We start from the raw sequence: 452336 nt of genomic DNA on the forward strand, positions 1-452336 counted from the left end.
GTCGATGCGACGATGGGATATGCCGAATTTCTCTATACTCTCGCGGCGATCAAATGAGCGGCGACCTCAACGGCGTCGCGCACGTGATCCTGACCGCGGGCGACTTCGCACGATCGACCGCCTTCTGGCGCGACCTCATTCGCTATCTCGACTTGAAGGTCGTGCTCGACAGCGACGCGATGCTCTACGGCGTCGGCGGCCGCACCGCGATCGGCATCCGCACGCCGAGCGCTGAAAATATCGGCAAGCGTTTCGATCAGGGCGCGCCAGGCCTCCACCACGTCTGCTTCCGGATGCGCGACCGCGCCGCGGTCGACCGCCTCCATGCCTTTCTGAAAGACCGCGCCGATATCCGCTTCGTCCACGGCCCACAGGAGGAGCCGTGGGCCGCCGGCTATTATTCGATCCTGTTCGAGGATCCCGACGGCATCCGCATCGAATTCAACCACGTCCCCGGCGCCGGACTGCTCGCCGAGGGCGAAACGATCGGCGGCGCCGAGGTCTTCGACTGACCGCAATACGTTAGCGCGCCCGTCAATTCCGTTTGTGTCGAGCGAAGTCGAGACACCCATCGAGCTTCGCCGTGCCGATGGGTGTCTCGACTTCGCTCGACACAAACGGGAAGATGGATCAGATTAAGCTCTCGCCTCTCTAAAACCCGTAAACCAGCGTGAAGCGCGTCATTGTATCGACCGTTTCAACCCCCGGCGGCGGATCGGTGTCGATTTCGGCCGAATAGGAAAAGCGCGCCGACAGGGCTCCGGTCAGCTTGGCGTTGAGCGCGGTCAGTGCACTCGTCGAGGTGTTGCGCCCGCCGATTATCGTCGATGCGACCTGCGTCAGCCGCAAGGTGGGCGACAATTGCCATCCGAAATCGAGCCCCGCGAGCCCGGTCAGCTCGCTGTCGTCGATGCCGAAGCCCGGAATATAATCGGTGTCGCGCCACGCCGGGCCAGCCTTGACGTTCAATGCCATTTTCTTGCCGGCGATCAGCTTGTAACCCAGCCCCGCCGACGCGTTCCAGCGTTCGCCGAACCCCAGAATGCGGTCGCGTTCCCAGCGGCCGAGGCCATAGGCAAAGGCGCGCTCGCTGACCTCGATCTGCGGTTCATATTCGACGAGATAGCGTTCGATCGAGGTGCGTCCGTTCGTCCGCTGATAATCGGCCTGCGCGCGAAAACGCTGGTTCCAGTCAATCCCCTTGCGCGCGAGCGCGACACCGATGCTGAGCCCCGAAGATTTGGTGTTGCCGGTGCTGTAGGAGGCGCCAACCTGTCCTTCACCCTTCCAGTTCTGCCAGAATTTCGCCTGTGCGAGCTTTGCGCGCGCTGCCGCGGCTTCGGCGGCGCGCTCCTTCGCGCGGTCGGCGCGATATTCGGCAAGTAGCGTGTCGATCTTCGCCGCCTGGTCGGGCAGCGTCGCCTTGGCAAGCTTGCCCACCGCTTCGACATCGCCGTCCTTCTTGCTCGCCATCGCCGCGGCGAGCATCTGCTGCACGGGGTCGGGCTGTTCGCCATCCTCGCGCACCGCTGTTGCCGCCGCCATCATCGCGTCGATGTCGCCGATCGAACGCGGGTTGGTCGCCTTGGCCAGCGATACCACCGTGTCGATGTCGCGCTTGTCGCTGCTGTCGATCGCCGCGGCGATCATCGCGCGCACCGGGTCGGGCAGCGGCTGCGGAGTTGTTTCGGGCAGCAGCGAGGGCACCATCGCCGGGACGATCAGCGGCGAAATTGCCGGCGCGGCGGGGGTGGCAAAGGCAGGCGCGGCACACCCCGCGACCAGCACGGCGATGGCGGCGTGGCGCGGAAAAGAGGTCATCGAATGGGCCCTTCGCCGGGAATTAAATCACGGCATTTCAATCGGCACGCACCACTGCACGCCTTCGCCTTGCCGGTCATAGGCCGAAATCGGCTGGCATTTCCACCCCCAACGCCCCATCTGCAATCCCATGCTGATTGCCATCATTGCCATTTTCATTGCCGGGGTTGGCAATTTTGCGATGCACCGCGCCTTCATGGAAAGCGACGACCCGCTGGTGCAACAGATGGTCCGCCCGCTCGCTGACAAGGTCGGACCGCACGCGACCTATATCTTTGAATTTCTGTTGCTCGTCGGCGCAATGGCGATCGCGACGCGCAGCGCGATCACCGGCGCGCTGCTCTATGGGGTCTACACGCTGTTCAACGCGATGGCGTTCAGCTGGATCATGCAGCGCGGCGATTAAGCTCTCGTTTCGGCCGCAAGAAACGGAACGCATTGTCGGCGCACAGCAGCAATAGCGCGCGCATGACGCCGACAATCGAAACCGACATCGCAGCCCGCCTCGGCGCGATCGACTGGGACGCCGTAGCGACCGCGCTCGACGGCGCGGGATGGGCGATACTGCCGGGGCTGTTCGGCGACGCCGAATGCGACGCGCTCGCCGCAAGCTATGACACGCCGCCGCTGTTCCGCAGCCATATCCAGATGGCGCGGCACGGTTTCGGCCGCGGCGAATATCGCTATTTCGCCTATCCGCTACCGCCGCTCGTCGCGGCGCTGCGCAGCCGCCTCTATCCGCACCTCATGCCCTTGGCGAACCGCTGGCACGAACGCATGGGCCTGTCCGTCCGCTTTCCCGCCGACCATGCCGATTTCATCGCGCGCTGTCATGCCGCGGGGCAGCTACGCCCAACGCCGCTGCTGCTGCGCTATGGCGCCGGCGACTATAATTGCCTGCATCAGGACCTGTATGGCGAGCATGTCTTTCCGGTGCAGGCAGCGGTGCTGCTGTCGGCGCCGGGCGAGGATTTCACCGGCGGCGAGTTCATCCTGACCGAACAGCGGCCGCGGATGCAGTCGCGCGCCGCGGTCGTGCCGCTGGCGAAGGGCGATGCCGTGATCTTTGCCGTGAATGTCCGTCCGGTGCGCGGGTCGCGCGGCGATTACCGCGTCGCGATGCGCCACGGCGTCAGCGAGATCCGTTCGGGACAGCGGCACACGCTCGGGGTGATTTTCCACGACGCTGCCTGAGCGGCGCTTACGCCACGCCGTGATACCACCAGACGCCGTCACGATCCTCGCGCTTCACGCGCCCCTCGACCTCGAGCCGCTTCAGATGCGCGAGCGCTTCGCCCGTTGCCAGCCCGCGGTTGTGTTCGCCGATCGGGCGGTTGAAAAGCAGCGGAAAGGCGTCGACTGCGCGCAGCGGCGCCTTCGCCGCCGCTTCGGCCAGGTTGTAAAGCCGCATCCGATGTTCGTCGCGCAGCGCCATCAACCGGGCGTGCAGCCCCTTGAACGGCTCGCCATGCGCGGGGCAGACGGTGACGTCGGCGGGAATGGTGCGCAGCAGCTTGTCGATCGACGCCAGCCATTCGCCCAGCGGATCGGCGTCGGGTTCGGTGATGTTGACCGACACGTTCGAACTGATCCGCGGCAGCACCTGATCGCCCGAGATCAGCACGCCCTCGATCTCGTTCCACAGGCACGCATGTTCGGGGCTGTGCCCCGACCCCACAACGACGCGCCAGCGATGCGCCCCCATGTCCAGAAGATCACCGTCGGCGATCCGCACATAGGATCGCGGCAGGGTGAAGATCATGCGCTGGAACATGTTCCAGCCGCGCCCGCGCTGAGCCTCGATCGCGTCGGCGTCCCAGCCCGCGGCGCGCGACTGCGCCAGCGCCTCGTCGGGCGCGCTGTCGGCCGAATCGGCGACGATCGCGCGCGCGGTCAGCATTTCGCCGCGCGTCATCCACAGCTTCACGCCCTGCTTTTTCGCGATCCATCCGGCCAGGCCGATATGGTCGGGGTGGAGGTGCGTGCCGATGACGCGCGTGATCCGCTTGTCCTTGAGCGCGCCCGCATAGAGCGCCTTCCACGCGTCGGAACAGGGCGTCAGGCATATGCCCGTATCGACGACCGCGACGCCCTCGCCCCGCGCGTCGGCGTCGTCGAGCAGCCAGCTGTTGATATGGCCGAGCGAACCCGGCATCGGGATGCGCGCCCAGCTGATGCCGTTTGCGATACGGATCGTCTCGCCCGCGCCCGGCGCGGCCTCGCCCCACGGGTAAGTGAGGCCCGCGTGGCTCGTCGCAGTAAAGCTGTCGTCCTGGGTCAGCGAGGCGTCCGGCGAACCGCTGGCCGCCGGGATATTGTCCTCGTCCGCCCCCGCCATGCCTCAGCCTTCGCCTTCGCCGTCGCCGTCGGCCTGCGCTTCTTCGGCGGCGCGCGCTTCGTTCGCCGCGGTGCGTTCGGCGCGCAGCTCTTCGAGCAGCGCTTCGCGGTCGCCTTCCAGCCGATTGTCCTCGGGCGCCTTGATCCCCGCCTTCTTCGCCGCCTTGGCGACGAGCGCGTCGAGTTCGCGCTGCGAGCAGAGGCCGAGCGTCACCGGGTCTTTCGGGACGATGTTCGCGCTGTTCCAGTGGCTGCGGTCGCGGATCGCGCCGATCGTGTTGCGCGTCGTGCCAATGAGCTTGCCGATCGCGCCGTCGGACACTTCGGGGTGGTTCTTAAGGATCCACGCGATGCCGTCGGGCTTGTCCTGGCGCTTGCTGACCGGCGTGTAGCGCGGGCCGCGCGTGCGGCGGATCGTGTCCTGCGACTGCACGCTCATCTTGAGCTTGTAGTTCGGATCCTTCTGGCCCTTTTCGATTTCGTCCATCGACAGCTCGTGTGCGCGCACGGGGTCGCGGCCGGTATATTTGGTCGCCGCGGTCTCGTCGGCGATCGCCTGCACTTCGAGGATGTGGATGCCGCAAAATTCGGCGATCTGGCCGAAGGTCAGGCCGGTATTGTCGACCAGCCAGGCGGCGGTCGCATGCGGCATCAGCGGGGTCGGATTGGCATTGGCCATGACGGAAACTCCAAAAGCGGAAATAATAAGGGCCGCCCCTCGCGGGGCGGCCGTCCGGCGGCGGTTTAGACCTTAATCGCGCCCTGCGCAAGCACAGCCCGACTGCGCGCTAAATCACATCCTCGCGCAGCCAGTCGCAGACCGCGCGCACCGCGGGTTCGTCGCGGCTGTCGGGCGTCGTGACGACATGATAGGCTTCGCCCTCGATCACCGGGCCAAAGGGATGGGCGAGCAGCCCGGCATCGATCGCCGGCTGCGCGAGCGCCAGCCCCGACAGGACCACGCCGCTGCCCGCCGCCGCGGCTTGCAGCGCATGATCGTCCTCGGTGAAGCGCGGCCCCTGATCGACCGCCAGCCCCTCGACCCCGGCAAGCCGTGCCCAGCGGCGCCAGTCGGGCGCCTTCCCCGCGCGCCGCCATTCGATGTGCAGCAGCGTCGCGCCGCGCAAATCCTCGGGCCGTGCGATTCCCATCTGCGGGCTGCACAGGACGCCGAAGCGCTCGTCCAGGAGCGGCGTAGCGACCAGCCCGCGGAACGCACCCGCCCCGTAACGGACCGCGACATCGGCCTCGCCCGCGATCAGGTCGACCGTATCATCGGAGGCATGGAGCCTCAGGTCATAGTCGGGGAAGCGTTCGCGGAAGCGGCCGATCGCGGGCAGGATACGGCGCACGGTGAACAGCGTCGTCGCGCTCAGTGTCACCGCGACGCGGCGCGGACGCGGTGACAATTCCCAGATCGCGCGTTCGAACGCATCGAAGCCATCGCGCAAGGTCGGGAACAATCGCCGCCCCGCATCGGTCAGCACGACGCCCCGCGCGCGCCGCACGAACAGCGCGAACCCCAGGCTGCCTTCCAGCAGGCGGATCTGGTGGCTGATCGCCGTCGGCGTCACCCCCAGCTCCTCCGCCGCCTGCCGAAAGCTGACGTGGCGCGCCGCGGCTTCGAACGCACGCAGGGCCGCGAGCGGGGGCAGGCGACGCGGCTGCGATATAGATGAATCAAATTGAGTCATGGGATGACGGATTCGCGTTCGATCAGCAGGAACAGTCCATATTATCTAACGATAACACGTCGCCAACGGATGAAAAGGATTTTACCGTGATCGAATCGAAGCCGACCACCCTCCGCCTGCTCCACATCGATTCCAGCGCCCGCCCTGGCCTCTCGGGCCGCGATCCGCACGGGTCGCACACGCGCCGACTCGGCGCGCGCTTCGTCGAACGCTGGACCGCGCAGCGACCCGCCGATGCGGTGACCTATCGCGATGTCGGCCAGCATCCACCCGCGCCCGTCGATGCCGACTGGGTAACCGCGGCTTTCACGCAGCCCGAACAGCGCGACGCGGCCCAAAAGGCACGGCTTGCCGAAAGCGACGAGCTGGTCGCCGAACTGATCGCCGCGGAGATCGTGATCGTCGGCGCGCCGATGTATAATTTCGGTATGCCCGCGACGCTGAAGGCGTGGCTCGACAATATTGTGCGCGTCGGCCTCACCTTCGGCTTCGACCGCGCCCGCGAGGGGGATCCCTATTGGCCGATGCTGCCCGCGGGCAAGACGCTGGTGACGCTCTCGGCGCGCGGCGATTATGGCTACGATGCCGGCGGGCGGCAGGCGCACAATAATTTCGTCGAAATGGGGCTCGCCGCGCCGCTCGCCTATATCGGTCTGCACGACAATCACGCGATCGCGATCGAATATGACGAGTTCGGCGATCAGCGGCTGGCCGGCTCGATCGCCGCCGCCGAACAGGCGGTCGACACGCTGGTCGATCGCCTGCTTGCCGAGCTTAAAATTCCCGAACCGTCCTGATCGATTGTCCGGACACGCCATACGCTCTTGCCGGGGCCGACGGGCTTCGGTAAGAGCGCGGCGTCGGCGCCTGACTCCCCACCCTGGCGGCCGAAAATCGCGAGAAACCAATGCACGCCCGCATCGCAAAGCAGCCGCGCCGCGCGGTATCCGCCGCCCTGTTGGCCGGCCGGATGGGGCGTCCCGTGTCTCGCCGCCATCCGCAACGCGGTTCCCAGCCCGAAGGAGACTATCGTGACAAATAGCGTCAAGGCAAAGCAGCACGAATATACCAGCGAAATCGTCTGGACGGGAAACCGCGGCGAAGGGACCAAGGGCTATCGCAGCTACGACCGGACGTGGGATCTCAGCGCGCCGGGCAAACCCGTGGTCCATTGCTCGAACGACCCGCTGCTCGGCGGCGACCCGACGCTCTATAATCCCGAAGACATGCTGCTGTCGGCGCTGTCGGCGTGCCACATGCTCTGGTATCTCCATCTTGCCGCCAACGCCGGGATCGTCGTCCACAGCTATCGCGACCAGCCCGTCGGGATCGGCGAAACCGAACCGAGCGGTGCGGGTCGCTTTCTGGAGGCGACCCTGCGTCCGGCGATCGAACTTGCCGCGGGAAGCGACGCGGCGCGCGCCGACGCGCTGCACCACGAAATTCACCAATTTTGCTTTATCGCGCGCTCGGTCGCCTTTCCGGTGAGCTATGCCGCGACGTACAGCGAACGCGACGTCAGCGAGGGCGCCGACCATGCCTGACCGCCAGCGCGTGCTGGCCTTTATCGACCGCGTGGTCAGCGGCGATCATGTTGGCGCGATCGAGGATTATTATCACCCCGATGCGTCGATGCAGGAAAATGGCGCCGAACCCCGCCGTGGGCGCGATGCGCTGGTCGCGCACGAGGCGGCAGTGCTCGAACGGATGACGATGCACACGCACCCCGTCACGACGCACCTGGTCGACGGCGATCTGGTCGTCATTCGCTGGACGTTCGACATGACCGACGCAGCAGGCGTGACCCGGCGGCTCGAGGAATTGTCGCTGCAACGCTGGGTCGGCGACCGGATCATGGAAGAACGCTTTTTCTATGACCCGTCGGCCGCCCGAAAGCCGCTCGAAGACGGCTGAACGCGCCAGTCGGATTGTCAGCACAATCTTGCCGACATGCGCGCCCGCCTGCATTCGTTCGAGAGATTCTTCTCAACCATCAGCGCACCCCGGCTGACAGGTTTATGGAGGCCCGAGCCGGAATCGAACCGGCGTATACGGATTTGCAGTCCGCTGCGTCACCACTCCGCCATCGGGCCTCAGGCGCTTGAAATGCGTGGAGTGAGCGCCCCTAGCCGTTTCGTCCGGCACTGGCAATCCGATTGTTTGGCAATTTCAGGCGCGCGATCCGGGCTTGGCGCGTCTGCTTCGCCGGGCTATGCGCGCGGCAGCGGATCGCCGGGCTGTATTACTATTGCAATACAGCATTGCTTCGGGTAGAGCGGGCCGCAAAGGTTCATGAATTCAGGGAATCGGAACAAGGCTGATGGCGACCATGTTTAGCGAAATCACCGCGGCGGAGATGCGTTCCGCCATGATCGACAGCCAGCTGAGGACGAACGACGTCACCGATCCCGCGGTCGTCGCGGCGATGGGCGCGGTGCCGCGCGAGGCGCATGTGCCCGCCGCACTTGCCAGCGTCGCCTATATGGACCGCGCGATCGCGCTCGAAGGTGGACGGCTGCTCAATCCCCCGCTCGTGACCGGCCGGATGCTCGTCGCCGCGGCGATTCGTCCGGGGATGCGCGTGCTGCTCATCGGCGCCGCGACGGGCTATACCGCCGCGCTGCTCGCCAAACTCGGCGCCGAAGTGCACGCGGTCGAGGAAGCCGAGGCACTGGTCGCGATCGGCCGACCGGCCACCGCGGACGCCAACATCCGGTGGGTGCAGGGACCGCTCGCGGCCGGCGCCCCCGACGCCGCGCCCTATGACCGGATCATCATTGACGGCGCGATCGAAATCCTACCGGACGCGCTTGCGGCGCAGCTCGCCGAAGGCGGCCGCATCGTCGCCGCGCGGCGCGAAGGCGCGGTCTCGCGGCTCGTTCAGGGGGTGAAGGCGGGCGGCGCGATCGCGCTGCGCAGCTTTGCCGACATGGACGTTGCGCCGCTGCCCGGCTTTGCCGCTCCGGCAGGCTTTCGTTTCTGAGCCGTCCGTCCCTCTCCTTGTTTCAGGCTGACACCACGATGACCGATAGCGACAAGAAACCATTCCCGCGTCGTGCCCGCTGGCTTGCCGGCCTTGCCGCCGGTGCGCTGATGCTGCCGATGGCGGCTGAGGCCGAGACGTTGCAGGGCGCGCTCGCCAAGGCGTATGAGAACAACCCGACGCTGACCGCCGCACGCGCGGGCCAGCGCGCGAACGACGAAAATGTACCGATCGAAAAAAGCTATGGCCTGCCCGACATCGGCACGACCGCGAGCTATGAAGAAAATCTGATCATCCCCGGCAACAGTTTCAACTCGCCCGCGCGCTCGGTCAGTACCGGCGGCCGGGTGACCGTTCCGCTTTATCAGGGCGGCGCGGTGCGCAACTCGGTTCGCGCGGCGAAATATCGCGTCGAGGCGGGGCAGGCGAACCTCCGCGCGACCGAGGCGAGCATTTTTTCGCAGACCGTCGGCGCCTATATGGACGTGATCCGCGATCAGGCGATCGTCCAGCTCAACCAGAAGAATGTTGCGGTGCTGCGCACCAATTTGCAGGCGACGAGCGACCGCTTCGAAATCGGCGATCTCACCCGCACCGACGTTGCCCAGTCGGAGGCGCGGCTGGCGCTGGCCGAAGGCGACCTTCGCACCGCCGAAGCCAATCTGATCGCCAGCCGCGAGGCCTATATCCGCCTTGTCGGCGAAGCGCCCGTCGATCTCGAAGCCCCGCCGCCGCTGCCGAACCTGCCCGCGAGCGCCGAGGATGCGGTTGTCATCGCGCTCGACAGCAATCCCGACATCGAGGCCGCGAATCAACAGGTCAACGCCTCGCGCGCCGACATCGGCACCGCCAAATCGTCGCGCGCGCCCAAGGTGTCGGCGATCCTCAGCGGCGGCTACAATAATTTTCTCGGCTCGCTGGACAGCGGCGTGCCCGGCGTCAGCGTCACGCAGGAAACGTCGAGCGCTGCGGCGGGGGTCGAGGTCACGCTGCCGATCTTCACGGGCGGCCGTCGTTCGGCGCAGGTACGCCAGGCGCAGTCGCGCAGCAGCCAGGCGATCGAGCAATATGTCGAGGTCGAGCGCGGCGTGATCGCACAAACGCGCGGTGCCTATGCCGCGTGGCAGGCGAACGAGCGCATCATCGCCGCGACGCAGCAGGCGGTCGGCGCGAACGCGCTCTCGCTCGAAGGCGTGCGCGCCGAAAACAGCGTCGGCACGCGCTCGATCCTCGACATTCTGAACGCCGAGCAGGAATATCTGAACACGCAGGTCCAGCTCGTCTCGGCGCAGCGCAACTCCTATGTCGCCGCTTTCTCGCTCCTCGCCGCGATGGGCAAGGCCGAGGCGCGCGACCTGGGGCTGGAGGGCGGCGCGCTCTACGACCCCGAGGTCAACTATCGCCGCGTGAAAGGGCAGTTGTGGGACTGGGCCGACGACCCCGAACCGCAGCAGGTCGCAACTGACACGCGCGCCGTGCCCCCGGCCGACGCCAACGTCCCCGAGGGCCCACCCGCGCTTCCGCCACAATAAAGCTTGGCAAAATACCCGCCCGATCGGTAAGGGAAGCGTTAACCATGCGGTAATCGCGATGGTTTAGGGGGTGTATATGGGCGATATGTCGCGGGAACCGTCGATGGAAGACATCTTGTCGTCGATTCGGCGCGTGATCGCCCGCGACGAAGCGCCCGGCGCCGCGCGCGAGATTCGCGTCCCCGAAGCCGACGATATTCTCGACCTGCAGGATGAGGAGGATCGGGTGACCGCCGACGACGCGCCCGAAGCCGCGGACGAACTCGTTTCCGAAGCCAGCGCCGATGCCGCGCGCCAGTCGCTCGAGGCGCTGACCGCCGTGGTCGCGCCCGCCGTTGCCGCGGCGACTACCGCAGCCCCTGCCGTCGCGGGCCGCACAATGGAAGACGTCGTGCTCGACGCGCTCCGCCCGATGCTGAAAGAATGGCTCGACGCTAACCTCCCCGCGCTGGTCGAGACAATGGTGGCGAAGGAAATCAGCCGGATCACCGGCAAGCGGGGTTAGGCATCGGCCGTGATAACGGTCGTTGATCGGCTTGGCCACTAACGACCGATTGCCGACATTCCGTATACCTAAAACGTCGTCATTCCCGCGAAAGCGGGAACCCAGAGCGTGCGTCGGCTGCCCCCTCCCTGGGTTCCCGCTTTCGCGGGAATGACGAATGGTGGGAACGTCCGCTCCCCACCCCAAAGCTGCCCTCTCCCGCTACCCCACCCACTCCTCCAGCAGATAGCGTGCGATCGCCAGCGGCGGCGGCGCCAGAAAACTGGCGCCCATGTCGCCCGCCAGCGCGGCGCGCACTTCGGCGCGGTCGACCCACATCGCCGCTTCGATCTCGGTCGTATCGAGCGTCAGCGCGGCGCCCGTCGCGACCGCGCGGCACCCGATCATCAGCGACGAAGGAAAGGGCCAGGGCTGGCTCGCCACATAGGTGACGTCCGATACATGAATGCCCGCCTCCTCGAACAATTCGCGCGCAACGGCTTCCTCCAGCGATTCGCCGGGCTCGACAAAGCCCGCGAGCGCCGAGAAAAAGCCCGGCGGAAAGCCCGGCTGGCGCCCGACGAGCACGCGGTCCTCATATTCCGCGAGCATGATGACCACCGGATCGACGCGCGGGAAATGCTCGGCCTTGCACGCGCCGCAGCGCCGCCCCCAGCCGCCGCGGAACAGCGCAGTCGGCGCCCCGCACACCGCGCAGAACCGATGCCGCGCGTGCCAGTCGACCAGGCTGCGCGCGCCGCCATAAAGCGCCGCTTCCTCGGTCGACAGCAACGGCAACAGCCGCATCACCGTGCGCGACCGCGCATCGACGCGCACGCCGGCCGCCGCCTCGCGCACGAAGCGCGGCGCGCCCGTATCGTCGATGCCGAGCAGCATCGGCGCGCGCTCGTCCGCCGGATCGAGCGGCTCCCACAGCAAGCCGCCTCCCTCGCCCGGCACGAAATCGATGCCGTCGAGCACAAGGCACGTCGCGCGCGGATCGGCAAGCGCCGCGGCGAAGGCCGCTTCATTGGTGCGCATCTGGTCGGCACGGTCGAGCCGCGCGCCGGTGAAGCCGAGCGGCAGGGGCATCAGGCGGCGACGTCCTTGAAGAAGGTCTCGCCGAATTTCGCCTGAAAGGGCACCGATTCGGGCGGCATGATCTGCGTATAGCCCGCGGCGCGATAGCCGAGTTTGCGGTGGACGAAACCGACCGTCCCCGCCGCCCCTGCCCAGCCGAAAATCCCCTCGCCACCCGGCGAGCCCGGCAGCGACACGCGCCCGCCCGCGCCAAAGCCCTGTCCGTCGATAAACGTCCCCTTGCGGTTGACGCTGTCGTCGATCAGGTTCGACATCGCGAGCCGCGCGGTATCTGCCGACATCACGCGCACTCCGCCGGTTTCACCCTCGCCCAGCAGCATCGCGAGGAAGCGGTCATAATCGCGCGCGCTCGACACCAGTCCGCCGCCGCCGAACGGATAGGGCGGCGGGTCGAGGTAGATCGAGCTGGCCGCGGGATCGAAGGGGATCAGCGCGCCGCCGAACGGCGCATAATTGCTCGTGAAGCGGCCGACGTCCTTAGCCGCAACCATGAATCCCGTGCTTTTCATGCCGAGCGGATCGAACAGGCGCGCCTTCAGAAAGGCGTCGAACGCCTGCCCCGACACGACCTCGATCAGCCGCCCCATCAGGTCGAGGCTGATCGAATAGCTCCACTGCGTCCCCGGCTCGTAAACGAGCGGCAGTGCGGCCAGCCGGTCGGCCATCGCGGCCAGGCTCGGCGCGGGATCCACGGGGGCGAGGCCGGGGATCGGCAGGCGGCTCGCCTGCCCGCCGACGATGCCGGCGTCGTCATAGGCCTTTTTGATCGGCCCCTTCTGGATGATATTATAGCCCAGCCCCGCGGTGTGGGTCAGCAATTGGCGCACCGTGATCGGGCCTTTGGCGGGGCGCACGTCGGTCAGCGACCCGTCGGGGGTATTCTGCACCTTCATATTGGCAAAGGCGGGCAGGAAATCGGCGATCGGCTGGTCGAGCTTCATCTTGCCGTCCTCGATAAGCAGCATCGCGGCGATGCCCGTCACCGGCTTGGTCATCGAATAGAGGCGCCAGATCGTGTCGGGGCCGACCGGCGTCGGTGACCCGTTCGATTGCACGCCTGCGCCGATGAACACTGGCGCCTCCTGCCCCTTGCCGATTGCAGCGAGCGTCCCGGTCAGCTCGCGGCGCGCGACAAAGCCCTGAATGAACGCGCTCGTCGCGGGATAGAGCGTCGCCCCGTCGGCGCGCCATGCCCATGCGGCGCGCGGCAGCAGCGCCGCGGCGCCGCCGAGCGCCATTCCGCCCATCAACGCGCGGCGCGTCACCATCATGTTCATGCGTCTCTCTCCAGCATCTTGCTCACCAGCTTGCGATAGAGCGTCGGCAGCCCCGCGGCGTCAAGCTCCGAGATCGGCCACCAGACACCTTCCGCTGCGGCATCGGTCAATTCGCGGCGCACCAGCCCCAGCGTCAGGTCGAAATGGGTGAACCCATGATCGACACTGACGACAGTCGATTCGGTGAGCGGGGCATCGGTCCATTCGCCGCCGGGCAGCGCACGCATTCCGCCGAGCATCCCCTTGCCCGGACGCACCACCAGCCAGATCCGCCCGTCCCGCTCGATCCAGTGCGCAATTCCGTGGCGGCGCGGCTTCGCCTTCTTCGGCGGCTTGACCGGCAGCCGTTCGACGTCGGGGCGTCCGCGCGCGCGGCAATCGGCGGCGATCGGGCAGCGTTCGCACGCGGGCGCGCGCGGCGTGCAAATAGTCGCGCCGAGATCCATCAGTGCCTGCGCAAAATCGCCCGGCCGATCGCCCGGAACCAGCGGCGCCAGCGCATCGCGAATCGCGCGCTTGGCGGCGGGAAGCGGCGTCTCGATCAGCCGGTGCCGCGCGATCACCCGCTCGATATTGGCATCGACGACCACCGCCGCGCGGCCAAAGGCAATCGCCGCCACGGCCGCGGCGGTATAGTCGCCGATCCCCGGCAGCGCGCGCAGCCCCGCCTCGCTGTCGGGAAAGCGCCCGCCATGCTCGGCAACGACCGCGCGCGCGCAAGCCAGCAAATTGCGCGCACGCGCATAATAGCCAAGCCCCGCCCACGCCGCCATGACGTCGGCATCGTCGGCCGCGGCCAGATCGCCCACCGTCGGCCAACGCTCGGTAAAGCGCGCGAAATATCCCGCCACCGCGGCGACGGTCGTCTGCTGGAGCATGACCTCGGCCAGCCATACGCGATAGGGGTCGGGCACCTCCGCGCTCCCCGGCGCGATCCGCCACGGCAGCACGCGCGCCGCGCCGTCATACCAGCCGAGCAGGCGCGCCGAAAAATTCATAAACCCCTCCCCTTCAGGGGAGGGCAGCGAAACTTGGCAGCTTGCTGCCTAGTTGCAGCGGGTGGGGGCCATCGGCCTTGCGCAAGGCGACAAGCCCCCACCCCAACCCCTCCCCTGAAGGGGAGGGGCGATTCCATGCCGATACTCTGGACGCTCACCCCCCGCCTATGGCATGGCGTCGGGTATGACGAAACCCACGGGAGACGACGCCCCCGCCAAAAAGACAAAGGCGAAGGGCGGCACCAAAGCCGGCGCAAAGCCCGCCAAGGCCCCCGCGCGCCGCTACGAGCGCCCGCGCGGCGGCGAGGCGCGCGCGATTTCCGACCTCGTCCCCGAAATCGGCCGTACCGCCTTTCGCAAATTCGGCTTCATTCAGTCCTCGGTGGTCAGCCGCTGGCGCGAAATCGTCGGCGACCGCCTTGCCGACGTCACCCAGCCCGCCATGATCCGCTTCCCTGTGGGACAAAAGGCGGGGGGCACGCTGCACCTCACGATCAGCGGCGCGCACGCGCCGATGCTCCAGCATGTCGCGCCCGACATCATCGCCGCGGTCAACCGCTTCTTCGGCTATGCCGCGATCGCCACCGTCCGCATGGCGCACGGGCAGGTCACCCCCGCCGCGCCCGTTCAGCCGCCGGCCATGCTGAAACCCGTACCCGCCGAACTGGGGGACAGCCTGCGCGACATCGGCGACCCGGAACTTCGCACCGTGCTCGAACGCATGGCCGCGGGCCTCGCCGCGCCGCCGCGGCTTCCCAAGATCAGTTAAGGCCAACATCATGTCCGCTTTCGACGATCCGCTCCTCGACCGCCGCACCGCGGTGCTCGCGCTTTCGGGCGCCGCACTGACGCTGATGGCTGCGACGCCTGCCAAACCCGCCGCCTGGTCGCGGACGGTGACGACCAGCCCGATCGGCGCCTATGTCATCGGCAACCCTGCGGCCAAGCTGCGGCTCGTCGAATATTTCAGCTACACCTGTCATATCTGCGCCGATTTCGCGAAAGCGGCATCGCTGCCGCTCAAGACAGGCTATATCGACCGCGGGCTTGTCCTGTTCGAATATCGCAATCTTGTGCGCGATCCCGTCGACATGACCGCGGCGCTGCTCGCGCGCGTCGGCGGCGCCAGCGCCTTTGCGGGCAATCATCAGGCGATATTTGCGGCTTTCCCGACCTTCATTGCCAAGGTGCAAAAGGCCAGCGATGCCCAGAAAACCAGCTGGTTCGGGGGAACGGTGGCCGAGCGCGCGCGCCGGATCGCTGCCGACACCGGCCTCGCCGCGCTCATGCTCGGACGCGGTTATTCGCAGGCGCAGCTCGACGCCGCGCTGGGCAGCGAGGTGGCGCAGGCCGAACTCACCGGCATGACCAACATCGGGCGCACCGCCGACCGCGTCACGGGCACGCCCAGCTTCTTCATCAATGGCCTGCGCGCCGAAGTGGGAACGTGGCCCGCGCTCAAATCGAAACTCGACCTCGCGCTCAAGCCTGCTTAAAAGCGCCGCATTCCCGCCTTCGTGGAGAAAGACATATCATGACCCCATCGCTTCGTACCGCCCTCCTGTCCTCGCTCGGTGCGCTCGCGCTCGCCAGCTGTGGTGGCGGCACCGCCGACCCGGCCAAGGAACAGGATGCCATTGCCAAGGTCGCACCGCCCCAAGGCAAGAGCTGGTCGCAGGTCGTCAGCGTCGATGGCGACGGCGTTGTGATGGGCAATCCCGAAGCGCCGATCAAACTCGAGGAATTCGGCGCCTTCACCTGCGGCCACTGCGCGCAGTTCGCCAAGGATTCGCACGAAGAGCTGAAGCGCGATTTCGTCGACACCGGCCGCGTGTCGTACAAGCTGACGCCTTTCATGCTCCATCCCGTCGATGCGATCGCCGGCGCGATCGTCAAATGCACCGGCACCGACCGTTTCTTCCCGCTCGCCGACGCGACCTTCCTCGAACATGACGCCTTCGTCGCCGGCGCGTCGAAGCCGCAGCCGGGGATCGAGGCGGCGATGCAGCTGCCGCCGCAGCAGCGCTTCACCGCGCTCGCCAAGGGCTGGGGCATCGACCAGTTCTACCAACAGCGCGGCGTCCCCGCCGCGACGATCCAGCAGTGCCTCGCCAAGGTCGAAAATGTCGAGGCGATCGAAAAGGGCACCAACGCAGCGGTCGAGAAATATCAGATCACCGGCACCCCGACCTTCGCCATCAACGGCCAGGTCGTCGAAGGCATCAACACCTGGGGCCCGCTGCGCGACCGCCTGCGCACGATGGGCGCGCGCTGATCTTCCTTCGCCCTCCCCTTCAGGGGAGGGCAGCGAGACTTGCGAACTTGTTCGCTGGTCGCAGCGGGTGGGGGGCATCGGCTTTGCGCAAGGCCGATGGCCCCCACCCCAACCCCTCCCCTGAAGGGGAGGGGCTTATGGGCTTGCACACCCCCCCACCGCGCGGCATGACGGCTCCATGGGGGATATGTGACGCTCAGGTTGCACCAGCTCCGATTCGATGATCTGCTCGGGCGTTTCCCGTGCAGATAAAGCGCCTGCGCCTCACCGGTTTCAAAAGCTTCGTCGAACCCACCGAACTGCGCATCGAGCCCGGGCTGACCGGCGTCGTCGGCCCCAATGGCTGCGGCAAGTCGAACCTTTTGGAAGCGATCCGCTGGGTGATGGGCGAATCCTCGCCAAAGTCGATGCGCGGCGGCGGCATGGAAGATGTCATCTTCGCCGGCACCTCGTCGCGCCCGGCGCGCGATTTTGCCGAAGTCGCGCTCCATTGCGATACCGAAGGCGCGCTCGTCGCGGGCCTCTCCGACGGCGGCGACGGCGACGACCTCGAAGTCATCCGCCGCATCGAGCGCGGCGCGGGCAGCGCCTATCGCGCCAACGGCCGCGACGTGCGCGCGAAGGACGTCGCGCTGATCTTCGCCGACGCCGCGACCGGCGCGCACAGTCCCGCGCTCGTCAGCCAGGGCAAGATCGCGAACGTCATCGCCGCCAAGCCGACCGACCGCCGCGCGATGCTGGAGGAAGCGGCGGGCATCGCCGGGCTGCACGTCCGCCGCAAGGACGCCGAGCAGAAACTGCGCGCGACCGAAACGAACCTCACGCGCCTGTCCGAAATCGTCGCGGACATGGAAGTCCGCGCCAACGCGCTGCGGCGACAGGCGCGCGCGGCGGAGAAATACAAGAAGCTCAGCGACGACATCCGCATAGCCGAGGGGCGGCTGATTTACGCGCGCTGGCGCGATGCCGCCGCCGCCGCAGACCAGGCGCGCCGCGATGCCGATGCCGCCGAAGCCGCAGTCAAGGCCGCGCAGGACGAGCTCGAAACCATCTCCAAGGCGCAAACCGAGGTCGCGACGCGCGTCGCCGCGGCGCGTAGCGACGCGCAGGCACAGCGCGACGCGCTCGCCGAAGCGACCGCGACGCAGGTCCGTTTGCAGGGCGAAGAGCGCGCCGCGCTCCAGCGGCTCGACGATCTCGCGGCGCAGCAACGGCGGATCGAGGCCGACCGCGCGCACGAAGGCGAACTCGCGCGCGACGCCCATGCCGCGCTGACCGCGCTCGACACCGAAACCAGATCGCTGGCGCAGGACATCGCCGCGCACGACGCGGGCAAGGCGGCGCTCGCCGAGACCAATCTCTCCGCGCAGGCCCGCCTTCGCGATGCCGAGGTCGCACTCGCGCAGGCGCGCGCCAAAGCTGCGAGCGAGGCCGCCGACCGCCGCATTGCCGCGTCGGCGCGTGACAGCGCCGAAGCCACAGTGCGCCGCATCGCCGCCGACAAGGCGCGGATCGAGGCCGAGGTCGCCGCACTCGGCGACAGCGCGGCGCTCGCCGCGACCCATGCTGAAAGCGTGCGCGCCGCCGAAGCCGCCGAAACCGCTATCGCCGCCGCCGAACAGGCGCTGCACGATGCCGAGGCCGACCGCGCGGCGATCGCCGCCGACCTTGCCGCCATCGAATCGGGCCTCGCCGAAGCGCGCGCCGCGCTGGCCGCGCTCGACGGCGAGGCCGCGACGCTCGAACGCGCGCTTGCCGCCGCGCGCAGCGACGACGACCGGATCCTCGACCAGCTCCGCGCCAAGCCCGGCTACGAAGCCGCGCTCGCCGCAGCGCTCGGCGACGATCTCGACGCCGGCACCGACCCCGCCGCCGCGCGCAGCTGGCTCGGCGCCGCGGCCGTCAAGGACGATCCCTCGCTCCCCGCCGGAACGACGCCGCTTGCCGCGCATGTCGAGGCGCCCGCCGCGCTCGCGCGCCGCCTCGCCCAGGTCGCGGTCGCCGACACCGACGGCGGCCAGCCGCTCGCGGTCGGCCAGCGACTTGTCACGCTGGGGGGCGTGATGCGCCGCTGGGACGGCTTCGTCACCCGCGGCGACGGCGCGACCGCGACCGAACGGCTGCAACGCCGCAACCGCCTCGACGAACTCGCGGCGCAGCGCCCCGCGGTCGAACTCGGCGTGCAGGAACTTCGCGATCGCCGCGCGGCAGCCGCGGCGAAAGCCGCCGAGCTCACCGAAGCTGCCGCCGCCGCGCGCAAGGCGCTCGCGACCGCCGACGAGGCGCGCCGCACCGCGCTGCGCGCCGCCGATCAGGCGCAGGCCGCGCTCGACCGGCACCGCGATGCCGCAGCGTTGCTCGCGCGCCGCCTCGCCGAAATCGCCGAAACCGCGAAAGACGCCGGCGAACAGCTCGCAGCGCAAGAAGCGGCGCTCGCCGCGCTCCCCGACGAAGCGCTTGCGCGCGCCGCGCTCGATGCCGAGGAACAGACCGCCGACCGCGCGCGCGCCGACGCCCAGGCCGCGCGCGATGCGCTCGCCGCGCACGACCGCACGCTCGCCGCGCTCAGCGAACGGCAGGCGGTCGTCAGCGCGGAGATCAAGAGCTGGAAAGCGCGCGCGGGCGAGGCCGCGCGCCGCGTCACCGAAATGGACAAGCGCGCCGACGCGCTCGCCGCCGAGGCCGCGGCGCTCGCCGGCGCCCCCGCGCGCCTCGCCGAACAGCGCACCGCCGCCGAGGCCGCGCAAGCGAGCCTGCGCGAAAAACTCGCCACCGCCGAAGCGCAGGAGCGCGCCGCCGAAGCTGCGCTCCGCGAGGCCGAAACCGCGCTGAACGCGATCCGCGAGCGCGTCGCCGCCGCGCGCGAAACGCGCGCCGGCGCCGTCGCCCGCTCCGAAAATGCTGAGCTGCGCCGCGTCGAAATGGGCCGACTGTCGGGCGAACGCTTCGAATGCCCGCCGCCGCTGCTCCCGCAAAAGGCGGGGTTCGAGAGCGACAGCGTCGGCGATGCGGACGCCGAATCGGCCGCGCATGACCGGCTGATCGCCGACCGCGAGCGGCTCGGCCCGGTCAACCTCGTCGCCGCCGACGAACTCGCCGAACTCGATGCCGAACGCGAAAAAAACGCCGCCGAGATCGAGGAGCTGACGCAGGCGGTGCATCGCCTCCGCGGGTCCATCGGCAATCTCAATCGCGAGGGCCGTGTCCGCCTGCTCGCGGCGTTCGAGGCGGTGAACACGCATTTCCAGCGCCTCTTCACCACGCTCTTCAACGGCGGGCAGGCGCATCTCGAACTCGTCGATTCGGACGATCCGCTCGAAGCCGGGCTCGAAATCATGGCGCAGCCGCCGGGCAAGCGGCTCGGCACGCTCACCCTCTTGTCGGGCGGCGAACAGGCGCTGACCGCGGTCGCGCTGATCTTCGGCCTCTTCCTCACGAACCCCGCGCCGATCTGCGTCCTCGACGAAGTCGACGCGCCGCTCGACGACGCGAATATCGAGCGCTTCTGCGACCTGCTCGACCGCATGGCGCGCGAAACCAACACCCGCTACCTGATCGTCACCCACAATGCCGTGACAATGGCGCGGATGCACCGCCTGTTCGGCGTGACCATGATCGAGCGCGGCGTCAGCCGCCTAGTGTCGGTGGACCTAGGCGGCGCGGAGGAGTTGCTCGCGGCGGAGTAGGATTGACAATTTTTGTAACTACATTAAATTATTCGAGCCCACCCCCGAAAGGCTCGTATCGTCTGCACTTGGCGAGCGGGATATAGGGTGGTGGCGATGAAAATTGCTTATGATGAGCGAAAGCGCCAATGGACGCTTCTGGAACGCGGTCTGGATTTCGCCGACGCCAGCAAGGTTTTCGAGGCAGATTATCTGGAGTTTCTCGACGATAGACAAGATTATGGCGAAGATCGTTACATCGTTTACGGAGAACTTGAAGGTCGGGCTGTCGCGATCGTCTGGACGCTACGCAACGATACCCGCCGCATCATTTCGATGAGATATGTCCATGACGAAGAACTCAAAGCCCGCCGAAAAGCCTTGGATTGATCCGGACGATGCACCCGAATGGACGGAGGATCATTTTCGCCGCGCAGCCGTTTACGAGAATGGCAAGCTGGTCAAGCCCGCGGACGGCACCTGGACCAAACCCGGCCGCCCCAAATCCGCCGACCCCAAACAACAGGTGACGCTCCGCCTCGACAGCATCGTCCTCGAAAAATTCCGCGCCATGGGGCCGCGCTGGCAGAGCCGCATCAACGCCGAGCTGCGCAAGGCGCTGGGGCTTTAGGGCGCCATCCCCACGACCAGCATTGTCGCGAACACCAGCAGCCCGGCGAAGCGGTTGCTGCGGAATTTTGCCAGCGCATCCTCGCCGCTCGCGACATCGAGCGTCACCACCTGCCCCGTCAACTGCACCGCCGCAGGAAGCAGTGCGGCCAGCACCAGCGGGTCGGGCCGCACCGCCCACAGCGCGCCGCCCCAGAGGCCGAGCGCCGCGGCATAGCAGAGCGCGACCCCGCCCTTCACCTGTCCGCCCATCGCGCGCGCGCTCGATTTGACGCCGACGAGCATATCGTCCTCGATGTCCTGGAGCGCATAGATGGTGTCATATCCGATTACCCACGCGATGCAGCCGGCATAGAGCAGCGGCAACGCCAGCCCCTGAACGCCGCCCACCGCGACCCATGCGACGAGCGCCCCCCAACTGAATACCAGCCCCAGCCACGCCTGCGGCCACCAGGTGATGCGCTTCATAAAGGGATAGGCAGCGACGAGGATCAGGCTCGCGAGCGCGACGATCTGCGCCGGCCCCGGCAGCTGAAGAAGCACGAGCAGCCCGACGAGCGCGAGCAGCACCGTCCACAGCCCGGCGTTCCGCACCGATACCGCCCCGCTCGCCACCGGGCGCGACGCGGTACGCGCCACTTTCGCGTCGAGGTCGCGATCGACGATGTCGTTATAGACGCACCCCGCCCCGCGCATCGCGATCGCCCCGAGCAGGAACCACAACAATAGCGGCCAATGGCTGACCGCTCCGCCGCCGAGCGCGACGCCGAACGCGCACGGCCAATAGAGCAGCCACCAGCCGATCGGCCGGTCGAAGCGAGCAAGCAGCGCATAGGGCCGCGCCGCGGCAGGAAGCCATGCGATCAGGCCGCTAAGCTGGCTGTCGGGAGGGTGAGTGGTCGTCATTGTTTCGCGCGCGATAGCAGGCGAGCGCGCGCGAATAAATGGCCGATCGCCCCGTCGGAGCGCGCCGTCAGTCGTCGCAGGTGGCGGGGGTGCCCGGCGCCTTCACACCCGACAGGTCGCGCGCCTCGCGAACATTATAGGCGGCGGTCGACCGGATGGTCCGCGGGCCCAGCCAGGCGCCGAACAGGAGGGGCTGATATTCATAGGTCACTTCGACGAACATGATCGCGGTGCCCGCCGCCGCTTTCACTTCGCGGCCCGCCGGCCCCATGCCGGGAAAACCCGTACCCGTCGCGCCGGTGCCCTCGACGCCATAGGCCGATGCGACCTCCAGATTACCGAAACAGCGCTGCCATTTGATCGTCTGCCCGCCATCATTATTTCGCTGAAGGCTCGACAGGATGATGCGGCCGTTATTTTCAAAACCCAGTCCCGCCACCTGCCGTTCGGCGCCGGCGAACACCTCGTTGATGTCGATCTCGCGCACCTGCGGCTGCGTCAGATTGCTGCCCGCGGCGATACGCGCGGCATTGTCGGCAGTGTTCAGCCCCAGCTGGCTGACGCGTGTGTGCGCCAGCGTCAGGTTGGCAATTTCGAGCCCGCCGAAGCCGACGAGTATCAGGAAAGGAATGGAAAAGGCCATTTCCAGCATCACCGAACCGCGGTTGCTTTGCGCCAGGCGCCGCATGGTTCGCCGCATCCGGCGGCGGAATTCGACAGGGCCGGTCATCCGCATATCTCCGGCTCGACCTCGCCGCCGGCGGCAAAGGGCTGGTTGCGCAGCAGCGTCGTCGAGCTCAGCGTCGCATATTGCGACTGTCCCAGCATCCGCCACAGGGGCAAAACCCGGTCGAACCGCATCGATACCGTATATTGGACCACGTCGTCGGCGCCGCCATTGCCCTGCCGGCCGCCATCCTCCCAGCAATCGATGGGCGATGGATCCTGAAGGCCGTTGCCGTTCGAATCGACCCAGCGCGGCGGCCGGATATCGCTGTAATCGTCGAAAACGCGGCGATTGAAGGTCACCGTGGCGTTTGCAAACACCTTCTTTACCTGTGCCTCGACCGTATCGTCGAGCGCGCTCTGGTCGGCGGCAAACCCCTCGAGCGTCGCATCGCGCCCGGCCTTTGCCACAACGCCCTGCAACACCTGTTGCGCATACATTTGCCAGCAAAAATCGAAGATGCCGAGCAGGATCATCAGGAACACCGGCGCCGTCAGCGCGAACTCGACGAAAGCGGTGCCGCGCTCGCTTTTCCGCAGGCGGCGGATCAGGCGACGCGTCGGGAACGCAGCGCGGGTCATTGCGACAGCCTCAGCTTGGAAATCTGCCGCGCGATCGCCTGGAACTGCTCGTTGAGCTGGGCGGCATTGTCGGCCTCGAACGCCTGCCCGGAAGACGCGCAACTATTAAGGGTGCTGTTGCTGCCGACCCCGAACGACACGACCCAGATCGTCATCCCGCGCTGGCGCGCCGAACGGCACAATTGGACAAAGCGGTTGTTGTGGCGCGCGATCGCATTGCTGTCGCTGGTCGCGCCGATGCGGTTCATCGCGCTTTCCTGCCCCTGATGCGACAAGTTCGCGCGCGGCGTGTTCATCTCACCATCGGTCATGAAAACGATGTGGCGACTGATGGGTCGGCCGTTGGCCGCGGTGGCATTCTCCTCCGCGAAAAGACCGGTCGGAGAAATCAGCCTCGCGCCCCACGCCATCCCGGCGTCGTGATAGGTGTAGCCCTTCGGTTGCAGCGTAGCGATATAGTTGGCGAAAGTATTCCGGTCGGCGCTGGTCATGGTGGTCAGATTCATCGCGCGCGCCGGGCAGGCCGCGTAATCGCCGCCCTTTTCCAGAAAGTTCGTGCTGTCCGTAGTGGATGTATAGGGTGCGGGCGTCGACCGTGAATAGGTCACCGCCGGCAGGAACACCTTCCATTGCGTGTCGACCGCGTCTTCACCAACGGTCGTCGGCTTCATATCGATATCCATATCATAGGCATCGCTGGGCGCAGTTTCATTTGATGCGAACGGCGTAGTCGCACGTTCCATCAAACAGCCCTGCCAGGTCGTGGAGATCGACACACCCTTATCGCCAGTGTCGGTCGTCAGAGGGTTGCCCATTTTCACGTTTGCGACCGGAAATTCACGGTCCTTATAGTCATATTTGCCATCAAAAACGTCGACCCGCGTTTCGGTAACCGTCGTGATGAAATGGCGCGTGAAGTAAGCGTTCTTATATTGCAGTCTGCATTTATTGCTCGACCACGTATAGCGATAGGTACGAAACGTATATTCCTGTTCAGTGTCGTAGGTTGTAACGCGCTTATCTCCGCTCTCGTACACCGAAGCATTGCTGTAATCGGGCGCGTTGCTAGGCGACGGGCTGGTATCGGCAGGCGGGTTCAGTGCGGTGCAGGCCGCAGAATTCTTGGCAGATACGGTGCCATTATTCGTCCAGCTGGAATCATAAGTGGTCGCGCTGTCGGTATATTCGTCGCTGGGGTCATAAATCGGGTTGGCATATTCCTGCCGGAACTTCGCCAAGCGCGATGGCAGCATCACGGTGTTGGCAATCCAGTCCGGATTTTTCGCAATCAATATGGATCCAACATTTACGGACGAACTGTAAGGAACGACGCCAAAGCGCAAACGTCCGTCGCCGACGTCGGCGGTCGTCAACGTGTCGAAAAAGTCGATCGCAGCAGTCCGCAGCCCCTGAATTTTGCTGACCGTATCGCCCGAATTTGTGCTGGACATCGACCCCGTCACGTCGAGTACAAGCATGACATCGACGTTCGATATTTCCAGCTTCGCTGTGCAATCGACCGACAGGCGGAACTCGTCCTTGCCGAACATGAACATCAGCGAGGTCGGCAGGACCGCCGACGCCTGTCCGGCAACGTCAGAAGCATTGATCGCTTCTGAGGAAAAGAGGATGCCCGACGCGCCATATTTGGCTTCGGGGAAGTTGAAGTTGAACATCTTGTCGGCTTCGGCCTCGGCCGCTTCGTCATAGGTCGCGCCGCCCATTGCGCGGCGCCCGGCGAGCACACCGGCATCACACGCCTGCTGCAGGCGCAGCTGCGTCATATAGGCGCGGCCGATATCGACCGCCGACCCTACAAAGCCGATCACCGGAATGATCGCCGCGGCTGTCAGCATGAAGGCGTTGCCGCGTTGGTCGCTAATCAGCGATTTGGTACCGGCGCGCAGCCGGGCGGTCCAGGTCCCTCGCATGGTCTAACCCCTCTTCGGCCCGCGGCATTCCCCAACCGATGTGCCGCTGGTAATCTCGCACCTAGGGGGACAACGCTTACCAAAATGCTAATCGGCACGACGCCAAACGCGATGAATCTGCGGTTCTGGCCCGGATCGGGACGGATTTGCGCAACCGGCAGCGAAAGATGCACAAATCGTCGCTCTCTGCTATCGCGCGCCATGCCTGCGACTCCAGCGTGGCCGCCCGCCAGCACGCCCCGCCTGTTTATCGACGCGCCGCTCGGTGCCGACAGTATGCCGATGATCGACGGCGCCGCGGCCCATTATCTGCTCGGCGTGATGCGCCTGAAGGCGGGCGATCCCGTGCTGCTGTTCGACAATCGAAGCGGCGAGTGGCTGGCGGTCATTGACGATGCGACCAGACGGTCGGCAACGCTGCGCATCGACCGGCACCTGCGCGACATCGAAGCGGTTCCCGACCTCTGGCTCTGTTTTGCGCCGGTGAAGAAAGCGCGGCTCGACTGGATCATCGAAAAGGCGACCGAACTCGGCGTCCGCTGCCTGCAGCCGGTAATTACCGAACGCACGATCGTCGAGCGCGTGAAGCGCGAGCGGCTGGAAGCGCAAATTGTCGAAGCCTGCGAACAATGCGGCCGCACCGCGCTCCCCGCGCTCGCCGACCCGGTCAAGCTGCCGCAGCTGCTGAAGGACTGGCCCGCCGGGCGCGCGCTGCTCTTCGCCAACGAAGCCGGCGGCGTGCCGATGGGGCGCCTCGCCGCCCCCGCCCCCGCCGCCATCCTCACCGGTCCCGAGGGCGGCTTCACCGATCGCGAGCGCGCGCTGCTGACCGCGCATCCCGCGGTGCACCGCCTCTCGCTTGGGCCGCGCATCCTCCGCGCCGAAACCGCTGCGATTGCCGCCACTACCTTGTGGATGGCGCAGCACGGCGACTGGACGGGGGCGGCGCAGGGGCGATCTGGAACCGCAAACCCACTTTGAGGCCGGCCATCGACTGACCCGCACAGCCCCGATTGCATTCTATACCGGATAGTCTAAATGCGCGCCATGAGCACGCGCACCGCTTCGAACAGCCACGATCCCGTCATCGAACACCGCGACCAGCTTGCGGCCCCCATGGCCCAGGGCGAAAAGCCCAAAGACCGCTGGCGCATCGGCACCGAGCATGAAAAATTCGTCTACCGGGTGAGCGATCACCGCGCGCCCTCCTATGACGAGCCTGGCGGCATCCACGACCTCCTGATGGCGCTCACCCGCTTCGGCTGGGAGCCGGTGATCGAGGGCGACAAGGTTATTGCGCTGGCGGGCAGGGACGGCACCGTCAGCCTCGAACCCGCGGGGCAGCTCGAACTCTCCGGCGCGCCGCTCGAAAATCTGCACCAGACCTGCGCCGAAACCGGGCGGCATCTGAAGCAGGTGAAGGAAGTCGGCGCCGAACTCGGCCTCGGCTTCCTCGGCCTCGGCATGTGGCCCGACAAGACGCGCGCCGAGCTGCCGATCATGCCCAAGGGGCGCTACAAGATAATGCTCGACCATATGCCGCGCGTCGGCAGCATGGGCCTCGACATGATGCTCAGAACCTGCACGATCCAGACCAACCTCGACTATGCGAGCGAGGCCGAAATGGTGCAGAAGTTCCGCGTGTCGCTCGCGCTCCAGCCGCTCGCGACTGCGCTCTTCGCCTCGTCGCCCTTCACCGAAGGGCGGCCCAACGGCTATATGTCGTACCGCAGCCATATCTGGACCGATACCGACCCCGCGCGCACCGGTATGCTGCCCTTCGTGTTCGAAGATGGCTTCGGCTACGAACGCTATGTCGACTATATGCTGGACGTGCCGATGTATTTCGTCTTCCGCGACGGCAAATATATCGACGCCGCGGGGCAAAGCTTCCGCGATTTCCTGAAGGGCGAGCTGCCCGCGCTCCCCGGCGAGCTGCCGCGCCTCTCCGACTGGACCGACCATCTCTCGACCGCCTTTCCCGAAGTGCGCCTCAAAAGCTTTCTCGAAATGCGCGGCGCCGACGGCGGCCCGTGGAACCGCATCTGCGCGCTCCCCGCGCTGTGGGTCGGGCTGCTCTACGATCAGGGCGCGCTCGACGCCGCCTGGGATCTCGTCAAGGGCTGGAGCATCGAGGAGCAGCAGGCGCTGCGCGACGCGGTGCCGAGCGAAGGCCTCGACGCCCCGGCTCCCGGCGGCGGCACGGTGGGACAATTGGCGCACCGCGTGCTCGACATCGCCGCCGCGGGCCTCGCCGCGCGCGGCGAGGTCAATTCGATGGGCGACAATGAAGTCGGCTTCCTCGAACCGCTCCGCCGCATCGCCAAAAGCGGCAAGTCCCCCGCGCACGACCTGCTCGACCGCTACGAGGATGCATGGGGCCACGACCTCTCGAAAATTTACGACGAACTGAGCTTCTGACGATCGAGCGGTTTGGGGGTGGGGAGTTGCCGTTAAATCCTCCCTGTGGCGAAGCCATGGGGAGGGGGACCGCTCGCGAAGCGAGTGGTGGAGGGGCTCTGCGACGTCGGCGCAATTGCCCCTCCGTCAGCGCTTCGCGCTGCCACCTCCCCATGCCTGCGGCACAGGGAGGATCTTACGTCCGCAACCGGTCGCCATCTGCCGTATCTAAACCACCTCCATAAAAAACCCCTTTCCTACATCTAACCCATATGGTTCATTCTGACGGTTTCACCCAACCCAAAGGACGAGCCAATGGACGACACCGCTTTTGATCCCGCCGCGACCCCCGCCCCCGCCAGCTACCACTGGACGCCGCGGCTCCAGCGCGACTTTCTCGAAGCCTTTGCCACCAACGGATCGGTGAAGATTTCGGCCGCCAAGGTCGGCATGTCGCCCTCCGCGGTCTATCAGCTCAAGCAGCGGCCGCACGGCGCGGCGTTCCGGCTCGGCTGCGCCGCGGCGGTGCTGATCGCGCGCGGGCGGCTCGTCGACGAGCTGCTCGACCGCGCGATCTGGGGGCATGACGAGACGAGCACGGTGATGCGCGAAGAAGATCGCAGCTTCGTCAAGCGCCGCCGCATTGACAGCCGCCTCGGCCTCGCGATGCTCGCGCGGCTCGACCGCATGGTCGAGGTGCGCGCGAAAGCGGGCGAAGAGATGCTGGCGCAGGTCATCGCGGGCGACTGGCCGGGCTTTCTGTCGCTCTTCGACGCCGCCGCGGCGGCGCGCGATAACGCGAAGGATGCCGCCGAGGCACCCGCCGACGCTCCGGACGGCCTCGGCGCCGCGCTCGCGCTCTGGCTCGCCGGGCGCGACAACCGCGCGAACCCGCTCGCCAATCTCTGGCGCGATAGCGCGATCGCGAATGAAGTTGCGCAGTTTTCCGCCGATTCCGAAAGCGACCTCGACGCCGAACCGACCCCCGAGGAGGAAGCCGCGGCGATGACCGTCTGGGCCGACGATGAGACCGGCGAGCTGCGCACCAACTTCCCGCCGCCCGACGATTATGTCGGCATCGAAGAAGGCGCGTTCGGCGACGAAGATTATGAACGCACGCTCGACCCCGACGAAGAAGAAGCATGGGAAGCCGCGCGCGCCGCCGACGTCGCCCCGCTGCGCCGCGCCGGCGAGATCGCCCGCCGCGCCTTTTTTGGGCTGCCGCAGCCCGCGAACGACGCTGGGGCGGAGGGCGGCGTGCGGCGGCAGGGGAAAGGCGGCTGAGGGAGGGCCATGGCGCCACCGTCGCGGCCCCTCCACCACCGCCTTCGGCGGCGGTCCCCCTCCCCATCGCTTCGCGACAGGGAGGATTTGGCGCCGCGGTCAATCCTCCCTGTCGCGAAGCCATGGGGAGGTGGCAGCGCGAAGCGCTGACGGAGGGGCCGAACGCGCAGCGCTCGTCTGCGCCCGCGGCCATGCCCCAAAAGTGCAGCAAATGCGCAACACTTCCGACACGAACGTCAGCGGCGCGGCGCTCGGGCGTTGACCGTGCGGCGCGCGCGCGGCAACGGCGGACAATATTCTCTACCCGCCAGCTTCACTTTCGAAAAGGACAGGTCATGCGCCATCTTCCTTCCGCCCTTGCCATGAGCGTCGCCCTCGCTGCCGCCGCGGCCACCCCCGCCGCCGCGCAGGACGCATCGGTCATCCCCGCCGCCGAAGCCGACAGCGGGCTCGGCGACATCGTCGTCACCGCACAGCGCCGCGAGGAAAGTCTGCAGGACGTGCCGGTATCGGTCAGCGTGCTGTCGGGCGACACACTCGGCGCGATCACGTCGACGGGTTCGGACATCCGCGCGCTCGCGGGCCGCGTCCCCAGCCTCAACATCGAAAGCTCGTACGGCCGTTCGTTCCCGCGCTTCTATATCCGCGGCCTTGGCAACACCGACTTCGACCTCAACGCCTCGCAGCCGGTCAGCCTCGTCTATGACGAGGTCGTGCTCGAAAACCCGATCCTCAAGGGCTTTCCGATCTTCGACCTCGACCGCGTCGAGGTGCTGCGCGGGCCGCAGGGCACGCTCTTCGGCCGCAACACGCCGGCCGGCATCGTCAAGTTCGACACCGTCAAGCCCGGCAAGACCGGCGGCTATGCGCGCGCCAGCTATGGCCGTTATGGCACGAGCCAGGTTGAAGTCGCGGCGGGCGCCGCCGACGACAGCGGCTTTTCGGTGCGCCTTTCGGGCCTTTACCAGCATCGCGACAATTGGGTCGACAATATCGCGACGACCAAATCCAAGGACCTCGGCGGCTATGACGACATCGCCGCGCGGCTTCAGCTGCAATATGAAAGCGGCCCCTTCACCGGCCGCGTGACCGGGCAGGTCCGCGTCTATGACGGCTCGGCGATCATCTTCCGCGCGAACACCCAGCTTCCCGGCAGCAACAAGCTCGTCGGCCTCGGCGGCGCCGGAACCGAATTCGAGCGCGACAAGGTGTGGCAGGACGGGATCAATTTCCAGAAGCTCAACACCTATAATGCCGCGCTCAACCTCGAATATGATTTCGGGCCGGTGACCGCTTATTCGATCACCTCCTACTGGAACGGCAATTTCAAGAGCCGCGGCGACATCGACGGCGGCTTCGGCGCGGTGTTCCTCCCCGAATCGGGTCCGGGGCTCATCCCCTTCCAGGCGCAGAGCCAGGACAATGTGCCCAGCCTCGATCAGTTCACGCAGGAAATCCGCATCGCGTCGAACAACAGCGGCGGGCTCGGCTACCAGTTCGGCGCCTTCTATTTCGACGAAGGGCTGGACATCACCAGCTTCGAATTCGGCGGCCCGACCGACGCGATCCCGTCGGCGATCGCGGTGCAGCGGCAGGACAGCGAAGCCTATGGCATCTTCGGTTCGATCAACTATGCGTTCGAGGGCGGGCTGACCTTGCAGGCCGGTGCGCGCTACAACCACGACACGCGCGATTTCGTCGCCGCGCGCCCGGTCGAAACGCGCCCCGATTTCGTCGTCAACCCGAACACGCCGGTCCCGCCGCAGGCGGCCACCGTCAAGGGCAAGCTGCTGACGTGGGACGCCAGCGCGACCTATGAAGCGTCGGACGCGGTCACCTTTTACGCCCGCGTCGCGCGCGGCTATCGCGCGCCGTCAGTTCAGGGCCGCCTCACCTTCTCGCGCGTGATTTCGACCGCCGATCAGGAAGAGACGATGTCGTATGAAGCGGGGATCAAGACCGCCTTCCTCGACGACCGCGTGCGCTTCAACCTCACCGGCTATTATTTCGATACCAAGGATCTTCAGCTGACCGCGGTCGGCGGCACGGCGAACGTCGCCAGCCTGCTCAACGTCGATGCCAAGGGCCATGGGATCGAGGCCGAGCTGCAGGCGGCGCCCGCGCGCGGACTGACCTTCAGCGTCGGCGGCGCGTGGAACGTCGCCGAGATCGACGACACCAACGCCTTTGTCGCGGGCTGTGGCTCGGCGACGCCGTGCACCGTGCTCGACCCGCAGCGTCCGGGCAGCCCCGGCATCTTCTCGATCGACGGCAACCAGCTGCCGCAGTCGCCGAAGTGGACGCTCAACGCGACCGCGGGTTATGAAATCCCCGTCGGCGACGGCGCCATCTATGCCTTCACCGACTGGTATTACCGCTCGAAAGTGCAGTTCTTCCTCTATCAGTCGGTCGAATTCTCGGACGACAAGATGGTCGAAGGCGGGCTGCGCGTCGGTTACCGCACCGACCGTTTCGACGTCGCAGCCTTCGTGCGCAATATCACCAACGACGAATCTCCGACCGGCGGCATCGATTTCAACAACCTCACCAGCTACGTCAACGAACCCCGCATCTGGGGCCTCGAAGCGGGCGTGAAGTTCTGACCCAACATCCCTCCCCGTCGCCCGGCGATAGGGTGGTGAGCTGTCCTTAAATCCTCCCTGTGGCCGAAGGCCATGGGGAGGGGGACCGCCGCGAAGCGGTGGTGGAGGGGCCGCAACGTCGCGTTATTTGCCCCTCCGTCAGCGGCTACGCCGCTGCCACCTCCCCATCGCTACGCGACAGGGAGGAATTATGTCCCGCGTCGGCCACCAGTCGCGGTTCCAAAACAACGCCGCCGCAGAGAGAAAAACCTTTCCTACAGACACCAATATGGTTCATCTATCGGATCGCAAAGAACCGGGATGAATCATGACCGCCAAGGAAAAGCGCTGCGCCCTAAGCCACCGGCCCCACCCGCGCGTCGGGCTCCAGCCTGATCAGCGGGCGCGCCCTCCCGGTCAGCCTAGCGACCACTCGCGGAACAAGCGCGTGCGCCTGCGCCCAGGTCCAGTATGCGACATAGGCCGGATCGCCGAGCAGATGCTTTTCCTCGGTCTTGGCGCGCCAGTAATAAATGCCGCTGACGAGGCCGAGCAGCACGACATTGCGCGCCGCCTCGGTCCAGCCGCCCGCGGTCACGAGGAAAGGCAGCGAGCCGATCCACCAGGTCAGATTTTTCGCAACATAGGCGGGGTGGCGCGTGAAGGCATAGGGGCCGTGCGTAATAATGCCGCGGTGCGTGAGGTTGGAAAAGCGGATGCCGAACGCCATCGTCGCCCAGCTATACACCGCGGTCAGCAGCGCCAGCACGACCGCCCAGACGATCAGCAGGCCGTCATGTCCCGCGAGCCAGTGCCCCCAGTCGGCGCCGTGGACCTGATAATCGAGCGGCCCGCCGCTCATCAGGATGAAGGGCGGGTAGCAGACGAGCGCCGCGACCCACGCCATGCCATAGGGATTGGCGGTGCGGATATGCGCGTCGAGCGGCTTCAGGGTCAGGATATAGCCGACCGTCGCGATATGGACGTCGACCAGATAGAGAAGGTTGATCGCCCAGATGCCGGTCAGATAGGGGTTCGCCAGCACCTCGGACATCGGCACGGTGACGAGCGCCGAAAAATTGCCCGGCACGATCGACAGCATGAAGGCGGTGAAAAACCCCTTTACCGTCCAGGCGCGCAGATGATGACCGATCGCGCGGCCATCGACGGGCCTTCCCGGAGCGATCAGCCAGCGCCCGAACTGGTAACAACCGTCGCGCGGTTCGACCATGCGGCGGTCGAGCCACAGCATATAGGGCACCGAAACGAGGAGCAGCCACGGCGCGACACTTTCGAGCAGCTTCATCGAAAAGGCGTAATTGCCCTCCCAATAGTAGCGCATCGTCGCATAGATCAGCGCGATCAGCCCCCAGGTCGCCCACAGCCCGGCCAGCTTGGTCAGGCTGATGTCGAGCGTGTCGCGCCACGGACGCCGCATCGCCCAGTCGATCCCGGTCGACGGATTGCGATGCACCTTGTCGACGAACACCGACCACAGCACCATTGGCACGCCGCACGCGAGCACACTGACGACGGCCGAATTGGGTCCGCTCATCGGTCCGCGTGTTCCCCAGTCGACCCCCAGAAAGGCGGCGACTTCGGGCGCAAAGCGCGCGAGTAGCAAATAGGTCAAAAGACCGGCCAGACCGACAAGCCCCACCCCGGCGGAAACCGCCGAGCGCGGCCGGGCGGACGCCGGGACGGCGGGGTCGCTGGCCGATTCGGCAGTACTGGTCAGAGCGGATTCGGCCATGATATTCACCGCTTACCCCTAGCGAAAATTGGTAAGCAAGCCGTCAATGAAGATCGCCGATTCGCGCGCATAATCCGGCCAGATTGGCAGCGTTCCACGGTGTTGACACCGTTCACCGCGCGATGGTTTCGATTCAACCCGACTCGGCGCCCAAAGATTCGCTTGGGTCCATCCGGCCTGTTAAGGCGCCCATCAATCGGGGCGGAGGGCTCCAAAAACAAACAAGATGGGGTCGCCACTTGTCTTCGAAAACTACGGGCCTGCGCAATTTGCGCCAGCGCGTCTCTGCGCTGTTTCAGGACCATGAAATCTTCGTTCGCACGCACGGCCACGTCCGGTTCCTGCGTGTCAGCGCCGTCTGGCAAAAGCGCGTCGCGCTGATTGCCGGCATCGTGCTGCTGGCATGGGCGGGAGCGACGCTCGCCGTACTCGTCAACCAGCTGCTCACCGCCGACGAACGCGCCGCGGTTGCGCAGCAACAGGCCGCGGCGGCGGCGTCCGAAGCTCGAATCGCCAAATATCGCGATCGCGTTGCCGAGACCGCCGCCGACCTCGAGGAACGGCAGGCGCTGCTCGAAAGCGTCGCCGAAAGCCATTTCGGCATCGATGCCGCCGACATGCCCGCAGGCACCGCCGCAGGGACGACGGATACGCAGGCCGCCGCCGCCGAGCCGGTCAAGACAAGCGCGCTCGACCCGAACCTGCCCCCCGAAGCGCAGATACTGGCGCGGGTCGCCGCGCGGCAGGAAGCTTTTGCCGCGCGCCTGCTCGGCGCCGTCAGGGGCCGCGTCGCCAAGGCGGAAACCGCCGTTGCGGCGCTCGGGCTCAACCCCGATGCACTGGTGCGCAGCGCTGCGGCTGGCCGCGGTGGTCCCTTCATTCCCTATCGCGGCAGCAACGGTCAGGCCAAAGCGCTCGGCGCCAGTTTCGCCGCGCTCGACGGCGCATTGTTCCGCATGGAAGTGCTCGAACGCACGCTCGTTGCCGTGCCGTCGGGCAATCCCGCTGATGTGCTGATGATGTCGTCGGGCTTCGGCTATCGCCGCGACCCCTTCAACGGTGCCGGCGCTATGCATGCGGGCGTCGATTTTCGCGGCCCGACCGGCACGCCGATCCTGGCCGCCGCGCCCGGCCGCGTGAGCTTCGTCGGCGTCAAGTCGGGTTATGGCAATGTCGTCGAGGTCGATCATGGGCAGGGCATCATGACGCGCTATGCGCACTTGTCGGGTTTCTCGGCCAAGGTCGGGGCGCAGGTCGCCGCCGGGCAACAGATCGCCAAGATGGGTTCGACCGGCCGTTCGACCGGCAGCCACCTGCATTTCGAAGTCCGTTTGAACGGCGTCGCGGTAAACCCGCGCCGCTTCCTGGAGGCCAAAGCCGATGTTCTCGAAGTCAAAAACGACGCCCGGCAGCGAGTCGGCTCCGTCGCTGCCGCCCGCGGTGCCCGCTAAGATGGCGACGGGCGCGCGCCACACGACCTTTTCGATCCTTGGATCGGACGTCGTCGTCACCGGCAATGTGTCGGCCAGCGTCGACCTGCATGTCGATGGCAAGATCGACGGCGACCTTAAATGCGCCAACCTCGTCCAGGGCGAGGCGAGCGAGATCAAGGGCGCGGTGACGGCAGAGACCGCAAAGATCGCAGGCCTGCTCGACGGGTCGATCGAGGCGAAGACGCTGATCGTACATGCTACCGCGCGGATTACCGGCGATGTGACCTATGAAACGATCACGATCGAAAATGGCGGCAAGGTCGACGGCAAGCTGTCGCATCGCCGCCACGGCGCGATGGCAGCCAAGGCGCCGCCGCCGCTCGAGGTGGTCGAGAACAAGAGCGCGTCGTTCTGACCCGCGGCGCCCCGCGGCACGCTACTTCGACAGGGCAATTTCCCGATCGGGCGCGCGCGGCGGTCCGTCGCGATGCCGCTGGACAACCACCTTGTTCCGCCCGCCGCGCTTCGCGTCGTAAAGCGCCTCGTCGGCGATGCGATAGAGCTGCTTGAAATCGCAGGCCGGGCGGACTTCGGCAACCCCGACGCTGGCCGTCACCGGCCGGTCGCCGACGATGGCGGCATGGTCGCAGTCGGCAAGGCCGCGCCGGACGCTCTCGGCAAACCGGCTGAGGACGATGCCCTCCATCCCGATGGTCAGCAGGCCGAACTCCTCGCCGCCCAGCCGCGCGACGGTGCACATCGGCCCTTCCCAGCGTTCGATCCGCTGCCCGATCGTACACAGCACCGCGTCGCCCGCCTCGTGACCGTGAATGTCGTTGATCGACTTGAAACGGTCAATATCGACGAGCAGCAGCGCCGCCGGCAGATTGTCGGCGCGGGCCCGGTCAAGCAGCGGGGTCACGCTGTCGATGAAACCGCGCCGATTGGGCAGGCCGGTCAGCGGATCGCGGCGCGCCAGCGCCTGCGCCCGCGCCTCGGCATCGCGTGCTCGGCCCAGTTCGACACGCAGCGTCCCCAAGCGGCGAGTTGCCGCGGCGGCGAGCCACAAGGCCTGCCACGTCGCGGCGATAAGCATGAGAAGCTGCGATCCCCCGCCCCAGAAATCGTCGTTGATGTCGACGATGTTGATGAATGCCAGCACCGCCATCGGCAGCCCCCACGCCGCCAAAAAGTCACGCGCCTCGATCGACCCGCGGCGCCACGCCAACGCGAGATAGGCTGCAACAACGATCAGGTCGGCAAGGATGACCAGCCCCAATATGTCGGCCAGCACGGTGATCTCGTTGCTGCGTATGAGCGCGAGCGGGATGCCCGCCAGACCGACACCCAGGCCCAGCAGCAATGCCCCGATCCTGAAGGTGCGCACGCCGTGCGCGCGCTCGACCGCGGTCACCGCACTCGCGGTCGCGACCGCAACCGCAAGGCAGGCAAGGAAGGTGCAGATTTGCGCCGTCACCGTCCCGGCCATCGTGGGTACAAGCGCCAGATGCGCTTGCGACCAGAGCGTGCCCCACAACAGCATCGTCGCCGACCATGCCGCTTGCCAGGCGAGATATTGGCGGCGCACCGCGACCGCGAGCGACAGGCTGTAAATACCGCTCACCAACAGCAACGTCAGCGCGGCGCCGACCGCCGCGGCCATACCGGCAGCCTGCAACCCCGCCGCGTCGGTCGAGAGTATGCGCGCGCGGACGAGTTGGTGCGCGGCAAGGCCGTCGAGCCGCATCGTCACGGCCGTTACCGGCACGCGGCGGGCCGGCACCTCGAACAGGATCTGGCCGCCGGCGCGCCAGTGCGACCCAAAATCGCCGCTGCGCACCCGCTGCCAACGCGTCGTGCCGTCGGCATAGGAAAAGCCGACGGCGAGCCGGTCGAAGCGCGAATTGTGCAGCATCAGCGCCAGCCCGCCCTGAACCGGCGTCTCTTTGAGCGTACCGCGCAGCCACAGGCTTCGTCCGTGATAATTTTCGGGCGTCCTGCGGCAGGTGAAGCGCAGGCGCGACAGCGCATCGTCATTCAGCGCCGCGCCGGTCACCGCATGGCACAGGTCGCGCTCTACATCGAGCGCACGGGCCTGCGCTGGTGCCGCGGGCACGGCGAGCAGCAGGAGGCCAAAAAAGACCCAGAACCCGCCGCAGAGCGTCGCAAAAGGAGAGCGTCCCCCGATCATCGCTGTGCTATCCCACCAATTCCTTGGGAAATCTTTACCATGGTGCGGCGATCTTAACGGTCGATGTCGCGGCCGACACGGAGCGACACGGCGATATGATCGCCCAGCCCCACCCCTTCGGCGCGCTGCACGGCAACCTTGACCGGCAACAGATAGCCGCCGTCGCGCGGAAAGAGCGAGGTTGTGAACTGTGTCCCGCCGACGCGCGCAACGACCGGCACCACGCCCCAGCCATAGCTTGCCGTCATCGCGGCATGGCGCACCGCACCGACATGCTCCTCGGGAATGGTGGCGAAGAGGAAAGGCGCCGGCCCGCGCCATTCGATGATCACGGCATCAAAGTCGATCGCGTCCATCGCCGCCCCCTAGTTCCGCGGCGCCTGACGGCGATAGCTCAGCGCCTCGGCAATGTGGATACGCCCGACGCTTTCGGAGCTGGCAAGATCGGCGATCGTCCGCGCGACGCGCAATATCCGCGTATAGCCGCGCGCCGAGAGCCGCATCGCCTCGGCCGCCTGCGCGAGCAGCTTGCGGCCGGGTTCGTCGGGCGTCGCGACCGCTTCGAGCAATTCGCCGTCTATCTCGGCATTGGTGCGCGCCTTGTGCCCGGCGTATCGCCGGGTCTGCGCAGCGCGCGCCGCCGCGACGCGCGCCGCGACTTCGGCGCTTCCTTCCGCGGGGGGCGGGAGGACGAGATCGGCGGCGCTCACCGCCTGCACCTCGACGTGCAGGTCGATGCGATCGAGCAAAGGCCCCGACAGTTTCGCTTGATAATCGGCGGCGCAGCGCGGCGCGCGGCTGCACGCGAGCGCCGGATCGCCAAGATGGCCGCAGCGGCACGGGTTCATCGCCGCGACAAGCTGCACGCGCGCCGGGAAAGTAACGTGCGCGTTGGCGCGCGCCACGCTGACCTCGCCCGTTTCGAGCGGCTGGCGGAGCGAATCGAGCACACCGCGCTGGAACTCCGGCAGTTCGTCGAGGAACAGCACCCCCAGATGCGCCAGGCTGACCTCGCCCGGCCGCACGCGGAGGCCCCCGCCGACGAGCGCGGGCATCGAGGCCGAATGATGCGGCGCGCGGAACGGCCGCGCGCGAACGAGGCGTCCGCCTTCAAGCTGCCCCGCGACCGAGGCGATCATCGACACCTCCAGCGCCTCGGCCGGAGTAAGCTCCGGCAATATGCCCGGCATACATGCGGCCATCAGCGACTTGCCAGCGCCGGGCGGTCCCGACATCAACAGATTGTGCCCGCCCGCGGCCGCGATTTCGAGCGCGCGCTTGGCAGTTTCCTGCCCCTTGACCTGCGCGAGGTCGGCGCCGCGCACCGGCGCCTCGACTTCGCCCGGCACCGGCGGCGCGAGTAGCGCGTTACCCTTGAAATGGTTGAGCAGCGACAGAAGGTCGGGGGCGCCGATCACTTCGACATTGCCCGCCCACGCCGCCTCGGGCCCCTGCGTGGCCGGGCAGATCAGCCCGCGCTCGACGCTGCCCGCGTGGAGCGCGGCGAGCAGCACGCCGGGCGAGGCGGCGACGCGCCCGTCGAGCCCCAGCTCGCCGACGACCACGTAAGACGCCAGCGTCTCGGCATCGATCACCCCCATCGCACCGAGCAGCGCGAGCGCGATCGGCAGGTCGTAGTGCGAGCCTTCCTTGGGCAGGTCGGCGGGCGAGAGGTTGACGGTGATGACCTTGGGGGGGAGCGACAGGCCGATCGCGGCGATCGCCGCACGGACGCGTTCGCGGCTTTCGCCCACCGCCTTGTCGGGCAGGCCGACGAGGACGAAGCGCGGGACGCCGGGCGTGATCTGGCACTGCACCTCGACTCCGCGGGCTTCGATGCCGAGATAGGCGGCGGTTGAGACGATTGCGACCATTTGTTCCCCCGGAACAGCACGATGTGCCCCGTTTGTTCCGACGCTCTCTTTAGGCGAAGCGGCGGAAAGGTCGAGTCTTTTTCGGAAGTTGTCGAAGGTGCCGCGTAGCGTGGGCAGGGTGGTGATTTGACAACATACCGACCAGTTGGTATGTAATTCGCATGACGACGAATCGGACACCCCCCTCCCCCGGTGCCGCCGCGCCTAACGTTCCCCAGGCGAGCGGCGGCACATCCGGTTGGCGCGCGCCGCGCGGCAGCGCGCGCGGCGCTGATTGCCGCGGCGCATCAGCTGGTGCGCCGGCAGGGTTATGCGGCGACGACGGTCGATCAGATCTGCGCCGCCGCGGGCGTGACCAAGGGCGCCTTTTTCCATCATTTCGCGTCGAAGGAAGCGCTGGCGATCGGCGCGATCGAGGGGTGGACCGACCGCGCGCGGCCGCTGTTCGAACTGCCGCCGCACACGCGGCTCGACGATCCGCTGGACCGCCTGCTCGGCCATATCGATTTCCGGCTGTCGATGCTCGAAGGGCCGACCGAAGAGTATACCTGCTTCGTCGGCACGATGGTTCAGGAGGCCTATGCGACTAGCGAGGCGATCCGCGAAGCGTGCGAGGCCAGCCTGGGCGCCTATTGCGCGGCGCTAACCCCCGACGTGCAGGCGGCGATCGATCGTTATGGCGCGCCCGAAGCTGTCACCGCGCTCGGCCTCGCGCAGCATGTCCAGTCGGTGCTGCAGGGCGCGTTCATCCTCGCCAAATCGACGAACGACCCGGCGATCGCGCGCGAAAGCGTCACACATCTGAAGCGTTACGTCCGAATGTTGTTCGGCGGCGCGTGAAGCGAGAGGAAGCATGATGACCGACGATCGAACCACGATTAAGACCCTTCTTGCTGCGCGCGATGCTGCCCTTTCGGCGGGCGAAGCGAACGCAGCCGTCGCGGCAACGGCGGTCGGCGCGACGAGTTTCGAATTGCAGCCGCCCTTGTCCTTTACCCACGATCCGGCGGCGGCAGCGGCGGATTTGGACGAATGGTTCACGACGTGGAACGGCAGGGTGACAACCCATATGGTCGATCCCGAAATCCTGGTTTCGGGCGACCTTGCGGTCGCCTATGGTCTGGCCACCATCGCAGGCGACAAGAAGGGCGAAGGACCGATCCACCTGTGGTTCCGCCGGACAGTCGTGCTCGAACGCAGCGCCGGTGGCTGGCAGATCGTCCATCAACATAGCAGCGTGCCGATGATGATGGACGGCAGCGGGCTCGCCGCAGTCCATCTGAAACCATGACCTGACCGGCCGGGCATGACGCGGCGGGTAGTTGTCGCATGGCTCGCGCGCATAGCATTCAAGCCTACCCCCTGCCCCCGAGGAGAAAGACGATGTCTAAAATGATTTTCGTGAACCTGCCCGTCACCGATCTCGACAGATCGAAGGCCTTTTACGAGGCGGTCGGCGCGGTCAACAACCCGGCCTTCACCGACGATACCGCCGCGTGCATGGTCGTCGAGGAAGGGTCGATCCACGTCATGCTGCTCAGCCATGAAAAATGGGCGAGCTTCACCCCGAAGACGATCCCGGACGCGCACACCAGTGCGCAGGTGCTGATCTGCGTTTCGGCCGACAGCCGCGCCGACGTCGATGCGCAGGTCGACAAGGCGGTGAAGGCGGGCGGCAAGGGCGACCCCACGCCGACGCAGGAATATGGCGACTTCATGTACGGACGTAGTTTCGAAGATCCCGACGGCCACATCTGGGAAGTGATGTGGATGAACCCGGCAGCGGCCAGCGGCGACATTCCCGCCGCAGCCGAAGCCTGACCCGGCAGGCGATGGCGCGCTCTCCCTGTCTCGCCATCGCCTGTTTGGCCCCGCAGCCCGAAAGGCCGCTCGCATGTCCTTCCAAGCCTATCTCGACAATATTCGGACCAAAACGGGCCAATCACCCGATGATTTGCGGACGCAGGCGACGCAAAAGGGCCTCGCTGACGAAGCGGGCCTCACGCCCGGAGTCAAGGCGCAAGCGGTGATCGACTGGCTGAAGGCCGATTACGGCCTGGGCCACGGCCACGCCATGTCGATCGTCGCCTTCATCAAAGGCAAGCGGACCTAGAATCCGTCCTTATAAGAAGAGGATCGTTCGATGAACTGGCACTCCCCCCTCCCCGCGCCCGCGGCGATGGTCGCGCGCTTCTGGAGCGACCGGGCGCCGCCAAGGTCCCATTAATCCCCCCAAGAAAGACAAGGAGAGAGCATCATGCCGATCAACCCCGATGCCACTATCGAAGTCACCGCCTTCGACTGGGTGCCCGACTTTGCGCGCGGCTTTGTCCGCGACCTTCGCCCGCGCTGGGCGTGCGAGGAAATCGGCCTCGATTATGCCGAACATCTGATCAGCGCGGTCAACCGTCCCGCCGACCATTTCCTGTTCCAGCCATGGGGACAGGTGCCCGTGCTGAACGACGGCGGCATTCGTCTGTTCGAAAGCGGCGCGATCCTGCTCCACCTCGCCGAAAAGGACGAACGGCTGATGCCGCGCGATCCGCAGGACCGCGCCAACACGCTCGCCTGGCTGTTCGCCGCCTATAGCAGCGTCGAACCGATGCTGTTCGAACTGGGCAACGTCGATATTTTTTCCAAAGACGAGCAATGGGCGAAGCTGCGCCGCCCCGGCCTGATCGACTTTATCCGTGGCCGGCTGGGCCGCCTGAACGACGCGATGGGCGACAAGGAGTATCTGGCGGGTGACTTCACCGTCGCCGACATCGCGATGGCGACGGTGCTGCGCGAAGCAACCCGCGCAGGGCTGATCGCCGAGCAGCCGCGCTTGCAGGCCTATCTCGACCGATGCCTTGCACGGCCCGCCTTCCAGCGTGCGCTCGACGCGCAGCTTGCCGCGTTCAGCGAAGAGGCGGGTCCGCCTGCCTGATTACGAGTTCCTGCCCCCGAAGGAGAGAGACGATGGCCTATGTCGAAGGATTTGTGGTTGCGGTGCCGACCGCCAACAAGGACGCCTATCGCAAACATGCCGCCGATGCGGCGCCGCTGTTCAAGGAATTCGGCGCCAAGCGCATGATCGAGGCGTGGGGCGACGATGTGCCCGACGGCAAGGTCAACGACTTCAAGGGCGCGGTGCAGGCCAATCCCGACGAAACCGTGGTGTTCAGCTGGTTCGAATATCCCGACAAGGCAACGCGCGATGCCGCGAACGAAAAGATCATGTCGGACCCGCGGATGGAGACGATGGGGGCCACCATGCCCTTTGACGCAAAGCGGATGATCTATGCCGGCTTCGAGTCGATCGTCGACGACCGCGCCGAGGGCTCGACGGGCTATATTGACGGTTATGTACTGCCGGTGCCCGACGGCAACAAGGAAGCCTATCGCGCGCTCGCGGCCACCGCGTCGCAGGTGTTCCGCGACCATGGCGCGGTCCGCGTCGTCGAGGCGTGGGGCGACGATGTCCCGACGGGCGAAGTCACCGACTATGCCCGCGCCGCGCACAAAAAGGATGGCGAGACGGTCGTGTTCAGCTGGGTCGAATGGCCGAGCAAGGACGCGCGCACCGCAGGCTGGGAAAAAGTGATGGCCGACGAGCGGATGAAGTCCGATCCGGCGACCAACCCGTTTGACGGGCAGCGCATGATCTATGGCGGCTTTGTGCCGATCGTGGAGGCGTAAAGTCATTCCTCCCTGTCGCGAAGCGATGGGGAGGGGGACCATCCGAAGGATGGTGGAGGGGCGGCGACGGTGCGCCAAAGCCCCTCCGTCAGCGCTTCGCGCTGCCACCTCCCCATCGCTGCGCGACAGGGAGGAGATTCAAGGAGTGAAAGATGATCACGCTTTACGGAACCCCGCCAACGCGCGCCTTGCGCGGCATCTGGCTGCTCAACGAACTGGGCCTCGATCACGAGATCATTCCGATCGACCTTAGCGCGGGCGAGCAGATGACGCCCGAATTTCTGGCGCTGAACCCAGCCGCCAAGCTGCCGGTGCTGGTCGATGGCGACATGGTGGTTTGCGAATCGGCGGCGATCCAGCTGTATCTTGCCGACAAATATGGCGAGCGCTTTCCCGGCGGCGGCCTGATCCCCGCCACGGCCGATGAACGCGCCCATATGTATCAGTGGCTGTTCTTCCTGATGACCGAGATCGAAGCGCCGCTGTGGCGCATCGCGCTCCACAGCTTCATCTATGACGCAGCGGAGCAATCCGAAGCCGAGGTCGCGCTGGCGAAGCGCGACGCCGCGCGGATGGTGGCCGTGCTCGAACAGCATATGCAGGGGCGCGACCATCTGGTCGGCGAGCAGCTGACGGTCGCCGATTTCAACGCCGCCTTCACGCTCGACTGGGCGCGCGAGGAAGCGTTGCTGGGCGACGCCCCGGCGCTCAGCGCCTTTCTGGACAGGATGTATGCGCGGCCCAACGCGCCGACCACGATCGCCGCGGCATTTGCGGAGCTGGCGGCATGAGCGGCAGTGACGCCAGCATGACGCGCACCGCCGCCTGCCAGTGCGGCAAGGTGGCGCTGGCGATGACGGGTACGCCGATCGTCGCCGCGACCTGTTATTGCCACAGCTGCCAGGCAGCCGGGCAGGCGTTCGACGCGCTGCCCGGCGCGTCGGGGACGCTGCGCAGCGATGGCGGCACGCCCTATCTGCTCGTCCGCAAGGATCGGATCGAATGGCTGGCGGGTAGCGATCAGCTCGACGACCACCGGCTGACGCCCGATGCGCCTACGCGGCGTTTTGTCGCGCGCTGCTGCAATTCGCCGGTCGCGCTGGAATTTATGAGGGGGCATTGGCTGAGCGTCTATTCGGCGCGCATTCCGGCCGGGGATCGCCCCGCGGCAGAGATGCGCACGATGGTCAACGAGCGCCCCGCGGGGGTCGAGCTGCCCGATGACATTCCCAATTATGCCACGCCGTCGGGCAAATTCATGTGGCGGCTTTTGAAAGCGTGGATCGCGATGGGATTCCGCGCGCCCCCGGTCGAAGCGACGAAGGGCTTTGTCCGATGAGCAACGCCGACGACCGCGTCGAAATGCTCAACGTCAGCAGCCCCGGCCATGTCGTGCGCGTCGAACGCGCCAAATATGAAGCGATGCGGGGCGCCATGCTGGCGGTGGTCCCAACCGAAGCGCCGGGGCTGACCGCCGCCGAGATCAAGGAACGCCTGCTGCCGCTCTTGCCCGAAGCACTGTTCCCCGGCGGGGCCAAGGTGGGCTGGTGGCAAAAGGGCGTGCAGCTCGACCTCGAGGCGCGCGGACAGATGGCGCGCGCCGACACCAAACCCCTGCGTTTTTACCGGCCTTGAGGCCGCATTTCGAACCTGTTTTTAGAAGGAGAAGAATGATGACCAATCCCCTCGGAAGCTTTATCTGGTACGAATTGATGACGAGCGACCCCGACGGCGCCGCCGCTTTTTACGGCCCGGTCGTCGGCTGGACGATCGCCGCGCGGAGCGACGCGGATGCGCCCGGCGGCGTCGATTATCGCATGATCGGCCGCAGCGATGGCGGCAACGCGGGCGGCGTGCTGGCGCTCAATGCCGACATGATCGCGGGCGGCGCGCGGCCGGGCTGGCTGGGCTATATTTACACCCCCGACGTCGATGCCGCGATCGCGTCGATGACCGCCGACGGCGCGACGCTGCAGATGCCGGCGACCGACCTGCCGGTCGGGCGGATCGCGATGGTCGCCGATCCGCAGGGCGCGCCCTTTTACATCATGAACCCGATCCCGCCCGAAGGCGAGGTGGATAAGGACGCCGACGCCTTTTCGGTGACCGAGGCGCAGCATGTCCGCTGGAACGAGCTGGCGACGAGCGATTCGGATGGCGCGGTCGCTTTCTATCAGAAGCATTTCGGCTGGGGCCAGGACGGCGCGATGGATATGGGCGAGATGGGCCAATATCGCTTCCTTCAGCACGACGGCGAGATGATCGGCGCGGTGATGCCGCTGGTGGAAGGTTATCCGGTTCCGATGTGGAATTTCTACATCGGCGTCGATGACATCGATCGCGCGCACGCCGCGGTGACCGCGAATGGCGGGACCGTCACCAGCGAGCCGATGGAAATCCCGGGCGGCGAGTTCGCGATGAACGCGATCGACCCGCAGGGCGCCGCGGTCGGCTTCGTCGGCCCGCGCAAAGGCTGAGGTCGATCGGTTCGGCGATCAAAGGAGAGGCATGATGACGAAGGCAACCCTCTGTCTGTGGTACGACAAGGACGCCGAGGAAGCGGCGAATTTCTATGCCGCGACCTTTCCCGACAGCCATGTCGGCCAAGCGCATCGCGCGCCCGCCGACAATCCGAGCAGCCAGGCGGGCGAGGTGCTGACGGTCGATTTCACCGTTCTTGGCTTTCCGTGCATCGGGCTCAACGGCGGGACCGCGTTCCAGCACAGCGAGGCCTTTTCGTTCCAGATCGCGACCCGCGATCAGGAAGAGACCGACCGCTACTGGAATGCGATCGTCGGCAACGGCGGGCAGGAAAGCATGTGCGGCTGGTGCAAGGACAAGTGGGGCATTTCGTGGCAGATCACCCCGCGCGTGCTGACCGACGTGATGACGGGCGGCGACAAGGCGGCAGCCAAGCGTGCGTTCGAGGCGATGATGGCGATGAAAAAGATCGACGTCGCCGCGATCGAAGCCGCCATTCGGGGCTGACCGGCCGGCCGTCCCATATCGCGGTTAACGCGGCGCTGACATTGCCGCTTTGCCAATTGGTCATCGCGTGCGCGCGAAGGCGGGGGCATGGCTCTGCCCTCCGCCTTCCTGCGCACGCTGATCGTCGCCGCCTTCGCCGCGGTGCTGGCGTTCGCGCCCGCGCAGGCGCAGCAGGTCATCGTCGTCACCACGACGACAGTGACCTGGACGTATGAAGATGCGGGCGACGATGACCTTGGCTTTGAGGGGGAGCCAGCATTCGTCGACGACGAAGCGTTTGCCGAGGATGAGGCGTTCGCGGGAACGCGGCGTTATGCGCCCGCCGCCACGCTCGCGACGCTGGGTGACGCAAAGGCGCGTTTCGGTCCCTTTTCGGTGATCGACGCCGCGACGGTGCGCATGGCGGGTGACGTGACATCCGCCACGCCGCGCCAGTTCGCAGCGATGATGGCCGCCTTTCCGGGGCTCAAGCGGATCGAGATGATCGATTGCCCCGGCAGCCTCGACGAGGATGCGAACCTTGCTCTCGCGCGCGCGATCCGCCGTGCGGGGCTGGAAACCGTGGTGCCGAGCGGCGGGTCGGTCCGCTCGGGCGCGGTCGAACTGTGGCTGGCGGGCGCCGTGCGCCGCGCGGCACCCGACGCCGAGTTCGGCGTCCACAGCTGGGCCGACGAATATGGCCGCGAGTCGAACGACTATCCCGCCGACGATCCGGTCCACGCCGACTATATCGGCCTATACCGCGAACTGGGCATGGATGCGGCCAAGGCGCGTGAATTCTACGCGCTGACCAATGCGACCCCGTTCGACGAGGTGCGTTACCTGACGCGCGCCGACATGGCGCGGTTCGTGGCGGTCAACTGAACATTGCCGCCACGAAACCGGCGCGCCTAGCAGTTACCCTGGACGCCATCGGCGCAGTCACCGACGGACTCGACGTCCTTAACCGCGCCATCGACGGTGTTGCACGCCGTCATTAGCAGCATCGAACCGCTGATCGCGAAAATCGTCAGAAGCTTTTTCATTCTCTCTCTCCGACACGGGGGCCAACCTCTTAACATGTCTGGCAACGGCCGCCTCGCGCGATCGTTCCGTCGCATCGAAAACGCACTGGCCGAAGCGTTCCGAAAGGTCGCCGGACCGGGGCGAATGCGCGATGTGTCGCGGCCACCCTCCAGCTGTTTTAGTCTTGCGGCACGGCGCTGCACCGCCCACATCGCCCCCATGGCAAAGCGCAGCCTTTATCAGCGGATGCGGGCGAATGCGCAGGTGCGCACCGCTTTGTTCGCTCTCGGCGTGCTGATGATGATCGTCGGCATCGTGATCGGGCCGCTGCCGGGGCCGGGATTCCTGATCGTCTTTCCGCTCGGGCTGATGCTCTGCCTTCAGAACAGCGCGTGGGCGAAGCGCGCCTATGTGCGGTTCAAATGGCGCCACCCCCGCTATGGCGCGTGGACCGACCGGGCGATGCGCCGCGTCAGCGCCGCACGGCGGCGCGCGCGCGCGGCGCTGGACAGGCTAGATGGCGATTGACTTTCCGCCGACTCTTGCTTATCCGCGCCTCCAACAGTGGCCGCCCACGCTTGGCGGCCCTTTTCTGTTGCAGCATTTGACGAGATCTAGGGAAAACCGCGATGAAGCGCACCTATCAACCGAGCCGCCTCGTGCGCAAGCGCCGTCACGGCTTCCGCGCCCGCAAGGCAACCGTCGGCGGCCGCAAGGTGCTCGCCGCCCGCCGCGCCCGCGGCCGCGCGAAGCTGTCGGCCTGATCGCCGAGGCTTCGCCGCCAGCGCGTCTGGTGCGAACGCTTAACAAACGCAGCGAATTTCTGGCCGCCAACCGCGGCCTTCGCTTTCCCATGCCCGGCTTTGTCCTGCTCGTCCGTCCGCGCGGCGACGATGCCGACGCGCTGGGCATCGGCTATACCGTCAGCAAGAAGGTCGGCAACGCCGTCACGCGCAACCGGATGAAGCGCCGCTTTCGCGAATTGGCGCGCGCGCTTCTCCCCGAATCGGGAATATCCGGCGCCGACCATGTGCTGATCGGCCGCCCCGGCGCCAACGACATCGAGTTTGCCGCGCTTGGCGAGCAGCTCGACTCGGCGTTGAAGCGCGCGGCGAAGAAGCTGGCGGCGAAGGCGTCGTGACTCTCTCCCCTCCCCTTCTTCGTCGCCCCGGACCCTTCGACGACGCTCAGGACAGGCTTGATCGGGGGCCCCGCTTTTCAACGTCGCTGAGCGGGACCCCGGATCAGGTCCGGGGTGACGAAGAAGGAAAATCGCCGATTGCGTGTGACATTGCGCTGTTTTCCGGACCTCCCGCATGATCGCCCGCCTGCTCATCCTGATCGCGCGCGGCTGGCAGCTGGGTCCGTCGCGCATCCTGCCGCCGACGTGCCGCTATGCACCGTCGTGCAGCGAATATGCGATCGTCGCGCTGGGGCGTTATGGCGCGATCAAGGGTGGCTGGATTGCGACAAAGCGGCTATTGCGCTGCCATCCTTGGGGCGGTCACGGCTACGACCCGGTGCCTTAGTGCCCGCATCCCCCGACATTTTTGAGACGAAGAGAGACCGAAGAGCGTGGACGACAAGCGTAATTTGATCGCGGCAATCCTGTTGTCGGTGGCGATTTTGATCGGCTGGAACTTCGTCGCCGAGGAATTTTTCCCGACCCCCGACCAGCCCGACGTGACCAAGACGGTCGCCGGCGCCAATGGCGCGCCCGCCACGGCTCCTGCCGCGCAGGGTCAGCCGAGCGCTCTGCCCGCCCCCAACGCGACCGCACCCGCCGCGCCCGCGGCGTCGCAGGCGATCCGCCCGGTCGACGTCGTGCTCGCCGAAGGACAGCGCGTTCCGATCGAAACCCCGGCCTTGGCGGGATCGATCAACTTGGTGGGCGCGCGCATCGACGACATCACGCTGACCAAATATCGCCAGACGATCAAAAAGGATTCGCCGCCGGTGCGCCTGTTCGCGCCGGGCGGCACCAAGGCCGCCTATTTCGCCAGCATCGGCTGGTCGGCGCAGGGCATCCAGGTGCCGGGACCAACGACGCTGTGGACTGCAGGCGGCAGCAAGCTGACCCCGACGACGCCGGTGACGCTGAGCTGGGCCAATGGCACCGGCCAGACGTTCCGCATCGAATATAGCATCGACACCAATTACCTGATCACCGCGAAGCAGACGATCGCCAACAGGGGCGCCGCGCCCGTGAGCGCGAGCAGCTTTGCGCTGATCGACCGCCTCGGCAAACCGACCGACCCGCATGAAGTCGACAGCTGGACGATCCACGTCGGCCCGACCGGCTATCTCGATGGCAAGTCGGTCTTTGACGTCGATTATGACGACGTCGAGGAAGCGCCGAACCGCGCCGTGCGATACAGTTCGGCAGGCTGGCTGGGCTTCACCGACAAATATTGGCTCGCGGCGGTCGTCCCGGCCAAGGGCGAACGCGTCACCGCGGCGATCAGCTCGCCGAGCGTCAACAATTATCAGACGCTGTTCGCGCGCGACTTTGCGCAGGTCGGCCCCGGCCAGCAGGTCACGACCACCAGCCGCATCTTTGCCGGGGCCAAGGAAGTCGAGGTTCTCGAAAACTATCAGGACAGGCTGGGCATCACCCGCCTGTCGAACGCGATCGATTGGGGCTGGTTCGAATTTTTCGCGGTGCCGATCTTCAAGCTGCTGCACTGGCTGTTCCTGCAAGTCGGCAATTTCGGCGTCGCGATCATGGCGCTGACCTTGATCATCCGCCTGCTGATGTTCCCGATCGCCAACCGGCAGTTCTCGTCGATGGCGCAGATGCGCGTCGTCCAGCCGAAGATGAAGGCGCTGCAGGAGCGCTACAAGGACGACAAGCCCAAGATGCAGCAGGAGCTGATGAAGCTCTATAAGGACGAGAAGATCAATCCGCTCGCGGGCTGTCTGCCGATCCTGATCCAGATCCCGATCTTCTATGCGCTGTACAAGGTGCTGATGCTGGCGATCGAGATGCGGCACCAGCCGTTCATCCTGTGGATCAAGGATCTGTCGGCGCCCGACCCGCTGCACATCCTCAACCTGTTCGGCCTCTTGCCCTTTACCCCGCCGTCGATCCTGGCGATCGGCGTGATGGCGGTGATCCTGGGCGTGACGATGTGGCTGCAGTTCCGCCTGAACCCCGCCCCGGCCGACCCGGTGCAGGCGCAGGTGTTCAAGATCATGCCGTGGCTGTTCATGTTCATCATGGCGCCGTTCGCCGCGGGCCTGCTGCTATACTGGATCACCAACAACATCCTGTCGATCGCGCAGCAGCAGTGGATGTATCGCAAGTTCCCGGCACTGAAGGCGGCGCCGGCGAAGTGAGCGAAATCGATCTTGATCCCGGCGCCGATCCCGAACGGGCCGAGCGCGCGCGCAAGCTGTTTTCAGGCCCGATCGCTTTCCTGAAATCGGCGCCCGCGCTCCAGCATTTGCCCGTGCCGTCGGTGCCGGAAATCGCCTTTGCGGGCCGGTCGAACGTCGGCAAATCGTCGCTGCTCAACGCGCTGACGAACCGCAACGGCCTCGCGCGCACCTCGGTCACGCCGGGACGCACGCAGGAACTCAACTATTTCGATGTCGGCGAACCTTTGGTGTTCCGGCTCGTCGACATGCCCGGCTATGGCTTTGCCAAGGCGCCGAAAGAGGTCGTCAGGAAATGGCGCTTCCTGATCAATGATTATCTGCGCGGGCGGCAGGTGCTGAAACGCACATTGGTGCTGATCGACAGCCGCCACGGCATCAAGGATGTCGATCGCGACGTGCTCGAAATGCTCGACACGGCGGCGGTGAGCTACCGCCTCGTGCTGACCAAGGCCGACAAGGTGAAGGCGAGCGCGCTCGCCGACGTCCACGCAGCGACCGAGGCCGAGGCACGCAAGCACCCCGCCGCGCACCCCGAGGTGATCGCGACGAGCAGCGAAAAGGGCATGGGGATCGCCGAACTGCGCACCGCGGTGCTGGAGGCGGTGGAAGTTTGACTTGCGCTCCTCTCCCCTTGAGGGAGAGGATAGTGAAGGTTGGTCCGACGAAGTCGGGCCTACCGCAACTTGGTGAGGGCAAGGACGCCTGCGTCGCCCCCTCACCCAGCTTCGACTAGGCAGCAAGCTGCCAAGTCTCCACATCCCTCTCCCTCGGGGGGAGTGGGAAACAGGGAGTCCTCATGAAACTCTTCATCGGCAACAAGGCCTATTCAAGCTGGAGCCTGCGCGGCTGGCTTGCCGCCAAGCACAGCGGCCTGCCGTTCGAGGAGGTCACCGTCCCGCTCTATAACGAAGAATGGAGCCAGCGGCGCGAGGGCGACGAGTTCGCGCCGTCGGGCGGCAAGGTGCCGATCCTGTGGGACGGCGCCGACATCGTCGTGTGGGACAGCCTGGCGATCATCGATTACCTCAACGAAAAGACCGGCGGCACGCGCGGATATTGGCCCGAGGATATGGCGGCGCGCGCGATGGCGCGATCGATGGCGGCCGAAATGCACTCGAGCTTTGCGGCGCTACGCCGCGAGCACAGCATGAACATCCGCCGCATCTATCCCGCCGCCGAACTCACCCCCGAAGTGCAGGCCGACGTCGTCCGCATCCTGCAAATCTGGGCCGAGGCGCGTGCGCGTTTCGGCGGTGAAGGCGATTATCTGTTCGGCAACTGGTCGGCGGCCGACATGATGTTCGCGCCGGTGGTGACGCGCTTCATCACCTATTCGACCCCGCTGCCGCGCTTTGCGCTTCCCTATTGCCAGGCGGTGATCAGCCACCCCTGTATGCAGGAATGGATCGGCGGCGCGCAGGCCGAGGACTGGGTGATCGAGAAGTTCGAGGGGTCGGTCGAGGGGTAGTGGGGGGGCGGCGGAATGGCTGAAGCGGCCGGAAGTCGCCATGCGGCCATCCCCAACCCGTTCGCATCGAGCGAAGTCGAGATGCCCCTCGGGCTAGGCTTAGCGTCGATGGGTGTCTCGACTTCGCTCGACACGAACGGAATGAGGGGATGGTCAGCCCCCAAAGCCACGCTCGCATCACCTCACGGCGCGAACCGCCTCAGGCCGCGATCAGGCGCAATTCCTCACGGAAATCCTCGTCCACCCCGATGCGGCCGCGCATCGGGGTGAGGGCGCGGTCGGCGTCGACCTCGCCTTCCTCGAACAGCGCGACCGCCGCTTCGCCGCCGCGTGCGCGGCTGTGGCGCCGGGCGACCTGTCCGGTAGGGCGGAAACCGAGCTTGCGCAGCACCGTGCCCGACGCCGGATTGTCGACGAAATGCCCAGCCGAAAGCCTGGGCAGGTTCATCGCGCGCGCGATGTGGATGAGCTGGCGCCCCGCTTCGGTCGCAAAGCCCAGCCCCCAATAGGGACGCGCGATCCAATAGCCCATTTCGGGGCGGCCATCGGGGTCGTCCGAAATGCCGCAGCCGCCGACGAGGCGCGGGGCGCCGCCGGTGCGCGCGAAGATCAGGAACCGCGGCTGCGCGGGATCGATCGGCTGCGACAGGAAGTCGCGGGCATCGCTCTCGTCATAGGGCCAGGGGGCGGTCGCGAGATTGCGGACGACGGCTTCTTCACCGATCGCGCGCGCAAGCGCGGGCGCATCCTCGATCCAGCCGGGCCGCAGCAACAGTCTTTCGGTACGCGCGAACATCTTTTCAACTCCCAATGCCTGCCGCAGTGGCGCCAGATAGTGACGCTTTGACGACAGTCGATGTGCGAGGGAGATGGATGGCCCCATTTTCGCGCCCGGCATCCAAGTGGCTGGATTGCGGGCAAGAAAAAAGGGAGTCCGGGGTGACCCGTCTCCCTCTTTTCGAACCTTGTTTCCGCTATGGGCGGAAAGGACAGCTCCGGGTCATCCCTTGATGGACGACCCGTCAGCGATCGTCCCTATTCGGCGGCTTCGGCCATCATGTCGACCGACACATATTTGCGGCCAAGCTTGCCATCGTGGAATCGGACGCGGCCGTCGGCGGTGGCGAACAGCGTGTGGTCCTTGCCCATGCCGACATTGACGCCCGGGTACACTTTGGTCCCGCGCTGGCGCACGATAATGTTGCCGCCGATCACTTCCTGACCGCCGAACTTCTTCACGCCAAGGCGGCGGCCGGCTGAGTCGCGACCGTTGCGCGAAGAACCGCCTGCTTTCTTATGTGCCATGACCTAAACTCCTGTTCGTTCCGTAGGGCCGAGCCGCGTTGCCGCGCTCAGGCGTCCTTCTTGGGGGCTGCCTTCTTGGCAGCGGGTTTCTTTTCGGCTTCAGCCTTGGGGGCTTCGGCCTTCGGGGCGGCAGCCTTCTTGGGCGCGGCTTCCTTTTTCGGCGCAGCTTCCTTGGCGGGTGCAGCGGCCTTGGCTTCGGCCTTCGGAGCGGCCTCTTCCTTCGGCGCGGCTTCCTTCTTCGGCGCGGCCTTCTTGGCTTCGCCGACGGCGAGGATGCGCAGCAGCGTCAGCGACTGGCGGTGGCCGTTGCGGCGGCGGTAGTTGTGCCGACGGCGTTTCTTGAAAACGATGACCTTTTCGCCGCGCGTCTGGGCGATGATCTCGGCCGAAACGGTCAGACCCTTCGCATCCTTCACCTCGCCGCCGTCGCCGGCCAGCAGGACGTCGCCCAGCGACACGGTGTCGCCGGCTTCACCCTCGATCTTCTCGACGGCGATCTTGTCTCCGGCGGCAACGCGATACTGCTTTCCGCCCGTGCGCACGATTGCGAACATGGTCTTCCATCCAATCAGAAACTAGAACACCCGCGCTGCCAGTCCCCCGCCGAAGCGGGCGATTTTTCCGGCATGCGGGAAAGTCAGCGCCACTAGCGAGATGGCGCGCGGCTGTCAACCGCATATTTCCGCGCTTTTTGTCCGAATGCGCGAGGGTGCGACGCTTTATCGTCCGTGCCGCCGATTCGCCCCTTGCTGCACCGGCTGCACCCCCATATCAGGGTCCGCGATGAAGCACCTCGTCTTTTTAGCTGCCCTCAGTCTGCCGCTGTCGGCCTGCGCCGCGAGTGTCGGCGGGGATGCGCCCTCGCTTGCCAGGCGCGCGGTCGAGGGGCGGCTCGACGTCGCGGCGCCGCCCGCGCCCCCGCCCCCGCCGGGTCCGCTCCCCACCGACCTTGCCGGCCGGCTCGCGCGCTGGGAGGCTGACGGCGCTGCCGCACAACAGGCCTTTGCCGCCGAGCGCAGCGCGGCCGCGACGCTGGTGTCCGCCGCGGCGGGCGCGCCGGTGGCCAGCGAGCGCTGGGTGGTTGCGCAGCAGGCGATCTCGCGCCTCATCGCCGCGCGCGCGCCGCTGACGGCGGCGCTCGCCGACATCGACCGCCTCTATCTCGAACGCAGCGTCGAGGAGCAGATCGACGGTCTGCCCGACATCCATGCGCTGCGCGAACGGCTTGCCGAGCTGGTGTCGGCGCAGGATGCGGTGATTGCGGCGCTGAGCGCGGAATTGCCGGGGGATTGATTTCCTCCCTGTCGCGCAGCGATGGGGAGGTGGCAGCGCGAAGCGCTGACGGAGGGGCTATGGCGCTGGCGTCGCGGCCCCTCCACCACCGCCTGCGGCGGCGGTCCCCCTCCCCATGGCTTCGCCACAGGGAGGATCAATTGATGCTATTGATTCAACCCGTGCTTTTTCAGCGCGTGGCGGATCTGGTCGTAGCTGAGGCCGAGCGCCTCGGCCGCGACCTTCTGATTATAGCGGCATCGTGCCATCGTGTCGGCCAGGATCGCCTTTTCATATGCATCGACCGCCGCGCGCAGGTCGCTGACCGGCCCCGGCGCGGGTGACGGCGGCGGCGCGGCGGTATCGGTCGCGGCTTTCGCGGGCTCGGCCTTCGCGCCGCGCACCGCGGGCTGCCACGGGCTCGCGAACGGGTCGAAGCTCAGCGCGTCGACCGGCCGTGTGGGGTCGCCCCAGCGATAGACCGCGCGTTCGATGACGTTCCTGAGTTCGCGGACGTTGCCGGGCCAGTCGTGCCCCTCCATCGCCGCGAGCGCACGCGGGCCAAAGCCGGGCCATTCGTCCCATCCGACGACCGCCGCCATGCGCTGCCCGAAATAGGTCGCGAGCACTTCGATGTCGCCTTCGCGAGCGCGTAGCGGTGGCAGAGTGATGACCTCGAAAGACAAGCGGTCGAGCAGGTCGGCACGGAAGCGGTTGTCGTCGACCAGCGCGGGCAAATGCTCGTTGGTTGCCGCGACGATGCGCACGTCGACGCGGATCGGGCGCGACGCGCCGACGCGCGTGACCTCGCCATATTCGACCGCGCGGAGCAGGCGTTCCTGCGCGCCCATCGACATCGTCGCCAGCTCGTCGAGAAACAGCGTGCCGCCGTCGGCCTCCTCGAACCGGCCCGCACGACTGCGCGTCGCGCCGGTAAAAGCGCCCGCTTCGTGGCCGAAGAGCTCACTCTCGATCAGCGTCTCGGGCATCGCGGCGCAGTTCATGATGACATAGGGCCTGTCCCAGCGCGACGACAGGCGGTGAAGCCGCTCGGCGATCAATTCCTTGCCCGTCCCGCGCTCGCCGATCACCAGCACCGGGCGGTCGAGCATCGCCGCCTGGCTCGCGCGATCGACCGCGTCCTGAAAGGCTGCCGACTGGCCGATGAATTGCGTCTCGCGCTCCATTCCCAATCATTGGCAAATTTTCCCGCTGATTGGCAAGGCAAATCGGCGCAGTGAGAGAATTGCGCGTGAAGTTGCGCGCTTTTCCGACGCTTTCGGCAATTGGCACGCCTCCTGCATAGATTTCTGCGAACCGGCGCATAACGCTCCGGTGCAGCAAAACAGGAAGGTTGATACGATGAAAACGAAGATTGCCCAGGCCACTACTTTCGCGTTCAGCGCGGTGGGTGCGCTGGCCATTCTCGTCGGCGCGATCGACTACCCTGCCACCGCCGCCAACGCCGCCGGCCTCCCCGTCGTCGGCCTGGTGAATGCTGCTTCGACCCCGGCGGTCGGCCCCGTGGCCTGACCGACACTGGTGCCGGGGCACTCTCCCCCTTGCCCCGCCCCGGCACCAGCATTTTTCAAGAACAGACAATAGGTCTCAAGTTTTCGACAGGAGTTTCCAAATGGGTATTTTCTCACGCACCCGCGACATCATCGCCGCCAACGTCACCGACCTGCTCGACCGGGCCGAGGATCCGGAAAAGATGATCCGCCAGATCATCTTCGAGATGAACGAAACGCTCGTCGAAGTCCGCGCTTCCGCCGCCCGCACGATCGCGGACCAGAAGGAAATGCGCCGTCACATCGCCAAGCTCGAAAGCCTGCAGGACAGCTGGAAGGAAAAGGCCGAGCTCGCGCTGTCGAAGGACCGCGAAGACCTTGCCACCGCCGCACTCGTCGAAAAGCAGAAGGCCGGCGACATGGCCGAGCGGCTGAAAGCGGAAATCGCCGTCCTCGACGACGCGCTGACCGGGTATGAAGCCGACATCGCCAAGCTGCAGAAAAAGCTCTCCGAAGCGCGCGCGCGCCAGTCGAGCGTCGTCAACCGCCTCGAAAGCGCGGAAAACCGCTACAAGCTGCGCGAAATGACCAACGGCGACCGGGTCGAAGACGCCTTCTCGCGCTTCGAAATCCTCGAACGCCGCGTCGACGAAGCCGAAGGCCGTGCCGATGCGCTGGGTCTGGGCTATAAAAAGTCGCTCGACGAAGAGATCGCCGAGCTTCAGGCCGCCGACAAGGTCGCCGACGAACTCGCCGCGCTGAAGGCCGCGCAGGGCAAGAACTAAGGAGCCGGACCGATGGAAGACTTTATCCCGATCGTCGCGATAAGCGTTCTCTTCCTCGGTCTGCCCTGGCTGATCCTCCACTATGTCACCAAGTGGAAACAGGCCAAGACGCTGACCGGAGAAGATGAACAGCTGCTCGACGAACTGTATGACACCGCACGGCGCCTCGAAAACCGCCTGCACACCGTCGAACGCATCATCAGCGCCGACCATCCCGACTTCCGCCCCGCGGTACGCAGCGATGAAGAACTGGCGCAGCTCGAAAACATGAACCGGAGGAACTGAGATGTCTGCCAGCCGCACCAAATTCTACCTCGACAAGCAGAACGCCAAATGGAGCGGCGTGTGCGCCGGGATCGCGGATTATAGCGGGATCGATGTCCTCTGGGTTCGTGTCGGCGCCGTGCTGCTCACCCTGATGGGGGGCTTTCCCTGGACGCTGATCGCTTACTGGATGGTCGCCTGGATGGGATCGCCCAAACCCTTCGCCCTTTACGGGTCGCAGGAGGAAGCGAAATTCTGGCAGGGCGTGCGCAGCAACCCCACCGCATCGGCCCGCGACATCAAGTCGCGCTTCCGCGACATCGACCGTCGGCTTGCCGACATCGAGCTTTACTACACCAGCCACAACCGTCGGCTCGCCGACGAGATCGAAAGCCTGCGCTAAGCAGCGGCTGCGACGCAACAGGGAGAGTTTTCATGAATTTCGGTGGCACCACCTTCGTCCTCGCCATCATCGCCCTGTCGATCGGCGGCTGGATGTTCACTACCTGGATCCGCGCCAAGCATGGCTATCCGGTCGAGAATGAATGGGGCGGCACGGTTCATCGAACCGACCCCGACGCTGATCGAAAAATCAAGCTGCTCACCGACGACAATGCCAAGCTCGCCAGTCAGGTCAGCCGGCTGGAAGAACGGATCGCGGTGCTCGAAAGGATCGCCACCGAAGAGGGCGGCAAGGCGGCACAGCTTGCCGACCAGATCGACCGCCTGCGCTGAGGGGAAAACAGATGAATCTCGATATTGTAAATGCCTTTGCCCCCGTCGCCGCGCTCGTCGGCCTCGCCGGGGTCGCAGGCTGGGTCTTCACCACCTGGCTGCGCGTCAAGAACGGCTACCCGCTTGAAAACAGCTGGGGCAAAGCGGTCTATCCCAGGACCAGCGACGAGGCGATGGAGCGCGTCAAGCTCATCAGCCAGGAAAATGCCCAGCTGCGCGCCGAGCTTGGATCGGTGAAGGATCGCCTCGCAGTCGTCGAACGCATCGTCACCGACGAGAGCCACCGCGTCGCCGCCGAGATCGACGCGCTGCGGCACCCGGCGAACTGAGGAGGAAGCAATGGATCAGCCCTATTTCGTTCTGCTGTTTTTCTTCATCGTCGTCGGCATTCCGGTCATCTTCGGCGTGCTTGGGGACGTCTATAAAAGGCACCTGAAATATAAAGAAAAGCAGCTGGAGACGATCACCAACGAAACCGCCGAAAAGGCCGCGCAATATGCCGCGCACACCGAACGGCTCGAACAGCGCATGCGCGTGCTCGAACGCATCGTGACCGACAAGGGCATCGACGTCGCCGACGAGATCGAAAAGCTGCGCGACGCCCCGCTCAACTGACGCAATAAGAAAAGAAGCAGGAAAGGAACCTCCCCATGGGCCCATTCGAAATGGTCGTCGGTATCGTCCTCATCGTGACGATCGGCAGCATCATCCGCGCCAAGCACGGCATCCGCCGCGACCGCCACGGTAACGACTATGTCGCCGGCAACGATGCCGAGACCAAGGCGCTGCAGACCGAGATCCGCGCTCTCAAGGAGCGTATCCAGGTGCTCGAACGCATCGCCACCGACCATAATCGCGCTGTCACGCTCGACCAGGAAATCGAGAAGCTGCGCGATAGCAGCAAGATCTGAACGCCGGTAAAGGAGCAATGCTCATGGCTTTCATCACTCCCGACCTGACCGCCGCCGCCATCGCGCTCGCCGGGCTCTCCATCGTCAGCCTTGTCGCGCTGCGCGGCTGGCGCGACTGGATCCAGCTGAAGCGCGACGAACTCGCCGCGGGCCACGCGCCGCTGGCGCACGACCCCGCCGTGCCGCACGCCGGATCGCGGATCGAGATCGCCGACCTCAAGGAACGGCTGCGCAAGCTGGAAGCGATCGCGGCGGGGGTGGATCTGTAAGGCTCCGCCGTGTCTTTTCGCCGTCACCCTGAACTTGTTTGGCGTTTATCCCGGTCGCATCCGTCGGCGTCATTGCGAGCGCAGCGAAGCAATCTCCAGATTGTGTAGCGCCCGGACGATGGCTGGAGATTGCTTCGTCGCTGCGCTCCTCGCAATGACGAGTTGAGGTCTCCTTATGGTAAGGGGATAATCGCCAAACAAGTTCAGCATGACGGTTAGTGGAGCGAAGGGGTAAGCCCCTTCACACCGTCCCCCAAATCTGCCACTGCCCGCGCCCATGCGCAGCCTATCCGACATTCACGAAGAATATGACTTCCTCGACGGCGACGACCGCTATCGCCTGCTGATCGAGCTCGGGCGCGAACTCGAGCCGATGCCCGATGCGCTCAAGACCGACGCGACGCTGGTGCGCGGCTGTTCGGCGAGCGTGTGGGTCTATCCGGTGCCGCAGGACGATGGCCGCCTGCATTTCCTGGCCGACAGCAATGCCGCGATCACCAAGGGCATCGTCGCGCTCGTCCTCGCCGCGGTGCAGGACAGGCCCGCCGCCGAGGTCGCCGGCATGGACATCGCCGCCGCGCTCGCGCCCTTCGACCTGACACGCCAGCTTTCGTCGAACCGCACGCAGGGCGTGCCCAATATGATCGCGCTCGTCCAGGACACCGCCCGCCGCCTCGCCGCGGGCTGATCCCTCACTTCGACAGGTCGCGCAGCAGGCTGTCCCAATGCGCCAGTGCCGGGGCGATCGCAGCGACCGGCACACGCTCGTTCAGCCCATGGGCAAAGCTGTCGCTCGCCTTGGAAAACAGCCCTGCCACGCCGTAGCTCGGCACGCCGTTCCTGCGGAAATGATAGCTGTCGGTCGCGCCCGCACTCATCGACGGGATGATCGGCAGGCCGGGCACGCGCGCATGGACCGCCTTTTTCACCGCCGCCATTACGTCGGGGCGCAGCGGCGAAGCGTCGCTCGCACTCGCGTCGGGATCGGTCAGCACCTTGACCGCGGGATCGGCGATCACGCGTTCGAGCTCGCCGCGCACCGCCTCGACCGCGACGCCGGGAAAGATGCGGCAGTTGACGTTCGCCGTCGCGCGCTGCGGCAGCGCATTTTCGGCATGTCCGCCCTTTACCAGCGTCGGCACGCAGGTGGTGCCGATCTGCCCCACATATTCGGGCTCGGCGCGGATCACCGCGATGGCTTTTGCGTCGGTCGGGTCGGCGGCAAAGGCCTTCAGCGCCGCACCGATCTCGCCGCCGACCTGATCGGCGACGATCGGCAGACCGACCTTGGTCAGCTCGTTGATCTGCGGCGCGAAGCGATAGGCGCCGACCCTGGCGAGCGCGTTCGCCAGCTGGACGATCGCATTGACGTCCGACGGACGCGAGCTGTGCCCGCCGGGGTTGGTGACCTCCAGCGTGAAGTCGGCATAGGTCTTCTCGCCCGCCTGCAGCCCATAATATTTCGGCGTGCCATCCTCGCCGATCAGGCCGCCGCCGCCGTCGCCGTTGAGCGCAAATTCGGCATCCTTATATTTCGCCGCGAGCGCGCGCGTCGTCGCCATTTCGGTTTCCTCGTCGCCGGTCAGCAACAGGATGATCGACCGCTTCGGCCTGAACCCCTCCTGCTTCAGCTGCGCGAGCGCCGCGACCATCATCGCAATGTCGAACTTGTTGTCTTCCGACCCGCGCCCGAAAATATAGCCATCCTCCTCGACCGGGACGAAGGGATCGCGCGTCCAGTCCTTCGGATCGGCCTCGACGACATCCATATGGCCGAGCAGCAGAATCGGCTTTTTGTCGGTCGCGCCGCGCAGCGTGACCGCCAGCGTCGCGGTCTCGCCCATCGGCGTGATTTCAATGTCGGCATCGGCATAGCCCGCGGCCTTCAGCACGCCGGCATAATAGGCCGCCAGTTCGGGCACCTTGCCGCGGCCCTTGACCGTCGGGATCGCGATGCTGTCCTTCAATATCTGCTTGGCGGCCGCGGGATCGGCGGGTTTGGCGTGGACGGGCGCGGCGGCGACAAGCGCGGCGGCGAGGGCGAGCGGCAGGGACAGGTTGCGCATGAAAACCAGTAAAGCGGCTTCGCCGACGGGCGGCAAGATACAATCGGCTTGACCAGCACGCGCCTCGATATAAATATGATATCATCTTTATATCGAATCGGAGGGCTTTATGGTCGACAGTGGGGCACCGGCGCTGAATCGCAGCCGCGAAACGCGCGCCAATACGCAAAGCGGTTATCTGATGCTGTTCATCTGGCTGGTGCTGCTCGGCATCGCCGCCTGGGCAGCGATCACCAACGCCAACGCCGATGTGATGAGCGCGTGGAAATGGATCGTCGCGGCCAGCGCGGCAGTGGTCGGCACGCTCATCCTCTGCGGCTTTTACCTGATCAACCCCAATGAAGCTGCGGCGATCCAGCTGTTCGGCGCCTATAAAGGCACCGACCGGCAGGAGGGGTTGCGCTGGGTGCTTCCCTGGCTGACGCGCAAGAAGATCGCGGTGCGCGCGAACAACGTCATTTCGGACAAGATCAAGGTCAACGACCTGCGCGGCAACCCGATCGAAATGGCGGCGCAGGTCGTGTGGCGCGTCACCGACACCGCGCAGGCGCTGTTCGATGTCGACGATTACAAGGAATTTGTGATGGCGCAGATCGAGGCCGCGGTGCGCTCGATCGGCTCGCGCTACCCCTATGACGACATCGAACATCAGGAAGTGACGCTGCGCGGCAACCATGAGGAGGTCGGGGTGGAACTCCGCAAGGCGCTGATCGAGCGGCTGACCGTTGCGGGCATCACCGTCGACGAATGCGGGCTCACCCACCTTGCCTATGCGCAGGAGATCGCGGGCGCGATGCTGCGCCGCCAGCAGGCCGAGGCGGTGATCGCCGCGCGCAAGAAGCTGGTCGAGGGTGCGGTGACGATGGTCGAAATGGCGCTTCAGCACCTGTCGGACAAAAATGTCGTCGACCTCGACGACGAGCGCAAGGCGGCGATGGTGTCCAACCTGATGGTCGTGCTGTGCGGCGAGCGCGATACGCAGCCGGTGGTGAACGCCGGCTCGCTCTATTGATGTAAGAATTCCGTTCGTGTCGAGCGAAGTCGAGACACCCATCGTCGGCACCCGGCCGCCCGGCATCTCGACGTCGCTCGATGCGAACGGATAGGGAGGTCCATGCCGTAATGCCCGCTTCTGCCAAAAAAGCCTTTGCCCTCCGCCTCGACCCCACGCTGTTCGCCGCGGTCGAGCGGATGGCGGCGGCCGAATTGCGCAGCGCCAATGCCGAGATCGAGATGCTGCTGCGCGAGGCGCTCGCGCGGCGCGGCGTGCCGGTCAAGCCGCCCGCACCGCCGCGCCGCGGGCGCCCGCCGAAAGCGGACGCGTCACAGGACTGAGCCGCCGACCGCGCCCGATCGCCCAAGGAGTTTCGCCATGCTGCACCTGTTCCTCGACAACCGCCCCTGGTTCCGCGCGAAGCGGCGCGGCTATGGCACCGGCCTGCCGATCGCGTGGCAGGGGTGGGCGATGCTGCTTGCGCACATCGCGCTGATTACCGGCATCGCGGTGATGCTGCGCGATCGGCCGATGGCGCTCACCCTCGCGGTCATCGTCGCGGGCCTTGCGCCGATGCCCCTCTATCGTGCGCGCACCGAAGGCGGCTGGCGCTGGCGGTGATCGGGCAATCGCCCTCTCCCAAAGGGAGAGGGCTTTTCACTTCGCCTTCCGGCGCGTTGCCGTCGCTCTCACCCCGAAACGCAAGCATCATTGTCGCGCCCCCATCGCCCGGCTAAAGCTCGCCGCGTGACCGCGCTATCCCCCCGCATCGCCGCTTTCGCCGACCGCTGGCCAAAGCTTCTGGCCCTCGCGCTCGGCGCCGTCTCGGCGACGGGATTTGCGCCGCTGAACCTCTGGCCGCTGACCCTGGTCGCGCTCGGCGGCTGGATGGCGCTCGTCGCGCGTAGCCCGCGCGGCTGGCGCGCCTTTGGAACCGGCTGGGCGTTCGGCGTCGGGCATTTTGTCGTCGGCCTCAACTGGATCGCGACCGCCTTCACCTATCAGGCGGCAATGCCCGCGTGGCTGGGGTGGATCGCAGTCGGGCTGCTGGCGCTTTATCTGGCGGTCTATCCCGCGCTTGCTGCATGGGGGGCTTGGCTGACGCAAAAAATCGTCGCCCCCGCGCGGGCGGGGGCCGCTGGCGGTTTATCCGGCGACGATGGCGCAAGGCCGACTGCGGCCCCCGCCTTCGCGGGGGCGACGCTATCTTTCGTCCTCGCCTTTGCCGCGTTGTGGACGCTCACCGAATGGCTGCGCAGCTGGGTGTTCACGGGGTTCGCGTGGAATCCCCTCGCTGCGATTCAATTGGACGCCAGCGCGCCCGCTATCTGGATCGGCACCTACGGAGCTTCGATGCTGGTCATTATGGGCGCCGGCGTCCTGCTTCTCGTCACCAGCCGCCAAATTCGCATCGCCGCGATCGTCGCCGTGACCGCGGCGCTTCCTATCGTCGCGGCGCCCTTGCTCATCGATCACAATGCTTTGCAGGCCGACGTCGCGCGCGACAGCGAAGGACAGGGCGTCGCCACCCCCATCACCGTCGTCCAGCCCAATGTCGGCCAGCAGGACAAATGGGAAGGCAGCAAGGCCGATGCCAATTTCGCCAAGCTCGCGCGGCTGACGAGCCCGAAGGACGACACCCCGCGGCTGATCCTGTGGCCCGAGGCGGCGGTGCCCGATTATCTCGAATGGGGCTATCCCGCCGTCTATTACGACCGCTCGCCCGCCGAGGCGCGGCGGCGGATCACCGATCTGATGAACGCGGGCGACGTGATGCTGCTCGGCGCGCTCAAGCTCGAAATGGACAAAGGGGGCGAGGTCGTCGGTGCACGCAATGCGGTGATGACGCTCCACGCCGACGGCACGCTGGGACCGCGCTACGACAAGGCGCATCTGGTTCCCTATGGCGAATATCTGCCGATGCGGCCGATCCTTTCGGCGATCGGGCTGTCGCGGCTTGCGCCCGGCGACATCGACTTCTGGCCCGGGCCGGGGCCGCGCACGATCGACATCGGCACCTTCGGCCGCATCGGCTTGCAAATCTGTTACGAGATCATCTTTTCGGGGCAGGTCGTCGACCGCGACCACCGCCCCGCCTTCATCTTCAACCCGTCGAACGACGCATGGTTCGGATCGTGGGGTCCGCCGCAGCATCTTGCGCAGGCGCGGCTCCGCGCGATCGAGGAAGGGCTGCCCGTCGTGCGTGCAACGCCGACGGGGATCAGCGCGGTAATCGATGCCGACGGGCGGGTGGTCGAATCGCTGCCGATGTACACCGCGGGGCGCATCGATACGATTGTGCCGCTCGCGCACGAACCGACGCTCTTTGCGCGCTTCGGCAACATTCTGCCGGTCGGTTTTGCGTTGCTGCTGCTCGCGCTGGCCATTGCCTTTCGTCGGCGCGGACGCTAACAGCCAGCCAACATAAAGTTTCCTTTATATCCGTCTCTCGAAAAGGCTCCCCATGCGCAACAGCTTCCTCTTCACCTCCGAAAGCGTGTCCGAAGGCCATCCCGACAAGGTGGCCGACCAGATCAGCGATTCGGTCGTCGACCTGTTCCTGTCGAAAGACCCGGAAGCGCGCGTCGCGTGCGAAACGCTGACGACGACGCAGCTTGTCGTGCTCGCGGGCGAAATCCGCTGCAAGGGCGTGTTCGAGGACGGCGAATGGGCGCCGGGCGCGCTCGACGAGATCGAGGCAACGGTGCGCAACACGGTCAAGGAAATCGGCTATGAACAGTCGGGTTTTCACTGGAACGAGTTCCGCTTCGAGAACAATCTCCACGGCCAGTCGGCGCATATCGCGCAAGGCGTCGACGAAGGCGCCGACAAGGACGAGGGCGCGGGCGATCAGGGGATCATGTTCGGCTATGCGTCGGACGAAACCCCCGACCTGATGCCCGCGACGCTCGATTACAGCCACAAGATCCTCGAGCGCATGGCCGCCGACCGCAAGGCGGGGATCGCGCCCTTCCTCGAACCCGATGCCAAGAGCCAGGTCACGCTGCGCTACGCCAACGAACGCCCGGTCGAGGCGACGGCGATCGTCGTGTCGACGCAGCACGCGCCGGGCTATTATTTCCATAATGGCGAGGGCGACGAGGCGAAATATACCGAGCTGCGCAAATATGTGCTTGGCGTCATCGCCGACGTGCTGCCCGCCGAGCTGCTCACCGCGAACACCGTCTATCACATCAACCCGACCGGCCGCTTCGAGATCGGCGGCCCCGACGGCGACGCGGGCCTCACGGGCCGCAAGATCATCGTCGACACCTATGGCGGCGCGTCCCCGCACGGCGGCGGCGCGTTCAGCGGCAAGGATCCGACCAAGGTCGACCGCTCGGCGGCGTACATCACGCGCTATCTGGCCAAGAATATCGTCGCCGCTGGCCTCGCGCGCCGCTGCACGATCCAATTGAGCTACGCGATCGGCGTCGCCGAGCCGCTGTCGATCTATGTCGATCTCCACGGCACCGGCACGGTCGAGGAAAGCCGGATCGAGGCCGCGATTCCCGGTCTCGTGCGCCTGACGCCCAAGGGCATCCGCACGCACCTCGGCCTCAACAAGCCGATCTATCGCCAGACCGCAGCCTATGGCCATTTCGGCCGCCAGGCTGACGGCGATGCTTTCCCGTGGGAGCGGACCGATCTGGTCGACAGGCTGAAGGCCGCGCTGGCTGCGTGATCCGGGCTACCGGGGGCGGAGGTGCTTGCCGCCCCCGCCCGGCGCGGCTAGGGCGCGCGCCATGACTGCGTACAAACCCGGCGACCCGACGACCCTCAACCGCCTTTACGGGCGATCGCAGGGCAGGCCGCTGCGCGCCGGGCAGCAGGAACTGCTCGACACGCTGTTGCCACAGATCGCGGTACCGGCCGACCGCGAGGTGACGGCCGCGCGGCTGTTCGACTTCGATCGCCCGCTGCACTTCGAGATCGGCTTCGGCGGCGGCGAGCATATGGCGGCGCGCGCCGATATGTTGCCCGACCATGGCTTCATCGGCGCCGAACCCTTTATCAACGGCGTAGCCCAAGCCCTTGTCCATGTCGCGGGCGATCATGGCCAGCACCCGCCGCTCGGCAATGTGCGCATCCATCATGGCGATGCGCTCGAGGTGCTGCGGCGCATCCCCGACGGCGCCTTGAGCTTCGTCTATCTGCTGCACCCCGACCCCTGGCCCAAGGCGCGCCACGCCAAGCGCCGGATGATGAACGACGGCCCGCTCGACCTGATCGCGGCCAAGCTCAAACCGGGCGGCGAGTTCCGCTTCGGCACCGACCACCCGGTCTACCTTCGTCATGCGCTGATGGTGATGCGCCGCCACCGCCGCCAGTATGAATGGCTGGCAAAGGATGCGCGCGATTTCCAGGTGCGGCCCGGCGGCTGGCCCGAAACGCGCTACGAAGCCAAGGCGCGCGCGCAGAGGCACGAGGTCTGGTACTTTCGCTGGCGGCGTAGATAAGAGTGCTATACAGTTGAAAAGGGATAGTTTTTTCCAAGCCTTCCCCACGCCATCTTTCCTCAATTACGCGACAATTTCCGTCCCGGTGATTGCTGAAAACGCCGTGCCGGAATGAAAGCATCGTACAACCGCCGATCACCTTGGAAGCGGTTGCACTTGAACGCCGGATGAGGGCCGTGATTTTACAAGGCGTCTGTGCGCAGAAATGCCAATCGGAAGGACCTGACACTCGGAGCGGATCAGCAGATTACCGCCAGCCCACCTAACGAGGTCTCCTTATATTTCTCCAGCATGTCGGCGCCGGTCCTGCGCATCGCGTCGATGACTTGATCGAGAGAGACGCGGTGGGATCCATCTCCGCTTAGCGCCAGCCGCGAGGCTTCAATAGCTTTGACCGCCCCGACCGCGTTTCGCTCGATGCAAGGGACCTGCACGAGACCGCCGACAGGGTCGCAGGTCAGGCCGAGATTATGCTCCATCGCGATTTCCGCCGCGTTCTCGATCTGGCTGTTCGACCCTCCAAGCGCCGCAGTCAGGCCCCCAGCAGCCATCGAGCAGGCCACACCGACTTCCCCTTGGCAGCCGACCTCGGCTCCCGATATCGACGCATTTTCTTTGAAGAGCGATCCGATCGCCGTGGCCGTCAGCAGAAATGTCGCTTCCCCACCAAGGTCCGCCGAGGAATGGAATTGGCGATAATATTGAAGCACGGCGGGGATGATACCGGCGGCACCGTTTGTGGGTGCGGTGACGACCCGGCCGCCACCCGCATTCTCCTCATTGACTGCAAGCGCCCAGAGATTGATCCAGTCGAGGGCGACAAGCGGATCATCGCTTTCCCGCGACAGCAGATGGTGGTGGAGGGCGTGAGCACGGCGCCGTACCCGTAATCCGCCGGGCAATTCGCCGGTGCCCTCGAGGCCCCGGGCAATACAGGCGCTCATTGTCTCCAGCACGCGTTTGATATGGCTTTGGACTTCGGCCTCGGGTCGCAAGGCTGTCTCATTGGCCCACATGAGCTCAGCGATCGAAAGCCGTTCGCGTTCGGCGGTTTGCAGCAACTCCGCGCCGGAGCTGAAGGGGAAGCGAAGAGGCCGCCCGATGGTCCGGGCCGCGGTATAATTCTGGTCGGTGTCCTTGACGATCGCTCCGCCGCCGACCGAATAATAGACGGATGTCGCCAGAACGCTGCCGCCCTGGTCGAAGAGACTACATCGCATCGCATTCGTGTGAAACGGCATTCGTTCGCGGCGCAGGAAGCGGATATCGCGCGCTTCCACGAACGCGACCTCCCGCTTTCCCCCGAGCGTCAGCACGCCCCCCGTGCGCGCATCTGCCACAATGTGAGCAATCTCGTCGGGCTCGGCGGTGTCGGGTCTCTCACCGCTCAGACCGGCGATAACGGCCCAGTCGGTGCCATGCCCGATTCCGGTCAAGGCCAGCGAGCCGAAGAGCTCGACGCTCGCGCGGCCGGCGCGTGCGAGCATTCCGGCCGCCTCGCACTCGGCGACAAACTGGCTGCACGCCGTCATCGGTCCCATCGTGTGCGAGCTCGAAGGACCGATGCCGATCTTGAACATATCGAACAGGCTGAAGGTCATGGGCGCGCCAGCAATGGATACTGACCGAACACCGACATCATAGCCCGAAGGCGATTTCGGAGCGCAACCCGAAAACCAGCGCGGAGGCTATCGAGGGGTCAGCAGAGGGATTGAAGATATATTGAATGCTGGGCTGAATGGCGAGCCAGTCCGCCAGCGGTGCTCGATAGGTCATCTCGAGCGCGACTTCGGCGCGGTCGGCGCCGTCCCGGCGCCGAAGCGGGGAACTGGTGAAGGCAGCGGCCACGGCAACGCCGAGCACATCGCCCTCTCTCCCCGATATCCAGTCCGATATGGTGACACCAGCTCCCACGAAGCGCGAGAAATCATTATAGTTTCCGTTCGCGATGCCAATTCGGCCAAAGCCGTCGAGGCGCCCGCCTCCATGGTCCGCCAGCGTAAACTCGGCACGCAGGTAAGTGCCCGAGTTCCCTTTTCCCGTCCCGGTCCCGTCGATCCGGTCGAAGCTCGCCGAATAGCGCCAATGGCCGAGGAGGAACTTGCCGCCCGCGACCGGTGCCTGCACCTCGCCGACGAGCAGCGCTCCCTCTCCCTTGCCGAACCTTATGGCGGTGCGCGACGGGTGATCTGGGTTGCCGGGCACGGCGTCCAGCAAGGCCGCGCGCACGACCCATCCTTCCGCAGGCTCCACCGCAAGTCTTGCGGCAAGCGAAGTAGAGGGAAAGATCGACGGCCCGTTGCGACCGCTTTGCCCGAAGTCGGTTCCGATCCCGTGCCCGCTGCCGACGAAGAGCGACGCGGTATCGAGCACGTCGAATTCTGAATTGAGATCATAAAGCCCCGCACGAAGCGAGATATGGTCCCCGAATTTCTGGTCGAGCCAAGCCTCGTACAGGCGGATCGCCGAAACACCCGCTTCGATGTTGCTCACGCCCTGCGCGTCCCTGACAAGATCACTTATCGAGCGGCCGTTGTTGTACAGACCGTAAAGGCCTGCGGTAGCGCCTTCCCAGCCGAGCAAGGCGTCGAGATCGGCCCCGACGACTATATCGAAATTGTCCATATAGCGCGACCCGCGCCGCGCGCCGCCGCGCGCGTTGACCATGATTTCTCCGGTGTAGGCGATATCGACGGATAGCGGGTCGGCGGGGGCCTTATGTTGTTCCAGCATTTCGACCCGCGGGTGCGGCCGTTCCTCATTGCCGGTTTCGGCGTCCTCGATCGTGGCGAGCGATGCAAGCGAGAGAAGGGCGAGCGAGGCCGACATCAAAGGTTCTCCAATGAGCCGAAGCGCCGTCGCTCGCGTTGCCTGTTCGCGGCAGGACCTTCCATGTGAGTATGACCTGGCGGCTGACAGGGGCGGTGAAAATCATTCGTCATATTGGATCCTCGGAAACGGACAGTGTCGGAGCGAAGGTGCCGGGGGTTCATTTCGGCGACTTGTCGGCGGATTTCGTTCGTCCCCGGACGGGCCGGCCATCACGGCGGTCGCGCCTGATCTCGCCGCCATCGATGAGCAGCGATCCCGCGACGAGTACATATTTCATCCCGGTGCTGGGCCGGGCCGGATGGTCGAAATCCGCATGGACCGCGAGCGAAGCCAGATCGAAGGCGACGATATCAGCGTCCGCGCCCGGCTGGATGCGGCCCTTGCGGCGCATATCCGGGACCGATGGCTCGAGCAGGCGCGCGGGAAGCAGGGTCGCCCGTTCGATCATGTCTCCGAGCGGGAGCGTTCGACGGTCAAGGACATAGTCCGCGATCACCTTGGTGAAGCTCGCGGCGATCCTCGGATGCGCCATGGCCTCGTCCGGAAGCGGCCAGCGCGGTGCGGTCAGGGGCTCGTTACCCACAATATAGGGAATCGCGTCGCTCACGATCAGGGACCCGGGAAAGCGGATCGCCTGTTCGATAAAACCGCGCTGCGTCTCGTCGCGCTCGTCGAGATAATGGATCGCCACGAGCGTAGAGGGAGCCGCCTTGCGCAACCTCTCCAGTTCGGCGCGGTCGCGGACGCGCTCGCCGGTGGCCACGATCGCAATGTCGCCCGGCTCCAGGTCGAGCAACGGCAGATTGTCGGGATCGAGGAAGGGGGTCGAAATGCGCGTCGACCCGGCCCCCCAGGGATAGGCTTCGGTCGTGACATGCAGGCCGCGCGCCTGCGCCCCTGCGATCATGGCCAGAATGCGGGGCGTCTCGCGCAGGGCGGAGCTGTTGACGTGACAGAGGTGCATTCTCGCGCCGGTGGCCGCGGCGACCCCGATCAACTCGGTGGCGCCTTCGATAACGCCGCGCGGTTCGTGCGTATTCTTCGTCCTGAGATGCGTGAAGGTCGGCGCATCCCACCGCGCGGCGATGCGCGAGATTTCGAGATATTCGCTGCGGTTGGTATCGGGATGATGACCCAGCGGAAATCCGACGCCGATGCCGCCCTCTGCCAATCCTTCGGCCACGAGATCGACGACGCGCCGCGACTCCGCCTCCGGAACTATGCTGTCGGCGCGGCTTCCGAGCAGCGACTGGCGCGCGCCGAACCAGGACACCGAGAAGCCGTAATTGATGGGCCATCCCGCCGCCGCCATGCGCTCGTAGCTCGCGCCGACAGGCCAGGCGCCGATTTCCAGTTCAAGTGCCGTGGTCACGCCGTCATGCGCCTGCATCCAGGCGGACGGGATGGTCATGGCGTGGGAATGAACATCGATGAAGCCCGGGGCGACGACGAGACCGGAGGCGTCGATCTGTCGCTTCGCCGCGAGCGGACGACGCGATATGGTGACGATCCGTCCGTCCCTTATTCCGATCGAGCGGATCGCATCGAGCCGGGTTTCGGGGTCGATGACGCGGCCATTGTTGATCGCGACGTCGAACGTCGCTGCTGCCAGCGCGGGCTGGCTTGCCAGACAGAATGCGATCGAGGTGTACAGAAATCTCTTCATCATGCAGCGCCTCCCAAGGCAGGGGATTTCTCGCCAGGGTCCGGGTTCGGTTCGCGGCGGCCGATGACCGATGTCGCGAGGGCGTTGCCAACGACGTTGGTCGCGGTGCGCCCCATGTCGAGAAGCTGGTCGATCGCCATGATCAGCATCAGCCCGGCCTGGGGGAGTCCGAACGGGTCGAGTATGCTCGCAAGCACGACGAGACTCGCGCGCGGCACCGAGGCCATGCCTTTGGAAGCAATCAGAAGCATGAGGGCGAGCAGCATCTGGTCGCCGAACCCCAGCGGCACGCCGCAGGCCTGTGCGATGAAGAGCGCACCCAGCGTCATGTACATCATCGAGCCGTCGAGATTGAATGCATATCCGAGCGGCAGGACGAAGGACGACACGGGCCTCGGAATGCCGAAGCGGTCGAGGGCCGCGAGCGTGCTGGGGAGCGTCGCTTCGGACGAAGCGGTTGCGAAGCCGACGAGAACCGGCTCCCGGATTTCCCGCGCCAGCACCACCGCGCGGCGCCGAAAAATCGCGAAGGCCACGATCGCGAAAAGCAGCCACAATATGGCGAGGCCTGCGTAGAAAAGGGCGGCGAAGCGTCCCACGCCGAAGAGCACTTCGGGGCCGTTCATGGCGACAAGATGCGCCATCGAGGCAAAAGCCGCGAGCGGGGTCAGACGCATCACATAATGGGTCACCTTCATCATCGCGTCGGTGAGGACGTCGAGAGCCGTGAGCAACGGTCCGGCCGAAGACCGCATCGAGCCGAGGGCGACGCCGAGGAAGATCGCGAAGACAACGATCGCGAGCACGTCGTTGCGGGCCATCGCCTCGAAGATCGACTGCGGAACGGCATGAGCGAGAAAGCTCTTGGCGTCGAGCGAGCCGGACGGGACGGGCCCGGCCGATGCCGGGACGTCCAATGCGAGCCCGTCTCCGGGGCGAAACAGGTTACCGAGCAGCAGACCCAGCCCGAGCGAGACCGCCGAAGCGGCGAGAAACCAGGCCATTGCCCGGATTCCGATCCGGCCGACGGCCCCCGCATCGCCGAGCCTCGCGATGCCGGTCACGAGCGTCGCGAAGACAAGCGGGGCGATCACCATTTTCAGGAGCCGCAGAAACGTGTCGGTAACAAGCGAGAGCGCGCCTCCGATCGCGTCGAGGCGCGGCGGGCTGGCCACGAACAGATGGAGGAGCCAGCCAGCCGCGACGCCGAGCAGCATGCCTGCGACGATCAGAAGGGCGAACCGGCGTTGCATGGGCAGTCAGCCCGCGAGCGCCGGTGCTGCGAGGCGCGAAACCGCCGTGGCGCCGGGCTGCAGTCGGGTGGAGACTGGGCCGAGGCCTTTGTGCATCATGACGGGTACCCCTGCTGGCAATGCCGACGCGCGTTCGCTGTCGCGCGCGCTGCGGATTTGGGGATAATGCAGGTCGGAAACGCCCTGACAATTTCGGTATCTTGAAGCAAACATTAAGGTCTGGCTTAATGATCCGCCGGGGCTCTCCGCACGCCGGATTAGCCTCGGCGGAAGATGGTTCACCACCCCCGCCAACGCTCCCAACGGCCTTCGATCCTCCGTCCCCCGGCAGGCGCCAGATGATAGGCGCCGTGCTGGGCGGCGGTGGCGCACGCGTGGTTCGGCAATATGCGGACCATCGAGCCAATCTGGAGGTCGGGTATCACGGCCGTGCTTCCCGGCCGCACGCCGATCACCCCATGCTCCTGGTTCGCCTCGAGCATGACAAGATCGGGCCAGGGCCGCCCATCGATGTCGCACACGATGCCATAATGTTGATCGACGCGCTGCGCCGCCGTGCCGCGGTCGCGTGACATCGCCATCCATCCCGCGTCGACGAGGATGCGGTTCCGGTCGCGCTGGATCGTGTTCACGCTGGCGAGCACCGAAAGGGCGATGTCGTCGACGGCGCACGCTCCGACCCCGGCCATGACAAGATCGAAAAACACGAAGACGCCGGCGCGCACCTCGGTGACGCCGGCGAGTTCCTCGGCAAAGAGCGCCGTCGGCGTGGAGCCGAGACTGACATGATCGACCTGGTGTCCCGCGTCGCGAAGGATGTCGGCCGCGGCGAGGACGGCGTCGCGCTCCTTGCGGGCATAGTGCCGGATTTCGGCAGTGCTGGTGGAGGCATAGCTGCCTCCGGCATGCGTGATGACACCGGCCGGGCGGATTCCGCCGCGCAGCTGCTCGGCGATATGTCGAAGCGCCTCGACATCTCCCGGACAGACCCCGGCGCGATGCCCGTCCGAATCGACTTCGATCAGCGCCGGGATCGGCGTATCTCCGGTACCCGCAACCTGTGAGAGAACCGCCGCCGCTTCTGCATTGTCGACGATCACCTTGAGATCGACGCCGCGCCGCCGCAAGGCCTCGACGCGCGCAACCTTGTTGGGCGTCAGCCCAACCGCATAAAGTATGTCACGAAAGCCTGCCGCAGCCAGCTCTTCGGCTTCCTGCAAGGTCGAAACCGTGACGGGTCCATGCTCGGCGTCGAGCATGCGCCGGATCACCTCGAACGATTTGGCGCTTTTCACATGCGGGCGAAAGCCGACCTCGAGCGACTTCATCCGGTCGCGCATGCGGGCGATATTGCGTTCCATCCGCTCCGGATCGAGCAGCAGGGCCGGGGTCTGCAAATCCTCGAAGGCCATGGTTTCGAAATCATTCGGCACGCGGTCAGTCCTTTTTTGTGTCCCCGCCGCTTTACAAAATGGCGAGCCGCGCGCCATGCTCCAGACCTAATCCCGATATTAAGGCTGGCCTGAATGCTCACCGCAGAGGATCTGCAACTGTTCGCAACGATCGGCGCCTCCCCTTCGCTTGCCGCTGCGGCCCGAAGCCTGGGGGTCACGCCGCCTGCCGTCAGCCAGCGGTTGAAACTGATCGAAGGCCGGCTTGGGCTGCGGCTGGTGGAACGAAGCGGCAAGGGGCTCAGGATGACGAGCGATGGCGAACTCATCGTCGCCCGGTCCGCCGAAATCCTGGGCCAGGTCAGCGAACTCGAGGAAGAACTCGCCGCCCGGCGCGGCGTCGCGAAGGGTAGCCTGCGCATTGTGGCGCCGCTCGGCTTTGGCCGGCGCTTCATTACGCCGCTGGTCGCGGCCTATCATGGTGAACGCCCGGACATGCGCGTCGAACTGCTGCTCTCCGACCGGCCCGGCATCGATCTGAGCACCGCCTGCGACATATTGATCCGGATCGGCGAGCAACGCGACAGCGACGAGATCGCAACCGTGCTCGCGCCGAACCGGCGTATCCTTTGCGCGGCGCCCGCCTATCTGGCCCGCTGCGGTACCCCGACAACGCCGAGCGACCTGCTTGCCCATCGCTGCATCGCGCTTCGGGAGAATGACGAGGATGTCACTTTATGGCGGTTTCGCAGCCGGCAAGACAATGCGGTCAGCGTTCGCGTCCCCGCCGTCCTTTCCAGCAATGACGGCGAGGTCACCAAGGCCTTGGCGCTGGCAGGGCTTGGCGTCACGATAAGGTCGGAATGGGACGTGTCCGAGGATTTCCGGCGCGGCGACCTTATTCCCCTCCTAGAGGACTGGGCGCTCCCCGACGCGAACATAACGGCGCTGCTCGGGCCCAAAGGCGCGAGGTCGGCGCGGGTGAGCGACTTTCTCGGCTTGCTGCGCAAGTCGCTGAAACCGGTCCCCTGGCGATACTGATCAGCGATGTCCCGGCCATCACCGGTCGCGATGCGCGGTCAGAAGAAGGTCGCGATGATGTCCACGACGCGGTCCTCGTCATCCACTTCGTAGAGAAAGCGCCACTTGTCGAAGGTGGTGCAGGGATGCGAGATGCCGAAAGCCAGATGGTCGCCAAATCGCAAATCTGCCGCGGGAGGCAAAGCGAGATGGGCATGTTGATCCGAAAGGCGGTCGACCCGGATTCCCGCATCGCGGGCAGCGTCGAATGCTCGGCCATCCCGCCAGCCCGAGAGCACCACCGGAAGATCGATATCGTGCGAGATATCGCGCTTGCCGATATTCGCAAAGGCCCAGGCTTCTTCAGGCCGCGACTGGACGCTCGCCCAGACTTGGAGCGCATTTTCCAACCGTCCTTCCACCGGAGCCGCGCCCCGGCGTTGCAGCAGCCTCTGGAAGGCGACTTCATAATGATGGGCATCGTGACTAATGTAGCAGCCGCTGCGCAGGACGACGAGCTTGTCGTTGCCAGGATCGATCGCCTGGAGCCGCGATGCCGCCATGTCGAAGAAGCGTGAACCGCCGGCCGAAAGGATGACGGGCGCGCCGGACCGGAACAGGCCCTCCCCGCCGATCCGGACGGAAACCTCCTCGACGAGATCGAACAGGCTCGCGACATGCGGTTCCATCGCTTCGTCGGTGCCGCCAGGCAATACGCCTTCGAAGGTCGCAATACCGGCAAGCGCCACGCCGTCCCGCACCGCGATGTGCCTGGCGAGGTCGAGCGCAGACTCCGGGGATCGGACCCCGGTACGCGCCGAGCCGACGCCGATCTCGAGAAGAAGGGGAATCGGCCGATCGAGGCCGACCTCTGTCGCGGCGGCGGCAAGCAGGTCAGCGCCGGCCGGTGAATCGACGAAGACGGCGACGTCGAAGCCCGGATCCTCGCACAGTTCGATTGCGAGCCAGCGCGCGTCGGCCTCCGACACGATCTGGTTGGCGAAGAGCACACGCGGCACGCCGAAGCGCCGATAGCTGCGCAGATGCGCCATGGTCGCGCACGTAATGCCCCAGGCGCCGCTCCGCAGTTGCCGGTCGAACAATTGCGGTGCCATCGTCGTCTTGCCGTGCGGACAGAGGACCACATCCGGCATCGCGTTGATGAAGCGCGCCATCCACGCGTCATTATTCTCGAGCGCGGAGCGGCGCAGCACCGCAAATGGCGGAACGATATCCTTGTGGAGCTGCCAGCCCTTTGTCCGGGCCTCGCGGAGCGACATTTCCGGCATATCGGCCGGAAAGCCCTTCATTCCGGGGCCAATGATCATATTTTCTATCGAAGCAAGATCGAGCACGACATCCCTCCAGGGTGTAGAAACCAAAGGGAGCGCCGACGTCTGTATGATCGCCGGCGCTCCCCTCAGAAGCGCGATACGGGGAGAGCGCGCGCGCCTAGAAGTCGATCATCGCGCGGGCGCCGATCGTCCGCGGACGCATGACATAGCCGAAGCCGGCATTGTTGTTCGTCAGGCCGCGCCACACATATTTGTCGACGCCCGTGATGTTGTTGGCGAAGATCTCGACCTTCAGATGTTCGCGCTTGAAGCCTGCGCGAAGGTCGATCTTCATATAGCCTCCGGCCTTGGTGAGCGGGCTCTCGGCCAGATCGCCATAGAAGGTGCTGCGATAGATCGAGTCGCCGCGAATGAACGCTTCCCAGTCACCGAGCGGAAAGTCGAACTGCGCACCGAGATTGGCGTTCCACTTGGGCGAGCCCGGAAGGCGATCGCCCTTCACGGCGTTGAGGGTCGGGACGTCGGTCGCGAGTTCCGCATCGACATAGGAAGCGCCCGCGTCGATCCGGAAGTTATCGGCGACGCGGATCGAGGTCTGGACTTCGACCCCCTGCGACTCCGCCGCGCCGGCATTGGCCACGTAGAAATAGGAGGCCGATCCGCACTGGACGCGCGCATTGGTTGGCACGCCGTTCCAGTTGGTCTTGTAGGCCGCGGCGTCGATCGACAGGCCCCCGTTGAAGCGGCGCAGCTTGGCGCCGATTTCATAGGTCTCGGTCGTGTCGGAGGCGATTTCACGCGTCGAGGCGATCGAGATATTGGTGCCGTCGACCGTCCCGTCATTATTGACGTCGCACACCGCGGGAAGCAGGCCCACCGCGGGGCGACCGAGGCGGAAACCCTCCGCCCAGCTCGCATAGAGATGGGTGTTGCTGTCGGGCTTGTAGCTGACGCTCGCCTTGAAGGTCTGGCCCGATTTCGAGATCGAGGTATCCGAGATGTTCGGATTAGTGAGCGAGCGGCCTGCGAACCAGCCGCTCGATTCCGAACGGTTGCTTTTGTCGTAATTATAGGCGCGGCCGCCGACGAGCACCGAGAGGGTGTCGGTGATATTATAGGTCAGCTCGCCGAAGCCCGCGATCTGCTTCTGGGTGCGATAGGTGTCGTAGACGCCGGCGAGGACATTGACCTTGTCGCCCACCGGGCTGAGGGCAGCGCTTCCGGTCGAGAAATAATCCTCGTTGCCGACATCGTCGAGCTTCTCATAATAGACACCGCCGAGGAACTGGAAAGGTCCATCCAGCTTCGAAGCAAGGCGAAGTTCGCCCGTCAGGCCATCATGGTTTGCATATTGGCGGAAGCCATAGGCGCGGCCAGCCTGCCCGCCTTGCGTGCGAAGCGACCAGGAATTGATCTTGGAAAGCGATCCGGTGAGAACGGCCCAGTCCAGGTCGACATTGGCGGTTGCGTTGGCGATCTGCAGCTGGCTGTCGAACACGCCGTCGCCCGGGCGGTTGGCATATTCGGGGCGAACGCTGAATTGGGCGTAAGTGTAGTTTCCGCCGGTCATCGAGTAAGCGAAGCCATCCTGCTCCGCCTTCTGGATCGCGTAGGAGAAGGTAACATCGACCGTGCTGCCGGGCTGGAAGCCGACCGCGATCCGCGCCCCTTCGATCACGGTCGCGCCGCGATCCTTCAGACTGACCGCGCGCGATTGCGCTTCGGCGCCCAGCGTCGCGGCATAAGCCTGGAGCGTGGGGTCGGTGGCGGCATTATTGGCATAATAGCCGCTGTCGTCGATACGATAAGCGACGGCACGCACCGCCATCCGATCCTTGACCAGCGGGATATTGACCACCCCCGAAATCATCGTGTTGGTGCTGCCGCGCTTCGCGGTCTGCGACACGGTGCCCGAAATCGAGCCTTCGAACTGGCCGACATTCGGTGCCTTGGGAATGGTGCGAACGGCGCCGCCGAGCGAGGAGTTGCCGAACGACGTGCCCTGCGGGCCGCGCAGCACTTCGACCCGCTCGATATCGACGAGTTTGAGATCGAGACCAGCGCCGCCAAGCAGGCCTGCCGAGGTCGTCGTGGGTGTTTCGCCGAAATAGGTCGCGACGGTGGTGCCCGCCCCGAAATTCTGGGCCTGCGGCGAGGTTTCGATGCCGCGGATCACGATGGCGTTCTCGACTGCGCTCCGTTCCTGGAAGCTGACGCCCGGAACCCCCGCGAGATAGTCGTCCATCCCTTTTGCGCCGCGATTCTCCAGCGACTCGCCGCTGATCGCCGCCACGCTGATAGGAACATCGAGAATACGTTCGGCGCGCTTCGTCGCGGTAACGACAATTTCGCCCGATTCATCCGACTCTACGGCACCCGCTTCCTTATTCGGCGCCTGCATTGCGAAGGCAGGACTTGCGCATATCGCGAGCGCTATTGTTCCGGCCAGCGATCCATGCAGAAGGATATTTTTCACGTTCATATGGCCCCCTAATTTCGATTTGGGCGCTTCAGCATCGATACAGCTCGTGCCGGATGTTTGCGCGTCATCGGAATGCAACAAAGCAGGGTCCACGACAAATCCGTAATTTTGAAGCGACACTTGCGGCAGAGCAAAGTTTCGCCGCGATCGCCGAGAAGCGAAACGAAGCCGCTCCCGTCAGATTCCCGCGTACCAGGAATAACCGAACTGCGCGGCCAGACTGCCCTTACCGGTCTTGATGCCGGCAAGGCTGTCGACGACGCTGATGCGGTTGAGGAATTTGATGCTTTTGTATCCCAGCTGGCGCTCGACGCGCACACGGACCGGCGCCCCATGCTGGACAGGCAGGTCAGCGCCATTCATGCCATAGGCAAGGAGGGTCTGCGGATGCAGCGCGTCGAACAGGTCGAGGCTTTCGTACCAGCCGTCCACCGCATAGAATACGACATAGCGCGCTTCGGGCCTCATTCCGGCGAGCCGCAGGACGTTCACCAGCGGCACGCCCGTCCACTGGCCTATGGCGGTCCACCCCCGCTCGCAGCTGTGCCCGGTCACCTGCGTGCGGGCAGGCAGCGACCGCAACTCCGCCAGCGAGAGATGGAGGGGCCTCTGTACGAGCCCGTCAATCGGAAGCCTCCATCGGGCGAAACCGTCTGCAAGGTGCCGCAGATAGGTTTCATCCTCCGGCATCGTCGTGCCGATTGCGGGAAAGCCCTTCGAAATCAGCCCGGCGTCGAATTCGCGCGCGAGCGGCTGGTTGCGAAGGATCAGCCGCTGCGCGCTCATGCTGAGCATGTCACTGACGCCGAAAAGACTACCATAGCTGGGCGGCAGATAAGTTTCCTGCCGGCACCCGGCCAGGGATCCGCCTGCCAGAACCGCCAATCCGCTCATGAATCTGCGACGATCGAACATCAGACAGCCTCCTCTTCAGGGACGGTCGGCGCACGACCGGTGATCATCGCACGAATCTGAGCCGAAGCACCGGTGAGGATGACCTGCCAGACATGGACGAGTACGAAAGCGACGAGCAGGGTCGCCGTCAGAAAGTGAATCGTCCGGGCCGACTGCCGCCCGCCGAACATCCAGAACAGCTCCGGAAAGGCGGCCGTCACGCCGGGCGACATGGTCAGCCCCGTAAGCAGCATCACCGGCAGCAGCAGGAAGATCACGATAAGATAAGAGAGCTTCTGCAGAAAATTATAGTCGTGCGCGGGGCCGCCGTGCGGCGCCTTGAAGGTCAGATGCTGCCGCACATCCGCGATGATGTGGCGCCAGTGCCATTGCGCGCGCGTCGGAAAGAGGCGGGTCCGGAAATGACGGCCCAGGAGGCCCGAAAGAAGATAGACGAGCCCGTTGATCACGAAAACCCAAGCGCAGAGAAAATGGACGTTGCGCCCCCAGGTGGTGTGGTCGAAATTGGATTCGATGCCGAACGAAAGCCACGGCGCCTTGCCGGGATAGCCCGTTTCTCCCCAGTGCAGTTCGGGAAAGGCGATCAAAATGCCGATGCCGCTCGCCAACAGTCCGAAAAAGGCCGCCATATTGACCCAGTGCGCGATCCGCACGCCGAGCGCATGACGCAATTCCTCTGCCGCGGGGCTGCCGACATTTTCGGTGCCGGCCACCGAACCGTTCATCGACGCTGAATCCATGGCCTTATGCCGCCAGATTGTAGAGGCGGCGGTTGTTCTTGTAGAGGATCATGCGAGCCGCCTCGAGTGCCTCGTCGATCCCGAGCACCCCCTCGTCGACATAGACGCCGAGCGCCTGCGCCAGATAGCGTTTGCCCCAGCGCGCCGCGAGCCAGAAGAGTTCGGGCACATGATAGGCATCGCTGCCGAAGAGGATTTTCGATACCGGCACCGCTTCCATCACCTGGAGATAGCGCTGGAACAGGCCCTGATGCGCGAAGGGCGTCATGATCGACAGTTCGAAATAGCAGTTGGTGTAGAGATGGCTGAGCCATGCGGCCTGGCCCACCAGCGGATAGCCTGCGTGGATAGGGACGACCTTCGGCATCCGCATCACGCCGTCGCGATCGAAGCGGACCATTTCTTCCAGATTATAGGGATCCTGCTGGCGCAAAATGATGCCCGGCGCCTCGCCGTCGCCGGCGTGGAATTGCATCGGCATGTCGCGCTTGAGACATTCCTCCATCGCAAGTGTGAGGAGGTAGCGCCGCAAATCCTTGCCTTTGTGCGCTTCGGCCTCGCGATCCTCGTAGACGACCGATTTATCCTTGAGCTGTTCCCACGACTTTTTCGCGGGCGCCGGATCGAATAGGGGTTTCACCACGCCGATCTCCGGCATGAGATAGGATTTCATTCCGTAGGAGCGCGCGCCATAATTGCCCGTCCCGTCAAGGCCGGCTCGAACCGCCTCGACGAACCGCCGCTCGAGTTCCTCGAAACCGATGTCCTCCTTGAACAATTGCGTCTGGATGGTTTCGACACGATAGATGCGGCGGCACCGGGTCGGCTGCACCGCCTGCTCGAACCGCGCGACCCCCGGGCCTTGCATATTCTCGATATAGCCCGTGTCGATCATCGCATTCTCGATCCGGGCGTCCTTGAACAGGGCGTTCACATAACCCCAATAGGAACCGCCGCGTTCGTTGCGCGCCGCGATGACCGTCTTGAGATGGGGCTTGCAGCCCAGAAAGCCGGCCATCTCCTTGGTCATATATTTCGCGAAGACGCTCTCGCCGAAATGATAGGTGATTTCCGAGCGGACCTTCTCGATCCCGTAGCGCTGGTCGAGTTCGGCCCGCTTCAGGGGATCCCCGGCGAGCCAGGCCTTGTAGACGCCGTCGGGGAAATAGTCGGGCGCGGGAAAGCCCGGGAGCGATATGCGCTCGAGAAAGCGGTCGACGGTCGTTGTCGCGTCACGGTCGCTGATCGGGTGGCAGTGTGAATCGTCGACCGGCATCGTCGCGATTTCCTCATGGAGCGTCGCCGCCTGCTTTCGCGCGCCGGGCGACGGCGTAGCGGCGTAGGCAGCCCCGCCTGCAAGCAGGCTCCCCGTACCGGCCACGCCCATCGTCTTCAAAATATCGCGCCGATCGACCATATCGCTCCCCTTCCCTCTTGTTTCTACCCACCCGGGACAATCGCGCCGCGGTTCAGAAGGACCGGCCTTCCAACCATGGCGCTTCGATCTACTGACGTTCGAAGCGCTGTTCGCGCAGGACGAGGCCCCGCTTGCCGCGAACGGCGTCGAAGCGCACCGGTATCGGTTCGTTGCGCGGTCCGCGCCATGCGAGGCTGCCCCCGGTTTCGCTTTCGAGGGTGACGACGCCGACGCGCTGCGCGCCCTGGCTCGCCAATAATGTTCCCCCGGGGCCCGGCACGATGTCGATGTCGCCATAAGCGGGATGCCGGTAACGGCCGACCAGGATTTTGAGTTTCGACGGCGCGAGAGCGGGCGTGATGCGCGGCACCGGGGCTCGCGGCGGTTGCCGGGCAGCGATCGCCTGCCCGATCCAGTCGATCGGCGGCCAATCGCCGCCTCCCGCCTTCAGACGCTTGTCGACAAGCGTGTGACCCAGCGCCTTAGCGAAGCCCGACGCTCCATCCTCCACATTGGTCATGATTGCGAAGGCGAAGTGCAACTCGGGGATGATGACGATCATGCTCTGATAATTCATCGAGGCGCCGCGGTGCATGACGAGCGTATGGCCCCGATAGCGGGTGAGTTCCCAGCCAAGAGCATAGGCCTGCGGCTCGAACTCCCATGTCCGTGCCGCGAGCGCCGGATTGACCGGAACAGGTTGCGGCGAGAAGGGCCGGCTCATTGCGATGCGCGGCGTGACGAGATCGGTCATTCGCGCCGGCGACAGCAGGCGGTTGCCGTCGAGGACACCGCCGCTCACATAGAAGCGGAGATAGCGATCGATATCGGCAGCCGACGCGAAAACGCCGCCGGCGGGCTCGGTCACCGATGCCCGCCAGTGATCGAGCACCAGCTGACCGTCGCGGTAGATATAGGGTAGCGCGACATTTATTCCCGGCTGCACGGCGCCAAGGCCGGGCGGCGCGAAATCGGGCTCGCATTCGTGGCAGACGGCATAAGTGCCGGGCCGGACGATCTGCTCGAGATCGGCGCGAGCATCGCGCATGCCTAGAGGATCCAGCAATTCGTTGCGAATAAAAGCCCGCCAGCCGCCGCGCCCTTCCGAGGCCGCGACGCCGGCGACCGAAAACATGAAATTGTCATATTTGAAGCGGGTCCGAAACCCGTCTTCCTGGGGCACGTAGCGCAAGCGCGCGATTGCCTGCTTCAGACTGACGCCGTCGACATCCTCGAGCCAGTCATTCGCTTCGATATCGGTCCGATGGCTGAGCGCGTCCTCGAAAGTGAGGCTCTGCGTGACCCAGGGGTCGGCCAGGCGAAACCAGGGCAGATGCGGCCGGATCGGATCGGTCCAGCGCAGCTCGCCGCGGTCCACGCGCCGCGCGATCGCGGTCGCCGTCATTGCCTTGGTCAGCGAGTTCATCCGGAAGAGCGTGTGCGCATCGACGGGCTCGCGGGTCTCGATCGATCGAAAGCCGAGAGGCAGGATACAGCGGGAAGGTTCACCGCGAGCATCATCGCCGTCGACGACGACCAGTGCGAGGCCCGGCACAGGCCATCGCTTCATCGCGTCCGATACGATGGTTTCATAGGAGGCGTCGCAACGCGGCGGCTCGGCGTCTTGCGCTGCGGATACGGCTGCGGCGCCGGAGCCCGGCGAAAGCAGAAGCAGCGAAACGAGCGATATCAGCGCCGCTTTCGCGGCTCGCCGCGGAGAATGACGGTCAGCCGGCATGGCGTTTTCTTGCAACGAGCGTCGAGCGGCCGTCATGCAGCAGGATTTCGGCCGGGTGGCCGTCCGCATCGAGGATGAACTCGAGCGTCAGCCCGCCGTCGAGATCGCAGTCATATCCTTCGCAGTGAAAGATCGTCGGCGTCGACGGCTGCAAGGGGAGGCCGAGCAGGGCCACGCCCTCGGGACGGCGTTCGACCGTCAGCGTCTCGCGGTCCAGAAGCCCCCCGAGGGCGCGGTTAGCCGGGGAGAAGGTGCGATCGACGATCGCATAGTCGCCGGCATAGTCATCGAGCGTCGACGCCGGGACGAGCGAGGGCGAAACCACGACCTCCTTGTAGAAGGGCCAGTCGAAAGCGTCCGATACCGCGCGCCGCAGTTCGACATAAAGCTCGCGCCCCATCGGGGCGTTGGTAAAGATGACGAGGCCGTTTCCGGTGGCGAGATGCCCCTCCATCCAGGCCTTGTAGGAATCGTTGGAGCCGCTGTGCATGAAGCGGCGGGTGTCGCCCGCGCCGCTCATCATCGGCCCGAGTCCAAAGCGGCTCACACCCACCTCGGTCATCATGTCTTTTGCGATTGGTGAAGGAAGATAGGCGCCGGTCCGGCGATAGCTTTCCATCAGCGCAACCAGCATGCGGGCATAATCCGACGGCGTCGTCCAGAGGCCCGAGGCGGCCGTTTCCGGAAAGCTCTGCCATCCGCGCGGCAGGGCGGTGAGCGCGCCGGCACGATCGTGCGCGAGCGCGATATTGCCATAGGTTTCGGGCAACGGGCTCTGGTAGGTGCTTCGGCTCATGCCCAGCGGTTCGAACAGCCGTTCGCGCGCGACATCGGCGAAGGGTCGTCCGGTCACATCCTCGATCGCCATCTGGATGACGCTGGTGCCGCCGCCCGAATAATACCAGCGGCTGCCGGGAACGTAAAAAGGCAGGACGGGGCCGGTGACGGCGGGGAATCGACCCGCCAGGCTATCCTCGAGTGTCGGCACTTTCGCGTCGGGCTCGAAATCAGGAAAGCCGCTGACCGAGAGCCCACCGCTGTGCGACATCAGCCCGCGCAGGGTGACCGGATGGCCGGCCGTCAGGGGCGTCGCGGGGACCTTCCAGCGCGAAAGATAAAGATTGATGTCGGAATTGAGATCGAGCCGCTTGTCATTCGCCAGCGCGAGCACGAGTGTGGCGGTTCCGACCTTGCTCAGCGAGCCGACCGAGAAGACCGTGTCGGCATCCACCGCTCCAGCCCTGCCGCGTCCTTTGACGCCATAGCCCTTGGCGAAAACGATGCGTCCGTTCTCGATAATCGCGATGGAAACACCCGGAACATGATAATGCGCCATTCGCTCCGCGAGCGTCCAGCGCTGCGCCGGTTCGTCCGCCCGCCGCAGGGCGGGGCGCAACCCGTTCTCGAAGCGTTTCACCTTCGCGGCGAGCCGGCCATCTTCGCCGCGCGCCAGCGCCGGGCCAGCCGAACCTGCGAGCAGGGCTATTGCGGCGGCGCCACGAACCAGCCAACCGAATGTCTGACTTGAAATACCCAAGAGATGCGACCTCCCACTTGACGCCCGCACGCCCGGCGCCCAGAATCCCGACGATTCCTCTGCCCCTCTCGCCGTGCGCTGCGATGTCAGCCTAACGGGCCGAAGGCGGTGCTGACAAATCAACATTTTGAAATCGTCCCATCGAAGGCTTGAAAGCATCCATGAAAATAAATTTCGACATGGACCTGCTGCGGACGTTGATCGCGTTCGCCGACACCGGCAGCTTCAAAGGCGCATCGCAGCTCATCTCGCGAACGCAACCGACGGTCAGCACGCAGATGAAGCGCCTCGAGGAGATCGTGGGAGTCGAACTGTTCGTGAAGCGCGGAAGGGATCTCGCCTTCACCGAGAAAGGCAGCCGCTTTGCGCTTCAGGCCCGGCAGATCCTGGCGCTCCATGACAAGGTCGTCGACGAATGGCACGAGAAGCAGATCAGCGGCAAGGTGCGGCTCGGCATTCCGGACGACTATGCTCCCGTCATTCTGCCCAACGTCCTCCAGAATTTCGCAACCAAATATGAATCGGTCTCGCTGGATATCTCGACGAACACGTCGCCGATATTGCTGCGCATGCTGGCTGACGGGCAGATCGATATCGCCGTCGTCGCGACGACATCGCCCCTCGAGGACGATGTCGTCCTGCGGCGCGAAGAGATCGTCTGGGTGACGTCGGCGAACCACGAAGCGCACAAGCAATTGCCGCTACCGCTTGCGCTCTTCTCCGACGAGTCCCCGATCTATCGCGCGACGCTCGCGGCGCTGCAGCGCTTCCCCGATCGCGGCGATGAAAGTCCGCTCGGTTTTCGGGTGGGCGTGACGAGCAAGAGCTGCGTGGTGCTGACGACCGTCGCACGGCATGGCTATGCCGTGGCGACGATGGCGCGCAGCGTCGTGCCCGAAGATTTGCGGATCCTGACCGAAGCCGACGGATTTCCGCAGCTCGGACAGATCGCGCTGGTCCTGCGCGGCACGCCCGACAGCCAGTCGATCGCGACGTCGCATCTGGCCCAGGAAATTCTCGACGTCTTCAAGGCCAAGCCCCCGACCGGATAGCCGCCGGATAGCCGGCTAGCGGCCGAGAGCCCTGACCGGCGCCCCGGGCGACCGCGTCAGGCCGCGTAATGGGTCTGGACGAAGCCGGGCGATTTCACGCCCGAGCCGGAGAGAAGGATCACAGTGTTTTCGCCCGCGCCTATTTCGCCGGTTTGGATCAGCGAGCGGAACGCGGCATGCGCAACGGCCGAGGTCGGTTCGACGAAAAGACCCATTTCGGCGAGCCCGAACAAGGCCGAGGCGATTTCCTCTTCGGAGACCGTGATCATCCGGCCGTCCGAGCGCCGCACCGCCTCCAGCACCTGGCGGAGGCGAACGGGATAGCGGATCGACGCGCCTTCGGCGATCGTCGGAGCGACTTCCACATCGACCGCCTCGAAACCGCCCGTGCGGAAAGTGGCCGCGATCGGCGCGCAATGGGCCGGCTGGGCGCCGAAAAGGCGGGGCAAGCGATCGATCTGGCCGGCCGCGAGAAGCTCGGAAAATCCGATGTCGCAGCCCAGAACATTGCTGCCGGCGCCGGTGGTGATGATGATATTGTCGGGCGCGCGGAAGCCCAGATCCTCCCAGATCTCATAGGCCGTCATCTTCGTGCCCTGCAGAAAAAAGGGGTGCCAATTGTGGCTGGCGTAGAAAATCTCCTCGGCCTGCCGCAGAGCCTCGCGCTCGGTCGCGTCGCGGGGCCCCGGTATGAGCTGAACATCGGCGCCGAAAACACGCATTTGGGCGATCTTCGCGGGTGACGCGCTCTCGGGGGCGAGGATGCGGACGCGCATGCCCGCGGCCACGCCATAGGCGGCGATCGCCGCCCCCCCATTGCCCGAACTGTCTTCGAGAATCGCCGGTATTCCGAGCTGTTTGAGGAACGAGACCATGACGGCGGCGCCCTTGTCCTTGAAGCTGCACGTCGGCGAGAACCATTCGAGCTTGAACATTGCGTTCCTGCCGGCGACCGTCCGCTCGACCATCGGCGTGCAGCCTTCCCCGAGCGACACGGGGTCGGGGATGGCGACCGGCAGGGCTGCGACGTAGCGCCAGAGCGACCGCGACGCCGGGTCGATGTCGTCGCGCGAGATGCCCGGCAGCGGCTCGATCATCAACGGCGAGCCGCTCTCCGCACGCCACCTGGGCTCGGCCATATCGAACGTCTGGCCATTGGTAGGGTCGATAAATTGCGCTTTATTCAGTGTCATATCCTGCCCCGGTCGCAGCTCTCGAGCCGCATTTGCGATCTGTTGAAGTCGCCGCTCTGTCGCGATCGGGAGGATCATTCAAATCAGTAATCTCGAAGCCAGACATTGAAACTTATCAATTGTCGGACGGCAAGCGCCGCCTATCATGATCGGAGCTTGGCTAAGCATGGCAGGCAGGGGGCGCGCATCGTGACGAAGACAAAATCCGGGCGGATCGGCGCCGCGATATTCGCAGCCGCGCTTGCGGTCGGAGCGGCGCATGGCGTGGCGGCCCGTTCCCCGTCGGCAGGTTCGCTCAGCGTCCAACCCGCGCTCCTTGCAATCGAGGACGGCTCGCTCGTCGCGATCCGGAGCGGCCGGTTCACAGTGTCAGAGAAGCGCGCGAAACGCGGCGGCCGAGTCATCGATCTTCCTTTCGTTCAAATCCCCTCGGCGAGCCGGGATCCGGCCCGGCCGGTCATTTTCCTGCTCGCCGGCGGCCCGGGCAGTTCGTGGATCGACTTTTTCAACGGGCCGAAGGGGCGCGAGCAGGTGCTCTTCTATCGCCAGTTCGCCGACGTCGTCCTGTTCGACCAGAGAGGCGCGATCCACGCCTCCCCGATGCTCGACTGTCCCGCAAGCGTCAAATTCCCGAACGACAGGCTGCTCGGCGAAGCGGAATATAGCGACGCGATGCGCAAGGTCGCCTCAGCCTGCCGAAAAGGCTGGACCGACGCCGGCGTCGACCTGCGATCCTATGAGACGATCGCCAATGCGGCCGATGTCGACGCCCTCCGCCGCGCGCTCGGTTATCGCAAGATCAGCCTCGTCGCCGGTAGTTACGGATCTCATCTCGCGGTCGCGCTGATGCGTTATCACCCCGAGGCGATCGAGCGCGCGATCATCTGGGGCATGGAAGGCCCGGACGATACCTATGATATCCCCGACGGAATTCTTGCGAGCCTCCGGACGCAGGCCGCGGCCGCCGAGGCCGACGCCGGGCTGCGATCGCGGCTGCCGCCGGGGGGATTGATCGCGGCGCTCGGCACCGTGATGGGGCGGCTTCGCGAACGTCCCGTCGAGGTGACCACAGGGACTGGCGCTGAACCGGTCAAGATTCTCCTCGGACCGCTCGATCTCCAGCGCGCGATGACGACGCTTGCCGATCGCAACGGTAAATGGCCGGCCTTCGTGACCGCGCTGTACGAGGGCGATTACCGGCCGCTCGCCGAAATTACGCTGCGCCAGCGCGATATCCGGCTCAGTCGCAGCGTTCTTTATGCCATGGATTGTGCTTCGGGCCTGTCCGAAACGCGGCGGCAGCTTATCCGGGACAGCAAGGCCGCGGCTCTGCTCGGCGACATTAACCTCCCCTATTTCGCGACATGCGATATCTGGGACAGCCCCGATCTGGGGGAGACTTTTCGCTCCCGCCTCGACACCCGCATACCGATCCTTCTTTTTCACGGTGACTGGGACGTATCGACCCCGCTTGCGAACAGCCGCGACGCCATCAAGGGCTTTGCGAATGGCAAGTTCGCTGTCGTGCATGGCGGTACCCATGGGGTCTGGGAGGAATTGTTCGAACATTGGGCACCGATACGTCCCACCGTGCGCGCGTTCATGCTCGGGCAGAATCCTGACCTGCCGACAGACATCGATCTGCCGCCTGTGACCTATCAGCTACCGGGAAAATGACGCCGACATGACGAAACCGATCCAGATTAGCGAAGAAGAGATCATCGCCCTTGTCGAGCCCGCCGCGATGCATGGCGTCATGGAGGATGTGTTCAAAGCGATGGCATCGGGCCATGCACGCAACTTCCCGGTCATCCGCGAGCAACTGGACATCCCGGCGCCGATCTTCGGGTTCAAATCGGGATATGACACCAGCGATTCCATTCTCGGGCTGAAGGCCGGTGGCTATTGGCCGACCAACAGCGAGCGCGGCCTTGCCAATCACCAGTCGACGGTCATCCTGTTCGATGCGGACAGCGGACGGCTCCGGGCGCTCGTCGCGGGCAACCGGCTCACCGCCCTTCGCACCGCTGCCGCGAGCGCGGTCTCGATCGCCCGTCTCGCGCGCAACGATGCCGCAACGCTGTCGATCCTCGGTGCGGGGGGACAAGCCCCCTTCCAGATCCGGGCGGCGCTGGCGCAGCGCGCCTTCACCAGGGTCCTGATCGCAAACCGCTCCCGCCGGCGCGCGGAAGATCTTGCCGCGAGCCTTGCCGACCTCGACGTCGAAATTCGGGTTACCGATGTCGAGGTCGCAGCAAGCGCCGCCGATGTCCTCATCACCATTACCAGCAGCTTCGAGAGCCAGATCCACGCGGGCTGGATACGTCCCGGAACCCACATAGCCGCCATGGGCACCGATACGAGAGGCAAGCGCGAGCTGCCGTCCGAGCTGGTCGCGGGTGCGCAGCTGTTCACCGACGAGGTCGCGCAGGCCATCACGATCGGCGAGTGCCAGCACGCATATGCGACCGGGGACATCTCGCAGGAGCAGATCACGCCGCTCGGCGATGTCATCCTTGGCCGACATGCCGGCCGGCCGTCGGAGGATGCGATCACCCTGTTCGACGGGACGGGGGTGGGACTACAGGACCTCTTCGCCGCCGACTATGCCCTGAAATGCGCTGAACGCCTCGTGCCCTGATGCGGGCGCGAGAACAGTCAGGATCGGACCCGGCCAACCAATGAGCATGACGCCCTTCCTCTGGATCACGGCAATTATCGCGATCGTCGGCGGCGTTGCCGCGAGCTACGTCGCGAGCCGCCACCAGCAGATTCTGAAAAGCCCGCCATCGGCGGCGCGCCTGCGGATCACCCAGTGGCTTTGCGGGATCTCGGCCTATGTGCTGCTGTGCCAGATCGTCGCTAAGCTGACCGCGGTCTTCATCCTTGTCACCTTCGCCATGTTGTTTGCGTCGCTGCTGCCGCCCGCGATCGGCTATGTCAGGGCGAAAGCAGGAACCGGCAGATGAGCCCCGGCACGCAGCAGGGAACCGACTGGCTCGGGCGGGGCACCGCCGGATTTGTGCTGGGCTTCGTTATCGCGCTTGGACTCTCGGGCCTGTTCGCGCGCTTCGGCCCGGGCGAGATCGGCGTACCGTCCGGACAGGCCGAACTCACGATGTGGCTGGTCCCGCCGATCTGGGCTTCGATCTTCATTGGATCCTTTCTGTTCGGTTCGGCCCGACGTGCGCTTCTGATCCTCACCGCCGTGGCGCTTCTTCTCTGGTCGCCCTTCATTGTGACGGCCTTGCAAGGCCTGCTGCCATGAAGATCAAAACAAGCACCGCTCTCGTCTACAGGACCCTGCATGGCTGGTTCGGCCTGGCGGTCGGTCTCACGCTGTTCATAGCCTTTTTCGCCGGCTCGCTCAGCGCCTTCAAGGGGCCGATCCAGCTATGGGCATCACCCCCCGCCCCGCCCCTTGCGACACCGCTGGCTCAAACTCCGCTCCTCATCGAACGCGCGCTTCGAGCGCACCCAGAGGCGGCGAACGAGTTTCTGGTCATGCTCGAGCCAAGCCCCGCCCATCCGGGGAGGATCAGCTGGAAGCGGCCGGGCGAGGCCGCGGGTCATGACAGTATCCCGCCGCGCCTGTTTGCCGACCTCGACAAGGGTGGACATATAAAGATCACCGATGACGGCCCGTCTTCGGTTGCGCAGCAGATCGTACAGCTCCATCTGAAGATGGGCTTGCCCTTCGACGAAGCGATCGCGATGCCGATCGCCGGAGCGCTTTCAATGCTCTATTTCGCGATGCTGGTTTCGGGCACGATCATCCTTCTGCCGAGCATGGCGTCCAATCTGTTCGCGATGCGCTTCTCCGGCGGTATCAAACGCATGTGGCTCGATCTGCACGCGAGCCTCGGCCTGTTCAGCCTCCCCTTCCATGTCGTCATGGCGCTGACGGCGATCGCGTTCAGCTGGCAGAATTATATCGAGCAGGTGCAAGCCGTGGCGTTCGGCACCGACTCGCCCCCCCTATCTGCCAGCCCGCTGCCGGTCGATCCGGCGGCGGGTCTGATGACACCGCAGCAAATATTGTCGGGCGTCGCCCGCGCAGCGCCCGGCTTCAAGCCACAGGCTCTCCTCTACAAACGCGACGCGAGCGGCCGCTATCAGGTCCAGGTCTTGGGCACCGACCCCCGTTACGGCCTGCGCGGCCCGACATCCGGGATCGCCGGGGTCGATCCTTACAGCGGCGCGATCATCTCGACGGTGAGATTGCCCGGGCAGCAGGATGCATGGCGCTCCACCGAAGCCAATATTCACGCCTTGCACTTCGGGAACTATGGCGGGCTTCCGGTCCGCTGGGCCTATTTTCTGCTCGGTCTCGGCGGCTGCGGGCTCATCTTCAGCGGCAATCTCCTGTGGATCGAGAGCCGGAGACGGAAATCCAGAAAGGGCGACGCGGGCCCTGTGGCCCAACCCCGTTCGACCCGATTGCTCGGAGCGCTTGGCGTCGGCGCGCCGCTCGGCTGCATCGCCGGCATCGCAGCCACCATCGCGGCAGCCAAACTGCTGACAGGGGTCGTCGCGGACCTGCCGGGCTGGCATCTTCGGATTTATTATGCCCTGTTCGGGGTCGCGCTCCTCTGGCCCTTCGTTCGCGGCGTAGCGCGGGGCGGCATCGAACTGCTGTTCCTGACCGCCGGCATGCTGGCATTGATCCCCTTGACCAGTCTCGCCTCGGCCCTGGTCCCGATCGGATGGAACCACGGACTGGCCGGGCTGCCGATCGATATCACGGCACTCGCCGGCGCCGTCATCGCCTTGATGATGGCGAAGCGCGTGAAACTGCGGAGCCGCAGTGAGCCCACCGACAGCCTCTGGCATATTCCCGAGGGAAACCGGACGAACGCGGCAGACCGGGCGGGCTTCGCCGATGAGGGAGGACAGGTTGCGCACTAAACTCATGCTGGGCGCATTGGCGCTGGCGGCCGCGGCTCCCGCGCTCGCGAACGCTTCACCCAAGCCTTCCGCAACCACATCCCTTGCGTCCCCGGACCTTGCGAGAGCGGGCGAGGCGCTGCGCATCGATCATGAACGATTTGTCGGAGAGGTGATTGCGCTCGCCGAAATCCCGTCACCACCCTTCGGCGAAGGCGCACGCGCCGCTGCTTATGCGGAGATGATGCGCCTGAGCGGACTGACCGACGTTCGGCTCGACGGCATCGGCAATGTGATCGGGGTTCGGCGAGGCCGGGACCGTTCGAAGCCTCCCCTCGTCATTGGGGCGCACCTCGACACCGTGTTCCCCGAAGGCACCGACGTTCGTGTCCGTCGCGAGGGCACCCGTCTGTTCGCGCCGGGCATAGGCGATGACGCGCGCGGTCTCGCCACCCTGCTCGCCTTCGCGCGCGCGATGGAGGCCGCGCGGATCCTCCCCGATCGCGATATCATGTTCGTGGGCACGGTCGGAGAGGAAGGAGCAGGGAATCTTCGCGGCGTGCGCTTTCTCTTCGAAAACGACCCGCGTGCCCGCACAGCGGCAGGCTTTATCGCGGTCGACCTCAATGGTTCCGACCGGATCGTGACCCGTCATGTCGGCTCGAGACGGTATCGCATCATTTTCACCGGACCCGGCGGGCATAGTTTCGACAAGTTCGGCATCGTCAATCCGGCGGTACCGCTGGCGAAGACAATCGCCGGTCTCTATGCGATCCCGGTCCCCGATACACCCCGCACGACCTATTCAGCCAGCATGATCGGCGGCGGAACGTCGATCAATGCGATCCCCGCCAGGGTTCATGTCGACATCGACATTCGATCGCTGGCACCCGCCGAAATCGAGCGGATCGACAGCGAACTGCGGCGGATTGCCGAAGCCGCGACGGCAGCGGAGAATGGCGCGCGATCGACCGAATTCGGCAGGGTGACGGTGACATATGAGAGCATTGGCGATCGGCCCGCAGCCACTGTCAGCGAGACCTCGGGTCTTGGCGCGATCGCATTTACGGCAAGCCGGGCGGAGGGGTTCGCTCCCCTGTTCACAGCCGTATCGACCGACGCGAACCTCCCGGCCAGCCTCGGCATTCCTGCCATCGCGATCGGGACAGGCGGGCAAGGCGGCGGCGAGCATTCACCGGAGGAATATATCGACGTCGAAATCGAAGAGAGCCTGCGGGGTTTGCGGGCCGGCCTCGCGACCATCCTGGCGGCCGCTTCTGCCCAGTCGGCCCTCTGACAGAGGCCATTCCTTCCTTACACCCATATCCAGATCAAGAGGTCATTATGCCACCTGTCGCGTCCCCGCTTGCCTATGTCCCTTTCGTTAGCGTCGAAAACATGATGCGCCTCGTCCATCATTTCGGGTTGGAGGAAATGCTCGTCGAAATGACCGACGCCATCGAGGCGGACTATCGCCGCTGGCATCTGTTCGAGAAGTCGCCGCGGCTGGCATCGCATTCACGCGAAGGCGTGATCGAGTTGATGCCGACCTCGGACGGCGAGATCTACAGCTTCAAATATGTGAACGGACATCCGAGCAACACGGCCAAAGGCTTTCAAACGGTAGCTGCCTTCGGCATGCTCGCCGGTGTCGAAACGGGTTATCCCCTGATGCTGACCGAGATGACGCTTTTGACGGCCTTGCGAACGGCGGCGACCTCGGCGATGGCGGCACGGCATCTCGCGCCGGCCGGCGCGCGGACCATGGCCATGATCGGCAATGGAGCCCAGGCCGAGTTCCAGGCGCTCGCCATGAAGGCCGTGGTTGGTATCACCGAGGTTCGGCTCTACGATATCGACATGTCCGCCACTCGGAAGGCGGCGCGCAACCTTGGCGAAAGCGGCCTGCGCGTCATCGCCTGCAGCAGCGCGGAAGAGGCGATCGAGGGCGCCGATATCATTACCACCTGCACGGCGGACAAGGCTTATGCGACGATCCTGACCGACAATATGGTAGGCGCCGGAATTCACATCAATGCGATCGGCGGCGACTGTCCCGGCAAGACCGAACTCCATAAAGATATTCTGGGCCGGGCCCGGACCTTTGTGGAGTTCGAGCCGCAAACCCGGATCGAGGGCGAAATTCAGCAAATGGGCCCCGATTATCCTGTCATCGAGTTCTGGCGCGTCTTGTCGGGAGAGGAAGCAGGGCGAACGGACAAGGACCAGATCACATTGTTCGATAGCGTCGGCTTCGCCACCGAGGATTTCTCGGCGCTGCGCTATATTTACGAGAAGATCCAGGGCACCAGCTTCTTTCAGAATATCGACATGCTTGCGGACCCCGATGATCCGAGAGATCTTTTCGGCATGCTCACTCGTGCAGCCGCCTGAGCGAGCTTTCGGTGCCCGAGCAACTGAAGCTGGTCGCGCAATATATCGAACGGCTTGGCGTAGAGCGGGACGTTCCTGATTGAAGCCTAAGCCCCTCACTGATCTGACGCAGTCGCAGTGGGCCGCGCGCGCGAAAAACCTACTCTGCTCGTCGCCCTAACGCGTCGCGGCGCCGGTCGCATTGGGTTCGATCATTTCGCCCGGGGCTTGGATCGACGCGCCCAGGGCGAGGAGGCTTCGCTGCTCATGCATAATTATCCCGTGGCCTGGGCACGGGTCTATATTGGTTTCGATCCGGCATCGGCCGATCCGATCCGCCGCGCGAGCACACAAACAAATGGGGCGGCCTCGTATCGAGTGCCGCCCCAGTTTGTGGACCCGTCGGGAGAGGGAGAGACGGTCCGGAGATTGGTGTCTGGCGTGGCGCCCGTGTTATCAGCGGGCGGCCATCTGCGCGTCGGTTTCGACTTCAGCGACGCCGGCGATCTTCAGCGCGGCGCGGAACTGCTTGGCGGCGGCGCGTTCGTTGCCCGCTTCGCACAGCATCTTGCCGGCCGAAACAAAGCGCTTCGCGCTCGCCTGCTTCTTGCCGTCCATGCCATTGGCGGCGACATGCGCCTGTTCGGCGAGGCCCGCGCAGCGATAGTCGTCGCCCGACTGGGCATAGGCAGGGGTGGCCGACGCCATCAAGCCGGTGAAGGCGAGCGCCGACGCGGCGACGATGGCGAAAGCGGAGGGGAAATGACGGAAAGAGGAGAGCTGATAGGCCATGGGAGAGGTTCCTTTCGTTTCGTTGTGCAACCTTTATAGGCGCGCTTGCGCACTTAGATAATCCACTATAATCTGCAAGTGCCTTGAAGCAGGATTTAACAATTCCCCAAGGGGCGCTCGACGGGATCGAAGCTTTCCTGCGCGTAGCGGAAAGGCGGAGCTTTTCCGCCGCCGCCGCCGATCTGGGGGTCTCGCCTTCGGCGATCAGCCAGACGATCAAAGCGCTCGAAGCGCGCGTCGGCGCGCCGCTGTTCATGCGCACGACGCGCAGCGTCGGGCTGACGCAGGCGGGCGAGATGTTTTTGGAACGTGCCGCGCCCGCCTATTCGGGGCTCGCCGATGCCTATGAAGCCGCGCGCAACCTCGGCAACCGGCCCGCGGGGCGACTGCGGATCAACCTGATGCGCGGCGCGGTGCAGCCCTTGTTCGAACCGATCATCGCGGGCTTTTGCGAAACCTATCCCGAGATCGAACTCGAAATCTATGCCGACGATGCCTTGTCGGATCTCAGCGCCGGGGGGTTCGACGCCGGGGTCCGCATGGGCGAGTCGCTTGACGCCGATGTCGTCGCGGTGCGGCTGACCGGTCCATTTCGCTTCGTCGTCGCTGGCGCGCCTTCCTATTTTGCGCGCTACGGCCGCCCCGACACGCCCGACGCGCTGCGCGACCATCGCTGCATCCGCTTCCGTCTCGCGACCGGCGCGCTGATGCCGTGGACCTTCGAAAAGGGCAATCGTGAGTTCGACGTCGCGGTCACCGGGCCGGTGATCGTCAACGACTGGAGCGCGTCGCTGGTCGCGATGCGAACCGGCGTCGCGCTCAGCATGATCGCCGAACCCATGGCCACGGCGATGGTCGAGGCGGGCGACGTCGAACTGGTGCTCACCGACCATGCCTCCTCAACCTCAGGTCTTTTCCTCTATTATCCCGGCCGCAAGCAGGTGATGCCGAAACTGCGCGCCTTCATCGACTATGTGCGCGAGAACCTTCCCGACGACATAACCCGCTAACCCGCTTTCGCATCATTTGGCCGCATAAATAATTCCCTTCGTCGCCAGCAGAAAAATTGGGCTGGTGCAAAATCCCGAATCACGGCAGCAGCTTCTCAACTTAATGAGTTGGGAAATTATATGATCGATCCCGCCACTATCGACGTCGCTGCGCTGTTGCCGTTCATCCTGATCGGCTTTGCCGCGCAGCTGGTCGACGGCGCGCTCGGCATGGCGTTCGGCGTCATCTGCAACACTTTGCTCGTCGCCGTACTCGGCGTCCCGCCCGCCACGGCTTCGGCGCGCATCCATGTCGTCGAGATTTTCACCACCGGTGCATCGGGGCTCAGTCATTTATTCCATCGCAACATCGACTGGCCGCTTTTCTTCCGCCTGCTCCTTCCCGGTGTGCTCGGCGGCGTCGCGGGCGCCTATGTGCTGACGTCGCTGCACGCCGAGGTCGTGAAACCGTTCGTGCTCGGCTATCTGGTGCTGATCGGTATCTGGCTGCTCGTGCGCGGCCTTCTCTATCCGCCGAAAATCTCAAAGCCCAAAGTCGTCGCGCCCCTCGCGGTTGTTGGCGGCTTTCTTGATGCCGCGGGCGGCGGCGGCTGGGGTCCGGTCGTTACATCGAACCTTCTGGTTCAGGGCGGCGAGCCGCGCAAGATCATCGGCACGGTGAACAGCGTCGAATTTTTCCTCGCCGTCGCGGTCTCGATCGCTTTTATCTGGCATTTGGGCTTCGACGAAATTCTCGGCCCAACGCTGGGACTGATCATCGGCGGCGTCGCTGCGGCGCCGCTGGGCGCCTATATGGCCAAGCGCTTTTCGCCCAAGCTGATGCTCGTGATGGTCGGCGTCGTGCTGACCGCGACGAGCGCATTCGGGCTGTACCGGGCGCTGGTTTGATTGAGCGGCAGAGTGCGACCGGAACTAATCGTCGCCCCCGCGAAGGCGGGGGCCGCTGTCGGTTTACGCAGCGACGCAGGAAAAGGCCGACGGCGGCCCCCGCCTTCGCGGGGGCGACGGTTTATTGGAAGGGCCGTTCCCACCCCAACCCCCGCTTATCAATTCGCCGGCTTGGTCTCGTCGATCTTGTCGACCCATTCGGGATAAAAGCTCGGTTCGCGTGCCGACCAGCCCGGCGCCGTGGCGGCGGCTTCGCTGATCGACTGGAGCAGCGTCTTGCGCTTGTCGGGGTGCAGGTGCGGCAGCGACGCGGCGGCGCAGAAGGCGCCGGGAAGCCACGGCCGCGCATGCGCGCCGAGCAGCCGTTCGTAGAGGAAGCGGTAGGAGGCGAAGCTGGGCAAACGGTCCTGCCCGAGGTCGAACGCCGATACCGCGACGAGCGGCGCCATAAAGCCTTCGAGCGAATCGAGACCGCTGTCGTCGGGGATGTGCTCGCGGATTTCGCCGATCCGCTGATAAACGCGCGCCTGCACGCGGATCGCGGTTTCTTCCACCATGTCGCGCGACCAGCGGGCGATGGCGTCCTCGCGTTCGAGCCCGATGTCGAGCGACCGGCGGATATACCGCTGCGTTCCTGCGGGAAAGCCCGCAAATTCCTTGATTTCCGAAAGGGACAGGTCGCCTGCGGCCGGTCCTGATCGCGTCACCATGGTAATGCTCCCGCACGGCGCCCGGGGAGCCATCCCCCCGGAGGCCTGCATCCAACAGTCTGCCACCAAAATGGTTAGTGGCAAGTTAACCATCGCGTTGGCTGGCGTTCAGCAAATGTCGGGGCGTTGCGCGGCGTCGCGACCAGGCGTAATCCTCATGCCCTGAAACCATAAGACACGAGAGGCGCCATGTCGCATTCACCGCAGCCGGTCCTGTCCGCAACCGGCCTTTTCACCCCCGCCGAACGCATCTCCAACGAAGAACTTGTCGCCAGTTTTAATCAATATGTTGCGTCGCACAACAGGGAAAATGCAGCCGCAATTGCCGCGGGCGCGATGGAGGCGCTAACCGAATCGAGCGTCGAATTCATCGAAAAGGCGAGCGGCATCGGATCGCGCTACGTCGTCGACAAGGCGGGAATCCTCGACCCCGCGCACATGGCGCCGCGCCTGCCCGAACGCAGCAACGACGAGATGTCGATCATGGCTGAAATCGGCGTCAGTGCGGCAAAGGACGCGCTTGCGCGTGCGGGCCGCGTTGCGGGCGAGGTCGATGCGGTGCTTTGCGCGGCATCGAACATGCAGCGCGCCTATCCGGCGATGGCGGTCGAAATCCAGGCCGCGCTCGGCATCGACGGCTTTGGTTTCGACATGAATGTCGCCTGCTCGTCGGCGACATTCGGCATCCAGACCGCCGCCGACTATATCCGCGCGGGCCACGCCCGAAGCGTGCTCGTCGTGAACCCCGAAATCTGTTCGGGCCACCTCAACTGGCGCGACCGCGACAGCCATTTCATTTTCGGCGACGTCGCCACCGCGATCCTTGTCGAGGACAAGGCGATTGCGCCCGATGGCCATTGGGACATCCTCGGCACGAAGCTGAAAACCGTCTTTTCGAACAATATCCGCAACAATTTCGGCTTTTTGAACCGCACGCACGGCGGCATCGACCAGTCGGGGCCCAAGACCGACAAGCTCTTCGTCCAGGAAGGGCGCAAGGTGTTCAAGGAAGTCGTGCCGATGGTCGCCAGCATGATCGTCGAGGAGATGGAGAAACTGGGGCTGGCGGGCAGCGACATGCGGCGGCTGTGGCTGCACCAGGCGAACACCAACATGAACCGGCTGATCGCGCAGCGCGTGCTCGGCCACGAAGCGAGCGACGACGAAAGCCCGACGGTGCTCGACACCTATGGCAACACGTCGAGCGCGGGATCGATCATCGCCTTTCACCTGAACCATGACGATATGGTCGCGGGCGACACCGGGCTGATCTGTTCGTTCGGCGCCGGTTATAGCGCGGGGACGGTGTTTGTGCGGAAAACTTGAACGTCGCCCCCCCGCGAAGGCGGGGGCCGCTGGCCACGTTGCGCCAAGCCGATGGCGGCCCCCGCCTTCGCGGGGGCGACGAGCTTTTCTACGGCACAAAGGTCGTGAACAGATAGATCGCGAACAGCATCAGGTGGATCTGCCCTTGCAACACCGTGGTCCGGCCGTTCGCCAGCGTTTGCGATGCGACGATCAGCGATAGGAAGAGCAGCACGGTCGACTTGGCATCGAGGCCAAGGCTGATCGGCAGGTCGGTGACGATCGACAGGATCGCCACCGCGGGGATGGTGAGACCGATCGTCGCGAGCGCCGATCCCAGCGCGAGATTGAGGCTGGTCTGGAGGCGGTCGGCCTTCGCCGCACGCACCGCCGCCAAACCTTCCGGCGCAAGGATCAGAGCAGCGATCAGCACGCCGAGCACCGCGGGCGGCGCTCCCCAGTCGGCGAGCAGCGCGCCCATAACCGGTGACAGATTCTTCGCGAGCAGCACGACCGCGAACAGGCTGGCGAGCAGCAACACGCCCGAGATGACGGTGCGCTGCATGGGCGGGGGCGCCGCATGGGTATCGGGCTCGCCGTCGCCATCGACGTCGATATGCTCTTCGGGAAGAAAATAGTCGCGGTGACGGACCGTCTGGACCAGCGCGAAAGTGCCATAGAGGATCAGCGACACCGCCGCGATGAAGCCGAGCTGCACTTCCGAATAAAAGGGCCCAGGTACGCTCGAGGTGAAATTGGGGAGCACGAGCGTCACGATGGTGAGCACGGTCAGCGTCGCGAGCGCGGCGCCGATGCCGGTACGCTGGAAACGTTGTTCGTGATGGCGGATCGCGCCGCTCAATAGGCACAGGCCCATCAACAGATTGAGGATCACCATCACCGCCGCGAACACGGTGTCGCGCGCGAGCGTCTGCGCCTTTTCGGGTTCGGCCTGCATCAGCGTCAGGATCAGCCCGACCTCGATCACCGTCACTGCGAGCGCGAGGATGAGCGTGCCAAACGGTTCGCCGACACGGTGCGCGATGACTTCGGCATGATGAACCGCCGCGACGACGGCGCCCATCAGGATGATCGCGACCATCCAGGCGTTGAGCGGCATCGCAAAACTGGCCATCGCGGCCGCGAAGCCGAGGATCGGGAAGACGTCGTTGGTGCGATCGGCGAGGCGGAGTTTGCTTTTCATCGGGCTTCTATTGCAGTCCGATTTCAGCATGACTACCCCGGCGGCGCAATTAATGTGCGCGGACAGGCAATCCGGCGGCAGAAAGCCGCGCATGGGCTTCGGCAATCGTCGCTTCGCCAAAGTGAAAGATGCTCGCCGCGAGCACCGCGCTGGCGCCGCCCTCGATCACCCCGGCGACCAGATGGTCGAGATTGCCGACGCCACCCGAGGCGATTACCGGCACGCTCACCGCATCGGCGATCTCGCGCGTCAGCGCGAGGTCGTAACCGTCCCTGGTGCCGTCGCGGTCCATGCTGGTCACCAGCAGCTCGCCCGCGCCCAGCGTCGCCAGGCGCACCGCGTGCTCGATCGCGTCGATCCCCGTCGGCTTGCGCCCGCCGTGCGTGAAGATTTCCCAGCGATCGCCCCCATCTTCTTTGGCCGCAACGCGCCGCGCGTCGATGCTGCCGACCGCGCACTGGCTGCCGAAGCGGTCGGCGATGTCGCCGACCAGTTCGGGCCGCGCGACCGCGGCGCTGTTGACCGCGACCTTGTCGGCGCCCGCGAGCAGCAGCGCGCGCGCATCGTCGGCGCTGCGCACCCCGCCGCCGACGGTCAGCGGCATGAAGCAGACCTCGGCGGTGCGCGCGACCATGTCGAGCAGGGTGCCGCGCCCCTGATGGCTCGCGCTGATGTCGAGGAAGCAAAGCTCGTCGGCGCCCGCGGCGTCATAGGCGCGCGCGGCCTCGACCGGATCGCCCGCATCGCGCAGGTCGACGAAATTGACGCCCTTGACCACGCGCCCGTCGGCGACGTCGAGGCACGGGATGACGCGGACGCGGACGGTCACCTGCTCCCCTCCCGCTTGCGGGAGGGGCTGGGGGAGGGCCTGTTTCGAGAGGGAAGCGTTGACGACATGCCCTCCCCTAACCCCTCCCGCAAGCGGGAGGGGAACTGGCAACAGCAATCGCCTCGGCCAGATCGAGCCGCCCGTCGTAAAGCGCGCGTCCCGTAATCACGCCCTCGATACCATCGGCGACATGGCCGCGCAGCGCGTGGATGTCCGCGATCCCCGCAACCCCGCCGCTCGCAATCACCGGAATATCAACCGCCTCGGCCAGCGCCACCGTCGCCTCGACGTTGCACCCTTTCAGCAGCCCGTCGCGCCCGACGTCGGTGAACAGCAACGCCGCGACGCCGGCATCCTCGAATCGCCGCGCAAGATCCTCGACCCGCACGTCCGACACATCGGCCCAGCCCTCGGTCGCGACCATGCCGTCGCGCGCGTCGACGCCGACGACGATCCGGCCCGGCAGATCGCGCGCGGCGGACTTGACGAACTCGGGGTCTTTCAGCGCCGCGGTGCCGATGATCACGCGGTGGACCCCAAGCGCCAGCCAGCGATCGACGCCCGCACGATCGCGGATACCGCCGCCGACCTGCACCTTGCCCGGAAAGGCAGCGACGATGCTCTCGACCGCGGCGCCGTTGACGCTCGCCCCCGCAAAGGCGCCGTCGAGATCGACGACGTGCAGGTGCGCCGCGCCCGCGCCCGCAAAGGCGCGCGCCTGCGCCGCCGGATCGTCGCCATAGACGGTCGCACGGTCCATATCGCCCTCGGCCAGCCGCACGACCTGTCCGCCTTTCAGGTCGATCGCGGGGAAGATGGTCAGGGCCGCCATGCAAGAAATCTCTCTAACGTCGCGAGGCCATAGGCCTGGCTCTTTTCGGGGTGATATTGCACGCCGACGATATTGCCCTTCGCCACCGCCGCGACAAAGGTGCCGCCGTGGCTGCTCGTCGCCGCGACATCGGTCGCTTCGGCGAAATGATAGCCATGCAGAAAATAGGCCTCGCCCGCCGCGATCACCGGGTGCGGAAAGCTCGGCACGACATCGTTCCAGCCCATGTGCGGGATGCGCAGGCCGGGCGCCGGATCGAACGCGCGCACCGTGCCGCCGATCCAGCCGAGACCGGGATGCGTGCCATGCTCCTCGCCCGCGTCGGCGAGCAATTGCATACCGACGCAGATGCCGAGAAAGGGCGCGCCCTCACCGCGCACCCGCCGCTCCATCGCATCGATCAGCCCGGAGATCGCCGACAGCCCGTTCATGCACGCCGCGAAGGCCCCGACGCCGGGCAGCACGATGCGGTCGGCCTTTGCCACAACATCGGGATCGGCGGTGACGGCGACATTGTCCGCACCCGCCGCGACGAGCGCATTATGCACCGAGCGAAGATTGCCTGCGCCATAGTCGATCAGGGCAATGCTCAAATTCCCCTCCCGCAGGCGGGAGGGGCAACGGAGCTTGCCGGCTTGCCGGCCAGCGCAGTGGGGTGGGCAGCCGAGGTGGAGGCATAGCCCACCCCGCTGCGACTAGCGAACAAGTTCGCAAGTCTCGCTGCCCCTCCCGCTTGCGGGAGGGGGGCTGTCACAGCACCCCCTTCGTGCTGGGAATCGCATCGCCCTTGCGCGGGTCGATCTCGACCGCCTGACGCAGCGCGCGCGCCAGCGCCTTGTACATGCTTTCGGCGATATGGTGGTTGTTCTCGCCATAGAGCGTCTCGACGTGCAGCGTGATGCCCGCGGTTTGCGCAAAACTGTGGAACCAGTGCGGGAACATCTCGGTGTCCATCTCACCCAGCCGCGGCTGCGAGAAGCTCGATTTATAGACGCAGTGCGGGCGCCCCGAAATGTCGAGCACGCAGCGCGTCAGCGTTTCGTCCATCGGCGCGTGCGCCTCGCCGTAACGCGCGATGCCGCGCTTGTCGCCGAGCGCCTTCGCGACGGCCTCGCCCAGCGCCAAGGCGCTGTCCTCGACCGTATGATGCTGGTCGATGTGAAGGTCGCCCTTCACAGCCATCGAGATGTCGATCAGCGAATGGCGCGACAATTGCTCGACCATATGGTCGAGGAAACCGATGCCGGTGGACACCGAATAATCGCCCGTTCCGTCAAGGTTGACGGTGATCGCGATGTCCGTTTCCTTGGTCGTGCGCTGGACGGTGGCGGTTCGCATGACATGCCCCTTAGAGGCTATTTTTCGCGTTGCAAGGCGACTCTGTCCGCCCCTATCCCCCCTTGACCCCCCTTGACCAGCGCGCCCGGCCCGTCCATCCCCCTCGGCCATGAGTGACGACGTCCGCGACAGCCTGATTCCCTATGACGAAATCGTGCAGGACGCGCTGCGCGCCGTCGTCGGCCGCGTGCTGAGCCAGATTGAGGGCTATGACAGCCTGCCCGGCGAGCATCATTTCTATATCACCTTCAAGACGCAGGCGCCCGGCGTCGACATTCCGGCGCATCTGATCGCCAAATTCCCCGACGAAATGACGATCGTGCTCCAGAACCGCTTCTGGGATCTGACCGTTGCCGAGGATCATTTCAGCGTCGGCCTGTCGTTCAACCAGACGCCGTCGACCCTGATCGTTCCCTATGCCGCGATCACCGCCTTCGTCGACCCATCGGTCGATTTCGGCCTGCAGTTTCAGGTCAGCGACGATGGCGCTGCCCAGCCCGAACCGCACGACGAAGCCGATAATGATCGCCCCGAAGTATCGACCGAAGATGGATCGAACGTCGTGACGGTGGACTTCGGCAAGAGGAAGTAGCGTCGTGGCCAATCCGTGGCCGCCGACGCGCTTCTGGCAATATTGGGCCCTGGCAGGGATGGTCGTGCTGACCGCCGCCTTCTGGTGGGGGGTCGAGGGTTATGCCGTGTTCGAAAGCGGCGGACCGCGCGGGCAGATCGCCGATGGCCTGCTGCGCTTCAGCCTCCTCATCCTGACGCCTGCGCTGCTGATCGTCTGGCTCGCCGCCGAATGGCTGCGCCGCCGCGTCGGCGATCCGGGATATTGGCAGATGCTGGGGCTCGTCGCGATGATCTGGGCGGGGGCAGTGCTGGTGACGCGGATGCTGGCGGCATGAGCACGCGGATCGAAAGCGATTCGATCGGCGAGATTGATGTTCCGGCCGACGCCTATTGGGGCGCGCAGACCGAGCGCAGCCGCCATAATTTCGCCTTTCCCGCGCACGAACTGATGCCGATCCCGATCGTCCACGCGCTCGCGCGGATCAAGGGGGCGGCGGCGCGGGTCAATCGCGCGCACGGGCTGGACGGAGCGCTCGCCGACGCCATTGCGGCAGCCTCCGATGCAGTGGCGGCGGGCGAGTATGACGACCAGTTTCCGCTCGCGATCTGGCAGACGGGCAGCGGCACCCAGTCGAACATGAATGCGAACGAGGTGATCGCCGGGATCGCCAATGAGGCTCTGGCGGGCACGCGGGGCGGCAAGGCGCCCGTCCACCCCAACGACCATGTCAACATGGGCCAGTCGTCGAACGACAGCTTCCCGACCGCGCTCCACGTCGCGGTCGCGGTGGAAACGACCGCGCGGCTGCTGCCGTCGCTGATCTCCCTCACCGACGCGCTCGACGCCAAGGCGCGCGCGTGGAGTGACATCGTCAAGATCGGGCGCACACACCTTCAGGACGCGACCCCGCTCACCTTGGGGCAGGAATTTTCGGGCTATGTCGCGCAGCTTATCGCCTGCCGCGCGCACATCGAAGGCGCGCTCGCGCACAATATCTGCAAGCTCGCGCAGGGAGGCACTGCGGTCGGCACCGGCCTGAACGCGCCCGCGGGCTTCGACGCCGCGATGGCCGAGGAACTGTCCAAAGCCACCGGCATCACATTCGAGCCCGCGCGCAACAAGTTCGAGGCGCTGGCCTCGAACGACGGCCTCGTCTTTTTCTCGGGCGCGCTGAACACGCTGGCGGTCGCGCTGACCAAGATCGCGAACGACATCCGCCTGCTCGGCTCGGGCCCGCGCGCCGGCCTCGGCGAGCTCGACCTGCCCGCGAACGAGCCGGGCAGTTCGATCATGCCGGGCAAGGTCAACCCGACGCAGTGCGAGATGCTGACGATGGTCGCGGCGCAGGTCATCGGCAATCATCAGGCGGTCACCGTCGGGGGGATGCAGGGGCATCTCGAACTCAATGTCTTCAAGCCGCTGATCGGCGCCAATGTGCTGCGCTCGATCGAGCTGCTCGCGATCGGCATGGCAGGCTTTACCGAGCATTGCGTCATCGGACTTCAGCCCAATCGTGCGCGCATCGACGATCTGATGAACCGGTCGCTGATGCTCGTCACTGCGCTCGCCCCCGCAATCGGTTATGACAAGGCGGCAAAGATCGCGAAGCACGCACATGAAACGGGCGGCACGCTGCGCGAGGCAGCACTCGCCCTCGGCTATGTCGATGCCGCGACCTTCGATCGCCTTGTCGATCCGCGCACCATGCTCGGTCCGGAACTCTGACGCCGTTCCCGAATTGATATTGCGAGAAGGAGAGAAGGGCATGATCGGCAGACTTGTGGGCGGCGTCCTTGGCAGCGCCATCGGTAAGCAGAAGGGCGGCCACCCCGTCGCCGGCGCAGTAATCGGCGCAGCGACCCTGTTCGCCGCGCGGCGCCTGTTCCCGCAGCGCTATGCGGCGATCGCGGCGTGGGGCGCGGCGGGCTATCTCACCAAAAAATGGGCGGATCGCGCAGCGGCGCGAAAGGCCGCCGAAGACGCCCATGCCGCCGACCCGGGCCTGGTTCAGGCCGGAGTCGTCGACAGCTACGCCGGGACTGCCGCGCTGTCGGCCGATGGCGAAGCGATCGGCGATGCGCTGCCGCCCGCGATCCCGGTGACATCAAACGGACGAAACACCGCCATCCATTGATCCGGGGCCGGTCCTCGCTGCGGGCCGGATCGAGGCCATCCAGTCGCCGAACGCAACGCTTGACGGGTGGTCCGACGTTAAAAGCCAATAGGATCGGCCGCGACCGACCGATATTCGCGATACGCAGGCGAGATCGCCCCGCGCGATTGCATGCTCGCAGACGAGCCGCGGGAGGAGTCCCACCCCCTGCCCCATCTGGACTGCATTCAGGACAGCCGACGTTTCGCGGAAGCGAATGGTCTCGTCGGGCAATTCCCATGGAGTTCCGGCCTTTTCCCACCAGAGGGGCCATGCGGTGCCGATCAAAGGCAGCCGCGGCGCGGTTTTCAAATGCTCCAGAAGGTCGCCGGTCGCCTCCGCCTTGTCGGGCCGCGCGACGGCGGCCAGTTCTTCATCGCCGAACCACACGGCGCCTTCGGGCGCGACGTCCTCGCCCGCGATAACCAGCGCAACATCGCAGTCCGATGCCTCCGCGGGGTCGCGCCCAAGCCCGATAAGCGACGTCGCGATGCCCGGATGGCGTTCGACGAAAGCGCCCAGCTGCGGCATCAGCCAATTGTGGAGCAGCGAACGGACGACGCCGACGACGAGCGGGCGCTGCGTCGGCGAAAGCACCTGTGCAGCGTCGCGGATATTCGCCAGCGCCCGCGCCACCGTCGCGGCGTAAATTTTCGCTTCGTCGGTAGCTCGCAGTCCGCCCTTGGTGCGACGAAACAGCGCGACACCGGCGCGCGCTTCGAAATAGCGCACTGCCTGGCTGATCGCCGACTGTGTCAGATTCAGCTCGCGCGCCGCCGCCGTGAAGCTTTCCAGCCGCACCGCGGCCTCAATGGCCCGCAGCGACGACATCGGCGGATAGGCGGCTTTCGAATGCACGGGTCATAAGTAATGCTAATGCCGGGCGATAGGAAGTTGCGTTTTTCCTGCCTGCGGCTTTTTGCCACCTGACGCGGCATGAACGGCACTTTCTTTGCGCTTCTGACCTTTTCAGGGCTTTGGTTGATGCAGGTCGCGATCCCCGGGCCCAATTTTGCGCGGGTAAGCGAGGCGACCTTCACCCATTCGCGCGCGCTGGGCATGAAGACGGCCGCCGGAACCGCCGCCGCGAATATGTCCTGGTGCGTGATCGCGCTCGCCGGCGCTGCGGCGGTTATGGACGATCCCCTGTTCGGCCCGTCGCTGAGACTGGCCGGGGCGCTCTATTTCGGTGCCTATGGCTGCCGGCTTGTCTATCGGTCCTTTCAGCCGCGCCCGATCGCCGCAGCGGCGCTCGACAGCGCCGCCGCTTTCCGCTCGGGCTATCTCACCGGCCTCGCCAGCCCCCAAGCGGGACTGTTTTTCGCAAGCGCGCTGACGACGATCATCGCTCCGGCGCTCGACTGGACGGTCGGGCTCGCAGTCGTGGCCATCGCCCCGGCGGTGACGCTGGCGTGGTATGCCGTGGTCACCTCGCTGCTCGCCGCCCCGCTGGCGCGCGCCTGGTACGAACGGCGGCGACCGTTGATCGAGCGCGCGCTCGGCCTCCTCCTGCTCGCCGCCTCGGTCAAGCTGATCGGCGCGGCGCTTGCTACAGGTCGGATTGCCACGCCTTGACTGCCTCGACCGGCGAGACGAGCATCAGCACGTTGAGCGTCAGATTGTCGCGGATCGTCCACAGCGTGAACAGTTCGAACGCAATCGCCAGCGCTACCGTCACCCACCAGCGCATCCGGCTCGCGGCAAGGAAGCCCGCGACCATGAACAGCGTATCGCTCACCGAATTGAGCACCGAATCGCCCGAATAGCCGAACGCCATCGTCACCTCGCGATAGCGGTCGATGATCATCGGCGAGTTTTCGGCGATTTCCCACGCGCCCTCGATCCCGATCGCGATCGCCAGCGGTACCCACACCGGCCGCAGCGGCATCAGCCAGCGCAGCACGCCGTAAAAGATGAAGCCGTGGATGATGTGACTGAAACTGTACCAGTCCGAAATCTGCTGGCTGTTCTGGTTCGACTGGACGGTGCCGTGCCACAGGCTGACGGTGCCGCACGGACAGATCGGCGGGCGGCCCATGACAATCAGGATCGCCGTCAGCAACACGACCAGCGCCGCGGCCACCAGCCACCCCGTTCGCGAAATTCCGCCGACCATCGCGCCCCCTTGTCCGTTGCTTGCCGCTTGACCGGCGTGCCCTCTCGCGCAATTAGCGCGCATGGCAGATAGCGTCCACCTCGACCGCCGCGGCGTGTTGTTCGTCCTCTCCTCGCCGTCGGGCGCGGGCAAGACCACCATTTCGCGCATGATGCTGGAGGCGGACGCGGACATCGCGCTCTCGATCTCCGCGACGACGCGCCCGCCGCGGCCGGGCGAGATCGACGGGGTGCATTATCATTTCGTCGATACCGAAACCTTCAAGAAAATGGCCGCCGACGGCGAATTCCTCGAATGGGCGCACGTCTTCGGGCATCGCTACGGCACGCCGCGCGCGCGCGTCGAGGAGCTGCTCGCGGCGGGCAAGGACGTGCTGTTCGACATCGACTGGCAGGGCGCGCAGCAGCTGTATCAGGAGGCCGGTCCCGACGTGGTGCGCGTCTTCGTGCTGCCCCCGACGATGGAAGAACTCGAACGGCGGCTGCGCGCGCGCAAGACCGACAGCGACGAAGTGATCGCCGCGCGCATGGCGCGCGCCGCGAACGAGATCAGCCACTGGGACGGTTACGACTATGTGCTGATCAACGACCATGTCGATGACTGCTACGGCGAAGTGATGGCGATCCTCCGCGCCGAGCGGCTGAAGCGCCGCCGCCAGATCGGCCTAATCGGCTTCGCGCGCGACCTGATCCGGTCGGTGCCCGACGCGGACACGAAGCTGTAGAATGATCGTCGCCCCTACGAAGGCGGGGGCCGCAAGCGGTTTACGCCGTGATGCTGGAACAGGCGGCTAGCGCGGCCCCCGCCTTCGCGGGGGCAACGCTTTAAGCCGGCGCCGCCATCGTCGCCTCCAGCTCCGCCACCATCGCCGCGCGCAGCGGTTTCGCCTGTCCGTCGGTGCGGCATACCACGACGGTATCGCACGTCGCGATGCAGCGGCCGTTCTGGAACATCGCCTGCACAATCGTCCAGCTCGACGTGCCGATCCGGCCGATCCCCGTCGCGATCCGAACCGGGTCGGGGAAATTGCCCTCGGCCAGATAGTTGATCTCGACCGCCGCAACCATCGTCCGCTCGTCCGCGGGCCGCTCGTCCCATGGACGAATCTGCCGGTTGAGCAGCACCCGGCCGCTTTCGAACAAGGCGGCAAAGGCCACATTGTTCAGGTGGCCGTTGATGTCCATGTCCTGAAACCGCGTCTGCAATTCAATGCAGACGGGATAGCTGGCGACATCTAGCCGCCAGCTTTCCGGTTTGGGCATATCAGCGTGGGCCCATGCGGATGCCGCCGTCGAGGCGCACGTCCTCGCCGTTGAAATAGCCGTTTTCGATCATGCAGAGCGCGAGGTTCGCATATTCGTCGGGCACGCCGAGCCGCTTCGGATTGAGCACCGAGGCACCGAGCGCATCGCGGACATTCTGCGGCGCCCCGGCGAGCAGCGGGGTGTCGAAAATGCCCGGCAGGATCGTGTTGACGCGGATATTCTCGCTCGCCAGGTCGCGCGCGATGGGGAGGGTCATGCCGACGACGCCGCCCTTCGATGCCGAGTAAGCCGCCTGCCCGATCTGGCCGTCCTCGGCCGCGACCGACGCCGTGTTGACGATCGCGCCACGCTCGCCGTCTTCCATCGGATCGAGCGTCAGCATCCCCGCCGCCGACTTGGTGATGCAGCGGAAGGTGCCGACGAGGTTGATCTGGATGATCCAGTTGAACGCATCGAGCGGGAAATGCTTGATGCTGCCGTCTTCCTTCGACCGGCTCGCGGTCTTGATCGCATTGCCGGTGCCGGCGCAATTGACGAGGATGCGCTCCTGCCCGATCGCCGCGCGCGCCTTTTCAAACGCGGCGTCGACGCTGGCATCGTCGGTGACATTGCATTCGCAGAAGATGCCGCCGAGTTCTTCGGCGATCGCCTTGCCCTTTTCTTCCTGCAGGTCGAAGATCGCGACCTTCACGCCCTTGGCCGCCAGCGCGCGCGCGGTCGCGGCGCCAAGGCCCGAGGCACCGCCGGTGACGACGGCGGATACGGTGGAATCGAGTTTCATACTGGTCTCCTTAAATCGTCGCCCCCGCGAAGGCGGGGGCCGCTGGCAGCCTCGCGCTACCTCGATGGCGGCCCCCGCCTTCGCGGGGGCGACGCCGTTTTCTCTCGATAAATTTAAAGCCGTTCGACGATCGTGACGTTCGCTTGGCCGCCGCCTTCGCACATCGTTTGCAGGCCATATTTGCCGCCCGTCGCGTCGAGCACGCCGAGCAGGGTCGCCATCAGCTTCGTGCCGCTGGCGCCGAGCGGGTGGCCGAGCGCGATCGCACCGCCATGGACGTTGAGCCGCGCATGGTCGGCGCCCAGATATTTCATCCACGCGAGCGGCACCGGCGCGAACGCCTCGTTGACCTCATAAGCGTCGATGTCCTCGATCTTCATGCCCGCGCGCTTCAGCGCCTTTTCGGTCGCGAACAGCGGTTCTTCCAGCATGATGACCGGGTCGCCCGCGGTCACCGAGACATGGTGGATGCGCGCGCGCGGGGTCAGGCCATGATCCTTCAGCGCCTGTTCGGAGACGATCAGCGCCGCCGATGCGCCGTCACAGATCTGGCTCGCCGACGCCGCGGTGATCGCGCCGCCTTCCTGCAGCAGCTTGACGCCCGCGATCCCCTCCAGCGTCGCGTCGAAGCGGATGCCTTCGTCGACCTTGTGCAGCTCGCGGCCATCGGGGGTTTCGATTTCGACCGGCACGATCTCGCGCTCGAACCGGCCCGCCTCGGTCGCCGCCTTCGCGCGGCGGTGGCTTTCGAGCGCATAGGCGTCGAGATCGTCCTTGGTAAAGCCATGCTTCTGGACGATCATTTCGGCGCCCATGAACTGGCTGAACATGATGCCGGGATATTTTTCCTCGAGCCGTTCGGACTTGTAGTGGCCAAGCCCTTCCTTGATGAACAGGGTCGCGACGCTGCCCATCGGGACGCGCGTCATGCTCTCGATACCGCTGGCAAGGACGATGTCCTGCGTCCCCGACATCACCGCCTGCGCCGCGAACATCATCGCCTGCTGCGACGATCCGCACTGGCGGTCGATCGTCACCGCCGGAATCGAATCGGGCAGGTTCGAGGCGAGGACCGCGTTGCGGCCGAGGTCCATTGTCTGTTGTCCGCCCTGCGACACGCAGCCGGTGATGACGTCGTCGATCTTGGACGTGTCGAAATCGTTGCGGGCGGCGATCGCGTCGAACACCGCGGCACCAAGATCGACCGGGTGAACGCCGGCGAGCTTGCCGCCGCGCTTGCCGCCGGCGGTGCGGACGGCGTCGACGATATAGGCATGGGCCATAGAGATAGTCCTTTCACTTCCTGTTCCCCTCTCCCCTTGAGGGAGAGGGTTGCGAAGACTTGGCGGCTTGTCCGCCTAGTCGAAGCTGGGTGAGGGGTTGGGGCGTGGCTTGGGACGCCTAGGTCAGAACCCCTCACAAGACTTGCTAGGCGGCGAGCCGCCAAGCCAAGTCTTTCTCTCCCTTAAAGGGAGAGAAAAATCTTCAGAGCTTCCGCCCGATCAGTTCCTTCATAATCTCGTTCGTGCCGCCGAAGATGCGTGTCACGCGCGCCGCGCGCCAGGCGCGGGCGATCGGATATTCGTTCATGTAACCGGCGCCGCCGAACAGCTGGAGGCATTTGTCCATCACCTCCCATTGCAGGTCGGTGTGCCACAGCTTCGCCGCGGCGCCTTCTTCGGGGGTCAGCTCCTTTTTCAGATGCCGCGCGAGCGCCCAGTCGAGGTGCGCCCAGCCGACCTGCAATTTCGCCTTGAGGTCCGCGAGCACGAAGCGGCTGTTCTGGAAATCGAGGATCGGCTTGCCGAACGCTTTGCGCTCGCGCGTATATTCGACCGTGTCGTCGAACGCACGCTGCGCCGACGCCTGCGCCGAAACCGCGATCGAGAGGCGTTCCTGCGGTAATTCGCTCATCAGATAGATGAAGCCCTGCCCCTCTTCGCCGAGGCAGTTGGTGATCGGCACGCGCACGTCGTTGAAGAACAGCTCCGACGTATCGGCCTCGTCCTGCCCGATCTTGTCGAGGTTGCGGCCGCGCTCGAAGCCTTCGCGGTCGGCCTCGACCAGCACGATCGACACGCCCTTCCACGCGGGCTGGGCGTCGGGATCGGTCTTGACGCAGACGAGGACCAAATCGGCGTTCTGGCCGTTGGTGATATAGGTTTTCGACCCGTTGATGACATAATGATTGCCATCCTTCTTCGCGGTCGTGCGCATCCCCTGCAGGTCGCTGCCGGTGCCCGGTTCGGTCATCGCGATCGCGGTGATGACCTCGCCCGACACCATCTTGGGCAGCCAGTGCTTCTTCTGCTCTTCGCTGCCATAGCGGACGATATAGTTGGTGACGATGTCCGACTGGAGCGAAAAGCCCGTGGTGACGCGGCCATAATAGGCGCTTTCCTCGTCGACGATGGCATTATAGCCGAAATCGAGCCCCAGCCCGCCATATTCCTCGGGCACCGTCGGGCACAGCAGGCCCAGCTCGCCCGCCTTGGGCCAGATGCTCTTGGGCACGATGCCGTCCTCGGCCCATTGCGCCTGGTTGGGGGCGATTTCCTTTTCGAGGAACTGGCGCACCGTCGAACGGAACGCCTCATGATCTTCGGTATAGGCGGTGCGCGAGAGGCTATCGAGCGACATCTGTTTCCTTTCCCTTGGGCGCGGCCGAACGAAGCCGGGGAGTCGGCCGCCTGATTGACCGTCAAAAGACCTTACGTTTACGTCCACGTCAAGTAGAAAGACGCTACGGCAAGAAACTCTTTGCCCGCCCTTCATCATCGGCAGGCGTCATTGCGAGCGAAGCGAAGCAATCTCCAGCTTGCGTACCTCCCGGTCGATGGCTGGAGATTGCTTCGTCGCTGCGCTCCTCGCAATGACGTTGGGTTTCTTTATCTCAACGGGATAAGCGCCGACCAAGCCCGGCGTGAAGGGGGAGAAGGGGTGCGATCGCCGCGCCCCGATCGCCGCTTCGCGCTGAATAGCTTTGCAGCCGCTGGGAACTCCCGCTGCCCTGCGCTAAGACCGACCCATGGTCCAACTCCTCCTCGACGCCCGCGCGCTGCTCGGCGAATCGCCCTTCTGGCACGCGGCCGAAGCGCGCCTCTATTGGGTCGATATCGAAGGCCGCAAAATCCACCGCACCGATCCCGCAACGGGCAGCGACGAGGTGATGGAACTCGCCGAACAGGTCGGCTGCATCGCGCCGCGCGCGACGGGCGGCCTTGTCGCCGCGCTCGAAAACGGCTGCGCGCTTATCGACGACTGGGGAGCCGCGCCGCGGCCCTTTGGCCCCACGGTGCTTGCCGACAAGCCGCACCAGCGCTTCAACGACGGCCGCGTCGATGCGGCGGGGCGGCTGTGGGTCGGCAGCCTGACCAGCGACAAGCCGAAACGCGACGCCACGCTCTACCGGCTCGATCCCGACGGCACCCTCGCCGAAATCTTCGGTGGATTGATGACCAGCAACGGTGCGGCGTTCAGCCCCGACGGGCGCATCTTCTATCATGCCGACACGCCGACGCACTGCGTCCATGCCTATGACGTCGACCCTGCGACCGGCGCGCTGAGCGGCAAGCGGCTGTTCCACCGCTTTGCCGAGGGACAGGGCCGCCCCGACGGCGCCGCGGTCGACGCCGAGGGCTGCTATTGGTCGGCGCTATGGGACGGCTGGCGCATCGTCCGCCTCTCGCCCGCGGGCGAATTGCTGCAAACGGTCGATCTGCCGGTGCAGCGCCCGACGATGCTCGCTTTTGGCGGACCCGACCTCAAAACCGCCTTCGTCACCAGCGCGGGCAAGAATCTCACCGACGAAGAACGCAACGCCCAGCCGCACGCCGGCGGCGTCTTCACCTTCGCCGTCGATGTGCCGGGGCTGGCGCAGCAAATGTTCGGCGGCTGACGATCCTCCCTGTGGCCGCAGGCCATGGGGAGGGGGACCGCCGCGAAGCGGTGGTGGAGGGGCCGCGACGGTCGCGTTATCGCCCCTCCGTCAGCGGCTGCGCCGCTGCCACCTCCCCATCGCTTCGCGACAGGGAGGAATTGCCGCACCCTTGCACGCCCCCGTCATATCTGGTTAATCCACCTGCCGACATGGTTTCATCCGAAACCGTATCCACCGGGAGATTCCGAATATGCCGCGCACCGCGCCCCGCCTTGCCCGCAAGCTGTCGATCATGCTTGCATCCACCGCAATGGTCATGGGTTATAGCCAGATGAGCACCGCCTTCGCCGCCGAACCCGCCGCCGCCGTCCCCGCGGGCCAGAACCCGATGCTTCAGCCCTGGACCGGGCCCTATGAAGGGGTGCCGCCGTGGGACAAGCTCGACCCCGAACTCTTCCCCGACGCCTTTCAAAAGGCGATGACCGAAGTGAAGGCCGAGGTTCAGGCGGTGATCGACAACCCTGCCGAGCCGACCTTTGAAAATACGCATGTCCCGATGATGCTCGCAGGCGACACGATGGAGCGCCTCTTTGCGATGTGGGGCGTGCAGACGGCGAACAAGTCGAACGATCGCGTCGAGGAGATCGACGCCGAATGGAGCCCGAAGCTCACCACTTTCTTCACCGAGCTGTTTCTCGATCCCAAACTCTTCGCGCGTTACAAGGCGGTGTATGACAAGCGCCAGTCGAGCGGGCTCGACGCGCAGCAGATCCGCATCGTCGAGCGCAGCTATGACGAAATGGTGCGCGACGGCGCCAATCTGTCGGGCCCCGACAAGGAAAAGCTCGTCGCGATGAATGCAAAGCTCGAGGGGTTGTTCTCGGCTTTCTCTTCGAAGCTGCTCGGCGATGAAAAGCTCTACACCTTTGTCACCGACAAGGCCGAGCTCGACGGGCTCGACCCCGCCTTCGTCGCGTCGCTCGCGGCGGCGGCAGAGGCCAATGGCCATGCCGGTCACTGGGCGATCAAGAACACGCGCTCGTCGGCGCAGCCGGTGTTGCAGAATGCGACCAACCGCAAATTGCGCGAAAAGGTCTGGCGCGCCTTCGTCGGCCGCGGCGACAATGGCGACGCCAATGACACCAACGCGACGATCGCCGAAATATTGAAGCTGCGCCAGCAGCGCGCCGAACTGCTCGGTTTCCCGACCCACGCGCATTACCGCATGGCCGACACGATGGCCAAGACCCCGGAAAATGCGATGAGCCTGATGATGAAGGTCTGGCCCGCCGCGGTGGCGCGCGTGAAGGAAGAGGTCGCCGACATGCAGGCGATCGCCGATGCCGAAGCCAAGGCCGGCAAGGGGCCGAAGATCACCATCGAGCCCTGGGATTATCGCTATTATGCGGAAAAGGTCCGCAAGGCGAAATATGACCTCGATGAAAGCGAGGTGAAACCCTACCTCCAGCTCGACAAGCTGGTCGACGGCATGTTCTGGTCGGCTGGGCAGCTCTACGACCTGGGTTTCCGCGAAAATACGGGACAGATCCCCGTTTTCGATCCCAAGGTCCGCACCTTCGAGGTTTATAATCTCAAGACAAACGAGAATGTCGGCGTGCTCTACCTCGACAATTTCGCGCGCGACGGGAAGCGGTCGGGCGCGTGGATGACCACCTATCGCAGCCAGCAGTCGCTGGGCGGCGAACGCAATGTGCTCGCCTCGAACAACAATAATTTCACCGAAGCGGCCAAGGGTGAACCGACGCTCGTCAGCCTCGACGATGCGCAGACGCTGTTCCACGAATTCGGCCACGGCATCCACTACCTGCTCCAGCAGGTCAAATATCCGGCGCTCGCCGGGGTGCCGCGCGACTTCGTCGAATATCCGAGCCAGGTGAACGAAAACTGGCTGATGACCCCCGAAGTGCTGTCGAAATATGCGACGCACTACCGGACGGGCAAGCCGATGCCGCAGGCGCTGGTCGACAAGATTCTCGCGAGCCAGAAGTTCAACCAGGGGTTCGAAACGGTCGAATATCTGGCGAGCGCGATCGTCGATATGAAGCTGCACGACCGCAAGGTGCCGCCAACCGACGCCGACAAGTTCGAACGCGAGACATTGGCCGAAATCGGGATGCCCAAGGAAATCGTGATGCGGCACCGCCTGCCGCAGTTCAACCATCTGTTCAGCTCGGACGCCTATTCGGCGGGCTATTATTCCTACCTCTGGTCCGAAACGATGGATGCCGACACCTGGGCGGCCTTCACCGAGGCCGGTGGCCCGTGGGACCGCAGCGTCGCCGACAAGTTCCGCACGATCCTTTTGATGACCGGCAACGAAACCGACCGCGCCGAAGCGTATCGCGCCTTCCGCGGCCGCGACCCCGACGTCAGGGCGCTGCTCGAAAAGCGCGGTTTCCCGACCGAATAGGCGGCAAGGCAAAGGGGGTCTTCATGACCCCCTTTGTCAGTGCGGGTTTGACCCTGGCGGCAGCAGCGCCGTCAATGCCTGCTCGATCATCGCGGCCGCGGCGTCGGCGCCGAAACTTGCCGGGTCGAGCGACAGTTCGAGCCACAGCCCGTCGACCATCGCGGTGAGCAGAATCGCCAGCCGTTCGGCGTCGTCGGCGCCGCACGCGGCGAGCAGCTCGGCGAGGCGCGCGCGATAACCGGCATAGCTTTCCGCGTGGATCGCCGCCATGCGCGCATCGCTTCGCGCCAGTGCCCAGAAGGCAGTCCATGCGCCGAGCAGCTCGGGATCGGTCACCGGCGCGCGAAAGCTGGCCGTCAGATAGGCCGACAGCCGCGCGCGCGGATCGGCGGCGGCTGCCCCGGCCGCTGCGGCAAAAACCGCGTCCATCCGGTCGCTCGTCGCCTGATAGGTTGCCGCGACCAGATCGTCGATGCCGCCGAAATAATGGCGCAGCAGGCCCGGCGACACCTCCGCCTTTTTGCAGATCGCGCGAACATTGGTTCCCGCCAGCCCATGTTCGGCCAGGCACGCCGCGGTCGCGTCGATCAGGTCGGCGCGGCGGGTGTCGGCGCTTTCGCGCGTAAAGGCTTGGCGAACGGGCTGCATGTTGTTATACGATTGTACAACAAGGACGGACTCATGGCAACGCTGCGCGACACCTTCGACAACATCGACCCGCTCGACGGCTGGTCGCTCCCCGCGTGGACATACAGCGACCCCGATTTCTACGCCGCCGAAATGGCGCGCATCTTCCGCCCCAGCTGGCAGGTCGTATGTCACGACAGCGACATCCCGAACGCGGGCGACTGGCACAGCATCGATTATTGCGGCGAAAGCGTCATCGTCGTGCGCGGCACCGACCGCGTCGTGCGCGCCTTCACCAACGTCTGCCGCCACCGTGGATCGCGCCTTGTCGATGGCGCCGCTGGCTGCGCCAAAAAGCTCGTCTGCCCCTATCACGCCTGGACCTACGAACTCGACGGCCGGCTGACCGGGGTGCCCGATTCGGCGAGCTATCCGACGCTCGACAAGGGCAAGGCGGGGCTGGTGGGGGTTGCAGCCGAGCAATGGCGCGGCTTCTGGTTCGTCCGGCTGGAGGATGACGGCGGCCCATCGGTTGCGAAGATGATGGCGCCCTATGAGGCGATGATCGAACCCTATCGTTTCGAGGAGCTTGGCGCATTGGGCCGCGTCACGCTCCGCCCGCGCGAGGTCAACTGGAAGAATGTCGGCGACAATTATTCGGACGGCCTTCACATCCCCGTCGCGCACCCCGGTCTCACCCGCCTGTTCGGCAAAAGCTATGGCGTCGAGACCAAGGACAATGTCGATCGCATGTGGGGCGACCTGATCGACCGGCCGTCGGCGAACTGGTCCGAACGCCTGTACCAGCGCTTGCTGCCGCCGGTGCCGCATCTGCCTGCGGACAAGCAGCGCCACTGGCTCTATTTCAAGCTGTGGCCCAATGTCGCGTTCGACATCTATCCCGATCAGGTCGATTTCATGCAGTGGTTGCCGACCGGTCCGACCAGCTGCCTGATCCGCGAGATTTCTTATGTCCTGCCCGATGAGCGGCGCGAGATGAAGGCCGCGCGCTATCTCAACTGGCGCATCAACCGGCAGGTCAATGCCGAGGACACCGCGCTCATCACCCGCGTCCAGCAAGGGATGCAGTCGAAAAGCTTTTCGATGGGGCCGCTCAGCGACAAGGAGGTCTGCCTCAAGCATTTCTGCGCGCGGATGCGCGACATCATCCCCGAGGCGCGGCTGGAACAAGCGCCGCCGGCGGGTTGGAGCGGCCGGTGAGCAAGGATGCGCCCGTGGTGATCGTCGGCGGCGGGCCCGCCGGCATGGTCGCGGGGCTGCTCTTCGCGCGCGCGTGGGTTCAGGTCACCATCCTCGAAAAACACGCCGACTTCCTGCGCGATTTCCGCGGCGACACGGTGCATCCCTCGACGCTCGAACTGTTCAACGAGATCGGGCTGCTGGACGAACTGCTCAAGGAACCGCACGCCGCGATCGACACGATGACGCTCAACCTGCTCGGCAGACGTTACACGATCGCGACGATGAAGCATCTGCCCGTCGCGGCGCGCTTCGTCGCGATGATGCCGCAATGGGACCTGCTCGATTTCATTGCCGGGCAGGGCCGGAAATACCCGACCTTCGACCTTCGCATGTCGACCGAGGCGACCGGGCTGACCTATGACGCGACCGGCCGCGCCAATGGCGTGACACTGGCAAGCGGCGAGACATTGCCCGCGCGGCTTGTCATTGCGGCCGACGGGCGCCGCTCGGTGCTGCGCGACGCCGCCGAACTGCCGCTCGAAGATCTGGGCGCGCCGATGGACGTGCTGTGGTTCCGCGTTCCGATGCCCGCGGGCATGGACATGGCCGAGGTCGCACTGGGTACGATCGATCGGGGCGGGATGGTCGTCGCGATCCCGCGCGGCGATTATTGGCAATGCGCGCGGATCATTCAAAAGGGCGGTTTTCCGTCGATCGAGGCGCGCGGAATCGCCGCCTTCCGGCACGATATCGTCGCGATTGCGCCCGGCCTTGCCGCTGGAATTAATGCGATCGCGAGCTTCGACGACGTCAAACTTCTCTCGGTCGCGCTCGATCGGCTGACGCGCTGGTCACGGCCGGGCCTGCTCGCGATCGGCGATGCCGCGCACGCGATGTCGCCGGTCGGCGGCGTCGGGATCAACCTTGCGGTGCAGGATGCCGTGGCGGCCGCGAACATCCTTGCCGCCCCGCTCGCGGCGGGCGCGGACCCCGATCCGCTCCTCGCTAAAGTGCAGGATCGGCGTTGGGATCCGACGGTGCGGATGCAGGCGCTTCAGCGCCTCGCGCATCGGCGCGTGATCGAACCGATGCTGCGCGGCGAAATCAGACGCGTGCCGCTCGCCATCCGCCTTCTCGACCGCATCCCCCTGCTCCGCCGCATCCCGGGCCGTATTCTCGGGCTCGGCTTCGGGCGCCAGCATGTCCAATCCCCGCTTGCGAAAGAATTTTCATGACCAAAGCCTATGACGCGCTGATTATCGGTGCCGGCCACAACGGCCTTGTCTGCGCCTTTTATCTTGCGAAAGCAGGACTGAAAGTGCGGATCGTCGAGGCGCGTGACGTCGTCGGCGGCGCCGCGGTGACCGAGGAGTTTGTGCCGGGGTTCAGGAATTCGGTCGCGAGCTACACGGTCAGCTTGCTCCAGCCGAAGATCATCGCCGACATGCGGCTCGCCGATCATGGCTACCGCGTGATCGAACGGCCGATCAGCAATTTCCTGCCGCAAGAGGACGGCGGCTATCTCAAGCTCGGCGGCGGGCTCGAACGCACCCAGGCCGAGTTTCGCAAGTTCAGCGCGCGCGATGCCGAGGTGCTGCCTGCCTATTACGACGCGCTTGAAAATGTCGCCGAACTGCTCCGCGACCTGGCGCTCAAGGTGCCGCCCAACGTCGGCGAAGGGCTGCGCACCTTGCTCGACGGCGCGCGGCAGGGGCGCCGCTTCGCCACGCTCAGCTTGGAACAGCAGCGCGACGTGCTCGACCTGTTCACTAAGTCGGCGCGCACGATGCTCGACAGCTGGTTTGAAAGCGAGGCGGTCAAGGCGGCCTTCGGCTTCGACGCGGTCGTCGGCAATTACGCCAGCCCCGACACGCCCGGCAGCGCTTATGTCCTCCTCCACCATGTCTTCGGCGAGGTGAACGGCAAGAAGGGCGCGTGGGGGCACAGCGTCGGCGGCATGGGCAAGATCACCGAGATCATGGCCAACGTCTGCCGCGACCATGGCGTCGAGATCAGCCTTGAAAGCCCGGTCGCCAGGGTGCTCGTCGATGGCGGCAAGGCGGTTGGCGTGAAGCTTGTCGGCGGCGAGGAAATCGCCGCGGCGCGCGTGATCGCCAATGTCGGTCCGAAGCTGCTCTACGAACGGATGATGGATGCCGCCGACCTGCCCTCCGACTTCCAGCGCCGGGTCAAGGGGTTCAAGGCGGGCAGCGGGACGTTCCGCATGAATGTCGCGCTCAGCGAACTGCCGCGCTTTACCTGCCTCCCCGAACCGGGCGAGCATCATCAGTCGGGAATCATCCTCGCCCCGACGCTCGATTACATGGACCGCGCCTTCCTCGACGCGAAACAACATGGCTGGTCGAAGGAACCGATCGTCGAAATGCTGATCCCCTCGACGGTCGACGACAGCCTCGCGCCCGAGGGATGCCATGTCGCAAGCCTGTTCTGCCAGCAGTTCGCACCCGAATTGCCCGACGGCCGCGATTGGGACGATGAAGAGGAAGCGGCGGCCGATTGCATCATCGACACCGTCGAAAAACACGCCCCGGGCTTTCGCGCGAGCATCGTCGCGCAGACGCGCCTGTCGCCCAAGGGGCTCGAACGCAAATTGGGCCTCGTCGGCGGCGACATCATGCACGGTAATATGAGCCTCGACCAGCTGTGGGCCGCACGTCCGGTGCTGGGCAATGGCGGTTATCGGGGACCGGTGAAGGGGCTGTATATGTGCGGCGCGGGCACGCATCCGGGTGGCGGGGTCACCGGCGCACCGGGACATAATGCGGCGGCCGTGATCCTACGCGACCGGAGGCTCTTCGCGCCCAGATGGCGTTAGGGCTGGCGTTGACACCAGGGTCCACGCGTAGAGCGGCAGTCCAGCTGCCATCAGGATGAGGCTCATCGCGCTCACGCCGATGCCGGCGCCCCACAGCGTCCAGACCGCATAGGCGAGCCCGATCAGCGCGACCGGGATCGCGACGCGCAGCCGCAGCGCGGCCGCTGCGCAGGCAAGGTAGAGCCACAAGGTGACCGAGGTCGAAAGCACCGCCATGAAGGTGAACATCTCGCTCGTCGACTTGCTGCTGTTGAGGATCACGCAGGCGGTGGCGATCGCGCTCGACAAAAGCAGCGCAGCGGCGGGCGTGCCATGGCGGTTCTCGCGGCCGAACCAGGCGGGAAGCAGCCCCTGCCGCGCAAGCGTGGCGGGCAGTTCGGCTTGAATCAGCGTCCACCCATTGAGGGTGCCGAGCGCGCTGACTGCGGCAAAGGCGCCGATGAACAGCGCGGGTTCGCGGCCCCACCAGGTTTCGACAAACAGCGAAAAGGGCGCTTCGGACTTCGCGACTTCGGCGGCGGGCAGCATCAGCGCGATCGCTGAACAGACGATCAGATAGAGGATGCCCGTCGCGAGCGTGCCGACAATCGTCGCGCGCGGAATGGTGACCGCCGGATTGGCGACCTTGTCGGCGGCGACGCTCGCCGATTCAAAACCCAGCAGCGCCCATAAGGTCAGGATCGCCGATCCGCTGACCGCCGCAAGCGACAGACCCTCGGCGGGGAAGGGGGTGAGCGCGACCGTCTCGCTCCCACCGAAGGCGATGGGGATCAGCACGATCACGGTGACGAGCGGGATCAGCTTGATGAGCAAGGTCACGAGCTGAAACCGCCCGGCCGCGCGCGCGCCGCGCCAGTTGATCGCGGTGACGATCCAGATCAGCGCGATCGTCGACAGCGCCATATGCTGACCCAGCGCGGGCACGAACAGGCTGAGGAAACTCACCGCCGCCACCGCCAGCGTCACGTTCGCGGTCCACACCGACACCCAATAGGCCCAGCCGATCATGAAGCTTGGGATGCGGCCGAAGGCGCGTTCGACGAAGCCCGTTGGCCCGCCCGCGTCGGGGTGAGCGACGGTCAACCGCGCGAGCACGAAAGCGAGCGCGAGCGCACCGCCGATCGTGATCGCCCAGCCCGCGACGCCATTCCAGCCAAAGGGGGCGAGGCTCGCGGGGAGCAGGAACACCCCCGAGCCGATCATATTGCCCATGACCAGCGCGATCGCCATCGAAAGGCCGAGCTTGCGACGCGGCCCTTCGTGTTGGCTTGCGGGCGCGGTCACCCGATCAGAAGTCCTTGCTCACCTTGATGCCGATCAGTCGCGGCCGGATGACATTGTCGTAAAAGACGCCGCCCGTGCTGCTGATCCCTTCAGGGTCGCCGCAGATCGATTCGCCGCACTGGACCGCGCTGTTGATGACGCCGTTGCTGTTGAACAAATTGGTCGCAAAGGCTTCGGCGCTCCATCCTTCGCCCTTGACCCCGACGCTGAGATCGGCGGTGGTATAAGCTTTGAAATTGCCGACGATGCCATTTTCGAACGGCCGCAGGTCCGACCGCCGCTTGCCGACATGATTGACCGCGAACTGAACGTGCGCGTTCATGTCGCCGACCGGCCATTCGTAGCGTGCGACGGCGTTGCCCTTGAATTTGGCGGTGACGGGCAGGCGCGAACCGCGCGGCGCAAGCGTGTCGTTTATCTCGTTTGACTGATCGATCGCACCGCTTCCGTCCAGATCGACATCGACGGTGCAGTCGAAATCCACGTTGGCGATGCGGCAGAAGTCGCGGCGGATCGTCGCGTCGTTGTAGCTGCCGCCGAGACTAAGCGTGAAACCGCCCTGGCGATAGTTGATGTCGGCTTCAATCCCGCGAATGCGTGCGATGCCCGCATTGCGGATTTCGGTGAGGCCGTTGGCGCCAAGGAAGGAGAGCTGGATATTGTTCCAGTCCTCCTGATAGACGGCGCCGTTGAAGCGGACGGGACCAAAGCTCGTCTTCCACCCGAACTCGTAATTGTCGAGTGTGTCGGGACCATAGGGAGGCAGCGAGCCGCGGCGATTGATCCCGCCGGGGCGGAAACCGCGCGACCATGTGCCATAGACGAGCACGTCGTCGGTGACCTTGTAGGTCAGGTTGAGTTTGTGGATGAAGTCGGTATCGCTCGTGCTCTTGTCGAGGTTGGTGCACGGCGATCCCGAAACGATCGGCCCCGCAAAGCAGGCAGCTTCGCCGGTACGGCTCGAATAGCCCGCCGAATAGCCGAAGAAGCCGACCAGGCTGTTGTCGAACTTGTATACGCGTCCGCCGCCGGTCAGCGTCAACTTGTCGGTGATGTCGAAACTGATCTCGCCGAATGCGGCATAGTCACGGTCGATACGCAGCTGCTTCGTCAGCCAGATATTGCTGTCGGTACCGGTGACGGTGATCGAATCGGCAATATTGTCGATGATGTAATTCTGTTCGATATTGTGCGACTGGCGCTGCCAGAACAGCCCGCCGATAAAGCGGATGCGCGCGTCGGCAGGCGACGCGATGCGGACTTCGGCAAAGCTGCGCTTATAGCGGTCGATGCCTTGGATATATTGGTTCGGGCTGACGAGGTCGCCGTTATTGTCATAGAAATAGACGCCATAGCCATAGAGCGCGTCGTAAAAATAGGCATAATCCGAATAGTCGCTTTCGGTCGTCGTCTTGCGCCGCAGATGCCCGCCCGTCGCAGTCAGATCCCAGCTGCCGATCTTGCCCTCGATCGTCAGCGCCGCCTGAATCCATTTGTCCTTGCTGACTTCAGGGTTGTACTGGACCGTCTGCAGCTTCCCCGTGACCGCGCTCGAGCGTTCCTGTGCAAAGCTGCCATTCGCCTTCTGAACCTGCCCCATCAGCGTCGGGCGGATCGTCCAGTCGTCGTTCAGGTCGATGCCGAGCGCGAGGCGCGCGCCATAGGTATCGACGTCGTTATAATCCTTTTCTACGAGCGCGGCATTGTCTTGCGTGATACCGCTGCTCGGATAGGTACGGCTGCCCGCGATATTGTCGATATAGCCCGCATCGTGGCGATACCAGCCGACAAGGCGCAGCGCGGCGCGCTCGCCGAGCGGGGCATTGATGAAGCCTTCGGCGACGCCGCCGATGCCGCCGCGCGTCACGCTGTTGAGTTCGAGCCCCACCGAACCATAGGTGCTGCCGGGGTCAGGCTGATTCGTGACGAGCTTGATCGTGCCTGCCATCGAGCTGGCGCCATAAAGCGTGCCCTGCGGCCCCGCGAGCGCCTCGACGCGCGCCAAGTCATACGCGTGGATGTCGAGCGCGCCCTGAATCGTCGTGATCGGCATTTCGTCCAGATAGGTGCCGACGGTGGGCAGCGACGCCGAGTGGTTGGCATTCTCGCCCGACGCGACGCCGCGGAAATAGACCTGGCTGAACCCCGGCGCGAGCGTCTGGATCGTCACCGACGGCAGGAATTTTACGACGTCCTGAAATTCCTTGACCTGCAACTCGCCGAGCCGCTCGTTGCCGATTGCCGTGATAGCCAGCGGTACGTCCTGCAGATTTTCTTCGCGCTTGGAAGCCGTGACGACAATGTCGTTGTCGTCCTCGACATTCGCCTGCTGCGCCAGCGCCGTGCCCGACGTGGCGAGGATCGTGCCGCCCAGCAACACCGCGCTGCTCCGCACCAGCATTTTCGACATAGTCCGCATGAGATCCCCCTCGATGATATCGATGTGACAGAAGAATGACGCAGCGCAGCACAAGCGCAAGCCCAGTTCGTCGGCGCGCCCAGCCGTTGGTCGAAAATGTCGTCAGATGTTGCTTAAAGGCAACGAATTTAGCGTGCGGCGAAGCGATACTCGTCGGGAACTGCCGGATAGGCGGTCACCACCGGCCCCAGCGCGTCGGTCAGCGACCCCAGCCACTCGGCATATGGCCGCCATTGGTCGACCCCGTCGCGGTTGATCGGGCGTCGCACCTGCTCGCTTGACGCCGTCCGCACCGCGCGCGCATTGGCGTGGAATTCCATGCAGGCCTCTTCGAACGGCTGACCCAGGAAAGCGAGCATCGCGCGCACTTCGGTTTCGGGATTATCCAGGAGCGCTTCGTGGATCACGCGGTGGACGCGCCCCGGCTGCACCGTATCGAGATGCGCCATCAGCCGCACATAGTCGCGGTAATAGGCGCCCATGTCGGACAGGCGATAGCTGAACGCCTGCCCCTTGGCGAAATGCTGGCGAAAGTTCGACCAGCAGCAATCGAGCGGATGGCGCCGCGCGTCGATGATCTTCGCGTTTGGGAGGATCAGCCGGATCAGCGGGGTATAGAGCCAGTTGTTCGGCAGCTTGTCGATGTAGAGCGGCTTCGCGGTCTTGCGCTGCACCGCGGTGCGGCGAAGGAAGGCAGCGCCCATTTCGGCCAGTTTGTCGGGCGACGCCTCGGCGAGCGCGGCGACCCAATGGCGACCCTCGCCCTTTGCCTCGCGGCCAAGCCCGAGCGCGAGCGCGGGGATGTCGGGCAGCTCCATCGTCCCTTCGATCGCCGAATGGCTCGCCAAAATCTGTTCGATCAGTGTCGATCCGGCGCGTGGCATTCCCAGAATGAAGACGGGATCACCGCTGGGATCGCCCTGCCCGGCGCGCTCGGAAAAGAAATCCGCCGTGCAGGTCGCGATCGCGGCATCGACGATCGCCGTCGTTTCGGCGGCATCATAGCCCAGCTGGCCCGCGCGAATCGCATTGCCTGCGGCATAATGGCGAAAGGCCGCGTCGGGCACGCCTGCATCGTCATAGGTCTTGCCCAGCGCAAAATGCAGGTGCAGCCGGTCATCGTCGCGCTCCGTCCCGGCCGGATCGGCGGCGGCAAGTGCAGCCTCCATCGCCTGCCGGTCGGCTTCTTCGAACCGGAGCGTCTTGAGGTTGGCAAGGCTCCACCATATTTCGCCCAGCCCCGGCTCGGCATTGAGACCGCGGCGATAGGCGTCGATACTGTCGTCCTGCCGCCCGACGGTCTTGAGCATATGGCCATAGCTCATCCACAGCTTCGCATGGCCGGGGAAGCGTTGAACCAGTTCGGCATAGAGCGCGATCGCTTCATCATAGCCGCCGATCCGGCCGAGCGCGGCGGCCTTCAGGTTCGCGTGCGCCGGATTGTCGGGATCGCCCACCAGCACCGCGTCAAGCGTTTCTACCGCCTCGGCATAGCGGTTCTGCTTATAGAGGACGGTCGCCAGATTGGCACGCGCCGCGCCGAACCCTGGCGCCAGCTCGAGTGCGCGCGTCAATAGCCTTTCGGCATCGCCATAACGGCCGATCCGCCCTGCCACCTCGGCAAGCATCCGGATTGCCGCGACGTCGGTCGGGTCGTCTTTCAGCCGCGCGCGCAGCGCCGCCTCGGCATCGGGCAGGCGGTTTTCGGCGAGCGCGATCGCCGCGTCGAGCATCGCGTCGTCATGTACCGCCACGCCGACCGCGGCGAGCGCAGCGTCGGCGGCTTCGTCCACCCGGCCAAGCCGTCGCAGCGCTTCCGCCGCGATGCGGTGCGCCGCCGCCGATGTCGGAACCGCCGCGATGATCGCGCGCGCCTGTTCAAGTGCGGCGCCGGGCTGGCCGTTCAGCAGCCGGCGGGCGTTGGCCAGCGCCTCATCATGCGTGACCGTCACCAAGGCCGCGGCTCAGCTCGCGGCCCGCGCTTTGGCAATCGCCTGCCGCAGCGTGTCATAGCCGACCTGTCCTTGCAGCAGCTGGTCGCCGACGATCCACGTCGGCGTTGCGTTGAGCTGAAGCTGGCTCGCGATCGCCATATTGCTGTCGATCTCGCGCTGGAACAGCGCTTCGTTCGCGGTCGCATCGGCGCTGCCGTCGGTAACGACGCCCGTGCGCGCGGCCGCCGCCGCAATCGCGTCGGGGCCGAGCGAGCTCGCCTGGAACATCGCGTGGTGAAAGGCGTCATATTTGCCCTGCCGCGCCGCGGCGAGCGCCATGATCGCGGCGTCGCGGCTCTGCGGCGCGATGATCGGCAGTTCGCGGAACACCACCTTCAGGCGCTTGTCCTCGCGGATCAGCCGGTCGACGTCGGGCACGCTCGCGCGGCAGAAGCCGCAGGCATAGTCGGTAAAGACCACCAGCGTCACGTCGCCGTCGGCGTTGCCCGTCCACGCCCCGGCATAAGGTTTTTCGAGCGCCGGGCGGACGGCGTCGATCGCCTTCGCCATTTCGCGCCCGCGCTGCGCCTCCAGCGCTTCGGGGATGATCTGCGGGTTTGCCTTGATATAGTCGGCGACGACGGTTTCGACCTCGCTCTTGCTGAGGCCGCCGCCCATGCGCCCGCCAAGCCAGAAAGCAAGCGCAAGCAGCAGGACACCACCGCCTGCCAGCGCCCACAGGCGCGTCGAACCACCGTCCATGCCCGATCCCTTCAACGCCGACAGCCGCCCCGCGGCCGTCGCCTTTTCGCCCGCGGGCACTTTTGCCGTCGTCTGGCCGATCGGCGAGCGGTCGTCGCCGTCCATCGCGCCGACAACCGGTTTCGGCGCGGGTTTTGCGATCGCCGGAATCGCAGCATCGCCCGCAAAGAGCGGAAGGTCGGGCGCGGCTGGCGCCTTCGCTTCGGCGGCAACATCCTCGCGCGCGAGCAATTGGTCGAGCCCCGACGGCGGCGGCACGGGTTCCTCGCGCGGCGTAGGGCGCAGTTTGGTCGCGGCGTCGCCCAGCTGTTCGCGCAGGCTTTCGCTGCCCGCCTTGGCAAGGTCGGTGACGCCGGCCTTTGTCTTGCCCGCGACTTCGCCCAGCCCGCGTCCGGCCTCGCTCGACAGCTTCCGCGCCTTATCGCCGAGCGCCATCTTTGCCCAGATTTCGCCGCTGGTCCTGGCCGCGGCACGGCCTGCGCGCGCCGACCCGCGACCGATCGCCTGTGCCGTACGCGCGGTCGCGGCACCGGTCGTCGCGGCGAGTTCGCGCGCGCGGCGCGGAATTTCCATCGCTTCAACGCGCGCCGGAATATCGGCGCGCGCGCCGACGCGGATCGTCCAGTCGGCGAAGACTTCGGCGCCGTCTCGGACGCGATCCCACAGCGTCGCCGCGCCCGCCCTGATCGCCTCGGGCTTTACCAGCGGCTCGCTGCGCGGTTTTTCGAATGCGTCGTATCGGGTCAGGTCGATGCCCGTGGGCGGTTCTTCCCTGGGTTTCGCCAATCCTTCGTCGCGCGCGGGCGCGCCCGCCGCCGGCGTCGGCGCGGGGTCGCGCAGCCATGGCTGATAATAATCGTCTTTATTCTCTGTCACTTGTTGCCCTTGCGCATCGGTTTGGCGATGCGGTCCCCCACTTGCTCGGTGCGAGTCTAACGCCGTTTCCGCTCGCGTTCCACCTCGGCGCGAGCGACCAGCGAAATATCCTGTGCACGGATCCAGTCGGGCGACCCTTCGGGCAGGCCCTGCATCGCCAGTTCGGCATTACGCAGCGCCAGCATCGACTGTCTACCCTCCAGAATGTACCGCTCGGCCGAGGCGAGCGCGGCGCGCGCCTGATCGCCCTTGTTCGCATAAACGATGCCTAGCTGATACCAGGCAAAAGGGTTCTGATTGTCGAGCGCGACCGCGGTTTTCAGGACCTCTTCGGCTTCAGGAAAATTGGCGGGGTTTTCGGTCGCGATCAGCGCATGGCCGAGCGTAGCGGCGATCAGCGGCTGTGCGCGCGAATTGGTCACCGCTTTGCGCAGCGCGGGAATTGCGTCGTCGGGGCGCCCCGATTCGAGCAGGATCTGGCCTTCGAGTTCGAGGAAATAGGGATCCTTGGGATCGGCGGCGAGCAATCCCTCGACCTCGGCCATCGCTTTCTGCGGATAGGCGCTTTTGTGCCAGGCGTAAGCGCGGGCGTAGCGCGCAGGAATGCCCTTGTCGCTTTCGGGGAATTTGCGCAGCGTCCGCTCGGGTTCGGCCATATAGCCCGACAGCTTGGCCTTGATGCGCTGGAATCGCCTCTCGATCGCGGGGTCGGCGGGCTTTTCCCACGCGGGATCGATCACATAGACTTCGCGCAGCGTCTGGAGCCGGTCGCCCGACATCGGGTGCGTCCGGCCATAGGCCTGATCGTCGTCCTGCTTGATCCCATAGCGGAACTCAAGATTCTGGAGTTTCTTGAAAAAGGCCAGGCTGCCGCGTCCGCTGATCCCTGCCTTCGACAGATATTGTGCGCCGGCGGCGTCGGCGGTCGATTCCTGCACGCGGCTGAAGGCAAGGAACTTGCCGAGCGCCGCCTGCTGCCCCGCCATCATGATGCCCATGCCCGCCTCGCCGCCGCCGGCGGCGACCGCAGCGGCGCCGAGCAGCAGGCTGAGCAGCGAGATGTTCGTCGCGGCGCTCGCACCGTCGTTGATGCGGATCGCGTGGCCGCCCATCACATGCCCCAACTCGTGCGCGAGCACGCCCTGTACCTCTTCGGCGCTGTCGGCGGCTTCGATCAGCCCGCTGTGGACATAAACATCCTGGCTGCCCGCGACAAAGGCGTTGAGGCTAGGGTCACCGATCAGGTGGACGCGCACTTGCCCCGGCTGCATCCCTGCCGCGACGACGAGCGGGTCCATCATATCCTGAAACAATGCTTCGGTCTCGGCATCGCGCAGGATTGACTGCGCCGCCGCGGGACGTGCCGCGATGACAAAGATCGCGAGCAGGGTCAGCAGAATGCGCAACAGGTGACGCAGCGCATCCGATCCGGGCACGGTCTGCTTTTGAAAAGCGGTCATCGCCGCCTCCCTTGCGCCGCGCGCCTGAACCTCGAGTGAAGCCATAAGGGCTTATTGGGGCTCGGCGCGCGCGGGTGCAAGGTCGGCGTGCGATTTCTGCGATGTTCCGCTGCACTGGAGTGTTGTGACAATCCCTACACCCCTGCGAAGGCGGAGGGCCATCACCGGCCGGTCCAGAATTTGAAACATCGGGAGATGGGTCCCCGCCTTCGCGGGGACACACGGAAACTCACTCAGTGCGGGGCCATCAATTGCCGAAGGTGCGTTGCCACCAACCGCGGCGCGGTTCGCCATCGGCGCCTTCGCCCATATCGCCCGCGTCGGCATCGGCAGCGACCGGATCCGCCTCGCTTTCGGTCGCCGGTTCAACACTTGCTTCCGCGGCGACTGCCTTCTTGGCGCGGCTCGCGCGCTTCTTCGGCGCAGGCTTGGCCGGTTCGGCTTCGGCCACGGCAGTTTCCGGTGCCACATCGGCTTCGGCCACGGCCTTGGCGGCTTCGGTCTCGGCCTTGGCCTTGCGCGGCGCGCGCTTGCGCTTCGGCTTTTCCTCGGCGGCGGGTGCTTCTTCGTTGACCGGCTCGTTGGCTTCGGCTGCCTCTACTGGTGCAGCTTCAACCTCGACGACGGCCTCCTCGATGGCCTCGGCGGAATCGGCCTTCTTGCGGCCGCGCCCACCACGACGGCGGCGTGGCTTGGCTTCGGCGTCGCTCGCGTCGGTTTCGGGAGCCGCTTCGGCGGTTTCGGCCGGCGTGGCTTCGTCCGCGTTCGAATCGGCGGTCTCAGCCGTATCGCCATCCTCGCCGCCTTCGCCGCCGATTTCATTGCCCTCGTCATCGCGGCGGCCGCGGCGGCCGCGGCGGCGCCGACGGCGGCGCTTGCGGCCCTCGCCATCGGTATCGCCATCGCTGTCCTCGCGCGTGCGTTCGCGCGGGCGGCGCTCTTCGGACGCTTCCTCCTCGGCTTCCTCTTCTTCCTCGTCCTCGGCGATGTCGTCGTCGTCATCCTCAATTGGCGCGATCGGGGCAAAGCTGCGGCGCTGCGTCGGCGGCGGTCCGGTCACCTCGACCGCCATGCGCGCGCCCTCAGTCTCGCCGTCGGGCAAGATTTCGACGCTGACGCCGTAGAGGTCCTCGATGTCGCGCAGTTCGCGGCGCTTTTCATTGAGGAGGTAGAAAGTCGCTTCCTGGCTCGCGCGCAGCGTGATCTTGCTGCCCTTGCCGCGCGCCGCTTCTTCCTCGATCAGGCGCAAAGCGCTGAGCCCGGCCGACGATGCGGTGCGGACAAGCCCCGTGCCTTCGCAATGCGGGCATGGCCGCGTCGAGGCTTCGAGGACCCCGGTGCGCAGCCGCTGGCGGCTCATTTCCATCAGGCCAAAGCCCGAAATGCGGCCGACCTGGATGCGCGCGCGGTCGTTTTTCAGCGCGTCCTTCATCGCGCGTTCGACCTTGCGAACGTTCGAGCCATGATCCATGTCGATGAAGTCGATGACGACCAGCCCCGCCATGTCGCGCAGGCGCAGCTGGCGGGCGATTTCGGCCGCGGCCTCCAGGTTCGTGCTGAGCGCGGTCTGTTCGATATTATGTTCGCGCGTCGAGCGGCCCGAGTTGATGTCGATCGACACCAAGGCTTCGGTCGGGTTGATCACCAGATAGCCGCCCGATTTCAGCTGGACGACGGGATTGAGCATCCCGGCGAGCTGGTCTTCGACGCCGTAACGCTGATAGAGCGACACGGGGTCGGCATATTGCTTCACGCGCCGCGCGTGGCTCGGCATCAGCAGCTTCATGAACTGCTTGGCCGCCTTGTAGCCCTCGTCGCCCTCGACGAGCACTTCCTCGATATCCTTGTGATAGATATCGCGGATCGCGCGCTTCACCAGGTCGCTGTCCGAATGGATCAGCGCCGGCGCGCTCGATTGCAGCGTCTTTTCACGGATCTCGTCCCACAGGCGGGCGAGATAGTCAAAGTCGCGCTTGATCTCGACCTTGGTGCGGCTCATCCCCGCCGTGCGGACGATGCAGCCCATCGTCGGCGGCAGGTTGAGCTCGTCGATCATCGCCTTCAGCTTGCGGCGATCGGCGCCGTTCGAAATCTTGCGGCTGATCCCGCCGCCGTGCATCGTGTTCGGCATCAGCACGCAATAGCGGCCGGCGAGCGACAGATAGGTGGTGAGCGCCGCGCCCTTGTTGCCGCGCTCTTCCTTTACAACCTGGACCAGCATCACCTGGCGGCGGCGAATGACGTCCTGGATCTTGTAACGCCGACGCAGCGACATGCGATTCTCGCCGTCCTCGTCGTCGCCATTGCGACGCCCGCGGCCCTTGCGGCCGTTGCGACCACCCTTGTTGCCGCGCCCGCGGCGGCGATCGCCGCGGCCGTCCTTGCCTTCTTCGGCTTCGCCTTCGCCGGTGTCGTCGGCGTCTTCCTGGTCTTCGTCGCCGTCCTCGCCAACGGTTTCGGGGGCCGGCGGCGAATCGCCATTCTCGTCGTCATGATATTCGACGTCGGCGACATCGCCTTCGAGTTCGTCCAGATCGTCCTCGGCGCGCTGCGCCGCCTCCGCGGCGTGCTCGGCTTCCTCGCGGAGCAGGGCTTCGCGGTCTTCCTTCGGAATCTGATAATAATCGGGGTGAATTTCGCTGAATGCCAGGAAACCGTGGCGGTTGCCGCCATATTCGACGAACGCCGCCTGCAAAGACGGTTCGACGCGAGTTACTTTGGCCAGATAGATATTGCCCTTGAGCTGTTTATGCTCGGCGGACTCGAAATCAAATTCCTCGATGCGGTTTCCCTTGGTGACGGCGACCCGGGTTTCTTCCCGGTGCCGCGCGTCGATCAACATGCGCGTGGTCATTCGTTACACTCCAAGCGCGCCGTGGCGCGCCATCAAAAATTCCCGCGGGCTTTCCTTGCGAAAAACCGCGGCGGATACGGGTGAAAAGACAAAAATCGTTATTGCCGAAGGCGGCTTGCGTCCGATTCTGGACGCGCATGCGGTCTTCCCGTCCGGCGACCGGGGCGAAAGCGCCCGCGTCGGGATGAGAAGAGGGCATGGCAAGCCTCATGCGGCATCAACCTGTTACGGGGTGAGCGGGCGGGCAGGGCGGGCGCGATGCGAACGCCCCGACTGTCCGGTCAACCGGGTGGACTGGCGGCAGATATGTCCTTCCCCGCATGTCCGGCGCCAAGGCGGCCTTGTTCCGCGAATTTCGCGGCCCAGGCCTTCCCCTCAAAAGGCCGGACGGCACCGGAAAGGACGCCGTCAGTGAAGGGGTGCTAGCATCGGCACGGGCCGACGGCAACCACAACCGCCGCCAAAGATGGGATCGCCCCGAAATGTTGCAAGAATGTCGTGCGCAGCCGATGCCTGTTCCGGCGCCCAAAATCACATCCTCTTCTCGATCTTTAACGCGCGATTCAGGTTCGTGGGGGCCCTGAAACCGGCTGTTTTTGAATAAGCGCTGGACCAATCGCCACGCCGGGCGGCATAGACGCGCCATGAGCCTGCTCGCCCTCATCGGCCTGATCGCGACGCCGCCGGCGACGGGCGCCGGTGTCGATCGTCCGCGCACCGAGTTCGGCACAACCGCGGCGTTCCGTGCGCAGCGGCCCGGCAAGCGTTACAGCGTCACCGTCCCGATCGGCAAGCCAAGGCCTGCGGTGCCATTACCGCGGATCGAGGGGCCGGACGACGATCGCCTGCCGCTCGTCGTCATCGACGCGGGGCATGGCGGGCACGATCCCGGCGCGATTTCGCCGCACAATGGCCAACGCGAAAAGGATGTGACGCTCGCGCTCGCGCGCGCGATCGGCGACGAACTTGTCGCCTCGCGCCGCGTCCGCGTCGCGCTGACCCGCGCCGACGACCGCTTTCTGGTGCTCGAGGAACGCTATGGCATCGCCCGGCGGCTGAAGGCCGACTTATTCATTTCGATCCACGCCGACGCCGCCGAAAACCGCGAGGCGCACGGCGCGTCGGTCTATACCCTGTCCGAAGTCGCGTCCGACCGCGAAGCGGCGCGGCTAGCAGCGCGCGAGAACAAGGCAAATATCATCAACGGCGTCGACCTTGGCGCGCACGGCGACGACGTGTCGTCGATCCTGATCGATCTGACACAGCGTGAAACGATGAACACCTCGGCCGAATTCGCCCGGCTGCTCCAGCGCGAGGCATCGGACGAAGTGCCCTTCCGCACCACCGCGCACCGCTTCGCTTCCTTCGTGGTGCTCAAGGCGCCCGACACGCCCTCGGTGCTGTTCGAGACGGGCTTCCTCTCGAACAAGGACGACGCCGAATTCCTCACCTCGACATCCGGCCGCCGGAAAATCGCGCGCGGCGTGCGCGAGGCAGTGCATATCCACTTCGCGCGGCGCATCGCCACCCAGTGAAAGCGACAAGTCCCAAGCAAGTTAGTCTTGACCAACTTTCTTCGCAGCGACAGCTTTGCGGTAAGCGAAGGAGCGAGCGGCATGGCGTGGAGCAACTGGTCGGGCAGCGTCACCGCGCGCGCCGCGATTGCACGGCCGCAAAGTGAGGATGAACTCGCCGCGCTGATCCGCGGTGCGCACCGGCTGCGCGTTGCGGGGGCGGGACACAGTTTCATGCCGCTCTGCGAATCGGACGGGCTGATCGTGAGCCTCGATGCCATGCCGGGCGAGATTCGCGTCGCCCCTGACCGCCGCACCGCGCGCATTCCCGCGGGGTGGAGCATCCGGCGCCTTACCGCGTCGCTCTGGGACCATGGACTCGCGCTCTCCAATCAGGGCGACGTCAATCCGCAGTCGCTCGCGGGCGCGATGGCGACGGGTACGCACGGCACCGGCATCGACTTGGGCTCGCTATCGACCTTTGCGCGCGGTTTCCGCTTCATCGATGCCGCGGGCGAGGCGCATTGGTGCGACGCTGATACCAACGCCGATCTCTATCAGGCGCAGCGCCTGTCGCTCGGCCTGTTCGGCGTCGTGACCGAAATCGACGTCGCGGTCGTCCCCGCCTTTCACCTCGCCGAACGGATCGAAAAGCGCCGCTGGGCGGAGATTCGCGAAAGCTATGACGAGCTGGCGCAGCGGCACCGCCACGTCGAGTTCTGGTTCTTTCCGCACAGTGATGACGTAATCCTGAAAACGCTCGACCCGTGCGATCCGTGCGACCCGCCGCCGACGACGACCGACATGGAGGAGGCGACGTTTCGCCGCATCCTCGACATCTCGGCACGCCTGCCCGTCTTCACGCCCCTGCTTCAGCGGCTGATGATGAAAAGCCCGATCTCGGGCCGCCGCCGCGGCCCCGCGCACGCGATATTTCCCTCCGATCGCACGATCCGGTTCGAGGAGATGGAATATGAAATGCCGCGCGCCGCGGGGCTGGAGACGCTCGAAGAGGTCGTCGGCTGGATTCGCACGAAACGCCTGCCCGTCACCTTTCCCTTCGAATATCGCACCGTTGCCGCTGACGACATCTGGATGAGCCCGATGAACGCCGGGCCGGTCGCCGCAATTTCGATGCACCAATATGCAAAAATGCCCTGGCAAAATCTGTTTGCCGAGGCCGAGGCGATTTTCCGCGCCCATGGTGGCCGCCCGCACTGGGCGAAACGCCACAGCCTGACCCGCGCCGATGTGGCTGACCTCTATCCGATGGCGCCGCGCTACATCGCGGTGCGCCGCGCCGCCGACCCGGCGGGCAAGTTCCTGAACCCCCATCTCGAAAGCCTATTTGCATGACCAGCGACCGCATCCTGCACGACGCGCTGATCGGCCGGCAGGGCAGCCGCGCTGACCTCAATACCCCGGTGCTGATCCTCGACCGCGCTGCGCTCGACCGCAATATTGCCCGCATGGCGGCGCTGACCAAAGCCGCGGGCGTCGCGCTCCGCCCCCATGCCAAGACGCACAAAAGCGTCGACATCGCCCGCCGCCAGATCGCAGCCGGTGCGGTCGGCGTCTGCTGCGCGAAGATCGGCGAGGCGGAGGTGCTGGCAGGCGGCGGCATCGCCGGCGTCCTCATCACCTCGCCCGTCGCGGCACCCGCCGCGATCGCCCGCCTCGCCGCGCTGGCAGCGCGCGCCGAGGGACTGATGGCGGTCGTCGATCACCCTGCGGTCGCCGGGCGGCTGGACGCCGCGCTCGCGGCGGAGGGTGCAAAGCTCGACGTGATCATCGACATCGACCCCGGCATCGCGCGAACCGGCGTCGCGTCGGCCGATGCTGCGGTCGCGCTCGCGCAGACAATCGACGCCTTGCCGACGCTGACCTATCGCGGCGTGCAATTTTACTGCGGGTCGCAGCAGCATATCGAAAGCTATGCCGAACGCCGCGCCGCGATCGTCGGGCGCACCGACTATTTGCGGACGGCCATCGCCGCCCTCTCCGCCGCCGGTTTTGCGCCCGGCATCGTCACCGGGTCGGGCACCGGCACCCACCGCATCGACCTTGAGCTTGGCGTCTTCACCGAACTTCAGGCGGGCAGCTATATCTTCATGGACAAGCAATATCTCGACTGCGAACTGACCGAGGGCGAAGCGGCGCCGTTCGAGGTCGCGCTTGCGGTCGATGCGCGCGTGGTCAGCGCCAATCACAGCGGCCTCGTCACGATCGACGCAGGCTTCAAGTCGCTCTCGACCGACGGCGGCGTCGCGGCGGTTCGGCGCGGCGCGCCCGACAATGCCTGTTTCGCCTTCATGGGTGACGAACATGCCGCGCTGATCGCTCCCGGAATCGGCGAAGCCCTGCACCCCGGCGATCCGGTCAGCCTGACCGTGCCGCACTGCGACCCGACGGTGAACCTGTACGACCATTATCATGTCGTCGACGGCGACACGCTGATCGACATCTGGCCGGTCAGCGCGCGCGGCTGCGCGCGGTGACGGCGGTGGCGCGGCCCGCCGCAACTATGCTTCCCTTTCGGCGATCCACGCTTTAGAGGCGGGGGCCTATGGCCGCCGACCGTTCGACCGATTTTCGCCTGCGCCTGCGCCGCGACAGCAACGCAGTCATCGCTTGGGTCCGCGAGATGTGGACACGGCGCTGGTTCCGCTGGCTTGGCTATCTCGCCGCCGCGGGCCTTTTGGCCATTGCGCTGATCTGGGTGATATTTGCGCGCGACCTGCCGTCGGTCGACCAACTGCGCACCTATGAACCCCCGCTGCCGACGATGGTCCGCGATGGCGAGGGCAAGCCCGTGCACAGCTATGCGCGCGAGCGCCGCGTCCAGCTCGATTATAGCGAATATCCGCCGCTGCTCGTCCGCGCCTTTCTCGCCGCGGAGGACAAGACCTTCTTCAGCCACGGCGGGATCGACTATCCGGGTATCGTATCGGCGATCATCACCAACTTGTCGAGCAGCGGCCGGCCGGTCGGCGCGTCGACGATCACCCAGCAGGTCGCAAAAAATCTGCTGCTGACCAACGAGCTCAGCTATCGCCGCAAGATTCGCGAGGCAATCCTCGCGATGCGGATCGAGGATGCGCTGACCAAGGAACAGATTCTCGAACTTTATCTCAACGAAATCCCGCTGGGCCGGCGGAGCTTCGGGGTTCAGGCGGCCAGCCGCGCCTATTTCGACAAGGATGTCGATCAGCTGGCGCTGCATGAAATGGCGTTCCTTTCAATCCTGCCCAAGGCACCCGAACGTTATGGCCGCGCGCGCTTTGAAAGCGACGCGATCGCGCGGCGCAATTTCGTGCTCGGCTCGATGCAGGAAAATGGCTGGATCACCGCGGCGCAGCGCGACGCGGCGCGCGCGATGCCGCTCGGCCTTACGAGCAGCGGCAACCGCGCGGTCGCACAGGTTGGCGGCTATTTCATGGAAGAGGTGCGGCGCCAGCTGATCGCCGAATTCGGCGAAACGGCCGAGGACGGCCCGCTCAGCGTCTATGCCGGGGGCCTTTGGGTCCGCACGCCCTATGACGGCAAGATGCAGGTCGCGGCGACGCGCGCGCTGCGCAAGGGGCTGCAACGCTATGACGCGGGCAAGGGCTGGTCGGGGCCGATCGCGACGATCGAGGCCGACGAGCAATGGCAGAGCCGCCTCGCGTCGAGCTTCATCGGCATCGATTATGACAATTGGCGCATCGCCGCCGTGCTGTCGAAAAGCGGCGGTGCGGCGCGCATCGGCTTTTCCAACGGCGACACGGGCACGCTTCCCGCCAGCGCGGCGACGATGGGCTATCGTCGCACGGGCGGCAGCGCCTTTTCGGCATTGCGTCCGGGCGATCTGATCGCGGTCAAATCGACCGGCGGCAGCAGCTATGCCTTGCGCAACATTCCCGAAGTGTCGGGCGGTATGGTCGTCGAAAGTCCGCATTCGGGCCGCATCTATGCGATGCAGGGCGGCTTCGACGTCCGCCTGTCGCCCTTCAATCGCGCGACGCAGGCACAGCGGCAGCCGGGCTCGACGATCAAGCCTTTCGTCTATGCCGCCGCGCTCGACAATGGCATGACCCCGGCGACGATGATCGTCGACGGACCCTTCTGCGTCTATCAGGGGGCAGCGCTGGGCAATAAATGCTTCCGCAACTTCGGCAATTCGGGGGGCAGCGGCGAACATACGATGCGCTGGGGCCTCGAACAGTCGCGCAACTTGATGACGGTGCGCGCGGCAAGCCAGATCGGTATGGAGCCGGTGGTCGAAACCATCGCGACGATGGGCATCGGCAAGCACGAACCTTACCTGTCGACCGCGCTCGGCGCCGGATCGACGACGGTCGAGAAAATCACGAACGCCTATGCGATGCTTGCGAACCATGGCCGCGAGCTCAAACCGCGGGTGATCGATTATGCGCAGGACCGCCGCGGCAAGGTGATTTTCCCGAAGAACTGGAAACCGTGCGACGGCTGCAACATGAAAGATTGGGACGGGCGCCCGATGCCGCGTTTCGCGCGATCGGGGCGGCAGTTGATGGACCCGATGACCGCCTATCAGGTCGTACACATGCTCGAAGGCGTCGTCCAGCGCGGCACCGCGGTGCGGCTGCGCGACCTTGGCGTCCCGCTGTTCGGCAAGACCGGCACCACCACCGGCCCGAACGACGTCTGGTTCGTCGGCGGCACGCCCGATGTGATCGCAGGGATGTATATCGGTTTCGACCAGCCGCGCAGCATGGGCGGCTATGCCCAGGGCAGCAGCTATGCCGCGCCTATCTTCAAGGATTTCGCGATCGAAGCGCTCGCCGATCGCCAGCCGATTCCGTTCGCCGCGCCCAAGGGCGTTCGTATGGTCCGTATCGACCGCCGAACGGGGCGCCGCGTTTACGGCAGCTGGCCGGGAAATGACCCGCTCGCCGGCATCATCTGGGAAGCCTTCAAGCCCGAAAGCGAACCGCGGCGGACGATCCGTCAGGAGGAAATCAGGCCGCCCAGGACGCCGCAGCGGCAGGACGCGCCCGTCCAGCAGACGCCGGGGCGGCGCAGCGACAGCGAATTTCTGGAGGACCGCGGCGGCATCATCTGACGCAGCGCGCCTTCTTCCCCTGCGGCGTTTGAGGCCGTAAGGGCGAGACCAACATTTTTCAGGAGCCAAGAACATGCGCGCCGAAGCGCAGGATCATATCGACAAGATTGCCGCCGCCCTCGCGCTGCTGCGCCGCTTTCTCGACTGGGATCGCGCGGTGCGCCGCCTCGACGAACTCAATGCCAAGGTCGAGGATCCGACGCTGTGGAACGATGCCAAGGCGGCGCAGGAGGTGATGCGCGAACGCCGTCGGCTCGACGAGGCGATCACCGCGACGCGTGCGATCGAAACCGAATGCGCCGAAACCGCCGAGCTGATCGAACTCGCCGAAATGGAAGGCGACGAGGCGATGGTCGACGAAGCGGTCGCCAGCCTCGCTGCGCTCGCCGCACGCGCCGAGGAAGACAAGATCAAGGCGCTGCTCGCGGGCGAGGCCGACGCCAACGACTGCTATATCGAGGTTCACGCGGGCGCAGGCGGGACCGAGAGCCAGGACTGGGCCGAAATGCTTCAGCGCATGTATATGCGCTGGGCAGAAAAGCGCGGGATGAAGGTCGAACTCGTCGAATATCAGGCGGGGGAACAGGCGGGCATCAAATCGGCGACGATGCTGGTCAAGGGCGAGAATGCCTATGGCTATGCCAAGACCGAAAGCGGCGTCCACCGCCTCGTCCGCATTTCGCCCTACGACAGCTCGGCGCGGCGCCACACCAGCTTTTCCAGCGTCTGGGTCTATCCGGTGATCGACGACAATATCGAGATCGAGATCAACGAAAGCGACCTCAAGATCGACACCTACCGCGCGTCGGGCGCCGGCGGCCAGCACGTCAACACGACCGATTCGGCGGTGCGCATCACGCACATCCCGACGGGCATCGTCGTCGCAAGCCAGAACGACCGATCGCAGCACAAGAACCGCGCGACCGCGATGGGGATGCTGAAGGCCCGGATGTACGAGGCCGAGCTGCAAAAGCGCGAGGCCGCGGCATCGGGCGAATATCAAGCAAAGACCGAGATCGGCTGGGGTCACCAGATCCGCTCCTATGTGCTGCAACCCTATCAGCTGGTGAAAGATCTCCGAACGGGCGTGACCTCGACCGCGCCCGGCGACGTGCTCGATGGCGCGCTCGACCCCTTCATGGCGGCGGCGCTGTCGCAGAAGGTGACGGGCGAAAAGGTCGACGTCGAGGACATCGACTGATGCGGCGCGGCGCCCTCGCTGCGCTGGCGCTGCTGCCGCTGCTCGGCGGCTGCGACGGCCCGTGGAGCGAGGACAGCAGCCGCATCGAAACCGCGCGCGAATTTCCGCCCGCCGACCGCCCCGTCGCACCCACTGTCTCGACCAAATGGTCGACGGAGGAAGCGCGAGACCGCGTCAACGAAGCCGAAGACGTGATGGACTCGGCCGACGTCCGGCCGGGAATGACCGTCGCCGACATCGGCGCGGGCGACGGCTATTATACCGTGCGCCTCGCGCAGCGCGTCGGCGCCGCGGGCCGCGTGCTGGCGCAGGACATCATACCCGAGGTGATCGAGCGCCTCGCCGACCGCGTGGCGCGCGAACGGCTCGACAATGTGTCGCTCAAGCTCGGCGCGGTGGATGATCCGCGCCTGCCCGCAGCGAGCTTCGACCGTGTGTTCATGGTGCATATGTATCACGAGATCGGCGAGCCCTATGCCTTCCTCTGGCGGCTGCGCCCCGCGCTGCGCAAGGGCGGACAGGTGATCGTCGTCGACGGCGACCGCCCGATCGCGCAGCACGGCACGCCCTTCCGCCTGCTCGTCTGCGAGTTCGAGGCGGTGGGCTACAAGCTCGTCTCCTATGACGACAAGCAGCACGCCGGCGGCTATCTCGCGCGCTTCGTTCCCGAAGGCGATCGCCCCGCACCGGACGCGATCAAGGTCTGCGACAATCCCTAGAGGAAAACGTCGCCCCCGCGAAGGCGGGGGCCGCTATCTATCTTGCGCCATGTTGCCAGCGGCCCCCGCCTTCGCGGGGGCGACGGGAATCGGTCAATAAACGACCAACCGGTCCTCTGCCGCCACCGCCGCCAGGAAACTGACGACCCCGCCCGCCTTCACGCCGCCGACGATCCGGTCCGCAGTTAAATCACTCAGCGCCAGCCCCGACTGGCACACGACCATCTCGACCCCGCTCGCCAGCGCCTCGTCGATCAACTCGCCCAGGCCCGGCAATCCCGCCGAGCGCCGCGCGCCGTCGCCCGCAAAACCAGCTGGTGCGCGCAGCATCGCGGCGGCATCGCCTTGCAAAAATACGCGCGCGGGCTGTCCCAGCGCGGCAGCGGCGATCGCCGTCTCGAGCGCCGCGCAAAAACGCCCCCAATCGGCCGACGCGACAATGATGTTCAGCCCCGGCATATCGGACACTCCGGCTCCTTGGCGACCGCGACCTCGCGCCAGCGCCGGTCAAACATGTCGATGATCGTGAGGCGCCCGACCAGCGGCGTGCCCCAGCCCGACAGCGCGCGCACCACCTCCAGCGCCGCCATCGTCCCGACCATGCCCGCGAGCGCGCCCATCACGCCCGCCTCGGCGCAGTTGATCCCCGGCCGGTCGGGATCGTCGCCGACCAGGCAGGCATAACAGGGGCTATCGCCGCGCCACCCTTCGTACAGCGCGACCTGCCCCTCGAACGCGCCGATTGCCGCCGACAGCAGCGGGATTTGCTGTGCCACCGCCGCGCGGTTGACCGTCAGCCGCGTCGCGAAATTGTCGCAGCCGTCGAGGATCAGGCTCGCGCCAGCCAGCAGCGCCGCGGCGTTCGTTTCGTCCAGCCGTTCGGCCACCGCGACCGCTTCGACATGCGGATTGATCCGCCGCGCCGCATCGGCCGCGACCGTCGCCTTCGACGCCCCGATGTCGGCGTCGGTGAACAAAGGCTGGCGCTGAAGATTCGAAAGCTCGACAACATCATGGTCGATGATCGTCAGCCGCCCGACCCCCGCCGCCGCCAGATAGGTGATCGCCGGGCAGCCGATCCCGCCTGCGCCGATGATCGCGATATGCGACGCTTTCAGCTTCGCCTGTCCCGCGCCGCCGAACGCCGGCAGGATGATCTGGCGGGCGTAGCGGTCAAGTTCGGCGTCGCTCAGCACTATTCGGCAGGTCGGCGGAGCTTGATACCCGACAGCGAAGCGAGGCCTGCGGTTTTGGTCGTTTCGTCGGCCGCGTCGCTCTCGACCCCCGTCGATCCAAAGCCGCCCGCGCCGCGCGCGGTGTCGTCCAGCCTGTCGACCTCGGCAAAGGTCGCGCGCTGTACCAGCGCCGGGACGAGCTGCGCAATGCGGTCGCCGCGCTTCACCTCGAAATTATCGTCGCCCAGATTGGCGAGGATCACCTTCACTTCGCCGCGATAGTCGCTGTCGATCGTCCCCGGCGTGTTGAGGCAGGTGATGCCATGTTTAAGCGCCAGCCCCGACCGCGGCCGCACCTGCACCTCATAGCCCGCCGGGATCGCCATCGCGAAGCCGGTCGCGACCGCGTGACGCGTGCCGGGGCGGATCGTCAGCGTCTCGGCCGCGACAACGTCCATCCCTGCCGCGCCATCGCTGGCATAGGCGGGCAGGGGCAGGCCGCCGCCGTTGGGCAGCCGCTGGATAGCGATCTCAATCGGATTCAGGGGGGACGCGTCGGTCGAGTTCATCGGCGATCTTTTCCATCAATTTGCGGGCGACGGCCGCTTTGGGCAGGCGGTCCCAGCTGTCTACCCCGTCTTTGCTAACGATATGCACCCGGTTGCTATCGCCGCCCATTGGGTCGGCCGACACATCATTGGCGACGATCCAGTCGCACCCCTTGCGCGCGAGCTTTGCCTGCGCATGGGCGATGACATCGTTGGTCTCGGCGGCAAAGCCGATCAGCAGCGGCGGGCGTTCAGGCGACCCCGCGACACTCGCCAATATGTCGGGATTTTCGGCGAGTGCGAGTGGCGGAACCTGCCCGCTGCCATCCTTCTTGATCTTCTGCGCCTGGCTTTCGGCGGCGCGCCAGTCGGCGACCGCGGCGACCATGATAGCGGCATCGACCGGCAGGCCCTGGCGCACTTCTTCGGCCATTTCGACTGCGGTTTCGACATCGACGCGGATCACACCAGGCGGCGTCGGCAGCGGTACCGGCCCCGCGATCAGCAGCACCTGGGCGCCTGCATTGGCGGCGGCGGCGGCGATCGCAAAGCCCTGCTTGCCGCTCGACCGGTTGGCGATATAGCGCACGGGGTCGATCGGCTCGTGCGTCGGTCCCGCGGTGACAAGGACGCGGCGGCCGTGGAGCGGCCGGTGATTGGCGGGCGCGAAATCGGGCTGCCCTGACAGGATCGAGGGGGCGGGCGCGTTCGCCAGCGCCGCCTCAATCGCCGCAAAAATCGCCTCGGGTTCGGGCAGGCGTCCCGGCCCATATTCGCCGCACGCCATCTCGCCCTCGTCGGGCGCCATTACCGTCACCCCGTCGCCGCGCAAGGTGGCGACGTTGCGCTGCGTCGCCGCGTGCAGCCACATGCGCACATTCATCGCGGGCGCGGCGAGCACCGGCTTGTCGGTCGCGAGCAGCAAGGTCGTCGCCAGATCGTCGGCTTGTCCCCCGGCCATCTTGGCCAACAGGTCTGCCGTCGCGGGGGCGACGACGACCAGATCGGCCTCGCGGCTCAATTGGATATGCCCCATCTCGACCTCGTCCTTCAGGTCAAACAGGCTGATATAAACCTTGTTTTCGCTCAATGCCGCGAGCGTCAGCGGCGTCACGAACTGCTCGCCCGCGCGCGTGAGGACGCAGCGCACCGTCATGCCCGCCTTGCGCAGCAGGCGGACAAGCTCGATGCTCTTATAAGCGGCAATGCCGCCGCCAACGATAAGCAGGATGCGTTTCGGTGCCATCGTCATACCCCCGTCAGCAACACATCAAGCGCATCGATGATAACAAAGCTGTGATCGCCAAGATTCGTGACGACCTCGCTTAATTGACGCGCCGGAATGGCCGCCGCGAACTGCGTGTATAGAACATGGCCGGCGTCCTCGACGGTGAAGATCGGGTTGAGGCGCCGGGCAACCACCTCGAATTCGCTGACCGGTAGCAGCGGCACGACAAAGCGGGTATCGAGGTGGCGCAGTAGATCGGATTGGCAGTCCACGACCAAGCCACCGTCCAACGTGCGCCGCACATCGAATTGCGCCATCAGAATAGCCGGTATCTGGCGAGCGGCAGCCCATTTTTACGCACATACTCGTTGGACGCTTCGATCGCCGCGCGATTCTCTTCCTGCCATTTTGCCCATCTTGCGTTTTTAACCTGAGCCGCGAGACCGGTCTGGCAGGCTTCGCTGACATTGATGCCCAGCGTACGCGCTTCCTCGACCAGTTCCGCGTTTAGCGACACATTGGTGGCCTTCTTTGGCCCGTCGAATCGCATCGGACGGTTCATCGCCATTCTCCTTGCGCATATGATATGCGCAATGATATTCGGGTTCAACCCAGCCAGTTCAGTGCCGCCGCGCCCGCCGCTGCGCCTGCTGCCGCGGTCAGCGCATAACGCCACCAGACGCGCCGCTCGCCGCGCTCCCACATCAGGGGAATGTCGGGCAGCGGCGGCGCAGGCGGGGCGGCGCCCTTGCGCGGCAATTGCTGGTCGAGACGGCGGATGATGTCGGGAATCAGCGCCAGCGTCTTGCCCTGTTCGCGCAGGCCATCGGCAAGCGCGGCTTCGGGACCAAGCTCATCGCGGATCCATTCCTTCACGAAAGGCCCCGACACGTCCCACATGTTGATCTGCGGGTTCAGCATCGTCGCGACGCCCTCGACCATCACCATCGTCTTCTGGAGCAGCAACAGGTGCGGCTGGGTCTGCATGTCGAAATCGCGGGTAATCGCGAACAGTCCGTCGAGCATCTGGCCGACGCTGAGTTCGCTCACCGGCTTGCCGCGCATCGGCTCGCCGACCGCGCGCAGCGCGGTCGCGAACTCGTCGACATTGTGATAATCGGGCACATATTGCGCCTCGAAATGGATCTCGGCGACGCGGCGATAATTGCCGGTGGTCAGCCCATAGAGGATTTCGGCCAGCCAGTATCGCGCCTGCCGGTTGATCCGTCCCATGATGCCGAAATCGACCGCAGCGATCGTCCCGTCGGCCTTCACGAACAGATTGCCCTGGTGCATGTCGGCGTGGAAGAAACCTTCGGCGATCGCCTGCCGCAAAAAGGCGTGGACCAGGTTCGCCGCCAGCCTCTCCATGTCATGCCCCGCGGCGATCAGCGCGTCACGGTCCGAAATCTTGATGCCGTCGATCCAGCTCATCGTCATCACGCGGCTGTTCGTGCGGTCCCAATCGATCGCGGGCACTTCATATTCGGGCACCGCCGCCATCGCGTCGGCCAGTTCGGATGCCGACGCCGCTTCGCGCCTGAGGTCGAGCTCGCGCAGCGTCCAGCGGCGAAAATTGGCGATCACTTGCCGCGGGCGGAGCCGCGACGCTTCGCCGCCCAGCGCCTCCAGATGCGCGGCGGCCCATTCATAGGTTTCGATGTCGCGCGCGAACTGCTTGTCGATGCCCGGACGGCGAATCTTGACCGCCACGCGGCGTCCGTCGGTCGTGACCGCGCGGTGGACCTGCGCGATCGACGCCGATCCGACGGGTTCGGGATCGAATTCGCTGTAAAGGCTTTCCAGCGGCGCCTCGAACGTCGCTTCGATCTCCTGCCGGATGCGGGCAAAGGCGACCGGCGGCAACGCATCCTGCAGCGTCAGCAGGTTGCGCGCGGCGTCCTCACCGACCAGGTCGGGCCGCGTCGCCAGCGTCTGCCCCAGCTTGACCGCGGCGGGGCCGATCGCCTGAAAGGCGGCGGCATAGTCGGGAATTTTCGGCTGGGTCGTGCCGAGCCGTGCGATCCGGCACAGCCGCTTGACCCCGGGCGGCGTCTCGGGTGCGGTCTCGATCCCGCGCAGCGCGCCATGGCGCGCGAGGATGCGGCCCCATTTCAGCAGGCGGGCAATATGGGTGACGGGACGGGTCATTCGGTTCCCCTCCCGCAGGCGGGAGGGGCTAGGGGTGGGCGCGAGCGTAGCGAGAATGCGGCAGCGCAACGGCCCACTCCGCTGCGACTAGCGAACAAGTTCGCAAGTCTCGCTGCCCCTCCCGCTTGCGGGAGGGGATGAAAATGCCGTCCGCTCACGCCTTCCATCCGCTGTGAATCGCGACGAGTCCGCCCAGAATCGGTTCGACCTTGACCCCGGTGAAGCCCGCCTCGCGGATCATCCGCGCAAATTCGGGCATCGGCGGAAAGCGGCGGATCGATTCGATCAGGTAACGATAGCTGTCTTCGTCCTGTGCGATCAGCTTGCCGAGCTTCGGCACCAGGTGATGCGAATAGGCGTCGTAGGCTTCGGCAAAGCCCGGCCACTCGTTCGTCGAAAATTCCAGGCAAAAGAACCGCCCGCCAAAGCGCAGCACGCGGTGCGCTTCCTTCAGCGCTGGGGGAATGTCGGTAACGTTGCGGATGCCGAAGGCGATCGTATAGGCGTCGAAAAAGCGGTCGGGGAAGGTCAGCCGCTCGGCATTCTGTTCGGACCAGACCAGGCTGTCGATGCCGCGCGCTGCTGCGCGCTCCATGCCGACCCCCAGCATGTCGGGATTGATGTCGGCCACGGTGATGCTGGCGCCCGACGGTTCCATGCGGAAGGCGATGTCGCCGGTGCCGCCCGCCATGTCGAGGATCGTCTCGCCCGCGCGCGGCTTGACGCGGCGCACGAAGCGGTCCTTCCACAGCCGGTGCATTCCGCCCGACATTGCGTCGTTCATGATGTCATATTTGCGCGCGACGCGGCTGAACACCTCGCCGACCATCGCGGTCTTCGCGCCCGCGGGAACCTGCTCATAGCCGAAGCTGACAGTATCGGGAGTGGCCATCGTTTGCGCGCCTTTGCAGGGGAGAGGTAAAGTCGAACGGCCTTTAGCCGGGCCTTGCCGCCCGCGCAAATGGCGCGTAGCCCGATGCGCGATATGCCCGAATTACCTGAAGTCGAAACCACCGTGCGCGGCCTCGCTCCCTTCCTCGAAGGGCAAAGGCTGACCGCGGTCACCACTTTCCGCCCCGACCTTCGCCGCCCCTTTCCCGCCGACCTCGCGCAGCGGTTGACCGGCGCGACCGTCACGGGTCTGTCGCGCCGCGCCAAATATGGCATCGTCTCGACCGACCGTGACGATCATATGATCTTTCATCTCGGCATGTCGGGACGCTGGCGGACCGAGGGGGGCGCGCCGGGCAAGCATGACCATCTGCTCCTCGAAACCCGTGCGGGGCACCGGCTCTTCCTCCACGACCCGCGGCGCTTCGGCTCGGTCGATCTTGTGGCGGGCGACCCGCTGGCGTCGTTCGCGGCGTTCGTGACGCTCGGCCCCGAACCGCTGTCGGATGATTTCGACGCCGCCCATCTGGCGCGCACGTTCGCGGGGCGCCGTGCGCCGGTCAAGGCGATGCTGCTCGACCAGACGGTCGTCGCGGGGCTCGGCAATATCTATGTCTGCGAAGCGCTCAACATGGCGCGCATCTCGCCGCTGACGGCCGCCGCCGACGTGCCCAAGCCGAAACTCGCCGCGCTCGTGCCCGCGATCAAGGCGGTGCTTGCGGCGGCGATCGCAGCGGGCGGATCGACGCTGCGCGATTTCTTGAGTCCCGATGGCGATCTCGGCTATTTCGCGAAGGATTGGCGCGTCTACGGGCGCGAGGGCGGGGCTTGCGAATGCGGCGGCATCGTTGCACGCATTGTCCAAGGCGGACGATCGACCTTCTATTGCCGTAAATGCCAGCGTTAAGCCCGGATATTTGCCGCAAGGCCATTGACCAAATCGCCCTTCATCGCTATGCGCGCACCCTTCGAGCAGGGTCCGGTCGTCCGGAACCGGCTGTATCCGGACATTGATTCGCCGCTCCATGCGCGATTCGGCTGCTCCGATGCGGCTGCGCTCCGACCATGTTGACCGTTTGAAAGACTAGAGGAATTTATGGCCAATACGCCGCAGGCAAAGAAGCGCATCCGCCGCAACCAGGCGCGTGCCGTCGTGAACAAGAATCGCGTTTCGCGTATCCGCACCCTCGTCAAGAAGGTCGAAGCCGCCGTCGCCGCCGGCGACAAGGACGCTGCCGCAACCGCACTGAAGGCGGCGCAGCCCGAAATGGCGCGCGGCGTCGCCAAGGGCGTGCTGCACAAAAACACCGTCGCGCGCAAATATTCGCGCCTGACCAAGAGCGTGAACGCGATCGCCTGATCTGACCCGTCCCCAAAGGGAACAAAAAGGACCCGCCGGCTTCTTGCCCGCGGGTCCTTTTTTGCATGCGCTATTGTGACATCGCGATGGCAATAGTGTTGCAGCGCGGTAAGTCGCGGATATTTGGCGATTCGTTGCAGACGCGCCGCATCATCCCCCATAACCATATGAAAAATCGAGATAAAAACGCCTCTTAACGCGATTCCGCGAGCCACGACGAGTCAAGATTTTTATTTCAGTATTTTTACACGTGCGCCCCTTGATCGACTCGGCGCGCCTTGCCTAGACAGGTGCGTCGTCGGCCTTCGCCGGCGGCCGCCACATCGACATGATTCGTATCCTTTCGGGCCGTTGGTCCGAACGGTCAGCCTGTGCCCGGCGCAGGCGACGAATTGGCGCGTGGCGGCTGTCCGATACCGGCGCCAGGGGATCACAGGGGGCGGCACGGCGTGGCAGAAAGCGGCAATCGGCATGGGCAAGACGCAGAAGGCGGAGCAGTGAGCGGCGATGCCGCGGCGCTCTGGCCGCGCGTTGCCGAAGGCCTGCGCCGCGACCTGGGCGCGCGCACCTTCGATCATTGGCTAAAGCCGGTGCGCTTCGCCGATTATTGCGCGCTGTCGGGCGTCGTGACGCTCGAGACCGCAAGCCGCTTTTCGGCGAACTGGATCAACGAACGCTTTGGCGACCGGCTCGAACTCGCGTGGCGGCAGCAGCTGCCCACGGTGCGCGGCGTGAACGTGCGCGGCGGTGCAGCCGCGACCGAGCGCGCCGAGACATTCGCGTCGGCGCCGCTGCCGGCGTTCGACAACGCGCCTGCACCGGCGGCCAACCCCGCGCTGCTCGGTTTCGACCCGCGTCTGTCGTTCGACCGCTTCGTCGTCGCGCGCTCGAATATCCTCGCCGCCAATGCCGCGCGCCGCATGGCGATGGTCGAGCGGCCGCAGTTCAACCCGCTCTATCTCTGCTCGGGCACCGGGCAGGGCAAGACGCACCTGTTGCAAGCGATCGCGCAGGATTATGCCGCGGCGCACCCGACCGCGACCATCATCCTGATGTCGGCGGAAAAATTCATGCTCGAATTCGTCGGCGCGATGCGCGGCGGCGACATGATGGCGTTCAAGGCGCGGCTGCGCGCCGCCGACCTGTTGCTGCTCGACGATCTGCAATTTGTCATCGGCAAGAATTCGACGCAGGAAGAGTTGCTCCACACGGTCGACGACCTGATGACCGCGGGCAAGCGCCTCGTCGTTACCGCCGACCGCCCGCCCGCGATGCTCGACGGGGTCGAGGCGCGACTGCTCTCGCGCCTGTCGGGCGGGCTCGTCGCCGACATCGAGGCGCCCGAGGACGATCTTCGCGAACGCATCATCCGCCAGCGGCTCGCTGCGATGCCGATGGTCGAGGTGCCCGATGATGTCGTCGCCTATCTGGTCAGGCATTTCACGCGCAACATCCGTGAGCTCGAAGGCGCGCTCAACAAGCTGCTCGCCTATGCTGCGCTCACCGGTGTGCGTGTCGATCTGGCGCTGGCCGAAGACCGGCTGGCCGAAAATGTCCGCAGCGCGCGTCCGCGCATCACGATTGACGAGATCCAGCGTGCGGTCTGCGCGCATTACCGGCTCGACAAGTCGGAAATGAGCTCGAAGCGCCGCGTCCGCGCGATTGCCCGCCCGCGTCAGGTCGCCATGTATCTCTCCAAGGAACTCACGCCGCGCTCCTACCCCGAAATCGGGCGCCGTTTCGGCGGCCGCGACCATTCGACGGTGATTCACGCTGTCCGCACGGTCGAGGCGCTGCGCGTCGCCGACAGCGAACTCGACGCCGAAATCGCCGCGATCCGCCGCAGTCTCAACGGCTGATCCACAGGCCTGTGCCGGGTTTATCCACAATGGGTGGAGCGTGCCCGCACCTCCGGCCTCACCCAACGACCAACGCTCCATAAATTTCGATCGGGGGCGGCCAAGTATCGGTTTGACTGCCCCTTTTCATTGACCGCCGCGCCGCGCCGCCTAAACAGGTTTCAACCGAAACAAGGTCGCAGGGAGCCGCCAGTGCATCATCCGCTTTCCGTCCCCGTCAGCCGCCGTCACACGCTTGCCGCCCTTGGCGCGGGCACCGCGGGCATCGCCATCGCCGGACCTGCTGCGGCGTTGCAGGGCGCTCCCAAGAATAGCGCGCAGCAGTTGCTCGATTCGGTGGGCGACAATCTCCTCGCCCATTCGCCCGAGGGCGCGACATCGCTCGGCATCGACACCGGCGACCGCGCGGCGATGCGCGGGCAGCTCGGCGATCGATCGGCGGCGGGTGTGCAGGCGCTTGCCGACACGCTGAAGGCCGACGCCGCGCGTCTTCGCGCGTTCGACAAGGCGGGGCTCGACCATGGCACACGCACCAGCCTGGCCGTCGTCGAAAGCGCCTATGACGTCGCGCTTGCGGGTTTTGCCCTACCCTATGGCGATGTCGCGGTCGGCGGATGGCGCAACACGCCCTATGTCGTGATCCAGAACGTCGGCGCCTATCTCGATGTCCCGAAATTCCTCGATAGCGATCATCCGGTTCGCACCTCTGCCGATGCCGAGGCGTACCTCGCGCGCCTCAATGCCTTTCCGGGCGCGCTCGACGGTGAGACCGAGCGGCTGAAGGCCGCAGGCGCGCAGGGGCTGATCGCGCCCGCCTTCCTGATCGACAAGGCGGTCGCGCAGATTGAGACGAGCCTCGCCGATGCGAAAGCGGGCGGATCGATGGTCGAAAGCCTGAACCGCCGCGCGGCCGCGGCCAAGCTGGGCGGCGACTGGCGCGCGCGGGCCGCAAAGATCGTGCAGGGTCCCGTCGTTGCCGCGCTCGAACGCCAGCTTGCCGAGCTGAAGGCCCAGCGGCCGCGGGCGACGATGGACCCCGGCCTGTGGGCGCGGCCCGGCGGCGACGAATGGTATGCGTGGGGGCTGCGCGCCTCGACCACGACGCGCATGACCCCTGACGAGATTCATGAAATGGGCCGCCGCGAACTCGCGGAACTCCATGGCCGGATGGACCCGATCCTGAAGAAGCTGGGCTACACGCAAGGCTCGGTCGGTGACCGGATGAACGCGCTTGCCAAGGACCCGCGCTACAAATTCCCCGACAATGACGCCGGCCGCGCCGAAATCGTCACCTATATCGACACATGGCTGGGCAAGATCCGCGCCGAGCTGCCGCGCGCCTTCCGCACCCTGGTGAAGGGCAATGTCGAGGTGAAGCGGCTGCCGCTCGCCGAAGAGCCGGGAGCGCCTGCGGCCTATGGCGGCGCGGGATCGATCGACGGCAGCATCCCGGGACGCTTCTGGATCAATTTGCGCACCACCGACCTGCACAGCAAATATTCGCTTCCCGATTTGGCGATGCACGAGGCGATCCCCGGCCATGTCTGGCAGGGCGAATATGCGCATTCGATGCCGCTCATCCGCACGATGCTGGCGTTCAACGCCTATTCGGAGGGCTGGGCGCTCTATGCCGAACAACTCGCCGACGAGCTGGGCCTCTATGACGATTTCGAGGTCGGGCGGCTGGGCTATCTCCAGTCGCTGGCCTTTCGCGCCTGCCGCCTCGTTGTCGACACTGGCCTGCACGCGAAACGCTGGTCGCGCGAGCAGGCAGTACGCTTTTTCGTCGAAGAAAATGGTTCGAACCCGCTCGAGGTCGCGAGCGAGGTCGACCGCTATTGCAGCTGGGCCGGGCAGGCGTGCGGATACAAGGTCGGGCACAGCGAGATCGTCCGCCAGCGCGGGCTGGCGCAGGCGGCGCTGGGTGCGAGATACGACCTGCGCGATTTCAACGACGTGGTGGTCAAGGGCGGCAACGTCCCGCTCGACGTGCTCGCGTTGAATGTCGCCGAATATGTGGCGGGGGCAAAAGCATGAAGCGCGCGACCGCAATCGTCGCCCTCGCGGCGACCCTGATCGCCGCCCCGCCGGCCCATGCCTCCGATACCCCTGCCGCGACGCCGCGCGTCGTGATCGACACCTCCGACGTCGAACGCTTCTTTGCCCTCTACGACGATCCCGCCTTTGCCTCGGACCCCGATGCGCTCGCTGCGCGCTATCTCGCCACCCCCTCGCCGGGGCTCGTCGAATATATGGCGATGCGCAGGATCACGCCCGAACGGGTCGCTGCGGCGCTGCGCAACAAGCCCGACCTTTACCGCGATGCGCGGAGCTGCGCAAAAACGCTCGGCAACGTCCGCGGCCGCTTGACGGCGGCGACGGACCGGCTGGCCGAGCTTTATCCGCCGGCGACCTTTCCGCCGATCACTATCGCGTTGAGCCGCGGCGCGCCGGTCGCCGCTGCAAATGCCAAGGGGCTGTACGTCTCACTCGAAGCGCTATGCGCCGCCAGATTTCTCGAAGCCGACGACGAAGACCGTTTCGTCCATGTCATCGCGCATGAATATATCCATGCCCAGCAACCGCTGGCGCAGGTCGAAAGCGACAGCGAAACTGTGCTCCACGCCGCCCTCGTCGAAGGCGCCGCCGAATTTGTCTCCGAACAGATCGGCGGATCGGTCGCGTACACGCATTTGCACCGCTGGGCGGACGGGCGCGCGGCCGCGATCGAACGCGATTTCCTGACCGAAATAGACGGCAAGGCGCAAGGGTCGCGGTGGCTTTACAACCAGCTTGGCACACCGGACTGGCCGGGCGATCTTGGTTATTGGGTCGGCTACCGGATTGTCAAAAGCTATTACAACCGGGCGCCCGACAAGGCGGCCGCACTGCGCGAGATAATCGAGATGAAGGATCCCGCAGCCTTTCTGGCCGAAAGCGGCTGGACGCCAGGGATGGCACTGTAGGACGGCAGAGGTCCAAAGTCAGGCCCCGAGCGAGATTGTCCGCTCGCGCAAATATCGATGAATATGTGAAGGAGGAAAGGCATGAAGCAGTTCGTGGCGGCAGTCGTCGCGCTTGTGGCATCGGTAATCGGGGGCACCAACGCTCACGCCTTTGATACCCCTGCCGCGACGCCGCGCGTCGTGATCGACACGTCCGACGTCGAACGCTTCTTTGCCCTCTACGACGATCCCGCCCTTGCATCGGACCCCGACGCACTTGCCGCGCGCTACCTTGCCACTCCCTCGCCGGGGCTGGTCGAATTCATGGCGCTGCGGCGCATCACGCCTGAAAAGCTTGCCGTCGCGCTCCGCGACAAGCCGCAGCTGTTCAGCGATGCACGCGGCTGCGCGGCGAAGCTCGGGAATGTCCGCACCCGCCTGGTCACCGCAACCGAACGGCTTGCGACCCTCTATCCGCAAGCGAAATTCCCGCCGATCACGATCGCGATCGGCCGCGGGAGCACTGCGGGAACCGCAAACGCCAAAGGTCTTTATATCGGACTGGAAACCTTGTGCATGGCGAAGTTCGTCGAGGCCGATGACGAGGATCGCTTCGTTCACGTCATCGCGCACGAATATGTCCACGCGCAGCAACCGCTTGCCCAGGTAGAGAGCGAGGATGACACGGTGCTCCACGCCGCGCTCGTCGAGGGTGCGGCCGAATTCGTCGCCGAGCAGATGACCGGGTCGGTTGCCTATCCGCGGCTCCACCAATGGGCGAAGGGCCGCGAAGCGGAGCTGGAGGCCGCCTTCCTCCCCGAAAAGGACGGCAAGGCGAACGGGTCGCGCTGGCTCTATAACCAGCAGGGCAGCGACGGCTGGCCGGGCGACTTGGGCTATTGGATCGGCTATCGCGTCGCCAAGGCGCATTACACCCGGTCCGCTGACAAGACGGCGGCACTGCGCGAAATCATCGAGATGCAGGATCCCGCCGCCTTCCTGGCCGAAAGCGAGTGGACGCCGGGGATGGCGCTTTAAGCCGGCAAGGGCTGGAGATCGGGCTCGACAAACCCCCGCCGCGCCGCGACTGAAAACAGCAGCTCGCGGCCGTAAAAACGCAGTGGCCAGTCGCGGCGGCCCATATCCGAAAAAAGCAGCGCGTTGACGCGCGCAGTCAGACCTGTTTCGGCCGTTTCGGACAGGAACAGCCGCACCCCGGCGACATAGGTGCGGGTGATGCTGTCGTGATACCCTTGCCTATCGTCATTCACCCCGCCGACGCTTTCGTTGAAGCGGCGGATGATCGTGCCGATTTCCGCGTCGATGTCGATGTTGGAGCGCTCGGTGAGCAGCCACAGGCACGCGGCCAGATGGGCCTCGTGCGTCCACGCGGCGCGTGGCAGGGTGCAGGCCAGCAGTCCCTCGCCCAGCGCGTGGATGTCGGAATCGCGCTCGAACAGGCGCGGCTTATAATCGGTGGTCATTGGTCCGGTCCTTCCGGGTGATCGACCACCCGGAAAGAACCGGGTGGATTATGCTGCGACGGTGGCCTGCGGGGCGGCCTGACGGACGCCTTCGTCGACATGGCTTTCAAATTGCGCGAAATTGTCGATGAATTGCTGGACCAGCGTTTGCGCGGTGCGGTCGTACGCCGCCTTGTCGGCCCAGGCTTCGCGCGGGTCGAGCAGGCTGGCATCGACGCCCGGCACCGCGACGGGAACCATGAAGCCGAAATAGGGATCGCGGCGGAATTCGGCATCGTTCAGGCTGCCGTCGAGCGCCGCATTGAGCAGCGCGCGCGTCGCCTTAATCGGCATCCGCTTGATTCCCTCCATCGTCGCCATGCCGCCGGTCCAGCCGGTGTTGACGAGCCAGCACTGGACGCCGCCCTTGGCGATCCGCTCTTTCAGCAAATTGCCATAGACCGACGGATGGCGCGGCATGAAAGGTGCGCCGAAACAGGTCGAGAAGGTCGCCTCGGGCTCGGTCACGCCGATTTCGGTGCCGGCGACGCGCGCGGTGTAGCCCGACAGGAAGTGATACATCGCCTGATCGGGGGTGAGCTTCGCGATCGGGGGAAGCACGCCATAGGCGTCGGCGGTCAGCATGATGATATTCTGCGGCACCGGCCCCATATTCTTTTCCGACGTGTTCGGAATGAAATCGATCGGGTAGCTGCCACGGCTGTTCTCTGCGAGGCTCGCGTCGTCGAAATCGAGCTCGCGCGTTTCGGGGTCCATCACGACATTTTCGAGCACCGTGCCGAAACGCTTGGTCGTCGCGAAAATCTCGGGCTCGGCCTCGGGCGACAGGCGGATCATCTTGGCATAGCAGCCGCCCTCGAAATTGAAGACCGCCGTATCCGACCAGCCATGCTCGTCATCGCCGATCAGCGTGCGCGAGGCGTCGGCCGAGAGCGTCGTCTTGCCGGTGCCCGACAGGCCGAAAAAGACCGCCGTATCGCCCTTCGGACCGATGTTCGCCGAACAGTGCATCGGCATCACGCGCTTCACCGGAAGCAGGTAATTGAGGATGCCGAACACCGACTTCTTCATTTCGCCGGCATATTGCGTGCCGCCGATCAGGATCAGCTTTTCGGTAAAATTGACGGCGATGACCGTTTCGCTGCGCGTGCCATGTTTTGCCGGGTCGGCGCGGAAGCTGGGCAGGTCGACGATCGTATATTCGGCCGCGAATGCCGCCAGCTCATCGGCCGTCGGGCGGCAGAGAAGCGTACGGATGAACTGGCTGTGCCAGGCAAATTCGGTCACGACCTGCACGGCAACGCGGTGCTCAGGCTGCGATCCGCCGAACAGCTGCTGGCGATAAAGTCGCGGCCGCGACGCGAGATGCGCGAGGAAATCGGCCTTGAGCGCCGCGAAATGATCGGGCGTCATCGGGACATTGGTCTTGCCCCACCAGATCGTATCGCGCGTTTCATCGTCCTGGACGATAAACTTGTCCTTGGCGCTGCGCCCGGTGTGCTTGCCCGTCGCAACGACCAGCGGGCCGTCCTTGGCGAGGCGGCCTTCGCCATGGCGGATGGCTTCTTCGATCAGCGCCGAAGGGCCCCAGTTTTCGGCCACTTCCGCCTGCGTTTCGACGGTCTGATTGCCGATCGCCATCTGTGTCATCGTTCAAGCCTTTCCCAAGTCCGTCGGCCCGATTGCATAGGTATGCAGCAGCTGCCGCGCAAAGGGGCAGGCCCGCATTCCCATGGGTGCCGACGTGACGCCGATTCCTTAGATTAAGGGCCGCGTTAGCGAGGATGGGGGGACAGGTCAAAAGATTCCAGCGCGTCGCTGTCCCGTTCCGTGGCAGTTGTCGGTGGCGTGGGGATCGGCTAACCCAGCCTGCGGCCCCGCCCAACGGAAAGAGCATGACGGCAACCATCGCGCTGGTCGACGACGACCGCAACATCCTGCAATCGCTGTCGATCGCGCTTCAGGCCGAGGGGTTCGTCACGCGCGTCTATTCGGACGGCGAGGCGGCGCTGAAACCGCTGATCGACAATCCGCCCGATCTCGCCGTCTTCGACATCAAGATGCCGCGGATGGACGGGCTCGAACTGCTGCGCCGCCTGCGCGAAAAAAGCCAGCTTCCCGTCATCTTCCTGACCAGCAAGGATGACGAGATCGACGAGGCATTGGGGCTGGCGATGGGCGCCGACGATTATATCGCCAAGCCGTTTTCGCAGCGGCTGGTGATCGCACGCATCCGCGCGATCCTGCGCCGCGTCGAACTCAACCGCGCCGCGCCGAGCGACGACGACGAACCCGTCGCCGAGCCGATCACCCGCGGGCGGCTGCAAATGGACCCGGCGCGGCACAAGGTCAGCTGGGACGGCAAGGACGTGACACTGACCGTCACCGAATTTCTGATCCTCGAAACGCTCGCGAGCCGCCCCGGCATCGTGCGCAGCCGTAACCAGCTGATGGACGCCGCCTATCAGGACGATGTCTATATCGACGACCGGACGATCGACAGCCACATCAAGCGGCTGCGCCGCAAGTTCCGCGAGGTCGACCCCGATTTCGATGCGATCGCCACCCTTTATGGCGCTGGATACCGCTTTGCCGACGAAAGCTGATCCCCTGCCCCCCGACGCGAGCGTGGCCGAACAGGAGGAATCGCCGCTCGTCTGGTCGGCGCGCTGGTCGCTGACGACGCGTATCCTGGCGGTCAATATCCTGGCCGTCGCGCTGCTCGCGGGCGGTTTTTATTACCTCGACACCTATCGCACCCGGCTGGTCGATACGCGCATCGAAGTGATGAAGGACCAGCTTGCGATGCTCGACAACGCGCTCGAGGCAGCGCGCCCGGAAGAGCGCGACCGGCTGATCGCCGAATTTGCCGAAGCCACCGAGTCGCGCCTGCGCTTCTATGCTGCCGATGGCCGCCGCCTTTCGGACAGTTTCGAAAGCGGCGTGCCGACCTATACGCTGCGCGACCCCAATTTGCAGGCGTGGCAGCGCGATGCCGCGCGTGCGATGGATCGCGGCATCGACTGGATTGTCGGCGCGCCGACCTATCCCGATTTTCGCGAACCCGTCGTCGACATGGCCGCGGCGTGGCCCGAAGTGGTCGAGGCGCAGCGCGGCGGGCTGCCCGCCAGCCGCTTTCGCTACGCCCCCGAACGCACGCCGCTTTTGAGTGCGGCGCGCGTCGTCGAGCTGGAAACGCCGCAGACGGTGCTGATGACGCTGAACGCCCGCGACATCACGCGCACCGTGCGCGCCGAGCGGTTTCGGCTGGCCGTCGTCGTCGCGATGGTGCTGATCGCCTCGACTCTCCTGTCGCTGTTCCTCGCGCGCACGATCGTCCGCCCGCTGCGGCGGCTGGCGCGCGCGGCGGTGCGCGTCCGCCTCGGCCGCGCGCGCGAAGTCGTCGTGCCGCGCCTGCCCAGCCGCCGCGACGAGATCGGCACGCTCGCGCGGGCCCTCAGCGACATGACGCAGGCGCTGCGCGAACGCATCGACGCGGGCGAGCATTTCGCCGCCGATGTAACGCACGAACTCAAGAACCCGATCGCGTCGGTGCGCTCGGCGATCGAGGGGCTGGGGCGTGTCCAGTCGGACGAACAGCGCGCACAGCTGCTCGCGATCGCCGACGAGGATGTGCGGCGGCTCGATCGGCTCGTCAACGATATCAGCGAGGCGAGCCGCGTCGACGCGCAATTGTCGCGCACACTGTTCGAACCGATCGACGTCGGGATGATGATCGAATCGATGCTCGCATCGCGCAAGGCGCGCATCGACCCCGATTCGCCGCACCCGCGTATCGCCTTCGCGCGGCCGCGCAAGGGCACCACGATCGTGATGGGCGACGGCCACCGCCTCGAACGCGCCATCGACAACGTCATCGACAACGCCATCAGCTTCACCCCCAACTCCGGCCTTGTCTGCATCGCCGCGACGCGGCTGGGCGACGAAGTGCATGTCCGCGTCGACGACGACGGGCCCGGCATCGACCCTGCGCAGCGCGAGGCGGTTTTCCGGCGCTTTCACAGCGAACGGCCGGCGGGCGAAGCCTTTGGCCGCCACAGCGGGCTGGGCCTTGCGATCGCGCGGACAATTGTCGAGGGCCATAGCGGGACGATCAGCGCACGCGACCGCGACGACGGCAAGCCGGGCGCGAGCCTGCTGATCACCCTGCCCGCGAGCGACAGCGGGACGGCCGCCGCCTGACGCCCCCTCGCTCCGCCGCGTCCTATCGCCTTGCAGCCCCGCTTCGTCGCCGGTAAGCCTGCTTGCCATGCTGCCAAGCCGGACCAGGCCCGAAATCGTCAACATTCATGCCAGCTGCGTCGCGGCGGGCAATGGCGGAGTGCTGATTCTCGGCAATTCGGGGCAGGGCAAGTCGGATCTGGCGCTGCGACTGATCGACCGCGGCGCACGGCTGGTCGCCGACGACCGCTGCGATGTCTGGTTCGACCGGGGTCGGCTCTGGTGCCGCCCGCCGGAGAATCTTGCCGGCAAGCTGGAGGTGCGCGGGATCGGCATCGTCGAACGACCATGGACCGCGCCGGTGCCGCTGGCACTCGCAGTTCGACTGACCGACCGTTATGACCGAATGCCCGCGGTCGGGCAGGTCGAAATGGTCGCGGGTTATCCGATTCCCGCGCTGCTGCTGTCGGCGTTCGAGGTTTCGGCGCCGATCAAGATCATGCTCGCACTCGAACGGCTGGCACCTGCGGCATGAGCGGAGCGATCGCCCCGGAAACCGATTCGCGGATGCTCCTCGTCACCGGGCTGTCGGGTGCGGGCAAATCGACCGTACTGAAGGTGCTGGAGGATCTGGGCTGGGAGGTTGTCGACAACCTGCCGCTTGCCCTGCTCGAAGCGCTGATCGACGCACCGATGAATCGCGCCGAGACTGGGAGACCGCTCGCGATCGGCATCGACAGCCGGAGCCGGGGGTTTCGTCCCGCGCTGCTCGTGCGGCGGATCAAGGAATTGCGCGAGGGCGGCGGGCGCGACATTCAGACCTTGTTCCTCGATTGCGCGGGCGCCGAGCTCGAACGCCGCTTTTCCGAAACGCGCCGTCGCCACCCGCTCGCCGAGGACCGCCCCGCTGCCGACGGGATTGCGCGCGAACGCGAGATGATGGAGCCGCTCCGCCGCTGGGCCGAGCATGTCGTCGACACGACCAATTATACGAGCAACGATTTGCAGCAGGAGGTGCGCCAGCGCTTCGGCGATGCCGGCGACGGCGAACCCGCGCTCAACATATTGAGCTTCGGCTTTGCCCGCGGGCTGCCGCGCAACGCCGACCTGGTGTTCGACATGCGCTATCTTCGCAACCCGCACTGGGATGCAAAGCTGAAGCCCGGCACGGGGCTCGACCCCGATGTCGCCGCCTATGTCATCGCCGACCCGGCCTATGAGGACAGCGTGTCGCAGATCGAGCGGCTGATCCTGACCTTGCTGCCGCGCTACCGCGCCGAGGGTAAAAGCTATGTCACCGTCGCGTTCGGCTGCACCGGCGGGCGCCATCGCTCGGTCCATGTCGCCGCGCGCGTTGCGCAAACGCTGCGTGCGTCCGGATATGAGCCAGTATTGACCCACCGCAATCTTGACTCTGCCCCGCAAGATGGGCTTGAGGGCAAACCCCCGCCGATTGCGACCGCATCCGGCGGCGAACGATAAAGGTCGATCACTGCATGCCGAACGACAAGGCTCTGCCGCTCTTGGGAATGGTGCTCGTCACGCACGGCCGCCTCGCCGAAGAAATGGTGCGCGCGATGGAGCATGTCGTCGGCCCGCAGCGCGCCGTCGCCACCGTGTGCATCGGACCCAACGACAATATGGAGATGCGGCGCAAGGAAATCGCCGATGCGATCCGCAACGTCGATGAAGGCCGCGGCGTCGTGATGCTGACCGACCTGTTCGGTGGCACGCCGTCGAACCTTGCGATCAGCCTGCTCGAAGCCGGGCGGACCGAAGTGATCGCCGGGGTCAACCTGCCGATGCTGATCCGCCTCGAAAGCGCGCGCAAGTCGATGGAACTGCGCGCCGCGGTAATTGCGGCGAAGGAAGCGGGCCAGAAATATATCTCGGTCGCGTCCGAAATGCTGGGAGTGGGGCCGTGAACGAGGTTTCCGAGACCGTCGAGATTACCAACCAGCGCGGGCTGCACGCACGCGCGAGCGCCAAATTCGTGACCTTTGTCAGCCGCCTGCCCGAAACGGTGTCGGTCGAAGTCGAAAAGGGCGGATCGCGCGTCAACGGCACCTCGATCATGGGACTGATGATGCTCGGCGCCGCCAAGGGCGATACGATCACCATCCATACGCGCGGCGACGGCGCCGACGCCGCGCTGCTCAAACTCGTCGGGCTGGTCAAGGACAGCTTCGGCGAGGATTGACCGGATGACCGGTCGCCGCTCCCAAATTGAAAGCCTCTCCAACCCGCTGGTCAAGCGGATGCGGTTGCTGCGCGAAAAGCGCCATCGCCGCGCCGAGGGGCTGTTTCTGGCCGAAGGGCTGCGCATCGCGACCGAAGCGCGCGAGGCGGGCGTTTTGCCCCGCTGGCTCTTCCTCGGCCCCGAAGGCGCGGCGCATCCGCTGGCACAGGCGCTCATCGATGCGACGCTCGCCGCGGGCGGCGAGGTGATCGACACGACGCCGGCGATCCTGTCGAAACTGTCGGGCAAGGATAATCCGCAGACGGTCGTCGGCATCTATGCCGAACCTGCCGCGACGCTTGCCGACATTGACCGCAGCGCGGCGCCGATCTGGCTGGTCGCCGAGCGGCTCCGCGATCCCGGCAATCTCGGCACGATGCTGCGCACCGGCGACGCGGTCGGCGCGGGCGGGCTGATCCTGCTCGACGACAGTACCGATCCCTATGGAGTCGAGGCGGTGCGCGCCAGCATGGGCGCGATCTTTACGCAAAAGCTGGTGCAGGCGCGCTGGGACGAGTTCCTGCCGTGGCTGCGGCAAGGGCCGGGGCAGTTGGTCGCGACGTGGCTGGGCGATGATACCGAGGATTATCAGGCGGTTCGCTATGCCGCGCCCACCTTCATCCTGACGGGCAATGAATCGCAGGGGATGCCCCCCGAATATGCCGACGCCGCCGACGTGCGGGTCAAGATGCCGATGCTGGGCAAGGCCGACAGCCTGAACGCCGCAGTTGCAGCAGCGGTGATGGCGTATGAGGTGCTGAACCAGCGGCGGGGCTGAACGAGTTGCGGCATTTTGATTCAGCCGCCGGCCAGCATCATGCTATTATCTCCTTCTCCCCCGCTTGCATCGAGCGAAGTCGAGATGCCTCTCGACCTTGTGCAAAGCCGATGGGTGTCTCGACTTCGCTCGACACGAGCGGAGAAAAGGAGCTTGTGATGATCCGCTTGTTGCCCCTGCTTGCCTTCCCAGCCCTCGCGGCGTGCGCCCCCGCTGCCGAAACGCCGCAACGCCCGGATAAGGCACCCGCGGCTTATATGGCGCTTGGCACCGAGCCCGGCTGGACGCTGGAGATTACTCCCGAACGGCTGAATTATGACGGCGATTATGGCGAGACGGTGATCGCGGTGCCCAATCCGGGTGCGCAGGTCACAACTGGGGGCAAGCGCTATGCTGCCAGCCGGCTGACGGTCGAGGTAACGCCCGGACCGTGCAGCGACGGGATGAGCGACCGCACCTATGCCGACACGGTGACGGTGACCGCCGACGGCAAGACCGTAAAGGGATGCGGCGGAGGCATATTGCCGCCCGACGCGCTGGCGGGGACCAGCTGGACTTTCGTTTCGATCGCCGGGGTGCCCGTCGCCCCCGACCGGCCGACCTCGCTGGCGTTCGAAAGCGACCGGCTGAGCGGCAGCGCGGGCTGCAACCGCTTTTCGGGTGGCTATTCGGTGGCGGACGGCACCCTTACCGCGGGGCCGCTGATGGCGACCGAGATGGCGTGCCCCGGCGCGGGAATGACGCAGGAAAGCGCCTTCTTTGCACTGATGCAGGGGCCGCTGCGCCTGAGCTTTCCGAGCGACGGAACGCTGGAGATCAGCGGTGCGGACGGGCAAACGGCGGTGTTGAAGCGGGTGATTTGACCGTCGCCTCCGCGGAGGCGGGGGCCGTTATCGAGCTTACTCGGCGGCGTCGCGTAAACCGCTAGCGGCCCCCCGCCTTCGCGGGGGCGACGATCTATCTGCGTTCAATCGCCATCGTTCACCGCGCTGGGCGCCGATGCCAGCTTCGCCAGCGGGCGCGCCGCCTGTTCTGCGACCGGGAGCGCCGGGATCTCCCGCCCGCCGGTTTCGATGTCGAGCGCCTCGAAGCGCTTGGCCTGTGTCAGCACCTGCGATTCGAAACTTCCGACAAAGGCATTATAGGCACCGGTCGCCTGATCGAGATTCTTGCCGACGCGCGCGATATGCGACCCCATCACCGACATGCGCGCATAAAGCTCCTTGCCCAGCATCGCGATTTCGCGCGCCTGGTTGGCGAGCTTTTCCTGCCGCCACACCGCTGCGACCGTGCGCGCGATCGCGATCAAATTGGTCGGCGTCGCGAGCAGCACCTTGCGTTCGAAGGCATAGTCCCAAAGCTCGTGATCATGGTCGAGCGCCGCAGCGAGGAAATGTTCGCCGGGGACGAACATCACGACGAAATCGGGCGTGTCGTCGAACTGGTTCCAATAGGCCTTGGCGCCGAGTGCGTTGACATGCGCCTTCATCGCGGCGGCGTGCGCCGCAAGATGCGCCGTCTTTTCACCCTCGTCGACCGCGCCGAACGCGTCCTGATAGGCATTGAGCGACACTTTGGCATCGATGACGAGGCTCTGCCCGCCGGGGACTTTCACGACAACGTCGGGGCGCAGGCGCCCGGCCTCGCCGCCGTCGACGCTGACCTCGGTCTGGAAATCGGCATGTTCGCTGAGCCCGCAGCTTTCGAGCACGTTACGCAGTTGCTGTTCGCCCCAACGGCCGCGGGCTTTCGGCGCGTTGCGCAGCGCGTTGACGAGCTTGGCCGCCTCGCTCGACACGCGCTCGCTCTGCGCGCGCATCGATTCGATCTGCCCCTGCAACATGCCGAACGCGCTTTGCCGCTCGGTTTCGACCTTCTTCACCTCGGTCTCATATTTCTCCAGCCGTTCGTGGACGGGCTGAAGCAGCGCCTTCAGATTCTGGCCCGCCGTCGCCTCGCTTTCCCTGAAGCGCGCCTCGGCGCGATCGAGAAACGCCTTTTGCGCCTCGCCGAGCATCGCCTGTCCGACCTCGCGGAACTGCGCGGTAAGCGCGGCCTGCGCTTGGGTCAGCTGCGCGATCTGCGCATCGTGCGCGGCATCGCGCGCCTTCTGTTCAGCGAGCAGCGCCGCGAGTTGGATGTCGGCTGCTTTGCGCGCTTCGGCTTCGGCAGCAAGGTCGGTGACCGCGCTCCTGAAGCGCTCGGCGAGCCCGTCGCGCTCGGCCTTCAGCGCGCCCGACTGGCGACCGCCAAACAGCCAGCCGACGAGCGCGCCGACGGCAAGAGCGACAAGGGCGATGACAAGCGATGGTCCATCCATGCGCGGAACATAGGACGAACGCCGGTGCCTTGGCTAGGGGTTAATTGGAGTGGCGCCCGGCGAGAAATCTTCCCAAAGGTCAGGAAAGGTCAGCCCGGCGCGCCCGCAATCCGATTGGCGCAAGGGCCGCGGGATCCTCCCAAAGTTCAGGGAAAGTCAGCCTTGTGCGGCGGCCGATCGATCGTTCGGACCGGACATGCCGCAACGTGCGGTTGCGCGCGTCCGCAGGCCGGGCAGCGATCGCTTTTGTCTACATATTGAAAGAGCCGGGGTGAAGGCTGGCATAGTCGGATCATGTAGGACAGCGGTTTTTTGGGGGATGTCTGGTTTGGAGTGGTGAGCGGACGTTACATCCTCCCTGTGGCGAAGCCATGGGGAGGGGGACCGTCGCCGCAGGCGATGGTGGAGGGGCGGCGACGTTGGCGTAATTGCCCCTCCGTCCGCGCTTCGCGCTGCCACCTCCCCATGGCTTCGCCACAGGGAGGATTAGTGGCAGCTTTCGGCCGCGTTCAGACATCAACCCGCCACGACGCCGGCAAGATCGCCCGATAGGCATCGGCCCCCGGCGCGCCGCCCACGACCACCCCCTGCGTCAGCAGCCAGTAGTGGCGTACGATCTCGGCCTGCTGCTCCAACCCGTAACGGGCGAGCGGCCAGCCGGGTTTGAGCCTGTAGCTGTAGGTCGCGAATGGGTGACGCATCAGCACCAGATACCAGCGGCCGCGCGTCTGCGCCTGCCACACATGCGTCATCTCGTGGACGAACAGCCCTTGCAGGCGCTGCGACGCGGCGCTGAAATCGTCGCAATAGAGGTCGCCGTGCGGGTTGAAATGCAGGTGGCCCATCGGCGCCATGACGATGTGGCGCGGCTGGAAGAAAGCCCATTTATGATGGTTTACGCGCACACGGTCATAAGCGATCGCACCGCCGAACACGCCGCGCGCAAGCACGATTTCGCCGCTGGTCAGGGGGCGGGAGGGACGCGACATCAAAACCCCGTCATTGCGAAGACCCCGGACATGATCCGGGGGACGCGGCAATCTCCCGCGCGCGGCAATCGCGCGCCGCCGGGGGCTGGAGATTGCTTCGCTTCGCTAGCAATGACGACGTCGGCGTTGGACACCCGCGCTATTTCTTCTCGGCGGCCGGCGCTGCCGTTTCGGCGCCCTTATCGGCGCCGTGCCCCATCGCATCATGGTCCATCGCCGCTTCGCCGGTTGCCCCTTCGGCGGGCTTGATCACCATGTCGAACAGGATGCGTTCATTATTGTTGTTGGTGAAAACAAACGCCATCGGCAGCTTGCCCGCGCGCACCGCGGCGCCGTTGATGCCCCAGATCATCAGATGCTTGCCGCCCTGCTTGAACACCAGCTCGCCCTTGGCGGGCACCGCGGCGCGTTCGAGCGGCTTCATCATCATCATGCCGTTTTCGCGCACGCTTTCGTGCATCTCGACGCGCTGCGCGAGGTCGGCGGTCACCGCGACCAGTTCGACGTCGCGCGGGCCGCCCTCGACGCGGAAATAGCCGACTGCGGGCCGATCGGGCGTCGCCCCCATCACGATATGGCCGCTGACGACGTTGAGCTGCTGCCCCGCGCCCAGATTTTCGCCGCAACCGGTGAGGCTGAGGGACGCGGCGGCAAGGGCGGCAAGAGCGAAGGGTTTCATTTCGGGAGGACTCCGTAAAAGCGCAACATTTTCGTATCCCCGATAAGCCTTCAAAGCCCTTGTGCCAAGGATTAGCGCACCTATATCGCGCCCATGAACCCATGGATGGCGTGCCTTTTCAGGGCGCCTACGAAGCAACAAGGACGAGTATAAATGGCCAAAGTGATCGGGATCGACCTCGGCACCACGAACAGCTGCGTCGCGGTGATGGAAGGCGGCAAGCCCAAGGTTATCGAAAATGTCGAAGGCACGCGCACGACGCCCTCGATCGTCGCCTTTGCCAAGGACGGCGAGCGGCTGATCGGCCAGCCGGCGAAGCGCCAGGCGGTGACCAACCCCGAAAACACCGTGTTCGCGGTAAAGCGCCTGATCGGGCGCCGCTTCGACGATCCGATGACCAAGAAGGACATGGAGCTCGTCCCCTATTCGATCGTCAAGGGATCGAACGGCGACGCGTGGGTCAAGGCGGGCGGCGAGGATTATTCGCCGTCGCAGATCAGCGCCTTCATCCTTCAGAAGATGAAGGAAACCGCCGAAGCCTATCTGGGCGAAAAGGTCGAGCAGGCGGTCATCACCGTCCCCGCCTACTTCAACGACGCGCAGCGCCAGGCGACGAAGGACGCGGGCAAGATCGCGGGCCTCGAAGTGCTGCGCATCATCAACGAGCCGACCGCGGCCGCGCTCGCCTATGGTCTCGACAAGTCGGAGAACAAGACGATCGCGGTCTATGACCTCGGCGGCGGTACGTTCGACATTTCGGTGCTTGAAGTCGGCGACGGCGTGTTCGAGGTGAAGTCGACCAACGGCGACACCTTCCTCGGCGGTGAAGATTTCGACTCCAAGCTCGTCGAGTTCCTGGCCGACACGTTCAAGAAGGACGAAGGCATCGACCTGCGCGGCGACAAATTGGCGCTGCAACGCCTGAAGGAAGCCGCCGAAAAGGCGAAGATCGAGCTGTCGTCGGCCGCGACGACCGAGGTCAACCTGCCCTTCATCACCGCCGACGCCAACGGGCCGAAGCATCTGGTCAAGACGATCACGCGCGCCGACCTTGAAAAGCTGGTCGAGGATCTGGTCAAGCGCACGCTTGAACCGTGCAAGAAGGCGATCAAGGACGCCGGCATTTCGGCGAACGAGATCGACGAAGTCGTCCTGGTGGGCGGCATGACGCGGATGCCGCGCGTGCGCGAAGTCGTGAAGGACTTCTTTGGCAAGGAACCGCACACCGGCGTGAACCCCGACGAAGTCGTCGCGATCGGCGCCGCGATCCAGGCCGGCGTGCTGCAGGGCGACGTCAAGGACGTGCTGCTGCTCGACGTAACCCCGCTGAGCCTCGGCATCGAGACGCTGGGCGGCATCATGACCAAGATGATCGACCGCAACACGACGATCCCGACCAAGAAGTCGCAGGTCTATTCGACCGCCGACGACAATCAGTCGGCGGTGACGATCCGCGTGTTCCAGGGCGAGCGCGAAATGGCGGCGGACAACAAGCTGCTGGGCCAGTTCGACCTCGTCGGCATCCCGCCCGCGCCGCGCGGCGTGCCGCAGATCGAGGTGACCTTCGACATCGACGCCAACGGCATCGTGTCGGTCCACGCCAAGGACAAGGGCACGGGCAAGGAACAGCAGATCAAGATTCAGGCCTCGGGCGGCCTCAGCGACGCGGACATCGACCAGATGGTCAAGGACGCCGAACAGTTCGCCGAAGAGGACAAGCAGCGTCGCGAAGCGGCCGAGGCGAAGAACAACGCCGAAAGCCTGATCCATTCGACCGAACGCCAGATCGCCGAACATGGCGACAAGGTCGATAGCGCGCTGAAGTCCGAGATCGAAGCCGCGATTGCCGAAGCCAAGACCGCGGTCGAGGGCGGCGACGCCGCGGCGATGACCGAAAAGGCCGGCGCGCTGGCGCAGGTTGCGATGAAGCTGGGCCAGGCGATCTACGAAAAGGAACAGCAGGCGGCGGCATCGCCCGACGCCGACGCTGGCGAGAGCAAGGCCGACGAAGATGTCGTCGATGCCGAATTCTCCGAAGTCGAAGACGACAAGAAGTAAGAATGATCTTCACCCGTCATGCCAGCGAAAGCTGGCATCGCTCTCGGCAAGGCGTCGCCGGACCGACAGCGACCCCAGCTTTCGCTGGGGTGACGGGTTGAAGAAGGGGCTTTGACGCATGTCTCTCGACATCGATTATTATGAATTGCTCGAATGCGATCGCGGCGCCGACGAAGCGACGCTGAAGGCGAGCTATCGCAAGCTCGCGATGAAATATCACCCCGACAAGAATCCGGGGTGTCAGGACAGCGAAGCGCGCTTCAAGGCGATCAGCGAGGCTTATGACTGCCTGCGCGATCCGCAGAAACGCGCCGCTTACGATCGGTTCGGCAAAACCGGCGGCCCCAATGGCTTCGGCGGCGGGCAGGCCGATTTCGGCGACATCGGCGATATTTTCGAGTCGATCTTTGGCTCGGCGTTCGGCGGGGCGCGCCAGCAGCGTGGCCCCGCGCGCGGCGCTGACCTGCGCTATGACATGGAAATCCGGCTCGAGGACGCCTTCGCCGGGGTGACGCGTGATATCGAGGTCGATGTCGCCGCGCGCTGCGACGCGTGCGACGGGTCGGGTGCCAAGCCCGGCACCTCGACGCATCGCTGTTCGACCTGTGCGGGGCATGGCAAGGTGCGTGCGCAGCAGGGTTTCTTCATGGTCGAGCGCACCTGCCCGGCGTGTCAGGGCGCGGGCGAAGTCATCGCCGATCCGTGCAATACATGCCATGGCGAGGGCCGCGTCGACCGGCGAAAGACGCTGACCGTCAACATCCCCGCCGGGGTGGACGAAGGCACGCGCATCCGCCTGTCGGGCGAGGGTGAGAGCGGCGCGCGCGGCGCCGCGCCCGGCGATCTTTACATCTTCCTCCACATGGCGCGGCACAAGGTCTTCGAGCGCGAGGGGACGACCTTGTTCACGCGCGCGCCGATCAGCTTCACGACCGCGGCGCTCGGCGGCGAGATTAGCATTCCGGGGCTCGACGGCCGCAAACACGACATCACCATCCCTGCAGGCATCCAGTCGGGCAAGCAACTGCGCCAGCGCGGCGCGGGGATGCCCGTGCTCAACGGCCGCGGCCACGGCGACCTCGTCGTCCAGATCGACGTCGAAACGCCGACACGGCTCACCGCGAAGCAAAAGGAATTGCTGCAAGCGTTCCGCGAGACCGAAACGGGTGAGGAATGCCCCGCGAGCCAAGGCTTTTTCGGGCGCATCAAGGATATGTGGGACGATTTGACGGATTGATCGGGACAACCCCTCCCCTTCAGGGGAGGGGCAGAGAGACTTGGTCCGGCGTAGCCGGGCCTTAGTCGAGCGGGGTGGGGGCCATCGGCCTTGCGCAACCTCGACAGCCCCCAACCCCAACCCCTCCCCTGAAGGGGAGGGGCTTAAAGGGTGCCAATCTCTTCCCGCAATTCGGCAATCAGCGCCTTCACTTTCGGCAACCGAGCCTCCTCTTCGTCGAGGATCGCGTGGAAGGCCTGCCGCTTGAACGCCGCAAGCTCCGCCGCGGGCACTGCGCCCTCGCCGGTAACGCTCGACGCCACAATGTCGATCAACCGGTCGGCGCCGTGGAGACGACCCCAGAGATAGTCATTCTCGCGGTAGGCGCGGCTGAAGAAGGCGCCGAAGCTGTTGAACTCGATCCCCTTCAGCATCGCCGCCGCGCCGCCGCTGCGGATTGCGGTCGCGTCCGACGGCGAGATGCGGTCGATCTTGATCGGATCATATTCGTCGAACCCCTCGCCCTGAAGCAGCGGCAGGGTCGCGATGTCGTAAAAGGGATAGCCCAGATAGGCGAGCAGCAGCACGCGCCGGTCGTCCTTCGGCATCGCGGCGAGCCCCGTTGCGATCAGCGCATCGGCTTCGCCGTCGACGATCGCGAGATCGCGGCGCGCGGCGATCGCGTCGATCCAGTCGCCCGGCCCGGCGTCGGCGGGGAGGTCGAGGTTGGCGAGCCAGCTGTCCCCCTGCCGGTCGAGATAGAGGCCGAGCGCCGCAAAAATCGCCTCGCGCATCGCGTCGCACGCGGGGTCGCGCGCGTCGCGCGTCGCCTCGACCGACGTATCGAGTTCGCGCGCCAGGAAGCGCAGGCGGCGGATGCGAAAGCCAAGGTCGTGGGTGCGGAAAAAGCTGATCGCATCGCCGCTCGCCCCTGCACCCTTCTTCCCCGAAATCCGGTCGAGCCCGCGCGCGCGCACCTCGTCCCACAAGGCAAGGCGGCGGTTCGACTGGTGGATCGCGCCTTCAGCGGGGTGCAGCCGGTCGATCAGCCGCGCGAGTTCCTCGACCACCGCCGACAGCTTGAGATGACCATAAGGCGCAAAGGCGAAACCCGCACGCGCTGCCGCCTGCTCCTGCGCCTTGGCGCGCCATTTCTGGAGCCGCGCGGGGGTCGGCGTGTCGAGGAAAAAGGTCGTGCCGAACAGCGCCGCGACCTGTTCCTCGACTTCGACCTTCATCGCATCGACGATATGCTGCATCCGGCGGATTCGCCGCGACATGCCCTCAATCGCTTCAACATTATCGCGGATCGGCTGTTCGCGGGGAATTTCCGACAGCGCGCCAAGAATCGTCGGCACGAAACCTGGCAGCCGCGGCTCGTCGCCCTCGGCGGCGTCGCCGGGCCTGCCGAAGCTGATCGAGCGAAAGTCGGGCTTGGGGTCGATATAGACGAAGCGGCGGTCGATTTCGCGCCGCGCGGGGCGCTGCTTCAGCGCCGCGATGGCGGGGCGGAAGGGCGCGTTGGCGAGCACCGACCCGTCGATCAGCACACGGTCGGCGGGGTCACCCGCTTCGCCCGGCGGCAATTGCGCGCGCACAAAGGCGTCGCGGCCGGGCCAGTCCAGCGCGCGCTTTTCGAGCACGCGGTCGATTTCGCGCAATGTGAAGGGCGGGAAGGCGCCCGGAAAGCTGGCGGTCGCGCGCGCCGCCGCGGCGAGTCCCGGCACGTCGTCGAGCCGCTTGCCCGCACGGCCATCCTCGCGGAAATGCAGGATCAGCCGATGCTCGTCCTCGGTCACGCGCGGCGGACTGTTGAGCGCGAGCGGGACGCTGTGCCCCGCGAAATCGGTGACCGACACGAACAGGTCGACGGGCTGGCCGTCCGGCACCAGCACCGGCCCGCGCGGCGCCGCATCCATCGCGGCAAAGGCGTCGAAGAGCAGGTGCGAGAAGGTTTCGCCGCCAAAGGGCGGTTCGAACCAGCGCGCGCGCACAAAGCGCGACAGCTTGGCGCGCACCTCGTCCTGCGCCGTTTCGCCGACGGTGCGGTCGATGCTGTTGCCGCGCCGCTTCATCGCCCAGCCGGCGATCGGCACCGCCCAGAATTTGGTCATTTTCGACAGCGGCCGCGCGTCGGGATCGAGCAGATTGTCGACGTCGGCGCTGCCCAGCCAAAGATCGGTGAGCGGTTCGAGCGATTCGCCGGTCGCCAGCGCGCGTGCGAGGAAGATGCCGTTGATGCCGCCCGCGCTCGCGCCCGCGATAATATCGGTAAAGACGCGCAGCCGCACATTGCTGCGCGCCGCGATCGCCTCCAGCAGGTCGCGATAGACCGCGCCCGCACCGCCGATGTCGCCGCCATCGTGATAGGCGCGCGACGCCGCGGCGAGCCGCCACACTTCCTTGGTCACGCCGTGCATATAGACGGCAAGGCTGATGCCGCCGTAGCAAATCAGGGCGAAGCGCAATTCCTTTTCCCGCATGATCCGGGTGATAGCGCGGTTTCGCGCTTCGCGTCACCCCGTACGGCGCGCCAGCCAGACCCCCGCGATCATCAGCACGATCCCGGCGATACGCTTCAGGTCGATCGCCGATCGCATCGCGCCGAACAGGCCATAATGGTCGATTGTCGCCGCGCTGACGAGTTGCCCGACGAGCACGAAGAAGATCGCGTTGCCGACGCCGAACCGCGGAGCGATGAAAGTCACGGCGATCACATAGAAGGCAACGAACAACCCGCCGAAATAGAAATGCGCGGGGATGTCCCCGCCGAAGCGTACCGCGCCGAGCGACCCGGTCATCAGCGCGCCCGCGGCGGCGATCAGGAACGCGAGGCCGAAGAGGATCATCGACGCCGCCATCGGGCTGCCGAGCCGTGCACCGAGCCCGCCGTTCAACGCGGCGAGGACCGGGATTCCGACCCCGGTCAGAAACATGATCGCGGCAAAGGCGGGTGCGGCGTTGTTTGCGGTCATCGGATCGACCCCGCTCACGCCGCCAGCGGCACGGCGGACCACCCGGGCATCGACGGAAAGCCGGGCAGTGCGGCGATGCGGCGCGTCCAGTCGCGGATGCGCGGCCATGCGTCGAGATCGATCCCGCCGTCGGGCGCAAGAGCAAGATAGGGGCTCGCGGCAATGTCGGCGATCGTCAGCCGGTCGCCGACGAGCCAGTCGCGCGCCACCAGATGCGCTTCGACGACGGGCAGAATGCGCACCGCAACGGCCGCCGCACGATCCCGATCGATCGACCAGCCGAACAGCCGCTCAGCGCGCAGCAGCGCGGGGCCGTTGAAAATCTCGTTCGCCGAATGCGACAACCACACCATGATCGCGCCGCGTTCCTCGGGCGTGCGCCCGTCCCATTCGCCGGGGCGGTGGCGCGCGGCGAGATAGGCGATGATCGCCTGGCTGTCGCGCAGCACGAAATCGCCTTCGACATAGACGGGAATCTGCGCCAGCGGATTGAGTGCGCGAAAGGCCTCGCTCTGCCGTATGGCAGCATCGGCGGCCTCCTCACGCCAGTCGAGACCGAGGAAGCCGAGCGCCATGCGCACCTTGTGCGCGTTGCCGGACATTGCGGAACCATAAAGGCGGATCATCGTCAGACTCCCCTGGGTTGGGCGCGCAGCGCGGCAAGTTCGGCGCGCAGCTGGTTGAGTTCGGCCGCCATCGGGCGGATCGCGGCAGAAATTTCGGCTTCGGTGAAGCGCGGGGTAATGTGCTGCGAGCAATTCCATTCCCAGCCGATGACATCGACGAAGAAGGTGCGCTCGGGCGTCGCGCGATAGCCCTGGGGCATCAGCGCGGTGACCGCGGCGGGATCGTCGGCAAGCTCGACGATGCTGGCATGACCGACGAGTTTCAGCCGGTCGCGGTTCGGATAATCCATGAGGAACAGCGACACGCGGTCGTTGCCCGCGAGGTTCGCGGTGCTGATATATTGCTTGTTGCCGCGATAATCGGCGAAACCGATGCGGTTGCCCGAAATGTGCCGCAGGAAACCGGCCGGGCCGCCGCGATGCTGCATATAGGGCCAGCCCTCGGCATTGACGCTCGCCATATAGAAGCTGTCGCGCTGCGCGATGAAAGCGATTTCCTTGGCGGTCAGTTCATCGGGGGTGCCGTCGGCACCGGCGTCCATTTTCAGATAGGACGCGCGCGAGCCATGGCGCTCCTGCAAGGCCTTGACCGCATCGTCGAACAGCGTGTGCCGGTAGTTGCGTGCCATAGTCCTGCCTCCAACGGGTCAGCGAACAGAGGCCTTTCGGGTGAGAGGGGGACCGCCTCCGTTCGCAGCATCGATGTGGGATATTGCGATGGATGTGATAATCAGCGAAGATTGAACATCTTAATTCCGATAAATGGAATAATCATGGACCGGTTGCTGACGCTGAAAATGTTCGTCGCGGTGGCGAGCGAGGGCGGATTTGCCGCGGCGGCGCGCAAGCTCGGCAGCTCGCCGCCCGCCGTCACGCGGGGGATCGCGGCGCTCGAGGCGCGGTTGGCGACGACACTGTTCCATCGCTCGACGCGCGCGGTCGCGCTGACCGATGCCGGCGCGGCATTTCTGGGTGAGGCGCAGCGCATCCTGGCCGATCTGGCAGGCGCCGAGCGCGCGCTGCGCGGTGCCGCGGCGGCGCCGAGCGGCCAGCTCCACCTGACCGCACCGGTGATGTTCGGGCGGCTGCACGTGCTGCCGGTGGTCGATGCGATGATGAGCGAGCACCGCGACCTCGCCGTGCGGATGATGCTCGTCGACCGCAATGTCCGCATCGTCGAGGAAGGGATCGACGTGGCGGTGCGGATCGGCGCGCTTTCCGATTCGGGGCTGAAGGCGGTGCGGATCGGCCGGGTGCGGCAAACGCTGGTCGCGAGCCCCGCCTATCTGGCGCGCCGCGGCACGCCGCAGACGGTCGCCGAGCTCAAGGAGCACGAACTGATCGGCACGATGGGACCGCGCTGGACGACCGAGTGGCAGTTCGCCGGCACGCGCTGGCGGCTGCCCGCGCCGCCGCGGCTGATCGTCAACACCGTCGACGGCGCGCTCGCGGCGGCCGAGGCGGGGCGGGGGATTGCGAATCTCTTGTCCTATCAGACCGCCGAGGCGATCGACGCGGGGCGGCTGATCGCGCTGATGGAACGGGACCAGCCGCCCGAGCTGCCCGTCCATCTCCTGTTCGAACCGTCGCGCGCAGCGCTTCCCGCGGTGCGGCTGTTTATCGAAGCGATGCAGGCGCGGACGCGCATGGCCGGGCTGGGGTGAAGGGGAATGGCGGCTTTGGGTGGAGAGCGACCCGGACCCTCATTCCGTTCGTGTCGAGCGAAGTCGAGACACCCATCGACACCAAGCCTAGCCCGAGGGGCATCTCGACTTCGCTCGATGCGAACGTTGGAGAGCGCGGCAACGGCAACGACCGCCAACGACCTCACCCTCTCTTCCAATGAATCTCCTTGCCTTTGCGAATGTGTCGCACTAGCGGCAGCTCCGAAACAGGAGTTGATAATGAATCGCAAATGGCTCGTCGCCGCGCTGCTTTCGGGCGCGCTCCCCTTCCCGGCAATCGCGCAGGACGGTTTCCCCGTCGATGAAACCGTGGCGGGAGAAGCGAGCGATACGATCATTGTCACCGCCGCGCGCACCGTCCTGCCTCCGAATGCCCTGCCGTTGACGATCGAGGTGATCGACAAGGATGCGCTCGACCAGCAGGTCGCGATCTCGGGATCGGTCAGCGATGCCGTCGCGACGCTGTCCCCCAGCTTTTCGCCGACGCGTCAGAAGCTCTCGGGGGCGGGCGAGACGCTGCGCGGGCGCTCGCCGCTTTATGCGATCAACGGCATCCCCCAATCGACCCCGCTGCGCGACGGCAGCCGCGATGGTTTCACCATCGACGGCTTTTTCGTCGACCGGGTCGAACTGATTTTCGGATCGAACGCGCTGCAGGGGATCGGCGGCACCGGCGGCATCGTCAATCAGGTGACCGTTGGCGCGCCCGCCGAAGAGGGCCTGTCGGGCCGCGCGCTGCTCCAGGCGACCGCCGATAACGACCTGTCCGACGAAGGCATGGGCGGCAAGGTCGCGGGCCTCGTCCAGTATAAGGCGGGGCGCTTCGACGCCTCGGTCGGCGCCGCATGGGAACGCCGCGGCGTCTTTTTCGACGGCGAGGGCCGACCGGTCGGGATCAACCTGACGCAGGGCGAAACGCAGGATTCCGAAACCCTCTCCCTGTTCGGCCGCTTCGGCTATGCAGTGACCGACACGATGCGGCTCGACCTGATCGCCAGCCGTTTCGAACTGGAGGGCGACGGCGACTATGAGGTCGTCGCGGGCAATCGCGCGACTGGCCTGCCGACCAGCCAGCAACGCGGCACCCCGCCGGGCGTCCCCGCAACGGCGCGCACCGAAAGCCTCGCGCTGTCGCTGACCGATACCGACCTTGGCGGCGGCAATTTCGTCAGCCAGATTTTCTGGAACCGCAGCCGCGACACCTTCGGCGGCGAACCCAATCCGATTGCGACCTTTCAGGACCCGGCGATTGCGCCCGTCGGCACATTGTTCGACCAGTCGCAGAACCGCAGCCGCAAATATGGCGGCAAGCTCAGCTATGAGCGCGCGGTGCCGGGGCTGGAGGCGCTGACGCTAATCGCGGGATTCGACGCGCTGTGGGATTCGACCGAGCAGCGGCTGATCGCGACCGATCGCGCATGGGTGCCGCCCACCGATTTCCGCAGCCTTGCCCCGTTTGGACAGGCGAACCTGAAGCTTGCCGGCGGCCTGGTCCGCCTTGCGGGTGGCGCGCGATATGAAAATGTAAAGATCACGATCGACGATTACACGACGCTTGCTTCGGCGGGCCGCACGTTCGTGTCGGGCGGCAGCCCGACCTTCGACGACGTGCTGCTCAACGGCGGCATGATTATCGAGCCGATCGCGGGCATCCGCGCCTATGCCAGCTACGCCGAAGGCTACACCGTCCCCGACGTCGGCCGGATCACCCGTGCCGTGAGCACCCCGGGCGTGGATATCGACAATTTCCTCGATATTTCGCCGATCGTGTCGAACAACCGCGAACTGGGGGTCGAGGTGAAGCGGGGTCCGCTCGATGCCAGCGCAACCTATTTCTGGTCGTCGAGCACCAAGGGACAATTGCTCATCGCCCGGCCCGACGGGATTTTCGACGTCGTGCGCCAGCGCGTCGAAATCGAAGGGCTGGAAATCAATCTGGCCGTCAAGCTGCCGATCGAGGGGCTGACGCTGTCGGCAGGCTATGCCCACATCAATGGCCGTTTCGACAATGACGGTGATGGCGTGGTCGAAACCGACCTCGACGGCGCGAATATCTCGCCCGACCGGCTCAACCTCGCCGCCGCCTATGCCAGCGGCCCCTTTTCGGCGCGCGTGCAGACGCAATTCTATCTGGCGCGCACCTTCCGCGGCCCGAACCGCGACGCGCGCAACGATTTCGAGGGCTATAATCTGACCGACGCGATCGTCCGCTATCAGACCGTTTTCGGCGGGGTCAGCTTCGCGGTGTCGAACCTGTTCGATAAGCAGTATATCAGCTACGCGAGCGACACTCAGCGGCCGACCGACAATTTCTTCAACTTCGCGGGTCGCGGACGCAGCTTCACGCTGGGATGGGATTATCGCTTCTGATGATGAAGCTGCTCGACACGCTGCACCGCTGGACGGGGGGGCTGATCGGGCTCGTGCTCGCGCTGCTCGGCCTGTCGGGCACGATCCTGCTTTACGAGCATCTGTGGATCGGCGTGCCGGGCACGGGCGATCCGCTGCGCGGCGATCTTGCGACCGTCGCGGCGACCACCGAAAAGCTGATGGCGACGCCGGGCGCTGAGGGCATCATCTATGCCGACGAACGCTTCGGGCTGCACCAGCTGCGGTTCGGGGAAGGTGCGGGCGCCTACGCCAGCCAGTCGGGCGAGATTGCGGCGCGCTGGGCGAGCCAGTGGGAGCGGCCCGAGCTGTGGATCTTCGATTTCCACCACCATCTCTTCGCCGGCGACAGCGGGGAGTGGGTGATCGGCATCGCGGGGCTTGCCGGGTTATTCTTCATCATCAGCGGCGCGATCCTGTGGTGGCGCACGCGGCGGACCTTTCAGCTTCGCCTGTGGCCCAAAAGGATGAGCCGTCCGTCGATTCTGATGCATCACCGCGACCTCGGTATCGTCGTCGCGCCACTCCTGCTGATCTCGATCGTCACCGGCACGATGATGATCTTTCGCCCGTTTGCCTTGGGCGTGGTCGCTCCCTTCGGCTTGCCCGCCGAAACCGCCCGGGCGCTCGAACCGCCGAAATACCAGGGCGGCCCGCTCGCCGGAAAGCCCGATTACACCGCGATGCTCGCGAAAGCGCACCGCCGCTTCCCCGACGCCGAATTCCGCATTCTCAGCCTGCCGCGCAAGGATGGCGATCCGATCAGCCTGCGCATGAAGCAGCCCGCCGAATGGCTGCCCAACGGCCGCACGACCTTATGGTTCGACGCCGCGACGGGTGAAGTCCTCGGCGCGCGCGATGCCCTTGCGATGCCCGGCGGCGCGCAGGCGTTCAACATGGCCTTCCCGATCCACGCGTCAAAGGTCGGCGGCTGGGCGTGGCGCAGCCTGCTCACTTTGTCGGGCCTAGCCCTGACGATGCTCGGCAGCTTTGCGGTGTGGACCTTCTGGTTCCGGCGACCAAAGCGCGTCCGCCCCCGCACCCGCACCGCGTACGCCGCCGGCTAGCATCGTGCCCCGTTCATTTCCCAGCCCGTCCTTCGATATGCAATTAGTTAGGAATTGACCTAAGTATTGATCCAGGTTAGGCGAGCGTCCGGAAAGGATGCCGCCATGTCAAAAGTCCAACCCGACGCCCCGGTCACGACTGCACCGAAGATGATTGACGGGATTTTTCGCGCCCTTGCCGACCCGACGCGGCGCGACGTGCTCGAACGCCTGAGCGTTCGCCCGACATCGGTCAGCGACCTCGCCTCCGCGCACGCGATGGCGCTTCCTTCCTTTCTCGAACATCTGAAGATTCTCGAAGCCTGCGGGCTGGTCAGCTCGCGCAAGGTCGGCCGCGTCCGGACCTACAGTCTGGCGCCCGACCGGCTCCGCGTGGCGGAGGACTGGCTCGGAACGCAGCGCCGCCTTTGGGAAGGACGGCTCGAACGCATGGAAACCTATCTGCTCAAGCTCAAAAAGGAAGACAAGCAATGACCGTCTCGTTTCCGTCGATTGACCCCGATCTCGATCTTGTGCTCGATCGCGAGATCGACGTGCCCGTCGAACTCGTCTGGAAAGTCTGGACGACCCCGGAGCATCTGAAACACTGGTTCGTTCCCAAGCCCTGGTCGGTCGCCGACTGTATGATCGACCTGCGCCCGGGCGGCGCGTTCAACACGACGATGCGCTCGCCCGAAGGGGAGGAATTTCCCAACAGCGGCTGCTATCTCGAAGTCGTGCCCTTCGAGCGCCTGATCTTCACCGACGCGCTGTTGCCGGGATTCCGGCCGGCGCCCGCACCCTTCTTCACCGCCGGACTGTTCCTGACCCCGCAAGGATCGGGAACACGCTACAAGGCGATCGCCCTTCACGGCGATTCGGCTGCGCGGCAGAAGCATGAAGAGATGGGCTTCCACGACGGCTGGGGCACGGTCGTCGGCCAGATGGTCGATTATATCAAGGCGATGTGAGCAATGGAGCGAACCGATAACAGCCGCCTGCTCCGGGCCGGCATCGCAGCGGGATGCCTGTTCTTCGTGGTGACGATCGTCGAGATTTTCGCGCGCCCGGGATTCGATATCGCGCGCCACGCGATCAGTATGCTCAGCCTCGGTCCGCGCGGCTGGGTGATGAAGGTCACCTTCATCGCCTCGGGCCTGCTCGTCCTCGCCTGCGCGCTCGGGCTGCGCCGTGCCTCGGCGCGGGTCGCGGGGCCGGTGCTCGTCACCCTCTATGGTGCGGGGTTGATCCTTGCGGGTCTGTTCGACGCGCCGCCGGGGCTCGGCTTTCCGCCCGGCACCGCCGCAGACATGCAGCCGGTGATGACGACCGGGGCGATCATCCACAGCGTGGCCTTCATGCTCGCTTTCGGGTCGCTGATCCTTGCCTGCTTCGTTTTTGCTTTCACTTTCTGGCGAGGCGGTGCCCGCGGCGCGGCGGCGCTGTCGGTGCTTGCGGGCTTGACGATGCCGGTGCTTATTCAGCTGGGAATGGCGGGGATCATCGTAACCGGCGTCGCCTTCTATCTGGCCGCCATGCTTGCTTGGGTCTGGCTCGGCTGGGTCGCACGCAGGCATCGCTGATCGAGGAAGCCGGGATCACACTTTCCTATTTGCGGGGCAGCCCTATATCCTGCCCCACCCATGACCCGCGCCCGCGTCCTCCTGCTCACCGCCGCCCTCGGCCCGCTCGACTATCGCGTGCCGCAGGGCGCCGAGGCGCCGCTCGGCAGCGTCGTGATCGCGCCGCTGGGGCCACGGCGGATGGGCGGCGTGGTGTGGGAAGATGAAAGCTTCGGCGCGCCCGAGCCGGTCGGCGACAACCGGCTGCGCAACCTTTACGAAATCGTGCCGGTGCCGCCGGTTCCCGCGCCGCTGCGCCGTCTCGTCGAATGGACGAGCGATTATTATCTCGCGCCGCCGGGATCGGTGCTGCGCATGGTGCTTCCCGGGGTCGCCTTTGCCGACGCGCGGCGCCCGATCGTCGAATATCGCGCGACGGGCGAGCTGCCCGCCCGCATGACGCCGCAGCGAACGGTGGCGCTTGAAAGGATCGGCACGCGGCAGGGGATCGTACGCGAACTAGCGGCGATGGCGGAGGTCAGCGAGGCGGTGATCCGCGGGCTCGTCCAGACCGGCGCGCTCGAAGCCATAAGCGTATCGGCCGACCAGCCCTATCCCGAACCCGACAGCGGCTTTGCCCCGCCCGACCTGTCGGATGAGCAGACCGCCGCCGCCGGGCAGCTTCGCAGCGCGGTTGCAGCGGGCAAGTTCGACACGCTGCTGCTCGACGGCGTCACCGGATCGGGAAAGACCGAAGTCTATATGGAGGCGATCGCCGCCGCGATCGACGCGGGCCAGCAGGCGCTCGTGCTGCTCCCCGAAATCGCGCTCACCGAACCGATGCTGACGCGCTTTGCTGCGCGTTTCGGCTGCGAGCCGGTGGCGTGGCACAGCGGGCTGCGCTCCACCGAGCGGCGGCGAGCCTGGCACGCCATCGCCCGCGGCGAGGCGAAGATTATCGTCGGCGCGCGCTCGGCACTGTTCCTCCCCTACGCCAATCTCGGCGTCATCGTCGTCGATGAAGCGCACGAGACGAGCTTCAAGCAGGAGGACGGCGTCCATTATCACGCGCGCGATGTCGCGGTGATGCGCGGGCATTTCGAGGGGTTGCCGGTGGTGCTCGCGAGCGCAACTCCGGCGCTCGAAAGCCTTGCGATGGTCGAGGCGGGGCGATACCGCCATATCGTGCTGCCCGCGCGCTTCGGCGGCGCCACCCTGCCCGACCTTGCCGCGATCGACATGCGCGCCGACCCGCCCGACCGCGGCCGCTGGCTCGCGCCGCCGCTCGTCGATGCGCTCGCCGACCGGCTCGCAAAGGGCGAGCAGAGCCTGCTGTTTCTCAACCGCCGCGGCTTCGCGCCGCTGACGCTCTGCCGCACCTGCGGCCACCGCATCCAGTGCCCCAATTGCACCGCGTGGATGGTCGAGCACCGCCTCGTCCACCGCCTCGCCTGCCACCATTGCGGGCATGTGATGCCGCCGCCGCGCCTCTGTCCCGAGTGCGAGGACGAAGACAGCCTCGTCGCCTGCGGCCCCGGCGTCGAGCGCGTCGCCGACGAGGTCGCGCTGCGTTTTCCCGAAGCGCGCACCGCAGTCGTCACCAGCGACACCCTATGGTCGCCCGCAAAAGCCGCCGAGTTTGTGGGCAATGTCGAGGGCGGGCTGGTCGACATCATCATCGGCACCCAGCTCGTCACCAAAGGCTATCATTTCCCGAACCTCACCCTCGTCGGCGTGGTCGATGCCGACCTTGGCCTCGACGGCGGCGACCTGCGCGCCTCCGAGCGGACTTTCCAGCAGATCGCGCAGGTGGCGGGACGCGCGGGGCGCGGGGTGAAGCCCGGCGAGGTGCTGATCCAGACGCGGGTTCCAGAGGCGCCGGTGATGGCCGCGCTCGTCGCCAACGACCGCGACGGTTTCTACGCCGCCGAGGCCGCGGCACGGAAATTCGCAGGCGCGCCGCCCTATGGCCGCTTCGCCGCGCTGGTCATTTCGTCGGAGGACATCGAGGTCGCGCGCGGCGTCGCGCAGCGGCTGGGGGCGAAGGCCCCCGTCGCCGAAGGCCTCGCCGTCTATGGCCCTGCCCCCGCCCCGCTCGCGATGCTGCGCGGCCGCCACCGCTTCCGTCTGCTCCTTCACGCGCCGCGCAGTTTCGACCTGCAAGGCACCATCCGCACCTGGGTAAGCAGCATCGACTGGCCCGCAAAAGCCCGGCTCGCGATCGACGTCGATCCCTATAGTTTCGTTTAAGCACCTGTCCTTGAAGGATGATCCGTTTCCGAAGAATCGGGACGGTCGAGTGCTCCACCACGTCCGCCTCCTTGCCGATCAATAATCGGGCTCGGCGCCGCCCAGCACCTGCGCCGCCTGCGCTTCCAGCCATGCCATCGCCGCTGCCCATGGCTGGTGCCCGTGGCTGATCCGCGCGACGCCGAGTTCGGCGAGTTCGCGGTGGGTCGGGCCGCCCTTGCCACGCAGGATGTTCACCGGCAGCGGCGAGGCGTCGCAGATTGCGCCGATGCACTTCGGGTCGAGCAGGAAGGGCACGAACAGCGACCCCGCGCCGGCATCGGCATAAGCGCGTGCGCGCTCGAGCGTCGCGGCGACGAGCGCATCGCCGTCCGTCGCGGCGTCCTGCCCGCGAAATGTGTCGCAGCGCGCGTTGACAAAGATGCCGGTGTCGGCCGCGGCGCGGTATCGCGCCGCCGCTTCGGCGAGGGGCAGGAGGTCGGACTGACCGGGCAGCCGGTCCTCCATATTGATCCCCGCGGCACCGGCTTCCCGAGCGCGGCCGACTGAAACGCCGACCGCCGCGGGATCGGCGCCATAGCCCGACTCCATATCGATCGTGACCGGCAGGTCGGTCACCGACAGGATGCGGTCCAGATTTTCGAACACATCCTCGAGCGGGAAATCCTCGCCGTCGGCGCGTCCCTGTGCGCCCGCGACGCCGAAACTGCCCGTCGCGATCGCTTTAGCACCCGCCGCGGCAACCGCCTTCGCGCTTCCCGCATCCCAGATATTGACGAGGATCAACGGGTCGCCGGGGATGTGCAGCGCGCGAAACCGGGCAATCATGTCAGTCATGCGAAAAACTCCTTGGGTGGTTGATCGGCGCAGAAGCCGCCGGCGCGGCATATCGCTTCCGGCCGCGCTGCGCTTTCAAAATTCGTCGAGCCGGCGCTGGCCCGGCGCACCTTCGCGGCGGAGCAGCTCGTCCTTGATCGGCAGGCCATAGGCATAGCCGCCCAGCGTGCCGTCGCTGCGCACGACGCGGTGGCAGGGGATGAGCACGGCGACATTGTTCGCGCCGTTCGCGCTGCCCGCCGCGCGCACCGCCTTGGGCTTGCCGACCGCGGCGGCGATTTCGGCATAGCTGCGCGTTTCGCCCGCCGGAATCCTGCGCAGTTCGCGCCACACCGCCTCTTGAAACGCAGTCCCTTTCACGTCGATCGGGATATGGTCGAACCCATGCGTCGGCGCCTCGACGGCTTCGATTACCTGCGACAGAAGCGCTGCAAATTCTTCGCCGCCCTCGACCAGCGTGGCGGCGGGGAAACGCTCCTCGAGCGCCTCGCGCCCTTCCGCGAAGCTTAGGCGGCACACGCCCTTGTCGGTCGCCGCGACGAGCATGTCGCCCAGGCTCGTCGGCACGACCGCCCAATGGATTTGGGCGCCCTTGCCGCCATTGACCCATGCCGAAGCCGTCATTCCCATGCGTCCCTCCATATTGTCATAGAATCGCGACGGCCCCGAAAAGCCCGCGTCGTAAATCGCGTCGGTGACCCGCGCCCCCTCGCTGAGTGCCGTCCGTGCACGCTCCTCGCGCAGCGCGCGGGCGTAGGCGGCGGGCGACAGGCCGGTGTGGCGGGTAAAGACGCGCTGAAAATGCGTCGGCGAATAGCCGGTGCGCGCGGCGAGGTCGGCGAGCGCGAGGGGTTCCTCGCTTTGCTTGATCGCGGCGATCGCCTTGAGCACTGCCGCCTCATCGCGTCCGACGTCGTCGGGCAGACAGCGCTTGCACGGCCGCAACCCGATCGCGCGCGCGCCGGCGCCGTCCTGAAAGAAACGGACATTTTCGCGCAGCGGCTGCCGCGCGCCGCAGCTGGGGCGGCAATAGATGCCGGTGGTCAGCACCCCGACGATGAAGCGCCCGTCATATGCCTTGTCGCGGCGGCACATCACCGCCCAACGATCGTCGTCGGTCATCGTCTCGAAGCTCATGCCACGTCCCTTTGCACACGTGCCGCAAAGCAGCCGTGCGCCGCATTGTGCGCATCGATATAGGCGATGGCATCGTCGGCGAACAGGTCGCGGATCGCGCCATCGGCCTCGCCCGGCGCCGCAATGGTTGCGTTATTCAGCATCCCGTCGGCGCCGAAAGCACGGAGCGCGATCGGCCGCCCCTCGAACACCGGCGGCACTGCATCGCGCCAGGTCGTCGCCTCGACGTTCGCGCGGACATAGATGGCATAGGCGCTGCGATAGGGCGTTTCGACGTCGTGGCTGACGTGGTGGAGCAGGATCAGCTCCTCGCCCGCTTTTGCATCCTCCAGGCTGATCCGGCAGGGAAAGCCGCGATCGGCCGCCGCGGTGACGCGCAGCGCATGGTTCGCAGCAAGCTCGGCGTCGTCCATCGCGAACAATGGGGCAAAGAGGTCAGGGGAGAGCCCGCTAATCATATAGGTCATTGGAACGTCCTTTCGCTCGTTGCACCATTGATGCCAGCGCGGCGGACAAAGCGCGTCCCGATGCTTGCGTTCAAAACTCGCTCGACTAGTCTGCTGCGCCATGACCCGCTTCCTCGCGCTGCTACTCGCCCTCTTCACCCTCGCCCTTCCCGCGCGCGCCGCCGACGACATCAGCGCGGCGTCGCGCAGCGTCGTGCGCGTCGTCACCGTCGCGATGATCGACGGCGAGGTCGTGGGGTTCGGCCATGGCAGCGGCATCGCCATTTCGCCGACGCGCATCGTCACCAACGCGCATGTCGTCGAATCGGCCGCGCGCTATCCGGGCAATGTTGCGCTGGGCGTTGTGCCGTCGGAGGGACAAAAGAGCTTCGCGGGAAAGCTGATCGCCATCGACGCCGCGCGCGACCTTGCGCTCATCGAGATTACCGAGGGGCGCCTGCCCGCCGCCGCCATCTATACCGGACCGCTCGATTCGGGCGCCGATGTCGTCGCGCTCGGCTATCCGGGCAATGTCGACCTGGCGACCGCGCGCAGCGCCAACGACTATATCACCCCGCGCACGCCGACGCGCAGCGAGGGCAATTTTTCGAACATGCAGGCGGTCGACCGGATCGCCATGCTGATCCACACCGCAAAAATTTCGCGCGGCAATTCGGGCGGGCCGCTCGTCGACCAGTGCGGACGCATTGTCGGGATCAACACCGCGATCACCCGCGCCGACGACGGCGATTCGCCCTTTGCCTTTGCGATCGCCGGGCGCGAGCTGACGCGCTTCCTCGCCGATGCGGGGCAGCAATACACGGGCATCGGCACCCCCTGCCTGTCGCTGGCCGAGGCCGATGCCCGCGAACGCGCGGCGATCGAGGCCGAGGCGCGCGCCGACGCCGCCGCCAATGCCGCGCGCGACGCCGCGGCAAAGCTCGACCGCGAGCTCAAGCAGGCGCGCGCCGAAGAGGATGCGCTGGCGGCGCGCGAGAATCGCATCGCGATCGCGGGGGTATTGTTCGTCATCGGTGCGCTCGGGGCTGGGGCGGGGCTGCTGTTCTACAGCCAGCGGAACATGCGCAATGCAAAGATCGCGGGCGGCGGCGGCGCCGCGCTGATGCTCGTTGCGGCGGTGCTGTTCGTGACCCGCCCCGACGCGCGCGCCGACATCACCGATAATGCACAGCCGACTTCAGCTGCCGCCGCGCCGAAACTCGCCGAGGGCAGCTTCCTCTGCACGATCCGCACCGATCGCAGCCGTATCACCGTGTCGTCGACCACCGACGTGCCGATCACGATTCGCGCGGGCGGGTGCGTCAACGACCGCACCCAATATACGCAGGGGCCGGACGACCGCTGGCAGCGCATTCTGGTGCCGAACGAGGAAGCGACCGTCACCGTCGCGTCGATCGATGCCGCCGGGCGCAACTATCGCGTAGACCGATACCTGCTCGATGCCGAAACGATGGCGCGCGCGCGCGAAATCCGCGCAGGGAACACGCTGCACGGCTGTTCGATCGATCCCGATGCGCTGGCGAACCTTGCTGCGCAGCAGGATGCGATCCGCAGCGCGCTTCCCACCGAGCCCAACGAACGTCTCGTCTATCGCTGCCAGCCCGTCGCCGCCGGGGCAAAGGCGTCAAGCGGCGGCTGATGCCTTCAGCCGCCAGCTCGCGCCGGGGGAAATCCAAAGGAACTCAGCCATCATCTCGCCGGCGAACTGGCCGTCGACGGTGCTGACGTCGAGCCGCATATCGTCACCTGCACGGCTGTAGTTGAATGCGCAATGCTTGCGGTTCCACAGCGCGTCGAGCAATTCCTGGCGGTAGCGGATATACAGCCGGTCGTTCTTGACCGCGGCGTGCGGCGCGCGCAGTTGGACTATGCGATAGCTTGCCATATGCGCGTCGTTGACAACGCCGCACATGCCGCCCTTTTCGGGCCGCAGCGTCATGCGCGCTTCGGCTGCCAACCCCATCTCGTTGCTGATCGCGGTCACGGAGCGCATTTCGGCGACCCCGTCGGCGCGTACGCTGTACCAAGTCATGATACGGCAAGTGCGTGCGTCGGGGTCGGGCTCGTGGCACTGGACCTTTCCCGCGCGCGCGGGGGCGAGCGGGTCGGCGACCGGCCTCCACATAGGATCGAGATCGAACGCGCTACCCGACAATAGCAGCAATGCGGCGGCAAACGACATCTGAGGCCCTTTCAGCCCATCAGGCTGGACCCGAGAGGTTGAAAAGAGGTTATCCCCCGCACGCCCTGAACAGCATCAGCGTGCGCTCGCGCGCCAGGTCCGCGCTCGGCTCATGATAATCTTTGCGGCGATCGCTGTTGAACCCATGCCCCGCCTCATAAACGAAGACCTGCGCGGTCGGGTGATCCTTCGCGATCAGCGCTTCGACCCCCTCCATCGGGATGCCACCGTCGAAGCGGCCGAAATGGGCGATGGTCGCGCAGCGCGGCGCCTCGTCCTTGAACATCGTCGGCACTAGGCTGCCGTAATAGGAGGATGCCGCCGCGAGATCGGGGCTGATCTGGGCCATCCGCCACGCGACCGACCCGCCATAGCAATAGCCAGTGATGAACACCGGACCCCCAAAACCATTTGAGCCCTTGAGCGCGTCGATGCAGGTCTGCGCGTCCTTCAGGCTCTGTTCGAACGGGTGCAGCTCGCGCGCGAGCTCAATCGCGCGCTCGAACTGCGGCCCTGAATAGTCGCTCTCGAACCCCGGATGCTCGCGGTCGAACAAGGCAGGGCTCAGCACCTCGTAACCGTCGGCGGCATATTCGTCGCAGAGCTCGCGAATATGCTCGGTGACGCCGAAGATTTCCTGAACGAGTACTAGGCCGCCGCGGCGTTCGCCGATGGGTTGCGCGTGATAGACAGCGATTTCGGCGCCATCGTCCATCGTCATTCGAATCATTTTGCCCATGATCGCAGCTTCTCCCTTGATAGCCGCCATGATGGGTGCAACGACCAGCACCATGCAATGGAGAAACTCTTTCGTCGCCATCGTCACTTTCGCCGGCGCGACAGCTTGTTCGCCAGCTCCGGCAGAAAAGCCCAAACGCGCCGACAAGCCCGCGCTAGAGGCGAAGGCGGTTGCTGCGTGCGAATGCGAGATCGCCCGGGGCACGGGCCAAAGCCCCGATTGCTGGCGCAGCTACAAAGCGGCCATCGAGCCCTTTCGACCAAAAGGCGAAGAAGATTTGACTGGCTACGCTTCAGCCTGCGCACCAGTATCAACCGAGGTCGACTGCCTGAAAGACGCAGATGGCGAATTCTGTATTGCAACCGGCTATAGTGTGAACGGTGCCGATCTTGCCGAGCCGCGGCTTTGTCGGCAGGCTGAAGCGAAGGCGGTTGAAAACGCAATCAACGCCCTGCATCACAAGGTCGGCACCGGTGGCGAATGGGATAGGGATAAAGCCCGACGGGTAGCCGAAGAAGCCATCGCTGCCGCGCGTGCAGGCAAAGCTTCGCGCCCTTCGGCTTCTTCCGACGGGTGCATCTAACCCCCGCCTTGCATTGCGCCAAAATCGTTGCTACGCGCGCCCCGACTTTGCAGCGGGGGGCATTTTCGGATGCCGGGCAAATCCGCGCAGCCATCCCCCTTGGGATCGAAGAAAAGGACTTTCGCGCGTGGAGAATTCCGGCGGCATTCAGGGCAACATAACGGCGGGCCTCGCGGGCCGCTATGCCAGCGCGCTGTTCGATCTGGCGCGCGAATCGAATGCGATCGACGCGGTTCGGAAAAGCCTGTCCGACCTCCGCGCCGGTCTCGCCGAATCGGCCGACCTGTCGGCGCTGATCGCAAGCCCGGTTGTCGGCCGCACCGAAGCCGCCAAGGCCATCGAAGCCGTCGCGAAAGCGATGAAGCTCGATTCGCTGACCACCAAATTCCTGGGCGTTCTCGCCGAGAACCGCCGCCTCGCCGATCTGCCGCGCATGATCGACGCGTTCGACGCGATTGTCGCCGATCACCGCGGCGAAGTGACGGCCAAGGTCACCAGCGCACACCCGCTGACCCCCGCGCAGCTCAAAGATCTGACCGCGAACCTCAAATCCCGTGTCGGCCGCGACGTCTCCGTCGCGGCGACCGTCGATCCCGCCATCCTCGGCGGCCTCGTCGTCCAGCTGGGCAGCCAGCTGATCGACGGCAGCATCCGTACCCGTCTCAACAGTTTCGCCCAGGCGATGAAGGGCTGAAAGCCCGACGCCAAAACGCCCCGATGAAAGGCTGAATAATGGAAATCCGCGCCGCTGAAATCAGCAAGGTCATCAAGGACCAGATCGCCAATTTCGGAACCGACGCCACGGTCACCGAAATCGGTTCGGTGCTCTCGGTCGGCGACGGCATCGCCCGCGTCCATGGCCTCGACAATGTCCAGGCCGGTGAAATGGTCGAATTCGCCAATGGCGTGAAGGGCATGGCGCTCAACCTCGAAGCCGACAACGTCGGCATCGTGATCTTCGGCAGCGACGCCGAAATCAAGGAAGGCGACCAGGTCAAGCGCACCGGCACGATCGTCGACGTTCCCGTCGGCAAGGGCCTGCTCGGCCGCGTGGTCGATGGCCTCGGCAACCCGATCGATGGCAAGGGCCCGATTCTGGCCGACAAGCGGATGCGCGTCGAAGTGAAGGCGCCGGGCATCATCCCGCGCACCTCGGTGCACGAACCCGTCCAGACCGGCCTGAAGGCGCTCGACGCGCTTGTCCCCGTCGGCCGCGGCCAGCGCGAACTGATCATCGGCGACCGTCAGACCGGCAAGACCGCCGTCGCGATCGACACCTTCATTAACCAGAAGCAGGCGAACGCCGGCGACGATGAATCGAAGAAGCTCTACTGCATCTACGTCGCCGTCGGCCAGAAGCGCTCGACCGTCGCGCAGATCGTGCGTCAGCTCGAAGAAAATGGCGCGATGGAATATTCGATCGTCGTCGCCGCGACCGCTTCGGAACCCGCTCCGCTCCAGTATCTCGCGCCTTACGCCGGCGTGACGATGGGCGAATATTTCCGCGACAACGGCATGCACGCCGTGATCGTGTATGACGATCTTTCGAAGCAGGCCGTCGCCTATCGCCAGATGTCGCTGCTGCTCCGCCGCCCGCCGGGCCGTGAAGCTTATCCCGGCGACGTTTTCTATCTCCACAGCCGCCTTCTCGAGCGCGCTGCAAAGATGAACAGCGACAATGGTTCGGGCTCGCTCACCGCGCTGCCGATCATCGAAACGCAGGCGGGCGACGTTTCGGCGTACATCCCGACCAACGTGATTTCGATCACCGACGGCCAGATCTTCCTCGAAACCAACCTGTTCAACGCGGGTATCCGCCCCGCGATCAACGTCGGTCTGTCGGTGAGCCGCGTCGGCTCGGCCGCGCAGACCAAGGCGATGAAGAAGGTGTCGGGCTCGATCAAGCTCGAGCTCGCGCAGTATCGCGAAATGGAAGCCTTCGCGCAGTTCGGTTCGGACCTCGACGCGTCGACGCAGAAGCTGCTCAACCGCGGCGCGCGCCTGACGCAGCTCCTCAAGCAGCCGCAGTTCCAGCCGATGCCGTTCGAAGAACAGACCGCGTCGATCTTCGCCGGCACCAACGGCTATCTCGACAATGTCGCGACGACCGACGTGTCGCGCTACGAACAGGCGATGCTCGCCTATCTGCGCAGCGACCATGGCGATGTGCTGAAGACGATCCGCGACACCAAGGATCTGGGCGACGACACGAAGAAGGCGCTGGTCGCCGCACTCGACGCGTTCGCCAAGATTTTCGCCTGAAGGCAGCAGCGTGAGCCTCGAAGCAACCCTTCTGGCCTGGTCGGCGCTGGCGGCAATCGCCGTCGTGTCGCCCGGTCCCGATGTCCTGCTGGTTGCGGGACATTCTGCACGCGGAGGCTTGCGGGCGGGGTTGATGGCGACCGCGGGCATCACGATGGGCGGCCTGTGGTATATGGCGCTGTGCGGCTTCGGCTTTCTCAGCGTGCTGACCGCATCGCCGGCCTTGTTCATGGCCGTGAAGATCGCGGGCGCAGCCTATCTCGCCTATCTCGGCTTCGGGCTGCTGAAAGGCGCGATCCGCCCCCAGCCCGCCGGATCGGCGGCGACGCTGCTTACCAATCCCTTCACGCAGGGCTTGATGACGAACGCGCTGAATCCCAAGGTGGCGGTGTTCTATCTCGCAGCCTTGCCGCAATTCACCGGGCATGGTCCGGACGCACCGATGATCGGGGTTTTGCTGGTTGGCATCCATTATGCCATCGGCGCGCTGTTTTTGGGCACCCTTGCGGTGATGGGCAGCACGGCCGGGGGAATGGCCCGCAACAGCCACGTGTGGCGCTGGGTCGAGGCGACGCTCGGCGTCGCATTCGTCGGCCTCGCTGGTAAATTAGCATTCGAACGGAACTGAGATGGCCAGTCTGAAAGAACTCAAGGGGCGGATCGTCTCGGTCAAATCGACCCAGAAGATCACCAAGGCCAAGAAGATGGTCGCCGCCGCGAAGCTGCGCAAGGCGCAGGCCGCCGCCGAAGCCGCGCGTCCTTACGCCGAGCGGCTCGAGCGCGTCGTCGCCAGCCTCGCGTCGAAGGTCGGCGCATCGGATTCGGCGCCGAAGCTGCTTGCCGGTACCGGCAAGAGCGACACGCACCTCCTCGTCGTGCTCAACAGCGACCGCGGTCTTGCCGGCGCGTTCAACTCGAACATCGTCAAGGCCGCGCGCGACAAGGCGCTCGAACTCCAGGCTGAAGGCAAGAAGGTTCTCTTCTACCTCGTCGGCCGCAAGGGCCGCCCGGTGATCGCGCGCCTCTTCCCCGGCCAGATCATCGAGCAGTATGAAACCACCGGCATCCGTGAGATCGGCTTCGAACAGGCGAGCGAGATTTCGGCGAAGGTGATGGAGCTTTACGAAGCCGGCGCCTTTGACGTCGCGCATCTCTTCTATTCGAAGTTCCGCTCGGCGCTGCTCCAGATCGCGACCGGACAGCAGATGATCCCCGTTCCGCCGCCCGCCGACGTTCCGGCATCGAGCGGCGCCGCCGTCGAGTATGAACCCGACGAGGAAGCGATCCTCGCCGACCTGCTGCCGCGCAACGTCACCATCCAGATTTTCAAGGGCCTCCTTGAAAACGCCGCGTCCGAACAGGGTGCGTCGATGACCGCAATGGACAATGCGACGCGCAACGCGGGCGACCTGATCAACAAGCTGACCATCGTTTACAACCGAACGCGTCAGGCGGCGATCACCACCGAACTCATCGAAATTATCGCTGGCGCGGAAGCGCTGTAGCTTCACGTTAAAGTGGGCGCCGAAGCGCTCTAACCGATCAACCCAAGGAAGAAGACCATGGCAACCGCTCCCGCCCCTGAAAAGAAGGCCCCCGCCAAAAAGGCTGCCGCGCCCAAGGCGGCTGCGCCGAAGAAGGCCGCCGCGCCCAAGGCCGCTGCCCCCGTCGGCACCGCGACCGGCCGCGTCGCGCAGGTCATCGGCGCCGTCGTCGACGTCCAGTTCACGGGCGAGCTGCCCGCGATCCTGAACGCGCTCGAAACCGACAACAATGGCAACCGCCTCGTCCTCGAAGTCGCGCAGCATCTGGGCGAAAACACCGTCCGCACAATCGCGATGGACGCGACCGACGGCCTGACCCGCGGCCAGCCGGTTCGCGATACCGGCGCGCAGATCTCGGTTCCCGTCGGCCCGCAGACGCTCGGCCGCATCCTCAACGTCATCGGCGACCCGATCGACGAGCGCGGCCCGGTGAACGCCGGCATGACCGCGCCGATCCATGCGAAGGCTCCTGAATTCGTCGATCAGTCGACCGAAGCCGCGATCCTCGTCACCGGCATCAAGGTCATCGACCTGATCGCCCCCTATGCCAAGGGCGGCAAGATCGGCCTGTTCGGCGGCGCCGGCGTCGGCAAGACCGTTCTCATCCAGGAACTGATCAACAACATCGCCAAGGGCCACGGCGGCGTGTCGGTCTTCGCAGGCGTCGGCGAACGCACCCGCGAAGGCAACGACCTCTATCACGAATTCCTCGACGCGGGCGTTATCGCCAAGGACGCCGACGGCAACCCGACCCCCGACGGGTCGAAGGTGGCGCTGGTGTTCGGCCAGATGAACGAACCCCCGGGCGCCCGCGCCCGCGTCGCGCTCTCGGGCCTGACCATGGCCGAATATTTCCGCGACCAGGAAGGGCAGGACGTGCTCTTCTTCGTCGACAACATCTTCCGCTTCACCCAGGCGGGTTCGGAAGTGTCGGCGCTGCTCGGCCGTATTCCCTCGGCGGTGGGTTACCAGCCGACGCTGTCGACCGACATGGGCGCACTGCAGGAACGCATTACCTCGACCACCAAGGGTTCGATCACCTCGGTGCAGGCCATTTACGTCCCCGCGGACGACTTGACCGACCCGGCGCCCGCGACCTCGTTCGCCCACTTGGACGCGACGACGACGCTGAGCCGTGCGATTTCGGAACTCGGCATCTACCCCGCGGTCGACCCGCTCGATTCGACCAGCCGCGTGCTGACCGCCGCGACCGTCGGCCAGGAGCATTACGAGACCGCCCGCCGCGTTCAGGAAACGCTGCAGAAGTACAAGTCGCTTCAGGACATCATCGCGATTCTCGGCATGGACGAGCTGTCGGAAGAAGATAAGCTGGTCGTCGCGCGCGCGCGCAAGATCCAGCGCTTCCTGTCGCAGCCGTTCCACGTCGCCGAAGTCTTCACCGGCATCCCCGGCAAGTTCGTCGCGATCGAGGACACGGTGAAATCGTTCAAGGCGGTCGTCGACGGCGAATATGACCATCTGCCCGAAGCGGCCTTCTACATGGTCGGCGGCATCGACGAAGCGGTCGCCAAGGCCGCGAAGCTCGCCGAAGAAGCGTAATAACCTGTGCCCCTCCCCGCGCGGGAGGGGTCAAAGGACAGATCAATGGCCCTGAAGTTCGAACTCGTCACCCCCGCCCGCCTCGAGCGGACCGCCGACGTCCATATGGTCACCGTGCCGGGGACCGAGGGCGATTTTTCGGTGCTCGAAGGCCATGCGCCCTTCATGGCAACGCTGCGCAACGGCCCGCTCACCATCTATGCCACCGCGGGCGCCGAACCCGAGGTGATCGAGGTCGAAGGCGGTTTCGCCGAAGTCAACGAAGCGGGGCTCACCGTCCTCGCCGAGCATATCGCCGGCTGATTTTTTCGCCCGTCCACGGCGATCGAAAGCCCGCATCCCTCGCCGGATGCGGGCTTTTCGTTGGTGGAAGCTGCGTTCCGCCTTTGGCGGGAACGGAAGCCTTCGACCGAACCTAGCCGTCGCCCCCGCGCAGGCGGGGGCCGCTGTCTGTTTACGCAGCGGCGCAGGAAAAGGCCGATTGCGGCCCCCGCCTTCGCGGGGGCGACGGTTTATTGAAACGTCCGCTCCCCATCCCAAACCGGACATCCAAAGATAATGCTGTCCTACACGGTCCGGCTGTGCCAGCTTCCATCCCGGCTCTTTCAGAACGCGGACAAAAGCGCTCGCTGCCCGGCGTAGCGATGCAGGTCAGCAAGCGCGCGCGGCATGTTCGCCGAGCGCGACCAATTGGCGGCGGCACAAGGCTGACTTTTCCTGAACTTTGACGGGATTCCGCGGCCCCTGCGCCAATCGGATCGCGCATCTGCCTCAAGTCCGCCCCCTTGCCGCATCCACAAACGCCTTTGCAACCCACTCGGCGCATTCGCCCGCGCGCATTAGGACAATGTCAAAGTTTCCGGTTTATTCACCCTGTCCGGTGGGGGTGCGTCCGCGGTTGCGGGCCATGCCCAAAGGAATTTTGAAAGCAGGACAAAACGGATGAGTGCATTCGGACGCCGACCCGGAACCGCTGGCCGCCCCGCCTTTGGCGTGGCCAAGCCGATGCAGACTGGCGCCGGAGTGCCCGGCGGGACGCAGTTCCCGGCGATCGACGTGCCCGCCGAAGCCCCGCTGCCGATCCCGTCGAACCTGTCACCCGAAGAAGAGGCGATGGAGCGGCTGAACCAGCGTTCGACCGCCGAAATGGCCGAGCCCGAAAAGGTGCAGGGGTTCGAAGCATCGGTCCACAAGATCAAGGAACAGGTGCTGCCGCGGCTGCTCGAGCGCGTCGATCCCGAGGCCGCGGCAACGCTGAGCAAGGACGAACTGACCGAGGAATTTCGCCCGATCATTCTCGAAGTGCTCGCTGAACTCCGCATCACGCTCAATCGCCGCGAGCAGTTCGCGCTCGAAAAGGTGCTCGTCGACGAACTATTGGGTTTCGGTCCGCTCGAGGAATTGCTCGCCGACCCCGACATCAGCGACATCATGGTCAACGGCCCGTACCAGACCTATGTCGAGCGCAAGGGCCAGCTGGTGATCGCGCCGATCCAGTTCCGCGACGAACAGCATCTGTTCCAGATCGCCCAGCGCATCTGCAACCTCGTCGGCCGCCGCGTCGACCAGACGACCCCGCTGGCCGACGCCCGTTTGAAGGACGGCAGCCGCGTCAACGTCATCGTCCCGCCGCTGTCCTTGCGTGGCACCGCGATCTCGATTCGTAAATTCTCGGCCAAGCCGATCACGCTCGACATGCTCTGCCAATGGGGCGCGATGAGCCAGAAGATGTGCACCGCGCTGAAGATCGCGGGCGCCAGCCGTTTCAACATCGTCATCTCGGGCGGCACGGGTTCGGGTAAAACCACCATGCTCAACGCGCTGTCGAAGATGATCGACCCCGGCGAGCGCGTGCTGACGATCGAGGACGCCGCCGAACTTCGCCTGCAACAGCCGCACTGGCTGCCACTCGAAACGCGCCCCGCGAACCTCGAAGGGAACGGCGCGATCCACATGGGCGATCTCGTCAAGAACGCGCTGCGTATGCGCCCCGACCGCATCATCATGGGCGAGGTTCGCGGCGCGGAGTGTTTCGACCTCCTCGCCGCGATGAACACCGGTCACGACGGGTCGATGTGTACGCTCCACAGCAACAGCCCGCGCGAATGCCTCGGCCGTATGGAGAATATGGTGCTGATGGGCGACATCAAAATCCCGAAAGAAGCGATCTCGAAACAGATCGCCGACTCGGTGGACCTGATCGTCCAGATCAAGCGCCTGCGCGACGGCTCGCGCCGCGTCACCAACGTGACCGAAGTGATCGGCATGGAAGGCGACGTCATCGTCACCCAGGAACTGTTCAAGTTCGAATATCTGGACGAGGACAAGGACGGCAAGATCGTCGGCGAATATCGCTCGATGGGCCTGCGCCCCTATACCTTGGAAAAAGCACGGCAATACGGATTCGACCAGCCGTATCTGGAGGCGTGTCTGTAAGCACCACGTCGCCCCCGCGAAGGCGGGGGCCGCCGTCGTTTTACGCAGCAACTTAGGAAAGGCCCCCGCCTGCGCGGGGGCGACCGTTATTAAGGCTTCAACGCCAGCGCCGCGGCCAAAAACGCGACCCCCGCCGACGCCAGCGCGATCCCGCGCCAGGGCATAAACCCAACCTTGTCGACGTCGAGCCGGTTGTTGCGGCGCCAGTTCGCGATCTCGGCGATGCCGAACAGCGCCGCCGCCGCAATCGCCACCGACAGCATCGACCCTTGCATTGACGCGCGCACCTTCGCAAACAGGGGACAGTCCCCCAAAAGAGAGGTTGCCCATATGCGTTCGTTGATCCTCGTTGCAAGTACCGCCCTCACCCTCATAGCCCCCGCAGCCGCCCTCGCCGACCATCATGGCGGAGGCCACGCTGCGCACCAGGCACATGGCTCGATCGCCTCGGCGGTTGCCGCGCCTACGCGCACCCCCGCGAATGTCGAGCGCGACAAATATCGCAACCCCGCCGAAACCCTCGCCTTCTTCGGCGTGAAGCCCGGCGACACGGTGGTCGAGCTGTGGCCCGGCGGCGGCTGGTACACCGAAATCCTCGCCCCGCTGGCGAAGGCGGGCGGCGGCACGCTCTATGTCGCGGCGCCGTGGGACCGCGGCCTCAATCGCATCAAGGAAAAGCAGGCGGCCGACGCCGCCACCTATGGCGCGCTGAAACTCGCCGAATTTCCTGCCACCGGCGCGGGCGCGAAGGTGCCCGATGGCAGCGCCGATGTCGTGCTCACCTTCCGCAACGTTCACAATTGGCGCTTCGGCGGTGCCGACAAGACCGCCGATGCCTTCAAACAGATTTTCGCGATGCTCAAACCCGGCGGCACATTGGGCGTCGTCGAGCACCGGCTGAACGAGGATGACGATGCCGCGAAGGAGGAAAAATCGGGCTATATGAAGGAAAGCTCGATCATCGCCTTTGCCGAAGCCGCGGGGTTCAAGCTCGCTGAAAAGAGCGAGATCAACGCCAACCCCAGAGATACCAAGGATTATGCCAACGGCGTCTGGACGCTGCCGCCGAACCTGCGCGAAGGCGAGACCGATCGCGCGAAATATGTCGCGATCGGCGAATCGGACCGCATGACGCTGAAATTCGTGAAGCCCGCGAGCTGAAACACCTTGAGTCCATCGACCCGGCGCTGCTGCTGAGCGCCTATGCGCAGGGGATTTTCCCGATGGCCGACGGGGCGGACGACCCGTCGGTCCATTGGGTCGAGCCGCGGCTGCGCGCGATCCTGCCGCTCGATGGCTTTCATCTGTCGCGCAGCCTGAAAAAGACGATCGTGTCGGACCGCTTCCGCGTCACCACCGACACCGCCTTTGCAGACATGGTCGCGCTCTGCGCCGCGCCCGCGGACGACCGGCCGACGACTTGGATCAACCCCGTCATCCGGGCAAGCTATGACCGGCTGTTCCGGCTCGGTCATGCGCACAGCGTCGAATGCTGGCAGGACGGCGCGCTGGTCGGCGGGCTTTACGGCGTCACGCTCGGGCGGGCCTTTTTCGGCGAATCGATGGTCAGCCGCGTGCGCGATGCGTCAAAGGTCGCGCTCGCGCATCTGGTCGCGCGGCTGATCGCAGGCGGCTGGAAATTGCTCGACTGCCAGTTCCTGACCCCGCACCTCGCCAGCCTCGGCGCGATCGAGATCCGCCAGGCCGACTATCTGGCGCGGCTCTATTCGGTGTTGGCGGGGGGCGACGGGGCCGCGGCCGCCGGCGCCGGAGTTGGCGCAGGTGCAGGCGCCGCGGGGGTCTCGGTGCCTTCGCCGCCGTTCGCCGCGGGCGACTGGGGCGCACTCGACGCCTTGGGCGCCGCGGCCTTGGGGGCCGAGCGTTCAACCGGTTCGCCGCCCGGATATGTCATCGCACAGCTTTTGACGAAGACGTCATAGATCGGATGCTCGATCACATTGCGGTCGGGCCGCTCGCGGAAAATCCAGCCCGAAAAGACGCGGCGCCACTGATCGTCGCGCTGATCCTGCACCGTCAATTGCACAAAAGCGCCGGTTTCGGGTGGATCTTCCCACGGCGCGGTCTGTTCGCAGGCGCGCAGCCGGACGATCGCGCGGCCGATGCGCAGCGAATCGCCGGGCTTCATTTCAAGTTCGCGGACCAGCCCGTTGCGCTTGTTGAGCAGGCCGACGACGGCGACGCGCTCGGCCATCGGGGTGGCGCCCTCGATACCGCCGGTTTCGGCAGGGACGCGCTCCGACTTGAGCGCGGTCGGCACCGTCTTGCTGCCGTTCGAGGGTGACCGGTCACATCCGGCCAGCGCCGTCGCGGCGGCAAGAACGATCCAGACCCGGTGCGGCATTAATCTGCGCCGGGCCGCCAGGCTTCATAATCGCCGGTCGCGGCGGCGCGGCGGCCGCCGCGTTCGAGCGCGCCCGCGGGGCGATAGGCGCCCGTGCTGCCCGTCAGATTGGGAGTCGGGTCGCGTTCCCACGCACGCGGCGCGGGCAGCACGTCCGTCGGCAGTTCGTCGAACGTGCCGTGCAGCCAGCCGTGCCATTCGGGCGGCACGCGGCTCGCGTCGTTCGATCCCTTATAGATCACCCAGCGGCGGGAGCCTTTCTTGGCGCGATAATAGATGTTGCCGAGGCTGTCCTCGCCGACCTTTTCGCCGCGCGCCCAGCTGTTCAGCAGCGTGCCGACGGTCGCGCCGTCCCACCAGGTGAAAATCTTGCCCAGGATGCTCATGGCTGCGGCGTTTACAGCCAAGGCGAGCAGTCGCGCAAGCGCCAAAGCGGGATAGCGCCCTCCCTTTACTCCGTTTGCCCTGAGCTTGTCGAAGGGCGGTCCTTTTCTCGTGGCCAGCGAAAGGAAGAACGGCCCTTCGACAAGCTCAGGGCGAACGGAAACAGAATGGCTCAATCCTTCCACGTCACTTTGGCGCTCTCGTCGATGCCCAGCCGCGCCGCGGTGCCGCCCGCCAGTTCGAGCACCGCGCTCACCTCGCCGCCGCTCGCGACGGGCTCGAGCGATCCGGGGATGGTGTTTTCGGCGATGCGGTCGATCGTCCCGTCCGCACGGATGAAGAGCATGTCGAGCGGGATCAGCGTGTCCTGCATCCAGAAACTCGCGATCCGCGGCTTTTCGAACGGAAAGAGCATTCCGCCCTTTGCGGGCAGACTGGTGCGGAATTTGAGACCCTGTTTCTGCTCGGGGTCGCTGCGCGCGACCTCGACGTCGAAACGGTGCACCGTGCCCGCCATCTCGATGGTCACCGCCGCGGTCGCCGCGCGCTCCGCTTCGCTCGCATCGGGGCTGCACGCCGCCATCGGCAGCGCCAGCGACAGGGCAAGGGCGGTCAGGAGAATGCGCATCGGACGCTAAGCCTCTTGTTCGACGGGAAAGATAACCGGCTAATCGACCGGCGCGTCGGCGTCCAGCGCCGCCAACGCATCGTCATCCCCCGGCGGGACGGCAAGAATACGCCGCGCGAGCGCGAGCGAATGGCCCGCACGCATGAACGCCGCGACCTGGCGTTCGCGCAGCTTGGGGTCTTCGGTCGCGCGCGCCGCGAACGGGCCGAGGCGCCGCCGCCGCGCAAAGCCGACCGCCGCCGCGACCGCCTCGCTCTCGGCCGCTTCGATTGCTTCGCTGCTATTCTCGGCAGCGATTCCATCGACATGAAGCTGCGCCTTTACCCGCCGCACCCCCAAACCGCGGCGCGTCATCGCCCCGGCGCGCATCGCCGCATATTGGCGGTCGTCGAGGTAGCGCAGCGCCTCCATCCGGTCGGCGACCGCCTCGCACGCCGCCATGGCGTCAATGTCGTCCATCCATTCAGATTCGCGCACTTTTCTTGCAAGATAGCGCAGCAGTTTTGCCCGGCTCGTCGCGAAGCGCGCGACATAGGTGAGCGCCAACTCGTCGAGCTTCGCCGCGCCAAGGGGTCTTTTCGATCGGTCAAAGGGAGCACGGCGGTTGGCCATATGCCATGTTTGTGCCACAGTCGGGCCTGATTGAGAACGATCAACAGCGCCATATCGGGCACCAAAGCCCGGAAATGGGCGATTTGTTCAAACAACTCAGGGTTCGCGCATCCTCCATGGCACACAAAGATGACATGCTTGTTGCCGCGCGGCCCGCATCAAGGGACGTCGCACCCCTTATGACCGATACCAACATTGCTTCGGCCGACATGCTCGTGCCGACTCCGACCGAATGCGCGCAGCCGCGCCGTTTTTCGGACTTTGCCACCGTCGGCGAAGCGCTCGACTATGCCGCGAGCGGCACGCGCGGGCTCAATTTCCACGATCCGCGCGGAAAGCTGATCCGCCCCTATCCCTATAGCGAGCTGCGCGCCGAGGCGCTCGCCGCCGCCTATCGCCTGATCGCCGCGGGGGTAAAGCCCAACGACCGAATCGCGCTGATTGCCGAAACCGGCCCCGAATTCGCCGCGCTGTTCTTCGGCACCATCTATGCCGGCGCCTGGCCGGTGCCGCTGCCGCTCCCGACCAGCTTTGGCGGGCGCGACTCCTATGTCGGCCAGCTTGTCGTCCAGCTCACAAGCTGCGATCCCAAAATGCTGTTCTTCCCGCCCGAAATCGCCGCTATGGCCGCCGAAGCGGCCACGCAGCGTGGGGTCGAACCGATCGACTGGAGCGAGTTCGCAACGCGCGCGGCGCCTGTCTCCGATCTGCCCGAACAAAAGACCGACGAAACCTGTTATCTTCAGTATAGCAGCGGCTCGACGCGCTTTCCGCACGGCGTCGCGGTGACGCACGGCGCGCTGCTCAACAATCTGTCGGCGCATTCGCACGGCATGGAAGTGCGCGAGACCGACCGCTGCGTGTCGTGGCTGCCCTGGTATCACGACATGGGGCTCGTCGGCTGCCTGCTCTCGCCCGTCGCCAACCAGGTATCGGTCGATTACCTCAAGACCGAGGATTTTGCGCGCCGTCCGCTCGCCTGGCTCGACCTTATCAGCCGCAATCCGGGCACGACGCTCAGCTATTCGCCGACCTTTGGTTACGACATTTGCGCGCGCCGCATTTCCAGCCAGAGCCAGGTCGCCGACCGTTTCGACCTGTCGCGCTGGCGCGTCGCGGGCAATGGTGCCGACATGATCCGCCCCGACGTAATGCAGGCTTTCGTCGACGCCTTTGCCGACGCAGGTTTCAAGGCAAGCGCCTTCCTGCCGAGCTATGGCCTCGCCGAAGCAACGCTGGCGGTCAGCATCATGCCGCCGGGCGAAGGCATCGTCGTCGAACTCGTCGAGGAAACCGAACTGTCGGGCGCCGCGAACGATTCGGGCCGCCCGACGCGCTACCGCGCGATCGTCAACTGCGGCAAGGCGGTCAAGGATATGACCATCGAGGTCCGCGACGAAGCGGGCAATCCGCTCCCCGACCAGACCGTCGGCAAAGTATGGTGCACCGGCCCGTCGCTGATGACCGGCTATTACCGCGACCCCGAGGCGACCGATGCCTGCATGAAGGACGGCTGGCTCGACACGGGCGATATGGGTTATCTGTCAAACGGTTACATCTATATCGTCGGCCGCGCCAAGGACATGATCATCATCAACGGCAAGAATCACTGGCCGCAGGACATCGAATGGGCGGTCGAACAATTGCCGGGGTTCAAGTCGGGCGACATCGCGGCGTTCGCGATCACCACACCGGGCGGCGAGGAAACCCCCGCGGTGCTCGTCCAGTGCCGCACCAGCGACGATGCCGAGCGCGCCGCGCTGCGTGAGACGATCCGCGACCGCGTGCGCGCGATTACCGGCATGAACTGCCTCGTCGAACTCATCCCGCCGCGCACCCTGCCGCGCACCAGCTCGGGCAAACTCAGCCGGTCGAAAGCGCGCGCGCAATATCTTGCAGGGGAAATCCAGCCCTTTGCGATTGCGGCGTAAGGGCGGGGACGGCTGGCGGCGGGCGTAAAATCCTCCCTGTGCGAAGCGATGGGGAGGGGGCAGCGCGAAGCTCTGACGGAGGGGCAATGGCACTACCGTCGCCGCCCTTCCACCACCGCCTGCGGCGGCGGTCCCCCTCCCTATGGCCTGCGGCCACAGGGAGGATTTAATCACCATTCCCCACCCCAAAACCCCTCATTCCCCCGCAATCCTCCATCCTGTCCCCGCCCGGAACAGAAATTCGCTTCAAAACAGCGCGATGGTTACCTTCAAGTAACCCACGTCCGCTAAACCGGACGGGTGAAAAGCCTGCCAACCGATCCGATAGCCGCCGACGTCATTCCCGCGCGAACCCTTTTGGGGCTGACGCCGCGCGATCAGATCCCCGGCAACCTTCGCCAGCTCCAGCTCGCGCCGCTCCGCGGCCGTGGCGCGCTGCGCCTGGCGATGGGCATCGGCATGGCGATTGTCGCCTTCCTGACCATGATCCACAAGGTCGCGCTGCCGGTCGCGGGCGGCTGGCTGGCGTGCGCCTTAATCTTCAGCCTGTGGTCCTATCGTCAGTTCCGCAACCTGCCGTTCGGCGACCCCAAGCTGCCGGGCACCACCGAATATCGGCAGTGCAACCGCCACGCATTCTATTCCGCGCTGGTATGGACAATCCCCTTTTGGCTGGAGGGTTTGTCGCCCAGTCTCGACCATATCCTGTCGATATGGACGATCGCGGTGCTGATGATGCTGACGCTGGCGATCGTTGCGCACAGCGTCCCGCTCGCCTGCGCGCTGTTCATCATGCCGGTCTCGCTGGCGGCGGCGGCGGCGCTCGTCCGCGCAGGTGCGCCGCAACTCGCCGTCGTCGCGCTCGTCGCCGGCGTCCTCCTCGTCGCCTTTTGCGTCCGCTTTGCGCAAATCCATATCCGCTCGCGCCGCGCCGAAGAAACGCTGCACGAAAAAAGCGAGACGGTCAGCCTGCTGCTGCGCGAGTTCGAGGAAACCTCGGCCGACTGGCTGTGGCAGACTGACAGCAACCGTCGCCTCGTCCACGTCTCGCCGCGCCTTGCTTATGCACTTGGCGGCACCGCCGAAGGGCTGGAAGGCGTGCCTCTGCTTCAGGCGCTGTCGGGCGACGCGTGGGAAACCGGGCTGTTCCCCAAAAGCCTGCACGATATGGCCGAACGGATGAAGCGGCGCGAGAGTTTCTCGAACCTAATCGTGCCCGTATCGATCGATGGCCGCCCGCGCTGGTGGGAGCTGTCCGCCTCGCCGCGCCTCGACGAATCGGGCAAGTTTCTGGGATTTCGCGGCGTCGGGTCGGACGTCACCGAACAGCGCGCAACCGCCGAACAAATTTCCAAGATGGCGCGCTTCGACAATCTCACCGGCCTGCCCAACCGCCTCAGCCTCCACGAAGATCTCGCCCGCGCGCTAACCCATGCGATCGAGGCGAAGTCGCGCTGCGCACTGCTGATGATCGACCTCGACCGCTTCAAGGCGGTCAACGATACACTGGGCCACCCCGTCGGCGACAAATTGCTCGCGCAGGTCGCGGCTCGGCTCAAAGGGTTGATCGAGCGGGGGATGACCTGCGGCCGCCTCGGCGGCGACGAATTTGCGGTCGTGCTCCACAATTTGACGTCAGCCGACGCCGCCGAGGAGCTGGCGCAGCGGATCATCACGACGATCAGCCGGCCCTATGTCGTCGACAATCACCAGCTGTTCGTCGGCGCCAGCGTCGGCTTCGCGATCGGCCCCACCGACGGCGCAACGGTCGAAACGCTGACGCGCAACGCCGACCTTGCGCTCTATAAATCGAAGGACCGCGGCGGTAACGTCGTCGCTCCCTATGTCGCATCGCTGCACGCGCAGGCCGAGGAACGGCGCGTGATGGAGCAGGAGCTGCGCGGCGCACTCGAACGCGGCGAGTTCGAACTATATTATCAGCCCGTCGTCACCGCGGCAGACGGCACGCTCAACGGGTTCGAGGCGCTGATCCGCTGGCACAACCAGAAACTCGGCAATGTCTCGCCGGGCCGCTTTATCCCGCTCGCCGAGGACGCGCGCCTCATTTCGCCGATCGGCGAATGGGTGCTGCGCACCGCGTGCCGCGAGGCGATGAAATGGCCGTCGAACCTGAAGGTCGCGATCAACGTATCGGCCGACCAGCTCACCGACCCCAACTTCGCATCGGTCGTCGTCTCGGCACTCGCGCAGAGCGGGCTGTCGCCGCAAAGGCTGGAGATCGAGGTTACCGAAAGCGTTTTCCTGCGCGACGGCGGCGGCGCGGCGCAATTGCTCGATCAGCTGATCGCGCTCGGCATCCGCCTGTCGCTCGACGACTTCGGCACCGGCTATTCGTCGCTCGGCTATCTTCGCAAAACGCAATTTTCGACGATCAAGGTCGACCGCAGTTTCGTCGTCGGCGCCGCCAAGGGCAGCATCGAATCGATCGCGATCATCCGCGCCGTCGTCGCGCTCGCCGACAGCCTCGGCATGTCGACCACCGCCGAGGGCGCCGAGACCGAGCTCGAGGTTGAAACGTTGCGCAGCTTCGGCTGCTCGAACATTCAGGGCTATTATTACGGACGCCCGATGCCCGCGAGCGACGTGCTGACCCTGTTCCGCCGTCCCGACGACGTGGCGACAGCCGCCGCGTAACAATCGTCGCCCCCGCGAAGGCGGGGGCCGCCGTCAGCCTTGCGCTCCCTTTCCAGCGGCACCCGCCTCCGCGGGGGCGACCTAAGCGTGGCGCGGCCAGCCGAATGCTGTACACGACGAGTCGAACGCCCGTCCAAAAGGTTCCCCGATCCACCGCATCCGCGGCGCGGCTCGTCGCTAGACGGGTGGTCGCCGCCGACTGGCGTGGCAAAGACGATCCAACGCTTGAAGACAAGCCGGGGGTCGCATCCATGTTCCAACGCCGCTTTCTGAATGCCGCCATTGCGGCTGTCCTGACGGTCGCCGGGCTGCTCGCAAGCGTGCCCGCCGCGGCGAGTTCCTATCTTCAGTGCGTCCCCTTCGCGCGCGCCGAATCGGGCGTCGACATCCGCGGCAATGCCAAAACCTGGTGGACGCAGGCAGCGGGCACCTATGAACGCGGCGACGAACCGCGGCAGGGCGCGGTCATGGCCTTTGCCGGCACGCGCGGGATGCCGATGGGCCATGTCGCGGTGGTCAAGAAGGTGCTGAACGATCGCGAAATCCTGATCGACCATGCGAACTGGTCGCCGATCAATGGCCGCCGTGGCCAGATCGAGCGCGGCGTCCGCGTCGTCGATGTCAGCGATGCCGGCGACTGGAGCCTGGTGCGCGTATGGTACGCCCCGATCGGCGACCTGGGGCTGCGCCCCAATCCTGTGCAGGGCTTCATCTATGCCGATGGCGAGCCCGACGGCGCGACCCCGGCGCCAAGCTTCAAGGCGCCCGTCTGGGCACAGAATGACTGGAAACCCGGCAACGGCCTTGCGCTCGTTGCCGCCTCGCTCGGCAACTGAGCCTATCCCCCCCACCTCCAAGGGCTCGGCGAGCGACGAAGCCACTCGGGACGGTCCGCCGCTCCGGGTGGCTTCCCCCTTTTTGAGGACGTCGAAGGGGCGCGAAAGCGGCTCAGTCGGCGCTTATCCGCTTATCATGGAAACGCCCTTCGTCTTTGCGAGGACCCCGGACTTGATCCGGGGGACGAAGCAAGCTCCACCCGTCGATCGGGCGAGACGATAGCTGGAGAATGCTTCGCTGCGCCCGCAATGACGCGAGCGGGGCACGCGCCTACCGGTTCACTCGCCGCCGGGTGCGTCGCCTTCGCCCGCAGTGTCTTCGAACCACGCCTCGACCTCGCCCGACAGCTTGATCGTCATCGGCTGGCCGAAGCGGTCCTTCGACTTCCCTGCAGCGACGCGGATCCAGCCTTCGGAGATCGAATATTCCTCGACGTCAGTGCGCTCCTTGCCCTTGAAACGGATGCCGATGCCGCGTTGCAGCACCTCAAGGTCGAAATGGGGCGAGCGCGGATTGGTCGACATGCGGTCGGGCGGCGTATCGGTCATGGACAATTTTCCCAAAAATGATGCGCGGCCCTAGCGGGGCGGGGCCACCATCGTCAATCGCGAAGGCGCGCCGGCGCGTTGCCGGGCGCGATCATCGGCGCGGCCGCCAGATAAAGCCGGTCGGCGAGCGGATAAAGCTCGCGCTCCTCGCGCTCGATACGAAGCTTGAGCAGGTCGAACACGATCATCGTCTCGCGCCGGAACCCGTCCCAGTCGGCCGCGACCCGCTCGGCAGTCCATTTGCCGTCATAGGCGGCGAAATCGTCGGCGAGATCGCCCATCTCCAGCTCGAAATCGCGCGTGACGCGAACAAGCTCGGGCTCGCCGCTTGTCCGCAAGCGGGGATACAGCGCCCAATCCTCGCATTTCAGATGCCGAACCAGCGTCTCGCCAAGCGCGCGCCGCGCCGATGCCAAATCGGCGAGGCGTGCAGGCGCCGGTTCCTTCATCATCGCCAGTATAATCCGCGCCAGCGCGATCAGCGCCGCATGTTCGGCGCGCAATCGCTCCATTTCACGGCTCATGGCCATAATGGTTTTTCTCGCGGTGCGAGCGGTCCCCTGTCCGTGAGAATAGGCTGATGGGCGTGAAAGGAAAGTGAATCTCAACCCTGGTCCCCGCCGGGGGCGATGCCCGCCTGCTCGGAGCCTGAATTTCACCGGGCCTCGCGCCATTCCCCCGGCGCCAGCTCGCCAATCTCCCACTCGCCGATCCGCCAGCGCACCAGCCGCAGCGTCGGATGGCCGACCGCGGCGGTCATTCGCCGAACCTGACGGTTGCGGCCTTCGGTGATGGCGAGTTCGATCCACGCGTCGGGCACGCTCTTGCGGTACCGCACCGGCGGGTCGCGGTCCCACAGCATCGGCGGATCGATGCGGCGGACGGTCGCGGGGCGGGTCGGGCCGTCGTTGAGCGTGACCCCGCGGCGGAGCGCTGCCAGCGCCGCCTCGCCGGGCTCGCCCTCTACCTGCGCCAGATAGGTTTTGGGCATCTTGTGCTTCGGCGACGAAATCCGCGCCTGCAGCGCGCCGTCGTCGGTCAGGATCAGCAGGCCCTCGCTGTCCCTGTCGAGCCGCCCGGCGGGATAGACGCCTGGCACGTCGATATAATCGGACAGCGTCGCGCGCGCGCTTTCGCTGCCGCGATCGGTGAATTGCGAGAGGACGCCATAGGGTTTGTTGAACAGGATCAGGCGGGCCAAGGCATGTCCTCCCCAAACAACCCCGTCGCCCCCGCGAAGGCGGGGGCGACGATTGTCTTCCGCCGTGGGCGTTACGCCGCTTCCTTCTTGCGGCTCGCCTTCTTCCGCTCGTGCGGATCGAGGATCGCCTTGCGGATGCGGATATTCTTGGGTGTCACCTCGACCATTTCGTCATCGTCTATGTACGCGATCGCCTGTTCCAGCGTCATGCGCCGCGGCGGGGTCAGACGGATCGCGTCGTCCTTGCCCGTCGAACGGAAGTTTGTGAGCTGCTTCGACTTCATCGGGTTGACTTCCAGATCCTCGGGCTTGGCATTTTCGCCGATGATCATGCCCTCATAAAGCGCCTCGCCGGGCGACACGAACAGGATGCCACGCTCTTCGAGCGGGCCCAAGGCATAAGCAACAGCCTCGCCATTGCCGTTCGAAATGAGGACGCCATTCTTGCGGCCCTCGATCACGCCCTTGTACGGGCCGTACTTCTCGAACAACCGGTTCATGATCCCGGTGCCGCGCGTGTCGGACAGGAATTCGCCGTGATAGCCGATCAGGCCGCGGCTCGGGCCGCTGAAGGTGATGCGTGTCTTGCCACCGCCTGACGGGCGCATGTCGGTGAGGTCGGCTTTGCGGATCTGCATCTTCTCGACGACCGTGCCCGAATGTTCGTCGTCGACGTCGATGACGACGGTTTCATAGGGTTCGGTGCGTGCGCCGCTTTCGTCGGTGCCGTAGAGCACTTTCGGGCGGCTGATGCCGAGCTCGAAGCCTTCGCGGCGCATCGTTTCGATGAGCACGCCGAGCTGAAGCTCGCCGCGGCCCGCGACTTCGAAGCTGTCCTTGTCGGCGCTTTCGGTGATGCGGATCGCGACATTGGTTTCGGCTTCGCGGTACAGGCGGTCGCGGATCATGCGGCTCGTCACCTTGCTGCCCTCGCGGCCCGCCATCGGTGAATCGTTTACCGCAAAGCGCATCGATAGCGTCGGCGGGTCGATCGGCTGCGCGGCGATCGGTTCGCTGACGCTGGTGTCGGCGATGGTGTTTGCGACGGTCGCGTTGGTGAGGCCGGCGATCGCGACGATGTCGCCCGCTTTCGCTTCATCGACGGGAACGCGATCGAGCCCGCGGAAGGCGAGCAGCTTCGACGCGCGGCCGGTTTCGATGACCTTGCCGTCCATGTCGAGTGCATGGATCGGCTGGTTGACCTTGACCGAGCCGGACTGGACGCGGCCTGTCAGGATACGGCCGATGAAATTGTCGCGGTCGAGCAGCGTGGCGAGAAAGGTGAAGGGCGCGTTCTCGTCGAGCCCCGGCGTCGGCACATGGCTGACGATCGTCTGGAACAGCGGCTCCAGCGTGCCCTCGCGCGCTTCGGGATCGGGCGAGGCATAGCCGCCGCGGCCCGAGGCATAGAGAATCGGGAAATCGAGCTGCTCGTCATTGGCTTCGAGCGTCAGGAACAGTTCGAACACCTCGTCGAGCACTTCGGCGGCGCGCGCATCGCTGCGGTCGATCTTGTTGACGACGACGATCGGCTTCAGGCCCAGCGCGAGCGCCTTGCCGGTGACGAACTTGGTCTGCGGCATCGGCCCTTCGGCCGCATCGACGAGCAGGATGACGCCGTCGACCATGCTCAGGATGCGCTCGACCTCGCCGCCGAAATCGGCGTGGCCCGGCGTATCGACGATGTTGATGCGCGTTGTGTTTTCGCCTTCGCCCCATTCGACGCTGGTGCATTTCGCGAGGATGGTGATCCCGCGTTCCTTTTCCAGATCGTTCGAATCCATTGCGCGTTCTTCGACGCGCTGGTTGTCGCGGAACGTGCCCGACTGGCGGAACAACTGGTCGACGAGGGTGGTCTTGCCATGATCGACGTGCGCGATGATGGCGATATTGCGCAAAGACATGCGGATAAGCCTTGATGGAAGGGGGCAGCGCCCAAGGCACCGCGAAACGCCGCGCCCCTAACAGAATGGGTGCTGCGGCGCAACATGATTGCGGATGCGGCGCGGTCGCCCTTGGTCCTTTTGTCCAAGTGCAACGCGGCGCCGCTTTGTGGTATCAAGCCTTCGCGGTCCGCACGTTGGATCGTCAATGCGGACGGCACCAATGACGGAATTCGACCCGCTCATGCTCGCGCGCATCCAGTTCGCCGCGAACATCAGCTTTCATATCCTTTTCCCGACGATCACGATCGCGCTCGGCTGGGCGCTGCTGGGCTTCAAGCTTGCGTATAACCGCACCGGCGATGCCGCTTGGATGGACGCCTATCGCTTGTGGGTGAAGATATTCGCGCTCAGTTTTGCGATGGGGGTAGTGTCGGGCATCACGATGAGTTTCCAGTTCGGCACCAACTGGCCGGGCTATATGGAAAAGGTGGGCAATATTGCGGGCCCGCTGCTCGCCTATGAAGTGCTCACCGCTTTCTTCCTCGAAGCTGTCTTTCTCGGCATCATGCTCTTTGGCTTCAGCCGTGTCCCCAACTGGATGCACACGCTAGCGACCGTCCTTGTCGCCGCGGGCACGACCTTGTCCGCCTTCTGGATCATCGTGCTCAACAGCTGGATGCAGACTCCGGTGGGTTATGAAATTCGGGGCGGCGTCGTCCACGCGACCGACTGGTGGGCGATCGTCTTCAATCCCTCGATGCCTTACCGCCTGACGCATATGCTGATCGCCTCGGCGCTGACCGTCGCTTTCCTGATCGCGGGGATGAGCGCGTGGCGCTGGCTGAAGGACGGCGGCGGCGAAGGCGTGCGGCGAACATTAAAAGCCGCCATCTATGCCGCCGCGCTGCTGATCCCGGTGCAGATTTTCGTCGGCGACCTGCATGGGCTCAACACGTTGGAGCACCAGCCGCAAAAGGTCGCGGCGATGGAAGCCAATTGGGAGACACAGCCCCACGCGCCGCTGATCCTCTTTGCCATCCCCGACGAAGACGCCCGCACCAACGATCTGGAAATCGCGATCCCCTCGGGCGCCAGCCTGATCCTCACGCACCATGCCGGGGGCGTCGTCCCCGGCCTCAACGATTATGAAGGCGATCATCCCCCGGTCGGCCCGCTGTTCTGGGGGTTTCGGATCATGGTCGGCATCGGTCTGCTGATGCTCGCGGTCTCGTGGTATGCGGCGTGGACGATCCGGCGGCGCGGGGTCGATGCCCTGCCGAAATGGCTCGCGCGCGCGCTTGTTGCGATGACCTTCAGCGGCTGGGCCGCGACACTTGCGGGCTGGTACGTCACCGAAATCGGCCGCCAGCCCTGGCTCGTTACCGGGGTGCTCAGGACCGCCGATGCCGTCGGCCCGGTCGGCGGCGCGATGGTCGCGAGTTCGCTGACGCTGTATCTCGCGGTCTATGCCGTGCTGCTCGCCGCCTATATCGCGGTACTCTATCGGCTCGCGCGGCTCGGCAAGGCGGCGCCAAACGACAAGCCGATGTTCCCTGTGCCCACCGCACCCGGCCCCGCCGCCCCGCAGGAGGAACCGGCATGACGCCCTTCTTCGATCCCTGGTGGTTGCCCGTGATCTTTGCCGGGCTGATGGGGCTGTCGATCCTGCTCTATGTCATCCTCGACGGCTATGACCTCGGCGTCGGGATGCTGACGCGGTTGGAAAAGGACGCGAACCGCGACCTGATGGTCGCGTCGATCGGCCCCTTCTGGGACGCCAACGAAACCTGGCTCGTGCTCGGCATCGGCCTGCTGCTCGTCGCCTTTCCGGTCGCGCACGGGCTGATCCTGACGCAGCTTTACCTGCCCGTCGCGCTGATGCTCGTTGCGCTCATCCTGCGCGGCGTGTCGTTCGAGTTCCGCGCCAAGGCGCCGCCCGAGCATAAACATCGCTGGGACAATGCCTTTTTCGCCGGGTCGCTGCTCGCCGCCTTGTGCCAGGGCTATATGCTCGGCGCCTATGTGCTGGGGTTCGACCAGAGCGTTGCCGCGGTGCTGTTCTGCCTGCTCGCCGCGCTGGGACTCGTCGCGGGCTATCTGTTCGTCGGCGCGTGCTGGCTGATCTACAAGGTCGAGGGCGAGCTTCAGCAGCGCGCGGTGCGCTGGGCGGAGGTGACGCTGTGGCTGACCGCGCTCGCGATGGCGATCATCTCGGTCGCGACGCCTTTGCTGTCACAGCGCATCTTCGACCGCTGGTTCCGCCTGCCCGAAATCATCGCGCTGCTGCCGATCCCGATCGCCGCCGCGACCTTGTTCGTCGGGCTCGCGATCTTCCTCCGCCGCCCGCTGCGCGCGAAAGACGAATTGAGCTGGGTGCCGCTCGCGACCGCGGGCATCCTCTTCGCGCTGGGCTTCGTCGGCATCGCGTACAGCTTCTATCCCTATCTGATCGCCGACCGACTCGACATCTGGCAAGCGGCGGCCTCGCCCGAATCGCTGACGATCATCCTGATCGGCGCCTTGTTCGTGCTGCCGGTGATTTTGGGATATTCGATCCTCGCGCACTGGATTTTCCGGGGAAAAGCGACGCACCTCAGCTACGAGTAGGCCATCGTTCGCAGGCGCCCATGGTGGTTTTGGGGTGGGAAGCGGACGTTAAATCCTCCCTGTCGCGCAGCGATGGGGAGGGGGACCGCCGCCGCAGGCGGTGGTGGAGGGGCCGCGACGGTAGTGCCATTGCCCCTCCGTCAGCGCTGCGCGCTGCCACCTCCCCATGCCTACGGCACAGGGAGGATCTTAGGTCCGCAATCGGTCGCTAGCCCCCACTCACAGCATCGCGACCAGCCGCTCGACCTCTCGCCCCGCCAGCCGCGCCGCGCGCAGCAGGTTCGCCTGGAAATCGCCGCCGCTCGCATCGTTCGCTTCGTCGGTAACCGCCTTGATCGCCGCCCACGGTTTGCCGAGCCGCATCGCCGCCTGCGCGACCGCGCCGACCTCCATATCGACCAGCGTCGCGCCGAGCGATTTGAGGTCGGCCGCGGCGGCGGGGCAGGCGACGAAGCTGTCGCCGCTGGCGATCCGCGCGTGGGGCAGGCCCAGCCCCGGATCGGGCATCGCCGCAAAGTGCGCCTCGCCCGGCTCGCCCATCGGCCAGTCGCCGGCGCGGTAGCGGCGGAAGCGGCCGGGTTCGTTCGCGCCATAATCATGCTGCAACGCCTCACCGATCCAGTAAGCCCCCGGCGCCGCGCCCAGCGCCCCGCAGGTGCCACTCATCAGGACGACGTCGGCATCGCGCGCGAGCGCACCCGCGCACAGCGCGGCGTTGACCTTGCCGAGCCCGCAGGTCGCGATGGCGACATCATGGCGATGCACGGCGAGGCGGCGGACCGCGAATGTGCCGTCCTGCTGGTCCCCCTTGCCGGGGAACAGCGCATCGCCCTCTTCGGGAAGGGCGGCGAGAATCAGGATATGGGCCATCGCTTTTCTGTAACGGCGGCGCGCGCGGATGCGAGAGATTTGCGCGTGCGTGGGCGGTTGCGACCGATCGCGGACATAAGATCCTCCCTGTCGCGAAGCGATGGGGAGGTGGCAGCCCGCAGGGCTGACGGAGGGGCTTTTGCGCCAACGTCGTAGCCCCTCCACCACGCCCTTCTGGCGCGGTCCCCCTCCCCATGGCCTGCGGCCACAGGGAGGATTCGGGGGTCGCACTCCCTTACCCCCACCGTCGGCCCCCTCAGATATCGCTGTCCTACATGTCCCCGCCGTGCCAGCATCCTGCCCTGCTCTTTGACATCGTCGGCATCCGCAAAGCGCTCTTAAAGCGACAAAGGAGACAGTTTCGGCGCGCCTATGCGTATATTTTGTCGCTTTAAGCCCTCCATCGCGCGCCGCACTTGCCAAGCACGCGTCGCCCCGCCATCGCTCACGCCCATGCTCGCGCGCATCTTCCCCGACCGTTTCGTTCCCCTGCTGCTCGGAACGATCCTGCTCGCGAGCCTGTTGCCGGTACGCGGCGCCGCGGTTCCGGTCGCCGAGGCGATTTCGACCGCGGCGATCGTCCTGCTCTTTTTCCTGAACGGCGTGCGGCTGCCCCGCGACGAGGTGTTGCACGGGATCCGCAACTGGACGCTGCAGGGCGCGGCGTTCCTCTTTTGCTTCGGCGCGATGGCATTGCTCGGCTTGGCCGCACAGGCCACGCTTACACCTTGGCTCCCCGCGACGCTCGCACTCGGTTTCCTTTTCCTCGGCATCCTGCCCTCGACCGTCCAGTCGGCGACCGCCGCAAGTTCGATGGCGGGCGGCAATGTCGCCGCGAGCGTCGTCGCCGCGGCGCTGCTCAATCTGAGCGGCGTCGTCCTGTCGCCGATGCTCTTCGCGCTGCTCGCGGGCGGCGCGGGCGAGATTCACGGCGCGGCGGTACTGCGCATCGTGTCGATCCTGCTCGTCCCCTTTGCCGTCGGGCAGCTCGTCCAGCGCTGGCTGCGCCCATGGGTGCTCGCGCATCGCGGTCTTGCGACTTTCATGGACCGCACCGCGATCGCGATCGCCGTCTATGTCGCCTTTTCGGCCGCGGTCGTGGCGGGCATCTGGACCCTGCTCGACGGGCGCGAGATCGCCATCGTCCTCGCCGTCACCGCGCTGATGCTCGCATTGTCCTTCGGCGGCGCCTGGGCGCTGGGCGCACTGCTCCGCCTCGCGCGGCCCGACCGCATCACCCTGCTCTTTTCGGGCGCGCAGAAAAGCATTGCGGTGGGCGCGCCGCTCGCCGCGACACTGTTTCCGCCGGCGATTGCCGGCATGGTGCTCGTTCCGATCCTCGTCTATCATATGGCGCAACTGATCCTCTCCGCGTGGATCGCACCGGCGCTGAAAGCGGACGAGGGTGTAGTGCTTGAATAACACAGGTGCGCGTGCCATATAGGCCGTGGCAAGGGGCTGGAAGGAAGACGAATGAGCGAGCAGACCGCGACAGCAACCGCAACCGACGAGCTGAAGCTGACCCCGCCCGAACCCGTCCCGGCGGTTTCCGCCGAAAAGGCGGCGGGCCTCGTGCCGCTGTCGACCGAACAGAAATCGAAACTCGCCGAGCGCGTCGACGGCTTCATCGACGATCTGGTTGCGCAGGACGTCAATTCGCCCGCCTTCGGGCAGAAGGTCGACCAGATCACCAATATGGGCCGCAAGGAAATGCTGGAGGCGGCGAGCCATTCGAACCGCTTTCTCGACCGCCCGATCCGCGCGATGGACCGCGACACCGACATCGGCCAGAACCTGATCGAACTTCGCACCACCGTCGAACGGCTCGACCCGTCGGCGAACGGCAAGCTGCTCACCAAGCGCGGGTTTCTCGACAAGATTTTCGGCGGCAAGATCAACAATTATTTCGCGCAGTATCGCAGCGCGCAGACGCATATCGGCGGCATCCTGACCGCGCTCGCCAACGGCAAGGACGAGCTGCTCATGGACAATGCGGCGATCGACGTCGAGCGCCGCAAGATGTGGGAATCGATGGGCAAGCTCGAGCAGATGGTCCACATCGCCCAGACACTCGACGAAAAACTCGAAGCCAAGGCGAACGAGCTCGACGGCATCGATCCCGCGAAGGCCAAGGTGCTGCGCGAGAATGCGCTTTTCTATGCGCGCCAGCGCACGCAGGATCTGCTCACGCAAATGGCGGTGACGGTGCAGGGCTATCTCGCGCTCGACCTGGTAAAGAAGAACAACGTCGAACTGGTGAAGGGCGTCGATCGCGCCAGCACCACGACCGTCGGCGCGCTGAAAACCGCGATCACCGTCGCGCAGGCGATGACCAACCAGAAGCTGGTGCTCGAACAGATCACCGCGCTCAACACCACCACCGCCAACATCATCGACGGCACGTCGAAGATGCTGAAGGACAATACCGCGCGCATCCACGAACAGGCGGCGTCGAGCACGATCCCGATGGAGACGCTCCAGCGCGCGTTCCAGAATATCTACGACACGATGGACGCGATCGACACCTTCAAGCTGAAGGCGCTCGACAGCATGAAGACCACGGTCAACACGCTGGAGGGCGAGGTCGCGAAGTCGAAGGGCTATATCGCGCGCGCCGAGGGCGCATCCCAGGCGCAGGCGAGCGTCGGCGGCGCCGACAGCCCGCTCGCCTCGCTCGAAGGCTAAGGCACGCGATGAGCATGAGCGAAGTCGACAAGATTCGCCTCTCGGCCGAATCGGCGATCGAACGCTCGCGCGACCGGCGGCGGCCGATCGGCACCAAGAGCGTCGCGCTGCGCCGCCAGCATCTCTACAAGAAGCTCGGCCGGATGCTGATCGCGGGCGGCGTGCTGCTGCTCGGCGCCGCCGTGTTCGGCGCGCTGATCCAGCCGCTCGGCTTCACCGGCCTGCTCGCGCTATTCGTGCTGCTCATCGGCGTCGCCGTGCTCTTCGGCAAATGGCCGCCCTTCCCCGAGCCGCGCCAGGCCGACCTGCCGAAAACCGAACTCAAGCAACTCGCCGGGCGAACCGAAATCTGGCTGGAGGCACAGCGCCCCGCGCTCCCCGCCCCCGCGCGCCAGCTGGTCGACGGCATCGGCGTCCAGCTCGACCTGCTCGCGCCGCAGCTCCAGACGCTCGACGCATCGAGCCCCGCGGCGGCGAACATTCGTAAGCTCGTCGGCGAAGACCTGCCCGAACTCGTTGCGGGTTATCAGCGCATCCCCGCGGGCCTCCGCAAGGAAGTCCACGCCGGGCGCACCCCCGATGAAACGCTCGTCGGCGGCCTGAAAATGCTCGAAAGCGAGATCGGCAATGCCGCACGCAACCTCGCCGCAGGCGAACTCGACAAGCTCGCAACGCGCGAACGCTATCTCCAGCTTAAATATCAGGGCATCGACGATGAACAGGCGCCGGGCGGTCAGGCCTGACGCCGGGTGCGATCTGATACCGTAGATCAGAATGGCTAATGCCAATAACCGCCTCACACCGATGTTAGAGACGGTGAAGGGGATGCGAGAAATCCTATTCTCTCAGACGCGGCACATCGATCTTTGCCTACAGCTTCTCGCAAAACAGCGCGACGGTGAAATTGCCTTAGCGCAGGGCGATCCGGAAGTTCTGCGAACCATCCTAACGATGATCCACATGGTAGGAATATCCGGCCATTCGATACTAAAGCTCACCGACGAAGTAGCTCTTAGCGCGCGAGACGCCTTCCCAATAGCGAGAAGTATTATCGAAGGGTCAATCAACGTTTGCTTCATAATGGCAGGCGGACACGAGATTGCAGCACGGGCTGTCCGGCACGCAGAAGTGAAAGCCTACCGAGATTTGCAGCGCGATTGGGAAGTAGGAGCGACTAGGATAACTCTCGGTTATTCTGGACAGCTTCTGCCGGAAGAGGTTGCACGCCTCAATTCCATGCTAGCCGAGTTCACGACGAAAAATGGTCGCGAGAAGGATTGGACGGATAAAACTCTTAAGCAGCGACTTGATGTTATCGCCGAAACTTTCTCCGGCTCTGCGATGGTCTCGCTCAACGTCGCGGCATTCAATATCTATCGCCATGCCTCCGAGATCGTTCACGGAACTTATTTTAGCGCAGCATATTTCTGGGGACTGACACTTCCCGGACGCGGTGTGCCCAGGACGTCAGATGAGTTTCGGCTTACGATCCTGGATCATCAGTTCAGCATACTTGTGTCTGCCATCTTCGCCTACGCCGGGCTTGTCGAGTGCTTTGCGAAATATACCGGGCAGTCTGAATTGCATGAACTGGCGAGTAAGGCCCTCGACCGCCTACACGAACTGCCCGCTATCGCTGAAACGCTGGCGGAACCCATGGAAGGAAGCCCAACTCCCTAACTGGTGCGTTCGCTACCTAATACCGATAAGCTGGATGCCCCGCGAGGATTCGAACCTCGATAGACGGAATCAGAATCCGTAGTCTTACCATTAGACGACGGGGCAAAGAGGGGCGCGCAATATGATCCGGCGGGCGCGCTGTCAAGGCCGCCGCGTCCATGTGCAACAGTCTGCTTGCCCTGCCGCATTTCGCCGCTAGCATCGCCCGCATAACAAAGGGGCCGCGTCCCGGCGCAGGCACCCGCATAGGAGTGGGCTGATGCGTCATGTCGCGATCGTCGGGTCGGGTCCGGCGGGCTATTATACCGCCGAAACATTGCAGAAGGCGGACGATGTGGCGATCGACGTCATTGATCGCCTGCCCGTTCCCTATGGCCTGATCCGCACTGGCGTCGCGCCCGATCATCAGTCAATCAAGGCGGTGTCGCGCCGTTATGAGGGCGTCGCGCTGACCGACAATGTCCGTTTCGTCGGCCATGTCGCGGTCGGCAGCGACGTCAGCATCGACGAGCTGGTCGCGCTATACGACGCGGTCATCCTGGCGACCGGCGCGCCGAACGACCGGCCGCTCGACATTCCCGGCGCCGACCGCCCCGGCGTGATCGGCAGCGCGGCCTTCGTCGGCTGGTACAACGGCCACCCTGATTTCGCGCATCTCGATCCGCCGCTCGACGCCCCCGGCGTCGCGGTGATCGGCAACGGCAATGTCGCGCTCGACGTCGCACGCATCCTGGCCAAGACCCGCCAAGAGTTTGCGGGCAGCGACATCGTCGCCCATGCGCGCGACGCGCTCGCGGCCAGCGCGGTGCGGCATATCCACATTCTCGGCCGCCGCGGCCCGCACCAGATTGCGATGACGCCCAAGGAGCTGGGCGAGCTTGGCCATCTCGAACGCGCGAGCCCGCGCGTCGACCCCGCCGATCTTCCGGACGAGGGCGAGGACGCGCTGCTTGAACCCGGGATGCGCAAGTCGGTGACGCACCTGCGCAGCTTTGCCGCCAATCCGGTCGCCAAGCCGGTGACGATCGATTTCGATTTCTTCGCGATGCCCGTCGCGATCGAGGGCGCGCAGGAAAATGGCGGCCGCGTCCAGCGCGTGATTGTCGAACGAACGAGGCTCGACGCCGATCTGCGCAGCCATGGCACGGGCGAAACCTATGCCGTCGACGCGGGACTGGTGATCAGTTGCATCGGCTATCAGACGCCGCCGATCCCCGGGGTGCCCTATGAACATGGCCGCGGCCGCTTTGCGAATGACGAGGGGCGGATATTGCCCGGCCTCTATTGCGTCGGCTGGGCGCGGCGCGGACCGTCGGGGACGATCGGCACCAACAAGCCCGACGGCGCGCGTATCGGCGAAATGGTGCTGGACGACATCGGCCGCGGCGCAGCCAAGGCGGGACGGCCGGGGCTCGACGCGCTGCTCGCCAGCCGCGGCATCCATCCCGTCACCTTCCGCGACTGGCGCCGGATCGAGGCCGCGGAGGTCGCCGCCGCGCTCGACGGCAACCCGCGCGAGAAATTCACGAGCGTCGAGGCGATGCTGCAAGCCATCGGGCGGTGAGAGAGCGGGTCCGCACGGCGCTGCGCTGGCTCCTCGCGCTCGCCTATGGCTATGCAGGCTGGCGGCATCTGGCGACTCCCGCCCCCTTCGTCGCGATCACGCCGCCGTGGGTGCCGCAGCCCGAACTGGTCGTCGCCGCAACGGGGATCGCCGAAATCGCGGGCGCGATCGGGCTGATGATTCCCGCCACCCGCAAGGCGGCGGGCTGGGGCCTTGCACTCTATGCGCTCTGCGTCTGGCCCGCCAACGTGCATCATGCGCTCGCCAATGTCGCGATCGGTGGCGAAACGCTCGGCTGGTGGTATCACGGCCCGCGGCTCGCCGCGCAGCCACTCATTATCTGGTGGGCGCTATGGGCGAGCGGCGCGGTGGAGTGGCCGTTCGGGAAGAAACCCAATCTCTGATTCGTCATTGCGAGCGGAGCGAAGCAATCCAGAGCGGGTTTACGCTACTCTGGATTGCCGCGTCGCCTCCGGCTCCTCGCAATGACACGCTTTTTTATTTGGCGACCGGCGTCTCGACCGGCGGCTGCCCCTTCTGGCTCGCCGCATAGGCCTCGACCGCCTTCAGCACGCGCAGCATGTTGCCGCTCGCGATCTTTTGCAGCTCGGCCTGCGAATAGCCGCGCCGCGCCAGCTCGACGAACAGCGCCGGATAACCCGCGACATCCTCCATGCCCACAGGCGCCGAATCCATTCCGTCATAATCGCCGCCCAGCCCGATATGATCGACGCCGATCGTGCGTTTCAGATGATCGATATGGTCGGCGACCTTGGCGATCTGCGTCTTGGGCGCCACGTTCGCGCTATCCCACGCCTTGAGCGCCGCCGCCGCGGCGGCCGGATCGCCGGGATACATGGCATTCAGCCGCGCCCCTTCGGCGGTGCGGCGGAGGCCGTGCGCCCGGACATCGGCATCGAGGAAGCCGGGCAGGAACACGACCATGACGATCCCACCGTTCGCCTTGACCGCGGGCAGGACACTGTCGGGCACGTTGCGCGGATGATCGTTCACCGCGCGAACGCCCGAATGGCTGAACATCACCGGCGCCTTCGACGCCGCGAGCGCATCCTGCATCGTCGCCTCGCTTACGTGGCTCAGGTCGACGATCATGCCGATGCGGTTCATCTCCTGCACCACCTGGCGCCCGAAATCGGTGAGGCCGTCGTGCTGCGGCGCGTCGGTCGCGCTGTCGGCCCACGGCACATTCTTGCCGTGGGTCAGCGTCATGTACCGCACACCCATGCCGTACATTTCGCGCAGCACCGCCAGGCTCGACCCGATCGACTGACCGCCCTCGATCCCCAGCATCCCGGCGACCTTGCCCGCCTTCATCGCTTTTTCAAGCTGAGCCGAATTGTCGGCAAGCATCAGCTCGGCCGGGTAACGCGCGACCAGCCGCTTCATCACGTCGATCTGTTCGATCGTCTGCTGCACCGCCTGCGGCTCGTTGCTGTTCGACGGGACATAGACCGACCAGAATTGCGCGCCGACATGCCCGCGGCGCAGCCGGGTAAGATCGGTGTGCATCGCGATACGGTCCTCGGTCGCTGTATCGGTCGTATCGACGAAATCGAACCCGTTGATGACATTGTCGACGCGCGCACGCAGCGCCCAGGGCACGTCATTATGCCCGTCGAACACCGGCGCCTTCTTGAGCGCGGCCTCGGCGACCGCCTCGGGCGAGGTCTGGGCGACGGCGGGAGTGGAAACAAGGGCGAGAGCGGCTAGGCCGGCGAGCAGGGAGGCTGTGTTCATGGCGCGCGACCCTAACCGCTTGTTTGCGCGACGCAAGCCCTGCTCGCTTCGGACACCACACTTGACGTTTACGTCACCCCCGCGCAGCATCCGTCGCATGACAGCGTTCGACGACTGGCGCGCCCGCTCGCCCTATTATGATGAAACGCACGAGGCACTGGCCGCGAGCGTCCGCCGTTTCGTCGAGCGCGAGGTGGCACCGCATATCGACCGCTGGGAAGCCAAGGGCGAACTGCCACGCGAGCTGCACAAAAAGGCCGCCGAGGCGGGCATCCTCGGCCTTCGCCACCCCGAAGAATATGGCGGGCATTCGGACGGCTTCGACATTTTTCACGGCCTTGTCGTCACCGAAGAGCTTGCCGCGGTCGGCGCGGGCGGGCTGGGCGCATCGCTGATGACGCACGGCATCGGTCTGCCGCCGATCCTTGCGCTCGGCTCCGACGCGATGAAGCAGCGCGTCGCCCCGCCGGTGCTCGCGGGCGAGAAAATCATCGCGCTCGGCATCACCGAAGCGAGCGGCGGCAGCGACGTCGCCAACCTCAGGACGACCGCGGTCAGGGATGGCGATGACTATATCGTCAATGGCGGCAAGATGTTCATCACCAGCGGGATGCGCGCCGACTGGCTGACGTGCGCGGTGCGCACCGGCGGGCCGGGCGCGGGCGGCATCTCGCTGCTGCTGATCGACATGGACTCGCCCGGCGTCGAACGGACAAGGCTCGACAAGATGGGCTGGCGGTGCAGCGACACCGCCGCGATCCACTTCAGCGACGTTCATGTTCCTGCCGCGAACCTGATCGGGCCAGAGAACGGCGGCTTCATCGGCATCATGCGCAATTTCAACAGCGAACGGCTCGGCATGGCCATGGGCTGCTGCGCCTATGCCCGCGTCGCGATGGCCGAAGCGGCCGAGTGGGCGCAGAACCGCGAAACGTTCGGGCGTCCGCTCGTCGGTCACCAGTCGATCCGCATCAAGCTCGCCGATATGGAACGCCAGATCGAAGCGACGCAGGCGTGGGTCGACCTCTGCGCCTGGCAGGTGAAGGAGGCTAAGGACCGCCCCGCCGACTTCGCGATGCTGAAAGTGCAGGCAACGCGGATGCTGGAGGCAGTCGCGCGTGAGGCGGCGCAGATACTCGGCGGCGCATCCTATATCACCGGCAGCAAGGTCGAACGCATCTACCGCGAGGTCCGCGTCAATGCCATTGGGGGAGGCAGCGAGGAAATCATGCTCGACCTCGCGGGACGGCAGTTATTCGGGAAGAAAGATTAGCCACATGGACGTACAAATCATAGAGCTTGCGCGCTCCTATCTCGCCAAATCGCCGAACAGTCGAGCCGCCAAAGCCATTCGATTGATGCTTGAAAGAGGATCAGCCACTACGCATGACCTGAACCTGTTAGGATACAATCACCCGCCGCGTGCTATTGGTGACGTCAAGGATCTCGGGTTCCCGGTGATTAAGGAAATGGTGCGCGGGCCGGACGGCAGAAGGATGGCTTCATATCGCTTCGGTTCGGCCGAGGATATTCGTCAAGGACAGATTGGCCGCACGAACTTTTCAAAATCATTCAAAACGCGACTGATTGCGAAATATGGTTCTCGCGACGAAATCACCATGGCCGAACATCCGGCTAGAGCATTGCAAATTGATCATCGGATTCCTTACCGTGTCGGTGGAGACGCTAGTTTGAGCGTCGATGATGTCGATTCTTACATGCTTCTCGATGCAAAATCTCAACGCGCAAAATCATGGTCTTGCGAACAATGCCCGAATTTCCTGGAAACCAAGAGCCCAGATATTTGCCGCCGTTGTTTTTGGGCCTATCCGACCGACTACGACCATATCGCCATGCGAGACGAACGGCGGGTGGATATCATCTGGCACGGTGATGAAGTTGCCGAATATGATCTTCTAGCCGAACAATCCGTACGTGAGGGCCTACCGATCGAGCAACTGCTGAAACGCTTAGGCCGCAATGAGGTCACGCGCCGAAGCGGGCGCTGAGAAGCTTTCGGCACCCATCCCGATGCCGTGGGACAGATAGAGGCTTTCGAAAGTTTCCGCACGTTTTCCGTTCAATGTTGCTTGCGAAGAGCGACCGGCGTGCAGGAGCAAGCGAGTTAGCCTCAAATCCTCGGGCAACGGCGGACCGTAGGTTCGCTCCCCGCTTTGCCCATCATAGGATAGTCCGAACCGAAGGTTTCTCGAACGAAATTCCCTTAGACCGGCTATCAAACGCTCTTGCGACATCCATTCTGCGTAGCGTTTATCACGCCCCTGGGACGTTCCAAGATAGGGTGGATCCATATAAACATAATCCGCAGGAGCAGCGTCTGCAGTTGTTAACAACCAATCGCCTTCTCGAACCTCAGTTCGGTCACGCAACAGAAAAGATGCACCGTGCAATTCGCGGCGCATTTTGTCAGGTTTCATGCCCATACGCCGCTTATCGACAGATTGCGTGAAAGATCCTCGACGATTAAATCGTATGGCATTTTTTACACACCTACATGTCAGATACAGCAAGTCAACTGGATCATTGTACTGATTAAAACGATCTCGTATTCTGTTAAAATAATCTAGCTCTTGATCAAGCTGCCCCCGCCATATCTTCTCATATTGATCGGCGACAGTGTCGGGATCGGAAATAATCTGTCGCCACAAGCTTGCCATCGGAACCAAAGAGTCGGCGATAACGAATTTCTTCGGTTGACGCACTCGCGCGGCCCACAAAGACATCGCCGCCGAACCCGCGAACGGTTCAAACCAGACATCAATATCGTGGGGAACATAGTTGCCGATTGTCGGAGCGAGACCCCTTTTGCTGCCTTGATATGGTATGGGATGAGGAACCCGAGCAATTGTCATCATGAGACCATAGCAGGAACGTAAAAACCCGCAACATTCTGGAGGAAACTCCAACCAATTCGGAGCAAGTGGTCTCGACACCTGCCGCCTGCTTGCCGGACGGAGCTTTGTCTGCTTTGCTGATCGGAATCTTCATATCGCGAGTATAATCATGAATACCTCCACCTCCTTCCCCGCCGAGGCCGAAAGCCTCCTCGACGATCTCGTCGATCTCCGCCGCGCGATTCATCGCGAGCCCGAATTGGGACTTCACAACCCGAAGACGCTCGCGAAGATCAAGGAGGCGCTCGCCGGCCTGCCGCTCGAATTTCGCGAGGGGCCATCGACGACCGGGCTGGTCGCGATTCTGCGCGGTCCCGCCAACGGGCGCACCGTGCTGCTGCGCGGCGATATGGATGCGCTGCCGCTGGTCGAGGATACCGGGCTCGACTTCACCTCCGAAACCACCGGCGCGATGCACGCCTGCGGACATGACACGCATGTCGCGATGCTCGTCGGCGCGGCGAAGCTGCTGTGCGCCGCGCGGGACCGCCTGCCCGGCACCGTGATGTTCATGTTCCAGCCCGGCGAAGAAGGCCATCATGGCGCGCGCTTCATGCTTGACGACGGGATCATCGATCCGCTGCCCGACGCCGCCTTTGCGCTCCATATCATGCCCAACGCGCCGCACGGCATTTTTGCCGGGCGCGCGGGGCCGCTGCTCGCTTCGTCCGACGTCCTGTCGATCACCGTCAAAGGCGCGGGCGGCCATGCCTCGATGCCGCATGATGCGGTCGACCCCATCCCCGTCGCCTGCGCGATCGTCACCGCGATCCAGACGATGGTAACGCGCCGCATTTCGGTGTTCGACCCCGCGGTAGTCACGATTGCGAAGATCGCCGCGGGCACGACGAACAATATCATCCCCGAGACCGCCGAAATGCTCGGCACGATCCGCACCCTGTCGCCCGAACGCCGCGCAATGGTTGCGCGCGAGCTGAAACGCCTCGCCCCCGCGATCGCCGAAGCGCACGGCTGCACCGCCGAGGTGCATATCGAGGAGGGCTTCCCCGTCACCATCTGCGACAGCCGCGCCGCCGCCTTTGGCCAGCGCGTCGTCGAGGATGTGTTTGGCGAAGAAGCCTGGCTGACGATGGACAATCCGGTGATGGGCGCCGAGGATTTCTCCTACGTCCTCGAAAAAGTCCCCGGCGCGATGTTCTGGCTCGGCGCGAGCGAACAAGGCAGCGACTGGCGCCAATGCTGCGGGCTGCACTCGAACCGCATGGTCCTCGACGAAAAGGTCATGGCGCGCGGCGCGGCGCTGCACGCGGCGCTCGCCGAGCGATTTTTGAACGAGGGGTTCGGCACATGATCAACATCATCGGCGCGATCGTCTCGGGTCTCATCATCGGCGCTCTCGCGCGCTTCTTCTATCCCGGCGCGGTGCAGATGGGCTGGATCGCGACGATCCTGCTCGGCATCGGCGGCTCGCTCCTCGCCGGCCTCGCAACATCGCGCGGCCGCGGCGACTTCAGCCGCGCGGGCTGCCTCGCCTCGGTGATCGGCGCGATCGTGCTGATTTTTATCGGGCGCCTGCTCGGCGTCGGCGGTTAGGGGACCAGCACCGTATCGACCGCCTCCGGCAGCATATCCGGATAATCGAGCGTATAATGCAGCCCGCGGCTTTCCTTGCGGTGGAGCGCGCTCTTCACGATCAGGTCGGCGCATTGCAGCAGGTTCCTGAGCTCGATGAGGTCGGTCGTGACGCGGAAGTGGCCGTAATAATCCTCGACCTCGCCGGTCATCATCTGGATACGGTGCTGCGCGCGCTCGAGGCGCTTGGTGGTGCGTACGATGCCGACATAATTCCACATGAAGCGGCGGATTTCGGTCCAGTTCTGTTTGATGACCACCTCCTCGTCGGAGTCCGTGACGCGGCTTTCGTCCCAGGCGCGGATCGCGGGCGGCGGTTCAAGCTGGTCCCAGCGCGCGATAATGTCCTTCGCTGCTGCCTCGCCGAACACGAAACATTCGAGCAGGCTGTTCGACGCGAGGCGATTGGCGCCGTGCAGTCCGCTTTCGGTACATTCCCCCGCCGCGTACAGCCCCGGCAGGTCGGTACGCCCGGCCAGGTCGATCAGCACCCCGCCGCAGGTATAATGCTGCGCCGGCACCACCGGGATCGGCTGCTTCGTCATGTCGATGCCGAGGCCGAGCAGCTTGTCATAGATGTTCGGGAAATGCCCCGCGACGAAATCGGGGTCCTGATGGCTGATGTCGAGGTGGACATAGTCGAGCCCGTAGCGCTTGATCTGGTCGTCGTTGGCGCGCGCCACCACGTCGCGCGGCGCGAGTTCGGCGCGCGGGTCGTAATCGGGCATATAACGATGCCCGGTTTCGGGATGCTTCAATATCCCCCCCTCGCCGCGCACCGCCTCGGTAATCAGGAAATTCTTGACCTCGAGATTGAACAGGCAGGTCGGGTGGAACTGCATCATTTCCATGTTGCTGACGCGGCATCCCGCGCGCCACGCCATCGCGATGCCGTCGCCGGTCGCGCCGCGCGGCGCGGTCGAGAATTGATAGACGCGCCCCGCGCCGCCGCTCGCGAGAATCGTCGCGCGGCCGACATGCGCGCGGACCTCGCCGCTCGCCTCGTCGAGCGCATAGACGCCCCACACGCGGCCCGACCCCGAATAGCGTTCCTCGTGTCGGCCGGTGATCAGGTCGATGCACGCCTGCCCGGGCAGCAACGTGATGTTCGGATGCGCCTCCGCGGTCTTCAATAGCGCCGCCTGCACCGCCCAGCCGGTTGCGTCGTCGACATGGACGATGCGGCGGTGCGAATGCCCGCCCTCGCGCGTCAGATGGAGCGCTTCGGCATCTTTGTTGAACGGAACGCCCATTTCGACGAGCCGTTCGATCGAGGCGGGCGCATTTTCGACCACAAACTCGACCGTCTCGCGCCGGTTGAGACCTGCACCCGCGACCATCGTGTCCTCGATATGATTTTCGAACGTGTCGCCCGCGTCGAGCACCGCGGCGATCCCGCCCTGCGCCCACGCCGTCGATCCGCCCGTCAGTTCGCCCTTTGCGAGCACGAGCACGCGGCAATGCCCGGCGAGCGCGATCGCCGCGGTCAGACCCGCGGCGCCCGAGCCGATGACGATGACGTCGTGGGGGGTGGACGTCGTGTCGGTCATGCCTCTCCCCTCCCGCAGGCGGGAGGGGCTGGGGGTGGGCCTGAATTCAGCGCCGCCACTATCGTCATCAACACACCTTCCAGATCGGACATCACATCGGCGTTGGAAAAACGTAGCGTCCAATAGCCTTGGGCGCGCAGATAGCCATCCCTTCGGCGGTCTTCCTCTTGCTGGGCGTCGTGTGAAATGCCGTCGAGTTCAATGACAAGTTTCGCCTCGCGGCACAAAAAGTCAGCCACGTAAGGACCGATTGGCATCTGGCGACTGAATTTCCAGCCTTCGAGCTGACGCTTTGAGATGGCGCGCCACAGCGTTCGCTCGGGCGGCGTGGCCTCGCGGCGAAGTCGCTGGGCATTGAGCGTCTCGCGTGGGCGGAACTTGCGGACAGGCCCACCCCCGACCCCTCCCGCTTGCGGGAGGGGAGAAGAAGCGTCGGCGTTTTCTTCACCCATTCGCCGCGCGCGTCAGGTTGAGGAACACATCCTCCAGATCAGCCTCGCGCGTCGAAACGTCAACGATGCCATGCCCCATTGCGTTCACCGCGGCGAGCACCTCGCCCGCATTGGTGCGATCCTTGTTGTAATGAATCGCGAGCCCCCGTTCGCCCTCGCGCTCGACCTTGTCGAAGGCGGGGTGCGCGGGCAGCGTGGAAAGATCGGCGTCTAGCGTCACGACGACGATCTTCTCGCGCGCCATGTCAACCAGTTCGCGCGTCGGCTTGTTCGCGATCAGCCGGCCGTGGTTGATGATCGCAATCCGGTCGCACAGCTCCTCGGCTTCTTCCAGATAATGCGTCGTCAGCACCACGGTTACGCCGCGGTCGTTCAGCGACTGCACATAGTCCCAAAGCTGCTGGCGCAGTTCGATGTCGACCCCCGCGGTGGGTTCGTCGAGGACGATGATCGGCGGCGAATGCACCATCGCCTTCGCCACGAGCAGGCGCCTTTTCATGCCGCCCGACAAGGTGCGGGCATAGGCGTCGCGCTTGTCCGAGAGGTGCACCGCGGCAAGCAGCTCGTCCGAAATGCGCTTCGCCTTGGGCACGCCATAGAGCCCCGCCTGATTCTCCAGCGTCTCGAACGGGGTGAAAAAGGGATCGAAAACGATTTCCTGCGGCACGATGCCGATCGAATATTTGGCGTTCCGGGGATCGGCGTCGATATCGAAGCCCCAGATACTCGCATGACCGCTCGTCTTGTTGACGAGGCCTGCCAGAATGTTGATCAGCGTCGACTTGCCCGCACCATTGGGGCCGAGCAGCCCGAAAATCTCGCCCCGCGGCACGTCGAAACTGACATTGTCGAGCGCCTGCTTGCCGCCGGCATAGAGTTTGGAGACGGCGTCGATGCGGATCGCGGCTTCGGTCATGGCCGCTTCCATAGCCGCGTGTTATCCCATGCGAAAGCCGCGATTTCTGGAGGAGCATTGCATGAGCGCCAAATTGGAAACTCGCCGGCTGGTCAATATCGATCCGGCGCGGTCGCGACCCGGCGCCCCATGCACGCAGCCGATTGCCGAGCCTTCGCACGCTTGCTATGGGCGCGGCCGATGACCCAGCCCGCACCCGCCCCCGAAACCATCCGCACGCCCAAGACGCGTATCGCCTGCGACGGCACCGGCGACGGACTCGCCGATGCGGCGCTCGGCCATCCGCGCGTCTGGCTCGAAATCGATCCCGACGCCGGCTTTGTCGACTGCGGCTATTGCGACCGCCGCTTCATCCTGATCGGCGGGGTTGCCGATAAGGCATAGCCCGAACGAACAGCCTTTGCACCCATGGCGCCGCGCCCCTATATCGGCGCAATGACCAGTCCTACCGACCCCCGCCGCTTCCTCTATCGCGCCGACGCGCTCGACCCCGATCTGGCGCAAAAGCTTGCGCGCGAGGCCTTGGCCAAGGCCGACGATGGCGAGCTTTACCTGCAATATCGCGCGACCGAGAGCTTCGGGTTCGACGACGGACGCCTCAAGACCGCCGATTATTCGACTGACGCGGGTTTCGGCCTGCGCGCCGTGTCGGGCGAGATGACGGGCTTCGCGCACGCCAGTGACATCAGCGCGGGGGCGATCCGCCGCGCCGCCGAGACGCTCGCTTTGCTCGATCCCGCGAGCCAGACCCCCGCGGGCCCGCCGCCGCGCACCAACCGCCATCTTTACGATGAGGCGAACCCGCTCGACCTGATCCCCTTCGCGAAGAAGGTCGATTTGTGCCAGAAGGTCGACGCTGCCGCGCGCGCGCGCGATCCGCGCGTCGTGCAGGTGTCAGTCGCGCTCGCGGGCAGCTGGTCGGTGGTAGAGATCGTCCGCGCCGACGGCTTCCTTGCAACCGATATCCGCCCGCTCGTCCGCCTCAACGTCTCGATCGTGGTCGAGGAGAATGGCCGGCGCGAAAGCGGTTATTTCGGCCTCGGCGGCCGGTACATGTACGATCATCTGTTCGAGGAGGCGCAGTGGAACCGCGCGATCGACGAGGCGCTGAGCCAAGCGCTCGTCAATTTGCGCGCGGTGGACGCGCCCGCTGGCGAGTTCACGGTGCTGCTCGGCCCCGGCTGGCCCGGCGTGCTGCTCCACGAAGCCGTCGGCCACGGCCTCGAAGGCGATTTCAACCGCAAGGGTACCAGCGCCTTTTCGGGCCGTATCGGCGAGCGTGTGGCGGCCCCCGGCGTCACCGTCGTCGATGACGGCGCGATGGAAAGCCCCGTCGGCGGCGGCCGCCGCGGTTCGCTGAGCATCGACGACGAAGGCACCCCGACCGGCGAGACCGTGCTGATCGAGGACGGCATTCTGAAAGGCTATATGCAGGACCGCCTCAACGCGCGGCTGATGGGGGTCGAACCCACCGGCAACGGGCGCCGCGAAAGCTTTGCGCACGCGCCGATGCCGCGAATGACCAACACCTTCATGCGCGGCGGCAATGACGATCCGGCCGAGCTGCTGTCGCGGGTCAAGAACGGCATTTTTGCCAAGAGCTTCGGCGGCGGACAGGTCGACATCGTGTCGGGCAAGTTCGTTTTCAGCTGTACCGAAGCCTACAAGATCGAGAACGGCAGGCTGGGCGACTCGATCAAGGGTGCGACGCTGATCGGCGACGGGCCGAGCGTGCTCACCAAGGTCACCGGCATCGGCAACGACATGGCGATCGACGAGGGCATCGGCGTCTGCGGCAAGGCGGGGCAAAGCGTCCCCGCGGGCGTCGGCCAGCCGACCTTGCTGGTGAGCGGGCTGACCGTGGGCGGGACGGCCTGACAACCGCGTCATTGCGAGGAGCGCAGCGACGAAGCAATCTCCAGCTACCGGACTTGCGGACGGCGATGGCTGGAGATTGCTTCGCTTCGCTCGCAATGACGAGTGTGTGACCGCCCTCACTTGGCGTTCGCCCAATCCGCGCATATAGCAGAGTCAAACAAGAACAGCTTTCGGTCGCATCATCCGCGGGAGCATCCCCGCAACAGGGAGGTCTGCATGCGTTCGAGTTTGCGTTTCGTTTCCGTCGTCACCATCGCCGCGATGCTCGCCGCCGTTCCAGGGTCGGCGCAAAGGACCAGCGGCCCCAAGGAACGCTATGAAATGGACGTCGCGACGATGTCCGGCTTTGCCGCGATGAGCAGCGGCAGGGGCGGCCTGGGCGGCGCGATGAGCATGGCTTTCGGGGGTGACCCCAGCAGCCGCGTTGCGCACCAGCTACTCCTCCGCCTCGGCTCGAACCAGTCGCCGGCCGCGCCGCCGCCCAAGGGCGATCATTTCTTCCTGCCGCAGGCGAAGATGGGCAAATCGGTCCCGCTGACCTTTGAACAGGGCAAGGAAGAGCCCGGCACCACACCGTTCGAACGCCCCAAGGGCCGCCTGCTCCTTTATTGGGGATGCGGCGCCAAGGCCGGACCCGGTCAGCCGGTGGTCATCGATTTCGCCAAGGTCGCCGCCGGGCAGATCCCGCCAAATTTGTTTTCGAGCGCGGTGCCGGTGATCCGCGAAGTCAGCAAAGCGAACAGCAAATCCTATATCGACTGGCCCAATAGCAAGGGCGGCAAGCAGCCGGGGTCGGGCTCGTCCTTGCTCGGCGCGCACCGGGTCGCCAGCAATATCGGACCCGACATCAATTTCACGCTTGCGCAGGATTATATGCAGGGCCTCTCGGCGTCGACCGCGATCCAAGGCGATCAGTCGGTGATGGTCCGCTGGAATTCGGTGCCCGGCGCAACAGGGTATGTCGCCTGGACGATCGGCGGGATGGGCAATGGCAGCGGCAAGAATGATCTTGGCGACATCGTCTGGTGGACGAGCAGCGCGTCGAAGGAGTTCGGCGGCGGCCTGTGGGACTGGCTTCCTCCGTCGGTCGTGGCAAATCTGATCGCCAAGAAGATCGTCATGCCGCCCGCGCAGACAAGCTGCCAGATTCCCGCCGAGGTCAAAAAGGCGTCGGGCGAAACGATGATTGGCAATCTCAACGCTTTCGGTCCCGAGGCAAACTTCTCCTATCCGCCCAAGCCCGCGGGCAATGCGGTGTGGAACATCGACTGGACGGCGAAGGTCCGCTTCCGCTCACACACCATGCTGATGATCGGCGCCGATTTCGGCGGCATGGGCGGGATGAGCGGCGGCGGCGACGCACCTGCCGAAAAGCCGAAGAAAAAGAAGTGCAAGGGGCCGCTCGGCATCCCGCTGCCCGACGGGGCGTGCTGACCGCGCGGTCAGCGCCCGTTCACACCAATTGGGGTAGGCGGGTCGGCGGTAGGGCCATGACTGAAGACAGGAGTCGAACCATGCGTCATCTGTTCCCGGCGCTGATCGCCGCCGCCGCATTCGCGGCAACCCCCGCCGCTGCCGCCGAAAAGCGCGACCCCGAAGCCAAGCTCGCCAAGCTGCTTGAAGGCCGCGTTGCAGGCGAGCCGCAAAATTGCATCATGCTGTCGAGCGTCACCAGCTCGCAAATCGTCGACAAAACCGCGATCGTCTATCGCATCGGCAGCACACTCTGGGTCAACCGCCCCAAAAATGGCGCCGAATCGCTCGACGACGACGATATTCTCGTCACCAAGACGACGGGCAATCAATTGTGCAGTATCGATACGGTCGAACTGCGCGACAGCAGCAGCCGGACATATGCGGGTTTTGTCTCGCTCGGCGATTTCGTTCCCTATAAGCTGGTCAAGGCAGAATAAGCTCAGGCGCGGGTTGCGCCCAAAGCCACCTCAACTAAGCTCGTCATCCCGGCGCAGGCCGGGATCTCGCCGTTGCGGTTTGACGTAATGGTAAGATTCCGGCCTGCGCCGGGATGACGCAAGCAGGAAGCCGCGATCTTGGCCGAAAACATGATTCCCCCTCCCCCCGCCGACTGGGCCCGGCAACTGCTCGCCTTCTGGTTCGACGACCATGGCATGGACGATTGGTACGGCGGCGACCCCGATTTCGACGCCGAAGTGCGTGCGCTGGCGGAAGACTGGCACCGCGCGCTCCGCTCCCAGCCTGCTGAAGCCTTCCTGACCGATCCCAACACCGCGCTCGCCGCGGCGATCCTGTTCGACCAGGTGCCGCGCAACATCTATCGCGGCCATGCCGACGCGTTCGCGACCGATTCGCAGGCGCGTGAGATTGCGCGAGGGATCGTCGCAAGGGGCTGGGACCAGGATTGGCCCGACGCCCGGCGTCAATTCGCCTATCTGCCCTTCGAACATAGCGAGGATATTGCCGACCAGCGCGAATCGCTGCGGCTGATGAGCCAGCTCGCGGATCCGATCTTTCGCGATTACGCCCAAAAGCATTTCGACATCATAGACCGCTTCGGCCGATTCCCGCATCGCAACGACGCGCTCGGCCGCAAGACCCGGCCCGACGAGGAAGCAGCAATAGAAGAGGGCAAGAATTGGTGATAGGGCGGGCGCTCTGACGGAGACGCGCCATGGCCGAATTCACCGATACGCTGACCGACAAGCATATCGCCTTTATCGAAAAGCAACCGATCTTCTTCACCGCGACCGCCGCCGAGGGCGCGCGCATCAACCTGTCGCCCAAGGGTTACGCCGACAGCTTCCGCGTGCTTTCGCAGAGCCAGGTCGCCTATCTCGACCTCGGCGGATCGGGTAACGAAACCCACGCGCATCTTGCCGCCGACGGCCGCATCACGATCATGTTCTGCGCCTTCGACCGCACCGCGCTGATCCTGCGCATCTATGGTCGCGGCCGCCCGGTGCTGCCGCAGGACGCCGAGTGGGACGCGCTCGCTGCACATTTCACATTGCTCGCCGGCACGCGGCAGATTTTCGTGATCGACGTCGAAAGCGTACAGACGAGCTGCGGCTGGGGCGTGCCGATGATGGAGTTGCAGACAGAGCGCGAAACGCTGCAAAAATATCACCGTCAGGCCGACCCCGTGCTGTGGGTCGAAAAATTCAAGAAACGCGACGGCAGCATCGACGGCCTGCCGACGCGCCCGACCGACCGATTCATCTCCGGCGAACCCGCCTGATGCCGCTGGTCGAGCTGGTGCGCCTGCCCAATGGCGCCGAGGCGGAACTGCTGCGCGGCCGCCTCGAAAGCGCCGGCGTCCACGCCGTCTGCTTCGATGCGGGCATGAACATCGCCGAAAGCGTCGGGCTGATGATCCCGGTGCGCATCATGGTGCTCGACGAGGATCTGGACGAAGCGCAGGCGCTGATGGCGGAGTTTGGCGCCAATTAGCAACCCAACCCTATCTCCGTTCGTCCTGAGCTTGTCGAAGGACCGTTTTTCCTTGAAGAAAAGAAGGACAGTGGTTCGACAATCTCAGCACGAACAGAAGATAGGTCAGTTCAAACCTCTCCCATGATCAAGGTCGCGAGTTACAATATGCGCAAGGGCATCGGGCTCGACCGTCGCCGCGATCCCGGCCGCGTGCTTGCAGTGCTGCGCGAACTCGACGCCGACATCGTCGCGCTGCAGGAGGCCGACCGTCGCTTCGGCACGCGCGCGAGCGCGATCCCGCCGCACATGTTCGAGGAGCATAGCGATTATGTGCCCGTCGACCTCTTAAGCGGCCGCCCCTATGCGATCGGCTGGCATGGCAATGCGCTGCTCGTGCGCAGGGGCGCCGAGGTTGAGGAAAGCCACGCGCTCCACCTGCCGACGCTCGAACCCCGCGGCGCAGTCGCCGCAACGGTCCGGATCGGCGAGACGCGGCTTCGCGTCGTCGGCATGCACCTCGACATTTCGGGACTGCGCCGCCGCCAGCAGGCGCGCGCCATCCTGCACCATATAGCCGAAGGCGAGAGATTGCCGACAATCCTGATGGGCGACTGCAACGAATGGCGCCCCACGGGCGGCTGCCTCGCCGACTTCGGCGCCGATCACCGGCTGGTCGATACCGGACACAGCTTTCACAGCCGCCGCCCGGTCGCCAAGCTCGATCGCATCTTCGCGTCGCCCGACCTCGATCCGGTCGATGCCGGAGTCCACCGCAGCGCGCTTGCGGCACGCGCGTCGGATCACCTGCCGATCTGGGCGCGGTTCCGGGCGGCGGGGTAGCAACAAGCGCACCGGACCGCGGCCTTAGGGTGGGGTGCGGACATAACCCACTCTCGTCATTCCCGCGAAAGCGGGAACCCAGTGTGGGGTCAGCCTACGCACGCTGTGGGTCCCCGCTTTCGCGGGGATGACGAAGCGGGGTGCGGGGCGACGACGTGTTTCGGCCGAAACACGTCATTGCTGCGATCGCCGGTGGTCGTCGTGCGCGGCAAGCAGAATGCGCCTAAATTTTAGGCAATGCCCTGCCTCCTCTGCCCATGAAACGCACGATCCAGCGCGCCAGAGCCACAAGATCCGTCACAAAATGTTAACTTTTGCTCACCCGGCGCAATTTGGCACGGCTGTTGCACCGCAACATCGTGCCATTAGCAAAAGGGGGCATCATGAAGCTGATCCTGGCAATCATCAAACCGTTCAAGCTAGACGAGGTGCGCGAAGCCCTCACCGGGCTGGGCATCGCCGGCATGACCGTGACCGAGGTCAAGGGGTTCGGGCGGCAAAAGGGGCAGACCGAAATCTATCGCGGCGCCGAATATGCAACCAACATGGTGCCCAAGGTGAAGATCGAGCTCGTCTGCGACGACGGCCTCGCACCGCGGGTGGTCGAAACGCTGCAGCAAAGCGCCGGCACCGGCTCGATCGGCGATGGCAAGATTTTCGTGCTCGACGTGGGTCAGGCGGTGCGCATTCGCACCGGCGAGACCGGCGAGGCGGCTCTCTAAATGACGAAGGGGGAAACTATGACGTTCGCAAACAAGATTGCGGCGGGCGCCGGGGCCGTGGGCCTTTCGCTGTTCGCGGCTTTGCCAGCCTGGGCGCAGGAGGCGGCCGCCGAGGCAGCGCCCGCCGTCGCCGAAGCCGTACCGACGCCCGATAAGGGCGACACCGCCTGGATGATGACTGCGACCGTGCTTGTCATGGCGATGATCGTGCCGGGCCTCGCGCTCTTTTACGGCGGCCTCGTCCGCGCCAAGAATATGGCGTCGGTGCTGACGCAGATCATCGCCGTCGCCGCGCTCGCGATGATCATGTGGGTGATGTTCGGTTACAGCCTCGCCTTTGGCGGCGACGCCAACCAGTTCATCTCCGCGGGCAAGACCTTCCTCGCCGGCGTGACCGCCGATTCGACCGTCGCGACCTTCACCGACGGCGTCGTGATCCCCGAATTCGTGTTCATCGCCTTCCAGATGACCTTTTCGGCCATCACCGTCGCGCTCGTGCTCGGCGGCTTGGTAGAGCGCATGAAATTTTCGGCGATCATGGTGTTCGCGATCATCTGGCTGACCATCGTCTATTACCCGATCGCGCACATGGTCTGGTATCTGGGCGGCACCGATGAGGCGACCGGGCTGATCTTCGGCTGGGGCGCGCTCGACTTTGCGGGCGGGACCGTTGTCCACATCAACGCGGGTATCGCGGCGCTCGTCGGCTGCCTGATCATCGGCAAGCGTTCGGGGTATCAGAAGGACATCATGGCGCCGCACTCGCTGACCATGACGTTGATCGGCACCGGCCTGCTGTGGGTGGGCTGGTTCGGCTTCAACGCCGGTTCGGCGCTCGAAGCCAATGGTTCGGCGGGCCTTGCCCTCATCAACACCTTCACCGCCACCGCCGCCGGCGTGCTTTTCTGGATGCTCACCGAACGTGCGCTCGGCCACAAGGGGTCGCTGCTCGGCGCCTGTTCGGGTGCGATCGCCGGCCTCGTCGCCGTGACCCCGGCCGCGGGCAATTCGGGTCCGTTCGGCGCGATCCTGCTCGGCGCGGTCGCGGGGATCGTCTGCTGCTGGTTCGTGATGAAGATGAAACCGAAGCTCGGTTTCGACGACTCGCTCGACGTCTTCGGCATCCACGGCCTCGGCGGCATCATCGGCTCGGTCGGCACCGCGGTGACGATGCTCGCCGCGCTCGGCGGCCCGGCGGGCGACGACTATGTTCTTGGCAGCCAGCTCTGGATCCAGGTCAAGTCGGTCCTCGTCGCGATCCTCTGGTCCGGCATCGGCTCGGCGATCGCCTTCTATGTCGCGAAGCTGGTCACCGGCGGGCGCGTTACCGAAGAGGTGGAGCGCGAAGGCCTCGACCTCGGCGAACATGGGGAGCGCGCCTACAATATGTAACGAGACAGGATACCCGTCGCCGCACGTCTCTCTCCTTTCAATCGACGGCGGCGGGATCCTCACCAGGTTCCTCCTGCGAACCACTGGCCGGGGTTTCACCCCGGCCATTTTTTTGAACCTGTGGCCGGAACGGCCATGGGCCGAGGTTTCACCCCGGCCATTTTTTTTGAAATTTGGTCGGAATGGCCATTTTTTCCACCGTGGCGCGGATGCAACAGGCTGCGCGCAATCGGCTGCGAAAGATTCGTGCGCCATTGCGCAATTGTAACAAGAGGCGCACCTTCGCCGCCGGACCGACGTCAGATCGGCCACCAGGAGGAGGATTATCATGAATGCACGGGCATATTTGCTCGCGGGCCTGTCGTCGCTCGCTCTCGTTACCACCCCGGCCATTGCGCAGGACGCGGCCGCCGAGGACGACGGCAACATCATCATCGTCACCGCGACGAAGCGCGACGCCAATCTTCAGGACATTCCCTTTTCGATCAACGCGCAGACCGCAGAGGATATTCAAAAATCGGGTGCGGTGACGCTCGAGGATCTGTCGCGTAATGTCGCTGGCCTGTCGGTGCAGAATCTCGGCCCCGGCCAGAGCCAGGTGTCGGTGCGCGGCGTTTCCGCGGGGCAGGTCGTGCGCGACCAGCCGGGCGTCAAGGAACAGGTCGGGGTCTATCTCGACGAAAGCGTGATCTCGCTCTCGCTCTTTACCCCCGACATCGATCTTTACGATTTGAACCGCGTCGAAACGCTCCGCGGGCCTCAGGGCACACTCTTCGGTTCGGGCTCGGTCGGCGGCACGATCCGCTACATCACCAACCAGCCCAAGATCGGCGTGATGGAGGGCAGCGTCGAGGCGAACCTGAACCTCGTCGACGGCGACGACATCGGCGGCCATCTGAAGGGCGCGGTCAATGTGCCGATGGGCGACAATGCCGCGCTGCGCGCCGTCGGCTATTACACACGCTACGGCGGCTTCATCAATGCGATCGGGCCGGCGGGCAAGGAAGATGTCAACAGCGGCGAACGCTATGGCGGGCGCCTCGCGCTGACCTTCGAACCCAGCGACAATCTGTCGATCACCCCGCGCGTTGTCTATCAAAAGGTCAAGGCCGACGGGTTCAACCGGCAGGACATCTATAACCTCTACGCCAATGAATTCACGACGACGCGGCCCGCGGTGACGTTCGACGAGCGCGAGCAATATCTGCTGCTGCGCGAAGCGTTCGAGGATGAAACGCTGATCGCCGACCTCAAGATCGATGTCGGCTTGGGCGGCGCGACGCTCACCTCGGTGACAAGCTATATCAACCGCGACATCCTCGTCAGCCGCGACGCGAGCGCGCTCACCGGATCTGTTTCGGTCGACCTCGGCTTCCCCGATGCGGGCGTGCTGCTGCCCTCGAACCTGCTCGACACCACCGACCTTGAAACCTGGACGCAGGAAGTCCGCGTGGCGTCGGACAATGACGGGCCGTTCCAGTGGCTCGTCGGCGGCTTCTATTCAAAGATCGACCGCGTCTACACGCAGACGCTGCCGACGCCGGGCTATGATGCGGTCACCGACGCAACTCTGGGCGCGGGCACGTCCGACGCGGTGCGCAACGGCTTCGGTCCCGATTCGCCGTACAACGCCTTCCTGCCCTATGACATCAAGCAGTTCGCGATCTTCGGCGAGGTCAGCTACGACATCTCCGACGCCTTCACCGCGACCGCGGGCGGGCGTTATTATGACTTCAAGGAAACGCGCAGCTTCGTGTCGGGCGGGCTTTTCGCCAACGGCGACAACCGCACCGACAGCACCAAATCGAGCGGCTTCACTCCGCGCTTCCTGCTCTCCTATGATGTTAGCGACAATGTCACAGTCAACGCGCAGGCATCGAAGGGATTCCGCCTCGGCGGGGTCAACGATCCCCTGAACCTGCCACTTTGCTCCCCCGAAGACGAGGCGCTGTTCGGCGCCTTTCAGGATTATGACGACGAAACGCTGTGGAATTACGAACTCGGCGTGAAGACGCAGGGGCGCGGTTTCACCTTCAACGCCGCGGGCTTCTATAACGACATCAAGAATCTTCAGGTCACGCTCGACGCCGGCACCTGTTCGTCGCGTATCGTCTTCAACGTGCCCAAGGCGCATTCGATGGGCGTCGAGTTCGAGCTGGGCCTATCGCCCGCCGACGGGCTCGACCTCAACCTGTCGGGCAGCATTATCGAGGCCGAGTTCGACTCGACGCTGCCGGGCGCACTGACGGCCGCGACGGGCATCCGCGACGGCAACCGTCTGCCCTCGGTGCCCAAGTTCCAGCTGACGGCATCGGGCAGCTATGAATGGCCGATCGGCGACAGCGCGAACATGTACGTCGCGGCGTCGGTCCAGCATGTGGGCACGCGCTATACGCAGCCGGCGGATCAGGAAAATAATCCGCGCACCTTCGTCCACGGCCTTCCGTTCGGCGGCGCGCCGGCGGGGGCATCGACGACGGTCGACCTGCAACTGCCCGACTATCAACTCGTCAACTTGAGCGCCGGGGTCGACTTCGACAACGGCCTGTCGCTGATCGCCTATGTCAACAATGTCTTCGACGAAAATGCCCTGCTGTCGTTCGACCGCGAACGAGGCGGGCGCGCACGCCTCGGCTACACCGTCGGCCAACCGCGCACCTTTGGCATCACCGCGCGCAAGACGTTCTGATTGGGCGCGAAAGGGTCGGAACGGCGCGTCGGTCCGGCCCTTTCGCAGTCACGCTGCACTGCACAACATTTAGGCAGCGCTGCCGCTAATTTAGGCCTTCCCAACATGACATTAATATGGCATTCATTGCGTCAACAGTTTCAGGAGGGGAGAGCCTGAAAGGCTGGGCCGGAACGAAAGTTCCGGCCCTCTTTTTTTGTGCGCAGCAAAGATGCCGCCCGAAACTGACAGTTTTCAGGGCTTGTTGCGGCGATAGTGCAGCATGGCGGAAACGCGCCAGCGAAGGCCTGCCAGCGCCGAATCACTCACCATTCTCCCGACATCATCGCGCCATTTCCGACTGCGAAAACATGAAGCTGTTGCCGTCGGGATCGTAGAAGGTCAGCAGTTTCACCATCCCCGGTGTATGCGGAATCTCGCCGTCCTGCCGCACGCCCTGGGCATCGAGATGCGCTTTCGCCTCCGCAATGTCGGCGACCTCAAACACATTGGTCGCGCCGCCGCCCTGCACGACGTTTTCGACTTGGCTGAGGCCGATATTCACCCCCGCCATCGGCGTCTTGAGTTCGCACCAGCCGATGTCGTCGGCGCGGTAGAGCAGCTCGCAGTGCATCACCCGTTCGTATCAGGCGATCGATGCGGTCATGTCCCTGACCCCCATCGAGCAGGTGAGTTCGGACCCGATCTTCAATGCCATATGATTGTTCCTCCTTCGCCAAAAAAGACCGTCGTCATTGCGAGGAGCGTAGCGACGAAGCAATCCAGGGCGGTTTCCGCCTACTCTGGATTGCCGCGTCGCCTCCGGCTCCTCGCAATGACGATGCGCTTGAATCGGAGCGCGGGGCCCAGTCCTCTTGCCTATAAAGTCCTGTTTGTATAGTTACTTGCAAATGCCGTCAAGCGCGCCCGACCCGCTGCTCGTGCAGCTCGGCAGCCATCGTTGGCTTGTGCCTTTGCTCGCCGATCTGGCGGCGCATCGCGGCGCGCGCTTCGTCGAGCTGGTCCATCGCCTCGGCCTTTCGCGCGATAGCCTGACGCGCACCCTCGACGCCGCCGTCACGATCGGCTGGGTCCGGCGCAATCCCGGCCACGGTCACCCGCTGCGCCCCGAATATATCCTCACCGAAGCGGGCGCCGTCGCCGCCGCGCGCGCCGCGACGATCGCCGAAGCACAAAGTGCGGTCGGCCTCCCTGCTGGCGCCGCAACGCGGTGGAGCCTGCCGATCGTCGCAGGCATCGGCGCTGGGCACGACCGCTTCAACGCGCTGTCGCGCCTGCTCGCGCCCGCCACCCCGCGCGCGCTGTCGCAGGGGCTGACGGCGCTGGGGGAGCATGGGTTGGTGCGGCGCGAAGTACTCGATATGCGCCCGCCGGCGAGCCGATACGATCTGACGCGACGCGGGCGCGTTTTGGCGGAGGCGTGCGCGATCTAAAGCCCATCCCCTTCAGGGGAGGGCGATGCTATCCCAAAGCCATCTTCACAAAATCCGCGGCACGCTCGCCGATCATGATGCTCGGCGCATTGGTGTTGCCGCTGACGAGCCGCGGCATGACGCTCGCGTCGGCGACCCACAGCCCGTCGATGCCATTCAGCTTCAGCGTCGGATCGACCACCGCGTCCGCATCGCTCCCCATCCGGCAGGTGCCGACGGGGTGATAGACGGTGTCGGCGCGGCTGCGGATCATCGTGTCGAGTGCGGCGTCGTCGTCGAGGTTCACCGGATGGCGATCGACCCCCGCATAGTCAGCGAGCGGCGGCGCCGCGACGATGCGGTGCATCATCCGCACTCCCGCGCGCAATACCGCCATGTCGCGCTCGTCGGTCAGGAATCCGGGATCGATTGCCGGTGCAGCGGCGGCATCGCCCGATGCCAGCCGTACCGTCCCGCGGCTTTCGGGGCGCAGCACGCAGGCGTGGCACGAAAAGCCGTGCCCCTTCACCTTGGTCCGCCCATGATCCTCGAGCATCGCGGGGACGAAATGATATTGCACGTCGGGCGCGGGCAGGTCGGGGCGCGACTTCCAGAAGCCCCCCGCCTCGGCGAAACAGGTGGTCATGATGCCGCTGCGCTTGGTGCGATGCTCGAAAATCGCCTTCACCATCCGCCAAGTGCCACTGGCACTGTTGCCGAGCGGATCGGTCGAGCGCGTCTCCCAGCTCGACACATAATCGATATGGTCCTGAAGGTCCGCGCCCACTGCCACGCGGTCGGCGATCACCGAAATGCCCTGTTCGCGCAGATGCGCCCCCGGCCCGATCCCCGACAGCATCAAAATCTGGGGCGACCCGAACGCCCCCGCCGACAGCACGACACCGCCCCGCGCGCGCAGCGTCTCGCGGCGGCGCCCACAGCGGATTGCCACGCCCACCGCGCGCCCGTCTTCGATCACTATCTGCTCGACCAGCGCGCCGGTACGGATGTCGAAATTGGCGCGCCCGCGCAGCGGTTCGACATAGGCGCGCGCCGCCGACCAGCGTTCGCCGTCCTTCTGCGTCACCTGATACAGCCCGAAACCCTCATTATCAGGCCCGTTGAAATCGGCGGTGCGCGGCAATTGCAACGCCCCCGCGCTTTCGATGAAACGGCGGCTCGTCACATTGGGCCAGCGCTGGTCCATCACATTCAGCGGCCCGTCCGCGCCGTGAAACTCGTCGCCGCCGCGCTCATTGCCCTCGCTGCGCTTGAAATAGGGCAGCACATCGGCGTAGCTCCACCCCGTCGCGCCCAGCGCCGCCCATTGATCATAATCGAAGCGGTGCCCGCGGATATAGACCATCGCGTTGATCGCGCTCGACCCGCCCAGCCCGCGCCCGCGCGGCTGGTATCCGGTGCGGCCGTTGAGCCCCTTCTGCGGCAGCGTGTCATATTGATAGTTCGACGATTTGGGGATGAAGGGCATGAACCCCGGCGTCTTCACCCGCATGATATCGTTCGTCCCGCCCGCTTCGATCAGGCAGACGCTGCGCTTGCCGTCCTCGGCGAGCCGCCCCGCCGCCGCGCTTCCCGCGCTGCCCCCGCCGATGACGATGATGTCGAACTGATCCATATCTGCCGCTCCCCTCGCCACCGGTTCAGGTGGTCAATCGCGACTTACATGAATGTCATTAGAGGGTGTGGCAACCCCTCTCCGTTCGTGTCGAGCGAAGTCGAGACACGTCTGCGCCAGCCTTCGCGTGTCTCGACTTCGCTCGACACGAACGGACAGAGGGCCGCGCTACTCCGCCGCTTCCTCACTCGGCCGCCCCGCCGCCCAGCGTTCCTTGATCGTCGCGCTCGTTGCGCGGCTGCCGTCGTGACTCCAGCCGGGTTCGCGCCACATATAGCTAAGCTTGTGCCGCCATGGCGCGGCCCAGACATCCTTCGCAATCCCGACCCATTCGTGGACCGCGGCCCAGAGGATGTTGAAGCTGCCGAGCTGCTTGACGATGCCGTACCGCACCGGCTCGTCGTCGCGTTCGGGAACGAAGCTGCCGAACATCTTGTCCCAAACGATGAACACGCCCGCATAATTGGCGTCGAGGTAGCGCGGGTTCACGCCATGATGCACACGGTGGTGTGACGGCGTATTCATCACCGCCTCGAACCATCGGGGCATCCGCCTGATCGCCTCGGTATGGATCCAGAATTGGTAGATCAGGTTCAGCCCCGCGCAAAAAAAGACCATCGCCGGCGGAAAACCGATCAGGAACAGCGGCAGGCGGAACAGAAAGGCCAGGCTGAAAAAGCCCGTCCACGTCTGCCGCAGCGCCGTCGACAGATTATAATGCTGCGAACTGTGGTGGATGACATGGCTTGCCCAGAACCAGCGCACCCGGTGCGCGCTGCGGTGAAAGGCATAATAAGCGAGGTCATCGAGGACGAAGCAGAGGATCCACGCCCACCACCATGTCTCCAAAGCGATGCCGATGTCGAACAGGCGGAACTGGTGGACCCAGACCGCCATCGCGATCACCGCCGCGCCGACGAGCGCACCCGCAACCTGGCTGCCCGTGCCGAGCAACAAAGACGTCAGCGTATCGCGGGCTTCGTAGCGGCTCCTGTCCTGGCGCCGCGAGACGATCATTTCGACGATCAGCAGCAGGATGAAACCGGGCACCGCATAGACGACGGGATCGGGCAGCTCAGGCACGGACCACCTCGCGCATCCGGCTCGCCCACATTCCCGCATCCTTCCCCAGCTGCAACGTCACCGCGCCGAAAGTCTTTTCGGGCATCGTCAGCGTCAGGAAATCCTTGTCGAGCCGCCCGATCACGCTGGCATCGACCGGCCGCGCGGCAAAGAAATTGCCGTGCGCGCGCACCAGCATCATCCGCCCTTCGGCATTGCGCACGATCGCGGCAAAGCCCGCGCGATCACGCGCAACCTCGACCCCACGAAACCCCGCCTCGGCCTCTTCGGCAAGGCGGATCGCATGGCCCGCATCCTCGATCCGCGGATCGGCGCCCAGCCCCATCCGCCCGACCAGCCAGGCGACGAACAGCACCGCGACAAGCGACGCGCCCGTCTGGACGAGAACTGCCGTCACCGCTCCCCCGCCAGCGCGTCGAGCATCGGCCGCAGGCCGGTGAGGTCATAACCCGCCTTCGCCGCCGCATCGACAATCGCGCCGACATCGTCGCCCGCGCGCGCGCGCGCCAGCGCCCACAAATGCGTCGAGCGCGTTCCCGACCGGCAATAGGCGAGGATCGGCCCCGTCGCATCGCCGAGCAGCTTGTCGAGCGCATCGATCTGCGCGTGGCTGAACCCCGCATGGCCGATGGGGATCGCCGCATAGGCCAGCCCTTCGGCCGCCGCGGCATGGGCGATGTCACCGCCCTGCGGCGCCGCGGGCTCCTCGCCGTCGGGGCGGTTGTTGACGATCATCGCAAAGCCCTGCGCCTTGGCCTCGGCGACATCCTCGATGCCGATTTGCGGGGCGACACTGAATTGGGCGGACAGGGGACGAAAATCGCTCATACCAGCGATCTACTCCCGCCGTGTGGCTGCTGACAAGCGTGAAGGTGCGAAGGCAGCCGGGGGTGGGGGGCTTTGGGGTGGTGAGCTGCCATTGGTAAAGAGCGCGAGCATCCTCTCCCGCAAGCGGGAGGGGCAGCGAGACTTACGAACTTTGTTCGTTAGTCGCAGCGGGGTGGGCCATCGCACCGTCGCTGCCCACCCCCAACCCCTCCCGCCTGCGGGAGGGGAGAAGAATGGCAGCTATAGGTCGAAATCGAACGCTCAAAACTGCCGGATCACATTCAGAAATGCATCGCCCCACGCTTCCAGCTTCTTCGCGCCGACCCCCGGAATCGCGGCAAGGTCGCTGCGCGTCGCCGGGCGCTCGCTCGCCATCGCGCGCAGCACCGCGTCGTGAAAGATGACATAGGGCGGCACTCCCGCCTCGGCGGCCAGCTCGCGCCGAACGCCACGCAACGCGTCGAACAGCGGATCGCCGACGGGGTTGGCGGCAGCGCGGTCGCTTCGGCTGGACCGCTGCGTGCGCTTCACCGGCGGCTCGGCGATCAGCACCGCGGCGTCGCCCTTCATCACCGCGCGGCCCGCGGGACCGAACATCAGCCCGCCATGCTCGGTCGCCTGCAACGCCTCGCGCGCGACGAGCGTGCGCACCAGCGGCTTGATCAGCCGCGCGTCCTCGCCCTCGACGATTCCGAACACCGACAATTTGTCGTGCCCGCGGCTGACGACCCGCTCGTGGCTCCGGCCGGTCAGCACCGCCTCGACATGCCCCGCGCCGAAACTCTGCCCGGTGCGATAGACCGCGCTCATCAATTTCTGCGCGAGCACCGTCGCGTCGACCTGTTTCGGCGGATCGAGGCAAGTGTCGCAATTGCCGCAGCGTTCGGGCGGGTTTTCGCCGAAATGGCGGAGCAGCAGCGCGCGGCGGCACTCGACCGTCTCGACAAGCGCCGCGAGCGCGTTGAGCCGCGCGCGCTCGCCCGCGACGCGCGCCTCGGGCAGCTCGGACAGGCGCGAGCGGGCGCGCGCGAAATCGTCCGCCGCCCACAGCATCAGCGCCTCGGCCGGGTCGCCGTCGCGGCCCGCGCGGCCCGTTTCCTGATAATAGCTCTCGATCGATTTCGGCAGGCCGGCATGCGCGACGAAACGTACATCGGGTTTGTCGATCCCCATGCCGAAGGCGACCGTCGCTGTGACGATCCCGTCCTCCGACGCCACAAAATCATGCTGCACCTGCGCGCGCCATTCGGGGGCGAGCCCGGCGTGATAGGCGGCGACATTGCGCCCAGTCGCTGCGGCGAGCCTTTCGGCCATGCGTTCGGTCCCGTCGCGCGTCGGGCAATAGACGATTCCCGGCCCCGGATTGGCGGCGATGAAATCGGCGAGTTGCTTGGCCGGGCTCACCCGCGGCATCACTCGGTAGCGGATGTTCGGCCGGTCGAAGCCCGCGAGCACCAGCCCCTCGGCGGGGATACCCAGCTGGACCAGAATGTCCTCACGCGTGTGCTTGTCGGCGGTTGCCGTCAAAGCCAGCCGCGGCACCGAGGGAAAGGCATCGAGCAACAGCCTGAGCAGCCGGTAGTCGGGGCGAAAATCATGCCCCCATTCGGACACGCAATGCGCCTCGTCGATGGCGAAGAGCGCGGGCATCCGCGCGTCCATGAGCGCGCGGAACCCCTCGCCCGTCGCGCGCTCGGGCGCGATATAGAGGAGGTCGAGCTGGCCGTCGCGATAGGCCTGGCGCGTATCGGCGAAATCGGCATCGACGCTGGTCAGGCTCGCCGCGCGAATCCCCGCTGCGCGCGCGCCGCGCAGCTGGTCGTGCATCAGCGCGATCAGCGGCGACACCACGACGACGCAGCCGTCGAGCGCCACGGCGGGCAATTGATAGGTCAGCGACTTGCCCGCCCCCGTCGGCATCACCGCCAGCGTGCGCTCGCCCGCCATCACCCGATCGACGACCTCGGCCTGACGGCCCCGAAAATGATCGAAGCCGAAGGTGGATTTGAGCAGCGGGAGGAGCGCGTCGGCGGACATTGTGGGTGGCGATAGGGAAGTTGAAGCGGCGGGGGAAGACCCCGCTCGTCATTGCGAGCGAAGCGAAGCAATCTCCAGCCATAAATCTGACGCACGCTTGATAGCTGGAGATTGCTTCGTCGCTACGCTCCTCGCAATGACGCGCATTACGCCAAGGTCAGCATCGCCCGCTCGGTCATGCGCGTCGCGGTTTCGCGTTCGGCCATCACCACATGGTCGGCGCCGCGGCGCACCAGGTCGGCGACCTCCTCGTCCGAATGCGCGCGCGCGACGATGACCAGTTTGGGATTGATTGCCCGCGCGCGCCGCACGATCGCCCCCGCCTCGACACCCTCGGGAATCGCGATCAGCAGCGTCGACGCGGAATCGAGCCCGGCCTGGCGCAGGACGCTTTCCTTGGTCGCATCGCCGACAATCACCGTCGCGCCCGTTTTGCGCGCCGCCGCCGCCATATCCTTCTGGTCCTCGATCACCGTCAGCCCCTCGCCGCGTCCGCAGATCAGGCTGCCGATATGGCTGCCCACACGCCCATAGCCGACCAGCACCACCCCTGCATTGCACGGCTCGGGAACCGCCTCGGCCGCGTCGCTCGTCGGTTCGGGCGCAGGTTCGTCGGCGCGGATGCGCTTCACCGCCAGCGTGAACAGAATCGGGTTGAGCAGGATCGACAGCATCGACCCGGCCAGGATCAGATCGCGCCCGGTGTCGGGCAGCACTTGCAGCCCGACGCCCAGCCCCGCAAGGATGAAGGAAAATTCGCCGATCTGCGCCAGGCTGACCGAGATGGTCAGCGCGGTCTGCGATTTGTGGCCAAAGGCGCGGACGAGCGCGAAGGCCGCGAGCGACTTGCCCACGACGATGATCGCGACCGTCGCAATCACCGGCCCCGGCTGTTCGACGATCACCTTGGGATCGAACAACATGCCGACCGACACGAAAAACAGCACGGCGAATGCATCGCGCAGCGGCAGCGTTTCCTCCGCCGCGCGCCGCGATAATTGCGTCTCGCCCAGGATCATGCCCGCGAAAAAGGCGCCGAGCGCGAAACTCACGTCGAAGATCACTGCCGCGCCAAACGCGACCCCCAGCGCGATCGCCAGCACCGCCAGCCGGAACAGTTCGCGCGATCCCGAATGCGCGACCCAGTGCAGCACCGCGGGGAGCACGCGCCGCGCGATCAGGAACATGAAGGCGACAAAGCCGACGACTTTGACCAGCACGACGCCCGCCGATTGCAGCAGCCCGGCGCCGTTCGCTTCATCGCCGCGGCTACCGAACATCGCGGGCAGCAGCACCAGCGCGAGCACCATGACCAGATCCTCGACGATCAGCCAGCCGACCGCGATCCGTCCCTTTTCGGTCTCGATCATGTCGCGCGCCTGAAGCGCGCGAAGCAGCACGACGGTCGAGGCGACCGACAGCGCGAGCCCGAACACCGCGCTACCCTCGATTGACCAGCCGAGATACAGCCCCAGCATTATGCCGAGTGCGGTCGCCACGGTGATCTGCGCCAGCGCCCCCGGCACCGCGATCCTGCGCACCGACAGCAGGTCTTTCAGCGAAAAGTGCAGCCCGACCCCGAACATCAGCAGAATGACGCCGATCTCGGCGAGCTGCATCGCAAGTCCGGTGTCGGCGACAAAGCCCGGCGTAAACGGGCCGACCAGAATGCCCGCAAGCAAATATCCGGCAATCGGCGAAATGCGAAGCCGATGCGCGAGCGCACCCATCAGAAAGGCGACACCGAGCCCGGCGACGACGGTCCCGATCAGCGTTGTGTCATGCGGCATGATGTCATGCGTAAAGGCCGCAGGCGCGCGCGGTCAACCCAAGGCAAGTGATTTTGTTATATTTGTTTCACCGCGCGGCGAACAGCCAGCGGCCGCATGCCCATGCCGCCATCGCGCCGCCAAGCTGTGCCGCGACGAAGGCGGGCACGTCGGCGGGCGCGATCCCGGCGAAACTGTCCGACAGGCTGCGCGCCACCGCAATTGCGGGATTGGCAAAACTCGTCGACGAAGTGAACCAATAAGCCGCGGTAATATAGAGCGCGACGCTCGGCGCCACCCAGTCGGGGCGGTGCCGCACGGTGCCGAGGATTGTCAGAATGAGGCCAAAGGTCGCGACGAACTCGCCCGCCCATTGCCCGCCGCCGGTGCGCGCCTTCGCCGAAAATTGCAGCAGCGGCAGATCGAACATCAGATGCGCCGCCCACACGCCAAGGATGCCACCCGCAAGCTGCGCGGCGACGTAAAGCACCGCAGTGCGCGGCGCGATTCCGCGGCCGAGCGCCATCACCAGCGTCACCGCGGGGTTGAAATGCGCGCCCGACACCGGCGCCAGCATCGCGATCAGCACGAACAATATCGCGCCCGTCGCGAGCGCATTTGCGAGCAGCGCGACCCCGACATTGCCGCCCGACAGCGTCTCGGCCATGATTCCCGATCCGACGACGGTCGCGAACAGGAAAAAGCTGCCGATCGCTTCGGCCGCGACCGGCCGGGTCACGCCGCGCCCTCCACCTGCCCGATCGCGTTCAGCGCGACGCGCCGCTCCGCCGGCGTCATGTCTTCGAGCGGCAGCGCGAGCATCGCGGCGACGCGCATTTCGAGCAGCCGGAATGTTTCGGCAAAGGCCGCATCTTCGGCCGCTGCGCCGCCCGTCACCTCGGCAGGGTCGGCAAGCCCCCAATGCGCGCGCGTCGGCGCCCCCGTGAACAGCGGGCACGCCTCGCCGGCCGCATTGCCGCACACGGTGATCGCGATGTCGATGCGCGGCGCGTCGGGGGCAGCGAACGCGTCCCAGCTTTTCGAGCGGAACGCCGAAACGTCAAAGCCCTTGGCGCCGAGCAGGCGGAGCGCCGCGGGGTGCGGCGCGCCCCTGGGCTTGCTCCCCGCGCTATACGCGCGCAGCCGCCCACCGCTCATGCGGGCGATCAGCGCCTCGCCCAAAATGCTGCGCGCCGAATTGCCGGTGCACAGCACCAGCACGCCAAGCCCCTCCCCCGCCGTCATATCAACAGCAGGCTTTGGGTGCCGCTTGCTGCGGGATGGTCGGCGCGCAGCACGCACCCTCAGCGGCATTGTCCGACGCCAGCGTGCTCAAATCGGGATTGTCACCGTACACCGTCGCCTCGCCATTGGTCAGGAACGCTTCCCACACCACTCCGTCAGGATCGGCGATCCAGCTCTTCTCCGATCTGGCGTAGCAACAGGTCGTCGCGCCTTCTTCGAGCACCGGCGCCCCGGCGTCCTTCAGCCGACCATAGACCGCCTTCAGCTCGCCCTCATCCTCTACCTGCAACCCGACATGCTCGATCCCGCGATGTGCGCCGTCGCGCACCGAGATCGCAAAATTGATCCGCGGATCGTCGAGCATCCATTTGGCATAGTCGGGCTTGGTGACGCTCGGCGCGGCGCCGAAGAGTCCGCTGTAAAAGGCGATCGACTTGTCGAGGTCGGCGACCCCCACATGCATATGAAACCGGCTCATGCGCTTTTCCTTTCGGTTTGAATTTCGGTGGCACATCCCGCAGCGGGCGCGCAGGCCGCCCCGCCGCAGCAATTTTCCATGAGGAAGCCGACGAGCGCATTCATCGCGCCATAGTCGGCCGAATAGATGAGCGAGCGCCCGTCGCGCCGCTGCGCGATCAGCCCCGCGTTGGTGAGCTGCGCAAGATGGAAGGACAGCGACGACGCCGGCACCCCCAGCGCCTCGGCAATCGCCCCCGCCGCCAGCCCCTCGGGCCCCGCCTGCACGAGCAGCCGGAACAGCGCCAGCCGATGCTCCTGCGCCAGCGCGCCGAGCGCGCGGATAACAGCTTCGGATTCCATCGCGGCCTCCATGATTCGATAATCGTGGAAATATGGAATCTTACTTCATTCGTCAAACGATATTTTGACAATCATCGAAATCTAAAGCAGATCGAAGGACGCTACCTGCCTGCATCGCGGGTCCAGCCGCGATGCTCGACGAGCCGCTGGCCGTTGTCCACGAAGTCAAATCCGACCCAGACTTCCTCGACATCGTGTACGCATAGGGCCGAACGTATCAGCAAAACGGCGTACTCTAAGAGAGTATTTGGTGAGTTGGTTTGCAGCGTGCCTGAAGGGATGTGGTCGCCGAAAGTTCGCTAACGGCCAATAGCACGGAAGCGTTGCCCGGACATGGGTACCTCAAAGCATCCATTGGCATTGAGACGATGCTGATCACGAATAGCGGGCCAAAGCATCATCAGCCGGGCGGCTTGATGAAAGAGTGGTCGTTTCTGCAGCGATGGACCCAGGAAGAAGCCTACAAGACCTTGTCGTATAAAGAGTTCTCTCGATGGCCGACGCTTGGCTATCCGCATATCAGCTGAAATTACTGCCCAACGCCCTTCCTTACCTAACTCGGGAATCCATTCTTCATCTTTTAGATTGGATCGACCAAACTTCGCGCGAAGCGAAACAATCTCATCCCCATCGGCCTCGAAAACGGTGTGCAATGCCGTCGCGAGCCTAGGCGGAAGATCATTGTCGATCATGACTTTCACGCCGGTGCAAGCCGTCCAATCTGCCGTTCAAAGGCGAGAGCATCACGAACCACCGAAGTTGCCAGTTCGAAAATGCGGGCGACCTTATCTACCGACCGACCCTCTGCTTGGTAAGCTTGGGCCAGCCTAATCGTTGGCACCCCTCCGGCGTCCGTGATCGGCTGACCAAAGGAACGCTCTGGATCGGCGACGACCTGCCTGCTCTTTTCGAAGGGGAACCAACGCGTCGCCTTCTCCTCGTCAAAATCGAGATCGAGAAAGGAGCGCTCGATTATCTTTGGAAAGGCGTGTTGGCGACTTTTAAGATCAATGACATCGTGTGAACCATCGTCATCCAATCGCTCAAGAAATAAGCGCTGACCATCTGTTCGGAAACGAGCGCTTGAGAACGGATGGCTATCTTTGGCTATTTCGGCAGCGGTCGACAAGCATAAGCGGATGGTGGGCAGGCCGAAGCCTATATTGCGCAGCTTTCCAACCATCCGGGCTTCGATCAAGTCTCGAAAACCAAGCAGTGGTTCGTCCTGATCAAGCCCATATTGAGGCGTCCACAGCGGCTGCTGTCGCACCCTTGGACCGTGATGATCATATGAATAACCAAAGAGCCAACGGCGGATGGAAGTCGACGGCACACCGAGAAGTTTACCAGCTTCCGCCAGTGAATATGCTCCAATGCCATATGCCGCGTCACTCATGGCGCTCTCCTTATCACGTCCATATAATTCACAAGAATGAATTTGCGCCTTATCGGTGCCAATGAGCACCGCTCAAACCGTCCCCTCCTCCTTCTCCGCCTGCTGCCGCGCCCACATGTCGGCATAGAGCCCGCGCATCCGCAGCAGTTCATCGTGCGTCCCCGTTTCGGCGACGCGGCCCTTGTCGAGCACTATGATGCGGTCGGCGTTCGTCACCGTCGACAGGCGGTGCGCGATCACGAGCGTCGTGCGGCGCGCCGCGATTCTTTCGAGCGTATCCTGGATCGCGGCTTCGGTGCGGCTGTCGAGCGCGCTCGTCGCTTCGTCGAGGATCAGCACCGGCGGGTTTTTGAGCAAGGTCCGCGCAATCGCGACGCGCTGCTTCTCGCCGCCCGACAGTTTCAGCCCGCGCTCGCCGACCTCGGTGTCATAGCCCTGCGGCAGCAAGGCGATAAAGCCGTCGATCGCCGCGCCCTCGGCCGCCGCCGCAATTTCCTCGGCGCCCGCGCCTTCGCGGCCATAGGCGATATTGTAACCGATCGAATCGTTGAACAGCACCGTGTCCTGCGGGACGATGCCGATGCTCGCGCGCAGGCTTTGCTGCGTCACCTGCGATATGTCCTGCCCGTCGATCAGGATGCGCCCGCCCTGCGGATCGTAAAAGCGGAACAGCAGCCGCGCGATCGTCGACTTGCCCGCGCCCGACGGTCCGACGATCGCCAGCGTCTCGCCCGCGCCGACCGCAAAGCTCACGCCATTCAGGATCGTGCGGTCGGGCTCGTAACCGAAGACCACATTTTCGAACGTCACCGCGCCGCCGTTCACCGCCAGCGGCGCCGCGCCCGGCGCATCCGAAATCTCGGGCGGCGTGTCGATCAGGCGGAACATCGCTTCCATATCGATCAGCCCCTGGCGAATTACGCGATATACCATGCCGAGCATGTCGAGCGGGCGGAACAGCTGCGCGAGCAAGGTGTTCACCAGCACCACGTCGCCGACCTTATATTCGCCGACCGACCAGCCCCACACGGTGTACGCCATCGCCCCCGCGAGCGCGGCGTTGGTGATCAGGCTCTGCCCGATGTTCAGCCACGCCAGGCTGTTCTCGCTCTTCACCGCGGCGCGCGCATATTGGTCGGCGACGTCGCGGTAGCGCGCTTCCTCGCGTCCCTCGGCGCCGAAATATTTGACCGTCTCGTAATTCAGCAGGCTGTCGACGCTGCGCCCGATCGTCAGCGTGTCGAGGTCGTTCATCCGCGTGCGCAGCGCGTTGCGCCAGTCAGTCACCTTGCGCGTGAAGATGATATAGACGACGACCATCAACGCGGTCGCGCTCGCCAGGCCGAAGCTGAACTTCGTCCAGAAGATGATCAGCACCGCGGCGAGCTCGATCACCGTCGGCGCGATGTTGAACAACAGGAAATAGAGCATCGTGTCGATGCTCTTGGTTCCGCGTTCGATCACCTTGGTGACCTCGCCCGTCCGCCGCGCGAGGTGGAAGCGCAGGCTCAGCGCGTGAAGGTGGCTGAAGGTCGCGATCGCCAGCTCGCGCGTCGCATCCTGCCCCACGCGCTCGAACACGACGTTGCGCAAATTGTCGAACAGCACCCCGGCAAAGCGCGCCCCGGCATAGGCGAGCACCAATCCGATCGCGAGCGCCACGCCCGCTTCCATCCCCGGCACCATGCGGTCGATCGCGGCGCCATAGAGGAAACCCATCGACAGCTGCACGCCCTTCGACGCGAGCACGATAAGCCCCGCGAAGATGATCCGCGCCTTCGCCTGCCGCTGCCCTGCGGGCCACAGATACGGCAGGAAGCGCCGCAGCGTGGCGAGGACGGGCGGCTCGCGGCCGGCATCGGCGGAGGTGGCGGTGTCGGGAGGCATGCGCGCCCCATGTAGGGGGGCTGGCGTCGAACGCCAAGCTTCAGCTAGCGAGCTTCGAAGATCGGGCCTTTCTCACCCAAAGGCACACAGAACCCAAAATCCCGTTCGCCCTGAGCTTGTCGAAGGGCCGTTTTTACTTTCGGCGTGGCAAAAGAACGGTGCTTCGACAAGCTCAGCACGAACGGAGTGGGAAGACGCTTTGCGCCTTCGCGCCTTTGCGTGAGAAAATTCTTCTCTACCGCCCCGCGCGTTGCCCCATATGGCGGATGATGCGGTCGATCAGGCGGCGTTCTTCCGATGTCGGCGTCGGCACGATGGCTTCGGGCGGTTGCTGGCGGCGGCCGAAGAGCGGGCGGCGCGGCGGAACGAGGGAGGAGAAGCGCATGGGGGCTTGCCTTCGATCTGGCAGTGTCGCCCCCCGGCACCGCAGGTGAATCTGGTCCGCGCCGAAGGTGAAGGCGCGTGGTTGCAGATCGGTGAAGAAGGCTGGTTACTGCTTTCTTTCCGGTACGGTGAAGGTGCCGGTGACGCGCCCGCCGGTACCGCCCTCGACCGGATTGCCGTCGGGTCCGCGCGTTGCGCCGCGGCCGTCGACCGTCGCGCGGCCGCTGTTCAGATCGATCACCAGCCGCCCGCCGCGCAGATTGTTGCCGCGCTGGCGCAGTTCGACATTGCCCACCATCGTGATCAGCCGCCGGTCGAGGTCATAGATGGCGACATTGCCGCGCGCCGATTCGTCGCCCTTCACCACCGTAACGCCGCCCGTTGCGTCGAGCCGGTTGACGTCGGTGCCGCCCGCGCGCGTATAGGCCACCGTCATCCGCGGCGCGGTTACGACCAGCCCCGCTTGCGTCACCCTGACCCCGCCCGCCAGTACGACGCGGTCGGCGCGGTCCTGCACCTCGATGCTGCCCGCGGCGAAATCGACGGGCGCATTGCTGTTGTGATTGGCGAGCGCCTGCGCCGCCGCGCGGTCGCCGCCGCCCGCCGACAGGATTGCCAGGCTCGTCAGCACAAAGCCCGTGCCCGCAAGCGCCAGGCTCTTTCGCGTCCAAAGCCGGTTCATCTGATCGCTCCCTGGTTGATTCGCAGCCGGGCATTGCCCTCCAGCCGGACGATCCGCTTGTCGAGGTCGGCGGACAGCGCGTTGGCCGAAAATTGCCCGATGTTCAATGCGCCATTCACCCCGCCCGTTCCGGTGAGGGTGCGCGTCTTCAGATCGACCGCGACATTGCTGGCGTCGAGCCGGTATCCGTTCGCGCTGCGCACCTGCACCAATCCGGGCACCGCAACCTTTTCGGTTTCCATATTATAGGCACTGTCGCGCGCGACGATCGTCGCCGGGCCATCGGACAGGCGGATCGCCCCCGATAGGTCGGTCATCCGCACGATCGGTTCGGCCGAGCTTTTCTGCACCGCGCTGCCCGCGAGCAAGGCAAAGGGCTGCCCCTTGCCATCTTGCCCGCGATACTCCGCGCGCGTCACCTTCATCCGCTCGCTCGCCATATCGACCTTGTCCTTGGCAAGCAGGAAGCTGATTTCGGCGCGCTGGGTGAAGGGCGAAAAGACCAGCACCGCCGCGACGACGCCGATCACCAGCGGCAGGCCGTAACGCAGGATGCGTACCAGCCGGTCGTGGCTCGACCCGCTTCGCGCCCACATCTGGCGCATCGTGCGGTCAAGGTCGGCGCGTTCGGACATGCTTGCGAATCGACCCTCAGCTGTGCGCGAAAATATCGACCTCGGGCCACCCGGCAAGGTCGAGCGCCGCGCGCGTCGGCAGGAAATCGAAACAGGCCTGCGCCAGCGCCGTGCGCCCCTCGCGCGCCAGCCGCGCGTCGAGGACTTCCTTCATCGCGTGCAGGAAGCGCACGTCGCTCGCGGCATAGTCGCGCTGCGCCTCGCTGAGTTCGGCGGCGCCCCAGTCGCTCGACTGCTGCTGCTTCGACACTTCCTGCCCCAGAAGCTCGCGCACCAGTTCTTTCAGCCCATGGCGGTCGGTGTAGGTGCGGATCAGCTTCGATGCGATCTTGGTGCAATAAACCGGCGCGGTCACGACGCCCAGCGCCTGCTGCAACGCGGCGATGTCGAAGCGCGCGAAATGGAACAGTTTCAATCGGCCCGGATCGGTCAGAATCGCCTTCAGCACCGGCGCATCATAGGCGCTGCCGGGCTTGAACCGCACCAGATGCTCGTCGCCCATCCCGTCGCTGATCTGGACGAGGCACAGCCGGTCGCGCAGCGGATTGAGCCCCATGGTTTCGGTATCGATCGCGACCGCGCCGGCGCCAAGCACGCCTTCGGGCAAGTCTTCTTCGTGGAAATATACGCTCATCCCGCCGCCTTAGGCCAAGCGGACGCGCCGCTCAATGACTGGTTTTCGCTCGCTTGGCGGGCGCGCGACGGGCTGCGGCAATTCGAATGATATTCGCGACGACGCCACTGCAATTTTCTGTTCGCAGCCTGTGGATAATTAGGCTATATCTTGCGTCCTTAGGTGGCATGGGGCGAGTCTGTGCCCGTGGCGATCTGCGTCCCCGTCCGACGCAAGGAGCCGGTTGAATGGGGTATGGACGACCGAAAGCGACTACTAAGCAATGAGTTTCAACAAGGATCGCCGTGGCCATCGCGGACGCGGCAAGCGCGATGATTTCGGCAATTTCGACAGCTTCGAACCGGCCCCCTACGGCGGCGACTCCTACGGCGGCGGCCGTGGCGGTTTCGGCGATCGTGATCGCGGCGGCTTCGGCGGTGGCGGCGGCGGCGGATTTGGCGACCGCGGCGGCTTCGGCGGCGGCGATCGTGGCGGCGGTGGCGGTTTCGGCGGCGGACGCGGCGGCGGGATGCCGGCGCAGGTCGTCGGCGAGGGCCAGGGCACGGTGAAATTCTTCAATCCGTCCAAGGGTTTCGGCTTCGTCGCGCGCGACGATGGCGGCGAAGATGTCTTCGTCCACATCAGCGCGGTCGAACAGGCGGGGCTTCAGGGCCTGGCGTCGGGCCAGCCGCTCGGCTTCACGCTTGTCGAACGCAACGGCAAGGTGTCGGCGATCGACCTCAAGATCGAGGGCGAACCGATGCCGGTCGAGGAATTCGCCCCGCGTCGCGACGACCGCGCGGGCGGCGACCGTCCCGGCGGCGCGCGCGGACGGCGCCAGCTGACCGGTGAACGCACCTCGGGCACCGTCAAATTCTTCAACACGACCAAGGGCTTCGGCTTCATCGCGCGCGATGACGGACAGGCCGACGCCTTCGTCCACATCAGCGCGGTGCAGCGCGCGGGCATGACCGGCCTCGAAGAAGGCGACCGCGTCGCCTTCGACATCGAAGTCGATGACCGCGGGAAATTCGCCGCGGTGAATATCCAGCCGCATCAGGACTGATCGGCGGCACGACCGGACATGGAAAGGGCGGCCTTGGGGTCGCCCTTTTTATTTGTTTGGTGTGGTAAATGCCCGGTTTCGGCCGATTAGGGGCATAATATCCTCCCTGTGGCCGAAGGCCATGGGGAGGTGGCAGCGCGAAGCGCTGACGGAGGGGCTTTGGCGCAAACGTCGCCGCCCCTCCACCACGCCCTTCGGGCGCGGTCCCCCTCCCCACCGCTTCGCGGCAGGGAGGATTTAGCGGCCGATTACCACTCCAAAGCCGCCCCTCCCGCAGACGGAAGGCACCCTCAGCTCAATACCCCAGCGTCGCTTCCAGAAACCAGATGCGTTGCTGCGTCTCGTCGGCCCAGCCGTCGACCAGCCCGCTTGTCGCAATATCGCCATCGGCTTCGGCAGCCGCCTTGACCTCCTTGAGCTGCGCGAGCAGCAGCTTGTTGTCCTCGGCCAGGTTGCGGATCATCGTATCGGCCTCGACGCCGCCCGCATCATCGTCGCGGATCGACGTGCGGCGGCCGATGTCGCCGATCGACCGCAGCGTCGCGGCGCCGTTCTTGCGCACGCGTTCGGCGATCAGGTCGGTTGTCGCGAAAATCTGCGCCGCCTGTTCGTCGAACAGCAAGTGCAGTTCGCGAAAGCGCGACCCCTGAACGTGCCAATGATAATTCTTGGTCTTGAGATAGAGCGCAAAGCTGTCGGCAAGCAGCGCGTTGAGCGCATCGGCAACCGCGGGCGTATTTTTGTCGGACATAGGCAAATCCTTTCGTTACGCCGCCTATATAACAACGGCGGACGTCCTTTTCCCATCGAAGCTTTGGCTAAGTTTCATCGGCAAAAACGATGAAAGCTGATCGCGTCATTATTTCATCCGATCAGTCCGAACGCCCCAAGCGCGGTGCGGATGCCCCATAGGACAAGGATTGCCGCGGCCACCCAGCGGAGCAGCAGTGCCGCGCGCTGCTCGGCGAGCGCAGGACCGAAAGCAAGGAAAGGCAGCATCGCCAGCGTCCAGCCCACCAGCCCGCCCGCCGCGGCCCATTGCCCTGCGCCGCTCGTCGCCGCGAGCGCGCCGATCAGGAAATGGCTGCGGTCCCCAAACTGGTTAGCCAGCAGCTGCACGCCGAGTTCCGCCGCCGACGCATCGGCCAGCCCCTCGGCCGGCTCGGCCTTCGACCGCCACAGGATCGCGACCGCCGCCGACAGCAGCGCCAGCGCGACGAACAGCGCGGCAATTCCCGGCCCGATCATCCGGTTGGCGACCGACCCTGCGAATGCGGCGACAAGCGCGTTGATGAGGAAAGCGCCGAACATGATACCGACGGTGACGCGCCGGTCGGCGCGCACGGCGATCAGCCGCGCCAGCGCGATCCCGCTGCGCCCGTCGGCATTGGCGAGCAGCACCGCCACCAGCGCGAACATGATTGCGTCCATGACGACAGGCTGTGCGGCGTCAGTCCGCGTGCGTCAATGACCGAGCCGCGTCGCGACCGACGCGAGCCAGGCTTCGTGCATCGCCGCCGGCATTGGCCCGCGCGGCGCCTGCACCGCGTCGCTCATCGCGTCGAGATAGGTCAGGATCGCCGCACGATAACCGCCCCCCGCCACCGCCGACTCAAGCCGGCTCGCCAGCGTCTCGACCGCGGCAAAGCCATGGTCGCGCGCGAGGCAGCGTATGTCGTCGATCCCCTGCACGATGTGGGTAAGCGCACAATGCGGCAAAGCGGCCGCCAGCGCGCCGATCTGGCCCGTGATCCGGTCCTGGATGTCGAGATATGGGTCGGTCTGGGTCTGCATCGTCCATCCCCTGCTTGGGGACTGACGATGCGCGCTTTTGGTTAACGCGGCGTTAGCGGTGCCCGAGGGGGACGCCCTGCTTCTGCTTGCACTTGTACATGTCGCGGTCGGCGGCGGCCAATATATCCGATTCGTTCATGCCCGTTTGCAACATCGCCACGCCGAAACAGGCGGACAAAGCGATGTCGTTGCCGTCATATTGCGCGGGCGCCGCGGTCAGCACGCCGCACAATCGCTCGACCTGCGCACGCGCGCCCTCTTCGCTCGACTGATCGAGGATCAGCCCAAATTCGTCGCCGCCGATGCGTGCGGCGACGTCAGTGGCGCGAATCGACGAAGACAGCCGCTTGGCAACCTCCATCAGCGCGAAATCGCCCGCGGCATGGCCGAAATTATCGTTGATATATTTGAGCTGGTTGACGTCGATGAACACGACCGCGGCGCGCTCGGCATGCCGCTCGAAGCGCGCCATGCGGTGATGAATCGCGGTCAGGAAATAACGGCGATTGAACAGCGGAGTCAGCGTGTCGCGTTCGGACACGCGCTCGAGTTCGGCGACGGCGATCTTCAACACGCGATTTTCGCGGCGCAGCGCGTCGCGTTCGCGGCGTATTTCCCGCAGCTGATCTTCGATGGAGTCAACGGAAACGGCGGCAAACTGGTCTACCGCGATCCGTGCCCCCCCTACGCTATCCATGCCTAGTCCCCGGCGCGTCCTGACATCCACCGGCGGGATGCCGACGGCTATGATGCGCAAGACACTAGCCGCGACTTGATACCAATCGGTAAACGCCGTGGCAGGCGTTGCGAAATTGGCGGCGTTGCCCGCGCGCGGCCTTGCCGCTAGGGGGAGGGCGGCGGCGATTCACCGATGGACCGGCCGCCCGCACAAGGAGGGATCGGGATGGGCGACAGCGCGCCGCAGGCCGAGGTGAGCGTGGGCGTCATCATGGGCAGCCAGTCGGACTGGCCGACCATGGCCCATGCGGTTCAGATCCTCGACGAATTCGGCATCGCGCACGAGGTTCAGATCGTCTCGGCGCACCGCACGCCCGACCGCCTCGTGGCTTATGCCAAAAGCGCCGCCGACCGGGGTTTGAAGGCGATCATCGCCGGCGCCGGCGGCGCCGCGCACCTGCCCGGCATGGTCGCGGCGATGACGCGCGTGCCGGTGCTCGGCGTCCCCGTCCAGTCGGCGGCGCTGAGCGGCGTCGACAGCCTCTATTCGATCGTCCAGATGCCCGGCGGCGTTCCCGTCGCGACCTTTGCGATCGGCAAAGCGGGGGCAACCAACGCCGGCCTGTTCGCCGCGGCACTGCTCGCGAACGAGGATGTAGGCCTCGCCGAAAAACTCACGGCGTGGCGCGAGACGCAGACGAACAGCGTCGCGCCCGCACCCGTTCGCGAAGGCTGACGCGCTTGCTGGCTCCCGGTTCGACGATCGGCATTTTGGGCGGCGGCCAGCTCGGCCGGATGCTGGCGGTTGCCGCGGCGCAGCTCGGCTACCGCACCCACATCTACGCCCCCGACGCCGAAAGCGTCGCTGCCGACGTCGCCGCGCACCACACGCAGGCGGCGTGGGACGACGAACCGCGCCTCGCCGCCTTTGCCGCCGCGTGCGACGTCGTCACCTTCGAATTCGAAAATGTCCCGGTCGACACGGTGCGCTACCTGTCGGGGCATGTCGCGGTGCGTCCCGGCGCGCCCGCGCTGAAGGTTGCGCAGGACCGCCTCACCGAAAAATATTTCGTCGCCGAACTCGGCGGTCGTCCGGCGCCGTTCGCGGCGGTGCCCGATCGCGCCGCACTCGATGCGGCGCTGGCCGAGGTTGGCGCGCCCGCCATCCTCAAGACCGTGCGCATGGGCTATGATGGCAAGGGGCAGGCGCGCATCATGACGCCCGCCGACGCCGACGCCGCATGGGATGCGATCGACCGTCACGCCGCGGTGCTCGAAGGCTTCGTGACCTTCGCGCACGAATTTTCGGTAATCCTCGTGCGCGGAATCGACGGCGAAGTGCGCTTCTGGGACAGCCCCGTCAATGTCCATGCGAACGGCATTCTCGCCAGCTCCAGCCTGCCGCCGCCGCGCGATGTGCTGGGTCAACAGGACGAAGCGCGCGCGCTGATGGCGGCGATCGCCGCCGAGCTCGACTATGTCGGCGTGCTCACCGGCGAGTTCTTCGCCACCGACGACGGTCCGGTGTTCAACGAAATGGCGCCGCGCGTCCACAACAGCGGCCACTGGACGATTGAAGGCGCCGTGACGAGCCAGTTCGAAAACCATATCCGCGCGGTCGCCGGCCTGCCGCTCGGCAGCACGGCTTGCGGGCCGCTTCCCGTTACGATGCGCAACCTGATCGGCGCCGACATCGCCAGCGTGGCGACGCTGCTCGCCGACGACGCCGCGCACGTCCATCATTATGGCAAGGCGGCGGTGCGCGACGGCCGCAAGCTCGGCCATGTCACGTGGGTCGGCGTTGAGGCGGGACATACAACGGCATGAACCATCCCGAAATCACGCTGATCCTCGCGCGCGCCGCCAATGGCGTGATCGGCGCGCACGGCAAAATGCCCTGGCACCTGCCCGCCGACCTCCGCCGCTTCAAACAGCTCACCATGGGCCGCCCGATGATCATGGGGCGCAAGACGTTCGACAGCTTCCCCGCGGTACTCGAAGGCCGCCGCCACATCGTCCTCACCCGCGATGCCGACTGGCAGGACGAGGGCGCCGAACCCGTCTCAAGCGTCGAGGACGCGCTGAAGCTCGCCAATGCGCCGCACGTGATGGTGATCGGCGGCGCCGAAATCTATCGCCTGTTCCTGCCTATGGCCGACCGGATCGAGCTCACCGAAGTCGCGATCGAGCCCACGGGCGATGCGGTGATCGACTATCCCGATCCAGCGCTCTGGCGCCAGATAGCGCGCGAGGATCATCCCGCCGACGACGCAGGGCGCCCCGCCTACAGCTTCGTGACGCTGACAAGGAGATAGCGATGCGCCGCTGGTTGATTGCCCTCTTGATCCTCATCGCGCTCGCCGCGGCCGCCTTTTTCGCGCTCGCGCCGGGGTTCGTCGAACGCGACCTCAACCGCATCGACGGCAAGCCGCTGCCACAGGTTTCGGCGCGCGCCAAGGCGCTGCACCGGACGCTGACGATCGTCGATCTGCACAGCGACACCCTGCTGTGGAAACGCAGCATCCTCGATCGCGCGACCCGCGGCCATATGGACCTGCCGCGGCTCGAAGACGGCAATGTCGCGCTGCAAATCCTCGCGAGCACCACCAAGTCGCCCAAGGACCAGAATTACGACGCGAACGCCAGCGACACCGACAATATCACCAGCCTGGTGATCGCACAGCTTCAGCCGGTACGCACCTGGAACTCGCTGCTCGAACGCTCGCTCTGGCACGCCGAAAAGCTCCACCGCGCCGTCGCGGCATCGAACGGCACGCTGAAACCCGTCGCGACTGCCGCCGACCTCGAGGCCCTGCTCGCCGCGCGGCGCGGCACGCCGCGCGCCACCGGCGCGATGCTCAGCGTCGAAGGACTGCACAATCTCGAAGGCGACATCGCGAACCTCGACAAGCTCTACGCCGCGGGCTTCCGCATGGCCGGGCTCACCCATTTCTTCGACAATGAACTCGCCGGGTCGATGCACGGGCTCAAAAAGGGCGGGCTAACCCCGCTCGGGCGCCAGGTCGTCACGGCGATGGAGGCAAAGGGCATGGTCGTCGACATCGCCCATTGCTCGGCCGCCTGCGTCGCCGACATCCTCAAAATGGCGCGGCGGCCCGTCGTCTCGAGCCACGGCGGCGTGCAGGCGACGTGTCGGGTCAACCGCAACCTCAGCGACGAACAGATCCGTGGGCTGGCTGCGACCGGCGGGCTGATCGGTATCGGCTATTGGGACGCCGCGGTGTGCGACACCTCGCCCGCCAGTATCGCCCGCGCGATGAAGCATGTCCGCGATCTCGTCGGCATCGACCATGTCGCGCTCGGCAGCGATTATGACGGCGCCACCACGGTGCGCTTCGACACGGCGCAGCTGGCGCAGGTGACGCAGGCGCTGATCGACGCCGGGTTCAGCGACGACGAAATCCGCGCCGTGATGGGCGGCAATGCGGTGCGCGTGTTGAAAGCGGGGCTCGTTCCGCTGACCCCGCCGGCGCCATGACCATGTCTCCTATTTCCGTTCGTGCTGAGCTTGTCGAAGCACCATCCTTCTTCTCGCGGCGCCGGAAAGAAAGAACGGCCCCTCGACAAGCTCAGGGCGAACCCGTTGAGGCAGGTCGATGATCCGCCTCGACGGCCACGCCCGCATCGAGGCGCCCCTCCGCGGCGGCGTCATCGCGCTCGGCAATTTCGACGGGTTCCACGCCGGGCATCAGGCGGTCGTCGGCCGCGCGGTTCGCCATGCGAAGGACGAGGGACGCCCGGCGATCGTCGCGACCTTCGATCCGCATCCGGTGCGTTTCTTCAAACCCGACGTCGCCCCCTTCCGCCTGACGACGCTCGACCAGCGGCAGGAACTGTTCGCCGCGGCGGGCGCCGACGCGATGCTCGTCCTGCCGTTCGACGCCGCGCTCGCGGGCACCACCGCCGAGGATTTCATCACCGGGCTTTTGCTCGACCGCTACGGCGCCGCCGGGGTCGTCACCGGCGCCGATTTCGTGTTCGGCAAGGGGCGCGGCGGCAATGTCGTCACCCTCGCCGACCATGCCCGCCGCCTCGGCTTCTTCACCGAAATGGTCGCGCCGGTCGAGGATGACGCGGTGATCTCGTCGAGCCGCATCCGCGAAGCCTTGCAAGCCGGCGACTGCGCCACCGCCGCGCGCCTGCTCACCCGCCCCTTCACCGTTCGCGGAGTGGTCCAGCACGGCGACAAGAACGGCCGCCTCTTGGGCTTTCCGACCGCGAATATCGACATGGGCAATTACCTCCGTCCGCGTTACGGCATCTATGCCGTCACCGGCAAGCTGCCCGACGGCCGCATCCTCAAGGGCGCCGCGAACCTCGGCATCCGCCCGAGCTTCGATCCGCCCAAGGAATTGCTCGAACCGCATTTCTTCGACTTCGCCGAGGATCTCTACGGACAGGAAATCGACGTCGCCTTCCACGCCTTCATCCGGCCCGAGGCCAAATATGACGGCATGGACGCGCTGATGGCGCAAATCGCGGCGGACTGCGACAAAGCGAAGGCGCTGCTCGCCGACTTCTAACCCCTCTCCCATTTAGGGAGAGGGCAGCCAGACTTGCCAGCTTGCTGGCTTAGTCGCAGCGGGTGAAGGGCGGCGCGCTATCGACAGGTCACACCCCCTCACCCAGCTTCGACTAGCGAACAAGTTCGCAAGTCTGCGCAACCCTCTCCCTTGAAGGGAGAGGGACAGAGGTTTGCTCCCGCACAAAACTGCGCTAAGCGCCGCGCACCATGACCGACACGCCCTCCACCGAGCAACGCGACTATCGCGACACCGTCTTCCTGCCCAAGACCGACTTTCCGATGAAGGCCGGCCTGCCGCAGAAGGAGCCGCTGATTCTCGCCAAATGGATCGAGGGCAATCTGGAGGGGCAGATTCGCGCCAGCCGCAGGGGCCGCGACCAGTTCATCCTCCACGACGGCCCGCCCTACGCCAATGGCGACATGCACATCGGGCACGCGCTCAACCATATCCTGAAGGACATGGTCGTCCGCACGCAAACGCTGAAGGGCAAGGATGCGCCCTACGTTCCCGGCTGGGACTGCCACGGTCTGCCGATCGAGTGGAAGGTCGAGGAGCAGTATCGCAAGAAAAAGCTCAACAAGGACGAGGTTCCGGTCGAGGAATTCCGCGCCGAATGCCGCGCCTATGCGCAGCATTGGGTCGACACACAGCGCGAGCAACTCAAGCGCCTCGGCATCGGCGGCGACTGGGACCATCCCTACCTCACGATGGATTATGAGGCCGAGGCCACCATCGTCCGCGAACTGCTCAAATTCGCCGCCAACGACATGCTCTATCGCGGCGCCAAGCCGGTGATGTGGTCGCCGGTCGAAAAGACCGCGCTCGCCGAAGCCGAGATCGAATATGAGGACATCGTCTCGACTCAGATTGATGTGGCGTTTGAGATTACAAAGGCACCGAACGCTCCCGAATTGGTCGGCGCTTATGCAGTAATCTGGACAACGACCCCTTGGACGATCCCTGTCAACCAAGCACTGGCCTTCAACTGGGATGAGGCGTACTCAGTTCTGAACCTAGGCGACCATCGGTACGTGATGGCGACCAAGCTCGTTCCTGCATTCATCCAGCGCGTGGCAAAAACAACCGGCGTGGAACCAGAGCATTCGCTTTCTTGGATCAAAGCAGACGAGCAGTGGTTCTACGGGCTACTACTGGAGGACGCGGAAGCCCGCCACCCGATGCACGCGCTCGGCGGCTTCTTCGCGCGCCCGCGCCCCTTCCTCGCGGGCGATTTCGTCACGACCGACAGCGGCACCGGGCTCGTCCATATGTCGCCCGACCATGGCGAGGATGATTTTGACCTCTGCAAGGCGAACGGGCTCGACCCCGTGTTCGCGGTCGAGGGCGACGGTAAATATCGCGAAGACTGGAGCTGGCTCGGCGGCCAAGGCAGCGTCATCAACCCCAAGTTCAACGCCCCTGACGGCCCGATCTGCACCGGCCTGCGCGAAGCCGGCGGGCTGCTCGCGGCGTCGGCCGACTATAAGCACAGCTATCCGCACAGCTGGCGCTCGAAGGCGAAGGTCATCTATCGCTGCACCCCGCAATGGTTCGTGCCGATGGACAAGGTGATGACGCATATCGAGCCCAAGGCGCCGCGCGAGCAGCGCTGGGAAAGCGAAGGCGGCGCGATCAACCCCGCCGAGGAAGGCCTCTGCGACGCGCCGACCTTGCGGCAGGCCGCGATGCACGCGATCGACCGCACCCGCTTCGTCCCCGAAAAGGGCCGCAACCGCATCGGATCGATGGTCAAGGACCGTCCCGACTGGGTGCTGTCACGCCAGCGCGCGTGGGGCGTGCCGATCACGCTCTTCGTCGACCGCAAGACCGGGCAATATCTCAACGACCCACTCGTCAACGACCGCATCGTCAATGCGGTGCGCGAGGGCGGCGTCGATGCATGGTGCGACGCACGCGCGCAGGAGTATCTTGGCGACGCCTACAACGCCGCCGATTACGAACGCATCACCGACATTCTCGACGTCTGGTTCGATTCGGGCTGCACCCACGCCTTCGTGCTCGAAAGCGGCAAATGGCCCGCGCTCGTCCGCCACGACGGCGGCACCCACAGCGCCGACCTCTATCTGGAGGGCAGCGACCAGCATCGCGGCTGGTTTCAGTCGTCGCTGCTCGAAAGCTGCGGCACGCGCGGGCAGGCGCCGTACAAGGCGGTGCTGACGCACGGCTTCACGATGGACGCCAAGGGCCTCAAAATGTCGAAATCGCTCGGCAACACGATCAGCCCGATCGACCTGATGCGCGACTATGGTGCCGACATCCTGCGGCTGTGGGCGCTGTCGGTCGATTTCACCGAGGATCACCGCATCGGCAAGGAAATCCTCGCCGGGGTCGCCGACCAGTATCGCAAGCTCAGGAACACCTTCCGCTACCTGCTCGGCGCGCTCGACGGGTTTTCGGAGGAGGAGCGCATCACCGACGTCGCGGCGATGCCCGAACTCGAACGCTATATGCTGAGCCTGCTCGCCGATCTCGATGCGAAGCTGGCGCGCGCGGTCGATGATTTCGACTATAACAGCTACACGCGCCTGCTCGCCGATTTCTGCAACGAGGATCTGTCGGCCTTCTATTTCGACATCCGCAAGGACGTCCTCTACTGCGACCTCGGCCCCGCCGCTCCGCTCGGCACCGACACCCGCCGCGCCTATCGCAGCGTGCTCGACACGCTGTTCCACGCGCTCGTCCGCTATGCGGCGCCGGTGCTGGTGTTCACCAGCGAAGAGGTTTGGGGCACGCGCTATCCCGATGCGGGCAGCGTGCATCTGCTGGAATGGCCTGACCTCGACCAGCTGATGCATTCCCGCGAAAGTGGGAATCCAGTGCGCGCGTCGGCTGATCCCACCCTGGGTTCCCGCCTTCGCGGGAACACGGAATTGGTCGAAAAGTGGGCGCTGATCCGCAACACTCGCGCCCTCGTTACCGAACGCATCGAACCGCTGCGCCGCGAAAAAGTCATCCGCTCCAGCCTTGAAGCCGAAGTCTGGCTACCGAACGAAGGTGGCGACGTCGATTTTGAAGAAATCTTCATCACATCGACCATCCACACCGGCGAGTGGGACGTGAAGCGCACCGAAAACCACAAATGCGGCCGCTGCTGGCGCCATCTGCCCGAAGTCACCAACGACGGCGCCTTGTGCAATCGGTGCGAGACGGTATTGGGGGCGGGATGAGCAGCGCCCGTTCCCCCTATCTGCGCTTCGGCCTGATTTTCGCCGCGGTCGCCTTCCTTCTCGACCAGCTGACAAAATGGGTCATCACCGTCCCGCTGTCGCTCGAATCCAAGGGGGTCATCGAACTGACCAGCTTTTTCGACCTGCGCTGGGCCGAAAACTGCGGCATCTCGCTGTCGATGTTCGCGAGCTGCACCGACACGACGCGCTGGACGCTCGTCGCGGTGACGGGGATCGTCGCCGCCGCGGTCGCCTTCTGGATGACGCGCGAACAGGCGAAGGGCGACGTGATCGCGCTTGCGATGATCCTCGGCGGTGCGCTCGGCAATATCGTCGATCGCGTGCGTTTCGGCTATGTCGTCGATTTCGCCGACCTGCACATCGGCGATTTCCGCCCCTTCATGATCTTCAACGTCGCCGATGCGTGCATCACGCTCGGCGTGCTTTTGCTGGTTGCGCGCGCGCTGCTCTTGGGCGAAAAGGCGGGCCACGCGGACGCCAAGCCGTCCACCGAGTAAACGGGGCGCATAGGAGAATATTTTAGTGAACCGGACCACCGCCATCCTGGCTGCCTCGATTATTGCCACCACCCTGTCGGCCTGCGGGTCGAACAGCCTGTTCAGCCGCGACCGTCCCGACGAGATGATGGTGTCGCGTCAGGCGCCGCTCGTCGTGCCGCCCGATTTCGCGCTCACCCCGCCCGCGCCCGGCACCGCGCGCCCCGGCGGCGAATCGACCGCCGAACAGACGCTGCGGGCGCTCTTCGGCGGCCCCTCGGCACGCAGCCCCGGCGAAACGCAGATCATCGGCAGCGCCGACGGCGCGCGCGCCGACCCCGGCATCCGCAGCCAGGTCGGCAGCCCCGCGACACAGGTCGTCGACAAGGGCCTCGTCGTCCGCGACATCCTCGCCGCCCCCGAAGGCGACGGCCGCGACGCGCAGGCATCGATTCCGGGCGCGTAAACGCTCCACCCTGTCGCATCGTGACATGGATTGAACGTCCCGAAGACCACTGACGGTTTCGGGCGGGATGCCGGCCGCAACCTCTTTCCGTTCGTGTCGAGCGAAGTCGAGACACCCATCGACGCTAAGCCTGGGCCGAGGGGCATCTCGACTTCGCTCGATGCGAACGGATTAGGAGGGCGGCAAAGACGGCGTTTGGTCGAAACCGGGCTTCAACCGGTATTTCGCCGCCGCGTATCGCTTCTGCTCCGCGCAGCAGCTCAAGCCCGCGCGCCCGCTTCCTCGACCCCCGCGCTGTTGTGGCGCAGCGCCTTCAGCACGCAATCGACGATCTGCGGCGCGTTGAGCCCCGCTTCGTCATATTGCAGTTCGGGTTTGTCCTGGTCCTGAAACACATCGGGCAGGCGCAGCGTGCGCAGCTTCAGCCCCGCGTCGATCAGCCCCTCGTCGCTTGCCAGCGTCAGCACATGCGCGCCCAGCCCGCCGATGCTGCCTTCCTCGACCGTCACGCACACTTCATGGCTCGCGAGCGTCTTGCGGATCAATTCCTCGTCGAGCGGCTTGGCGAAGCGCAGGTCGATCACGCTCGTCGAAAGGCCGCGTGCTTCCAGCGTGTCGGCGGCCTTCAGCGCCTCGGCGAGGCGCGTGCCGAGCGAAAAGATCGCGACGGTCTTGCCGCTCCGCACGACGCGCCCCTTGCCGATCTCCAGCTTTTCGGGAACCGCGGGCAGCGCGACGCCGGTGCCGTTGCCGCGCGGATAGCGGAAGGCGATCGGGCCATCGTCATATTCGGCGGCGGTGTAGGTCATATGGACCAGCTCGGCCTCGTCGGCGGCGGCCATCACCACCATGTTGGGCAGCGTCGCGAGATAGGTAACGTCGAACGATCCCGCATGCGTCGATCCGTCGGCACCGACCAGCCCCGCGCGATCGATCGCGAAACGCACCGGCAAATTCTGGATCGCGACGTCATGCACGACCTGATCGTAGGCGCGCTGGAGGAAGGTCGAATAGATCGCCGCGAACGGCCGCATCCCCTGCGCCGCCAATCCCGCGGCAAAGGTCACCGCATGTTGCTCGGCGATGCCGACGTCGAAGCTGCGCGTCGGATGCGCCTTGGCGAATTTGTCGACCCCCGTCCCCGACGGCATCGCCGCGGTGATTGCGACGATGCGCGGGTCGGTATCGGCGAGCTTCGCCAGCGTTTCGCCGAACACATTCTGGTACGCGGGCGGCCCCGGCGGCGCCTTCGCCTGCTCGCCGGTGATGACGTCGAATTTCTGGACGCCATGATATTTGTCGGCGGCGGCCTCGGCGGGGGCATAGCCCTTGCCCTTCTTGGTCACCGCATGGATCAGCACCGGGCCATGTTCGCTGTCGCGGACATTTTCGAGGATCGGGATCAGATGGTCGAGATTATGCCCGTCGATCGGCCCGACATAATAAAAGCCGAGCTCTTCGAACAGCGTCCCGCCCATCGCCATGCCGCGCGCATATTCGTCGGTCTTTTTCGCCGCCTTGTGCAGCGGTTCGGGCAATTTGCGCGCAAAGCGCCGCGCGATTTCGCGCAGCTCGATAAACGGCCGCGACGACACCAGCTTCGCCAGATACGCTGACAGCCCGCCGACCGGCGGCGCGATCGACATGTCATTGTCGTTCAGGATGACGATCAGCCGGTTGCCCGCCTGCTTCGCATTGTTCATCGCCTCATAGGCCATGCCCGCCGACATCGACCCGTCGCCGATCACCGCGATCGCGCGGCCCGGCTGATCCTTCAGCTTGTTGGCGATCGCAAACCCCAGCGCCGCGCTGATCGAGGTCGACGAATGCGCCGCGCCGAACGGGTCATATTCGCTCTCGCTGCGCTTGGTGAACCCCGACAGCCCGCCGCCTTGGCGAAGCGTGCGGATGCGGTCGCGGCGCCCGGTGATGATCTTGTGCGGATAACATTGGTGGCCGACGTCCCACACAATCTTGTCGCGCGGGGTGTCGAAGACATAGTGCAGCGCGGTCGTCAGTTCGACGACGCCCAGCCCGCTGCCCAGGTGCCCGCCCGTCGTCCCGACGGCGGAAATCATCTCGGCGCGCAGCTCGTCGGCGAACTGGCGAAGGTCTTCGGGCTTCAGCTTGCGGAGGTCGGCGGGGACATCCACCGTGTCGAGCAGCGGCGTATGCGGACGGTCGGTCATCAGGCGGTCATACTGGTAACCGCCGATACTGTCGAACGAAAAGGATTAAGCATATCGTCGCCCCCGCGCAGGCGGGGGCCGCCATCGGTTTACACAACACGGGCGGGCAAGGCGGTCAGCGGCCCCCGCCTTCGCGGGGGCGACGCGGTATGTCACCCGCTCCATCCTCCTCCTCGCCACGCTCTTTCGCCGCATCGACCTGCGCGTAGAGCCCGCGCACCATCAGGTCGGTGAACACCAGCATCACCCCGATCATCCCGACCAGCAGCGCGATTGCGGCAACAGGAAACGGCCCGACGCTCCCGATCGCCCCGCGCCGCATCGCGAGCGCGAGAAGCGCCGCCGCCGCCATCAGCGCATAGCCGATCAGGCGCGGGACCCGGCTCATGCGCCCATCCTGGGCAGGGAACCAACAGGCCTCGCGGGGAATAGGACAGCGGTCGTGATGGTGCGGTGCATAAAAGACGCATGAAAGCAAAATCGCATCGCCGCAAGACGAAGTCGTTGCAATAGCCCGCGCTTTACCTACACCGTTGGAAAGAGGGGCAAGATCATAGGAATGACCGACGCATGTCCATGCCCCGCCCGCTGCGCCCCGCCCGCATTGCCCGCTGCGCACACCCGCTGATTCTCTGCGCGGCGCTGCTTTTCGCCGCGCCTGCGGCGGCCGAGGATGCACCGCCGCCCCGCGATCCCTCCGCCGAAATCCTCGTTTCGCCTGTCGCGGACCAGCCCGAGGCGCCGCGCTATTATCAGAATAGCGACATCGACGAAGACATATTGCTGCCCGCGGCGCGCGAGGACGACGACAATCCCGAACGCACCTGGTCGCGCGACTATATCGCGGTCGCCGCAGGGGTGCTCAGCACGTCGAAATATAATGGCGACGACGACCGCCGCCTTCTTCCCGCCTTTTACGTGCGCGGGCGGGTCAGCGGCTATTCCTTCTCGACGCGAGGCACCAATTTCCAGGTCGACCTGATCCGCCAGCGGCGCGGGCAGAAAACCGATTTCAAATTCGGCCCGATCATCAGCCTGCGCAGCGACCGGACGGGCAAGATCGACGACCCGCAGGTTGCAGCGCTCGGCAAGCGCAAGCTGGCGGTCGAAACGGGGCTTTTCGTGGGCGTAACGCACACCGGCGTCATCACCAGCGCCTATGACCAGATTTCTTTCCGCTTCTCCGCGCTCAAGGATGTGTCGGGCCGCCACGGCAGCTGGGCCGCCTCGCCGACGATCGATTACGGCACGCCGCTGTCGAAGCGCGCCTATGTCGGCGTGTCGGCGTCGGTCAATTTCTATGGCAAGGGTTTCGGCCGTTATTATTACGACATCGACCCCGCGGGCAGCGCGGCGAGCGGCCTGCCCGTCTATGACGGCGCGGGGCGAAAGGCGACCGCGGGCAAATATACGCTGGGGCTCGCCGGCGCCTATGCGCTGTCGGGCGATCTGCGCAAAGGCCTCGTCCTGCTCGGCGGCGCGCAATATGGCCGCCTTGGCAAAGATTACGCCCGCTCGCCGATCGTCGCCGACCTCGGCGACGCCGATCAGTGGCTGTTCGGCGGCGGGCTGGCGTACCAGTTCTGACGCCTTTCGGCCTGGTATGACCTGCGGCCGCGGCATCAATTTGGCGGGTGACTTTACGGCCGCGGGCGCTAGAGTGCGCGCATCCCCGGGGAGCCTGCCGCGCAAACGCAGGTTGAGAGCGGAATAGACCGCGACCCGTTGAACCTGATCCGGGTAATACCGGCGGAGGGAGGGTCGGCGTTCCGCCCAAGCCAAATGGGGGAAATCCGTTCTCGCTCCGAACCTATGGAGCGAACAGACATGGCCGACATCGACAGCCGCCTCGACAAAGCGCTAGCCCAGCCCATCGGCGTCACCACCGGACCCATTCGTGGCAGCCGCAAGATCCACGTCGCGGCGCAGACCGGCAGCGGCATCCGCGTCGCGATGCGCGAGATTCTGCTCGAACCCTCGTCGGGCGAGCCGCCGGTGCGCGTTTACGACACCAGCGGGCCGTACACCGACCCCGACGCGGTCATTGACATCGCCAAGGGCCTCCCCGAACTCCGCCGCGACTGGATCCGCGGCCGCGGCGACGTCGAGGAAGTCACCCAGCGCGAGGTCCGCCCCGAAGATAACGGCCAGCTCGGCCCGGATCGCTCGGGCGGCGTCCCCGCCTTCCCCAATGTCCGCCGCCAGGTGCTCCGCGCCAAGCCCGGCGCGAACGTCAGCCAGATGCACTATGCCCGCCGCGGCATCATCACGCCCGAGATGGAATATGTCGCCGAGCGCGAAAATCTCGGCCGCGCGCGCCTCGCCGAATACCGCCGCGACGGCGAAAGCTGGGGCGCCAGCATCCCCGACTATGTCACCCCCGAATTTGTTCGTGATGAAGTGGCAAGAGGCCGCGCGATCATCCCCAGCAACATCAACCACCCCGAAAGCGAGCCGATGGCGATCGGCCGCAACTTCCTCGTCAAGATCAACGCCAATATCGGCAACAGCGCGGTCGCATCCGACGTCGCATCCGAAGTCGACAAGATGGTCTGGTCGATCCGCTGGGGCGCCGACACCGTCATGGACCTGTCGACCGGCCGCAACATCCACGACACGCGCGAATGGATCATTCGCAACTCGCCCGTCCCGATCGGCACCGTCCCCATCTATCAGGCGCTGGAGAAAGTCGGCGGCATCGCCGAGGATCTGACTTGGGAAATCTTCGCCGACACGCTGATCGAACAGGCCGAACAGGGCGTCGACTATTTCACCATCCACGCCGGGGTCCGCCTGCCCTACGTCCCCCTCGCGGCGAAGCGCATGACCGGCATCGTCTCGCGCGGCGGCAGCATCATGGCGAAATGGTGCCTCGCGCATCACAAGGAAAGCTTCCTCTACGAACGCTTCGACGAGATTACCGAGATTATGAAGGCCTATGACGTCGCCTACAGCCTCGGCGACGGCCTGCGCCCCGGCAGCATCTATGACGCGAACGACGAGGCGCAGTTCGCCGAGCTCTACACGCTGGGCGAGCTCACCAAGCGCGCGTGGGACCAGGATGTGCAGGTGATGATCGAGGGGCCGGGCCACGTCCCGATGCACAAGATCAAGGAGAATATGGACAAGCAGCTCGAAGCGTGCGGCGAGGCGCCCTTCTATACCTTGGGGCCGCTCACCACCGACATCGCGCCGGGGTACGACCATATCACCAGCGGCATCGGCGCCGCGCAGATCGGCTGGTACGGCACCGCGATGCTTTGCTACGTCACGCCCAAGGAGCATCTGGGCCTGCCCGACCGCGACGATGTGAAGGTCGGCGTCGTCACCTATAAACTGGCCGCCCACGCCGCCGACCTCGCCAAGGGCCACCCCGCCGCACAGGTCCGCGACGACGCGCTATCGAAAGCGCGCTTCGAATTCCGCTGGCGCGACCAGTTCAACCTGTCGCTCGACCCCGACACGGCGGAGCAATATCACGACCAGACGCTCCCCGCCGAGGGCGCCAAGTCGGCGCATTTCTGCAGCATGTGCGGCCCCAAATTCTGCTCGATGAAGATCAGCCAGGAAGTCCGCGATTTTGCGAAGCTGCAAAATCAGGACAGCGCCGGCTTCATCGCCGCCGAAGAGGCCGAAATGGGCATGGCGAAAATGAGCGAGGTTTATGAGGAAACCGGGCGCGAGCTGTATATGGGCGCGAGTGACCGGGAGCAGGATTGAGTCGATTGGAGCTCACCATTTTACCGGTTTTAGGCAAAGCAATGAGCTCTTGACTTACAGAAAATTTACGGGTTCTCTGTTCGCAGAGGCGTAGTAGCCGAGGAGAGGGGCCACCGTAACAGAAACTGATGGTTTTTCGAGACTCGCGGGTTGAACAGTTCTTACTGGGTGCACTCTGCGGGAACGCCACTCTAAAATGGAGTGCGTGGAAACCCTTTACTTCTTGGCCCCCTCCGATTCATGCAGAATGCAATTCGCTCCGAAATAAAGCGCGTTTCTGATCGTGTTTTTGCTCGGAAGAAATCTAGGCTAAATACAGAAGAAGACTATAGAGAACGCTTTGAAAAGCGCACCGGCATTGAGGCTGGCCTGCCTCCAGACAGCGGCCTTGGACCTGTCAATCGGCATTTTGACCCAAAATACTGCAAGAGAAATGCAAATTTCTTAGCAAAGACGATATGGCATAAGGTAATTTCGGGGCAATACGCACCACAGCCCGCCCTAAATTTTTTCATCGACAAGGAAGATGGAACGAAAAGAAGCCTGATGGCATTTTCGATTCCGGATACGGCACTAGCCAACATACTTATGAGAAGACTAAGAGAGAGGAATATTAAAAGATTCTCTCCCCACTCATTCGCATACCATCCTGATAAGAATATATTTGATGCAATACTAGATCTTAGATCATTTATCATGGATACAGATAAGATATATTCTGTCCAGATAGATTTTAAGAATTATTTTGATTCCATTCCCAGCACATATCTATTGAGACTTTTGGATAATCCAGAATTATTCTCGCTTACCCCTTCAGAGAAGAAAGTTCTCAGGGAGTTTATTTTTCATAAGTATGCTCAGCGAGGCGCCTACGAGAAAGGCGAATTTCTCTCGCGATGGAGGGGGACGCCTCAAGGCTCATCCATCTCTCTCATTTTAGCAAATCTTGCAAATCACTCACTCGACACAGCGCTCGAAAAGCTTCCGGGAAAGTTCGTGCGATTTGCAGATGATGTCACCGCTTTGTGCGAGTCATATGAAGACGCGATAAAAATCGAACGATGCTTCTTTGAACATTGCCATCGCACTGGCATTGAAATGAACAGAAAAAAATCTCCCGGGATAGCTGTTCTAGCTAACAAAGAAGCAGAGATTAGGACTGTAGATCATATAGACTATCTCGGATACAGATTCACTGAAAATGGCCTCATTCTTTCTGACAAAACCGTATTAAGAATAAAAGCAAAGATATCGAAAATGGTATCCGTGTATTTAACGCACTACATTTCCAATGCCGGATTTAATCACTATCGCGTTGGGGTCGCTGGTCGTTACGATTGGGATCTACTCGGACTGATATCAGAAATTAGAAACTACTTATACGGCGGGCTATATGAAGGCGAAATCGGCGCCATGATGAAAAGCGGCAAAAAACTTAGAAAAATGAAAGGCTTGATGAGCTTTTACGCTCTTCTTGACGATAAAGAGCGACTGAAGCATCTCGATGGATGGCTTGCGGGAGTCATCGAGAGGGCCATGCGAAAGCGCAACGCGATTCTAAATGATAAATATAATTTGGCTGGTCTCACACCGAGCTCAGAAAGCCTGATACGAGGGGATTGGCTCAATCTTGATGCTTGGAAAGGCGATCAAAAGCCCGAGGTGAGGTTGCCGAGCTTTGTGCGAGGCTGGCGCGCAGCTCGGAAATACTATTTGACCTTTGGCCTTAAAGACGTTGAGCCACCGAAGTATGGATACCAATACAAAGGTTGAGTTTGAACTTAGGCAACACATACCAACACGACGCTACACTCCCACCCATGCGCGCCCGGAACCCCCTCTACGTCATGGCCAAGCCGCCGCCGGAGGTACAGGCGGCGATCGTCGCGCTGCCGCGCAACGATCCCGGGCGCGGCCCGGACCTTCTCCACGTCACGCTCATCTCGCTCTACGACCTGCACTATGCGCCGCCCGAGTGGCTGCCCGCGACCATCGCCGCGCTGGACAGCTTCGCCGCGGCGCCCTTTCCGCTCCGCTTCGACCGGATCGAGAACCGCAAGGCGGTGACGCTGCGCACGCGCGATCCGCTGGCCGAGGCGCGGGCGTTCCAGAAGGCGCTGGTGAACCACCTGCTGCGCGAGAAAGCGCCGATCATGGACGGCACCACCCCCGAACCGCACATCACGATCAACTATCGCGGCGACCGGCTGGGTTCCCAGAAAATCCCGCCGATCGGCTGGACGGTCGATGAAATCATCCTGACCGAAAGCATCGTCGGCAAGACCACCCATGTCGAGCACGGCCGCTGGCCGCTGCGCGGGGTTGCAGGCTGATCGATGGCGGACGCGGAAGGGCTCTTCCTTCTTTCGTCACCCCGGATTTGATCCGGGGTCCAGCTTTTCACCGTCGCTGAGCGGGACCCCGGATCAAGTCCGGGGTGACGATGAGGAATGGGGTCGCCCCACCAGCTTGCGCACCATCGCCCGCACCTCGGCGGGCGTGTCGCCGCTGACCACCTCGACATAGCCGATGCCCGCACGGCGCAGCGCCTCGCGTTTCACCGCATCGCGCGCGGCGCTATTGTCGCTCAAATGATGACCCTTGCCCTGCATCTCGACCGCGTGGAGCGGGCGGCAATCGGCGTCGACGATCAGCAAATCGACGCGCTTCGAATTGACTGCAAAGAAGGCCGCCTCGTCCGGGCTCGCCAAAATCTCGCCCAGCGACACTTGTCCCATCGCGCGCCAGCCGGGGCTTTCGTCGGCCAGTGCCTTGTCGAGCACCGAGAGCAAGCGCCGCTCGCCCGCGTTGAGCAAGGGCCGCGCGGTAAACGGCGCTGCCATCACGACACGAAGCTGCTCGGCGGCGGTCGCGATCGGGTCGAGCGGTTTCGATGGCTGCACCGCCTTCGCCTTGCCGTCCCACGCGCGCTTTCCGCCGCGCCTTTGCCACCGCTCGCGTCGCTCGGCGCGTTTCCACCCCTCGACGATCCGCTCGACGCCCATGCCGATCACCGCGCCGACCGCAAGGACGAGCGCCAGCAACAGCGGTTTGTCGATCAGGGCCACGATCTCACTCGGCATGGCGCGCGGCATAGCGTGACGCTGGTTACCAAGGGGTAAGCCCTCCCCCCACCGTCCACCCCCGCAAAAACCCCTTTCCTACATCGCATCGCCATGCTTCATCCTGTTCGATGACCCAGCCCAAACCCCATGCTCGCCCCGCGCGGCCGCGTGGTCCGGCATTGCAAGGCCCGGCGCCGCAAAGCCTGACCGCCGCGCTGTCCTCCTTCACCCCCGCGCAGCTTCAGCGCCAGCGCAGCAGCGGCTGGACCCCCGACCGCCAGCGCAAATTCATCGAGGCGCTCGCCGCATCGGCCTGCGTGACCGAGGCGGCGGCGAGCGTCGGGCTGTCGGCGACATCGGCCTATAACCTCCGCCGCCGCCCCGATGCCCATGTGTTCCGCCATGCGTGGGATACCGCGATCGATTGCGGGATGCGGCGGCTGGTCGATGCCGCGCTGGCGCGCGCGGTCCACGGCGTGCCCGTCCCCATATTCTACAAGGGCGAACAGGTGGGCGAGCGGCGCGAATATCCCGAACGGCTCGCGATGTTCCTGATGCGCGCGCACGACCCCCATCGCTTTTGCGCCGCAGGTGCGGGCGACGCGGGCCGCAGCGCCGCGCCCGCCCATGGCGACCCCGCCGAAGCCCGGCTGGCCGATGCGCTCGCACGGATCGGCGCGCCCGCCGACGACCCGCCGACCCCCGCCCCGCTGCGCCTGCCCGGCCCGACTGCCGATGACGGCGATGGCGATGGCGATGGCGACGGCGCGCGGCCAAGTGACTGATTTCATGGGTTCGGGGGTGACAAGTTTGACAAGTTAAGGCACAGCAAGACGGAAATGACTGACACCGCCCCCACCGGCCCCGATGCGGGCGCAACCTTTTATCACGGCACGCGCGCCGACCTCGCCGTCGGCGACCTGCTCGCCGCGGGCTGGACCAGCAATTACGACACCGAAAAGCCGCTGTCGTGGATCTATTTCTCCGCCGCGCTCGAGTCGGCGATCTGGGGCTGCGAACTCGCCGCGGGTGACGGGCGCGAACGCATCTATATCGTCGAGCCCACCGGCGACTGGTTCGACGACCCCAACCTCACCGACAAGAAATTCCCCGGCAACCCGACGCGCAGCTATCGCAGCCGATCGCCGCTGCGCATCGTCGGCGAAGTCGAAAGCTGGACCTCGCACCCGCCCGAGGTGCTGCAGGCGACGAAGGACGCACTTGCGAAGTTGAAGGCGGAGGGAAGGGACGTCATCATCGACTAAACCAATCCTCCCTGTCGCGAAGCGATGGGGAGGGGGACCGCCGCCGCAGGCGGTGGTGGAGGGGCAGCGACGGTAGCGCCAAGGCCCCTCCGTCAGCGCTTCGCGCTGCCACCTCCCCATGGCTTCGCCACAGGGAGGATCGCGTTAAACCCACGAAGGAGAACCCCCATGCCATCCCCCATCCGCACCCTCACCCTCGCCGCGCTGGTCGCGCTCGCGCCCACGGCCGCCGCTACCGCCGCCGCCGCGGAGACCGCGCCGACCACCCAGCCCGCACCCCTCCAGCAACTGCGCATCTATGAAATCCCGCGCGCCAACGAAGGCGTGTTCCACGACCGTTTTCGCGATCATACGCTGCGCATCATGGCGCGCCATGGCTTTGCCGTCCGCTCGATCTGGCGGAGCGAGCATGAGGGCAAGGTCGAGTTCGTCTATCTGCTCGACTGGCCCGACGCCGCGACGATGAAGGCCGCCTGGGCCGCCTTCATGGCCGACGCCGAGTGGACGGCGATCAAGCGCGAAACCGGCGCGCGCCACGGCCGCTTCGTCGATTCCATTTCGGAACGCACGCTCGACCCCCTGCCCTGGTCGCCCGACCGCGCGGCGGCGGGGAGCTGAAGCGGTGAGGCGCGTCGGCGCGGCGGACCATAGAAGGGACGGCGGAACCCTTGCGCTCTCTCGGGGGTCTATTCCGGCAGAGGGGCAATAAAGCCTGCCTTGCCCACCTGGCCCGGCACGCGACCTTATGGAGTGATGCCGATGAACAAGTTGATGACCCTGCCCCTTGCCGCCGCGACCGCGATGCTCGGCGCCTGCGCCTCGACGGGCGGTTATGGCTATGACGATGGCGGCTATGGCTATTACGACCGCAATTATTACGACCAATATGGCCGGTATGATTATGATCGCCCCGATCCGCGCTACGGCGGCTATTATGCCGATCAATATTATCGCGAGGATCGCCGCTATCGCGAACGCCGCCTGTCGAACAATGACCGCATCTATCGCGGCCGCGACGGCCAATATTATTGCCGCCGCAACGACGGATCGACCGGGCTGATCGTCGGCGGCGTCGTCGGCGGCATTGCGGGCAACGTCATCGCGCCGGGCGATTCGAAAACGCTCGGCACCGTGCTCGGCGCGGTCGGCGGCGCGGTCGCCGGACGCGCGATCGAACGCAGCGGCAACGACGACGTGCGCTGCCGCTAAAAGGGCATTTAGCGCCGCGGAGAGGCTGGTGGGCCGTGCCCTATCCGGCGATCTCCGCGGTCGCGGCGCGCTCGATCGCCGGGCGCCAGTGGCGCGCGACGGGCAGAAGGAAAATCTCCGCCAGCACGCGCTCGATCTCGTCCGCCGTCAGGTATCGCCGGTCGATGCGCCCGTCGGCGAGCCGCGTCGTCAGCCGGTTGTCGCGCAGGCCGTAGCGCGCCTCGGCGGTCGTGCGCGCAGCGATCAGCTGGTGGCGGAAATGCGAATCGGGATGCGCCGACGTGTACCAGTTGCCGACCTCATAATCGATCGCCGGCGGCGGCGCGTCCTCGATGCGGTAGAGCGTCCGCCATTCGCTTTCGATCAGCGCCGCGACCTGCCATTCGGCGCCGTGCCGGACGATGCGATAGCTTTCGTGGCGCGTCGGCTGCGGCGCCTCGTCGTCCATCGCCAGCGGCTGCGGCGGCACCGCGGCGCCAAAGCCGACGTCGGTCAGCCAGGCGCGGCCGTCGATCCTGACGCGCACCACCATATGCGAGCGCGGCGTCGGTGGCGCATCGTCGGGCAGCATCCAGCGCACCCGGCCGATCAGCCCCTCGGCATCGAAACCGATCGCACGCAGCGCGCGCAGGAACAGGCCGTTCTGCTCGAAACAATAACCGCCGCGCCGCTGGCCGATCAGCTTGGCCTCGACCGCCGCCGCGCCGATGTCGATCCCGGCGCCGGTCAGCGCATCGATCGCCTCGAATGGAATCGCCGCGATATGCGCCGCCTGCAAGCCCGCGAGCACATCGAGCGTCGGCGCGAGCGCACCGCGATAGCCGATCCGCGCAAGATAGCGCGGCAGGAAGGTGGCGGGCGCCGCTTCATTCTCGGTTTGGCCGGAATCGGACACGGCGGCGGCGGGGGGTTGGTGCAGCATGTCGGGGGCTCCATTGCGAATCGATGCCCCGGTTTATGAAAGCTCAACGGCGGTTGAGGTCAAATAAAAAGCGACCGACATTGGTCCTCGGATGGTTTTCGACCTTAGGCCAATGGCTTGGCAACATCAGCGCCCAATGTTAAAAGGAAAGCAAAGGGTGGAGTGAATGATGGCGGTATCACTACTCATCGCGGCGCTCTTGGCGGCTCAACCGGCAACGACTGCTGAAGAAAAAACCGACATAATCGTCACTGGCGAACGTACCCGCGAACAGCGGAGCAAGAGCTTTGTCGATGCTATCGCGCGGGCTTCAGCCAAAAGGCAAATTGCCCGGTTCGAAGATCCACTCTGTCCGACGAGTATCGGCCTGACCGAAGCCGACGCCGCAACGGTCGAACGCCGCCTGCGCCGGGTGGCAGAGGCTGCGGGTGCGCGCACCGCCAAACGCGGCTGCCGCACCAATCTCGTGATCCTGATCGTCGATGACCGGGAAAAGGCGATTGCCCACTGGCAAAAAAACCGGCCCGACTTTTTCGAGGGTCTGACGAAAGCCGAGATCGACGCGCTCCAAAACGGGATCGAGCCTGTCGCGGCATGGCAGATTGTCGCGCTGAAAGGCGCCGACCGGCGTCCGGTGGGCCGAACGCAGGAAGGGGTGATCGATTATACGGTCCATAATCAGGTCGTTCCGACCCGCATCGGCACCACGATCCAGTTCGAATTCTACGGCGCTTTCCTACTCGTCGAAGCGTCGGCTCTCAAAGACATGACTTTGATGCAGCTCGCCGATTATGCCGCCATGCGGACCCTCGCCAGAACCGATGCCGCATCGGCGAGCGGCCAGTCGGCTCCGACCATCCTGTCGCTTTTCGATGCCGGCGGCCCGGCCGCCGCACCGCCGAGCGTGACCCACTGGGATCTTGGCTTCCTGACCGCGCTCTACCGGATCGATCCGGCGTTCGACGAGCGCGCGCAGCGCAAGGCGATAGCGCATATCGTAAGCCAGCAGGTAGCCAAAGCGTCCGAGGAAACGACCGACGACTGACCCGATTCGACTCTTCCCCTAAATCGGAACATAATGAGAACATTGATCCGATTCGGAGGAGCTATCATGGATCCGATGTTCCGCTATTTTCTGGGCTTTCAGGTGCCCGCCGACCGCGCGGGCTGGCTGGCGCGCCGCTTGCCGCCCGTGGCGGGCGACCTGTTCGCCGGGCTGAAGCCGCAAAATTACCACCTCACGCTCTGCACGATCGACGAAACGCGCGCCGCGCATCCCTTTCTGCGGCAAAGGGTCGCGGCGGCGCTGGAAGCAGGGCTACCGGCGGCAACGACGATCGGCTTCGGCCGCATTGTCGGCCGCGGCGTCGGCGCCGAACTGGTGACCACGGGCAGCATCGCGGGCATCCGCGCGCTTTACGCGGAACTCGTTGCAAGGCTCGCCCCGCATGGGATTGCGCCGCTCTACCGCGAATCGGGACTGCGCCCACACATCACGCTCGGTTATGGCGAGCACCCGTTCGAGCCTGTCGCCGTCACATGGAACTGGACGCCGCGCGAGCTGGTGCTGATCGAAAGCCATGTCGGCCACAGCCGCCACCGCGTGCTGCAACGCTGGATGCTCGAACCGCCGGCGCAGGCCGCGTTCGATTTCATGGACGATGCCCTGCCCCCACCGCTGCGCCGCGCCGCTTAAACCTGCAAATTATGCTCGAGCGATCTCGCAGTTGAGCAGCTTCGACACCGGGCAATTCTTCTCCGCCTCGGCGGCGAGCGCCGCGAATTCGTCGGGCGAGATGCCGGGGACGTTGCCCGTCAGCACCAGCGCCGACTTGGTGATCGTAAAGCCGCCGTCCTGCTGCTCGAGCGTCACCGCCGCGCTCGTCTCCAGCGTGTCGCCCGAATAGCCCGCGCGCGCGAGGCCGAAGGACAGCGCCATGGTAAAGCAAGCCGCATGCGCCGCGGCGATCAGCTCCTCGGGGTTCGTCCCGGGCAGCCCTTCGAAGCGCGTTCCAAAGCCATAGGGCTGCTCGTCGAGCACACCCGATTTGGTCGTGATCGATCCCTTGCCCTCTTTGCCGAAGCCTTCGTAACGGGCGGATGCGCGGTTGACGGTCATGGCATGTCTCCTTGGTTAGCGCCGACGCCTTTAGCTCACTCTGATCGATTTTGCCGCGCCACCCCCGCGCGGTCGAGCTCGCCGCCCAGCCGCCCGGTCAGCCACAACGCCCACATCCGGAAATCGGCGGCAAGGCTCCACAGCGGATAGGTGAAGGTCGCGGGCCGGTTCTTTTCGACCGCGAAATGCGCGACCCACGCAAAGGCATAACCCGCGAGCGGCAGCGCAATCAGCCACCCCCACCGCCCGCTCAGCACCGCACCGACGGCGATCGCCACGACCAGGCTGGTCCCGGCATAATGGAGCGCGCGCGTCGATGCCTTGCTGTGCTCGCGCAGGTAAAAGGGCCAGAAATCGGCAAAGCTCGTATAGCGCCGCGCCATGGCGCCAAACATGTCGCGCCCGCGCCGCGCGGTCAAGCCGTCTGCCGCTTGATCCGCACCAGCGCCGCGTCCAGCGCCTGCAAAAATTGCGAGCGATCGGCTTTCGAAAAGGGCGGCGGCCCGCCCAGTCCCGCACCCATCCCGGCGCGCAGATCGGCCATGATCGCGCGTGTCGCGATCGCCGGGCCGATCGACGCCGGCGTGAAGGGCTTGCCATTGTGCGCCAGCACGCTTGCCCCGGCCTTCAGCGCGCGGTCGGCGAGCAATATGTCGGCCGTGACGACGACGCTACGCGCATTTGCCGCCTCGGCGATCCAGTCGTCGGCGGCGTCGAAGCCGTCCGACACGACCACCCGCTCGATCAGCGGGTGCTCGGGCACGCGCAGCCGGCTGTTGCTGACGACCTTCACCTCAGCTTCGTGCCGCCACGCGACGCGATAGATTTCCTCCTTCACCGGGCAGGCGTCGGCATCGACGAGGATGACGGGCACGCTCATCCGCCCATCCCGTCCCACAGCAGCTTCGCGCCGAGCAGCACCATCAGCAGATAGATGAGCACATAGAACCGCTCGGGCTGCATCGCCTTCATCCAGCGCACGGTGAGCAGCGTCGAGACGATCGCAAGCGGCATCAGCAGCAGCGCCGCGACGACCACCTCGTGCGGAAAGGCGCCGAGCGCCAGATAGGCGGGCACCTTCATCCAGTTGACGATGGCGAACAGGATCGCGCTCGTCCCGATGAAGGTCAGGTGCGGCAGCTTGCGCGGCGTCACCCACATCTGGAACGGCGGCCCGCCTGCGTGGGCGATCTGGCTCGTCAGCCCCATGATGGCGCCAAAAATCGTTCCGACCCACCCCGGCGAGCGCGATGCGGCAACGATCCGCCCGCCGCGCTCGACCCACAGGCGATAGAGGCCGAAAGCAAGCGTGATCGCGCCCAGCGCCGCCATCAGCTGCGCCTCGTCCACGCGCTCGGCATACACATAGCCCGCGACAATCCCCACCGCCGCACCCGGCAGCATCCAGCCGATGATCCACCCGTCCCACGTCTTGCGGAACGACCAGACGCTGATGACATCCTGCACGATCAGGATTGGCAGCAGCAACGCGGCCGCGGTCGCGGGCGGCAGTACCAGCGCGGCAAGCGGCGTCGCGAGCGCGCCGACCCCCGCCAGCCCGCCCTTCGCCATGCCGAGCAGGATCACCGCGGCGACCAGCACCGCCAGCGTCACCGGATCGGCGAGCAGGCTCATCGCGCCCCGTTCATGCGCCGGGATCGTCGGGCAACCGCCAGTCGATCGCGCCGCGCCCCTGCGCCTCGAGAAAGGCATTGGCCTGGCTGAACGGCCGCGACCCGAAAAAGCCGTTATGTGCCGACAGCGGCGAGGGATGCGGCGCGCGCAGGATCAGGTGCGGGCTGCCCGCCCCCAGCCCCGGCACATTCGCCGCCTTCTTCTGCGCATGGCTGCCCCACAGGATGAACACCTTGGGCGCCGGATCGGCGGCGACCGCGGCGACCGCGGCGTCGGTGAACTTCTCCCACCCCTTGCCCTGATGCGACGCCGCCTGCCCCGCCTCGACCGTCAGGCAATTGTTGAGCAGCAGCACGCCCTGCCGCGCCCAATGCGCCAGATGGCCGTGCGGCGCGGGGGCGATGCCCAGGTCGCTGCGCAATTCCTTATAGATATTGACGAGGCTCGGCGGCACCCGCACGCCCGGCTGCACCGAGAAGCAAAGCCCATGCGCCTGCCCCGGTCCGTGATAGGGGTCCTGCCCCAATATCACGACGCGAACATCTTGCGGCGGCGTCGCGTCCATCGCAGCGAACCAGTCACGCGGACGCGGATAAATCGTCTTGCCGTTCGCGCGCTCGCCTTCCAGAAATTGCTTGAGCGCCGCCATATAAGGCTGCGCAAACTCGCCGCCGATGCGCGCGAGCCAGTCGGGATGCAGTTTGACCTCGGCCATGACCGCGCTTCACCAGAGCGGCGCAGGCTTGTCCAGTCCCGCCTCCAGGCGAATGCCAGCAAGCGGCCGATCAGGGGCATAAATCCTCCCTGTGGCGAAGCCATGGGGAGGTGGCAGCGCGAAGCGCTGACGGAGGGGCAATGGCGCCAACGTCGCAGAGCCCCTCCACCACTCGCTGCGCGAGCGGTCCCCCTCCCCATCGCTACGCGACAGGGAGGATATTATCATCATCGTCATCCCGGACTTGCTCCGGGTTCCGTAACGACGGCGCGGCTATGGATCTCGGATCAAGGGATGACAAATGTCTGGCAACGACCGGAAGCAGCCGTCGCCCCCGCGAAGGCGGGGGCCGCTGTCGGTTTACGCAGCGGCGTAGGCAAAGGCCGACTGCGGCCCCCGCCTTCGCGGGGGCGACGGTCAATTGGAACGTCCGCTCCCCACCCCAAAACCGCCAAAAACCCCCCCCTTAAATCCTCCCCCGCACGCTCAAAAACATCCGCCGCCCCAGATAGTCATATTGCGTCCCGAACGCCGGCGCCTGTCCGATCACCGGCGGCGACGCGGTTACTCCGGTCGAGACCTGCGGCGGCGGCGTGTCGAACAGATTGGCGATGCCCAGCGTGATGCGGAACCGCTCGGCAACATCGCGGCTGACCGACAGCGAGTGATAGAAGGTCGCGGGCACGCTCACATCGGGACAGAAACGCCCGCCGGGGCGGTAGCTCGACGTGCGGCACGGATCGCCGCCTTGCGCGCGCAGCAGCTCGTCCATGTTCGACGCCGCGCCGGTGACGTCGAGGCCATAGAAAAGCGTCCATTGGTCCTTCGTCCAGCCGAGCGTGAAGTCGCCGACCCATTTCGGATTGCCGATCGTGCCATTGTCGTCGATCACCGTGCCGGGGAACAGCGCGACCTTGTCCTCGACCTGCCACGTCATCTGCGCGCGGAACGCCAGCGACCCCAGTCTGCCCAGATCCTGATCGAGCGCGAGCGACAGGTCGACGCCGCGGTTCCGCTGGCGGCTGATGTTGACATAACGGTCGGTGACGCTCGCGACGCTCCCGCTATCGGGCCCGGCGGTCGCGCGCGTGAACAGACCGCACAGCGGCTCGTCGGGGAAGAATTCGGAATCATAACAGCCCGACAGGATATTGCCCGCGCCGAGCAGAGTGATTTCTTGCCTAACCTTGATGTCGAAATAATCGACCGCCAGCCGCGTGCGCAGCCCGCCCCACAGCGCCCCCGACAAATCGGGGGTCAGGATCAGCGACACGGTTTTCGCGGTCGAGGTTTCGGGCTCCAATCGGCCGATGCCGCCGCCCGACACGATCGTCGCGGGGCCGATCCCCCCGGCATAGTCGGGCGCGATGCCGTCGGCGGCGCAATTGTCGAAGACGCGCTGGCTGATCGCCCCCACCGCGAGCCGCGCCGCGGTCTGGATGCACGGGTCGATCATCTGCTGGTCGAGGAAACCCGTCTGGTCCTCCAGGAACAGTTCGAACAGCGCGGGCGCGCGGAACGAGGTGCCCCAGGTGCCGCGCAGGCGCAGCCAGTCGGTCACCGCCCAGTCGGCGCCGACCTTCCACGTCGTATCGCTGAAGCGGTCGGACACGCCGTCGCGGCGCGTCGCCGCGACATGCGTATAGCGCGCCGCACCCGACAGCGTCAGCCGCTCGATCATCGGCACGCCCTCAAGCAGCGGCAGTTCGACCTCGCCGAAAACCTCCTTCGACACGGTGCGTCCCGCGGTGATGCCCGAGGTGGTGAAGTTGGCGACATTGCCCGCGAGCGTCACGTCGCCCGGCGTGTCGTCGATTTCGTCGCGGCGGATCGTCGCGCCGAACGCGGCACCGACAGGCCCGGCGGGCAGGTCGAACAGCTTGCCGGTCAGCAGCGCCTCGGCCGAGCTTTGCTTGAACAGCGTCCGCCCCGTCTCACGCCCCATCAGGAAGGCGCGTTCCTCCGCCGTGAAGTCGCCGCGAAGCACGCGCGGATCGGTGAAGTCGATGTCGATGCAGTCCGCGCCGCGGATCGCCGTCACCGTGCCGACGCACGACCGGGTGCGCAAAGTCTGCGACGCGATCGCGTCCTGATAGATGACGTCCTGCGTATAACTCGCGTCCGACCGGCTGTGCTGGCCGTGGACGTCCCATTTCCACCCCGCCCCGATTTCGCCGCGCAGCCCCAGCACGCCGCGATAATAATCGACGTCGGCCTCGCTTTCGGACTTCACCAGTACGCGCGGGCGCAGGATGATGTTGCCGCCGAACTCGGCGTTGAACGGATCGCCCATGTCGAACGGGTCGCAATTGTTCGCCGCCGGGTTGCAAAGGAAAAAGGGCAGCATCGACGCGCCGGTGAATTGTTCGAGCGTCAGAACCTGAAAGCCGTTGTTCTTTGACTTGCGATTGCTGAACAGCGCCTCGCCATAGAGAGTAACGCCGTCGGTGATCTCATAGGCGGCATCGGCAAAGGCGCTGATCCGGCTGACGCCCGAGAAAACATCCGAATCCTGTTCGACCGGCTCGAACTGGTTGAGCGCGCCGGTCGACGGCCCGTCGAAATTGACCCCGAAGAAATCGGCGGGACCGAACACGCCGATCGGATTATAGGCATTGATCGGGATGCCGACGCCCGCAAACTCGGCGCCATATTGGCCGGCAAAGATCGGCTGGCCGTTCGGCGCAATCAGTCCGGGGCCGAATGTCGGAAAACCGTCCTGATCGACCCCCGAAAAATCGGCAAAGACGATCGCATTGCCCAGCGTGCTGCTGCACGCGGGCTGGCCGGTGCGGAAATCGATAATGTCGGCGCGGCTGCCGTCGGCTTCGCGCTTCAGATATTCTTCCGAACAGAAAAGGAAATCGCGGTCGCGGCGTGTCAGATTCTGCTGGCGGAACACATCGACGGTCGCGAACACATGGCCGCGGTCGAATTTTTTGCCAAAGCTCGCGTCGGCGCCATAGCTTTCACCGCCGCCATGTTCGGTGATCGACGAAAAACCGCCGCCTTCAAAACCGTTCAGGTCGTCGCGGGTCAATATATTGACCACACCGGCAACGGCATCCGAGCCATAGATCGACGACGCGCCGGTTTTCAGCACCTGCGCCTCGCGCACCACCGACAGCGGCAGCACATTGAGGTCGAAGGGCGCGACCGAACCGCGAATGCCCGCGGGGCCCGCACGGCGGCCATTGATCAGCACGAGCGTGCGCTCGGCGCCCAGCCCGCGCAGCGACAGCGACTGCACGTCATTGCCGCCGTTCGCGATAAAGCGGTTCGAAATCGCCGACGTGACCTGGATCGACCCCTGCGCCGCGGGCGCCGAGCGCAACACGCCGACGAGGTCGAGCTGCCCCTGCAATTTCGCGGCTTCGGGATCGATGATCTGGATCGGATCGGCGCTGGTAAATTCGCTCTTCGCGATGCGCGATCCGGTGACGACGATGTCCTCGCCCTCGGCCTGCGCCATCGCGGGGCTGGCCGTCAGTGCGATCGCCGAGGCCGTGGCGGCCAGAAGCGCCTGGGCCGAAAACACCTGGGAACGGGTGCCCATGTTCATCATCCTTGTCCGAACAATATTGATACGCCCCCCGGCGCGGCCGACATCTAGCGCCGAGGCGTTTCGATATGGTTGACGCGGCGGTAAGTTTTTCGGCGGAGCTTGCCCGCGCGGCGCCGCGGCGGTAGGCACGGCGCCGAAAGGATCGGCGCGATGAGCAAGGCAATGGGCGACACGCTGGGACGGCTCGAAGCGGTCATCCACGACCGGCTCGCCGCGGGCGCGGCCGATGCATCCTATGTCGCGAGCCTTGCCGCCAGGGGCCGCGGCAAGATCGCGCAAAAGCTCGGCGAAGAAGCCGTCGAGGCGGTGATCGCCGCGGTCAGCGAAGACGATCCGGCGCTGATCGGCGAGGCGAGCGACCTCGTCTTCCACCTCTCGATCCTGCTTGCGACACGCGGCCTCAGCTGGGACGCGATCGCCGCCGAGCTCGACCGCCGCCACGGCACCTCGGGCCACGCCGAAAAAGCCAGCCGCCAGCCATAGGAGACCCCATGCCGATCGACGCTACCCTCCCCTATGACGACAGCAACATTTTCGCGCGCATCCTGCGCGGCGAGCTGCCGGCCAAGACCGTCTACGAAGACGAGTTTGCCCTCGCCTTCCACGACATCAACCCGCAGGCGCCGCTGCATATCCTCGTCATCCCCAAGGGCGCCTATGTCAGCTGGGACGATTTTTCCGAGCGCGGCAGCGACGCCGAGATCGCGGGCTTCGTCCGCGCGGTGGGCAAGGTTGCGCGCGATCAGGGCCTTGTCGCCCCCGGCTACCGCCTGCTCGCCAACGCCGGGCTCGACAGCCATCAGGAGGTGCCGCACCTCCACGTCCACATCTTCGCCGGCCGCCCGCTCGGCCCGATGCTCGCGCGCTAGCGTCGTCGCGGCAACGGCTGGACTCGCCCCCCGCTTTCCAGCAGGATAGGCGCGCAGGCCGGCGAGGGGAGACGGGGCGATGACGAGGGGTTGGCAGGGACTCGGTAAATGGCTGGCCGGCCGCGCGAAACTCGCGCTGATCGTGCCGCTCGGCCTCGCGATGGCCGCGACCGCCGCCGACACCGTGCCGCAGGTCATCCTCGCGACTCCGGGCAGCAGCGGCACCGGCGAGGGCACGATCACCCGCTTCACGCTGCGCTTTTCCGAAGACATGGTCGCGCTCGGCGATCCGCGCGCGCAGGCCCCCGCGACCAACGACTGCAAGCGCCCGTCGTCCGCCCGCTGGGTCGACACGCGCACCTGGGTGCTCGAATTCGACGCGCCGCTCCCCGGCGGGCTCGCCTGTCATGTCGAGCTGCGGAGCGGCCTCGTCACCGCGCGCGGCGTCGCGGTCACCGGTAATGACCGCTTCGCGATCGACACCGGCGGCCCCTCGGCGCGCGCCGTGCTCGCGGGCGGGATCGACGGCGGGATCGAGGAGGAGCAGGTCTTCCTCGTCGCGACCAACGTCGCCGCCGACCGCGCCTCGGTCGCCCGCTACGGCTATTGCGCGGTCGACGGCATCGGCGAGAAGATCCCGCTCGACGTGCTGCCGCGCGCGACCGCGACCGAGATCCTCACCGACCTCGGCGACGGCAACTGGTCGCGCCAGTCCTTCACCTACGACGCCGGGCTGCCGCAGCGCCTGCCCGCCGCCGGCGCCGAGCGCGACGCTGCGCTGGGCCGCATCGTCGCGGTCAAATGCCGGCGCCCGCTGCCGCCGGGGCGCGACATGGCGCTCGTCTGGGACGCGCGCATCGCGCAGGCAGGCATCCCCGGCCGCACCGCGGGGCGCGACCAGCGCTTCGACCATAGCGTCCGCCCAGCCTTCACGGCCAAAATGTCGTGCAGCCGCGTCAATCCGCAGGCGGGGTGCAACCCGATCAAGGACGTCGTGCTGCGCTTCACCGCGCCCGTCACGCGCGACACCGCGCTTGCCGCAAAGCTCACCACCGCCGATGGCAAAACGATCGCCGCCAGGGTCGACGACGACGACCGCAATGACACGCATCTGACGCAGGTCCGCTTCGCCGGCCCGCTGCCGCAGAATGTCGACGCAACGCTGATCCTGCCCGCCGACGTCACCGACCAGAGCGGCCGCGCGCTGCTCAATGCCACGAACTTCCCGCTCAAATTCCACATCGACCACACCCCGCCGCTCGTCAAATTTGCGGCCGAATTCGGCATATTGGAAGCGCGCGAAGGCGGCGTCCTGCCCGTCACCGTGCGCGGCGTCGAAGCGTCGCTCGTCCGCAAAGACCTAAAGATGCCCGCCGCCACGCTGCGCATCGGCGACGACGACGCCGCGGTCGCGCGCTGGCTCCGCCGCGTCGAGGATGCCGACGACAGCGACTATCGCGAGGAAAAGGACGCAGCGGGCAAGGAGATCACCGTCAACTACACCGGCACGAAATCACTATTCGCCGAGGCACCGTCCGGCGGCGAGCGCCGCGATATGCAGCTCACCCCGCCCGCGGGCGGCAAGCCATTCGAAGTCGTCGGCATCCCCCTGTCGGAAAAGGGGTTCCACATCGTCGAGATCGCGAGCCCCGAACTCGGCGCCGCGCTGCTCGGCCGCCGGGCGACGCGCTATGTCGCCACCGCCGCGCTCGTCACCGACATGGCGGTGCATTTCAAATGGGGCCGCGACGGCTCGCTCGCCTGGGTCACCTCGCTCGCCAGCGGCAAGCCCGTCGCAGGCGCCGAGATCCGCGTGTCCGACAGCTGCACCGGCCGCCTGCTCGCGCGCGGCACCGCCGACAAGGCCGGGCGCCTCGCCTTCCCCTCGGGCCTGCCGCAGCCCGAAACCTATTCGAATTGCGAAGACGGCGCCGATCCCGCCAACAGCGAAGGCCATGCGCTGATGGTCAGCGCGCGCAGCGGCGACGATTTCAGCTTCACCCTCACCGACTGGGGCGACGGCATCCGCCCCTATGACTTCGACCTCCCCTATGGTTGGTCGGAGCGCGACGACATCCTCCACACCATCTTCGACCGCGCGCTCGTGAAAGCGGGCGAGACGGTGCATATGAAGCATGTGCTGCGCCGCCCCGTCGGCCTCGGCTTTCGCACCCCCGAACCGCTCGCGGGCAAGCTCCGCCTCGTCCACCGCGGTTCGGACACCGAGTTCGAAATGCCCTTCGCGATTGCCGCGGGCGGAAGCGGCGAAAGCGTGTGGAACGTGCCCGCCTCGGCACCGATGGGCGATTATGAACTCGTCTTTGTCACCAAGGATAAGGATGGCGAGGACAAGAGCATCTGGACGGGCCAGAGCGTCCGCGTCGACGAATATCGCCTGCCGACGATGAAGGCCGCGATCACCGGACCCAAGGGCGCGCTCGTGCGCCCCGCCGCGGTGCCGCTCAGCCTGTTCGTCGGCTATCTGTCGGGCGGCCCCGCGCCGGGCATCCCCGTTGAACTGCGCACCAATTTCCGCGCTACCTGGTCGCCGCCCGAAGATTACCGCGACTGGGATTTCGATGGCCGTCCGGTCAAGGAAGGCGTCGTCCAGCTCGACGACAGCGGCGAGGAACCCGGCGGCGACCTGCCGCTTGCGCGTTCGGTGCCGCTGACGCTCGGGGCCGACGGCACCGCGACGACCAGCGTCGTCGTCGATCAGCCGATCGGCGAGCCGACAATGATGGCCGCCGAAATGGATTATGAAGATGCCAATGGCGAGACGCTGACGGCGAGCCGCCGCATCACCCTCTATCCCGCTGCCGTGCGGCTCGGGCTCAAGACCGACGGCTGGATGATGCGCGACGATGACCTCCGCCTCAATTTCGTCGCACTCGACCTCGATGGCAAGCCGATCCGCGGCCAGCGCGTCGATGTCGCGCTCTACAGCCGCCAGATCATCACCGCGCGCCGCCGCCTGATCGGCGGCTTCTACGCCTATGACAATCAGATGCGCACCGAGCGCCTCGATGCCAACTGCACCGCGACGACCGACCGGCTCGGCCGCGCGAGCTGTGCGATGGCGCCCGGCGTGTCGGGCGAAGTCACCGTCGTGGCGACGACGCGCGACGCCGACGGCAACGAGGCGCGCGCCGTCCGTTCGGTCTGGCTTGCGGGCGACGACGAATGGTGGTTCGGCGGCGACAATGGCGACCGCATGGATGTGATCGCCGAACAGCCGCGCTACGCCGCAGGCGACACCGCGCGCTTTCAGGTGCGGATGCCCTTCCGCGAAGCGACCGCGCTCGTCACCGTCGAACGCGAAGGCGTGCTCTCCAGCTTCGTGGTGCCGCTCAAAGGCACCAACCCCGTCGTGCAGGTCAAGCTGCCCGCCACCTACGCGCCCGACGTCTATGTCTCGGTGATGGCGGTGCGCGGGCGCGTGACGGGTCAGGAAAGCTGGTTCCGCAAGATGAAGCGCGCGGTGGGTTTCAGGATCGAGACCAGCGAAGGCGCGCCGCCGACCGCCTTGGTCGATCTCGCCAAGCCCGCCTATCGCATGGGCATCGCGCGCATCAAGGTCGGCTGGGAAGGGCACAAGCTCGGCGTCAAGGTGAAGGCCGACAAGGAAAAATATGCCGTCCGCGAAACCGCGAAAGTCGGCATCGAGGTCAAGGCTCCGGGCGGCAAGGCGCCGAAAAACGCCGACGTCGCCTTCGCCGCGGTCGACGAAGCGTTGCTCCAGCTCGCGCCCAACGAAAGCTGGGACATCCTCGCCGCGATGATGGGCGAGCGCACGCTCGACGTGCTCACCTCGACCGCGCAGATGCAGGTGGTTGGTAAAAGACATTATGGCCGCAAGGCACTCGAACCCGGCGGCGGGGGGGGCGGCGACCTGTCGGGGCTGACGCGCGAGGATTTCCGCCCGGTGCTGCTCTGGAAAGGCAATGTCCCGCTCGATGCGAAGGGCCGCGCGAGCATCGACGTGCCGCTCAGCGACAATCTCTCGGGCTTCCGCCTCGTCGCGATCGCGACCGACGGATCGCAGCTGTTCGGCACCGGCGAAACGAGCGTGCGCACCGTACAGGATCTCGGCGTCTTTGCCGGGCTGCCCGAACTGGTCCGCACCGGCGACGCCTATGACGCGCGCTTCACGCTCCGCAACGGCACCGACAAGGCGATGGAGGTCACCGCGACCGCGACGCTCGCGCCCGCGATCGCGACCGCGCCGCCGCTGACGGTGACGATCCCCGCGGGCGGCGCCGTGCCGGTGAGCTGGGCGATCACCGCCCCCGATCAGGCGGGGCCGCTGAGCTGGACGGTCGAGGCAGCGACGAAGGACGGCAAGGCGCGCGACCGCCTCGTCTTCGAACAGATCGTCGAACCCGCGGTGCCGATCGAAACCTGGGCCGCCAGCCTCTTCCGCGTCGGCCCGAACACCACGCTGCCCATCGCGATCCCCGCAGGCGCGCTGCCCGGCGGATATGTCGACGTCGCGCTCGCGGGCACGCTCGCGCCGCCGCTCGCCGGGGTGCGCGACTATATGGCCGCCTATCCCTACACCTGCTTCGAACAACAAACGTCGCGCGCGGTGGCCTTGGGCGACCTCGGGCGGTGGCAGGCGCTGGCGGGCGCCATGCCGACCTATCTCGATGACGACGGGCTGCTCCGCTATTGGCCCAACGAGCGGATGGAGGGCTCGATCGAGCTCACCGCCTATGTCCTCGGCATCACCGCGGCGAACGGCTTTGCGATCCCTGAAGCGTCGCGCGCGAAAATGGTCGCTGCGCTGCAAGCGGTTGTCGAGGGGCGGCTGACGCGCCGCGGCTATGGTCCGTGGGATATTCGTCCCGTCCGTATCGCCGCCCTCGCGGCGCTTGCGCGCGCCAATGCCTCCAACGCGCGCCTCGTCGCCGCGATCGACATGCGCCCCGTCGATATGGCGACGGGCACGCTCGCCGACTGGCTCGTCGCAATCGAGCGGACACCGGGGGTACGGAACGCCGCCGCGCTGCGCACCGCGGCCGAGGCCGAACTTCGCAAGCGCCTCGTCTACGAAGGCACGCGCCTCGACCTCGTCGACGATGCGCGCGCGCCATGGTGGATGATGGTCAGCGGCGACGAAATGGCGATCAAGGCGCTGGGTGCCGTTCTCGGCCGCAAGGGCTGGGAGGATGACGCGGGCAAGCTGATGGTCGGCGTCGCGCAGCGCCAGCGCAAGGGCCATTGGGACACCACCCCGGCGAATGCGTGGGGCGCGGTCACCGTCCGCCGCTTCGCCGAGATCTATCCGGCGAGCGCGATCACCGGCGTCACCAAAGTCGGCCTTGCGGGCAATACCGCTTCGCAAAGCTGGCCGCTTCCCGCCGAAGCCCCTTCGCCGCTGCGCGTGGCGCTCAATGCTGCGACGATGAGCCTCAATCATCAGGGCACGGGATCGCCATGGGCCACCGTCAGCGTCAAGGCCGCCGTGCCCTTGAAGGAACCGCTCAATGCGGGCTACCGGATCAAGCGGTCGGTCAGCATCGTCAAGGCGGCGAACAAGGACCGGCTGACCCGCGGCGACGTCATCAAGATACGGATCGAGGTCGTCGCGGCCGCGGGGCGGACGTGGGTCGTGATCAACGATCCCGTTGCCCCCGGCGCGACGATCGTCGGCAATCTCGGCGGCCAGTCCGAAATGCTGGCCGATCAGGCAGGCGGATCGGGCGCGCAGCCGAGCTATGTCGAGCGCGGCAAGGACAGCTGGCGCGGCTATTTCGGCTGGATGCCCGCGGGCACCCACACGGTCGAATATGTGGTCCGCCTCAATGGCTCGGGCCGCTTCACCCTGCCTCCGACGCGCGTCGATGCAATGTACTCCCCCGCGATCCGCGGCCAATGGCCCAACGCGCCGGTCACGGTGGCGAATGTGGGGTCGTGATGATCTTTGACCTGTGGGCCCAAAACCAAACCCCTCCCCTTCAGGGGAGGGGCAACGAAGACTTGGCAGCTTGCTGCCTAGTCGTAGTGGGGTGGGGGCCAGCGGCCTTGCGCGAGGCGTCGGGCCCCCACCCCAAACCCCTCCCCTGAAGGGGAGGGGCTTATGCCTGCCGCCAACACGGTACAGCCGCTCGTTCGCCGGTTTTCCCGACCTCCTTCCCGCCGCTGGCCCCACGCGCTCGCATGGGCCGCGCTCGCCGCGCTCATCCTCACCACCATCGCGCACCTCGCCACCAAACCGCCACCCATGCCCGCCTACGCCGCCGTCCGCGCCGACTGGCAGCCCAGCGAAGCCTGGCTCTACGACCGCGACGGCCGCCTCCTCGACAGCGAACGCGTCGATTTTCAGCGCCGCCGCCTCGCCTGGGTGCCGCTCAAAGACATCAGCCCCGCCGTCCGCACCGCCGTCGTTCGCGCCGAAGATCGCCGCTTCTGGTCGCACGGCGGCGTCGACTGGCTCGCGGCCGCGAGCGCGATCCGCGCGCGGCTGACCAGCGACGCGACCGGAAATCGCTCGCGCGGCGCCTCGACGCTCGCGATGCAGCTCGCCGCCTATCTCGACCCCACCCTTGCACAGCCGGGGCAGCGCGGCTGGCGCGCCAAGCTCCGTCAGATGCGCGCGGCGCGGCACCTCGCCGATGCGTGGACGCACGAGCAGATGCTCGAGGCCTATCTGAACCTCGTCCCCCTGCGCGGTGAAGCACAAGGCATCGGCGCGGGCGCGGCGAGCCTGTTCGGCAAGGCGCCCGCCGAGCTGAACCGCACCGATGCCGCGCTCTTCGCGGGTCTCCTCCCCAGCCCCGGCGCGGGCGCCGACGCGCTCGCCCGCCGCGCGTGCCGCATCGCGGCGGCCAGCGACTGCACCGCGATCCGCGCCGCCGCCGCGACTTTGGTATCGGGCGAGCACGCCGCGCGCGCCGACCCCGGCCTCGCGCCGCACCTTGCCGTCCGCCTGCTCGACAAACCCGGCAAGCGCGTCGCCACCACGATCGACCGCCGCATCCAGGCCGCGGCGATCGTCGCGCTGCGGCGCCAGCTCGCCGGGCTCGGTTCGGACCGCGTCCGCGACGGCGCGGTCGTCGTGCTCGACAATGAAAGCGGCGAGGTGCTCGCCTATGTCGGCGGCGTCGGACTCCAATCGACCGCGTCACAAGTCGACGGCGCCAATGCGCGGCGGCAGGCCGGATCGACCCTGAAGCCGCACCTCTATGCGCAGGTGATCGAACATGGCTGGCTCACCGCCGCGTCGATCCTCGACGACAGCCCGGTTCAGCTCGACACCGCCTCGGGCCTCTACGTCCCCAAAAATTACGACCGCAGCTTCAAGGGGCCGGTCAGCGTCCGCCACGCGCTAGCCGCCTCGCTCAACGTCCCCGCGGTCCGCGCGCTCGTCATCGACGACGTCCAGCAGTTCCGCGACCGCCTCTGGGCCTTGGGCTATCACGGCCTTGTCGAGGATGGCGAATATTATGGATACTCTCTGGCGCTCGGATCGGCCGAAGTTTCCTTGGTCGAACAAGCTAACGCCTTCAGAACATTCGCCAATATGGGAAAGTGGTCGCCGGTGACCTTCGACGCTGCGCGGCACCTTCGCCAACATCCGCCGCGCCGGATCGTCAGCCCCGCCGCCGCCTTCATCGTCGGCGACATCCTCGCCGACGCGTCCGCGCGCACCGACGCGTTCGGCGCCGACAGCGCCCTCCGCCTCCCCTTCTGGGCCGCCGCCAAGACGGGCACCTCGAAAGGCATGCGCGACAATTGGTGCATCGGCTGGTCCGACCGCTTCACCGTTGCGGTATGGGTCGGAAATCTGGAGGGCGATTCGATGCGCGCAGTCTCCGGCACCTCGGGCGCCGCGCCCGTCTGGCGCGACGTGATGCTCGCGCTTCATGCGGATAATCCGGGCAAAGCTCCGACCATGCCCGATGGCGTCGAAGCCCGCCGCATCGCCCTCCCCGGCACTCGCGAACCGCCGCGCCGCGAATATTTCCTTGCTGGCACCGCACAGAATGAAATGGCCACCGCGCCCGCCGTCGCGCGCCGACCGCGCATCACCAGCCCCGTCAGCGGCAGCGTCTATGCACTCGACCCCGACATTCCGATCGACCGCCAGCGGCTCGCGGTGGCGGTGAGCGGATCGGTCGCGGGACACCGGCTGATTCTTGATAAAAAACCGCTCGGCGACGCCGATTCAGGACAGCAGATCGTGCCGCGGCCGGGCACGCATATGCTCGCGCTTGTTGATCCGGGCGGCCGAATGATTGACCGAGTGCGCTTTACGGTACGGTAAGCGGCGGCGGTCCCTGAAATTAAGTTGCGCTGACGCGAAGAGCGGCTAGTCTGCCCCGCCAAGAGACGGGCGGCACCTCAGCCGCTCCAAAGGGGAAGAACATGCTATTTGACCGCGTAAAGCCGTTGGATGCCATTTTGGCGACGGCGGAAAAAAAGTCGCTTACGCGCACGCTCGGCGCATTCCAGTTGACGATGCTGGGCATAGGTGCCGTGATCGGAACCGGGATTTTCGTCCTGACGGCAGAGGCGGCGCAAAAAGCTGGCCCGGGCATGATGATCAGCTTCATTATCGCCGGTTTCGTCTGCGCTTTCGCCGCGCTCTGCTATGCCGAAATGGCGTCGATGGTTCCCGTTTCGGGTTCGGCCTATACCTATAGCTATGCCGTAATGGGCGAATTGATCGCCTGGATGGTCGGCTGGGCGCTGATCCTCGAATATGCGGTTGCGGCCGGGGCAGTTTCGGTCGGATGGTCGGGCTATGTCGTCGGCCTGATCGAGCATAGTTTCGGTCTGGACATACCGGCCAAATATGTTCTCGGCCCGTTCGACGGCGGCATGATCAACCTGCCCGCAATGTTCATCGCCGGCCTCGTGACGTTTCTGTTGGTCATCGGCACGCGCGAATCGGCGACGGTCAACGCGATCCTCGTGGTGATCAAGGTCGCCGCGCTGACGCTGTTCATCATCCTTGCTCTTCCCGTGATGCAGATGGAGAATTTCGAACCCTTCGCACCGTTGGGTATCGGGGGTATCGGCGCCGCCGCCGCATCGATTTTCTTCGCTTATGTGGGCTTCGACGCAGTCTCGACCGCGGCCGAGGAAACCAAAAATCCGCAGCGCAACATGCCGATCGGCCTGATCGGCAGCCTTGCCATCTGCACCATCTTCTACCTGCTCGTCGCTGCGGGCGTCATCGGCACCGTCGGCGCCCAGCCGGTCGGGATCGACGCCGCTGCGGGCCACGCGCTCGAACCCGGCAGCCGCGAACTTGCCGCCGCCTGCGGCGCGATCGGCGATCAGGCCGTCGTCTGTTCAAAGGAGGCGCTGGCGTGGACGCTGCGCGAAATCGGCTGGCCGCAGATCGGTAATCTGATCGGTCTCGCCGCTGGCTTGGCACTGCCTTCGGTCATCCTGATGATGATGTTCGGCCAGACGCGCATCTTTTTCGTGATGAGCCGCGACGGCCTGCTCCCGCAGGCTTTCTCGAAGATCCACCCGAAGTTCAACACGCCGCACGTCATCACGATCATCACCGGCATCGCGGTGGCGCTGTTCGCCGCCTTCTTCCCCGTGGGGCAGCTGGCGAACATCTCGAACTCGGGTACGCTCTTCGCTTTCGCCGCCGTTTCGATCGCGGTGATGGTGATCCGTCGTACGGATCCGGGCCGCCATCGTCCGTTCCGCACGCCGATGATCTATATCACGGCCCCGATTGCGATCATTGGCTGCCTTTATCTCTTCTTCAACCTCGACCAGAAGAGCATCAATCTCTTCCTGATCTGGGCCGCGATCGGTCTGGTCGTCTATTTTGTCTACAGCCGCAAACGCAGCCATGTGGGGCAAGGACGCGTCGAAGTGCACGAAGACGACGCCGATGCGCCGCCGCCGCCGGTGCCGCCGGCACCCTCGTTCCACTGAGGGTTCGACTGACGATTGGAAAGGGGGCTTCGGCCCCCTTTCTTTTGCGCAGCGATCGGGGGCATTGCGGCTATCGACGCACACTCTCGCGCAGAAAAGCGGCTTGCAGCGCGCGTCCATGACAACTCGCGACCGAAGCCGAGGACGGTCGCCGCGGCGAATTGCCGGTCAGAAAGGGTTTTTGGGCGCCGTTCTCGGCCGGGTAAACAGCTTTCCGCGCTCGGCCCACAAGACGAGGGCGAGGCCAACGATCGCGCAGATCAGAAAGGCATAGGCAATCGGCAGCGTCGTGCCATCATATTGCTGGCCGATGATCGCCCCGACGGTCGCTGCGAGCAGGGTCTTGGCAAAGCTTTGGTAGGAGGATGCGACGCCAGCCATATGGCCGAAATCTTCCATCGCGATCGATCCGAAATTGCTGCCGATAAAACCGACTAGGCCGACGTTGACCATCATCAGCAGCGTGAACATCCACAAGGTCTCGGCGCCGCTCAGCGCGGCGACGATCTGAAGAATCGAGGTCGCCATGAAGGCGAAGACCGCCGACTGCGACACGCGCCGCGCGCCGAAACGCTCAACAATTGCGGCGTTCGAAAAATTCGCAATCGCAATGCCGACCGCGACGCAGGCAAAGATCAGCGGGAACAGGCTGCGCGCATTGAATACCTCACCGATGATCTGTTCGCTGCTGTTCAGATAGCCATAGAGCGCGCCCTGCATCGTGCCCGATGCGATCATATAGCCCGCCGCGCGGCGATGCCGCGTTACCGTTGCCCAGCCGGCCGCCATCGTCTTCAGATCGAGCGGGCGCACGTCGGCGGGGTCGAGCGTTTCGGGCAGGCGGCGGAGCCAGACCAGCATCACGATCGACATCGCCGCAAGCACGATGAAAATCGCGCGCCAGCCCGCTACCGCGGCGACACCGGCGCCGAGCGTCGGCGCGATGATCGGCACGATCATGAAAACGAGGAAGATCAGCGACAGCCGTTTGGCCATCGCATCGCCCGCGAACAGGTCGCGGATCACTGCGACGACGATTACGCCAAGCGCCGCGCTGACCAATCCGTGAATGAAGCGCAGCGCGAGCAATATTTCAAAACTTGTTGCAAGGCCGCAACCGATCGACAGCGCGAGATAGGCGAACAGCGCAGGCACCAGAACGCCCTTGCGCCCGAAACGGTCGGACAGCGGACCATAAATCAGCGACCCGAAGCCGATGCCGAACAGATAGACCGAAATGACATATTGCCGGTCGTTGGCGACGCCGACGCCCAGCCCCTCGCCGATCGCCGGAAGCGCGGGCAACATCGAGTCGATGGCGAGCGCGTTGAGCGCCATCACCATCGCCATCATCACAACCATTTCACGGTCGCCGGGAAGGCTCCGCTGCGAAGAGTCGGTCGGTTTGTGCATGGGAGCAGCCTATGCGCCCGCCGCGCCGCTTTGGATAGCCCCCAGGGCAGGAAAAGCTATGCAATTGAAGGGGTGATAAGTGTCGGCGCCGCTGGTGACGTCCGCTAACGACCGGAAGCGGACATAAGGAAAGCCAGCCCCTCCCCTGAAGGGGAGGGGCTTCCGTCGCGTCAAACGGCAGCTCACCACCCCAAGCGAAAATCTCTCAACCAAGCCCCAAAAAGAAAAGGGCCGCCCCGCGGGACGGCCCTAGTCTTTACTCGGACGGACCGATCAACCCTGGCGCGTGCCGGTCATCGCCATCGAACCAAAGGCACCGGCCTTGATCGTGCCGGTCAGCGCGTCGCCGTCGATCGTCGCTTCGCATTCGAGCGTCATCGGCATCGGCACTTTCATGTTCATGGTCCAGGTCAGCTTATTGCCGTCGACCTTGCCATTTTCGACGTCGAGCGACCCCATGGCACCGGCATTCTGGCCGGTGAAGCTGTCGCCGTCGCTTTTGACGGTGAAAACCGATTTCTGGTCGCCCATCGGCGATTTGGTGACGCAGTCATAGCTGCCATCGACTTGGGACATTGCGCTCTCCTTACTGAAACTGATGTTAGTTAGCGGGAGACACCGTTTCCACCGGCAGCCCCAATCCGTCAAGCTGCGGTTTCACCACTGCGGCGTCACCGACGACGACATAGACGAGATTGTCGGTGCTGAGCGCCTTCCGCGCCGCTGCATCGACAGCTTCGGGCGTCATCGCCTCATAGCTCGCGGGCAGCTTCTCATAATAATCGTCCGGCCGATCGAATTTGGCGATCGCGCGGAGCCCGCCGAGCACGTCGCTTGACGTTTCGAAACTGCCCGGCAGTTCGCGGACGCTGCCGTTCACCGTGCGCTGCAATTCGTCCTTGGTCACGCCCTTGTCGCCAAGGAAGGCCTTGAGGTCGCTTTGCAGCTCCTTGATCGAATCGCCGGTGCGGTCGGCCTGCACCGGCGCCGACGCAATCCAGCTCACCCGGTCCTTTTCGCCAGTCACGCTCGTGCGCACGCCATAGGACCAGCCCTTCGTCTCGCGCAGATTCATGTTGAACCGCGACAGGAAATTGCCGCCGAAAATATCATTGGCGGCGCGCAGCACCTCCAATTCGTCGCCGCCTTTGACGTCGAGCACCTTGCCCGCAAGGATCACCGACTGCGGCGATTTGGGCCGGTCGACGAGCAGGATTCGGGGCTGCGGCGTGGGCACGGCAATTTCGAAATGCTTGGTCGGCTTCGGCGTCGCCGGCGCCTTCCAGTTGCCGAATGTCGCGTCGAGTTCCTTCTTCACCTCGGCCAGCGTCGTGTCGCCGACGACGAAGATTCGCGCATTGTCCGGGCGAATCCATGCGGAATGGAAGGCTGCAAGCTGGTCGCGCGTTGCCGCGGTCACGGCTGGGGCGTTGCCAAGGCCTGAGGGCGGGATGCCATAGGGGTGCTCGGTGCCATAAAGCGCCGGCATCAGCACGCGCTGCGCGATCGAGCGCGGTTCGTTGAGTTCGGCCTTCAGCCGGTTGAGCTGCTGCGCGCGCACGCGCTCCAGTTCCTTGGCATCGAACGCGGGGTTGCGCACATAATCGGCGAGCAGCGCCAGCGACGCGCGGAGGTTCGGCTTGAGCGCGAACAGGCCGAGCGCGGTTTCATCGGCGTCGGCATAGCCATAGGTCTGCGCACCCAGCCGCTCCTTCGCTTCGGCAAAGGCAATCGAATCGAGGCTCTTCGTGCCTTCGTCCATCAGGCTGAGCATCAGCGACTGCGTGCCGAGCGCACTGCGCGGGTCAGCGGCATAGCCGGCGTCGAAGCTCACCTGAACATTGACCGTCGGCACGGCGTCGCGCCGCGCAAAGACGACTTCGATGCCATTTTTGAGCTTCGTGCGCTCAATGTCGGGAAATTCGAGCGCCTTGAGCCCCGAAACGTCGGGGAATTGCGAGCGATCGGCGATCGACGTCGCGGCCCCCATGCCGCTGTCGGGGCCAACGTCGCCCAGCGCGGGGTTCCAGTAACGGTCGGGCTGGACCGGGGCGGCATCCTTCGCAGCAACGATGGCACCGCCGCGGTTCTCGCCGCCCTCGGTGCGCTCGCCGGGGGTGTAGGTCAGCGCAAAGGCCGGGCGCGACAGCCATTTGCGCGCGGCATCGCGCACCTGTTCGGGCGTCGCCTTGGCCAGCCGGTCGAGCTCAACCTTGTAATAAGCGGGATTGTTCGAATAGAGCGCGCCCTCGGCCAGCGTCACCGCCTTGCCGCCGAACCCGCCGACCGATTCGAGCTGCGAGATCGCGCCGCCAAGATAGCTCGCGGTCGCACGCTGCAATTCGTCGGCGGTTGGGCCGCTCGCAAGGAACGCGGCGATTTCTTCGTCGAGGCGTTTTGCGACATGCGCGGGGTCGACGCCCGCCTTGACGTCGGCTTGGACCAAGACGATGCCCGCATCTTCGAACGGCGAGGCGCCGGCCGAGACGCTGACCGCGATCGGATCCTTGCGCACCAGCGCATTGTCGAGCCGCGACGACGACAGTCCGCCGAGAACCGTCATCGCCATCTGGAGCGGAACGGATTCGGCATCGTTCAGCCCCGGCATCGTCCACATGCGATAGATGCGCGTGGTCGGGATCATGTCCTTGACCTCTTTGGCGAGCGGCGCGGGCAGCGTCGGCACCGATACCGGGGGCGCCTTGATCTCGGGACCGCGCGGAATGTCGCCGAACCACTGGCCCACCTTGGCCCTGGCGGTCGCCACGTCGATGTCGCCCGCCAGCACCAGCACGGCATTGTTCGGACCATAATTGTCGGTGAACCACGTCTTCACATCACCAAGGCTCGCCGAATTGAGGTCGTCCATCGAACCGATGGTGCTGTGATGATAAGGATGTCCCTTGGGGAAGAGATTTTCGAAGATCTCGTAGCGCAGCAGGCCATAGGGATTGTTGTCGCCCTGACGCTTTTCATTCTGGACGACGCCGCGCTGGTTATCGAGCTTTTCCTGCGTCACCGCGCCGAGCAAATGCCCCATGCGGTCGCTTTCGAGGAAGAGCGCGAGGTCGAGCGCGCCCGTCGGCACCGTTTCAAAATAATTGGTGCGGTCGAGGAAGGTCGTACCGTTGAAATCGGTCGCACCGACCTGCCGCAGCGGCTCGAAGAAATCGTCGGGAGCGTTTTCCGACCCGTTGAACATCAGATGTTCGAACAGATGCGCAAAGCCCGTCTTGCCCTTGGGTTCATGCTTCGACCCGACGCGGTACCACACCGACACCGCGACGACGGGCGCCTTGCGATCCTCGTGCACGATGACGCGCAGCCCGTTGTCGAGCGTGAAGGCCTCATACGGAATATCGACCGCCTTGACGAGCGCGGCGGTCGGCGCGGGCGCGGCGGCCTTGGCGAGCGCCGGCGCGGCAGCGACGAGCGAGGTCGACAAAGCGAGGGCGACAGCGAAATGGTGAAAGCGAGCCATGAAAATCCCCTGGGTCAAGGCGGACAGGTTCAGACCTGCCGGAATCCGGGCGCCGGACGGCACTGTATCAATGGTCTAGGACAGCGCGCGGCCGCTTTCAAGGCCGATAGAAGCGCGCGCCGCTGGCTCTCAGCGCCGCCGGGTCGAACAGTACGGGCTTCAGCTGGTGACGCACGAACAGCGGTGCCTGGTCGTTGTAGTGCGGGCTGTCAGGTCGCGTCGTCGCCGAACCGAACGGCTGGATCGATTCGGAGCGCACGCGGCCATCGCGGTCCCATGTCACGAACATGATGAAGCTGTCGCCGTGGCGGACCTTCAGCCGCCCGTCGGGCTCCTCGTCCCACAAGGTCGAGGCGCGCACCGTATCGTTGCCGCCGTCAAGCGGCAGGTCGATGCGGCTCGCCCCTTCGCCGTGGCGGAGGCGGAGCACCGTGCCGAGCCTGGGGTCGAGACCACCGAAATGTTTCTGCAAATGCGCGGCGACCTGGCTCAAAACCTCGCGCGGGTCGGGCGCGGCGCGGCGCTGGTAGTGGCGACCGTTCGCCGGGCGCAGCACCATCAGCGCGAGCGCGTCGCCGCGGCCCTTGCCATCGAGATTCCAGTCCCATTGGCGGAGCAGCGCCTGCGCCTTGCCAAGCGCCAGATCGCCCTTCGTATCGAGCGCGAGCAGCCTATCGATCCACGCTTTTGCATAGCCCGTGCGCGCATAGGCCGTGTCATATTTGATCGCCTTCAGCCGCGCCTCGTCGATCTGGCCCGACGCCTCGAACAGTTCGATCAGCCGCACGGCGCGGTTGGTCATATCGTCCTCAATGCCGAGCAAGGGCGAAAAGGCGGCCGCGTCGAGCTCGTCACCCGGCCCCGCCGCGACCCACGGCGTGTTGTTCGCATTCATCACATAGCCCGAGCGCGGATTGACGAGCGCGGGCACACGGTCGAACGGCAGAGTTTTCGTCCACAGCGCCGCGGACGTGTCGCCGGGCAGCACGCCGCGCCAGTTGAAGCCCGCGGGCCGGTCGGGGAACATCGCGTTATAGAACAGGCCGATGTTGCCCTTGGCATCAGCATAGACAAAATTGGTCGCGGGCACGCCCTGCCCCGCCATCGCCGCGCGCCATTCAGCAAAATCCTTTGCCTTGTTGAGCCGGTAATATTGGGTGACCATCGCCGCCTGATCCTGCCCCGCATAGCGGATCGCAAAGGCGCCCTCGTCATTCTTCACGACCGGCCCATGCACCGAGCGATAGACGGTCCGCGGCACGGGCAGGACGAAGGGGCCGACCTTGACCTTGAGCCAGATGCGCTTTTCCTCGAGCGGGCGCCAGCCGCCGTCGAAGCGGTATTTCTCGCCGCTCTCGTCGAGCACAAGCTTGTAGACGTCGATCAGGTCAGGCCGATTCACCGTGTTGGTCCAGCCAAGATATTTGTTGTGACCGAGGAAGGGATAGGGCGATCCGGGAAAGTTCGCCCCTGCGAAATCCCAGCCTTCTTCGCTGTGGACGACCAGCTCGTACCAGGCGACGCCGCCGGTCCACGGCTGGTGCGAATTGGACACGAGCCGCGTTGCGCCGTCGGCCGCGCGCGCGGGCGCGACCGCCATGCCGTTCGATCCATTGTCGGCCGGGTCGCGGCCGACCGGCGTCAGCTCGCGCGGGACGAGCTTGCCCGTGGCGTCGAGCGCGGGACCGCCCTCGCGTCCGATCGGCTTGCCTTCCACGAGCGACCCCAGCACCGAATCGAGCCCGAAGAAAAAGGGCGAGCGCAGCACGAAACCCCCAACGACATCTTCGCCCGTCACCGGGAACAGCCCCGACAGCCGCACCTCGTCCGGGTGTTCCTCCGCATAATGGTTGAGCCCCGCGGCATAGGCGGTGAACAGCGCGCGCACATCCGCGGGCAGGCGCGGCCAGTCGCGCTTCGCGGTCGCGCGCACGCCGAGCAGCGCCTCGGCATAATCGACCATTGCGCCATCTTCGCCCAGCATCGCCCCCGCGCGGCCGCGCGTCATCGCCAGCACTTCCTGCAAGGTCGAAAAATCATCCTCGGCATGCGCATAAGCCACGCCATAGGCGACGTCGGCATCGGTTTTGCCAAAGATGTGCGGCACGCCGAATTTATCGCGCGCAATGCGCACGTCGGTGGGCTTGAAGGCGGGCGCCGCAGGCGCTTCCGCGGTCAACGGTTCCCAGAACGCGAGCGAGGCGGCGGTTACTGCCAGCAGCAACAGAAATCCCAGAAAAATCCGTCGCAGCATTACTGGTCCTCTTCGCTTCGGCTTCGGCGGCATCTGTGACCGCCATGTCATTAGATGGCAAGCCGCTGTCGTTCGTCGAGCCGGATTTGCGGACGGGGCGAAGCGCGCTATGCAAAGCGCAGGTCATTGAACAACGGGGACAATCGAACCATGCGCATGAAAACACTTCTTCTTTCCGCCTGCCTGTCGCTTGCCTTGGTGCCCGGCGCTTTGGCGCAGGGCGTCATGGGATCGGGCGTCGTCCCGGCGAGCGCCGCGAACAGCGCCGAACGCGCGATCGGCTTCGCGTCCCGCGCACCGGCGGGCGCCGCGCTCGTCATTGTAATGACCGACGCTACGCTGCCGCCGCTCGACGGCATCGCGCTGACTGCCGCCGAGCGGCAGGCGGTGGAGGCCGCAATCACCGCCGCGAGCTTCGACGGCAAGGCGGAATCGACGCTGTCGCTGCGCGGCATCGGCGCGCACCCGCGCATCCTGCTCGTTGGTACAGGGCCGGTTCCCTCGTCGCTCGCGCTCGCCGAGGCGGGCGGCAAGGCGGCGCAGGAAATGAAGAGCGAGGCGCATCCCGTCGCGATCGCCGGTGCATTTGGCGACACCTCCACCGCCGAAGTCGCTTATGGGTTTGCGCTCGGCCAATATCGCTTCGACCGTTACAAGACCGTCGATCGCAAGCTGCCGCCGACCGCACCGGTCACGCTCGTCGGCGCCAATCCCTCGGCCGCCGAGGCGGCTTTTGCGGCGCGCTGGCAGCCACTCGTCGATGGCGTGCGCCTGTCGCGCGACCTGGCCAACGAACCCGCGAACGTCATCTACCCCGAAAGCTTTGTCGCGCGCGTACGCGAAGCCTTCGCGGGCGTGCCGGGTGTCAGCATCGAGGTGCTCGACGAAGCGGCAATGCGGCGGCTCGGCATGGGCACGCTCGTCGGTGTCGGACAGGGCAGCCCGCGCGGGTCGCGGCTGCTCGCGGTGCGCTACCGCGGCGCGGGCGCGCCCGCCGCGCCGATGGCCTTCGTCGGCAAGGGGATCACCTTCGATTCGGGGGGCATTTCGCTGAAGCCGGGGTCGGGCATGTGGGACATGAAGGGCGACATGTCGGGGGCCGCGTCGGCCGTCGGCGCGGCGCTGTCGCTCGCGAAATCGCGCGCGCCGGTGCATGTTGTCGCGGTCGCGGCACTCGCCGAAAACATGCCCGACGGTAACGCTCAACGCCCCGGCGACGTCACCCGCACGCTGTCGGGCAAGACGATCGAGATGCTGAACAGCGACGCTGAGGGGCGCCTCGTTCTTGCCGACGCCAATGAATATGTCGCACGCGAATATAAACCGCGCGCGATCGTCAATATCGCAACGCTCACGGGTTCGATCGTTTTGGCGCTCGACGATCAATATGCCGGCCTCTTCGCGCGCGACGAAAAACTCGCCGCCGCACTTCTCGCGGCGGGAACGGCGAGCGGCGAGGAACTGTGGCGGATGCCGCTGCACAAGAATTATGCGGAAAGGCTCAAATCCGACATCGCCGACATCCGCAACATCGCGCCGGGCCAGCAACCGGGCGCGAGCCTTGGCGCCCATGCCATCGGCTTTTTCGTCGATGAGGCGATGCCTTGGGCCCATCTCGACATAGCGGGGGTGAACCAGGCCGAAAAAGCAACGCCCCTCGTGCCTAAGGGGATGACAGGCTTTGGCGTGCGCCTGCTCGACCAGCTGGCGCGCGGCGGAGATTGACAGCAGTTGCATCCGCTGATCATCGTCACCCCGGCGAAGGCCGGGGTCTCGTCGGTGCACGCTACACCTGGGCGAGATCCCGGCCTTCGCCGGGATGACAACCGTCGTGATCAACCGTCGAGCGCGCCCCCTTGTGTTGCCAAAAAGCAACACTATCTTCGCGGGTGAGAAAGGGGCTTATCCACCATGAACCTCGAAAAATTCACCGACCGCGCCAAGGGCTTTTTGCAGGCGGCACAGACGATCGCCATCCGCATGAACCATCAGCGGATCAGCCCGGAACATATTGCCAAGGCGCTGCTCGAGGACAGTCAGGGCATGGCGGCGGGGCTGATCACCAACAGCGGCGGCGATACCGCGCGCGCAGTAGCCGGCATCGACGCACTGCTCGCCAAGGTGCCCGCGGTGTCAGGGTCGGGTGCGCAGGCGACGCCGGGCCTCGACAATGACGCCGTGCGCCTGCTCGACCAGGCCGAACAGGTCGCGGCGAAAGCAGGCGGCGAGTTTGTTGCCGTCCAGAATATCCTGCTCGCGATGGTGCTGGCGCCGAGCACGCCGGTGGGCAAGGCCTTTGCCGACGCGGGAGTAACCCCGGAGGCCTTGAACGCCGCGATCGCCAAGCTGACCGGCGGCCGCACCGCCGACACGGCATCGGCCGAAGACCGCTATGACGCGCTCAATAAATTCGCGCGCGACCTCACCGAAGTCGCGCGCGAGGGCAAGCTCGACCCCGTCATCGGCCGCGACGAGGAAATCCGCCGTACGGTTCAGATCCTCGCGCGCCGGACCAAGAACAACCCGGTGCTGATCGGCGAACCCGGCGTCGGCAAGACCGCGATTGCCGAGGGCCTCGCGCTGCGTATCGTCAACGGCGACGTTCCCGACAGCCTGAAGGACCGCCGCCTGCTCGCGCTCGACATGGGCGCGCTGATCGCGGGCGCCAAATATCGCGGCGAGTTCGAAGAGCGCCTGAAGGGCGTGCTCGACGATGTGAAATCGGCCGAGGGCGAGATCATCCTCTTCATCGACGAGATGCATACGCTCGTCGGCGCGGGCAAGGGCGAGGGCGCGATGGACGCCTCGAACCTGCTCAAGCCTGCTTTGGCGCGCGGCGAACTCCACTGCATCGGTGCAACGACGCTCGACGAGTATCGCAAGCATGTCGAAAAAGACCCCGCGCTCCAGCGGCGCTTTCAGCCGGTGTTCGTCGGCGAACCGACGGTCGAGGATTCGATCTCGATCCTGCGCGGGATCAAGGAGAAATACGAGCTGCATCATGGCGTGCGCATCACCGATGCGGCGATCGTCGCCGCGGCGACGCTGTCGCACCGTTATATCTCCGACCGCTTCCTGCCCGACAAGGCGATCGACCTGATGGACGAGGCGGCGAGCCGCATCCGCATGGAGGTCGAATCGAAGCCCGAAGAAATCGAGACTCTCGACCGCCGCATCATTCAGATGAAGATCGAGGAATCGGCGCTCGGCAAGGAGAGCGACGCCGCGTCGAGGGACCGCCTCGCCGCGCTCCAGGCCGAGCTCGCGAATCTCGAACAGCAATCGGCCGAACTCACCCAGCGCTGGCAGGCGGAGAAAGACAAGATTCACGCCGAGGCAAAGATCAAGGAGGCGCTCGACGCCGCGCGCGGACAGCTCGAACAAGCGCAGCGCGCGGGCGACCTCGCAAAGGCCGGTGAGCTAAGCTACGGCACCATCCCCGCGCTCGAAAAGCAACTGGCCGATGCGGAGGCCGCAGCGGACAACGCGATGCTGCGCGAGGAAGTCACCGCCGACGACATCGCCGCAGTGGTCAGCAAATGGACGGGGATCCCCGTCGACCGGATGATGGAGGGCGAGCGCGAAAAGCTGCTCAAAATGGAAGAGACGCTGACCCAGCGCGTCATCGGCCAGGATGAGGCCGTCCGCGCCGTCTCCACCGCCGTGCGCCGCGCGCGCGCAGGCCTTCAGGACCCGAACCGTCCGCTCGGCAGCTTCCTGTTCCTCGGCCCCACAGGCGTCGGCAAGACCGAGCTTACCAAGGCGCTCGCGCGCTTCCTGTTCGACGACGACAATGCGATGGTCCGCATCGACATGTCCGAATTCATGGAAAAGCACAGCGTCGCGCGGCTCGTCGGCGCGCCTCCGGGCTATGTCGGCTATGAAGAGGGCGGCACGCTCACCGAAGCGGTGCGGCGCCGCCCCTATCAGGTCGTGCTGTTCGACGAGGTCGAAAAGGCGCACGCCGATGTGTTCAACATCCTCTTGCAGGTGCTCGACGACGGGCGGCTCACCGATGGGCAGGGGCGCACGGTCGATTTCACCAACACGCTCATCATCCTGACGTCGAACCTCGGCAGCCAGGCGATCGCCGCGCTCCCCGACGACGCGCCGGTCGAACAGGCCGAACCCGCGGTGATGGAGGTCGTGCGCGCGCATTTCCGGCCGGAATTCCTGAACCGGCTCGACGAAATCGTGCTGTTCCACCGCCTCGGCCAGCAGCATATGGGCGGCATCGTCGACATCCAGGTTGCGCGCGTGCAAAAGCTGCTCGCCGACCGCAAGGTGACGCTCGACCTCACCGACCCCGCCCGCGCGTGGCTCGGCCGTGTCGGTTACGATCCCGTCTATGGCGCGCGGCCGCTGAAGCGCGCAGTGCAGAAATATCTGCAAGACCCGCTCGCCGACCTGATCCTGAAGGGTGAGGTCAAGGACGGCGCGACGGTGCGCGTCGACGAGGGCGACGGGGGGTTGGTGTTGATGCCGTCGTAAGCGGCAATGGCGGCGTCGGGCGGCCCTTGCTTATCCGTCAGGCAGGCTGCTGTGCAGCGAGCGTCGCGAGCCATTCGGGCTCGGGCTGGTCCGCGTCATAATATTCGAAGATCAGGTGAATGCGCGGCGTGTCGCCGCCATTCACCACCGCATGCACGCCCATATTGTTGACCTCGGCCGCCTCGCCCTCGACAATGTGATAGCTCTGGCCCTCGATACGGAACTCGACCTGGTCATTCGTCTGGATCGGCACGTGAATCTTGTGCGGCCATTTCGCCGCAGGATTGGCATCGCGATGCGGCTGAATTACCCCGCCGGCGGGCATGCGGGCAAGCATGACCCTAGGGAAGACACCGTTGCTATAGCCATAGTCGGCGGTCGCCGCGGTGAGCACAGGGGCGAGCAACGGCTCCCATTCGTCCCACAGCGGGCGTGAATAGCTGCTGCGCCAGTCGCGCATGTTTGAAATGAAACGAAAGACAATATGCGCGGTCGCATCGAGTGCCTCAAAGCGATTGGGCTTGTCGGCATTTTCCGCATGCCACATTTCTTCAGGGATCCCCATTACCGCGGCCTTTACCGCGGCGATGTCGACCGCACCCAGCCGGCGGATGCTTGTCGTCTTTCGGGGGTTGGGATACATCGCGTTCAGCCCTTCCGATCAATAGTCATAACCGAAAAGCTCAAGATCGCGGGCATAAATCTTCGCAACCCCGTCAATCAGCTCCTGATCATAATAATCGCGATAGTTGCCGCGTCGCGATCGATTGGCGTGATCCAACGGGGTGGATGGGATACCGATCCTCGCGCAAACTACGTCATAGGATGATTGCATCTCTTCCACCTTTCCCAGCATATCTGCCAGCAAGCTGCCATCGCGATCGGTCAGAAACAGATGCTGAGGACGGAATATGATGTGCTGATGCGGCGGGGCGATGAAAAGGAAATGACGCATCACCCGCTGCGGGTCGCGTTCGAAACTTCCTTCGCGACTAGTGGCAAAGGCGCAGTAGGAAATGAAACGGTCGAACGGATTGCGCACAAAGGCAAATTTGAAATAGTTTGTGAATTGATCTTCGCCCAGAAAGGGCCGGATTTCGGCGAAGCTTATATGGCCATGGCCCATTCGAGCGATCTCGGGGATCGGAAAGCTCTTTTCCACGAACAGGCGTGCCTGCTCCATATCTCCATCGCCCATATGCGCGCGCAAGGCTTGGCGAACCGAATGCGTCCCCGTCTTCGGAATAGCCACAAAGATAAAGCGATGTTGATGCGAAACGATCATGGGTTTCAGGCGGCCGCGGGGAACGAATCGGGCGCAGCCACCATGAAGATCAGTTCGGCGAGTGCCCGGTCGAGCGGCACCTGATTATTGGCGAGCAGGATGCGTTGCGTCCCTATGGCTTGCAAGTCGCGCTGAGCGGCATCGATAAGTTGCCGATAAGCGGCAATGCCCGACGACCGAGTGCCATATTGGGCCCACAGCGCGCCCCAAGCATTGGCAAATTGTTCCAGTCGCGCTGCAGCGGCATCGCGCTCTGGACCGGCGGCACATTGATCGAGCAGGAAGTCGATGTGGCAGCGCACCTCCCAGACCGACATGATCGCCGGCAGATTGACCTGTTCGAAGGCGAGTGGCGCGGCAGGAACCGATCCGGGCGCAATATGCTGTGTCGGCTGGCCATCGCGCCCCGCCCGTTTGGCATCGGCGATCATCGCCCACAGCTTTTCGCCGCCGACCGTATCGAGAACTAGATGCACGCGCTTCTGGTCGCCGCCGTTGCGAACATCATGAAGGCAGAAGCTGTCGAATAACCAGCATTCGCCTGGCGCCATATGGACCGTTTCCTTGTCGCAGCTGAACGCGACCTGCGGGTTGGTGACGACGGGAATGTGGATGCGGATATGCGTGCGCCAATAATAGCCGACATCGACATGCTCGGGCACGATTGCGCCCGGCGCCAGTCCCATCAGGCGGCTGCGTCCCCAGACCGCGCCGAGGTCGACGAGTATTTCCTTGATATAGGGGCACTGTTCAAGGGCTTCGGTGGGCGCCATCGGTCCCGCAAAGCCGTTTGTTATCTGCCCGGCAGGCGTAATCAGCGGTACCGCGTCATTGCCGGGAATCCGCCCCGGATGGGGCAGCCACGCCGATTTGGGCAGTGCGGCGACCTCCCTCGCGAGCGTGTCGGCGCAATATTGCCTTGGCAGCTTGACCAGCGGCATTCCAAGTTTCATGGGGTCAGTTATCCCGCCGGATTTCGATCTGGGGCCGGTCTATCATTTCACTGGCATTTCGCCGATGCTGTTCGGCAATCGCCTCCCACTGGCCGGCCGTCTTGCAAATCTTGTCGTAAAACCGCGTACCGGTCCGCTGGGTGCGTTTGCAAACCATGCGGCCTTTGGGATCGGCGGTGGTTTCCGCCTCGTCACGCGCAGCAACCTCAACTGACCCAACAGGAAGGAATGCGGCAACTGCGGCCAACGCCAGCGAATGAAATACGCGCATGGCTAATCTGCTCCAAAGCATCATATCTTGGTGTCAGATATATCCGGTAGTCCCATGGACTGTCAAACCAGCCGGGACCGTGGACACGCCACTTACAAGAGAAGTGCGCGACCAAATATTTCAGCTTTGGCCCGCTGCAGATGTGCTGCGCGGCGTTGCATGGCGCAGGAAAACAAGATTTATCATTCGGCTCGCGGGCCAATTCAAGGTGTGATGCAGGGCAGCATAGCAACCGCCGTTTGGCTGAAGGTCTCCCCTTAAGGATCGTGCAACGTCACAGCGCTTTACTCGTCAAAACTATTACGACGCGTTTCAATTATCGGTCGATTGGCCAATTCGCTCACATTCCGTCGATGCTCCTCCGCAATTGCATCCCACTGGCCCGCGGTCTTGCATATCTTCGTGTCAAACCGCGTTCCCGTGCGCTGAGTTCGTTTGCAAACCATGCGGTCCTTGGGGTTAACAACGGCGGTGTCGCTATTTTTCTCTGCCAGTGCAGGGGCGGACTGAAGCAGGGCGCCCAGCACAACGGCGGTGCATAAAATCGTGCGCATTGGGGAATGTCTCGCTAATATATAATCGATCCTGAGATGATACTTTAACCCGTTGGACCGTCAACAAAATTGCATAGCCTAGCGTAAATTAATGTAACGCTGTCCAAGCATAGCTTCTGGGAACTGAGCAGAAAAATGGCCTTCGAATTTCGGTTGGCAGATCGTATCGATTGGGATGCCGCGAGGGAGCGTTTTCGTCATCGGCGTCGTTTGGAAATCCCGGACATACTTGTCGAGGGCCAAGCAGAAATTCTCCGCGCCCATCTTTGCAAACGCACGGATTGGAAGCTGGTCCTGAACGCCGGCGACAAAGTTTATGAGTTGTCGCGCGAAGCGGTCGCAAACCTCAGCGCCGCCCAACGACGCGAACTCGACCGGCATGTCGTCAATGCAGGCCGCGCAGGCTTTCAGTATCGCTATGAATCGATCCGCGCGCCCGACGGAGGTGTCACAGGCGGCGAGGATCTCGTAGCCCGTTTTGTCGCCTTTCTCTCATCGGCGCCGGTAATCGAGCGGCTCAATCATGTGCTTGGCGGTTCCGCAACCTTTGCGGACGGGCAGGCGACCAGTTACGGGGAAGGACATTTTCTGACCTGCCACGACGATGATGTTGCCGGAAAGAATCGGCAGGCGGCCTATGTATTCTCGCTGACCCCGGCGTGGCGCCCCGAATGGGGGGGGCTGTTGATGTTCCACGACGACACGGGCAATATCGAGCAAGGTTTCGCGCCACAAATGGGCGCGCTGCGGCTCTTTTCGGTGCCGCAGCGCCACAGCGTCAGCTACGTCACACCTTTCGCGCCAGAACCGCGGTTGTCGATCACCGGCTGGCTGCGCAGTGCTACGTCACACCTTTCGCGCCAGAACCGCGGTTGTCGATCACCGGCTGGCTGCGCAGTGCTGTCGCTTGATCAATCAAGGCTGTATCCATAGCGCTCAACCCACGGCTGCAGAATCGGCAAGATCTCGCGCATTTGGGGTTCGTATCGCTTCCAACGACCGCTGGCGGATGAATAGATGGGTTCCGTCACCTGAGCGTAACTTGGCGTTCGGATATAGCCGCGCTCGACAGCCGTCTTCTGGTGATCGAGCGCGCTTTCCTCCCAATCGAGCCCGAGAAAATCGAACAGCGGCCGTGTTGCCGCGCCGACATCGGCGATCATCTCTTCGTAGCGAAGCATGTGGACGTCGAGCGGAAACACCTCCCGACATTTTTCCCAATATCGGAAAATCCGGTCATAGGTGCGGCTGCCGTTCGGCAGATCCAGAAAGCTGGCCATCGATTCGGTCGGTTTGAAATTCTGGATATAGCAGCTCAATACCACGTCGCACGGATGGCGCATCGCAAGGATGATCTTGGCATCAGGAAACAGGCGGTGGATCAGGGGTATGCGGATCATCGACAGCGGATTCTTGTCGATCACGAGCTTGCCCGGCGGGGGCGGCGAGAGCTTGTCGAGTTCCGCGAAATAGCGATCGCGCAGATGAGCGACCCCCGCGGTGTCAAGCGTGCGAATTGCGTCGAGATCGCCTAACGACTGCGACAGCCGCTCGATAATAGGCAGTTCTTCGAGGACGTGAGTCCCGCTATGGCCCATCAAAATGGTGTCGAGCAATGTCGTTCCCGATCGCGGGAAGCCGACGAGAAACGCGGGCGCGGCTCGCGCCGCCGGCGCTGGCGCCACAGACCAGTCGGCGAACCAGACCGCGGACGTTTGCTCTTCAAGCCGGGCAATCGCCCGCTGGTAGGCGCTGCGATCGACGCCAACCCCCATCGGGCTTTGCGCCTGGGCTCGATTCATTTCTTCGTAGAAATATAGGGCTTCGTCAATCCGGCCGAGCCGGTCGGCGAGTTGCCCGGCGAACTGTGCTTTGATCGAGGCACTGATTGCGGGCGATCGAATATCCCGGATCAGTTCCAGAGCCCCTGCACGGTCGCCGTCGCGCGCCAATAAGAGCGCGTGCAAATAGTCCAGTTCGTCGCCCGCGATACCAGCTGATTCCGCCGACTTATGCAGCGCCCGCAGATCTTCGACACGGTTCGCCTTTTCCAAAATGATGCCGAGATTCAGGTAAGCGGCAGCAAAGGATCGATCCGCCTTGATCGCAAAGCGCAATGCTTTCTCCGCCTGCTCATTGTTGGATGCATCCATGAACGCAACGGCGATGGCGAGAAAGATCTTGGGGTCTGAAGAGTTTAGTCGTGCCGCTGCGCCCAGCGCGCGAAGTGCACTTTCGCTATGGCCTATGCTCGTAAGAGCTCGCCCCAGCTCGAGCAACGGTTCAGCCTTGCCCGGTGCGAGCAGCGCCGCCTTTTCCAGCATCAAACATGCATCCTCGTACCGATCCATCGAGGTTAGGACGCGTCCGAGGTTTGTATGTATCAGCGATGATTTGGGGTCGATCTGCCGGGCATGCTGAAAGGCGTTCAATGCGCCTTCCAAGTCTCCACGCTCGTGTCGGGCGTTGCCCAGATTGTTCCACGCACCGAAATCTTCGGGATTCTCCGTAACCAGCTTTTCGTAGGTCCAGCTGGCTTCCGTGGTGCGGCCTTGCGCTTTCAAAATCTGCGCTTGCATCGCTTGCAGCTCAGACGATTCGGCGACGTCTCCCTCCGCGCATATTCGCGCTGCCTCATCAAGCTCGCCGAGATCGAACAGTGCGCGCGCTAGGTTGATACGATTGTCGCTGGTATCGCCGCCACTGGCGATTGCGCGGCGCAGATAATCTGCGCCCTGTTTCAGAGCGCCCGTCTGGCATGAAACCACCCCGAGCAGTTGAAGGACGGTCGGGTTGGCTGGCTGCGCGATAAGCGCGGCTTCACCCTGCGCTCTGGCGGCAGCAAAATCACCCTTGGCATAGGCCGCGTACGCGGCGCGCAATCTGTCGGATACAGTCATCGGCGCTATCTATAAAAAAAGAGGGCGGGACACCAGTCCCGCCCTCCCCGTTGTTCGAGAATGCTCCGATCAGAAGCGCAAACGTGCAGAAACGAATGCACGGCGCCCGATAACATCGTAGGTCGACGGATCGGTGCCCGACTGCACGTTCGGCGAGTAGGTCGGCGGCTGCTTGTCGAACGCGTTGTTCACGCCAAGACGGAAGGTCAGCGCGTCAACCTCGGCTTGCAGGGCAAAGTCGAAGTAGAAGACGCTGCCCGGGCCCGTGAACGTTTCACCGACATACTGGCGCGAAGCGCGGTTTTCCATCGAGTCGATGAAGCGAACGCGAGTGTCGAAGCTGAGTTCACGCGTAATGTTCAGCTTCGAATTCAGCGTCGCCTTCCAGCGCGGGAAGCTGGTGCCAAGACCCGCACCGAAATAGGACGCCGTGCCCGCATAGTCGGTCACGAGACCCCCAAACCCTTCGTTTTTGAAATCGATGAGGTAGTTGACCATCAGGTTGAAGTTCAGCGCACTGTCCTCGTTAATGAACGGCGTCGGCAGACGATAGCCAAGCTGAACGTCGATACCCGAGGTCTTTACCGAACCTTGGTTCACCGACTGGAAGTAACCGTCGGCATCGCCGCCCAGCGACGCCGGCAGATAAAGTCCTGTAATGTTGTTCCCCGAGCGACCGATTGCTGCACAATATGGGCTATTCTCATCGAGATCGGAATTGATATCGTTGTAGCCATAGCAGGAGGCGATGAGCTCATTCACATCAGGAGCGAAGATCGTGTCCGTGATCTTGATGTTGTAGTAATCGATCGAGCCCGTGAAGCCGCCGGCCTGGAACACCGCGCCAACGGTGAACGCATCAGACTTTTCAGGCTTCAGGTTCGGATTGCCGCGAATCCCCAGATAGGCTTGAGCGCCCGGCGTTGCAACGAACGTATCGGCCGTGCTCGCTCCAAGTCCCGTCGCTATACAGAGATTGCGCGCGTCGGTGCCGCCATTCTGACGGAACTGCGAATTGACCGAACAAGGGTCGAAGATCTGCGGGAAGGAACCGCCGCCGGAGAACAATTCGCCGAAGTTGGGTGCGCGAACCGAATGCTGATAGCTCGCACGCAGCCGAACCTGATCGATCGGGCTCCACGTCACCGTACCGCCATAGGACCAATCCTTCGAGGGCGCTCCGTCGATACCATTTTGGATATCGTTGAAATCGCTCTTCGAATGACGCGCCGTCAACGACAGTTCGAGCGTGTCCATGATCGGAGCGCGAAGTTCGCCGAAAAAGTCAAGGAAGGAGTTCGTGCCGAGGTCCGGGGTGCTGGTGTTGAAGCCGGCGATCGGACCGAACAGGGCGCCCGGATCGAACTCGTAGCGGAACTTGCGCTGTTCTACACCGAAGACAACGCCGAGCGGACCGCCCGGCAAGTCTGCGAGTTCACCCGAAACATAAGCCTGAGCGACCTTTTGAGAGAAAGTGGTCTTGGTCACGCCCACTTCATCCACATAGGCAACGCAGTCTGCCGAAAGCGGCTGAATACCGAACGGATTGAAGCCGCCGTCGCAAAGGCTGACGCCGCCGTCCGGTGCTTCGAGAAGTTCCTGAACGCGTTGAACATTGACGTTGCCCGTTGCACGCTGGTCAATGGTCGTCTGACCCCAGCTGTAATAGGCTTCGTAGCGCCAGCCCGGAGCAAATTCGCCGCGCAGACCCACGAGTCCCTGCAAAACTTCGTTTTCAAGCTGCTGTTCGCGAAGGCCCGTGCCCAAGAAACGATAACCAATGCGAAATGCTTCGGTCGCGCCGGAGCCGGTCAGGGCCGGATCATCCAAGGTCCGGGTCGCCAAGAGTCCCGCAAGATCGTCTGATATCCAAGGGTTGGTGACCGGAATCACGAAACCGGTGATGCGGCACGGCGCCGGGGGGTTGGAGCCAGCCGGCGGGCACAATCCCGACTGTACGAGCGGCGATCGGGCATTGGTCACTGCCGAGGTGTTGTTCAGCGAGTTCACGATGCCTGTGCTGACCGGGGTCGGAGCCAGTGCGGTGGCAGAATTATAATTGGTGTAGCCACCCTGTGTAAAGAATTCGAACGCCGGCGAAATTTCATATTTCGCGGTCAGGAAAGCCGATTTGCGCTCCAGCGGCAGAACCAGAATATTCACAATATCGAAGTTATAGCTGTAGAAATCGGGGTAGAAGTTCAGGTTCGGATTCGCCGGGGAATCGAGATCGTAACGGAAGTTCGCCACATCGACCGGGCTGTTGAACGTGCCGACGCCGAACAGCGAACCGTCGGAGTTGAATGCAAGCTGGTTGATGCGCGGGGTCTGCGCGGCACTGACACCATAGCTGGCAAACAGCGCGTCGACCGCCGTCTGACTGATCGGGTTGCTGCCGCTGACAGTGAACGAGCCCGTCGGGAACGAGCCAGTGGTCGAAGTCGCCTGCGACGCGAATTCGCGCTGCGCTTTGATCAGGCCCTGACGCTTCGAATATTCAGCAGAGAAGGCAATATTACCGCGACCGTCGGCGAAATTGCCGCCGATGATGCCGCTGATCGCATATTCGCGCGCGTCAGTTTCGGGAATCGAGTTCGAATAATTTACGCGAAGGTCGAGGCCCTCGAAATCGTCCTTCAGGATCATGTTAACGACGCCGGCGATCGCGTCGGCACCATAGGCCGCGCCGGCGCCGCCGGTCACGATTTCGATGCGTTCGATCAGACCCTGCGGAATCGTGTTAAGGTCGACCGTCTGAGTCGGTGCCGAGACCATCGGGCGGCGGCCGTTGATCAGGACCAGGTTACGGTTTGCGCCGAGGCCGCGAAGGTTGATGTTCGACTGGCCGCCGTTGCCGGGGTTGTTCGAGGTGGTGGTGCCCGCCGGATTGACCTGCGGCAGCGTGTTCAGGAAAGTGTCGAGCGTGATGTCGGCGTTTTCGACCGTCGCTTCACCCGTCACGACGGCGACCGGGCTGTTCGAATCGAGGTTCGGACGCGCAATACGCGATCCGGTGACGACGATCAGCGCGTCGCCATCATCGCTGGGAGCGTCTTGCGCCTGAGCAGGAGCCGAAACCATTGCAACGCTAAGCACCAGCGGTGCCGCGCTCAGTTTCAGCATGGAAAATTGGGTTTTCTTCACAGTGCAGTCCCTTGCTACTGAGTGATAAAAGATACCCGGGCCCCTGTTGCGGCAATGCAAAGCGATCACGCGCAGATGCCCCGATAGCGTGGGGGGATGACCCCTCGTTCCGTTTGAGTAAAGGGAATTTCCCCGGCTTGCCGCGGTTTCGCCGAGCATTGTGACGTATTTGCAACAAACTCGGAAAGTCGCGACACACATGATGCTGCAATGCCGCATTTCGCGACATTTTGTTTCATCGGTTACGATTTCATCGCGGCAGTGCCGCCATCCGGATCAACCGCCGATCGGTCCAGCAAGCTTGCCGGGGTCGATCCGGGCGCCGCGCCACGTCAGCCCCCAGTGCATATGCGGCCCCGTCGCACGGCCGGTGCGGCCAACCGTGCCCAGCCGCTGCCCCCGAACGACGCGGTCGCCGACCTTTACGTCGAGTCGCTGGCAATGGAGGAAGGCGCTCGACAGCCCCATGCCATGATCGACGATCAGCAAATGCCCCTCGAGCGTGAAGGGCGCTTCGACGGCGAGCGTCACCACCCCGTCGGCGGGTGCGACGAACGGCGTTCCCGCCGGAACTGCAATGTCGGTGCCACTGTGATAGGCACCCGGCTTGCCCTGATAGATGCGCTGCGACCCGAAAAAGCCGGACAGGCGCCCAGTGACCGGCCAGCGAAACGCCTGCCGCCAGCCGTCCGATTCGGCCTCCTTCGCGCGCGCCGCCCCAATCGCCGCCACCTCGGCGGGGCGGCGGCGGGCAAAGTCGGCATCGCTCGACGCGCTGCCACGGTAAGGCGCGTTAATATGCTCGAGTCGCCAACGGCCCGCCGCAACTGCAATCGTACGCACGATGCGCTGCCCGTCGGCAAAGGTCGCGACAAGCTCGGCCCCCACCCCCGCATCGCGGTCGAAACCGATGAGAAAGGCGCCATCGGGCGCCACCGGAACCGGCTTGCCGTCCAGCATCAGGCTGCGCACGCCCGCCGAAACGCGGCCGGTAACGACCGCGCCCTGTTCGGCGATGCCCGACAGCGCGAGATCATGGCGCACCGGCGCAGGCGTCGGCGCGGGCGGCGGAGCTGCAAGGGAGGGCGCAGGCCGGACTTCGGTTTCGGCGACTGGAACGCATCCCGTCGCGAGCATCAGCAGCGAAAGCGCCGCGGCGCGCCGCCCGTTCGCGGCGACCATCATGTGGTGCGCGCGGTGTCCAGTTCGGCCTGCACCGACAGCGCGGCGCTGGAATAGGCTTCTTGCCGCGCCACCGACCAGTAGCGCAGCTCGTCGAGCCCGATCGGTGCGCCGGTCACTGCGCACAGCACATGATCGCCGGGCGATATGACGCGAAAGCCGTTCGGCCCATAGTGCAGACGGGCGAGGCGGTTGCGGCTGGCGATCAACATGGTTCGTATATCCGTTCGGCGGGAGAGTGCGGCGCGATTATAGCAGCATCGCCCGCGCGGGCCACCCCCGCGCGATCAGAACAGCTCGCCCTGCCCCGGTTTCGGCGCGGACGGCGGAGCTTTGCGCGCCGGGCGCAGCGCGGGCAGGGGCGCGGGATCGCCGCCCTCTCCGACCGTCACCGGCAGCTCGCCGTCGGCGAACTGGAGTCGCAGATGCCCCGCGTCGTGCGCCTTCGCCGCGCTCGTCACGATCGCGCCGCCAGCATCGCGCACCATCGCATAGCCGCGCGACAGCAGCGCGCGCGGATCGAGCGAGGCGAGCAGGCGCACCAGCCCGTCGAGCTTTGCGCGGTCGCGGTCCCACGCCCGCGCCAGCAACGCCGGCCGCAGCGCCGCGCCGCGCGCGCCAAGCCGCTCGCCCAGCATCGTCAGCCGCTGCCTTTGTCCACGATCGAGCCGCTCGCCCGCGTCGTCGAGCCGCTGGCGCTGCGGCGCATAGAGGGCGTCGCGTTTGGGCAAGTGCCGCGCCAGCGCCGCCAGCCGTTCGCCGCACAGCGCCTGCTGCCGACCCGCGGCGCCGATCATCCGCCCGCCCCACGTCGCCAGCTGCGCGAGCAGCTCGGCGCGCACCGGCACCGCCATCTCGGCCGCAGCGGTCGGCGTCGGCGCGCGCCTGTCGGCGGCATAATCGGCCAGCGTCACGTCGGTTTCATGCCCGACCGCGCTGATCGTCGGGATGCGGCAGTCGGCGATCGCGCGCACGACGACCTCTTCGTTGAACGCCCACAGATCCTCGATCGACCCGCCGCCGCGCGCAACGATCACCAGGTCGGGGCGGGCTACCTTCCCGCCCGGCGCGAGCGCGTCGAAACCGCGAATCGCGCCTGCGACCTGCGCCGCCGCCCCCTCGCCCTGCACCAGCACCGGCCAGACAATCACATGGCTGGGGCAGCGATCGGCAAGGCGGTGGAGAATGTCGCGGATCACCGCACCGGTCGGCGACGTCACGACGCCGATCGTGCGCGGCAGATAGGGAAGCGGCTGCTTGCGCCCCTGATCGAACAGCCCCTCGCCGCCCAGCCGCGCCTTCAATTTCTCGAAAAGCAGCATCAGCGCGCCTTCGCCCGCGACCTCCAGGCTTTCGACGACGAGCTGATATTTGGAGCGTCCCGGATAGGTGGTGAGCTTGCCGGTCGCGATCACCTCGATCCCGTCCTCGGGCCGGAACGCGAGACGCGCCGCCTGCCCCTTCCACATCACCATGTCGATGAGGGCGTTGTCGTCCTTCAGCGCCGCATAAAAATGCCCCGACGCCGCGCGCTTCGCTCCCGATAATTCGCCGCGCACCCGCACCCGCGCAAAACCGTCCTCGACCGTCCGCTTGATCGCCGCCGACAATTGGCTGACCGACAGGGCTGGGGCGTTGTCGCCGGGCGCCTCCTCGGCTAACAGCCGCGCGTCGGTGCCGTTGCCGGGCGCTTCATCGGGAAAAGGAACTGCCATGAATATCCTGCTCATCGGTTCGGGGGGCCGCGAACACGCGCTGAGCTGGCAACTGGCACAATCGCCAAGCTGCGCCAAGCTCTATGCCGCGCCGGGCAACCCGGGAATCGAACTCCACGCCGAATGCGTACCGATCGCCGCCGACGATCTCGACGGCCTGATAGCCTTCGTGCGCGCACACGCCATCGATTTCGTCGTCGTCGGCCCCGAAGCGCCGCTCGTCGCAGGCCTCGCCGACCGGCTGCGCGCGATCGGCGTGCCGGTCTTCGGCCCGTCGGCCGCCGCCGCGCGGCTCGAAGGGTCGAAGGGCTTTACAAAAGATCTGTGCGCGCGCGCATCGATCCCCACCGCCGCCTATGCCCGCTGCACGAGCGCCGACGAAGCGCTCGCGGTGCTCGACGGCTTTGCCATTCCCGTGGTCATCAAAGCCGACGGCCTCGCCGCGGGAAAGGGCGTCATCATCGCCGAAACGCGCGCCGATGCCGAGGCGGCGGTTGCCGACATGTTCGCCGGCGCCTTCGGCGGTGCGGGTGCCGAGGTGGTGATCGAGGAATTTATGACCGGCGAGGAGGCGAGCTTCTTCGCGCTCTCCGATGGCCAGAATGTCGTCGCCTTCGGCAGCGCGCAGGACCACAAGCGCGTCGGTGACGGCGACACGGGTCCGAACACCGGCGGCATGGGTGCTTACAGCCCCGCGCCCGTACTCACCCCCGACCTTGAGGCCGCGGTGATGGATCGCATCATCTGCCCGACGGTCACAACGCTCGCCGCCGAGGGCACGCCCTATGTCGGCGTTCTCTTCGCCGGGCTGATGCTCACCGCCGAAGGGCCGAAGCTGATCGAATATAATTGCCGGTTCGGCGATCCCGAATGTCAGGTGCTGATGATGCGCTTCCGCGGCGACCTCGCCGCGCTGCTCTATGCGGCCGCGACGGGCCAGCTGGCCCACGCCGAACCGCCGACCTTTGCACATGATTATGCGCTTACCGTCGTCATGGCGGCGAACGGTTATCCGGGCACGCCCGAAAAAGGCGGCGCGATCCGCCGCATCGCCGATGCCGAGGCAGGCGGCGTGCGCGTGTTCCACGCCGGCACCGCGCGCCAGGACCGCACGCTTGTCGCCGCGGGCGGCCGCGTGCTCAATGTCACCGCGACGGGCAAAAGCGTCACCGAGGCGCAGGCGCGCACCTATGCCGCGCTCGACCGGATCGATTTCGCCAGCGGCTTCTGCCGCCGCGACATCGGTTGGCGCGAGGTCGCGCGCGAGGCCGAATAGGGCATCCGCTTCGGCGTCCGCGCGAAAGTTCAAAACACGCGCATGGGAACGGCCGCCCTTGAGATGGGTTTCAAGCCCGCATAGGCTGGGTGGAAATCGCTGTTGGAGAAGAACATGATCTGGCTTCAGGAAAACTGGATTATCGCGGTCGTCGGCCTCGTCGTGGCCGTGGTGCTGCTCTGGTGGCTGTTCGGCCGCGCCAGGCCTGCCGAGATCGCGCCGCCGACGGTAACGCCCGCCAAACCCGCCAAGCCGCTCGAACCGGCGAAGCCGGAGATCATCGCCGCCGAACCGGCGCGCTTCAAACCGATCGAGCCCAAACCGCAGCCGGCCGCTCCCGTTCCGTCGCCTGTCGCCGCGGCCAAGGCACCACCTTCAGCGCCCGAACCCGCTGCCGCCCCGCCCCCAGCCCCTGTCGCAGAGCCGGTGGTCAAGGCGCCGCCCAAGCCCACTGCCAAGCCCAAACCGGCTGCAAAAAAGACGGCAACCAAAGCCCCGGCCGCGAAAACCACGGTTAAAAAGGCCGCGGCCAAACCCCCGACCGACGCCGCGGCCATTCCCGCCGAGCCGACTGTCCCTCCGCCGCCTGCACCTGCGCCTGCGCCTGCGCCAACGGTTGCCAAGGCAGACAATCTGCAACTGCTAAAGGGTGTCGGCCCCAAGCTCGTCGTCCTGCTGAACGGCCTCGGCGTTACCCGTTTCCAGCAGATCGCCGACTGGAGCGACGCCGACATCGCGCGCATCGACCCGCAGCTCGGCGCCTTCCAGGGCCGCATCGCGCGCGACAACCTGATCGACCAGGCCAGCTATCTCGCGCGCGGCGACAAGGCCGGGTTCGAGGCGAAATATGGCGCGCTGGGGGGCGAGCTTTAGGGGCTGCTAGCGACCGAAACTAACCGTCGCCCCCGCGAAGGCGGGGGCCGCCGTCGGTTTACGCAGCGACTCGGGGAAAGGCCTACTGCGCCCCCGCCTTCGCGGGGGCGACGTTCTGAGGCAACGTCTGCTTCCCCCAAGCCCAACCTCCGCGAAAAAGAAAACGCTGTCCTACATGACCCGGCTGTGCCAGCCTTCACCCGGCTCTTTCAATATGTAGACAAATTGGCCGCAGCGAGGCTTGGGAAAACGGACTCGATCCGGGCCCAATATTTCCACCGGAGGAGGCGAACGGGGAGGCACGCAAGACTGACTTTTACTGACCTTTGGGAGGATTTCGTGGTCTCCGATACCCATGAGATCGGAGACGCGTTGGGCTGACCTTTACTGACTTTTGGAAGGCGTCTGCGGCCTTAAGCCCGCCTATTCGGCCTCTTCCCCCTTCGGCTTGCGGATTTCGCTCACGAGCAGCTTGTCGATCTTGCGCCCGTCCATGTCGACAATCTCGAACTTCCAGCCCCTGTCAATGAAGCTTTCGCCCTCTTCGGGCAGATGCTTCAGCACGGCGAGCGCGTGGCCCGCCGCGGTCGCATAGTCGCGGTCGTCGCCCAGCTCGATCCCCAGCCGCTCGGCCATCTGGTCGGCGGGCATCGCCCCCGCGATCAGCAGGCTGCCATCGTCGCGTTCGACGACAAAAGGTTCGCTGCCGATGTCCTGGTCCGACGCAAATTCGCCCGCGATCGCCGAAAGCAGATCGGCCGGCGTCACCAGCCCGTCGAAATGGCCATATTCGTCATGGACGAGCAGCATCGGCACCTCGGCGACGCGCAAGGCTTCGAGCGCGTCCATCGCATCGATCTGGTCGTGGATGACCTTCGCCGGGCGCATCAATTGTTCAAGGTCGAGCGTTTGTCCGGCGAACAGCGCCGCGGCGATGTCGCGCGCCTGGACCACGCCGACGATATCATCGACCGACCCGCGCGCCACGGGCAGGCGGCTGTGCGGCGTTTCGAGGAGCCGGTCGCGCAGCCCCCGCGCGTCGAGCGAAATGTCGATCCAGTCGACATCCTTGCGCGGGGTCATCACCTCGCGCACCGGCCGGTCGGCAAGGCGCACGACGCCCGAAATGATCGCGCGTTCGCTTTCCTCGATCACCCCCGATTTCGACGCTTCGGCGACGATCAGGTGCAGCTCCTCGGCGGTCACCCGCTCCTCCGATTCGCGGCTGAGGCCGAGCAAGCGGAACACCAGCGCCGAACTGCGGTCGAGCAGCCACACCAACGGCGCGCCGATTTTCGACAGCCACAGCATAGGCAATGCAATGAAAATGGCGATGGGTTCGGGCGCGCGCAGCGCGAATTGCTTGGGCACCAGCTCGCCGGCGATCAGCGACGCGTAGGTAGTGAGCGCGATGACGACGGCAAAGCCCGCGGTCAGCGCCGTTTCATCGTCGAGTCCGATCCACGCCTGCAAACGCTCGGCGACCGGCGCGCCGAGGCTGGCGCCCGAATAGGCGCCCGCGAGAATGCCGATCAGGGTGATCCCGACCTGAACCGTCGAAAGGAAGCGGCCGGGATCGGCCGCGAGCTGGCGGGCGATCTTCGCGCCGCGGCTGCCGCGCTTTTCGGCCGCCTGAAGACGAGGATCGCGCGCCGAAACGATCGCCAGTTCGGACATGGCGAAAACACCGTTGAGAAGGACGAGGATCGCGATGATCGCGACGTCGGACCAGGGAAAAGGGGTCATCGGGCGGTGGTGCGGCGCGTCGGCGCCCGGCCCCTGTCGGCTTCGGTCATGGCTCCCTATAGGCGAAAAGCGCAGCGTTGCACAATGGCGCGCCGCTCGATGGTTCGCTCAGCCGCCGTTCAGTCATATTCTGGAACCAGAACGGCGCCTGTCGGTTATCGGCAAGTATCGGCGCGTGCAAAGGGTCGCACGCATCCGTCATATAAGGGAGCGACATGATGAAAAGCAGAACAACCAGGCTCGCCATTCTGACCAGCCTCGGCGCGATCGCGCTGACCGGCTGCGTCACCGATCCGGTCACCGGCGAACGCAAAATCTCCAAAGCAGCGATCGGCGGCGTCGGCGGCGCGCTCGGGGGCTATCTGCTCGGCGACCTGATCGGCGGCAAGAACAGCCGCACCGAGGAAATCGTCGGCGCGGGCATCGGCGCGGTCGCCGGCGCGGGTGTCGGCTATTATATGGATCAGCAGGAAAAGAAACTGCGCGAACGCACCGCGGGCACCGGCATCGATGTCGAGCGGCAGGGCGACCAGCTCGTCCTCAACATGCCCGGCGACGTTACTTTCGACCTCAACAGCGCGATGGTGAAGTCGCAGTTCCGCAGTGCGCTCGACAATGTTGCCTCGACGCTGGCGGAATATCCGAGCACCTATATCGACGTTTACGGGCACACCGATTCGACTGGCAGCGACACCTATAATCAGGGCCTGTCCGAACGCCGCGCCGCCTCGGTCGCCGACTACCTCGCCGGCCGCGGAATCCAGCGTGCACGCATGGCGACGCTCGGCTATGGCGAATCGCAGCTGAAATGCTCGCCCGAACGGAGCGAGGCCGATTATCAGTGCAACCGCCGCGTCGAAATCCGCATCGCCCCGGTTACGCAGGCCGATGTGAACGCGGCAGGGTAAGCCTGACCAAATGAGAAAACCGTGTGCCCTTGCGACGGCGGGAGCCCATCTCCGGTTGGTGCCATTTTGAACCGTCAGGAGATGGATCCCCGGCTTCGCGGGGATACACGGCTTACTCGTACGCTTAGCCCAAGCTCGGAAAACTCGCCTTCAACCCATCGATCACAAACTGCGCCGCGAGCGCGGCGAGCAACACGCCGAGAAGGCGCGTAATCACCGCCTCACCCTTGTGGCCGATCAGCCGCATCAGCGGCCCTGCGGCGAGCAAGGCAGCGAGCGTCAAAAGGAGGACGAGGAGCAGTGCGCCGAAGATGACGAAGGCGCGGTCGAGCCCGTTGTTCTGCGACACGAGCAGCATCACCGAGGCGATCGACCCCGGTCCTGCGAGCATCGGCATCGCCATCGGGAACACCGACACATCCTCGATCTCCGGCGTCGCCATCAGCTTTTCGGCGCGCTGTTCGCGGCGCTCGGTGCGTTTTTCGAATACCATGTCGATCGCGATGATGAACAGCATGATCCCGCCCGCGATGCGGAAACTGTCGAGGTCGATATGCAGGAAACCGAGCAAGGCTTCACCGAACATCGCGAAAAAGATCAGGATCAGCCCCGCGATCAGGACCGCACGAATCGCCATTGACCGGCGCTGCTCCGCACTCGCGCCGCTCGTCAGGCTGGCGTAGATCGGCGCGCAGCCGGGCGGGTCGATGACGACGAACAGCGTGACAAAGGCAGAGATGAAAAGGTCGATCACGGCTGCTTCGGCGCCGCGATCCGGTCGTCGATGACCGTCGCCATATCCTTGCCATCCCACAGCCGGACGGTGACGCGCCGCGACTTGTCGGCGCGGACGGTCGATGTCCAGCTGAGTGTCTGGTCGGGCGCCTGGCCCACCGCCATATCCTCACCCTCGGCACCCGCCTCGATCGGAACGGCCGGGCGCGATCCGCAGGCCGCCTGTTTCGACGCGATGAACTCGGGGGCTTCGCGCGGGCTCGCCAGCCCGTCGCCATGATCGAGAATCCAGGCGGTCTTGCCATTCTTGGGATCGCGCAGCCAGACCGTGGTGAAATAGCCGTTCGCCCCCCCCTTCTGCCACGCGCCGGTCGTCGCGCCGACATTGCCGTCGCAGCTGACATAGACGGCGTGCGGCTGCCACTTCACCGCCTCGGCAGGGTCCGCCTGCGACTTCAGCCAATCGCGCGCTTTCACCCGCCCGGGCACGAACATCACCGCATCGGGATGCGCGGTTTCGCGAAACGCGGTCCATTGCCCCTTTTCCTGCGCAAGCCGCGCGAACGCGATCTCGGCGGCGATGAAGGCGCTGGGGTTCGCCGCAAGCGGCCGGTTCCGAAACTCGTCGGATGACCCCGCACAACCGGCAAGCGTCAGAGCCAATATGGCGGCAAGCGACAGGCGCATCAAAAACCCTCCGGATCGGCCAGCCCCGCGCGGCGATGCGCGGCGACGAGCGTGTTGCGCAGCAGGCAGGCGATCGTCATCGGACCGACGCCACCCGGGACCGGAGTGATCGCACCCGCGACGCCTGATACCTCGGCATAGTCGACGTCACCGACCAGCCGGCCCTTCGCCGCGCCCTCGGTGGGCGGCAGGCGATTGATGCCAACATCGATCACGATCGCACCCGGTTTGATCCAATCGCCCTTGACCATCTCGGCGCGGCCGACCGCGGCGACAACGATGTCGGCACGCCGCACAAGCGCGGGCAGGTCTTTCGTCCGGCTGTGCGCCATCGTCACCGTGCAATTGGCGCCGAGCAGCAGTTGGCCCATCGGCTTGCCGACGAGGATTGAGCGGCCGACGACGATCGCGTCCTTGCCCGAAAGATCGCCGAGCCGGTCCTGAAGGAGCAGCAGACAGCCATAAGGGGTGCAGGGAACCATGCCGGGGATGCCGAGCGCAAGGCGGCCCGCGCTGACCGGGGTCAGCCCGTCGACATCCTTGTCGGGATCGATCGTCGCGACCGCCGCCTGTTCGTCGAGATGGCCGGGCAGCGGCAGTTGCAGCAGAATGCCGTCGACCGCCTCATCGGCATTGAGCTGGCGAAGCAGCGCCTCGACCTCGCTCTGCGTCGCGGTCGCTGGCAGGCGGTGCTCGAAGCTGGCCATGCCCGCGGCCAGCGTCGCCTTGCCCTTCGACCCCACATAGACCGCGCTCGCCGGATCGTCGCCGACGAGCACGACGGCAAGGCCCGGAACGCGGCCCGTCGCGGCCTTGAACGCCGGAACCGCCGCGGCGATCCGCGCGCGTAGTCCCGCGGCGAAGCTCTTGCCGTCGATTACTTTCGAATCGGGGGCCGGGTCTGCCATGCGTCAGGCCATCCCGGTCTGCATACCAAGCCGATAGAGATACGCCATGACCGGGCCCTGGAGGATGATGAGGAGGATAAGCACCAGCATCGGCGTCAGATCGATACCGCCGAAATCGGGCATGATGCGGCGGAAGGGCCGATAGAGCGGCTCGGTGATCCGGTCGAGCACGTACCAAAGCTGCCCAACGAAATCATTGTGCGTGTTGATGACGTTGAACGCGATCAGCCACGACATCACCGCCTGGATAATGATGATCCACCACAGGATGTTGAGCAGGATCGACAGAATTTCGAGAAACATGAAATACAAGGAAGGTCTCCGGCCGAAAGGTCGATGGCGGCGATGTTAGCGGTGAATGAGCGTGCCCGCACCCCTTGCGGTGAAAATTTCGAGCAGCATGGCGTGCGGAATGCGCCCGTCGAGAATGACCGCGGCTTCGACCCCGGAATCAACCGCGGCGACGCAGGTTTCGACCTTCGGAATCATGCCGCCGGTGATCGTCCCGTCCTCCTTCAGCGCATCGATCGCCGCGCGATCGAGGTCGGTGAGCAGATTCTTTTCCTTGTCCAGGACCCCTGCGACATCTGTGAGCAGGAAGAAACGTTTGGCGCCCAGCGCCCCGGCGATCGCGCCCGCCATGGTGTCGGCGTTGATATTATAGGTTGCGCCGTCGGCGCCGAGCGCGACCGGCGCCACTACCGGGATGAAATTGTCTTTCGTAAGGTTCGCAAGGATCGTCGGATCGACCGCGACCGGCTCGCCGACGAAACCCAGGTCGACGTGGCGCTCGATCCCCGAATTGGGATCGGCCTCGGTCCGCTTCACCTTTTCGGCGAGGACGAGATTGGCGTCCTTGCCCGAAATGCCGACCGCGCGGCCGCCGAGGCCCGCGATCCAGCCGACGATTTCCTTGTTGATCTTGCCCGCGAGCACCATCTCCGCGACTTCGGCGGTCGCGGCGTCGGTGACGCGCAGACCGCCGACGAAGGTCGATTCGATCCCCAGCTGTTTCAGCATCGCCCCGATCTGCGGCCCGCCGCCGTGGACGACAACGGGGTTGATACCGACGGCCTTCAGCAGCACGACATCCTCAGCAAAGTCGCGCTGCGCCTCGGGATCGCCCATCGCGTGCCCGCCATATTTGATGACAAAGGTCTGGCCCGCATAGCGTTGCAGATAGGGCAGCGCCTCGACGAGCGTTTCGGCCTTGGCGAGCAGGTCGGGCATTTGGGAAGGATCGGTCATCGTCGTCATCCGCCGTTCTTCGCATCGACGCTGCGGCCCAGCGCGACCAGCCCGGTGATGACGAAAGGAATGACGAGCACCGACAGCGCGACCTTGGCGAGCATCTGCCCGCCCATCAGGTTGGCGATCGGGAACACGCCGTAGAAGGCAATCGTCACGAACAGCAAAGTATCGACGATCTGGCTCAAGGCGCTGGCGATCGCACCGCGGATCGCGAGCCATGTCGTTCCGGAACCGGCGCCTTCGCGTCCGCGCAGCTTTGAGAAGATGGTGACGTTGAGGAATTGTGACGTGCCATAGGCGACAATCCCCGCAGCCATAAGGCGGGGGCTTTGTCCCAGGATCATGTCGAACGACGCGAGTCTTTCGGGCTGCATTTCGGGTGACGCCGGCAGCGCAAGGACCAGCGCGGTCAGCATGATCGACAGCACGAGCGGCACGAAACCCCACAGAACGATGCGGTTTGCGACCGCCTGGCCATGGAGTTCGGAGACCGCGCTCGACAATGCGACAAGCATCAGGAAGGCAAAAATCCCCGCCTCGACCGCCAGCCAGTCGCCGAGCGCGACCTGTTTGTTGCCGAGCACTCCCGCGAGCACCACCATGCCGCCGTAGACGATCGAATAAAGGAAGAGCGAGGGCGAGAGCGTGCGCGGCAGCGCCGTCGGGGTCGTATCGGTCATGCCGCCCGATAGTCGGTTTTGCACAGCGTGGAAAGATGCCGGTCAATCGGGCGGATTATGCTTGGCAAGGAAGGCCTCGATCGACGTCAGCAGCGTCAGCCGATCAGCCTCGCGGGTAAAATAATGGTCAGCAAGGGGGATCGAAACAAATTCCACCACCTTGCCGGCCTTCCGCATCGCGCCGTACATCTTGGCCGACTGGGCGTGATCGACGGTGACGTCCTTCTTGCCGTGGATCAGCAGCAACGGCGTCTTGATCCGGTCGACCGAGTTGATCGGCGACACGGCAGCAAAATCGGGAGTCATCTTCTGCCACTGGGATCGATAGAGCCGCGCATGCACTTGCCCGCCGAAATCATTGACCTCGCGGCGCAGATTGGAAACGCCGTTGATCGAGATCGCGCATCGATACTGGCCGGGATCTTTGGCGATCCCCCACATTGCGCTATAACCGCCATAGGAGGCGCCAACAATGCACACGCGTTTGGGATCGGCGATGCCCTCGGCTACAGCCCAGCGCACCCCGTCGCTTACATCGTCCTGCATCGCGAAGCCCATCTGCCCCTGTCCGGCCTTCAGGAACTTTTCGCCATAGCCGGTTGAGCCCCTGAAATTGGGTTGAAGGACGGCATAGCCGCGCTCGGCCAGAAACTGCGCCCAATAGTCATAGGTCAGCTCGTCATGCCCCCACGGACCGCCGTGCGGCATGACAATGAAGGGCAGGTTTTTCGCGGCCCGCCCGCGCGGCATCGTCAGCACGCCCTCTATCTCGAGCCCGTCGCGCGCCTTGTACTGGACCAGCCGGGCGCGCGAGAGCCGCTTGCCACCGATCGTCTCGTTCACCGCGGCAAGCCGGTCGAGCGTGCCCGCCGTAGCGTCGAAGAAATAAAAGAGGCCGGGATTGTCGGGCGTGCTGATCCGGACCAGCAGTTTGGAAAGATCGCGGCTGTAACTTTCGATACGAACGCGCGATTTTGGCGACATGGCGTCGAGCGCCGTCTGGTGCGCCGCCATTTTCGGATCGAGCCAATGGATCGGCCGGACATCGTCCGATGTATAATAGCCCAGCAGCCCGGTGCCGTCAGGCGACAGGATGGCGCCTTCGATATCGGCGCCCTCGGCGGCATGGGCAATCCGAACCTCGCGCCCGCTGGTCAGATCGATTTCGGCGATCACGGTCCGGCCATCGGCGGATTCCTTGTAGACAAGACCATGGTCGGTGCCGGGGACGAAAATGAGAGGAATCGTAAGCTCCTCCTCGTCACGCAGCGAAGCGGTTTCGATCGAGCGAAAGGAACCGCCACCGTCGCGGCGATAGAGCAGGGTCGCCTTGGTCGATTGGTCGCGATAGCCGATTCCGTAGCGAACGCGACCGAGATGGTCGGCGCCCCACTCCATGACGCTCGTCCGCCCGTTCACTTCGGTCTTCTTACGGCCAGTGGCCACGTCGACGCGGTAGACGGCTGGCCAGAAATCTTCGTCGGCATAGATGCTGTTCTGCCCTGCAACCAGAATCTCGCGTCCGCCGTCTGTCGGCATCCATAGCAAGTCGGCTGCATTCTGCCCCTTGAGATCCCACAACAGACGCGTGGGCTTGCCGGTCGTGCGATTCAGGCCGAGCAGGCGCGTGATATACCAGTTGTCATTCTCGACCGGCAGCAGCGCGCGCAGTCCGATAACAATATCGTCGTCGCCGACCCAGCGCAGCCAGTCGATCTCTGTCTGGTCGGGCACGGCGACGAAAACCGCCGCTGCCATCGCGCCGCGGAGCGGCAGGATGCCGATGCGCTGCTCGCCCTTGACCCCGAACAGCCCCGCGACGTGGCGGCCATCAGGTGACAGTTCGGGCATTTCCATGAATGGCAACTGCGCGAACGCAGCGGTGGGAAGCGGTTCGACCGTTGGCGCGGCGCGCGATGCCGTTGGTGCGGCGTCCTCCTCCTTAGCGAGCAGCGGCGGCGAAAAGGCGAGCGCGACCGCCGCCAGGGTGAAACGAAGCATGCATATCCCCGATGCCAAGGCTTCAATCTAAAACGGAAATTTTGGGAGGCCAAGTCGGTTTGCATCGACCCAGTCGGCGGGAAGCCGAATTTCTTGCCCTGACGCCAAAGCCCGCTAGACAGACGCATTAACTTGCGGGGGACGCATTGACATTATGGAACGCCTGATAGGATTCGCGGGTATCGTCGCACTGCTTGCGATCGCCGTGCTTTTTTCGTCGAACCGCCGCTGGATCCGCCTGCGCGTCGTCGTCCCCGCCTTCCTGCTCCAGGCGGGGTTTGCCGTGCTGGTGATCGGCACGCCATGGGGCCGAGCGGTGATCCAGGCGATGTCGAACGGCGTCTCGAACCTGCTCGGCTATGCCAAGGCGGGGACCGACTTCATCTTTGGTCCGCTCGCATCGCCCGAAATGGGGGCGAACAGCTTTGCGATCGCGGCGCTGCCGGTGATCGTCTTTTTCGCCTCTCTCATCTCGATCCTCTATTATCTCGGCATCATGCAGCTGGTGATCAAATGGGTCGGCGGCGCGATCCAGAAAGTCACCGGCATCACCAAGGTCGAAAGTCTCGGCGCTGCGGCGAACATATTTGTTGGCCAGTCGGAATCGCCATTGGTCATCCGTCCCTATCTTGCAGGCCTCACCCCGCCGCAACTGTTCACGATCATGACCGTCGGCATGGCCGGAGTCGCGGGCACGATCCTCGGCGCTTATGCCAGCATGATTGGCGAACAATTGCTGCCCTATCTGCTCGCCGCCAGCTTTATGTCGGCACCCGGCGGCATCCTGATGGCCAAGATCATGATGCCCGACGATCCCAAGGATTTGGGCGTCGAACCCGTTATTATGCCCGAGGCCAGCCATGACGAGGAAAAGCCCGCCAACATCATCATGGCGGCCGCGCAGGGTGCGCAGACCGGCGTCAAGCTGGCGGTCGCGGTCGGCGCGATGGTGCTCGCCTTCGTCGCGCTCGTGGCGCTCGCCAACGGGTTGCTGGGTGGTATCGGCGGCTGGATGGGTTATCCTGACCTGTCGTTTCAGGCGATCATCGGCACCTTGTTCCGCCCGGTGATGTGGCTGATGGGCGTGCCGTGGGACGAAAGCGCAGTCGTCGGCGGACTGTTCGGCACCAAAGTCGTGCTCAACGAATTCGTCGCCTTCATCGACCTCGGCCGCGTGCAGGGCGATCTGTCGATGACCGGGGTGGCAATCGCGACCTTTGCATTGTGCGGTTTCGCCAATTTCAGCTCGATCGCAATCCAGATGGCGGTGACCGGTGGGCTCGCGCCGAACCAGCGCCCGATGATCGCCAGGCTGGGACTGAAAGCATTGCTCGCGGGCAGCCTGTCCAACCTCATGTCGGCGGCGCTGGCAGGGCTGATGATCGGGCTGGTTCCTCCGCTCGGATAGCGGTCAGGGCCGGGCCGGCGCCTTGCAGCCGCGTTCGAGCCCGACGCCTTTCAGGAAACCGCGGCGCACCGTTCCCGCATAGACGGCGAGCGCGTAACGGCGCCGTTCGGCGTTTGCGCCGGTAATCTCGCCAATCAGCCCGCGAAAGGGAATCACCGAACTCGCGATCGTCCCGGCGACACGGCCTGCGGTTTCCTCGCGCTTTTCGGCGCGGCTTTTGTCGACCTGTTCGTTGACGTCGGCGCCAAGCACCGCGTCCAGTTCTTCGACTTCGCGAATGATCGCCTCGCAGCGGCCGAGCCCCGCGAGCGAATAGGGTGCTTCCTGGATTTCGAGCAGCTTGGGCGGAATTTCCTTGCCGTCAAACGGTTCGGTCACCTTGTTGGCGGTTTCCTTGATCGTCGGGTCTTCGGGCGCGCCCGGCTGCGCGTGGGCAGGCAGCGTCGCGGCCGAGGAGATGACAGTCAGGATGAATAGGGCCTTGTTGCGCATGGTCATGTCGATCCCCTGTTTTGTCTATGGCTCAAACGCTCCAGACGCGTTTCGGCTCCGCCGGCCGCTCACCGCGTCGGGACGGGTTCGGGGCCGGTCCAGTCGTAGAAGCCGCGCCCGGCCTTTTTGCCGACCCAGCCCGCCTCGACATATTGGACGAGCAGCGGCGCGGGGCGGAATTTGGGGTCGCCGGTGCCCGATTGCAGCACGCGGATGATCTCGAGGCAGGTATCGAGGCCGATGAAATCGGCGAGCGTGATCGGCCCCATCGGATGATTGAGCCCCAGGCGGCACCCGGCGTCGATGTCCTGCATCGTCGCGACGCCCTCACCCAGCGCGAAGATCGCTTCGTTGATGAGCGGCATCAGCACGCGGTTGACGATGAAGCCAGGCGCGTCGTTCGCGTGGACGATTTCCTTGCCGAGCCCGCGGCCAAAGGCCTCAACCGTCGCCAGCGTGTTGTCGCTCGTCGCGAGGCCGCGGATCAGTTCGATCAGGCCCATCACTGGCACCGGATTGAAGAAGTGGACGCCGATGAAGCGCGCCGGATCGGGCGCCGCCTGCGCAAGACGGGTGATCGGGATCGAGCTGGTATTGCTCGCAAGGATTGCGGTTGCCGAGAGATGCTGGCCCACGCTGGCGAAGATCGCGCGCTTGATCTCCTCGCGCTCGGTCGCTGCCTCGATCACGAGATCGGCGGGAGCGAAGGCGGCGTGGTCGGCGGCGGGGGTGATGCGGGCAAGCAGCGCGTCGGCGTCAGCCTGCGACATCTTTTCCTTCGCGACAAGTCGGCCGAGCGTCTTGGCGATCCCCGCCTTTCCCGCTTCGGCGCGCGCGATGTCGATGTCAGCGAGCAGTACGTCGTGGCCCGCGCCCGCGGACACCTGCGCGATGCCCGCGCCCATCTGGCCTGCCCCGATAACGCCGACGATCATATTCTGCCCCTTCTCTGGAAAACCGTGCCTGTGCCCCTACGGACCAGGCCCCATCCGTCAAGAGCGCGTGTCAGGGGGCGGAGCGAAACTCGGTTGCTTCGGCGAGGATCAGCGCGAACGCGGGATCGACGTCGTCCCAGGTCGCGATGGGCGTCCAGCCGCCCGCACGCAGCAGCAGGTTGGCGTCGCGCAGGCCATATTTATGGCTGTTCTCGCTGTGAATCGTCTCGCCCTTGGCCATATGATAGGCTTGGCCATCGACGGTGAAGTCCATGTCGCATTCGGCGACGAGGTGCATTTCGATGCGTGCGTGGGTGTCGTTCCACACGGCGCGATGCGAGAAATTGCCCGCCGCCATATCGCCGCCAAGCTCGCGGTTGATGCGCTCGATGAGGTTGAGGTTGAACGCCGCGGTCACCCCCGCCGGATCGTCATAAGCACGTTCAAGCACCGCCACATCCTTGATCCGGTCGATGCCGATCAGCATCAGCGATCCGTCGCCCAGCGCCTCGCGCCAGTTGCGCAGCAGATCGATCGCGGTGCGCGCGACCATGTTGCCGATCGTCGACCCGGGAAAGAAGCCGAGCTTGGGCAACGCGCATATCTCGCGCGGCAGCGCCACTTGCTGCGTGAAATCGGCCTCGACCGGATAGACCGGAAGCCGGGGAAAACGCGCCGCGAGCGCCTCGGCACTGCCGCGCAGAAAATCGCCCGAAATATCGACGGGAACGTAGGCGGCAGGGTCGATCGCGTCGAGGAGCAGCGGCGTCTTTGTCGAACTGCCCGATCCCAGCTCGACCACCGCACGGCGCGGCCCGATTGCATCGGCGATGTCGGCGGCGTGCCGCATCAAAAGATCGGTTTCGCTGCGCGTGGGATAATATTCGGGGAGCGCGGTAATATCCTCGAACAGCGCCGAGCCCGTCGTGTCGTAGAACCAGCGCGCGGGAATCGCCTTTTGCCGCTGCGACAGCCCGGCGTGAACGTCGGCGCGGAAGGCGACGTCCACCCCCGCATCATCCGCGGAAATCTGCCGAAGTTGACGCACAACGCCCATGATCAAATGTCTTTCGCAAGGCGCAGACCAGTGAACTGCCAGCGCTGATGGGGATAGAAGAAATTGCGGTAGGACGGACGCACATGACCGCGCGGGGTGGCGCAGCTGCCACCGCGCAGCACGAACTGGCCGCTCATGAACTTGCCATTATATTCGCCGACCGCGCCCGGCGCGGTGCGGAAGCCCGGATAGGGGCGATAGGCGCTGCCGGTCCATTCCCACACGCTGCCGAACATCTGTTGCAATCCAGTGTCGCCGCGCGCCGGCGCGGGCTGCACCGGCCCGGCGCCATCGAGCAGATCGCCGCTGTCGGGGTCGAGCGCGGCGGCCGCCGCTTCCCATTCGACCTCGGTCGGCAGGCGCGCGCCGGCCCAACTGGCAAAGGCGTCGGCTTCGAAAAAACTGATATGAGTCACCGGTGCGGCAGGGTCGATGTCCTGCCAGCCCGATAGGGTGAAATATTGCCCCTCACGCCAATAGGCGGGGGCGTCGATGTCCTCGGCCTGCACCCACGCCCAGCCGTCGCTGAGCCAAAGCGCGGAGGTTCGATAACCGCCGTCCGCGATAAATTCACTCCATTCGCCATTGGTGACGGGGCGGCTGGCGAGCGCGTGCGGGGTCAGCAGGGCGTCGTGGCGCGGCCCCTCGCAGTCGAAGGCGAAGTCGTCGCCGGCATGGCCGACTGCGGCCATGCCTGCCTTGCCCTCGATCCATTTCATCGCGGAAAACTGCGCAACTTCACTCGCGATTGCACTTTCCCAGACCGCGGGGCCGAGCGGATTTTTCGCAAAGAGATGCTTGATGTCGGTGAGGAGCAATTCCTGATGCTGTTGCTCGTGATGGATGCCGAGATCGACCAGCGCGAGCGCGGCAGGGGACAGGCCGGGCAAAGCGCCCTCGACCGCCGCATCGACATGCGCGCGCCATGCCCGCACTTCGTCCAGGGACGGACGCGTCAGCAGGCCGCGCTGCGGGCGCGCGTGGCGCGGACCCTCGGCCTCATAATAGCTGTTGAAGAGATAGGGGAAGCGGTCGTCGAAGAGCGCATAGCGTGGCGCATGATCGCGCAGCACGAAGGTTTCGAAAAACCATGTCGTGTGCGCAAGATGCCATTTGGCGGGCGAGGCGTCGGGCATCGATTGCGCGCTGGTGTCGGCATCGGACAGCGTCGCGACAAGGTCGAGCGAGAGTTGCCGCGTTGCCGCAAAGCGTTGCGACAAGTGCGTCACCGGGTTCGCACTGCGAGCGAGAGGGGATCCATCAATGCGGCTGGCCATGCTGAGACAATCCCCGGCGGTGCGATTCGGTTTCGCGGTTCGGCGGATTATGGTTCCGCTGTAGCGAGTTGTCCAGAACATTTAGGGAACAAAGAGACAAAGTTTGTCATTGCGATGAGCGTAGCGACGACGCAATCTCAAGCTATAGGCAGAGTAGGAGCGAAGCTGGAGATTGCTTCGCTGCGCTCGCAATGACGCCTACCGATCGAGCCGTATGTAAGTGGATCAAGTCCGGCGTGACTAAATTTGCGATTACCGCGTCGCGCCGGGTTTCCAGAGGATGTCGCCGCCCGCGCCTGCGTTGATGTGCCGCGCGAGCACGAACAGATGGTCCGACAGGCGGTTCAGATAGGTGAGCGCAAGCGGATTGAGGTCGCGGGTCGCCGCCGCGGCGACCGCCGACCGCTCGGCGCGGCGCGTCACCGCGCGCGCGAGATGCAGCCGCGCTGCGGCGTCGGTTCCGCCCGGCAGAATGAAGCTTTTGAGCGCGTCGAGCGAGGCGTTCATTGCGTCGATTTCTTCCTCCAACCGCGCGATCTGGCCGGGCACGATGCGCAGCGCCATGTCGTGCGGTCCGAAGCCGCGCTCCGCGTCGGGCGGGGTCGCGAGGTCGGCGCCGAGGTCGAACAGCTCGTTCTGGATGCGCGCGAGCATCGCCGCCTCGTCGGGCGCGTCGTCGAGCGCGACTGCGGCAAGGCCGATCCAGCTGTTCGCTTCATCGACATCGCCGATTGCCGCCATCAGCGGCGCCGATTTGGCGATCCGCGATCCGCCGACGATGCCGGTGGTGCCGTCGTCACCGGTGCGCGTGTAGATTTTGTTGAGTTTGACCATTGATCAGAATCGGGCGCTGCCCGATTATGAACTGCCCGCGGCGGCCAGGCCGATGAGCACGAGCAGGATGATAGTGATCGCCTGCCATTTGACGCGCGCCATCATCATCCGGTTCTGCATCAGGTGATTTTCCTGCACCGTGCCGTCCATCTGCGCACGGTGGCCCTGCGAGAAATAGAAGAGTCCACGCGCGAGCGCGAACAGGACGAAGCCGGCGGCGACAACGACGCCAAGGATGAGCAGAATGTTCATGCCCCCTATTTAGGGCATCCGCAGCGAATATCCAGCGGGAAGCCGTCCTTCGCGCAAATCGGCGGCGAGCGCGCGGCCGTCGGCACCGGCGGCGCGCAGCGATGCGAGCGACGCTGCGGCATCGCGCTTGGCCAGCCGCTTCCCGTCGGGGCCGCAGACGAGAGCATGGTGGCGATAAACGGGTGTGGCGAGGCCGAGCAGTGCCTGGAGCAGCCGGTGGACATCGGTCGAGGCGATCAGGTCGGCGCCGCGAACGACGTGCGTCACCCCCATCGCGGCGTCGTCGAGCGTGCTTGCGAGATGATAGCTGGCAGGGGCGTCCTTGCGCGCGAGCACGATGTCGCCGTGCGCGAGCGCGTCGGCAGTGCGCATCCCCTGCCCCGCTTCCTCCCAGTCGAGTTCGCCCGCGGACGCGGTGGCTTGGGCCATGTCGAGTCGCCAGCAGTGGGGTTCGTCGGCCATGCGCCGCTCACGCTCCGCGGCGGACAGATTGCGGCACGTGCCGGGATAGATCGCGCCGGACGGCCCGTGCGGCGCCGACAGGCTCGCGGCGATGTCGGCGCGCGTGCAGAAGCAGGGGTAGACGAGGCCGCGCATCCGGAGGGTGTCGAGCGCGGCGGCATAGTGCGCGAGCCGATCCGACTGGCGCACCGGGTCGCCGTCCCAGTCCAGACCGAGCCAGTCGAGGTCGGCGAGCGACGCCGCGACATACTCCTCGCGCGAGCGGCTGCCGTCGATGTCGTCGATGCGGATCAGGAACCGCCCGCCCGCGCCGCGCGCGGCATGATGCGCCAAAACCGCGCTATAGGCGTGGCCAAGGTGCAGCGCGCCGGTCGGGCTGGGGGCGAAACGGGTCAGCATCGCATCGTCCATGAATCCATATGCTGTGGCGAGTCAAAGGCAATCATTCCATATCTTGCGGACAGAAGCCCCTTGACGCCAGAATCTGATGCGGCATGTAATGATGGTGTCACGCGCGGGAGGCAGTGGCGCGCCATCCCGTGAAGCAATGGGGGCAGCGTTATCTAGCCATGTTCCATCCCGATCTTGCCCGACATCCCGATAGCTGTCCGGCGCTCGTTCTCAACGCCGATTACACGCCGCTGAGCTATTATCCGCTGAGCCTGTGGCCTTGGCAGACCGCGGTGAAGGCCGTTTTCCTCGACCGCGTGACGATTGTCGAAAATTACGAGCGCGAGATTCATTCGCCGACCCGGACGATGCCGATCCCGAGCGTGATTGCGCTGCGCCAATATGTGAAACCGTCGGAGCATCCGGCGTTCACCCGCTTCAACCTGTTTCTGCGCGATCGCTTCGCGTGCCAATATTGCGGGTCGGGCAAAGATCTGACCTTCGACCATGTCGTGCCGCGGCGGCTGGGCGGGCGCACGACCTGGGAAAATGTCGCGACCGCCTGCGCGCCGTGCAACCTCAAAAAGGGTGGGCGGACGCCGCAACAGGCGCATATGCCGCTCCATCGCCAGCCGTGGCGCCCGACGAGCTGGCAATTACAGGACAATGGCCGCGCGTTTCCGCCGAATTATCTGCACACGAGCTGGATCGACTGGCTGTACTGGGATGTCGAGCTGGAGGGTTAGGCGGCTTCAGGGGGCCCTCCCACCCGCCGTCCCTCACATCCGTGCCGCCATCGCTTTCAGCAACCCCTGCCAATGCTCACCCAGCCGTCGCTGGAGGAGCATCAGTTCGAAGCCGTGGCGCGCGACATGTTTCTGCGGGATGCTGTCCCAGCCGCGATGTTCGACCGTGACGCGCGTTTCGGCGCCGACCGCTTCGAAGCGAACGTCGACCTCGGTCGCCTGATCGCCGCGAAAGCTCGGCAGGCGCCAGCCGAACGCCAGCCGCTCGCCGGGCAGCCAGTGGCGCACCGGGCCGATCTCCCATTCGCGGCCGTCGTCGAAGCGCGTGACGAGGCGACCGTCGGGGCCCGCGGGGTCGAAGCGCAGCGTCCCGTCGCCGCGCCGGCTGAGCTGGAACAGCGGATGGCTTTTCCACCAGATGCCGATGTCGCGCGTGAAGGCGGTGAACGCCGCCTGCGGCGTCGCCGCCACCCGCAACGCGACGATGACTGCCGCGCTCATTCGCCGCCCTCGACATGCGCCTTGAACGCCGCGAGCTGGTGCGTCCACAGCGCCTCGGTTTCGGCAAGCCATTGCTTGAGCTCGGCGGTCGCGCCGTCTTTCAGCGAATAGATGCGCACGCGCGCGTCGAACGCCGGATGCCCGTCCTCGACCAGCCCGCCGTCCTTCAGTGCCTTCAGGTGTCGGCTCATCGCGGGCGGTGCGAGGCCGAGTTCGCGCGCGAGGTCGCCCGCGCTGCGCGGTCGCCGCCCGAGAAGTTCGATAGCGCGCCGCCGTACCGGGTCGGCTAGCGCGCCGAGTGTCCGGTCGAGCGCCGCGCTCAATCGTCGAGCCGCGTCTTGGTCGTGAAGCCACCCTCGGCGTCCCATTCGGCTGGGGTTTTCGCCTCGACCGTCACACCAAACGACCAGATATGCCCTTCGGGATCTTTGGCGCGATAGGTGCGGTCGCCGTAAAATTGTGTCGCGGGCGGCGCGACGATTTCGGCGCCCGCGGCACGCGCGGCTTCGCAATGCGCGTCGATGTCTTCGCCGAGGGCGAGCTGGACGCTGACCGACTGGGTATTTTTGCCGCTGATCGATTGCGGGCTTTTATGGTCGTCCGACCATTCGGAGCCGACCATGACCACCGACGTGCCGAAGGTCATTTCGCCATGGGCCAGCTTGCCGTCGGCATCGACGAGCGCGAAGAGCGGTTCGAAACCGAACGCCTCCTCAAGCCAGCGATAGGCGGCGTTGGGATCGCGATAGCAGACGGTGCTCGCCAGCCCCTTTGGTCGTTGCGCTTCGGTCACCGGATTCTCCTTTGATTCGTCTTTTGATTTCTCATTATTAAAATAATTTCCGAAAATTGAAAATAATATTCTGCGAGAAAGATGATAGAGCAGGCCCATGAGCCGCTCGATCGAAGAATCTGTCCGCGAAGCCTATCAGGCGGCACTCCCGCTTTGCGGTCGAGGCAAGGTCGCCGACTATATTCCGGCGCTGGCCAAGGTCGATCCGGCGAAGCTGGGGTTTGCACTCGCGCTTCCAGACGGCACCGTCCACAGCGCGGGCGATGCCGACGAGGCGTTTTCGATCCAGTCGGTATCAAAGGTGTTCACACTGGCGCTGGCGCTGCGCCGCGTCGGCAGCGACCTGTGGACCAGCGTCGGGCGCGAGCCCTCGGGCAGCGCGTTCAATTCGGTCGTCCAGCTGGAAAGCGAGCATGGTATCCCGCGCAATCCGCTGATCAACGCGGGTGCGATCGCGACGACCGACCGGCTGATCGACGGGCGCAGCGGCGATGCGGTCGCGGACGAAATCGTCAGTTTCATGCGCCTGCGGGCGGACGACGCCGCGATCGCTATCGACGAGGAGGTGGCATCGTCCGAATCCGAAACCGGCGCGCGCAACCGCAGCCTGGCGCATTTCATGGACGCCTTCGGCAATCTTCGGCATCCGGTGGAAACGGTGGTCGGCGTCTATTTCCGCCAGTGCGCGATTGCGATGTCGTGTCGCCAACTCGCGCGCGCCGGACTGTTCCTGGCGATGGAGGGGCGCGATCCGCGGACCGGCGAACAGGTGCTCGATGCGCACCGCGCGCGGCGCATCAACGCGATCATGATGCTGTGCGGCCATTATGACAATTCGGGCGAATTCGCCTTTCGCGTCGGCCTGCCCGGCAAGAGCGGCGTCGGCGGCGGCATCTTGTGCATCGCGCCGGGACAGGGGTCGATCGCGGTGTGGTCACCGGGGCTTAATGACGCAGGAACGTCGCTCGCGGGCGCCGCGGCGCTCGAACATTTTGCCTATGCGGCGGGGTGGTCGGTGTTCGATTGAGGGTGGGGGCGGTAGTTTTGGATGCGGATGTTAAATCCTCCCTGTCGCGCAGCAATGGGGAGGTGGCAGCGCGAAGCGCTGACGGAGGGGCGATGACGCACCGTCGCGGCCCCTCCACCATCGCCTGCGGCGACGGTCCCCCTCCCCACGGCTGAGCCGCAGGGAGGATAAACAGCGGCTTCCGGTCTAAACCGGCCGCAGATCAATCACCCCCGCGCGCCGAACAGCGCCGTGCCCACCCGCACATGCGTCGCGCCAAGCATCACCGCGGTATCGTAATCGCTGCTCATCCCCATCGAGCGTCCCGAAAGACCGTGGCGCTCAGCGAGTTCGTCGAGCAGCGCGAAAAAGGGTGCGGGTTCGATTTCTGCGGGCGGGATCGCCATCAGGCCGTCGATCTGGAGACCTGCCGCCAATGCTTCGTCCAACAGTGCGGGAAGGTCGGTGACCGGACAGCCGCCCTTTTGCTCTTCATTGCCGATATTGACCTGCACGAAAAGCTGCGGCCGCTTGCCCGTCTTTTCGCAGGCCTTGCCCAGCGCCTGCACGAGCGAGGACCGATCGACCGAATGGATCGCGTCAAACAGCTGAACCGCCTCTTCGGCCTTGTTCGATTGCAGCTGGCCGATGAGGTGCAACACGACGTCGGGCGCCTCGGCGCGGAGCGCGGGCCATTTTGCCGCGGCTTCCTGGACGCGATTTTCGCCGAAATGGCGCTGGCCCGCGGCGATCAGCGGACGGATCGCGGCGGCATCGTGCGTCTTCGACACTGCGATCAGGCAGATGTCGTCCGTCTTGCGCTGCGCGCGCCGCGCCGCGTCGACGATATGTCCCTGCACTTCGGCCAGCCGGTCTGCTGCGTCGCTCATCATCTCATTCCCATCGGCGCGTTGCGCGCGCTCGCGACGCGCCTATAGGAAGGGCGATGGTTCGACGCCACCCCTTGCCGCAGCAATGGCTGTTCAGCGATGAGCGGCTGGCAGCAGGAGTTGTAGCGCTGGCGGCGTTGCTGCCACCGGGCAGCGGGATCGTCCTGCGTCATGACCGCCTGTCGCCAAGCGCGCGCTGGCGGCTGCTGCGGCGGCTGATGCGCTTGGGCCGGTCGCGCGGCCTGACCGTGCTGCTGGCAGGGACGCCCGCAACGGCGCGGTGCTGGGGCGCCGACGGCGTCCACTTGCGCCAGCGCGACGCGCATCGGGCATCGCAGGCGCACCGGCTCGGCCTGATCATCACCCTGCCGGTCCATGATGCGCGCGAGGCGCGGCGCGCGCGGCGGGCAAGGGCGGATGCGGCGTTCGTGTCGCCGCTCCATTCGACGCGCTCGCACCCCGGCGCGCCTGCGCTCGGGCAAGCGGCATGGCTGCGCCTCGCGCGGCTCGCGGGTGGTCAGCCGATCGCGCTCGGCGGCATGACCGCGGCGCGAGCGCGCCAGCTCAACCGCGCGAGTAGAATCCGCGCGGGCTGGGCGGCGATCGATGCATGGGAGGAAAAAGTGGCGAAACGCCGATTGCGTCAGAAACGGAACGCCGTCCCGACATAGACCGCCTGGCTGTCGCGCCGCGAATCGGTCAGCGGTTCGAAACGGTCGTCGCTCTTGTACCGTACGCCCGCGGTCACATCGATGTTCTTCGTCAGGCGATAGCTGGTGACGACATCGACGGCGGACGCTTCGCCGGGAGCAGTGACGCGGTCGGTCGCGCCGCTTGGGTCGCTTGGGCGGTTGACCATGCGCGTGGCGAAGCGCGACTTTTTCTCGGCCTCTTCGGGTGCCTTGGCGACGGGAAGGTTGCGCAGATCGGTGCCGCGCGGAAGCGACGGCGTGACGAATTTTTCGAACCCGACCGACGCGCCGAGATTATATTTGACCGGTGCGATGGCGACCGGCGCGGTGAGCCCGGCCGCGAGCGCCGACGTGCGCGCCGCGCTCGAGGCATCGTCGCGCGCGCGGATCACGACGGTGATCGCACGATTCTTGCGGCCATCGTCGGTAAGCGCGGGCGTGAAGCTGAAATTGCGGCGCTGCTCGGCCGACATCTTGTTATAGCGCGCGATCAGCCGCTTGTCGCCCGACGCCGGCGTGAACTGGCCCAGCACGGTTTCAGAAATCTGCGTATCGCGCAGGCGGTCGCTGTTCGACATTGCCGCGAGCGCGGGCGGAAGCGCAAGCATACCCACCGCCAAAGCGGTGAGCCCTGCTTTCCAATAATGTCGCGGCATCCGCGCCATGGTCATGCGACTCCAACCCCAATCGACTCGTCAGATAGGCCCGTCGTCGCAAGAATTCCAGTGATTCGGGTCATAATATCGTAGCGTGCCGACATTTCGCCGAAAATTGTTGCGCATTCGTCACACCGGTGGTGCTGGCTGACCCAGGGCTGAACGGTGGCGAGGCGCGAATTGCCGCGCTTGCCGGACGGCGGCAACGGCGATAGAGACGCTGACAATTCCGTATGCGCAGGCGGTTTTCGTTCCCGCCGGCGCCCAAGAGATAAGGTGTTATCGGCATGTTCCAGCTTTCCGTCCCCGTCAGCCCCGGCCGCCGTGTGGCCTCGCTTGCGCTGATCGGGCTTGCGGCGCTTGGCCTTTCGGCCTGTGCGAACAAGGACCGGCCGCGCGCCGACCTGGCCGCCAGCCAGGTGACGACGATCGGCGTGAACAGCTATTTGTGGCGGGCTTCGCTCGACGCGCTGTCGTTCATGCCCTTGCTCCAGGCCGATTCGTCGGGCGGCGTCGTGATCACCGACTGGTATGCCAACCCGTCGAATCCCGGCGAACGGATGAAGGTGACCGTGACCATCCTCGACCAGGATCTGCGTGCCGACGCGCTGCGCATCGCAGCCTCGCGCCAGGTGTCGCAGGGCGGTGCCTGGGTCGATGCGCCGGTGCAGGCGGCAACGGTGCAGAAGCTCGAGGAAATCATCCTCACCCGCGCGCGCGACCTCCGCCGCTCGGCCATCCGGGATTAATCGATTCGCGGCGCGCCCGGCGCGCTCGCCCAGACAGACTGACGGGGTAACCGACACATGACCCGCGAAACGCGCTTTGGCGCCCTCGCCGCCGATGCTCGCTGGCAAAAGGCGTGGGAGGCGGCGAACAGCTTTGCCACCACCGAGAGGGCGGGCGCACCCAAAGCCTATATCCTCGAGATGTTCCCCTATCCGTCGGGGCGCATCCATATGGGACATGTCCGCAACTATGCGATGGGCGACGTGCTCGCGCGGTTCAAGCGGATGACCGGGCACGACGTGCTGCATCCGATGGGCTGGGATGCCTTCGGGATGCCCGCCGAAAATGCCGCGATGGAAAAGGGCGTCCACCCCGGCGGCTGGACGCGCGCCAATATCGACGCGATGCGCGCGCAATTGAAGCGGCTGGGCCTCGCGATCGACTGGAGCCGCGAACTGGCGACGTGCGAGCCCGATTATTACGGGCAGGAACAGGCGCTGTTCCTCGACCTCTATGCCGCGGGGCTCGTCCATCGCAAGGAAAGCTACGTCAACTGGGATCCGGTCGACATGACCGTGCTCGCGAACGAGCAGGTCATCGACGGGCGCGGCTGGCGATCAGGCGCGCTCGTCGAAAAGAAGAAGCTGTCGCAGTGGTTTTTGAAGATCACCGACTTCGCCGACGAGCTGCTCGAAGGGCTGGGCAGCCTCGACAGCTGGCCCGACAAGGTGCGGCTGATGCAGGAAAACTGGATCGGCAAATCGCAGGGGCTGGAGTTTTCGTTCAAGCTGACGGGCGGCGCACCGGGGTTCGACGTGTTCACGACGCGCCCCGATACCGTTTATGGCGCCACATTTACAGCGCTGTCGCCCGACCACCCGCTTACCGAGCAGCTGGCGAAAAACTCTCCCGAGCTTGCGGAATTCGTTGCCGAATGCCGCCGCCGGGGAACGTCGGCCGAGCAGCTGGAAACCGGGGAAAAGCTGGGCTTCGATACCGGCTTGACGGTGCAACACCCGATCGATCCCAACTGGCACCTGCCAGTTTGGGTCGCCAACTATGTGCTGATGGACTATGGCACGGGCGCGATCGGCTGCTGCCCTGCCCACGATCAGCGCGACCTTGATTTTGCCCGCAAATACGGACTTCCAGCCCATCGGGTGATTGCCGACGGCGACCGGACGGAACAGCATTTCACCGGCGACGAAGCTTATCTGGGCTCGGGCAAGCTGGTGAACAGCCACTTCCTCGACGGGATGACGATCGACGAGGCGAAGGCCGCGGTCATCGCGCGCGCCGAGCATGAAGGCTGGGGCAAGGGCACGACCGTGTGGCGGCTGCGCGACTGGGGCGTGTCGCGCCAGCGCTATTGGGGGACGCCGATCCCCTTCATTCACTGCGCCGCGTGCGGGCTCGTCCCCGTGCCCAAGGACCAGCTGCCGGTTGTCCTGCCCGAAGATGCCGACTTCTCGGTTCCCGGCAATCCCTTGGACCGCCATCCGACGTGGAAGCATGCCCAATGCCCAAGCTGCGGCGGCGCGGCGGTGCGTGAGACCGACACGCTCGACACCTTCGTCGATTCGAGCTGGTATTTCCTGCGCTTCGCCTCGGCGCCCGCGGACAAGCCGTTCGATCCCGAGGTGATCCGCCGCTGGCTGCCCGTCGATCAATATATAGGCGGCATCGAGCACGCGATCCTGCACCTGCTCTACGCGCGCTTCTGGACGCGCGCCCTGAACAAGCTGGGCATGATCGACATCAAGGAGCCCTTCGCGAGCCTGTTCACGCAGGGCATGGTGACGCACGAAACCTATAGCCGCGCGCAGGGCGAAGGCCTGCCGCCGCTGTACTTTACACCCGACGAAATCGTTCGCTCGGCTGATGGTGCGACGCTCGAAACCGACGGCGCGCCGGTCGAGGTCGGCCGCGTGATCAAGATGTCGAAGTCGAAGAAAAATGTCGTCGACCCCGACGCCATCCTCGACCAGTATGGCGCCGACGCCGTGCGCTGGTTCATGCTGTCCGACAGCCCGCCCGAGCGCGACCTGCCGTGGAGCGAGGCGGGGATCGAGGGCGCGTGGCGCTTCGTCCAACGTTTGTGGCGAATCTTCGGCGATACCGAGAATATCGGCGACGGCGGCGAAGACAAAGCGCTGGCGCGCAAGCTGCATCAGGCGATCGCCGGGGTCGCCGCCGACATCGAGGCGTTGGGCTTTAACAAGGCGGTGGCGAAAATCCACGCGCTCGCCAACGAGATCGAAAAGGCCAAGCCTTCGGCGACACGCGCCGAGGCATGCCGCACCCTCATCCTGCTCGTCGCGCCGATGATGCCGCACTTGGCCGAAGAGGCATGGGCGGCTCTACCGGCAGGCCAGCGAACGACCGCGATGGTCGCCGATGCCGCATGGCCCGCGGCCGATCCGGCGCTGCTGATCGACGACGAGGTGACGATCGCGATCCAGATGGCCGGCAAGCTGCGCGATACGATGACCCTCGCCAAGGGACTGGACAAGGATGCCATCGAAGCCGCCGCGCTGGCGCGCCCGCGGATCGCCGAACTGCTGGCAGGGGCAACACCTAAGAAGGTGATCGTCGTGCCCGACCGCCTAGTCAATATCGTTCCCTGATAATGGCCGGGAGCGGAACCTTTTATTTCCGTTCGCGTCGAGCGAAGTCGAGACGCCTATCGTTCGTGCTTTCCTTCGGGGTGTCTCGACTTCGCTCGACACGAACGGATATCTAGGTCAGGTTGAAGATATGCGCACGCTCCTTGTCTCCTCGCTCGTTGCCGCTTCGCTGACCCTGGGCGGCTGTGGCTTGCGCCCGCTTTACGCCAGCGGGAGCAAGGGCGCGGTGGCGCAGGTTCTGGCCGAGGTCGATGTCGCGCCGATCGAGGGGCATGAGGGCTGGCTCGTCCGCAATGCGCTGCGCGACCGTCTCCAGGCGACGCAGGCCGGCGAAGGCGCGGGCAAGCGGCTGCGCCTCGATGTGCGGCTCGAGGATTCGATTACAGGCTTTGGCGTGCGCGCCGACGATGCGGTGACGCGCGAGCGGCGCACCCTGCGCGCGCGATACCAGCTCGTCGATGCCGCGACGGGCGAAGTATTGCTCGACGCGACCGCCGCGCAGGACGCCGGCATCGACGTCGTCGGCAGCGAATATGCGACGATCGCTGCCGAATCGACGGCGCTCGAACGGCTCGCGTCGGGGGTTGCCGACCAGATCGTCGCCCGCCTCGCCGTCTATGCGAACCGCGGCGGCGGCCAGCCTGCCGAAACACCCGCCCCCGCCGGGCAATGAAGAGCGTCAAGCCCGCCGACCTCGAACGCCAGACGCGCCTCGACCCCGCGGTTCGCTTCATTCTGCTGACCGGACCCGACGAAGCGACAATGGGCGCGGTCGCGAATCATCTCGTCGCCCTTGCCGGCAAGGAAGCCGAGCGGCTCGACCTGACGAACACGCAGCTGGCACAGGACCCGTCGCTGCTCGCCGCCGAAGCGGCGTCGATGTCACTGTTTTCGTCCGCCCGCCTGATCCGCATCGACCTGACCGGCAGCGGCGACGACAGCCTCGCCGCGGTCGAAGCGCTGCTTGCCGCCGAAACCGCGATCAACCCGGTGATCGCGACCGGCGCGTCGGTCACCGCCAAGTCGAAACTCGTCAAACTGGTCGAGGGGTCGGATCATGCGGTCGCCGCCATCTGTTACCAGCCCGACCGCCGCGCGCTCGTCGGCATCGCGATGGCGGCGGCGCAGGAACAGGGGCTGCGCCTGAGCAATGCCGAGGCGCAATTGCTGATCGATCTGGTGTCGGGCGATCAGGCGCTGATGCGCCGCGAGATCGAGAAAATCGCGCTCTATCTGGACGCGGGCGCCGATCGCCAGCGGCAGGTGACCGCGGCCGACATCGCCGCGCTCGGCGCCGCGACGCACGAGGAGGATGTCAGCGAATGCATCAACGTCGCGCTGGGCGGCAAGGTGCGCGAGCTGCCCGACATGCTCGCGACCGCCGCCGCGGTCGGCGTTGCCGAGATCCGCATCATCCGCGCGCTGGCGATCCGCGCGATGCAGCTAGCGCGGCTGCGCGCCGAGGTCGACGGCGGCGCGCACCCCGCGACCGTCGTTTCGGCGCGCAGCAGCGGCGTGTTCTGGAAAGAGCGCGACGCGGTCACGGCACAGCTCCACATCTGGGATTCGGTGCGCATCACCCGTCTGATGAGCCGCCTGCTCGATTGCGAACGCGCGCTGAAGGCATCGGGGACCGCGGGCGGCGTGCTGTTCCGCAAGCTGATGACCGACATCGCGCATCAGGCGGCACGCGCGCGGTAGTTCGCCCCCTATTTCGTCATTCCGGCGGAGGCCGGAATCTCACCGTAGCTGATCAATTCGGCGGCGAGATCCCGGCCTTCGCCGGGATGACGATTCGAGAGAAGTTTGAATTAGAGCAATCAGAATATCCCCGCCGCCAGCCCCTCGGCAAGCGCGGCGCCGAGGTCGCGCGCTTCGGCGAGGCGTTCAGGCGGAATCGTCTTGGGCGCGAGGATGGCTTCAGGAGTCTGCGCGCCGGTGTTGACGATCATCGGGTCCGCGACGCGCTTGAGCCGCCAGCCGGTCGCGATGCGGTCGAGCTGGCGCTGCGCATTTTCGCCGTCGGACCCCGCGCAGATGATCGTCGCATAGGGGCGGCCTTCGATCCGGCCGAGACAGGGATAATAGGCGCGGTCGAACATTTCCTTCATCGCGCCCGACAGCGCGGCGAGATTTTCGGGGCCGACGAACAAATAGCCCGCCGCCGCGAGCAGCATGTCGGGGGTAACATCGGCCGCCGCTACGCGTTGCGCGGCGCCGCCCGCCCCTTCGGCCGCAGCCCTGGCGAGCGCTTCGCTGCCGCCGGTGCGGCTGTGCCAGGCGATCAGCAGGGGCGGCGCAGCGTCCATCGCGCCTGCTTGCCAAGCGCGGCGACGCGGCGCAAGCTGCGTAAAAAAGGGGGAGGGACCAAATGCACCGACTGTTGAGTCTATTGCTCGCGGGCTGCCTGCCGCTCGCCGCGCTGGCGCAGGATGTCGCGAGCGAGGCAACGCGCACCGCGCAGGCCGAGCTTGCGGCGCGCCTGCCGCTCGACGACCCGCGCGACGAAGCGAATGCGACGCGCGGGAAGCTCGCCGAAATTCCGGGCGGGCTGATCACCGGCAAGGATGGCCGAGTCATCTGGGACCGGCGGCCCTATGCCTTTCTGGAAGCGCGCGCAGCGCCCGACACGGTGAACCCGTCGTTATGGCGGCAGGCGCGGCTCAACGCCGTCCATGGGTTATTCGAGGTGGTGCCGGGCAAGATCTGGCAGCTGCGCGGCTATGACATTTCGGTCATGACGGTGATCCGCGGCAAGACCGGCTGGATCGTCGTCGATCCGCTTTTGTCGGAGGAAGCCGCGGCCGCCGCATGGAAACTCTTTGTCGACACGATCGAGGCGAAGGACGGCAAGCGGCCGATCAAGGCCATAGTCTTCAGCCACAGCCACAGCGACCATTTCGGCGGCGTCGGCGGCATCGTGACGCCCGAGCAGGTGGCGCGCGATAAAATCCGCATCATCGCCCCGCACGGCTTTTCGGAAGAAGCGACGTCGGAAAATGTCCTCGCGGGCGCGGCGATGGGGCGGCGCGCGCTCTATATGTTCGGCGCGATCCTGCCGCCGGGGCCGACGGGGCAGGTCGATACCGGGCTGGGGCCGAAGCTGTCGTCCGGCACCATCGGCTATATGGAGCCGACCGAGACGGTCGGGGCGGGCGGCGGCGCGCTGACGATCGACGGGCTTGCGTTCGACTTTCTCGACGCGGGTGGGACCGAGGCGCCGTCGGAATTCGTCTTTTATATTCCCGCGTACAAGGCGCTGCACACGACCGAGGTGGTGACGCACAACCTCCACAATATATTGACGCTGCGCGGCGCGCAGGTGCGCGACGCGCTGCGCTGGTCGAAGGTGATCGACGCGATGCTGCTGAAATGGGGCGGCGCTGCCGAGGTCGCACTGGCGTCGCACCACTGGCCGATGTGGGGGACGAACGAGGTTTCGGCGCTGCTCGCGAACCAGCGCGACGCCTATCGTTATGTCCACGACCGAACCTTGTTCCTCGCGAACCGCGGCGCGACACTGCACGAGCTGGCCGATCAGACCGCCGAGGCGCCGGTGCAGGGCCGCGACTTTTCGACGCGCGGTTATTATGGCACGCTTAACCACGGCATGAAGGCGGTTTATCAACGCTATTTCGGCTGGTGGGACGGCAATCCCGCGAATTTCAATCCGCTGCCCCCCGAACAATCGGCGCCCAAATATGTCGCGCTCGCGGGCGGGGCCGACAAGCTGCTCGCGGCCGGGCGCGCAGCGATCGCGGCGGGCGAGTATCGCTGGGCCGCGGAGCTTTTGAACAAGCTCGTCTTTGCTGAACCCGGCAATGGTGCGGCGCGAAGCGCGCTTGCTTCGGCCTATGACCAGCTTGGCTACCAGGCCGAATCGGGCGCTTGGCGCAACTATTATCTCGCCGCCGCGGCGAGCCTGCGCGGCACCGCAACGGAAACAGCGACAAGCAACGGCCAGAGCCGATCGTTCGTCAGCGCGATTCCAACCGCAGTCTTTTTCGACGCGCTCGCGACGCGCTTTGACGCCGCTAAGGGCGCGGCGCTCAAAGGCACGTTCCAGTTTGTGCTGCCCGACAGCAAGGAGAGCGTTGCCGTCGTCGTCGGCGGCGGGGTCGAATTTCCCCGCTATGGCGTGACCGACCCCGCGCCGACCGCGACGATTACCATCGACCGCAAGACGCTCGACGATGTGATGCTGCGACAGGCGCAGTTTCCCGCGCTGATGCAGTCGGGCGCGATCCGCATCGACGGCGACCGCATGGCCATCCTGTCGTGGTTCGCGCTGCACCCGCCCACCGACCCGCGCTTCAATATTGTTGTGCCGTAAAGCGAGACCGGGGAGCCTTGGCCCCGCTCTCATTTAATCTGTTCCCCTCCGAAGGCGGGGTCCATCACCGGCTCGTGCCATTCCGAACCCACCGGTGATGGGTCCCCGCCTCCGCGGGGACACACAAAGATTCACATAGCCGAACTCATGCTCTAACACAGTCATATGACCGACACTCCCGCCGCGCACCCGACCGATCCCTTCGATCCAGCGGCGCTCAACGCGGCCGAGGGACTTGACCCGGTCGATCTCGCCTATGCCCAGGTGCTGTGTATCGCGACAGCGCTTAACCTGATCCCGCTCGCGATCGGCGCGAGCGTATTGGACTATCTGCTGATCCGCGATCTTGGGGGCCCGTACGGGTTGCTCACTGCGCTGGCATGGATCGCAGCGATCGCGGCGATCATCACCTTCCCCTCGCGCCGCGTGTCGCGCTGGGGCTACCGCATCGGCGAGGGGCAGTTGCGCGTCGCGCGCGGTTGGCTGTTTCGCACCGACACGATCGTCCCCTTCGTACGCGTTCAGCATATCGATGTCGGACAGGGGCCGATCGAACGCTGGTTCGGCCTGTCGCACCTGATCGTCCACACGTCGGGCACGCACAACAGCACGGTGACGCTGCCCGGCCTGCGCAGCGACCTTGCCGCGGCGATGCGCGAGTCGATCCGCCGCCATATCCAGACCGATTTCGCATGACCGAGGCCGCGACCGCGATTCCCCAAACCGGCGAAGGCGGCGATGCGGCGTGGCAACGGCTGCACCCCGCGACGCTCGCGCTCGCGATCGTCGCGCTGGGGCCCAGATCGCTCAACCTGCTGCCCGCGGTCGCGGCGCTGGGCTTTACCGGCAACTGGATGTGGATCGTCCCCGCGGTTCTGGTCTTTCTGCTCCTTTCACTCGTCGTCGCCTGGTTCCAGTGGCTGCGCTTTCGCTTCCTCGTCGGCGACGACGAAGTGGTGATCGAAAGCGGCGTTTTCGCGCGCCAGCACCGCACCATTCCCTTCGACCGCATTCAGGACGTCAGCATCGAACAGGGCCTTGTCGCGCGCGCGTTGGGCATCGCCAAGGTCGGGTTCGAAACGGGTGCGGGGGGCAAGGAGAATGACGCCGCTCTGAATTCGATCGGGCTGGACGCGGCGCAGGCGCTGCGTGCGACGATCCGCGCGCACCGCAGCGGCGCGGTCGCGGCGCCCGCCGACGCTGCGCCGGAAAGCGCGGAGGCCGATGCGGACCGGCTGCTCTTCGCGATGGGGCCGCGCCGGCTGCTGATCGCCGGACTGTTCAATTTTTCGCTCGCCGCGCTCGCCGTCGTCGGCGCCGCGATGCAGTTTTTCGATGGGCTGCTGCCCTTCGATTTCAACATTTTAAACCCAAGGGACTGGATCGACATTGCCGAGAATTACGGGCTCGACCAGTGGCTGCTCGCGCATCGCTGGGTCGCGGGAGTCGGCGCGGCGGCCTCGCTGCTGTTCATCGGTTTCGCGAGCGGCATCGCGACGATGGTCTTTGCCAACTGGAACTTCCGCCTGACGCGCGAACCGCGCACGCTCCGCCGCACCCGTGGCCTCACGACGCGCACCGACGTTGCGGTGCCGGTGCGACGCGTGCAGGCGGCGATCCTGATCACCGGCTGGTTCCGCCGCCGCTTCGGCTGGCACGAATTGAGGCTCCAGAGCCTCGCGAGCGATGGCGAGAAGGAACGCGATCATCAGGTCGTGCCCTTCGGCCGCATTGCCGAGATCGACCCGGTGCTCGCCGAAGTCGCCATTCGGCGGCCGGGCGCGGACGAACGCTGGCACAAAAGCCACGGCGTCGTTGCGCTCGCCGGGCTCATCGGCGCGATATTGGCCGCGCTCGGCGGCTCGGCGGCGATCGCATTCGGGCAACCGCTCGGCGGGATCGCGGTCGCCGCGGCAGCGCTCCTCGCCGCCGCGTCGCTGTTCGGCGCGCGCTTTCATCGCTGGATCGACCTCGACGATCACGTGGCGATCCGCCGCGGCTGGTGGAAACCGCGCACGACGCTGCTGCCGCACGCATCGGTGCAAAGCATCGACCTCAAGACCGACTTCGTCCAGCGCCCGCTTGGCCTTGCTACCCTCGTCTTCGGCGTGCCGGGGGGCAGCGCGCTCGCGGCGCACGAGATTCCGGCGATCCCGCTGGCGACCGCACACGATCTGCGCGCGCGCATCCTTGCCGCGCGGAGCAGGCCATGAGCGAAACGGCGTTGGGCATCACCCGCTCGATCGCGGGCCAGCCGTGGCGCTGGCGACGCGCGAGCGCCGACATGGCGGGCGAAAGCCTTGCCCCCGACGATCTCGTCACCCAGCTGCTGCTTGCGCGCGGCGTTGCGCGCGACGACCTCGATCGCCAGCGCACGCCGACCTTGCGCGGCTTCATGCCCGACCCGTCGCTATTCCGTGACATGGACACCGCCGCGGCGCGGCTCGCCGATGCCGTCGAACGCAGCGAAGCCGTGACGATCTTCGGCGACTATGACGTCGACGGCGCGACCTCGGCCGCACTGCTCGTGCGCCTGCTCCGCACGCTCGGCGCACCCGTCGGCGCCTATATCCCCGACCGCTTGATGGAAGGCTATGGCCCGTCGGGCGCCGCGCTCGTCAGGATCGGCGAGGCGGGGTCGAAGCTGATCGTCACCGTCGATTGCGGCGCGCAGGCGTTCGACGCACTCGCCGAAGCCAGGGAGGCGGGGGTCGAGGTGATCGTCGTCGATCATCACCAGTGCGCGACGACGCTGCCCGAAGCGCTCGCGATCGTGAACCCGAACCGGCTCGACGAGGCGCCGGACGCAGCGATCCACGGCAATCTCGCCGCGGTCGGCGTCGCCTTCCTGCTTGGCGCGGCGCTGCTCCGGACGCTCCGCGCGCGCGGCTTTTTCGTGGGCCGCGACGAACCGGCGCTGATCGACCTGCTCGATCTTGTCGCGCTCGGCACCGTCGCCGACGTCGCGCGGCTCACCGGCTTCAACCGCGCGCTGGTGACGCAGGGGCTGAAGGTGATGGCGCGGCGCGGCAATATCGGCCTCGCCGCGCTGATGGATGCGGCGCGGCTGACCAAGCCGCCGGGCGCGAGCGACATGGGCTTTGCGCTCGGGCCGCGGATCAACGCCGGCGGGCGCGTCGGCAAGTCGGACCTTGGCGTACGGCTGCTGACTACTGACGACCCACAAGAAGCCGCGGAGATCGCACAGGAACTGGGGCGCCTCAACGAAGAACGGCGCGCGATCGAGGCGGCGGTGCTCGAAGAGGCGATCGAGGCAAGCGCCGCGTGTGGCAACGCGCCCGTCGCGATCGTCGCGGGCGACGGCTGGCACCCCGGGGTGATCGGTATCGTCGCCGGGCGATTGAAGGAACGGCTGCACCGCCCTGCGATCGTCATCGCGGTCGACGAGGACGGTGTCGGCAAGGGATCGGGGCGTTCGATTTCGGGCGTCGATCTCGGCGCCGCGATTCTCGCCGCCAAGGAAACGGGGCTGCTCGTCTCGGGGGGCGGCCACGCGATGGCGGCGGGGCTGACCGTCGCCGCCGACCGCGTCGATGCGCTCGGCGCCTTCCTTAACGATCGTCTCGCCGCCGACGTCGAACGCGCGAGCGGCGAGCGGTCGCTGCTGATCGACGCCGTGCTCGCGCCGCGCGGCATTTCGCCGCTGTGGTGCGACGCGATCGAAAGCGCGGGACCCTATGGCGCCGGCTGGCCCGCGCCGCGCGTCGCGACGGGGCCGGTACGAATCGTCGAATCGGGGATCGTCGGCACCGATCATGTCCGCCTGATCGTCGCGGGCGACGATGGCGCGCGCTTCAAGGCGATCGCGTTTCGCAGCGCCGAAACACCATTGGGGCAGACATTGCTCGGCGCGCGCGGGCGCAAATTATGGCTCGCGGGCCGCGCGAAACGTGACGATTGGGGCAGCCGCCCGGCCGCCGAACTCCATCTGGAGGATGCCGCCTGGGCCGACTGAGCCTGGGCAACCGCGTCACCGCGCAATATTTTTGCGCGGCCGCCGCCGTCCCATGCTTGACCGCGCGGAAACGCCCGTCTAAGGCGCCGCTTCACCGATCAGACGGCCCCTTCGTCTAGCGGTCTAGGACGTCGCCCTTTCACGGCGAAAACACGGGTTCGAGTCCCGTAGGGGTCACCATCGGCAATGCACGCGACATGGGCGCGCGGTCGGCGCGCCGCTTTCGAACAATCCGACCCACAAGGCCCCTTCGTCTAGCGGTCAGGACGCGGCCCTCTCACGGCTGAAACACGGGTTCGATTCCCGTAGGGGTCACCAGACATCCATGATGCTTCCGCGATCCGCCTTCTTCTGCAAGGCTACAGGTTGATTATGAACGATATCGCAAATAGCCCTATTGACGGCTCGCAATAGATCATCTTTGCTGCGCCGCGACGCGCGGCAAAAGATCGTCGAGAGCGAGAATAAGCTTCACCGTGCCCAGCTCAATCACGAATGTCTCGGCAACTTCGTCCACTCTACCCCCGATTTGACCGTTGTGACCAAAAGCTTTCTGCTGGCTGACGTCGTCAGGCCGGACCCGCGCAAGATTTCCAGCATCAACGCTTCGAGCCCATCGGCATCGTCGAGAATCGCGCAGGGGAGGCCTCCCAATTCCGCCCTCGCGCGCCACGGCATGGACGGCGGTAAAGCGCCGACGTCCGGCGACGATTCATAATGCCTATGCGAACAGTTCGGCCGAACGAGCAGCGGAACCAGCACGCCGCGCGCGCGAACGCTGGGGAGCAGGCCGGACACATCGGGGTCTTTGCCCTTCTTTCGCATGTTGGTCGCGGCAATTGACAGATGGTCCAAATCGATAAAATCGAGCTTCATGATAGTCTTCCTTTCCTTCCACCACACCGGGCCTTGGATGGCCGGGCGGGCGGCGAGGAAAGGCGACGGGACCGCGCCAAAGGACGAGGCGCGCCCGAAGGGCGCAACGCAGTGGAGGAGCCGACGCGTAGCGACGGCTTGCGCCCCCGCCGCGCGGTCCCACAGCGGTTCGCCGAATGACACGCTGTCCGTGGCCGGCTCACGCGCAGCGCCGCCGTGCGATCGGCGCGGCGTCAACCTCGTAGAACAAATGCGCCTTTGTCGCAGCCGCAGGCGCCGCAGCGTGCACGGGCAGGCGGCGGGCCGGGCGTGGCCAGTGCCGCGCCTGGAGCAGCGCCAGGCGCTGCGTCCCGCCGCAAGGGCCGCGCGCCGCGGCACCAAGAAACGAGACAAGAGCGCTGCGCGGCCACCGTGAAAACGTGCGACCTCTGGCGGCAGCCTGCCGCCGCCAGTGTGCGCTCATTTGAGACCGCGCTCGATTTCAAATGTTGCGGTGAATTTGCCGGTTGCCGGACGGCTCAATCTGACGATCCGTGCCAACTGGACGCGAAGGATGAATTAGCGCAAAGCGAATCTTAGGATGCAATTATATAGTTTCGATAAAGTCAGAATTATTGAATGAAAATTGCATAATAAAATACTCTGTGCCTTTAATACACATAACAGATCGATACTGCCAATTTGGATCAAATAATTTCGACCGAATTCCGGGGTTTTCTCAAACGGTTAGATTGACCGCCGGTTTCACGCCGATAGCTTCTAACAACATCTGCGAGCGGAGATAGTCACGCTCGCCCGTGCAGGATGAAGTATCGATGCGTTGTGCTTTGCTTTGCGTAGCGTTGGTGGGCGCAGCTTCCACGCTGAATGCAACAGAAACCATCACCTATACTTACGATGCTAAGGGTCGACTGGTGAAAGTGGTTCGGACCGGCACGGTGAACAACAATGTCACCGTCGATTACGAGCATGACAAGGCCGATAACCGCACGCGGCTGAAGACAACGAATTCCCCGAACCCACCACCCTGATCGGCAGACGCGCTGCGCGCCGGAAATTTGGGAACAGCTTTGAAGGGGGATCGACGTGGGCACATTCGGCATCGGCGCTATGGCTCGGAATATGTGGAACTGGTTGGCCGCACGATTGGTAGGGCTCGCCTCCCTTTGCGCCAGCTTGGTCTTGACCATGTCACCTGCGGCATGGGCGCAGGGTGTGCCACCGCAGAAAGACTATTTTGTGGGCGAGGGACAAGTGGATCTGCAACGCGGCACTTTCCTTTACAGCAACACGGATATCGTAGCCGGCGCGGGGCCTATCACCATTCCATTAACGCGTATTCATAACGTCAGTGGTGGCGGGGCCGGTCCGCTTGGGTCAAACGCGACGCACAATCTTCAGGTTCAGCTTGTTGTTCAAAAGTTTCAAGAAGAGCCCAACGGCCCAGGGCGGCCGAGCTATCGCTTCCATGTGGTGCGCGGTTCCAGCGTCGATGTCTTCTATCAGGGCTATGGCAGCTCGACGATGTTCTACGAGGGCGGATCGGGCGGGTATCAAAAGCTGACCATGTCGTCCTGGTTGGGCCCCTACACCTATACCGGTCCCGATGGCGAGGTCATTCAGTTCGGGACGGCGCTCTTTCCCAACCCCGGATGTTTTGCGACGGGCCTTCCCGGCCCATGGTGTGCCCTCGCAACCGATATCAGCTACCCCGACGGGACCAAATGGACCTTCGGTTATGACAGTTCCTCGCGTCTGCGGCTGGTAAGCAGCAACCGGGGAATGGCGCTTGGCTTCAACTTCGCCACCAGCCCCACGATCCGGATCACGCAGGTATGCGCAGTCAATCTGTCACATAGCTATGCATCGGTCACCGCGCCATGCCCGGGGGGGTCACCCTCCATCCAATATGGATATGCCTGCACCACCAACGCATGCAAGCTGACCGGTTATACTGACGCGGTGGGTCAAACGACGACCTATGGCTATGGCGGGACCGGCTTCACCGACGGAATTTCTACAATCACTAATCCCGGCGAAGCGTCACCCAATGTTACGATTAATTATTATAGTTCGGCCAAGGTGCTGTCCCAGGCGTTCGCCAACGGGGCTACCTGGACCTATAGCTACGCCGACGATGGTCAGCCATGGGAAATATCGCCCTCCAATCAGCAAACGGATGTCGTCGCACCGGATTTAACGAGTGTTCGATACACTTTTATGGGTGCCAGCGGCTCGAAGCCCAGCAAGGTCAGGGATCAGAACAGCCGCGAATGGAATTATGTTTACACCTGGGCGGGAGGATTGCGCTCGGTCCTGCAGCGCGTGACCGATCCTGAGGGCAATTACACCCACTACACCTATGATAATGCGACACCGCCTGCATCCTACGGCTTGATTCCGCAGCCGACCGAAATCCGCAAGGTCGCGAAGCCGGGATCGGGGTTGCCTGATGTTGTGGCGACGGCAACTTACACGTCGCCCTGCGTTAACTTGAAAGCGTGCGAGAAGCCCCTTACGAAGACCGACGCGAACGGCAATACGACAAGCTACACCTATGATGCGGTGCATGGCGGCGTGCTGACGGAAACCGGTCCGGCGGTCGGGGGCGTGGCGCCGCAGAAGCGCTATGAATATGCGCAGCGCTATGCGTGGGTGAAGAATTCAGCGGGCGGTTATGTTCAGGCTCCGACGCCAGTGTGGGTGCTGACGCGCGAACGTTATTGCAGGGCCACCGCCGCGTCCGGCGCGAGCTGCGCCGGCGGCGCGGCCGACGAGGTCATCACCGATTATGACTATGGCCCGAACAGCGGTCCGAACAATCTTCTTGTCCGCGGCGTCGCGGTCACCGCGGACGGCAAGACGCTGCGGACCTGTTACGGCTATGACGCGCAAGGTCGCAAGATCAGCGAGACGAAGCCAGCCGCCAATCTGACGTCATGTTCGTAAGGAGGGATCGAGCCATGAAGCAGTGTCTGTCTGCGCTGACGATCCTCGGAGCCTTGTGTGGGCTGGCTACGGCAGCGCATGCCCAATCCTCGCCATCGCCCTACACCAGCGCCGTGCGCTACGACGCCGCGGGCCGCACGACCGGCACGATCGCGCCCGATCCCGACGGAGCAGGGCCGCTCAAGTTCGCCGCGACCCGCACGACGTATAACGCCGTTGGCTTGCCGACCAAGATCGAGACCGGCGAGCTTGCCGGCTGGCAGTCCGAGGCGATCGCGCCGGCAAGCTGGCCGACGGCCACAGCATCGCCCGCGACCGGGTTCACCATTCTCTCGTCGATCGAGACGAGCTACGATATCGTCTATCGCAAGGTCAGGGTTGTCACCAAGGGCTCGGACGGCGTTGCGACCGGGCTTGTCCAATACAGCTACGACAGCGTCGGTCGCCTCGAGTGCGTAGCGCAGCGGATGAATCCGGCCGTTTACGGCACCCTGCCGGCGAGCGCCTGCACGCTGGGGACGGAAGGGAGCTTCGGTCCCGACCGGATCACGAAGAATGTCTATGATGCGGCGGGACAGCTCGCCAAGGTCCAGAAAGCCTATGGCACGCCGCTGCAGGAAGATTATGCGACCTACACTTACAGCCTGAATGGCAAGCGGACGAGCCTGACCGACGCGCGCGGCTACACGGCGTCGATGACCTATGACGGTCACGATCGGCAGGTGAAATGGAACTTCCCGTCGCCGACGACGCCCGGCGTGGTGTCGACAACCGATTATGAGCAATATGGCTATGACGCGAACGGCAACCGCACGAGCCTGAGGAAGCGCGACGGGAGCGTCATCACCTATCAATATGATGCGCTGAACCGCAATACCGTGAAGATCGTTCCCGAGCGCGCGGGCCTCGCGGCGACGCACACGCGCGACGTCCATTATGGCTATGACCTTCGCGGACTTCAGACCTACGCGCGGTTCGACAGCGCGGCGGCGGTATCGGACGGGGTGACGACGGCCTATGACGGCTTTGGGCGCATGACCTCGTCAGCGCTCACGATGGATGGGGTCTCCAGGGCGCTCTCCTACTGGTACGACAAAAATGGCAATCGGACGCAACTGAGTTGGCCGGATAACGTCAAGCACAGCTATAGCTATGACGGGCTCGATCGAATGAGCGTCCTCTTTCATGGCGCGATCGGCTCCACGATTGAAATGGTGACTTACGGCTATAATGATCGTGGGCTGCGATCGAGCCAAGCGGCTCGCTATGGCCCCCTATCATCCTTCGGCTATGATCCGACCGGGCGCCTCAACGCGCTGACGCACAATGTGACGGGCGCCGCGCAGGATGTGGCGCTCACCTATGGCTATACGCCCGCGTCGCAGGTCGCGCAGCAGAGCCGCGACAATGATGCCTATGCCTGGACCGGCCACTTCAACGTTGATCGCAACTACACGGCGAACGGGCTCAACCAATATACCGCGGCGGGCCCGGCGGCGTTCGCTTATGACGCGAACGGCAACCTGACGTCGGACGGATCGACAACCTATGTCTATGACATCGAGAATCGGTTGGTAAGCGCGAGCGGTGCGACGAATGCGACGCTGCGCTATGATCCGCTGGGCCGTCTGTATGAGACGGTGGGCGGCGGCGCGTCGACGCGGTTCCTGTATGACGGCGATCAACTGGTCGCGGAATATGATGGCACTGGCAATCTGCTGCGTCGTTATGCGCATGGCCAGAATATCGACGATCCGGTTGTGTGGTATGAGGGCAGCGGCACCATGTCGCGCTGGCTCCACACCGATCATCAGGGCAGCGTCATCGCGGTGACCGACATGTCCGGCGCTGCGATCGCGATCAACGCCTATGATGAATATGGCATCCCCAAGCCGGGCAACCTCGGGCGGTTCCAGTACACCGGCCAGGCGTGGATCCCCGAGCTCGGCATGTACCACTACAAGGCCCGCATCTACTCGCCAACCCTCGGACGGTTCCTCCAGACCGATCCGATCGGATATGAGGATCAGGTCAACCTCTATGCTTATGTAAACAATGATCCCGTGAACCGGGTAGACCCCACTGGAATGGAGTCTCCGTGCATTACGGCGGGAGCGGCTTGCGTCGACGCCAACCTGACATGGAGCGACATCGGCAATCGCGCTCTAACGGCTTTGACAGTAGTAGCGGTGGCTGTCGATATTCTGGACGGGCCGATCCCGGACGTCGGGGCAGCGGCGGTATCTGCGCGCACTGCACGCGCTGAGCAGATGTCTCAAAATGCAGCAAACGGAGCCCGGAGAGAGAGGGAAGTCGCCGCCGCGCTGCGACGAGAAAACCCCGGCGCGCGCGTTCAGGGTCAAAGCACGCTAAGAGATAGCAGTGGTCGGATTGTACGTGATCCAAAATCCGGCGAAGCTCGACGCGTCGACCATGCGGTAATACGAGGCGACAAGGCGAAAACCGTTGAAACAACGAGTCCTACGGCTCCAAAAGCAGGGCAGTTAGCGAAGGAGGAGCGAGTCAGGGATGCCGGTGGAACACACATTAGAGACCGGGAAACTGGAAAGCTTTGCGAGGTTTCCGGTGTCAGCGAGATCAGAAGGTGTAACTGAATATGAAAACTAACTACAAGATCATCGACATGCCGACTACTCTTTCACGAGATGTCAAGATCCAGAGCTCTAACGATCCAAATAAATGGGTCAAAGACAATGTTTGGTATGAACAAATACGACTTATATATAGTAGCTTTGTAGGTTTTCTCAAAAAGAACGATCTTTTAATTAACAATGATATTAAGTACTCTGACGATTTAGTGGTATTTTTCAGCGATTTGAATAAAGATGGCAGAGCTCTCATTCAATCGGGCGCAGATGACCGGTGGCTTGATACCTTTGACAAACCGGGAGGAGGGCCACCGCCTTCCGATACATCCGCGCTAGAAAGAGCATTGCAGAAAGTCCGAGTGACAAAGGACGACAACGCTTAACGGCAATCGCACGAGCCTGAAGAAGCGCGACGGCAGCGTCATCACCTATCAATATGATGCGCTGAACCGCAACATAGTGAAGATCGTTCCCGAGCGCAGCGGCCTCGCGGCGACGCACACGCGCGACGTCCATTATGGCTATGACCTTCGCGGACTTCAGACCTACGCGCGGTTCGACAGCGCGGCGGCGGTATCGGACGGGGTGACGACGGCCTATGACGGCTTTGGGCGCATGACCTCGTCAGCGCTCACGATGGATGGGGTCTCCAGGGCGCTCTCCTACTGGTACGACAAAAATGGCAATCGGACGCAACTGAGTTGGCCGGATAACGTCAAGCACAGCTATAGCTATGACGGGCTCGATCGAATGAGCGTCCTCTTTCATGGCGCGATCGGCTCCACGATTGAAATGGTGACTTACGGCTATAATGATCGTGGGCTGCGATCGAGCCAAGCGGCTCGCTATGGCCCCCTATCATCCTTCGGCTATGATCCGACCGGGCGCCTCAACGCGCTGACGCACAATGTGACGGGCGCCGCGCAGGATGTGGCGCTCACCTATGGCTATACGCCCGCGTCGCAGGTCGCGCAGCAGAGCCGCGACAATGATGCCTATGCCTGGACCGGCCACTTCAACGTTGATCGCAACTACACGGCGAACGGGCTCAACCAATATACCGCGGCGGGCCCGGCGGCGTTCGCTTATGACGCGAACGGCAACCTGACGTCGGACGGATCGACAACCTATGTCTATGACATCGAGAATCGGTTGGTAAGCGCGAGCGGTGCGACGAATGCGACGCTGCGCTATGATCCGCTGGGCCGTCTGTATGAGACGGTGGGCGGCGGCGCGTCGACGCGGTTCCTGTATGACGGCGATCAACTGGTCGCGGAATATGATGGCACTGGCAATCTGCTGCGTCGTTATGCGCATGGCCAGAATATCGACGATCCGGTTGTGTGGTATGAGGGCAGCGGCACCATGTCGCGCTGGCTCCACACCGATCATCAGGGCAGCGTCATCGCGGTGACCGACATGTCCGGCGCTGCGATCGCGATCAACGCCTATGATGAATATGGCATCCCCAAGCCGGGCAACCTCGGGCGGTTCCAGTACACCGGCCAGGCGTGGATCCCCGAGCTCGGCATGTACCACTACAAGGCCCGCATCTACTCGCCAACCCTCGGACGGTTCCTCCAAACCGACCCCATCGGTTATGAAGATCAGGTCAACCTCTATGCCTATGTGGTAGGTGACCCTATCAATAATACTGATCCCAACGGCACAGATTGTGGCTCGCTTATACAGGGGGCTGTTGGCGGCAACTGCTCGGGAGGAAGCATCCTCGAGATGCTCGGCGGCGGGCGATATGACTGGAGCACCAACCAATTGGATCGGTCAGTCAATGCCGGTAACAGAGGAGACGGAGGGCGATACTCATCTCCAGCAGCAGGGCAGCCCAAGCCTCCTCAGCAGGTCATTGAGCCTACCAATCCGCCTCAGCTGCCACCAAGGAATCCACCTCCTGGAACGAGTGTGCGTGTTGGTGCCCCGAGCGAGATTTACCCTAACGGGTATTGGAAGCTGGAGAAGCAGCTGTCCAACGGAAGCAAGCAGCCTTTGGATATATCGACGGGGAAGCCGCCAGGGAATATGTCCTCAGCAGAGACGCGTGCGCGAACGCATGTGCCTTTGCCAGAAGGTGCATATGACAAGCATTTTCGATTTTCCGAGCAGGTAGCAATTGATAGAAATGAAGATGGTGGCTGGCTGTCGTGGGGTAAGCAGATGAGGTCAAGAGTCCTTGGAGCGATTGTTTGCGTCCTCTTTTGCGAGGCCCCTGCGTACTAAAAATAGAGAGAAAAAACTTGGAATTTTGTTATGAAACATATCGAAGAATTTAATTTACAGTCTTTCATTGGGAAAGACATAACTTCTTTCAGTGTTGAAAAAAACCAGATATCCATATTTTTTGATGGGGGCGCTCACATAACCACTTTCCTTTATGAAGAATTTATAAGTATAAACTCATTCTATGGAGAAAATTCTATAATAAATATAATTAATAATATAGTTGGAATTAAAATTTATAATATTGCTTTTGAGAAAAACAATATGGTGCTTTTTTTGTCTAATGGATTCAGGGTCGTATTCGCATGTGATGATCTTCCATTTGAATCTTATATAATATTCGATGGAACAAGAAGGATAGTTGTTTGATCTATAATAAAAGAACAATCTAGCGCCTGGTCGGCACGGAGGTTCTTGTATAGGGATCGGAGGCAGAAGCTTTAGACTTCTGCGATCGTAAGGGCTGAAACAATTGCCCAGGAATTACGGAGATAGGTGCAATAACCCCTAAATATTCTGCAGCTTGGGTCCGCGCTTCGGCGGCTTGAGCGCGCGGCCCGTCTTCGCCTCCATATCCTTCAGACATTGCAGGGAACCGACCGGCCTACCGATACGCTCCGCTTTGCGAAGAGCGGCGTAAGTGAAGGTTCATCGAAGGCCTCGTCCAGAAAGGTAGTAAAATCTCCTACCCGCTCCAGCGCCGGTGCGACGATAACGATGCCGTCGTCCTCAGCGCCGCAAAGCGCCCGGTTGCTCCACCATTTCCAGTCGTTCGGTGCGCGATGCCGGGAAGGACGATGCGGGGTAGTCTGGCCATGCCCCCCGTGTCGGGCAAGCCGAGCGAAGGATCAATCCAGCGAAAAGCCAGTTGGCGCCGGAATGGATCAGCTTAGGGGTTTATGCACCTGTCACCGTAATCCCTGAAAAAAGAATCGGCGCGTTTCTATCCGTCAACACCCCGCGCCATTATAGCAAAACCTAATCAAGATATCAGCGTCTGTGATTGATGCATTCATCGAGGTGACAGTCCAGCTAATATTCAGGACGAGATTGTCTCCAGGATCGATCGTACTGGCCCACGGCGACACCTGCACAGCCCGATAAAGATCGCTTGAATTGCCAGGCAAGAATGGCCCAGTCCCTCCAAATGGCGCATCGTAAATGCTGTACTGGCCGGACCCGGAAACGCGCATGATCGTATAGGACAGCGTCACGGGCGCCGCGCACTCATTGTTCCGCATGATATAGGGATAAACCGAGAATTCGTCGGATCCGCCCGTAAAATCCGGTGCTGCTGTAAAGGTGCATCCGGCGGGCGTGGGGGTTGGTGTCGGGGTCGGATTGGAACTGTTCGTTACCTTGACCCGGGACCGGTTGTCGGCCGGGTCATGTTCATAATCTGTCGTAACGCCGCTGTTGACGCTGCCCGAGCGCACGACCTTCACGAGGCGACCTTTGGCGTCGTAGGTGTAGCTGATCGTCTCGGAGGCGATCGCGGGGCATTGCCACTGCAAGTGCCGGCAGCATCGCAAGAATCAATCGCACATGTTTCATGAGCGCCCCTATCCAAATTACAGGAAACGGAAGTTAGATGGGCGCTGTTTCCGCCCCTGCCTTTTGGCTATTACCCACAATTTGTACAGTCAAGCTGAACTCTAAATCGTCATTAAATTATTATAACCAAAGTGGTTGTTTGGCAAAGAGCTGACAATTTTTGGCCATTAGAACCTGAATTATGTCATTTTTACTTCAATAATATGACGTTTACATTGGCGCTTACTCTACTCCAACCGATATTCCCGACACGTGGCGTCCGGTCGCATCGCGGCTGAGTTGCAGCACGACGTCAACCGTCGTGCGCACATAGGCAAGGATATCCTCGCGCTGGAGCGTTGATCCCCCTTCCAGAACCAACAGCGCCAACTGCTCGAACGCACGCTCGGTGCTGTCGGCGTGGATCGTCGTCATCGATCCCGGATGCCCGGTGTTGATCGCGCGGAGAAAGGCGAAGGCCTCAGGCCCGCGAAGCTCGCCGAGGATGATGCGGTCGGGCCGCATGCGAAGCGATGCCGATACGAGGTCATTGGCGGTCACCGCCGCCTCGCCGAGCGCGCTGCGCGCGGCGATCAGGCCGACGGCATTCTCATGCGCCAGCTTTATCTCGGGCGTGTCCTCGATCAGCACCAGTCGTTCCTCGGCCGGTATCTCGCGAATGAGGGCACCCAGGAACGTCGTCTTGCCCGACGAGGTGCCGCCCGAGATCAGGATATTGAGGCGCCCGCGCACCGCTTCGCGCAACGCCGATGCGACATCGCCGCTGTGGACGAGCGCGCGAACACGCGCGATCGCGGCGGATTCCTTCAGCCCAGCCTTGCGAACGTCACGGAACGCGTCAGCTGTCACATAATCGTCGAGCGTCAGCTCGGCCGACACATGCTTGCGGATCGCGATGGCGATCTCCCCGCGCGTCGCGGGCGGTGCGACGATCTGGATGCGCGATCCGTCGGGCAGGCTCGCCGAGAGCAAGGGATGTTCGCGGCTGATCCCCTGGTGATTGGGCGCCGCGACCTGCCGCGCCAGCCGCGCGAGGAGCGCACTGTCGAGCGCGGGCACATCGTGGCGTTCGATGGTGCCGCCCAGCGTCTCGATCCAGAGCTCGTGCGGCCGGTTGATATAGATGTCGGTCACGTCGGCGCGGTCGAGCGCGAAGGATAGCGGCGCCAGATAGCTCGCGAGATAGACGCGGTCGGCGAGCGCGGTCGCCGTCATCGTGCCGTCTCGCTCCCGGTAAAGTCGAGATCGCGCGCGACGAACACGCTGATGCTCGTGCCCTGCCGGACGCTCAGCGTCGGCGGGATCTGCGTCGCCTGCGTCATCGCCCCGGCGCCCGGCAGCGACCCGGGCAGCGCGATCACGACCGAGTCTCCGACCGAGCGCGCCGCAAGATTGCCGCCGATGAGCATCGCGGTCTGAAGGATCGAGCCGGCGAACCGCTCGAGGAAATGGCTGTTGACGCTCGCACGCACGCCGCCGACGCCGACAGGGTCGGTCGCGGGCGATCCGATCGCGATCGTCACCCCATCGGGCCGGATAAGCCGTGTCCAGGTGACGAAGGCGCGTTTCTGACCGGGGCTCGTATCGGAGGCATATTCGCCGATGAGCCGGCTACCGCGCGGAATGAGAACGCGCGTGCCGTCGAACCCGCGCACGTCGCGCTGGATGAGTGCGCGGGCGAACCCCGCCCCGCTCGAGTTCATCGCGGTCTCGAGGACGGCGGCGATCAGCGTGCCCTGCGGCACGGTGGTCGCGCGGTTGGCGATCGATCCGGCGCGGCTGCGGTGGGCAGGGCCCTGCAAGGCGGCGGTCCGGGCGTCGGCCGCGGGCGGCGATGCACCATCGGCGGCAGAGGGCCTGCCCTGATCGACGACGAGGATCGCGCCGCTACTCGTGCGCGGCGGCGCGGCCTCGGGCGGCGGACCATAGCTGGGCGGCGGCGCATAAACGGGCGGCGGACTTGTATCGGGCCGGGGCGCGGCGCGGGGCACGGCCGCGGGTAAGGACGCAGGCGGCGCTGATGGCACAGGCGCGGACGGCGGTGCGGCACGGGGCAGCGGGGGAATGAAGAGCGCGGGCGGCGCTTGCGATACGCTCGCAAGGTCGGATGGGGCTGCGCGCACCGCGGGCGCAGACAAGGCGCGGCGCCGCGCATCGAGGACCGAGAACAGCAGGCCGGCGGCCAGAACCGCGCCGATCCCGATCGCGACGCCCGACACGCCCGCCCGCGGCCGGGCGACCTGCGGCAATACGCTGCGCTCGGCAGCGGCATCGGGAACGGGCGCCTCTGGGCCAGGCGCGCTCAAGACGCCTCGTCCTTCGGAAGGTAGCGCTTTGCGCGCGCGGTCTTGCGGTCGATCCGGAACAGGAGCTCGGCATGGACGCTGTCGATCACATAGAGAGACCCGCGCATATTGCCGTTGGCGAGGCGTTCGCGGCCATGCTCGTCGATGAAGAAGACGGCAGGAAGCGCGACATCGGCAGGCCATTCGATATAGGTCCGGCGGCCGTCATCGTGCAGCCGCACGGGCCGCAGCGAGCGCGTTCCGCGCACGCGGTAGAGACCGACAGGGTGGCCGCTCGCGGTCGGCTCCGCGGCAACATAGCCGGCCTCTTCGGCGGGATAGCGGAACCGGACCTCATAGGGCGGCGCGCCATTGGACGGCACCAGATCAAAGGCATAGAAGCGCGCGCTGGTGATGACCGTCATATTGGTGCTGACCCCGCCCTGCGAGGGGCGCACGAACAGCATGTTGCCGCTCTGGCTCGGCGCGACCTGCCAGGCACCGCTGTCGCCGAGCGCGACATGCTCAATCACTTCGTCGGGGGCGAGCGCAATCATCACCTGATAGCCCGGCGCGCCCTCGATTTCGACGACCTGGTCGCGGCGATAATCGACCGTCTGCATCCGCGCGTCGCCATAGCCCGGCTGCGGGCTCGCCCGCGCTGCGGCATCGGGCGCCGTGAGCAGCAGGAGCGCCGCCAAGGCGAGGCGAGCGGTCATCGGCGGACCACAACCGGCTGGGAAGCGTCGGTAGCCGGGGCTGCGTCCGGTGCGTCGGCCGCGGTGCCGGGCGACGACGACGCTGGAATCGGCAGCGCCTCGGCGCTCTTGCGATAGCTTGTCACCTTGAACCCGAGCGGGTTGATCATGCGGTCGGCAACGCTCATCGGCTCGCCGCTATATTCGAAATGGACGATCGCGACCCACGGCTGCGCCGGCGCCACTTGCCCGCCCGCGTCGCGGCGCCGCGTATCGAAGCGCACCATCGCGCTGTCGTCGCTCATCGGCGTCACGCTCTTGACCTCGACGTCGATGCGCGCGCTGCGCGGCAGCCGCACGAGCGGGCTCTCGGGGTTCGAGGCCTGGATGGCCGCGAGATAATCGTCGCGCGCCCTGCCCGCGGACCAGAGCGCGACCTTGCGATAGTCGCCTTGGAGAAGTTCGATATCGAAGCCTTCGCGGGCGATGACATATTGGACGAGGAAGGATTGGGTGAGTGCACGTTCGCGCGAGATCGCGTCGGGTTCGAGCGGTTTCAGCGGCTGGACGAACCCTGTCTGGCGATCGACCAGCAATGTATAGGGCTCGACCGTCTTGAGCGGGGTGAGAAACAAGAGAGCCAGCGCCTCGCACACCGCGATCACCGACGCCGCGCCCGCGACCCACCAGGCGGTGCGGCGCGACGCGCGCAGCGCATCGGCCTGATCCTTCGCCCAGCTTCCCGCTTCGGAATAATAAGCGTCGAGCGCTTCGCGGCTGGATTTCTTCATGATTGTCGGTCTCTGGCAAGGGCGCGCGAGGAGATGCGGTGGCGGGTGCGGCGCGTCGAGGCCTGCGCCGCCGATTGAGGGGCGGTGCGTTCACCCCGGTCACGGTCGGCGACGCTGCGGGCGATGAAGGCGGCACGCGAGTCGCCCGTGCCATCGGTTGCAAGCGCTTCGCGGCGCTGGCTGATCGCAACCGCGTCGGCGATCGCCGCGGCGCGCGAGCGGCTTTCGATCGGCGCGTGGTCGGCGGCGGGCTGACGCGCGCCTTCGGCACGCCGAGCGCCATCGCGAACGTCACGGATCGGTGAGGCCTGCATCCACGCCGGGATGTGAAGGCTCAAGGTCAGACGGCTGACAATGAACAGTACCGCCGCGAGCGCGAGTCCGAAGATCGCCGCCGCGGCGAGCAATTGCGCGGGCGCGCCCATGATGTCGAGCCCGGCACCACGCCACGCAAGCAGCGTAGCGAGCCAGGGCTCGAGAAAGGCGAGCGTCACGCCGAGCGTGATCGCGATGCCAAGGCTGCCGAGCGCCGAGCCGAGCAGCGCCTTCAGCCAGCCCGCGAACAGCCCGCGCGTCCCGTCGAAGAGCAGGAAGGCGGCGAACAGTGGTGCCAGTGCCAGCAACAGCCCGGCGACAATGCGCACCACGGCGAAGGAGCCGATTGTCGCGACGAGGAAAATCACGCGCGCGAACCCCAGCGCGAAATTGTCGAAGCCGATAAACGGCGGCGGCGGCACCGACGGCATCACCGGCTGCCCATCCGCGCCCAGCGGCACCGGCCCGACGCCTTCGATCGCGAGAATCTCGAGCGCCTGATCGACGCCATCGATCCGCGCAACCAGTCCGCCGCCGCTTCCCGGCAGACTCGCCGCGCCGCCGATCGTCGCGGCAAGCTCGGCGGGCGCGCGCAGGACGATGTCATAGACGAGGATCTGATAGGCGGGCCAGCTCGTCGCGAGCACCAGCACCAGCCCGATCTTGACGAAGGTCAGCACGCCTTCGCGCACCGTCGGTGTGTGCCCGAGCAGCATCCGGTAACCGAGGAGTGCGATCAGCAGCGTGACCATGCCGGTGAGCAGAACCGACGCGGGCGATCCGGGCGCGGCAAGCGCACCATAGCCGCCGGCCCCGATCGCTTGCGCCTGGCAGTCGAGGAAGGTGAGCAGGCTCGGCGCGAAGCTGTCCGGAGAAGGGATGGAATTGCAGACGGCCATGATCAGGCCCGCTCCAAGAGCTTGTCGTACCATCCCTCGGGTGCGTCGCCATGTTCGGCGCGCAGTTCGTCGAGGATGCGAACGGTGCGCTCGCGCCCCGACAGGATCGTCAGCAGTTCATGCTCGCCGGAGAGGTTGAGGCGCGCGACGACGCTTTCATGGCCGTGCTTGACGAGGAAGCAGTGCGCGCTGTCGGGGAGCGAGCGCACCAGCTCATATTCATGGGGGGTGAGCCCGAAGCCCTCAACATAATCTTCGCGGCGCGCCTTGGGGTTCGCCATGAAGATCTGCGTCGCCGCCTGCTCGATGATCGCGCTCGCAATCCGGCTTTCCAATGCATCTTGCGCACTCTGCGTCGCGAAGCCGACGATGCCGTTCCTTTTGCGGATCGTCTTTTCCCAATCCTTGATCCGGCGCACGAACACATCGTCGTCGAGCGCCTTCCAGCCTTCGTCGACGACGATGATCGCCGGACTCCCGTCGAGCCGCTCCTCGACTCGGTGAAACAGATACATCATCGCCGGGGTGCGCACCGCCGGATCATCGAGGATTTGCGTCATGTCGAAACCGACCGAACGCGCCGACAAATCGGTCGCATCGACTTCATTGTCGAAGAGCCACGCACGCTCGCCGTCGCCCCACCAGGGCCTGAGGCGCGACCAGAGGTCGTCGGCGCGCGGGCGATGCCCGCCGCGGAACAACTCGACGATATGGCGAAGGCGGCGGTGGTGCGGCGGCTGCGCATAATTGGCATCGACCGCATCCTTGATCTCGGCAAGCTCCTCGACGCTCGCGCCGCCGGCAAGCAGCGCGAGCCAATCGATCAGGAACTGGCGGTTCGTGGCATTATCTTCGAGCTGGAGCGGGTTGAGTCCCGACGGTGCGCCGGGGCGCAGCACGTCATAACGACCCCCGATCGCCCGGATGAAGAGTTCGCCGCCGCGATCCTTGTCGAAAAAGACGATGCGCGGATCGAACCGCCGCGCCTGCGCGAGCAGGAAGTTGAGCGCCACCGTCTTGCCAGACCCCGACGGGCCGATGATCGTGAAATTGCCGAGGTCGCGTGCATGGAAGTTGAAGAAGTACGGCCCAGCTGCGGTCGTTTCGAACAGGGTGACGGCATCGCCCCAATGGTTGCCCGACGCTTGCCCGATCGCAAAATTATGCCCGCTTGCAAGCCCCGCAAAATTGCCTGTCGAGACAAGGCCGCGCCGCGCAATATATTTGAAGTTGCCTGGAAACTGCGCCCAGAAGGCAGGTTCGAGCGCAATATCCTCACGCACCGCGATGATCCCGAGATCGGCGAGCGTCGCCTGCACCTCGGCGACCCCGGCATCGACCTCGGCGGGCGAGGCGCCGCGAACCGCAATCGTCATATGATGTTCGCCAAACCCCGACCGCCCCGCCGCAACCTCGTCCTTGGCGTTCGACAGGTCGGCACGCAGGCTCAGCGCCTCGTCCTCCGCCGAGCGCATTCGCCGCAGCGTCAGGTTCATGCGCTCGAGCGCCGCCTGACGCTCGACGAAGCCAAAGGATTGCGCGACGGTAAGCTCGAAGGGCAGGCGCAGCAGTTCGTCGAACATCCCGGGACTCGTCTGCCCCGGATAATCCTTAATCGATACGAGGCCGACAAAACCGCTCCCGGCCTCGCCCGCAGGGCCGAGCTCGACCGTCTCCTGCCCGAAACTTATGCGCCGATCGGGCAAATAGGCGCCGATGTCCTGCGTCGGCAGCAGGACCGGCCGATTCTCGCCGTTGTAGAGCGTCGAGAAGAATTCAAGCAGCTCGGAACAGGCGCCCGCCTTGCCTTCATACACGCCGAGCAGCGCCGGTTCATAGCTGCCGAGCGCCGCCATCAGCGTCTCGCGCGCAGTATCGAGCTGACGCAGCTCGTGCGTAATGGTTTCACTCGCGCTGCGTGCGCCGCCGAGCCGTTCACGCACGGCATCGAGCAGGCCGATACGGCCCTGCAACGGGCGGCGCACAAGCGTGAGATAAAGATCGTTGACGAAGAGCTGGCGCCGTCCGAGCCGCGCCTGCCATACCACATCAAGCTTCGCCGAAAAGCGATCGGTGAAGCCGCCGTCGAGCCGGGCCTCGACACGGCGGCGGACGATGTGATGATGGAGCGCAAAGCGCGACGAGCCGATCGACTGGAGCATCGCGTCGCGCAGCCGCTTGCGATAGTTGATCTCCTCGGTGTCCGCGGTCTCGAAGAGCAGGCCGCGCAAGGCGATGACCTGCATCAAGAGCCCGTCGCGCGTCGCGACCGTATGATCGTCGACATGGTGACTGAACGGCAGGTGGCGTCCAGCAGGCGCCTCCCTTGCAACGATTTTCGGAGAGGATGCTAGGGCCGGTAGGAGTTGCATCGCCAGATCGCAAAATTGCGCACGCGCGGGCAACGACCGACCCGGGCGAGCCACAGATCAAAGAAGCGCGGCTCCTTGAGGCACAGGAGCACGCCCGCAAGATGGACGACCAGCGCAATGACCAGCGCCCAGACGGTCTTGAAGATCAGGAACAGCTCGGTCGCGAGCACGGCATTGGCGACGAAATAGCTGTAGGTGACGCCCGCGAACATCTGCGGCCGCGTCAGCGCCACGAACATCACGTCGCGCTCAACCCCATTCACGCCTCAGCGCCCCAAGCTGGCGGTCGATTGGATGCCCGCGACGATGCTCGCGGCACCGAAGAGAATGAAGCAGCCGAGAATGACCGTCGCGCCATAGCGCCAGTTGATCCGGCCTGTGAGCATCATGAAGCCGACCGTGGCAACGGCGATCACCGCGACGACGGTTGCGATCGTGCCGAGTAACGTCCCCTCAAGCCAGCGCACCGCCGAGACGAGCACACCCGAGCCCGCGGGGTCCGCGATATCCTGCGCCTGCGCACCGGCCGCGTGAAACAAAGTCGTCAGCGCAGCGGCAACTGCGGTGATTCTTACTTTCAGTTCCACGAAATCCCCCCGCGTCACGGCAAAGTTGCGTTGATACCAAATAGCAGGCTAGCGTCGGCTCGATCGATCTGCCAGCCGGAAATCAAAGGCTTGCACGGTAATTGATGCCATTATGGCAGTGTTTCTGGTTGCATCGCCGAGCGCGAACCGTTTGCGATAAATTCCATCGGAGGGTTCATGTATTCATTTCGCCCAACGCTTAGCGATCCGCCCGCCGGAAGTCCCCTTGCCGAAGGCGTGGCGTGGGTCGAAGGCGCCGCGCTCGGCAGCACCGCGACCGTCGTCGCGGTCATAGCGGTCGCGGCGATCGGGCTGCTCATGCTGTCCGGAAGGCTCGATCTTCGGCGCGGCATAACTGTGGTGCTGGGATGCTTCATCCTGTTCGGGGCCGGCGGGATCGCCGCGGGCCTCACCGGCCTGGCGGGCGCTGATCCGCGGCCACCGGCGACGGCGGAGCCCAGCCCGTCGCCAAGCCAATTACGACCGACTATGCCGCGCCCTTCCGTCTACGACCCCTATGCAGGCGCCTCCGTGCCCGTGAGTCGCTAGTCAACGACCGAGCCGAGGTGGTCGTCAGCCCGATGCGCTCGTCGAATCCGTTGTACAGCATTGCCTGCGTCTCGGCCCGCGCGCGCGCATAGCTCGCCAGCCGCGCATGGCCGTCATAGTCTAGCGTCACCCCTGCACCCGCCGGGCGCGTGTCGGCGATCAGGTTGCCGCGCGCGTCGTGCGTGAAGCTGCGCGTCCCCGCGGTATGCGCGCGACCGAGGTCAGCCGGTTCGTCCCGCTGGCGACGGCGTGGACGTCGCTCTGCGACGGGCTGGCGTCGCCGGCGTTCACCCGCCGCTCGACGCCGAGCAGATTGCCATTCTTGTCGTGGACATAATCCTCGCGCGCAAAGCCGCCCGTACCGCCATCCACCCGGTTCAACCGGTCGACGCTGTCATACCCAAAGCTGCGGCTGTTCGCCGGGGTCACATGGTCGGTGATCGATGTGATATTGTCGTCACCGTCATAACCGTAACTGACATGCCAGACGTCGTCGCCCGCCGCGGTGAACAGCCGCTTCGAGGCCAGTCGTCGGTCGCTCCCCCAATCCTGCTCCAGCTTCAACCCATTGCCGAAATCCGCCGACAGCATCGGGCCAAAGGGTTCATAGGCGATGTTGGTCGCGGCTGCCGTTGTGACGCGCCGCGGTGGGGGCGCGTCGTTGACTCGATCACCGATATGCCGCGACCAGCTTAGCTCCTGTATACAATAATGTCTGGGCCAGAGTAGGATGCATCCAAGAGATAGTCCACAAAATGCTCATGATCCCAAATTTCGGTCGTTGACGCTTCTTTCGCGCATTTGTTCAGAAAATCTGCCAATTTTTTCATTTCGGTTGGATCGAGATAGAGCGTCGCTTCCGTCAATCGCCCTACTCCGCCGCGGGGATCGACCCGGTTATCGGGAGTACCAAAAAGTTCCATCAATCGCTCCATGCTTCGGATAATGGCCACAACGCATCGTTAGCGGCTGTCTCTGCTGCGTGTGCAATACCATCATTGTACCAATTCCACGCGAATGTACCAATAATCAATGGCTTACATAGTTTGAAGCCCTTCTTAGCCAAATAGGGTATAAGCTTTTTGCGTGCGCTGTTAGGAACGCCATCCAAGCCCTGCTTGTGGCTTGGTGTTCCATCTAGCTTCACAGCGCCAACCGGCCTGCCCTTAGGATCATAAATGTGCGCGTGCGGCTGTCCTCTCCCAGAGGTAGGCTGGTCGATTCTAACGCGATATTTGGTGCCGGGCACCTGTTTGGTTCCATTTGGGCCCGGTGTTTCAAGTCCATAGGGATCGATATTTACCATGGGATTGCCGAGCGCATAGACATAAGGATTCGTATCTCCTCCCAGCCCGATGGGATCGGCCTGCACATAGCGTCCCAATGTCGGGTCATAATCGCGGTAATAGTTATAATAGAGATCGGCATGCTGCTCGACCTGGCCCGGGAACCCGATGCGGGCGTGGCCGGTGGGGGTGACCGCGGCGCCGCTGGCGTCAGTCGTCATCACCGGGGTGCCGAGGTGGTTGCCTTGCACCCAGAGGATCTTGCTCGTGCCGCCGTCGGGCACCGCGACCGCCAGCGGCATATAGCCGCCCAGCCCATCGTCGCCGCCGAACGCCGTCCCATCACCGACCTCGGGCAGCAGCCAGATATATTCGGCGCGAAGGTCGGCGGTGGTCGCGCCATATTCGCCTATGATGCGGTGGCCCGCGTCATAGACAAAGCGCCGCTCCTCGACCGCGCTGCCGCCGAGCAGCGTGGTCAGACCGACGCGCTCGTCGAACCCGTTGTACAGCATCGCCTGCGTCTCGGCGCCAGCGCGCGCATAGCTCGACAGTCGCGCGTGGCCGTCATAGCCGAGCGTCACCCCCGCGCCCGCCGGGCGCGTGTCGGCGATCAGGTTGCCGCGCGCGTCGTGCGTGAAACTGCGCGTCCCCGCGGCATGCACGACCGAGGTCAGTCGGTTCGTCCCGCTGGCGATCGCATGGACGTCGCTCTGCGCCGGGCTGGCGTCGCCGGCGTTCACCCGCCGCTCGACGCCGAGCAGATTGCCATTCTTGTCGTGGACATAATCCTCGCGCGCAAAGCCGCCCGTACCGCCATCCACCCGGTTCAACCGGTCGACGCTGTCATACCCAAAGCTGCGGCTGTTCGCCGGGGTCACATGGTCGGTGATCGATGTGATATTGTCGTCACCGTCATAACCGTAACTGACATGCCAGACGTCGTCGCCCGCCGCGGTGAACAGCCGCTTCGAGGCCAGTCGTCGGTCGCTTCCCCAATCCTGCTCCAGCTTCAACCCATTGCCGAAATCCGCCGACAGCATCGGGCCAAAGGGTTCATAGGCGATGTCAGTCGCGAGCACGGTCCAGTTTGCGCCCGCATTCGCGCGCGTTTTTACCTCAATTACGCGCCCCTTGGCATCGCGCGCGTAGGCAATTTCGCGCCCACTGGGATATGTCATCTGCACAATGCGATCGGCAAGGTCATAGCTCCAGCCGAGCGTCCCGGTCGGCTCCACCTTGGCGGTCAGATTGCCTCGATGGTCGTATCCGAAACTGGTCGTCCCACTGCTATCGGTCATGCTCGCCAGGCGACCGACGCAGGCGCAGCCCGGGACGCCGCCGTCGTCATAGCTATAGGTGATAACCTCCGAAGATGGTCGTGCGACGGGGGTTTTGGCGGTAACGCGGCCCAAAATATCGCGCGTATAGTCGATCCGCTGACCCCGACCGTCGATCGTCGCAGTCAAATCGCCCGCGGCATCATAATAATGGATGCTGGTGCCGCGATCGGGGCTCACCTCCTGTACCACCTCGCCGAAGCCATTCCGGACAAATGTGGTTTGCACCGATACGGCATCGGTAAAGCCGGTGATCGCGTCGATCGCATTATATTGGGTCGCAGTCGTCCCGGTGTCGGGGGCGACCGTGGACGCCAGGCGGTTCAGAGGGTCGAAGGCCATATCGGTCGCATGGCTGCGCGGCGAGGTTGTCCGGACCGGATTGCCATTCTTGTCATAGACCCAGGTCGTCGTGCGGCCAGGGCCGAGCGTTTCGGTGAGCATGCGTCCGATGCTGTCGAAAGTCCGCACAATCGTGCTGCGCGCGACTCCATCCGCGCGCTCGATCTTCTGCTCAGTCACATTGCCCATCGCATCGTGCGCGAACGTCTGTTTCTCGCCATCGGCCGAGGCGATCTCCAGCAACTGCCCCGCGAGATCATAGACAAAGCTGAGCTTTTCGGTCGCTGGCGTGGTAATTCCGGTGACGCGGCCTTCGATGTCATATTCATAGCTGGTCGTCGCATCGAGCGAAGCGGTTGTCGGATGTTTGACCGTACTGGTGAGTAAGCGGCCCAAAGTGTCGTAAGTAAAGAGCGTTTCGACATTATTGGCATCTGTCATTGAGGCCGGCCGCCCATTGGCATCATGGCCAGCGAATGTCGTGACATGGCCTAGGCCATTGGTAACGGTTAGCAGATTGCCTGCGCCATCATAAGCAAAGCTGATGATATCGTCCTGCGAGCCAATCGGAGCCCGCGGACCGTTTATCGATTGCAGCCGCCCGCCCGCGCCCCAGATGTATGTTTCGGTGCGGGCCTGCCCTGCCGACGAATAGGGCACGCTGTGCGTCGTCGTGTCGGTCAGGGTGCGCGTCAGCAATTCGCCCGTCGCGCCATAGGTCATCTCGGTGCGAAGACCCGGAACATCGATGCGCGTGGGAAGGTCACGCACCGGTTCCCACTGAATATTCGTGGTGCGAGCCGCACTGGTCCCTGCCGCTTCTGTTATTTTCGTTGGACGAAGCCCCGCATGATCATTTGTAAGACTTGTCATGTGACCGCGCCGGTCCGTCACCGAATTCGCGATACGGACGAATAGCGAGCCGTTTGCAAGTTCGTGCCCCCATGCCTGAAGATCAGCAGGGACCGAGGGTGCTTGTAGGCCATCGATGCTTACCAGCACTGAGGGCATGTTGGGCGGCGCTGATTGGGCGTATCGACGATAGAACTTATAGTTCTCCTGTCGCCCCAGTGCATTGGTTACCGCTCGATAGGTAGTCTTCCAGCTCCCGCTCACGACATGCGTGTAGTCGACCTCAACCTTCCCCACCCCACCGGCTCGCTCCGAGCTCTTGACAAGACCATAGTCGTGATAGGTATATGTCGAGAGGCGCTGCCCGTTCTGATCCAGAATACCGGTTAATGCATAGGGATAAGCACTATCTTCATAGAGATACTCGCGCGCCCAGAGCTCTGTTCCAGAAGCGCTCTGCCGACTGACCCTGCTCAAGCGATCCTCTCGACCTACGCGATTCAGTGATGAAGTATCGCTATATGTATAGATTAGTTTGGTTGTATCCGGCAGCACAATTTGTGATATGACCATCACATTTTGTATCGTTCCATATTCTACGACGCTAGTACCACCACCTGGTATAAGAGCAGAGCTTTTTGATTTTGCTTCAGCCCATGTGATCTGCATTTCTCGTCCGAAACTGTCCCTGACTTTGCTCGGATACTGGCCGCTGTCTTCATAATCGAAGAACAATGTATAGCCGCCCGGAAAAACCTTTTCAGTGGGCACTAGATAACGAAGCCCGTCCTGCCATTCTTCAGCACGTCGGTAAAGCGTATAGGTGCCGCTTGATTCCGTGAGCTTAAACTCACCCGGTCCATTGGAAATGGCCGCTCCAGTTTTAAAATAGTCATCCCGGATTATTCCTGGATTGGCCACAGCTTCGAATTTTCTTCGACTCATTCCCGATCCGGAGTAATATACATATCCCATCCGGTTCGTACGATCTTCGGCGCCGAGATAATCATACCCTCCACTCTCGGTAAGAATTTCGACCGTCTCATAATAGTGTCCGTATACAGCAAGCCTGCCGGGTATGACGCCGTGCCAATTTGCGCCAAATCCTGGAATCGGGGTGATTGCCTGTCGACGGTTCTGATGTTGCAAGCTTCGGTAAGATCGCTCGACCCTGAACATCCCGTCGGCCGTTTCGAAATCCACTTCGCGATCGATCTTCGAACCTGTCGCGAGCGAAATCGGATTCCCGACGAGAGGCGTAGGCCCGCCGCTTACCGCGCGCGTCTCCTCGGTACAGTCGCACTCTGGCTCACTATCGTGAACTAGAGAACATTCTCCGGTACGAAGAAGAGAGTATCCTGAAGGACAATATAAAGATATGATAGTTGGCAAAACCGTACTTGAATCCGGGGGTCCACCGTGTTGACGGGATTTCCACTTGCAGCCGTAGGTATTATAGTCTCGGTAAACAGGCGCTTCATAGGTCGCATTGGGATTGTAAATCTCATGCTGCTTTCGACATGCCGCATCGGGGGTCGGAAAGCTGTCAGAACTTCCTAATGTTTTCCAAAAGGAACGAGGCGCGGCGGTGGGCGTCTCTCCCGGAAGCTCGCTTTGAGCGTAGGCAGGCATCGCAATCAGCAGCGGGCACGCGATCAAAGTCCCGGATTTGTTTCGTACATAACTGAGGATGGCCCAGAGCGAAGCCCAAAGAATTCTACCAGCACTACCGGTTGCCCGTTTAAGCACTTTTACACTCCATGAAAAAGTTCACCGGTTGGTCAGCGAAACGGCTGAAAATAGGACAATCCCTCATCTGCGACTGCGTTCGGTTGCCTGCCAGATCGTGAGCTTATTTACGAAGACGTTATTGTTCATCGCGCCCCGAGCCCACCGTTTTCACCTGCGCAATGCGCGTAGCTATTAATTTCCGTAGCGGAGACGGGACGGTGAACGAAGGAAGGAACCACTGGAGAGCAGGCACGCAATTGTGATCCATGGATCACTCCCAATCGGGACATAGCAAGATTAAGTAATCCGTATCTTATCAAGGGATTATATTTCGATCACAAAGTGATCAAGTCAAATTCCGATGTAAAATACGGAATTACAACCATAATGGTGATTTACATGTCTTGGGTGGGGTATAATTACTGCGATAACGGCCAAGATCAAGCGCACAGCCGCCGCCTGCTAGCCAGTTGGAACTGGCCGGTTTCGGATAGGCAGCATTGATGGTTATATCGGGTGAAGCGGATCTCGCGCGGATTGGACGGCAACCTGCCAGATCGACGCGCACGCCTATCGTTACGTCGCTCCTGCGAACGCGTGAATGCCGGCCGTGGGGACCATCAATTCTGACGCCCCTGGGTTCAGGCGATTGATGAGCTTCAGATCCTTGAACGATTAGCCGTCTCGCGACGCCGTTGCTACCCAAGAACCTCGTTCGACTGATGGTATTTCTGATGGAGTTTAGACGCGAGGACTACAAATACTGAATTATAATCAAGGTGATACTGAGATAATAATTTGACGTAGGCTGACCAAAATTCTCTTTAACGGAGTCTCAAACAGTCTCGTACGCAGCTGTTCCCTGATGGTTTTCCGATTTCGCCATTTCAGGCAAGATGCATGACGCCGCCCTCGAATCAGGAGAGTCGCGCGCACCGCCGTTGACAGCAGCGCGCCTTGCCCATGTCGTCGTCCCTTCAGGCTAAGCTAAAACCAGGTCCTGATCCCCATGACCAGGCTCATGCTGTCGGCATCCTCGCCCGCGGCGCGAGCGAAGCGTGCGGTGTCGCCGACCTTCCGCGCCCATTCAACCCCAACATAGGGCGCGAATTCCTTCACGACTTCGTAGCGCAGACGCAGTCCGAGTTCCATGTCGGACAAGCCGGACCCGACGCCGATTTCCGGCACATCCTGCCAGGCGAAATTGACTTCGACCATCGGCTGGAGGATCAGCTTCTGCGTGATGCGTTGATCATAATGGCCTTCGAGCCGGCCGTGCAGATCGCCCTTGTGCGACAGGAACAGCGCGCCTTCGACTTCGAACCAATAGGGCGCGAGCCCCTCGAAACCGATCGTCGCATAGGTGCGATCAGGCCCCGGCCCCAGATCTTGGCGAATGCCCGCCTGCGCATTGAAGTAGGGGCCGACAGCACGGCTGTAGAGCAATTGCATCTCGGTCCCTTCGATCCCCTCGTCAAAGACGCCCTCGCCTTCGCTCTTGATCGTCAGCCGGTTGATATCGCCGCCATACCAGGCCTCGCCGTCCCAGCGAAAACCGTCATCTCCCTTGCGCGCCTGATATTCGGCGAGGTTGAAACTGATGAAGGCGATCTTCTGCGCCCCATTTTCGTCCATCATCGCATGGCGCGAATGCTCCATTTCCGCCTTCGGAAAGAGGCGATCGGCGTACCAGTCGCTCGGCGGCGCAGGCGCCGCGGCGTCGCCCGGCGGCAGGTCCGTGCCGCTTGCCCCGCGCATGTCGCCCGTGCCCGCCGTGGGCTCCTTCGGGGTGCAATGGCCCATCCTGGCATGTTCGGGCGGACAGTCGGGGTCGGACGGGGCGGCGGTGCCATGGTCCATCGCGTCCATGTCCGGCATTTGCGCAGTCGAAGCATCCGGTTCCGCCTTAGGCGTGCAATGGCCCATTGCCGCATGCTCGGGCGTGCAACTGGCATCCTTGGGTTTCATGTCCACGGCGCCATGATCCATCTCGGGCATCGGCGTAGGTTCGGTTCGCGGGTGCGAAGATGCGTGCGGCTTGGCAGCAGGTTTCTCAGCTTCGGTCGGCATGGTCATGCCCGGCATTGACGAATGATCCGTCGACTGCGCCGCGGCCGGCACGGCGAAGGCGAGCGCGGCCGTGCCGGCGAGGAAAAGCCGCGCGCGGGTCATGCGTCGTCTCCCCTCGGACGGACGCTGACGACGCGCATCATCCCTGCGTGCATATGGTAAAGCATGTGACAGTGAAACGCCCAGTCGCCGAGCGCATCGGCGGTAAAGTCGAAGCTCGCGGTGCCGCCGGGCTGGACAAGGACCGTGTGCTTGCGGGGCGAGCGATCGCCCTTGCCCGTGACCAGTTCGAAGAAATGACCGTGCAGGTGGATGGGGTGGCTCATCATCGAATCGTTGATGAGGTTGATCCGCACCCGCTCACCCTCGATGAAGGGGATGGGCTCGTGATGGTCGGACATTTTGACGCCGTCGAACGACCACATGAAGCGTTCCATGTTGCCGGTCAGATGGATGTCGAGCGAGCGCGACGCCGCGCGAACGTCGGGATTGCGCTCGAGCGCAACGAGGTCGTGATAGGTCAGCACCTTGTGCCCGACATCTTCCAGACCTTGGCCGGGCTCGCCCATGCGGTCGACCGGCATCGGCGAGATGGTCTGGACGCCCGGGTCGCGTTTGACCTGGGGTGCGACGTCGAAATCGCGCATGCTGTGGTCCATGCCTCCGGCGCCATGCCCCATCGCGGCATGATCCGTTGGCGCGGCATCGGCGGACAGGGTGCAATGACCCATCGCGGCATGTTCGGGGGTGCAGGCGGCGTCGCCAGCCGTGCCGCCCGACATCGCGCCCATCCCCATGTCCTTCATGGTCGCCAGCGGCCGCTCGCGCAGCGGAGGCACTTCGGCAGCCATGCCGGCGCGCGGGGCGAGCGTCGCGCGCGCCATCCCGGACCGGTCGTTCGCCTCGGCGACCAGCGTATAGGCGCGGTCCTCGACCGGGGTCACGATGACGTCGTATGTTTCAGCGACAGCGATCTGGAACTCGTCGATCTCGGTCGGCACCACGTTGAGCCCGTCGGCCTGGACCACCGTCATGCGGAGGCCTGGAATGCGCACATTGAAGATCGTCATTGCCGACGCGTTGATGATGCGCAGCCGGACGCGCTCGCCGGGAGTGAAAAGCGCCGTCCAATTGTCGCGCGGACCATATCCGTTTACCAGAAACCGGTAAGTCGATCCGTTGACGTCGGCGATGTCGGTCGGATCCATCCGCATCGCGCCCCACTCGACACGGTCCTTGAGCGATTGGTCCTTGCCGGCAAGCAGCCCGGACAGCGTCTGGCGCTGCATGTTGAAATGACCCGGATTGACCTTCATCTTGCGAAAGATCGCCTCGGGCGAGAGGTCGCTGTGGTCCGACAGCACGACGACATGTTCGCGGTCGTACGCGACCGGATCGGCGCCCGCGGGATCGATGACGATCGGGCCGTAGTGGCCCAGCTGTTCCTGCAGCCCCGAATGGCTGTGATACCAATAGGTCCCCGACTGGACGACGGGAAACTCATACACGAACTGCGATCGCGGTTTGATGCCGGGAAAGCTGACGCCGGGCACGCCGTCCATATGGAACGGCAGAATCAGGCCGTGCCAGTGGATTGAACTGTCTTCGTCGAGATCGTTGATCACGGTGAGGCGCGCCGCCTGCCCCTCCTTCAGCCGGATCAGCGGCCCGGGCACGGTGCCGTTGATGCCAATCGCGCGGCTGACCTTGCCATCGACCCGCATCGTTTGCCGCGCGATGCGCAGGCTGATGTCATTGCCAGACACCGTTGGCAGGGGCGCGACAATCCCGGGCGACACGGCCTGCGCCCACGCCGGAAACCAAGGGGCCAGCGCGGCGACCGTCCCGCCACCCAACGCCCCACCTACGAAACGACGCCTGTCAATCTGCATAAAATTCCCGATGCCATATGGTCTGACTGGTCATACGCGGCCTAACCGAGCGCCCCTCACGCGCGCGACCAAATTCGTCGCGCCTGATGGCACTTACTCTTTTGCGCGCAACGGCATTTCGCCGAGCAGCGTCCGCAACTTTGCGCGCGCGCGATAAAGCCGCGTTTCGACCGTCTTTTCGCTTATCCCGAGCAATTCGGCTGTTTCCGCCTGACTGAGCTCCTCGACCCCGCGCAGGATCAGAATTTCGCGCAGCCCAAGCGGTAGCCGCGATATAGCGGCACGAACGCGCGCAAGTTCGGCGCGGTCCTGCGCCTCGGCGTCGGGGGCCGGGCGATCACCTGCGACATCCTGGGCGGTTTCGAGCGGCAAGGCACGGGCGAAAAACGACCGCACCGTGCGCCGGCGCGCCCAGTCGCGGCACTTGTTGAGCGCGATGCGCGCGATCCAGATCCGGAATGGCCGGTCGGTGTCGTAGCGGCTGAGCGCCGCAAAACCCGCGACAAAGGTTTCCTGGGTCAAATCCATCGCCTCGTCGGGATCCCCGATATTGTTCCGAATCAATCGAAACACGGGCGCTTTGTAGCGTCGCAGAAATTCGCGATAGGCCAGCTGCTGGCCAGCTTGGGCAAGAGCGGCGAGCTCGCGGTCGCTACATTGCGTAAGGTCGAGACTCACCGGGCATCGGCGGTCAGCGCCTGGACCACAGTCTTGTCGAACATCTCGGCCTGCTTGCGATCCAGAACCACCCGCATCGCGAACAGATGCTGGAGCATTTCCTTTTGCAATTCGCCCATCACCCGATGGGTCTCGTCAATCGCCTCGGTGACGCGCGGCCCATAGCCATGCTCGGCCTCGATCGCCTGCGCGAGCCGGATATTGGCGGCGCGCATGTCGAGTTCGAGGGCATCACGCCGCAGCGCGAATTTCGCTTCGATCCTGTCCATCTTCGCCTGCTGCGCGGGCGAGAGTGCAAGCTCGCTATGAAGCCGTGCGTGTAACTCGGTTTCGCTGACACGCGGCGTCTCGACGATAAAACGTCCGGCGAGCACGCCGGCCAGCGCCGCGACGAAAGCAACCAGACCGAACAACAGTAAACGGCGCGACGGCGTCATCAACGCGTGCCCAGCATTGCCGCCGCGGCCAAGGGACTGGGCGCGATGAGCGGCGTGATGGGACTCGCGGCGAGCGCCGGAGGAACGGCGGCGATACCGGCGACGAACCCTCCACCGAGCGAGACAAAAGCGGCAAGCGCCAACATCCGCTGCATCGCCGACGCCTCGCGCTGCTGGCTCGACAACGCGGCCAGAATGCAATCATCGAGCGTGTCGAGCGCGGTCGGCTGCTTCGCTTCGTTCAAGATCCGGAGTTCGTCCATTGGGCTCTGCTATCAGTCCTTCCAAACGTCATACGCGCACGGCCGCGTCATCCCTCAGAAATCATCCGACGATCACGCCCAGATTTTCCAAGGGCCGGACGCTCGTAGTGCGTATTAGCAGGACAGACCCGACATTGGAGCATGTATGATCAAGTCCATTCTTCCCGCCGCCACGGCAGCGCTCGCGCTGCTACTCGCCCCGACGGCGGCAAGCGCCCATGCGAAGCTTGTGGGTTCGACGCCTAGCGCGAATGCGACCGTCTCGAAGGTGACCTCAATCGGCCTCCAGTTCAACGAAAAGATCGTGGCGTCGACGGTAAAGGTTGAGCTTGTGATGACAGGAATGCCGGGCATGACCAATCACGCCCCGATGAAAATTGCCGTGACGCCGATGATGGGCAAGGACGGCAAGTCGATGACGCTCTCGCTGAAGCGCGCCCTTGTTTCAGGGACCTATGAGGTCAAATGGGCCGCCGCGGGCGCCGATACCCACCGCATGGGAGGCGAATTCAGCTTTACCGTAAAATAGCGCCACAGGCGGCGTCGGTTGATCGGCATCAGGCGCGCGCTCTTTGCAAAGCTGACGCCGATCATCTGACTGGCCGCGTCTATCCGCTATGCGCAGACGTGAAGGGATACTCCGGTATCGCTGCGCGGCGGCGCGGCAATGCTCCTAAGCGCGTTTCTTGAACTCGAGCTCCGGAAACCCCGCGGCCGCCGACTGGTCCAGCGCGTCGTAATAGAAGTTCGCGCCGCCGAAATAGATCAGCACGCGCGCACCCTTGTCGTCGCGATTGGCGCCCATCATCCACGAATTGACCTTGTCGCCTTCGGCCATCAACGTCTGGGCGTGGATATTGGCAGTCGCGGCGGTCCATTCGCGCTCCGCCTCTTCGCGCGGTTCAAAGACGTCGAACCCTTCATTCTCCATCTTGGTGATGCAGCGCGAGATCCAGATCGCATTCTGTTCGATCGAGGTCGGCAGGTTGGCGAACGGCGCCTGCGGGCCCGTGACAATGAACATATTGGGGAAACCCGCAACGCATACGCCCATGATCGACGAGGATTGCACCTGCCATTTTTCGCGCAGCGTCCGGCCACCCTCGCCGCGGATCGGAAAGGCTTCGAGCGCGCCGGTGTAAGCCTTGAAGCCCGTCGCCAGCACGATGATGTCGAATTCATATTCGTTGAGCGTCGTCCGGATGCCGGTTTCGGTGATCTCGACCAGCGGTTCGCGTTTCTTGATGTCGACCAGATGCACATTGTCGCGGTTAAAAGCTTCGAAATAGCCATGGTCGAGCGGCGGACGCTTGGCGAACAATGGATAATCGTCAAAGCTGGGGGTCAGCAGGTCGGCCAGCGCGGGATCCTTGACCCGTTCGCGCATCTTGGCGGCAATGAAGTCGCCCGCGATCCGGTTGGCTTCGGGGCTGGCGAGCAGGTCGTCAAAGGTTTCGAACACCCAGCGGAAACTGCCGGTCCAATTCTCCTCGAAAATCCGCTGCCGCTCATCGGGCGGGGTATCCATCACATTGCGCCCGACCGGGCTGTCGAACGCCATGCCGAAGACATGATTGCGGCACTTGGCCACGATCGCCGGGTAATTATCCTTGATCTCCTTCTCCCACTCGGGAGTCATGTCTTTCTGCATCGCGGGCAGGACATAATTGGGGGTGCGCTGAAACACCGTCACGCTGCCCGCGGTTTCCGCGACGACGGGCAACATCTGGACGGTGGTTGCACCCGCGCCGATGATGCCGACGTTCTTGCCGGTATAATCCAGCCCTTCGTGCGGCCAGCGCGACGAATGAAAAATCGGTCCCTTGAAACGGTCCATGCCGGGGATGTTCGGAATCATCGGCTCCGAAATCATCCCCATGCCGCTGATGAAATATTTGCAGGTATAGACGTCGCCGTCGCCGGTCTTCACCTGCCAGCAGCCGCGCGATTCCAGATATTCCGCCTCGACGATTTCAGTGTTAAGCTGAATGTGCGGCCACATGTCGCATTTGTCGGCGACGAACCGCATGTACTTCTGGGTCTCCTCGCGGCCGGGATAGCGCTTCGACCACGACCATTCCTGAAGCAGCTCGGGCGAAAAGGTCAGGCAGTAATAATAGCTTTCGCTGTCGGTCGCCGCGCCCGGATAGCGGTTCCACGCCCAGGTGCCGCCAACGTCGGATGCACGGTCGAAAACGCGGACGCTGACACCCGCCTCGCGCAGATAATGGATCAGCGCCAGCCCGGCAAAACCGGCGCCGATGACGATCGCGTCATAGTCCAGTTCCGGCTGGCCTTCGCGATTTTCGGTGGCCACGCCGGTATCCGCGTTCGTTATCGTCATCACTCTCTCCAATCATTCGGCGACACCTTGACCGGCGCCCTCCATTTTCCTCAACAGTTTCAATCGACCGCCACGCGATCGGGATCGGCGACACCGATCTCGGCAAGAATGTCTTTCCGATCGGAATCGCGCTGCCACATCCGGGGCGCGACGACCTCTGTGTGGTCAAAGCGCGGCGCCGGGTGCGGCTGAATCCAGCCATCGACCTCCAGATAGCTGCCGCGGTCCCGACTGTGCGCATGGGACGGAGCCTCTGCCATGGTGAGCACTTCGGTGTAGCAGCAGTCGCGATGGAGCAATCGGCCGGTCCAGAACGCGCGCGGCGCCGTCGCAAAGATGTCGGCGAGCCGCGCCTTCATCGCGGGCCATTTCGACCGGTCGTGCTGCGCGGCAAACAGGGGGTCGCCGGACAGCCCCAGCCCATCGATCAACCGCGCATAGAATTGCGCCTCGATCGCGCCGATTGCGACAAAGCCGCCATCCGCACAGGCGTAGCAGGCATAGAAGGGCGCGCCACCGTCGAGCAGGTTCTGCCCGCGTCCCTTGTCCCACATCCCATTGTGGGTGAGCGACCACATGCCGGCCATCAACGCCGCCGACCCTTCGGCCATGCTGCAATCGATCACGCGGCCCTTACCGTCCTGCCGTGCCGCGAGCAGCGCAGCGACGAACCCGAAAGCCAGCATCATGCCGCCGCCGCCATAATCGCCGATCAGGTTCAGCGGCGGGGTCGGCGGCGCGCCTTCCGAACCCAGCGCCGCGAGGCAACCGTTGAGCGAGATATAGTTGAGGTCGTGGCCCGCCTTGTCGGACAAGGGACCATCCTGCCCCCAGCCGGTCATTCGGCCGTAAACCAGCGCGGGATTGCGCTGCATCAGCAGTTCGGGCCCAAGGCCCAGCCGCTCGGCCACGCCGGGCCGGAATCCTTCGATGAGGCCATCGGCGGTTTCGGCAAGCCGCGCGACGATCTCGACCGATTCGGGGCGCTTGAGATCGAGCGTGATCGATCGTCGCGAGCGCAGCAGGACATCGCGCCGCTGATCCTGCGCCAGCGGGTCGCTGCCGCCGGGTCGGTCGATACGGATCACCTCGGCCCCATGGTCGGCAAGCATCATGGCGCAAAAGGGTGCGGGGCCGATGCCGGCCAGTTCGATTACGCGCACGCCGTCGAGCACCGGTCGCATCAAACCGCCGTCGGAATCCGCGCGGTTCATCGGTCCTGCTTTTCAGCGACGCGAAATCGGAGGTTGCACCGGACAATGCACGCGGGCGCGGACATGGCGGCCCGATGACGCCCAATCATTCGCAACCACAGCGGGTCGGCCGCCTTTGCCAAGCCCAATCTCCCACATTTCCGGGTGCCGTCATCGGCATCTCGCAATTTACTTGCTAGCGTCTAGCAAATAGAAAATCAAGCGCAAAAGACCGCATATAAATAGCTGTTTTTCCTGATTTTATTATGGAATTCGCGATCGAATCAGTATGTGATTCCAAAGGCCTTGGCAGTCGAACGGCGATAGGCTTCAAACTGTTTCGGCAGATCGACGCTGTCGGGCGCGACGAGCCATTGATAGATCGTCCCGAAGATGAAGCTGCAAAAGCCGAACGCATAGCATTCGGCATCGACCGACGCGTCGATTTCGCCGCTGGCGATGCCTTCCTCGACCCAATGCGCGACGTCGCGGCGATAGATTTCGTGATAGGCGGCAAGATGGTCGCGCACGTCATTGTGCGAACTGATCGATTCAAACCACAGGATATACATCGCCTGCATGTAACCCGAGTGGCTCGACAGAAATCCCTCGACCGCGCGCAACGCGGCAAGGCAGGCCTGCGCGCCGCCGCGGGTGCCGACCTTGTTCGCCAGTTCGCGCGTCCAGCTGGTGTTGAAATGCAGCACCAACTGGCCAAACAACGCGTCCTTCGATCCGAAACGGCTCGACGCCAGTCCGCGCGAATAACCCGCGCGCTCGCCCACTTCCTTGAGCGTGGTCGCGTGCGTCCCCTGTTCGACGATCAACTGCATCGCCGCGTCGAACATCCGCGCGTCGGACAGCGCAGTGCGTTCCGCCTGGGTGCGGCGACTGGCGCGCGGTTTGGCACGCACCTTGGCAGGCGCTGGATGGACATCCGTCACCTCGCGCAGCGAGGCCTTGCCTTTCATCGACGACGGCGCGTTCATCAAGATTCGTCAATCCTTTCAAAAGCCGTTTTGCCCGTCGCGACGGCCGCGCGCAGCGCCTGCTTGTCAATCTTGCCGACGCTGGTCAATGGCAGCGTGCCCACATGCGCCCAATATTCGGGAATCCAGAAGCGCGCGACCTGCCCCCGCAGCGCTGACCGCAACCTCTCAAAATCAGGCCGTTTGCCGTCGGGCGTGGTGACGATCGCCAGCGGTCGTTCCTCCCAGCGCGGATCGGCGATGCCGATAACGGCGGCAAGGTCGACGCCGGGCAGGCTGGCGACATGATTCTCCAACTCGGCTGAAGGGATCCATTCGCCGCCCGATTTGATCAGATCCTTCAGCCGGTCGGTGACCTGGACATAACCGCGTGCGTCGATCGTCCCGGCATCGCCGGTGTCGAGCCAGCCGTCGTTAGTCAGCACCCCCGCCCCGGCACCGCGGTGGTAGCCGCGTGCGATCCACGCCCCGCGCAGTTGCAGGCGGCCGACGCTCTTGCCGTCCTCGGCAACCGGCTTGTTCTGATCGTCGACCAGCCGCACGCGGACGCCGGCAACCGGACGCCCGCTTTTTGCCCGCAAACGGCGCGCCTCATCGGGCGCAACATCCGCCGGGGGATGCGAAAGAACGCACAGCGGACTGGTCTCGGTCATGCCCCAGCCCTGAATCAGCGGCACGCTCCACCGGCGCTCGACATCGGCGATCAGCCCTTCAGAAACCGCCGATCCGCCCGCCACGATGACACGAAAGCTGCTCATGTCGACAGGGTCGGTCGCATCGGCGCGCAGCAGGTCGTTGAGGATCGTCGGCACGGTCGCGGTAAAGGTCGGCGCGGTGGCGCGGACCATCGCCCGGATCGCTTCGGGCTGCAAATGCGGCCCCGGCAGCACGAAATCGGCGCCCGCGAGCCAGCCCGAATAGGGCAGCCCCCAGGCGTTGGCATGGAACATCGGCGGCAGCAGCAGGATCGTGTCACGGTCGCTGAGCGCAAAGGCGTTGGCAGCCATCGAAGCCAGGCTGTGGAGGAATATTGTGCGGTGCGAATAGACCACGCCCTTCGGATCGCCCGTCGTTCCCGACGTATAGCAGGTCGCCGCCGCCGCGGTTTCATCCACCTCCGGGAAATGTGACAGCGGCGCATGAGTCGCGATAAATGCCTCATAAGCGGCCCAGGGCTTCGCAAGCCCGGCAAGGCCATCGGTGTCCCCGGTGACAATGACCTGCGCCAGTCCTTCCAGCGAATTGATCTGCGGCAGCAGCGCGGTCAGCAACGCACCATCGGCAATCAGAATGCCGTCTTCAGCATCCGCCATGATGAAACGAAGCTGGTCGGGATGCAGCCGCAGGTTGAGCGTGTGGAGCACCGCGCCCATCGCGGGCACCGCCAGATAAGCCTCGAAATGCGCAAAATCGTTCCAGCTGAGCGTTGCGACACGGGTGTTCGTCCCGACACCGGCGGCCCGCAACGCCGCGGCCAGACGGCGGGCGCGTTCGGCGGTTGCGGCATAGCTGCGCCACGTCACCTGCTCGCCGTTGAACAGCCCGATGCGGCTGCTCGCATGGATATGCTCCCCGTGCGCAAAGATCGTCGCGGTGCCGAGCGGCTCGTGCATCATGGTGGCGTCCATCAGGCCATACCCTCACCTGCGGCGATCCGCCGCGCCGCGTCGAGCAAGGCGGGGACGTCCTGCTCAAGCCCGCGCTCATAGGCGCCGTCGACCTGCCCTTGGCGAAACAGCACATAGGCGCCCTCGACGATCGCCGCGAGGCGCCAGAGCGCGAAGGCCTGAAAATATGCCAGATGATCGATCGACAAGCCCGTCGCGCGCGCCCATCGCTGCGCGAGGCCGCGGCCATCGACCGCCCCTACGACATTCGACACGCGCTGAACAAAGGCGAAGCCGAGCGGCGCGCTTTCATCGCGGTTCCACATCGCGGTGACCAGTCCGACATCGACCATCGGATCGGCCAGCGTCGCCATTTCCCAATCGAGGATTGCCCTGACTTGCGGCACATCCGGGTCCATCAGCACATTGTCGAGATGATAGTCGCAATGCACGATCCGCACCGCCTCGGGTTCCGGTACGTTCGCGGCCAGCCACGCGCCGAGCACTTCGATCAGCGGCAGGTCGCGAACGGCTTGGGCAGCCCGCACCGCGCGCCATCGCTCGATCTGCCGGGCGACAAAGGTCCGCGCCTTGCCGACATCGCCCAGCTCGGCAGGGACCGGCTCGATTGCATGAACGCTGGCGAGCGCGTCGATCAGCGCGTGACCGACCGCATCGAGCGTATCGACGGTATTCGGATAGGCGGGCGGCAAGGTGTCGGTGATCGCCAGCCCGCGGACGAAACGGGTCAGCGAAAACGGCGCGCCGAGCACGTCCGGATCGTCGCAGAACAGGATGGGTTCGGCGACCGGCGCCTTGCCCGCAATCGCCGAGACGAAGCGAAATTCGCGCGCAATGCCTGCACCGGCAAGGTCGGACACCGTGTCGGCGGGCGGATGCCGCAGGACCATGGGACCGCTCGCCGTTTCGACGAGGCTGGTGACGTTCGCGTTGCCGCCGGTCAGCGGGCGGACGATCCGCGCTTCGGCAATCCCGGCTTCCCTCTCCAGCCAGCGGGCGAACCGCTCGGCCGGATCGCTCACAATCTGCACAGCAGCCCGCCGTCGTTCGAGATGATCGAACCGGTCATATAGGGCGAGCCGGCGACCCACCAGACAACATCGGCCAGCTCCTCGGCGGTGCCTTCGCGGCCCAGCGGAATGCTGGCCACCAGCTTGGCCTTGGCGCGCGCCGGTATTCCGGCGGTCATTTCGGTCGATGTCATGCCCGGAATCACCAGATTGACCCGGATGCCGCGCCGCGCCAGTTCGACGGCCAGCACCTGCGTCAGTCCGGCTAGCCCCGCTTTCGACGCGCCGTAAGCGGCATCGCCGGCAAAACCGCGCAAACCCACAACCGCCCCGATATTCACGATCGATCCGCCCTCGCCCAGATAGGGCAGGGCGGCGCGTACGAAGTTGAGCGGACCGGACAGGTTGGTATCAAGCACGGCCTGCCAGTCATCGTGCGACAGCGAGCCGAGAAGCCCGCCGCGATGCAGTCCGGCGTTATTGATCAGGACGTCGATACCGCCCCACTGCCGGGCGACCTCACCGCATGCGTTGGTGACCGATGCCGGATCGGTCACGTCGGCGGCGAGGCCGATGGCCCCGCCGCCGATCGCATTTGCCTGAGCGCCGATGTCTGCGCCGCGCGCGATCAGCGCGACGCGGTCGCCCTTGCTGGCCGCCAGCCGGGCGATCGCAAGGCCCAGGCCCCGCGATGCTCCGGTGACCACCCATCGGCGTGGTTCAGCTTTCGACGATGTCGTCATCCCCGGCCCTGCTCAAAAGGCCTGCGTCACGGCGACGCCCCACGTCCGGCGCGGACGCGGCGCGGCGTAGCTCCACACCCCCTGCACGTCGTAACCGATCGTCCAGCCCTTTTCGTTCGCCAGATTCTTGCCGAACAGGCTGACCGTCGTGTTGTTGAACCGCGCGTTGATCGACGCGTCGACGAGGAACTGGCCATCGTTGCGCAGATTGGGATTGTTGAGGAAGGTGATCTCGTGGCCGCTGATATAGTGGACATCGCCCGAGAGCCACGCAGACGCATCGCTGCCGATATCGACCTCGTAGGTTCCGCCGACATTCCCCGTCCATTTGGGCGCGCGGCGGATCTTGAGGAAGGTCGCATCGACCGGCGTGCCGGTGCTGAAGATGTCGCCGACGAAATCCTTATACTTGGCGTCGAGATAACCAAGGTTGCCGTGCAGGGTCAGTCCGTCGGTAACGCGCGCGGTCAGATCGAGTTCAAACCCTTTCAATTCTGCCGACGATGCGTTGATCGTCCGGTTTTCACGCCCCGTCGACGTGCCGGGGGCCGGCACGTCCAGATCCTGCTGCATATCCTTATATTTCATCAGGAAAGCGGCGCCGTTGAAACGCACCCGGCCGCCAGCGAACTCGGTCTTGAAACCGACTTCGTAATTGTCGAGCGTTTCGGGATCATAGGGAATCGTCGCGGCGCCGATCGTCGACGGACGCCCGTTGAACCCGCCGCCGCGGTATCCGCGCGACCAGAGCGCATAGACCATCGCCTCGTCGGTCAGCTCGTAGCGAAGCGACACGCGCGGCGTGAATTTGGACCAGCTTTTCTTGACCGGTTCCGCCATCACGATGACGCCGGGCGCGCTTCCGACCGGATTTTCCTCGACCGTCGTGCCATAGAAGAAAATCGGCAGATCGTTGACGATGCTGGACTTCTTGTCCTTGGTATAACGGGCGCCGAGGGTCAGCGTCAGCCGATCGGTCAGGTCGTAATCGCCTTCGCCATAGACCGCCCATGATTTGTTCGTCTGCGTCACGTCCTGCGCGCTGGTCAGGAGCGGCGGTCCCGCAAAGCCGATATAATTTTTGAGGTTGATCGTATAGCGCGAGTCCCAGAAATAGGCGCCGAGGACAAAGGTCATCGGCCCCGACCCGCCCTTGGTCAACCGTAGCTCGTTCGTTGTCTGCCGCCACCGAGCGGGCCGGTCGGTGTGATAGAGCGTCTGCGGACCGGCGTCGAAATCCTGCGTGATCTCTTCCTCGGTTTTCAGCCAGCCGAAGATATAGTCGAACTGCATGTCCGACCCGATGTCATAGGTCGCTTTGCCGGTTACCATGTCGAGCCGGAACTCGGCATTCTTCTCGAGCCTGCCGTCCGATACGCTGACATAACGGTCGCCCGACGTCGGCACACCCGGCGCGGGCGAGCATTGTCCGTAAACCGCGCAGAACAGATCGGTCGGACGATTGACCGCCAGCAGCTGCGGCGGATCCTGCTTCGTCTTCTGATGGTCGTAGCTGATCTGGAGGTCCAGATTGTCGGTCGGCTCGATCAGCAGCGCGGCCGCGATCGCATAGAATTCGGACCGCTGGCCCGGCTGATCATAGACGCTGTTGTAAAAATAGCCGTCGGACTTCTCATAGGCACCGCTGACCTTGAGCGCCATATTTTCGGACAATCCGGTGCTGGCGACGCCCTCGACCTTCCAGGTGTCGAACCGGCCATAGGTGAGCCGCGCCTTCCCGGTCAGGTCATAGGTCGGGCGCGAACGCGCGAGGTTGATGACGCCGCCCGTGGCATTGCGTCCGAACAGCGTTCCTTGCGGCCCGCGCAGCACCTCGACACGGTCGATGTCGATGGCTTTCAGCAAGCTCCCCGAACTTTGGCCGATATAGACGTCGTCGAACACCACGCCGACCGCGGGATCGACCGATTTTTCGACGTCCGCGACGCCGATGCCGCGAATATAGACCGCGGCCACGCCGCCCGGTCCCTGCTGCGTGTCGTCGATCACGATATTGGGTGACGAGTCGGCAAAGTCACGCACGTCCGAATCGAAGCGTCGTTCAAGCTCGCCGGCCGACAGGGCGCTGATCGACGCGGGCACATCCTGCATGCTTTCTTCGCGCTTGCGCGCGGTGACGACGATCTCTTCGAGTCCGCCGGACGAGGACGCCGACGTTTCGCCGCTCGCGTCCTGCGCGCTCGCGGCCGATGCCGGACAGATTATCAATGCAGCGGTGGCGAGCAGGCTCGCGGTTTTGACGCGATCGGTCATGATCATTTCTCTCCCATCGACGGGCGTATGATTTTCTCGCGATGCCGTGTGCGGTTTCGCGATTCACGCTCCGGAGCAGAGATTGACGCACTTGTTTGCTTTCGACAAGCAAATTTTGATTCGTGCGTCTGGCAGATTGGTCATGACAGATTTAATATCATGATTTATAATGCTATATTTCGCATTTCCGCATCATGGAAATATTCTTGCTTGTTCTCATCTAGTAAGTGTGTAACAAGATTCGCAACGATAATGATGCATTGGGAGAGTGACGAATGGCAGGCCGGCTGGACGGTAAGTCGGCGTTGATCTCGGGCGGCGCGAGCGGCCTGGGCGAAGCGCAAGCGATCCTTTACGCTCGCGAGGGCGCATCGGTGCTGATCGGTGACGTACAGGCGGAAAAGGGCGAATCCGTTGTCGCCGCAATCACCCGCGAAGGCGGCAAAGCCGCCTTCATTCATCTCGACGTGACCGATGCCGACAATTGGGACAAAGCCGTCGCCGACGCCGTCGCGCGGTTCGGAAAACTGACCACGTTGGTCAACAATGCCGGCATCTTCCACCCGGGCGGGATCGTCGATGAAACGCGACAGGGCTGGGATCGCATGATCGCGATCAACCAGACCGCCGTGTTTCTGGGGATGAAAGCCGCCACCCCTGCCCTGCTCGCGACGGGCAACGCGGCGATCGTCAATATCAGCTCGCTTTATGGCCTCATCGGCAGCCCGAATGCCATTTCCTACCATGCCTCCAAGGCAGCGGTCCGGATTATGGGCAAGGCCGGCGCGCTCGAATTCGCGAAGCAGGGTATCCGCGTCAACACCATCTTTCCCGGCCAGATCAAGACGCCGATCCTGGGCGACATCACCCCCGAACAGGATGCGGCGATCAAAGCATCAATCCCGATGGGCGTCGTCGGCGATCCGATGGATATCGCCTACGCCAGCCTGTACCTCGCGTCCGATGAGGCCAAATATGTGTCGGGCGCCGAACTGTGGGTCGATGGCGCATGGTACGCGGGACAATGAGCGTGACGGCGCGCAAAGGGGCGAACTGCTGATGGCCTGGGACTTTTCGACCGACGCCGAATTTCAGGCTCAACTCGACTGGATGGCCGCGTTCGTGCGCGAAGAGGTTGAGCCGCTCGACCTCGTATTTCGCGGGCCAGCAGAACCATTTGATCCGGCTGGAAAGGCGCGCAGGATCATGCGGCCGCTCCAGCAAATCGTCAAAGAACGAGGCCTATGGGCCTGTCATCTCGGTCCGGAACTCGGCGGCGCGGGATTTGGCCAGGTAAAGCTTGGCCTGATGAACGAAATCCTCGGACGAAGCAGGTTTGCCCCGGTCGTGTTCGGAACGCAGGCGCCCGACACCGGCAATGCCGAGATCCTCGCCCGCTTCGGCACACCCGAACAGAAGGCGCAATATCTCCAGCCGTTGCTCGATGGCGAGATCGTCTCCTGCTATTCGATGACCGAACCGCAGGCCGGGGCCGATCCCGGCGAATTTACCTGTCAGGCGCGTCTCGATGGCGGCGAGTGGGTCATCAACGGCGAGAAATGGTTTGCGAGCCACGCCTGCATCGCCGAATTTTTGATCGTCATGGTCATCACCGACCCGGACGTGCCGGTCCATCAGGGTTCGACGATGCTGATCGTCCCGCAGGGCACGCCGGGGCTGGAAATCGTGCGCAACACCGCGGTCGGGCCAAAGGACGAGATCGGCAGCGGCGTTCACGGCTATCTGCGCTTCACCGATTGCCGCGTGCCCGAGGCGAGCCGCCTCGGCCCGGTCGGCGAAGGCTTCAAGGTCGCGCAGTCGCGCCTCGGCGGCGGCCGCATCCATCATGCGATGCGCACCGTCGGCATGCTGAACAAGGCGATGGACTATATGAAGGAGCGTGTCGTCAGCCGTACGACTAAGGGCGAACGGCTGGCGGACAAGCAGATGGTTCAGGAAAAAATCGCCGACAGCTATACGCAGATCCTGCAGTTCCGGCTGCACGTGCTCTATGCCGCCTGGCTGCTCGACCGCGATCAGGCCTACACCCGCCCGGTGCGGCGCGAGATCAGCGCGATCAAGGCGGCGATGCCCGGCGTGCTGAAGGACGTCGTGTACCGCGCGCTCCATCTCCACGGCTCGCTCGGCATGTCGAACGAAACGCCGCTGATGGATATGTGGCAATATGTCCCCGAGATGGGGATCGTCGACGGGCCGACGGAGGTTCACAAGATCGGCGTCGCCAAGGACATCCTGCGCGACGTCATTCCTTTCGATGGCCCCTTCCCCAGCTATCATGTGCCGACGCGGCTTGCCGCGGCGCGCGAAAAATTTGCCGCCTACCTCGACTGAGCCCGCGACGCCCGCAAGGAGCCCGATATGACCGAATCCACCGACCTGGCTCAGCGCCTCGACCGCGTCGAAAGCCGTTTTGCGATGCACGATCTCGTCAGCGATTATTGTCACGGCTTCGACAAGCGCGACTGGGATCGTTTCGCCGCGATCTGGTGGCCCGACGCCGTCTGGGACATCGGCCCGCCCTTCGGCAGCTTCGAAGGCGCGGAGGGCATCGCGCACGTCACCAAGGATATTCTCTGGGACGCGTGGCTCGCATCGAGCCATTTCACGACCAATCTCGTCATCACATTCGAGGGGGCCGACCGGGCAACGGGCGTGTGCGACGTCGATTGTATCGGCACGACGTCGGACGGTCAGGCGCAGACGGTCAGCGCAAGCTATTTCGACCTGTTCGAGCGGCGCGACGGCGTCTGGAAGATCGCTCGCCGCAAGGTCAAAATGCACCATTTCAACCCACTTCCCGGCGTCACCCTGTCGCCGCCCGCATAGGAGCGTTTATGGCCTATCTCGAATCCGACGGCGGACGCGTCTATTATGAGCATCACCGCGCATCCAAGCTGCCAGTCGTCCTGATCCACGGCTGGGGCATGTCGGGCGACTATTGGGCTTCGGCCGTCGAGGCCCTCCTCGCCGACGGCCATGGGGCGATCGTGGTCGATCACCGCGGCTGCGGCCGCTCCGATCGCGACTTTTCCGACATGTCGATCGACGCGATCGCGCGCGACGTCGTTGCCGTCGTCGATCGCTGCGACGCCGAGCGCGTCGTGCTCAACGGCTGGTCGCTCGGCGGCGCCGTCGCCGTCGCGGCCGCCGAACGGCTGGGCGAGCGCGTCGCCGGACTGATCCTGACCTGCGGCGCGTCGCCGCGCTACGTCCAGGGCGAGGGCTTTCCGCACGGCGGGACTGCCGAAGACGTGCTGGGGATCGCAGCCGCGATCACCGCCGACCGCCCCGGCTTCTTCCGCGCACTTGCCGAGGGCGCGTCGGGCGAAGGCGCCAGCGAGGCGATGATCGGCTGGGTCGAGCGCGGATTTCTTGCCACCGGCCCGCGCGCCAGCGAAACGCTCGCCGGGCTTGCGACGCTCGACCAGCGCGACCTGCTGGCGTCCTTCGCCTTCCCGGTGCTGTCGATCGGCGGTGCAAAGGACGGCATCGCCGACCCCGCCATCGCCGGTTTCGCGGCGAACTGCGCGAGGAACGGCACCTTGCTAACGCTCGACACCGGACATTCGCCGCAGCTCGAAGCACCCAGTGTGTATAACGAGGCATTGCTCGCCTTTGTGAGGAAACTTGCCTGATGACGCCGCCGCCGCTCGACGATCTCGCCGCCCTGCTCGCCCCCCTCCACGCACCCTTCACATGCAAGTCGCTTAAAGCGCCGAACCGGTTCTGCATGGCGCCCATGTCGCGCTATTTTGCACCCGGTGGCGTGCTGACCGGCGAAGGCGCCGAATATTACCGCCGCCGCGCCGCCGCGGGGATCGGCACGATCATTACCGAGGGCACTGGCGTCGCGATCGACCATACCGTCGCCGCGGATACGGTGCCGCTGTTCGCCGGCGACGAACCGCTCGCTGGCTGGAAGGATGCGGTCGATGCCGTCCATGCCGAAGGAGGCATGTTCGTTCCGCAACTGTGGCACGTCGGCGGCTGCATCGATTTCAACTATCCCGACGCACCGCACGCCGAACTGGTCAGCCCGTCGGGCTTTGCGGGCCCCGACGTTCCCGGCGGCCGCGCGATGACGGATCAGGACATCGCCGACACCGTCGCCGCCTTTGCCGAATCGGCGCGCGCCGCCAAGGCGATCGGCTGCGACGCAATCGAACTGCACGGCGCGCACGGTTATATCTTCGACCAGTTCTTCTGGGACAAGACCAACCTGCGCAGCGATCGCTATGGCGGCGCAGACATCGCCGACCGCGCGACGTTCGCGGCCGAGGTGGTCGCGGCCTGCCGCGAGGCGGTCGGCGAGGATTTCGCCATCATCTTCCGCGTCTCGCAGTGGAAGACCTATGATTATGACGTGAAACTGGCGCGCGATCCCGACGAGATGCACCGCTGGCTCGATCCGCTGGCGCGCGCCGGCGTCGATATATTCCACGCCTCGCAGCGCCGCTTCTGGGAGCCCGAATATGAGGGCGATCCCAGGAACTTCGGCGGCTGGATCAAGGAGGTCACCGGCAAGCCCGTGATCACCGTCGGATCGATCGGCATGGACCGCGACCTGATGCAGGATTTTGTCGAGGGAATTTCCTCGCCGATGCTTGGTCGGTTAGAAGATCTTGTCGCGATGTTCGAGCGCGGCGAATTCGACCTTGTCGCGCTCGGCCGCGTCTTGCTCGCCGATCCCAACTGGCTGGAAAAGATCGAACAGCGCCGTATCGACGAGCTGACTCCTTATGACCGTGCGACCGCGCTCAAACAATATGAGCATGATTGATAGCGACGGCTCGCCGCAATGGGCGCATTGGGTTGGGAGGAGCGGCCAGCGGCACACGCCGCAAACCGGGCCTATTCTCGAACGGTAACCAGCGGGCGCTGCTCGGCGCGGCCCATCGACAGCAGGATCGGATCAGCCGCCTGGCGTGCCATGAAATCGGCCTTGCTTGCGATACCCTGCCATTCGATGCCGATAAGCGCCTGCGCGATCGCGCCGCCCAGCGTGTCGCCGGGGCCGGGCAGGATGACGACGTCGGGAGCGAACTCCTTGACCGCGACCTGCACCGACAGCGCGAAATCATAGGGCGCCAGGATTTGATGCCCGAAGGTGTAGTCCCACACGGCGGCGGCATCGGACGAAAAGCGCCGCCACACATGCCCGCGCCCGTCGACCATCGGGATCGCGGGGCGGCCGAACAGCGACACCGGTAACTCAGCCTTCGCCTTGTCCGAGCTGCCGAACATCAGCGGGGTGTGGAACGGACCGTGGCCCGCAAGGCGCAGCGGATCGCGCCCCGGCGTCGGCGGCGCTTCGGCGAGCAGGGCGGCGAGTCCCTCTTCATTGCCCGCGAAAACCAGCATTCCAGCAAGGTCGATCGACAGCGCCAGATCGTGGCCCGGCCGGGCGTCGGTCGCGGCGACAAGATCGAACAACGCGTCACGAAGCCCCGGGACCGGCCGCCAGTCCTCGTCGACGACCTGCAGCAATATCTGCCCGCCGGGGCCGTGCGTCTGGCTGTTGAGCCCCATGGCGTTGGCGATGCGGAACCCGTCGGCGATCGACACCGCGCCGCCGAGCGCGAGCGCGCTGTACCAGCCCATCGAATTGCCGAGGGCGGCGACGACGTCATATTTGTGACGGTCGATGCTGAGGTAATCGAGCGCGGTCGCGGTATAGATGAGCGGCGCCGCAACATCGCCGCGCATGTGCGTCGCGACGCTGAAGCGATCCGCGCCATCGAGTTCGCTCACCGTCGGCTGCCCGCGCTCGCGGCGCTGCGCATCGAAATCGGCGATCAGCTCGGCAAAGCGCGCGCGATGCAGCCGCGCGATGCAGCCCAGCTCGCCCTTGCCATAGGTGCCGCGGCCGGGCGCGACGACGATCGCGGTTTTGCGGTCGCTCATGCCAGGAGCTCCTTCGCCGCCGCGACGATGCTGTCGCGGCTCGGCAGGGTCAGCGTCGCCGCCCGCCCCAGCGGAATGAAACTGTCGTCGGCGGCGATCCGTGCGACCTTCTTCTCCGGCGTCCGCTCGACGAACAGCGCCATCAGCGCCTCGCTCTGCGATCCGGTGATGCGGCATTCGTCGACGATCAGGATGCGTCCGGCCTCGCCGACCGCGGCGACCAGCTTGCCCGCATCGACCGGCCCCAGCCAGCGCAGATCGATCACGCGCGCCTTGACGCCGCCCTCGGCGAGCAATTTTTCGGCCTGCCGCGACAGATAATATCCATTACCATAGGTGACGATCGCCAGGTCGGTGCCGTCGCCATGAACCCCGAGGTCGCCCAGACGGATCGGTGCGCCCTCGCCCGGCGCCTCATAGACGCTCGTCCACAGGCCATCGCCCTCTTCATGCAGGTCGCGCGTCATATAGAGCGCGATTGGTTCGACGAACACGACGACGCGCTGCTCCTCTCGCGCCAGCCGGACGCATTCGCGCAGCATCTGCACCGCGTCACGCCCGTTCGACGGCACCGCCAGTATGACGCCCGGAATGTCGCGGAACACCGCGAGGCTGTTGTCGTTGTGGAAATGACCGCCAAAGCCTTTTTGATAGCCCAGCCCCGCGATGCGGATGACCATCGGGTTGGTGTACTGCCCGTTGGAGAAGAAGCTCAAGGTCGCCGCTTCGCCGCGGATCTGGTCCTCGGCATTGTGGACATAGGCGAGGAACTGGATTTCGGGCATCGGGATAAAGCCGTTGTGCGCCATGCCGATCGCGAGCCCCAGAATCGCCTGTTCGTCGAGCAATGTGTTGACGACGCGCGCCGACCCGAAGCGCTGGTGCAGCTTGGCGGTGACGTTATAGACGCCGCCCTTCGGCCCGACATCCTCGCCCATCACCGCGATTTCTCGGTGCGCGAGCATCAGGTCGGCAAGCGCCCAGCTGAGCAGCCGCGCCATGTGCATCGGCTTGTCCATCTGGCCCCAGTCGCTGCCGAACATCGCCTGGCGATCATCGTGCGAAGGCGTGTTGGCACGCGCGAGTTCGCGTTTCGGCGGGATCAGACTCTCCATGACATGCGCGGGCGTCGTGATTTTCGGCCGCCGGATCGCCGCCTCGGCCTGCCGCGCCAGTGTGGCGCCGATCTCTTCATAGGCGTCAGCGATTTCGGCCGGCGACATCCATCCCTGCCCGGCCATCAGCGCCGCGCCCTTCAGCAACGGGTCGCGCGCCTCGTCGGCCTCGATCAGCGCCTTGGGCAGATAAGCACCCTGCACGTCCGATCCCGCGTGGCCGTAAAGCCGCACCGTCGCCATATGCAGGAAGACCGGCCTTCGCGTGCGGCGCGCATGGTCGACCGCTTCCTTCGCACCCTTGTACGCCCCGGCGAGGTCGGTGCCGTCGCACTGGATATAGTGCAGCCCCGCGCGATGGCGGAACTGCGCCTCGATCCATCCGGTCGGGGTGCGCGTCGAAATGCCGATACCATTGTCTTCGCAGAGAAAAATGAGCGGCATCGGCGAGCCCTGAAACGCCGCCCAGCCGGCGGTGTTGAACGCGCCCTGCGCGGTCGAATGGTTCGCCGACGCATCGCCGAAGCTCGCGAGTACCACCGCATCGTCTGGAAGCGGCAAACCCGTCATGCCCAGCCGCCGCGCGATGCCGATCGAAAAGGCGGCGCCGACCGCTTTCGGCAAATGCGAGGCGATCGTTGAGGTCTGCGGCGGAATATTGAGCGGTTTTGACCCGATGACCTTGTGCCGCCCCCCCGAAATCGGGTCTTCGGATGACGCCGCAAAGCTCAAGAGCATGTCCCACGTCGGCGTTTGCCCCGGCACCTGCCGCGCGCGGTGAAGCTGAAAGGCGTTCGAGCGATAGTGGAGAAACGCCATGTCGGTGACGCGCAGCGCCGCGGCGACCGCGGCATTGCCCTCATGCCCCGACGAGCCGATCGTATAGAAACCTTCGCCGCGGGCTTGCAGATGGCGCGACAGCCGGTCCATCTGGCGGCTCGTCAGCTGCGACAGGAAGATGTCGGTCGCCTCGGCGCGCGACAGCCCGATCGCGCCGGGATCGGGCGCGTCGGCGCGGCCGGGTAACCGTCCTTCGGCCAGCGCGCCAAGGAATTTTTCATGTACCGCCTGCGCCGCGTCCACTTGTCTCTCCTGTCGTTCACCAGCTGGTTGCCGCTGTAACCACCGCCGATTTTGCCGCGCGCTAGAACGGGGCGGTCCGGCGCGCAAGCATCTCTTGCCTTGCTGCGCGCGGTCGCGCTACCACCTTCGCGATGACCGAGCGGGGCGAAATCTTCTTTTCAGCATGATCTCCCTGTGGATCGCCCAGTCGTCGGCCGCGGCCGGCACGGCCAGCGCCGCAGGGGAAGGGGGCTGGCTGCTCGATCCCGAGCTTGTCGATCCCGCGTTCAGCCAGACGATCGCCGGCGGCGAGATCCAGACCGCGCTGCCGCCACCACCCCCGCCGCCCGCCCCGCCGCCCGAATGGCTGACGTCGCTGTTCGAGGCGATCGGCCGGTTTTTCGACTGGAGCACCCCCGCGGCGAAACCTTTGCTGTGGATAGCGGTCGCGGTCGTAGCGCTGTTCCTTCTCTATCATTTCGTGCCCGCCTTTGCGCGCTGGGCCGACAATCTGCGCTTCCGCCGCCGCCCGGACGATGCCGACAGCGAAGACGAGGCCGCATCCGCCGAGGCGGTAGCGGCGCGCGCCTTGCTGGCCGAGGCCGATGCGCTCGCCGCCGCTGGCCGCTTTGCCGAGGCGGTGCACCTGCTCCTTTATCGCAGCGTCGAGGATATCGAAGGGCGGCGTCCCGGCCTCGTCAAACCCGCGATGACCTCGCGCGACCTTGCGGACGCGCGCGACCTGCCGCCGGTGGCGCGCGGCGCGTTCAGCCGCATCGCGCGCGCGGTCGAGATCAGCCTGTTCGGCGGTCGCGCGATCGACGCCGCAGCGTGGGATCAATGCCGCACCGCCTATGCCGATCTGACCATCGGCAAAAACTGGGCGCGGGCATGACGGGCGAGAAGGACCTCGATCATGGCTTCAACCCGCGGCTGATCGCGGCGGTCGTCGCGATCGGCGTCGTCGCCTTCATCGCGCTCTGGGCGCTGATCGCGCTGGGGCCGCAGCTCGGCAGCGGCAACGACGGCGGCGGCCATGCGCTGTCAAAGGCGGCGCCGGGCTATGCCGGGATCGTCGATCTGACCGAGCGCGCGGGCGCCGAGGTCGAACTGCAGCGGCGGGTCGAGACCGAGCCCTATGACGATTATGAAGCGTTGCTGATCCTGACCCCGACGCACCGCACCCGCGCCGCGGCGATCACCGAACTGCTGGACGCCCAACGCAGCTCCCCGACGCTGATCGTGCTGCCCAAATGGCAGGCAATGGCGGTACCCGGGCGGGCGCCCAAGCCGGGATGGGTTGGCGCGGGATTTCCGGTCTTACCGCCAGCGGCGATGCTGCCTGCCGCCGATTTCGGCGAGGTCGCGATCAAGGCGGCGCCGACGCGGGCACGCGTCGTGTCGGCCCGCCTCGCCGGCCGCGACCTTACTGTCCATCTCCCGCGCACTGTCCAGACGATCGCGGGCGAAGATCTCGAAACGCTGATCGCGGTGCCGGGCGGCGACGCAGTGCTCGCGCAGGTCGGCGGCCGCGATATCTATATTCTCGCCGATCCCGACCTCATCAACAATTTTGCCTTTGCCTCGCGCGAGCGCGCTTCCGCCGGCGCGCTGCTGATCGACGCCCTTGCCGATTATGCGGACGCCGACGGCCTCGCCTTCGACGTGACGCTCAACGGCTTGGGCGCGCAGCGGTCGCTGCTCCGCTTCGCCTTCGTCCCGCCCTTCATCGGCATCACCCTCTGCCTGATCGCCGCCGGGCTGTTCGCACTGTGGCAGGCGTGGGCGCGTTTCGGTCCGGCGCTCAAACCGGGCCGCGCGATCCCGGTGTCGAAGGCGGCGCTGATCGCAAACAGCGCCGACCTTATCAAACAGGCGCGCCGCGAACTCGACGGCGCCGCCGCCTATGTCAAAAGCCAGCGCAGCGCGATCGCGCGGCGCTTGCACGCGCCCGCGGGGCTGGACGACGATGCGACCGACGCGTGGATCGACCGGCATCAACGCGGCGGCGAACCCTTCTCCGCTCTCGCGCAGCGCCTGCCGCGCGCGCGCAGTACGCATGAATTTCTTGCAGACGCGCAGGCGCTGCACGCCATCAGGAAGGATCTACTCCGTGACAGCTGACATCCAGAGCGTCCAGGCGCTCGGCGCCGCGATCGAGGGCGAGGTCGCCAAAGCCGTGTTCGGGCAGGGGCCGCTCACCCGAATGGTGACGATCGCGCTGCTCGCGGGCGGGCATGTGCTACTCGAAGGCCCGCCGGGCACCGCCAAGACGCTGCTTGCGCAGGCCTTCGCGCGCGCCACCGGCCTCGATTTCGGGCGCATTCAGTTCACCCCCGACCTGATGCCCGGCGACATTTTGGGGTCGAACCTCTTCAACTTCCAGACGTCGAGCTTCACGCTCACCAAGGGGCCGATCTTCACCGAGCTGCTGCTCGCCGACGAAATCAACCGCACCCCACCCAAGACGCAGGCCGCGCTGCTCGAGGCGATGCAGGAACGGCGCGTGACGATCAATGGCGAGCCCCATGTCATGAGCCCGCGCTTCACCGTCCTTGCGACGCAGAACCCGATCGAGCAGCAGGGGGTCTATCCGCTGCCCGAGGCGCAGCTCGACCGCTTCCTGTTCAAGCTCGTCGTCGATTATCCCGCAGCCGACGAGGAACGGCGGATCGTCGCCGACCATGGCGGGCGCTTCAAAAGCCCCGCGGTCGGCGATTTCGGCGTCACGCAGGTCGCCGATGCCGCGGCGATCGGCGCGGCGATCGACGTGATCGCGACGGTCCGGCTCGCCGACGAGATCGTCGATTATATCGTCCGCCTCGTCCGCGCGACGCGCGCGAGCGCCGACCTCGAATGCGGCGCCAGCCCACGCGCCGCGACGCTGCTCGCGCGCGCGACGTGCGCCGCGGCGGCGCTCGACGGGCGCGACTATGTGATCCCCGACGATGTCCAGCGCCTCGCCGCCGGTGTGCTGCGCCACCGCGTCATCCTGTCGGCGGCGGCCGAGATCGAGGGGCGCAGCGTCGAACAGGTCGTCGCCGCGCTGCTCGAACGCGAGGATGTGCCGCGGTGATTAGAGGCTGCATTCAATCCTCCCTGTCGCGCAGCGATGGGGAGGTGGCAGCGCGAAGCGCTGACGGAGGGGCTAGGACGCCGACGTCGCCGCCCCTCCACCACACCCTTCGGGCGCGGTCCCCCTCCCCATGGCTTCGCCACAGGGAGCATCTTTTGCGATGATCTACCCCACCCGCCGCGCCATCTATCTACTGCTGCTCGGCGCCCCGCTGGCACTTGTGCTCGGACTGATCCGGCCCGAGCTGTGGCTAGTCGCGCCGGGCTGGATCGGGGCGATCCTTGCCTGCCTGATCCTCGACACGATCGCGGGTCCCAATCCGCGCCACCTGACGCTCGACGCGCGCTTTCCGGCGCAGGTCGGCGTCGGCGACCCGTTCGACCTGTCGCTTGCCGCGCGCGGTCGCACGCTCCCGCCGCGCGCCGAGATCGCGCTGTCGCTTGACGAGCGGCTGGCCGGGGGCGGGCGCCTTGCGGACGAGATGCGCCGCGCTGAAGGCGCGCTCGTTCGCACGCTATCGCTCGCCGCCTCGCGCCGCGGGCAGGCGCTGATCGAGGCGCTTTGGGTACGCTGGGCGGGGCCGCTCGGGCTGGTGTGGAAACAGCGTAGATTTGCCATCGATGGCGCGGTCACCGTCGTGCCCAGCCTGCGCGCGGTGACCGACGAGGGCAGCCGGTTGTTTCAGCGCAACAGCTGGTTCGGCCTTCGCCAACAACGCTTCCGCGGCGAAGGCACCGAGTTTGAGGCGCTCGCCGAATATCAACCAGGCATGGACCGCCGCGCGATCGACTGGAACGCCTCGGCGCGCCACGTCAAGCTGCTCGCCAAGGAATATCGCGTCGAACGCGACAATCGCGTCGTGCTCGCGATCGACGCGGGACGGACGATGGCCGAGCCGGTCGGCGGGATGCCGCGCGTCGACCGTGCCGTCTCGGCGGCGCTGCTCCTCGCCTATGTCGGTCTGAAACTCAATGACCGGATCAGCCTCTTTTCCTTCGCCGCCAGGCCGCAGGCGCTGACCCCCGCCTATATGCACACGCAGGATTTCCCGGCGTTGCAACGCGCGGCGGGCCTGATCGACTATGCGCCGGTCGAAAGCAATTTCACCCTCGCGCTCACCACCTTGAGCGCGCAGCTCAACCGCCGCTCGCTCATCATCCTCTTCACCGAATTTGCCGACGCGACGAGCGCCGACTTGATGATCCGCGCCGCGGGGCGGCTCGTGAAAAAGCACCGCCTGCTTTTCATCGTCATGCGCGACGATGAGGTCGAGGCAGAGGAGCGCCGCCATCCCGAAAGCGCCGCCGACGTCACGCGCGCGAACGTCGCCGCGGCGATGCTCGCCGATCGCCAGCTGGTGATCGCGCGGCTGCGCCGCCTCGGCGCCGACGTGATCGAGGTGCCCGCCGACGACATGGCGGCGAGCGCGGTCGAGGCCTATCTGGGCATCAAGCGGCAGGGCAGCCTGTGATCCCGCCGCCGCCTCCCACCGCTCGCACGCTCGACGCGCCGAGTTTTTCGACCAGCCGCTTTCGCGCCGAGCGCGAAGGCGACTGGATCGCCTTCGACCGTCTGCTGACCAAATTGGAGAAAAAGGGCGCGAAGGGGCTGGCGAGCGACGAGCTGCTGCAACTCCCCATCCTCTACCGCGCTACCCTGTCGTCGCTGTCGATCGCGCGCGCGACCAGCCTCGACAAGGCGCTGCTTGCGCATCTCGAAGCGCTGTCGATCCGCGGCTATTTTCTCATCTATGGCGTGCGCGAGAGCCGCTGGAACCGCCTCCGCCGCTTCTTCCTTTACGACTGGCCCGCCGCGGTGCGCGCGGTGTGGAAAGAGACGATCATCATTTCGCTGATCATCCTGCTGGGCGCACTGACCAGTTACTCGCTCGTGTCGAGCAACCCCGAATGGTATTATAATTTCGTCGACGAAGGCATGTCGTCGGGCCGCGATCCGCGCGCCAGCGCCGAATATCTGCAATCGACGCTCGGCCATGGCAAGGCGGCGGGCGAGGGCGAAAGCGGGCTCCACATCTTTGCCACCTATTTGTTCACGCACAACAGTCGCATTTCGATTCTATCCTTCGCGCTGGGTTTTGCCTTTGGTGTGCCGACGATGATGCTCGAATTTTATCAGGGGATCGGGCTCGGCGCGATGATGGCGGTCTTTGCGGCCAAGGGACTCGGATTCGATTTCGGTGGCTGGCTGTTCATCCATGGCACGACTGAATTGTTCGCGGCGGCGCTGTCGGGTGCCGCGGGGCTGCGGATCGGCACCGCGGTCGTCTTTCCCGGCGCGCGCGGGCGGCTGGAGGCGGCGGCCGCGGCGGGGCGCACCGCGGGCAAGGTGATGATCGGCGTCATCCTGATGCTGCTCATCGCCGGCCTGCTCGAAGGCTTCGGGCGCCAGCTCGTCACCGACACGATGTTGCGCTATGCGATCGGCACACTGATGCTGTTCCTCTGGCTCGGCTTTTATTACATCCCGCGGCGCGGGGACGCGGCATGACCGCCGCCGCCAACGCCGAGGCACGCGCCGCACGCGCGAAAAAGACCCGCCAGTTCGTGACGCCCGAGGGCGTTGACCTCGAACTGCGCATCGCCGGCGCGGGGCTGCGCTTCGGCGCGCTGCTCGTCGATTTGATGCTCATGGTGGGGGCCCTTTTCCTCTTTACCCTCTTCATGCAGTGGGTCGGCGTGGCGTCGCAGTCGGACATTACCGTCGTCGTGTGGATCCTCGGCGCCTTCGTTCTGCGCACCTTCTGGTTCATCGGGTTCGAGCTGGGATCGCGCGCGGCGACGCCAGGCAAAAGGCTGATGGGCATCCGCGTCGTCGCGCGCGACGGCGGGCGCCTCACCGCCGACGCGGTGGTCGCGCGCAACCTGATCCGCGAGCTCGAGCTATTCTTGCCGCTGATGATGCTCGGCGCCGGCGCGTCGGAGGATATGGTGGGGGGCTGGACGATGGCGGCGGGCGTGCTGTGGTCGCTGACGCTCAGCCTGTTCCTGCTGTTCAACCGCGACCGGATGCGGATGGGCGACCTGATCGCGGGAACGTGGGTGGTGATGGCCGCGCGCGCGAAGCTTGACGCCGACATCGCCGTCGACGCCGCGGGCGAGGCGATGGTCTTCACCGACGCCGAGCTTTCGGTCTATGGCATTTTCGAGCTTCAGGAGCTCGAGCGCGTGCTGCGCCACCGCGACGCACGCGCGATGCGCGAGGTCGCCGACACGATCCGCGCCAAGATCGGCCGCCCGGTCGCCGAAGAGGATGACGTCTTCCTGCTTTCCTATTACCGCCAGCTCAAAGCACGGCTCGAACGCGGCCTTCTGTTCGGAAAGAGGCGAGAGGATAAATATGCCAGCGACTGACAAAAGCGTGACGCGGGCGCTGCAAGCGCGGCGGTCGGTGCGCGCCTTCACCGACCGGCCGCTCGACCCCGCGTTGCTCAAAGAGATATTGGCTGTGGCGCAGCGCGCGCCGTCAGGCGGCAACCTCCAGCCGTGGCAGGCGACGGTGCTGACCGGCGAACCCTGGCAGGCAGTCAAGGACGCCGTCGCCGCGCGCATCGCCATGGGGCGCGCCGGTCAGGAGCCCGAATATGATATCTACCCCCCCGAATTGACCGCGCCGTGGACCGACCGCCGCTTCGGCGTCGGCGAGGCGCTCTATGCCTCGCTCGGCATCCCGCGCGAGGACAAAAGGGGGCGGCTCGCTCGGTTCATGGACAATTACCGGGGTTTCGGCGCACCGGTGATGCTTTTCCTCCATTGCTCGCGCATCATGGGGCCGCCGCAATGGGCGGACATGGGCATGTGGCTGCAATCGGTGATGCTGCTGCTCGTCGAACATGGCCTCGCCAGCTGCCCGCAGGAATGCTGGGCAATGTATGGCGCGACCGTGCGCCGGTCGATCGGGCTGGCCGACGACCAGATTTTGTTCACCGGGCTGGCGATCGGCTATGCCGACGAGGATGCGCCGGTGAACCAGTGGCCGGTGCCGCGCGCGCCGATCGACGAAGCGATTGATTGGAAAGGGTTTTAAGCGATGAAGAGGTCCGCTTTACGCTATGCGGCGACGGCGGCATGGGCGATGGTGCTCGCGGGTTGCACCGCCATCCCGCAGCCCGAAGCACCGCCCCCCGCGCCGCGGCCCGTCGCGCCTGCCCCCGCACCTACGCCGTTGCCGACCCCGACGTCAGGCTGGGAAGACCGCGCAGTCGATCGCGGCGCGTGGCGGTATGACGCCGCCAGCCGCACCGCCGCCTTCGTTCCAACAGCGAGTGCCAACCCGCTCCTGACAATGGCGTGCAGCGGCGGCGGCATCCGCCTGACCTCGGCGCTCGACGGCGCCGTCAGCCTGCGTACCAGCGCGGGCACCGACCAGCTCCGCTTCGACGGCGGCAGCGCGACGCTGCCCAGCCGCGACCCGCGCCTCGACCGCATCGCCTTCAGCCGCGGCCGTTTCGCGCTCGAAACGCCCGGCGGCGGCGCGCTGACCTTGCCGGTGCAGTCCGAAATCGGCCGCGTGATCGAGGATTGCCGTTAGATATCCTCCCTGTGGCGAAGCCATGGGGAGGTGGCAGCGCGAAGCGCTGACGGAGGGGCTTTGGCGCTACCGTCGCGGCCCCTCCACCACGCCCTCCGGGCGCGGTCCCCCTCCCCATGGCTGCGCCACAGGGAGGATGGGGAGACTATCCCCCCAGCTGCACCGTCCCGCCGCGGATCCAGCCCCAGCGGCATGGACCCTGATATTCGCGGGCATTGGGCACCGACTTGCCGACCCCGCACATGTCGGGATCGGTGCCGGGCGCGGCGAAGACGACGCCGAACCAGGCGTCGTTCTCGGCCGCCTCGCACAGCGACACGCGCGCGCCGCCCGCGAGCTTCGCCTTGACGGCGCGCGTTTCATCGGGCGCCCAATAGACGTCGGTGCCGCCGTCCTTCACCCGGCTGATGCTCGAACAGGCGGGCAGGCTCGGCCCCTCGGTACCGATCATCACCGCGCGCGTTGCGAGCGGTTCGCCCCCAATCTCGGGTGCGTTGTCGGCGGGCGGCGCGGGCTGGCTGCACGCGGCCAGCGATGCAGCGACAAGGGCGGCGAGCGAGAAAGCGGAAGCATGTTTCATGCCCACGAAACTAGCCGCCGCGGCGCGGGGGTGCAACGCCCGTCGCGACATGGCCGAGAGCCGCATTTTCGCTTGGGTTTTATGCGCGCGGACCCTATATAATCGATATGACAGACACCCCCGATAACAGCGCGCCCGAAGGCGCCGCAAAACAGCCCAACGCCAATGCCTATGGTGCCGATTCGATCAAGGTGCTGAAGGGGCTCGATGCCGTGCGCAAACGGCCGGGCATGTATATCGGCGACACCGACGACGGGTCGGGGCTGCATCACATGGTGTTCGAGGTCAGCGACAACGCGATCGACGAGGCGCTTGCGGGCCACTGCGACCTCGTCCTCATCACGCTGAACAGCGACGGATCGGTCAGCGTCGAGGACAATGGCCGCGGCATCCCGACCGGCATCCACGCCGAAGAAGGCATTTCGGCGGCCGAGGTCATCATGACCCAGCTGCACGCGGGCGGGAAGTTCGAAAACACGAGCGACGACAATGCGTACAAGGTGTCAGGCGGCCTCCACGGCGTCGGCGTCAGCGTCGTCAACGCGCTGTCCGAATGGCTCGAACTCACGATCTGGCGCGACGGCGAAGAGCATTGGATGCGTTTCGAACATGGCGATTCGGTCGCGCCGCTCAAGGTCAACGGCCCCGCCCCCGCAGGCAAGAAGGGCACGCGCGTGACCTTCATGGCCTCGACCGAGACGTTCAAGAATGTCACCGAGTTCGATTTCGAGAAGCTCGAACATCGCTACCGCGAGCTCGCCTTCCTCAATTCGGGCGTGCGCATCAAGCTCGTCGATGCGCGCCACGCCGAACATGTCAGCCATGACCTGTTCTACGAGGGCGGGATCGCCGCCTTCGTCAAATATCTCGACCGCAACAAGAATGCGCTGCTGCCCGATCCGATCGCGATCAGCAGCGAGCGCGACGGGATCGGCATCGACGTCGCGCTCGAGTGGAACGACAGCTATTATGAAAATGTCCTCTGCTTCACCAACAACATCCCGCAGCGCGACGGTGGCACGCACCTCGCTGCATTCCGCGCCGCGCTGACGCGGACGCTCAACGGCTATGGCGAAAAATCGGGGCTGCTTAAGAAGGAAAAGGTCAGCCTGACCGGCGAGGATATGCGCGAAGGCCTGACCGCGATCGTCTCGGTCAAACTGCCCGATCCCAAATTCAGCTCGCAGACCAAGGACAAGCTCGTCAGCAGCGAAGTCCGGCAGCCTCTGGAAAGCCTGATGGCGGACCGGATGACCGAATGGCTCGAGGAAAATCCCGCTTATGCCAAGGCCGTGATCCAGAAGGTGATCGATGCCGCGGCGGCGCGCGAGGCCGCGAAAAAGGCGCGCGAGCTCACGCGGCGCAAGGGCGCGATGGACATCGCCAGCCTGCCCGGCAAGCTCGCCGACTGCCAGGAACGCGATCCGACTAAATGCGAACTCTTCCTCGTCGAGGGTGATTCGGCAGGCGGTAGCGCGAAGCAGGGCCGCGACCGGCATGTGCAGGCGATCCTGCCGCTGAAGGGCAAGATCCTGAACGTCGAGCGCGCGCGCTTCGACCGCATCATTTCGTCGAAGGAGGTCGGCACGCTGATCCAGGCGCTCGGCACCGGCATTCGCGACGAATTCAACATTGAAAAGCTGCGCTATCACAAGATCGTGATCATGACCGACGCCGACGTCGACGGCGCGCATATCCGCACGCTTTTGCTCACCTTCTTCTATCGCCAGATGCCCGAAATTATCGAGAACGGGCACCTCTACATCGCGCAGCCGCCGCTCTACAAAGTCGCGAAGGGGCGGAGCGAGGTTTACCTCAAGGACGACAGCGCGCTCGAAAATTACCTCGTCGATGGCGGGATCGACGCGCTGATGCTCGAAACCACCGGCGGCGCGCGGTCGGGTGCCGATCTGCGCGGGCTGATCGAGCATGGCCGCCGTCTGCGCGCGCTGATGCGCTATGTCCCGCGCGGCCATAATTATGAACTGGTCGAGGCGCTGGCGCTCAACGGCGCGCTCGATCCGGCGCTCGACAGCGCGGGGCGCACCGCCGCCGCCATGCGCGCCGCCGAATGGCTCAACGCCGCCGAACGCTCTCTGACCGGCGGTGCCGAGGCGAAGTGGACGATAACCGCCGCGGGCGGCGGCTATACGCTCGAAAAGCGGTGGCGCGGGGTCAGCGACCATCATGCGATCGACGCGGCCTTCCTCGCGAGCCAGGAGGCGCGCCGGCTGCACATACTCGCCGCCGAACAGTCCGAAACCTATGCGCACCCCGCGCGGCTGGTGAAAGGCAGCAGCGCCGCGGCGCTCGCCGCCGATGCTGCCGCGCTTGCCGCGGAAGACGATGCCGAAGCGAGCGACAGCGACCTGCCCGCCGCGAGCGCTGGCAAGGTCACGCCGATCACGCGCCCGTCGGAACTGCTCGAGGCGATCTTCGCGCACAGCCGCAAGGGGCTTGCGATCAGCCGCTACAAGGGGCTGGGCGAGATGAATGCCGAACAGCTGTGGGAAACGACGCTCGATCCCGCGAACCGCTCGCTCCTGCGCGTCGAGGCCGAACAGGCCGACGTCGCGCACGAAATCTTCGAAAGATTGATGGGCGACGAGGTCGAGCCGCGGCGCGATTTTATCCAGACGAACGCGCTGTCGGTCGCCAATCTGGACGTCTGACGCCCATTTGTTCCCCTAAGGCTGCGTCGATTCCAACCTCCGGACGCAAATAGGCTTCAATCCAGCGCGCGGCGGCTTGCCTTGACACGCCGCCGCTGCTTTTGGCCCTCCCACGTCAAAGGGGATGTGTCATGCGGGCCTTTTCAGCCATGCTGCTTCCGCTTCTGCTGACGGCCTCGGCCGGCGCGCAGGAAGTCGAGATTGCCGCGAATCCGATTGCAGAGCTCGTCCAGGAAACCGAAATCGACGGCGGCACCGCCAGCTATTACGGCAACGAACTCGCTGGGAACCGCACCGCGAGCGGCGAACGCTTCGACCCCGGTCAGCTAACCGCTGCGCATCGCACATTGCCCTTCGGCAGCAAGGTTCGCGTCACCAACATGTCGACCGGCGACAGCGTGATCGTCCGCATCAACGACCGCGGCCCCTTTGCCCACGGCCGCGTGATCGATGTAAGCCGCGCCGCCGCGCGCGAAATCGGCATGCACCGCAGCGGCACCGCACGCGTCAAGCTGGCGCTGCTCACCAACGATTGAGCAGCGGAGGGCGGCTTTCGACCGAACCTAGCCGTCGCCCCCGCGCAGGCGGGGGCCGCTGTCTGTTTACGCAGCGGCGCAGGAAAAGGCCGATTGCGCCCCCCGCCTTCGCGGGGGCGACGGTTTATTGAAACGTCCGCTCCCTATCCCAAACCGAACACCCAAAAAAAAACGCTGTCCTACATGACCCCGCTATGCCAGCCTTCGTCCCGGCTCTTTCAATATGTCGATAAAAGCGATGGCTTCCCGGCCTGCCTGCGCAGTAGCCGAGCGCACCGATCGGCAGCTACGCAAGGCTGACTTTTCCTGACCTTTGGAATGATTGCGCTGCCCCTGCGCAAATCGCATGACTGTCGCGCAAGGCTGACCTTTCCTGAACTTTGAAAGGATTTCCGAAGCAAACCTATTGGCGGCGAAACAGGAAAAACACAGTTTCAGGCGCTTTCCATGCGCCAGACAGGGGCATTCAACGTAAAGCAATCGAGCGGCCTGCCCCTTGTTGCAGCCGGGCGCCATCCCGATATTATGGCGAACAAGCGCGACGCGCCCGCTGGAGATTCCCGATGACCGACCCCCGAACCGACAAGCCGCTTGACCCGATGGCGCATCATGTGCTGCGCGAAGGCGGCACCGAACGCGCGTTCACCGGCAAATATACCGATCATAAGGGCGACGGCATCTATCGCTGCGCGGGCTGCGGTGCGCCGCTGTTCGACAGCCGCACCAAATATGACAGCGGATCGGGCTGGCCGAGCTATACCGCGCCCGCCGATGGTGCGGCGGTGAGCGAGCATCGCGACGCAAGCCACGGCATGGTCCGCACCGAAGTGCGCTGCGCGACCTGCGAAGGCCACCTGGGCCATGTGTTCCCCGACGGCCCCGGACCGACAGGCCTGCGCTATTGCATCAACAGCGCGGCGCTTGACTTCGTCGACCGCGCGCCGGATGAGGCATCAACCGGCGAAGGCTGAACCCTTCGCCACCGAGGCATCCGGGGCGACGCGAGGGAAGGAATACGGGCTTTGCGCCGCGATAGACAGCAAGCTTCGCCGAAGACATCGTCATCGTCCGGTAAAGGCAGCGCTTCGCCGCGCGGCGAACCGCCGCGCTGGCGCGTGTGGTTGCGCCGCGCATTCCGCTGGGGCCTCGGCCTCGCCGTCGTCGGGCTTGTCGCGCTGGGTGTCGCGGTCGGTATCGCCGTGCAGCGGATGCCGAGTTTCGAGGAACTCAAGAAGTCGCCAGCCGGTCAGACGATCCGGGTTCGCGCCGCTGACGGCACCGTGTTCCTCTCGCTCGGTCCCAATTATGGCCGCTGGCTGTCGCTGAGCGAGACACCGCAGGTGATGCAGGATGCGATGGTCGCGGTCGAGGATCGCCGCTTTCGCTATCATCCCGGCCTCGATCCGGTCGGCATGGCGCGCGCCGGGGTGTTTGCGATCGAGAATTATGGCACCGGCCGCCGGATGCAGGGCGCCTCGACGATCACGCAGCAGCTGGCGCGCAACATCTTTCTGTCGAACAGTTATACGTGGGCGCGCAAGGCGCGCGAGATGATCCTCGCGCTCGCGCTCGAATGGAAATTCTCGAAGGACGAGATCCTCGAACTCTATCTGAACAAGGTCTATTTCGGCGGCGGCAGCTATGGCATCGACGCGGCGTCGAACAGCTTTTTCGGCCATAGCGCGACCGAAATGTCGTTGTCCGAGGCCGCGGTAGTGGCGGGGCTGGTCAAGGCGCCGTCGCGCTATTCGCCGACCGCCGATGCGCAGGCAGCGCTGGGCCGCGCCGACGTGGTGCTCGACGTCATGGTCGATGCCGGGGTCATCAGCCGCGCGCAGGCAGACTCCGCCGAACCCGCCAATGTCCAGCTCGCCAAGGAAACGGGGCAGAACAGCGCGCGCTATTTCACCGACTGGGCGTTGCCGCAGCTCGACATGCTGATCGACGAGGGCAGCGAGGCACTCGACGTCTACACGACCATCGACCTCAATATGCAGCGCGCGGCCACCGCGTCGATCCAGGCGAATACGCCGGGCGGCGTGCAGGGCGCGCTTGTGTCGCTCGACCGCGACGGCGCCGTGCGCGCGATGGTCGGCGGCCGCGATTATGTGACGTCCAACTACAACCGCGCGACGCAGGCGCTTCGCCAGCCGGGATCGGCGTGGAAGCTGTTCGTTTATATGGCGGCGCTCGAGGCGGGGTATAAGGTCGATGACCCGGTGGTCGACGAACCGGTGACTATCAACGGCTGGAGCCCGCGCAACTCGTCGGGGCGCTTTGCGGGCACGATGGATCTGCGCAGCGCCTTTGCCTATTCGGTCAACACCGTTGCCGCGAAGCTGGGCGACGAGATCGGTTTTTCGTCGGTCGCCAACATGGCGCGCCGCTTCGGCATCACCACACCCGTCAACACGCACCCGTCGATGGTGCTGGGCAGCGCCGAGGTCCGCGTGATCGACATGACCGCCGCCTTTGCCGCCGTCGCGCGCGGCGGCGTGTCGGTGCAGCCTTATGGTATTACCAAGGTGACGACCGCGAGCGGCGAGCTGCTCTATCAGCGGCCGGCCGAGCGCGGCAGCACGCTGGTCGATCATTGGGTCGCCGCGGGGATCACCGACCTGCTCCAGACCGCGGTCAACACCGGCACCGGCCGTGCGGCGCAGATCGGCCGTCCCGTCGCGGGCAAGACCGGCACGACGTCGAGCAACAAGGACGGCTGGTTCCTGGGCTTTTCCAGCGGCCTCACCACCGGCGTGTGGATGGGGCGCGACGATGCGAAGCCTGTCGGCGGGCTGCAGGGCGGCCGCGCGCCCGCCAAGGCTTTTTCCGATTATATGCGCGTCGCCGTCGCCCGGCGCCCGGTCGAACAATTCGACACCGAGGTTGTGCTGCCCGAATGGCAGCTCGAGGATGAAGGCGAAGCCTATATGGGCGAGCCGGGCGAGGAAGGGCTGCTCGTCGACGAAAATGGTATGCCGATCGAGCTGCCCTATGACAGCCGTCCGCCCGAAAGCTTCGACGCGCCATCGCCCGAGGTCGATGGTCCGGTGCTCGACCAGCAATGGATCGAGGAACAGACGGGACGCCGTCCGCCCGCAAATGGGAGCGGCAGCCAGCCCAAGGTTATTTCGGTCCCGAAAGCGCCTGCGCCGCCGGTCCGTATTCCGCCGCCGCGACCCGCCCCTGCTGAACCCGCCGACTGACCGAGCTCAGGCGGTAAAACGATAGCGGTGCAGCGCGCGTCCTTCGCGGCGCAGCCAGCCGCGCGCCGCGGCGACGTCGCCATCGTGCAGCGTATCGACTAGCGCATGAAATTCGGGGCCGTGGTCCATGTGGCGCAGATGTGCGACCTCGTGCGCTACCGTCGCACGGCGGACGTGATCGGGTGCCATGATCAGCCGCCAGCTGTAACGCAGGTCGCCGTCATGCGTGCAGCTGCCCCAGCGGCTGCGCGGATCGCCGACGCCGACGCGGCCGACGGTCAGTCCCGCGGTGGCGGCAATTGCGCGGCTCTCGTGTTCCACGAGCGCCAGCGCCTCCGCTTTCAGCCAGCGCTCGATTCGGCGACCGACGCTCTCGACCGGGCCGCCGACGCCAAGCGTATCGCCGCCCAGCCGGATCGTGCGCGGCGCGCCCGGCTTCCAGTCGATATGCCGGTCGATACCGCGAAAGGGGATTGCGGTGCCAGGGCCGACCAGCACCGGCCGGACCGCCTTGCCGATCTGCTCGACCAGCCACGCCTGTTGTTCGGCCGCCCATTTGATCGCCGCGCGTTCGCTCGCGCGGCGCGGCACGGTGAGCCGCAGCTCGCCGCGCGCGCCATCAAAAATCAGGCGATAGCGGCGCGATTGCGCATGGCGGACGACGCGCACCGGCCACGCCGCATCTCCGACGCGGATGTGCGGCCCGTCGGCGGCGGGATCAAATGACGCGTTCGACAAGATGATTCTCAAGCGGCCCCGCGACATCCTCGCTCACCGTCCAGCCGACGATCGATTCGCCCGCGCGGTGCACCGCATCGCGGTCGCCGCAGACCAGATAATGCCAGTCGGGCAGCGGCGCACCCTCGGCGCGCAGGCGATAGGCACAGGTTTGCGGCAGCCATTCGATGTCGTCGACCTTGGCGCGGGTTAACGTCAGGCAATCGGGGACGTGGCGGCGGCGATGCTTGTAATCGCCGCAACGCGCCGTCGACAGGTCGAGCAGGCGGCACGCGACGTTGGTCGGATAGATGCGGCCCGTGTCCTCATCCTCCAGCTTGTGCAGGCAGCATTTGCCGCAACCGTCGCACAGCGCCTCCCATTGGCCCGCGTCGAGGCTGGCGAGCGGCGCTTCCCAAAAAGGGCGCGCCTCCGTCACCTTCATTTCACCCACTTCGCCAGTTCGGCGGCAACCTTGGCCGGCGCGCCCTCGTCGGTATCGGTCGTCGGGTCGTCGAGCGGCAGCAGCGCAAGCGGCTTGCCGTCTGCGTCCATCAGGAAGGCGAGCTGGCTGTGCGCCATCAGATAGCGGTCGGGCGCCGACCCCGGCACCTTGTTATAGGTGACGACAAAGGCTTTGGCGGTCGCGGCGATCTGTTCGGGCGTGCCGGTCAGGCCGAGCAGCCGCGGGTGATAGCGGGCGACAAAGGGTTTCAGCGCTTCGGGCGTGTCGCGTTCGGGATCGACGGTGATGAACAGCGGCGCAACCTTGGCGCCGCGTGCGGCATCGTCCTTCTCGAACTGCGCAAGGCCGCGCATCAGCTTTTGCAAGTCGACCGGGCAAATGTCGGGGCAAAAGCTGTAGCCGAAATAGATGAGCCGATACCGGCCCGCAAAGTCGGTATCGCGAACGGTCCGGCCGCTCTGGTCGGTCAGCGTGAAAGCCCCGCCGATCCGCGCGCCTTCGAGCGGCGGTCGGGCGGGTGCGGGTTCGCTGCCGGCATCACACGCCGCCAAAGTCGCCCCGAAAACGAGCATCAGACTTGCACGGAGCAGCCTTTGTCCCATATTTGCGATATTCATCATGTGGCCAGCCTTGGTCGGCTAGCCCGCGAAAATCAACCATTGTCGTCGCGCGAGCGGCGGACAAATTGCCCCAGGGGTCGCCCAGATCATGTTTCGTCGCGCCGCGTTTCGCCTCGCCGCTTTCTCGCTTGTCCCGCTCGCTGCTGCGGGGCTGGTCCACGGACCCGCGCAGGCGCAGTTCCGCGGCGGCTATGCCTTTTTGCAGGCGGTCGAGAATCGCGACGGGACCAAGGCGACCACGGCGCTTCAGGACGACCCGGGGATCGTCAACACGCGCAACGTGGACACGGGCGAAACCGCGCTGATGATCGTTACCAAACGGCGCGACATCAGCTGGCTGCGCTTCCTGCTCTCGAAGGATGCCGATCCGTCGATCGCCGACCGTAACGGCATGACGCCGCTGATGCACACCGCGCTGCTCAATTTCACCGACGGCGCCGACGAACTGCTCAAGCAGAGGGCACCGGTGGACCAGACGAACCGGCGCGGCGAAACCGCGCTGATTCTGGCAGTGCAGTCCAAGAGCAGCGCAATGGTCCGCCTGCTCATGCGGCGCGGTGCCAATCCCGACAAGGCCGACCATATCGCCGGCATGTCGGCGCGCGACTATGCGAAACGCGACGACCGGACGGGCCAGTTGCTCGCGCTGCTCGACACCAAGGCCGATGCCGACGCTCCGAATCGCGACTACGGACCAACCTTCGGCCCGAACTGACATTTGATGTGATTATCTGATTGACGATCACATTATGATGTGAGACATCAATGGGGTGTCTACACATCTCATCGATCGCATTCGCGCCATCGTCGCCGACGGAACCATGTCACGGTCGGGACTTGCACGCGCGGCGGGGCTCCATGCGAACAGCCTGCGCGACCTCGACTCGCCTGCCTGGAATCCGACCGCCGAAACGCTTCGCAAGTTGGAAAACTGGCTCGCAAACGGCAGCGACCTGTCGCCGATGGCGACACCCGAGGAGATTATCGCCGAGGCGCGTAACGGGCGCATGTTCATCCTCGTCGACGACGAAGACCGCGAGAATGAGGGCGATCTCGTCATCCCCGCGCAGATGGCGACCCCCGACGCGATCAATTTCATGGCGACGCACGGCCGTGGGCTGATCTGCCTGACGCTCACGAAGGCGCGCGTCGACGCGCTGGGTCTCGAACTGATGAGCCGCCAGAACGGCACACGGCACGAAACCGCCTTCACCACCTCGATCGAGGCGCGCGAGGGAGTGACAACAGGCATTTCGGCCGGCGATCGCGCGCGCACGGTGGCGGTAGCGATCGACGCGGGCAAGGGCCGCGACGACATCGTCACGCCGGGGCATGTCTTTCCGTTGATTGCGCGCGACGGCGGCGTGCTCGTCCGCGCCGGCCATACCGAGGCTTCGGTCGACATCGCGCGCCTCGCCGGGCTGAACCCGTCGGGCGTGATCTGCGAGATTATGAACGACGACGGCACGATGGCGCGGCTCGACGACCTCATTCCCTTCGCGCGGCGCCACGGGCTGAAGATTGGGACGATCGCCGACCTCATCGCCTATCGCAACCGCAGCGACCGGCTGGTCGAATGCGTGTCCGACGAGCCGTTCGAATCGGATTATGGCGGCGACTGGCGTTTGAAATCCTATCGCAACAAGATCGACGGCAGCGTCAATCTCGTACTGCAAAAGGGACCCATCGATCCCAACGGCGTGACCCTGGTGCGGATGCACCCTGTATCGCTCTTTGACGATATCATGGGACGGCCGGGGCCGAAAAAGCGCAGACTCCAGCGTTCGATGGACGCGATCGGCGAGGCTGGCGCGGGAGTTATCGTGATGCTGATGCGCCCGCTGCCCGGGTCGGCCAACGCCGATGCGCTGCCGCCGCCGACCGGGGGCATGGACCTGCGCACATACGGCATCGGCGCGCAGATCCTTGCCGACCTCGGCGTTCATGCGATGGAACTGCTCACCCCCACCCACAGCAATATCGTCGGGCTCGAGGGCTATGGCTTGTCGATCGTCGGCGAACGCCCCATTCCAGGAGAAGCGTGACCCGCCGGTGAGCCAGTCGGTTGGGTTCGGCTTCGCGGTGGTCGCCGCGCTGACGACCGCTTCGTCCCACGCCCTGCTGAAGTCGGGCAAGGATCAGGAAGCAGTCCGCGCGCTGTGCGGCGCAATCTGGGCGGTGGCAGCCGCCGGTCCGCTGTTCCTCGTCGGCTGGCCGACCCCTGCGATGCTGCCGTGGCTCGTCGGGGCGGTGGCGCTGCACAGCGCATATTCGCTGGTGCTCACCCGCTCCTATACGCTCAATGATTTCTCGGTCGCGTTCCCGATCGCGCGCGGCACCGCGCCTCTCGTCGCGATCGGCGCTGGCGGCCTGCTGTTCGGCGAAACCCCGGGGCTGGCAGAGATAGCCGGCGTGATTGCCATCAGCGCCGGTATCCTGTCGTTATCGGCGGGCGGTCGCATCGGACGCGCCGGGCTGATCGCCGCGCTGACGGCCGGGATGCTGACCGCCGCCTATACCGTCGTCGATGCCGGCGGGATGCGCGCAAGCGAGGGCGTTCTGTCCTTTCTTTGTTGGTTCTTCTTCGCGACCGGCAGCGCGCTGGTGCTTCAGTTTCGCGTCGCCGCGGGTACGGCGACCGCTGCGCGTCTCCGCCGCGACCTCAGACCGGGCGTCGCCGCCGGCAGTCTGTCGATCGTCAGTTTCGGGTCGACGCTCATCGCTTTGCGCTACGCACCCGTCGCCACGGTCAGCGCGCTGCGCGAAACCTGTATTCTTGTCAGCCTGCTGATCGCCTGGATATGGATGAAGGAACGTATCACGCCGCTAAGCCTGACTGCCGCCCTTCTCATCGCCGCGGGCGCGCTGCTTTTGCTGCTTCCCCAACTGCCCACCCCCGCTTAAGGAGTTCGCCATGGCCCATATTCTGATCGTCGAAGCCCGCTTCTATTCGCACCTCAACGACATGCTGCTGGGTGGCGTGCGCAGCGCCCTCGAAGCCGAGGGGCACAGTCACGAAACGGTGACCGTCCCCGGCGCGCTCGAAATACCGGCGGCGATCTCGCTTGCCGCCGACGCCGGGCGCTTTGACGCCTATGTCGCGCTGGGCGTCGTGATCCGCGGCGAAACCTATCATTTCGAGGTCGTGTCGAACGAAAGCGCGCGCGGCATCATGGCGCTGACGCTCGACGGCCTTGCGATCGGCAACGGCATCCTCACCGTCGAAAACGAAGAACAGGCGCTTGCGCGCGCCGACAAGACGCGCAAGGATAAGGGCGGCGAGGCGGCGAAGGCCGCGCTCGCGATGCTCGCGCTCAAGGAACAATTCGGTATTGGTTGATCGTCCGCCCCCCAGCCGTTTTTCCGTCATTGAGCGCGGCGGACGGCTGGTAGTGATCGACCGCGAAACCGGGCAGACGCCGCCGACCGCGGCCGAGCGGATGGCAGAACATGATCGCAAGTTGGGGGTCGAACCGGTCCGGCCCGCCAAGACCAGCGTCGCCCCCGACATGTCCGCGGCAGCGCGCGCTGAGTCGGGGCTGAGCGCGCGGCCCGCCCCGATGCAGCAACCGGCGGCGCGGCCCGAAAAAGCGAATCGCAGGGACCGCCCCGCCGCCGCGATCACCGAACGCGACAAGCGGCCCTGGAATCCTGCGCCCAACGACCGGCCTGCCCCGCAAGCTGGTCCCGCGCCCGCACGTATCGCGAGCCGGCCCGCACCGAACGCCAACGGCGCGCGCAAGACGATCGTCACCGGGAAATGGTGGGACGCCAAGGGACCGCGGACGGTCGAACTGGGCCCGAAGGGTCAGGCCGAGCTGACTGGCGGCTTCACGTTCCTCATTTTCGGTGTCGTGATCGCGGCGCTCGTCGCGCTGTTCATCGCGCCGGTCCTGCTTTTCGTCGGAGCGTTCGTGCTGTTCCGTTTCGGCGGCAAGGTGCTGGCGCCGATTGGCGCGGGCATCATCGACAAGGCGCTGGCGGCACGGAACTGACCGTCGCCCCCGCGAAGGCGGGGGCCGCTGGCACCCTTATGCTGCATCGCTGCGTAAACCGAGGGCGGCCCCCGCCTTCGCGGGGGCGACATCCGAATATTACGCCGTCTCCAGCGCCGGATAGTCGGTATAGCCCTCCGGCCCCGGCGCGTACCAGGTTTGCGGATTGTCCGCGGACCATTCGGCGCCGGTACGGATTCGTTCGACCAGGTCGGGATTGCCGATGAAGGGCCGCCCGAATGAAATCGCGTCGGCCACGCCGCTCGCGAGTGCCTCTTCGGCCAGCGCAACGGTGTAATCGCTGTTCAGGATCAGCGGCCCGTTGAACGCCTTGCGAATTGCGGGCGATTGTTTGGGAACGTCAGTGCGGCCAAAGGTGCCGTCGGGCCCGGGTTCGCGTAGTTCGAGGAAGGCGATGCCGAGCTCGTTCAGCGCCGTGGAGGCCGCCGGAAACAGCGTTTCGGGCGCGCTGTCGTCGACGCCTTGTGTGTCGCCATTGGGCGACAGGCGCACGCCAACGCGGTCCTTGCCCCACACATCGATCAGCGCCGCAGTCACTTCGCGGAGCAGGCGGATGCGGTTTTCAATCGGCCCGCCATAATCATCGTCGCGCAGATTGCTGCCGTCGCGCAGAAACTGGTCGATCAGATAGCCATTCGCGCCGTGCAGCTGGACGCCGTCGAAACCGGCCTTCTTGGCATTTTCTGCGGCCTTCGCATAATCGGCGATAACGCGCGGGATTTCAGCGAGCTCAAGCGGCCGTGCGACTTCATATTCGAGCCGGCCAACGGGGGTGTGCGCCTTGCCGGGCGCCCGCGTCGCGGAGGCCGAGACGGGCGGCTTGCCGTCGTTGAATACCGAATGGACAACGCGCCCCATGTGCCAGAGCTGCGCGACGATGCGGCCGCCAGCCTCGTGCACCGCATCGGTCACCGGCTTCCAGCCCTCGACCTGTGCGTCGGTCCACAGGCCCGGCGCATTGGGCCAACCGAGCCCTTCCTGCGAGATGCCGGTGGCTTCGGAAATGATCAGCCCCGCCGAGGCGCGCTGGCGATAATATTCGCGCGCCAGCTCGTTCGGGACGAAGCCCGGCCCGGCGCGGCCGCGCGTCAGCGGCGCCATGATGATGCGATTCGGCGCCTCGATGGCGCCCAGCGTGATCGGCTCGAACAGCGATGCGGTCATATTTCCTCCACCTCTTCAAATCCTGTGCCGACGGCCCTTTGGGTCGTCTCGCTCGGGAACGAAGCTATGGGCCGCGCAGCCCGGGCACAATGGGTAAGTGGCAAAAGAAAATCTAAAGGGCGACGAAGGGTTGCCGCGGCCGTCTCGCTTTCCCGTGCGGTTCCGGTTGCCGAGCGGCCGCACGCGGCCTATCTGAGGCCTATGGCATCGATCCTTTCCGCCGACCCAACGCTCGATGAGATTCGCGTCGCGCTGGCGCCGCTGATCGCCGCGTCGGCGGCCTTCGACGGCTTCGGCCCCGCCGCGCTCGACGACGCCGCGCGCCGCGCCGCGGTCGATCCCGACGTCGCGCGCCTCGCTTTCCCCGGCGGCGGGCGCGACATGGTCGACGCCTGGTTCGCCGACATCGACGCGCGCATGGCGGCGAAATGGCCCGCCGAAAAACTCGCCGCGCTGAAGATTCGCGAACGGATCACGACGCTCGTCGAAACGCGGATCGATCTGCTCGCCCCGCACCGCGAATCGCTGCGCCGCGCGCTCGCGCTGCTCGCCTTACCGACCAATGCGCCGCACGCGGTGAAGCTCGGCTGGCGCGCCGCCGACCTGATGTGGCGGCTCGCAGGCGACACCGCGACCGACTATAATCATTACAGCAAGCGCGCGATTCTGGGCGCCGTCTACGCCTCGACGTTGGCGGTGTTCCTCGATGACGAGAGCGAAAACCACGCCGACATGCGCGCCTTCCTCGCGCGCCGCATCGATCAGGTGATGCGCTTCGAAGGCTGGAAGCACCGCCGCGCCGTGAACCGGCCCGAACGGCCGAGCCTCGCGCGCTTCGTCGGAAGGTTGCGCTACCCGGGGCGGTGACGCGGCGATAAAGGACTGGCGCTGCGCGAGTGTTATTGATAATCGCTCGCAAATGACTGCTTTGCTCGACAAGACCCCGCTCGGCGTGATGGTGCGGATCGCGCGCATCGACTGGACCGCCATGTCCGACGACGAAGGACGTCGCCTGCGCGAATTCGGCCTGCTGGAAGGGTGCGAGGTCACCCCGCTCCACCGCGGCAGCATTTTTTCGCGCGATCCGCTCGCGCTCACCGTCGGACGGATGAAAGTGATCATCCGCGCGCGGCAGGCCGCCGCGATCGAAGTCGAGGACATCGTCGGCGAAAGGGGCGCCGCATGACCGCCGCGATTCCCTCGATCGCGATCGTCGGCAATCCCAATGCCGGAAAATCGAGCCTGTTCAACGCGCTGACCGGCGCGCGGCAGAAAATCGCCAATTATCCCGGCGTCACCGTCGAGCGGAAGGCGGGCCATGCGAGCTTTGCCGATGGCCGCCCGCTGTCGCTGATCGACCTGCCCGGCACCTACAGTCTGACGCCCGCGAGCCTCGACGAAGCGGTCACGCGCGACGTGATTTTGGGCAAGCAGGCGGGGGAGACGCGCCCCGATGCGCTCATCATCGTGCTCGATGCCGCGAACCTCGACAATCATCTCTGCTTCGCGCTCGAACTTCTCGCGCTGAACCTGCCGACGGTGGTTGCGCTCAACATGGTCGACCTTGCGCAGCGCGACGGGCTGACGCTCGACGCCGAGCGGCTGTCGCGCGAGCTGGGCGTGCCCGTCGTGCCGACCGTCGCGGTGCGGCGGCGCGGGCTTCCCGAACTGCTCGCCGCGGTTGACGGCGCGATCCGCGCGCACCAGCCCCGCAGCGCGGCGGCGGCACCCCCAAACGATGCCTCGCTCCACCAGCGCGCCCGGGCCATCGCGCGCGCCGCGATCGTCAGCGAAACGCCGGTGCGTCGCTGGACGCAGCGCGTCGACAATATTGTGCTCCACCCCGTTTTCGGCATGGCCATCCTGCTCGCGCTGATGTTCGTGATGTTCCAGGCGGTCTATGCCTGGGCCGGTCCGCCCGCCGACGCGCTCGAAGGGCTGGTGGGCGCCGCGCAGGCATGGGTCGTTGACACTATCCCGCCGAATTTCCTCCGCGACCTCGTCGTCGAGGGGTTGCTCGCGGGCGTCGGAGCGGTCGTCGTCTTCCTGCCGCAGATCCTGATCCTGTTCCTTTTCATCCTGCTCCTCGAAGCGTCGGGCTATATGACGCGCGCCGCCTTCCTGATGGACGGGCTGATGGGCAAGGTCGGCCTGTCGGGGCGCGGCTTCATCCCGCTCCTGTCGAGTTTCGCCTGCGCGGTCCCCGGCATCATGGCGACGCGCGCGATTCCCGACGAGAAGGACCGGCTAACGACGATCCTGATCGCGCCGCTGATGACCTGTTCGGCGCGGCTGCCCGTCTATGCCCTCATCATCGCCGCGTTTATCCCGAATCGCGGGGTCGGCGGCACCGGCATCGGGCTTCAGGGTCTGGTGCTTTTCGGCCTCTATATCTCCGGAATCGTCGGCGCACTCATCGTCGCCTTCGCGCTGCGCCGCACGGTGGCAAAGGGCACGGGCGCGGGATTCATGATGGAAATGCCGCGCTATCAGCTGCCGCGGCTGCGCGACATAGCACTCGGCCTGTGGCAACGCGCGTGGATCTTCCTGCGCCGCGCAGGCACGATCATCGCGTTGACGACCGTCGTCCTGTGGCTGCTCCTCACCTTCCCCAAGGCGCCCGAGGGGCAGAGCCAGGTCGAATATAGCGTCGCCGGCCGCATCGCGAGCGGGCTGGAGGTCGTCGTCGCACCGATCGGCTTCAACCACGACATCGCGCTCGCGCTGATTCCCGCGATGGCGGCGCGCGAGGTCGCGGTGTCGGCGATGGCGACCGCGAACGCGATCGACGCGGGCGGCGACGAGGAAGCGATGGCAGAGACGCTGGGGCAGCGGCTCCAAGGCAAGTGGAGCCTGGCGACCGCGCTCGCCTTCCTCGCCTGGTTCGTCTTTGCGCCGCAGTGCATCTCGACGATCGCGATCACGCGGCGGGAGACCAATGGTTGGAAATGGCCGCTGTTCATGGTTGGCTATTTGTTCGCGCTCGCCTATGCCGCTGCCGGAATCACATACTGGACAGCCGTTGCCTTTGGACTAGGCTGATCCTCCACATTTTCTAGCGGAGCGGAGCGGCGGATGGCTGGCAGCGTCAACAAGGTAATTCTCATCGGCAACCTCGGCGCCGACCCAGAAATCAAGTCGTTCCAGAACGGCGGCAAGATCGCCAATATCCGCATCGCGACGTCCGAACAGTGGAAAGACCGGATGACCGGTGAGCGCAAGGAGCGCACCGAATGGCATAATGTCGTCATCAACGGCGAAGGGCTGGTCGGCGTCGTCGAACGCTATCTGAAAAAAGGGTCGAAGGTTTACATCGAAGGCAGCCTGCGGACCCGCAAATGGCAGGACCGCGACGGCAACGACCGCTACACAACCGAAGTCGTGATCGCCGGCATGGGTGGCAATCTGACGATGCTCGACGGCGCGCCTGGCGGGGGCGGCGGCGCGCGCAGCGGTGGCGACAGCTGGAACCAGGGCGGCGGCTCGAGCGGCGGCTGGGATCAGGGCGGTTCGTCCGGCGGTGGTTCGGGCGGCGGCTGGAACCAGGGCGGCGGTTCGGGCGGATCGTCCGGCGGTGGCAGCGGCGGCGGACGTCCGCCCTTCGACGACGATCTGGACGACGACGTCCCCTTCTGAGCGCGTTGACCCATGGCGAGTGACCTGCTGACCGCCGCCGACGTCGCGCGCGGCGTGTGTCGGCTGTTCGCGCAGCAGGGGCTGGTCGCGATTCCGGAGGTGACGCTGCCCAACGGGCGGCGCACAGACCTGACCGCGATCGACGCCAAGGGCCAGATCACCATCGTCGAGATCAAGGTCAGCCGCGCCGACCTGCACGGCGACGGCAAATGGCCCGATTATTGCGACTGGTGCGACCGATTCTACTGGGCGCTCGCGGCGGGGCTCGACCCCGCGATCCTCGATACGCCCGATTACCGCCCCGAAAGCTCGGGCCTGATCGTCGCCGACCGCTATGGCGCCGCGGTGGTACGCGAAGCCGCGAACTGCAACCTCGCGCCTGCGCGCCGCAAGGCCGAGCTGCTGCGAATCGGGCGCCTCGCAATGCGCCGGTCGATGATCGCCGCCGATCCCGAGCTGGCGGCGGGGTGGATCGAAACCTAGACGCCGCGCGCCTGCATCCGTGCGAGATAGCGCGCGAGGATATCGATCTCGAGATTCACCGGACGCCCCGCCGCCGCTTCGTTTAGCGTCGTCATCTCCTGCGTATGCGGGATGATGTTGAGCGTGAAATGCGCGCTGCCGTCGGGCCGGTCAGCGACCTCGTTCACCGTCAGCGACACGCCGTCGAGCGTGATCGAGCCCTTGGGTGCGATATGTGGCGCGAGCTCTGCCGGGGCTTCGATCGTCAACTTCACGCTGTCACCGACGGGTTCGGCCGCGACGATCCGTCCGACCGCGTCGACATGGCCGGTGACGATATGCCCGCCAAGCTCGTCGCCGATCCTGAGCGCGCGTTCGAGGTTCAGGCGCCGTCCCGCGTCCCACATGCCGGGCGCCGTGCGCGCCAGCGTTTCGGCGCTGGCATCGATCGCGAACCAGTCGCCATCGGCATCGCGCCCCTTGTCGACGACCGTCAGGCACGCGCCCGAACAGGCGATCGACGCGCCAAGGTCGATCATCGCCGTGTCATAGGTGGTGGCGATGACCAGCCGCGTGTCGCCGCGGTCGTCGCGGCTGCGGATGGTGCCGATGTCGGTGATAATGCCGGTGAACATGCGTCGCTTATCCTTCTCTGACGCGCTCGTAGACGTCGAGCCGGTCGCTGCCAAGCATCCGGCTGTCGGCAAGGCGCCAGCGGCCATGCGCGTGCGCCAGGTCGGTGAGGCCGATGTCGCCAAGCGCCGCCTTGCCATCGCCGATCAGGATCGGCGCGCGATAGAGGAGCAGCCGGTCGACGCGGTCGGCGGCGAGGAAAGCCGATGCCGCACCCGCGCCCCCCTCGACGAGCAGCGAATCGACGCCCTCGATCGCGTCGGGCGAGGTAACCGCCGTCCAGCCATCGGGTGCCGACCCGCGCGTCAGCAGATATTTCTTCGGGCTGCGACCCTCGAGCCCAGGCAGCCGCACGTCGAGCCGCGGCGCGTCGGCTTCGAGCGTCCCGCGCCCGACAAGGATCGCCTCATGGCGCGCTCTTTCGAGGTGCCCGTGTGCGCGCGCGCGGTCGCCGGTGATCCAGCGGCTCGATCCCTCGGCGCACGCGATGCAGCCGTCGAGCGAGGTCGCGAGCTTGAGCGTCACGAACGGACGTCCCGCGGTCTGCCGCGTCCACCATGGCGCCATCGCGGTGCGCGCTTCAGCAGACAGGACGCCCACCATCACCTCGACCCCCGCCGCCCGTAGCCGCGCGATGCCTGCACCGTCAGTGCGCGAATCGGGATCCTGCACCGCGACTACGACGCGCGCGATGCCCGTCTGGATCAGCAAGTCAGTGCACGCGGGTCCGCGTGCGCTGTCGTGCGCGCAGGGTTCGAGCGTGACATAGGCGGTCGTACCCCGCGCGGCGGCCCCAGCCGCCGCGAGCGCCACCGCCTCGCTGTGCGGGCGGCCGCCCGCTTGCGTCCAGCCGCGCGCGATCAGCCGGTGGTTCTTGACGAGCAGACAGCCGACATTGGGGTTGGGCGCCGACCCGGGCGATCCACGCCGCGACAGCGCGATCGCCGCCGCCATCCAGTCGGCGTCGCCGGGAGCGCGGGACGTCACGTCAGTCGGCGGCTTTGGGTTGCGGACCGCGCGCGGCGCGCTCGGCCAGCGTCGAGCGCGGCGGCGGCGCGGGTTTTTGCTTCACGGCTTCGGCGGCTTCGGTGCCCAGCGTTTCGCGCGTCACCTTGTCGGCCTCGGTCGAATCATATTCGATTCCCAGGCTGTCGGCGAACCGCTGATACTCAGCGCGCTTCTTCGCATTGCGGGCGGTTGTCTCTTTGGCGCGCGCGACCCAGTCGGCGCGAATCTCCTCGGCGCTGCGATCGGCGCCCCAGTTTTCGAAATAGATGATCTGCGCCTTGGGCTTGTCGACGGGGATCAGATATTGTTCGACGCCGTTGAACACGACCCAGGTCAACGCCACCGCAACGCCCCAGATCGCCCAGCGATGCGGGCGCGGTTCGCGGATATAGGCCCAGAAATCGGACACACCGCCGCCGAGATCGACTTTGCCAAACATCTTCATCGCACCAATTTAGGCGAAGTCGCCGCAATTTGCGAGAGGCCGCACGATTGCACACTATGGAACCCGCAACGACACCGATTGCAAAAAATGCAACTGCGGATGCTTATTTCGCAGTTGCAACATTCATTGTGCAGTGCAATATCACCCTTGCCTTTTAGGCATCCTCTCCCAAAACTTCCACGGGCCGCCCTTGGGCGGCCCTTTTTTTTTTGCCCGCTTGTGCCGGAAAAGCTGACTATTCTGGTCGAGAAATGCGATTCGGTTCGAACCGAACACCGCGAATCACGGCTGCGCGGGGGTTCGTGATTCGAATCGCCGTACCTCGGCAATGAAGCTGCCGGGCAGCGGCGTGGGCTGTCCGCTATCGGTATCGATATGCGCATAGCTGATTTCGATGTCGGTAAGCCGTTCCGAATCCCGAAAAATCCCGCAATGCAGCGTGAAACTCGCGCGACCGAAGGTGCTGATTCGCGCTGCGATCGTGATGAGTTCGTCGAGTCGGGCTGGCGCATGATAGTCGATTTCGCAGTGCGTTTCGCGAATATCTGTACCATATTGGTGAAAGTAGGGTCCGGGCTGACCTTCGCCCAACGCACGGAAATATTCGGTCACGCCAATGTCTGCATAGATGAGATAATTGGCGTTGAAGACGATATTCTGCCCGTCAATCTCGTTGAAACGCACGCGCACGCGTTCCTGTACGCGAAAATCGGTGAGCGGCACGCTGCTGCGATGGCCGGTCATGCCTGGCTCAGGCCGCAAGCGCAGCAGGCGTACGGTCAAGCGGCGCACACGCGGCGGCAAGCCAGCCGCGCGTCGCCTCGTCCATCCCCGGCGACAGCTTTTCAAACACCGCGGCGTGATAGGCATCGAGCCAGTCGGCCTCGGCCGCCGCCAACAGCGACACATCGACCAGATTTTGCGCGATGGGGGCGAAAGTGATCGTCTCGAACCCCAGCATCTCCTCTTCGGCGCCGGCGATGCTCAGCGCGGTGACGATGACGAGATTTTCGATGCGAATCCCGAAATGCCCCGCCTTGTAATATCCGGGCTCGTTCGACAGAATCATGCCCGCGTGCAGCGGCTCCTCGGTCCCAGCCTGCCCGCCCGAAGGCTTTGCAATCCGCTGCGGCCCTTCGTGGACCGCCAGATAGGTGCCGACGCCGTGCCCTGTCCCATGTGCATAATCGACCCCGTCGGCCCACAGATATTGGCGCGCGAGAATGTCGAGCTGGCTACCGCGCGTGCCCTTGGGAAAGCGCGCGGTGGCGAGCGCGATATGACCTTTCAGCACCTGCGTGAAGCGGCGGCGCATTTCGGCGGTCGGCGTACCGATCGCGATCGTGCGCGTGATGTCGGTCGTGCCGTCGGCATATTGCCCGCCCGAGTCGACCAGATAGAGCGTGCCCGTCTCGATCGCCCGGTTGGTCGTTTCGTCGACCTTGTAATGCGGCAGCGCGCCGTTCGGCCCCGCGGCCGAGATGGTATCGAACGACAGATCCTTCAGCCCGCCGCCCGCTTCGCGAAATTCGCGCAGCTTCGCCGCGGCGCCCAGCTCGTCGAGCCCGCCCTGCGGCGCGACTTCTTCCATCCATTTGAGGAAGCGTGTGACCGCTACGCCGTCGCGTACATGCGCGGCGCGCGTGCCGCCCAGCTCGACGTCGTTCTTGATCGCCTTGGGCAGCACCGCCGGGTCGCGGTGGCGTTCGATCGCCGCGCCTGCGCCCTCGAGCGCGGTAAAGATCGCGGCGACCGCGCGGTCGGGATCGACCGCGACCTTCTTGCCCGCGAGGTCAGCGAGCGCGCCCTCAAAGGCGCTGCGGTCATGGATCCGTACACTGTTGCCCAGATGCGCGCGCACCGCGTCGGTGACTTTCTCGGGCGCGATAAACAGGTCGGCGGTGGCGTCGGCGTGGAGCAGCGCAAAAGCCAGCCCGACGGGGGTGTGGCTGACGTCCTCCCCGCGGATGTTGAAGGTCCAGGCGATCGAATCGAGCGCGGTCATGACCGTCGTGTCGAGCCCTTTCGCCTTCAGCCAGTCGGCGATGACTGCCCGCTTATCGGCCGCAGCCTGCCCGGCGAGCGCCGCATCATAAACGCTCACCGGCGCGTCGCTCGGCGCGGGCTGGTCGTCCCACGCCGCATCGACCGGGTTCGCATCAACCGCAACCAGACTTGCGCCCTTCGCCGCCAGTGCCTTTTCCAGCCCGCGCGCCCAGTCGATACCGTGCAGCCAGGGGTCGTACCCGATCGTCTGCCCCGCGCTGACATGGGCGCCCAGCCATTCGGCGACGCTTGACTGCGGCACGCCGACATAATCGAACAGCGCCTCGTCGACCTGATCGCGTACCTGCACCGTATAGCGCCCGTCGATGAACACCGCGGCTTTCTCGGGTAGCACCGCCGCGGTCCCCGCCGAACCGCCAAAGCCGGTCAGCCACGCCATTCGCTGCGCATAGGCGCCGACATATTCGCTCATATGTTCGTCGCTGATCGGCACCACAAACCCATCGAGCCCCTGCCGCGCCAGTTCGGCGCGAAGGCGGGCAAGACGCTCGGCATAAATAGTGCCGGGGACGGGGCTGGACATGATGGCTTCCTTGTTCCTACATCGCAGTCATACCTGCCCATGCGGGCGATGCTGCCGGAGTTGTCTTTATGCGTGCTATTTGGATGTTTCTGGCCGCAATTACCACCCCGCTTGTCGCGCCCGCGAGCGCCTTCGCCGTACAGAAAGAGAGTGAATTGACCGACCGCCCCGCGCTGCCCGCCGCTCCCATTGCCGAAAAGCGGCCCCATGACGTCACGCTCCACGGCAAGACGCTGTCCGATCCTTATTTCTGGCTGCGCGACCAGAGCTATCCGACGATCGATGACGCCGACATCCTCGATTATGTGAAAGCCGAAAATGCCTATTTCGATGCGGCGATGAAACCCCATGCCGACCTTGTTGAGACGCTGTTTCAGGAGATGAAGGGCCGCATCAAGGAAGCCGACAGCTCGGTCCCGCAAAAGGATGGCGACTGGCTCTATTGGGTCGAATATGAGGAAGGCGCCGAGTATAAGAAGTGGTATCGCAAGCCCGCCTCGGGCGCCGGTAAGACCCAGCTGATCCTCGACGAGGTCGCGATGGCCGCGGGCAAGGAATATTTCCGTCTCGCCGAGCTGTCGGTCAGTCCGGACGGCAAGCTGATGGCCTATTCGTTCGACGACAATGGGTCGGAACGTTTCGAAGCGCGCATCCGCAATCTGGAAACGGGCGAACTGCTCCCCGACGTAATCCCCGGCACGCTCTCGTCGCTGGTGTGGACCGCGAACAATGACGCCATCCTCTATGGCCTCGCGAACGAGAATTGGCGCACCGACAATGTTCGGCTGCACAAGCTCGGCACGGCGGTGAGCGAGGATAAATTGCTCTACAAGGAGGCCGACATCGGCTTTGGCGTCGGCATCGGCAAGACCGCCGCCGACAATTATATCGTCATCGCGACGGGCGATAACGAAACGAGCGAGGTATACCTCCTCCCCGCCGACAATCCCGAAGCGCCGATGCAGCTCGTATCGGCGCGCCAGAAGGGCCGCGAATACAGCGTCGATGAGCGCGAAGGCACGCTCTATATCCACACCAACGACGAACACCCCAATTTCCGCGTCGCAACCGCAAGCATCGACAAGCCTGATGAATGGAAAACGCTGATCCCCGGATCGGACCACAGCTACATCACCGGCCTCTCGATCTTCCGCGACTATTTCGTGCTGGAGGCGCGCGAGAACGGGCTCGATCAGGTCGACGTCCGCAAATATGACGCGCCTTTGACCCCCGGCCGGATCAAGTTTCCGGAGGCCACTTATGTGGCGGGGCTCGGCGACAATCCCGAATATCATCAGGACAAGCTCCGCCTCGACTATGAATCGATGGTCACCCCCGACACTGTCTATGATTATGATCTGGCGAGTGGGGCGCTCGAAACGCTGAAAGTACAGGAAATCCCATCCGGTTACAATTCGTCACGATATGTTACCGAATGGGTAAATCTTCCGAGCCGCGACGGCAAGACGATGATCCCTGCCTCGGTCGTCTACAAAAAAGGCACCAAGCTCGACGGCAGCGCGCCGATGCACCTCTATGCCTATGGCAGCTACGGTTATCGCGTGCCCCCGGGCTTTTCGACGACGCGTTTGAGCCTGGTCGATCGCGGGATGATCTATGCCATCGCGCATGTCCGTGGCGGCGACGACATGGGACGCGCCTGGTATCTTGCGGGCAAGACGACGGAGCGCACCAACACGTTCAACGATTTCATCGACGTCGCCAAGGGCCTGATCGCCAAGAAATATACGAGCGCCGGCAAGATTTCGATCGAGGGCCGCTCGGCGGGCGGGCAGGTGATGGGGGTCGTCTATAACGAGGCGCCCGAACTGTGGGGCGCGGTGCTGGCGGGTGTGCCCTTCGTCGATGTCATCAACACGATGGTCGACGAAACGCTGCCGCTGACGCCGGGCGAATGGCCCGAATGGGGCAATCCGATCACCGACAAGGCGGCGTTCGATTATATGCTGCGCTACAGCCCCTACGACAATGTGACCGCAAAGGCCTATCCGCCGATGCTGGTGTCGGCGGGGCTCAACGACCCCCGCGTAACCTATTGGGAGCCCGCCAAATGGGTCGCCAAGCTGCGCGCAACGCGCACGAACGATTCGCTCCTCCTCCTGCGCACCAACATGGGCGCAGGCCACGGCGGCAAATCGGGCCGCTGGGGCGCGCTGCGCGAGGATGCCGAGGAGTTCGCCTTCGTGCTGACGCAGCTGGGGGTGGAGAAATAGGTTTCCTTATCTCGTCATCCCGGCGAAGGCCGGGATCTCGCCGGTGAACGAAAACGCACGGATGAGATCCCGGCCTCCGCCGGGATGACGTTACCTTAGGTGAGATACCCCCGTGCCACCAATTCACGCTCCAGCTCCACCGCGTCGACGAACCTGTGCGCTGCAATGCCCGCGGATTCGGCCCCCGCGACATTTGCCGCCACATCGTCGATGAACAGCGCGCCCGCAGGATCAATGCCGAAGCGCTCGATTGCGAGCTGATAGATCGCGGGGTCGGGCTTCATCAGTTTCTCGGTCCCCGACACAATGATGCCCCGGAAGCGGTCGAACACCGGCTGCGTCGGGCGGAAGCCTTCCCAGAATTCGTGGCCGAAGTTGGTGATCGCGAACAGCGGCACGCCCGCGGCATCGAGCCGCTCGACCAGTTCGAGGCTGCCGGGCATCGGCCCCGGAATCGTCTCGTTAAAGCGCGCGGCATAGGCGTCGATCAGTGGTGCATGACCGGGAAATTCAGCCTTCAGTTCGGGCAGCATATCGGCAAGCGGACGGCCCGCGTCGTGCTGGAAATGCCATTCGGGCGTGACGACATGGGTCACGAACCATTCGAGTTCCTGCTCGTCGGCGATCAGCTTGGCAAACAGGTGGCGCAAATCCCAGTCGAACAGGACACGGCCGACGTCGAAGATCACACTTTGGCGAATCATAGGCTCCCCGACACGCGAAAGCGCCGCCGGAAGCATCCGACGGCGTCACGCTAACTCGCAAATGCACGCAGGGCGAAACGCCCCGGCAGGGCAATCAGCCCTGGCGCGCCTTGAAGCGGCGGTTGGTCTTGTTGATCACATAGGTGCGGCCACGGCGGCGGATAACGCGGTTATCACGGTGGCGGTCCTTCAGCGACTTCAGGCTGTTGCGAATCTTCATGGTTCTTGTCCGTAAATCTTGGCGTATTGACGCGAAGCGGCGCAACTATGGGGAAGCGGGCAAAAAGTCAACCGGCTCCCACCCTTATTTCATCATTCCGGACTTGATCCGGAATCCATTGTCGCGCCGAAGTCCTGGACCCCGGATCAAGTGCGGGGTGACAACGGTTTCAACCCGCGAGCGCCTTCTGCCGCCGCCGTTGCACCGAAGACCCAAACCCCATCGCCTCGCGATATTTCACCACCGTGCGCCGCGCAATGTCATGGCCCTCGGCCGACAGCTTCTGCGCGATCGTCTCGTCGGACAGGATCGCGCGCGCGTCCTCGCCCTCGATCATCGCCTTGATCCGGCTCTTCACCGCCTCCGCCGATACGGCGCCGTCGCCCTCGGTCGCCGAAATGCCCGACGAGAAGAAATATTTGAGCTCGAACAGGCCGCGCGGGCACGACAGATATTTGTTGCTGGTGACGCGGCTGACGGTCGATTCGTGCATCCCGATCTCCTCGGCGACCTGTCGCAGGGTCAGCGGGCGCATATGTGCGACGCCGTGCAGGAAAAACCCCTCCTGCTGCTTCACGATCGCGCTCGCGACCTTGACGATCGTGCGCTGCCGCTGGTCGAGCGCGCGCACCAGCCAATTCGCACCTGCGAGCTGTTCGGACAGCCACGCCTTGCTCTTTGCCGCTGCCCCCGCGGCGAGTTCATTATAATAGCGGCGATTGACGAGCAGCCGCGGCAGGGTCGCGCTGTTCACCTCGACCGCCCAGCCCGCCGCCGTGCGCCGGATATACAGGTCGGGGACAACCGCCTGCGCGGGCGATCCGCCGAATTTCAGGCCGGGCCTCGGATCATAGCCGCGCAGTTCGCGGATCATATCGGCCAGATCCTCGTCGTCGACGCCGCAGATGCGCTTCAGTTGCGGGAAGGCGCCTTTCGCCACCAGCTCCAGATGCGCGATCATCGTCGCCATTGCGGGGTCGTAACGGTCGGCCTCGCGCGCCTGGATCGCGATGCATTCGGCGAGGTCGCGCGCGCCGACACCCGCGGGGTCGAAGCCCTGAACCACCCCCAGCACCGCCTCGACCATCGCCAGCGGCACGCCCAGCTGCGCGGCGAGCTCGCCAAGGTCGGCGCGAAGATAGCCCGTCTCGTCGATCAATGCGACAAGCTGCGCCGCCACGATCGCCTCGATCCCGTCCAGCCGCTCGCCGACCTGCGCGAGCAGATGGTCGTGAAGCGTACCCTCGGCCTCCGCAAAACTGTCGAAATCGACATCCTCGCCCGCGCCCGACAGGCCGACGCTGTCGCTCGCGCTGTCGTGGTGGAAACGCTCCTCGGCGAAATCGACGTCGAGGTCGTCGGCCGTCCCCGCGTCGGACGCGAGCGCATGATCGGTATCGGCGGGCGTTTCGGTCACCGGCGGCGCATCGCCGTCGGGCTCGTCGCCCCCGCCCTCGCTGTCGGGCGCGCCCGTGTCGAGCAGCGGATTGCCCTCCAGCGCCTCGGCCAGATAGGCTTCGAGTTCGAGGTTGGACAGCGCCAGCAGTTTGATCGCCTGCTGCAGCTGCGGCGTCATCACCAGCGATTGCGACTGGCGGAGATCGAGGCGCGGCCCCAACGCCATTGAGTATCAGCGGCCCATTACCCCGTTCGTGTCGAGCCCCTCGACTGCCTTGGCAGTCGCTCGGGATAAACTTCCGGCTTTGCCGGAAGTCGAGACACGTGAAGGCACGCACGATCTCGGCGTGTCTCGACTTCGCTCGACACGAACGGAAATGAAAAGCAGCTCATTCAACACCGACACGGCTCTAGCCGTCACAGCGAGAATCCCTCACCCAGATACAGTCGGCGCACTTCGGGATCGGCGACGAGTTCGGCGGGCGATCCCGCGAGCAGCACCTTGCCGTCATAGATGATGCATGCGCGATCGACGAGGTCGAGCGTCTCGCGCACATTATGATCGGTTATGAGCACGCCGATGCCGCGCGTCTTGAGGTCGGCGACAAGGTCGCGAATATCGCTGATCGACAAGGGGTCGATACCTGCGAAAGGTTCGTCGAGCAGGATGATCGACGGATTGGCGGCGAGTGCACGCGCGATTTCGGCGCGGCGCCGTTCGCCGCCCGACAGCGCCATCGCCGCGGCATCGCGCAGCCGTGTCAGACCGAATTCGTCGAGCAATTCCTCAAGCCGCCGTTCGCGCGCGACCTTGTCGGGCTCGGCAAGTTCGAGCACTGCCTCGATATTCTGCGCCACCGTCATGCCGCGAAAGATCGAGGTTTCCTGCGGCAGATAGCCCAGGCCCAGGATCGCGCGGCGATACATGGGCAGCGCGGTGATGTCAGCGCCGTCGAGCATGATGCGCCCCGCGTCGGGCTTCACCAGTCCCATGATCGAATAGAAGCAGGTCGTCTTGCCCGCACCATTGGGGCCGAGCAGCCCGACGACCTCGCCCTTGCCGACCGACAGCGACACGTCGGACAGCACGACGCGCTTGTCATAGCTTTTGGCGATCGAAATGACCGCGAGGCCATTGCCCGCCGCGGCATCGTCGCGCGCGTGCGCACGATGCTCGGTGACGCCATGATCGTCGTCGGCGGCCCGCGCGATTGTCGATTCCTCGTCGGTCATAATGCGGTCGGTTCCCGTCTGGCTTCGTGCCGCGTTACCCCAGCGACGCCGCCAAGGTCAATCTGGCAAGCTTATTGCATCTACTCTCACCCCTCCCCTTCAGGGGAGGGGCAGCGAGACTCGGTCCGGCGCTAGCCGGGCCTTCGTCGAGTGGGGTGGGGGCCATCGGCCTTGCCCTATGCCGATGGCCCCCACCCGCTGCAACTAGGCGGCAAGCTGCCAAGTTTCGCTGACCTCCCCTGAAGGGGAGGGCGTCATCTCGCTAATGCCCCACGCTTTCCCCGCGCACGACGCCGGATAGTGCAAGTTGCTCATCGATCGCCGCAAGCAGGCGCGCCAGCGCCGCCTCGTCGGTCGCCTCGGCGCGCGCGACGAGAACGTCCTGCGTGTTCGATGCGCGGAGCAGCCACCAGCCGTCGTCGGTCATCACGCGCGCGCCGTCGGTGCGGTCGACGCGCGCGCCTGCCGCCGTCAGTCGATCGAGAACTTCATCCACAATGGCGAATTTGCGCACCTCGTCGACCTGGAAGCGCATTTCGGGCGTGTTGACCATCGGCGCCATGCCGCCGCGCAGTTCGGTGACGCTTTTGCCGAGCTTCGTCGCTGCCTCGATCAACCGCACTGCGGCATAGGGCGCATCGTCATAGCCATAATAGCGGTCGGCGAAGAAGATATGGCCGCTCATCTCGCCTGCCAGCGGGCTGCCGGTTTCCTTCATCTTCGCCTTGATCAGGCTGTGGCCGGTTTTCCACATCAAGGGCGTGCCGCCCAGTTCGGCGACCCGGTCGAACAACGCCTGGCTGGCCTTCACATCGGCAATCACCGTCGCACCCGGCATGTCTTTCAGCACCGCGGCGGCATAGATTTGCAGCAGCTGATCGCCCCAGATCACGCGGCCCCGACCGTCGATCGCGCCGATACGATCGCCGTCCCCATCGAAAGCGACACCGAAATCGAGACTCTTTTCGGCGACGAGCTTTTTCAGATCGGCGAGGTTCTTCTCTTCGGTCGGATCGGGATGGTGGTTCGGGAAATGCCCGTCAATATCGGTGAAAAGCAAATGATGCTCGCCCGGAAGACGCGCGGTCAGCTTTTCGATGACGGTGCCCGCAGCGCCGTTGCCCGCGTCCCAGCCGATTCGGAAGGCACCGCCGGCAAAGCCCTCGACCAGCCGATCGACATAGGCGTCGACGATGTCGATGCTCTCCGCCGTGCCTTCGCCCGTCTCCCAGTCGCCCGCGGCGGCCAGTTCGCCGATCCGCTGAATGTCGGCGCCGAAGAAGGGGCGCCCCTGAAACACCATCTTGAAGCCATTATAGTCGGGGGGATTATGGCTGCCGGTTATCTGTATACCGCCGTCAACCTCTTCGGTTGATGCGGCATAATAGAGCATCGGCGTCGGTCCCAGTCCGACATTCAGCGCATCGACCCCCGCGGCATTGATTCCCTCGATCAGAGCCTCGGTGAGCATCGGCGACGACAGCCGTCCGTCATAACCCACGGCGACGCGGCGGCCGCCCGCGCGGCGGATCAGCGTCGCAAAGCTGCGGCCGATGGCATAGGCATCCTTGTCGGACAGCGTGTCGCCGACGACGCCGCGAATATCATATTCGCGGAGCATCGTCGGATGGAAATCATGGGTCATCGTCGATCCTCTTTGGAAGAGAGCAGAAGGTCAGGCGGCGGCGAACAAATCGCCATCGGGATGCAGCCGCTCGCGCGCGGGCAGGTTAAGGCCGCCCATCGCTTCGCGCAGCTCCTGCCGCGCGACGACATGGCCGATCCCCATGCCGCCAAGATGCGCCTTGTCGAGCAGGGTGAGCCCGGCCGGGAAAAGCTCGCGATAGATGACGCGTTCGCCAAGCCCCGGGATGACGCGAAAGCCGACTCGGCGCGACAATTGGCTCAGCGCTTCGCCGACACGGCGCATATTGTGCGCATCGACGTGCTGGAGCCGGTTGCGCAGGATGATCCAGTCGATCGTCCGCCCATCGCTCTTGGCGCGCGCCTTGCGCGTGTCCCAGATAAGTTCGGAATAGAAGCTGGGGCGCGTTACCTGAAATGTCTCGGGATCGACCTGACCGATCAGGTCGAAATCGATGAAGCTGTCGTTGATCGGCGTGATCAGCGTATCGGCGCTGGTCGCGAGGTGGCGCGCGAACAGATCGTCGCGGCCCGGCGTATCGGCGATCAGATAATCGGCGTCGCGGCTCAGCTGCGCGACCTGTTCATCAAGTTCTTCGATCGTCGAACCCGTGAATACCTCAAAGCGCGGAGTTGGCAGCACGATGTCGCGCCGCCGCGCGGTCTGTTCGCGATTTTCCAGATAGCGGTGAAAGGTGCGCTGCCGTGGGTCGAGGTCGATCCCCGCGACGCGCCAGCCCTGGCTTGCCAGTGCGACCGCAAAATGCACGGCGCAGGTCGATTTGCCCGTCCCGCCCTTTTCATTGGCAAAGATGATACGGTGCGGTGCGGGCGTCGTCATGAGCGTTGCGATTTTCCTCTTGGCGGCGCATGGGGGCCGCATCGGTGGTGTCTCAGCGCCGCCAATATCGGAGGGCGCCCGGCCGTGCAAATCATCCGTGACATCGCGATGCTCCACCGTGCCGTTACGGCACTGAAACAGGGGGACAAGAGCGTCGCACTGGTGCCCACCATGGGATCGCTGCACCAAGGCCACCTCTCGCTCGTCCGCATGGCACGGCGTATCGCCGACCATGTCGTCGTGTCGATTTTCGTCAATCCGACCCAGTTCGGTCCCAACGAGGATTTCGACGCCTATCCGCGGGGCGAAGCGCAGGACGCTGCGATGCTCGTCGAGGAAGGCACCAGCCTGCTCTGGGCGCCCGACGTCGGCATCATGTATCCGCACGGGCACAGCACGCATATCGAGGTTGCCGAGCTGGGCGCCGATTATTGCGGCGCCGCGCGTCCCGGCCATTTCGACGGCGTTGCGACCGTCGTCGCCAAATTATTCAATCAGGTGCGGCCCGACGTCGCGATCTTTGGCGAAAAGGATTGGCAGCAGCTCGCGATCGTCCGCCGGATGGCGCGCGACCTCGATTTCGGCATCGACATCTTGGGCGCGCCGATCGCGCGCGACGCCGACGGCCTCGCGCTCTCGTCGCGCAACGCCTATCTGTCGCCCGATCAGCGCGCAGCGGCGACCGCCTTTCCACGCGCGCTGAAGGCCGCCGCAAAGGCGATCGCCGGCGGCGCCGAGGTCGCCGATACGCTGGCAAAGGCCGAAACGGCGATCGTTGCGGGCGGCTTCGACGCCGTCGATTATGTCGCGTTGGCCGATGCCGACAGCCTCGAACGGCTGACCACCTTTCGCGCCCCGGCACGCCTGCTTGCCGCAGCAAGGATCGGCAAGACGCGGCTGATCGACAACTGGCCGGTGGGCTAGGTTCAGGACCCAAGTCACCAGCCCGTCATCCCGGCGAAGGCCGGGATCTCGTCGGCGCGTCATGATTTAGCGCCGGAATTCCGGCCTTCGCGGGAGTGACAAAAGAGGAAAATCCCATCTTTTCCGGCGTTTGAAAACTTGCCCCCCAAAAATCGACATCATCGTTAACACTTTGTTGACCATAAGCCGCAAATTTGGCCCCGAGGTCTCCATGTGGGTGGAGGTAAAGGGGGTTATCATGGCGAACAGTCTGAAGTCTGCCCAATATCTGATCGAAAGCCGTCTGCTCGATGCGGCGCGCGGCGATGCCAATGCCTATTTCGATCTCGGTATCGCGTTTTCGACGGGCACCGGCGGGGTCGATGTCGACCTGATCCAGGCGCATAAATGGTTCAACCTTGCCGCGCTCGGCGGCAATATCGAGGGCCAGCAATGTCGCGCCGACCTGTCGAGCGAAATGTCGCGCGATGAAATCGCCGAAGCGCAGCGCCAGGCGCGCTCCTGGCTCGACGAGACAGCGCGCCGTCCCGCCGCGCGGCGGTTTGCGGCCTAATCCCTCCGCTTGAAGGGCATATGCCCCTCCAGCCATTCCATCTCGACCTCTTCGGCGGCGCGCTCGCGCTCGAGAAACTCGGCGACCGCGCGGCGAAAGCCCGGATCGGCGATGAAATGCGCCGACCATGTCGCGACGGGGCCATAGCCGCGCGCGAGCTTGTGTCCGCCCTGCGCCCCTGCCTCGACGCGCTTCAGCCCGCGTTCGATCGCAATGTCGATCGCGCGGTAATAGCATAGCTCGAAATGCAGATAGGGGATTTCGGTCAGGCATCCCCAATAGCGGCCGTAAAGCGTGTCGGCCCCCAGGAAGTGCAGTGCGCCGGCGACCGGCCGCTCCTCCGCATCATAGGCGATCAGCAGGAGGATCTGCTCTGCCATCGCCCCGCCCATCAGGTCGAACGCCTCGCGGGTAAGATAGGGATGCCCCCATTTGCGCGCGCCAGTGTCCTGATAGAAGAGCCACATCGCATCCCAATGATCGGGGCGGATCGCATCGCCGGTCAGCTCTTCGATCCGTAGGCCCTCGACCGCGCGTAACCGCTCCTTGCGTAGCTGCTTGCGCTTTTGCGAATTGAGCGTCGCGAGAAAATCGTCGAAGCTGGCATAGCCTGTGTTCGCGAAATGAAACTGAATGTCGCGGCGGACGAGCCAGCCCGCTTCCTCGAACAACGGCATCTGTTCGGGCGCGACAAAGGTCGCGTGCGCCGACGACAGATCATTCTGCCGCACGACCGCCTCGGCCGCGCGGAGGAGGAGCCGCGCGTCATCCTTGTCGTTCGCGAGAAGGCGCGGGCCGGGAACGGGGGTGAAGGGCGCCGCGATCTGAAGCTTCGGATAATAGTCGCCGCCCGCGCGCTCCCAGGCATCGGCCCAGGCATGATCGAACACATATTCGCCTTGGCTGTGCGCTTTAAGGTAAGCGGGCGCAGCCGCGACCAGCCTCCCGTCCGCATCCTCGACGAGCAGCGGCGCCGCCTGCCACCCTGTGCCCGGCCCGACGCTGCCCGATTCCTCGAGCAGCGACAGAAACGCATGGCTCACAAAAGGATTGCCGCCATCGTGCAACCCGTCCCACGCCGCCGCGTCCACCGCGGCGACGCCGGTGCCGAGCGAGATCGTCCGCGCCGGTGGATCGGCCTCGGCCATCGCTCAGGCCGGGCGCACCGCCACGATCGCGTCGGCCTCGACCGCCGCGCCGAGCGGCAGCACCGCGACGCCCACCGCGGCGCGCGCGTGGCGGCCGGCCTCGCCGAACAATGTTTCGAACAGTTCGGACGCGCCATTGGCGACCTTCGCCTGATCGGTGAAGCTTGGCGCGCTGTTGACGAAGACGCCCAGCTTGACGATCCGCTCGACGCGCGACCAGTCGCCGCCCAGCGCCTGCCCGATCTGCGCGACGAGCATCAGCGCGACGCGCTGCGCCGCGTCCTGCCCGCCCGCGATGTCCATGTCGTCGCCCAGCCGGCCGGTCACGACCTGCCCGTCGCGGAACGGCAGCTGGCCGCTGATGTACAGCACCCCGCCGTGTTCGACCGCGGGCACATAGGCGGCGACCGGCGCAGCGGGTTTGGGAAGATCGAGGCCGAGCTCGGCGATTTTGGCGGCAATATCCATGGGAGAGTCCTTCTTCAAACCGGCTGCGGCGCCGGGGCAGGGATGTTTTCGGCGAGCCGCGCCATGATCCAGCGTTGCGCCGCTTTCCAGTCGTCGATTCGCGCGTGGGCGTGCGGCGACGCGGCAATCTTGTCCGCGATGGCGGGCTCGCCGACGAAATGAAGCCGCCACACCTCGGGCGCTTCCTCCGCGACCGAGTGATGATGCCCCGCCAGATCGTCGATGAACACCGCAACCGACGGACGATATTGCTCGATCAGGCGGCGCACCGGCGCGCCCTTGCCGCCGCGGCTGCCGATCACCGGCGCGTGGAAATCGTGAAGCGCGAGCTGCTCGATCCGCGCCTGCTGATGCTCGGGACCGACGTTGGTGAGCACGACAATGTCCGCCTCGGCGCCGATCGCCGCCATCGCGGCCAAGGCACCCGGAATCGGATATTGCCGCGTCATTTCCTCGCGAAAAAAGCCGTCGAGCAAAGGCCACACCTCGGCGGCCTCCAGCGGCGTGCCGCATTCCTTACGCTTCAGCGCGTTTGCAAAGCTCGCATCCTCGATACGGAAAATTACGCCATGCTCGGCGTCGACCCATTCGGCGAAGGGCACGACCATGTGCATCAGCACCTCGTCGCAATCGGTGATGACGAGCGGGCGGGTCATGCGGGACTTCCTTCGAGTCGGTGGGCAGCGGCGGCCAAGCTTGCAGGCGGCACCTGCAACGCATCGGCGCAGGCGACAAGGTCGTTTTCGTGGGACGTCAGGAACGACAGGATCGCCGCCAGCGTCGCCTGCTCGCCCAGCGAGGCGCGCAGTTCGTCCGGCGCCAACCCTGTCAGGCCAAGCAGCCGCTCGGCGCGCGGCTCGTCGCTCAAGATCCAACCGAGCGCCTGAAGCGCCAGCGCGGCATCGTCATCGTCATCGTGCAAGGAATGTGTCCCTAATTGTGTCATGCCGCCGATTCGCCTAAACGGGCCGCATACGCAAGGTGGGGAACGGAACGCACATGGGCAAGACCATCCTGGTCGTCGAAGATAATGAGCTCAACTTGCGCCTGTTCTGCGACCTCCTCAACGCCCACGGCTACAGCGCGCATCCGGTGCGCGACGGCCGCGACGCGCTGGCCAAGGCGCGCGAGGTGTCGCCCGACCTGATCATCATGGACATCCAGTTGCCGCATGTCAGCGGGCTGGACCTGATCGGCCAGATGAAGGCCGACCTGACCTTGCGCGCCGTGCCGATCATGGCGGTCACCGCCTATGCGGGGAAGGGCGACGAGGAGCAGATCCGCGCCGCGGGCGCCGAGGCCTATGTCTCGAAACCGATTTCGGTGATCAAGTTCATCGAGAGCGTGGGGGCGTTTGCCTGAGGCGGGTTCCAAGCGGAAGTTGCCGCCGCCGCAGGCGGTGGTGGAGGGGCTGCGACGGTAGTGCCATGGCCCCTCCGTCAGCGCTTCGCGCTGCCACCTCCCCATGGCTTCGCCACAGGGAGGAGTGATCGGCCACTAATTACCCCTACCCACCATCCCTTCACCCACGAAAAAGGGCGGCGCAACCGCCGCCCTTTTGAATCCCCGCCTTCGCGGGAATGAGGCATTTTCAAACCGCGCGGCAATGCCGCACGGGAAAATACATCACTTGATCTTGGCTTCCTTGAACTCGACATGCTTGCGCGCACGCGGGTCATATTTGCGCACCGTCATCTTCTCCGTCATCGTGCGCGGGTTCTTCTTGGTGACATAGAAAAAGCCCGTGTCGGCGGTGCTCACCAGCTTGATCTTGACGGTCGTCGGCTTGGCCATGGCCCTGTTCCTCGAATTGACTGCACATCCGCCGGTGACCCGGTGGATGCCGCGGGACTAGGGGCCCCGACGTTGGTGTGAAAAACATGAGAGGGCCGCGCGACGCCGCGCCGCCCTCCAATATCCGGGCGCCTTTGGCGGGATTCGGTGTTTCTGTCAAGCGAAAGCAACGGACGGACGGCGGCGAACCGCCCGCCCCGGGAAGGGTATCAGGCGTTCCGGATCTCGAAGCGCACGGTCATGACCTTCCAGCTTTCCTCGGCCACACCGCCGCGCGTCGCGGGCTTGAAGCGCCACTTGGCGAGCGCGCGCCGCTTCGTTTCTTCAAAGAAGCCGGGGCTGTCGGCGCTCACCAGTTCGACCGCCTTCACGCGCCCGTCGGTGCCGATGAGCACGCGCACCTTCGCGACTCCCTCGACCCCGCGCCGCTGCTCGCGGGCCGGATAGTCGGGCTGGAACGCCCCGGCAAAGCGCGCGTCGAGTTCGGCGAGCACCAGCTTGGGCGCGGGTGGATCGGCGGGGAGGGCTGGCGGGCCGGGATCGATCGGCCGCGCATCGACGATCACCGGCCCGACGGCGACGCGATCATCGTTCAGCGGCACGGTTTCGACGCGCGGCTCGACCGTTTCGGTCGCCGATGTGGTTCTCGGCGTCGGCTTGGCATCCTCGACGGGTTCGGGCGGCGGGGGTTTGGGCAGTTCGATCAGCGTGCCGGTGATAGGCTTCGTTATCGGCGGCGTTTCGACGATCATCGGCGACAGCGCCACCGCGACGACGAGCGCGGCGGGAAGCCCGACAGCCAAAAGCGCCGCGACCGGATGGCGGCGCTGATCGCTGCCATAGAGGGTGCGGGGTAAGGCCGCCGAACGCCCCGCGGGTGCGGTCGTCGCTTCGGGTGCGGTCATCATCGCCGAAATCAGCGGTATCAGGGTCATGGCATCTCTCCTTGCCTTGCGACCCGGCCCCGGCTGCGGTCGATCGCCGCCATCAGCCCGATCACACAACAAGGATGTTATAACATCACTTATTTGTCAAGTCGGCTGCTTAGATATGTCCCACTGTGCCCTTGCGAAGGCGGGGGCCCATCGCCTGCGGCCGATTTTAGAGCGGCGCGCGCTAGATCCGCACCACCCCAAATCCGTTCGTGCTCAGCTTGTCGAAGCACCGTCCTTCTTCTTGCGGCGTCAAAAGAAAGAACGGCCCTTCGACAAGCTCAGGGCAAACGGTTCATATTTAACCCACACTGCTCTAAACAGCCCGTGGCTAGGACCGCAAACACAGGTGATGAGCCCCAGCCTGCGCAGGGGCGCATGGCGCGATCCTTCTTACGCCTCCCCGCTCCCCGCCAGCCGCGCAATCGCCTCCTCCTTGGCGATCAGCGGCAGCAGCTCAGCCATGTCGGGACCATGGTCGCGCGCGGTCAGCGCGCGGCGCAGCGGCAGGAACAGCGCGCGGCCCTTCGCCCCCGTCGCCTCCTTCACCGCGGCGATGAGCGCGTGCCAGGGATCGGCGCTCCAGTCGATGTGCGGCGCCGCCTTCGCCGCGGCATCCAGCACCGGACGGTCGGCCGCCTCGGTCGCGGGCGGCGCGAACGGCCCTTCGAACACCGCTACCCAGTCGGCAGCCTCGGCGACGGTCGCCAGATTGGGGCGAATCGCGTTCCAGCGCGCTTCGTCAATCGACGCGGGCAGGCGGTCCGCCACCGCAGCATGATCGCTGAGGTGAAGTATCTTCTGGTTGAGCAGCGCCAGCTCGGCCTCGTCGAAGCGCGCCGGCGCGCGGCCGAAGCGCGCAAAGTCGATGCCCGCGATCAGCGGCGCCAGATCGGTCACCGGCTCGACCGGGTCGCTGGTACCGAGCCGCGCGAGCAGCGCGGCGAGCGCGATCGGCTCGATCCCCTGTTCGCGCAAGCTCGCCATGCCGAGCGAGCCCAGCCGCTTCGACAATTTCCCCTCGGTCCCGACGAGCAGCGCCTCATGCGCGAAGGCGGGGGGTGCCGCACCGAGCGCCGCGAACATCTGAACCTGCGCCGCAGTGTTCGACACATGGTCCTCGCCGCGCACGACATGGCTGATCCCCATCGCGATGTCGTCGATCACGCTCGGCAACAGGTAAAGCCAGCTGCCGTCGGCGCGGCGCACCACCGGGTCCGACATCGTCTTCGGCTCGAAATGCTGCGGCCCGCGGATCAGGTCGGTCCATTCGATCGGCACGTCATGGTCGAGCCGGAAGCGCCAGTGCGGCGCGACGCCTTCAGGCACCGGCGCGTCGATCGGTTTGCGTTCATAGACGGGAGGCAACCCGCGCGAGAGCAGCACCTTGCGGCGGATGTCGAGCTCTTCGGGCGTTTCGTAACAGGCATAAACGCGGCCCGCCGCCTTCAATTTCTCGAACTCGGCCTTGTACAGCGCGAAGCGCGCCGACTGGCGCTCCTCGCCGTCGATATCGAGCCCGAGCCAGTCAAGGTCAGCGCGAATGCCCTCGACATACTCCTCCTTCGACCGTTCGACATCGGTATCGTCGATGCGCAGCAGGAAACGCCCGCCATGTTTCCTCGCCCACAGCCAGTTGTGGAGCGCGGTGCGAACGTTGCCGACATGCAGAAGTCCGGTCGGCGAGGGGGCGAAGCGAGTGGTGACGGTCATGGGGCGCGCCTATAACCGCATTGCCCGCTGCGTGGCGATATTTATCGCGCCGCGCGGTCCCGCACCGGCCAATAGGCCCAGGCGATCGCAAGCAGCGAAACGATCAGGAACACGCTATATTCCATCCCGTTGCGCCCGCCGCCGACGACGAACCAGCCCGCGGGCATATGCACCAGGAACAGGCCCAATGTCAGAATGAAGGCATGGCCGAGCGCGGCAAGGCTGGTCCAGCGGCGCGCGAGCATCAGCGCGGGGCCGACCAGCTCGTAAATTGTCACCGCCATCGCCCAGCCATATCCGTAGGGAAAGCCTAGACTGTCGAGCCATGTGCCGAACGGGACGACGATGTCGGCCGCCAAGCGGTACACACCGTGGATCAGGATGAGCAGCGCCACCGTGATCCGCAATATATCGAGCACCCGTTCGGCCCGGTCTGCCGGTGCCTTGGACCCCAGTGCCAGCATCGTCCCTTTCCTTTTCTTCCCTGAAAAACCCTATCCCGTCCGGAACCCATGCGTGATCGGATAGCGCCGGTCGCGCCCGAAATTGCGCGTCGACAATTTGACCCCCGGGGGCGCCTGGCGGCGCTTATATTCGGCGATCGCGAGCAGGCGCTCGATCCGCGCCACCGTGTCGCGGTCGAAACCGTGGCGCGCCACGACATCGTCGACGCTCGCCTCTTCCTCGACGAGCATATGCAGCATCCGGTCGAGATCTTCGTACGGCGGCAGGCTGTCCTGATCTTTCTGGTCGGGGCGCAGCTCGGCGCTCGGCGGCTTGGTGATGATGGTATCGGGCATCACCGGCGTCACCGGGTTGCGCGACAGCCGCGGCACATTGTCATTGCGCCACTTAGCGAGCGCAAAGACCGTCATCTTATAAGCGTCCTTCAGCGGATTATAGCCGCCGGCCATGTCGCCATAGATGGTCGCATAACCGACGCTCATCTCGCTCTTGTTGCCTGTGGTCAGCAGCATCGGGCCGAATTTGTTACTCAGCGCCATCAGCGTCACGCCGCGGATGCGCGACTGGACATTTTCCTCGGTCGTATCGACGGCGCGGTCGGCGAAGCTGCCCTCCAGCATTGCGTCGAACGCCTCGACCGCGGGGGCGATCGGGATGGTGTCGAGACGGCAGCCGATCATCTCGGCGCACCCCCCGGCATCGGCCAGGCTTTCGTGACTGGTGAAGCGGCTCGGCAACATCACGCACCAGACCTTGTCCGGCCCGAGCGCGTCGGCGGCAATCGCCGCACAGATCGCCGAATCGATCCCGCCCGACAGGCCGAGCACGACGCCGGGGAAGCGGTTGCGCTCGACATAGTCGCGCAGGGACAGGATCATCGCGCTATAGATGTCGGCGGGATGCGCCTCCCATTCGGCGATCGCGCCCGCGTCGCAGCGCCAGCCCGCAACGTCTTTCTTCCAACGCGTGACCCGCTCCTCGGCGTCCCAGTCGATCAGGCGATGCGCCGCTCCGCCGTCGCCGTTCAGCACGAACGAACAACCGTCAAACACCAGCTCATCCTGCCCGCCGATGCGGTTGAGGAAGATCAGCGGCAGGCCGGTTTCGGCTACGCGCGCGGCGAACACCTGCGAGAGGCGCCGCTCATCCTTGTCGATCTCATAGGGACTGCCGTTGACCGAGATCAGCAGTTCAGCGCCCTCAGCGGCGAGATGCTGGCACACCGTCGGCAGCCAGCCATCCTCGCAGATCGGCAGGCCCAGCTTCACCCCACGCCATTCGACGATATCGGGCAGCGGGCCGGGCGCGAACACGCGCTTTTCGTCGAAGGTGCCGTAATTGGGCAGTTCGTGCTTGCGCCGCGTCGCGACCACGCGGCCGCCGTCAAGCAGCGCGACGATATTATAGAGCAGACCGTCGGCGCCGCGCTCCACCGATCCCACCAGCATCGCCGGGCCGCCGTCGGCGGTGTCGGCGGCGAGTTCCGCGAGCAGCGCCGCGGCCCGCTCCGCCAGCGCGGGTTTCAGCACCAGATCTTCGGGCGGGTAGCCGATCAGTTGCAGCTCGGGATAAAGGATCAGGTCGGCTTGCGCGTGCCGCGCGCGAACCGCACGCATCGCGTCGGCATTGGCGGCCAGATCGCCGACCGCCTGGGTCATCTGGGAAAGGACGATGGTCAGCGTTGCAGCGGCGTCGGTCATGGGGGCGAGACTTAGCCGCGGCGTAGGCGATTGCAACGACCAAGCAGTTAGGGAGGGCGACCACGCGGTCAAATGCGCCGCGGACGGGGACCGACCGACTCCTTTAACCCCTTCCCCTTATGGCCATCGCTGGCTAAGGGGCGCGCAATCCCATCCGCCGCGAAAGGGCTCTGCACGCCATGAAACTTATCTCCGGCAACAGCAACCTGCCGCTGGCCCGCGCGATCGCCGATTATCTCGAGCTGCCGCTGACCGACACCAGCGTGCGCCGCTTCGCCGACGAGGAAGTTTTCGTCGAAATTCATGAAAATGTCCGCGGGC

General features: G+C 65.1%; 437 protein-coding genes, 4 tRNA genes, 4 pseudogenes and 1 riboswitch (2 of these 446 only partly in view). Of the genes and pseudogenes, 233 read left to right on the top strand and 212 right to left on the bottom strand.

Annotated elements, in window-relative coordinates; translation table 11 throughout:
- Together VSX77_RS05075 and VSX77_RS05080 are read left to right on the top strand one after the other, a co-directional pair.
- On the top strand, window positions 1-57 hold the 3' end of the coding sequence (locus VSX77_RS05075) for a M20/M25/M40 family metallo-hydrolase (RefSeq protein WP_338426573.1). The gene continues 1476 nt to the left of window position 1, outside the view; 57 of the gene's 1533 nt are visible here — the last part of the coding sequence; the start codon falls outside the window, past its left edge; it ends in the stop codon at window positions 55-57.
- A complete protein-coding gene (locus VSX77_RS05080) occupies window positions 54-512 on the top strand; it encodes a VOC family protein (protein WP_338426574.1) in 459 nt (152 codons plus the stop codon). The genes VSX77_RS05075 and VSX77_RS05080 overlap by 4 nt, the downstream gene beginning before the upstream one ends.
- Before the next feature lie 139 nt (window positions 513-651).
- Here the strand turns inward: VSX77_RS05080 and VSX77_RS05085 are convergent, their stop codons facing one another.
- Entirely contained in the window at window positions 652-1821 is a 1170-nt protein-coding gene (locus VSX77_RS05085; RefSeq protein ID WP_338426575.1) for a DUF481 domain-containing protein, read from the bottom strand.
- Window positions 1822-1951: 130 nt separating this feature from the next.
- Here VSX77_RS05085 and VSX77_RS05090 point away from each other — a divergent pair, with 130 nt between their 5' ends.
- A complete protein-coding gene (locus VSX77_RS05090; protein WP_338426576.1) occupies window positions 1952-2227 on the top strand; it encodes a hypothetical protein in 276 nt (91 codons plus the stop codon).
- 62 nt (window positions 2228-2289) lie between these two features.
- Entirely contained in the window at window positions 2290-3015 is a 726-nt protein-coding gene (locus tag VSX77_RS05095; RefSeq protein ID WP_338426577.1) for a 2OG-Fe(II) oxygenase, read from the top strand.
- Window positions 3016-3022: 7 nt separating this feature from the next.
- On the opposite strand, the gene VSX77_RS05100 is transcribed toward VSX77_RS05095, so the two are convergent.
- The 3 genes from VSX77_RS05100 to VSX77_RS05110 all read right to left on the bottom strand — a co-directional run bounded on the left by VSX77_RS05100 (window position 3023) and on the right by VSX77_RS05110 (window position 5852).
- On the bottom strand, window positions 3023-4159 hold the full coding sequence (locus tag VSX77_RS05100; protein WP_338426578.1) for an MBL fold metallo-hydrolase: 1137 nt from the start codon (window positions 4157-4159) through the stop codon (window positions 3023-3025).
- A 3-nt stretch (window positions 4160-4162) separates the two neighbouring features.
- Window positions 4163-4810: a DUF1013 domain-containing protein gene (locus VSX77_RS05105; RefSeq protein WP_338427219.1), complete on the bottom strand. Its 648-nt coding sequence runs from the start codon at window positions 4808-4810 to the stop codon at window positions 4163-4165.
- A gap of 136 nt (window positions 4811-4946) precedes the next feature.
- Window positions 4947-5852: a LysR substrate-binding domain-containing protein gene (locus VSX77_RS05110; protein WP_338426579.1), complete on the bottom strand. Its 906-nt coding sequence runs from the start codon at window positions 5850-5852 to the stop codon at window positions 4947-4949.
- An 86-nt stretch (window positions 5853-5938) separates the two neighbouring features.
- On the opposite strand from VSX77_RS05110, the gene VSX77_RS05115 reads away from it, so the two are divergent.
- The 3 genes from VSX77_RS05115 to VSX77_RS05125 all read left to right on the top strand — a co-directional run bounded on the left by VSX77_RS05115 (window position 5939) and on the right by VSX77_RS05125 (window position 7766).
- Window positions 5939-6649 carry an FMN-dependent NADH-azoreductase gene (locus VSX77_RS05115; protein WP_338426580.1) on the top strand — a complete coding sequence of 237 codons (711 nt, stop codon included), beginning with the start codon at window positions 5939-5941 and terminating at the stop codon, window positions 6647-6649.
- A gap of 234 nt (window positions 6650-6883) precedes the next feature.
- A complete protein-coding gene (locus tag VSX77_RS05120; protein WP_338426581.1) occupies window positions 6884-7396 on the top strand; it encodes an OsmC family protein in 513 nt (170 codons plus the stop codon).
- The gene (locus tag VSX77_RS05125; protein WP_338426582.1) at window positions 7389-7766 is read left to right on the top strand and encodes a nuclear transport factor 2 family protein; all 378 of its coding nucleotides are present in this window, start codon (window positions 7389-7391) and stop codon (window positions 7764-7766) included. Before VSX77_RS05120 ends, VSX77_RS05125 begins: the two co-directional genes overlap by 8 nt.
- Window positions 7767-7871: 105 nt before the next feature.
- Here the strand turns inward: VSX77_RS05125 and VSX77_RS05130 are convergent.
- Window positions 7872-7945, bottom strand: a tRNA-Cys gene (locus VSX77_RS05130).
- Between the two features lie 227 nt (window positions 7946-8172).
- Here VSX77_RS05130 and VSX77_RS05135 point away from each other — a divergent pair.
- The 3 genes from VSX77_RS05135 (at window position 8173) to VSX77_RS05145 (ending at window position 10872) form a co-directional block, all read left to right on the top strand.
- Window positions 8173-8835: a protein-L-isoaspartate O-methyltransferase family protein gene (locus VSX77_RS05135; protein ID WP_338426583.1), complete on the top strand. Its 663-nt coding sequence runs from the start codon at window positions 8173-8175 to the stop codon at window positions 8833-8835.
- 38 nt (window positions 8836-8873) lie between these two features.
- The gene (locus tag VSX77_RS05140; RefSeq protein WP_338426584.1) at window positions 8874-10367 is read left to right on the top strand and encodes a TolC family outer membrane protein; all 1494 of its coding nucleotides are present in this window, start codon (window positions 8874-8876) and stop codon (window positions 10365-10367) included.
- A 76-nt stretch (window positions 10368-10443) separates the two neighbouring features.
- A complete protein-coding gene (locus VSX77_RS05145) occupies window positions 10444-10872 on the top strand; it encodes a DUF2497 domain-containing protein (protein WP_338426585.1) in 429 nt (142 codons plus the stop codon).
- A 201-nt stretch (window positions 10873-11073) separates the two neighbouring features.
- On the opposite strand, the gene nudC is transcribed toward VSX77_RS05145, so the two are convergent.
- The 3 genes from nudC to VSX77_RS05160 are packed head-to-tail and all read right to left on the bottom strand — an operon-like array spanning window position 11074 to window position 14227.
- Window positions 11074-11943, bottom strand: coding sequence for an NAD(+) diphosphatase (gene nudC, locus VSX77_RS05150; protein ID WP_338426586.1), 870 nt, complete (start codon window positions 11941-11943; stop codon window positions 11074-11076).
- Window positions 11943-13229 (bottom strand): serine hydrolase domain-containing protein, encoded by a 1287-nt coding sequence (locus VSX77_RS05155; protein WP_338426587.1) that lies wholly within the window; start codon window positions 13227-13229, stop codon window positions 11943-11945. Before VSX77_RS05155 ends, nudC begins: the two co-directional genes overlap by 1 nt.
- Window positions 13226-14227 (bottom strand): A/G-specific adenine glycosylase, encoded by a 1002-nt coding sequence (locus VSX77_RS05160; RefSeq protein ID WP_338426588.1) that lies wholly within the window; start codon window positions 14225-14227, stop codon window positions 13226-13228. Before VSX77_RS05160 ends, VSX77_RS05155 begins: the two co-directional genes overlap by 4 nt.
- A gap of 184 nt (window positions 14228-14411) precedes the next feature.
- Between VSX77_RS05160 and VSX77_RS05165 the strand changes: the two genes are divergently transcribed.
- The 6 genes from VSX77_RS05165 (at window position 14412) to VSX77_RS05190 (ending at window position 20798) form a co-directional block, all read left to right on the top strand.
- Window positions 14412-14996, top strand: a complete 585-nt coding sequence (locus tag VSX77_RS05165) for a DUF721 domain-containing protein (RefSeq protein ID WP_338426589.1) — start codon at window positions 14412-14414, stop codon at window positions 14994-14996.
- A 10-nt stretch (window positions 14997-15006) separates the two neighbouring features.
- Window positions 15007-15723: a thioredoxin domain-containing protein gene (locus VSX77_RS05170; protein WP_338426590.1), complete on the top strand. Its 717-nt coding sequence runs from the start codon at window positions 15007-15009 to the stop codon at window positions 15721-15723.
- Between the two features lie 38 nt (window positions 15724-15761).
- A complete protein-coding gene (locus VSX77_RS05175; RefSeq protein WP_338426591.1) occupies window positions 15762-16502 on the top strand; it encodes a thioredoxin domain-containing protein in 741 nt (246 codons plus the stop codon).
- 242 nt (window positions 16503-16744) lie between these two features.
- Entirely contained in the window at window positions 16745-20188 is a 3444-nt protein-coding gene (smc, locus tag VSX77_RS05180; protein WP_338426592.1) for a chromosome segregation protein SMC, read from the top strand.
- 96 nt (window positions 20189-20284) lie between these two features.
- Window positions 20285-20557 carry a BrnT family toxin gene (locus VSX77_RS05185; protein ID WP_338426593.1) on the top strand — a complete coding sequence of 91 codons (273 nt, stop codon included), beginning with the start codon at window positions 20285-20287 and terminating at the stop codon, window positions 20555-20557.
- On the top strand, window positions 20517-20798 hold the full coding sequence (locus VSX77_RS05190) for a BrnA antitoxin family protein (protein WP_194954403.1): 282 nt from the start codon (window positions 20517-20519) through the stop codon (window positions 20796-20798). Before VSX77_RS05185 ends, VSX77_RS05190 begins: the two co-directional genes overlap by 41 nt.
- Here the strand turns inward: VSX77_RS05190 and ubiA are convergent.
- The 4 genes from ubiA to VSX77_RS05210 form a co-directional block, all read right to left on the bottom strand.
- Entirely contained in the window at window positions 20795-21703 is a 909-nt protein-coding gene (ubiA, locus tag VSX77_RS05195) for a 4-hydroxybenzoate octaprenyltransferase (RefSeq protein ID WP_338426594.1), read from the bottom strand. The genes VSX77_RS05190 and ubiA overlap by 4 nt on opposite strands.
- A gap of 67 nt (window positions 21704-21770) precedes the next feature.
- Entirely contained in the window at window positions 21771-22433 is a 663-nt protein-coding gene (locus VSX77_RS05200; RefSeq protein WP_338426595.1) for a TadE/TadG family type IV pilus assembly protein, read from the bottom strand.
- Window positions 22430-23011, bottom strand: coding sequence for a TadE/TadG family type IV pilus assembly protein (locus VSX77_RS05205; RefSeq protein ID WP_338426596.1), 582 nt, complete (start codon window positions 23009-23011; stop codon window positions 22430-22432). Before VSX77_RS05205 ends, VSX77_RS05200 begins: the two co-directional genes overlap by 4 nt.
- Window positions 23008-24942: a pilus assembly protein TadG-related protein gene (locus tag VSX77_RS05210; RefSeq protein ID WP_338426597.1), complete on the bottom strand. Its 1935-nt coding sequence runs from the start codon at window positions 24940-24942 to the stop codon at window positions 23008-23010. Before VSX77_RS05210 ends, VSX77_RS05205 begins: the two co-directional genes overlap by 4 nt.
- 201 nt (window positions 24943-25143) lie before the next feature.
- On the opposite strand from VSX77_RS05210, the gene VSX77_RS05215 reads away from it, so the two are divergent.
- The 4 genes from VSX77_RS05215 (at window position 25144) to VSX77_RS05230 (ending at window position 31229) form a co-directional block, all read left to right on the top strand.
- Window positions 25144-25923: a 16S rRNA (uracil(1498)-N(3))-methyltransferase gene (locus VSX77_RS05215; RefSeq protein WP_338426598.1), complete on the top strand. Its 780-nt coding sequence runs from the start codon at window positions 25144-25146 to the stop codon at window positions 25921-25923.
- Between the two features lie 66 nt (window positions 25924-25989).
- Window positions 25990-27363: a glutamate--cysteine ligase gene (locus VSX77_RS05220; RefSeq protein ID WP_338427220.1), complete on the top strand. Its 1374-nt coding sequence runs from the start codon at window positions 25990-25992 to the stop codon at window positions 27361-27363.
- 294 nt (window positions 27364-27657) lie between these two features.
- Window positions 27658-28626, top strand: a complete 969-nt coding sequence (locus tag VSX77_RS05225; protein ID WP_338426599.1) for a hypothetical protein — start codon at window positions 27658-27660, stop codon at window positions 28624-28626.
- A 335-nt stretch (window positions 28627-28961) separates the two neighbouring features.
- Window positions 28962-31229, top strand: coding sequence for a TonB-dependent receptor (locus VSX77_RS05230; protein ID WP_338426600.1), 2268 nt, complete (start codon window positions 28962-28964; stop codon window positions 31227-31229).
- Window positions 31230-31563: 334 nt separating this feature from the next.
- Here the strand turns inward: VSX77_RS05230 and VSX77_RS05235 are convergent, their stop codons facing one another.
- Window positions 31564-32961 (bottom strand): methyltransferase family protein, encoded by a 1398-nt coding sequence (locus VSX77_RS05235; protein ID WP_338426601.1) that lies wholly within the window; start codon window positions 32959-32961, stop codon window positions 31564-31566.
- Between the two features lie 239 nt (window positions 32962-33200).
- On the opposite strand from VSX77_RS05235, the gene VSX77_RS05240 reads away from it, so the two are divergent.
- Both VSX77_RS05240 and VSX77_RS05245 read left to right on the top strand, forming a co-directional pair.
- Window positions 33201-34412, top strand: coding sequence for a M23 family metallopeptidase (locus tag VSX77_RS05240; protein ID WP_338426602.1), 1212 nt, complete (start codon window positions 33201-33203; stop codon window positions 34410-34412).
- 1 nt (window position 34413) lies between these two features.
- Window positions 34414-34809 carry a bactofilin family protein gene (locus tag VSX77_RS05245; RefSeq protein WP_338427221.1) on the top strand — a complete coding sequence of 132 codons (396 nt, stop codon included), beginning with the start codon at window positions 34414-34416 and terminating at the stop codon, window positions 34807-34809.
- Between the two features lie 21 nt (window positions 34810-34830).
- Here the strand turns inward: VSX77_RS05245 and VSX77_RS05250 are convergent, their stop codons facing one another.
- The 3 genes from VSX77_RS05250 to VSX77_RS05260 are packed head-to-tail and all read right to left on the bottom strand — an operon-like array spanning window position 34831 to window position 38459.
- Window positions 34831-36585 carry a GGDEF domain-containing protein gene (locus VSX77_RS05250; protein WP_338426603.1) on the bottom strand — a complete coding sequence of 585 codons (1755 nt, stop codon included), beginning with the start codon at window positions 36583-36585 and terminating at the stop codon, window positions 34831-34833.
- Window positions 36586-36638: 53 nt separating this feature from the next.
- The gene (locus tag VSX77_RS05255) at window positions 36639-36941 is read right to left on the bottom strand and encodes a DUF1905 domain-containing protein (protein WP_338426604.1); all 303 of its coding nucleotides are present in this window, start codon (window positions 36939-36941) and stop codon (window positions 36639-36641) included.
- A gap of 9 nt (window positions 36942-36950) precedes the next feature.
- Window positions 36951-38459, bottom strand: coding sequence for a YifB family Mg chelatase-like AAA ATPase (locus VSX77_RS05260; protein WP_338426605.1), 1509 nt, complete (start codon window positions 38457-38459; stop codon window positions 36951-36953).
- Between the two features lie 192 nt (window positions 38460-38651).
- On the opposite strand from VSX77_RS05260, the gene VSX77_RS05265 reads away from it, so the two are divergent.
- The 13 genes and pseudogenes from VSX77_RS05265 to VSX77_RS05325 all read left to right on the top strand — a co-directional run bounded on the left by VSX77_RS05265 (window position 38652) and on the right by VSX77_RS05325 (window position 45992).
- Window positions 38652-39299: a TetR/AcrR family transcriptional regulator gene (locus VSX77_RS05265; protein ID WP_338426606.1), complete on the top strand. Its 648-nt coding sequence runs from the start codon at window positions 38652-38654 to the stop codon at window positions 39297-39299.
- Window positions 39300-39315: 16 nt separating this feature from the next.
- A complete protein-coding gene (locus VSX77_RS05270; RefSeq protein WP_338426607.1) occupies window positions 39316-39750 on the top strand; it encodes a YybH family protein in 435 nt (144 codons plus the stop codon).
- 92 nt (window positions 39751-39842) lie between these two features.
- On the top strand, window positions 39843-40280 hold the full coding sequence (locus VSX77_RS05275) for a VOC family protein (protein ID WP_338426608.1): 438 nt from the start codon (window positions 39843-39845) through the stop codon (window positions 40278-40280).
- A 73-nt stretch (window positions 40281-40353) separates the two neighbouring features.
- Window positions 40354-40572, top strand: a complete 219-nt coding sequence (locus tag VSX77_RS05280) for a DUF4287 domain-containing protein (protein ID WP_338426609.1) — start codon at window positions 40354-40356, stop codon at window positions 40570-40572.
- Between the two features lie 144 nt (window positions 40573-40716).
- Window positions 40717-41388: a glutathione S-transferase family protein gene (locus VSX77_RS05285; RefSeq protein ID WP_338426610.1), complete on the top strand. Its 672-nt coding sequence runs from the start codon at window positions 40717-40719 to the stop codon at window positions 41386-41388.
- Between the two features lie 32 nt (window positions 41389-41420).
- A pseudogene (locus tag VSX77_RS05290) lies at window positions 41421-41768 on the top strand (DUF1428 domain-containing protein); the annotation flags it as partial.
- 27 nt (window positions 41769-41795) lie between these two features.
- The gene (locus VSX77_RS05295) at window positions 41796-42140 is read left to right on the top strand and encodes a DUF1428 domain-containing protein (protein ID WP_422397305.1); all 345 of its coding nucleotides are present in this window, start codon (window positions 41796-41798) and stop codon (window positions 42138-42140) included.
- Window positions 42141-42292: 152 nt separating this feature from the next.
- A complete protein-coding gene (locus VSX77_RS05300) occupies window positions 42293-42931 on the top strand; it encodes a glutathione S-transferase family protein (protein WP_338426611.1) in 639 nt (212 codons plus the stop codon).
- Window positions 42928-43479 (top strand): GFA family protein, encoded by a 552-nt coding sequence (locus tag VSX77_RS05305; protein ID WP_338426612.1) that lies wholly within the window; start codon window positions 42928-42930, stop codon window positions 43477-43479. The genes VSX77_RS05300 and VSX77_RS05305 overlap by 4 nt, the downstream gene beginning before the upstream one ends.
- Window positions 43476-43775 carry a DUF6958 family protein gene (locus tag VSX77_RS05310; protein ID WP_338426613.1) on the top strand — a complete coding sequence of 100 codons (300 nt, stop codon included), beginning with the start codon at window positions 43476-43478 and terminating at the stop codon, window positions 43773-43775. Before VSX77_RS05305 ends, VSX77_RS05310 begins: the two co-directional genes overlap by 4 nt.
- 38 nt (window positions 43776-43813) lie before the next feature.
- Window positions 43814-44617: a VOC family protein gene (locus VSX77_RS05315; RefSeq protein WP_338426614.1), complete on the top strand. Its 804-nt coding sequence runs from the start codon at window positions 43814-43816 to the stop codon at window positions 44615-44617.
- A gap of 31 nt (window positions 44618-44648) precedes the next feature.
- Entirely contained in the window at window positions 44649-45128 is a 480-nt protein-coding gene (locus VSX77_RS05320) for a VOC family protein (protein ID WP_338426615.1), read from the top strand.
- 87 nt (window positions 45129-45215) lie between these two features.
- Window positions 45216-45992 (top strand): alpha/beta hydrolase, encoded by a 777-nt coding sequence (locus VSX77_RS05325; protein ID WP_338426616.1) that lies wholly within the window; start codon window positions 45216-45218, stop codon window positions 45990-45992.
- 26 nt (window positions 45993-46018) lie between these two features.
- On the opposite strand, the gene VSX77_RS05330 is transcribed toward VSX77_RS05325, so the two are convergent.
- Window positions 46019-46153: an Entericidin EcnA/B family protein gene (locus tag VSX77_RS05330; RefSeq protein WP_338426617.1), complete on the bottom strand. Its 135-nt coding sequence runs from the start codon at window positions 46151-46153 to the stop codon at window positions 46019-46021.
- Between the two features lie 199 nt (window positions 46154-46352).
- Here VSX77_RS05330 and VSX77_RS05335 point away from each other — a divergent pair, with 199 nt between their 5' ends.
- From VSX77_RS05335 to VSX77_RS05365, 7 genes are all read left to right on the top strand, one after another.
- Complete coding sequence (locus VSX77_RS05335) at window positions 46353-46661, top strand: PGPGW domain-containing protein (RefSeq protein WP_338426618.1); 309 nt, start codon at window positions 46353-46355, stop codon at window positions 46659-46661.
- 101 nt (window positions 46662-46762) lie between these two features.
- Window positions 46763-46897 carry a 50S ribosomal protein L34 gene (gene rpmH / locus VSX77_RS05340; RefSeq protein ID WP_037554958.1) on the top strand — a complete coding sequence of 45 codons (135 nt, stop codon included), beginning with the start codon at window positions 46763-46765 and terminating at the stop codon, window positions 46895-46897.
- Window positions 46898-46926: 29 nt separating this feature from the next.
- Window positions 46927-47274: a ribonuclease P protein component gene (rnpA, locus tag VSX77_RS05345; protein WP_338426619.1), complete on the top strand. Its 348-nt coding sequence runs from the start codon at window positions 46927-46929 to the stop codon at window positions 47272-47274.
- Between the two features lie 175 nt (window positions 47275-47449).
- Window positions 47450-47662, top strand: coding sequence for a membrane protein insertion efficiency factor YidD (gene yidD, locus VSX77_RS05350; RefSeq protein WP_338426620.1), 213 nt, complete (start codon window positions 47450-47452; stop codon window positions 47660-47662).
- A gap of 46 nt (window positions 47663-47708) precedes the next feature.
- Window positions 47709-49472, top strand: coding sequence for a membrane protein insertase YidC (gene yidC / locus VSX77_RS05355; protein WP_338426621.1), 1764 nt, complete (start codon window positions 47709-47711; stop codon window positions 49470-49472).
- Window positions 49469-50128, top strand: coding sequence for a ribosome biogenesis GTP-binding protein YihA/YsxC (gene yihA / locus VSX77_RS05360; RefSeq protein ID WP_338426622.1), 660 nt, complete (start codon window positions 49469-49471; stop codon window positions 50126-50128). The genes yidC and yihA overlap by 4 nt, the downstream gene beginning before the upstream one ends.
- Window positions 50129-50310: 182 nt before the next feature.
- Window positions 50311-50982: a glutathione S-transferase family protein gene (locus VSX77_RS05365; protein ID WP_338426623.1), complete on the top strand. Its 672-nt coding sequence runs from the start codon at window positions 50311-50313 to the stop codon at window positions 50980-50982.
- Window positions 50983-51181: 199 nt separating this feature from the next.
- Here the strand turns inward: VSX77_RS05365 and VSX77_RS05370 are convergent, their stop codons facing one another.
- From VSX77_RS05370 to rplU, 3 genes are all read right to left on the bottom strand, one after another.
- Complete coding sequence (locus VSX77_RS05370) at window positions 51182-51778, bottom strand: GNAT family N-acetyltransferase (protein ID WP_338426624.1); 597 nt, start codon at window positions 51776-51778, stop codon at window positions 51182-51184.
- A 239-nt stretch (window positions 51779-52017) separates the two neighbouring features.
- On the bottom strand, window positions 52018-52287 hold the full coding sequence (gene rpmA / locus VSX77_RS05375) for a 50S ribosomal protein L27 (RefSeq protein WP_058804062.1): 270 nt from the start codon (window positions 52285-52287) through the stop codon (window positions 52018-52020).
- Between the two features lie 47 nt (window positions 52288-52334).
- Window positions 52335-52841, bottom strand: a complete 507-nt coding sequence (gene rplU / locus VSX77_RS05380; protein ID WP_338426625.1) for a 50S ribosomal protein L21 — start codon at window positions 52839-52841, stop codon at window positions 52335-52337.
- Window positions 52842-53070: 229 nt separating this feature from the next.
- Here rplU and VSX77_RS05385 point away from each other — a divergent pair, with 229 nt between their 5' ends.
- Window positions 53071-53580 carry a hypothetical protein gene (locus VSX77_RS05385; protein ID WP_338426626.1) on the top strand — a complete coding sequence of 170 codons (510 nt, stop codon included), beginning with the start codon at window positions 53071-53073 and terminating at the stop codon, window positions 53578-53580.
- A 146-nt stretch (window positions 53581-53726) separates the two neighbouring features.
- On the opposite strand, the gene pspF is transcribed toward VSX77_RS05385, so the two are convergent.
- Window positions 53727-54746, bottom strand: coding sequence for a phage shock protein operon transcriptional activator (gene pspF, locus VSX77_RS05390; RefSeq protein WP_338426627.1), 1020 nt, complete (start codon window positions 54744-54746; stop codon window positions 53727-53729).
- On the opposite strand from pspF, the gene VSX77_RS05395 reads away from it, so the two are divergent.
- From VSX77_RS05395 to VSX77_RS05440, 10 genes are all read left to right on the top strand, one after another.
- Complete coding sequence (locus VSX77_RS05395) at window positions 54724-55092, top strand: hypothetical protein (protein ID WP_338426628.1); 369 nt, start codon at window positions 54724-54726, stop codon at window positions 55090-55092. The genes pspF and VSX77_RS05395 overlap by 23 nt on opposite strands.
- 100 nt (window positions 55093-55192) lie before the next feature.
- The gene (pspA, locus tag VSX77_RS05400) at window positions 55193-55855 is read left to right on the top strand and encodes a phage shock protein PspA (RefSeq protein WP_338426629.1); all 663 of its coding nucleotides are present in this window, start codon (window positions 55193-55195) and stop codon (window positions 55853-55855) included.
- Window positions 55856-55867: 12 nt separating this feature from the next.
- Window positions 55868-56140 carry an envelope stress response membrane protein PspB gene (gene pspB, locus VSX77_RS05405; protein ID WP_338426630.1) on the top strand — a complete coding sequence of 91 codons (273 nt, stop codon included), beginning with the start codon at window positions 55868-55870 and terminating at the stop codon, window positions 56138-56140.
- 1 nt (window position 56141) lies between these two features.
- Complete coding sequence (gene pspC / locus VSX77_RS05410; protein WP_338426631.1) at window positions 56142-56522, top strand: envelope stress response membrane protein PspC; 381 nt, start codon at window positions 56142-56144, stop codon at window positions 56520-56522.
- A 32-nt stretch (window positions 56523-56554) separates the two neighbouring features.
- Window positions 56555-56854 carry a hypothetical protein gene (locus VSX77_RS05415; protein ID WP_338426632.1) on the top strand — a complete coding sequence of 100 codons (300 nt, stop codon included), beginning with the start codon at window positions 56555-56557 and terminating at the stop codon, window positions 56852-56854.
- An 11-nt stretch (window positions 56855-56865) separates the two neighbouring features.
- A complete protein-coding gene (locus VSX77_RS05420) occupies window positions 56866-57183 on the top strand; it encodes a hypothetical protein (protein ID WP_338426633.1) in 318 nt (105 codons plus the stop codon).
- 10 nt (window positions 57184-57193) lie between these two features.
- Entirely contained in the window at window positions 57194-57469 is a 276-nt protein-coding gene (locus VSX77_RS05425; protein ID WP_338426634.1) for a hypothetical protein, read from the top strand.
- A gap of 35 nt (window positions 57470-57504) precedes the next feature.
- The gene (locus tag VSX77_RS05430) at window positions 57505-57765 is read left to right on the top strand and encodes a hypothetical protein (RefSeq protein WP_338426635.1); all 261 of its coding nucleotides are present in this window, start codon (window positions 57505-57507) and stop codon (window positions 57763-57765) included.
- Window positions 57766-57788: 23 nt separating this feature from the next.
- Window positions 57789-58034 (top strand): hypothetical protein, encoded by a 246-nt coding sequence (locus tag VSX77_RS05435; RefSeq protein WP_338426636.1) that lies wholly within the window; start codon window positions 57789-57791, stop codon window positions 58032-58034.
- 277 nt (window positions 58035-58311) lie between these two features.
- Window positions 58312-58722, top strand: coding sequence for a SufE family protein (locus VSX77_RS05440; RefSeq protein ID WP_338426637.1), 411 nt, complete (start codon window positions 58312-58314; stop codon window positions 58720-58722).
- 4 nt (window positions 58723-58726) lie between these two features.
- Here VSX77_RS05440 and VSX77_RS05445 read toward each other — a convergent pair whose 3' ends face one another.
- Window positions 58727-60100: a M20/M25/M40 family metallo-hydrolase gene (locus VSX77_RS05445; protein WP_338426638.1), complete on the bottom strand. Its 1374-nt coding sequence runs from the start codon at window positions 60098-60100 to the stop codon at window positions 58727-58729.
- A 109-nt stretch (window positions 60101-60209) separates the two neighbouring features.
- On the opposite strand from VSX77_RS05445, the gene VSX77_RS05450 reads away from it, so the two are divergent.
- The 6 genes from VSX77_RS05450 to trmB all read left to right on the top strand — a co-directional run bounded on the left by VSX77_RS05450 (window position 60210) and on the right by trmB (window position 65554).
- Window positions 60210-61112 carry an SPFH domain-containing protein gene (locus tag VSX77_RS05450; RefSeq protein WP_338426639.1) on the top strand — a complete coding sequence of 301 codons (903 nt, stop codon included), beginning with the start codon at window positions 60210-60212 and terminating at the stop codon, window positions 61110-61112.
- A 110-nt stretch (window positions 61113-61222) separates the two neighbouring features.
- Window positions 61223-61435: a toxin-antitoxin system HicB family antitoxin gene (locus tag VSX77_RS05455; protein ID WP_338426640.1), complete on the top strand. Its 213-nt coding sequence runs from the start codon at window positions 61223-61225 to the stop codon at window positions 61433-61435.
- Between the two features lie 37 nt (window positions 61436-61472).
- Window positions 61473-61715, top strand: coding sequence for a hypothetical protein (locus tag VSX77_RS05460; protein WP_338426641.1), 243 nt, complete (start codon window positions 61473-61475; stop codon window positions 61713-61715).
- A 126-nt stretch (window positions 61716-61841) separates the two neighbouring features.
- A complete protein-coding gene (gene lnt, locus VSX77_RS05465; RefSeq protein WP_338426642.1) occupies window positions 61842-63506 on the top strand; it encodes an apolipoprotein N-acyltransferase in 1665 nt (554 codons plus the stop codon).
- A 52-nt stretch (window positions 63507-63558) separates the two neighbouring features.
- Window positions 63559-64779, top strand: coding sequence for a methionine adenosyltransferase (gene metK, locus VSX77_RS05470; protein ID WP_338426643.1), 1221 nt, complete (start codon window positions 63559-63561; stop codon window positions 64777-64779).
- A 61-nt stretch (window positions 64780-64840) separates the two neighbouring features.
- The gene (gene trmB, locus VSX77_RS05475) at window positions 64841-65554 is read left to right on the top strand and encodes a tRNA (guanine(46)-N(7))-methyltransferase TrmB (protein WP_338426644.1); all 714 of its coding nucleotides are present in this window, start codon (window positions 64841-64843) and stop codon (window positions 65552-65554) included.
- A 239-nt stretch (window positions 65555-65793) separates the two neighbouring features.
- On the opposite strand, the gene VSX77_RS05480 is transcribed toward trmB, so the two are convergent.
- The 5 genes from VSX77_RS05480 to VSX77_RS05500 all read right to left on the bottom strand — a co-directional run bounded on the left by VSX77_RS05480 (window position 65794) and on the right by VSX77_RS05500 (window position 72738).
- A complete protein-coding gene (locus VSX77_RS05480) occupies window positions 65794-67155 on the bottom strand; it encodes an L-serine ammonia-lyase (RefSeq protein WP_338426645.1) in 1362 nt (453 codons plus the stop codon).
- Between the two features lie 37 nt (window positions 67156-67192).
- Complete coding sequence (locus VSX77_RS05485; protein ID WP_338426646.1) at window positions 67193-68383, bottom strand: carbohydrate porin; 1191 nt, start codon at window positions 68381-68383, stop codon at window positions 67193-67195.
- A gap of 160 nt (window positions 68384-68543) precedes the next feature.
- Window positions 68544-70055, bottom strand: a complete 1512-nt coding sequence (locus VSX77_RS05490) for an amidohydrolase family protein (protein ID WP_338426647.1) — start codon at window positions 70053-70055, stop codon at window positions 68544-68546.
- Window positions 70052-71305 (bottom strand): dicarboxylate/amino acid:cation symporter, encoded by a 1254-nt coding sequence (locus VSX77_RS05495; RefSeq protein ID WP_422397289.1) that lies wholly within the window; start codon window positions 71303-71305, stop codon window positions 70052-70054. Before VSX77_RS05495 ends, VSX77_RS05490 begins: the two co-directional genes overlap by 4 nt.
- 278 nt (window positions 71306-71583) lie before the next feature.
- A complete protein-coding gene (locus VSX77_RS05500; protein WP_338426649.1) occupies window positions 71584-72738 on the bottom strand; it encodes an alanine racemase in 1155 nt (384 codons plus the stop codon).
- A 93-nt stretch (window positions 72739-72831) separates the two neighbouring features.
- On the opposite strand from VSX77_RS05500, the gene VSX77_RS05505 reads away from it, so the two are divergent.
- On the top strand, window positions 72832-73737 hold the full coding sequence (locus tag VSX77_RS05505) for a LysR family transcriptional regulator (RefSeq protein WP_338426650.1): 906 nt from the start codon (window positions 72832-72834) through the stop codon (window positions 73735-73737).
- Between the two features lie 38 nt (window positions 73738-73775).
- On the opposite strand, the gene VSX77_RS05510 is transcribed toward VSX77_RS05505, so the two are convergent.
- The 7 genes from VSX77_RS05510 to VSX77_RS05540 form a co-directional block, all read right to left on the bottom strand.
- Window positions 73776-75044, bottom strand: coding sequence for an alanine racemase (locus tag VSX77_RS05510; protein ID WP_422397290.1), 1269 nt, complete (start codon window positions 75042-75044; stop codon window positions 73776-73778).
- Between the two features lie 124 nt (window positions 75045-75168).
- Window positions 75169-77493: a TonB-dependent receptor gene (locus tag VSX77_RS05515; protein WP_338426652.1), complete on the bottom strand. Its 2325-nt coding sequence runs from the start codon at window positions 77491-77493 to the stop codon at window positions 75169-75171.
- Window positions 77494-77670: 177 nt separating this feature from the next.
- A complete protein-coding gene (locus tag VSX77_RS05520; RefSeq protein ID WP_338426653.1) occupies window positions 77671-78408 on the bottom strand; it encodes a molybdopterin-dependent oxidoreductase in 738 nt (245 codons plus the stop codon).
- Entirely contained in the window at window positions 78408-79133 is a 726-nt protein-coding gene (locus VSX77_RS05525; RefSeq protein ID WP_338426654.1) for a cytochrome b/b6 domain-containing protein, read from the bottom strand. Before VSX77_RS05525 ends, VSX77_RS05520 begins: the two co-directional genes overlap by 1 nt.
- 19 nt (window positions 79134-79152) lie before the next feature.
- Complete coding sequence (locus tag VSX77_RS05530) at window positions 79153-80565, bottom strand: amidohydrolase family protein (protein ID WP_338426655.1); 1413 nt, start codon at window positions 80563-80565, stop codon at window positions 79153-79155.
- Window positions 80566-80653: 88 nt separating this feature from the next.
- Window positions 80654-82372: a serine hydrolase gene (locus tag VSX77_RS05535; protein WP_422397291.1), complete on the bottom strand. Its 1719-nt coding sequence runs from the start codon at window positions 82370-82372 to the stop codon at window positions 80654-80656.
- Window positions 82293-83840, bottom strand: coding sequence for a serine hydrolase domain-containing protein (locus tag VSX77_RS05540; RefSeq protein ID WP_338426657.1), 1548 nt, complete (start codon window positions 83838-83840; stop codon window positions 82293-82295). Before VSX77_RS05540 ends, VSX77_RS05535 begins: the two co-directional genes overlap by 80 nt.
- A 161-nt stretch (window positions 83841-84001) precedes the next feature.
- Between VSX77_RS05540 and VSX77_RS05545 the strand changes: the two genes are divergently transcribed.
- Window positions 84002-84892, top strand: a complete 891-nt coding sequence (locus tag VSX77_RS05545) for a LysR substrate-binding domain-containing protein (protein ID WP_338426658.1) — start codon at window positions 84002-84004, stop codon at window positions 84890-84892.
- 56 nt (window positions 84893-84948) lie between these two features.
- On the opposite strand, the gene VSX77_RS05550 is transcribed toward VSX77_RS05545, so the two are convergent.
- A complete protein-coding gene (locus tag VSX77_RS05550; RefSeq protein WP_338426659.1) occupies window positions 84949-86085 on the bottom strand; it encodes a threonine synthase in 1137 nt (378 codons plus the stop codon).
- Between the two features lie 189 nt (window positions 86086-86274).
- Here VSX77_RS05550 and VSX77_RS05555 point away from each other — a divergent pair, with 189 nt between their 5' ends.
- The 8 genes and pseudogenes from VSX77_RS05555 to VSX77_RS16440 all read left to right on the top strand — a co-directional run.
- Window positions 86275-87762 carry an alpha/beta hydrolase gene (locus VSX77_RS05555; RefSeq protein WP_338426660.1) on the top strand — a complete coding sequence of 496 codons (1488 nt, stop codon included), beginning with the start codon at window positions 86275-86277 and terminating at the stop codon, window positions 87760-87762.
- Between the two features lie 7 nt (window positions 87763-87769).
- The gene (locus VSX77_RS05560; protein WP_338426661.1) at window positions 87770-88726 is read left to right on the top strand and encodes an ornithine cyclodeaminase family protein; all 957 of its coding nucleotides are present in this window, start codon (window positions 87770-87772) and stop codon (window positions 88724-88726) included.
- Window positions 88727-88766: 40 nt separating this feature from the next.
- Window positions 88767-89054, top strand: a complete 288-nt coding sequence (locus VSX77_RS05565; RefSeq protein WP_338426662.1) for a hypothetical protein — start codon at window positions 88767-88769, stop codon at window positions 89052-89054.
- A complete protein-coding gene (locus tag VSX77_RS05570) occupies window positions 89051-89353 on the top strand; it encodes a hypothetical protein (RefSeq protein ID WP_338426663.1) in 303 nt (100 codons plus the stop codon). Before VSX77_RS05565 ends, VSX77_RS05570 begins: the two co-directional genes overlap by 4 nt.
- Window positions 89350-90993, top strand: a complete 1644-nt coding sequence (locus VSX77_RS05575) for a PepSY-associated TM helix domain-containing protein (protein WP_338427223.1) — start codon at window positions 89350-89352, stop codon at window positions 90991-90993. The genes VSX77_RS05570 and VSX77_RS05575 overlap by 4 nt, the downstream gene beginning before the upstream one ends.
- Complete coding sequence (locus tag VSX77_RS05580; protein WP_338426664.1) at window positions 90983-92269, top strand: M20/M25/M40 family metallo-hydrolase; 1287 nt, start codon at window positions 90983-90985, stop codon at window positions 92267-92269. The genes VSX77_RS05575 and VSX77_RS05580 overlap by 11 nt, the downstream gene beginning before the upstream one ends.
- Before the next feature lie 47 nt (window positions 92270-92316).
- A complete protein-coding gene (locus VSX77_RS05585; protein ID WP_338426665.1) occupies window positions 92317-93366 on the top strand; it encodes an ornithine cyclodeaminase in 1050 nt (349 codons plus the stop codon).
- A gap of 117 nt (window positions 93367-93483) precedes the next feature.
- Window positions 93484-93711 (top strand): annotated as a pseudogene (locus VSX77_RS16440) (autoinducer binding domain-containing protein); the annotation flags it as partial.
- 90 nt (window positions 93712-93801) lie between these two features.
- Here the strand turns inward: VSX77_RS16440 and VSX77_RS05590 are convergent.
- A complete protein-coding gene (locus VSX77_RS05590; RefSeq protein ID WP_338426666.1) occupies window positions 93802-94137 on the bottom strand; it encodes a hypothetical protein in 336 nt (111 codons plus the stop codon).
- Between the two features lie 83 nt (window positions 94138-94220).
- On the opposite strand from VSX77_RS05590, the gene VSX77_RS05595 reads away from it, so the two are divergent.
- Window positions 94221-95147: a LysR family transcriptional regulator gene (locus VSX77_RS05595; protein WP_338426667.1), complete on the top strand. Its 927-nt coding sequence runs from the start codon at window positions 94221-94223 to the stop codon at window positions 95145-95147.
- Window positions 95148-95267: 120 nt separating this feature from the next.
- Window positions 95268-96035 carry a sulfite exporter TauE/SafE family protein gene (locus tag VSX77_RS05600; RefSeq protein ID WP_338426668.1) on the top strand — a complete coding sequence of 256 codons (768 nt, stop codon included), beginning with the start codon at window positions 95268-95270 and terminating at the stop codon, window positions 96033-96035.
- A gap of 158 nt (window positions 96036-96193) precedes the next feature.
- Here the strand turns inward: VSX77_RS05600 and VSX77_RS05605 are convergent, their stop codons facing one another.
- Window positions 96194-96745, bottom strand: a complete 552-nt coding sequence (locus VSX77_RS05605) for a hypothetical protein (protein WP_338426669.1) — start codon at window positions 96743-96745, stop codon at window positions 96194-96196.
- Between the two features lie 189 nt (window positions 96746-96934).
- Here VSX77_RS05605 and VSX77_RS05610 point away from each other — a divergent pair, with 189 nt between their 5' ends.
- Window positions 96935-98071, top strand: a complete 1137-nt coding sequence (locus VSX77_RS05610; protein WP_338426670.1) for a beta-ketoacyl-ACP synthase III — start codon at window positions 96935-96937, stop codon at window positions 98069-98071.
- 88 nt (window positions 98072-98159) lie between these two features.
- On the opposite strand, the gene VSX77_RS05615 is transcribed toward VSX77_RS05610, so the two are convergent.
- From VSX77_RS05615 to hisB, 5 genes are all read right to left on the bottom strand, one after another.
- Window positions 98160-99254 carry a calcium:proton antiporter gene (locus VSX77_RS05615; protein WP_338426671.1) on the bottom strand — a complete coding sequence of 365 codons (1095 nt, stop codon included), beginning with the start codon at window positions 99252-99254 and terminating at the stop codon, window positions 98160-98162.
- Between the two features lie 49 nt (window positions 99255-99303).
- Window positions 99304-100083: an imidazole glycerol phosphate synthase subunit HisF gene (gene hisF, locus VSX77_RS05620; RefSeq protein ID WP_338426672.1), complete on the bottom strand. Its 780-nt coding sequence runs from the start codon at window positions 100081-100083 to the stop codon at window positions 99304-99306.
- 76 nt (window positions 100084-100159) lie between these two features.
- Window positions 100160-100915 carry a 1-(5-phosphoribosyl)-5-[(5-phosphoribosylamino)methylideneamino]imidazole-4-carboxamide isomerase gene (hisA, locus tag VSX77_RS05625; RefSeq protein ID WP_338426673.1) on the bottom strand — a complete coding sequence of 252 codons (756 nt, stop codon included), beginning with the start codon at window positions 100913-100915 and terminating at the stop codon, window positions 100160-100162.
- Window positions 100903-101508, bottom strand: coding sequence for an imidazole glycerol phosphate synthase subunit HisH (gene hisH / locus VSX77_RS05630; RefSeq protein WP_338426674.1), 606 nt, complete (start codon window positions 101506-101508; stop codon window positions 100903-100905). The genes hisA and hisH overlap by 13 nt, the downstream gene beginning before the upstream one ends.
- A gap of 157 nt (window positions 101509-101665) precedes the next feature.
- Window positions 101666-102253, bottom strand: a complete 588-nt coding sequence (gene hisB / locus VSX77_RS05635; RefSeq protein ID WP_338426675.1) for an imidazoleglycerol-phosphate dehydratase HisB — start codon at window positions 102251-102253, stop codon at window positions 101666-101668.
- Window positions 102254-102362: 109 nt separating this feature from the next.
- Here hisB and VSX77_RS05640 point away from each other — a divergent pair, with 109 nt between their 5' ends.
- Genes VSX77_RS05640 through VSX77_RS05655 form a run of 4 tightly spaced genes read left to right on the top strand, consistent with a single transcriptional unit; the run spans window position 102363 to window position 104961 of the window.
- Window positions 102363-102845: an SspB family protein gene (locus tag VSX77_RS05640; RefSeq protein WP_338426676.1), complete on the top strand. Its 483-nt coding sequence runs from the start codon at window positions 102363-102365 to the stop codon at window positions 102843-102845.
- A gap of 4 nt (window positions 102846-102849) precedes the next feature.
- Complete coding sequence (locus VSX77_RS05645) at window positions 102850-103161, top strand: hypothetical protein (RefSeq protein WP_338426677.1); 312 nt, start codon at window positions 102850-102852, stop codon at window positions 103159-103161.
- Entirely contained in the window at window positions 103158-104552 is a 1395-nt protein-coding gene (fumC, locus tag VSX77_RS05650) for a class II fumarate hydratase (protein ID WP_338426678.1), read from the top strand. Before VSX77_RS05645 ends, fumC begins: the two co-directional genes overlap by 4 nt.
- A 40-nt stretch (window positions 104553-104592) precedes the next feature.
- Entirely contained in the window at window positions 104593-104961 is a 369-nt protein-coding gene (locus tag VSX77_RS05655) for a hypothetical protein (RefSeq protein WP_338426679.1), read from the top strand.
- On the opposite strand, the gene VSX77_RS05660 is transcribed toward VSX77_RS05655, so the two are convergent.
- Complete coding sequence (locus VSX77_RS05660; protein WP_338426681.1) at window positions 104932-105837, bottom strand: LysR family transcriptional regulator; 906 nt, start codon at window positions 105835-105837, stop codon at window positions 104932-104934. The two genes, VSX77_RS05655 and VSX77_RS05660, sit on opposite strands and share 30 nt — an antisense overlap.
- A 78-nt stretch (window positions 105838-105915) precedes the next feature.
- On the opposite strand from VSX77_RS05660, the gene VSX77_RS05665 reads away from it, so the two are divergent.
- Entirely contained in the window at window positions 105916-106554 is a 639-nt protein-coding gene (locus tag VSX77_RS05665; RefSeq protein ID WP_338426682.1) for a LysE family translocator, read from the top strand.
- Here the strand turns inward: VSX77_RS05665 and VSX77_RS05670 are convergent.
- Entirely contained in the window at window positions 106529-107095 is a 567-nt protein-coding gene (locus VSX77_RS05670; RefSeq protein ID WP_338426683.1) for a DUF2585 domain-containing protein, read from the bottom strand. The genes VSX77_RS05665 and VSX77_RS05670 overlap by 26 nt on opposite strands.
- A gap of 61 nt (window positions 107096-107156) precedes the next feature.
- Between VSX77_RS05670 and gmk the strand changes: the two genes are divergently transcribed.
- Entirely contained in the window at window positions 107157-107819 is a 663-nt protein-coding gene (gene gmk, locus VSX77_RS05675; protein WP_338426684.1) for a guanylate kinase, read from the top strand.
- A gap of 100 nt (window positions 107820-107919) precedes the next feature.
- Here the strand turns inward: gmk and VSX77_RS05680 are convergent, their stop codons facing one another.
- The 4 genes from VSX77_RS05680 to VSX77_RS05695 all read right to left on the bottom strand — a co-directional run bounded on the left by VSX77_RS05680 (window position 107920) and on the right by VSX77_RS05695 (window position 111781).
- Complete coding sequence (locus tag VSX77_RS05680) at window positions 107920-108357, bottom strand: acyl-CoA thioesterase (RefSeq protein WP_338426685.1); 438 nt, start codon at window positions 108355-108357, stop codon at window positions 107920-107922.
- A 1-nt stretch (window position 108358) separates the two neighbouring features.
- Window positions 108359-109141 (bottom strand): SDR family NAD(P)-dependent oxidoreductase, encoded by a 783-nt coding sequence (locus VSX77_RS05685; protein ID WP_338426686.1) that lies wholly within the window; start codon window positions 109139-109141, stop codon window positions 108359-108361.
- Window positions 109142-109254: 113 nt separating this feature from the next.
- Window positions 109255-110424, bottom strand: coding sequence for an acetyl-CoA C-acetyltransferase (locus VSX77_RS05690; protein WP_338426687.1), 1170 nt, complete (start codon window positions 110422-110424; stop codon window positions 109255-109257).
- 202 nt (window positions 110425-110626) lie between these two features.
- Window positions 110627-111781, bottom strand: a complete 1155-nt coding sequence (locus VSX77_RS05695) for an acyl-CoA dehydrogenase family protein (RefSeq protein ID WP_338426688.1) — start codon at window positions 111779-111781, stop codon at window positions 110627-110629.
- Window positions 111782-112169: 388 nt separating this feature from the next.
- On the opposite strand from VSX77_RS05695, the gene VSX77_RS05700 reads away from it, so the two are divergent.
- Together VSX77_RS05700 and VSX77_RS05705 are read left to right on the top strand one after the other, a co-directional pair.
- Window positions 112170-113039 (top strand): SMP-30/gluconolactonase/LRE family protein, encoded by an 870-nt coding sequence (locus VSX77_RS05700; RefSeq protein WP_338426689.1) that lies wholly within the window; start codon window positions 112170-112172, stop codon window positions 113037-113039.
- A gap of 232 nt (window positions 113040-113271) precedes the next feature.
- Complete coding sequence (locus tag VSX77_RS05705) at window positions 113272-115452, top strand: M3 family metallopeptidase (protein ID WP_338426690.1); 2181 nt, start codon at window positions 113272-113274, stop codon at window positions 115450-115452.
- Window positions 115453-115488: 36 nt separating this feature from the next.
- Here the strand turns inward: VSX77_RS05705 and VSX77_RS05710 are convergent, their stop codons facing one another.
- Window positions 115489-116100: a TetR/AcrR family transcriptional regulator gene (locus tag VSX77_RS05710; RefSeq protein WP_338426691.1), complete on the bottom strand. Its 612-nt coding sequence runs from the start codon at window positions 116098-116100 to the stop codon at window positions 115489-115491.
- Window positions 116101-116133: 33 nt separating this feature from the next.
- Between VSX77_RS05710 and VSX77_RS05715 the strand changes: the two genes are divergently transcribed.
- The 3 genes from VSX77_RS05715 to VSX77_RS05725 are packed head-to-tail and all read left to right on the top strand — an operon-like array spanning window position 116134 to window position 120118.
- Entirely contained in the window at window positions 116134-117300 is a 1167-nt protein-coding gene (locus VSX77_RS05715) for an aromatic ring-hydroxylating oxygenase subunit alpha (RefSeq protein WP_338426692.1), read from the top strand.
- The gene (locus VSX77_RS05720) at window positions 117297-118517 is read left to right on the top strand and encodes an FAD-dependent oxidoreductase (RefSeq protein WP_338426693.1); all 1221 of its coding nucleotides are present in this window, start codon (window positions 117297-117299) and stop codon (window positions 118515-118517) included. The genes VSX77_RS05715 and VSX77_RS05720 overlap by 4 nt, the downstream gene beginning before the upstream one ends.
- Complete coding sequence (locus VSX77_RS05725; RefSeq protein ID WP_338426694.1) at window positions 118514-120118, top strand: phytoene desaturase family protein; 1605 nt, start codon at window positions 118514-118516, stop codon at window positions 120116-120118. The genes VSX77_RS05720 and VSX77_RS05725 overlap by 4 nt, the downstream gene beginning before the upstream one ends.
- On the opposite strand, the gene VSX77_RS05730 is transcribed toward VSX77_RS05725, so the two are convergent.
- The 6 genes from VSX77_RS05730 to VSX77_RS05755 form a co-directional block, all read right to left on the bottom strand.
- Entirely contained in the window at window positions 120080-121348 is a 1269-nt protein-coding gene (locus VSX77_RS05730) for an amino acid permease (RefSeq protein WP_422397306.1), read from the bottom strand. The two genes, VSX77_RS05725 and VSX77_RS05730, sit on opposite strands and share 39 nt — an antisense overlap.
- A 58-nt stretch (window positions 121349-121406) precedes the next feature.
- Window positions 121407-123821, bottom strand: coding sequence for a TonB-dependent receptor (locus VSX77_RS05735; protein ID WP_338426696.1), 2415 nt, complete (start codon window positions 123819-123821; stop codon window positions 121407-121409).
- A 128-nt stretch (window positions 123822-123949) separates the two neighbouring features.
- Window positions 123950-125776: a tetratricopeptide repeat-containing sulfotransferase family protein gene (locus VSX77_RS05740; RefSeq protein ID WP_338426697.1), complete on the bottom strand. Its 1827-nt coding sequence runs from the start codon at window positions 125774-125776 to the stop codon at window positions 123950-123952.
- A 9-nt stretch (window positions 125777-125785) separates the two neighbouring features.
- Complete coding sequence (locus VSX77_RS05745) at window positions 125786-127393, bottom strand: thioredoxin domain-containing protein (RefSeq protein WP_338426698.1); 1608 nt, start codon at window positions 127391-127393, stop codon at window positions 125786-125788.
- A 56-nt stretch (window positions 127394-127449) separates the two neighbouring features.
- A complete protein-coding gene (locus VSX77_RS05750; RefSeq protein ID WP_338426699.1) occupies window positions 127450-128853 on the bottom strand; it encodes a M48 family metalloprotease in 1404 nt (467 codons plus the stop codon).
- A 247-nt stretch (window positions 128854-129100) separates the two neighbouring features.
- On the bottom strand, window positions 129101-131707 hold the full coding sequence (locus VSX77_RS05755; RefSeq protein ID WP_338426700.1) for an Rne/Rng family ribonuclease: 2607 nt from the start codon (window positions 131705-131707) through the stop codon (window positions 129101-129103).
- Window positions 131708-132444: 737 nt separating this feature from the next.
- Here VSX77_RS05755 and VSX77_RS05760 point away from each other — a divergent pair.
- The 6 genes and pseudogenes from VSX77_RS05760 to VSX77_RS05785 form a co-directional block, all read left to right on the top strand.
- Window positions 132445-133242 (top strand): annotated as a pseudogene (locus tag VSX77_RS05760) (N-acetylmuramoyl-L-alanine amidase family protein); the annotation flags it as partial.
- Window positions 133243-133269: 27 nt separating this feature from the next.
- On the top strand, window positions 133270-134577 hold the full coding sequence (locus tag VSX77_RS05765; RefSeq protein WP_338426701.1) for a D-arabinono-1,4-lactone oxidase: 1308 nt from the start codon (window positions 133270-133272) through the stop codon (window positions 134575-134577).
- Window positions 134574-135719, top strand: a complete 1146-nt coding sequence (locus tag VSX77_RS05770; RefSeq protein WP_338426702.1) for a DSD1 family PLP-dependent enzyme — start codon at window positions 134574-134576, stop codon at window positions 135717-135719. The genes VSX77_RS05765 and VSX77_RS05770 overlap by 4 nt, the downstream gene beginning before the upstream one ends.
- A gap of 68 nt (window positions 135720-135787) precedes the next feature.
- On the top strand, window positions 135788-138304 hold the full coding sequence (locus tag VSX77_RS05775; protein ID WP_338426703.1) for a penicillin-binding protein 1A: 2517 nt from the start codon (window positions 135788-135790) through the stop codon (window positions 138302-138304).
- A gap of 73 nt (window positions 138305-138377) precedes the next feature.
- The gene (gene prfB / locus VSX77_RS05780; protein WP_338426704.1) at window positions 138378-139505 is read left to right on the top strand and encodes a peptide chain release factor 2; all 1128 of its coding nucleotides are present in this window, start codon (window positions 138378-138380) and stop codon (window positions 139503-139505) included.
- Window positions 139505-140224, top strand: coding sequence for a class I SAM-dependent methyltransferase (locus VSX77_RS05785; protein ID WP_338426705.1), 720 nt, complete (start codon window positions 139505-139507; stop codon window positions 140222-140224). The genes prfB and VSX77_RS05785 overlap by 1 nt, the downstream gene beginning before the upstream one ends.
- Before the next feature lie 93 nt (window positions 140225-140317).
- On the opposite strand, the gene VSX77_RS05790 is transcribed toward VSX77_RS05785, so the two are convergent.
- From VSX77_RS05790 to VSX77_RS05825, 8 genes are all read right to left on the bottom strand, one after another.
- Window positions 140318-140683: a DsrE family protein gene (locus VSX77_RS05790; RefSeq protein ID WP_338427224.1), complete on the bottom strand. Its 366-nt coding sequence runs from the start codon at window positions 140681-140683 to the stop codon at window positions 140318-140320.
- Window positions 140671-141420 (bottom strand): HesA/MoeB/ThiF family protein, encoded by a 750-nt coding sequence (locus VSX77_RS05795; protein WP_338426706.1) that lies wholly within the window; start codon window positions 141418-141420, stop codon window positions 140671-140673. The genes VSX77_RS05790 and VSX77_RS05795 overlap by 13 nt, the downstream gene beginning before the upstream one ends.
- Entirely contained in the window at window positions 141420-141968 is a 549-nt protein-coding gene (dut, locus tag VSX77_RS05800) for a dUTP diphosphatase (protein ID WP_422397292.1), read from the bottom strand. Before dut ends, VSX77_RS05795 begins: the two co-directional genes overlap by 1 nt.
- Window positions 141931-143193 carry a bifunctional phosphopantothenoylcysteine decarboxylase/phosphopantothenate--cysteine ligase CoaBC gene (gene coaBC, locus VSX77_RS05805; RefSeq protein WP_338426707.1) on the bottom strand — a complete coding sequence of 421 codons (1263 nt, stop codon included), beginning with the start codon at window positions 143191-143193 and terminating at the stop codon, window positions 141931-141933. The genes dut and coaBC overlap by 38 nt, the downstream gene beginning before the upstream one ends.
- Window positions 143194-143195: 2 nt before the next feature.
- Window positions 143196-143492: a CcdB family protein gene (locus VSX77_RS05810; protein ID WP_338426708.1), complete on the bottom strand. Its 297-nt coding sequence runs from the start codon at window positions 143490-143492 to the stop codon at window positions 143196-143198.
- Window positions 143492-143737 (bottom strand): type II toxin-antitoxin system CcdA family antitoxin, encoded by a 246-nt coding sequence (locus VSX77_RS05815; RefSeq protein ID WP_338426709.1) that lies wholly within the window; start codon window positions 143735-143737, stop codon window positions 143492-143494. The genes VSX77_RS05810 and VSX77_RS05815 overlap by 1 nt, the downstream gene beginning before the upstream one ends.
- A 44-nt stretch (window positions 143738-143781) precedes the next feature.
- A complete protein-coding gene (gene ubiB, locus VSX77_RS05820; RefSeq protein ID WP_338426710.1) occupies window positions 143782-145326 on the bottom strand; it encodes a 2-polyprenylphenol 6-hydroxylase in 1545 nt (514 codons plus the stop codon).
- A gap of 154 nt (window positions 145327-145480) precedes the next feature.
- Complete coding sequence (locus VSX77_RS05825; RefSeq protein WP_338426711.1) at window positions 145481-146218, bottom strand: class I SAM-dependent methyltransferase; 738 nt, start codon at window positions 146216-146218, stop codon at window positions 145481-145483.
- 93 nt (window positions 146219-146311) lie between these two features.
- Between VSX77_RS05825 and mutM the strand changes: the two genes are divergently transcribed.
- The 6 genes from mutM to VSX77_RS05855 all read left to right on the top strand — a co-directional run bounded on the left by mutM (window position 146312) and on the right by VSX77_RS05855 (window position 153419).
- Window positions 146312-147124: a bifunctional DNA-formamidopyrimidine glycosylase/DNA-(apurinic or apyrimidinic site) lyase gene (gene mutM, locus VSX77_RS05830; protein WP_338427225.1), complete on the top strand. Its 813-nt coding sequence runs from the start codon at window positions 146312-146314 to the stop codon at window positions 147122-147124.
- A gap of 189 nt (window positions 147125-147313) precedes the next feature.
- Entirely contained in the window at window positions 147314-147577 is a 264-nt protein-coding gene (gene rpsT / locus VSX77_RS05835; RefSeq protein WP_011543453.1) for a 30S ribosomal protein S20, read from the top strand.
- Window positions 147578-148074: 497 nt separating this feature from the next.
- Complete coding sequence (dnaA, locus tag VSX77_RS05840) at window positions 148075-149436, top strand: chromosomal replication initiator protein DnaA (protein WP_338426712.1); 1362 nt, start codon at window positions 148075-148077, stop codon at window positions 149434-149436.
- 192 nt (window positions 149437-149628) lie between these two features.
- The gene (locus VSX77_RS05845) at window positions 149629-151473 is read left to right on the top strand and encodes a DUF885 domain-containing protein (protein ID WP_338426713.1); all 1845 of its coding nucleotides are present in this window, start codon (window positions 149629-149631) and stop codon (window positions 151471-151473) included.
- The gene (locus VSX77_RS05850) at window positions 151470-152402 is read left to right on the top strand and encodes a DUF2268 domain-containing putative Zn-dependent protease (protein WP_338426714.1); all 933 of its coding nucleotides are present in this window, start codon (window positions 151470-151472) and stop codon (window positions 152400-152402) included. The genes VSX77_RS05845 and VSX77_RS05850 overlap by 4 nt, the downstream gene beginning before the upstream one ends.
- Before the next feature lie 81 nt (window positions 152403-152483).
- Window positions 152484-153419 carry a DUF2268 domain-containing putative Zn-dependent protease gene (locus VSX77_RS05855; protein ID WP_338426715.1) on the top strand — a complete coding sequence of 312 codons (936 nt, stop codon included), beginning with the start codon at window positions 152484-152486 and terminating at the stop codon, window positions 153417-153419.
- On the opposite strand, the gene VSX77_RS05860 is transcribed toward VSX77_RS05855, so the two are convergent.
- The gene (locus VSX77_RS05860; RefSeq protein ID WP_338426716.1) at window positions 153416-153865 is read right to left on the bottom strand and encodes a hypothetical protein; all 450 of its coding nucleotides are present in this window, start codon (window positions 153863-153865) and stop codon (window positions 153416-153418) included. The genes VSX77_RS05855 and VSX77_RS05860 overlap by 4 nt on opposite strands.
- Window positions 153866-153913: 48 nt before the next feature.
- The gene (locus VSX77_RS05865; RefSeq protein ID WP_422397307.1) at window positions 153914-155506 is read right to left on the bottom strand and encodes a phosphoenolpyruvate carboxykinase; all 1593 of its coding nucleotides are present in this window, start codon (window positions 155504-155506) and stop codon (window positions 153914-153916) included.
- A gap of 254 nt (window positions 155507-155760) precedes the next feature.
- Here VSX77_RS05865 and VSX77_RS05870 point away from each other — a divergent pair, with 254 nt between their 5' ends.
- The 8 genes from VSX77_RS05870 (at window position 155761) to VSX77_RS05905 (ending at window position 161927) form a co-directional block, all read left to right on the top strand.
- Complete coding sequence (locus VSX77_RS05870) at window positions 155761-156471, top strand: response regulator transcription factor (RefSeq protein ID WP_338426718.1); 711 nt, start codon at window positions 155761-155763, stop codon at window positions 156469-156471.
- On the top strand, window positions 156437-158068 hold the full coding sequence (locus tag VSX77_RS05875; RefSeq protein ID WP_338426719.1) for a sensor histidine kinase: 1632 nt from the start codon (window positions 156437-156439) through the stop codon (window positions 158066-158068). The genes VSX77_RS05870 and VSX77_RS05875 overlap by 35 nt, the downstream gene beginning before the upstream one ends.
- Window positions 158069-158135: 67 nt before the next feature.
- Window positions 158136-158582 carry an HPr kinase/phosphorylase gene (locus tag VSX77_RS05880; protein WP_338426720.1) on the top strand — a complete coding sequence of 149 codons (447 nt, stop codon included), beginning with the start codon at window positions 158136-158138 and terminating at the stop codon, window positions 158580-158582.
- Entirely contained in the window at window positions 158579-159529 is a 951-nt protein-coding gene (gene rapZ, locus VSX77_RS05885) for an RNase adapter RapZ (RefSeq protein ID WP_338426721.1), read from the top strand. Before VSX77_RS05880 ends, rapZ begins: the two co-directional genes overlap by 4 nt.
- Window positions 159530-159543: 14 nt before the next feature.
- Window positions 159544-159972, top strand: coding sequence for a PTS sugar transporter subunit IIA (locus VSX77_RS05890; protein ID WP_338426722.1), 429 nt, complete (start codon window positions 159544-159546; stop codon window positions 159970-159972).
- Window positions 159969-160247 carry an HPr family phosphocarrier protein gene (locus tag VSX77_RS05895; protein ID WP_338426723.1) on the top strand — a complete coding sequence of 93 codons (279 nt, stop codon included), beginning with the start codon at window positions 159969-159971 and terminating at the stop codon, window positions 160245-160247. Before VSX77_RS05890 ends, VSX77_RS05895 begins: the two co-directional genes overlap by 4 nt.
- A 4-nt stretch (window positions 160248-160251) precedes the next feature.
- Window positions 160252-161064 (top strand): TrmH family RNA methyltransferase, encoded by an 813-nt coding sequence (locus VSX77_RS05900; RefSeq protein WP_338426724.1) that lies wholly within the window; start codon window positions 160252-160254, stop codon window positions 161062-161064.
- A gap of 158 nt (window positions 161065-161222) precedes the next feature.
- The gene (locus VSX77_RS05905; protein ID WP_338426725.1) at window positions 161223-161927 is read left to right on the top strand and encodes an META domain-containing protein; all 705 of its coding nucleotides are present in this window, start codon (window positions 161223-161225) and stop codon (window positions 161925-161927) included.
- A 104-nt stretch (window positions 161928-162031) separates the two neighbouring features.
- On the opposite strand, the gene rmuC is transcribed toward VSX77_RS05905, so the two are convergent.
- The 3 genes from rmuC to VSX77_RS05920 form a co-directional block, all read right to left on the bottom strand.
- Complete coding sequence (gene rmuC, locus VSX77_RS05910; RefSeq protein ID WP_338426726.1) at window positions 162032-163384, bottom strand: DNA recombination protein RmuC; 1353 nt, start codon at window positions 163382-163384, stop codon at window positions 162032-162034.
- A gap of 509 nt (window positions 163385-163893) precedes the next feature.
- Window positions 163894-164373 (bottom strand): vgr related protein, encoded by a 480-nt coding sequence (locus VSX77_RS05915; protein ID WP_338426727.1) that lies wholly within the window; start codon window positions 164371-164373, stop codon window positions 163894-163896.
- A 139-nt stretch (window positions 164374-164512) separates the two neighbouring features.
- Window positions 164513-165052, bottom strand: a complete 540-nt coding sequence (locus tag VSX77_RS05920; RefSeq protein WP_338426728.1) for a copper chaperone PCu(A)C — start codon at window positions 165050-165052, stop codon at window positions 164513-164515.
- Between the two features lie 153 nt (window positions 165053-165205).
- On the opposite strand from VSX77_RS05920, the gene dnaK reads away from it, so the two are divergent.
- Window positions 165206-167110 (top strand): molecular chaperone DnaK, encoded by a 1905-nt coding sequence (gene dnaK / locus VSX77_RS05925; RefSeq protein WP_338426729.1) that lies wholly within the window; start codon window positions 165206-165208, stop codon window positions 167108-167110.
- 118 nt (window positions 167111-167228) lie between these two features.
- The gene (dnaJ, locus tag VSX77_RS05930; RefSeq protein ID WP_338426730.1) at window positions 167229-168347 is read left to right on the top strand and encodes a molecular chaperone DnaJ; all 1119 of its coding nucleotides are present in this window, start codon (window positions 167229-167231) and stop codon (window positions 168345-168347) included.
- Window positions 168348-168490: 143 nt separating this feature from the next.
- On the opposite strand, the gene VSX77_RS05935 is transcribed toward dnaJ, so the two are convergent.
- The 4 genes from VSX77_RS05935 to VSX77_RS05950 are packed head-to-tail and all read right to left on the bottom strand — an operon-like array spanning window position 168491 to window position 172556.
- Window positions 168491-170809 (bottom strand): patatin-like protein, encoded by a 2319-nt coding sequence (locus VSX77_RS05935; RefSeq protein ID WP_338426731.1) that lies wholly within the window; start codon window positions 170807-170809, stop codon window positions 168491-168493.
- A gap of 33 nt (window positions 170810-170842) precedes the next feature.
- Complete coding sequence (locus tag VSX77_RS05940) at window positions 170843-171301, bottom strand: DMT family transporter (RefSeq protein WP_338426732.1); 459 nt, start codon at window positions 171299-171301, stop codon at window positions 170843-170845.
- Between the two features lie 14 nt (window positions 171302-171315).
- Window positions 171316-171927, bottom strand: a complete 612-nt coding sequence (locus VSX77_RS05945) for a glutathione S-transferase family protein (RefSeq protein ID WP_338426733.1) — start codon at window positions 171925-171927, stop codon at window positions 171316-171318.
- Window positions 171928-171929: 2 nt separating this feature from the next.
- Entirely contained in the window at window positions 171930-172556 is a 627-nt protein-coding gene (locus VSX77_RS05950) for a pyridoxamine 5'-phosphate oxidase family protein (RefSeq protein ID WP_338426734.1), read from the bottom strand.
- 144 nt (window positions 172557-172700) lie between these two features.
- Here VSX77_RS05950 and VSX77_RS05955 point away from each other — a divergent pair, with 144 nt between their 5' ends.
- From VSX77_RS05955 to VSX77_RS05985, 7 genes are all read left to right on the top strand, one after another.
- Window positions 172701-173591 carry a LysR family transcriptional regulator gene (locus tag VSX77_RS05955; RefSeq protein ID WP_338426735.1) on the top strand — a complete coding sequence of 297 codons (891 nt, stop codon included), beginning with the start codon at window positions 172701-172703 and terminating at the stop codon, window positions 173589-173591.
- Between the two features lie 240 nt (window positions 173592-173831).
- Complete coding sequence (locus VSX77_RS05960; RefSeq protein WP_338426736.1) at window positions 173832-175982, top strand: TonB-dependent receptor; 2151 nt, start codon at window positions 173832-173834, stop codon at window positions 175980-175982.
- Between the two features lie 2 nt (window positions 175983-175984).
- Window positions 175985-177067 carry a PepSY-associated TM helix domain-containing protein gene (locus tag VSX77_RS05965; protein WP_338427226.1) on the top strand — a complete coding sequence of 361 codons (1083 nt, stop codon included), beginning with the start codon at window positions 175985-175987 and terminating at the stop codon, window positions 177065-177067.
- Between the two features lie 105 nt (window positions 177068-177172).
- The gene (locus VSX77_RS05970; RefSeq protein ID WP_338426737.1) at window positions 177173-177541 is read left to right on the top strand and encodes an ArsR/SmtB family transcription factor; all 369 of its coding nucleotides are present in this window, start codon (window positions 177173-177175) and stop codon (window positions 177539-177541) included.
- On the top strand, window positions 177538-178017 hold the full coding sequence (locus VSX77_RS05975) for an SRPBCC family protein (protein ID WP_338426738.1): 480 nt from the start codon (window positions 177538-177540) through the stop codon (window positions 178015-178017). Before VSX77_RS05970 ends, VSX77_RS05975 begins: the two co-directional genes overlap by 4 nt.
- 3 nt (window positions 178018-178020) lie before the next feature.
- Window positions 178021-178629 carry a DUF998 domain-containing protein gene (locus VSX77_RS05980; protein WP_338426739.1) on the top strand — a complete coding sequence of 203 codons (609 nt, stop codon included), beginning with the start codon at window positions 178021-178023 and terminating at the stop codon, window positions 178627-178629.
- 60 nt (window positions 178630-178689) lie between these two features.
- A complete protein-coding gene (locus VSX77_RS05985) occupies window positions 178690-180858 on the top strand; it encodes a primosomal protein N' (RefSeq protein ID WP_338426740.1) in 2169 nt (722 codons plus the stop codon).
- 78 nt (window positions 180859-180936) lie between these two features.
- On the opposite strand, the gene VSX77_RS05990 is transcribed toward VSX77_RS05985, so the two are convergent.
- From VSX77_RS05990 to VSX77_RS06000, 3 genes are all read right to left on the bottom strand, one after another.
- Window positions 180937-181695, bottom strand: coding sequence for an isocitrate lyase/PEP mutase family protein (locus VSX77_RS05990; RefSeq protein ID WP_338426741.1), 759 nt, complete (start codon window positions 181693-181695; stop codon window positions 180937-180939).
- Window positions 181696-181770: 75 nt separating this feature from the next.
- Window positions 181771-182832, bottom strand: a complete 1062-nt coding sequence (gene ada, locus VSX77_RS05995; RefSeq protein WP_338426742.1) for a bifunctional DNA-binding transcriptional regulator/O6-methylguanine-DNA methyltransferase Ada — start codon at window positions 182830-182832, stop codon at window positions 181771-181773.
- Entirely contained in the window at window positions 182829-183299 is a 471-nt protein-coding gene (locus VSX77_RS06000) for a DUF1203 domain-containing protein (RefSeq protein ID WP_338426743.1), read from the bottom strand. Before VSX77_RS06000 ends, ada begins: the two co-directional genes overlap by 4 nt.
- A gap of 100 nt (window positions 183300-183399) precedes the next feature.
- On the opposite strand from VSX77_RS06000, the gene VSX77_RS06005 reads away from it, so the two are divergent.
- On the top strand, window positions 183400-184938 hold the full coding sequence (locus VSX77_RS06005; protein WP_338426744.1) for a S1C family serine protease: 1539 nt from the start codon (window positions 183400-183402) through the stop codon (window positions 184936-184938).
- Here the strand turns inward: VSX77_RS06005 and VSX77_RS06010 are convergent.
- Together VSX77_RS06010 and VSX77_RS06015 are read right to left on the bottom strand one after the other, a co-directional pair.
- Window positions 184924-185481 carry a hypothetical protein gene (locus VSX77_RS06010; RefSeq protein ID WP_338426745.1) on the bottom strand — a complete coding sequence of 186 codons (558 nt, stop codon included), beginning with the start codon at window positions 185479-185481 and terminating at the stop codon, window positions 184924-184926. The genes VSX77_RS06005 and VSX77_RS06010 overlap by 15 nt on opposite strands.
- 49 nt (window positions 185482-185530) lie before the next feature.
- On the bottom strand, window positions 185531-186220 hold the full coding sequence (locus VSX77_RS06015; RefSeq protein ID WP_338426746.1) for a dienelactone hydrolase family protein: 690 nt from the start codon (window positions 186218-186220) through the stop codon (window positions 185531-185533).
- Here VSX77_RS06015 and VSX77_RS06020 point away from each other — a divergent pair.
- The 8 genes from VSX77_RS06020 to VSX77_RS06055 all read left to right on the top strand — a co-directional run bounded on the left by VSX77_RS06020 (window position 186219) and on the right by VSX77_RS06055 (window position 194605).
- Entirely contained in the window at window positions 186219-186803 is a 585-nt protein-coding gene (locus tag VSX77_RS06020) for a hypothetical protein (RefSeq protein WP_338426747.1), read from the top strand. The genes VSX77_RS06015 and VSX77_RS06020 overlap by 2 nt on opposite strands.
- A 127-nt stretch (window positions 186804-186930) precedes the next feature.
- Complete coding sequence (locus VSX77_RS06025; RefSeq protein WP_338426748.1) at window positions 186931-187497, top strand: F0F1 ATP synthase subunit delta; 567 nt, start codon at window positions 186931-186933, stop codon at window positions 187495-187497.
- A 38-nt stretch (window positions 187498-187535) separates the two neighbouring features.
- A complete protein-coding gene (gene atpA, locus VSX77_RS06030; RefSeq protein WP_338426749.1) occupies window positions 187536-189065 on the top strand; it encodes a F0F1 ATP synthase subunit alpha in 1530 nt (509 codons plus the stop codon).
- A gap of 10 nt (window positions 189066-189075) precedes the next feature.
- Window positions 189076-189693 (top strand): LysE family translocator, encoded by a 618-nt coding sequence (locus VSX77_RS06035; RefSeq protein WP_338426750.1) that lies wholly within the window; start codon window positions 189076-189078, stop codon window positions 189691-189693.
- 1 nt (window position 189694) lies between these two features.
- The gene (locus VSX77_RS06040; RefSeq protein WP_338426751.1) at window positions 189695-190570 is read left to right on the top strand and encodes a F0F1 ATP synthase subunit gamma; all 876 of its coding nucleotides are present in this window, start codon (window positions 189695-189697) and stop codon (window positions 190568-190570) included.
- A 57-nt stretch (window positions 190571-190627) separates the two neighbouring features.
- Window positions 190628-192169, top strand: a complete 1542-nt coding sequence (gene atpD, locus VSX77_RS06045) for a F0F1 ATP synthase subunit beta (protein ID WP_338426752.1) — start codon at window positions 190628-190630, stop codon at window positions 192167-192169.
- A gap of 45 nt (window positions 192170-192214) precedes the next feature.
- Window positions 192215-192472, top strand: a complete 258-nt coding sequence (locus VSX77_RS06050; RefSeq protein WP_327451085.1) for an ATP synthase F1 subunit epsilon — start codon at window positions 192215-192217, stop codon at window positions 192470-192472.
- A gap of 639 nt (window positions 192473-193111) precedes the next feature.
- Entirely contained in the window at window positions 193112-194605 is a 1494-nt protein-coding gene (locus VSX77_RS06055; protein ID WP_338426753.1) for a CpaF family protein, read from the top strand.
- An 89-nt stretch (window positions 194606-194694) separates the two neighbouring features.
- Here the strand turns inward: VSX77_RS06055 and VSX77_RS06060 are convergent, their stop codons facing one another.
- Window positions 194695-194880 (bottom strand): hypothetical protein, encoded by a 186-nt coding sequence (locus VSX77_RS06060; RefSeq protein WP_338426754.1) that lies wholly within the window; start codon window positions 194878-194880, stop codon window positions 194695-194697.
- A 55-nt stretch (window positions 194881-194935) separates the two neighbouring features.
- On the opposite strand from VSX77_RS06060, the gene VSX77_RS06065 reads away from it, so the two are divergent.
- Together VSX77_RS06065 and aat are read left to right on the top strand one after the other, a co-directional pair.
- Window positions 194936-195766 carry a class I SAM-dependent methyltransferase gene (locus VSX77_RS06065; RefSeq protein ID WP_338426755.1) on the top strand — a complete coding sequence of 277 codons (831 nt, stop codon included), beginning with the start codon at window positions 194936-194938 and terminating at the stop codon, window positions 195764-195766.
- Window positions 195763-196545, top strand: a complete 783-nt coding sequence (gene aat, locus VSX77_RS06070; protein ID WP_338427227.1) for a leucyl/phenylalanyl-tRNA--protein transferase — start codon at window positions 195763-195765, stop codon at window positions 196543-196545. The genes VSX77_RS06065 and aat overlap by 4 nt, the downstream gene beginning before the upstream one ends.
- Before the next feature lie 35 nt (window positions 196546-196580).
- Here the strand turns inward: aat and VSX77_RS06075 are convergent.
- The 4 genes and pseudogenes from VSX77_RS06075 to VSX77_RS06090 form a co-directional block, all read right to left on the bottom strand.
- A pseudogene (locus VSX77_RS06075) lies at window positions 196581-196967 on the bottom strand (DUF2155 domain-containing protein); the annotation flags it as partial.
- Entirely contained in the window at window positions 196967-197353 is a 387-nt protein-coding gene (locus VSX77_RS06080; protein WP_338426756.1) for an NADH:ubiquinone oxidoreductase subunit NDUFA12, read from the bottom strand. The gene VSX77_RS06080 and the pseudogene VSX77_RS06075, both read right to left, overlap by 1 nt.
- 170 nt (window positions 197354-197523) lie before the next feature.
- Window positions 197524-197979: a DUF192 domain-containing protein gene (locus tag VSX77_RS06085; protein ID WP_338426757.1), complete on the bottom strand. Its 456-nt coding sequence runs from the start codon at window positions 197977-197979 to the stop codon at window positions 197524-197526.
- A 39-nt stretch (window positions 197980-198018) separates the two neighbouring features.
- Window positions 198019-198591 (bottom strand): RecX family transcriptional regulator, encoded by a 573-nt coding sequence (locus VSX77_RS06090; protein ID WP_338426758.1) that lies wholly within the window; start codon window positions 198589-198591, stop codon window positions 198019-198021.
- A gap of 179 nt (window positions 198592-198770) precedes the next feature.
- Here VSX77_RS06090 and VSX77_RS06095 point away from each other — a divergent pair, with 179 nt between their 5' ends.
- The 3 genes from VSX77_RS06095 (at window position 198771) to VSX77_RS06105 (ending at window position 204013) form a co-directional block, all read left to right on the top strand.
- Complete coding sequence (locus VSX77_RS06095; protein ID WP_338426759.1) at window positions 198771-200522, top strand: fatty acyl-AMP ligase; 1752 nt, start codon at window positions 198771-198773, stop codon at window positions 200520-200522.
- A 300-nt stretch (window positions 200523-200822) separates the two neighbouring features.
- Window positions 200823-203177: a putative bifunctional diguanylate cyclase/phosphodiesterase gene (locus tag VSX77_RS06100; RefSeq protein ID WP_338426760.1), complete on the top strand. Its 2355-nt coding sequence runs from the start codon at window positions 200823-200825 to the stop codon at window positions 203175-203177.
- 251 nt (window positions 203178-203428) lie between these two features.
- A complete protein-coding gene (locus VSX77_RS06105) occupies window positions 203429-204013 on the top strand; it encodes a CHAP domain-containing protein (protein WP_338426761.1) in 585 nt (194 codons plus the stop codon).
- A gap of 279 nt (window positions 204014-204292) precedes the next feature.
- On the opposite strand, the gene VSX77_RS06110 is transcribed toward VSX77_RS06105, so the two are convergent.
- From VSX77_RS06110 to typA, 4 genes are all read right to left on the bottom strand, one after another.
- Entirely contained in the window at window positions 204293-204562 is a 270-nt protein-coding gene (locus VSX77_RS06110) for a DUF3297 family protein (RefSeq protein ID WP_338426762.1), read from the bottom strand.
- 53 nt (window positions 204563-204615) lie between these two features.
- On the bottom strand, window positions 204616-205086 hold the full coding sequence (locus VSX77_RS06115) for a hemerythrin domain-containing protein (RefSeq protein ID WP_338426763.1): 471 nt from the start codon (window positions 205084-205086) through the stop codon (window positions 204616-204618).
- A 131-nt stretch (window positions 205087-205217) separates the two neighbouring features.
- A complete protein-coding gene (locus VSX77_RS06120) occupies window positions 205218-205763 on the bottom strand; it encodes a pseudouridine synthase (RefSeq protein WP_338426764.1) in 546 nt (181 codons plus the stop codon).
- 71 nt (window positions 205764-205834) lie between these two features.
- Window positions 205835-207667 (bottom strand): translational GTPase TypA, encoded by a 1833-nt coding sequence (typA, locus tag VSX77_RS06125; RefSeq protein WP_338426765.1) that lies wholly within the window; start codon window positions 207665-207667, stop codon window positions 205835-205837.
- 202 nt (window positions 207668-207869) lie between these two features.
- Between typA and VSX77_RS06130 the strand changes: the two genes are divergently transcribed.
- On the top strand, window positions 207870-209252 hold the full coding sequence (locus tag VSX77_RS06130) for a cytochrome ubiquinol oxidase subunit I (RefSeq protein WP_338426766.1): 1383 nt from the start codon (window positions 207870-207872) through the stop codon (window positions 209250-209252).
- Entirely contained in the window at window positions 209249-210256 is a 1008-nt protein-coding gene (locus tag VSX77_RS06135) for a cytochrome d ubiquinol oxidase subunit II (protein ID WP_338426767.1), read from the top strand. Before VSX77_RS06130 ends, VSX77_RS06135 begins: the two co-directional genes overlap by 4 nt.
- A gap of 219 nt (window positions 210257-210475) precedes the next feature.
- Here the strand turns inward: VSX77_RS06135 and VSX77_RS06140 are convergent, their stop codons facing one another.
- Window positions 210476-211126, bottom strand: coding sequence for a 5'-methylthioadenosine/S-adenosylhomocysteine nucleosidase (locus VSX77_RS06140; protein ID WP_338426768.1), 651 nt, complete (start codon window positions 211124-211126; stop codon window positions 210476-210478).
- 453 nt (window positions 211127-211579) lie between these two features.
- Between VSX77_RS06140 and VSX77_RS06145 the strand changes: the two genes are divergently transcribed.
- The 4 genes from VSX77_RS06145 to VSX77_RS06160 are packed head-to-tail and all read left to right on the top strand — an operon-like array spanning window position 211580 to window position 215491.
- Complete coding sequence (locus tag VSX77_RS06145; protein WP_338426769.1) at window positions 211580-212548, top strand: bile acid:sodium symporter family protein; 969 nt, start codon at window positions 211580-211582, stop codon at window positions 212546-212548.
- 51 nt (window positions 212549-212599) lie between these two features.
- Complete coding sequence (locus tag VSX77_RS06150; RefSeq protein ID WP_338426770.1) at window positions 212600-213811, top strand: toxic anion resistance protein; 1212 nt, start codon at window positions 212600-212602, stop codon at window positions 213809-213811.
- 14 nt (window positions 213812-213825) lie between these two features.
- Window positions 213826-214554: a hypothetical protein gene (locus VSX77_RS06155; protein ID WP_338426771.1), complete on the top strand. Its 729-nt coding sequence runs from the start codon at window positions 213826-213828 to the stop codon at window positions 214552-214554.
- Window positions 214555-214585: 31 nt separating this feature from the next.
- Window positions 214586-215491, top strand: a complete 906-nt coding sequence (locus VSX77_RS06160; RefSeq protein ID WP_338426772.1) for a DUF5677 domain-containing protein — start codon at window positions 214586-214588, stop codon at window positions 215489-215491.
- A 31-nt stretch (window positions 215492-215522) separates the two neighbouring features.
- Here VSX77_RS06160 and VSX77_RS06165 read toward each other — a convergent pair.
- A tRNA-Gln gene (locus VSX77_RS06165) sits at window positions 215523-215596 on the bottom strand.
- A 154-nt stretch (window positions 215597-215750) separates the two neighbouring features.
- On the opposite strand from VSX77_RS06165, the gene VSX77_RS06170 reads away from it, so the two are divergent.
- Both VSX77_RS06170 and VSX77_RS06175 read left to right on the top strand, forming a co-directional pair.
- Complete coding sequence (locus VSX77_RS06170) at window positions 215751-217055, top strand: FAD-dependent oxidoreductase (protein WP_338426773.1); 1305 nt, start codon at window positions 215751-215753, stop codon at window positions 217053-217055.
- The gene (locus VSX77_RS06175; protein WP_338426774.1) at window positions 217052-217459 is read left to right on the top strand and encodes a DoxX family protein; all 408 of its coding nucleotides are present in this window, start codon (window positions 217052-217054) and stop codon (window positions 217457-217459) included. Before VSX77_RS06170 ends, VSX77_RS06175 begins: the two co-directional genes overlap by 4 nt.
- 94 nt (window positions 217460-217553) lie before the next feature.
- On the opposite strand, the gene VSX77_RS06180 is transcribed toward VSX77_RS06175, so the two are convergent.
- Window positions 217554-218813 carry a dipeptidase gene (locus VSX77_RS06180; RefSeq protein ID WP_338426775.1) on the bottom strand — a complete coding sequence of 420 codons (1260 nt, stop codon included), beginning with the start codon at window positions 218811-218813 and terminating at the stop codon, window positions 217554-217556.
- Between the two features lie 97 nt (window positions 218814-218910).
- On the opposite strand from VSX77_RS06180, the gene VSX77_RS06185 reads away from it, so the two are divergent.
- Both VSX77_RS06185 and VSX77_RS06190 read left to right on the top strand, forming a co-directional pair.
- Entirely contained in the window at window positions 218911-220086 is a 1176-nt protein-coding gene (locus VSX77_RS06185; RefSeq protein WP_338426776.1) for an acyl-CoA dehydrogenase family protein, read from the top strand.
- Window positions 220087-220090: 4 nt separating this feature from the next.
- Window positions 220091-220822 (top strand): hypothetical protein, encoded by a 732-nt coding sequence (locus tag VSX77_RS06190; RefSeq protein ID WP_338426777.1) that lies wholly within the window; start codon window positions 220091-220093, stop codon window positions 220820-220822.
- Here VSX77_RS06190 and VSX77_RS06195 read toward each other — a convergent pair.
- Window positions 220784-221686, bottom strand: coding sequence for a DNA adenine methylase (locus VSX77_RS06195; protein ID WP_338426778.1), 903 nt, complete (start codon window positions 221684-221686; stop codon window positions 220784-220786). The two genes, VSX77_RS06190 and VSX77_RS06195, sit on opposite strands and share 39 nt — an antisense overlap.
- A 151-nt stretch (window positions 221687-221837) precedes the next feature.
- Between VSX77_RS06195 and VSX77_RS06200 the strand changes: the two genes are divergently transcribed.
- Window positions 221838-223040, top strand: coding sequence for a M20 metallopeptidase family protein (locus tag VSX77_RS06200; RefSeq protein WP_338426779.1), 1203 nt, complete (start codon window positions 221838-221840; stop codon window positions 223038-223040).
- The gene (locus tag VSX77_RS06205; protein WP_338426780.1) at window positions 223037-223282 is read left to right on the top strand and encodes a GlsB/YeaQ/YmgE family stress response membrane protein; all 246 of its coding nucleotides are present in this window, start codon (window positions 223037-223039) and stop codon (window positions 223280-223282) included. Before VSX77_RS06200 ends, VSX77_RS06205 begins: the two co-directional genes overlap by 4 nt.
- On the opposite strand, the gene nadB is transcribed toward VSX77_RS06205, so the two are convergent.
- Genes nadB through VSX77_RS06220 form a run of 3 tightly spaced genes read right to left on the bottom strand, consistent with a single transcriptional unit; the run spans window position 223279 to window position 226239 of the window.
- On the bottom strand, window positions 223279-224871 hold the full coding sequence (gene nadB, locus VSX77_RS06210) for an L-aspartate oxidase (RefSeq protein ID WP_338426781.1): 1593 nt from the start codon (window positions 224869-224871) through the stop codon (window positions 223279-223281). The two genes, VSX77_RS06205 and nadB, sit on opposite strands and share 4 nt — an antisense overlap.
- Window positions 224868-225323: an endonuclease domain-containing protein gene (locus VSX77_RS06215; RefSeq protein ID WP_338426782.1), complete on the bottom strand. Its 456-nt coding sequence runs from the start codon at window positions 225321-225323 to the stop codon at window positions 224868-224870. Before VSX77_RS06215 ends, nadB begins: the two co-directional genes overlap by 4 nt.
- Window positions 225316-226239 (bottom strand): ABC transporter ATP-binding protein, encoded by a 924-nt coding sequence (locus VSX77_RS06220; protein WP_338426783.1) that lies wholly within the window; start codon window positions 226237-226239, stop codon window positions 225316-225318. Before VSX77_RS06220 ends, VSX77_RS06215 begins: the two co-directional genes overlap by 8 nt.
- A 180-nt stretch (window positions 226240-226419) precedes the next feature.
- Here VSX77_RS06220 and VSX77_RS06225 point away from each other — a divergent pair, with 180 nt between their 5' ends.
- The 11 genes from VSX77_RS06225 (at window position 226420) to VSX77_RS06275 (ending at window position 237171) form a co-directional block, all read left to right on the top strand.
- Entirely contained in the window at window positions 226420-226623 is a 204-nt protein-coding gene (locus VSX77_RS06225; RefSeq protein WP_338426784.1) for a zinc-finger domain-containing protein, read from the top strand.
- Window positions 226624-226674: 51 nt separating this feature from the next.
- The gene (tldD, locus tag VSX77_RS06230) at window positions 226675-228117 is read left to right on the top strand and encodes a metalloprotease TldD (RefSeq protein ID WP_338427228.1); all 1443 of its coding nucleotides are present in this window, start codon (window positions 226675-226677) and stop codon (window positions 228115-228117) included.
- A gap of 216 nt (window positions 228118-228333) precedes the next feature.
- Entirely contained in the window at window positions 228334-229551 is a 1218-nt protein-coding gene (locus VSX77_RS06235) for a hypothetical protein (RefSeq protein WP_338426785.1), read from the top strand.
- Window positions 229552-229631: 80 nt separating this feature from the next.
- Window positions 229632-230030, top strand: coding sequence for a hypothetical protein (locus tag VSX77_RS06240; RefSeq protein WP_338426786.1), 399 nt, complete (start codon window positions 229632-229634; stop codon window positions 230028-230030).
- 150 nt (window positions 230031-230180) lie between these two features.
- Window positions 230181-230738 carry a DUF924 family protein gene (locus VSX77_RS06245; protein ID WP_338426787.1) on the top strand — a complete coding sequence of 186 codons (558 nt, stop codon included), beginning with the start codon at window positions 230181-230183 and terminating at the stop codon, window positions 230736-230738.
- Window positions 230739-230767: 29 nt separating this feature from the next.
- A complete protein-coding gene (locus VSX77_RS06250) occupies window positions 230768-231334 on the top strand; it encodes a pyridoxamine 5'-phosphate oxidase family protein (protein WP_338426788.1) in 567 nt (188 codons plus the stop codon).
- Window positions 231334-231546, top strand: a complete 213-nt coding sequence (locus tag VSX77_RS06255; protein ID WP_338426789.1) for a DUF2007 domain-containing protein — start codon at window positions 231334-231336, stop codon at window positions 231544-231546. The genes VSX77_RS06250 and VSX77_RS06255 overlap by 1 nt, the downstream gene beginning before the upstream one ends.
- A gap of 123 nt (window positions 231547-231669) precedes the next feature.
- Entirely contained in the window at window positions 231670-232368 is a 699-nt protein-coding gene (locus VSX77_RS06260; protein WP_338426790.1) for an endonuclease/exonuclease/phosphatase family protein, read from the top strand.
- Between the two features lie 383 nt (window positions 232369-232751).
- A complete protein-coding gene (locus VSX77_RS06265; RefSeq protein ID WP_338426791.1) occupies window positions 232752-233090 on the top strand; it encodes a P-II family nitrogen regulator in 339 nt (112 codons plus the stop codon).
- A gap of 18 nt (window positions 233091-233108) precedes the next feature.
- Window positions 233109-234482 carry an ammonium transporter gene (locus VSX77_RS06270; protein ID WP_338426792.1) on the top strand — a complete coding sequence of 458 codons (1374 nt, stop codon included), beginning with the start codon at window positions 233109-233111 and terminating at the stop codon, window positions 234480-234482.
- A gap of 328 nt (window positions 234483-234810) precedes the next feature.
- The gene (locus VSX77_RS06275; protein WP_338426793.1) at window positions 234811-237171 is read left to right on the top strand and encodes a TonB-dependent receptor; all 2361 of its coding nucleotides are present in this window, start codon (window positions 234811-234813) and stop codon (window positions 237169-237171) included.
- A gap of 322 nt (window positions 237172-237493) precedes the next feature.
- Here the strand turns inward: VSX77_RS06275 and VSX77_RS06280 are convergent, their stop codons facing one another.
- Window positions 237494-237784 (bottom strand): VOC family protein, encoded by a 291-nt coding sequence (locus tag VSX77_RS06280; protein ID WP_338426794.1) that lies wholly within the window; start codon window positions 237782-237784, stop codon window positions 237494-237496.
- Window positions 237785-238061: 277 nt separating this feature from the next.
- Between VSX77_RS06280 and VSX77_RS06285 the strand changes: the two genes are divergently transcribed.
- Entirely contained in the window at window positions 238062-238604 is a 543-nt protein-coding gene (locus tag VSX77_RS06285) for a winged helix-turn-helix transcriptional regulator (RefSeq protein ID WP_338426795.1), read from the top strand.
- Between the two features lie 28 nt (window positions 238605-238632).
- Here VSX77_RS06285 and VSX77_RS06290 read toward each other — a convergent pair whose 3' ends face one another.
- From VSX77_RS06290 to VSX77_RS06370, 17 genes are all read right to left on the bottom strand, one after another.
- On the bottom strand, window positions 238633-240219 hold the full coding sequence (locus tag VSX77_RS06290; protein WP_338426796.1) for a GMC family oxidoreductase: 1587 nt from the start codon (window positions 240217-240219) through the stop codon (window positions 238633-238635).
- Window positions 240220-240387: 168 nt separating this feature from the next.
- On the bottom strand, window positions 240388-241302 hold the full coding sequence (locus tag VSX77_RS06295; protein ID WP_338426797.1) for a sterol desaturase family protein: 915 nt from the start codon (window positions 241300-241302) through the stop codon (window positions 240388-240390).
- The gene (locus VSX77_RS06300) at window positions 241295-241699 is read right to left on the bottom strand and encodes a hypothetical protein (RefSeq protein WP_338426798.1); all 405 of its coding nucleotides are present in this window, start codon (window positions 241697-241699) and stop codon (window positions 241295-241297) included. The genes VSX77_RS06295 and VSX77_RS06300 overlap by 8 nt, the downstream gene beginning before the upstream one ends.
- Window positions 241696-242130: a TIGR01244 family sulfur transferase gene (locus VSX77_RS06305; RefSeq protein ID WP_338426799.1), complete on the bottom strand. Its 435-nt coding sequence runs from the start codon at window positions 242128-242130 to the stop codon at window positions 241696-241698. The genes VSX77_RS06300 and VSX77_RS06305 overlap by 4 nt, the downstream gene beginning before the upstream one ends.
- Before the next feature lie 261 nt (window positions 242131-242391).
- Window positions 242392-244167, bottom strand: coding sequence for a DNA helicase RecQ (gene recQ, locus VSX77_RS06310; RefSeq protein WP_338426800.1), 1776 nt, complete (start codon window positions 244165-244167; stop codon window positions 242392-242394).
- A gap of 146 nt (window positions 244168-244313) precedes the next feature.
- Window positions 244314-245957, bottom strand: coding sequence for a YbaL family putative K(+) efflux transporter (ybaL, locus tag VSX77_RS06315; protein WP_338426801.1), 1644 nt, complete (start codon window positions 245955-245957; stop codon window positions 244314-244316).
- A gap of 67 nt (window positions 245958-246024) precedes the next feature.
- Window positions 246025-246675: an MIP/aquaporin family protein gene (locus VSX77_RS06320; RefSeq protein ID WP_338426802.1), complete on the bottom strand. Its 651-nt coding sequence runs from the start codon at window positions 246673-246675 to the stop codon at window positions 246025-246027.
- Window positions 246672-247181: an arsenate reductase ArsC gene (locus VSX77_RS06325; RefSeq protein ID WP_338426803.1), complete on the bottom strand. Its 510-nt coding sequence runs from the start codon at window positions 247179-247181 to the stop codon at window positions 246672-246674. Before VSX77_RS06325 ends, VSX77_RS06320 begins: the two co-directional genes overlap by 4 nt.
- A gap of 1 nt (window position 247182) precedes the next feature.
- On the bottom strand, window positions 247183-247659 hold the full coding sequence (locus VSX77_RS06330; protein WP_338426804.1) for an ArsI/CadI family heavy metal resistance metalloenzyme: 477 nt from the start codon (window positions 247657-247659) through the stop codon (window positions 247183-247185).
- Complete coding sequence (locus VSX77_RS06335) at window positions 247656-248000, bottom strand: ArsR/SmtB family transcription factor (RefSeq protein WP_338426805.1); 345 nt, start codon at window positions 247998-248000, stop codon at window positions 247656-247658. The genes VSX77_RS06330 and VSX77_RS06335 overlap by 4 nt, the downstream gene beginning before the upstream one ends.
- A 299-nt stretch (window positions 248001-248299) precedes the next feature.
- On the bottom strand, window positions 248300-248692 hold the full coding sequence (locus VSX77_RS06340) for a hypothetical protein (protein ID WP_338426806.1): 393 nt from the start codon (window positions 248690-248692) through the stop codon (window positions 248300-248302).
- Window positions 248693-248697: 5 nt separating this feature from the next.
- The gene (locus tag VSX77_RS06345) at window positions 248698-249396 is read right to left on the bottom strand and encodes a hypothetical protein (protein ID WP_338426807.1); all 699 of its coding nucleotides are present in this window, start codon (window positions 249394-249396) and stop codon (window positions 248698-248700) included.
- Between the two features lie 72 nt (window positions 249397-249468).
- Window positions 249469-251283, bottom strand: coding sequence for an ABCB family ABC transporter ATP-binding protein/permease (locus VSX77_RS06350; RefSeq protein ID WP_338426808.1), 1815 nt, complete (start codon window positions 251281-251283; stop codon window positions 249469-249471).
- Between the two features lie 235 nt (window positions 251284-251518).
- A complete protein-coding gene (locus VSX77_RS06355; RefSeq protein ID WP_338426809.1) occupies window positions 251519-251668 on the bottom strand; it encodes a hypothetical protein in 150 nt (49 codons plus the stop codon).
- A gap of 105 nt (window positions 251669-251773) precedes the next feature.
- Window positions 251774-252349 carry an LptA/OstA family protein gene (locus tag VSX77_RS06360; protein ID WP_338426810.1) on the bottom strand — a complete coding sequence of 192 codons (576 nt, stop codon included), beginning with the start codon at window positions 252347-252349 and terminating at the stop codon, window positions 251774-251776.
- On the bottom strand, window positions 252346-252984 hold the full coding sequence (lptC, locus tag VSX77_RS06365; RefSeq protein ID WP_338426811.1) for an LPS export ABC transporter periplasmic protein LptC: 639 nt from the start codon (window positions 252982-252984) through the stop codon (window positions 252346-252348). The genes VSX77_RS06360 and lptC overlap by 4 nt, the downstream gene beginning before the upstream one ends.
- Window positions 252985-253000: 16 nt before the next feature.
- Window positions 253001-253618: a ribonuclease D gene (locus VSX77_RS06370; RefSeq protein ID WP_338426812.1), complete on the bottom strand. Its 618-nt coding sequence runs from the start codon at window positions 253616-253618 to the stop codon at window positions 253001-253003.
- A 262-nt stretch (window positions 253619-253880) separates the two neighbouring features.
- Here VSX77_RS06370 and VSX77_RS06375 point away from each other — a divergent pair, with 262 nt between their 5' ends.
- Entirely contained in the window at window positions 253881-254663 is a 783-nt protein-coding gene (locus VSX77_RS06375; protein WP_338426813.1) for a cold-shock protein, read from the top strand.
- 295 nt (window positions 254664-254958) lie between these two features.
- Here the strand turns inward: VSX77_RS06375 and VSX77_RS06380 are convergent, their stop codons facing one another.
- The 4 genes from VSX77_RS06380 to VSX77_RS06395 all read right to left on the bottom strand — a co-directional run bounded on the left by VSX77_RS06380 (window position 254959) and on the right by VSX77_RS06395 (window position 257154).
- Complete coding sequence (locus tag VSX77_RS06380) at window positions 254959-255414, bottom strand: Dps family protein (RefSeq protein WP_338426814.1); 456 nt, start codon at window positions 255412-255414, stop codon at window positions 254959-254961.
- A gap of 113 nt (window positions 255415-255527) precedes the next feature.
- Entirely contained in the window at window positions 255528-256082 is a 555-nt protein-coding gene (locus VSX77_RS06385; RefSeq protein ID WP_338426815.1) for a hypothetical protein, read from the bottom strand.
- A 45-nt stretch (window positions 256083-256127) separates the two neighbouring features.
- Entirely contained in the window at window positions 256128-256457 is a 330-nt protein-coding gene (locus VSX77_RS06390) for a hypothetical protein (RefSeq protein WP_338426816.1), read from the bottom strand.
- Window positions 256458-256509: 52 nt separating this feature from the next.
- Window positions 256510-257154, bottom strand: a complete 645-nt coding sequence (locus VSX77_RS06395; protein WP_338426817.1) for a GGDEF domain-containing protein — start codon at window positions 257152-257154, stop codon at window positions 256510-256512.
- A gap of 207 nt (window positions 257155-257361) precedes the next feature.
- On the opposite strand from VSX77_RS06395, the gene purE reads away from it, so the two are divergent.
- The 8 genes from purE to VSX77_RS06435 all read left to right on the top strand — a co-directional run bounded on the left by purE (window position 257362) and on the right by VSX77_RS06435 (window position 265833).
- Window positions 257362-257871: a 5-(carboxyamino)imidazole ribonucleotide mutase gene (purE, locus tag VSX77_RS06400; protein ID WP_338426818.1), complete on the top strand. Its 510-nt coding sequence runs from the start codon at window positions 257362-257364 to the stop codon at window positions 257869-257871.
- A gap of 5 nt (window positions 257872-257876) precedes the next feature.
- Window positions 257877-258962: a 5-(carboxyamino)imidazole ribonucleotide synthase gene (locus VSX77_RS06405; protein ID WP_338426819.1), complete on the top strand. Its 1086-nt coding sequence runs from the start codon at window positions 257877-257879 to the stop codon at window positions 258960-258962.
- Complete coding sequence (locus VSX77_RS06410) at window positions 258959-259450, top strand: dihydrofolate reductase (protein ID WP_338426820.1); 492 nt, start codon at window positions 258959-258961, stop codon at window positions 259448-259450. The genes VSX77_RS06405 and VSX77_RS06410 overlap by 4 nt, the downstream gene beginning before the upstream one ends.
- A 2-nt stretch (window positions 259451-259452) precedes the next feature.
- On the top strand, window positions 259453-260634 hold the full coding sequence (locus VSX77_RS06415; protein ID WP_338426821.1) for a dipeptidase: 1182 nt from the start codon (window positions 259453-259455) through the stop codon (window positions 260632-260634).
- 118 nt (window positions 260635-260752) lie between these two features.
- Entirely contained in the window at window positions 260753-261679 is a 927-nt protein-coding gene (locus VSX77_RS06420; RefSeq protein WP_338426822.1) for a bifunctional riboflavin kinase/FAD synthetase, read from the top strand.
- A gap of 209 nt (window positions 261680-261888) precedes the next feature.
- Entirely contained in the window at window positions 261889-264870 is a 2982-nt protein-coding gene (gene ileS, locus VSX77_RS06425; RefSeq protein ID WP_338426823.1) for an isoleucine--tRNA ligase, read from the top strand.
- Window positions 264867-265388 (top strand): signal peptidase II, encoded by a 522-nt coding sequence (gene lspA / locus VSX77_RS06430; RefSeq protein WP_338426824.1) that lies wholly within the window; start codon window positions 264867-264869, stop codon window positions 265386-265388. The genes ileS and lspA overlap by 4 nt, the downstream gene beginning before the upstream one ends.
- Before the next feature lie 25 nt (window positions 265389-265413).
- A complete protein-coding gene (locus VSX77_RS06435) occupies window positions 265414-265833 on the top strand; it encodes a DUF3035 domain-containing protein (RefSeq protein WP_338426825.1) in 420 nt (139 codons plus the stop codon).
- Between the two features lie 260 nt (window positions 265834-266093).
- On the opposite strand, the gene dxs is transcribed toward VSX77_RS06435, so the two are convergent.
- Together dxs and VSX77_RS06445 are read right to left on the bottom strand one after the other, a co-directional pair.
- Window positions 266094-268022: a 1-deoxy-D-xylulose-5-phosphate synthase gene (gene dxs, locus VSX77_RS06440; protein ID WP_338426826.1), complete on the bottom strand. Its 1929-nt coding sequence runs from the start codon at window positions 268020-268022 to the stop codon at window positions 266094-266096.
- Window positions 268023-268137: 115 nt separating this feature from the next.
- Window positions 268138-268410, bottom strand: coding sequence for a hypothetical protein (locus VSX77_RS06445; RefSeq protein WP_338426827.1), 273 nt, complete (start codon window positions 268408-268410; stop codon window positions 268138-268140).
- 182 nt (window positions 268411-268592) lie between these two features.
- On the opposite strand from VSX77_RS06445, the gene VSX77_RS06450 reads away from it, so the two are divergent.
- From VSX77_RS06450 to VSX77_RS06465, 4 genes are all read left to right on the top strand, one after another.
- The gene (locus VSX77_RS06450) at window positions 268593-269609 is read left to right on the top strand and encodes a MipA/OmpV family protein (protein ID WP_338426828.1); all 1017 of its coding nucleotides are present in this window, start codon (window positions 268593-268595) and stop codon (window positions 269607-269609) included.
- A gap of 76 nt (window positions 269610-269685) precedes the next feature.
- A riboswitch (TPP riboswitch) is annotated at window positions 269686-269797 on the top strand.
- A 52-nt stretch (window positions 269798-269849) separates the two neighbouring features.
- A complete protein-coding gene (gene thiC / locus VSX77_RS06455) occupies window positions 269850-271742 on the top strand; it encodes a phosphomethylpyrimidine synthase ThiC (RefSeq protein WP_338426829.1) in 1893 nt (630 codons plus the stop codon).
- 240 nt (window positions 271743-271982) lie between these two features.
- On the top strand, window positions 271983-273515 hold the full coding sequence (locus VSX77_RS06460; protein WP_338426830.1) for a reverse transcriptase domain-containing protein: 1533 nt from the start codon (window positions 271983-271985) through the stop codon (window positions 273513-273515).
- Window positions 273516-273562: 47 nt separating this feature from the next.
- Window positions 273563-274075 carry a 2'-5' RNA ligase family protein gene (locus VSX77_RS06465; protein WP_338426831.1) on the top strand — a complete coding sequence of 171 codons (513 nt, stop codon included), beginning with the start codon at window positions 273563-273565 and terminating at the stop codon, window positions 274073-274075.
- Window positions 274076-274168: 93 nt separating this feature from the next.
- On the opposite strand, the gene VSX77_RS06470 is transcribed toward VSX77_RS06465, so the two are convergent.
- Complete coding sequence (locus VSX77_RS06470; RefSeq protein WP_338426832.1) at window positions 274169-274825, bottom strand: DUF2726 domain-containing protein; 657 nt, start codon at window positions 274823-274825, stop codon at window positions 274169-274171.
- 110 nt (window positions 274826-274935) lie between these two features.
- On the opposite strand from VSX77_RS06470, the gene VSX77_RS06475 reads away from it, so the two are divergent.
- The 4 genes from VSX77_RS06475 (at window position 274936) to VSX77_RS06490 (ending at window position 277281) form a co-directional block, all read left to right on the top strand.
- Window positions 274936-275592 (top strand): hypothetical protein, encoded by a 657-nt coding sequence (locus VSX77_RS06475; protein ID WP_338426833.1) that lies wholly within the window; start codon window positions 274936-274938, stop codon window positions 275590-275592.
- Window positions 275593-275646: 54 nt separating this feature from the next.
- Window positions 275647-276072, top strand: coding sequence for an NAD(+)--rifampin ADP-ribosyltransferase (gene arr / locus VSX77_RS06480; RefSeq protein ID WP_338426834.1), 426 nt, complete (start codon window positions 275647-275649; stop codon window positions 276070-276072).
- Between the two features lie 168 nt (window positions 276073-276240).
- A complete protein-coding gene (locus VSX77_RS06485) occupies window positions 276241-276690 on the top strand; it encodes an NIPSNAP family protein (protein WP_338426835.1) in 450 nt (149 codons plus the stop codon).
- A 141-nt stretch (window positions 276691-276831) separates the two neighbouring features.
- Window positions 276832-277281, top strand: coding sequence for a glycine zipper 2TM domain-containing protein (locus VSX77_RS06490; protein ID WP_338426836.1), 450 nt, complete (start codon window positions 276832-276834; stop codon window positions 277279-277281).
- Window positions 277282-277321: 40 nt separating this feature from the next.
- On the opposite strand, the gene VSX77_RS06495 is transcribed toward VSX77_RS06490, so the two are convergent.
- Complete coding sequence (locus tag VSX77_RS06495) at window positions 277322-278203, bottom strand: arylamine N-acetyltransferase family protein (protein ID WP_338426837.1); 882 nt, start codon at window positions 278201-278203, stop codon at window positions 277322-277324.
- 166 nt (window positions 278204-278369) lie between these two features.
- Between VSX77_RS06495 and VSX77_RS06500 the strand changes: the two genes are divergently transcribed.
- Window positions 278370-279248, top strand: a complete 879-nt coding sequence (locus VSX77_RS06500; RefSeq protein WP_338426838.1) for a hypothetical protein — start codon at window positions 278370-278372, stop codon at window positions 279246-279248.
- A gap of 66 nt (window positions 279249-279314) precedes the next feature.
- The gene (locus tag VSX77_RS06505) at window positions 279315-279899 is read left to right on the top strand and encodes a 2'-5' RNA ligase family protein (RefSeq protein WP_338426839.1); all 585 of its coding nucleotides are present in this window, start codon (window positions 279315-279317) and stop codon (window positions 279897-279899) included.
- Between the two features lie 9 nt (window positions 279900-279908).
- On the opposite strand, the gene VSX77_RS06510 is transcribed toward VSX77_RS06505, so the two are convergent.
- The 6 genes from VSX77_RS06510 to VSX77_RS06535 all read right to left on the bottom strand — a co-directional run bounded on the left by VSX77_RS06510 (window position 279909) and on the right by VSX77_RS06535 (window position 286228).
- Window positions 279909-280322, bottom strand: coding sequence for an OsmC family protein (locus VSX77_RS06510; RefSeq protein ID WP_338426840.1), 414 nt, complete (start codon window positions 280320-280322; stop codon window positions 279909-279911).
- A gap of 35 nt (window positions 280323-280357) precedes the next feature.
- Complete coding sequence (locus tag VSX77_RS06515; protein ID WP_338427229.1) at window positions 280358-280705, bottom strand: DUF962 domain-containing protein; 348 nt, start codon at window positions 280703-280705, stop codon at window positions 280358-280360.
- 32 nt (window positions 280706-280737) lie between these two features.
- Window positions 280738-281202, bottom strand: a complete 465-nt coding sequence (locus VSX77_RS06520) for a YaiI/YqxD family protein (protein WP_338426841.1) — start codon at window positions 281200-281202, stop codon at window positions 280738-280740.
- On the bottom strand, window positions 281199-281957 hold the full coding sequence (locus tag VSX77_RS06525; RefSeq protein ID WP_338426842.1) for a sulfite exporter TauE/SafE family protein: 759 nt from the start codon (window positions 281955-281957) through the stop codon (window positions 281199-281201). The genes VSX77_RS06520 and VSX77_RS06525 overlap by 4 nt, the downstream gene beginning before the upstream one ends.
- A gap of 10 nt (window positions 281958-281967) precedes the next feature.
- Window positions 281968-282672, bottom strand: a complete 705-nt coding sequence (ung, locus tag VSX77_RS06530; RefSeq protein ID WP_338426843.1) for a uracil-DNA glycosylase — start codon at window positions 282670-282672, stop codon at window positions 281968-281970.
- A gap of 466 nt (window positions 282673-283138) precedes the next feature.
- On the bottom strand, window positions 283139-286228 hold the full coding sequence (locus tag VSX77_RS06535) for a TonB-dependent receptor plug domain-containing protein (protein ID WP_338426844.1): 3090 nt from the start codon (window positions 286226-286228) through the stop codon (window positions 283139-283141).
- Window positions 286229-286387: 159 nt separating this feature from the next.
- On the opposite strand from VSX77_RS06535, the gene VSX77_RS06540 reads away from it, so the two are divergent.
- From VSX77_RS06540 to VSX77_RS06560, 5 genes are all read left to right on the top strand, one after another.
- Window positions 286388-286720, top strand: coding sequence for a phosphoribosyl-ATP diphosphatase (locus VSX77_RS06540; RefSeq protein WP_338426845.1), 333 nt, complete (start codon window positions 286388-286390; stop codon window positions 286718-286720).
- Window positions 286721-286728: 8 nt separating this feature from the next.
- Window positions 286729-287106, top strand: a complete 378-nt coding sequence (locus VSX77_RS06545) for a histidine triad nucleotide-binding protein (RefSeq protein ID WP_338426846.1) — start codon at window positions 286729-286731, stop codon at window positions 287104-287106.
- A 79-nt stretch (window positions 287107-287185) separates the two neighbouring features.
- Window positions 287186-293026 carry an alpha-2-macroglobulin family protein gene (locus VSX77_RS06550; protein ID WP_338426847.1) on the top strand — a complete coding sequence of 1947 codons (5841 nt, stop codon included), beginning with the start codon at window positions 287186-287188 and terminating at the stop codon, window positions 293024-293026.
- A 162-nt stretch (window positions 293027-293188) separates the two neighbouring features.
- Window positions 293189-295375: a penicillin-binding protein 1C gene (gene pbpC / locus VSX77_RS06555; protein WP_338426848.1), complete on the top strand. Its 2187-nt coding sequence runs from the start codon at window positions 293189-293191 to the stop codon at window positions 295373-295375.
- A gap of 101 nt (window positions 295376-295476) precedes the next feature.
- Window positions 295477-297015 (top strand): amino acid permease, encoded by a 1539-nt coding sequence (locus tag VSX77_RS06560; protein ID WP_338426849.1) that lies wholly within the window; start codon window positions 295477-295479, stop codon window positions 297013-297015.
- A 168-nt stretch (window positions 297016-297183) separates the two neighbouring features.
- Here VSX77_RS06560 and VSX77_RS06565 read toward each other — a convergent pair whose 3' ends face one another.
- The 4 genes from VSX77_RS06565 to VSX77_RS06580 all read right to left on the bottom strand — a co-directional run bounded on the left by VSX77_RS06565 (window position 297184) and on the right by VSX77_RS06580 (window position 304163).
- The gene (locus VSX77_RS06565) at window positions 297184-298428 is read right to left on the bottom strand and encodes a multidrug effflux MFS transporter (protein WP_338426850.1); all 1245 of its coding nucleotides are present in this window, start codon (window positions 298426-298428) and stop codon (window positions 297184-297186) included.
- Between the two features lie 273 nt (window positions 298429-298701).
- The gene (locus VSX77_RS06570; protein WP_338426851.1) at window positions 298702-299004 is read right to left on the bottom strand and encodes a hypothetical protein; all 303 of its coding nucleotides are present in this window, start codon (window positions 299002-299004) and stop codon (window positions 298702-298704) included.
- Window positions 299005-299029: 25 nt separating this feature from the next.
- Window positions 299030-301909 (bottom strand): M16 family metallopeptidase, encoded by a 2880-nt coding sequence (locus VSX77_RS06575; RefSeq protein ID WP_338426852.1) that lies wholly within the window; start codon window positions 301907-301909, stop codon window positions 299030-299032.
- Window positions 301910-302006: 97 nt separating this feature from the next.
- Entirely contained in the window at window positions 302007-304163 is a 2157-nt protein-coding gene (locus VSX77_RS06580; RefSeq protein ID WP_338426853.1) for an acylase, read from the bottom strand.
- 156 nt (window positions 304164-304319) lie between these two features.
- Between VSX77_RS06580 and VSX77_RS06585 the strand changes: the two genes are divergently transcribed.
- Both VSX77_RS06585 and clpB read left to right on the top strand, forming a co-directional pair.
- Entirely contained in the window at window positions 304320-305888 is a 1569-nt protein-coding gene (locus tag VSX77_RS06585; RefSeq protein ID WP_338426854.1) for a leucyl aminopeptidase, read from the top strand.
- 186 nt (window positions 305889-306074) lie between these two features.
- On the top strand, window positions 306075-308654 hold the full coding sequence (gene clpB / locus VSX77_RS06590) for an ATP-dependent chaperone ClpB (RefSeq protein ID WP_338426855.1): 2580 nt from the start codon (window positions 306075-306077) through the stop codon (window positions 308652-308654).
- Window positions 308655-308691: 37 nt separating this feature from the next.
- Here the strand turns inward: clpB and VSX77_RS06595 are convergent, their stop codons facing one another.
- The 4 genes from VSX77_RS06595 to VSX77_RS06610 are packed head-to-tail and all read right to left on the bottom strand — an operon-like array spanning window position 308692 to window position 311163.
- A complete protein-coding gene (locus VSX77_RS06595) occupies window positions 308692-309297 on the bottom strand; it encodes an aspartyl/asparaginyl beta-hydroxylase domain-containing protein (RefSeq protein ID WP_338426856.1) in 606 nt (201 codons plus the stop codon).
- An 18-nt stretch (window positions 309298-309315) separates the two neighbouring features.
- Complete coding sequence (locus VSX77_RS06600) at window positions 309316-309939, bottom strand: sulfotransferase family 2 domain-containing protein (RefSeq protein WP_338426857.1); 624 nt, start codon at window positions 309937-309939, stop codon at window positions 309316-309318.
- A 5-nt stretch (window positions 309940-309944) separates the two neighbouring features.
- Window positions 309945-310892, bottom strand: coding sequence for an aspartyl/asparaginyl beta-hydroxylase domain-containing protein (locus tag VSX77_RS06605; RefSeq protein ID WP_338426858.1), 948 nt, complete (start codon window positions 310890-310892; stop codon window positions 309945-309947).
- A 4-nt stretch (window positions 310893-310896) separates the two neighbouring features.
- Complete coding sequence (locus tag VSX77_RS06610) at window positions 310897-311163, bottom strand: hypothetical protein (protein WP_338426859.1); 267 nt, start codon at window positions 311161-311163, stop codon at window positions 310897-310899.
- Between the two features lie 689 nt (window positions 311164-311852).
- On the opposite strand from VSX77_RS06610, the gene VSX77_RS06615 reads away from it, so the two are divergent.
- A complete protein-coding gene (locus VSX77_RS06615) occupies window positions 311853-312650 on the top strand; it encodes a 2OG-Fe(II) oxygenase (RefSeq protein WP_338426860.1) in 798 nt (265 codons plus the stop codon).
- Here VSX77_RS06615 and VSX77_RS06620 read toward each other — a convergent pair.
- The 5 genes from VSX77_RS06620 to xseA all read right to left on the bottom strand — a co-directional run bounded on the left by VSX77_RS06620 (window position 312629) and on the right by xseA (window position 320658).
- A complete protein-coding gene (locus tag VSX77_RS06620; protein ID WP_338426861.1) occupies window positions 312629-314617 on the bottom strand; it encodes a tetratricopeptide repeat-containing sulfotransferase family protein in 1989 nt (662 codons plus the stop codon). The two genes, VSX77_RS06615 and VSX77_RS06620, sit on opposite strands and share 22 nt — an antisense overlap.
- 69 nt (window positions 314618-314686) lie before the next feature.
- Window positions 314687-317761 carry a TonB-dependent receptor domain-containing protein gene (locus VSX77_RS06625; RefSeq protein WP_338426862.1) on the bottom strand — a complete coding sequence of 1025 codons (3075 nt, stop codon included), beginning with the start codon at window positions 317759-317761 and terminating at the stop codon, window positions 314687-314689.
- Window positions 317762-318037: 276 nt separating this feature from the next.
- On the bottom strand, window positions 318038-318946 hold the full coding sequence (locus VSX77_RS06630; protein ID WP_338426863.1) for a M23 family metallopeptidase: 909 nt from the start codon (window positions 318944-318946) through the stop codon (window positions 318038-318040).
- On the bottom strand, window positions 318943-319155 hold the full coding sequence (locus VSX77_RS06635) for a DUF2093 domain-containing protein (protein WP_338426864.1): 213 nt from the start codon (window positions 319153-319155) through the stop codon (window positions 318943-318945). Before VSX77_RS06635 ends, VSX77_RS06630 begins: the two co-directional genes overlap by 4 nt.
- Before the next feature lie 75 nt (window positions 319156-319230).
- Window positions 319231-320658 carry an exodeoxyribonuclease VII large subunit gene (gene xseA / locus VSX77_RS06640; protein WP_338426865.1) on the bottom strand — a complete coding sequence of 476 codons (1428 nt, stop codon included), beginning with the start codon at window positions 320656-320658 and terminating at the stop codon, window positions 319231-319233.
- Here xseA and purD point away from each other — a divergent pair.
- Together purD and VSX77_RS06650 are read left to right on the top strand one after the other, a co-directional pair.
- Window positions 320657-321934 carry a phosphoribosylamine--glycine ligase gene (purD, locus tag VSX77_RS06645; protein ID WP_338426866.1) on the top strand — a complete coding sequence of 426 codons (1278 nt, stop codon included), beginning with the start codon at window positions 320657-320659 and terminating at the stop codon, window positions 321932-321934. The genes xseA and purD overlap by 2 nt on opposite strands.
- A 114-nt stretch (window positions 321935-322048) precedes the next feature.
- Window positions 322049-322807 (top strand): hypothetical protein, encoded by a 759-nt coding sequence (locus VSX77_RS06650; protein WP_338426867.1) that lies wholly within the window; start codon window positions 322049-322051, stop codon window positions 322805-322807.
- 423 nt (window positions 322808-323230) lie between these two features.
- Here the strand turns inward: VSX77_RS06650 and VSX77_RS06655 are convergent, their stop codons facing one another.
- Complete coding sequence (locus tag VSX77_RS06655) at window positions 323231-324553, bottom strand: hemolysin family protein (protein WP_338426868.1); 1323 nt, start codon at window positions 324551-324553, stop codon at window positions 323231-323233.
- Window positions 324554-324771: 218 nt separating this feature from the next.
- Between VSX77_RS06655 and VSX77_RS06660 the strand changes: the two genes are divergently transcribed.
- Window positions 324772-325461 (top strand): OmpA family protein, encoded by a 690-nt coding sequence (locus VSX77_RS06660; protein WP_338426869.1) that lies wholly within the window; start codon window positions 324772-324774, stop codon window positions 325459-325461.
- 124 nt (window positions 325462-325585) lie between these two features.
- Here the strand turns inward: VSX77_RS06660 and VSX77_RS06665 are convergent, their stop codons facing one another.
- From VSX77_RS06665 to VSX77_RS06695, 7 genes are read right to left on the bottom strand one after another with little or no spacing between them, the layout of a single operon-like run.
- Entirely contained in the window at window positions 325586-326215 is a 630-nt protein-coding gene (locus VSX77_RS06665) for a MarC family protein (RefSeq protein ID WP_338426870.1), read from the bottom strand.
- Window positions 326212-326883 (bottom strand): hypothetical protein, encoded by a 672-nt coding sequence (locus VSX77_RS06670; RefSeq protein ID WP_338426871.1) that lies wholly within the window; start codon window positions 326881-326883, stop codon window positions 326212-326214. The genes VSX77_RS06665 and VSX77_RS06670 overlap by 4 nt, the downstream gene beginning before the upstream one ends.
- A complete protein-coding gene (gene folD / locus VSX77_RS06675) occupies window positions 326883-327791 on the bottom strand; it encodes a bifunctional methylenetetrahydrofolate dehydrogenase/methenyltetrahydrofolate cyclohydrolase FolD (RefSeq protein ID WP_338426872.1) in 909 nt (302 codons plus the stop codon). Before folD ends, VSX77_RS06670 begins: the two co-directional genes overlap by 1 nt.
- 3 nt (window positions 327792-327794) lie before the next feature.
- Entirely contained in the window at window positions 327795-328094 is a 300-nt protein-coding gene (locus tag VSX77_RS06680; protein ID WP_338427230.1) for a YggT family protein, read from the bottom strand.
- Window positions 328095-328139: 45 nt separating this feature from the next.
- Window positions 328140-329048, bottom strand: coding sequence for an acetylglutamate kinase (gene argB / locus VSX77_RS06685; RefSeq protein ID WP_422397294.1), 909 nt, complete (start codon window positions 329046-329048; stop codon window positions 328140-328142).
- Entirely contained in the window at window positions 329045-329722 is a 678-nt protein-coding gene (locus tag VSX77_RS06690; protein ID WP_338426874.1) for a queuosine precursor transporter, read from the bottom strand. Before VSX77_RS06690 ends, argB begins: the two co-directional genes overlap by 4 nt.
- Window positions 329723-329764: 42 nt before the next feature.
- Window positions 329765-331723 (bottom strand): alpha/beta hydrolase family protein, encoded by a 1959-nt coding sequence (locus tag VSX77_RS06695; protein WP_338426875.1) that lies wholly within the window; start codon window positions 331721-331723, stop codon window positions 329765-329767.
- Between the two features lie 154 nt (window positions 331724-331877).
- Here VSX77_RS06695 and VSX77_RS06700 point away from each other — a divergent pair, with 154 nt between their 5' ends.
- Complete coding sequence (locus VSX77_RS06700; RefSeq protein ID WP_338426876.1) at window positions 331878-333131, top strand: NupC/NupG family nucleoside CNT transporter; 1254 nt, start codon at window positions 331878-331880, stop codon at window positions 333129-333131.
- 3 nt (window positions 333132-333134) lie between these two features.
- Here the strand turns inward: VSX77_RS06700 and VSX77_RS06705 are convergent, their stop codons facing one another.
- The 7 genes from VSX77_RS06705 to gluQRS all read right to left on the bottom strand — a co-directional run bounded on the left by VSX77_RS06705 (window position 333135) and on the right by gluQRS (window position 338839).
- Window positions 333135-333629 carry a hypothetical protein gene (locus tag VSX77_RS06705; RefSeq protein WP_338426877.1) on the bottom strand — a complete coding sequence of 165 codons (495 nt, stop codon included), beginning with the start codon at window positions 333627-333629 and terminating at the stop codon, window positions 333135-333137.
- 62 nt (window positions 333630-333691) lie between these two features.
- On the bottom strand, window positions 333692-334558 hold the full coding sequence (locus tag VSX77_RS06710; protein ID WP_338426878.1) for a 3-hydroxyacyl-CoA dehydrogenase NAD-binding domain-containing protein: 867 nt from the start codon (window positions 334556-334558) through the stop codon (window positions 333692-333694).
- Window positions 334559-334628: 70 nt separating this feature from the next.
- Window positions 334629-335615, bottom strand: a complete 987-nt coding sequence (gene egtD / locus VSX77_RS06715; RefSeq protein ID WP_338426879.1) for an L-histidine N(alpha)-methyltransferase — start codon at window positions 335613-335615, stop codon at window positions 334629-334631.
- 2 nt (window positions 335616-335617) lie between these two features.
- Window positions 335618-336892: an ergothioneine biosynthesis protein EgtB gene (gene egtB / locus VSX77_RS06720; RefSeq protein ID WP_338426880.1), complete on the bottom strand. Its 1275-nt coding sequence runs from the start codon at window positions 336890-336892 to the stop codon at window positions 335618-335620.
- A gap of 252 nt (window positions 336893-337144) precedes the next feature.
- Window positions 337145-337726, bottom strand: coding sequence for a cob(I)yrinic acid a,c-diamide adenosyltransferase (locus VSX77_RS06725; protein WP_338426881.1), 582 nt, complete (start codon window positions 337724-337726; stop codon window positions 337145-337147).
- Between the two features lie 24 nt (window positions 337727-337750).
- Window positions 337751-337978 carry an HIG1 domain-containing protein gene (locus VSX77_RS06730; protein WP_338426882.1) on the bottom strand — a complete coding sequence of 76 codons (228 nt, stop codon included), beginning with the start codon at window positions 337976-337978 and terminating at the stop codon, window positions 337751-337753.
- 9 nt (window positions 337979-337987) lie between these two features.
- A complete protein-coding gene (gene gluQRS / locus VSX77_RS06735) occupies window positions 337988-338839 on the bottom strand; it encodes a tRNA glutamyl-Q(34) synthetase GluQRS (RefSeq protein WP_338426883.1) in 852 nt (283 codons plus the stop codon).
- A gap of 170 nt (window positions 338840-339009) precedes the next feature.
- Here gluQRS and VSX77_RS06740 point away from each other — a divergent pair, with 170 nt between their 5' ends.
- Window positions 339010-339576, top strand: a complete 567-nt coding sequence (locus tag VSX77_RS06740; RefSeq protein ID WP_338427231.1) for an HNH endonuclease — start codon at window positions 339010-339012, stop codon at window positions 339574-339576.
- Between the two features lie 33 nt (window positions 339577-339609).
- Here the strand turns inward: VSX77_RS06740 and VSX77_RS06745 are convergent, their stop codons facing one another.
- The 3 genes from VSX77_RS06745 to VSX77_RS06755 are packed head-to-tail and all read right to left on the bottom strand — an operon-like array spanning window position 339610 to window position 340870.
- Window positions 339610-340077: an SRPBCC domain-containing protein gene (locus VSX77_RS06745; protein ID WP_338426884.1), complete on the bottom strand. Its 468-nt coding sequence runs from the start codon at window positions 340075-340077 to the stop codon at window positions 339610-339612.
- Window positions 340074-340400 carry an ArsR/SmtB family transcription factor gene (locus VSX77_RS06750; protein WP_338426885.1) on the bottom strand — a complete coding sequence of 109 codons (327 nt, stop codon included), beginning with the start codon at window positions 340398-340400 and terminating at the stop codon, window positions 340074-340076. Before VSX77_RS06750 ends, VSX77_RS06745 begins: the two co-directional genes overlap by 4 nt.
- Entirely contained in the window at window positions 340397-340870 is a 474-nt protein-coding gene (locus VSX77_RS06755) for a VOC family protein (RefSeq protein ID WP_338426886.1), read from the bottom strand. Before VSX77_RS06755 ends, VSX77_RS06750 begins: the two co-directional genes overlap by 4 nt.
- Before the next feature lie 97 nt (window positions 340871-340967).
- Between VSX77_RS06755 and VSX77_RS06760 the strand changes: the two genes are divergently transcribed.
- Window positions 340968-341897, top strand: coding sequence for a glutaminase (locus VSX77_RS06760; protein ID WP_338426887.1), 930 nt, complete (start codon window positions 340968-340970; stop codon window positions 341895-341897).
- A gap of 206 nt (window positions 341898-342103) precedes the next feature.
- Here VSX77_RS06760 and VSX77_RS06765 read toward each other — a convergent pair whose 3' ends face one another.
- A complete protein-coding gene (locus tag VSX77_RS06765) occupies window positions 342104-342766 on the bottom strand; it encodes a YggS family pyridoxal phosphate-dependent enzyme (RefSeq protein ID WP_338426888.1) in 663 nt (220 codons plus the stop codon).
- A gap of 56 nt (window positions 342767-342822) precedes the next feature.
- Between VSX77_RS06765 and VSX77_RS06770 the strand changes: the two genes are divergently transcribed.
- Entirely contained in the window at window positions 342823-343437 is a 615-nt protein-coding gene (locus tag VSX77_RS06770; RefSeq protein ID WP_338426889.1) for a thiamine phosphate synthase, read from the top strand.
- Here VSX77_RS06770 and VSX77_RS06775 read toward each other — a convergent pair.
- Entirely contained in the window at window positions 343410-344129 is a 720-nt protein-coding gene (locus VSX77_RS06775; RefSeq protein WP_338426890.1) for a hypothetical protein, read from the bottom strand. The genes VSX77_RS06770 and VSX77_RS06775 overlap by 28 nt on opposite strands.
- 272 nt (window positions 344130-344401) lie before the next feature.
- On the opposite strand from VSX77_RS06775, the gene VSX77_RS06780 reads away from it, so the two are divergent.
- The 4 genes from VSX77_RS06780 to holA all read left to right on the top strand — a co-directional run bounded on the left by VSX77_RS06780 (window position 344402) and on the right by holA (window position 349171).
- Window positions 344402-344863, top strand: coding sequence for a DUF3576 domain-containing protein (locus tag VSX77_RS06780; RefSeq protein WP_338426891.1), 462 nt, complete (start codon window positions 344402-344404; stop codon window positions 344861-344863).
- A 57-nt stretch (window positions 344864-344920) separates the two neighbouring features.
- Complete coding sequence (gene leuS, locus VSX77_RS06785; protein ID WP_338426892.1) at window positions 344921-347470, top strand: leucine--tRNA ligase; 2550 nt, start codon at window positions 344921-344923, stop codon at window positions 347468-347470.
- 130 nt (window positions 347471-347600) lie between these two features.
- A complete protein-coding gene (gene lptE / locus VSX77_RS06790; RefSeq protein WP_338426893.1) occupies window positions 347601-348143 on the top strand; it encodes an LPS assembly lipoprotein LptE in 543 nt (180 codons plus the stop codon).
- Window positions 348140-349171 carry a DNA polymerase III subunit delta gene (gene holA / locus VSX77_RS06795; RefSeq protein WP_338426894.1) on the top strand — a complete coding sequence of 344 codons (1032 nt, stop codon included), beginning with the start codon at window positions 348140-348142 and terminating at the stop codon, window positions 349169-349171. The genes lptE and holA overlap by 4 nt, the downstream gene beginning before the upstream one ends.
- Before the next feature lie 119 nt (window positions 349172-349290).
- Here holA and VSX77_RS06800 read toward each other — a convergent pair whose 3' ends face one another.
- Window positions 349291-349779: a flavodoxin family protein gene (locus VSX77_RS06800; RefSeq protein ID WP_338426895.1), complete on the bottom strand. Its 489-nt coding sequence runs from the start codon at window positions 349777-349779 to the stop codon at window positions 349291-349293.
- 62 nt (window positions 349780-349841) lie between these two features.
- Between VSX77_RS06800 and VSX77_RS06805 the strand changes: the two genes are divergently transcribed.
- The 6 genes from VSX77_RS06805 (at window position 349842) to VSX77_RS06830 (ending at window position 356097) form a co-directional block, all read left to right on the top strand.
- Entirely contained in the window at window positions 349842-351803 is a 1962-nt protein-coding gene (locus VSX77_RS06805) for an alkyl/aryl-sulfatase (RefSeq protein ID WP_338426896.1), read from the top strand.
- 165 nt (window positions 351804-351968) lie between these two features.
- Window positions 351969-352499, top strand: coding sequence for a PH domain-containing protein (locus VSX77_RS06810; RefSeq protein ID WP_338426897.1), 531 nt, complete (start codon window positions 351969-351971; stop codon window positions 352497-352499).
- The gene (locus VSX77_RS06815; RefSeq protein ID WP_338426898.1) at window positions 352496-354016 is read left to right on the top strand and encodes a PH domain-containing protein; all 1521 of its coding nucleotides are present in this window, start codon (window positions 352496-352498) and stop codon (window positions 354014-354016) included. Before VSX77_RS06810 ends, VSX77_RS06815 begins: the two co-directional genes overlap by 4 nt.
- Window positions 354013-355779, top strand: a complete 1767-nt coding sequence (gene recJ, locus VSX77_RS06820) for a single-stranded-DNA-specific exonuclease RecJ (RefSeq protein WP_338426899.1) — start codon at window positions 354013-354015, stop codon at window positions 355777-355779. Before VSX77_RS06815 ends, recJ begins: the two co-directional genes overlap by 4 nt.
- 104 nt (window positions 355780-355883) lie before the next feature.
- Window positions 355884-355959 (top strand) — tRNA-Glu (locus tag VSX77_RS06825).
- A gap of 63 nt (window positions 355960-356022) precedes the next feature.
- Window positions 356023-356097 (top strand) — tRNA-Glu (locus tag VSX77_RS06830).
- A 171-nt stretch (window positions 356098-356268) separates the two neighbouring features.
- On the opposite strand, the gene VSX77_RS06835 is transcribed toward VSX77_RS06830, so the two are convergent.
- On the bottom strand, window positions 356269-356655 hold the full coding sequence (locus tag VSX77_RS06835) for a hypothetical protein (RefSeq protein WP_338426900.1): 387 nt from the start codon (window positions 356653-356655) through the stop codon (window positions 356269-356271).
- Window positions 356656-357373: 718 nt separating this feature from the next.
- Window positions 357374-357538: a hypothetical protein gene (locus tag VSX77_RS06840; protein WP_338427296.1), complete on the bottom strand. Its 165-nt coding sequence runs from the start codon at window positions 357536-357538 to the stop codon at window positions 357374-357376.
- A gap of 203 nt (window positions 357539-357741) precedes the next feature.
- Between VSX77_RS06840 and VSX77_RS06845 the strand changes: the two genes are divergently transcribed.
- The 5 genes from VSX77_RS06845 (at window position 357742) to VSX77_RS06865 (ending at window position 364817) form a co-directional block, all read left to right on the top strand.
- Window positions 357742-359604 carry a DUF6531 domain-containing protein gene (locus VSX77_RS06845; RefSeq protein ID WP_338426902.1) on the top strand — a complete coding sequence of 621 codons (1863 nt, stop codon included), beginning with the start codon at window positions 357742-357744 and terminating at the stop codon, window positions 359602-359604.
- 14 nt (window positions 359605-359618) lie between these two features.
- On the top strand, window positions 359619-362219 hold the full coding sequence (locus VSX77_RS06850; RefSeq protein WP_338426903.1) for an RHS repeat domain-containing protein: 2601 nt from the start codon (window positions 359619-359621) through the stop codon (window positions 362217-362219).
- A gap of 2 nt (window positions 362220-362221) precedes the next feature.
- Window positions 362222-362596: a hypothetical protein gene (locus VSX77_RS06855; protein ID WP_338426904.1), complete on the top strand. Its 375-nt coding sequence runs from the start codon at window positions 362222-362224 to the stop codon at window positions 362594-362596.
- A 76-nt stretch (window positions 362597-362672) separates the two neighbouring features.
- The gene (locus tag VSX77_RS06860) at window positions 362673-364448 is read left to right on the top strand and encodes an RHS repeat domain-containing protein (RefSeq protein ID WP_338426905.1); all 1776 of its coding nucleotides are present in this window, start codon (window positions 362673-362675) and stop codon (window positions 364446-364448) included.
- Window positions 364449-364478: 30 nt separating this feature from the next.
- The gene (locus tag VSX77_RS06865) at window positions 364479-364817 is read left to right on the top strand and encodes a hypothetical protein (RefSeq protein WP_338426906.1); all 339 of its coding nucleotides are present in this window, start codon (window positions 364479-364481) and stop codon (window positions 364815-364817) included.
- A 581-nt stretch (window positions 364818-365398) separates the two neighbouring features.
- Here VSX77_RS06865 and VSX77_RS06870 read toward each other — a convergent pair.
- The 9 genes from VSX77_RS06870 to VSX77_RS06910 form a co-directional block, all read right to left on the bottom strand.
- Window positions 365399-365962: a hypothetical protein gene (locus VSX77_RS06870; protein WP_338426907.1), complete on the bottom strand. Its 564-nt coding sequence runs from the start codon at window positions 365960-365962 to the stop codon at window positions 365399-365401.
- Window positions 365963-366224: 262 nt separating this feature from the next.
- Window positions 366225-367217 (bottom strand): P-type DNA transfer ATPase VirB11, encoded by a 993-nt coding sequence (virB11, locus tag VSX77_RS06875; protein WP_338426908.1) that lies wholly within the window; start codon window positions 367215-367217, stop codon window positions 366225-366227.
- Entirely contained in the window at window positions 367214-368308 is a 1095-nt protein-coding gene (locus VSX77_RS06880; protein ID WP_338426909.1) for a TrbI/VirB10 family protein, read from the bottom strand. The genes virB11 and VSX77_RS06880 overlap by 4 nt, the downstream gene beginning before the upstream one ends.
- A complete protein-coding gene (locus VSX77_RS06885; RefSeq protein ID WP_338426910.1) occupies window positions 368305-369006 on the bottom strand; it encodes a TrbG/VirB9 family P-type conjugative transfer protein in 702 nt (233 codons plus the stop codon). The genes VSX77_RS06880 and VSX77_RS06885 overlap by 4 nt, the downstream gene beginning before the upstream one ends.
- Window positions 369003-369776 (bottom strand): virB8 family protein, encoded by a 774-nt coding sequence (locus tag VSX77_RS06890; protein ID WP_338426911.1) that lies wholly within the window; start codon window positions 369774-369776, stop codon window positions 369003-369005. The genes VSX77_RS06885 and VSX77_RS06890 overlap by 4 nt, the downstream gene beginning before the upstream one ends.
- Window positions 369773-370990 (bottom strand): type IV secretion system protein, encoded by a 1218-nt coding sequence (locus VSX77_RS06895; protein ID WP_338426912.1) that lies wholly within the window; start codon window positions 370988-370990, stop codon window positions 369773-369775. Before VSX77_RS06895 ends, VSX77_RS06890 begins: the two co-directional genes overlap by 4 nt.
- Window positions 370991-370992: 2 nt before the next feature.
- Complete coding sequence (locus VSX77_RS06900; RefSeq protein WP_338426913.1) at window positions 370993-373362, bottom strand: VirB4 family type IV secretion/conjugal transfer ATPase; 2370 nt, start codon at window positions 373360-373362, stop codon at window positions 370993-370995.
- A complete protein-coding gene (locus VSX77_RS06905) occupies window positions 373341-373601 on the bottom strand; it encodes a type IV secretion system protein VirB3 (RefSeq protein WP_422397308.1) in 261 nt (86 codons plus the stop codon). Before VSX77_RS06905 ends, VSX77_RS06900 begins: the two co-directional genes overlap by 22 nt.
- 27 nt (window positions 373602-373628) lie before the next feature.
- Window positions 373629-373943, bottom strand: coding sequence for a TrbC/VirB2 family protein (locus VSX77_RS06910; protein WP_422397309.1), 315 nt, complete (start codon window positions 373941-373943; stop codon window positions 373629-373631).
- Window positions 373944-374126: 183 nt separating this feature from the next.
- On the opposite strand from VSX77_RS06910, the gene VSX77_RS06915 reads away from it, so the two are divergent.
- A complete protein-coding gene (locus tag VSX77_RS06915) occupies window positions 374127-374498 on the top strand; it encodes a TrbC/VirB2 family protein (protein WP_338426915.1) in 372 nt (123 codons plus the stop codon).
- Between the two features lie 159 nt (window positions 374499-374657).
- On the opposite strand, the gene VSX77_RS06920 is transcribed toward VSX77_RS06915, so the two are convergent.
- The 8 genes from VSX77_RS06920 to VSX77_RS06955 form a co-directional block, all read right to left on the bottom strand.
- A complete protein-coding gene (locus VSX77_RS06920) occupies window positions 374658-375089 on the bottom strand; it encodes a hypothetical protein (protein ID WP_338426916.1) in 432 nt (143 codons plus the stop codon).
- 101 nt (window positions 375090-375190) lie between these two features.
- The gene (locus tag VSX77_RS06925) at window positions 375191-375421 is read right to left on the bottom strand and encodes a hypothetical protein (protein ID WP_338426917.1); all 231 of its coding nucleotides are present in this window, start codon (window positions 375419-375421) and stop codon (window positions 375191-375193) included.
- On the bottom strand, window positions 375421-379950 hold the full coding sequence (locus VSX77_RS06930; RefSeq protein WP_422397310.1) for an RHS repeat-associated core domain-containing protein: 4530 nt from the start codon (window positions 379948-379950) through the stop codon (window positions 375421-375423). Before VSX77_RS06930 ends, VSX77_RS06925 begins: the two co-directional genes overlap by 1 nt.
- Window positions 379951-381036: 1086 nt before the next feature.
- Window positions 381037-382221, bottom strand: coding sequence for a copper resistance protein B (locus VSX77_RS06935; RefSeq protein WP_338426919.1), 1185 nt, complete (start codon window positions 382219-382221; stop codon window positions 381037-381039).
- Window positions 382218-384011, bottom strand: coding sequence for a copper resistance system multicopper oxidase (locus tag VSX77_RS06940; protein WP_338426920.1), 1794 nt, complete (start codon window positions 384009-384011; stop codon window positions 382218-382220). Before VSX77_RS06940 ends, VSX77_RS06935 begins: the two co-directional genes overlap by 4 nt.
- Window positions 384012-384104: 93 nt before the next feature.
- Window positions 384105-384689, bottom strand: coding sequence for an RNA polymerase sigma factor (locus VSX77_RS06945; protein WP_338426921.1), 585 nt, complete (start codon window positions 384687-384689; stop codon window positions 384105-384107).
- Entirely contained in the window at window positions 384686-385126 is a 441-nt protein-coding gene (locus VSX77_RS06950; protein ID WP_338426922.1) for a periplasmic heavy metal sensor, read from the bottom strand. The genes VSX77_RS06945 and VSX77_RS06950 overlap by 4 nt, the downstream gene beginning before the upstream one ends.
- Complete coding sequence (locus VSX77_RS06955; RefSeq protein WP_338426923.1) at window positions 385126-385389, bottom strand: hypothetical protein; 264 nt, start codon at window positions 385387-385389, stop codon at window positions 385126-385128. Before VSX77_RS06955 ends, VSX77_RS06950 begins: the two co-directional genes overlap by 1 nt.
- 145 nt (window positions 385390-385534) lie before the next feature.
- On the opposite strand from VSX77_RS06955, the gene copC reads away from it, so the two are divergent.
- A complete protein-coding gene (gene copC / locus VSX77_RS06960; protein WP_338426924.1) occupies window positions 385535-385918 on the top strand; it encodes a copper homeostasis periplasmic binding protein CopC in 384 nt (127 codons plus the stop codon).
- 144 nt (window positions 385919-386062) lie between these two features.
- On the opposite strand, the gene VSX77_RS06965 is transcribed toward copC, so the two are convergent.
- The 7 genes from VSX77_RS06965 to VSX77_RS06995 all read right to left on the bottom strand — a co-directional run bounded on the left by VSX77_RS06965 (window position 386063) and on the right by VSX77_RS06995 (window position 395570).
- Complete coding sequence (locus VSX77_RS06965; protein ID WP_338426925.1) at window positions 386063-387733, bottom strand: flavin-containing monooxygenase; 1671 nt, start codon at window positions 387731-387733, stop codon at window positions 386063-386065.
- Between the two features lie 59 nt (window positions 387734-387792).
- A complete protein-coding gene (locus VSX77_RS06970) occupies window positions 387793-388947 on the bottom strand; it encodes a CaiB/BaiF CoA transferase family protein (RefSeq protein ID WP_338426926.1) in 1155 nt (384 codons plus the stop codon).
- Window positions 388948-389210: 263 nt separating this feature from the next.
- Window positions 389211-389915: a TetR/AcrR family transcriptional regulator gene (locus VSX77_RS06975; RefSeq protein WP_338426927.1), complete on the bottom strand. Its 705-nt coding sequence runs from the start codon at window positions 389913-389915 to the stop codon at window positions 389211-389213.
- Window positions 389915-391543: a long-chain-fatty-acid--CoA ligase gene (locus tag VSX77_RS06980; RefSeq protein WP_338426928.1), complete on the bottom strand. Its 1629-nt coding sequence runs from the start codon at window positions 391541-391543 to the stop codon at window positions 389915-389917. The genes VSX77_RS06975 and VSX77_RS06980 overlap by 1 nt, the downstream gene beginning before the upstream one ends.
- Window positions 391543-392574, bottom strand: a complete 1032-nt coding sequence (locus VSX77_RS06985; RefSeq protein ID WP_338426929.1) for a phosphotransferase family protein — start codon at window positions 392572-392574, stop codon at window positions 391543-391545. The genes VSX77_RS06980 and VSX77_RS06985 overlap by 1 nt, the downstream gene beginning before the upstream one ends.
- Window positions 392562-393296, bottom strand: a complete 735-nt coding sequence (locus VSX77_RS06990; protein ID WP_338426930.1) for an SDR family NAD(P)-dependent oxidoreductase — start codon at window positions 393294-393296, stop codon at window positions 392562-392564. Before VSX77_RS06990 ends, VSX77_RS06985 begins: the two co-directional genes overlap by 13 nt.
- A gap of 12 nt (window positions 393297-393308) precedes the next feature.
- On the bottom strand, window positions 393309-395570 hold the full coding sequence (locus VSX77_RS06995) for a TonB-dependent receptor (protein WP_338426931.1): 2262 nt from the start codon (window positions 395568-395570) through the stop codon (window positions 393309-393311).
- A gap of 275 nt (window positions 395571-395845) precedes the next feature.
- Here VSX77_RS06995 and VSX77_RS07000 point away from each other — a divergent pair, with 275 nt between their 5' ends.
- The 5 genes from VSX77_RS07000 to VSX77_RS07020 are packed head-to-tail and all read left to right on the top strand — an operon-like array spanning window position 395846 to window position 400371.
- Entirely contained in the window at window positions 395846-396598 is a 753-nt protein-coding gene (locus tag VSX77_RS07000; protein WP_338426932.1) for a glucose 1-dehydrogenase, read from the top strand.
- Between the two features lie 31 nt (window positions 396599-396629).
- Window positions 396630-397922, top strand: a complete 1293-nt coding sequence (locus tag VSX77_RS07005; RefSeq protein ID WP_338426933.1) for an acyl-CoA dehydrogenase family protein — start codon at window positions 396630-396632, stop codon at window positions 397920-397922.
- Window positions 397923-397949: 27 nt separating this feature from the next.
- Window positions 397950-398417 (top strand): nuclear transport factor 2 family protein, encoded by a 468-nt coding sequence (locus VSX77_RS07010; protein WP_338426934.1) that lies wholly within the window; start codon window positions 397950-397952, stop codon window positions 398415-398417.
- An 8-nt stretch (window positions 398418-398425) separates the two neighbouring features.
- Window positions 398426-399226 (top strand): alpha/beta fold hydrolase, encoded by an 801-nt coding sequence (locus tag VSX77_RS07015; protein WP_338426935.1) that lies wholly within the window; start codon window positions 398426-398428, stop codon window positions 399224-399226.
- On the top strand, window positions 399226-400371 hold the full coding sequence (locus VSX77_RS07020; RefSeq protein WP_338426936.1) for a 12-oxophytodienoate reductase: 1146 nt from the start codon (window positions 399226-399228) through the stop codon (window positions 400369-400371). Before VSX77_RS07015 ends, VSX77_RS07020 begins: the two co-directional genes overlap by 1 nt.
- A 71-nt stretch (window positions 400372-400442) precedes the next feature.
- On the opposite strand, the gene VSX77_RS07025 is transcribed toward VSX77_RS07020, so the two are convergent.
- Together VSX77_RS07025 and VSX77_RS07030 are read right to left on the bottom strand one after the other, a co-directional pair.
- Window positions 400443-401495, bottom strand: a complete 1053-nt coding sequence (locus VSX77_RS07025; RefSeq protein ID WP_338426937.1) for an ACP S-malonyltransferase — start codon at window positions 401493-401495, stop codon at window positions 400443-400445.
- Window positions 401492-403693, bottom strand: a complete 2202-nt coding sequence (locus VSX77_RS07030) for a dehydrogenase E1 component subunit alpha/beta (RefSeq protein ID WP_338426938.1) — start codon at window positions 403691-403693, stop codon at window positions 401492-401494. Before VSX77_RS07030 ends, VSX77_RS07025 begins: the two co-directional genes overlap by 4 nt.
- A gap of 163 nt (window positions 403694-403856) precedes the next feature.
- Here VSX77_RS07030 and VSX77_RS07035 point away from each other — a divergent pair, with 163 nt between their 5' ends.
- The 8 genes from VSX77_RS07035 to VSX77_RS07070 all read left to right on the top strand — a co-directional run bounded on the left by VSX77_RS07035 (window position 403857) and on the right by VSX77_RS07070 (window position 411296).
- Window positions 403857-404567, top strand: coding sequence for a DUF4129 domain-containing protein (locus tag VSX77_RS07035; protein WP_338426939.1), 711 nt, complete (start codon window positions 403857-403859; stop codon window positions 404565-404567).
- Window positions 404564-405796 (top strand): DUF4350 domain-containing protein, encoded by a 1233-nt coding sequence (locus VSX77_RS07040; protein WP_338426940.1) that lies wholly within the window; start codon window positions 404564-404566, stop codon window positions 405794-405796. The genes VSX77_RS07035 and VSX77_RS07040 overlap by 4 nt, the downstream gene beginning before the upstream one ends.
- On the top strand, window positions 405786-406748 hold the full coding sequence (locus VSX77_RS07045) for an AAA family ATPase (protein WP_338426941.1): 963 nt from the start codon (window positions 405786-405788) through the stop codon (window positions 406746-406748). Before VSX77_RS07040 ends, VSX77_RS07045 begins: the two co-directional genes overlap by 11 nt.
- Window positions 406749-406908: 160 nt before the next feature.
- Window positions 406909-408219 carry a DUF58 domain-containing protein gene (locus tag VSX77_RS07050; protein WP_338426942.1) on the top strand — a complete coding sequence of 437 codons (1311 nt, stop codon included), beginning with the start codon at window positions 406909-406911 and terminating at the stop codon, window positions 408217-408219.
- Complete coding sequence (locus tag VSX77_RS07055; RefSeq protein WP_338426943.1) at window positions 408216-409256, top strand: stage II sporulation protein M; 1041 nt, start codon at window positions 408216-408218, stop codon at window positions 409254-409256. The genes VSX77_RS07050 and VSX77_RS07055 overlap by 4 nt, the downstream gene beginning before the upstream one ends.
- Entirely contained in the window at window positions 409253-410119 is an 867-nt protein-coding gene (locus VSX77_RS07060) for an RDD family protein (RefSeq protein WP_338426944.1), read from the top strand. Before VSX77_RS07055 ends, VSX77_RS07060 begins: the two co-directional genes overlap by 4 nt.
- Window positions 410106-410792, top strand: coding sequence for a nitroreductase (locus VSX77_RS07065; protein ID WP_338426945.1), 687 nt, complete (start codon window positions 410106-410108; stop codon window positions 410790-410792). Before VSX77_RS07060 ends, VSX77_RS07065 begins: the two co-directional genes overlap by 14 nt.
- A 3-nt stretch (window positions 410793-410795) precedes the next feature.
- Window positions 410796-411296 (top strand): hypothetical protein, encoded by a 501-nt coding sequence (locus tag VSX77_RS07070; protein WP_338426946.1) that lies wholly within the window; start codon window positions 410796-410798, stop codon window positions 411294-411296.
- A gap of 145 nt (window positions 411297-411441) precedes the next feature.
- Here the strand turns inward: VSX77_RS07070 and VSX77_RS07075 are convergent, their stop codons facing one another.
- Window positions 411442-411876 (bottom strand): hypothetical protein, encoded by a 435-nt coding sequence (locus VSX77_RS07075; protein ID WP_338426947.1) that lies wholly within the window; start codon window positions 411874-411876, stop codon window positions 411442-411444.
- A gap of 107 nt (window positions 411877-411983) precedes the next feature.
- On the opposite strand from VSX77_RS07075, the gene gyrB reads away from it, so the two are divergent.
- The 4 genes from gyrB (at window position 411984) to VSX77_RS07095 (ending at window position 418287) form a co-directional block, all read left to right on the top strand.
- On the top strand, window positions 411984-414548 hold the full coding sequence (gyrB, locus tag VSX77_RS07080) for a DNA topoisomerase (ATP-hydrolyzing) subunit B (RefSeq protein ID WP_338426948.1): 2565 nt from the start codon (window positions 411984-411986) through the stop codon (window positions 414546-414548).
- A gap of 131 nt (window positions 414549-414679) precedes the next feature.
- A complete protein-coding gene (locus tag VSX77_RS07085; protein ID WP_338426949.1) occupies window positions 414680-415084 on the top strand; it encodes a septal ring lytic transglycosylase RlpA family protein in 405 nt (134 codons plus the stop codon).
- A 563-nt stretch (window positions 415085-415647) separates the two neighbouring features.
- Window positions 415648-416055 (top strand): peptide-methionine (R)-S-oxide reductase MsrB, encoded by a 408-nt coding sequence (msrB, locus tag VSX77_RS07090; RefSeq protein ID WP_338426950.1) that lies wholly within the window; start codon window positions 415648-415650, stop codon window positions 416053-416055.
- Between the two features lie 144 nt (window positions 416056-416199).
- Window positions 416200-418287 (top strand): transglycosylase domain-containing protein, encoded by a 2088-nt coding sequence (locus VSX77_RS07095; protein ID WP_338426951.1) that lies wholly within the window; start codon window positions 416200-416202, stop codon window positions 418285-418287.
- Between the two features lie 6 nt (window positions 418288-418293).
- Here the strand turns inward: VSX77_RS07095 and VSX77_RS07100 are convergent, their stop codons facing one another.
- The 3 genes from VSX77_RS07100 to VSX77_RS07110 are packed head-to-tail and all read right to left on the bottom strand — an operon-like array spanning window position 418294 to window position 420090.
- Entirely contained in the window at window positions 418294-419025 is a 732-nt protein-coding gene (locus VSX77_RS07100) for a M48 family metallopeptidase (protein ID WP_338426952.1), read from the bottom strand.
- The gene (locus tag VSX77_RS07105; RefSeq protein ID WP_338426953.1) at window positions 419006-419449 is read right to left on the bottom strand and encodes a YcgN family cysteine cluster protein; all 444 of its coding nucleotides are present in this window, start codon (window positions 419447-419449) and stop codon (window positions 419006-419008) included. The genes VSX77_RS07100 and VSX77_RS07105 overlap by 20 nt, the downstream gene beginning before the upstream one ends.
- On the bottom strand, window positions 419446-420090 hold the full coding sequence (locus VSX77_RS07110) for an SCO family protein (protein WP_338426954.1): 645 nt from the start codon (window positions 420088-420090) through the stop codon (window positions 419446-419448). The genes VSX77_RS07105 and VSX77_RS07110 overlap by 4 nt, the downstream gene beginning before the upstream one ends.
- Window positions 420091-420178: 88 nt before the next feature.
- Between VSX77_RS07110 and VSX77_RS07115 the strand changes: the two genes are divergently transcribed.
- Genes VSX77_RS07115 through VSX77_RS07135 form a run of 5 tightly spaced genes read left to right on the top strand, consistent with a single transcriptional unit; the run spans window position 420179 to window position 424085 of the window.
- Window positions 420179-420805, top strand: a complete 627-nt coding sequence (locus tag VSX77_RS07115) for an ankyrin repeat domain-containing protein (RefSeq protein WP_338426955.1) — start codon at window positions 420179-420181, stop codon at window positions 420803-420805.
- Window positions 420806-420860: 55 nt separating this feature from the next.
- Window positions 420861-422135: a 3,4-dihydroxy-2-butanone-4-phosphate synthase gene (gene ribB, locus VSX77_RS07120; RefSeq protein ID WP_338426956.1), complete on the top strand. Its 1275-nt coding sequence runs from the start codon at window positions 420861-420863 to the stop codon at window positions 422133-422135.
- 7 nt (window positions 422136-422142) lie between these two features.
- On the top strand, window positions 422143-422994 hold the full coding sequence (locus VSX77_RS07125; RefSeq protein ID WP_338426957.1) for a DMT family transporter: 852 nt from the start codon (window positions 422143-422145) through the stop codon (window positions 422992-422994).
- A 10-nt stretch (window positions 422995-423004) separates the two neighbouring features.
- Window positions 423005-423430 carry a 6,7-dimethyl-8-ribityllumazine synthase gene (gene ribH / locus VSX77_RS07130; RefSeq protein WP_338426958.1) on the top strand — a complete coding sequence of 142 codons (426 nt, stop codon included), beginning with the start codon at window positions 423005-423007 and terminating at the stop codon, window positions 423428-423430.
- The gene (locus tag VSX77_RS07135) at window positions 423423-424085 is read left to right on the top strand and encodes a hypothetical protein (protein ID WP_338426959.1); all 663 of its coding nucleotides are present in this window, start codon (window positions 423423-423425) and stop codon (window positions 424083-424085) included. Before ribH ends, VSX77_RS07135 begins: the two co-directional genes overlap by 8 nt.
- Before the next feature lie 99 nt (window positions 424086-424184).
- Here VSX77_RS07135 and VSX77_RS07140 read toward each other — a convergent pair whose 3' ends face one another.
- Complete coding sequence (locus tag VSX77_RS07140) at window positions 424185-425270, bottom strand: alkene reductase (protein WP_338426960.1); 1086 nt, start codon at window positions 425268-425270, stop codon at window positions 424185-424187.
- Between the two features lie 201 nt (window positions 425271-425471).
- Between VSX77_RS07140 and VSX77_RS07145 the strand changes: the two genes are divergently transcribed.
- From VSX77_RS07145 to VSX77_RS07165, 5 genes are read left to right on the top strand one after another with little or no spacing between them, the layout of a single operon-like run.
- A complete protein-coding gene (locus tag VSX77_RS07145) occupies window positions 425472-426137 on the top strand; it encodes a COQ9 family protein (RefSeq protein WP_338426961.1) in 666 nt (221 codons plus the stop codon).
- A 52-nt stretch (window positions 426138-426189) separates the two neighbouring features.
- Complete coding sequence (locus tag VSX77_RS07150; RefSeq protein ID WP_338426962.1) at window positions 426190-426456, top strand: FeoA family protein; 267 nt, start codon at window positions 426190-426192, stop codon at window positions 426454-426456.
- On the top strand, window positions 426453-428312 hold the full coding sequence (feoB, locus tag VSX77_RS07155) for a ferrous iron transporter B (RefSeq protein ID WP_338426963.1): 1860 nt from the start codon (window positions 426453-426455) through the stop codon (window positions 428310-428312). The genes VSX77_RS07150 and feoB overlap by 4 nt, the downstream gene beginning before the upstream one ends.
- Before the next feature lie 33 nt (window positions 428313-428345).
- Window positions 428346-428906, top strand: coding sequence for a single-stranded DNA-binding protein (gene ssb, locus VSX77_RS07160; RefSeq protein WP_338426964.1), 561 nt, complete (start codon window positions 428346-428348; stop codon window positions 428904-428906).
- 12 nt (window positions 428907-428918) lie between these two features.
- On the top strand, window positions 428919-429389 hold the full coding sequence (locus VSX77_RS07165; RefSeq protein ID WP_338426965.1) for an MmcB family DNA repair protein: 471 nt from the start codon (window positions 428919-428921) through the stop codon (window positions 429387-429389).
- On the opposite strand, the gene VSX77_RS07170 is transcribed toward VSX77_RS07165, so the two are convergent.
- The 5 genes from VSX77_RS07170 to VSX77_RS07190 form a co-directional block, all read right to left on the bottom strand.
- Window positions 429386-430003, bottom strand: a complete 618-nt coding sequence (locus VSX77_RS07170) for a riboflavin synthase (RefSeq protein ID WP_338426966.1) — start codon at window positions 430001-430003, stop codon at window positions 429386-429388. The two genes, VSX77_RS07165 and VSX77_RS07170, sit on opposite strands and share 4 nt — an antisense overlap.
- A gap of 7 nt (window positions 430004-430010) precedes the next feature.
- A complete protein-coding gene (gene ribD / locus VSX77_RS07175; protein ID WP_338427233.1) occupies window positions 430011-430955 on the bottom strand; it encodes a bifunctional diaminohydroxyphosphoribosylaminopyrimidine deaminase/5-amino-6-(5-phosphoribosylamino)uracil reductase RibD in 945 nt (314 codons plus the stop codon).
- 34 nt (window positions 430956-430989) lie between these two features.
- Window positions 430990-431448, bottom strand: coding sequence for a hypothetical protein (locus tag VSX77_RS07180; RefSeq protein WP_338426967.1), 459 nt, complete (start codon window positions 431446-431448; stop codon window positions 430990-430992).
- Between the two features lie 288 nt (window positions 431449-431736).
- Window positions 431737-432198, bottom strand: a complete 462-nt coding sequence (locus VSX77_RS07185) for an acyl-CoA thioesterase (protein WP_338426968.1) — start codon at window positions 432196-432198, stop codon at window positions 431737-431739.
- A gap of 7 nt (window positions 432199-432205) precedes the next feature.
- Entirely contained in the window at window positions 432206-434044 is a 1839-nt protein-coding gene (locus VSX77_RS07190) for an aminopeptidase P family protein (protein WP_338426969.1), read from the bottom strand.
- 155 nt (window positions 434045-434199) lie between these two features.
- Here VSX77_RS07190 and VSX77_RS07195 point away from each other — a divergent pair, with 155 nt between their 5' ends.
- Complete coding sequence (locus VSX77_RS07195; RefSeq protein WP_338426970.1) at window positions 434200-436278, top strand: S9 family peptidase; 2079 nt, start codon at window positions 434200-434202, stop codon at window positions 436276-436278.
- A gap of 95 nt (window positions 436279-436373) precedes the next feature.
- Here the strand turns inward: VSX77_RS07195 and VSX77_RS07200 are convergent, their stop codons facing one another.
- The 6 genes from VSX77_RS07200 to VSX77_RS07225 form a co-directional block, all read right to left on the bottom strand.
- Entirely contained in the window at window positions 436374-436982 is a 609-nt protein-coding gene (locus VSX77_RS07200; protein ID WP_338426971.1) for an HAD family hydrolase, read from the bottom strand.
- Window positions 436983-437076: 94 nt separating this feature from the next.
- The gene (ykgO, locus tag VSX77_RS07205) at window positions 437077-437202 is read right to left on the bottom strand and encodes a type B 50S ribosomal protein L36 (RefSeq protein WP_003046794.1); all 126 of its coding nucleotides are present in this window, start codon (window positions 437200-437202) and stop codon (window positions 437077-437079) included.
- A gap of 169 nt (window positions 437203-437371) precedes the next feature.
- Window positions 437372-438826: an RNA polymerase factor sigma-54 gene (gene rpoN / locus VSX77_RS07210; RefSeq protein ID WP_338426972.1), complete on the bottom strand. Its 1455-nt coding sequence runs from the start codon at window positions 438824-438826 to the stop codon at window positions 437372-437374.
- Between the two features lie 191 nt (window positions 438827-439017).
- Complete coding sequence (lptB, locus tag VSX77_RS07215) at window positions 439018-439833, bottom strand: LPS export ABC transporter ATP-binding protein (protein WP_338426973.1); 816 nt, start codon at window positions 439831-439833, stop codon at window positions 439018-439020.
- Between the two features lie 262 nt (window positions 439834-440095).
- Complete coding sequence (pgmG, locus tag VSX77_RS07220; protein ID WP_338426974.1) at window positions 440096-441478, bottom strand: phosphoglucomutase/phosphomannomutase PgmG; 1383 nt, start codon at window positions 441476-441478, stop codon at window positions 440096-440098.
- 30 nt (window positions 441479-441508) lie between these two features.
- Window positions 441509-442318 (bottom strand): division plane positioning ATPase MipZ, encoded by an 810-nt coding sequence (locus VSX77_RS07225; protein ID WP_338426975.1) that lies wholly within the window; start codon window positions 442316-442318, stop codon window positions 441509-441511.
- Window positions 442319-442402: 84 nt separating this feature from the next.
- Here VSX77_RS07225 and panC point away from each other — a divergent pair, with 84 nt between their 5' ends.
- Together panC and VSX77_RS07235 are read left to right on the top strand one after the other, a co-directional pair.
- Window positions 442403-443242, top strand: coding sequence for a pantoate--beta-alanine ligase (gene panC / locus VSX77_RS07230; protein ID WP_338426976.1), 840 nt, complete (start codon window positions 442403-442405; stop codon window positions 443240-443242).
- 238 nt (window positions 443243-443480) lie between these two features.
- Entirely contained in the window at window positions 443481-443795 is a 315-nt protein-coding gene (locus tag VSX77_RS07235; protein WP_338426977.1) for a hypothetical protein, read from the top strand.
- On the opposite strand, the gene VSX77_RS07240 is transcribed toward VSX77_RS07235, so the two are convergent.
- Genes VSX77_RS07240 through VSX77_RS07255 form a run of 4 tightly spaced genes read right to left on the bottom strand, consistent with a single transcriptional unit; the run spans window position 443792 to window position 446333 of the window.
- A complete protein-coding gene (locus tag VSX77_RS07240) occupies window positions 443792-444943 on the bottom strand; it encodes a GNAT family N-acetyltransferase (RefSeq protein ID WP_338426978.1) in 1152 nt (383 codons plus the stop codon). The two genes, VSX77_RS07235 and VSX77_RS07240, sit on opposite strands and share 4 nt — an antisense overlap.
- A 3-nt stretch (window positions 444944-444946) precedes the next feature.
- A complete protein-coding gene (locus tag VSX77_RS07245; RefSeq protein ID WP_338426979.1) occupies window positions 444947-445411 on the bottom strand; it encodes a RidA family protein in 465 nt (154 codons plus the stop codon).
- A 14-nt stretch (window positions 445412-445425) separates the two neighbouring features.
- Window positions 445426-446067, bottom strand: coding sequence for an HAD family hydrolase (locus VSX77_RS07250; RefSeq protein ID WP_338426980.1), 642 nt, complete (start codon window positions 446065-446067; stop codon window positions 445426-445428).
- Window positions 446064-446333 carry a DUF3572 family protein gene (locus VSX77_RS07255; RefSeq protein WP_338426981.1) on the bottom strand — a complete coding sequence of 90 codons (270 nt, stop codon included), beginning with the start codon at window positions 446331-446333 and terminating at the stop codon, window positions 446064-446066. The genes VSX77_RS07250 and VSX77_RS07255 overlap by 4 nt, the downstream gene beginning before the upstream one ends.
- 77 nt (window positions 446334-446410) lie before the next feature.
- Between VSX77_RS07255 and VSX77_RS07260 the strand changes: the two genes are divergently transcribed.
- Entirely contained in the window at window positions 446411-446773 is a 363-nt protein-coding gene (locus VSX77_RS07260) for a response regulator (protein WP_338426982.1), read from the top strand.
- A 264-nt stretch (window positions 446774-447037) separates the two neighbouring features.
- Here VSX77_RS07260 and rpmG read toward each other — a convergent pair whose 3' ends face one another.
- The 5 genes from rpmG to VSX77_RS07285 form a co-directional block, all read right to left on the bottom strand.
- Complete coding sequence (gene rpmG / locus VSX77_RS07265; RefSeq protein WP_011543216.1) at window positions 447038-447205, bottom strand: 50S ribosomal protein L33; 168 nt, start codon at window positions 447203-447205, stop codon at window positions 447038-447040.
- Window positions 447206-447414: 209 nt separating this feature from the next.
- A complete protein-coding gene (locus tag VSX77_RS07270; RefSeq protein ID WP_338426983.1) occupies window positions 447415-448140 on the bottom strand; it encodes an energy transducer TonB in 726 nt (241 codons plus the stop codon).
- Between the two features lie 390 nt (window positions 448141-448530).
- Entirely contained in the window at window positions 448531-449850 is a 1320-nt protein-coding gene (locus VSX77_RS07275) for a glutamate--tRNA ligase (RefSeq protein ID WP_338426984.1), read from the bottom strand.
- A gap of 41 nt (window positions 449851-449891) precedes the next feature.
- Window positions 449892-450314, bottom strand: coding sequence for a DoxX family protein (locus tag VSX77_RS07280; protein WP_338426985.1), 423 nt, complete (start codon window positions 450312-450314; stop codon window positions 449892-449894).
- 30 nt (window positions 450315-450344) lie between these two features.
- Window positions 450345-452015 (bottom strand): NAD+ synthase, encoded by a 1671-nt coding sequence (locus tag VSX77_RS07285; protein WP_338426986.1) that lies wholly within the window; start codon window positions 452013-452015, stop codon window positions 450345-450347.
- 179 nt (window positions 452016-452194) lie between these two features.
- Here VSX77_RS07285 and VSX77_RS07290 point away from each other — a divergent pair, with 179 nt between their 5' ends.
- Window positions 452195-452336, top strand: partial view of a ribose-phosphate pyrophosphokinase gene (locus VSX77_RS07290; RefSeq protein WP_338426987.1) — the beginning only. It continues 794 nt past the right edge of the window; the window shows 142 of its 936 coding nt (coding positions 1-142); the start codon lies at window positions 452195-452197; its stop codon lies beyond the right edge, outside the window.

Source organism: Sphingopyxis sp. TUF1 (genome assembly GCF_036687315.1).
GTDB lineage: Bacteria > Pseudomonadota > Alphaproteobacteria > Sphingomonadales > Sphingomonadaceae > Sphingopyxis > Sphingopyxis kveilinensis.

Excerpts from the sequence above, each read along its gene's own strand:
- VSX77_RS05080 (WP_338426574.1), top strand. The coding sequence starts at position 54 with ATGAGCGGCGACCTCAACGGCGTCGCGCACGTGATCCTGACCGCGGGC.
- VSX77_RS05085 (WP_338426575.1), bottom strand. The coding sequence starts at position 1,821 with ATGACCTCTTTTCCGCGCCACGCCGCCATCGCCGTGCTGGTCGCGGGG.
- VSX77_RS05090 (WP_338426576.1), top strand. The coding sequence starts at position 1,952 with ATGCTGATTGCCATCATTGCCATTTTCATTGCCGGGGTTGGCAATTTT.
- VSX77_RS05095 (WP_338426577.1), top strand. The coding sequence starts at position 2,290 with ATGACGCCGACAATCGAAACCGACATCGCAGCCCGCCTCGGCGCGATC.
- VSX77_RS05100 (WP_338426578.1), bottom strand. The coding sequence starts at position 4,159 with ATGGCGGGGGCGGACGAGGACAATATCCCGGCGGCCAGCGGTTCGCCG.
- VSX77_RS05105 (WP_338427219.1), bottom strand. The coding sequence starts at position 4,810 with ATGCCGCATGCGACCGCCGCCTGGCTGGTCGACAATACCGGCCTGACC.
- VSX77_RS05110 (WP_338426579.1), bottom strand. The coding sequence starts at position 5,852 with ATGACTCAATTTGATTCATCTATATCGCAGCCGCGTCGCCTGCCCCCG.
- VSX77_RS05125 (WP_338426582.1), top strand. The coding sequence starts at position 7,389 with ATGCCTGACCGCCAGCGCGTGCTGGCCTTTATCGACCGCGTGGTCAGC.
- VSX77_RS05135 (WP_338426583.1), top strand. The coding sequence starts at position 8,173 with ATGGCGACCATGTTTAGCGAAATCACCGCGGCGGAGATGCGTTCCGCC.
- VSX77_RS05140 (WP_338426584.1), top strand. The coding sequence starts at position 8,874 with ATGACCGATAGCGACAAGAAACCATTCCCGCGTCGTGCCCGCTGGCTT.
- VSX77_RS05145 (WP_338426585.1), top strand. The coding sequence starts at position 10,444 with ATGGGCGATATGTCGCGGGAACCGTCGATGGAAGACATCTTGTCGTCG.
- nudC (WP_338426586.1), bottom strand. The coding sequence starts at position 11,943 with ATGCCCCTGCCGCTCGGCTTCACCGGCGCGCGGCTCGACCGTGCCGAC.
- VSX77_RS05155 (WP_338426587.1), bottom strand. The coding sequence starts at position 13,229 with ATGAACATGATGGTGACGCGCCGCGCGTTGATGGGCGGAATGGCGCTC.
- VSX77_RS05160 (WP_338426588.1), bottom strand. The coding sequence starts at position 14,227 with ATGAATTTTTCGGCGCGCCTGCTCGGCTGGTATGACGGCGCGGCGCGC.
- VSX77_RS05165 (WP_338426589.1), top strand. The coding sequence starts at position 14,412 with ATGACGAAACCCACGGGAGACGACGCCCCCGCCAAAAAGACAAAGGCG.
- VSX77_RS05170 (WP_338426590.1), top strand. The coding sequence starts at position 15,007 with ATGTCCGCTTTCGACGATCCGCTCCTCGACCGCCGCACCGCGGTGCTC.
- VSX77_RS05175 (WP_338426591.1), top strand. The coding sequence starts at position 15,762 with ATGACCCCATCGCTTCGTACCGCCCTCCTGTCCTCGCTCGGTGCGCTC.
- VSX77_RS05185 (WP_338426593.1), top strand. The coding sequence starts at position 20,285 with ATGAAAATTGCTTATGATGAGCGAAAGCGCCAATGGACGCTTCTGGAA.
- VSX77_RS05190 (WP_194954403.1), top strand. The coding sequence starts at position 20,517 with ATGACGAAGAACTCAAAGCCCGCCGAAAAGCCTTGGATTGATCCGGAC.
- ubiA (WP_338426594.1), bottom strand. The coding sequence starts at position 21,703 with ATGACGACCACTCACCCTCCCGACAGCCAGCTTAGCGGCCTGATCGCA.
- VSX77_RS05200 (WP_338426595.1), bottom strand. The coding sequence starts at position 22,433 with ATGACCGGCCCTGTCGAATTCCGCCGCCGGATGCGGCGAACCATGCGG.
- VSX77_RS05205 (WP_338426596.1), bottom strand. The coding sequence starts at position 23,011 with ATGACCCGCGCTGCGTTCCCGACGCGTCGCCTGATCCGCCGCCTGCGG.
- VSX77_RS05210 (WP_338426597.1), bottom strand. The coding sequence starts at position 24,942 with ATGCGAGGGACCTGGACCGCCCGGCTGCGCGCCGGTACCAAATCGCTG.
- VSX77_RS05215 (WP_338426598.1), top strand. The coding sequence starts at position 25,144 with ATGCCTGCGACTCCAGCGTGGCCGCCCGCCAGCACGCCCCGCCTGTTT.
- VSX77_RS05220 (WP_338427220.1), top strand. The coding sequence starts at position 25,990 with ATGAGCACGCGCACCGCTTCGAACAGCCACGATCCCGTCATCGAACAC.
- VSX77_RS05225 (WP_338426599.1), top strand. The coding sequence starts at position 27,658 with ATGGACGACACCGCTTTTGATCCCGCCGCGACCCCCGCCCCCGCCAGC.
- VSX77_RS05230 (WP_338426600.1), top strand. The coding sequence starts at position 28,962 with ATGCGCCATCTTCCTTCCGCCCTTGCCATGAGCGTCGCCCTCGCTGCC.
- VSX77_RS05235 (WP_338426601.1), bottom strand. The coding sequence starts at position 32,961 with ATGGCCGAATCCGCTCTGACCAGTACTGCCGAATCGGCCAGCGACCCC.
- VSX77_RS05245 (WP_338427221.1), top strand. The coding sequence starts at position 34,414 with ATGGCGACGGGCGCGCGCCACACGACCTTTTCGATCCTTGGATCGGAC.
- VSX77_RS05250 (WP_338426603.1), bottom strand. The coding sequence starts at position 36,585 with ATGATCGGGGGACGCTCTCCTTTTGCGACGCTCTGCGGCGGGTTCTGG.
- VSX77_RS05255 (WP_338426604.1), bottom strand. The coding sequence starts at position 36,941 with ATGGACGCGATCGACTTTGATGCCGTGATCATCGAATGGCGCGGGCCG.
- VSX77_RS05260 (WP_338426605.1), bottom strand. The coding sequence starts at position 38,459 with ATGGTCGCAATCGTCTCAACCGCCGCCTATCTCGGCATCGAAGCCCGC.
- VSX77_RS05270 (WP_338426607.1), top strand. The coding sequence starts at position 39,316 with ATGACCGACGATCGAACCACGATTAAGACCCTTCTTGCTGCGCGCGAT.
- VSX77_RS05275 (WP_338426608.1), top strand. The coding sequence starts at position 39,843 with ATGTCTAAAATGATTTTCGTGAACCTGCCCGTCACCGATCTCGACAGA.
- VSX77_RS05280 (WP_338426609.1), top strand. The coding sequence starts at position 40,354 with ATGTCCTTCCAAGCCTATCTCGACAATATTCGGACCAAAACGGGCCAA.
- VSX77_RS05285 (WP_338426610.1), top strand. The coding sequence starts at position 40,717 with ATGCCGATCAACCCCGATGCCACTATCGAAGTCACCGCCTTCGACTGG.
- VSX77_RS05300 (WP_338426611.1), top strand. The coding sequence starts at position 42,293 with ATGATCACGCTTTACGGAACCCCGCCAACGCGCGCCTTGCGCGGCATC.
- VSX77_RS05305 (WP_338426612.1), top strand. The coding sequence starts at position 42,928 with ATGAGCGGCAGTGACGCCAGCATGACGCGCACCGCCGCCTGCCAGTGC.
- VSX77_RS05310 (WP_338426613.1), top strand. The coding sequence starts at position 43,476 with ATGAGCAACGCCGACGACCGCGTCGAAATGCTCAACGTCAGCAGCCCC.
- VSX77_RS05315 (WP_338426614.1), top strand. The coding sequence starts at position 43,814 with ATGACCAATCCCCTCGGAAGCTTTATCTGGTACGAATTGATGACGAGC.
- VSX77_RS05320 (WP_338426615.1), top strand. The coding sequence starts at position 44,649 with ATGATGACGAAGGCAACCCTCTGTCTGTGGTACGACAAGGACGCCGAG.
- VSX77_RS05325 (WP_338426616.1), top strand. The coding sequence starts at position 45,216 with ATGGCTCTGCCCTCCGCCTTCCTGCGCACGCTGATCGTCGCCGCCTTC.
- VSX77_RS05330 (WP_338426617.1), bottom strand. The coding sequence starts at position 46,153 with ATGAAAAAGCTTCTGACGATTTTCGCGATCAGCGGTTCGATGCTGCTA.
- VSX77_RS05335 (WP_338426618.1), top strand. The coding sequence starts at position 46,353 with ATGGCAAAGCGCAGCCTTTATCAGCGGATGCGGGCGAATGCGCAGGTG.
- rpmH (WP_037554958.1), top strand. The coding sequence starts at position 46,763 with ATGAAGCGCACCTATCAACCGAGCCGCCTCGTGCGCAAGCGCCGTCAC.
- yidD (WP_338426620.1), top strand. The coding sequence starts at position 47,450 with ATGATCGCCCGCCTGCTCATCCTGATCGCGCGCGGCTGGCAGCTGGGT.
- VSX77_RS05365 (WP_338426623.1), top strand. The coding sequence starts at position 50,311 with ATGAAACTCTTCATCGGCAACAAGGCCTATTCAAGCTGGAGCCTGCGC.
- VSX77_RS05370 (WP_338426624.1), bottom strand. The coding sequence starts at position 51,778 with ATGTTCGCGCGTACCGAAAGACTGTTGCTGCGGCCCGGCTGGATCGAG.
- rpmA (WP_058804062.1), bottom strand. The coding sequence starts at position 52,287 with ATGGCACATAAGAAAGCAGGCGGTTCTTCGCGCAACGGTCGCGACTCA.
- rplU (WP_338426625.1), bottom strand. The coding sequence starts at position 52,841 with ATGTTCGCAATCGTGCGCACGGGCGGAAAGCAGTATCGCGTTGCCGCC.
- VSX77_RS05385 (WP_338426626.1), top strand. The coding sequence starts at position 53,071 with ATGAAGCACCTCGTCTTTTTAGCTGCCCTCAGTCTGCCGCTGTCGGCC.
- VSX77_RS05395 (WP_338426628.1), top strand. The coding sequence starts at position 54,724 with ATGAATTGCGTCTCGCGCTCCATTCCCAATCATTGGCAAATTTTCCCG.
- pspF (WP_338426627.1), bottom strand. The coding sequence starts at position 54,746 with ATGGAGCGCGAGACGCAATTCATCGGCCAGTCGGCAGCCTTTCAGGAC.
- pspA (WP_338426629.1), top strand. The coding sequence starts at position 55,193 with ATGGGTATTTTCTCACGCACCCGCGACATCATCGCCGCCAACGTCACC.
- pspB (WP_338426630.1), top strand. The coding sequence starts at position 55,868 with ATGGAAGACTTTATCCCGATCGTCGCGATAAGCGTTCTCTTCCTCGGT.
- pspC (WP_338426631.1), top strand. The coding sequence starts at position 56,142 with ATGTCTGCCAGCCGCACCAAATTCTACCTCGACAAGCAGAACGCCAAA.
- VSX77_RS05415 (WP_338426632.1), top strand. The coding sequence starts at position 56,555 with ATGAATTTCGGTGGCACCACCTTCGTCCTCGCCATCATCGCCCTGTCG.
- VSX77_RS05420 (WP_338426633.1), top strand. The coding sequence starts at position 56,866 with ATGAATCTCGATATTGTAAATGCCTTTGCCCCCGTCGCCGCGCTCGTC.
- VSX77_RS05425 (WP_338426634.1), top strand. The coding sequence starts at position 57,194 with ATGGATCAGCCCTATTTCGTTCTGCTGTTTTTCTTCATCGTCGTCGGC.
- VSX77_RS05430 (WP_338426635.1), top strand. The coding sequence starts at position 57,505 with ATGGGCCCATTCGAAATGGTCGTCGGTATCGTCCTCATCGTGACGATC.
- VSX77_RS05435 (WP_338426636.1), top strand. The coding sequence starts at position 57,789 with ATGGCTTTCATCACTCCCGACCTGACCGCCGCCGCCATCGCGCTCGCC.
- VSX77_RS05440 (WP_338426637.1), top strand. The coding sequence starts at position 58,312 with ATGCGCAGCCTATCCGACATTCACGAAGAATATGACTTCCTCGACGGC.
- VSX77_RS05445 (WP_338426638.1), bottom strand. The coding sequence starts at position 60,100 with ATGCGCAACCTGTCCCTGCCGCTCGCCCTCGCCGCCGCGCTTGTCGCC.
- VSX77_RS05450 (WP_338426639.1), top strand. The coding sequence starts at position 60,210 with ATGGTCGACAGTGGGGCACCGGCGCTGAATCGCAGCCGCGAAACGCGC.
- VSX77_RS05455 (WP_338426640.1), top strand. The coding sequence starts at position 61,223 with ATGCCCGCTTCTGCCAAAAAAGCCTTTGCCCTCCGCCTCGACCCCACG.
- VSX77_RS05460 (WP_338426641.1), top strand. The coding sequence starts at position 61,473 with ATGCTGCACCTGTTCCTCGACAACCGCCCCTGGTTCCGCGCGAAGCGG.
- metK (WP_338426643.1), top strand. The coding sequence starts at position 63,559 with ATGCGCAACAGCTTCCTCTTCACCTCCGAAAGCGTGTCCGAAGGCCAT.
- trmB (WP_338426644.1), top strand. The coding sequence starts at position 64,841 with ATGACTGCGTACAAACCCGGCGACCCGACGACCCTCAACCGCCTTTAC.
- VSX77_RS05480 (WP_338426645.1), bottom strand. The coding sequence starts at position 67,155 with ATGACCTTCAGCCTGTTCGATATGTTCAAGATCGGCATCGGTCCTTCG.
- VSX77_RS05485 (WP_338426646.1), bottom strand. The coding sequence starts at position 68,383 with ATGTCGGCCTCGCTCGCCCTTCTCTCGCTTGCATCGCTCGCCACGATC.
- VSX77_RS05490 (WP_338426647.1), bottom strand. The coding sequence starts at position 70,055 with ATGATGAAGAGATTTCTGTACACCTCGATCGCATTCTGTCTGGCAAGC.
- VSX77_RS05495 (WP_422397289.1), bottom strand. The coding sequence starts at position 71,305 with ATGCAACGCCGGTTCGCCCTTCTGATCGTCGCAGGCATGCTGCTCGGC.
- VSX77_RS05505 (WP_338426650.1), top strand. The coding sequence starts at position 72,832 with ATGCTCACCGCAGAGGATCTGCAACTGTTCGCAACGATCGGCGCCTCC.
- VSX77_RS05510 (WP_422397290.1), bottom strand. The coding sequence starts at position 75,044 with ATGATCATTGGCCCCGGAATGAAGGGCTTTCCGGCCGATATGCCGGAA.
- VSX77_RS05515 (WP_338426652.1), bottom strand. The coding sequence starts at position 77,493 with ATGAACGTGAAAAATATCCTTCTGCATGGATCGCTGGCCGGAACAATA.
- VSX77_RS05520 (WP_338426653.1), bottom strand. The coding sequence starts at position 78,408 with ATGTTCGATCGTCGCAGATTCATGAGCGGATTGGCGGTTCTGGCAGGC.
- VSX77_RS05525 (WP_338426654.1), bottom strand. The coding sequence starts at position 79,133 with ATGAACGGTTCGGTGGCCGGCACCGAAAATGTCGGCAGCCCCGCGGCA.
- VSX77_RS05530 (WP_338426655.1), bottom strand. The coding sequence starts at position 80,565 with ATGGTCGATCGGCGCGATATTTTGAAGACGATGGGCGTGGCCGGTACG.
- VSX77_RS05535 (WP_422397291.1), bottom strand. The coding sequence starts at position 82,372 with ATGCGGACGGCCACCCGGCCGAAATCCTGCTGCATGACGGCCGCTCGA.
- VSX77_RS05545 (WP_338426658.1), top strand. The coding sequence starts at position 84,002 with ATGAAAATAAATTTCGACATGGACCTGCTGCGGACGTTGATCGCGTTC.
- VSX77_RS05550 (WP_338426659.1), bottom strand. The coding sequence starts at position 86,085 with ATGACACTGAATAAAGCGCAATTTATCGACCCTACCAATGGCCAGACG.
- VSX77_RS05560 (WP_338426661.1), top strand. The coding sequence starts at position 87,770 with ATGACGAAACCGATCCAGATTAGCGAAGAAGAGATCATCGCCCTTGTC.
- VSX77_RS05565 (WP_338426662.1), top strand. The coding sequence starts at position 88,767 with ATGAGCATGACGCCCTTCCTCTGGATCACGGCAATTATCGCGATCGTC.
- VSX77_RS05570 (WP_338426663.1), top strand. The coding sequence starts at position 89,051 with ATGAGCCCCGGCACGCAGCAGGGAACCGACTGGCTCGGGCGGGGCACC.
- VSX77_RS05575 (WP_338427223.1), top strand. The coding sequence starts at position 89,350 with ATGAAGATCAAAACAAGCACCGCTCTCGTCTACAGGACCCTGCATGGC.
- VSX77_RS05585 (WP_338426665.1), top strand. The coding sequence starts at position 92,317 with ATGCCACCTGTCGCGTCCCCGCTTGCCTATGTCCCTTTCGTTAGCGTC.
- VSX77_RS05590 (WP_338426666.1), bottom strand. The coding sequence starts at position 94,137 with ATGGCCTATCAGCTCTCCTCTTTCCGTCATTTCCCCTCCGCTTTCGCC.
- VSX77_RS05600 (WP_338426668.1), top strand. The coding sequence starts at position 95,268 with ATGATCGATCCCGCCACTATCGACGTCGCTGCGCTGTTGCCGTTCATC.
- VSX77_RS05605 (WP_338426669.1), bottom strand. The coding sequence starts at position 96,745 with ATGGTGACGCGATCAGGACCGGCCGCAGGCGACCTGTCCCTTTCGGAA.
- VSX77_RS05610 (WP_338426670.1), top strand. The coding sequence starts at position 96,935 with ATGTCGCATTCACCGCAGCCGGTCCTGTCCGCAACCGGCCTTTTCACC.
- VSX77_RS05615 (WP_338426671.1), bottom strand. The coding sequence starts at position 99,254 with ATGAAAAGCAAACTCCGCCTCGCCGATCGCACCAACGACGTCTTCCCG.
- hisA (WP_338426673.1), bottom strand. The coding sequence starts at position 100,915 with ATGGCGGCCCTGACCATCTTCCCCGCGATCGACCTGAAAGGCGGACAG.
- hisB (WP_338426675.1), bottom strand. The coding sequence starts at position 102,253 with ATGCGAACCGCCACCGTCCAGCGCACGACCAAGGAAACGGACATCGCG.
- VSX77_RS05640 (WP_338426676.1), top strand. The coding sequence starts at position 102,363 with ATGAGTGACGACGTCCGCGACAGCCTGATTCCCTATGACGAAATCGTG.
- fumC (WP_338426678.1), top strand. The coding sequence starts at position 103,158 with ATGAGCACGCGGATCGAAAGCGATTCGATCGGCGAGATTGATGTTCCG.
- VSX77_RS05655 (WP_338426679.1), top strand. The coding sequence starts at position 104,593 with ATGATCGGCAGACTTGTGGGCGGCGTCCTTGGCAGCGCCATCGGTAAG.
- VSX77_RS05665 (WP_338426682.1), top strand. The coding sequence starts at position 105,916 with ATGAACGGCACTTTCTTTGCGCTTCTGACCTTTTCAGGGCTTTGGTTG.
- VSX77_RS05670 (WP_338426683.1), bottom strand. The coding sequence starts at position 107,095 with ATGGTCGGCGGAATTTCGCGAACGGGGTGGCTGGTGGCCGCGGCGCTG.
- gmk (WP_338426684.1), top strand. The coding sequence starts at position 107,157 with ATGGCAGATAGCGTCCACCTCGACCGCCGCGGCGTGTTGTTCGTCCTC.
- VSX77_RS05680 (WP_338426685.1), bottom strand. The coding sequence starts at position 108,357 with ATGCCCAAACCGGAAAGCTGGCGGCTAGATGTCGCCAGCTATCCCGTC.
- VSX77_RS05685 (WP_338426686.1), bottom strand. The coding sequence starts at position 109,141 with ATGAAACTCGATTCCACCGTATCCGCCGTCGTCACCGGCGGTGCCTCG.
- VSX77_RS05690 (WP_338426687.1), bottom strand. The coding sequence starts at position 110,424 with ATGGCCCATGCCTATATCGTCGACGCCGTCCGCACCGCCGGCGGCAAG.
- VSX77_RS05695 (WP_338426688.1), bottom strand. The coding sequence starts at position 111,781 with ATGTCGCTCGATAGCCTCTCGCGCACCGCCTATACCGAAGATCATGAG.
- VSX77_RS05700 (WP_338426689.1), top strand. The coding sequence starts at position 112,170 with ATGGTCCAACTCCTCCTCGACGCCCGCGCGCTGCTCGGCGAATCGCCC.
- VSX77_RS05705 (WP_338426690.1), top strand. The coding sequence starts at position 113,272 with ATGCCGCGCACCGCGCCCCGCCTTGCCCGCAAGCTGTCGATCATGCTT.
- VSX77_RS05710 (WP_338426691.1), bottom strand. The coding sequence starts at position 116,100 with ATGCAGCCCGTTCGCCAAGCCTTTACGCGCGAAAGCGCCGACACCCGC.
- VSX77_RS05715 (WP_338426692.1), top strand. The coding sequence starts at position 116,134 with ATGGCAACGCTGCGCGACACCTTCGACAACATCGACCCGCTCGACGGC.
- VSX77_RS05725 (WP_338426694.1), top strand. The coding sequence starts at position 118,514 with ATGACCAAAGCCTATGACGCGCTGATTATCGGTGCCGGCCACAACGGC.
- VSX77_RS05730 (WP_422397306.1), bottom strand. The coding sequence starts at position 121,348 with ATGGCGATCGCGCTGGTCATGGGCAATATGATCGGCTCGGGGGTGTTC.
- VSX77_RS05735 (WP_338426696.1), bottom strand. The coding sequence starts at position 123,821 with ATGCGGACTATGTCGAAAATGCTGGTGCGGAGCAGCGCGGTGTTGCTG.
- VSX77_RS05750 (WP_338426699.1), bottom strand. The coding sequence starts at position 128,853 with ATGACCGCTTTTCAAAAGCAGACCGTGCCCGGATCGGATGCGCTGCGT.
- VSX77_RS05755 (WP_338426700.1), bottom strand. The coding sequence starts at position 131,707 with ATGACCACGCGCATGTTGATCGACGCGCGGCACCGGGAAGAAACCCGG.
- VSX77_RS05770 (WP_338426702.1), top strand. The coding sequence starts at position 134,574 with ATGACCAGCGACCGCATCCTGCACGACGCGCTGATCGGCCGGCAGGGC.
- VSX77_RS05775 (WP_338426703.1), top strand. The coding sequence starts at position 135,788 with ATGGCCGCCGACCGTTCGACCGATTTTCGCCTGCGCCTGCGCCGCGAC.
- prfB (WP_338426704.1), top strand. The coding sequence starts at position 138,378 with ATGCGCGCCGAAGCGCAGGATCATATCGACAAGATTGCCGCCGCCCTC.
- VSX77_RS05785 (WP_338426705.1), top strand. The coding sequence starts at position 139,505 with ATGCGGCGCGGCGCCCTCGCTGCGCTGGCGCTGCTGCCGCTGCTCGGC.
- VSX77_RS05790 (WP_338427224.1), bottom strand. The coding sequence starts at position 140,683 with ATGCCGGGGCTGAACATCATTGTCGCGTCGGCCGATTGGGGGCGTTTT.
- dut (WP_422397292.1), bottom strand. The coding sequence starts at position 141,968 with ATGAACTCGACCGACGCGTCCCCCCTGAATCCGATTGAGATCGCTATC.
- coaBC (WP_338426707.1), bottom strand. The coding sequence starts at position 143,193 with ATGGCACCGAAACGCATCCTGCTTATCGTTGGCGGCGGCATTGCCGCT.
- VSX77_RS05810 (WP_338426708.1), bottom strand. The coding sequence starts at position 143,492 with ATGGCGCAATTCGATGTGCGGCGCACGTTGGACGGTGGCTTGGTCGTG.
- VSX77_RS05815 (WP_338426709.1), bottom strand. The coding sequence starts at position 143,737 with ATGAACCGTCCGATGCGATTCGACGGGCCAAAGAAGGCCACCAATGTG.
- ubiB (WP_338426710.1), bottom strand. The coding sequence starts at position 145,326 with ATGACCCGTCCCGTCACCCATATTGCCCGCCTGCTGAAATGGGGCCGC.
- VSX77_RS05825 (WP_338426711.1), bottom strand. The coding sequence starts at position 146,218 with ATGGCCACTCCCGATACTGTCAGCTTCGGCTATGAGCAGGTTCCCGCG.
- mutM (WP_338427225.1), top strand. The coding sequence starts at position 146,312 with ATGCCCGAATTACCTGAAGTCGAAACCACCGTGCGCGGCCTCGCTCCC.
- rpsT (WP_011543453.1), top strand. The coding sequence starts at position 147,314 with ATGGCCAATACGCCGCAGGCAAAGAAGCGCATCCGCCGCAACCAGGCG.
- VSX77_RS05850 (WP_338426714.1), top strand. The coding sequence starts at position 151,470 with ATGAAGCGCGCGACCGCAATCGTCGCCCTCGCGGCGACCCTGATCGCC.
- VSX77_RS05855 (WP_338426715.1), top strand. The coding sequence starts at position 152,484 with ATGAAGCAGTTCGTGGCGGCAGTCGTCGCGCTTGTGGCATCGGTAATC.
- VSX77_RS05860 (WP_338426716.1), bottom strand. The coding sequence starts at position 153,865 with ATGACCACCGATTATAAGCCGCGCCTGTTCGAGCGCGATTCCGACATC.
- VSX77_RS05865 (WP_422397307.1), bottom strand. The coding sequence starts at position 155,506 with ATGGCGATCGGCAATCAGACCGTCGAAACGCAGGCGGAAGTGGCCGAA.
- VSX77_RS05870 (WP_338426718.1), top strand. The coding sequence starts at position 155,761 with ATGACGGCAACCATCGCGCTGGTCGACGACGACCGCAACATCCTGCAA.
- VSX77_RS05875 (WP_338426719.1), top strand. The coding sequence starts at position 156,437 with ATGGCGCTGGATACCGCTTTGCCGACGAAAGCTGATCCCCTGCCCCCC.
- VSX77_RS05880 (WP_338426720.1), top strand. The coding sequence starts at position 158,136 with ATGCTGCCAAGCCGGACCAGGCCCGAAATCGTCAACATTCATGCCAGC.
- rapZ (WP_338426721.1), top strand. The coding sequence starts at position 158,579 with ATGAGCGGAGCGATCGCCCCGGAAACCGATTCGCGGATGCTCCTCGTC.
- VSX77_RS05890 (WP_338426722.1), top strand. The coding sequence starts at position 159,544 with ATGCCGAACGACAAGGCTCTGCCGCTCTTGGGAATGGTGCTCGTCACG.
- VSX77_RS05900 (WP_338426724.1), top strand. The coding sequence starts at position 160,252 with ATGACCGGTCGCCGCTCCCAAATTGAAAGCCTCTCCAACCCGCTGGTC.
- VSX77_RS05905 (WP_338426725.1), top strand. The coding sequence starts at position 161,223 with ATGATCCGCTTGTTGCCCCTGCTTGCCTTCCCAGCCCTCGCGGCGTGC.
- rmuC (WP_338426726.1), bottom strand. The coding sequence starts at position 163,384 with ATGGATGGACCATCGCTTGTCATCGCCCTTGTCGCTCTTGCCGTCGGC.
- VSX77_RS05915 (WP_338426727.1), bottom strand. The coding sequence starts at position 164,373 with ATGTCGCGTCCCTCCCGCCCCCTGACCAGCGGCGAAATCGTGCTTGCG.
- VSX77_RS05920 (WP_338426728.1), bottom strand. The coding sequence starts at position 165,052 with ATGAAACCCTTCGCTCTTGCCGCCCTTGCCGCCGCGTCCCTCAGCCTC.
- dnaK (WP_338426729.1), top strand. The coding sequence starts at position 165,206 with ATGGCCAAAGTGATCGGGATCGACCTCGGCACCACGAACAGCTGCGTC.
- dnaJ (WP_338426730.1), top strand. The coding sequence starts at position 167,229 with ATGTCTCTCGACATCGATTATTATGAATTGCTCGAATGCGATCGCGGC.
- VSX77_RS05935 (WP_338426731.1), bottom strand. The coding sequence starts at position 170,809 with ATGCGGGAAAAGGAATTGCGCTTCGCCCTGATTTGCTACGGCGGCATC.
- VSX77_RS05940 (WP_338426732.1), bottom strand. The coding sequence starts at position 171,301 with ATGACCGCAAACAACGCCGCACCCGCCTTTGCCGCGATCATGTTTCTG.
- VSX77_RS05945 (WP_338426733.1), bottom strand. The coding sequence starts at position 171,927 with ATGATCCGCCTTTATGGTTCCGCAATGTCCGGCAACGCGCACAAGGTG.
- VSX77_RS05950 (WP_338426734.1), bottom strand. The coding sequence starts at position 172,556 with ATGGCACGCAACTACCGGCACACGCTGTTCGACGATGCGGTCAAGGCC.
- VSX77_RS05955 (WP_338426735.1), top strand. The coding sequence starts at position 172,701 with ATGGACCGGTTGCTGACGCTGAAAATGTTCGTCGCGGTGGCGAGCGAG.
- VSX77_RS05960 (WP_338426736.1), top strand. The coding sequence starts at position 173,832 with ATGAATCGCAAATGGCTCGTCGCCGCGCTGCTTTCGGGCGCGCTCCCC.
- VSX77_RS05965 (WP_338427226.1), top strand. The coding sequence starts at position 175,985 with ATGAAGCTGCTCGACACGCTGCACCGCTGGACGGGGGGGCTGATCGGG.
- VSX77_RS05970 (WP_338426737.1), top strand. The coding sequence starts at position 177,173 with ATGTCAAAAGTCCAACCCGACGCCCCGGTCACGACTGCACCGAAGATG.
- VSX77_RS05975 (WP_338426738.1), top strand. The coding sequence starts at position 177,538 with ATGACCGTCTCGTTTCCGTCGATTGACCCCGATCTCGATCTTGTGCTC.
- VSX77_RS05980 (WP_338426739.1), top strand. The coding sequence starts at position 178,021 with ATGGAGCGAACCGATAACAGCCGCCTGCTCCGGGCCGGCATCGCAGCG.
- VSX77_RS05985 (WP_338426740.1), top strand. The coding sequence starts at position 178,690 with ATGACCCGCGCCCGCGTCCTCCTGCTCACCGCCGCCCTCGGCCCGCTC.
- VSX77_RS05990 (WP_338426741.1), bottom strand. The coding sequence starts at position 181,695 with ATGACTGACATGATTGCCCGGTTTCGCGCGCTGCACATCCCCGGCGAC.
- ada (WP_338426742.1), bottom strand. The coding sequence starts at position 182,832 with ATGAGCTTCGAGACGATGACCGACGACGATCGTTGGGCGGTGATGTGC.
- VSX77_RS06000 (WP_338426743.1), bottom strand. The coding sequence starts at position 183,299 with ATGACCTATATGATTAGCGGGCTCTCCCCTGACCTCTTTGCCCCATTG.
- VSX77_RS06005 (WP_338426744.1), top strand. The coding sequence starts at position 183,400 with ATGACCCGCTTCCTCGCGCTGCTACTCGCCCTCTTCACCCTCGCCCTT.
- VSX77_RS06010 (WP_338426745.1), bottom strand. The coding sequence starts at position 185,481 with ATGTCGTTTGCCGCCGCATTGCTGCTATTGTCGGGTAGCGCGTTCGAT.
- VSX77_RS06020 (WP_338426747.1), top strand. The coding sequence starts at position 186,219 with ATGATCGCAGCTTCTCCCTTGATAGCCGCCATGATGGGTGCAACGACC.
- VSX77_RS06015 (WP_338426746.1), bottom strand. The coding sequence starts at position 186,220 with ATGGGCAAAATGATTCGAATGACGATGGACGATGGCGCCGAAATCGCT.
- atpA (WP_338426749.1), top strand. The coding sequence starts at position 187,536 with ATGGAAATCCGCGCCGCTGAAATCAGCAAGGTCATCAAGGACCAGATC.
- VSX77_RS06040 (WP_338426751.1), top strand. The coding sequence starts at position 189,695 with ATGGCCAGTCTGAAAGAACTCAAGGGGCGGATCGTCTCGGTCAAATCG.
- atpD (WP_338426752.1), top strand. The coding sequence starts at position 190,628 with ATGGCAACCGCTCCCGCCCCTGAAAAGAAGGCCCCCGCCAAAAAGGCT.
- VSX77_RS06050 (WP_327451085.1), top strand. The coding sequence starts at position 192,215 with ATGGCCCTGAAGTTCGAACTCGTCACCCCCGCCCGCCTCGAGCGGACC.
- VSX77_RS06055 (WP_338426753.1), top strand. The coding sequence starts at position 193,112 with ATGAGTGCATTCGGACGCCGACCCGGAACCGCTGGCCGCCCCGCCTTT.
- VSX77_RS06060 (WP_338426754.1), bottom strand. The coding sequence starts at position 194,880 with ATGCAAGGGTCGATGCTGTCGGTGGCGATTGCGGCGGCGGCGCTGTTC.
- VSX77_RS06065 (WP_338426755.1), top strand. The coding sequence starts at position 194,936 with ATGCGTTCGTTGATCCTCGTTGCAAGTACCGCCCTCACCCTCATAGCC.
- VSX77_RS06080 (WP_338426756.1), bottom strand. The coding sequence starts at position 197,353 with ATGAGCATCCTGGGCAAGATTTTCACCTGGTGGGACGGCGCGACCGTC.
- VSX77_RS06085 (WP_338426757.1), bottom strand. The coding sequence starts at position 197,979 with ATGCGCATTCTCCTGACCGCCCTTGCCCTGTCGCTGGCGCTGCCGATG.
- VSX77_RS06090 (WP_338426758.1), bottom strand. The coding sequence starts at position 198,591 with ATGGCCAACCGCCGTGCTCCCTTTGACCGATCGAAAAGACCCCTTGGC.
- VSX77_RS06095 (WP_338426759.1), top strand. The coding sequence starts at position 198,771 with ATGACCGATACCAACATTGCTTCGGCCGACATGCTCGTGCCGACTCCG.
- VSX77_RS06105 (WP_338426761.1), top strand. The coding sequence starts at position 203,429 with ATGTTCCAACGCCGCTTTCTGAATGCCGCCATTGCGGCTGTCCTGACG.
- VSX77_RS06110 (WP_338426762.1), bottom strand. The coding sequence starts at position 204,562 with ATGACCGATACGCCGCCCGACCGCATGTCGACCAATCCGCGCTCGCCC.
- VSX77_RS06115 (WP_338426763.1), bottom strand. The coding sequence starts at position 205,086 with ATGAGCCGTGAAATGGAGCGATTGCGCGCCGAACATGCGGCGCTGATC.
- typA (WP_338426765.1), bottom strand. The coding sequence starts at position 207,667 with ATGTCTTTGCGCAATATCGCCATCATCGCGCACGTCGATCATGGCAAG.
- VSX77_RS06130 (WP_338426766.1), top strand. The coding sequence starts at position 207,870 with ATGACGGAATTCGACCCGCTCATGCTCGCGCGCATCCAGTTCGCCGCG.
- VSX77_RS06135 (WP_338426767.1), top strand. The coding sequence starts at position 209,249 with ATGACGCCCTTCTTCGATCCCTGGTGGTTGCCCGTGATCTTTGCCGGG.
- VSX77_RS06140 (WP_338426768.1), bottom strand. The coding sequence starts at position 211,126 with ATGGCCCATATCCTGATTCTCGCCGCCCTTCCCGAAGAGGGCGATGCG.
- VSX77_RS06145 (WP_338426769.1), top strand. The coding sequence starts at position 211,580 with ATGCTCGCGCGCATCTTCCCCGACCGTTTCGTTCCCCTGCTGCTCGGA.
- VSX77_RS06150 (WP_338426770.1), top strand. The coding sequence starts at position 212,600 with ATGAGCGAGCAGACCGCGACAGCAACCGCAACCGACGAGCTGAAGCTG.
- VSX77_RS06155 (WP_338426771.1), top strand. The coding sequence starts at position 213,826 with ATGAGCGAAGTCGACAAGATTCGCCTCTCGGCCGAATCGGCGATCGAA.
- VSX77_RS06160 (WP_338426772.1), top strand. The coding sequence starts at position 214,586 with ATGGCTAATGCCAATAACCGCCTCACACCGATGTTAGAGACGGTGAAG.
- VSX77_RS06170 (WP_338426773.1), top strand. The coding sequence starts at position 215,751 with ATGCGTCATGTCGCGATCGTCGGGTCGGGTCCGGCGGGCTATTATACC.
- VSX77_RS06180 (WP_338426775.1), bottom strand. The coding sequence starts at position 218,813 with ATGAACACAGCCTCCCTGCTCGCCGGCCTAGCCGCTCTCGCCCTTGTT.
- VSX77_RS06185 (WP_338426776.1), top strand. The coding sequence starts at position 218,911 with ATGACAGCGTTCGACGACTGGCGCGCCCGCTCGCCCTATTATGATGAA.
- VSX77_RS06190 (WP_338426777.1), top strand. The coding sequence starts at position 220,091 with ATGGACGTACAAATCATAGAGCTTGCGCGCTCCTATCTCGCCAAATCG.
- VSX77_RS06195 (WP_338426778.1), bottom strand. The coding sequence starts at position 221,686 with ATGACAATTGCTCGGGTTCCTCATCCCATACCATATCAAGGCAGCAAA.
- VSX77_RS06200 (WP_338426779.1), top strand. The coding sequence starts at position 221,838 with ATGAATACCTCCACCTCCTTCCCCGCCGAGGCCGAAAGCCTCCTCGAC.
- VSX77_RS06205 (WP_338426780.1), top strand. The coding sequence starts at position 223,037 with ATGATCAACATCATCGGCGCGATCGTCTCGGGTCTCATCATCGGCGCT.
- nadB (WP_338426781.1), bottom strand. The coding sequence starts at position 224,871 with ATGACCGACACGACGTCCACCCCCCACGACGTCATCGTCATCGGCTCG.
- VSX77_RS06215 (WP_338426782.1), bottom strand. The coding sequence starts at position 225,323 with ATGGGTGAAGAAAACGCCGACGCTTCTTCTCCCCTCCCGCAAGCGGGA.
- VSX77_RS06220 (WP_338426783.1), bottom strand. The coding sequence starts at position 226,239 with ATGACCGAAGCCGCGATCCGCATCGACGCCGTCTCCAAACTCTATGCC.
- VSX77_RS06225 (WP_338426784.1), top strand. The coding sequence starts at position 226,420 with ATGACCCAGCCCGCACCCGCCCCCGAAACCATCCGCACGCCCAAGACG.
- tldD (WP_338427228.1), top strand. The coding sequence starts at position 226,675 with ATGACCAGTCCTACCGACCCCCGCCGCTTCCTCTATCGCGCCGACGCG.
- VSX77_RS06235 (WP_338426785.1), top strand. The coding sequence starts at position 228,334 with ATGCGTTCGAGTTTGCGTTTCGTTTCCGTCGTCACCATCGCCGCGATG.
- VSX77_RS06240 (WP_338426786.1), top strand. The coding sequence starts at position 229,632 with ATGCGTCATCTGTTCCCGGCGCTGATCGCCGCCGCCGCATTCGCGGCA.
- VSX77_RS06245 (WP_338426787.1), top strand. The coding sequence starts at position 230,181 with ATGATTCCCCCTCCCCCCGCCGACTGGGCCCGGCAACTGCTCGCCTTC.
- VSX77_RS06250 (WP_338426788.1), top strand. The coding sequence starts at position 230,768 with ATGGCCGAATTCACCGATACGCTGACCGACAAGCATATCGCCTTTATC.
- VSX77_RS06255 (WP_338426789.1), top strand. The coding sequence starts at position 231,334 with ATGCCGCTGGTCGAGCTGGTGCGCCTGCCCAATGGCGCCGAGGCGGAA.
- VSX77_RS06260 (WP_338426790.1), top strand. The coding sequence starts at position 231,670 with ATGATCAAGGTCGCGAGTTACAATATGCGCAAGGGCATCGGGCTCGAC.
- VSX77_RS06265 (WP_338426791.1), top strand. The coding sequence starts at position 232,752 with ATGAAGCTGATCCTGGCAATCATCAAACCGTTCAAGCTAGACGAGGTG.
- VSX77_RS06270 (WP_338426792.1), top strand. The coding sequence starts at position 233,109 with ATGACGTTCGCAAACAAGATTGCGGCGGGCGCCGGGGCCGTGGGCCTT.
- VSX77_RS06275 (WP_338426793.1), top strand. The coding sequence starts at position 234,811 with ATGAATGCACGGGCATATTTGCTCGCGGGCCTGTCGTCGCTCGCTCTC.
- VSX77_RS06280 (WP_338426794.1), bottom strand. The coding sequence starts at position 237,784 with ATGCACTGCGAGCTGCTCTACCGCGCCGACGACATCGGCTGGTGCGAA.
- VSX77_RS06285 (WP_338426795.1), top strand. The coding sequence starts at position 238,062 with ATGCCGTCAAGCGCGCCCGACCCGCTGCTCGTGCAGCTCGGCAGCCAT.
- VSX77_RS06290 (WP_338426796.1), bottom strand. The coding sequence starts at position 240,219 with ATGGATCAGTTCGACATCATCGTCATCGGCGGGGGCAGCGCGGGAAGC.
- VSX77_RS06305 (WP_338426799.1), bottom strand. The coding sequence starts at position 242,130 with ATGAGCGATTTTCGTCCCCTGTCCGCCCAATTCAGTGTCGCCCCGCAA.
- recQ (WP_338426800.1), bottom strand. The coding sequence starts at position 244,167 with ATGTCCGCCGACGCGCTCCTCCCGCTGCTCAAATCCACCTTCGGCTTC.
- ybaL (WP_338426801.1), bottom strand. The coding sequence starts at position 245,957 with ATGCCGCATGACACAACGCTGATCGGGACCGTCGTCGCCGGGCTCGGT.
- VSX77_RS06325 (WP_338426803.1), bottom strand. The coding sequence starts at position 247,181 with ATGACGGCGGGGGAGGGGCTTGGCGTGCTGGTGCTGTGCACCGGCAAT.
- VSX77_RS06330 (WP_338426804.1), bottom strand. The coding sequence starts at position 247,659 with ATGAGCCGGTTTCATATGCATGTGGGGGTCGCCGACCTCGACAAGTCG.
- VSX77_RS06335 (WP_338426805.1), bottom strand. The coding sequence starts at position 248,000 with ATGGAATCCGAAGCTGTTATCCGCGCGCTCGGCGCGCTGGCGCAGGAG.
- VSX77_RS06340 (WP_338426806.1), bottom strand. The coding sequence starts at position 248,692 with ATGATCGACAATGATCTTCCGCCTAGGCTCGCGACGGCATTGCACACC.
- VSX77_RS06345 (WP_338426807.1), bottom strand. The coding sequence starts at position 249,396 with ATGAGTGACGCGGCATATGGCATTGGAGCATATTCACTGGCGGAAGCT.
- VSX77_RS06350 (WP_338426808.1), bottom strand. The coding sequence starts at position 251,283 with ATGCCTCCCGACACCGCCACCTCCGCCGATGCCGGCCGCGAGCCGCCC.
- VSX77_RS06355 (WP_338426809.1), bottom strand. The coding sequence starts at position 251,668 with ATGCGCTTCTCCTCCCTCGTTCCGCCGCGCCGCCCGCTCTTCGGCCGC.
- VSX77_RS06360 (WP_338426810.1), bottom strand. The coding sequence starts at position 252,349 with ATGAACCGGCTTTGGACGCGAAAGAGCCTGGCGCTTGCGGGCACGGGC.
- lptC (WP_338426811.1), bottom strand. The coding sequence starts at position 252,984 with ATGTCCGAACGCGCCGACCTTGACCGCACGATGCGCCAGATGTGGGCG.
- VSX77_RS06370 (WP_338426812.1), bottom strand. The coding sequence starts at position 253,618 with ATGAGCGTATATTTCCACGAAGAAGACTTGCCCGAAGGCGTGCTTGGC.
- VSX77_RS06375 (WP_338426813.1), top strand. The coding sequence starts at position 253,881 with ATGAGTTTCAACAAGGATCGCCGTGGCCATCGCGGACGCGGCAAGCGC.
- VSX77_RS06380 (WP_338426814.1), bottom strand. The coding sequence starts at position 255,414 with ATGTCCGACAAAAATACGCCCGCGGTTGCCGATGCGCTCAACGCGCTG.
- VSX77_RS06385 (WP_338426815.1), bottom strand. The coding sequence starts at position 256,082 with ATGTTCGCGCTGGTGGCGGTGCTGCTCGCCAATGCCGACGGGCGCAGC.
- VSX77_RS06390 (WP_338426816.1), bottom strand. The coding sequence starts at position 256,457 with ATGCAGACCCAGACCGACCCATATCTCGACATCCAGGACCGGATCACG.
- VSX77_RS06395 (WP_338426817.1), bottom strand. The coding sequence starts at position 257,154 with ATGGATAGCGTAGGGGGGGCACGGATCGCGGTAGACCAGTTTGCCGCC.
- purE (WP_338426818.1), top strand. The coding sequence starts at position 257,362 with ATGGGCGACAGCGCGCCGCAGGCCGAGGTGAGCGTGGGCGTCATCATG.
- VSX77_RS06410 (WP_338426820.1), top strand. The coding sequence starts at position 258,959 with ATGAACCATCCCGAAATCACGCTGATCCTCGCGCGCGCCGCCAATGGC.
- VSX77_RS06415 (WP_338426821.1), top strand. The coding sequence starts at position 259,453 with ATGCGCCGCTGGTTGATTGCCCTCTTGATCCTCATCGCGCTCGCCGCG.
- VSX77_RS06420 (WP_338426822.1), top strand. The coding sequence starts at position 260,753 with ATGATCCGCCTCGACGGCCACGCCCGCATCGAGGCGCCCCTCCGCGGC.
- ileS (WP_338426823.1), top strand. The coding sequence starts at position 261,889 with ATGACCGACACGCCCTCCACCGAGCAACGCGACTATCGCGACACCGTC.
- lspA (WP_338426824.1), top strand. The coding sequence starts at position 264,867 with ATGAGCAGCGCCCGTTCCCCCTATCTGCGCTTCGGCCTGATTTTCGCC.
- dxs (WP_338426826.1), bottom strand. The coding sequence starts at position 268,022 with ATGACCGACCGTCCGCATACGCCGCTGCTCGACACGGTGGATGTCCCC.
- VSX77_RS06445 (WP_338426827.1), bottom strand. The coding sequence starts at position 268,410 with ATGAGCCGGGTCCCGCGCCTGATCGGCTATGCGCTGATGGCGGCGGCG.
- VSX77_RS06450 (WP_338426828.1), top strand. The coding sequence starts at position 268,593 with ATGTCCATGCCCCGCCCGCTGCGCCCCGCCCGCATTGCCCGCTGCGCA.
- thiC (WP_338426829.1), top strand. The coding sequence starts at position 269,850 with ATGGCCGACATCGACAGCCGCCTCGACAAAGCGCTAGCCCAGCCCATC.
- VSX77_RS06460 (WP_338426830.1), top strand. The coding sequence starts at position 271,983 with ATGCAGAATGCAATTCGCTCCGAAATAAAGCGCGTTTCTGATCGTGTT.
- VSX77_RS06465 (WP_338426831.1), top strand. The coding sequence starts at position 273,563 with ATGCGCGCCCGGAACCCCCTCTACGTCATGGCCAAGCCGCCGCCGGAG.
- VSX77_RS06470 (WP_338426832.1), bottom strand. The coding sequence starts at position 274,825 with ATGCCGAGTGAGATCGTGGCCCTGATCGACAAACCGCTGTTGCTGGCG.
- VSX77_RS06475 (WP_338426833.1), top strand. The coding sequence starts at position 274,936 with ATGACCCAGCCCAAACCCCATGCTCGCCCCGCGCGGCCGCGTGGTCCG.
- arr (WP_338426834.1), top strand. The coding sequence starts at position 275,647 with ATGACTGACACCGCCCCCACCGGCCCCGATGCGGGCGCAACCTTTTAT.
- VSX77_RS06485 (WP_338426835.1), top strand. The coding sequence starts at position 276,241 with ATGCCATCCCCCATCCGCACCCTCACCCTCGCCGCGCTGGTCGCGCTC.
- VSX77_RS06490 (WP_338426836.1), top strand. The coding sequence starts at position 276,832 with ATGAACAAGTTGATGACCCTGCCCCTTGCCGCCGCGACCGCGATGCTC.
- VSX77_RS06495 (WP_338426837.1), bottom strand. The coding sequence starts at position 278,203 with ATGCTGCACCAACCCCCCGCCGCCGCCGTGTCCGATTCCGGCCAAACC.
- VSX77_RS06500 (WP_338426838.1), top strand. The coding sequence starts at position 278,370 with ATGATGGCGGTATCACTACTCATCGCGGCGCTCTTGGCGGCTCAACCG.
- VSX77_RS06505 (WP_338426839.1), top strand. The coding sequence starts at position 279,315 with ATGGATCCGATGTTCCGCTATTTTCTGGGCTTTCAGGTGCCCGCCGAC.
- VSX77_RS06510 (WP_338426840.1), bottom strand. The coding sequence starts at position 280,322 with ATGACCGTCAACCGCGCATCCGCCCGTTACGAAGGCTTCGGCAAAGAG.
- VSX77_RS06515 (WP_338427229.1), bottom strand. The coding sequence starts at position 280,705 with ATGGCGCGGCGCTATACGAGCTTTGCCGATTTCTGGCCCTTTTACCTG.
- VSX77_RS06520 (WP_338426841.1), bottom strand. The coding sequence starts at position 281,202 with ATGAGCGTGCCCGTCATCCTCGTCGATGCCGACGCCTGCCCGGTGAAG.
- VSX77_RS06525 (WP_338426842.1), bottom strand. The coding sequence starts at position 281,957 with ATGAGCCTGCTCGCCGATCCGGTGACGCTGGCGGTGCTGGTCGCCGCG.
- ung (WP_338426843.1), bottom strand. The coding sequence starts at position 282,672 with ATGGCCGAGGTCAAACTGCATCCCGACTGGCTCGCGCGCATCGGCGGC.
- VSX77_RS06535 (WP_338426844.1), bottom strand. The coding sequence starts at position 286,228 with ATGGGCACCCGTTCCCAGGTGTTTTCGGCCCAGGCGCTTCTGGCCGCC.
- VSX77_RS06540 (WP_338426845.1), top strand. The coding sequence starts at position 286,388 with ATGAGCAAGGCAATGGGCGACACGCTGGGACGGCTCGAAGCGGTCATC.
- VSX77_RS06545 (WP_338426846.1), top strand. The coding sequence starts at position 286,729 with ATGCCGATCGACGCTACCCTCCCCTATGACGACAGCAACATTTTCGCG.
- VSX77_RS06550 (WP_338426847.1), top strand. The coding sequence starts at position 287,186 with ATGACGAGGGGTTGGCAGGGACTCGGTAAATGGCTGGCCGGCCGCGCG.
- pbpC (WP_338426848.1), top strand. The coding sequence starts at position 293,189 with ATGCCTGCCGCCAACACGGTACAGCCGCTCGTTCGCCGGTTTTCCCGA.
- VSX77_RS06560 (WP_338426849.1), top strand. The coding sequence starts at position 295,477 with ATGCTATTTGACCGCGTAAAGCCGTTGGATGCCATTTTGGCGACGGCG.
- VSX77_RS06565 (WP_338426850.1), bottom strand. The coding sequence starts at position 298,428 with ATGCACAAACCGACCGACTCTTCGCAGCGGAGCCTTCCCGGCGACCGT.
- VSX77_RS06570 (WP_338426851.1), bottom strand. The coding sequence starts at position 299,004 with ATGTCCCAAGTCGATGGCAGCTATGACTGCGTCACCAAATCGCCGATG.
- VSX77_RS06575 (WP_338426852.1), bottom strand. The coding sequence starts at position 301,909 with ATGGCTCGCTTTCACCATTTCGCTGTCGCCCTCGCTTTGTCGACCTCG.
- VSX77_RS06580 (WP_338426853.1), bottom strand. The coding sequence starts at position 304,163 with ATGCTGCGACGGATTTTTCTGGGATTTCTGTTGCTGCTGGCAGTAACC.
- VSX77_RS06585 (WP_338426854.1), top strand. The coding sequence starts at position 304,320 with ATGAAAACACTTCTTCTTTCCGCCTGCCTGTCGCTTGCCTTGGTGCCC.
- clpB (WP_338426855.1), top strand. The coding sequence starts at position 306,075 with ATGAACCTCGAAAAATTCACCGACCGCGCCAAGGGCTTTTTGCAGGCG.
- VSX77_RS06595 (WP_338426856.1), bottom strand. The coding sequence starts at position 309,297 with ATGTATCCCAACCCCCGAAAGACGACAAGCATCCGCCGGCTGGGTGCG.
- VSX77_RS06600 (WP_338426857.1), bottom strand. The coding sequence starts at position 309,939 with ATGATCGTTTCGCATCAACATCGCTTTATCTTTGTGGCTATTCCGAAG.
- VSX77_RS06605 (WP_338426858.1), bottom strand. The coding sequence starts at position 310,892 with ATGAAACTTGGAATGCCGCTGGTCAAGCTGCCAAGGCAATATTGCGCC.
- VSX77_RS06610 (WP_338426859.1), bottom strand. The coding sequence starts at position 311,163 with ATGCGCGTATTTCATTCGCTGGCGTTGGCCGCAGTTGCCGCATTCCTT.
- VSX77_RS06615 (WP_338426860.1), top strand. The coding sequence starts at position 311,853 with ATGGCCTTCGAATTTCGGTTGGCAGATCGTATCGATTGGGATGCCGCG.
- VSX77_RS06620 (WP_338426861.1), bottom strand. The coding sequence starts at position 314,617 with ATGACTGTATCCGACAGATTGCGCGCCGCGTACGCGGCCTATGCCAAG.
- VSX77_RS06630 (WP_338426863.1), bottom strand. The coding sequence starts at position 318,946 with ATGATGGTCGCCGCGAACGGGCGGCGCGCCGCGGCGCTTTCGCTGCTG.
- VSX77_RS06635 (WP_338426864.1), bottom strand. The coding sequence starts at position 319,155 with ATGTTGATCGCCAGCCGCAACCGCCTCGCCCGTCTGCACTATGGGCCG.
- purD (WP_338426866.1), top strand. The coding sequence starts at position 320,657 with ATGAATATCCTGCTCATCGGTTCGGGGGGCCGCGAACACGCGCTGAGC.
- xseA (WP_338426865.1), bottom strand. The coding sequence starts at position 320,658 with ATGGCAGTTCCTTTTCCCGATGAAGCGCCCGGCAACGGCACCGACGCG.
- VSX77_RS06650 (WP_338426867.1), top strand. The coding sequence starts at position 322,049 with ATGATCTGGCTTCAGGAAAACTGGATTATCGCGGTCGTCGGCCTCGTC.
- VSX77_RS06655 (WP_338426868.1), bottom strand. The coding sequence starts at position 324,553 with ATGACCCCTTTTCCCTGGTCCGACGTCGCGATCATCGCGATCCTCGTC.
- VSX77_RS06660 (WP_338426869.1), top strand. The coding sequence starts at position 324,772 with ATGAAAAGCAGAACAACCAGGCTCGCCATTCTGACCAGCCTCGGCGCG.
- VSX77_RS06670 (WP_338426871.1), bottom strand. The coding sequence starts at position 326,883 with ATGCGCCTGTCGCTTGCCGCCATATTGGCTCTGACGCTTGCCGGTTGT.
- folD (WP_338426872.1), bottom strand. The coding sequence starts at position 327,791 with ATGGCAGACCCGGCCCCCGATTCGAAAGTAATCGACGGCAAGAGCTTC.
- VSX77_RS06680 (WP_338427230.1), bottom strand. The coding sequence starts at position 328,094 with ATGTTTCTCGAAATTCTGTCGATCCTGCTCAACATCCTGTGGTGGATC.
- argB (WP_422397294.1), bottom strand. The coding sequence starts at position 329,048 with ATGACGACGATGACCGATCCTTCCCAAATGCCCGACCTGCTCGCCAAG.
- VSX77_RS06690 (WP_338426874.1), bottom strand. The coding sequence starts at position 329,722 with ATGACCGATACGACCCCGACGGCGCTGCCGCGCACGCTCTCGCCCTCG.
- VSX77_RS06695 (WP_338426875.1), bottom strand. The coding sequence starts at position 331,723 with ATGCTTCGTTTCACCCTGGCGGCGGTCGCGCTCGCCTTTTCGCCGCCG.
- VSX77_RS06700 (WP_338426876.1), top strand. The coding sequence starts at position 331,878 with ATGGAACGCCTGATAGGATTCGCGGGTATCGTCGCACTGCTTGCGATC.
- VSX77_RS06705 (WP_338426877.1), bottom strand. The coding sequence starts at position 333,629 with ATGACCATGCGCAACAAGGCCCTATTCATCCTGACTGTCATCTCCTCG.
- VSX77_RS06710 (WP_338426878.1), bottom strand. The coding sequence starts at position 334,558 with ATGATCGTCGGCGTTATCGGGGCAGGCCAGATGGGCGCGGGCATCGCG.
- egtD (WP_338426879.1), bottom strand. The coding sequence starts at position 335,615 with ATGGGCGTTGTGCGTCAACTTCGGCAGATTTCCGCGGATGATGCGGGG.
- egtB (WP_338426880.1), bottom strand. The coding sequence starts at position 336,892 with ATGGCCAGCCGCATTGATGGATCCCCTCTCGCTCGCAGTGCGAACCCG.
- VSX77_RS06725 (WP_338426881.1), bottom strand. The coding sequence starts at position 337,726 with ATGGTCAAACTCAACAAAATCTACACGCGCACCGGTGACGACGGCACC.
- VSX77_RS06730 (WP_338426882.1), bottom strand. The coding sequence starts at position 337,978 with ATGAACATTCTGCTCATCCTTGGCGTCGTTGTCGCCGCCGGCTTCGTC.
- gluQRS (WP_338426883.1), bottom strand. The coding sequence starts at position 338,839 with ATGCTGACCCGTTTCGCCCCCAGCCCGACCGGCGCGCTGCACCTTGGC.
- VSX77_RS06740 (WP_338427231.1), top strand. The coding sequence starts at position 339,010 with ATGTTCCATCCCGATCTTGCCCGACATCCCGATAGCTGTCCGGCGCTC.
- VSX77_RS06745 (WP_338426884.1), bottom strand. The coding sequence starts at position 340,077 with ATGAGCGCGGCAGTCATCGTCGCGTTGCGGGTGGCGGCGACGCCGCAG.
- VSX77_RS06760 (WP_338426887.1), top strand. The coding sequence starts at position 340,968 with ATGAGCCGCTCGATCGAAGAATCTGTCCGCGAAGCCTATCAGGCGGCA.
- VSX77_RS06765 (WP_338426888.1), bottom strand. The coding sequence starts at position 342,766 with ATGAGCGACGCAGCAGACCGGCTGGCCGAAGTGCAGGGACATATCGTC.
- VSX77_RS06770 (WP_338426889.1), top strand. The coding sequence starts at position 342,823 with ATGGTTCGACGCCACCCCTTGCCGCAGCAATGGCTGTTCAGCGATGAG.
- VSX77_RS06775 (WP_338426890.1), bottom strand. The coding sequence starts at position 344,129 with ATGACCATGGCGCGGATGCCGCGACATTATTGGAAAGCAGGGCTCACC.
- VSX77_RS06780 (WP_338426891.1), top strand. The coding sequence starts at position 344,402 with ATGTTCCAGCTTTCCGTCCCCGTCAGCCCCGGCCGCCGTGTGGCCTCG.
- leuS (WP_338426892.1), top strand. The coding sequence starts at position 344,921 with ATGACCCGCGAAACGCGCTTTGGCGCCCTCGCCGCCGATGCTCGCTGG.
- lptE (WP_338426893.1), top strand. The coding sequence starts at position 347,601 with ATGCGCACGCTCCTTGTCTCCTCGCTCGTTGCCGCTTCGCTGACCCTG.
- holA (WP_338426894.1), top strand. The coding sequence starts at position 348,140 with ATGAAGAGCGTCAAGCCCGCCGACCTCGAACGCCAGACGCGCCTCGAC.
- VSX77_RS06800 (WP_338426895.1), bottom strand. The coding sequence starts at position 349,779 with ATGGACGCTGCGCCGCCCCTGCTGATCGCCTGGCACAGCCGCACCGGC.
- VSX77_RS06805 (WP_338426896.1), top strand. The coding sequence starts at position 349,842 with ATGCACCGACTGTTGAGTCTATTGCTCGCGGGCTGCCTGCCGCTCGCC.
- VSX77_RS06810 (WP_338426897.1), top strand. The coding sequence starts at position 351,969 with ATGACCGACACTCCCGCCGCGCACCCGACCGATCCCTTCGATCCAGCG.
- VSX77_RS06815 (WP_338426898.1), top strand. The coding sequence starts at position 352,496 with ATGACCGAGGCCGCGACCGCGATTCCCCAAACCGGCGAAGGCGGCGAT.
- recJ (WP_338426899.1), top strand. The coding sequence starts at position 354,013 with ATGAGCGAAACGGCGTTGGGCATCACCCGCTCGATCGCGGGCCAGCCG.
- VSX77_RS06835 (WP_338426900.1), bottom strand. The coding sequence starts at position 356,655 with ATGAAGCTCGATTTTATCGATTTGGACCATCTGTCAATTGCCGCGACC.
- VSX77_RS06840 (WP_338427296.1), bottom strand. The coding sequence starts at position 357,538 with ATGGTTTCTGTTGCATTCAGCGTGGAAGCTGCGCCCACCAACGCTACG.
- VSX77_RS06850 (WP_338426903.1), top strand. The coding sequence starts at position 359,619 with ATGAAGCAGTGTCTGTCTGCGCTGACGATCCTCGGAGCCTTGTGTGGG.
- VSX77_RS06855 (WP_338426904.1), top strand. The coding sequence starts at position 362,222 with ATGAAAACTAACTACAAGATCATCGACATGCCGACTACTCTTTCACGA.
- VSX77_RS06865 (WP_338426906.1), top strand. The coding sequence starts at position 364,479 with ATGAAACATATCGAAGAATTTAATTTACAGTCTTTCATTGGGAAAGAC.
- virB11 (WP_338426908.1), bottom strand. The coding sequence starts at position 367,217 with ATGACGGCGACCGCGCTCGCCGACCGCGTCTATCTCGCGAGCTATCTG.
- VSX77_RS06885 (WP_338426910.1), bottom strand. The coding sequence starts at position 369,006 with ATGACCGCTCGCCTCGCCTTGGCGGCGCTCCTGCTGCTCACGGCGCCC.
- VSX77_RS06890 (WP_338426911.1), bottom strand. The coding sequence starts at position 369,776 with ATGAAGAAATCCAGCCGCGAAGCGCTCGACGCTTATTATTCCGAAGCG.
- VSX77_RS06895 (WP_338426912.1), bottom strand. The coding sequence starts at position 370,990 with ATGGCCGTCTGCAATTCCATCCCTTCTCCGGACAGCTTCGCGCCGAGC.
- VSX77_RS06900 (WP_338426913.1), bottom strand. The coding sequence starts at position 373,362 with ATGCAACTCCTACCGGCCCTAGCATCCTCTCCGAAAATCGTTGCAAGG.
- VSX77_RS06905 (WP_422397308.1), bottom strand. The coding sequence starts at position 373,601 with ATGTTCGTGGCGCTGACGCGGCCGCAGATGTTCGCGGGCGTCACCTAC.
- VSX77_RS06915 (WP_338426915.1), top strand. The coding sequence starts at position 374,127 with ATGTATTCATTTCGCCCAACGCTTAGCGATCCGCCCGCCGGAAGTCCC.
- VSX77_RS06920 (WP_338426916.1), bottom strand. The coding sequence starts at position 375,089 with ATGCTGTCGGCGGATTTCGGCAATGGGTTGAAGCTGGAGCAGGATTGG.
- VSX77_RS06925 (WP_338426917.1), bottom strand. The coding sequence starts at position 375,421 with ATGGAACTTTTTGGTACTCCCGATAACCGGGTCGATCCCCGCGGCGGA.
- VSX77_RS06930 (WP_422397310.1), bottom strand. The coding sequence starts at position 379,950 with ATGCCTGCCTACGCTCAAAGCGAGCTTCCGGGAGAGACGCCCACCGCC.
- VSX77_RS06935 (WP_338426919.1), bottom strand. The coding sequence starts at position 382,221 with ATGACCCGCGCGCGGCTTTTCCTCGCCGGCACGGCCGCGCTCGCCTTC.
- VSX77_RS06940 (WP_338426920.1), bottom strand. The coding sequence starts at position 384,011 with ATGCAGATTGACAGGCGTCGTTTCGTAGGTGGGGCGTTGGGTGGCGGG.
- VSX77_RS06950 (WP_338426922.1), bottom strand. The coding sequence starts at position 385,126 with ATGACGCCGTCGCGCCGTTTACTGTTGTTCGGTCTGGTTGCTTTCGTC.
- VSX77_RS06955 (WP_338426923.1), bottom strand. The coding sequence starts at position 385,389 with ATGGACGAACTCCGGATCTTGAACGAAGCGAAGCAGCCGACCGCGCTC.
- copC (WP_338426924.1), top strand. The coding sequence starts at position 385,535 with ATGATCAAGTCCATTCTTCCCGCCGCCACGGCAGCGCTCGCGCTGCTA.
- VSX77_RS06965 (WP_338426925.1), bottom strand. The coding sequence starts at position 387,733 with ATGACGATAACGAACGCGGATACCGGCGTGGCCACCGAAAATCGCGAA.
- VSX77_RS06970 (WP_338426926.1), bottom strand. The coding sequence starts at position 388,947 with ATGAACCGCGCGGATTCCGACGGCGGTTTGATGCGACCGGTGCTCGAC.
- VSX77_RS06975 (WP_338426927.1), bottom strand. The coding sequence starts at position 389,915 with ATGAACGCGCCGTCGTCGATGAAAGGCAAGGCCTCGCTGCGCGAGGTG.
- VSX77_RS06980 (WP_338426928.1), bottom strand. The coding sequence starts at position 391,543 with ATGGACGCCACCATGATGCACGAGCCGCTCGGCACCGCGACGATCTTT.
- VSX77_RS06990 (WP_338426930.1), bottom strand. The coding sequence starts at position 393,296 with ATGACGACATCGTCGAAAGCTGAACCACGCCGATGGGTGGTCACCGGA.
- VSX77_RS06995 (WP_338426931.1), bottom strand. The coding sequence starts at position 395,570 with ATGACCGATCGCGTCAAAACCGCGAGCCTGCTCGCCACCGCTGCATTG.
- VSX77_RS07000 (WP_338426932.1), top strand. The coding sequence starts at position 395,846 with ATGGCAGGCCGGCTGGACGGTAAGTCGGCGTTGATCTCGGGCGGCGCG.
- VSX77_RS07005 (WP_338426933.1), top strand. The coding sequence starts at position 396,630 with ATGGCCTGGGACTTTTCGACCGACGCCGAATTTCAGGCTCAACTCGAC.
- VSX77_RS07010 (WP_338426934.1), top strand. The coding sequence starts at position 397,950 with ATGACCGAATCCACCGACCTGGCTCAGCGCCTCGACCGCGTCGAAAGC.
- VSX77_RS07015 (WP_338426935.1), top strand. The coding sequence starts at position 398,426 with ATGGCCTATCTCGAATCCGACGGCGGACGCGTCTATTATGAGCATCAC.
- VSX77_RS07020 (WP_338426936.1), top strand. The coding sequence starts at position 399,226 with ATGACGCCGCCGCCGCTCGACGATCTCGCCGCCCTGCTCGCCCCCCTC.
- VSX77_RS07025 (WP_338426937.1), bottom strand. The coding sequence starts at position 401,495 with ATGAGCGACCGCAAAACCGCGATCGTCGTCGCGCCCGGCCGCGGCACC.
- VSX77_RS07035 (WP_338426939.1), top strand. The coding sequence starts at position 403,857 with ATGATCTCCCTGTGGATCGCCCAGTCGTCGGCCGCGGCCGGCACGGCC.
- VSX77_RS07040 (WP_338426940.1), top strand. The coding sequence starts at position 404,564 with ATGACGGGCGAGAAGGACCTCGATCATGGCTTCAACCCGCGGCTGATC.
- VSX77_RS07050 (WP_338426942.1), top strand. The coding sequence starts at position 406,909 with ATGATCTACCCCACCCGCCGCGCCATCTATCTACTGCTGCTCGGCGCC.
- VSX77_RS07060 (WP_338426944.1), top strand. The coding sequence starts at position 409,253 with ATGACCGCCGCCGCCAACGCCGAGGCACGCGCCGCACGCGCGAAAAAG.
- VSX77_RS07065 (WP_338426945.1), top strand. The coding sequence starts at position 410,106 with ATGCCAGCGACTGACAAAAGCGTGACGCGGGCGCTGCAAGCGCGGCGG.
- VSX77_RS07070 (WP_338426946.1), top strand. The coding sequence starts at position 410,796 with ATGAAGAGGTCCGCTTTACGCTATGCGGCGACGGCGGCATGGGCGATG.
- VSX77_RS07075 (WP_338426947.1), bottom strand. The coding sequence starts at position 411,876 with ATGAAACATGCTTCCGCTTTCTCGCTCGCCGCCCTTGTCGCTGCATCG.
- gyrB (WP_338426948.1), top strand. The coding sequence starts at position 411,984 with ATGACAGACACCCCCGATAACAGCGCGCCCGAAGGCGCCGCAAAACAG.
- VSX77_RS07085 (WP_338426949.1), top strand. The coding sequence starts at position 414,680 with ATGCGGGCCTTTTCAGCCATGCTGCTTCCGCTTCTGCTGACGGCCTCG.
- msrB (WP_338426950.1), top strand. The coding sequence starts at position 415,648 with ATGACCGACCCCCGAACCGACAAGCCGCTTGACCCGATGGCGCATCAT.
- VSX77_RS07105 (WP_338426953.1), bottom strand. The coding sequence starts at position 419,449 with ATGAAGGTGACGGAGGCGCGCCCTTTTTGGGAAGCGCCGCTCGCCAGC.
- VSX77_RS07110 (WP_338426954.1), bottom strand. The coding sequence starts at position 420,090 with ATGATGAATATCGCAAATATGGGACAAAGGCTGCTCCGTGCAAGTCTG.
- VSX77_RS07115 (WP_338426955.1), top strand. The coding sequence starts at position 420,179 with ATGTTTCGTCGCGCCGCGTTTCGCCTCGCCGCTTTCTCGCTTGTCCCG.
- ribH (WP_338426958.1), top strand. The coding sequence starts at position 423,005 with ATGGCCCATATTCTGATCGTCGAAGCCCGCTTCTATTCGCACCTCAAC.
- VSX77_RS07140 (WP_338426960.1), bottom strand. The coding sequence starts at position 425,270 with ATGACCGCATCGCTGTTCGAGCCGATCACGCTGGGCGCCATCGAGGCG.
- VSX77_RS07145 (WP_338426961.1), top strand. The coding sequence starts at position 425,472 with ATGGCATCGATCCTTTCCGCCGACCCAACGCTCGATGAGATTCGCGTC.
- VSX77_RS07150 (WP_338426962.1), top strand. The coding sequence starts at position 426,190 with ATGACTGCTTTGCTCGACAAGACCCCGCTCGGCGTGATGGTGCGGATC.
- feoB (WP_338426963.1), top strand. The coding sequence starts at position 426,453 with ATGACCGCCGCGATTCCCTCGATCGCGATCGTCGGCAATCCCAATGCC.
- ssb (WP_338426964.1), top strand. The coding sequence starts at position 428,346 with ATGGCTGGCAGCGTCAACAAGGTAATTCTCATCGGCAACCTCGGCGCC.
- VSX77_RS07165 (WP_338426965.1), top strand. The coding sequence starts at position 428,919 with ATGGCGAGTGACCTGCTGACCGCCGCCGACGTCGCGCGCGGCGTGTGT.
- VSX77_RS07170 (WP_338426966.1), bottom strand. The coding sequence starts at position 430,003 with ATGTTCACCGGCATTATCACCGACATCGGCACCATCCGCAGCCGCGAC.
- ribD (WP_338427233.1), bottom strand. The coding sequence starts at position 430,955 with ATGGCGGCGGCGATCGCGCTGTCGCGGCGTGGATCGCCCGGGTCGGCG.
- VSX77_RS07180 (WP_338426967.1), bottom strand. The coding sequence starts at position 431,448 with ATGTTTGGCAAAGTCGATCTCGGCGGCGGTGTGTCCGATTTCTGGGCC.
- VSX77_RS07185 (WP_338426968.1), bottom strand. The coding sequence starts at position 432,198 with ATGACCGGCCATCGCAGCAGCGTGCCGCTCACCGATTTTCGCGTACAG.
- VSX77_RS07190 (WP_338426969.1), bottom strand. The coding sequence starts at position 434,044 with ATGTCCAGCCCCGTCCCCGGCACTATTTATGCCGAGCGTCTTGCCCGC.
- VSX77_RS07200 (WP_338426971.1), bottom strand. The coding sequence starts at position 436,982 with ATGATTCGCCAAAGTGTGATCTTCGACGTCGGCCGTGTCCTGTTCGAC.
- ykgO (WP_003046794.1), bottom strand. The coding sequence starts at position 437,202 with ATGAAGATTCGCAACAGCCTGAAGTCGCTGAAGGACCGCCACCGTGAT.
- rpoN (WP_338426972.1), bottom strand. The coding sequence starts at position 438,826 with ATGGCGTTGGGGCCGCGCCTCGATCTCCGCCAGTCGCAATCGCTGGTG.
- lptB (WP_338426973.1), bottom strand. The coding sequence starts at position 439,833 with ATGACCGACGAGGAATCGACAATCGCGCGGGCCGCCGACGACGATCAT.
- pgmG (WP_338426974.1), bottom strand. The coding sequence starts at position 441,478 with ATGACCCATGATTTCCATCCGACGATGCTCCGCGAATATGATATTCGC.
- VSX77_RS07225 (WP_338426975.1), bottom strand. The coding sequence starts at position 442,318 with ATGACGACGCCCGCACCGCACCGTATCATCTTTGCCAATGAAAAGGGC.
- VSX77_RS07235 (WP_338426977.1), top strand. The coding sequence starts at position 443,481 with ATGGCGAACAGTCTGAAGTCTGCCCAATATCTGATCGAAAGCCGTCTG.
- VSX77_RS07240 (WP_338426978.1), bottom strand. The coding sequence starts at position 444,943 with ATGGCCGAGGCCGATCCACCGGCGCGGACGATCTCGCTCGGCACCGGC.
- VSX77_RS07245 (WP_338426979.1), bottom strand. The coding sequence starts at position 445,411 with ATGGATATTGCCGCCAAAATCGCCGAGCTCGGCCTCGATCTTCCCAAA.
- VSX77_RS07250 (WP_338426980.1), bottom strand. The coding sequence starts at position 446,067 with ATGACCCGCCCGCTCGTCATCACCGATTGCGACGAGGTGCTGATGCAC.
- VSX77_RS07260 (WP_338426982.1), top strand. The coding sequence starts at position 446,411 with ATGGGCAAGACCATCCTGGTCGTCGAAGATAATGAGCTCAACTTGCGC.
- rpmG (WP_011543216.1), bottom strand. The coding sequence starts at position 447,205 with ATGGCCAAGCCGACGACCGTCAAGATCAAGCTGGTGAGCACCGCCGAC.
- VSX77_RS07270 (WP_338426983.1), bottom strand. The coding sequence starts at position 448,140 with ATGACCCTGATACCGCTGATTTCGGCGATGATGACCGCACCCGAAGCG.
- VSX77_RS07275 (WP_338426984.1), bottom strand. The coding sequence starts at position 449,850 with ATGACCGTCACCACTCGCTTCGCCCCCTCGCCGACCGGACTTCTGCAT.
- VSX77_RS07280 (WP_338426985.1), bottom strand. The coding sequence starts at position 450,314 with ATGCTGGCACTGGGGTCCAAGGCACCGGCAGACCGGGCCGAACGGGTG.
- VSX77_RS07285 (WP_338426986.1), bottom strand. The coding sequence starts at position 452,015 with ATGACCGACGCCGCTGCAACGCTGACCATCGTCCTTTCCCAGATGACC.